At 53.1% G+C, this 461,373-nt stretch carries 405 protein-coding genes, 1 tRNA gene and 4 pseudogenes (2 of these 410 cut by a window edge); 194 read left to right on the plus strand and 216 right to left on the minus strand.

Annotated elements, in window-relative coordinates; translation table 11 throughout:
* The 4 genes in view from J4377_RS16375 to J4377_RS16390 are tightly spaced (at most 54 nt apart) and all read right to left on the minus strand, a layout consistent with a single transcriptional unit that may run on beyond the window.
* Nucleotides 1–110, minus strand: partial view of a TIM barrel protein gene (locus tag J4377_RS16375; protein WP_120386238.1) — the 5' end (the start) only. The gene continues 688 nt to the left of window position 1, outside the view; only the first 110 of its 798 coding nucleotides appear in the window; it begins with the start codon at nucleotides 108–110; its stop codon lies beyond the left edge, outside the window.
* A gap of 9 nt (nucleotides 111–119) precedes the next feature.
* Nucleotides 120–1,007: an ATP-binding cassette domain-containing protein gene (locus J4377_RS16380; protein ID WP_038478793.1), complete on the minus strand. Its 888-nt coding sequence runs from the start codon at nucleotides 1,005–1,007 to the stop codon at nucleotides 120–122.
* Nucleotide 1,008: 1 nt separating this feature from the next.
* Nucleotides 1,009–2,139, minus strand: a complete 1,131-nt coding sequence (locus J4377_RS16385) for an ABC transporter permease (protein WP_038478796.1) — start codon at nucleotides 2,137–2,139, stop codon at nucleotides 1,009–1,011.
* A 54-nt stretch (nucleotides 2,140–2,193) separates the two neighbouring features.
* Nucleotides 2,194–3,144, minus strand: a complete 951-nt coding sequence (locus tag J4377_RS16390) for a sugar ABC transporter substrate-binding protein (RefSeq protein WP_253486179.1) — start codon at nucleotides 3,142–3,144, stop codon at nucleotides 2,194–2,196.
* 239 nt (nucleotides 3,145–3,383) lie between these two features.
* On the opposite strand from J4377_RS16390, the gene J4377_RS16395 reads away from it, so the two are divergent.
* The 4 genes from J4377_RS16395 (at nucleotide 3,384) to J4377_RS16410 (ending at nucleotide 7,031) form a co-directional block, all read left to right on the plus strand.
* Nucleotides 3,384–4,253, plus strand: coding sequence for a MurR/RpiR family transcriptional regulator (locus tag J4377_RS16395; protein WP_038478801.1), 870 nt, complete (start codon nucleotides 3,384–3,386; stop codon nucleotides 4,251–4,253).
* 37 nt (nucleotides 4,254–4,290) lie between these two features.
* The gene (iolG, locus tag J4377_RS16400) at nucleotides 4,291–5,286 is read left to right on the plus strand and encodes an inositol 2-dehydrogenase (RefSeq protein WP_038478804.1); all 996 of its coding nucleotides are present in this window, start codon (nucleotides 4,291–4,293) and stop codon (nucleotides 5,284–5,286) included.
* Nucleotides 5,287–5,372: 86 nt separating this feature from the next.
* A complete protein-coding gene (gene iolB / locus J4377_RS16405) occupies nucleotides 5,373–6,176 on the plus strand; it encodes a 5-deoxy-glucuronate isomerase (protein ID WP_253486180.1) in 804 nt (267 codons plus the stop codon).
* 111 nt (nucleotides 6,177–6,287) lie between these two features.
* Nucleotides 6,288–7,031: a sulfite exporter TauE/SafE family protein gene (locus tag J4377_RS16410; RefSeq protein WP_120386236.1), complete on the plus strand. Its 744-nt coding sequence runs from the start codon at nucleotides 6,288–6,290 to the stop codon at nucleotides 7,029–7,031.
* A gap of 7 nt (nucleotides 7,032–7,038) precedes the next feature.
* On the opposite strand, the gene J4377_RS16415 is transcribed toward J4377_RS16410, so the two are convergent.
* The 9 genes from J4377_RS16415 to J4377_RS16455 all read right to left on the minus strand — a co-directional run bounded on the left by J4377_RS16415 (nucleotide 7,039) and on the right by J4377_RS16455 (nucleotide 18,261).
* Nucleotides 7,039–7,932: an EamA family transporter gene (locus tag J4377_RS16415; RefSeq protein WP_038478813.1), complete on the minus strand. Its 894-nt coding sequence runs from the start codon at nucleotides 7,930–7,932 to the stop codon at nucleotides 7,039–7,041.
* Nucleotides 7,929–8,747, minus strand: coding sequence for a phosphonoacetaldehyde hydrolase (gene phnX / locus J4377_RS16420; protein ID WP_038478816.1), 819 nt, complete (start codon nucleotides 8,745–8,747; stop codon nucleotides 7,929–7,931). The genes J4377_RS16415 and phnX overlap by 4 nt, the downstream gene beginning before the upstream one ends.
* Entirely contained in the window at nucleotides 8,747–9,883 is a 1,137-nt protein-coding gene (locus J4377_RS16425) for a 2-aminoethylphosphonate--pyruvate transaminase (RefSeq protein ID WP_038478820.1), read from the minus strand. Before J4377_RS16425 ends, phnX begins: the two co-directional genes overlap by 1 nt.
* A 53-nt stretch (nucleotides 9,884–9,936) precedes the next feature.
* Nucleotides 9,937–11,631, minus strand: coding sequence for a putative 2-aminoethylphosphonate ABC transporter permease subunit (locus J4377_RS16430; protein ID WP_038478822.1), 1,695 nt, complete (start codon nucleotides 11,629–11,631; stop codon nucleotides 9,937–9,939).
* Nucleotides 11,628–12,752 carry a putative 2-aminoethylphosphonate ABC transporter ATP-binding protein gene (locus J4377_RS16435; RefSeq protein ID WP_038478825.1) on the minus strand — a complete coding sequence of 375 codons (1,125 nt, stop codon included), beginning with the start codon at nucleotides 12,750–12,752 and terminating at the stop codon, nucleotides 11,628–11,630. Before J4377_RS16435 ends, J4377_RS16430 begins: the two co-directional genes overlap by 4 nt.
* A gap of 43 nt (nucleotides 12,753–12,795) precedes the next feature.
* Nucleotides 12,796–13,845: a putative 2-aminoethylphosphonate ABC transporter substrate-binding protein gene (locus J4377_RS16440; RefSeq protein WP_095603645.1), complete on the minus strand. Its 1,050-nt coding sequence runs from the start codon at nucleotides 13,843–13,845 to the stop codon at nucleotides 12,796–12,798.
* Between the two features lie 167 nt (nucleotides 13,846–14,012).
* Nucleotides 14,013–14,723: a UTRA domain-containing protein gene (locus tag J4377_RS16445; protein WP_038478831.1), complete on the minus strand. Its 711-nt coding sequence runs from the start codon at nucleotides 14,721–14,723 to the stop codon at nucleotides 14,013–14,015.
* Complete coding sequence (locus J4377_RS16450; RefSeq protein WP_038478834.1) at nucleotides 14,716–15,444, minus strand: HAD family phosphatase; 729 nt, start codon at nucleotides 15,442–15,444, stop codon at nucleotides 14,716–14,718. Before J4377_RS16450 ends, J4377_RS16445 begins: the two co-directional genes overlap by 8 nt.
* A gap of 117 nt (nucleotides 15,445–15,561) precedes the next feature.
* A complete protein-coding gene (locus J4377_RS16455; protein ID WP_253486181.1) occupies nucleotides 15,562–18,261 on the minus strand; it encodes an EAL domain-containing protein in 2,700 nt (899 codons plus the stop codon).
* 219 nt (nucleotides 18,262–18,480) lie between these two features.
* Here J4377_RS16455 and J4377_RS16460 point away from each other — a divergent pair, with 219 nt between their 5' ends.
* Entirely contained in the window at nucleotides 18,481–20,013 is a 1,533-nt protein-coding gene (locus J4377_RS16460; RefSeq protein WP_095603643.1) for a GGDEF domain-containing protein, read from the plus strand.
* 14 nt (nucleotides 20,014–20,027) lie between these two features.
* On the opposite strand, the gene J4377_RS16465 is transcribed toward J4377_RS16460, so the two are convergent.
* The 4 genes from J4377_RS16465 to J4377_RS16480 all read right to left on the minus strand — a co-directional run bounded on the left by J4377_RS16465 (nucleotide 20,028) and on the right by J4377_RS16480 (nucleotide 24,026).
* Nucleotides 20,028–21,332, minus strand: coding sequence for a TRAP transporter large permease (locus J4377_RS16465; RefSeq protein WP_253486182.1), 1,305 nt, complete (start codon nucleotides 21,330–21,332; stop codon nucleotides 20,028–20,030).
* 23 nt (nucleotides 21,333–21,355) lie between these two features.
* Nucleotides 21,356–21,919 (minus strand): TRAP transporter small permease, encoded by a 564-nt coding sequence (locus J4377_RS16470; protein ID WP_038478846.1) that lies wholly within the window; start codon nucleotides 21,917–21,919, stop codon nucleotides 21,356–21,358.
* 95 nt (nucleotides 21,920–22,014) lie between these two features.
* Nucleotides 22,015–23,004: a TRAP transporter substrate-binding protein gene (locus tag J4377_RS16475; protein WP_038478849.1), complete on the minus strand. Its 990-nt coding sequence runs from the start codon at nucleotides 23,002–23,004 to the stop codon at nucleotides 22,015–22,017.
* 32 nt (nucleotides 23,005–23,036) lie between these two features.
* On the minus strand, nucleotides 23,037–24,026 hold the full coding sequence (locus J4377_RS16480) for a LysR family transcriptional regulator (protein WP_038478852.1): 990 nt from the start codon (nucleotides 24,024–24,026) through the stop codon (nucleotides 23,037–23,039).
* A 666-nt stretch (nucleotides 24,027–24,692) separates the two neighbouring features.
* Here J4377_RS16480 and J4377_RS16485 point away from each other — a divergent pair.
* Genes J4377_RS16485 through J4377_RS16495 form a run of 3 tightly spaced genes read left to right on the plus strand, consistent with a single transcriptional unit; the run spans nucleotide 24,693 to nucleotide 27,072 of the window.
* Nucleotides 24,693–25,445, plus strand: coding sequence for a 5-oxoprolinase subunit PxpA (locus J4377_RS16485; protein WP_038478855.1), 753 nt, complete (start codon nucleotides 24,693–24,695; stop codon nucleotides 25,443–25,445).
* Complete coding sequence (pxpB, locus tag J4377_RS16490) at nucleotides 25,442–26,146, plus strand: 5-oxoprolinase subunit PxpB (protein WP_253486183.1); 705 nt, start codon at nucleotides 25,442–25,444, stop codon at nucleotides 26,144–26,146. Before J4377_RS16485 ends, pxpB begins: the two co-directional genes overlap by 4 nt.
* Nucleotides 26,143–27,072 (plus strand): biotin-dependent carboxyltransferase family protein, encoded by a 930-nt coding sequence (locus J4377_RS16495; protein WP_253486184.1) that lies wholly within the window; start codon nucleotides 26,143–26,145, stop codon nucleotides 27,070–27,072. Before pxpB ends, J4377_RS16495 begins: the two co-directional genes overlap by 4 nt.
* Nucleotides 27,073–27,138: 66 nt before the next feature.
* On the opposite strand, the gene katG is transcribed toward J4377_RS16495, so the two are convergent.
* From katG to J4377_RS16510, 3 genes are all read right to left on the minus strand, one after another.
* Nucleotides 27,139–29,292: a catalase/peroxidase HPI gene (gene katG / locus J4377_RS16500; protein ID WP_253486185.1), complete on the minus strand. Its 2,154-nt coding sequence runs from the start codon at nucleotides 29,290–29,292 to the stop codon at nucleotides 27,139–27,141.
* Nucleotides 29,293–29,590: 298 nt separating this feature from the next.
* Nucleotides 29,591–31,033: an NAD(P)(+) transhydrogenase (Re/Si-specific) subunit beta gene (locus tag J4377_RS16505; protein WP_038478867.1), complete on the minus strand. Its 1,443-nt coding sequence runs from the start codon at nucleotides 31,031–31,033 to the stop codon at nucleotides 29,591–29,593.
* Nucleotides 31,034–31,049: 16 nt separating this feature from the next.
* On the minus strand, nucleotides 31,050–32,621 hold the full coding sequence (locus J4377_RS16510) for a Re/Si-specific NAD(P)(+) transhydrogenase subunit alpha (RefSeq protein WP_038478870.1): 1,572 nt from the start codon (nucleotides 32,619–32,621) through the stop codon (nucleotides 31,050–31,052).
* 393 nt (nucleotides 32,622–33,014) lie between these two features.
* On the opposite strand from J4377_RS16510, the gene pqqA reads away from it, so the two are divergent.
* The 5 genes from pqqA to pqqE all read left to right on the plus strand — a co-directional run bounded on the left by pqqA (nucleotide 33,015) and on the right by pqqE (nucleotide 36,792).
* A complete protein-coding gene (gene pqqA, locus J4377_RS16515; RefSeq protein ID WP_009722990.1) occupies nucleotides 33,015–33,086 on the plus strand; it encodes a pyrroloquinoline quinone precursor peptide PqqA in 72 nt (23 codons plus the stop codon).
* Between the two features lie 111 nt (nucleotides 33,087–33,197).
* A complete protein-coding gene (gene pqqB / locus J4377_RS16520; RefSeq protein ID WP_253486186.1) occupies nucleotides 33,198–34,121 on the plus strand; it encodes a pyrroloquinoline quinone biosynthesis protein PqqB in 924 nt (307 codons plus the stop codon).
* A gap of 329 nt (nucleotides 34,122–34,450) precedes the next feature.
* Nucleotides 34,451–35,239, plus strand: a complete 789-nt coding sequence (pqqC, locus tag J4377_RS16525; protein ID WP_231657916.1) for a pyrroloquinoline-quinone synthase PqqC — start codon at nucleotides 34,451–34,453, stop codon at nucleotides 35,237–35,239.
* A 31-nt stretch (nucleotides 35,240–35,270) separates the two neighbouring features.
* Nucleotides 35,271–35,573, plus strand: a complete 303-nt coding sequence (gene pqqD / locus J4377_RS16530) for a pyrroloquinoline quinone biosynthesis peptide chaperone PqqD (protein ID WP_038478876.1) — start codon at nucleotides 35,271–35,273, stop codon at nucleotides 35,571–35,573.
* Nucleotides 35,566–36,792: a pyrroloquinoline quinone biosynthesis protein PqqE gene (gene pqqE, locus J4377_RS16535; RefSeq protein ID WP_253486187.1), complete on the plus strand. Its 1,227-nt coding sequence runs from the start codon at nucleotides 35,566–35,568 to the stop codon at nucleotides 36,790–36,792. Before pqqD ends, pqqE begins: the two co-directional genes overlap by 8 nt.
* A gap of 69 nt (nucleotides 36,793–36,861) precedes the next feature.
* On the opposite strand, the gene J4377_RS16540 is transcribed toward pqqE, so the two are convergent.
* The 3 genes from J4377_RS16540 to J4377_RS16550 form a co-directional block, all read right to left on the minus strand.
* Nucleotides 36,862–37,458, minus strand: coding sequence for a rhodanese-like domain-containing protein (locus J4377_RS16540; RefSeq protein WP_051626377.1), 597 nt, complete (start codon nucleotides 37,456–37,458; stop codon nucleotides 36,862–36,864).
* 7 nt (nucleotides 37,459–37,465) lie between these two features.
* A complete protein-coding gene (locus tag J4377_RS16545) occupies nucleotides 37,466–38,152 on the minus strand; it encodes a pentapeptide repeat-containing protein (protein WP_198349338.1) in 687 nt (228 codons plus the stop codon).
* A 72-nt stretch (nucleotides 38,153–38,224) separates the two neighbouring features.
* Entirely contained in the window at nucleotides 38,225–40,126 is a 1,902-nt protein-coding gene (locus J4377_RS16550) for a methanol/ethanol family PQQ-dependent dehydrogenase (protein WP_253486188.1), read from the minus strand.
* A 261-nt stretch (nucleotides 40,127–40,387) separates the two neighbouring features.
* Here J4377_RS16550 and pedF point away from each other — a divergent pair, with 261 nt between their 5' ends.
* The 7 genes from pedF to J4377_RS16585 are packed head-to-tail and all read left to right on the plus strand — an operon-like array spanning nucleotide 40,388 to nucleotide 49,649.
* Complete coding sequence (pedF, locus tag J4377_RS16555; protein ID WP_051626379.1) at nucleotides 40,388–40,879, plus strand: cytochrome c-550 PedF; 492 nt, start codon at nucleotides 40,388–40,390, stop codon at nucleotides 40,877–40,879.
* 20 nt (nucleotides 40,880–40,899) lie between these two features.
* Entirely contained in the window at nucleotides 40,900–41,739 is an 840-nt protein-coding gene (locus J4377_RS16560) for a quinoprotein dehydrogenase-associated SoxYZ-like carrier (RefSeq protein WP_253486189.1), read from the plus strand.
* Nucleotides 41,736–42,680 (plus strand): quinoprotein relay system zinc metallohydrolase 1, encoded by a 945-nt coding sequence (locus J4377_RS16565; protein WP_253486190.1) that lies wholly within the window; start codon nucleotides 41,736–41,738, stop codon nucleotides 42,678–42,680. The genes J4377_RS16560 and J4377_RS16565 overlap by 4 nt, the downstream gene beginning before the upstream one ends.
* Nucleotides 42,681–42,691: 11 nt before the next feature.
* Nucleotides 42,692–44,512, plus strand: coding sequence for a S9 family peptidase (locus J4377_RS16570; protein ID WP_253486191.1), 1,821 nt, complete (start codon nucleotides 42,692–42,694; stop codon nucleotides 44,510–44,512).
* A 58-nt stretch (nucleotides 44,513–44,570) separates the two neighbouring features.
* Nucleotides 44,571–45,734: an alcohol dehydrogenase-like regulatory protein ErcA gene (gene ercA, locus J4377_RS16575; RefSeq protein ID WP_038478891.1), complete on the plus strand. Its 1,164-nt coding sequence runs from the start codon at nucleotides 44,571–44,573 to the stop codon at nucleotides 45,732–45,734.
* Nucleotides 45,731–47,428 carry a NahK/ErcS family hybrid sensor histidine kinase/response regulator gene (locus J4377_RS16580; RefSeq protein WP_120386210.1) on the plus strand — a complete coding sequence of 566 codons (1,698 nt, stop codon included), beginning with the start codon at nucleotides 45,731–45,733 and terminating at the stop codon, nucleotides 47,426–47,428. Before ercA ends, J4377_RS16580 begins: the two co-directional genes overlap by 4 nt.
* Nucleotides 47,421–49,649: an insulinase family protein gene (locus J4377_RS16585; protein WP_253486192.1), complete on the plus strand. Its 2,229-nt coding sequence runs from the start codon at nucleotides 47,421–47,423 to the stop codon at nucleotides 49,647–49,649. Before J4377_RS16580 ends, J4377_RS16585 begins: the two co-directional genes overlap by 8 nt.
* On the opposite strand, the gene J4377_RS16590 is transcribed toward J4377_RS16585, so the two are convergent.
* Both J4377_RS16590 and J4377_RS16595 read right to left on the minus strand, forming a co-directional pair.
* Complete coding sequence (locus tag J4377_RS16590; RefSeq protein ID WP_009723006.1) at nucleotides 49,639–50,310, minus strand: response regulator transcription factor; 672 nt, start codon at nucleotides 50,308–50,310, stop codon at nucleotides 49,639–49,641. The two genes, J4377_RS16585 and J4377_RS16590, sit on opposite strands and share 11 nt — an antisense overlap.
* Before the next feature lie 153 nt (nucleotides 50,311–50,463).
* The gene (locus J4377_RS16595; RefSeq protein ID WP_253486193.1) at nucleotides 50,464–51,402 is read right to left on the minus strand and encodes a LysR family transcriptional regulator; all 939 of its coding nucleotides are present in this window, start codon (nucleotides 51,400–51,402) and stop codon (nucleotides 50,464–50,466) included.
* A gap of 158 nt (nucleotides 51,403–51,560) precedes the next feature.
* On the opposite strand from J4377_RS16595, the gene speB reads away from it, so the two are divergent.
* The gene (speB, locus tag J4377_RS16600) at nucleotides 51,561–52,454 is read left to right on the plus strand and encodes an agmatinase (protein WP_198349502.1); all 894 of its coding nucleotides are present in this window, start codon (nucleotides 51,561–51,563) and stop codon (nucleotides 52,452–52,454) included.
* A 107-nt stretch (nucleotides 52,455–52,561) separates the two neighbouring features.
* Here the strand turns inward: speB and J4377_RS16605 are convergent, their stop codons facing one another.
* From J4377_RS16605 to J4377_RS16615, 3 genes are all read right to left on the minus strand, one after another.
* Nucleotides 52,562–53,068, minus strand: coding sequence for a hypothetical protein (locus J4377_RS16605; RefSeq protein WP_198349328.1), 507 nt, complete (start codon nucleotides 53,066–53,068; stop codon nucleotides 52,562–52,564).
* A 197-nt stretch (nucleotides 53,069–53,265) separates the two neighbouring features.
* Nucleotides 53,266–53,913 (minus strand): hypothetical protein, encoded by a 648-nt coding sequence (locus J4377_RS16610; protein WP_038478911.1) that lies wholly within the window; start codon nucleotides 53,911–53,913, stop codon nucleotides 53,266–53,268.
* 361 nt (nucleotides 53,914–54,274) lie between these two features.
* Nucleotides 54,275–55,549 (minus strand): O-acetylhomoserine aminocarboxypropyltransferase/cysteine synthase family protein, encoded by a 1,275-nt coding sequence (locus J4377_RS16615; protein WP_038478914.1) that lies wholly within the window; start codon nucleotides 55,547–55,549, stop codon nucleotides 54,275–54,277.
* Nucleotides 55,550–55,797: 248 nt separating this feature from the next.
* On the opposite strand from J4377_RS16615, the gene J4377_RS16620 reads away from it, so the two are divergent.
* The 4 genes from J4377_RS16620 to J4377_RS16635 all read left to right on the plus strand — a co-directional run bounded on the left by J4377_RS16620 (nucleotide 55,798) and on the right by J4377_RS16635 (nucleotide 59,327).
* Nucleotides 55,798–56,559 carry a M48 family metalloprotease gene (locus J4377_RS16620; RefSeq protein WP_038478917.1) on the plus strand — a complete coding sequence of 254 codons (762 nt, stop codon included), beginning with the start codon at nucleotides 55,798–55,800 and terminating at the stop codon, nucleotides 56,557–56,559.
* A 389-nt stretch (nucleotides 56,560–56,948) separates the two neighbouring features.
* Entirely contained in the window at nucleotides 56,949–57,125 is a 177-nt protein-coding gene (locus J4377_RS16625) for a hypothetical protein (protein WP_167541169.1), read from the plus strand.
* Between the two features lie 270 nt (nucleotides 57,126–57,395).
* A complete protein-coding gene (locus J4377_RS16630) occupies nucleotides 57,396–58,190 on the plus strand; it encodes an IclR family transcriptional regulator C-terminal domain-containing protein (protein WP_038478921.1) in 795 nt (264 codons plus the stop codon).
* A 333-nt stretch (nucleotides 58,191–58,523) separates the two neighbouring features.
* Nucleotides 58,524–59,327 carry an SDR family NAD(P)-dependent oxidoreductase gene (locus tag J4377_RS16635; RefSeq protein ID WP_038478924.1) on the plus strand — a complete coding sequence of 268 codons (804 nt, stop codon included), beginning with the start codon at nucleotides 58,524–58,526 and terminating at the stop codon, nucleotides 59,325–59,327.
* A 130-nt stretch (nucleotides 59,328–59,457) separates the two neighbouring features.
* Here J4377_RS16635 and J4377_RS16640 read toward each other — a convergent pair whose 3' ends face one another.
* The 14 genes from J4377_RS16640 to J4377_RS16705 all read right to left on the minus strand — a co-directional run bounded on the left by J4377_RS16640 (nucleotide 59,458) and on the right by J4377_RS16705 (nucleotide 73,401).
* Complete coding sequence (locus J4377_RS16640) at nucleotides 59,458–61,239, minus strand: ABC transporter substrate-binding protein (protein WP_038478927.1); 1,782 nt, start codon at nucleotides 61,237–61,239, stop codon at nucleotides 59,458–59,460.
* Between the two features lie 89 nt (nucleotides 61,240–61,328).
* Entirely contained in the window at nucleotides 61,329–62,066 is a 738-nt protein-coding gene (locus J4377_RS16645) for a sulfite exporter TauE/SafE family protein (protein ID WP_231657908.1), read from the minus strand.
* Between the two features lie 189 nt (nucleotides 62,067–62,255).
* Nucleotides 62,256–62,846, minus strand: a complete 591-nt coding sequence (locus tag J4377_RS16650) for a malonic semialdehyde reductase (protein ID WP_231657907.1) — start codon at nucleotides 62,844–62,846, stop codon at nucleotides 62,256–62,258.
* A 56-nt stretch (nucleotides 62,847–62,902) separates the two neighbouring features.
* Entirely contained in the window at nucleotides 62,903–63,766 is an 864-nt protein-coding gene (locus J4377_RS16655; RefSeq protein ID WP_038478936.1) for an intradiol ring-cleavage dioxygenase, read from the minus strand.
* Between the two features lies 1 nt (nucleotide 63,767).
* Nucleotides 63,768–64,688 (minus strand): NAD(P)-dependent oxidoreductase, encoded by a 921-nt coding sequence (locus tag J4377_RS16660; protein ID WP_253486194.1) that lies wholly within the window; start codon nucleotides 64,686–64,688, stop codon nucleotides 63,768–63,770.
* On the minus strand, nucleotides 64,689–66,071 hold the full coding sequence (locus tag J4377_RS16665) for an amidohydrolase family protein (RefSeq protein WP_198349320.1): 1,383 nt from the start codon (nucleotides 66,069–66,071) through the stop codon (nucleotides 64,689–64,691).
* Nucleotides 66,068–67,147, minus strand: a complete 1,080-nt coding sequence (locus J4377_RS16670) for a maleylacetate reductase (protein WP_231657905.1) — start codon at nucleotides 67,145–67,147, stop codon at nucleotides 66,068–66,070. Before J4377_RS16670 ends, J4377_RS16665 begins: the two co-directional genes overlap by 4 nt.
* A 72-nt stretch (nucleotides 67,148–67,219) precedes the next feature.
* Nucleotides 67,220–68,761, minus strand: a complete 1,542-nt coding sequence (locus tag J4377_RS16675) for a sugar ABC transporter ATP-binding protein (protein WP_038478945.1) — start codon at nucleotides 68,759–68,761, stop codon at nucleotides 67,220–67,222.
* Complete coding sequence (locus J4377_RS16680; RefSeq protein ID WP_038478948.1) at nucleotides 68,758–69,717, minus strand: ABC transporter permease; 960 nt, start codon at nucleotides 69,715–69,717, stop codon at nucleotides 68,758–68,760. The genes J4377_RS16675 and J4377_RS16680 overlap by 4 nt, the downstream gene beginning before the upstream one ends.
* Nucleotides 69,718–69,733: 16 nt before the next feature.
* Complete coding sequence (locus J4377_RS16685) at nucleotides 69,734–70,744, minus strand: ABC transporter permease (protein WP_038478951.1); 1,011 nt, start codon at nucleotides 70,742–70,744, stop codon at nucleotides 69,734–69,736.
* 157 nt (nucleotides 70,745–70,901) lie between these two features.
* Nucleotides 70,902–71,840: a sugar ABC transporter substrate-binding protein gene (locus tag J4377_RS16690; RefSeq protein ID WP_038478954.1), complete on the minus strand. Its 939-nt coding sequence runs from the start codon at nucleotides 71,838–71,840 to the stop codon at nucleotides 70,902–70,904.
* A 332-nt stretch (nucleotides 71,841–72,172) separates the two neighbouring features.
* Entirely contained in the window at nucleotides 72,173–72,349 is a 177-nt protein-coding gene (locus J4377_RS16695; RefSeq protein WP_009723019.1) for a hypothetical protein, read from the minus strand.
* Nucleotides 72,350–72,451: 102 nt separating this feature from the next.
* On the minus strand, nucleotides 72,452–72,862 hold the full coding sequence (uraH, locus tag J4377_RS16700) for a hydroxyisourate hydrolase (RefSeq protein ID WP_038478956.1): 411 nt from the start codon (nucleotides 72,860–72,862) through the stop codon (nucleotides 72,452–72,454).
* 47 nt (nucleotides 72,863–72,909) lie between these two features.
* On the minus strand, nucleotides 72,910–73,401 hold the full coding sequence (locus J4377_RS16705) for a heme-binding protein (RefSeq protein ID WP_038478958.1): 492 nt from the start codon (nucleotides 73,399–73,401) through the stop codon (nucleotides 72,910–72,912).
* 135 nt (nucleotides 73,402–73,536) lie between these two features.
* Between J4377_RS16705 and J4377_RS16710 the strand changes: the two genes are divergently transcribed.
* The 3 genes from J4377_RS16710 to J4377_RS16720 all read left to right on the plus strand — a co-directional run bounded on the left by J4377_RS16710 (nucleotide 73,537) and on the right by J4377_RS16720 (nucleotide 76,923).
* Nucleotides 73,537–74,208, plus strand: a complete 672-nt coding sequence (locus J4377_RS16710) for a heavy metal response regulator transcription factor (protein ID WP_198349316.1) — start codon at nucleotides 73,537–73,539, stop codon at nucleotides 74,206–74,208.
* The gene (locus J4377_RS16715) at nucleotides 74,208–75,581 is read left to right on the plus strand and encodes a heavy metal sensor histidine kinase (protein WP_253486195.1); all 1,374 of its coding nucleotides are present in this window, start codon (nucleotides 74,208–74,210) and stop codon (nucleotides 75,579–75,581) included. The genes J4377_RS16710 and J4377_RS16715 overlap by 1 nt, the downstream gene beginning before the upstream one ends.
* A 184-nt stretch (nucleotides 75,582–75,765) precedes the next feature.
* The gene (locus tag J4377_RS16720) at nucleotides 75,766–76,923 is read left to right on the plus strand and encodes a linear amide C-N hydrolase (protein WP_253486196.1); all 1,158 of its coding nucleotides are present in this window, start codon (nucleotides 75,766–75,768) and stop codon (nucleotides 76,921–76,923) included.
* A gap of 156 nt (nucleotides 76,924–77,079) precedes the next feature.
* Here the strand turns inward: J4377_RS16720 and J4377_RS16725 are convergent, their stop codons facing one another.
* The 3 genes from J4377_RS16725 to ccoG all read right to left on the minus strand — a co-directional run bounded on the left by J4377_RS16725 (nucleotide 77,080) and on the right by ccoG (nucleotide 81,456).
* Nucleotides 77,080–77,895, minus strand: a complete 816-nt coding sequence (locus J4377_RS16725; protein WP_253486197.1) for an alpha/beta fold hydrolase — start codon at nucleotides 77,893–77,895, stop codon at nucleotides 77,080–77,082.
* A gap of 47 nt (nucleotides 77,896–77,942) precedes the next feature.
* Nucleotides 77,943–79,682 carry a GGDEF and EAL domain-containing protein gene (locus J4377_RS16730; RefSeq protein ID WP_038478970.1) on the minus strand — a complete coding sequence of 580 codons (1,740 nt, stop codon included), beginning with the start codon at nucleotides 79,680–79,682 and terminating at the stop codon, nucleotides 77,943–77,945.
* A 313-nt stretch (nucleotides 79,683–79,995) separates the two neighbouring features.
* Nucleotides 79,996–81,456, minus strand: a complete 1,461-nt coding sequence (gene ccoG, locus J4377_RS16735) for a cytochrome c oxidase accessory protein CcoG (RefSeq protein WP_253486198.1) — start codon at nucleotides 81,454–81,456, stop codon at nucleotides 79,996–79,998.
* 309 nt (nucleotides 81,457–81,765) lie between these two features.
* Between ccoG and mapR the strand changes: the two genes are divergently transcribed.
* The 6 genes from mapR (at nucleotide 81,766) to gltS (ending at nucleotide 87,516) form a co-directional block, all read left to right on the plus strand.
* Nucleotides 81,766–83,175 (plus strand): GntR family transcriptional regulator MpaR, encoded by a 1,410-nt coding sequence (gene mapR, locus J4377_RS16740; protein WP_089040994.1) that lies wholly within the window; start codon nucleotides 81,766–81,768, stop codon nucleotides 83,173–83,175.
* Nucleotides 83,176–83,287: 112 nt separating this feature from the next.
* Nucleotides 83,288–83,410, plus strand: coding sequence for a DUF2474 family protein (locus J4377_RS16745; protein WP_084183612.1), 123 nt, complete (start codon nucleotides 83,288–83,290; stop codon nucleotides 83,408–83,410).
* Between the two features lie 102 nt (nucleotides 83,411–83,512).
* The gene (locus J4377_RS16750) at nucleotides 83,513–84,364 is read left to right on the plus strand and encodes a sensor domain-containing diguanylate cyclase (protein ID WP_038478975.1); all 852 of its coding nucleotides are present in this window, start codon (nucleotides 83,513–83,515) and stop codon (nucleotides 84,362–84,364) included.
* Nucleotides 84,365–84,574: 210 nt separating this feature from the next.
* Nucleotides 84,575–85,285, plus strand: a complete 711-nt coding sequence (locus J4377_RS16755) for an IclR family transcriptional regulator (protein ID WP_038478978.1) — start codon at nucleotides 84,575–84,577, stop codon at nucleotides 85,283–85,285.
* Between the two features lie 26 nt (nucleotides 85,286–85,311).
* Nucleotides 85,312–86,232 carry a formimidoylglutamase gene (hutG, locus tag J4377_RS16760; protein ID WP_198349501.1) on the plus strand — a complete coding sequence of 307 codons (921 nt, stop codon included), beginning with the start codon at nucleotides 85,312–85,314 and terminating at the stop codon, nucleotides 86,230–86,232.
* A 78-nt stretch (nucleotides 86,233–86,310) separates the two neighbouring features.
* Complete coding sequence (gltS, locus tag J4377_RS16765; protein ID WP_099049295.1) at nucleotides 86,311–87,516, plus strand: sodium/glutamate symporter; 1,206 nt, start codon at nucleotides 86,311–86,313, stop codon at nucleotides 87,514–87,516.
* 199 nt (nucleotides 87,517–87,715) lie between these two features.
* On the opposite strand, the gene J4377_RS16770 is transcribed toward gltS, so the two are convergent.
* Nucleotides 87,716–89,032: an MFS transporter gene (locus tag J4377_RS16770; protein WP_198349302.1), complete on the minus strand. Its 1,317-nt coding sequence runs from the start codon at nucleotides 89,030–89,032 to the stop codon at nucleotides 87,716–87,718.
* Between the two features lie 365 nt (nucleotides 89,033–89,397).
* Between J4377_RS16770 and J4377_RS16775 the strand changes: the two genes are divergently transcribed.
* Nucleotides 89,398–90,552 (plus strand): M20 family metallopeptidase, encoded by a 1,155-nt coding sequence (locus tag J4377_RS16775; RefSeq protein WP_095603604.1) that lies wholly within the window; start codon nucleotides 89,398–89,400, stop codon nucleotides 90,550–90,552.
* A gap of 60 nt (nucleotides 90,553–90,612) precedes the next feature.
* A complete protein-coding gene (locus J4377_RS16780; protein WP_095603603.1) occupies nucleotides 90,613–92,118 on the plus strand; it encodes an AbgT family transporter in 1,506 nt (501 codons plus the stop codon).
* Nucleotides 92,119–92,130: 12 nt separating this feature from the next.
* On the opposite strand, the gene J4377_RS16785 is transcribed toward J4377_RS16780, so the two are convergent.
* A complete protein-coding gene (locus J4377_RS16785; RefSeq protein WP_038478990.1) occupies nucleotides 92,131–93,027 on the minus strand; it encodes a LysR family transcriptional regulator in 897 nt (298 codons plus the stop codon).
* Nucleotides 93,028–93,357: 330 nt separating this feature from the next.
* Here J4377_RS16785 and J4377_RS16790 point away from each other — a divergent pair, with 330 nt between their 5' ends.
* The gene (locus tag J4377_RS16790) at nucleotides 93,358–93,768 is read left to right on the plus strand and encodes a GNAT family N-acetyltransferase (RefSeq protein WP_038486363.1); all 411 of its coding nucleotides are present in this window, start codon (nucleotides 93,358–93,360) and stop codon (nucleotides 93,766–93,768) included.
* Between the two features lie 135 nt (nucleotides 93,769–93,903).
* Here J4377_RS16790 and J4377_RS16795 read toward each other — a convergent pair whose 3' ends face one another.
* The 7 genes from J4377_RS16795 to J4377_RS16825 all read right to left on the minus strand — a co-directional run bounded on the left by J4377_RS16795 (nucleotide 93,904) and on the right by J4377_RS16825 (nucleotide 103,368).
* Nucleotides 93,904–94,110, minus strand: coding sequence for a cold-shock protein (locus J4377_RS16795; protein ID WP_038478993.1), 207 nt, complete (start codon nucleotides 94,108–94,110; stop codon nucleotides 93,904–93,906).
* A gap of 352 nt (nucleotides 94,111–94,462) precedes the next feature.
* Nucleotides 94,463–94,990: a hypothetical protein gene (locus J4377_RS16800; RefSeq protein ID WP_253486199.1), complete on the minus strand. Its 528-nt coding sequence runs from the start codon at nucleotides 94,988–94,990 to the stop codon at nucleotides 94,463–94,465.
* Nucleotides 94,991–95,013: 23 nt separating this feature from the next.
* The gene (locus J4377_RS16805) at nucleotides 95,014–95,853 is read right to left on the minus strand and encodes a hypothetical protein (protein WP_198349299.1); all 840 of its coding nucleotides are present in this window, start codon (nucleotides 95,851–95,853) and stop codon (nucleotides 95,014–95,016) included.
* A complete protein-coding gene (locus J4377_RS16810; RefSeq protein ID WP_198349297.1) occupies nucleotides 95,854–96,786 on the minus strand; it encodes a hypothetical protein in 933 nt (310 codons plus the stop codon).
* Nucleotides 96,783–99,668 (minus strand): DUF1761 domain-containing protein, encoded by a 2,886-nt coding sequence (locus tag J4377_RS16815; protein WP_253486200.1) that lies wholly within the window; start codon nucleotides 99,666–99,668, stop codon nucleotides 96,783–96,785. The genes J4377_RS16810 and J4377_RS16815 overlap by 4 nt, the downstream gene beginning before the upstream one ends.
* Nucleotides 99,668–99,994, minus strand: coding sequence for a hypothetical protein (locus J4377_RS16820; RefSeq protein WP_198349294.1), 327 nt, complete (start codon nucleotides 99,992–99,994; stop codon nucleotides 99,668–99,670). Before J4377_RS16820 ends, J4377_RS16815 begins: the two co-directional genes overlap by 1 nt.
* A gap of 269 nt (nucleotides 99,995–100,263) precedes the next feature.
* Nucleotides 100,264–103,368 (minus strand): EAL domain-containing protein, encoded by a 3,105-nt coding sequence (locus J4377_RS16825; protein WP_253486201.1) that lies wholly within the window; start codon nucleotides 103,366–103,368, stop codon nucleotides 100,264–100,266.
* 479 nt (nucleotides 103,369–103,847) lie between these two features.
* On the opposite strand from J4377_RS16825, the gene J4377_RS16830 reads away from it, so the two are divergent.
* Nucleotides 103,848–103,994, plus strand: coding sequence for a PAS domain S-box protein (locus J4377_RS16830; RefSeq protein ID WP_231657893.1), 147 nt, complete (start codon nucleotides 103,848–103,850; stop codon nucleotides 103,992–103,994).
* Nucleotides 103,995–104,152: 158 nt separating this feature from the next.
* Here the strand turns inward: J4377_RS16830 and J4377_RS16835 are convergent, their stop codons facing one another.
* The gene (locus tag J4377_RS16835) at nucleotides 104,153–105,040 is read right to left on the minus strand and encodes a LysR family transcriptional regulator (protein WP_038478998.1); all 888 of its coding nucleotides are present in this window, start codon (nucleotides 105,038–105,040) and stop codon (nucleotides 104,153–104,155) included.
* A gap of 124 nt (nucleotides 105,041–105,164) precedes the next feature.
* On the opposite strand from J4377_RS16835, the gene J4377_RS16840 reads away from it, so the two are divergent.
* The 3 genes from J4377_RS16840 (at nucleotide 105,165) to J4377_RS16850 (ending at nucleotide 109,532) form a co-directional block, all read left to right on the plus strand.
* Nucleotides 105,165–106,658: an aldehyde dehydrogenase family protein gene (locus J4377_RS16840; RefSeq protein ID WP_253486202.1), complete on the plus strand. Its 1,494-nt coding sequence runs from the start codon at nucleotides 105,165–105,167 to the stop codon at nucleotides 106,656–106,658.
* Nucleotides 106,659–106,726: 68 nt separating this feature from the next.
* Complete coding sequence (gene nhaC / locus J4377_RS16845) at nucleotides 106,727–108,184, plus strand: Na+/H+ antiporter NhaC (RefSeq protein ID WP_038479004.1); 1,458 nt, start codon at nucleotides 106,727–106,729, stop codon at nucleotides 108,182–108,184.
* A gap of 55 nt (nucleotides 108,185–108,239) precedes the next feature.
* Nucleotides 108,240–109,532 (plus strand): FAD-binding oxidoreductase, encoded by a 1,293-nt coding sequence (locus J4377_RS16850; protein ID WP_198349289.1) that lies wholly within the window; start codon nucleotides 108,240–108,242, stop codon nucleotides 109,530–109,532.
* Between the two features lie 63 nt (nucleotides 109,533–109,595).
* On the opposite strand, the gene J4377_RS16855 is transcribed toward J4377_RS16850, so the two are convergent.
* The 3 genes from J4377_RS16855 to J4377_RS16865 are packed head-to-tail and all read right to left on the minus strand — an operon-like array spanning nucleotide 109,596 to nucleotide 115,332.
* A complete protein-coding gene (locus J4377_RS16855) occupies nucleotides 109,596–110,957 on the minus strand; it encodes a VOC family protein (protein WP_253486203.1) in 1,362 nt (453 codons plus the stop codon).
* Nucleotides 110,954–114,082: an FAD-binding and (Fe-S)-binding domain-containing protein gene (locus J4377_RS16860; RefSeq protein ID WP_253486204.1), complete on the minus strand. Its 3,129-nt coding sequence runs from the start codon at nucleotides 114,080–114,082 to the stop codon at nucleotides 110,954–110,956. The genes J4377_RS16855 and J4377_RS16860 overlap by 4 nt, the downstream gene beginning before the upstream one ends.
* Nucleotides 114,079–115,332, minus strand: a complete 1,254-nt coding sequence (locus J4377_RS16865; protein WP_198348897.1) for an aspartate aminotransferase family protein — start codon at nucleotides 115,330–115,332, stop codon at nucleotides 114,079–114,081. The genes J4377_RS16860 and J4377_RS16865 overlap by 4 nt, the downstream gene beginning before the upstream one ends.
* A 450-nt stretch (nucleotides 115,333–115,782) precedes the next feature.
* Here J4377_RS16865 and J4377_RS16870 point away from each other — a divergent pair, with 450 nt between their 5' ends.
* The 3 genes from J4377_RS16870 to J4377_RS16880 all read left to right on the plus strand — a co-directional run bounded on the left by J4377_RS16870 (nucleotide 115,783) and on the right by J4377_RS16880 (nucleotide 119,783).
* Entirely contained in the window at nucleotides 115,783–116,808 is a 1,026-nt protein-coding gene (locus tag J4377_RS16870; RefSeq protein ID WP_198348896.1) for a TAXI family TRAP transporter solute-binding subunit, read from the plus strand.
* A gap of 156 nt (nucleotides 116,809–116,964) precedes the next feature.
* Entirely contained in the window at nucleotides 116,965–118,821 is a 1,857-nt protein-coding gene (locus J4377_RS16875) for a TRAP transporter permease (protein WP_228168993.1), read from the plus strand.
* Between the two features lie 74 nt (nucleotides 118,822–118,895).
* Nucleotides 118,896–119,783: a LysR substrate-binding domain-containing protein gene (locus J4377_RS16880; RefSeq protein ID WP_038479019.1), complete on the plus strand. Its 888-nt coding sequence runs from the start codon at nucleotides 118,896–118,898 to the stop codon at nucleotides 119,781–119,783.
* Nucleotides 119,784–119,942: 159 nt separating this feature from the next.
* Here the strand turns inward: J4377_RS16880 and J4377_RS16885 are convergent, their stop codons facing one another.
* The 4 genes from J4377_RS16885 to J4377_RS16900 form a co-directional block, all read right to left on the minus strand.
* Nucleotides 119,943–120,959, minus strand: coding sequence for an IS30 family transposase (locus J4377_RS16885; protein ID WP_193085206.1), 1,017 nt, complete (start codon nucleotides 120,957–120,959; stop codon nucleotides 119,943–119,945).
* A gap of 167 nt (nucleotides 120,960–121,126) precedes the next feature.
* Entirely contained in the window at nucleotides 121,127–122,233 is a 1,107-nt protein-coding gene (locus J4377_RS16890) for a mandelate racemase/muconate lactonizing enzyme family protein (RefSeq protein ID WP_198348895.1), read from the minus strand.
* Between the two features lie 14 nt (nucleotides 122,234–122,247).
* The gene (locus J4377_RS16895; RefSeq protein ID WP_095603588.1) at nucleotides 122,248–123,672 is read right to left on the minus strand and encodes a YfcC family protein; all 1,425 of its coding nucleotides are present in this window, start codon (nucleotides 123,670–123,672) and stop codon (nucleotides 122,248–122,250) included.
* Between the two features lie 14 nt (nucleotides 123,673–123,686).
* Complete coding sequence (locus J4377_RS16900) at nucleotides 123,687–124,850, minus strand: M20 family metallopeptidase (protein ID WP_038479028.1); 1,164 nt, start codon at nucleotides 124,848–124,850, stop codon at nucleotides 123,687–123,689.
* Between the two features lie 253 nt (nucleotides 124,851–125,103).
* On the opposite strand from J4377_RS16900, the gene J4377_RS16905 reads away from it, so the two are divergent.
* On the plus strand, nucleotides 125,104–125,985 hold the full coding sequence (locus J4377_RS16905) for a LysR family transcriptional regulator (RefSeq protein ID WP_120386180.1): 882 nt from the start codon (nucleotides 125,104–125,106) through the stop codon (nucleotides 125,983–125,985).
* A gap of 33 nt (nucleotides 125,986–126,018) precedes the next feature.
* A complete protein-coding gene (locus tag J4377_RS16910; RefSeq protein ID WP_253486205.1) occupies nucleotides 126,019–126,495 on the plus strand; it encodes an NYN domain-containing protein in 477 nt (158 codons plus the stop codon).
* 30 nt (nucleotides 126,496–126,525) lie between these two features.
* On the opposite strand, the gene J4377_RS16915 is transcribed toward J4377_RS16910, so the two are convergent.
* Nucleotides 126,526–126,879 (minus strand): hypothetical protein, encoded by a 354-nt coding sequence (locus J4377_RS16915; RefSeq protein ID WP_038479037.1) that lies wholly within the window; start codon nucleotides 126,877–126,879, stop codon nucleotides 126,526–126,528.
* Nucleotides 126,880–127,092: 213 nt separating this feature from the next.
* Here J4377_RS16915 and J4377_RS16920 point away from each other — a divergent pair, with 213 nt between their 5' ends.
* Nucleotides 127,093–128,172 carry an ADP-ribosylglycohydrolase family protein gene (locus J4377_RS16920; RefSeq protein WP_198348893.1) on the plus strand — a complete coding sequence of 360 codons (1,080 nt, stop codon included), beginning with the start codon at nucleotides 127,093–127,095 and terminating at the stop codon, nucleotides 128,170–128,172.
* A 6-nt stretch (nucleotides 128,173–128,178) separates the two neighbouring features.
* Here J4377_RS16920 and ovoA read toward each other — a convergent pair whose 3' ends face one another.
* From ovoA to J4377_RS16940, 4 genes are all read right to left on the minus strand, one after another.
* A complete protein-coding gene (ovoA, locus tag J4377_RS16925) occupies nucleotides 128,179–130,326 on the minus strand; it encodes a 5-histidylcysteine sulfoxide synthase (protein ID WP_198348892.1) in 2,148 nt (715 codons plus the stop codon).
* A 488-nt stretch (nucleotides 130,327–130,814) separates the two neighbouring features.
* Nucleotides 130,815–131,225 carry a DUF1090 domain-containing protein gene (locus tag J4377_RS16930; protein ID WP_120386177.1) on the minus strand — a complete coding sequence of 137 codons (411 nt, stop codon included), beginning with the start codon at nucleotides 131,223–131,225 and terminating at the stop codon, nucleotides 130,815–130,817.
* A 136-nt stretch (nucleotides 131,226–131,361) separates the two neighbouring features.
* A complete protein-coding gene (locus J4377_RS16935) occupies nucleotides 131,362–131,745 on the minus strand; it encodes a histone-like nucleoid-structuring protein, MvaT/MvaU family (protein WP_038479048.1) in 384 nt (127 codons plus the stop codon).
* Nucleotides 131,746–131,937: 192 nt separating this feature from the next.
* A complete protein-coding gene (locus tag J4377_RS16940; RefSeq protein WP_095603580.1) occupies nucleotides 131,938–132,456 on the minus strand; it encodes an AmiS/UreI family transporter in 519 nt (172 codons plus the stop codon).
* Nucleotides 132,457–132,989: 533 nt separating this feature from the next.
* Here J4377_RS16940 and paaX point away from each other — a divergent pair.
* Nucleotides 132,990–133,916: a phenylacetic acid degradation operon negative regulatory protein PaaX gene (gene paaX / locus J4377_RS16945; protein ID WP_253486206.1), complete on the plus strand. Its 927-nt coding sequence runs from the start codon at nucleotides 132,990–132,992 to the stop codon at nucleotides 133,914–133,916.
* Nucleotides 133,917–134,022: 106 nt separating this feature from the next.
* Here the strand turns inward: paaX and J4377_RS16950 are convergent, their stop codons facing one another.
* Complete coding sequence (locus J4377_RS16950) at nucleotides 134,023–135,972, minus strand: sigma-54-dependent Fis family transcriptional regulator (protein WP_253486207.1); 1,950 nt, start codon at nucleotides 135,970–135,972, stop codon at nucleotides 134,023–134,025.
* A gap of 227 nt (nucleotides 135,973–136,199) precedes the next feature.
* Here J4377_RS16950 and J4377_RS16955 point away from each other — a divergent pair, with 227 nt between their 5' ends.
* Complete coding sequence (locus J4377_RS16955) at nucleotides 136,200–137,684, plus strand: aldehyde dehydrogenase (protein ID WP_038479057.1); 1,485 nt, start codon at nucleotides 136,200–136,202, stop codon at nucleotides 137,682–137,684.
* Between the two features lie 46 nt (nucleotides 137,685–137,730).
* A complete protein-coding gene (locus J4377_RS16960; RefSeq protein ID WP_253486208.1) occupies nucleotides 137,731–139,104 on the plus strand; it encodes an NAD(P)/FAD-dependent oxidoreductase in 1,374 nt (457 codons plus the stop codon).
* Here J4377_RS16960 and J4377_RS16965 read toward each other — a convergent pair.
* The 8 genes from J4377_RS16965 to paaN all read right to left on the minus strand — a co-directional run bounded on the left by J4377_RS16965 (nucleotide 139,023) and on the right by paaN (nucleotide 148,702).
* Nucleotides 139,023–139,718 (minus strand): S8/S53 family peptidase, encoded by a 696-nt coding sequence (locus tag J4377_RS16965; protein WP_198348890.1) that lies wholly within the window; start codon nucleotides 139,716–139,718, stop codon nucleotides 139,023–139,025. The two genes, J4377_RS16960 and J4377_RS16965, sit on opposite strands and share 82 nt — an antisense overlap.
* Nucleotides 139,709–141,409 (minus strand): ABC transporter ATP-binding protein, encoded by a 1,701-nt coding sequence (locus J4377_RS16970; protein ID WP_198348889.1) that lies wholly within the window; start codon nucleotides 141,407–141,409, stop codon nucleotides 139,709–139,711. Before J4377_RS16970 ends, J4377_RS16965 begins: the two co-directional genes overlap by 10 nt.
* Before the next feature lie 97 nt (nucleotides 141,410–141,506).
* On the minus strand, nucleotides 141,507–142,622 hold the full coding sequence (peaD, locus tag J4377_RS16975) for a quinohemoprotein amine dehydrogenase subunit beta (RefSeq protein WP_038479062.1): 1,116 nt from the start codon (nucleotides 142,620–142,622) through the stop codon (nucleotides 141,507–141,509).
* Complete coding sequence (gene qhpC, locus J4377_RS16980) at nucleotides 142,622–142,975, minus strand: quinohemoprotein amine dehydrogenase subunit gamma (RefSeq protein WP_051626386.1); 354 nt, start codon at nucleotides 142,973–142,975, stop codon at nucleotides 142,622–142,624. Before qhpC ends, peaD begins: the two co-directional genes overlap by 1 nt.
* Complete coding sequence (peaB, locus tag J4377_RS16985; RefSeq protein WP_038479065.1) at nucleotides 142,972–144,399, minus strand: quinohemoprotein amine dehydrogenase maturation protein; 1,428 nt, start codon at nucleotides 144,397–144,399, stop codon at nucleotides 142,972–142,974. Before peaB ends, qhpC begins: the two co-directional genes overlap by 4 nt.
* 9 nt (nucleotides 144,400–144,408) lie before the next feature.
* Nucleotides 144,409–145,971, minus strand: a complete 1,563-nt coding sequence (gene peaA / locus J4377_RS16990; protein WP_198348888.1) for a quinohemoprotein amine dehydrogenase subunit alpha — start codon at nucleotides 145,969–145,971, stop codon at nucleotides 144,409–144,411.
* 443 nt (nucleotides 145,972–146,414) lie between these two features.
* Nucleotides 146,415–147,014 carry a phenylacetic acid degradation protein PaaY gene (paaY, locus tag J4377_RS16995; RefSeq protein ID WP_038479071.1) on the minus strand — a complete coding sequence of 200 codons (600 nt, stop codon included), beginning with the start codon at nucleotides 147,012–147,014 and terminating at the stop codon, nucleotides 146,415–146,417.
* Nucleotides 147,015–147,025: 11 nt separating this feature from the next.
* Nucleotides 147,026–148,702, minus strand: coding sequence for a phenylacetic acid degradation protein PaaN (gene paaN / locus J4377_RS17000; RefSeq protein WP_253486209.1), 1,677 nt, complete (start codon nucleotides 148,700–148,702; stop codon nucleotides 147,026–147,028).
* Nucleotides 148,703–149,070: 368 nt separating this feature from the next.
* Between paaN and paaF the strand changes: the two genes are divergently transcribed.
* The 12 genes from paaF (at nucleotide 149,071) to paaZ (ending at nucleotide 161,597) form a co-directional block, all read left to right on the plus strand.
* A complete protein-coding gene (gene paaF / locus J4377_RS17005) occupies nucleotides 149,071–149,844 on the plus strand; it encodes a 2,3-dehydroadipyl-CoA hydratase PaaF (protein WP_038479077.1) in 774 nt (257 codons plus the stop codon).
* Between the two features lie 16 nt (nucleotides 149,845–149,860).
* On the plus strand, nucleotides 149,861–150,652 hold the full coding sequence (gene paaG / locus J4377_RS17010; RefSeq protein ID WP_009723071.1) for a 2-(1,2-epoxy-1,2-dihydrophenyl)acetyl-CoA isomerase PaaG: 792 nt from the start codon (nucleotides 149,861–149,863) through the stop codon (nucleotides 150,650–150,652).
* A gap of 1 nt (nucleotide 150,653) precedes the next feature.
* On the plus strand, nucleotides 150,654–152,189 hold the full coding sequence (gene paaH / locus J4377_RS17015) for a 3-hydroxyacyl-CoA dehydrogenase PaaH (protein WP_198348887.1): 1,536 nt from the start codon (nucleotides 150,654–150,656) through the stop codon (nucleotides 152,187–152,189).
* Nucleotides 152,182–152,664 (plus strand): hydroxyphenylacetyl-CoA thioesterase PaaI, encoded by a 483-nt coding sequence (paaI, locus tag J4377_RS17020; RefSeq protein WP_198348886.1) that lies wholly within the window; start codon nucleotides 152,182–152,184, stop codon nucleotides 152,662–152,664. The genes paaH and paaI overlap by 8 nt, the downstream gene beginning before the upstream one ends.
* A complete protein-coding gene (pcaF, locus tag J4377_RS17025) occupies nucleotides 152,661–153,866 on the plus strand; it encodes a 3-oxoadipyl-CoA thiolase (protein WP_253486210.1) in 1,206 nt (401 codons plus the stop codon). Before paaI ends, pcaF (J4377_RS17025) begins: the two co-directional genes overlap by 4 nt.
* Before the next feature lie 95 nt (nucleotides 153,867–153,961).
* Nucleotides 153,962–155,275 carry a phenylacetate--CoA ligase PaaK gene (gene paaK / locus J4377_RS17030; RefSeq protein ID WP_198348884.1) on the plus strand — a complete coding sequence of 438 codons (1,314 nt, stop codon included), beginning with the start codon at nucleotides 153,962–153,964 and terminating at the stop codon, nucleotides 155,273–155,275.
* Nucleotides 155,276–155,581: 306 nt separating this feature from the next.
* Complete coding sequence (gene paaA / locus J4377_RS17035) at nucleotides 155,582–156,568, plus strand: 1,2-phenylacetyl-CoA epoxidase subunit PaaA (RefSeq protein WP_198348883.1); 987 nt, start codon at nucleotides 155,582–155,584, stop codon at nucleotides 156,566–156,568.
* A 99-nt stretch (nucleotides 156,569–156,667) separates the two neighbouring features.
* A complete protein-coding gene (gene paaB, locus J4377_RS17040) occupies nucleotides 156,668–156,949 on the plus strand; it encodes a 1,2-phenylacetyl-CoA epoxidase subunit PaaB (RefSeq protein WP_009723077.1) in 282 nt (93 codons plus the stop codon).
* 11 nt (nucleotides 156,950–156,960) lie between these two features.
* A complete protein-coding gene (gene paaC, locus J4377_RS17045) occupies nucleotides 156,961–157,785 on the plus strand; it encodes a 1,2-phenylacetyl-CoA epoxidase subunit PaaC (protein WP_253486211.1) in 825 nt (274 codons plus the stop codon).
* Nucleotides 157,769–158,383, plus strand: coding sequence for a 1,2-phenylacetyl-CoA epoxidase subunit PaaD (gene paaD / locus J4377_RS17050; protein ID WP_253486212.1), 615 nt, complete (start codon nucleotides 157,769–157,771; stop codon nucleotides 158,381–158,383). Before paaC ends, paaD begins: the two co-directional genes overlap by 17 nt.
* A 19-nt stretch (nucleotides 158,384–158,402) precedes the next feature.
* Nucleotides 158,403–159,485 (plus strand): 1,2-phenylacetyl-CoA epoxidase subunit PaaE, encoded by a 1,083-nt coding sequence (paaE, locus tag J4377_RS17055; RefSeq protein ID WP_253486213.1) that lies wholly within the window; start codon nucleotides 158,403–158,405, stop codon nucleotides 159,483–159,485.
* 69 nt (nucleotides 159,486–159,554) lie between these two features.
* Complete coding sequence (gene paaZ, locus J4377_RS17060) at nucleotides 159,555–161,597, plus strand: phenylacetic acid degradation bifunctional protein PaaZ (protein WP_253486214.1); 2,043 nt, start codon at nucleotides 159,555–159,557, stop codon at nucleotides 161,595–161,597.
* Between the two features lie 100 nt (nucleotides 161,598–161,697).
* On the opposite strand, the gene J4377_RS17065 is transcribed toward paaZ, so the two are convergent.
* From J4377_RS17065 to J4377_RS17080, 4 genes are all read right to left on the minus strand, one after another.
* Nucleotides 161,698–162,993: a TRAP transporter large permease gene (locus tag J4377_RS17065; RefSeq protein WP_038479103.1), complete on the minus strand. Its 1,296-nt coding sequence runs from the start codon at nucleotides 162,991–162,993 to the stop codon at nucleotides 161,698–161,700.
* Entirely contained in the window at nucleotides 162,986–163,528 is a 543-nt protein-coding gene (locus tag J4377_RS17070; protein ID WP_038479106.1) for a TRAP transporter small permease, read from the minus strand. Before J4377_RS17070 ends, J4377_RS17065 begins: the two co-directional genes overlap by 8 nt.
* Nucleotides 163,529–163,558: 30 nt before the next feature.
* Nucleotides 163,559–164,632, minus strand: a complete 1,074-nt coding sequence (locus tag J4377_RS17075; protein WP_083007541.1) for a TRAP transporter substrate-binding protein — start codon at nucleotides 164,630–164,632, stop codon at nucleotides 163,559–163,561.
* Nucleotides 164,633–164,990: 358 nt separating this feature from the next.
* Nucleotides 164,991–165,479 carry a MarR family winged helix-turn-helix transcriptional regulator gene (locus tag J4377_RS17080; protein ID WP_038479112.1) on the minus strand — a complete coding sequence of 163 codons (489 nt, stop codon included), beginning with the start codon at nucleotides 165,477–165,479 and terminating at the stop codon, nucleotides 164,991–164,993.
* A 479-nt stretch (nucleotides 165,480–165,958) separates the two neighbouring features.
* Here J4377_RS17080 and J4377_RS17085 point away from each other — a divergent pair, with 479 nt between their 5' ends.
* The 7 genes from J4377_RS17085 (at nucleotide 165,959) to J4377_RS17115 (ending at nucleotide 173,372) form a co-directional block, all read left to right on the plus strand.
* Nucleotides 165,959–166,927, plus strand: coding sequence for an MBL fold metallo-hydrolase (locus J4377_RS17085; protein WP_038479115.1), 969 nt, complete (start codon nucleotides 165,959–165,961; stop codon nucleotides 166,925–166,927).
* Between the two features lie 75 nt (nucleotides 166,928–167,002).
* The gene (locus J4377_RS17090; protein ID WP_253486215.1) at nucleotides 167,003–168,733 is read left to right on the plus strand and encodes an FAD-dependent oxidoreductase; all 1,731 of its coding nucleotides are present in this window, start codon (nucleotides 167,003–167,005) and stop codon (nucleotides 168,731–168,733) included.
* Entirely contained in the window at nucleotides 168,720–168,917 is a 198-nt protein-coding gene (locus tag J4377_RS17095) for a DUF2783 domain-containing protein (protein WP_038479120.1), read from the plus strand. The genes J4377_RS17090 and J4377_RS17095 overlap by 14 nt, the downstream gene beginning before the upstream one ends.
* Before the next feature lie 85 nt (nucleotides 168,918–169,002).
* The gene (gene hmgA, locus J4377_RS17100; protein WP_253486216.1) at nucleotides 169,003–170,310 is read left to right on the plus strand and encodes a homogentisate 1,2-dioxygenase; all 1,308 of its coding nucleotides are present in this window, start codon (nucleotides 169,003–169,005) and stop codon (nucleotides 170,308–170,310) included.
* A 36-nt stretch (nucleotides 170,311–170,346) separates the two neighbouring features.
* Nucleotides 170,347–171,366 (plus strand): fumarylacetoacetate hydrolase family protein, encoded by a 1,020-nt coding sequence (locus J4377_RS17105; RefSeq protein WP_253486217.1) that lies wholly within the window; start codon nucleotides 170,347–170,349, stop codon nucleotides 171,364–171,366.
* Between the two features lie 35 nt (nucleotides 171,367–171,401).
* On the plus strand, nucleotides 171,402–172,046 hold the full coding sequence (gene maiA / locus J4377_RS17110) for a maleylacetoacetate isomerase (protein WP_253486218.1): 645 nt from the start codon (nucleotides 171,402–171,404) through the stop codon (nucleotides 172,044–172,046).
* 135 nt (nucleotides 172,047–172,181) lie between these two features.
* Nucleotides 172,182–173,372 (plus strand): multidrug effflux MFS transporter, encoded by a 1,191-nt coding sequence (locus tag J4377_RS17115; RefSeq protein WP_038479132.1) that lies wholly within the window; start codon nucleotides 172,182–172,184, stop codon nucleotides 173,370–173,372.
* Nucleotides 173,373–173,444: 72 nt separating this feature from the next.
* Here J4377_RS17115 and J4377_RS17120 read toward each other — a convergent pair whose 3' ends face one another.
* Nucleotides 173,445–176,960, minus strand: a complete 3,516-nt coding sequence (locus tag J4377_RS17120) for an indolepyruvate ferredoxin oxidoreductase family protein (protein ID WP_253486219.1) — start codon at nucleotides 176,958–176,960, stop codon at nucleotides 173,445–173,447.
* 177 nt (nucleotides 176,961–177,137) lie between these two features.
* Here J4377_RS17120 and J4377_RS17125 point away from each other — a divergent pair, with 177 nt between their 5' ends.
* The 3 genes from J4377_RS17125 (at nucleotide 177,138) to J4377_RS17135 (ending at nucleotide 179,570) form a co-directional block, all read left to right on the plus strand.
* On the plus strand, nucleotides 177,138–177,620 hold the full coding sequence (locus J4377_RS17125) for an Lrp/AsnC family transcriptional regulator (RefSeq protein ID WP_231657857.1): 483 nt from the start codon (nucleotides 177,138–177,140) through the stop codon (nucleotides 177,618–177,620).
* A 230-nt stretch (nucleotides 177,621–177,850) separates the two neighbouring features.
* On the plus strand, nucleotides 177,851–178,906 hold the full coding sequence (locus J4377_RS17130) for a TRAP transporter substrate-binding protein (RefSeq protein WP_253486220.1): 1,056 nt from the start codon (nucleotides 177,851–177,853) through the stop codon (nucleotides 178,904–178,906).
* Between the two features lie 223 nt (nucleotides 178,907–179,129).
* Nucleotides 179,130–179,570, plus strand: a complete 441-nt coding sequence (locus tag J4377_RS17135) for a hypothetical protein (protein WP_253486221.1) — start codon at nucleotides 179,130–179,132, stop codon at nucleotides 179,568–179,570.
* Between the two features lie 113 nt (nucleotides 179,571–179,683).
* Here J4377_RS17135 and J4377_RS17140 read toward each other — a convergent pair whose 3' ends face one another.
* From J4377_RS17140 to J4377_RS17150, 3 genes are all read right to left on the minus strand, one after another.
* Nucleotides 179,684–181,144, minus strand: a complete 1,461-nt coding sequence (locus tag J4377_RS17140; protein ID WP_038479146.1) for a sodium-dependent transporter — start codon at nucleotides 181,142–181,144, stop codon at nucleotides 179,684–179,686.
* Nucleotides 181,145–181,536: 392 nt separating this feature from the next.
* Nucleotides 181,537–183,099, minus strand: a complete 1,563-nt coding sequence (locus J4377_RS17145) for a sigma-54-dependent transcriptional regulator (RefSeq protein ID WP_253486222.1) — start codon at nucleotides 183,097–183,099, stop codon at nucleotides 181,537–181,539.
* 72 nt (nucleotides 183,100–183,171) lie between these two features.
* Nucleotides 183,172–183,648: an Lrp/AsnC family transcriptional regulator gene (locus tag J4377_RS17150; RefSeq protein WP_253486223.1), complete on the minus strand. Its 477-nt coding sequence runs from the start codon at nucleotides 183,646–183,648 to the stop codon at nucleotides 183,172–183,174.
* A gap of 129 nt (nucleotides 183,649–183,777) precedes the next feature.
* On the opposite strand from J4377_RS17150, the gene hppD reads away from it, so the two are divergent.
* Together hppD and J4377_RS17160 are read left to right on the plus strand one after the other, a co-directional pair.
* Nucleotides 183,778–184,884: a 4-hydroxyphenylpyruvate dioxygenase gene (gene hppD, locus J4377_RS17155; protein ID WP_253486224.1), complete on the plus strand. Its 1,107-nt coding sequence runs from the start codon at nucleotides 183,778–183,780 to the stop codon at nucleotides 184,882–184,884.
* Between the two features lie 46 nt (nucleotides 184,885–184,930).
* Complete coding sequence (locus J4377_RS17160) at nucleotides 184,931–185,296, plus strand: Rieske 2Fe-2S domain-containing protein (RefSeq protein WP_253486225.1); 366 nt, start codon at nucleotides 184,931–184,933, stop codon at nucleotides 185,294–185,296.
* A 56-nt stretch (nucleotides 185,297–185,352) separates the two neighbouring features.
* Here the strand turns inward: J4377_RS17160 and J4377_RS17165 are convergent, their stop codons facing one another.
* The 3 genes from J4377_RS17165 to J4377_RS17175 are packed head-to-tail and all read right to left on the minus strand — an operon-like array spanning nucleotide 185,353 to nucleotide 188,887.
* Entirely contained in the window at nucleotides 185,353–186,759 is a 1,407-nt protein-coding gene (locus J4377_RS17165) for a Na+/H+ antiporter NhaC family protein (protein ID WP_253486226.1), read from the minus strand.
* Between the two features lie 34 nt (nucleotides 186,760–186,793).
* Complete coding sequence (locus J4377_RS17170) at nucleotides 186,794–188,083, minus strand: FAD-binding oxidoreductase (protein WP_253486227.1); 1,290 nt, start codon at nucleotides 188,081–188,083, stop codon at nucleotides 186,794–186,796.
* Between the two features lie 6 nt (nucleotides 188,084–188,089).
* Nucleotides 188,090–188,887, minus strand: coding sequence for an IclR family transcriptional regulator (locus tag J4377_RS17175; RefSeq protein ID WP_253486228.1), 798 nt, complete (start codon nucleotides 188,885–188,887; stop codon nucleotides 188,090–188,092).
* Between the two features lie 249 nt (nucleotides 188,888–189,136).
* On the opposite strand from J4377_RS17175, the gene J4377_RS17180 reads away from it, so the two are divergent.
* Entirely contained in the window at nucleotides 189,137–190,063 is a 927-nt protein-coding gene (locus J4377_RS17180) for a YihY/virulence factor BrkB family protein (RefSeq protein ID WP_253486229.1), read from the plus strand.
* A gap of 91 nt (nucleotides 190,064–190,154) precedes the next feature.
* On the opposite strand, the gene J4377_RS17185 is transcribed toward J4377_RS17180, so the two are convergent.
* From J4377_RS17185 to aroQ, 9 genes are all read right to left on the minus strand, one after another.
* Nucleotides 190,155–192,287 (minus strand): TRAP transporter permease, encoded by a 2,133-nt coding sequence (locus J4377_RS17185; protein WP_095603552.1) that lies wholly within the window; start codon nucleotides 192,285–192,287, stop codon nucleotides 190,155–190,157.
* A gap of 80 nt (nucleotides 192,288–192,367) precedes the next feature.
* Nucleotides 192,368–193,393: a TAXI family TRAP transporter solute-binding subunit gene (locus J4377_RS17190; protein WP_253486230.1), complete on the minus strand. Its 1,026-nt coding sequence runs from the start codon at nucleotides 193,391–193,393 to the stop codon at nucleotides 192,368–192,370.
* A gap of 239 nt (nucleotides 193,394–193,632) precedes the next feature.
* Nucleotides 193,633–195,015, minus strand: a complete 1,383-nt coding sequence (locus tag J4377_RS17195; protein WP_253486231.1) for a sigma-54 dependent transcriptional regulator — start codon at nucleotides 195,013–195,015, stop codon at nucleotides 193,633–193,635.
* On the minus strand, nucleotides 195,012–196,778 hold the full coding sequence (locus tag J4377_RS17200; protein ID WP_253486232.1) for an ATP-binding protein: 1,767 nt from the start codon (nucleotides 196,776–196,778) through the stop codon (nucleotides 195,012–195,014). Before J4377_RS17200 ends, J4377_RS17195 begins: the two co-directional genes overlap by 4 nt.
* 238 nt (nucleotides 196,779–197,016) lie before the next feature.
* Nucleotides 197,017–197,850, minus strand: a complete 834-nt coding sequence (locus J4377_RS17205) for an alpha/beta fold hydrolase (RefSeq protein WP_253486233.1) — start codon at nucleotides 197,848–197,850, stop codon at nucleotides 197,017–197,019.
* 10 nt (nucleotides 197,851–197,860) lie between these two features.
* Nucleotides 197,861–199,063, minus strand: a complete 1,203-nt coding sequence (pcaF, locus tag J4377_RS17210; RefSeq protein ID WP_253486234.1) for a 3-oxoadipyl-CoA thiolase — start codon at nucleotides 199,061–199,063, stop codon at nucleotides 197,861–197,863.
* A 10-nt stretch (nucleotides 199,064–199,073) separates the two neighbouring features.
* Nucleotides 199,074–199,847 carry a CoA-transferase subunit beta gene (locus J4377_RS17215; RefSeq protein ID WP_253486235.1) on the minus strand — a complete coding sequence of 258 codons (774 nt, stop codon included), beginning with the start codon at nucleotides 199,845–199,847 and terminating at the stop codon, nucleotides 199,074–199,076.
* Nucleotides 199,847–200,665, minus strand: a complete 819-nt coding sequence (locus J4377_RS17220; protein WP_253486236.1) for a CoA transferase subunit A — start codon at nucleotides 200,663–200,665, stop codon at nucleotides 199,847–199,849. The genes J4377_RS17215 and J4377_RS17220 overlap by 1 nt, the downstream gene beginning before the upstream one ends.
* A 331-nt stretch (nucleotides 200,666–200,996) precedes the next feature.
* Nucleotides 200,997–201,440, minus strand: coding sequence for a type II 3-dehydroquinate dehydratase (gene aroQ / locus J4377_RS17225; protein ID WP_253486237.1), 444 nt, complete (start codon nucleotides 201,438–201,440; stop codon nucleotides 200,997–200,999).
* Between the two features lie 517 nt (nucleotides 201,441–201,957).
* Here aroQ and J4377_RS17230 point away from each other — a divergent pair.
* Nucleotides 201,958–204,405 carry an EAL domain-containing protein gene (locus J4377_RS17230; RefSeq protein WP_253486238.1) on the plus strand — a complete coding sequence of 816 codons (2,448 nt, stop codon included), beginning with the start codon at nucleotides 201,958–201,960 and terminating at the stop codon, nucleotides 204,403–204,405.
* Nucleotides 204,406–204,502: 97 nt separating this feature from the next.
* On the opposite strand, the gene J4377_RS17235 is transcribed toward J4377_RS17230, so the two are convergent.
* From J4377_RS17235 to J4377_RS17255, 5 genes and pseudogenes are all read right to left on the minus strand, one after another.
* On the minus strand, nucleotides 204,503–207,514 hold the full coding sequence (locus J4377_RS17235; RefSeq protein ID WP_253486239.1) for a response regulator: 3,012 nt from the start codon (nucleotides 207,512–207,514) through the stop codon (nucleotides 204,503–204,505).
* Nucleotides 207,511–210,369 (minus strand): PAS domain-containing protein, encoded by a 2,859-nt coding sequence (locus J4377_RS17240; RefSeq protein ID WP_253486240.1) that lies wholly within the window; start codon nucleotides 210,367–210,369, stop codon nucleotides 207,511–207,513. The genes J4377_RS17235 and J4377_RS17240 overlap by 4 nt, the downstream gene beginning before the upstream one ends.
* Nucleotides 210,370–210,401: 32 nt before the next feature.
* Nucleotides 210,402–212,051 (minus strand): diguanylate cyclase, encoded by a 1,650-nt coding sequence (locus J4377_RS17245; RefSeq protein WP_253486241.1) that lies wholly within the window; start codon nucleotides 212,049–212,051, stop codon nucleotides 210,402–210,404.
* Nucleotides 212,044–212,433, minus strand: coding sequence for a response regulator (locus tag J4377_RS17250; protein WP_253486242.1), 390 nt, complete (start codon nucleotides 212,431–212,433; stop codon nucleotides 212,044–212,046). Before J4377_RS17250 ends, J4377_RS17245 begins: the two co-directional genes overlap by 8 nt.
* 386 nt (nucleotides 212,434–212,819) lie before the next feature.
* Nucleotides 212,820–212,926: pseudogene (locus tag J4377_RS17255) on the minus strand (integrase core domain-containing protein); the annotation flags it as partial.
* A 230-nt stretch (nucleotides 212,927–213,156) separates the two neighbouring features.
* Here J4377_RS17255 and J4377_RS17260 point away from each other — a divergent pair.
* Entirely contained in the window at nucleotides 213,157–213,573 is a 417-nt protein-coding gene (locus tag J4377_RS17260; protein WP_253486243.1) for a hypothetical protein, read from the plus strand.
* 21 nt (nucleotides 213,574–213,594) lie between these two features.
* On the opposite strand, the gene J4377_RS17265 is transcribed toward J4377_RS17260, so the two are convergent.
* From J4377_RS17265 to J4377_RS17295, 7 genes are all read right to left on the minus strand, one after another.
* On the minus strand, nucleotides 213,595–214,383 hold the full coding sequence (locus J4377_RS17265; RefSeq protein WP_253486244.1) for a shikimate dehydrogenase: 789 nt from the start codon (nucleotides 214,381–214,383) through the stop codon (nucleotides 213,595–213,597).
* A gap of 73 nt (nucleotides 214,384–214,456) precedes the next feature.
* A complete protein-coding gene (locus tag J4377_RS17270; RefSeq protein WP_095603535.1) occupies nucleotides 214,457–215,155 on the minus strand; it encodes a FadR/GntR family transcriptional regulator in 699 nt (232 codons plus the stop codon).
* Nucleotides 215,156–215,204: 49 nt separating this feature from the next.
* Complete coding sequence (locus J4377_RS17275; RefSeq protein ID WP_095603534.1) at nucleotides 215,205–216,515, minus strand: TRAP transporter large permease subunit; 1,311 nt, start codon at nucleotides 216,513–216,515, stop codon at nucleotides 215,205–215,207.
* A gap of 39 nt (nucleotides 216,516–216,554) precedes the next feature.
* Nucleotides 216,555–217,061: a TRAP transporter small permease subunit gene (locus tag J4377_RS17280; RefSeq protein WP_095603533.1), complete on the minus strand. Its 507-nt coding sequence runs from the start codon at nucleotides 217,059–217,061 to the stop codon at nucleotides 216,555–216,557.
* 57 nt (nucleotides 217,062–217,118) lie between these two features.
* Nucleotides 217,119–218,147 (minus strand): TRAP transporter substrate-binding protein DctP, encoded by a 1,029-nt coding sequence (dctP, locus tag J4377_RS17285; protein ID WP_253486245.1) that lies wholly within the window; start codon nucleotides 218,145–218,147, stop codon nucleotides 217,119–217,121.
* Between the two features lie 436 nt (nucleotides 218,148–218,583).
* A complete protein-coding gene (locus J4377_RS17290) occupies nucleotides 218,584–219,306 on the minus strand; it encodes a FadR/GntR family transcriptional regulator (RefSeq protein ID WP_176472098.1) in 723 nt (240 codons plus the stop codon).
* Nucleotides 219,307–219,362: 56 nt separating this feature from the next.
* On the minus strand, nucleotides 219,363–220,097 hold the full coding sequence (locus J4377_RS17295) for an SDR family NAD(P)-dependent oxidoreductase (RefSeq protein ID WP_253486246.1): 735 nt from the start codon (nucleotides 220,095–220,097) through the stop codon (nucleotides 219,363–219,365).
* A 394-nt stretch (nucleotides 220,098–220,491) separates the two neighbouring features.
* On the opposite strand from J4377_RS17295, the gene J4377_RS17300 reads away from it, so the two are divergent.
* From J4377_RS17300 to J4377_RS17360, 13 genes are all read left to right on the plus strand, one after another.
* A complete protein-coding gene (locus tag J4377_RS17300; protein ID WP_253486247.1) occupies nucleotides 220,492–221,271 on the plus strand; it encodes an SDR family NAD(P)-dependent oxidoreductase in 780 nt (259 codons plus the stop codon).
* A gap of 22 nt (nucleotides 221,272–221,293) precedes the next feature.
* On the plus strand, nucleotides 221,294–223,474 hold the full coding sequence (locus J4377_RS17305; RefSeq protein ID WP_253486248.1) for a thiamine pyrophosphate-dependent enzyme: 2,181 nt from the start codon (nucleotides 221,294–221,296) through the stop codon (nucleotides 223,472–223,474).
* A gap of 76 nt (nucleotides 223,475–223,550) precedes the next feature.
* Nucleotides 223,551–224,024, plus strand: coding sequence for a VOC family protein (locus J4377_RS17310; protein ID WP_253486249.1), 474 nt, complete (start codon nucleotides 223,551–223,553; stop codon nucleotides 224,022–224,024).
* 3 nt (nucleotides 224,025–224,027) lie between these two features.
* Complete coding sequence (locus J4377_RS17315; RefSeq protein ID WP_253486250.1) at nucleotides 224,028–225,335, plus strand: pyruvate dehydrogenase complex dihydrolipoamide acetyltransferase; 1,308 nt, start codon at nucleotides 224,028–224,030, stop codon at nucleotides 225,333–225,335.
* Nucleotides 225,336–225,337: 2 nt separating this feature from the next.
* Nucleotides 225,338–226,735 (plus strand): dihydrolipoyl dehydrogenase, encoded by a 1,398-nt coding sequence (gene lpdA / locus J4377_RS17320; RefSeq protein WP_253486251.1) that lies wholly within the window; start codon nucleotides 225,338–225,340, stop codon nucleotides 226,733–226,735.
* 92 nt (nucleotides 226,736–226,827) lie between these two features.
* Nucleotides 226,828–228,285: an NAD-dependent succinate-semialdehyde dehydrogenase gene (locus J4377_RS17325; protein WP_253486252.1), complete on the plus strand. Its 1,458-nt coding sequence runs from the start codon at nucleotides 226,828–226,830 to the stop codon at nucleotides 228,283–228,285.
* Between the two features lie 675 nt (nucleotides 228,286–228,960).
* Complete coding sequence (locus tag J4377_RS17330; RefSeq protein WP_253486253.1) at nucleotides 228,961–229,938, plus strand: DctP family TRAP transporter solute-binding subunit; 978 nt, start codon at nucleotides 228,961–228,963, stop codon at nucleotides 229,936–229,938.
* A gap of 1 nt (nucleotide 229,939) precedes the next feature.
* The gene (locus tag J4377_RS17335; RefSeq protein ID WP_232471408.1) at nucleotides 229,940–230,413 is read left to right on the plus strand and encodes a TRAP transporter small permease; all 474 of its coding nucleotides are present in this window, start codon (nucleotides 229,940–229,942) and stop codon (nucleotides 230,411–230,413) included.
* On the plus strand, nucleotides 230,410–231,693 hold the full coding sequence (locus J4377_RS17340; protein ID WP_253486254.1) for a TRAP transporter large permease: 1,284 nt from the start codon (nucleotides 230,410–230,412) through the stop codon (nucleotides 231,691–231,693). Before J4377_RS17335 ends, J4377_RS17340 begins: the two co-directional genes overlap by 4 nt.
* A gap of 5 nt (nucleotides 231,694–231,698) precedes the next feature.
* A complete protein-coding gene (locus tag J4377_RS17345) occupies nucleotides 231,699–232,421 on the plus strand; it encodes a CoA ester lyase (RefSeq protein WP_253486255.1) in 723 nt (240 codons plus the stop codon).
* Between the two features lie 25 nt (nucleotides 232,422–232,446).
* A complete protein-coding gene (locus tag J4377_RS17350; RefSeq protein ID WP_253486256.1) occupies nucleotides 232,447–234,171 on the plus strand; it encodes a thiamine pyrophosphate-binding protein in 1,725 nt (574 codons plus the stop codon).
* Nucleotides 234,171–235,427 (plus strand): Zn-dependent hydrolase, encoded by a 1,257-nt coding sequence (locus tag J4377_RS17355; RefSeq protein WP_253486257.1) that lies wholly within the window; start codon nucleotides 234,171–234,173, stop codon nucleotides 235,425–235,427. Before J4377_RS17350 ends, J4377_RS17355 begins: the two co-directional genes overlap by 1 nt.
* 9 nt (nucleotides 235,428–235,436) lie before the next feature.
* A complete protein-coding gene (locus J4377_RS17360; RefSeq protein WP_253486258.1) occupies nucleotides 235,437–236,939 on the plus strand; it encodes an aldehyde dehydrogenase in 1,503 nt (500 codons plus the stop codon).
* Nucleotides 236,940–236,951: 12 nt separating this feature from the next.
* On the opposite strand, the gene J4377_RS17365 is transcribed toward J4377_RS17360, so the two are convergent.
* Nucleotides 236,952–237,938 (minus strand): LysR family transcriptional regulator, encoded by a 987-nt coding sequence (locus J4377_RS17365; protein ID WP_253486259.1) that lies wholly within the window; start codon nucleotides 237,936–237,938, stop codon nucleotides 236,952–236,954.
* A gap of 378 nt (nucleotides 237,939–238,316) precedes the next feature.
* Between J4377_RS17365 and dctP (J4377_RS17370) the strand changes: the two genes are divergently transcribed.
* From dctP (J4377_RS17370) to J4377_RS17385, 4 genes are read left to right on the plus strand one after another with little or no spacing between them, the layout of a single operon-like run.
* The gene (dctP, locus tag J4377_RS17370; protein ID WP_095603515.1) at nucleotides 238,317–239,294 is read left to right on the plus strand and encodes a TRAP transporter substrate-binding protein DctP; all 978 of its coding nucleotides are present in this window, start codon (nucleotides 238,317–238,319) and stop codon (nucleotides 239,292–239,294) included.
* A gap of 8 nt (nucleotides 239,295–239,302) precedes the next feature.
* Nucleotides 239,303–239,812 (plus strand): TRAP transporter small permease, encoded by a 510-nt coding sequence (locus J4377_RS17375; RefSeq protein ID WP_095603514.1) that lies wholly within the window; start codon nucleotides 239,303–239,305, stop codon nucleotides 239,810–239,812.
* 2 nt (nucleotides 239,813–239,814) lie between these two features.
* On the plus strand, nucleotides 239,815–241,119 hold the full coding sequence (locus J4377_RS17380; RefSeq protein WP_095603513.1) for a TRAP transporter large permease subunit: 1,305 nt from the start codon (nucleotides 239,815–239,817) through the stop codon (nucleotides 241,117–241,119).
* 16 nt (nucleotides 241,120–241,135) lie between these two features.
* Nucleotides 241,136–241,807, plus strand: coding sequence for an RraA family protein (locus J4377_RS17385; protein WP_245846658.1), 672 nt, complete (start codon nucleotides 241,136–241,138; stop codon nucleotides 241,805–241,807).
* Between the two features lie 202 nt (nucleotides 241,808–242,009).
* On the opposite strand, the gene J4377_RS17390 is transcribed toward J4377_RS17385, so the two are convergent.
* Nucleotides 242,010–242,930, minus strand: a complete 921-nt coding sequence (locus J4377_RS17390) for a LysR family transcriptional regulator (protein ID WP_253486260.1) — start codon at nucleotides 242,928–242,930, stop codon at nucleotides 242,010–242,012.
* Between the two features lie 99 nt (nucleotides 242,931–243,029).
* Here J4377_RS17390 and J4377_RS17395 point away from each other — a divergent pair, with 99 nt between their 5' ends.
* Together J4377_RS17395 and J4377_RS17400 are read left to right on the plus strand one after the other, a co-directional pair.
* The gene (locus J4377_RS17395) at nucleotides 243,030–244,022 is read left to right on the plus strand and encodes a YeiH family protein (RefSeq protein ID WP_095603511.1); all 993 of its coding nucleotides are present in this window, start codon (nucleotides 243,030–243,032) and stop codon (nucleotides 244,020–244,022) included.
* A gap of 285 nt (nucleotides 244,023–244,307) precedes the next feature.
* A complete protein-coding gene (locus tag J4377_RS17400) occupies nucleotides 244,308–245,870 on the plus strand; it encodes an ATP-binding protein (RefSeq protein WP_095603509.1) in 1,563 nt (520 codons plus the stop codon).
* A 93-nt stretch (nucleotides 245,871–245,963) separates the two neighbouring features.
* On the opposite strand, the gene J4377_RS17405 is transcribed toward J4377_RS17400, so the two are convergent.
* Together J4377_RS17405 and J4377_RS17410 are read right to left on the minus strand one after the other, a co-directional pair.
* Entirely contained in the window at nucleotides 245,964–247,199 is a 1,236-nt protein-coding gene (locus J4377_RS17405; protein ID WP_095603508.1) for a tetratricopeptide repeat protein, read from the minus strand.
* Between the two features lie 19 nt (nucleotides 247,200–247,218).
* Nucleotides 247,219–247,737 (minus strand): hypothetical protein, encoded by a 519-nt coding sequence (locus J4377_RS17410; protein WP_095603507.1) that lies wholly within the window; start codon nucleotides 247,735–247,737, stop codon nucleotides 247,219–247,221.
* Between the two features lie 489 nt (nucleotides 247,738–248,226).
* On the opposite strand from J4377_RS17410, the gene J4377_RS17415 reads away from it, so the two are divergent.
* The gene (locus J4377_RS17415) at nucleotides 248,227–249,075 is read left to right on the plus strand and encodes a sulfurtransferase (protein ID WP_253486261.1); all 849 of its coding nucleotides are present in this window, start codon (nucleotides 248,227–248,229) and stop codon (nucleotides 249,073–249,075) included.
* Between the two features lie 145 nt (nucleotides 249,076–249,220).
* On the opposite strand, the gene J4377_RS17420 is transcribed toward J4377_RS17415, so the two are convergent.
* Nucleotides 249,221–250,321 carry an FAD-dependent oxidoreductase gene (locus J4377_RS17420; RefSeq protein ID WP_198348836.1) on the minus strand — a complete coding sequence of 367 codons (1,101 nt, stop codon included), beginning with the start codon at nucleotides 250,319–250,321 and terminating at the stop codon, nucleotides 249,221–249,223.
* Nucleotides 250,322–250,651: 330 nt separating this feature from the next.
* Between J4377_RS17420 and J4377_RS17425 the strand changes: the two genes are divergently transcribed.
* The 3 genes from J4377_RS17425 (at nucleotide 250,652) to J4377_RS17435 (ending at nucleotide 255,690) form a co-directional block, all read left to right on the plus strand.
* Complete coding sequence (locus J4377_RS17425) at nucleotides 250,652–251,899, plus strand: efflux RND transporter periplasmic adaptor subunit (RefSeq protein ID WP_253486262.1); 1,248 nt, start codon at nucleotides 250,652–250,654, stop codon at nucleotides 251,897–251,899.
* Entirely contained in the window at nucleotides 251,896–255,006 is a 3,111-nt protein-coding gene (locus J4377_RS17430; RefSeq protein WP_253486263.1) for an efflux RND transporter permease subunit, read from the plus strand. Before J4377_RS17425 ends, J4377_RS17430 begins: the two co-directional genes overlap by 4 nt.
* Before the next feature lie 72 nt (nucleotides 255,007–255,078).
* Nucleotides 255,079–255,690, plus strand: a complete 612-nt coding sequence (locus J4377_RS17435) for an ankyrin repeat domain-containing protein (protein WP_051626389.1) — start codon at nucleotides 255,079–255,081, stop codon at nucleotides 255,688–255,690.
* A 214-nt stretch (nucleotides 255,691–255,904) separates the two neighbouring features.
* Here J4377_RS17435 and J4377_RS17440 read toward each other — a convergent pair whose 3' ends face one another.
* The 3 genes from J4377_RS17440 to J4377_RS17450 form a co-directional block, all read right to left on the minus strand.
* Nucleotides 255,905–256,522, minus strand: coding sequence for an SCO family protein (locus J4377_RS17440; RefSeq protein ID WP_370687191.1), 618 nt, complete (start codon nucleotides 256,520–256,522; stop codon nucleotides 255,905–255,907).
* 137 nt (nucleotides 256,523–256,659) lie between these two features.
* Nucleotides 256,660–257,118: a copper chaperone PCu(A)C gene (locus tag J4377_RS17445; RefSeq protein WP_095603500.1), complete on the minus strand. Its 459-nt coding sequence runs from the start codon at nucleotides 257,116–257,118 to the stop codon at nucleotides 256,660–256,662.
* A 92-nt stretch (nucleotides 257,119–257,210) separates the two neighbouring features.
* A complete protein-coding gene (locus J4377_RS17450; RefSeq protein ID WP_095603499.1) occupies nucleotides 257,211–257,645 on the minus strand; it encodes a hypothetical protein in 435 nt (144 codons plus the stop codon).
* Between the two features lie 352 nt (nucleotides 257,646–257,997).
* Between J4377_RS17450 and J4377_RS17455 the strand changes: the two genes are divergently transcribed.
* From J4377_RS17455 to J4377_RS17480, 6 genes are all read left to right on the plus strand, one after another.
* Nucleotides 257,998–259,380 carry an NAD(P)/FAD-dependent oxidoreductase gene (locus J4377_RS17455; RefSeq protein ID WP_253486264.1) on the plus strand — a complete coding sequence of 461 codons (1,383 nt, stop codon included), beginning with the start codon at nucleotides 257,998–258,000 and terminating at the stop codon, nucleotides 259,378–259,380.
* 12 nt (nucleotides 259,381–259,392) lie between these two features.
* Complete coding sequence (locus J4377_RS17460; protein WP_038479235.1) at nucleotides 259,393–259,734, plus strand: DUF5368 family protein; 342 nt, start codon at nucleotides 259,393–259,395, stop codon at nucleotides 259,732–259,734.
* Between the two features lie 273 nt (nucleotides 259,735–260,007).
* Nucleotides 260,008–261,432, plus strand: a complete 1,425-nt coding sequence (locus tag J4377_RS17465) for a cytochrome ubiquinol oxidase subunit I (RefSeq protein ID WP_038479238.1) — start codon at nucleotides 260,008–260,010, stop codon at nucleotides 261,430–261,432.
* Nucleotides 261,429–262,427 (plus strand): cytochrome d ubiquinol oxidase subunit II, encoded by a 999-nt coding sequence (cydB, locus tag J4377_RS17470; RefSeq protein ID WP_038479241.1) that lies wholly within the window; start codon nucleotides 261,429–261,431, stop codon nucleotides 262,425–262,427. Before J4377_RS17465 ends, cydB begins: the two co-directional genes overlap by 4 nt.
* Before the next feature lie 109 nt (nucleotides 262,428–262,536).
* Nucleotides 262,537–262,884 carry a carboxymuconolactone decarboxylase family protein gene (locus tag J4377_RS17475; RefSeq protein ID WP_038479244.1) on the plus strand — a complete coding sequence of 116 codons (348 nt, stop codon included), beginning with the start codon at nucleotides 262,537–262,539 and terminating at the stop codon, nucleotides 262,882–262,884.
* Nucleotides 262,885–262,990: 106 nt separating this feature from the next.
* On the plus strand, nucleotides 262,991–263,884 hold the full coding sequence (locus J4377_RS17480; RefSeq protein WP_253486265.1) for an alpha/beta hydrolase: 894 nt from the start codon (nucleotides 262,991–262,993) through the stop codon (nucleotides 263,882–263,884).
* A 46-nt stretch (nucleotides 263,885–263,930) separates the two neighbouring features.
* Here J4377_RS17480 and J4377_RS17485 read toward each other — a convergent pair whose 3' ends face one another.
* The 5 genes from J4377_RS17485 to J4377_RS17505 form a co-directional block, all read right to left on the minus strand.
* Complete coding sequence (locus J4377_RS17485; RefSeq protein ID WP_095603496.1) at nucleotides 263,931–265,397, minus strand: dihydrolipoyl dehydrogenase; 1,467 nt, start codon at nucleotides 265,395–265,397, stop codon at nucleotides 263,931–263,933.
* Nucleotides 265,398–265,433: 36 nt separating this feature from the next.
* Nucleotides 265,434–267,182: a SulP family inorganic anion transporter gene (locus J4377_RS17490; RefSeq protein ID WP_038486405.1), complete on the minus strand. Its 1,749-nt coding sequence runs from the start codon at nucleotides 267,180–267,182 to the stop codon at nucleotides 265,434–265,436.
* 14 nt (nucleotides 267,183–267,196) lie between these two features.
* Nucleotides 267,197–267,631 (minus strand): TIGR01244 family sulfur transferase, encoded by a 435-nt coding sequence (locus tag J4377_RS17495; RefSeq protein WP_095603495.1) that lies wholly within the window; start codon nucleotides 267,629–267,631, stop codon nucleotides 267,197–267,199.
* 36 nt (nucleotides 267,632–267,667) lie between these two features.
* The gene (locus tag J4377_RS17500; RefSeq protein WP_253486266.1) at nucleotides 267,668–268,576 is read right to left on the minus strand and encodes an MBL fold metallo-hydrolase; all 909 of its coding nucleotides are present in this window, start codon (nucleotides 268,574–268,576) and stop codon (nucleotides 267,668–267,670) included.
* Between the two features lie 91 nt (nucleotides 268,577–268,667).
* Nucleotides 268,668–269,315 carry a peroxiredoxin gene (locus J4377_RS17505; protein WP_038479256.1) on the minus strand — a complete coding sequence of 216 codons (648 nt, stop codon included), beginning with the start codon at nucleotides 269,313–269,315 and terminating at the stop codon, nucleotides 268,668–268,670.
* Nucleotides 269,316–270,053: 738 nt separating this feature from the next.
* Here J4377_RS17505 and J4377_RS17510 point away from each other — a divergent pair.
* Nucleotides 270,054–270,527 (plus strand): Dps family protein, encoded by a 474-nt coding sequence (locus J4377_RS17510; RefSeq protein WP_038479262.1) that lies wholly within the window; start codon nucleotides 270,054–270,056, stop codon nucleotides 270,525–270,527.
* A 373-nt stretch (nucleotides 270,528–270,900) separates the two neighbouring features.
* The gene (locus J4377_RS17515; protein ID WP_253486267.1) at nucleotides 270,901–271,866 is read left to right on the plus strand and encodes an SLAC1 anion channel family protein; all 966 of its coding nucleotides are present in this window, start codon (nucleotides 270,901–270,903) and stop codon (nucleotides 271,864–271,866) included.
* Nucleotides 271,867–272,104: 238 nt separating this feature from the next.
* Here the strand turns inward: J4377_RS17515 and J4377_RS17520 are convergent.
* Nucleotides 272,105–272,181 (minus strand) — tRNA-Arg (locus tag J4377_RS17520).
* Between the two features lie 143 nt (nucleotides 272,182–272,324).
* Here J4377_RS17520 and J4377_RS17525 point away from each other — a divergent pair.
* Complete coding sequence (locus J4377_RS17525; RefSeq protein ID WP_095603493.1) at nucleotides 272,325–273,320, plus strand: TRAP transporter substrate-binding protein; 996 nt, start codon at nucleotides 272,325–272,327, stop codon at nucleotides 273,318–273,320.
* Between the two features lie 121 nt (nucleotides 273,321–273,441).
* Entirely contained in the window at nucleotides 273,442–274,389 is a 948-nt protein-coding gene (locus tag J4377_RS17530) for a LysR family transcriptional regulator (protein WP_253486268.1), read from the plus strand.
* Nucleotides 274,390–274,423: 34 nt separating this feature from the next.
* Here J4377_RS17530 and J4377_RS17535 read toward each other — a convergent pair whose 3' ends face one another.
* Nucleotides 274,424–275,815 carry an FAD-binding oxidoreductase gene (locus J4377_RS17535; protein WP_253486269.1) on the minus strand — a complete coding sequence of 464 codons (1,392 nt, stop codon included), beginning with the start codon at nucleotides 275,813–275,815 and terminating at the stop codon, nucleotides 274,424–274,426.
* A 290-nt stretch (nucleotides 275,816–276,105) separates the two neighbouring features.
* Here J4377_RS17535 and J4377_RS17540 point away from each other — a divergent pair, with 290 nt between their 5' ends.
* Genes J4377_RS17540 through J4377_RS17550 form a run of 3 tightly spaced genes read left to right on the plus strand, consistent with a single transcriptional unit; the run spans nucleotide 276,106 to nucleotide 278,929 of the window.
* Nucleotides 276,106–277,146, plus strand: a complete 1,041-nt coding sequence (locus J4377_RS17540; protein ID WP_253486270.1) for a TRAP transporter substrate-binding protein — start codon at nucleotides 276,106–276,108, stop codon at nucleotides 277,144–277,146.
* On the plus strand, nucleotides 277,146–277,670 hold the full coding sequence (locus J4377_RS17545; RefSeq protein ID WP_038479280.1) for a TRAP transporter small permease: 525 nt from the start codon (nucleotides 277,146–277,148) through the stop codon (nucleotides 277,668–277,670). The genes J4377_RS17540 and J4377_RS17545 overlap by 1 nt, the downstream gene beginning before the upstream one ends.
* Complete coding sequence (locus J4377_RS17550) at nucleotides 277,667–278,929, plus strand: TRAP transporter large permease (protein ID WP_095603489.1); 1,263 nt, start codon at nucleotides 277,667–277,669, stop codon at nucleotides 278,927–278,929. The genes J4377_RS17545 and J4377_RS17550 overlap by 4 nt, the downstream gene beginning before the upstream one ends.
* A gap of 36 nt (nucleotides 278,930–278,965) precedes the next feature.
* Here the strand turns inward: J4377_RS17550 and J4377_RS17555 are convergent.
* The 8 genes and pseudogenes from J4377_RS17555 to J4377_RS17590 all read right to left on the minus strand — a co-directional run bounded on the left by J4377_RS17555 (nucleotide 278,966) and on the right by J4377_RS17590 (nucleotide 286,945).
* Nucleotides 278,966–280,185, minus strand: a pseudogene (locus tag J4377_RS17555) (IS3 family transposase).
* Nucleotides 280,186–280,399: 214 nt separating this feature from the next.
* Nucleotides 280,400–282,190 (minus strand): methyl-accepting chemotaxis protein, encoded by a 1,791-nt coding sequence (locus J4377_RS17560; protein WP_253486271.1) that lies wholly within the window; start codon nucleotides 282,188–282,190, stop codon nucleotides 280,400–280,402.
* Between the two features lie 302 nt (nucleotides 282,191–282,492).
* Nucleotides 282,493–283,125 (minus strand): urease accessory protein UreG, encoded by a 633-nt coding sequence (gene ureG / locus J4377_RS17565; RefSeq protein ID WP_038479289.1) that lies wholly within the window; start codon nucleotides 283,123–283,125, stop codon nucleotides 282,493–282,495.
* A gap of 23 nt (nucleotides 283,126–283,148) precedes the next feature.
* Entirely contained in the window at nucleotides 283,149–283,871 is a 723-nt protein-coding gene (locus J4377_RS17570; protein WP_253488164.1) for an urease accessory protein UreF, read from the minus strand.
* Nucleotides 283,861–284,421 (minus strand): urease accessory protein UreE, encoded by a 561-nt coding sequence (gene ureE / locus J4377_RS17575; RefSeq protein ID WP_253486272.1) that lies wholly within the window; start codon nucleotides 284,419–284,421, stop codon nucleotides 283,861–283,863. Before ureE ends, J4377_RS17570 begins: the two co-directional genes overlap by 11 nt.
* Before the next feature lie 150 nt (nucleotides 284,422–284,571).
* A complete protein-coding gene (gene ureC, locus J4377_RS17580; protein ID WP_253486273.1) occupies nucleotides 284,572–286,287 on the minus strand; it encodes an urease subunit alpha in 1,716 nt (571 codons plus the stop codon).
* Entirely contained in the window at nucleotides 286,284–286,604 is a 321-nt protein-coding gene (locus J4377_RS17585) for an urease subunit beta (RefSeq protein WP_095603776.1), read from the minus strand. Before J4377_RS17585 ends, ureC begins: the two co-directional genes overlap by 4 nt.
* A 38-nt stretch (nucleotides 286,605–286,642) precedes the next feature.
* Complete coding sequence (locus J4377_RS17590; protein WP_009723133.1) at nucleotides 286,643–286,945, minus strand: urease subunit gamma; 303 nt, start codon at nucleotides 286,943–286,945, stop codon at nucleotides 286,643–286,645.
* Nucleotides 286,946–287,320: 375 nt separating this feature from the next.
* Here J4377_RS17590 and J4377_RS17595 point away from each other — a divergent pair, with 375 nt between their 5' ends.
* The 5 genes from J4377_RS17595 to J4377_RS17615 all read left to right on the plus strand — a co-directional run bounded on the left by J4377_RS17595 (nucleotide 287,321) and on the right by J4377_RS17615 (nucleotide 293,583).
* Nucleotides 287,321–288,256 carry an AraC family transcriptional regulator gene (locus J4377_RS17595; RefSeq protein WP_253486274.1) on the plus strand — a complete coding sequence of 312 codons (936 nt, stop codon included), beginning with the start codon at nucleotides 287,321–287,323 and terminating at the stop codon, nucleotides 288,254–288,256.
* Nucleotides 288,257–288,384: 128 nt separating this feature from the next.
* Entirely contained in the window at nucleotides 288,385–290,529 is a 2,145-nt protein-coding gene (locus J4377_RS17600) for a TonB-dependent siderophore receptor (protein ID WP_253486275.1), read from the plus strand.
* Between the two features lie 7 nt (nucleotides 290,530–290,536).
* Nucleotides 290,537–291,514, plus strand: coding sequence for an iron-siderophore ABC transporter substrate-binding protein (locus J4377_RS17605; RefSeq protein ID WP_095603481.1), 978 nt, complete (start codon nucleotides 290,537–290,539; stop codon nucleotides 291,512–291,514).
* Entirely contained in the window at nucleotides 291,511–292,530 is a 1,020-nt protein-coding gene (locus tag J4377_RS17610) for an iron ABC transporter permease (RefSeq protein WP_253486276.1), read from the plus strand. The genes J4377_RS17605 and J4377_RS17610 overlap by 4 nt, the downstream gene beginning before the upstream one ends.
* 3 nt (nucleotides 292,531–292,533) lie before the next feature.
* Nucleotides 292,534–293,583: an iron chelate uptake ABC transporter family permease subunit gene (locus J4377_RS17615; protein WP_253486277.1), complete on the plus strand. Its 1,050-nt coding sequence runs from the start codon at nucleotides 292,534–292,536 to the stop codon at nucleotides 293,581–293,583.
* Here J4377_RS17615 and J4377_RS17620 read toward each other — a convergent pair whose 3' ends face one another.
* The 4 genes from J4377_RS17620 to J4377_RS17635 all read right to left on the minus strand — a co-directional run bounded on the left by J4377_RS17620 (nucleotide 293,584) and on the right by J4377_RS17635 (nucleotide 296,653).
* Complete coding sequence (locus J4377_RS17620; protein WP_083007594.1) at nucleotides 293,584–293,859, minus strand: DUF3325 domain-containing protein; 276 nt, start codon at nucleotides 293,857–293,859, stop codon at nucleotides 293,584–293,586. It abuts the gene before it with no gap.
* Complete coding sequence (locus J4377_RS17625) at nucleotides 293,856–295,370, minus strand: PepSY domain-containing protein (RefSeq protein WP_253486278.1); 1,515 nt, start codon at nucleotides 295,368–295,370, stop codon at nucleotides 293,856–293,858. Before J4377_RS17625 ends, J4377_RS17620 begins: the two co-directional genes overlap by 4 nt.
* A gap of 19 nt (nucleotides 295,371–295,389) precedes the next feature.
* Nucleotides 295,390–295,671, minus strand: a complete 282-nt coding sequence (locus tag J4377_RS17630; RefSeq protein WP_253486279.1) for a hypothetical protein — start codon at nucleotides 295,669–295,671, stop codon at nucleotides 295,390–295,392.
* 97 nt (nucleotides 295,672–295,768) lie between these two features.
* Entirely contained in the window at nucleotides 295,769–296,653 is an 885-nt protein-coding gene (locus J4377_RS17635; protein WP_253486280.1) for an urease accessory protein UreD, read from the minus strand.
* Nucleotides 296,654–297,106: 453 nt separating this feature from the next.
* Here J4377_RS17635 and J4377_RS17640 point away from each other — a divergent pair, with 453 nt between their 5' ends.
* From J4377_RS17640 to J4377_RS17655, 4 genes are read left to right on the plus strand one after another with little or no spacing between them, the layout of a single operon-like run.
* Nucleotides 297,107–298,075, plus strand: a complete 969-nt coding sequence (locus J4377_RS17640) for a metal ABC transporter solute-binding protein, Zn/Mn family (protein ID WP_253486281.1) — start codon at nucleotides 297,107–297,109, stop codon at nucleotides 298,073–298,075.
* Between the two features lie 23 nt (nucleotides 298,076–298,098).
* Nucleotides 298,099–298,881 (plus strand): metal ABC transporter ATP-binding protein, encoded by a 783-nt coding sequence (locus J4377_RS17645; RefSeq protein ID WP_253486282.1) that lies wholly within the window; start codon nucleotides 298,099–298,101, stop codon nucleotides 298,879–298,881.
* A gap of 3 nt (nucleotides 298,882–298,884) precedes the next feature.
* The gene (locus J4377_RS17650) at nucleotides 298,885–299,979 is read left to right on the plus strand and encodes a metal ABC transporter permease (protein ID WP_253486283.1); all 1,095 of its coding nucleotides are present in this window, start codon (nucleotides 298,885–298,887) and stop codon (nucleotides 299,977–299,979) included.
* On the plus strand, nucleotides 299,976–300,896 hold the full coding sequence (locus tag J4377_RS17655) for a metal ABC transporter permease (RefSeq protein WP_120386092.1): 921 nt from the start codon (nucleotides 299,976–299,978) through the stop codon (nucleotides 300,894–300,896). Before J4377_RS17650 ends, J4377_RS17655 begins: the two co-directional genes overlap by 4 nt.
* Nucleotides 300,897–300,979: 83 nt before the next feature.
* Here the strand turns inward: J4377_RS17655 and urtE are convergent, their stop codons facing one another.
* From urtE to J4377_RS17705, 10 genes are all read right to left on the minus strand, one after another.
* Nucleotides 300,980–301,687 (minus strand): urea ABC transporter ATP-binding subunit UrtE, encoded by a 708-nt coding sequence (urtE, locus tag J4377_RS17660; RefSeq protein ID WP_253486284.1) that lies wholly within the window; start codon nucleotides 301,685–301,687, stop codon nucleotides 300,980–300,982.
* Nucleotides 301,687–302,523 (minus strand): urea ABC transporter ATP-binding protein UrtD, encoded by an 837-nt coding sequence (urtD, locus tag J4377_RS17665; protein WP_253486285.1) that lies wholly within the window; start codon nucleotides 302,521–302,523, stop codon nucleotides 301,687–301,689. The genes urtE and urtD overlap by 1 nt, the downstream gene beginning before the upstream one ends.
* Nucleotides 302,520–303,665 carry an urea ABC transporter permease subunit UrtC gene (gene urtC / locus J4377_RS17670; RefSeq protein ID WP_253486286.1) on the minus strand — a complete coding sequence of 382 codons (1,146 nt, stop codon included), beginning with the start codon at nucleotides 303,663–303,665 and terminating at the stop codon, nucleotides 302,520–302,522. Before urtC ends, urtD begins: the two co-directional genes overlap by 4 nt.
* A gap of 3 nt (nucleotides 303,666–303,668) precedes the next feature.
* Entirely contained in the window at nucleotides 303,669–305,282 is a 1,614-nt protein-coding gene (gene urtB / locus J4377_RS17675; protein WP_253486287.1) for an urea ABC transporter permease subunit UrtB, read from the minus strand.
* A 101-nt stretch (nucleotides 305,283–305,383) separates the two neighbouring features.
* Nucleotides 305,384–306,736: an urea ABC transporter substrate-binding protein gene (gene urtA, locus J4377_RS17680; RefSeq protein ID WP_253486288.1), complete on the minus strand. Its 1,353-nt coding sequence runs from the start codon at nucleotides 306,734–306,736 to the stop codon at nucleotides 305,384–305,386.
* Between the two features lie 385 nt (nucleotides 306,737–307,121).
* A complete protein-coding gene (locus J4377_RS17685) occupies nucleotides 307,122–308,621 on the minus strand; it encodes a tripartite tricarboxylate transporter permease (protein ID WP_030071064.1) in 1,500 nt (499 codons plus the stop codon).
* A gap of 49 nt (nucleotides 308,622–308,670) precedes the next feature.
* Nucleotides 308,671–309,153: a tripartite tricarboxylate transporter TctB family protein gene (locus J4377_RS17690; protein ID WP_253486289.1), complete on the minus strand. Its 483-nt coding sequence runs from the start codon at nucleotides 309,151–309,153 to the stop codon at nucleotides 308,671–308,673.
* 106 nt (nucleotides 309,154–309,259) lie between these two features.
* A complete protein-coding gene (locus J4377_RS17695) occupies nucleotides 309,260–310,255 on the minus strand; it encodes a tripartite tricarboxylate transporter substrate binding protein (protein ID WP_253486290.1) in 996 nt (331 codons plus the stop codon).
* Between the two features lie 193 nt (nucleotides 310,256–310,448).
* On the minus strand, nucleotides 310,449–311,180 hold the full coding sequence (locus tag J4377_RS17700; protein ID WP_095603464.1) for a response regulator: 732 nt from the start codon (nucleotides 311,178–311,180) through the stop codon (nucleotides 310,449–310,451).
* 33 nt (nucleotides 311,181–311,213) lie between these two features.
* Nucleotides 311,214–312,899, minus strand: a complete 1,686-nt coding sequence (locus tag J4377_RS17705; RefSeq protein ID WP_253486291.1) for a sensor histidine kinase — start codon at nucleotides 312,897–312,899, stop codon at nucleotides 311,214–311,216.
* 208 nt (nucleotides 312,900–313,107) lie between these two features.
* Here J4377_RS17705 and J4377_RS17710 point away from each other — a divergent pair, with 208 nt between their 5' ends.
* Both J4377_RS17710 and J4377_RS17715 read left to right on the plus strand, forming a co-directional pair.
* Entirely contained in the window at nucleotides 313,108–313,851 is a 744-nt protein-coding gene (locus J4377_RS17710) for a YdiY family protein (RefSeq protein ID WP_038486415.1), read from the plus strand.
* A 343-nt stretch (nucleotides 313,852–314,194) separates the two neighbouring features.
* Nucleotides 314,195–315,748: a BCCT family transporter gene (locus J4377_RS17715; protein ID WP_038479378.1), complete on the plus strand. Its 1,554-nt coding sequence runs from the start codon at nucleotides 314,195–314,197 to the stop codon at nucleotides 315,746–315,748.
* Nucleotides 315,749–315,777: 29 nt separating this feature from the next.
* Here J4377_RS17715 and J4377_RS17720 read toward each other — a convergent pair whose 3' ends face one another.
* The gene (locus J4377_RS17720) at nucleotides 315,778–316,599 is read right to left on the minus strand and encodes a flagellin (RefSeq protein ID WP_120387312.1); all 822 of its coding nucleotides are present in this window, start codon (nucleotides 316,597–316,599) and stop codon (nucleotides 315,778–315,780) included.
* Between the two features lie 74 nt (nucleotides 316,600–316,673).
* On the minus strand, nucleotides 316,674–317,120 hold the full coding sequence (gene folK, locus J4377_RS17725; RefSeq protein ID WP_198348791.1) for a 2-amino-4-hydroxy-6-hydroxymethyldihydropteridine diphosphokinase: 447 nt from the start codon (nucleotides 317,118–317,120) through the stop codon (nucleotides 316,674–316,676).
* Between the two features lie 204 nt (nucleotides 317,121–317,324).
* On the opposite strand from folK, the gene J4377_RS17730 reads away from it, so the two are divergent.
* Nucleotides 317,325–318,071 carry an SDR family NAD(P)-dependent oxidoreductase gene (locus tag J4377_RS17730; RefSeq protein WP_253486292.1) on the plus strand — a complete coding sequence of 249 codons (747 nt, stop codon included), beginning with the start codon at nucleotides 317,325–317,327 and terminating at the stop codon, nucleotides 318,069–318,071.
* Between the two features lie 388 nt (nucleotides 318,072–318,459).
* Entirely contained in the window at nucleotides 318,460–318,537 is a 78-nt protein-coding gene (locus J4377_RS17735) for a BCCT family transporter (protein WP_253488165.1), read from the plus strand.
* A gap of 92 nt (nucleotides 318,538–318,629) precedes the next feature.
* Here J4377_RS17735 and ybiO read toward each other — a convergent pair whose 3' ends face one another.
* From ybiO to J4377_RS17760, 5 genes are all read right to left on the minus strand, one after another.
* Nucleotides 318,630–321,011 carry a mechanosensitive channel protein gene (gene ybiO / locus J4377_RS17740; RefSeq protein ID WP_253486293.1) on the minus strand — a complete coding sequence of 794 codons (2,382 nt, stop codon included), beginning with the start codon at nucleotides 321,009–321,011 and terminating at the stop codon, nucleotides 318,630–318,632.
* 228 nt (nucleotides 321,012–321,239) lie between these two features.
* Complete coding sequence (locus J4377_RS17745; protein ID WP_038479388.1) at nucleotides 321,240–321,671, minus strand: YqaA family protein; 432 nt, start codon at nucleotides 321,669–321,671, stop codon at nucleotides 321,240–321,242.
* A gap of 46 nt (nucleotides 321,672–321,717) precedes the next feature.
* A complete protein-coding gene (locus J4377_RS17750) occupies nucleotides 321,718–322,539 on the minus strand; it encodes an IclR family transcriptional regulator (RefSeq protein WP_038479391.1) in 822 nt (273 codons plus the stop codon).
* Between the two features lie 117 nt (nucleotides 322,540–322,656).
* Nucleotides 322,657–323,463 carry an enoyl-CoA hydratase gene (locus J4377_RS17755; protein WP_253486294.1) on the minus strand — a complete coding sequence of 269 codons (807 nt, stop codon included), beginning with the start codon at nucleotides 323,461–323,463 and terminating at the stop codon, nucleotides 322,657–322,659.
* A 106-nt stretch (nucleotides 323,464–323,569) separates the two neighbouring features.
* Complete coding sequence (locus J4377_RS17760; protein WP_253486295.1) at nucleotides 323,570–324,529, minus strand: rhodanese-related sulfurtransferase; 960 nt, start codon at nucleotides 324,527–324,529, stop codon at nucleotides 323,570–323,572.
* Nucleotides 324,530–324,751: 222 nt separating this feature from the next.
* Here J4377_RS17760 and J4377_RS17765 point away from each other — a divergent pair, with 222 nt between their 5' ends.
* Complete coding sequence (locus J4377_RS17765; protein ID WP_095603456.1) at nucleotides 324,752–325,441, plus strand: pirin family protein; 690 nt, start codon at nucleotides 324,752–324,754, stop codon at nucleotides 325,439–325,441.
* 74 nt (nucleotides 325,442–325,515) lie between these two features.
* Here J4377_RS17765 and serA read toward each other — a convergent pair whose 3' ends face one another.
* The gene (gene serA / locus J4377_RS17770; protein WP_009723168.1) at nucleotides 325,516–326,760 is read right to left on the minus strand and encodes a phosphoglycerate dehydrogenase; all 1,245 of its coding nucleotides are present in this window, start codon (nucleotides 326,758–326,760) and stop codon (nucleotides 325,516–325,518) included.
* 283 nt (nucleotides 326,761–327,043) lie between these two features.
* On the opposite strand from serA, the gene J4377_RS17775 reads away from it, so the two are divergent.
* The 5 genes from J4377_RS17775 to J4377_RS17795 all read left to right on the plus strand — a co-directional run bounded on the left by J4377_RS17775 (nucleotide 327,044) and on the right by J4377_RS17795 (nucleotide 331,665).
* Nucleotides 327,044–327,340, plus strand: a complete 297-nt coding sequence (locus tag J4377_RS17775; protein ID WP_038479402.1) for an exodeoxyribonuclease VII small subunit — start codon at nucleotides 327,044–327,046, stop codon at nucleotides 327,338–327,340.
* Nucleotides 327,334–328,230, plus strand: coding sequence for a (2E,6E)-farnesyl diphosphate synthase (ispA, locus tag J4377_RS17780; protein ID WP_231657788.1), 897 nt, complete (start codon nucleotides 327,334–327,336; stop codon nucleotides 328,228–328,230). The genes J4377_RS17775 and ispA overlap by 7 nt, the downstream gene beginning before the upstream one ends.
* 29 nt (nucleotides 328,231–328,259) lie before the next feature.
* Nucleotides 328,260–330,185: a 1-deoxy-D-xylulose-5-phosphate synthase gene (dxs, locus tag J4377_RS17785; RefSeq protein ID WP_038479408.1), complete on the plus strand. Its 1,926-nt coding sequence runs from the start codon at nucleotides 328,260–328,262 to the stop codon at nucleotides 330,183–330,185.
* 29 nt (nucleotides 330,186–330,214) lie between these two features.
* Entirely contained in the window at nucleotides 330,215–330,976 is a 762-nt protein-coding gene (gene djlA, locus J4377_RS17790) for a co-chaperone DjlA (RefSeq protein ID WP_038479411.1), read from the plus strand.
* A 62-nt stretch (nucleotides 330,977–331,038) separates the two neighbouring features.
* On the plus strand, nucleotides 331,039–331,665 hold the full coding sequence (locus J4377_RS17795; RefSeq protein WP_038479414.1) for a glutathione S-transferase family protein: 627 nt from the start codon (nucleotides 331,039–331,041) through the stop codon (nucleotides 331,663–331,665).
* On the opposite strand, the gene J4377_RS17800 is transcribed toward J4377_RS17795, so the two are convergent.
* From J4377_RS17800 to ribA, 4 genes are all read right to left on the minus strand, one after another.
* On the minus strand, nucleotides 331,662–332,360 hold the full coding sequence (locus J4377_RS17800; RefSeq protein WP_198348785.1) for a hemolysin III family protein: 699 nt from the start codon (nucleotides 332,358–332,360) through the stop codon (nucleotides 331,662–331,664). The genes J4377_RS17795 and J4377_RS17800 overlap by 4 nt on opposite strands.
* Nucleotides 332,361–332,444: 84 nt before the next feature.
* Nucleotides 332,445–332,777 carry an FmdB family zinc ribbon protein gene (locus J4377_RS17805; protein ID WP_038479420.1) on the minus strand — a complete coding sequence of 111 codons (333 nt, stop codon included), beginning with the start codon at nucleotides 332,775–332,777 and terminating at the stop codon, nucleotides 332,445–332,447.
* A gap of 90 nt (nucleotides 332,778–332,867) precedes the next feature.
* Nucleotides 332,868–334,097 carry a formamidase gene (fmdA, locus tag J4377_RS17810; RefSeq protein WP_089040306.1) on the minus strand — a complete coding sequence of 410 codons (1,230 nt, stop codon included), beginning with the start codon at nucleotides 334,095–334,097 and terminating at the stop codon, nucleotides 332,868–332,870.
* A gap of 226 nt (nucleotides 334,098–334,323) precedes the next feature.
* Complete coding sequence (gene ribA / locus J4377_RS17815; RefSeq protein WP_030071109.1) at nucleotides 334,324–334,959, minus strand: GTP cyclohydrolase II; 636 nt, start codon at nucleotides 334,957–334,959, stop codon at nucleotides 334,324–334,326.
* A 230-nt stretch (nucleotides 334,960–335,189) separates the two neighbouring features.
* Between ribA and hemE the strand changes: the two genes are divergently transcribed.
* The 8 genes from hemE (at nucleotide 335,190) to J4377_RS17855 (ending at nucleotide 343,267) form a co-directional block, all read left to right on the plus strand.
* Entirely contained in the window at nucleotides 335,190–336,302 is a 1,113-nt protein-coding gene (gene hemE, locus J4377_RS17820; protein WP_038479429.1) for a uroporphyrinogen decarboxylase, read from the plus strand.
* The gene (gene speE / locus J4377_RS17825; RefSeq protein WP_038479432.1) at nucleotides 336,302–337,162 is read left to right on the plus strand and encodes a polyamine aminopropyltransferase; all 861 of its coding nucleotides are present in this window, start codon (nucleotides 336,302–336,304) and stop codon (nucleotides 337,160–337,162) included. Before hemE ends, speE begins: the two co-directional genes overlap by 1 nt.
* 92 nt (nucleotides 337,163–337,254) lie before the next feature.
* Entirely contained in the window at nucleotides 337,255–338,265 is a 1,011-nt protein-coding gene (locus tag J4377_RS17830; RefSeq protein WP_253486296.1) for an amino acid ABC transporter substrate-binding protein, read from the plus strand.
* Nucleotides 338,266–338,530: 265 nt separating this feature from the next.
* On the plus strand, nucleotides 338,531–339,556 hold the full coding sequence (locus J4377_RS17835) for an amino acid ABC transporter substrate-binding protein (protein WP_038479438.1): 1,026 nt from the start codon (nucleotides 338,531–338,533) through the stop codon (nucleotides 339,554–339,556).
* A 91-nt stretch (nucleotides 339,557–339,647) separates the two neighbouring features.
* Nucleotides 339,648–340,838, plus strand: coding sequence for an amino acid ABC transporter permease (locus J4377_RS17840; protein ID WP_038479441.1), 1,191 nt, complete (start codon nucleotides 339,648–339,650; stop codon nucleotides 340,836–340,838).
* Nucleotides 340,839–340,859: 21 nt separating this feature from the next.
* A complete protein-coding gene (locus J4377_RS17845) occupies nucleotides 340,860–341,960 on the plus strand; it encodes an amino acid ABC transporter permease (RefSeq protein WP_083007633.1) in 1,101 nt (366 codons plus the stop codon).
* 86 nt (nucleotides 341,961–342,046) lie between these two features.
* A complete protein-coding gene (locus J4377_RS17850) occupies nucleotides 342,047–342,775 on the plus strand; it encodes an amino acid ABC transporter ATP-binding protein (RefSeq protein ID WP_009723183.1) in 729 nt (242 codons plus the stop codon).
* 102 nt (nucleotides 342,776–342,877) lie between these two features.
* Nucleotides 342,878–343,267, plus strand: coding sequence for a RidA family protein (locus J4377_RS17855; RefSeq protein WP_095603450.1), 390 nt, complete (start codon nucleotides 342,878–342,880; stop codon nucleotides 343,265–343,267).
* Here the strand turns inward: J4377_RS17855 and J4377_RS17860 are convergent.
* Entirely contained in the window at nucleotides 343,264–343,857 is a 594-nt protein-coding gene (locus J4377_RS17860; RefSeq protein WP_095603449.1) for a histidine phosphatase family protein, read from the minus strand. The two genes, J4377_RS17855 and J4377_RS17860, sit on opposite strands and share 4 nt — an antisense overlap.
* A 157-nt stretch (nucleotides 343,858–344,014) precedes the next feature.
* Between J4377_RS17860 and phnD the strand changes: the two genes are divergently transcribed.
* The 8 genes from phnD (at nucleotide 344,015) to J4377_RS17900 (ending at nucleotide 354,282) form a co-directional block, all read left to right on the plus strand.
* Nucleotides 344,015–345,004 (plus strand): phosphate/phosphite/phosphonate ABC transporter substrate-binding protein, encoded by a 990-nt coding sequence (gene phnD, locus J4377_RS17865; protein WP_231657785.1) that lies wholly within the window; start codon nucleotides 344,015–344,017, stop codon nucleotides 345,002–345,004.
* A 57-nt stretch (nucleotides 345,005–345,061) separates the two neighbouring features.
* Nucleotides 345,062–345,868 (plus strand): phosphonate ABC transporter ATP-binding protein, encoded by an 807-nt coding sequence (gene phnC, locus J4377_RS17870; protein ID WP_038479456.1) that lies wholly within the window; start codon nucleotides 345,062–345,064, stop codon nucleotides 345,866–345,868.
* Nucleotides 345,855–346,664, plus strand: coding sequence for a phosphonate ABC transporter, permease protein PhnE (phnE, locus tag J4377_RS17875; protein ID WP_038479459.1), 810 nt, complete (start codon nucleotides 345,855–345,857; stop codon nucleotides 346,662–346,664). The genes phnC and phnE (J4377_RS17875) overlap by 14 nt, the downstream gene beginning before the upstream one ends.
* Nucleotides 346,658–347,467 (plus strand): phosphonate ABC transporter, permease protein PhnE, encoded by an 810-nt coding sequence (gene phnE, locus J4377_RS17880; protein ID WP_038479462.1) that lies wholly within the window; start codon nucleotides 346,658–346,660, stop codon nucleotides 347,465–347,467. The genes phnE (J4377_RS17875) and phnE (J4377_RS17880) overlap by 7 nt, the downstream gene beginning before the upstream one ends.
* 87 nt (nucleotides 347,468–347,554) lie before the next feature.
* The gene (locus J4377_RS17885) at nucleotides 347,555–347,986 is read left to right on the plus strand and encodes a host attachment protein (protein ID WP_038479465.1); all 432 of its coding nucleotides are present in this window, start codon (nucleotides 347,555–347,557) and stop codon (nucleotides 347,984–347,986) included.
* Between the two features lie 105 nt (nucleotides 347,987–348,091).
* Nucleotides 348,092–349,963: a methyl-accepting chemotaxis protein gene (locus tag J4377_RS17890; RefSeq protein WP_253486297.1), complete on the plus strand. Its 1,872-nt coding sequence runs from the start codon at nucleotides 348,092–348,094 to the stop codon at nucleotides 349,961–349,963.
* A 10-nt stretch (nucleotides 349,964–349,973) separates the two neighbouring features.
* Complete coding sequence (locus J4377_RS17895; RefSeq protein WP_253486298.1) at nucleotides 349,974–352,091, plus strand: methyl-accepting chemotaxis protein; 2,118 nt, start codon at nucleotides 349,974–349,976, stop codon at nucleotides 352,089–352,091.
* Between the two features lie 334 nt (nucleotides 352,092–352,425).
* Nucleotides 352,426–354,282 (plus strand): methyl-accepting chemotaxis protein, encoded by a 1,857-nt coding sequence (locus J4377_RS17900; RefSeq protein WP_253486299.1) that lies wholly within the window; start codon nucleotides 352,426–352,428, stop codon nucleotides 354,280–354,282.
* A 20-nt stretch (nucleotides 354,283–354,302) separates the two neighbouring features.
* Here J4377_RS17900 and J4377_RS17905 read toward each other — a convergent pair whose 3' ends face one another.
* Nucleotides 354,303–355,229, minus strand: a complete 927-nt coding sequence (locus J4377_RS17905; protein ID WP_009723195.1) for a LysR family transcriptional regulator — start codon at nucleotides 355,227–355,229, stop codon at nucleotides 354,303–354,305.
* Between the two features lie 183 nt (nucleotides 355,230–355,412).
* Between J4377_RS17905 and J4377_RS17910 the strand changes: the two genes are divergently transcribed.
* Entirely contained in the window at nucleotides 355,413–356,189 is a 777-nt protein-coding gene (locus tag J4377_RS17910) for a ferredoxin--NADP reductase (protein ID WP_038479478.1), read from the plus strand.
* 211 nt (nucleotides 356,190–356,400) lie between these two features.
* Here the strand turns inward: J4377_RS17910 and glnK are convergent, their stop codons facing one another.
* The 3 genes from glnK to J4377_RS17925 all read right to left on the minus strand — a co-directional run bounded on the left by glnK (nucleotide 356,401) and on the right by J4377_RS17925 (nucleotide 358,574).
* Nucleotides 356,401–356,739 (minus strand): P-II family nitrogen regulator, encoded by a 339-nt coding sequence (gene glnK, locus J4377_RS17915; protein ID WP_009098335.1) that lies wholly within the window; start codon nucleotides 356,737–356,739, stop codon nucleotides 356,401–356,403.
* 203 nt (nucleotides 356,740–356,942) lie between these two features.
* Nucleotides 356,943–358,190: an ammonium transporter gene (locus J4377_RS17920; RefSeq protein ID WP_038479484.1), complete on the minus strand. Its 1,248-nt coding sequence runs from the start codon at nucleotides 358,188–358,190 to the stop codon at nucleotides 356,943–356,945.
* Between the two features lie 45 nt (nucleotides 358,191–358,235).
* The gene (locus tag J4377_RS17925; protein WP_038479487.1) at nucleotides 358,236–358,574 is read right to left on the minus strand and encodes a P-II family nitrogen regulator; all 339 of its coding nucleotides are present in this window, start codon (nucleotides 358,572–358,574) and stop codon (nucleotides 358,236–358,238) included.
* Nucleotides 358,575–358,937: 363 nt separating this feature from the next.
* Between J4377_RS17925 and J4377_RS17930 the strand changes: the two genes are divergently transcribed.
* The 7 genes and pseudogenes from J4377_RS17930 (at nucleotide 358,938) to J4377_RS17960 (ending at nucleotide 368,792) form a co-directional block, all read left to right on the plus strand.
* Nucleotides 358,938–359,279 (plus strand): accessory factor UbiK family protein, encoded by a 342-nt coding sequence (locus tag J4377_RS17930; protein ID WP_038479490.1) that lies wholly within the window; start codon nucleotides 358,938–358,940, stop codon nucleotides 359,277–359,279.
* A gap of 187 nt (nucleotides 359,280–359,466) precedes the next feature.
* Nucleotides 359,467–361,602 (plus strand): TonB-dependent receptor, encoded by a 2,136-nt coding sequence (locus tag J4377_RS17935; RefSeq protein ID WP_253486300.1) that lies wholly within the window; start codon nucleotides 359,467–359,469, stop codon nucleotides 361,600–361,602.
* A 49-nt stretch (nucleotides 361,603–361,651) separates the two neighbouring features.
* Nucleotides 361,652–362,620 carry a helix-turn-helix transcriptional regulator gene (locus J4377_RS17940; RefSeq protein WP_232482765.1) on the plus strand — a complete coding sequence of 323 codons (969 nt, stop codon included), beginning with the start codon at nucleotides 361,652–361,654 and terminating at the stop codon, nucleotides 362,618–362,620.
* Nucleotides 362,621–362,801: 181 nt separating this feature from the next.
* Nucleotides 362,802–364,919, plus strand: a complete 2,118-nt coding sequence (locus tag J4377_RS17945; RefSeq protein ID WP_370687207.1) for a TonB-dependent siderophore receptor — start codon at nucleotides 362,802–362,804, stop codon at nucleotides 364,917–364,919.
* A gap of 182 nt (nucleotides 364,920–365,101) precedes the next feature.
* On the plus strand, nucleotides 365,102–366,007 hold the full coding sequence (locus J4377_RS17950) for an ABC transporter substrate-binding protein (RefSeq protein WP_253486301.1): 906 nt from the start codon (nucleotides 365,102–365,104) through the stop codon (nucleotides 366,005–366,007).
* Nucleotides 366,008–366,093: 86 nt separating this feature from the next.
* Nucleotides 366,094–366,942: pseudogene (locus tag J4377_RS17955) on the plus strand (YifB family Mg chelatase-like AAA ATPase); the annotation flags it as partial.
* An 80-nt stretch (nucleotides 366,943–367,022) separates the two neighbouring features.
* Complete coding sequence (locus J4377_RS17960) at nucleotides 367,023–368,792, plus strand: hypothetical protein (protein ID WP_083007648.1); 1,770 nt, start codon at nucleotides 367,023–367,025, stop codon at nucleotides 368,790–368,792.
* 110 nt (nucleotides 368,793–368,902) lie between these two features.
* On the opposite strand, the gene J4377_RS17965 is transcribed toward J4377_RS17960, so the two are convergent.
* A complete protein-coding gene (locus tag J4377_RS17965; protein ID WP_083007649.1) occupies nucleotides 368,903–369,823 on the minus strand; it encodes a bile acid:sodium symporter family protein in 921 nt (306 codons plus the stop codon).
* Between the two features lie 204 nt (nucleotides 369,824–370,027).
* Here J4377_RS17965 and J4377_RS17970 point away from each other — a divergent pair, with 204 nt between their 5' ends.
* From J4377_RS17970 to J4377_RS17985, 4 genes are all read left to right on the plus strand, one after another.
* Nucleotides 370,028–370,942, plus strand: a complete 915-nt coding sequence (locus J4377_RS17970; protein ID WP_083007650.1) for a cation diffusion facilitator family transporter — start codon at nucleotides 370,028–370,030, stop codon at nucleotides 370,940–370,942.
* A gap of 113 nt (nucleotides 370,943–371,055) precedes the next feature.
* Nucleotides 371,056–371,733 (plus strand): thioredoxin domain-containing protein, encoded by a 678-nt coding sequence (locus J4377_RS17975; protein WP_022521292.1) that lies wholly within the window; start codon nucleotides 371,056–371,058, stop codon nucleotides 371,731–371,733.
* Nucleotides 371,733–372,722: a M23 family metallopeptidase gene (locus J4377_RS17980; RefSeq protein ID WP_083007651.1), complete on the plus strand. Its 990-nt coding sequence runs from the start codon at nucleotides 371,733–371,735 to the stop codon at nucleotides 372,720–372,722. Before J4377_RS17975 ends, J4377_RS17980 begins: the two co-directional genes overlap by 1 nt.
* 111 nt (nucleotides 372,723–372,833) lie before the next feature.
* Entirely contained in the window at nucleotides 372,834–373,616 is a 783-nt protein-coding gene (locus J4377_RS17985) for a ZIP family metal transporter (protein ID WP_027965781.1), read from the plus strand.
* Nucleotides 373,617–373,644: 28 nt separating this feature from the next.
* On the opposite strand, the gene J4377_RS17990 is transcribed toward J4377_RS17985, so the two are convergent.
* Entirely contained in the window at nucleotides 373,645–374,103 is a 459-nt protein-coding gene (locus J4377_RS17990) for a helix-turn-helix domain-containing protein (RefSeq protein ID WP_082051477.1), read from the minus strand.
* Nucleotides 374,104–374,189: 86 nt separating this feature from the next.
* On the opposite strand from J4377_RS17990, the gene J4377_RS17995 reads away from it, so the two are divergent.
* From J4377_RS17995 to J4377_RS18010, 4 genes are read left to right on the plus strand one after another with little or no spacing between them, the layout of a single operon-like run.
* Nucleotides 374,190–376,376, plus strand: coding sequence for a heavy metal translocating P-type ATPase (locus J4377_RS17995; RefSeq protein WP_027965783.1), 2,187 nt, complete (start codon nucleotides 374,190–374,192; stop codon nucleotides 376,374–376,376).
* Nucleotides 376,373–376,876, plus strand: coding sequence for a signal peptidase II (lspA, locus tag J4377_RS18000; RefSeq protein ID WP_016916426.1), 504 nt, complete (start codon nucleotides 376,373–376,375; stop codon nucleotides 376,874–376,876). The genes J4377_RS17995 and lspA overlap by 4 nt, the downstream gene beginning before the upstream one ends.
* A gap of 4 nt (nucleotides 376,877–376,880) precedes the next feature.
* Nucleotides 376,881–378,413, plus strand: a complete 1,533-nt coding sequence (gene lnt, locus J4377_RS18005) for an apolipoprotein N-acyltransferase (protein ID WP_016916425.1) — start codon at nucleotides 376,881–376,883, stop codon at nucleotides 378,411–378,413.
* A gap of 53 nt (nucleotides 378,414–378,466) precedes the next feature.
* Entirely contained in the window at nucleotides 378,467–379,510 is a 1,044-nt protein-coding gene (locus tag J4377_RS18010; protein ID WP_016916424.1) for a L,D-transpeptidase family protein, read from the plus strand.
* A 126-nt stretch (nucleotides 379,511–379,636) separates the two neighbouring features.
* Here J4377_RS18010 and J4377_RS18015 read toward each other — a convergent pair whose 3' ends face one another.
* From J4377_RS18015 to J4377_RS18035, 5 genes are read right to left on the minus strand one after another with little or no spacing between them, the layout of a single operon-like run.
* Entirely contained in the window at nucleotides 379,637–381,064 is a 1,428-nt protein-coding gene (locus J4377_RS18015) for a hypothetical protein (protein ID WP_232318736.1), read from the minus strand.
* The gene (locus tag J4377_RS18020; RefSeq protein WP_083007653.1) at nucleotides 381,061–382,149 is read right to left on the minus strand and encodes a TniQ family protein; all 1,089 of its coding nucleotides are present in this window, start codon (nucleotides 382,147–382,149) and stop codon (nucleotides 381,061–381,063) included. Before J4377_RS18020 ends, J4377_RS18015 begins: the two co-directional genes overlap by 4 nt.
* On the minus strand, nucleotides 382,149–383,033 hold the full coding sequence (locus J4377_RS18025) for a TniB family NTP-binding protein (RefSeq protein ID WP_083007654.1): 885 nt from the start codon (nucleotides 383,031–383,033) through the stop codon (nucleotides 382,149–382,151). The genes J4377_RS18020 and J4377_RS18025 overlap by 1 nt, the downstream gene beginning before the upstream one ends.
* Nucleotides 383,030–384,958, minus strand: a complete 1,929-nt coding sequence (locus J4377_RS18030) for a Mu transposase C-terminal domain-containing protein (RefSeq protein ID WP_083007655.1) — start codon at nucleotides 384,956–384,958, stop codon at nucleotides 383,030–383,032. The genes J4377_RS18025 and J4377_RS18030 overlap by 4 nt, the downstream gene beginning before the upstream one ends.
* Nucleotides 384,951–385,631, minus strand: coding sequence for a TnsA endonuclease N-terminal domain-containing protein (locus J4377_RS18035; protein WP_083007656.1), 681 nt, complete (start codon nucleotides 385,629–385,631; stop codon nucleotides 384,951–384,953). The genes J4377_RS18030 and J4377_RS18035 overlap by 8 nt, the downstream gene beginning before the upstream one ends.
* A gap of 141 nt (nucleotides 385,632–385,772) precedes the next feature.
* Here J4377_RS18035 and J4377_RS18040 point away from each other — a divergent pair.
* Nucleotides 385,773–386,435: pseudogene (locus J4377_RS18040) on the plus strand (ATP-binding protein); the annotation flags it as partial.
* Here J4377_RS18040 and J4377_RS18045 read toward each other — a convergent pair.
* A complete protein-coding gene (locus J4377_RS18045) occupies nucleotides 386,432–387,013 on the minus strand; it encodes an NADPH-dependent FMN reductase (RefSeq protein WP_253486302.1) in 582 nt (193 codons plus the stop codon). The pseudogene J4377_RS18040 and the gene J4377_RS18045 overlap by 4 nt on opposite strands.
* Nucleotides 387,014–387,317: 304 nt before the next feature.
* On the opposite strand from J4377_RS18045, the gene J4377_RS18050 reads away from it, so the two are divergent.
* Nucleotides 387,318–387,470, plus strand: a complete 153-nt coding sequence (locus tag J4377_RS18050) for a hypothetical protein (protein WP_245846652.1) — start codon at nucleotides 387,318–387,320, stop codon at nucleotides 387,468–387,470.
* Nucleotides 387,471–387,558: 88 nt separating this feature from the next.
* On the opposite strand, the gene J4377_RS18055 is transcribed toward J4377_RS18050, so the two are convergent.
* Complete coding sequence (locus J4377_RS18055) at nucleotides 387,559–388,539, minus strand: alpha/beta hydrolase (RefSeq protein WP_038479511.1); 981 nt, start codon at nucleotides 388,537–388,539, stop codon at nucleotides 387,559–387,561.
* 206 nt (nucleotides 388,540–388,745) lie between these two features.
* On the opposite strand from J4377_RS18055, the gene J4377_RS18060 reads away from it, so the two are divergent.
* A complete protein-coding gene (locus J4377_RS18060; protein WP_038479514.1) occupies nucleotides 388,746–390,920 on the plus strand; it encodes a malate synthase G in 2,175 nt (724 codons plus the stop codon).
* 67 nt (nucleotides 390,921–390,987) lie between these two features.
* Nucleotides 390,988–391,410 carry a PaaI family thioesterase gene (locus tag J4377_RS18065; RefSeq protein ID WP_038479517.1) on the plus strand — a complete coding sequence of 141 codons (423 nt, stop codon included), beginning with the start codon at nucleotides 390,988–390,990 and terminating at the stop codon, nucleotides 391,408–391,410.
* Nucleotides 391,411–391,418: 8 nt separating this feature from the next.
* Here the strand turns inward: J4377_RS18065 and J4377_RS18070 are convergent, their stop codons facing one another.
* On the minus strand, nucleotides 391,419–391,796 hold the full coding sequence (locus J4377_RS18070) for a DUF423 domain-containing protein (protein WP_253486303.1): 378 nt from the start codon (nucleotides 391,794–391,796) through the stop codon (nucleotides 391,419–391,421).
* 177 nt (nucleotides 391,797–391,973) lie between these two features.
* Between J4377_RS18070 and thiS the strand changes: the two genes are divergently transcribed.
* The 3 genes from thiS to trmB are packed head-to-tail and all read left to right on the plus strand — an operon-like array spanning nucleotide 391,974 to nucleotide 393,812.
* The gene (thiS, locus tag J4377_RS18075) at nucleotides 391,974–392,195 is read left to right on the plus strand and encodes a sulfur carrier protein ThiS (protein ID WP_009723207.1); all 222 of its coding nucleotides are present in this window, start codon (nucleotides 391,974–391,976) and stop codon (nucleotides 392,193–392,195) included.
* Between the two features lie 39 nt (nucleotides 392,196–392,234).
* Nucleotides 392,235–393,029: a thiazole synthase gene (locus tag J4377_RS18080; protein ID WP_231657758.1), complete on the plus strand. Its 795-nt coding sequence runs from the start codon at nucleotides 392,235–392,237 to the stop codon at nucleotides 393,027–393,029.
* Between the two features lie 12 nt (nucleotides 393,030–393,041).
* Complete coding sequence (gene trmB / locus J4377_RS18085) at nucleotides 393,042–393,812, plus strand: tRNA (guanosine(46)-N7)-methyltransferase TrmB (protein ID WP_253486304.1); 771 nt, start codon at nucleotides 393,042–393,044, stop codon at nucleotides 393,810–393,812.
* A gap of 30 nt (nucleotides 393,813–393,842) precedes the next feature.
* Here trmB and J4377_RS18090 read toward each other — a convergent pair whose 3' ends face one another.
* Together J4377_RS18090 and J4377_RS18095 are read right to left on the minus strand one after the other, a co-directional pair.
* Nucleotides 393,843–394,844: a 2-hydroxyacid dehydrogenase gene (locus tag J4377_RS18090; protein ID WP_038479529.1), complete on the minus strand. Its 1,002-nt coding sequence runs from the start codon at nucleotides 394,842–394,844 to the stop codon at nucleotides 393,843–393,845.
* Between the two features lie 674 nt (nucleotides 394,845–395,518).
* Nucleotides 395,519–396,433 (minus strand): AEC family transporter, encoded by a 915-nt coding sequence (locus J4377_RS18095; protein ID WP_253486305.1) that lies wholly within the window; start codon nucleotides 396,431–396,433, stop codon nucleotides 395,519–395,521.
* Nucleotides 396,434–396,539: 106 nt separating this feature from the next.
* Between J4377_RS18095 and J4377_RS18100 the strand changes: the two genes are divergently transcribed.
* Nucleotides 396,540–397,043 (plus strand): hypothetical protein, encoded by a 504-nt coding sequence (locus J4377_RS18100; RefSeq protein WP_253486306.1) that lies wholly within the window; start codon nucleotides 396,540–396,542, stop codon nucleotides 397,041–397,043.
* Between the two features lie 5 nt (nucleotides 397,044–397,048).
* A complete protein-coding gene (locus tag J4377_RS18105) occupies nucleotides 397,049–397,657 on the plus strand; it encodes an SCO family protein (protein ID WP_038479538.1) in 609 nt (202 codons plus the stop codon).
* A gap of 44 nt (nucleotides 397,658–397,701) precedes the next feature.
* On the opposite strand, the gene J4377_RS18110 is transcribed toward J4377_RS18105, so the two are convergent.
* The 7 genes from J4377_RS18110 to J4377_RS18140 all read right to left on the minus strand — a co-directional run bounded on the left by J4377_RS18110 (nucleotide 397,702) and on the right by J4377_RS18140 (nucleotide 404,066).
* Nucleotides 397,702–398,751: a PHB depolymerase family esterase gene (locus J4377_RS18110; RefSeq protein WP_253486307.1), complete on the minus strand. Its 1,050-nt coding sequence runs from the start codon at nucleotides 398,749–398,751 to the stop codon at nucleotides 397,702–397,704.
* Complete coding sequence (locus J4377_RS18115; RefSeq protein ID WP_038479544.1) at nucleotides 398,752–399,432, minus strand: FKBP-type peptidyl-prolyl cis-trans isomerase; 681 nt, start codon at nucleotides 399,430–399,432, stop codon at nucleotides 398,752–398,754.
* A 135-nt stretch (nucleotides 399,433–399,567) separates the two neighbouring features.
* Complete coding sequence (locus J4377_RS18120; RefSeq protein ID WP_009723217.1) at nucleotides 399,568–400,011, minus strand: universal stress protein; 444 nt, start codon at nucleotides 400,009–400,011, stop codon at nucleotides 399,568–399,570.
* Between the two features lie 21 nt (nucleotides 400,012–400,032).
* Entirely contained in the window at nucleotides 400,033–401,316 is a 1,284-nt protein-coding gene (locus tag J4377_RS18125) for a TRAP transporter large permease (RefSeq protein WP_038479547.1), read from the minus strand.
* 28 nt (nucleotides 401,317–401,344) lie between these two features.
* Nucleotides 401,345–401,923: a TRAP transporter small permease gene (locus J4377_RS18130; RefSeq protein ID WP_038479550.1), complete on the minus strand. Its 579-nt coding sequence runs from the start codon at nucleotides 401,921–401,923 to the stop codon at nucleotides 401,345–401,347.
* A gap of 296 nt (nucleotides 401,924–402,219) precedes the next feature.
* Nucleotides 402,220–403,266, minus strand: a complete 1,047-nt coding sequence (gene dctP / locus J4377_RS18135; protein WP_038479553.1) for a TRAP transporter substrate-binding protein DctP — start codon at nucleotides 403,264–403,266, stop codon at nucleotides 402,220–402,222.
* A gap of 227 nt (nucleotides 403,267–403,493) precedes the next feature.
* Nucleotides 403,494–404,066 (minus strand): TIGR02444 family protein, encoded by a 573-nt coding sequence (locus tag J4377_RS18140; protein ID WP_253486308.1) that lies wholly within the window; start codon nucleotides 404,064–404,066, stop codon nucleotides 403,494–403,496.
* A gap of 29 nt (nucleotides 404,067–404,095) precedes the next feature.
* On the opposite strand from J4377_RS18140, the gene J4377_RS18145 reads away from it, so the two are divergent.
* Nucleotides 404,096–406,042, plus strand: coding sequence for an ATP-binding cassette domain-containing protein (locus tag J4377_RS18145; protein WP_038479559.1), 1,947 nt, complete (start codon nucleotides 404,096–404,098; stop codon nucleotides 406,040–406,042).
* A 50-nt stretch (nucleotides 406,043–406,092) separates the two neighbouring features.
* Here J4377_RS18145 and dtd read toward each other — a convergent pair whose 3' ends face one another.
* The 10 genes from dtd to J4377_RS18195 all read right to left on the minus strand — a co-directional run bounded on the left by dtd (nucleotide 406,093) and on the right by J4377_RS18195 (nucleotide 414,812).
* The gene (gene dtd / locus J4377_RS18150) at nucleotides 406,093–406,530 is read right to left on the minus strand and encodes a D-aminoacyl-tRNA deacylase (RefSeq protein ID WP_253486309.1); all 438 of its coding nucleotides are present in this window, start codon (nucleotides 406,528–406,530) and stop codon (nucleotides 406,093–406,095) included.
* Between the two features lie 78 nt (nucleotides 406,531–406,608).
* Entirely contained in the window at nucleotides 406,609–407,190 is a 582-nt protein-coding gene (locus J4377_RS18155) for a chalcone isomerase family protein (RefSeq protein WP_253486310.1), read from the minus strand.
* A 70-nt stretch (nucleotides 407,191–407,260) separates the two neighbouring features.
* Entirely contained in the window at nucleotides 407,261–408,106 is an 846-nt protein-coding gene (locus J4377_RS18160; RefSeq protein WP_038479567.1) for a universal stress protein, read from the minus strand.
* Between the two features lie 157 nt (nucleotides 408,107–408,263).
* Nucleotides 408,264–409,094 (minus strand): bifunctional hydroxymethylpyrimidine kinase/phosphomethylpyrimidine kinase, encoded by an 831-nt coding sequence (gene thiD / locus J4377_RS18165; protein WP_253486311.1) that lies wholly within the window; start codon nucleotides 409,092–409,094, stop codon nucleotides 408,264–408,266.
* A 157-nt stretch (nucleotides 409,095–409,251) separates the two neighbouring features.
* Nucleotides 409,252–410,361 (minus strand): TRAP transporter substrate-binding protein, encoded by a 1,110-nt coding sequence (locus J4377_RS18170; RefSeq protein ID WP_051626398.1) that lies wholly within the window; start codon nucleotides 410,359–410,361, stop codon nucleotides 409,252–409,254.
* A 185-nt stretch (nucleotides 410,362–410,546) separates the two neighbouring features.
* A complete protein-coding gene (locus J4377_RS18175; RefSeq protein WP_198348768.1) occupies nucleotides 410,547–411,950 on the minus strand; it encodes a TRAP transporter large permease subunit in 1,404 nt (467 codons plus the stop codon).
* A complete protein-coding gene (locus tag J4377_RS18180) occupies nucleotides 411,950–412,510 on the minus strand; it encodes a TRAP transporter small permease subunit (protein WP_038479576.1) in 561 nt (186 codons plus the stop codon). The genes J4377_RS18175 and J4377_RS18180 overlap by 1 nt, the downstream gene beginning before the upstream one ends.
* A 101-nt stretch (nucleotides 412,511–412,611) precedes the next feature.
* Nucleotides 412,612–413,442 (minus strand): endonuclease/exonuclease/phosphatase family protein, encoded by an 831-nt coding sequence (locus J4377_RS18185; protein WP_120386046.1) that lies wholly within the window; start codon nucleotides 413,440–413,442, stop codon nucleotides 412,612–412,614.
* A 2-nt stretch (nucleotides 413,443–413,444) separates the two neighbouring features.
* Nucleotides 413,445–414,077 carry a thiol:disulfide interchange protein DsbA/DsbL gene (locus J4377_RS18190; protein ID WP_038479582.1) on the minus strand — a complete coding sequence of 211 codons (633 nt, stop codon included), beginning with the start codon at nucleotides 414,075–414,077 and terminating at the stop codon, nucleotides 413,445–413,447.
* A 105-nt stretch (nucleotides 414,078–414,182) separates the two neighbouring features.
* A complete protein-coding gene (locus tag J4377_RS18195) occupies nucleotides 414,183–414,812 on the minus strand; it encodes a cytochrome c (protein ID WP_038479585.1) in 630 nt (209 codons plus the stop codon).
* Between the two features lie 310 nt (nucleotides 414,813–415,122).
* Between J4377_RS18195 and yihA the strand changes: the two genes are divergently transcribed.
* Nucleotides 415,123–415,758 (plus strand): ribosome biogenesis GTP-binding protein YihA/YsxC, encoded by a 636-nt coding sequence (gene yihA, locus J4377_RS18200; RefSeq protein ID WP_038479588.1) that lies wholly within the window; start codon nucleotides 415,123–415,125, stop codon nucleotides 415,756–415,758.
* A gap of 85 nt (nucleotides 415,759–415,843) precedes the next feature.
* Here yihA and J4377_RS18205 read toward each other — a convergent pair whose 3' ends face one another.
* The 8 genes from J4377_RS18205 to J4377_RS18240 form a co-directional block, all read right to left on the minus strand.
* Complete coding sequence (locus J4377_RS18205; protein WP_038479591.1) at nucleotides 415,844–416,581, minus strand: HAD family hydrolase; 738 nt, start codon at nucleotides 416,579–416,581, stop codon at nucleotides 415,844–415,846.
* A gap of 2 nt (nucleotides 416,582–416,583) precedes the next feature.
* Entirely contained in the window at nucleotides 416,584–417,492 is a 909-nt protein-coding gene (locus tag J4377_RS18210; protein ID WP_038479594.1) for a tyrosine recombinase XerC, read from the minus strand.
* The gene (locus J4377_RS18215; RefSeq protein ID WP_038479597.1) at nucleotides 417,485–418,195 is read right to left on the minus strand and encodes a DUF484 family protein; all 711 of its coding nucleotides are present in this window, start codon (nucleotides 418,193–418,195) and stop codon (nucleotides 417,485–417,487) included. The genes J4377_RS18210 and J4377_RS18215 overlap by 8 nt, the downstream gene beginning before the upstream one ends.
* 16 nt (nucleotides 418,196–418,211) lie before the next feature.
* Complete coding sequence (dapF, locus tag J4377_RS18220; RefSeq protein WP_253486312.1) at nucleotides 418,212–419,045, minus strand: diaminopimelate epimerase; 834 nt, start codon at nucleotides 419,043–419,045, stop codon at nucleotides 418,212–418,214.
* Nucleotides 419,045–420,316, minus strand: coding sequence for a diaminopimelate decarboxylase (lysA, locus tag J4377_RS18225; RefSeq protein ID WP_253486313.1), 1,272 nt, complete (start codon nucleotides 420,314–420,316; stop codon nucleotides 419,045–419,047). The genes dapF and lysA overlap by 1 nt, the downstream gene beginning before the upstream one ends.
* Nucleotides 420,316–420,447, minus strand: coding sequence for a lipoprotein (locus J4377_RS18230; protein WP_084183632.1), 132 nt, complete (start codon nucleotides 420,445–420,447; stop codon nucleotides 420,316–420,318). The genes lysA and J4377_RS18230 overlap by 1 nt, the downstream gene beginning before the upstream one ends.
* Nucleotides 420,444–421,847: an argininosuccinate lyase gene (argH, locus tag J4377_RS18235; protein WP_198348765.1), complete on the minus strand. Its 1,404-nt coding sequence runs from the start codon at nucleotides 421,845–421,847 to the stop codon at nucleotides 420,444–420,446. Before argH ends, J4377_RS18230 begins: the two co-directional genes overlap by 4 nt.
* Before the next feature lie 114 nt (nucleotides 421,848–421,961).
* Nucleotides 421,962–424,412 (minus strand): EAL domain-containing protein, encoded by a 2,451-nt coding sequence (locus J4377_RS18240; protein WP_253486314.1) that lies wholly within the window; start codon nucleotides 424,410–424,412, stop codon nucleotides 421,962–421,964.
* Nucleotides 424,413–424,549: 137 nt separating this feature from the next.
* Between J4377_RS18240 and hemC the strand changes: the two genes are divergently transcribed.
* From hemC to J4377_RS18260, 4 genes are read left to right on the plus strand one after another with little or no spacing between them, the layout of a single operon-like run.
* Nucleotides 424,550–425,494, plus strand: coding sequence for a hydroxymethylbilane synthase (gene hemC / locus J4377_RS18245; RefSeq protein ID WP_038479611.1), 945 nt, complete (start codon nucleotides 424,550–424,552; stop codon nucleotides 425,492–425,494).
* Nucleotides 425,491–426,270, plus strand: a complete 780-nt coding sequence (locus J4377_RS18250; RefSeq protein WP_038479613.1) for a uroporphyrinogen-III synthase — start codon at nucleotides 425,491–425,493, stop codon at nucleotides 426,268–426,270. The genes hemC and J4377_RS18250 overlap by 4 nt, the downstream gene beginning before the upstream one ends.
* Before the next feature lie 16 nt (nucleotides 426,271–426,286).
* Nucleotides 426,287–427,786, plus strand: a complete 1,500-nt coding sequence (locus J4377_RS18255; RefSeq protein WP_253486315.1) for a uroporphyrinogen-III C-methyltransferase — start codon at nucleotides 426,287–426,289, stop codon at nucleotides 427,784–427,786.
* Complete coding sequence (locus tag J4377_RS18260) at nucleotides 427,783–429,048, plus strand: heme biosynthesis HemY N-terminal domain-containing protein (protein ID WP_038479618.1); 1,266 nt, start codon at nucleotides 427,783–427,785, stop codon at nucleotides 429,046–429,048. The genes J4377_RS18255 and J4377_RS18260 overlap by 4 nt, the downstream gene beginning before the upstream one ends.
* A gap of 231 nt (nucleotides 429,049–429,279) precedes the next feature.
* Here J4377_RS18260 and J4377_RS18265 read toward each other — a convergent pair whose 3' ends face one another.
* Nucleotides 429,280–430,557 (minus strand): dienelactone hydrolase family protein, encoded by a 1,278-nt coding sequence (locus J4377_RS18265; RefSeq protein WP_253486316.1) that lies wholly within the window; start codon nucleotides 430,555–430,557, stop codon nucleotides 429,280–429,282.
* A 173-nt stretch (nucleotides 430,558–430,730) separates the two neighbouring features.
* Here J4377_RS18265 and J4377_RS18270 point away from each other — a divergent pair, with 173 nt between their 5' ends.
* From J4377_RS18270 to J4377_RS18280, 3 genes are all read left to right on the plus strand, one after another.
* Nucleotides 430,731–431,750: an AraC family transcriptional regulator gene (locus tag J4377_RS18270; RefSeq protein WP_253486317.1), complete on the plus strand. Its 1,020-nt coding sequence runs from the start codon at nucleotides 430,731–430,733 to the stop codon at nucleotides 431,748–431,750.
* Nucleotides 431,751–431,954: 204 nt separating this feature from the next.
* Nucleotides 431,955–432,938, plus strand: coding sequence for an AraC family transcriptional regulator (locus tag J4377_RS18275; protein WP_253486318.1), 984 nt, complete (start codon nucleotides 431,955–431,957; stop codon nucleotides 432,936–432,938).
* A 159-nt stretch (nucleotides 432,939–433,097) separates the two neighbouring features.
* Nucleotides 433,098–434,114 carry an IS30 family transposase gene (locus J4377_RS18280; protein ID WP_193085206.1) on the plus strand — a complete coding sequence of 339 codons (1,017 nt, stop codon included), beginning with the start codon at nucleotides 433,098–433,100 and terminating at the stop codon, nucleotides 434,112–434,114.
* Nucleotides 434,115–434,223: 109 nt separating this feature from the next.
* Here J4377_RS18280 and kynA read toward each other — a convergent pair whose 3' ends face one another.
* The 10 genes from kynA to antA all read right to left on the minus strand — a co-directional run bounded on the left by kynA (nucleotide 434,224) and on the right by antA (nucleotide 443,632).
* Nucleotides 434,224–435,084: a tryptophan 2,3-dioxygenase gene (gene kynA, locus J4377_RS18285; RefSeq protein WP_253486319.1), complete on the minus strand. Its 861-nt coding sequence runs from the start codon at nucleotides 435,082–435,084 to the stop codon at nucleotides 434,224–434,226.
* 269 nt (nucleotides 435,085–435,353) lie between these two features.
* Entirely contained in the window at nucleotides 435,354–436,613 is a 1,260-nt protein-coding gene (locus J4377_RS18290) for a TRAP transporter large permease (protein ID WP_253486320.1), read from the minus strand.
* On the minus strand, nucleotides 436,610–437,176 hold the full coding sequence (locus tag J4377_RS18295; RefSeq protein WP_038479637.1) for a TRAP transporter small permease: 567 nt from the start codon (nucleotides 437,174–437,176) through the stop codon (nucleotides 436,610–436,612). Before J4377_RS18295 ends, J4377_RS18290 begins: the two co-directional genes overlap by 4 nt.
* A 10-nt stretch (nucleotides 437,177–437,186) precedes the next feature.
* Nucleotides 437,187–438,170, minus strand: a complete 984-nt coding sequence (locus tag J4377_RS18300) for a TRAP transporter substrate-binding protein (RefSeq protein WP_051626399.1) — start codon at nucleotides 438,168–438,170, stop codon at nucleotides 437,187–437,189.
* Nucleotides 438,171–438,212: 42 nt separating this feature from the next.
* Nucleotides 438,213–439,187 (minus strand): catechol 1,2-dioxygenase, encoded by a 975-nt coding sequence (catA, locus tag J4377_RS18305; protein WP_038479640.1) that lies wholly within the window; start codon nucleotides 439,185–439,187, stop codon nucleotides 438,213–438,215.
* 65 nt (nucleotides 439,188–439,252) lie between these two features.
* The gene (gene catC / locus J4377_RS18310; protein ID WP_089040225.1) at nucleotides 439,253–439,543 is read right to left on the minus strand and encodes a muconolactone Delta-isomerase; all 291 of its coding nucleotides are present in this window, start codon (nucleotides 439,541–439,543) and stop codon (nucleotides 439,253–439,255) included.
* A gap of 28 nt (nucleotides 439,544–439,571) precedes the next feature.
* Nucleotides 439,572–440,711 carry a muconate/chloromuconate family cycloisomerase gene (locus J4377_RS18315; protein ID WP_253486321.1) on the minus strand — a complete coding sequence of 380 codons (1,140 nt, stop codon included), beginning with the start codon at nucleotides 440,709–440,711 and terminating at the stop codon, nucleotides 439,572–439,574.
* A gap of 7 nt (nucleotides 440,712–440,718) precedes the next feature.
* A complete protein-coding gene (antC, locus tag J4377_RS18320) occupies nucleotides 440,719–441,735 on the minus strand; it encodes an anthranilate 1,2-dioxygenase electron transfer component AntC (protein WP_038479647.1) in 1,017 nt (338 codons plus the stop codon).
* A gap of 19 nt (nucleotides 441,736–441,754) precedes the next feature.
* A complete protein-coding gene (antB, locus tag J4377_RS18325; protein WP_038479649.1) occupies nucleotides 441,755–442,240 on the minus strand; it encodes an anthranilate 1,2-dioxygenase small subunit in 486 nt (161 codons plus the stop codon).
* 3 nt (nucleotides 442,241–442,243) lie between these two features.
* Nucleotides 442,244–443,632 (minus strand): anthranilate 1,2-dioxygenase large subunit, encoded by a 1,389-nt coding sequence (gene antA, locus J4377_RS18330; RefSeq protein ID WP_038479651.1) that lies wholly within the window; start codon nucleotides 443,630–443,632, stop codon nucleotides 442,244–442,246.
* A 348-nt stretch (nucleotides 443,633–443,980) separates the two neighbouring features.
* On the opposite strand from antA, the gene J4377_RS18335 reads away from it, so the two are divergent.
* Together J4377_RS18335 and J4377_RS18340 are read left to right on the plus strand one after the other, a co-directional pair.
* Nucleotides 443,981–444,835 carry a DUF72 domain-containing protein gene (locus tag J4377_RS18335; RefSeq protein ID WP_253486322.1) on the plus strand — a complete coding sequence of 285 codons (855 nt, stop codon included), beginning with the start codon at nucleotides 443,981–443,983 and terminating at the stop codon, nucleotides 444,833–444,835.
* A 153-nt stretch (nucleotides 444,836–444,988) separates the two neighbouring features.
* Entirely contained in the window at nucleotides 444,989–446,332 is a 1,344-nt protein-coding gene (locus tag J4377_RS18340; protein ID WP_095603399.1) for a sodium-dependent transporter, read from the plus strand.
* A gap of 100 nt (nucleotides 446,333–446,432) precedes the next feature.
* Here the strand turns inward: J4377_RS18340 and J4377_RS18345 are convergent, their stop codons facing one another.
* Nucleotides 446,433–446,645 carry a PA3496 family putative envelope integrity protein gene (locus tag J4377_RS18345; protein WP_038479659.1) on the minus strand — a complete coding sequence of 71 codons (213 nt, stop codon included), beginning with the start codon at nucleotides 446,643–446,645 and terminating at the stop codon, nucleotides 446,433–446,435.
* A gap of 280 nt (nucleotides 446,646–446,925) precedes the next feature.
* Between J4377_RS18345 and hexR the strand changes: the two genes are divergently transcribed.
* The 3 genes from hexR (at nucleotide 446,926) to J4377_RS18360 (ending at nucleotide 451,284) form a co-directional block, all read left to right on the plus strand.
* The gene (hexR, locus tag J4377_RS18350; protein WP_038479662.1) at nucleotides 446,926–447,780 is read left to right on the plus strand and encodes a transcriptional regulator HexR; all 855 of its coding nucleotides are present in this window, start codon (nucleotides 446,926–446,928) and stop codon (nucleotides 447,778–447,780) included.
* An 81-nt stretch (nucleotides 447,781–447,861) separates the two neighbouring features.
* Complete coding sequence (uvrD, locus tag J4377_RS18355) at nucleotides 447,862–450,060, plus strand: DNA helicase II (protein ID WP_253486323.1); 2,199 nt, start codon at nucleotides 447,862–447,864, stop codon at nucleotides 450,058–450,060.
* Between the two features lie 135 nt (nucleotides 450,061–450,195).
* Nucleotides 450,196–451,284 carry a TRAP transporter substrate-binding protein gene (locus J4377_RS18360; RefSeq protein WP_125753101.1) on the plus strand — a complete coding sequence of 363 codons (1,089 nt, stop codon included), beginning with the start codon at nucleotides 450,196–450,198 and terminating at the stop codon, nucleotides 451,282–451,284.
* A gap of 79 nt (nucleotides 451,285–451,363) precedes the next feature.
* Here J4377_RS18360 and J4377_RS18365 read toward each other — a convergent pair whose 3' ends face one another.
* The gene (locus J4377_RS18365; RefSeq protein ID WP_125753104.1) at nucleotides 451,364–451,777 is read right to left on the minus strand and encodes an acyl-CoA thioesterase; all 414 of its coding nucleotides are present in this window, start codon (nucleotides 451,775–451,777) and stop codon (nucleotides 451,364–451,366) included.
* 84 nt (nucleotides 451,778–451,861) lie between these two features.
* On the opposite strand from J4377_RS18365, the gene J4377_RS18370 reads away from it, so the two are divergent.
* The 7 genes from J4377_RS18370 to J4377_RS18400 all read left to right on the plus strand — a co-directional run bounded on the left by J4377_RS18370 (nucleotide 451,862) and on the right by J4377_RS18400 (nucleotide 458,424).
* Nucleotides 451,862–452,815: a PstS family phosphate ABC transporter substrate-binding protein gene (locus tag J4377_RS18370; protein ID WP_253486324.1), complete on the plus strand. Its 954-nt coding sequence runs from the start codon at nucleotides 451,862–451,864 to the stop codon at nucleotides 452,813–452,815.
* A gap of 96 nt (nucleotides 452,816–452,911) precedes the next feature.
* Complete coding sequence (locus tag J4377_RS18375; RefSeq protein WP_253486325.1) at nucleotides 452,912–454,030, plus strand: ABC transporter permease subunit; 1,119 nt, start codon at nucleotides 452,912–452,914, stop codon at nucleotides 454,028–454,030.
* Nucleotides 454,030–455,451: a phosphate ABC transporter permease PstA gene (gene pstA / locus J4377_RS18380; protein ID WP_253486326.1), complete on the plus strand. Its 1,422-nt coding sequence runs from the start codon at nucleotides 454,030–454,032 to the stop codon at nucleotides 455,449–455,451. Before J4377_RS18375 ends, pstA begins: the two co-directional genes overlap by 1 nt.
* On the plus strand, nucleotides 455,445–456,260 hold the full coding sequence (gene pstB / locus J4377_RS18385) for a phosphate ABC transporter ATP-binding protein PstB (protein WP_038479682.1): 816 nt from the start codon (nucleotides 455,445–455,447) through the stop codon (nucleotides 456,258–456,260). Before pstA ends, pstB begins: the two co-directional genes overlap by 7 nt.
* A 30-nt stretch (nucleotides 456,261–456,290) precedes the next feature.
* Complete coding sequence (phoU, locus tag J4377_RS18390; RefSeq protein ID WP_253486327.1) at nucleotides 456,291–457,016, plus strand: phosphate signaling complex protein PhoU; 726 nt, start codon at nucleotides 456,291–456,293, stop codon at nucleotides 457,014–457,016.
* A 68-nt stretch (nucleotides 457,017–457,084) separates the two neighbouring features.
* Complete coding sequence (gene cysZ, locus J4377_RS18395) at nucleotides 457,085–457,819, plus strand: sulfate transporter CysZ (RefSeq protein ID WP_038479688.1); 735 nt, start codon at nucleotides 457,085–457,087, stop codon at nucleotides 457,817–457,819.
* Between the two features lie 125 nt (nucleotides 457,820–457,944).
* Entirely contained in the window at nucleotides 457,945–458,424 is a 480-nt protein-coding gene (locus J4377_RS18400; RefSeq protein WP_095603395.1) for a copper chaperone PCu(A)C, read from the plus strand.
* A 98-nt stretch (nucleotides 458,425–458,522) separates the two neighbouring features.
* On the opposite strand, the gene J4377_RS18405 is transcribed toward J4377_RS18400, so the two are convergent.
* The 4 genes from J4377_RS18405 to phoB form a co-directional block, all read right to left on the minus strand.
* Complete coding sequence (locus tag J4377_RS18405) at nucleotides 458,523–458,849, minus strand: hypothetical protein (protein ID WP_095603394.1); 327 nt, start codon at nucleotides 458,847–458,849, stop codon at nucleotides 458,523–458,525.
* A 395-nt stretch (nucleotides 458,850–459,244) separates the two neighbouring features.
* Nucleotides 459,245–459,547 carry a hypothetical protein gene (locus J4377_RS18410; RefSeq protein ID WP_095603393.1) on the minus strand — a complete coding sequence of 101 codons (303 nt, stop codon included), beginning with the start codon at nucleotides 459,545–459,547 and terminating at the stop codon, nucleotides 459,245–459,247.
* A 281-nt stretch (nucleotides 459,548–459,828) separates the two neighbouring features.
* Entirely contained in the window at nucleotides 459,829–461,145 is a 1,317-nt protein-coding gene (gene phoR, locus J4377_RS18415) for a phosphate regulon sensor histidine kinase PhoR (protein WP_038479701.1), read from the minus strand.
* Between the two features lie 2 nt (nucleotides 461,146–461,147).
* A protein-coding gene (phoB, locus tag J4377_RS18420) for a phosphate regulon transcriptional regulator PhoB (protein ID WP_009723274.1) crosses the window boundary here: on the minus strand, nucleotides 461,148–461,373 show its 3' portion. 464 nt of this gene lie beyond the right edge of the window; only the last 226 of its 690 coding nucleotides appear in the window; its start codon lies beyond the right edge, outside the window; its stop codon occupies nucleotides 461,148–461,150.

Here is a 461,373-nt window from a genome sequence, read left to right on the forward strand (position 1 = left end):
AAATCCAGTTCAGAAATACGTTTAACACGCTCCAACACGGGCAAGTGGCGGAACACCATTTCAGCGCAGACGGCCAGCGTGAACGGCGATGATGGAGTAGGTTTATTCATCATGGCTCCCTAATAGCCGTTCGCCGTTCGCGGTGAAGAGAGTTCAGTGCTGCTTGCATCGGCAGGTTGAGTGTCTTGGTCGGCTAAGCTGGCCTTCTTGGCTTTATCTTCCCGCTGGAATTCCGCAAGCTCTGCATCCAGGCTTTCAAGCTCAGCGCCACCCGCCATCATGTTGAGCACTTCTTCGCGACTGACTTCTTCTTTGCGGAAGGAGCCCAAACTACCGCCGCGTGATAATAGGGTGAATGCATCCGCCACTGGGTAAGCATGGTGGACATTGTGGGTAATAAAGATAACCGCAAGGCCATCGGCGCGGGCTTTAGCGATGTAGCGCAGTACAACAGACGCCTGCTTGACCCCAAGCGCGGACGTGGGCTCATCCAGAATCAGCACTTTGGCACCAAAGTAGACGGCACGAGCAATCGCCACACACTGGCGCTCCCCACCGGAAAGCGTACCCACCGGCTGACTTGGATCGCGTACATCAATACCGATTTTGGACATTTCCTCTTTGGCAACCCGGTCGGCATATTTCCAATCAATTCGCTTTAAAGGCCCCCAGCCCACCGTCGGTTCGCGCCCCATAAAAAAGTTACGGGTAATCGACATCAACGGCACCATCGCCAGATCCTGGAAAACGGTCGCGATACCAGCGTCTAATGCATAAGCTGGGGACTTGAAACGAGCAGGTTTGCCATCCAAAAGCATTTCGCCGTGGGTGGGCTGGTGAACACCAGAAAGGGTTTTAATCAACGTTGACTTGCCAGCACCGTTATCCCCTAGCAGGCACATAACCTCACCGGAGTAGACCTGCATTGAGATATCACTTAAGGCGATAACGCTGCCGAAGTGTTTGCTGACACTGCGCATTTCAATCATTGGCGTACGTGTGGTCATGTTATTTGGCCTCCATCGCCTTTTTGCGCATGTAATTGTTGAATAGCACCGCCACCAGCAACATCACGCCGAGGAAAACCTGGAACCAGTCGGTGTTAACGCCGGTATAGAAGATGCCCATTTGCACCATGCCAAAGATCAGTGCACCCAGCGCTGCACCAATGGCAGACCCATAGCCACCGGTCAGCAAAGCACCGCCAATGACAACGGCAATGATGGCTTCCAGCTCTTTTAGTAGGCCGCGAATGGTGTCCGCCGAGCCGGTATCCATCACCTGTATGCAGGCAAAGATGGTGGCGGAGAAAGCCGTGAACATGAACAGTGAAATCTTAACGCGATGGACGGGAACGCCTGAGTTGCGCGCCGCATTGGCATCGCCACCGCTAGCGAAGATCCAGTTGCCGTAAGGCGTGCACAGCAGCACCCAAGTCGCTACAGCGGTTAAGCCCAGCCACCAGACAATCGAGACGGGAATACCGGTAACCGTGGGGTTGCCCGCAAAGTTGGTCGCCATCCAGCCATTTGCTGCCATCCAGCTAAATAGGCCCGTAGCGACTTCTCCAGAGAAAAGCGCCGCAAACCAATCTCCGGGGATATGATCCTGCACTCCTCCCACCTGAGTACGTCCCGTCAACAACCGACTGGTTCCGATAGCCAGGCCACGCAGAATGAACAGGAAGCCCAGGGTAACGATAAATGACGGCAAGCCTGTTTTATTGACCAGATTACCGTTAATCCAGCCCACCAGACCCGCACAGGCGAACGCCAATAAAATTGCGGCCCATAGCGGCCAGCCATACTCCACCGCAGGGATAGCAATCAGAATGCCGGCCAAGCCAATCATCGAGCCAATCGAAAGATCAAACTCTCCGCCGATCATCAGCAACGCAGCCGCCGTGGCGATAATGCCGAGCTGAGCGGCGACTTCAAGAAAATTAATAATACCCGCTGGGGTAAACATCCCGGTGCCGCTGGAAGCAGCGATAAAGAAGGCAAGCACCAACACGGCACCGGCCAACGCCCCCAACTCTGGGCGATTAAGCGCTTTCTTCCAGAAAGAGACTCTCTGGATACGTTCGTCTTGATCAGCCGCTGCTGGCGCAACCGATGGTTTCGTTTCAGTGGAATTCATAGCGATCGACTCCCAGGGCTCGACACCGCCGAGCCTTTTCCGATTAGGTAGTTATCAGCGGATGCCCTGACTACTCAGCTCAATGACCTGAGCCGCGTTTTCTTGAGTAACAAATCCAGGGCCGGTGGCAATATCCCCTGCGGGCAGCAGACCATTTTTGACGAACTGATCTAGGAACATGACAGGTAAGTAGCCCTGCATGTACTGCTGTTGGTCGATCGCGAAGTCCAGCTCACCCGCATCCAAGGCTTCCAAAATGCCGGGTGAAAGATCAAAAGTACCGAGGGTGAACATATCGGTTGCCCCCTGCTCACGCATGGCCCGAATCATCGGGTCAGCGGCCAATGCACCCAAGGTCAGCACACCACGCACATCACTGTTCTCGTTAAGGTAAGCGACAATGGCATTGCGAATATTGGTGGGGTCGTAAGTGGTCGCTAGCTGCTCAGCATTGCCATCGAAGCCATCGACAAAACCATCACAGCGCTGGTCAAGTCCTTGGTTGCCTTGTTCATGGTTAACGCAGACGCCTTTCTCGACGCCCATTTCCTGCATGCGCTCAGCAGCCTGCTTACCTGCCTCATACTCACTTTGCCCAATGTGCAGCCGGGCACCATAATCCCTTGCCACGTCACCACCGGAGTTAATGGTGATGACGGGTATGCCGTTATCGACAGCATTTTGGACAGCGCCACCCAGGGCATTTTCGTCGGTAAAAGAGAGGATTAAACCATCCGGACCAGATGCCACTGCTGCTTCTACAAGTTGCTGCATCTTGGCCATATCAAAGGTGGAGGGCGCGCGATACTCCAAGCTAGCCCCGACGGTTTCAGCAGCGGCTTCTGCGCCGTTTTTCACTACCGACCAGAAAGGGTCAGAGGGAACGCCATGGGTCACCATGACGAAACGGCTCTCTTCTTGTTCCGGTTCCTGTGCTTGGGCGACACCTGCAATTAATGCAGTGGTGGCGGCAGAGGCTAGAAGCCATTGAGATAGACGTGCCATAAACAATTCCTCATAACGTTATCGTTGTTGGTAGGGAAGTGGCATTAAATGCCTTGGCGTTATGAAATATAGATTCCAAACATCAGTTATTGCAAATTATTTATTCTATACTTTGGTATAAATGGAATATTTATTCCAATCAACTAGACTGCATAACAACGAGTCACTTTGCTCAGTACTGCATATCCACTAGTACATAAGCAAAAGGGTGCTAGATGGGCCAACGCGAAGGAATTTGTATGCCACAACCACCACAGAGCTATCGTGAGCTGGAAACGCTGATCACCGCCGAGTACGCCACACTGAGCAAACGCTTACAGCAAACCGCGCGCTTTATGCTTGATCACCCTCAGGAAGTTGCTTTAGCGACCGTGGCCAAAATTGCCGAACAGGCGGATGTCACGCCATCCACCTTAATTCGCTTGGCCAATAGCTTGGGCTTTAAGGGCTTTTCCGAAATGCAGCAGCTGTTTCGCAGCCGTCTGGTCGATGAGTTGCCTAACTACACCGAACGAATTCGTGCGGTACGCAGCGCCACCGGAGAAACACCCGATAGCACCCAACTATTATGGGAGTTCGCTGACGCCAACCGCGCCGTGCTTGAGCAGCTACCCAGCCGTATTGATCCAGAGAGCCTAGAGAAGGCGCTGGATATTTTTGAAAAGGCCCAGGCGATTCATGTGATGGGCGCACGGCGCAGCTTCATGGTCGCCAGCTACATGACCTATGCCCTGGCGCATGTGGATAAACCTGCGTTGCTGGTCAGTGGTTTGGGGGGGATGTACGGCGAGCAACTGCGCGCGATGAGCCAACACGACGCCCTACTGACCATCAGCTTCTCCCCCTATGCCGAAGAGAGCCAAAAAGCCTGCGAAGACGCCCATCAGCGCGGTCTACCCATTGTGGTGATTACCGATTCAAGCCTTAGCCCACTGGCGCGTTTCGCGGATGTTGCCTTCGTGGTTAACGAAGCAGAAGTAAAAAGCTTTCGCGGCTTGACTGCATCGCTCTGCTTAACCCAAGCCTTGGCAATTGCCCTGGGCGTGCGACAAGACAAATCCCGGGACAAAGCCCTGGAAAAAGCCTCAACTAAAAAACGTAAGACATAAACACCAAGCCAACAGCAACAACAAAATAGGAGTGCTTATGAAACTCGCGCTTATCGGCGCTGGACGCATCGGCAAGGTGCATGCCCAGGCCATTTATTCACACCCAAACGTTACGCTGGTTGCCGTGGCTGATTTTCATCAGCCTGCCGCAGAAGCCCTGGCCGAGCAGTACGCTAGCCGAGCGGCCTCTGTGGATGAAATCTTCGCAGATGATGAAATTGATGCCGTACTGATCGCCTCAAGCACGCCTACTCATGCGGAGTATCTGGAGCGTGCCGCCCGTGCAGGCAAGGCGGTTCTGTGCGAAAAACCTATCGCCCTGGATTTAGCGCGCACGCGCGATGCTCTGCAAGTACTCAGCGAACACCCAGTGACCTGCGCATTAGGCTTTAACCGCCGCCACGACCCACAGTTTGCTGCATTGAAAAAAGCAATTACCGAAGGGCGTATTGGCGCACTTGAAACGCTGACGATTATTAGCCGCGACCCCTCTCCCCCGCCTGCCGAGTATGTGGCTGAGTCCGGCGGTCTGTTCCGCGACATGATGATTCATGATCTTGATATGGCTCGCTGGTTGCTTGATGAGCCTATTGAAAGTGTCTTTGCCGTCGGTAGTAGCATCATTGACCCAGCGATTGGTGAGGCAGGTGATGTGGATACCGCCATGGTCACCCTTACGACCGCCAGTGGAAAGCTGTGCCAAATCAGCAACTCACGGCGCGCCTGCTACGGCTACGATCAGCGTATCGAAGCCTTTGGCAGCCAAGGCATGCTGCAGGCCCAGAACGAGAGCGACACCCGACTGCGTTTTACGGGTGAAGCCGGCCAAGTGGAAGACAAACCCAAGTGGTTCTTCCTGGAGCGCTACGCCCAAGCCTACCAACTTGAAATTGGCGACTTTGTTGCCGCCTGGCAAGAGAAGCGTGCGCCACTCGCCGGTGCCCAAGATGGCCTAGAGGCGTTGCGCTTAGCCGATGCAGCGGAGCTTTCATTGCGTGAAGGTCGCAAAATCCTGCTCGACGCCTCGGTCTAAACAGACGCAGACGGGTCTGTGTAGACCTTTCATATCGACAACGGCTAGCTGCCAACCGAGCAGCTAGCCATCAGAAGGAGCGATATATGGCTTCACTACTGGTACGCCCCACCGCCCCAGATGCCCAAGGCACCGTGATTGACGTTACCCCTGAATCGGCTGGCTGGACGCACGTTGGCTTTCGGGTGCATAAACTCGCCAAGGGCCAGCGCCTGGAGGCCAGCAGCGATGACCAGGAAGTCTGCCTGGTGCTGCTCACCGGGCGGGCCACAGTGACCTGCGGCGAGCACCGCTTTGAAGACATCGGCAAGCGCATGGATATCTTTGAGCAGATCCCTCCCTACGCGGTTTATCTGCCTGACCATGTTAGCTACGCGGTGGAAGCGACCACGGACTTAGAGCTTGCGGTGTGCGCTGCCCCTGGGCATGGCAATCACGCCCCAAGACTGATTGCTCCCGACAACATCAAGCAAAGCACCCGTGGCCAGGGCACTAATACCCGCCATGTTCACGATATTCTACCGGAGACCGAGCCCGCCGATAGCCTACTGGTGGTTGAAGTATTCACACCCGCGGGTAACTGGTCGAGCTACCCGCCACATAAACACGATGTGGATAACTTACCCCACGAATCATACCTGGAAGAGACCTACTACCACCGCATTAATCCTGAACAAGGGTTCGCCTTTCAGCGCGTTTACACCGATGACCTCAGCCTTGACGAAACCATGGCGGTAGAGAACGGTTGCTGCGTGTTGGTACCCAAGGGCTACCATCCTGTGGGCGCTTCCCATGGCTACTCGCTCTACTATTTAAATGTCATGGCGGGGCCCAAGCGGGCGTGGAAATTTCACAACGACCCCGACCATGAGTGGTTAATGAAAGCCTAACGGGCGGCACAATTTGCCTGCTAACATTTATCCAATGCTATGCTGTATAGCCCCGCTAATGCGGGGCTTTTCGCGTTAGGCTTTTCAACGACTGGTTGCCAAGGACTTGCCATGCTTCCCGATTACTCCACCATCGCTTGGGTGTTGATTGTATTTTCTGTTTACCTGACTGGCGTTTCAAAAGGTGGTTTCGCGGGCGGTTTCGGCACGCTCTCGGTGCCACTCATGGCACTGGCGATTAGCCCTACCCAAGCAGCAGGCTTGTTACTACCCCTCTTGCTAGTCATGGATGTATTTGCGCTAAAAGCATGGTGGGGCAAGCAGGCAAACGCCGAGGTATGGCGGTTTTTGCCGGGGTTAGTCATTGGCGTGGTAGTTGGCACACTGCTGTTTGGAAGTTTAAGTGATGAAGGCGTGCGATTGGTGCTGGGCGTAATCTCCGTTGTGTTTGCGGTGTATATGTTGCTGAAGCCTGTCGCGAAGAAGCCGATTTCCACCCGCTGGGCGCTGCCTGCCGCCAGCGTTTGTGGGTTTACCAGCTTTATTGCCCATGCAGGCGCACCGCCGCTGAACATTTATTTGATGCCACGCAAACTCTCTAAAGAGACCTTTATAGCCACCTGCACGGTCATTTATGCGGTGGTGAATGTCATCAAGCTCGGCCCGTATATGTGGCTTGGCGAAGTCAACGTAACAAGCGCCTGGGCGTCGCTACTGTTGGTGCCGGTAGCCTGGATCGGCGTGCGCAACGGGCTGTGGCTGCAAAGCCGCGTCAACGAAGCGCTATTTTACCGTCTAGTGATCCTGGCCATGTTTTTGGTGGGAATCAACCTAGTCTGGCAAGCGGTCGGCTAGCGCGTGCTTAAAGTGCCACCAGCAGAAGCCCACTCAACATGATCAATGTACCAGCGGCTTTTGCCATCGATGCAGGCTCTTTTAGCCACAGCACGCCCATTAATACCCCCACCGGAATGGAGAGCTGGCGCAGCGCCACGACGTAACTCACTTCGTCGGTTAGTGCCAGGGCCATGAGTACCAGGCCATAAGTGCAGGTCATCATCAGCCCTGTGACGACCAGCATCACTAGCCCTTGCTGGCGGATGGCAGGCAACCGGCGACGCTCTGCGGGTAGCAGCATCAGCAGCGGAATCGCCCAGGTTAAGGTCATCACTGCTTGTAACACCATAAACACCGCGCCGGCGGTTAAACTGCTATGGCCTGCTAGCTGCATCAACGCCAGTGCCTGCTTATCTATCAGCGAATAGCCCACCGTGCCTGCGGCTGCCAACAGTGCAAACCCCATGGCTGGTGTTAAGTAGGTAGATAGTCTGCGCGCCTCTGGATGGCTTAGCGGCAGGCAGAGCGCCCCCGCCACCACCAAGGCCATGCCAATGCCATCCGCCACATCCAACGTGCGGTTGCCAAGCAGCGCAATGGATACGAGAGGCACAAGCACCACCGGCAGCGCCCGAGCGATAGGATAAAGAACGCTAACTTCCCCACGCGCATAAGCCCAGGCTAAGCCACCCATATAGAGCATTTGGCACAGCCCTGAAAGCGCCAGCCATCCCCAAAATGCGTTGGGTAGCGCCGCCAACGATGGCCCAAGCCACACTAGCGGCAGCAACAATGCACCGCCTGCCCCGTAAGCCAAGGCAAAAAAAGCCAGCGATGGTGCATTGCGCTTACCCAACACGTTCCACCCAGCATGCATACACACCGAAAACAGCACTAACGCCAGTGCGGCTGGACTCAAGGCCGCTCTCCTCGCTGTAATCGGGCATTAATGGCATCTACAACGCTTGGCAGCTCGGCGATAGTGGCAATGCTGTAGTGCGGTTTTGATGGAGCAAATTGAGCGGCCACGCGCTCATGGGCTGCACGGCGTTCGCTATCGCTTAGCGCTTGATACTGGCCATAACTCAGCCCCAAGGCGTTGCCTGAACAAGTGAGTGCGACCGTCCACATTCCTGCATGGCGCCCTTCAAGGATGCCGGGGGCGGTATCGTCCACCTTGATACAGGCAGCAACATCACTGATGCCTAACGCAATGACATTGGCCAGCGCCTGGGCGGGGTGTGGGCGACCGTTGGGCACCTCATCGGTGGCCACCACATGATCCACCTTCAGGCCATTATCGGCGGCTAGCGCCACCACCTTTTCCATCACCACGGCCGGATAGCCAGAGCACGAACCTATTTTCAGCCCCTGCCCTCGCAACCAAGTTAGCGTATCAAGCGCCCCAGGAATCACCGCCGAGTGATCGGCAATTTTGGCGATCTGCAGCGGCATAAAGCGTTCATAAAGCGCCGTCACATCGGTATCAGTCGGCAGGTGGCCGACTGCCTGGAGAAAGCGCTCGGCTATCTCAGGCTGATTGCACAGCGTGTGGATATGATCCCATTTGCCCATGCCCATCGGGCCGCGTGCTTCTTCTAGGCTGATCGCCACACCCAGTTCGGCAAAGGCTTCGACAAATATCTGGGTCGGGGCGAAGGAGCCAAAATCGACCAGCGTACCCGCCCAGTCACAAATCACCGCCTGCAGACATTGAGGAGATTGATAGTGCATCAGGCACTCCTTGATTCAGTGAAGAGAGAAACACCCATATTCGTTAGGGCGTCTTGAATAACGCTGAGTAACTGTTCAATCACCGCCGCATCCAATTGGCCAATGCAGCCGATGCGAAAACTTTCGACGTCAGTTAACTTGCCCGGGTAGATCAAAAAGCCACGCGCCTTCAACGCTGCATAGAACGTCTTAAATTCAAACGCAGGGTCGGTAGGGCTCAAAAAAGTGGTGATAATCGGCGATAGCCACTCATCTTCTAAAAGCGTGCTGAAGCCTAACGCTCGCATGCCTTTTACCAGCACATTACGGTTATGGGTATAACGTGTGCAGCGCCCCATCACGCCGCCCTCTTCCCGGTGCTGGGCAAGCGCCGCTTGAAAGGCCACCACCGTATGCGTGGGCGGAGTAAAGCGCCACTGGCCAGTGCGTTCCATGTAATCCCACTGGGCGTGTAAATCCAGACTCAGCGAGTGGGCTCGCCCCTGACCAGCAGCAAGTAGCGTCTGGCGAATGATCACAAAACCAAAGCCCGGCACGCCTTCGATGCACTTATTGGCTGATGAAATCAGCACATCAATAGGCGTTGTTGTCAGACTGATCGGTACGCCTCCAAACGAGCTCATGGCGTCAACGATCAGCGTTTTCCCGTGAGCGCGCACCACCTCAGCGATGGCTTCCAGCGGGTTCAAAATGCCGGAGCTGGTTTCGCAGTGAACTAGAAATACAGCGCTAATGTCAGCATCTTGCTGTAGCAGTGCCGCCACTTCTTCGGGTTGCGGCGGTAGGTAGTCACCTTTGTCCAGCGTCACATAACGGCGGCCCATCATATCGAGCAGTTGAGCAGCCCGCTTGCCGTAAGCGCCGTTCATTAACACCAACACCTTGCCGTTGGGGTCGGTTGCGCAGGCCAGCGCACTTTCAACGGCGAAAGTGCCGCTGCCTTGCATCGGCACACAGGCATAGGCGTCGCTTGTCGCCTCGGCCATGGCAAGCAGTTGCGCACGCACATCGGCAGTCACACGGTTAAAGTCATCATCCCAGGAGCCCCAGTCACGCAACATGGCTGCTTTGGTCGCCTGAGAGGTGGTTAGTGGCCCTGGGGTTAAGAGGTAAGGCGCTTGTGAATGACTCATCATTTTGGTCTATACCAGATTATAAGCACATATTAGCCGCTGGCGTAGTGGGCTGTTTAGCCCGCCTGACGCCAACGCTGAGCGTTGTTTAAGAGAACGTGGGTAAGCGCAGTGTGGAGCAGTTTAACCACCAGCGAGGTAAGGAAAATCAGCACAGCCATGGCCGCGGCGCTAGCAAAATAGCCCGCCTCGTCCAGATGCAGCACCGCCACTGAAGCAAGCCGCGTATCGCTGTTATAGAGGAACACTACCGCAGACACTGTCGTCATCGCATTGACGAACAGGTAGACAGAAATATCCAGCACGGCAGGTAGCGATACCGGCAATGTCACGCGGCTAAACGTGGTCCAGAACGGTACTTTTAACGAGGCCCCCACGGCTTCAAACTCCGGATCGAGCTGTTTCAGCGCGGTGACAGAGGTAAGGTGACACACCGTATAGAAGTGCACTAGCGTGTTGAGCACCAGAATCGCCATGGTGCCGTAAAGCCAGTTAAGGGGGTTACCTGCCTGGTTGAAAAAGAAGATATAAGCCAGGCCCAGAACCATGCCCGGCACCGCCATGGGGAGCATGGCCATAAAATGCAGGCCTTGGCGCAGCGGTCGATAGCCTTCGCTCTTTTCAATCAGCCACGCATTAAAGAAAATCACCAGTGTACCCACTAACGCGACGCTAAAGGCCAGTTTGAGGGAGTTAAACCACGCCCCCCAGCCACCGCCGGCTAAGCCTTGAAAGGTGTAATGCTGCAGCGTAAACGACAGGTTATAGGGCCAAAACTGTATGAGCGACGCATACACCGCGGTACCAATGACCAGCAGAATAATGCCCGCGACCGAATAACACAGCAGCGCAAACGTCCAGTCTCGCAGCGGGCTAGGCGTTGGCTGCCACGGTACTGCCCGAGCCGAAAGCTGAGCCACTTGGCGTTTCTGTATCCAGCGGTCGACGATGAACGATAGCACTGCGGGCATCAGTAGAATAACGCTAACCACCGCGCCCATTTGGAAGTTCTGCTGCCCCACCACTTGGCGATACACATCGGTGGCGAGCACGCTGAATTGGCCGCCAATAATTTTCGGCACACCAAAGTCGGTAATGGCCAGCGTAAAGACCACGAACAGGCATGAAATCAGCCCGTAACGCACCCCGGGCAGCGTAATCGTCAAAAATGTACGCCACTTCGGCGTGCCCAGTGCTTCTGCTGCTTCATAGAGGCGTGCATCGCTATTTGTCAGCGCAGTGGTTAGCAGCATTAGCGCATGGGGAAAAATCCAGAAACTCATGCCCATCACAATGCCAATCGACCCATAAATCGAATGACCTGCCAGCACATCGCGCAAAACACCTTGGTTACCAAACAGATAAACCAAGCTTATGGCGGGTAGCAACGAAGGGGCTAGAATGGGCAAAATCGCCAACATTCGAAACAGCCGCTTGCCTGGCATGCAGGTACGGGTAATACCGTAGGCGCATAAAAAGGCGAGCCCTGCGACGACCACCGTCGTAGTGAACGCAACGCGCAATGAATTGGCGATCGAATTGACCAGTGCTGGCGTTTGAAAATACTGCACAAAGTTAGCTAGCCCAATAAAGTCGCCGCTACGGTCTTGCAGGCTTTTCACCAACATTGCAAATAGCGGAAACAGCAGGCCGAATACTAACAGCGCCACAGCCGCTAGCAGCACGATCAGGCGTATCAATGCTTCCAGCGAAGGCGTTGCTGCAGGCGCTGAAAATATACTCGCCCTCATGACTGGTTGCTCCCTGCCGGATATAAGCGGGCAGCATCAGCAGGCAGATGGATACCCAAGGTTTGCCCTAGCCTTAATCCTAGTGTGGCGCTATCGCGGCTGGGAACATCAGCCAGCAACCATTGTTCGGTATTGTTAAGACGCAGCGATACCCGCTGAAACGCACCTAAAAACTCAATGCCCATGACATCACCGCTCAGCCCAGTGGTGCTGGCACTAAGCGCGACTGACTCGGGGCGAATGGCCAGTTGAGCTGCTTGGCCTTGCGGGTAGACGTGCGGCAAGCAAGGGCAGGAAATAGTGCCTAGCAACGCGTGGTTATTCGCCTGTGCGGTCACCTCTAGAAAGTTCATGGTGCCAATAAATGAAGCTACAAAAGCGCTGGCGGGCTGGTGGTAGATCTCGGCAGGCGTACCCACTTGTTCGATCACCCCGTGGTTCATCACTACGATACGGTCAGCCATGGTGAGTGCTTCTTCTTGATCGTGGGTCACCATAATGGTGGTCACACCAAGACGCGCCTGTAGAGCTTTGATCTGATGTCGCAGATGACCGCGCACCCTCGCATCCAGCGCAGAGAGCGGTTCATCCAGCAGCAACAGGCCAGGCTCAGTAGCCAGCGCTCGTGCCAACGCAACCCGCTGCTGCTGCCCACCAGAAAGTGCGGCAGGATATTTATGCTCGCTACCGCTAAGGTCAACCAGCGCAAGTAACTCCGCCACGCGGGCATCAATCATCGCTCGATCACTGCGACGGTTGCGTAACCCGTAGGCAACGTTATCGAACACTGTCAGATTGGGAAACAGCGCATAAGATTGGAACACGATGCCAAAATCCCGCGCCTGCGGGGGCAGCATGGAAATATCCTTGCCGCGCTGAATTAAGCTACCTGCTGTTTGCTGAGCTAGGCCTGCAATAGTGCGCAACAGGGTTGTTTTGCCACAGCCAGAAGGCCCTAAAAAGCATACAAACTCGCCTTCCTGAATCTGTAGCGCAATGTTGTCCAGCGCGGTAAAGCTACCGAAACGCTTGGTGACACCATCTATGCTTAGGTGCGCAGAGGGTGAGAGGGGTTTCGCCGCCGAGTGAGCCGTCAGCGGCGATGTCAGTGTGGTCTGCATAACATCTCCAAGCCCCGGCCTTGGCCGGGGCAGCTGTTCGTACTTACTGTTCGGTTTTACCGTCGTAGCGGCGCTGCCACTCTGCCAGCACGCGCTCGCGATTAACTGCGGCCCACTGGAAGTCGGCATCAATCATGCGATCGGTAATGTCCGCAGGATAGTTTTCAATCGGCTGTGCCACACCGGGATAGGCCACCACGGCGTAGCCTTCGTTATAGAGTTCGTTAGCCTCGCGGGAAACGGCCCAATCCATCAGCGTTTGTGCAGCTTCCTGTTTGGCGGTACCCGCAACGATGGCGGCAGCTTCCATATCCCAACCAAGCCCCTCTTCCGGGAAGATCACTTCAATCGGTGCGCCTTGAGATTTTAACCGTGCACCACGGAAGGCAAACGACACGCCAACCACTGCTTCACCGGTGGCCGCTAGGCTGCAAGGAGCAGAGCCTGAGTGGGTGTAACGGGAAATGTTGTTATGCAGACGGTCCATATAGTCCCAACCTTGCTCTTCGCCCCACAGCTGCATCCAGCTGGCTACATCCAGATAGCCGGTACCGGAGGAGTTGGGGTTAGGCATAATCACATGCCCCTCAAACTCAGGCTGGGTCAGGTCTTCCCAGGAGGTCGGCATGGGCACGCCCTGGCGCTCGCCTTCAATAGTGTTGTAGCAAATGGCCGCGACCCAGGCATCCATGCCTACCCACGCAGGGTCTTCACCATTACGGTAAGCAGCATCAATAAATTTAGGATCAAGGTTTTCAACGCCTGCGGGCGCATAGCGTTCCAGCATGTCCTCTTCTTCAAGTACCAGCAGACTAGTAGCGGCTAAGCCCCAGATGACGTCTGCCTGGGGATTATCTTTTTCCGCCAGCAAGCGCGCAGTAATCACGCCCGTAGAATCTCGCACCCAGTTAATGGTGATATTGGGATGGGCGGCATTGAAGCGTTCGGCGTATTTTTGCAGGTCATCTGACTCAACGGCGGTGTACACCGTTAGCTCAGTGGCGCTAGCCACCGAAGTGAAGGCAACGGCAGTCGTTGCAAGCAGAGCAGTTGCAATCTGAGTAGGTTGGAACAAACGGCGAAGTTTCGACATGGTAGGCTCCTAGCGTTTTGGTATAGACCAGGAGTTTGCCGTTGTTAAATGACAGTGCGATGACGCTTGTTTGACCGATTTTTTAAGTTGTTATGTACGCTCAAGCATAAGTTCTTGTGAGGGTTCTTGTGAGGGGTCTCTTGAGCGCCCTTGTCTTCGTAACCTTGTTACTGCTGGCCAGACAGCTCAACACTGATGCATAACGAATCGTGTAACCAGTGCTCTTCGTCATACTCAATAGGGCGCTGTTGATCATCAAAAATGGCACGGCAAATGTTTAGCCCTGCCGCGCCCGGGGCAACGAGTAACTCTTCTGCATCTAATGGCGACAGCGCTTCGGACACCATGCGTATCGAGCGATTGGCCAAGTGATGCCCCCACCGCCCTCTCAACAACCCCCAGAGTGACTGTCCGCTGTAGATGTCTAGCAACTCTGGCGCACGCTCTGGCACCACCCAAAGCGACTCCACCAGCACAGCGCGATCATCCACGTAACGGCGACGGCGAATATGGTGAAACGGCTGGTCATCGGGCAGCCCCAAGGCACGGGCAGCCACCAGATGTGAGCGGGTTTCCAGCTTTAAAACCGCCGTGCGTGGTTGCCGCCCCTGAGCCCCCACATAGTCGTTAAAGCCTGCGTCCCGGGTGGGGTCATACACCAGCCGGGCGGGCGAAATGAACCAACCACGCCGATTGCTGCGGTGAATGAGCCCTTCCCCCTCCAGTTGCGCTAAGGCTTGGCGCAACGTAACGCGGGTCGTAGAGAAGCGCTCTGCCAACACTCGCTCAGCGGGCAATTTGCCTTCCCACTGCGTGGCATGCTGGGTAATTAAATAACGAAGCTGTTCCGTTAACTGTAAATAGTAGGCATCAGGCATGCGCCGATTTTCCTGATAGATCGTTGGCCGATGAAGCGTCTGTCGACGCTGCCATCCGCCAGTCTAAGCGCTGCCACCCTTCTACACTAGCTACCTCCGCCAGCACGGGATCAGGGTTAACCGCCACGGGGCAGTCGACATACTGCAACAGCGGGATATCGTTGCGGGAATCTGAGTAGAACGTTGTGTGGCTGGGAGCAATTTTTTGCTCGGTTAACCACTGCTGAAAACGCACTACTTTCCCCCCACGGTAAGAGAGCACGCCTTTGCTATGGCCGGTGTAGCTTGCCCCGCTTGCCGCATGTTCGACACTTAGCTCTACCGCCAGCACATGCTCAATCCCTAACATCGTCGCAATCGGCGCGACCAGGTGATGCGATGACGCAGAAATGAGGACGAGGATATCGCCTGACTGGCGGTGCGCGTCCAGGCAGCGCCAGGCTTGATCAAAAATACGGGGCTGCAAATGGGTAGCGACAAAGCGCTCAACTTCTTTTTGTACATCTATTACTCGGCGGCCCCGCAATGGCGCCAAGGTCATTGCCAAGTACTCCTCTAGCTTTAGCTTACCGGCATGATAAGCCTGCTGCATCTGTTCGGCACGGGCTATAAAGATCTCGGCATCACTGATCCACCCCTGCTCAATCATCCATAAATTCCAGCGGTCGCTGCAGTCTCCATCCAGGAGGGTGTCATCAAGATCAAACAGAGCGAGGCGCATGTGGCACTCCTTTTTTCGCGAGTTCGGCGGCGCGTAGGGTATGCCAACGATGATGACAGGACGATGACGCCATTGATGAGAATGGAAATTGCTCGCCCTACCTGTCAATAAAATGGCTTAAGGGGTTAACCACATTGAGGCAAACTCATCGGCGGGTAGCGGACGACCAAACCAGTACCCCTGAGCTTCGCTACAGCCCATTTGTGCGAGCAAATCGGCCTGGGCAGGGCTTTCAACTCCTTCTGCAAGGGTTTTCATATCAAGCGTGTCAGCCATGGCAATAATGGTTTGCACAATCGCCCGATCATGGTGGTTATCGAGCATGTCACGCACAAACGAAATGTCTATCTTCAACGCATCCGCAGCGAAGCGCCGTAAATACGAGAGCGATGAGTAACCCGTACCGAAGTCATCAATAAACAGCGCGTAGCCAGCCTGACGCATAGCCTGAGTAATTGTGACCGCCTGATCGGGATCACGCATAAAATCACTTTCAGTCAGTTCAAGCGCAATGCTGCCCGGAGGTACACAGGCGGTTAGCTTAGCCACATGTGCGGTTAGCTGAGGATCGGCAAATTGTTGCGCTGAAATATTGATTGAGAGCCTACCTGGCAGTGGCATATTGCTAGCCTGCCAAACACTTAACTGACGTGCCGCTTCTTCTAGCACCCAGTCTCCCAGCATGCGGATCAAGCCACGCTCTTCCGCCAGAGGAATGAACTCGCTGGGGCTTACCCAGCCCCACTCAGGGTCAAACCAGCGACACAACGCTTCAGCCCCCGTCAATGTTTTGCTAGCAAGACTAAACTGGGGTTGGAAGTAAAGTTGTAGACGCCCTTCAATAATGGCTTGATGCAGGCGCTCGGTCATCCATTGCCGGCGTTCCAGCGTCTGACGCATCGCCTGTGTATAGGGGCATACGCTATTATCACGGCGTTTTGCGTGATGGAGTGCAATACTGGCTGCGTTAAACAGCTCACCGGCCTCCGATACATCGCTTGGATAGCTGGCTACCCCAATACTGACGTCGAGATTAAAAACACGATGCCCCAGCTGGATGGGGCGCCTGATTACCTCGCATAGCTGAAACACTACTTCTTGAAGACGAACATCCTCAATGTTGGGTAGCAGTATCGTAAATTCATCACCGGAAAGTCGTGCGACAGCGCTTTTAGATAGGCTAGCTTGCCTCAAGCGCTCGGCTACGGTTGCGAGTAACTGATCTCCTACCTCGTGGCCATGTAAATCATTTACCTCTTTAAAGCGTCGGATATCCAGCAGCAGCAGTGAAAGAGAGTCATCCTGACTAGCTGCCTCTTTTCCCATACTGGCCAATAGCTCCATAAAGCGCGCACGATTAGGTAATCCTGTTGTGTTATCTGTGTAGGCAAGACGATGTATGTGACGATGATCACGGCGACGTTCAAGCTCACCGGCAGCACCAGTAGAGAGAATTCTCAGCACGGAAGTTGCAAACGCATTGGTCGTCAGTGGTGTTTGATAAAACACCATCATCACGCCGATGGCATCGCCCTTAGCATTATCCAAGCGGCGGCCTATCCACGCCTGGGTACTTAACGAGGTTCCCGGCAGCGTAAACGCATGGCCACTTTGAACAACGCTCTCGCCTTCAAACACGACTCGTTCAGCAGGCGTTCCCTGCAGCATAAACGTTTGGTTATCTATTAACTGGCCATTCGTGACTAAACTAACGGTCTGGGCTGCTGTTGCGGGTAGCACCGCGTTTATCTCATTAGATGCTCCCAAAAGCTGTGGAACAGGTTGATCCAATAACGCGATAAACCCAGCATCTGCTTCTAATAACGTGGCTAACGTGATGATCAACTGGTGGAAGTAATCGTCTCCTACGCGTGAGGTAACTGTAGAGGCTACTTGTACCACCGCATCCTGCACGCGTTGTGATTCGTGCTGGTCGGTCACATCTGAGATAAAGCCCTCAAGATAGGCAACATGGCCATCATCATCGATAACAGCTTGCCCTTGCTCCCACATCCAACGGTAACTGCCATCCCGATGGCGTAATCGGTACACCACTCGATATGGCTGACACTGCTGGATTGCCTGTTGTGCTGCTAGATGAACGCGATCTTGATCGGCTTCGTGTATGAGGGAGGCAAAACTGATGAGTCGATTATCTTGTAATTCGTCCGGATGGTAGCCCGTGAGCGCCTCAGCCCCTTGGCTGACCAACTGCATCGTCCAGTGTTGATCATTTAGGCAACGGTAGGCCATACCAGGAAGGTGATTAAGCAATGTGTTTAAACGCCGCTCACTCTCTCGGGCCAATTCTTCACTTTGACGAAGCGCTTGCTCGGCTTGGCAGCGACCAAGCTCTGCCCCCGCTTGAGCAGCCACAATGCGCAAAATTTCGTTTTCAAGTCCATCAAGCTGCATCGGTTTATTGCTTAACACCGCTAAGATACCAATGGCCGAGCCATCGGATGAAAACAGAGGCAGTCCCATGTAACTCTCTGCACCCAGTTGGCTGAGTAGCTCGTCTTTAGGAAAGCGCGCCTGAACATCGCAGGCATACAAGCAAGGTTCTCTACCTAAAACCGTTTCACAAGGCGTTCCAATGAGAGGATAAGCGACATTTTCCTGATGATGATTATTTGACCAAACGGCCAACGTTGTGGCCATATGAGGCTCGGTGACCGCAGCGATCAACGCATGATCAATCCCAAGCAGTTGGGCAAGTTGCTCGACAAGCGTCGTATAAAAGTCAGATCTTCCACTACGTCCTAAACCTTCCGCCAACTGACGGAAAATCTCCGACGCTTCGTTTATGGTGTGCATTGGAGCACTCACTTTTGTCATCGTAGAGCAGCTGCCCACAGAGCACTGTTGTAATAAGCTGTTGCAATAAAATGCAGCGGGCTACAGCATAAACAGTTATTTTACTGATGTACCACGCCTATCTATAACCCTGCTAAACAGACGCAGGCGCTATGATTGATAACTTAGCACATAACTTAGTGGCTGCTCGCTACGCTGGACAACACGTTTAGGGGTAATATGACGAGCCGTTCAACAGAAGATGAAACACTTTATACCTCGCTTACTAATGGGCTTCCCAGTTTTCTTGGTAATGCGTTATTACGCTCGGCTAGTCTACCTTCGCTACCTGCTATTGCCATGCAAGTGCTTGAAATAGCGCGCTCCCCTCGGGCTCCTCTGAGTGACTATGCTCGTGTTATTGAACGCGACCCTGGGTTAACGGCCCGCCTTATTGCGGCCGCGAATAGCGTGCACTACCTTCGTTCAGCTCATCCTGCACAAACCAGTTTGGAAGCAACCCAGCGACTGGGATTAGACGCAACGCTCGCCACCGTATTGAGCTTCACTCTGTTTCCCTGGCCACCCACAGAGAACGCAGCTCTACAAACTTGGCGACGCGCCATTGTTGCTGCCGTGGTAGCAAGTAAGCTGGCTCACCAACTCTGCCCCGAACAGGTTGGCAGCGCATTCACGCTTGCCCTACTGCAGGATATAGGCATTTTGGCGATCCTCACCACCTACCCAGACGAGGCCGAGGCACTATACGCTGAAAGCAAAGTGTCTCACGCACAGTTAGTCAACGCTGAACGCCGCCACTTTGGCAGTGACCACACACTGATTGGCGCTTGGTTAGCCGCCAAGTGGGGGCTACCGTCCTCAATCGTGCATGCTATTGACCAAAGTCATGACGGCTTTTTAACCGATGACATGGCAACACTCTGTCTACGTTTATCCGGTTCAATCGCCGATGCATGGCTCAGCCCTGAACCAAGCACCACCTTAGCAATGTTGCTTAGGCAGCTAGCGGTCACAGAAACACTGCCTACGAATGTCATTGAAGCGCTTTTCCATCACTTGTCAGAACAAATTGATTTATTAACAGATATTCTGGATCTCACCGTACCCGCTCCGGTGAATAGTCAAACACTGCTGGCGGACGCACAGCAGTTGCTCTATCAACACTCTTTGACGCTCACCGCACGATTAGATGCTCAGCAACAGCAGCTGGATACACTACAGTTGCATAATTCTGCATTAGAAGAACGCAGCCGTATTGACCCACTAACTCAATTGGCTAACCGTGCGTGGTTAGAGCAGCAACTCCAAGAACGTTTTGCGCTTTGCAATGAGCAAGGCCGCACAATGTCAGTGGTGTTTATCGATTTAGATCATTTCAAAGTGCTTAACGATCAATATGGCCACCAGACAGGCGACTTAATTCTGGAACGTTTTGGTAAGATACTAGCGTCATTAACTCGCTCAGGCGATTTGGCTGGGCGCTATGGCGGTGAAGAGTTTTTAATTATCTTGCCCGATGAGACCGCTCAAACCGCGAGACAGTTAGCCGAACGCATTGCTCTGTATTTAAATGAGCAACCTATGTTGAAAATTGACCAAGAAGCACTGTATGTCACTGCCTCTATGGGCATTGCGTGTTTAAGCAATGGCAACTTCAGCAATGAACGGGAGCTGATAGATGCCGCCGACCAGAGCATGTATTTCATCAAACGCTCTGGCCGCCGGGGCATCTCCGTTCATGGCCAAGATTGACCGTTAGTCGTCTACTATCTATTCAGTGCCTGGGGCAGATACAAGGCGATTTCAGGGAAGAGATGCATAAAAGCAATCGCCAGCAGCATCAGCAGAAAGAATGGCAGTGTGGCTTTCGTGATGGTGACAATATCTTTACCAGTGAGTCCTTGAATGACAAATAGGTTAAACCCCACGGGCGGCGTAATTTGTGACATCTCGACCACAATCACTAGATAGATACCAAACCAGATCAGATCAAATCCAGCGGCGCTAACCACTGGCATAATAATGGCCGTGACTAGCAGAATCAGTGAAATACCATCCAAAAAACAGCCCATGATCAACAGCAGCACCGTTAAGGCCACTAGCAGCATCGTAGGAGATAGACCCATTTCACCAATCGTGCGAGCTAACTGCATAGGCACTTGAGTAAAGCCCATCGCAGAGGTCAAAAATGACGCGCCAGCAATAATAAAAGCGATCATGCATGCGGTACGTACGGCGGCAAATAACGAGCTGGTAAAAATTTCTCGATTAAAGTGGCCATTAAAATGCGCAATAACCATCGACAGTACAACGCCTACCGCGGCAGCTTCTGTTGGTGATGCTAGGCCGCCATAAATCGATACGATAATGCCACCGATAAGTAGCAGGATTGGCACCAGCGACCAGGTATTGCGCAGCTTCTCAACAAAGCTCATGCCCGACTCATCAGCACCGGTTAACTCGTTTCGGTTACCTTTCAACAGTGCCCACAGCACCAGATAAGTCATAAACATGGCTAAGATCATCAGCCCCGGCCCAATACCTGCCATAAATAGCCGAGTAATGGACTGCTCAGTCACGACGCCATAAACAATCAGCACGATGGAAGGCGGAATCAGCAAGCCCAGCGTTGAAGCGCTGGCCAATGTACCAATCGCCATGTTGCTGTCGTAGCCGCGTCGCTCGAGTTCCGGCAGGGTCATTTTCCCCACCGTTGCACAGGTCGCCGCGGAAGAGCCGCATACGGCGGCAAACATGCCGCTGCCAATGATATTGGTGTGAAGCAAACGTCCCGGCAAGCGATTTAACCAGGGCGACAAGCCACGAAACATATTGTCGGCAAGACCTGAGCGAAACAGTATCTCACCCATCCAGATAAACATCGGCAGTGCCGTTAAATCCCAGCCATAGCTTGCTCCCCAAAAATCCGAGGCAAGAATAGGGCCGGGGTCGAAGGGACTAAAAAACTGAAGAGCAACCCAAGCAGTGCCAATCAGAGCAAAGGCAATCCAGACGCCACTGCCTAACAGCACCACGAGGGTAAAGATGGTAGCCAAACTAAGTAATAGCACGAGGGTGTCTCCTGGGTAGCGTCTTAATGCGCTTCGTTGTCGTCGATGGCGGTTGCTTCACGGAAGCTCGCAGGGTCGTGGATAGCGATACGCAGCGCTATCCACAAGGCTTCCAGAAGTGCCAATGCCAAGAGCCCTACCCCAACAACTAATACCGATTGCGGTATCCACAAGGGAATCGATAAAAAGCCTGACGATACATCGTTATATTGAAGGCTTTCTCTTGCCAACCCAATCAAGCCATAGGTCAGCAAAAGGCTGATCACTACCGCAATGAGCAATCCAAACACCTCAAACCAGACGCGTATGGCAGAAGGTAGACGCGAGATAAGCAGCGTCACCCGAATATGCGCATGGTGGACAAAGGTGTAGGCAAGCCCAAGAAACGTTGCCCCGACTAACAGATAAGACGCCATCTCAGAAACGCCGGTGATGCTCACGCCGAGTCGGCTAAGGCCAACCAAAACAAGCAGCGCATCTACTAACCGAAACGTGACCTGCAGTGCGATAAGTGCACAAATAGCCACCATACACGCGGCAGCACCCCAAGCACCGAGGCGGTAGAGTTTGTCGAATTTAAACATCATGTTCGCAGTCTCATTGAGCGCGTGGGTGGTAAGGGCGGCACAAACAGCCGCCCTTAAAGCCAGCATTACTTAAAACCAGCATTAGTTGTTAAGACTCAGTTACCGCGTTGTTCGCGATAGTTCTCTAAGGCTTGTTTTGCATCGTCGTCAGCACGGGATTCCCAGTCAGCAAATAGTTCATCGCCCGCCGCTTGCAGAGCAGCAGAGACCGCCTCATTAGGCTGAGAAACTGAAATGCCATTTTCCCTCAGTGCTTCCAGGCTAGTTTCATTGTTCTCACGGCTCATTTGCCAGCCACGCTCTTCAGCCCGAGCAGCCGCTTCCATCAGCGCGTCTTGGGTAGCTTCATCTAAACGATCAAAGCTTCGCTGACTCATAAACACAATGTTCTTAGGGAGCCACAAGTTGGCATCGGTGTAGTCGGTCACATAGTCCCAGGCTGCCATGGAGTTACCGGTAGAACTGGAAGTAATCATGGCATCCACACGACCGGTGCTAAAGGCAGTAGGAATATCAGACTCTTCGGTTTCTGTCGGACTGCCACCTAAATTATCAACGAAACGCTGAGTATTAATATTTGGCGCACGCACCCGCAAGCCGTCGAACTGATCGGGATCCGTTAACGGCGCAGAGGTGTAAATGCCCTGGGCTGGCCAAGCTACAGCATACAAAGGCACCATTCCTTCATAGGCAAATAGCTCAGTAATCATCGGCTTAGTGGCTTCCCACAAGGCATAGGCATCTTCATAGCTACCGGCTACCCCCGGCAGCGTATCAACTTCGAAAATAGGGTCATCATTGGAAAGAACAGAAAGGAACACTTCGCCAGCATCAATCGTACCCCGGCGCACCGACGGCTTAATTTCACCATGAGAGACCAGAGAACCACCGCTGTGCACCGTAATGGTTAAGTCACCGTTTGTGGCCTCAGCCACATCCTCTGCAAACTGTTTATTGTTTTGGGTATGGAAGCTTGCATCACCATAAGGCGTTGCCATGGTCCATTCAGCCGCATGGGCGGTCGCCGCAGCGGCGAGGCTGCAAGCGGTCACTAGCAGTAATGGCGTTGTTATACGTTTATGCATGGGGACGTCCTCTTATTCATATTAATGGAAGTTCAGGTTGATCGAGGTGTTGCTTCGGGAGTGGTAGGGGTTGCGCTAGGGCAAACCCAGCGGCCGGTAAAACTTGTGTTTGCCATGTCAGCGCACCGCTCTATGGCATAATTGGCTGCACATTCTTGGGCGATCCGCCCCACACTTCGGCAAAAGCGAGGATGATTCGCACTGCGCCATATCACATCATAGTTCATAGGCGGCAACGGCACGGGTAGCGCTAAACGGTATAGATCACCCCGCCGCCACTCATCTAATACGGTGGCGACCGGAAGCGCACCGATTCCCAGCCCCTCCATCGTCATTCGTGCAATGGTCATCAATGTGCTAACGCTATGGATACGAGGCTGCTGAACGCCCACATCAGAAAGGTAACGAACCAGTTCTTCGTAGGGGCGAGCCTGCCTGCCAAAGGAAATAAACGGCAACGACTGGCACCAAGCGTTGGGGTGTTCGCTTAGCAGCGCGGCATGACGAGGTGAAACAAACATGCCCATCTCATAAGGACTTAACGTCTCGCACTCAATTTGCTCCGGAGCCAAGTAACCATTCATTGCCAGCAAAATATCAATCTCATTGCGCATCAGCCGATCATTAAGAGCCGGAGAGTAATCAACTGTTAACTCGATAATGAGTTCTGGAAAACGCTCAGTAAGCTGCTGAATGAACGCGGGAAACCAGCTATGTGCAATGGTTTCAATGGTGCCGAGCCTAAGGGGCGCAGAAAATGTCTCAGCACTATCAAATAGCTTTAGCGCCTCATCACGCTGATGCAGTATGCGCTCAGCATGCAGAAAGAACTCGCGGCCACGCATGGTCGGCTGAACCGGACGCGCCGAGCGCTCAAGCAATAGCTCACCTACGGTGCTTTCCAAACGTGAAATACGCTCAGAAACAGAAGGTTGCGTGATATGTAGGCGTACCGCCGCCTTGCGAAAAGAGCCAAGCTTTACCGCCCATACAAAAGCGTCTAGCTCTTTGAAATCAAGCATACATTTGCCTAACCAATGGTTGCAGTAACATCGGCGGGTATTCCTACACAGCGCAGGTAACGCCGCGTGTAGTGCCGCCCCCTAGCGCAATGTGTCACTGGGTGAAATGGTCGCATTGCTATGTAACGCAATCTTAGGGCCAGCATGGTGGGATTACCCACTATTTTTCGCTGAACAGTGTCTAGCTGAACAGTGACGAGCTGACTCATGGCCGACGTTTGCATGTTTCACTCCTCAAAACGACTCACTGACCGCCGATTATTATTAGTGCTGCGGGTATTCGTTAGGGCTGGCGTGAGCGTTTTTTTTATAATCTTTTATCGAGTCGCTTTATTTATTTGATAATCGTATTCCCCCCTAGCGTCAACCATTTTTCCAATAAATAACAGCACGATAGGAATCACCGATACTAAGTATCGCTAAAAACGATTGGAACTTAACAGGATAGGTTCATATATTGGTTTTAAGACATCACACTGATAATCAAGCTAACTATTTACAACAGGTAGTCATAACAAACACTGTCAACCGCATCTTTAACAACAAATCCTTCAGTATTAGCACTCCGTTATTAAAAATAAGCGTTCTTGGCCAACGCTGCTAACTAACAACTCGCTGTTAACCAACAAGTGACTCTAATAAATTCAAAACAGGCTAGGAGACGATATGGCAACCCCACTGCTCAACTGTGACATGGGCGAAAGCTTCGGTAATTGGTCGATTGGCTTAGATGCCGATGTAATGCCTTACGTCGATTGTGCCAATATCGCCTGTGGCTATCATGCCTCAGACCCCCATGTCATGCGTCGCACGGTCGCCTTGGCCAGTCAGCATGGTGTGCGTATTGGCGCCCACCCCGGCTACCCTGACTTAATGGGGTTTGGTCGTCGCTCTATGGCCTGCTCGCCCGCAGAAGTAGAGGATATGATGCTGTACCAGGTCGGTGCGCTGGCCGGAATTTGCCAAGCCGAAGGCGTGACGCTGAGCTACATAAAGCCCCATGGAGCGATGTATAACGACATGGCGGCGAATCTTGAGTTATTGGAAGGAGCCATGCGTGCGGTACGTGCTTATGATGCCGACCTTCCGCTGATGGTCATGGCAACTGCCGATCCGGAACCTCATCGTCAGTTGGCGAAAAAAATGGGCATTACCCTGTGGTTTGAAACGTTCGCTGACCGCGCTTATGAAGCGACCGGCCATCTCGCCTCTCGCCGTCTGGCGGGTGCTGTCCACCACGACCAAGCCACTATCGTTGCGCAAGCCGTTGCGCTCGCCAAAGGCGAGGCGCTGACCGCCCGCGACGGCAGCGCGCTGCACCTACCCTGCGACACCCTGTGCGTGCACGGCGACAATCCTGAGTCGGTGGCTGCCGTGCGCGCGATTCGTGATGCCTTTACGGCGCTGGAGTCTGCGTGAAACTGCGTTTAGAAACGGCGGCCATGGACGCCGTAACGGTACGGCTGTTTGACACTATCGATGAATCCAATATGGCGTGGATCATCGCTGCCGATCAAACCCTGCGCGATGCGCTGGGCGAGGCACTCATTGACCTGATTCCTTCCTACACCACGCTGCTGGTGCACTATGACAGCCAGCAACTAACCTTTGGCCAAGTCGCTACGCTGATTCACAGTGCCTTGCGCCACTTAACGCCTGCCGAATCGCAGGACGGTCAGTTGCATGAGATCCCCGTATGGTATGACGAAAGCGTTGGCCCTGAGCTTCCGCTGGTGGCAAAACGCGCAGGGCTCAGCGTTTACTCTCTGATCGAGCGTCACTGCGACCATGATTACTGCGTTTTCGCGCTGGGCTTTGCCCCCGGCTACGGTTTTATGGGGTTGGTAGACGAAGGCATCGCCACGCCTCGCTTGAAAACACCCCGCCGCAAAGTCGCAGCAGGCAGTGTGGGCATTGCCGATCGACAAACGGCTATCTACCCGCTCCTTTCTCCAGGGGGATGGAATATTTTAGGTCGCACTGCCGTACCGCTATTTGAATACGCTAAGCGGGGCGAGCCCCTGTTGCGCCCTGGCGATAAGGTGCGCTTTAAAGCGATTGGCAAAGCAGAGTTTGAAGCAGCAGGAGGCGATACAACGCCGATGGAGGAGCGGCCATGAGCCAGGCAATGCTAACGGTTAAGCAGGCCGGACCACTGGCTCTGATTCAAGATTTAGGGCGGTTCGGCGTGGGTCATTTGGGAGTTACCCAGAGCGGTGCCGCCGACTGGATTTCATTTCGCTGGGCAAACTGGCTCCTCGGTAACGCACCTGATAGCGCGGCACTGGAGATTGTTATGGGTGGCAACCTCAGCTTGGTTGCCAATGCCGAGGTACGTCTGGCGCTCACCGGGGCCGATCTTGGTGCCACCATCGATGGACAGCCACTAGCCACCAACACAAGCTTTCTGCTGCGTTCCGGTCAAACACTCATTTTCAGCCAGCCTCGGCGTGGCCTACGGGCCTATCTGGCGTTTCCTGGCGGATTAAACGCACCAACGATTCTGGGCAGCCGTTCCTGCACTGCCCGCGAGCAAATTGGCGGGCTCCGTGACGACGGCAAACCGCTACAAACCGGCGATCAGCTCACCTGGCAAGGTAACTCACCCGACGAGCGCAGCTTGCCTGAAGGAACAGCCCCCGCCATGCCAGAAAAAAGCTGCCAACTCAGCATGGTGCTTGGCTCGCAAGCTTCAAATTTCGCCGGACGCAGCCTGTACAATGCTTTTAACCAGCCTTGGACAGTAGATAATCGCGCTGATCGCATGGGTGTTCGTCTCACTGGCCAGCCTCTGCATTGCACGCTCGGTGGCATTATTTCTGAAGGAATTCCCCTTGGCGCCGTGCAAATCCCACCCGACGGCCAGCCGATTGTGTTAATGAATGACCGCCAAACCATTGGCGGCTATCCACGCCTAGGTGCACTTACCCCGATGGCCTGTGCGCTGCTTGCTCAATGCGTACCGGGAACCGAGGTGCATTTGAGCCCTGTCAGTGCCAGCCAAGCGCAAATTGCCTATCGGAAGCAATTAAGCCATTGGCATTAAAAAACCCGCATCTCTCGATGCGGGTTAGAACAGGGAAGTTACTTAGAGCAAGCGTTGCTTTGACGTTTATGCAACGTCGAAGCGGTCCGCGTTCATCACTTTTGCCCAGGCAGCGACGAAGTCTTTGACAAACTTCTCGCCGTTATCATCCTGGGCATACACCTCTGCGTATGAGCGTAGCAGTGAGTTAGAACCAAACACTAGATCAACGCGAGAGGCTGTCCACTTAACCGCGCCCGTTTGACGGTCGCAAATCTCGTAAACATTATTGCCCACCGGCTTCCAGCTGTTGCCCATATCGGTCAGGTTGACAAAGAAGTCGTTGGTCAACTGACCTTCACGGTTAGTGAACACACCGTGCTTGGTACCACCATAGTTGGTGCCCAGCACACGCATTCCACCTAACAGCACGGTCATCTCCGGTGCGGTGAGCCCCATCAACTGGGCACGATCCAGCAGCATTTCTTCGGGTTTGACGATGTAGTCTTTCTTCTGCCAGTTACGGAAGCCATCGGCAAGTGGCTCTAAAGGCTCAAAAGAATCTACGTCAGTCATCTCATCAGTGGCATCACCACGGCCTTTGAGGAACGGTACACGCACATCAAAGCCCGCTGCTTTGGCCGCTTTTTCAATACCCACGCTACCCGCTAAGACAATCACATCGGCAATGCTGGCCCCCGTATCAGCAGAGATCTGCTCGTATACTTTTAGCACATCGGCAAGACGCGCTGGCTCATTGCCTTGCCAATCTTTCTGGGGAGCCAAACGAATGCGCGCACCGTTAGCACCACCGCGCATGTCGGAACCACGGTAAGTGCGCGCGCTATCCCACGCGGTGCTGACCATGTCGCTAATGCTTAAGCCGCTCTCAGCAATTTTCTGCTTAACCACTTCTTCGCAGTAATCGGTGCTACCTGCAGGCACAGGATCTTGCCAGATAAGGTCTTCAGCCGGCACTTCTGGGCCGATATAGCGTGCTTTCGGGCCTAGATCACGGTGCGTTAGCTTAAACCACGCTTTAGCGAAGGTTTGCTTGAAATACTCCGGATCGGCCATGAATTTTTCGCAAATGGCACGGTACGTCGGGTCCATCTTCATCGCCATATCCGCATCGGTCATGATCGGATTGTGACGCACAGAGGGGTCGGTTGCATCAACCGGCTTATCCTCTTCTTTAATGTCGATAGGCTCCCACTGATGAGCACCAGCAGGACTTTTCTTCAGCTCCCACTCGTAGCCAAACAGCAGGTCAAAGTAGCCCATATCGAACTTAGTTGGGTTGGTGGTCCAAGCGCCTTCAATACCCGACGTCACGGCATTGCTTGCTTTGCCATCCATGGTCGGGTTGCCCCAGCCAAAGCCCTGGTTCTCGACGTCAGACGCTTCAGGCTCAGCGCTCAATGCAGCGGCATCACCATTACCATGACACTTACCCACGGTATGGCCACCCGCTGTAAGTGCGGCTGTTTCTTCATCGTTCATCGCCATACGGGCGAACGTTAGTCGCACGTGCTCTGCCGTCTTCAACGGATCTGGCTGGCCATTTACCCCTTCCGGGTTAACGTAAATAAGCCCCATTTGTACCGCTGCAAGCGGGTTTTCCATGGTATCTGGCTTATTGACATCAGCGTAGCGCTCATCAGAAGGCGCTAACCACTCTTTTTCAGCCCCCCAATAAATGTCTTTCTCTGGGTGCCAGATGTCTTCGCGACCAAACGAGAAACCGTAAGCGGGCAGCCCCATAGATTCGTAGGCAACCGTACCCGCAAGAATTATTAGGTCGGCCCAGCTGATTTTATTGCCATACTTCTTCTTCACTGGCCACAGCAAACGGCGCGCCTTATCAAGGCTTACGTTATCCGGCCAGGAGTTGAGCGGTGCAAAACGCTGGTTACCGGTACCACCGCCACCACGGCCATCGGCAATGCGGTAAGTTCCGGCAGAGTGCCATGCCATGCGGATCATCAGGCCACCGTAGTGGCCCCAGTCGGCTGGCCACCATGCTTGGCTGTCAGTCATCAAGGCATGAACATCTTGCTTGAGGGCGTCAAAATCGAGTTTTTTGACCTCTTCCCGATAGTCAAAGTCAGGATCCATCGGGTTAGTTTTACGATCATGCTGGTGCAGAATGTCTAGGTTCAACGCCTCTGGCCACCAATCTTTGTTGGAGGTGCCAGTATACGTATTACCACCATGCATTACAGGACATTTGCCACTCATGTTTCTCTCCCCTTCTTGCTCTTTGCCTTGGACTCGCCAAGGAAACAGATGATCGACATCTCATATTGCTGTCTACAGTGTAGGTAATCAGCAAGCATTGCGTTGATATGTACTGTTTTAAAGCACCTCATCGATAGCCACAATTTGTAATAAACCAATAGATCGATAGTTATTTATTATTAAACTAGCTATTTCTTAGTCAATACAAACTTAGTCAATAAAAACTTAGCCAATAAAAAAGGCAGGACGTCAGACGCCCTGCCCGTACCACTATCATGATAGTAGCGTTTTCTTACCTTTACTCCACCATTGGCAACAGTGCGTTCAAGCTATCCCGCGCATCGCCGTAGAACATGCGCGTGTTCTCTTTGAAGAATAGCGGGTTTTCAATGCCAGAGTAGCCCGTGCCCTGACCACGCTTGCTGACAAACACCTGCTTGGCTTCCCAAACCTTCAATACCGGCATACCGGCGATAGGACTATTGGGATCTTCCTCGGCCGCTGGGTTTACGATGTCGTTGGAGCCGATCACGATCACCACATCCGTACTTGAGAAATCGTCGTTAATCTCGTCCATTTCCAGCACGATATCGTAAGGCACTTTGGCTTCAGCCAGCAGCACGTTCATGTGCCCAGGTAGACGCCCTGCCACCGGATGAATACCAAAACGTACGGTCTTACCCGATGCCCGCAGCTTGCGTACTAGATCGCTCACCGCACTTTGTGCTTGAGCCACCGCCATGCCATATCCCGGCACGATAATCACGCTGTCAGCATCGTTTAAGGCACTCGCTACGCCACTCGCATCAATCGCGACCTGCTCGCCCTCAATTTCAGCCGCTGGCCCTTGAGCACCACCGAAGCCGCCCAAAATCACGTTAACGAAGTTGCGGTTCATCGCCTTACACATAATGTAAGACAGGATCGCCCCTGAGGACCCCACCAGTGCGCCGGTAACAATCAATAGATCATTAGACAGCGTGAAACCAATCGCCGCCGCTGCCCAGCCGGAGTAGCTGTTCAACATCGATACCACCACCGGCATATCCGCACCGCCAATGCCCATAATCAGGTGATAGCCAATAAAGAATGACAACGCTGCCAGCACGATCAGTGTCCAGAAACCTGCGCCGTTGAGGTAAAGAATCGCGAGCAGCAATGAAAGCGCCGCAGCACCGGCATTGAGCATATGCCCACCCGGCAGTTGGCGAGGCTTGCCATCCACCTTACCCGCCAGCTTACCAAACGCAATCACCGAGCCGGTAAAGGTCACCGCACCGATGAAAATCGCGAACACCACCTCAATCTGCAAAAAGGTCAGCTCAGCAGGAGCCTTCGTGGCCACCAATGCGGCAAACGCAGAAAACTCTTGCATCGCGCCATCGGCCGCTTGTGCTGCCAACACCCGGCGGCGCTCTAAATCTGCGCTCCAGGCAACAAAGACCGCTGCCAAACCCACAAAACTATGTAGTGCCGCTACCAACTGAGGCATTTCGGTCATTTCGACCTTGCCTGCGACATAAGCACCAATCCCAGCACCGATTAACATCGCCGGAACCAGCCACCAGTAGCCGCCAATACCTGGCCCGAGGGAGGTAAAGAACACCGCTACGGCCATGCCCACAATGCCGTACCACACGGCACGCTTGGCTTTTTCCTGATTACTCAAGCCGCCTAGCGATAAAATAAATAGCACACTTGCCGCAATTGCCGCGGCAGATACGAATCCTTGTCCTAACATCTCGTTTCTCCGCCGCTTAGGATTTTTGGAACATGGCAAGCATCCGGCGTGTCACCAGGAAGCCACCCACGATATTAATCGACGCAATCAGTACCGAAATGGCCGCCAGCACGATAACGACGCCACTGCCTGAACCGATTTGCAAAATTGCCCCTAAAATAATGATGCCGGAGATGGCATTAGTGACCGCCATTAAAGGCGTGTGCAGCGAATGACTCACCTTCCAAATCACCTGGAAGCCAATGAAACACGCCAACACAAACACAATGAAGTGCTGCATAAATGAGGCAGGGGCTATTTGACCCAGCAACAGCATCAACGCGCCACCAACGGCGAGTAAGCCAGCTTGTCGCTTGGTTTGCGCTTTGAAGGCGGCCAGTTCAGTAGCCTTCTTCTCTTCAGGCGTCGGTTCTTTCTCTTTTTTCTTTGGCTTCGCCGCGGCAATGGCCTTTACTTTGGGCGGCGGCGGCGGGAAGGTGATTTCGCCCTGGTGCGTGACCGTAGCGCCGCGAATGACATCGTCTTCCATGTTGTGATGGATGACGCCGTCTTTCTCAGGCGTGAGGTCGGCTAGCATATGGCGAATATTGGTGGCGTAAAGCAGCGACGCCTGGGTGGCCATGCGTGAGGGGAAGTCGGTATAGCCGACCACCACTACGCCGTTATCAGATACCACTCGTTCGTCCGGCTTGGTTAAATCGCAGTTACCGCCTTTTTCAGCGGCTAAGTCGACAATCACCGAGCCAGGCTTCATGGCTGCCACCATATCTTCCAGCCACAGCTTTGGTGCAGGCCTGCCAGGAATCAGCGCCGTGGTGATGACAATGTCGACATCCGGCGCTTGTTCGCGGAAACACTCCAGCTGCTTCTCACGAAACTCTGGGCTGGAGGGAGAGGCATAGCCACCGCTTTCTGAACCGTCCTGACTATCTTCAAAATCGAGAAACAGGAATTCAGCGCCCATGGATTCAATCTGCTCGGACACCTCTGGGCGCACATCAAACGCACGCACCACAGCGCCAAGGCTAGCCGCAGTACCAATCGCCGACAAGCCCGCCACACCTGCGCCGATCACCAATACTTTGGCAGGGGGAACTTTACCGGCGGCGGTTACCTGGCCAGTAAAGAAGCGGCCAAAGTTATTGCCCGCCTCAATCACCGCACGGTAGCCCGCGATATTGGCCATTGAGGAGAGCGCATCCATTTTCTGCGCTCTGGAAATACGTGGCACCATGTCCATCGCAATAACAGACGCGCCCTGAGCTTTACAGGTTTCCAACAGTGCTTCGTTTTGTGCTGGCCAGAAGAACGCAATCAGCGTCTGGCCTTCGCGCAAATAGTGAGCCTCAGTTTCCGAAGGTTCACGGACTTTAATCACCACGTCCGCATCACGCCACAGCGCTTCCGCGCTTTCCACAACGCTGACACCCGCATCGCGATACGTGTCGTCATTAAAGCCCGCGGCAGCCCCTGCGCCGGCTTCCACCAGGCACTCATGGCCTAGCTTCTGAAGCTGTTTTGCGCTCTCAGGAGTAAGCGCTACACGCGCTTCTCCTTGAGCTGTCTCTTTCGGTGCGCCTATTTTCACACGCTTTCTCCCTTGGTTAGCCCATTTCCAGCGTCATTACCAAAACAATCACGTTTTCACCCTTGGTTATTGGACGCTGGGCATTATTACTGACATGCGTCTTCGCGCCAGATAGCAGTTTAGGATCTAACGCGGCGACTGCCAGTTACTATTCAACCTTCGATTCAATTGGGTTGTTTAACTACAACACTACCCTTTTTAACAACGATTCCCCACCAAAAGTTAGAGAAAACTACTTCCAAAGTACCGCATTCAATTCGCCCTACCAGTGATTAACTGTAGTAGTGGGCATGGCAATAATGATTAACCGCCAAAAACGACCACAGCAGTACTTGTAACGACATTTGTAATGACATTCTCAACAACAAGCTTAACAACGCAGGAGAGTCACTTATGTGGACTAAACCAACGTATCAAGACATGCGCCTTGGCTTTGAAGTAACGCTGTATATCTCTACTCGCTAATCTCTAGCTACTGAGCCACGGCCCCTGCCTGCCTTATTGGGTTGATATCAGGTAGGGGCTTTCAGCCAGGATTCATAGCACACCCACAGCACTAACGTAGGAGGCCAGTCTATGCATATTTTAGTTCTTGGGGCTGCCGCAGGTGGCGGTTTTCCCCAATGGAATTGCAACTGCCCTAACTGCTACCACGCTCGCCTGGGCAGTGCAGATCATCAATCTCGCAGCCAGTCATCGATTGCGTTAAGTGTGGATGGCAAGCAGTGGTTGCTATGCAATGCGTCCCCTGACATTCGCGCTCAGCTCAATGCCAACCCGGAATTATGGCCAAGTGAGCTGCGTGGCAGCGGTATTCGTGGCGTGCTACTGGTAGATGCTCAAATCGACCATGTCACCGGGCTACTCTCCCTAAGAGAAGGCTGTCCATTAGAGGTGTGGTGCACGCCTAATGTGCATCGCGATTTATCGACTGGTTTTCCGCTATTCCCGATGCTGGAACACTGGGGCGGACTACACTGGCAGCCGATTGACTTGGAAGATCATCAGGAAGTTGTCGAGTTTTCGATTCCCTTTCTGCCAGATATCGCGCTCACCGCCTTTGCGCTACACAGCAATGCCCCGCCCTACTCACCGCGGCGCGGCGCGCCTTCCTGCGGCGATAATTTAGGGCTGTACATTGTTGACCGCAACAGCGGCAAGTCGCTGTGCTACGCCCCTGGGCTTGGCAACCCCACACCGCTGGCAATGCGTTTCTTAAACGCCGCAGATGTGGTGATGGTGGATGGCACCCTGTGGGAAGACGACGAAATGCAGGCACTTGGCGTTGGCACCTCCACAGGCCAACAGATGGGTCACCTCGCGCTCAATGGCAGCGGTGGTATGTGTGCGCTATTGAACGAACTCCCCAGCAGCACGCGGCGCATTTTGATTCATATCAACAACACCAACCCGATTTTGGACTGCGCTAGCGATGCAGCGAAAACATTGCAGGCCGCAGGCATCGAAACAGCTTACGACGGAATGAAACTGACGTTTTAGGTTGACTTCCACAGACCTTGAACACTCTCTTATCTTAGAATTATTAAGTATTAATCTATTAACATCCAGACCTAAATCTTAGATTAAAAAAGCACTAGGTTAGTAGATTTTAAAAGATAGTAGATCGATAAAAGGTGCAAAAACAGGTCCTGATAAAATCAAACCAAAATAAGCATATAACTTTATAAAATAATTCAAACAGAGCGAGTTATAACCAAAAAACCTGTTTCATTAAACAAATCCTATGCATAAAAAATGGCTAAAAATAAAAACCATGTAAATCAGCAACAAATACATTAGATATTACAAAAATAACCAGGAAATCGACTATGGCGATGACAGCGATAATGCCCAGTGCTTCTGCCACCCCGCTCAGTCGGGAGGGGTTCCGTGAAGCGCTAATGGGTAAAGGGCAGTACTACCATCTTAATCACCCCTTTCAACAGGCGATGGCCAACGGCGAGCTTACCCAGGAACAACTTCAAGGTTGGGTAGCTAATCGCTTTTACTACCAGTTGATGATTCCCCAAAAAGACGCCGCGCTGCTGGCTAACTGCCCAGATGCCGCTACCCGCAGGCGATGGGTGCAACGCCTGCTTGACCACGACGGCCACGACGGAGATGAAGGCGGGATTGAAGCCTGGTTAGCCCTAGGTGAAGCCGTAGGGCTACACCGTCATACACTGCTTTCTCAGGAGCGTGTGCTACCCGGCGTGCGCTTTGCGGTAGATGCTTACCGCCACTTTGTCGCTCGAGCCCCCTGGCAGGAAGCTGCGATCTCATCGCTTACCGAGCTATTTGCGCCGCTTGCCCACCAAAACCGCCTGGACACCTGGCCTCAGCACTACCCGTGGATTAACGAGCAAGGCTATCGCTATTTTCGGAAGCGGCTCAGCGAAGCCCGTCGAGACGTCGAGCACGGCCTGGAAATCGCTTTAGGCGTGTGTACCACGGTGGCGCTGCAGCAGCGCGCGCTGGATATTCTGCAATTTAAGCTCGATGTGCTCTGGAGCATGTTGGATGCCATGACCATGGCCTATCAGCTAGACCGCCCGCCTTACCACACCGTCACCCGCGAAGCGGTGTATCACCGTGGGCTTGAGCACTCACTTTACTAGGCAATGATCGACTAGCGTTGGGGAATTCACCATGTCACAGCAACTCGTCATATCACATCAAGATATTTACCAGCTGCGACGCGGTTGGCGCTTACAGTGGGAAGCCATTCAGGGCTGCCACGTCATTCTTTATCCCGAAGGCATGGTCAAGCTCAGCGCGACTGCCGGTGCGATTCTTGAGCAGGTTGATGGCCACCACTCCATCGCCGATATTATCGCCACCCTACAGCAGCGCTACCCAGGCGCGGAGTCCTTAGCAGACGATGTCGTGCAGTTTATCGAGGAAGCCCGCGGTAACGGCTGGCTAGCCGTGAAGGAGGTTCATTGTGGTTAATAAAACGACCTCACCGCCCTTATGGCTGCTGGCGGAACTCACCTACCGCTGCCCACTGCAGTGCGCTTACTGCTCTAACCCGTTGGAATTTACCCGTTACCAAAACGAGCTGGATACCGACGCGTGGTTTAGCGTGCTGCGCCAAGCCAGGGCGATGGGGGCGGCACAGCTTGGTTTTTCTGGCGGCGAACCGCTGATTCGTCAAGACCTGGAAGCGCTGGTAAGCGAAGCACGCCAGCTAGGCTTTTATACTAACCTGCTGACCTCCGGCGTGGGCCTCACTGCCCAACGGGTAAACGCCTTGGCTGAAGCGGGCCTGGATCATATCCAGATTAGCCTGCAAGCCGCCGACCCCGAACTTGCTCAGGCGCTGGCAGGCTCTGCCAAGGCCCATGCCAACAAGTTGGCAATGGCCAAAGCGGTCAAAGCTGCTGGCTACCCCATGGTATTAAACGTAGTGCTACATCGGCACAATATCGATCAAATTGGCGACCTGATTGCCCTCTGCGATGAGCTAGGCGCGGATGCGGTTGAACTGGCCAACTGCCAGTATTACGGCTGGGCGTTTTTGAACCGACAGGCGTTAATGCCTACCCGTGAACAGCTGGTACGTGCCGAAGCAGAAACCAATCGCTGGCGTGAAACACTCGCAGCACGTGGCCGCGATATGTCATTACTATTTGTGGTGCCAGACTACTTTGAGCAAGCGCCTAAAGCGTGCATGGGTGGTTGGGGCAGTATCTTTATGACCGTTGCCCCAGATGGCGCCGTGTTGCCCTGTCACAGCGCCAGGGAGCTACCGATGGCATTTCCGAACGTCAAAGAGACGTCGCTGCAGGACATTTGGTACCAAAGCGATGCTTTCAACCGTTTTCGCGGCACCCAGTGGATGCCTACGCTTTGCCAGCAGTGCGACGATCGCGATAAAGACCATGGCGGCTGCCGCTGCCAAGCCTATTTATTAACCGGCGATATGAACGCCACCGACCCTGTATGCCAGCACTCTCCCCAGCATGGGTTGTTAGAGAGCCTAATTGCAGAAAACAGCCATAACACGCCCGATCAAGCGACGCTGATTCCCCGCAATGCCCGCCAATCAAAGCTGTTGCAAACAAAGCAGTTACAGAATCAGGTTGAAAGTCAGGCTGACCGTCAAAGTCAAAATAGTTCAGCGGCGTCTCCGCCCCGCCAGCCACTTGAGCTGATTTATCGCCAATAAACCTGTTTATCAGCAACAAACCTATCTATCAAACCTAACTATCACACCGGTCTATCGGTAATAAAATGATTAAGGCTCGCAGGTAGCTCGCTCAGCATGGGCGGGCAGCTGCGGGCAAACGGCTGCTAACGAATGTCCGCTCGCTTGCCAGCCATCCACCCCATTGGGGTACCAATAGAGCTCTTCATAACCCATTGCCTCGGCGCGCCGGGCAGCGTTCCAGGAAAGCCAGCAGTCAGCCCGGCAGAAGAATACTAGCGGCGCGGCTTCAGCGCGCTCACGCTGCGCATTCAGTGCTGTGGTGAAATAATCAACCCACTCCTCTTCCAAACTAGCCGCGCCTACGTTGGGCAGCCACATGCTGCCTGGGATCGTTAAGTGCGCACTATCCTGCAGAAAAAGGCCGTTATGCCAGGGCAGCGCGTAGACATCCACCAGAATCACTGGCGGTGACTCCAGCAGCGCTTGAAAAGCATGGTCATCTAACGTGGTCACCCCTGGAAGCGGTGCGGTAACAGGCGCTTTAAAAGGCGGCAAGCGGTAGCCTTCTTGGTTAAATACCGCTGAGGGCGCTTCAGCGTGTACCGCTCCACTGAATACACCCGCTGCCCACACCACACAGAGCATATAGCGGCGCACAGAGTGCGCCGAAGGTTGTGTCGACATGGTGACATTACTCCCAATCAAACGGGCAGCCGGTACAACCCTCCATTTGGGCCATTTGGAAGTTGCCGTAGTGGATGCGTGCACCGGTCATATCAGCATCATTGAGCCGCGTGATGTTCATTTTTGCTTCTTGCAGATTAGCATCGCGCAGGTCCGCACCGATCAGGTTGACCTTATTCATCCAGGCCATTTCCAGATTGCTGCCCATCAACGTCGCTCCTTGCATGCTGGCCCCGGAAAGCCGGGCAAACTCAAGGTTAGCGCCTGTCAAATCGGCATAATCAAATGTCGCGCCCTGGGCATAAATACTCCAGCTATCCAATCCAACCAAACTGGCATGGGAAAGATCGGCGCCGCGTAAATGCGTGTTGGGCATGCGTGCACGATTGAGGTTGGCATGTCTCAGCGATGCGCCTTCAAAATCAACGCTGCGTAGGTTGCTGTGGCGGAAATCCGAGCCTTCTAGGTTACTGCCCGCAAAGTTAGCGCCCTGTAGATCCAAATTGGAAAAGTCGCCGCCGGATAAATCCATATTGGCGCACTGAGTACCTGGCACCAACTCACAGCCGTTATGCACTGGCGGTTGATACTCTTCAACATAATCGTCGGCGACAACGCTGCCTATCGCGCTAAGGCAGAGAAAAACCGCCGTTGTTTGGCGGCTCCATAAAGACAGAGCATTGCGAGTTATCATTGTTATTCTCTCCATTACCGTTAATGTTATTCAAAAAAGGGCGGCAGAAGCCGCCCAAGAGGGGTCGATAACTTAACGGTTAGCCAAGTCTTGAACGAAAGATGGCAGCTTAAAGACCCAGAACGAACCGCCCTGAGCAATCGGCCGCGTCAGTTCAGCCATATCACCGCCCCAGAGAGGAACCGCGCCGCCATAACCGGCAGTAACACCAATGTACTGTTCACCATCCATTTCCCAAGTTACCGGTGGTGAAATGATGCCGGTGCCTACCTGGAACTTCCAAAGCTCTTCACCGGTTTCTGCGTGGAATGCTTTTAAGTAGCCATCGCCAGTACCGGTAAACACCAGATCACCGTGGGTAGCTAGCACGCCTGCCCACAGCGGCATAGGCTCTTTATGCTCCCAAGCGTACTCACCGGTGACCGGATCAACAGCACGTAGAATCCCGACGTGGTCGTCGTACATACGCTTAATGCGGAAGCCCATACCCAGGTAAGCTGCGCCTTCCACGTACTCAACTTCCTCGGTCCAGTAATCTTCTTTCCAGTGGTTACCCGGTACGTAGAACAGGCCTGTGTCTTCGCTGTAAGCCATTGGGTTCCAGTTTTTACCACCAAGGAAAGGTGGTGAAACTTCAACAGGCTCAGAACGGGTTTGTCCCTCTTCCAAGCGCGGTGGGCGCTGGCCTTCAGCCTCAACCGGGCGACCGGTTTCCAGGTCAATATGGGTAGCCCAGGTAATGTTATCGACAAACGGGAAGGCGTTGATGAGCTCGCCGTTGGTGCGGTTAGTGACATAGAAGAAGCCATTACGGTCAGCGTGGGCTCCTGCATTCACCGTTTGGCCATTCTCATCCTCGTACTCAAACAAGACGATTTCGTTATTGCCTGAGAAGTCCCAGGTGTCGTTGGGCGTGTGCTGATAGAACCACTTCACTTCGCCAGTCGAAGGGTCGATCCCTAGCTGGCCAGAGGTGTAAAGGCTGTCGTAGTCAGACGGGTCGCCGTCTTCCGAGGTGCGTGCCCAGCCATTCCAGGGAGCAGGATTACCGGCACCAATGATGATGGTATTGGTATCAGGATCGAAACTGGCGCTCTGCCACGGCGCACCGCCACCTTGGCTCCAGGCTTGTACTTTGCCGGTTTCGCTGTCTGGGTCATCGGGCCAGGAGGGCGCGCTAGCATCACCCGTTGGGGTACTCTCTTCACCGTTCAGACGCCCCATATGGCCTTCAACAAAGGGCCGCATCCAAATCTCTTCACCGGTATCAGGGTCACGGGCATACAGCTTACCCACAATGCCGAACTCATCCCCCGAAGAGCCATGAATCAGCAACACGCGACCTGTTTCGCTATCTTCTACAATCGTTGGCGCACCGGTCATGGTGTAGCCCGCGCGGTGGTCACCAAAGCGCTCGCGCCACACCACCTCACCGGTGTCTTTGTTCAGCGCCACGATGCCAGCATCCAGCGTGCCGAAGAATACCTTATCGCCGTAAATGGCCGCACCGCGGTTCACTACGTCACAGCAGGGGCGAATATCGCTGGGCAGGCGATGGTTGTATGACCACAGCCGCTGGCCAGTGCGCGCATCAATAGCAAAAATACGTGAATAGGAGCCAGTGACATAAATAACGCCTTCATGAATCAGCGCCTGAGACTCCTGGCCACGCTGCATTTCATCGCCAAACGAGTGAGACCACGCTGGGGTCAGCATCTCGACGTTATCTGCGTTAATTTGATTAAGCGGGCTATAGCGCTGTGCTTTCACGCCCATGCCGTACATCAACACCGTTTCAGTGTTGTTATGGTCATTGAGAATATCGTCCCAGGTCACCTCGCTGGCGTGGGCTGTCAGCGCAATGCCCCCGACGCCTAAGGCAGAAGCGTAAGCAACGGCGGCGGTGAGTGTACGCAGGCGAAAGGGCCACGAAATTTTGCGGGCTGACGTGTTGTTATTGATAGCGTATGTCATGGGTTTTCCATCCGAGTAATGATCACAATGCAATGGCTGCAAAGCGGCCAAGCTGCTGCTTGCGTGGTGCCAGCAAGACTAAGTCCAGCTTAGAAGCTCGGATAACAAACCAATCTACCCCTCCAGTCGCGTTCTCATCCTGATTTAGCACTACTTCCAAAGGAGGAGCCTAGCGATGCCTAAGGTGCTATAGGTTCGGAAGGCCTGCCTGCCTAAGCTCACTCAAGTGACGATACATTGATCCTCTGAGGAGCATTTCCCATGACTATTACAAAAACCGTACTGACAAAAACAACCTCCGCAAAACTGCCCTTACGCCTCAGCAGCCAAGTGGGTGCTATCGCCCTTGCCGCGTTGCTGGCTTCGCCGCTGGCCTGGTCTCACGGCAGCGTGACCCCTCAAGCCGTTGATATTAAAGACCTCGAGCGCTTAGGCGACGAATGGCGGGAAGAGAACCCCTACCGGGATCATCCCCAGCAAGAGCTCGCCATCGATATTGGTGCCCGCGCTTACAACAGCAACTGTGCCGCTTGCCACGGGCTAGAAGCGAAATCCGGCGGCATCGCTCCCGACCTGCGCGAGTTGGAAAACGGCGCATGGGGCGATGAGTGGTTCAAAGAGCTGGTCACCAATGGCGCCGAGCGCAACGGCCGTGTGCTAATGCCGCGCATGTCCGATTACGTTAGCCAAGAAGGGCTTTGGGCCATTCGCACATGGTTGGAAACGGTCAGTATGGAAACGACTGGACAATAATCCCAACGCTGGGAGGCACCATGGCAACCCTAAACCCTATCATCACGTTACAACGTATCGCCGCGGCGTTCGCCGCGCCCCTTACCCCCGCACTCGCGGTGCTTTGCTGGCTACTGCTCGCGCTGCCGACCACCGCGTTGGCCACAGCGAGCACAGCTGAACAGGATCCGCTTAACTCCTTTATGTGGCCTGTGTACCGCGAGCGCTTTCTGGGCGATGCCCCCGTGGTGTTTGATGAGCGCGTCACCGTTAGCGCGCCGGGGTTCGCCGAAGACTCAGGACAAGTACCCATTTCGCTAGATGCCAGCGCCTTAGAAGCCAGCGGCGAGCCAATCACTGACATTATTGCCTGGGTGGATCTCAACCCGATTCCCCGCCTGTTCCACTACTCCCCGATGAGCCATGGCATAGCCAAGCTATCGTTAAATATTCGCTTGGAACAAGCCTCCGCAGTGCGTGTAGCAGTGAAACAGGGGGATACCTGGCATGTGGGTGGCACCTACATTGAAGCGGAAGGCGGTGGCTGCACCACCCCCGGTATTGCCAGCGCTGACACCGACTGGGAAACCACCTTCGGCGAGCTCCAGGGTCGGCTGTTTGCCAATGAGGACGAACAGCGCCTGCGGGTGCGCCTTTCTCACCCCATGGACAGCGGCTTAATCCCCAGCCAGCCCGCCTTTTATGTGCAGTCGTTTGAACTGTTGGATCAGCAGGGCCAGCAAGTGGCCGCCCTGGATATCGATGCATCGGTGAGCGCCAACCCCACCTTAGGGCTGCATATGCGCCCCTCTCCAGGCGGTTATGTGATTGGCGCGCGGGATAACAACGGCAACCGCTTTTCTATTGGTCTGCAGCCATGAAAGCCGGTTTTCTGGCCACCTTCAGTACACTGCTGATCACGCCGCTGGCAGCCAGCGAACCGGTGATGTTCTGCGAACGTCCGCTAACCGCCCAACCGATCGCGGAAAACACCTGGATGGTGGAAGGTGTAAAAGAGGAGCTCTCCACCAGCAACTGCGGCCATATAGGCAACCAAGCGTTTATTGCTACGCCCAGTGGTGTCATCCTTATCGACAGCGGCAGCAGCCCACACTTTGGCGAAGCACTCAAAACACTCATTGCTCAGCACACCGCTCAACCCGTTCGCTGGGTGTTGAATACCCATCACCACCCTGACCACTTTTTTGGTAATGCCGCCTTCGACGAGGCACAGCACCTCACCCTAGCCAGCACTCGTGCGTTGATGGCTCGCGACCGGGACGCACTGATCGATAACGTAGCGCGGCTGACCGGGCACAGTTTGGAGCACTCGTCTATTGCCCTACCCAAGGTGATCGAGGCAGGCGAGATAATCCTTGGCAACTACCCGCTCACGCTTTTCGCCATGAGCGGCCATAGCGGTGGTGACCTGGTGATTATGGACCATGCCACCGACGTGCTGTTTTTAGGCGACATAGGCTTCTACCAACGTGCTGCCGCCACTGCCCACAGCCCAAGCCTGCAACAGTGGCAGGAAGAACTGAATGATCTGCGCGCGCTCAACGCCAGTATCGCAGTACCGGGTCATGGCCCCAGTGCGCCGCCCGAAACGATCATTGGCCAAACCACGCATTACCTGGAATGGCTGGACCAACGTCTCAGTGATGTGGCTAGCGAAGGGCTAGGTGCCAATCATGCCTTGGCCGTTGAAATTCCCAGCATGTTTAGCACCATGGCACTCAGCGAATATGAGTTCACCCGCAGCGTAATGCAGCTTTACCCACACTACGAAGCACGGTTGCTGTGGGGCGCCCCACACTAAGGAGCACGCCTATGCTGCTTACCCTGGCAGATGCCGCCGAGCCCACTGACACCTTGGCCGAGTTACACAGCGACGCCCAAGCTGTTTACTGGCTGGCTCGTTGCCCGCAAACGGGCGGCATGCAACTTTGGCAGTGGCCCGCCGACAGCAACGAGCCGCCGCGCTGTGCAGTAGAAGATGCTGTGGGTAGCCGCGTGAATCAGTACGGCGGCGGCAGCTACACGCCCCTGCTAGGGGGCGTCGTATGGGTGCGCCAGTACGATCAAGCCATCATGCAGCTCGACCGCCACGGTGCAAGCTACTGCTGGCAACAGCGCCCGCAAACAGCCTACGGTGGGCTGTGCGCCGACCCTAAACGTCAGCGAGTGATTGCGGTAGAAGAGGATCAACAAGGTCAACGGCTGGTCGCCATTACTGACACCAGCAGAACTTACAAGAACAGGCAAGTGCTGGTTGAAGGCGCTGACTTCTACGGCGCAGCGGTATTAAGCGATGACGGCAACTACCTCGCCTGGGTCAGTTGGTCGTTGCCACACATGCCTTGGCAACACAGCCAGCTACATCTCGCGCGGGTGACCAGCACAGGTCAGCTTGAAATATTTGAGCACTGGGATTTCGGCGCGGCGATTAGCCAGCCACAGTTTGGCCCTCGCAACGCGCTAATTTGCATGAGCGATCACGCTGGCTGGTGGCAACCCTGGCAGGTAAACCTGGCTACCCCTGAGTGCCTGAGCAGTGCCCCGGTGGACCACATCACCACACCGTGGCAGTTGGGTGAGCGCCAGCACGTATGGCGAGACAATCGGCAGGTTTACTGCCAACTGTACCAGGGGGCAGCTCAGCTTTATCGCCGTTGCGACGAGCAGGTTGAAGTACTGCTACCAGACCCCGGCCGCGTGGCAAGCATCACACTAGCAAGGCACGGTGACTACGCCATTGTGCAAAGCGCTACCAGCGGCGCCCAGCTTATACGCTTCAACAAAAATGGTTCGCGTAACCGTCTAGTAGGTAAGGTGGAGGGTAACGTAACGCAAAACCTAGTGACTGAAAATTCCGCCACCGCACAATGGCTGGAAACCCCTGTTGGCAACGAAGGCGAAACGGTTCACGGCTTTTTCTACTCAGCCTTAGCCAACCGCGCTGCGCCGCTGATTGTGCGCGTTCATGGCGGGCCCACCGCCGCCGCCTACCCTATTTATGACCCGCTAGTAGCCTACTGGCAGCAACAGGGCTTTCACGTTTTAGATATCAACCCTCGTGGCAGCGGCAATTTTGGTCGCCGCTATCGAGAATGTTTAGCCGGCCAGTGGGGGATCAGCGATACTGAGGATGTCATCGCCTTGGTCAATGCCGCCTGCACACGCTTTGCGATCGATACAGCGCGCTGCTTTATTCGTGGCCAAAGCGCTGGCGGGTTTACCGCCCTTAATGCCTTGGCGGCCACTCCGCTATTTGCTGCGGCCACTAGCCTATACGGGGTAACCAATGCATTAACATTAGCGGCAAAAACACACCGCTTTGAATCCGGTTACCTGGGCTGGCTAATCGGAGACGACCCCCAGCTCGACCAGCGCAGCCCTACCTACCACGTCACCCGTTGCCAGCGCCCATTACGGGCACTGTTTATCCAGGGTGGCAAAGACGCCGTAGTCGTGCCAGAACAAACTCATGCCATGGCGCGGCATATCGAACTCCACAGTGGCGAGGCACAAACACTGCTGTTTGATAACGAATACCATGGCATTCGCCACCCCAAAGCTCGCCAAACCATGCTGGCCCGCGAGCTAGCCTTTTATCAATCTAGCCACCTAACGACAGCACCAAGGTCGTAGCGCAACAATCCCTTAAGGTGCTTAAGATAATGGTTAACAACGATAAACGAGACCGCCCATGACTTCGCCGCTCACACAACTTCGCAAGTTTGTCGCTCCTGAAATTATTTTTGGCGACGGAGCACGCCACGCGGCAGGCAACTACGTCACTACGTTCGGGGCAGAAAAAGTGCTCCTGGTCTCCGACCCTGGCGTGCTGCTGGCGGGTTGGGTCGCCGATATTGAAGCCAAGCTGCTGGAAGCCAATATTGCCGTTGAGCGCTTTACCGCCGTATCACCCAACCCACGGGTCGATGAAATTATGGCCGGTGCCGAGCTCTACCGTGAAACCGGCTGCAAGGCAATTGTGGCAGTGGGCGGCGGCAGCCCCATGGACTGTGCCAAAGGGATCGGCATCGTCACCGCCCACGGCGGACATATTCTTGATTTCGAAGGTGTGGATACGATTCGCGTGCCCATTCCGCCGCTAATTTTCATTCCCTCAACAGCGGGCACATCGGCGGACATTTCCCAGTTTGCGATTATTTCCGACCAGCAGCGACGCATGAAATTTTCGATTATCAGCAAGGCGGTGGTTCCTGACGTATCGCTGATCGACCCAGAAGTCACTATGACCATGTCGCCCTATCTCACCGCGTGTACCGGGGTCGATGCGCTGGTACATGCCATCGAAGCGTTTGTTTCAACGGGGAGCGGCCCGCTTACTGATGCCCATGCCTTAGAAGCCATGCGCTTAATCAGTAGCCATCTTGAGGCACTGGTGGCGAACCCAGCCGACGGCGAGCTGCGTGCCCAGGTAATGCTGGGCAGTATGCAAGCGGGACTGGCGTTTTCAAACGCCATTTTGGGCGCGGTACACGCAATGTCGCATAGTTTAGGCGGCTTCCTGGATTTACCCCACGGCTTATGCAACGCCATGCTGCTAGAGCACGTGGTGGCTTATAACTACGAAGCCGCCCCTGACCGCTTTAAGCGGGTTGCCGACGCCGTGGGTATCGACTGTCGGGGGTTGTCACAGCAGCAGATCAAAAAAGCGCTGTTTCAGTACTTAGTCGACTTAAAACATGCCGTTGGCCTAGGCGGAACCCTTGGCGTGATGGGCGTCTCGCGTAGCGATGTGCCATTTCTCACTAACCATGCATTAGGTGATCCCTGCATTCTGACTAACCCACGCCGTTCCAGCTCAAGAGACGTGGCGGTGGTTTACGAAGAGGCGCTATGAAAAAAGCCAACGATCCCTCGGGCTTTTCAGTCAGCGACCTGCTCGGGCTTGGCCAGCAGTCGGCGCGTAAAAGCTACTATCGCGAGCTTTCCGTCCGTTTAGAAGAGCTTGAGGTGGAGCGCAACCGCTATAAATGGCTGTTCGAAAACGCGCTACACGGTATTTTTCAGGCATCGCTATCCGGCAAACTGCGCGCCGCTAACCCGGCGCTTGCCGCTATGCTCGATGATAGTAGCGTGGCGCACACACTCGAGCGCTGCGCGCGTTTTGACGCGCTGTTTGTTAACACATCTACAGGGCAACAGCTCCGCGACCTGCTGCTCACACAAGGTCACGTAACCGGCCAAACCACCTGGCTGCAAGGCGCATCCGGACATCAGGTACCCGTGGCAATTACCCTAATACGTAAGCCCGCTGAGCTTGCCGGGGACGAAGACCTGATCGAAGGCTTTGTGGCAGATATTACCGAGCGTGAGCGCGCACGCCAGCATTTAGAAACCCTCAACACCCACTTGGAAGCACGGGTAGCTGACCGTACCCAAGCGCTTGAACGGCTCAATGAGGAGCTTAGAAGCGCTCGCGATGCCGCAGAGCTTGCTAACCAAAGTAAAGACCGCTACCTAGCCGCCGCTAGCCATGACCTGCTACAACCCATGAACGCTGCACGCTTATTGGTGGCCTCGCTACAGGAGCGACTGACCGACAGCGAGAACCTGGCTTTGATTGAGAGTGTGCAAAACTCATTGGAAGGCGCTGAAGCGATTCTTTCCGATCTGTTGGATATTTCACGGCTGGATCACGGCCAGGTACAGCCACAACTACGCCACTTTAAACTCGACGATATCCTCAGCAATCTGGTTGATGAATTTTCCCCGGTGGCGCAACGTAAAGGACTAACGCTGCGCTACGTGCCTTCTCATCAAGCGGTGACCAGCGACCCTTATCTACTCAGCCGCATTGTGCGCAACTTTCTTGCTAACGCCTGCCGCTATACCCAGCGTGGCGGTATCTGCCTGGGTGTCCGCCGTCATGGCGACGACAGCCTAGCCGTGCAGGTTGTCGATAGCGGTATTGGTATTCCCGAAAGTGACTACCAACTTATTTTTCGCGAGTTTCACCAACTTAACGCTACCCGTGCGCGGGACCGCCAGGGCGTTGGCCTGGGGCTTGCCATTGTGGAACGGATTAGCCAGCGCCTTGAGCATCCGCTCACTGTGCGCTCTGCACCCGGCCAAGGCTCCTGTTTTGCTGTTACGGTGCCGCGTGCCAGCGGTATTTCCTTTAGCCAAGCCCCCGCTCCCAGCGCGCCGCCCTCCGCTGACGATGAGTTTGAAGGTCTTCGCGTGCTGATCCTGGATAATGAGCCAACAATTTTGCAAGGCATGGCGCTGCTGTTAACTGAATGGCAGATCAGTTGCGATACTGCCCTGGATATCGATACCGCTAAAGCCTGCCAGGAAGCACCGGATATGCTACTGGTCGACCTGCACTTAGATGACAATATGACTGGCCTGGAGGCTATTCGCCAACTTCGCCAGCACTGGCACGACCCGCATCTGCCAGCCGCTATTCTCAGCGCCGACCGCTCTGACCACTGGCAGCGCCGCCTGCGTCATGCCAGCGTGCCGCAGTTAAACAAACCCGTTCGCCCCGGCAAACTGCGCGCGTTGCTGCGTAGCCTGCTCAATGGCTAGCCTAAGTTTCCAACAAACCTGTATCTCCCTGCATAACGGGGCGCAGGGAGTGCTGGCCCAGGCGCCCCACTTAACCCGCGCTCACGTTAGTATCGCCATTGCGGCGGGCTATTTGGATGAGCCGCGCACCCTGCCAGGGCTGGCTCATCTGCTCGAGCACGTGCTCACTACCGCGCCGTTGGAAGCGTTTTCTAACATCAGCCTGCTTACTTGGTTTTCCCAACACCAAGGCAGCCTGAACGCCCATACCGATGACTACGTCACCGATGTACATTTCTCGATACCAGCAGAGACCCTAGAAGCAGCGGCGCTCACTGTTGCCAGCCAGCTCGCCAGGCCTGCGTTTTCGCCATCCGTCATTTGTGCCGAAGTCGCCGCCATCGACGCCGAGTGGCAGGCCCGCCAGCACAGTTCGGCAATGCAACGGCTGTCGGCCATCGCCACGCTCAGCGATTCACAGCATATTGGTGCAGACTGCCGTCACGGCAATGCGCAAACCCTAGGCAGCGACACGGCACTATTACTTGAAGCGCTCACCGCATTTCACCGCGACCACTACCACGACGGCCGCGTTAGCATCGCCATTATTAGCCCTTGGGCCACGGAAACGATGACCCGCCTGGTAAAACGCATGGCAACGCTGTTTAGCCCACCCACACCCTGCGCTCCTTCGCTTGCCATTGCGCCCCGTTGGAGCCGCCAGCTCAGCGCGAAGGTAGCCAGTACGGGCAATACCGTTGAGCTACTGTGGCCGCTGCCCTCGGCCATTGCTCGTCATCAACTTACCGCCCTTAGCGACACTGCTGATCGGTTAAATCAAGGCCTACTAATGGAGCAGTTACCTGGCTTGATTACCGACTACCGTGCAACGCTGGCCCCTAACGGGGCGACAGACGCCTTTAGCTTGACGCTAAGCGGCACTGCGACACAGGAGCAGGTGAAAGCCCTTGCGGCGGCCCTAAGTGAGCGCTTAGCAGCCTTCTTCGCAACCCTGTCCGGAACAGCACCTAACGATCATGGTAACCGCTGGCAGCCACCCGCTGAGACGGTGCAGTTAGCCCCGGCTTGGTTTGCACACGCCCGCCGCCAAGCGCTAGCTCGTCGCTTTGCTACGCCGCCCTCTGAACATCAGCCAGCCGCAAGCCTGTTTGCGGCTAGTAATGCCCGTTGGCTATTAGATAACGCGTCTCCATCACCCTCATCACCCGCTTTTGATGCTTTTGATAGGCAACCGGCGGCTTACCCCACCGTGCAGCGCTGGTGCGGTCAGTACGGTGTTAGCGATGATTTCGCGGCACTTGCCACTACCGCCTGGGCGGCCTGCTTTGTGCCCGGCGCAGTGGTTGCACCCAGCCCGCTCACCGCTCAGCGGCTCGCTCGCCAGGCTATTGTCTTCAAGCAGGAGAACTCGCCCCACGGCAGTTGGGTGATAGCGATGGGTAGTCAAGCCAACCACGCCATGGTGGCGCTGTTGGAAGACGCCGTATTGGCTGTCTCTAAGGCTCAAGAAGGGCTGCTGGCTCAGCAGTTGATACAGCGCCTAACACCATTGCCTGCCACGCCTGCGGTATGGGTTTCCCATCAAGCGGAGTTAGACACTATTTCGCAGGCACTAGCCGCCCTGACCTGTCGCTCACTGACAACTACTGCTGGAAACACACCCAGAGCCGCTCCGTCAGCCGCCGATACACAACCAGCGAACGTTGCAATCATGCGCACGCTGATCTTACCGGGCTCGCCCGCTCAACGCTGGCTATTGGCGGCCGCTGAAAAGTATCACAGCGCAACGTTTTTTCAGCAGGCACGATATGAACATCGCCTGGGGTATGTGGCGGCGGTTCGCAGGGGCGACGGCGCGCCTTGCTCGCTTGGCTATGTGGTGCAAACTAGCAACGGGGTGCAAAGCAGCGCAGGCACTGTCTCGGCAGGGGAAAAACGGATAGAAGAAAAGCTAATATCGATCACCAATTCCATCTGGCAGACGCCTGATAAAATCCTGCAGGCGCAACTGCCAGCGCTAACACTGCCTGAAACACCTTTCGCGGCGCTGGTTCTCCAGTGGCAAAGCCTCTTGGCAGGTACCCATCAACCACTGCATCGCCTTGGGCAACAACCTATCGATTCACCAGCACTTACCCAGTTACTCTCCCAGATAAGCACCCTGGGCCACTGGCAAACCCACTGGCTGGATAGCGCTGGTCACTATTTTGTCAGCGATTGAGGAACTGGGAAAAATCGATATCGTTGGCGGATAAAATCGCCTGTACTCGGCTGGTCACCCCCAGCTTGCGCAAGATCGCTGACACGTGGGCTTTCACCGTGGTTTCCGCAATATTAAGGTGATAGGCAATCATCTTGTTAGATTCACCGCGCGTCATATGCTCCAACACTTGTAGCTGCTTGCGGGTCAGCAGGCGCAGTTGTTCCGCGGTAAAGCCTTGGTCCTGATGGCGACGCTTGCGGATACTGTCCGGTGCGCGCATGGCATCGGCAGGTAGAAAGATATTGCCTTCCAACACCTGGGCAATGGCGTGGCGCATTTGATCACGGGGCAGTGACTTGGTGATAAACCCAGCCGCACCACAAGAGACTGCCTGCAGAATAATCTGCTTATCCTCTTCCGCAGACACGATCACCACCGGAATCGTAGGCTGCTCATTACGCAGCTGCAAAAGTCCTGTTAACCCGTTCATGCCGGGCATATTTAAATCTAGCAATATCAAATCAAGATCAGGATCTTGCTGGGCATGGGCGAGGGCCGCATCAAAGTCTTCTACCTCGATAACCTCAGCATCTGCGTAAGCTTCACGGATCACTCGCGCCATGGCATCGCGCACCAGGGGATGATCGTCGGCAATCAGGAGTTTATATGTCGCTGTCATTATTATGGTTGCCTGTGGTTTAGCTAAATCCCGCTTACTGTGTCTTTTATAACACTCTACTAAGTCATCTCTACTAAGTCACCACTACGGGGTCACCACTACGGAGTCATCCGCCTTTAGTGAAGCAACTTCCCACCACCAAGCGGAGCCCGGCTACTGCTCAGCGGCTTTCTGCTTAAAGGTGTTAGCGAACTCGATCAGCGATTGCGTCAACCAAATGAGGGCGGGGTCGTTGGCATACAGCCCATGCTGAATCAGCGTCATATTAAGTGCAGGTAACTCTTTAGGTGGCGCGACGATTCGCACCGGCAGCATGGTGATAAATCGTTCGGCCATTTGGCGTGGCAACGTCATGATCGCATCAGTGAGCGCAACGACCCGCGCTGCCGCAATATAATTTAAGTTCTTTGAAATCACTCGGCGGTTTAAGCCGTGCTGCACTAAACAATTATCGATGTTACTGGGTCTTAAACCGCTGATATCAGACAGTGCCACATGGGACTCACAGGCAAACTGCTGAATATTCAGTGCATCACCTACGCGGTCATTGTCAGTCGCAGCCAAGCAAACCAACTCCTCATCCATCCAAAGATGCTGTATGACACCACTGGGCAGCACACTTTGGCTATCCAGCCCGACCACCATATCCACTTGGCGCTGTTCCAGCCCTTCACTCAGTACGTTGGGGGTGATCAGCTCAATGGAAAAGCTGATATCCGGCGCGTAAGCCAGCAATTGGCTAAGAAACGCCGGATACATCACCTCTTCAAAATAATCCGTGGTGGCCAGGGTGAAATGCCGCTCGCTGGTGGAGGGTAAGAAGTTGATCGGCGGGGCGAGGCCTTCCTGCAACATGGCCAGTGCCTGCTGCACGACTGGCAACAGCGCCAGCGCACGAGGCGTTGGCTGTAGACCATTGTTGGTACGTATTAATAATGGGTCATCCAACGCGTCCCGCAGCCGTTTTAAGGCATGACTAAGGGCGGGCTGGCTTAAATGTAGCTTTTCCGCTGCTCGTGTCACGTGACGCTCACGCATTAGCGCTTCAAATACCAGCAGAAGATTCAAATCAAAATGACGAAGCGAACGCATAGCGCCTCACTATTTATCCAACGAATGGTTTCATTCTAAACATTCATTTCATTCATCGCTAAAAATTCCTTATCGTCGCGCTACTTCAAGCCCTATCCCCCTGTTTTATTTCTACTGCACGCCATAGGAGTACACGCTCGGTGACCCCATCTCAGATCATGCCAAGCCTGTTTGGTGATGTTATCTCTACCTTTATGGGCGTGCCGAAGGCCACGGATCCTAAAACGACCGATGCTGAGGTCGTGGTGAGCGGTGTGCCCTTTGATCTAGCGTGTTCAGGACGATCAGGCACCCGCATGGGGCCAAACGCCATTCGTCAAAGCACTGCTAACCTGATCTGGGAAGGCAAACGCTGGCCTTGGGACTTCGCCCTGGAAGAGCGGCTGCGGGTATGTGACGCGGGCAATCTGGACTACGCCTACGGTGAGCCGGAAAGCCTAGTCGATAACCTTGAGACCCACGCATTGCGGTGGCTAAAAGCCGATAAAAAAATGCTGACACTGGGCGGCGACCACTATATCAGCCTGCCCCTGCTACGCGCTCATGCTCGGGTGCATGGCCCACTGGCATTGATCCATTTTGATGCCCACACCGACACCTACGAGCAAGGCACGCGTTTTGACCATGGCACTATTTTCCACCATGCCTTAAAAGAGGGCTTGGTAGTGCCGGAGCACTCGCTGCAAATTGGTATTCGCACCAGCTATGATCGCCATAACCACCCTTATGAAGTGCTGGATGCAGACTGGGTAAATGATCACGGCCCTGCCGCCGTACTGGAACGCATCCGTGCACGTGTTGGCCATCATCCAGCTTATATCAGCCTGGATATTGATGGCTTAGATCCAGCCTACGCGCCAGGCACCGGGACACCAGTATGTGGCGGCATGTCTACCGACCTGATGCTAAAAGTGATCCGCGGCATGGTGGGCATGGAGCTGATAGGTATGGATGTTGTTGAGGTCAACCCCGCTTACGACCATGGCGATATCACGTCACTCGCCGCAGCCACGTTGGGGCTAGAGTTTCTATATACGCTGGCTGCAGGTTAAGCATGTAAGTCTCGCTTCGCGTTACCGCCTCTTCGCTCTCAGCGTTGAGGCGGAACAAGATTGAGAAGTCGCTGAGAAGTTATTGAGAAGTAGACGGCTACTGCTAATCAGTACTCTTCACGCACCAACGTCGCATCAAAAGACACGTCAATATCCATGGTATTGCTGTGATCATAGTCGTCTGACATAGACGCCAAATAGGCAAGCGACGTTACAACGCGGCCTTTTACTCGGCCAGTGTCACCATCGATATCCAGCAGCTCTATATCAATGGGCACATCTTGCTCTGTGCCGTAATGAGGCAACATTCCGTTTTCAGGAAAGTAGCTCACTGAGGCATCACCTGTGTCGCCGTTCATCACTATAAAGCTAATGCTAAGCGTGCCCTGGGTTTCGAATTTCGCTTCTCGATGCCCCTGAATAGTGACATCCATCATGCCCGGCATTAACTCACTAAAGTTAGCCGTAGAACCTTCCGAGTGAGTAACGACATGCCACTCCTTAGACTCTCCATCTAGCGTGCCGCTGATCTCATCGGCAACGGCGTGCCCGCCCACCCACATAAGCCCACCCAGTAACAGTGCACCGCTCACGTATCGTTGTGGATTTATCATTTATTTTTCTCCTGTTTCATCACCTATCTAATCCGTCGTCACTGATTTTCTCGTTGCTTATTACGCTGCTGAAACGGGGTGAGTTCGCTTTAGTGCACAGCTAACGTATAGCTTTTTTATTAATAAAATTCAGCAGCTTACTTATCTCGTCTCGGCCAGAGCTGTTGATTACGTGGAGTAACATGCACGAGGCGACGTTAACGAGCACTTTGCTCACGTACAGCAGCAAGATCCCAGTCACGCATTAAGTCGACGGCGACATCTTGGGATTCCAGGTTTTCACCCTTCACCTGCATCATAATTCGACCATCGAGTAATAGCGTCACTTCTGCACGGGAGCGTTCAGGCTCCCACTTCACCACTGCCGCTTCACGCCCCAAACGAACACGCTCCATATTAGGCTGCGCGGCGATCATTGCCGGATTGTTAAACATTGCCCCCATGCTTTGTATCAGAGGACTATCAAGCATCATGCTAGCGGTCATCTGACCATCGCCGTCATCTTGTTGATAAGCGCGCTCAAGCGACGTACCACCAACGCCAAACATGGCGGCAGCTCCCCCTCCTGCGCCGCCTGAGGTCGCTTCATGTGCCGTCCAACCCTCCGGTGCGTCAGGGAAGGTTTGGGCAATCAGGCCTGACATCATCTTGCGCATATCTTCAATAGCAAATTCCAACTCGGTAATTGCCGCGCCGTACTCTTGCTCTTGATAGAGTTCAAGACCTAGTTCGATCTGTTCAACAACCTCATCCGCTAATACGCTTTGTGCGGCAGGAAAAAGTAGTACGCTAGCCACTACCGCCGCCTTTAGACGATGAGTCGACAAGATGTGATTCAACTCCATGACAGTTTCCTCTTTGATAGGTCTTGTTAGTTATTGTGATCCCACTCTATGGGAAAGCGCCTGCATCGCTGCTATCGCTTATGGAATTAGCTTTATGGTGCTAGCTTTAGTTTTGATAGCATTAGCAATACCGTCAAATTTAAAGTGATATCTAACGTTGAGACATGCCTAACATCAGCCCCTACCCGTTTGTTTGAACCGGATCGAAGCCTCTAACGTCATGCACTTAGCCGAAGGGGCGCGCAAAAAAAGTAGCGATTAAAAGCTGCGTTACTCAACGTAATAACGCTAGGCGATCAAGTAGTTAACTATTTATCACCTAGCGTTAGAAAACGCGGACAGCATCCGAATTAGAGGCGCGTTACTCTTGAGAAGCCGCTAGCGCTTGATCAATATCTGCTAGCAGGTCGTCGATATGCTCAATGCCAATCGACAAGCGCACCATATCCGGTGTAACACCTGCGGCCTTTAACTCCTGCTCATTTAACTGGCGGTGGGTAGTAGATGCTGGAATCGAAGAGCAGCTCTTGGCATCGCCGATATTAACCAAACGCAAAATCAGCGACAGGGCATCGTAGAAGCGCTCACCTGCGGCCTGGCCGCCCTCAATGCCAAAGCTAAGAATTCCCGAGGCATGGCCATTCATATAATGCTTGGCCAGCGCATGGTCAGGGTGATTTTCCAAACCTGCATAGTGCACCCAAGTGACCAACGGATGGTTTTCCAAATGCTTGGCAACGGCTAACGCATTGGCACAAATGCGTTCAATACGCAGTGACAGCGTTTCCAGCCCCTGAAGCAGGTTCCAGGCCGCTTGAGCCGAAAGCGCTGCGCCCATGTTGCGTAGCGGTACCACGCGAGCACGGGCAATAAAGGCGGCGTCGCCCACATCGCGGGTATAGCTAACGCCGTGATAGGAGATGTCTGGCTCGTTAAGCAGCGGGAAACGGCTGGCATTTTCCGCCCAAGGGAACTTGCCTGAATCAACAATCACACCGCCTACCGTGGTGCCATGGCCACCGATATATTTCGTGGCTGAATGAACGACAATATCCGCTCCGTGCTCAATGGGCCGACACAAGAACGGCGTTGCAGTGGTGTTATCAACAATCACCGGTACCCCATGGCGATGTGCCGCGTCAGCTAGCTTTTGCAGGTCCACCACGCCACCGGATGGATTACCGATGCTCTCGCAAAACACCGCTTTGGTACGCTCATCAATTAACGCTTCGATGCCGTCGATATCATCTTTATCGGCAAACCTGACTTGAATACCTTGGCGTGGCAAGGTGTGGGCAAACAAGTTGTAAGTGCCGCCATACAGCTCGCTAATCGAAACGATATTATCGCCTGCTTCAGCGATGGTTTGGATCGCATAAGTAATCGCAGCCATCCCAGACGCCACCGCCAATCCTGCAATGCCGCCTTCTAGCGCAGCCACCCGCTGCTCCAGCACCGAGCAGGTTGGGTTCATAATACGCGAGTAAATATTCCCTTCCACTTTCAGATCAAACAGATCCGCCGCGTGCTGGGCGCTATCAAATGAAAACGACGTGGTCTGGTGGATCGGCACGGCAACTGCGTTTTGTGAATCAGGCGCATAGCCATGGTGGAGGGCAATGGTTTCAGGCTTCATAAGAACGGCTCGCTAGTTGATGAAGGATCACCCTTGATCCTAAACAAGCGCCACTCTGAAGGCCAACGTCGTTTAGTCGAGAGTTAATAAACCTGATGTGCTACATGTTGCACTTGTTCATGAAGATAGCCCTCAATCCGCTGTTTGAAGTATAGAGCCACATAGCGGCATACAGTATAGTTAGCGCGCTTTTATAAGCGCCATGTTGAATTCACAACGTCTATTATTTATCGACAAAGGAACTGGCGATGCAAACAACGCCCTTAGTACGCTCTACATTCTGCACCTTAGGTTTAGCTGCCGTACTCACTCTCAGCGGCTGTCAATCAGGTGCAGACATGGGCGGTATGCTCTCCGCTGGCACCGGCCTAGTAGGCGCTGTCACCATGAGTGACGAACAGATGCAACAACTAGGTGATCAAACGATTGCCCAGCTTGATGCCGAAAACCAGCTTGTCGCCAGTGACAGTCAATATGCCGAGCGGCTGGCAAGCCTGACCCAGGGTTGGGAAAATATCGACGGAAACGATCTTGAGTTCAATGTCTATCAGTTGGATGACATCAACGCTTTTGCGGTACCCAACGGCTCTATCCGGCTGCATACCGGCCTAATGGACGCAATGACAGACGATGAAGTACGTTACGTTATCGCTCATGAGATTGGCCACGTGGCGCTGGGACACTCCAAGCGTGCTTTCCAAGTTGCTTACGCAGCATCGGCTGCACGTGAAGCCGCCGCTGCCAGCGGAAGTGCTACTGCTGCGGCACTGTCCAGCTCTGAACTTGGTGAGCTGGGCGAAAAGCTGGTGAATGCTCAGTTTTCCCAACGCCAGGAAAATGAAGCTGATGACTACGCTGTTGAGTTGATGCAGCAGTACAACCTGAATGCAGAAGCCTCTTTGACTGCGCTACGCAAATTGGAAGCAGCATACGGCAACAACAGCAGCTTCTTCTCCAGCCACCCCGCTCCGGGTGAACGAGCCGAGCGCCTTGAAGCTACGCTAAACTAAGCGCAGCGTACTGCTCCACCACGTATTACTTCACCGTTCACTACTTCATTGCCTTGCCAAGTAAGCGCCTCTCGGTCTTGCTTGGCAAACGCATTGCCCTGTTCGCAACCATTTGCCCCTACCACCCGCTACCTAACGCAAAGCTGTCGTTTGACCTCACGGGAGTCGCGTGACGTTTCACTCGTCACACCTCGTTTTTATGCGTTAGTGACCAATCCTAGTCCCCGACGCCGCCCCTCAACAACCATTCTAAATAATAGAATGGTTCGAGTACTTTTAATCAATTTAATAATTATGTTAGCCTGCTTACAATATCTCTCGTCGTCCATATAGCGATGAACAGTCATCGCAAATGTAGAGACGTTTTATTTAACGTGAGGTTAAAAGTTATGAAGTTAATCAATACAGTAGCAGCAGCCGCCCTAATTTTATTCTCAGGTGTAGCACTTGCCGAGCGCGGCTCTGGTGAAGCCAATCAGATCGCCTACCCTGATTCATCAGCACAACACCAAACCGACGCGAGCACGTTCAGTGCTTCTGAGTTACCGATTAGAAATTCGAAGTAATCAGCAACCTTCCTAAGTCAGGAATTTGCTAATGGGTGGGCCTTTTGGTCCACCCTTTTTCATAGATGGAAAGAGCGGTATATGAGCGCTGATGCCCCCTCCATAGACGAAAATACTCGCTAGCGATCTCTTAAGACTTGCCTCTAGGCCTTTATGAAGCTTCCACAAGTCAACTCCGATTTACCGCTGAGCAACGCCTCTTGTTGTTCGCCATTCGAACAAAATGTTATTTTCTCGCCTCGTACCTACATTGACGCAGCCGAGACACTCATGAGTAATGCCCTACCAGAAGATGCTTTAAAACCGACGGATCGTGATTTTGTTGCCGCGCTGGCCAGCGGGCTGGAAGTCGTGATGGCGTTTGATGAGACGCACACGCGGATGACACTCAGCGAAGTCGCCGAGCGTACAGGAATGAACCGCGCGAAAGCACGGCGATTTTTACTGACGCTCCACGCCCTTGGCTATGTGCGCAAACAGCAACGCTACTTCGAGCTAACCCCCAAAGTGCTGCAGCTAGGCTACTCCTATTTAGCGTCTAATAATTACCGAGGCGTCATTCAGCAGTATCTGGAGGATATTACCCGCCAGTGTGGTGAATCTTCATCGCTTGGGGTACTCGATGGCGACGACGTTATCTATCTGGCCCGCTCAGCTGCCCCGCACCGCTTGATGGCGATCACGCTTTCCGTCGGCACTCGCCTACCGGCGGCATACACATCCATGGGTCGAGTGCTACTTGCCCAACTGCCGGATAGCGAGTTGGATAGCTACCTAAGTCAGCTCACCTTGACGCGCTATACCGACAAAACCATTACCGATAGCGCATCACTAAAAGCGGCGATTCAGCAAGCGCGGGAACAGGGTTATGCGATTACCGATCAAGAGCTTGATTCCGGCCTGCGCTCGATTGCTGTACCCGTGTTTGATACCCATGGAAAACTGATCGGCGCGATGAATATCAGTACCAATGCCGCCCGTGTGGATATGCCTACGCTGTTGGAAACGTATCGACCGTTATTATTGGAAAAAGCACAGCTCATTCGCCAGTCGGTAAGTGTGTAACCCCTTTAAATTATTGAGTTTGTTCAAGCTATGCTCAAACGACGAGTCCTCTACTCCTACGGGAGTCTGGGCGGACTTGTCTATTGGCTACCGCCTAATAGCGCTTGCGTTCCTGTAGAAACGTCCAATCTGGTCATATTAGCGACAGGCCAACCTGTCATTGCCCGTATGACCTGCCGAGAATATGCCAACACAAGGAAACAAAATCTGTCATTCGAAATGACGAGTAAACGACGGATGCCCTTGTTGATGCAGACTCCCTACGCCTAACAACAAAGACTATTTACTGTGGTGGCGTGGAGTGGCCCACAACAAAACTTACAAGGTAACCTCATGGACAACACTCGACTCAAAGGTAAAAACTGCCTCATTACAGGCGCAGCTCGCGGCATGGGCGCTGCCGTAGCCGAACACTATGCTGCCCAAGGGGCAAAGGTTTGCGTAGCAGATATCAATATTGAAGGGTGCGAAGAAGTCGCAGCACGTATCAAAGCAAACGGCGGCGATGCTATTGCAGTCAAACTTAACGTTACCGACCGTGCTGAAGTACAGGCCGCCGTAAAAGCCACCGTTGCTGCCTTTGGCAGCCTGAATGTCATGGTCAACAACGCGGGCATCAACAAGCCATTGATGTTCCTTGATATCACTGAGGAAAACTGGCATCAGATAATGGATGTTAACGCGCTGGGCTGCTTACTTGGCATGCAGGAAGCCGCCAAGCAGATGATTGACCAGGGCAAAGAAAACGGTCCTTATAAAATCATTAACGTTGGCTCAATTCTGTCTCGCCAAGCCTTTGACGACGTTGTGCCCTACTCATGCAGCAAACATGCTGTGCTGGCCATGATTAACGGCGGTGCCAAGGCACTGGTCGACCACAATATTACGGTCAATGGTTATGGCCCTGGCGTCGTGCGCACTGAACTGTGGGAGCAGCTTGATAAAGACTTGGTCAGTATCGGAAAATTCGATAAGCAGGGCCAGTCGATGGACGAGCTTGCTGAGAAAATGATCCTAATGAAGCGCTACTCCTACCCGGAAGATGTGGTCGGCACCGCCTCTTTCCTGGCCAGCGCTGAATCTGATTACATGACCGGTCAGTTGCTGATGATTGATGGTGGCATGATCATGCAGTAAGTCAGTCTCCGCCCCATGCCTGCGATTCAGACATGGGGCTAGTTACCTCACAACGGGCTCCCCCCTTCGGGAGTGCTTTTTTATCTTTGTGGTTTTCGTCCGTGTGATCCGTGAGTGTCCGTGGTCGGCCTCAATAATGCCCCTTTTCGCGCATCACCTTATCGGCACGCTCTTGAGCAATAGAGAGTGCTTTCTTGATAGAGCGCCGTCCATCCAGTACTTCAAATATCTCGTTTCCCGCAATGCTGATGACCTCCGTTACCCCAGGCACGGGCGGGCGTGGCCATGCCTGTAAAATATCCTTCTTTGCCATATCATCGACAATCTTAATCAGCGGCGATAATGCCGACACTTCAGGGTCCTGACTAACACTGAAACGAGGCGTTACCAAGCTACCGTTCATGATGTAAAGCTTGGACATATTGGCTGATGTCAGGTGTCTTAGCGCTGTCCATACCGCCTCAACACGCTCTGGTGCTAAGTTCGAGGGAATAGCGAGGGCATAACCACCAATCGGCGTAATGGCGCGACCATGATTTCCAACCGGATGGGGCAGATAGCCAGTATTGCCATATGCAGGAGAGTGTCGATCTAACTCAAACAACGGGGCGAGTAACGTATAACAGTAGGCCATACAGGCCTCGCCCGATGCGTACGACTGAGCACGTTCGTACCAGGACATACTAAGAATGTTCGGCGGTGAATATTTCAAAATATCCAGCATATATTCACAGGCCCTATAAGCGGCATCTGACTGAAACATTGGGCGCAATTGCTCGCCCGCGGCTTGCTGAAAGTCATAACCGCCCTTGCCGTTGGGGAGGTTAAGCAGCGGCTGACCGAACTTTGCCATTAAAAAACTAAACGTATGACCAAGGGGCGTGCCTCTTGCCGCATTCCAGGCAATGCCATAACGCCCTTTGGCTGGGTCATGTAACTGCCTAGCGACTTTAACCAGTGCTTCTGTGGTGGTGGGCGGCGTTAACTGCGCTGCCTCGAAAACATCCTGACGATAACAAAGTAATTCCGGTGTGGTTTGAACAGGGATACCGTACTGGCTACCCGTATACCCTGAGCTCTGAATCGCCATGGGGTGGAAATCAGAAAGATCGTAATTATCGCGTTTAATTAGCGTATCGAGAGGCATGAGAATCCCTCTTGCCGCTAATTCACCAAACCAGGGCAGGTCACAGGCCACGACGTCATAGCGCGACTTCGCCAAACGGGCATTATCGAGGATCTCATCTAGCAGATTATCGATTGACCGTGCTTTGTTGCGAATTTCTAGGCCAAAGATTGACTCTAACTGACGCTTAAGATTGTGCATGGCCATAAACGTGGGGTCAGCGTGGGCTAACACGCGTAACCCGCCCTTCAGTTCAAGCCGTGCAGACAGGACTGCTGGTGTTGATATCACCCGCTCTGAAGACGACGCCCCTAAGAAGATCTTACTGGCCGTTTCCGATGAGGGGTCGATTCCGAACAATGGGCCGAGGAGCCCTTTAATTCGCTCAGCGTAGCTTTCCCACTCCTGAATCATTTGAGAAGAAGGATGCAGCGAAACTGTTTTACCCGACTTGGTTCTTGGGCGTGAGATAAGAAGACCTCGCTGCATAATGCTGTTAATACCGCGCTTTGCCGTCCCATAAGTCAACCCAGACGCATCGGCCAGCGACGTTGGGGTGGTTAATCGACCTGCAAGATGGTTGCGCATGACGTGCAACAACATACGCATTTCGCGATAGCCGAGCGCCATGGAGAGCGTGCCTTCAGTTTCATCTTCAAATTTTTCAATGAAGTCGATAAAGCGAGCGAACTCTGTATTAGAAATTTTCGAGGAGGGCATTTGCGACAGCTTATCGTAAGGCCCCTCTGGATTAGCCTCATTTATCTCAGCAAGACCGTCTCTCATGACAACCCCCAAGCATGGTAAAGCCATAAGACTAACAAAGTAGTGATAAGTGCTTTTAACGATCAGCCGTTGTTTAAAGCATTCAAACGTCAGTTGATACCATTCATGATTAACCGGATGCCCAGTAAGATCAGTAGACAAAGAATGACACGGAAAAACACTTCACCATCAATACGTTTCTGAATCATCAACCCTAACCTGACCCCCAACCAAGCCACTGGCATCAGTAATAGCGCTATCGTCAGGTTATCGATATTTACCAAGCCAAGCAGAGTATAGGGAACCAGTTTTACCAGATTGGTAATCGCCAGAAAGACAACGGCTGTGCCTAGAAATTGCTGTTTCGTCAGTTGGCATTGCAACAAGTAAAAATTCAGCGGCGGGCCGCCCGCATGGGCAATAAAGCTGGTAAACCCTGCTATCCCACCACACAGTCGTCCAACCCAGCTAGGCATCAACTTGCCACGTAGCGGCTTGAATAGCCCCCATAGACCAAACAGCACTGAGAAAATCCCCAGTACGAGTTTCAGGAGCGCTTCATCAAACCAGCCATAGGTTAAATAACCTACTCCAACACCTAATATCGCAGGTGGAAACATCAGCCACAATAAACGATCAACCCGCTGTCGCCACCACGCTTTTAGGCTAAAGATATCCATCACTATTAGCAGCGGTAGCATCACTGCCACCGCAAATGCTGGGCTCGCTTTTAGCGAGATTAACGGCACGGCAACCACCCCCACACCGCCGGCAAAGCCTGACTTGGAAATACCTGTCAGCAGCACGGCGACCACCATCAAAATAACAAAAACCCAATCAACACCCATGACACACCTCATCAGTCTTCGAGCAGCAAACGGCTATTCGCAGATGAAAAAAGGGGCCATGACATGCACAGCCCCTTTTGCTCGGGTAATTTACCCCTACAAACTGCCCAGATGCTTTATCTGTCGGGCTTAAAGTACCTGTTATCGTACCTGTTATCGTACCTGTTATCGTACTTGTTATCGTACTTGTTATAGCACCTGGCACACTTCATCGAAGGAGAAGCGATCACCACGGGGGAACAATGCGCTGGCATCGCCATAGCCTAAGTTACATAGGAAGTTGCTCTTCACTTTGCCGTCCGGGAAGAACTCTTCATCCACGGCCGCGTTGTTGAAGCCGGACATCGGGCCAGCATCCAGGCCGAGTGCGCGAGCAGCCATGATCAGATAGCCACCCTGAATCGAGCTGTTGCGGAAGGCGGTGGAGTGAATGAAGTCCGATTTGCCTTCGAACAGTGATTTAGCATCTTTGTTGTGGGCAAACATGCGCGGCAAATGCTCATAAAACTCGGTATCAAAACCAATCACAGCCACCACTGGGGCTTTCATGGTCTTCTCCTGGTTGCCCGGCAGCAGCGCTGGCTTCAAGCGCTCCTTGGCTTCGTCAGTGGTCAGGAAAATAATCCGCGACGGCTGACAGTTCATGGATGTGGGGCCAAAGTGCATCAAGTTATACAGTTCACGCAGGGTGTCTTCACTTACCTCACGGTCCTGCCAAACGTTGTGAGTACGTGCTTCAGTAAACAGTGTTGCGATAGCTTTTTGATCAATCATTGTCATGTCATTTCCTCTTTCGGTTTAACCAGCTCAGTTCGAGCCGGGCGTTCAGGGTAAGCTCAAGCCGTCTTTAAGCCGAAGTTGTAATGAAAGTAGCGGTAAGGGGTTTCCATCTGCCGACCATCGGGCCCCTGACCCGCTGGCTGCTGCGCAAACTCTTTGACCAGTGAATCTTTCACGCCAAAGACCGCATCCGAATCGAGGTAGGGATCATTCTCAGCGAAGATTTGCGTGACCAAGGTTTCGTACCCCGGCGCCATCAACATGAAATGCACATGGGCAGGGCGATAGGGGTGACGACCCGTGATTTCGAGCATCTTACCCACCGGCCCATCGGTCGGAATCGGGTAAGGCGATGGCGTGACCGTCCAGAAGGCATAACGCCCCTGGTCGTCGGTGTGAAAGCGCGCGCGTAACGAGGCGCTTTCAAGCTCAGGCTTCTGGACGTCATAAAAGCCTTCACTGTCCGACTGCCAGACATCAATGGTGACATTCGCCAGCGGCTTGCCCTGGTCATCGTGGACATAGCCCTCGACAAATAAGGGCTCCCCTTCAACGCCCCAGTTAATGGCGTCGCCTTGGCTCGCCTGGGGAGGATCTGCCACGTAGAAAGGCCCCAGCACGGTGCTTTCGGTAATTTTGGGGTCGCTTGATGCGTGGTTAATGGCATCCACCAGCATCGTCACGCCGAGGGTGTCAGACAGCAGAATGAATTCCTGGCGTTCGTCATCGCACATTTGTCCTGCACGGGTGAGAAACTCAATTGCCTGGGTCCACTCTTTCTCGGTGGGCTTCACCTCGCGCAAATACGCATGCAGATGTTTTACCAAGCCATTGAGCAAGGTTTTGAGCCGTTCGTCCTCACAGCTTGAAAATTCATTAATCACTGCCTGGGTAATATTGTCGGTGGTCAGGTTACGCATCTTACTGCCCTCCCTGCTGTGCAGGCGTTGGCTCACCCAGCCCGGAAAGGCGTTCGGTGTGATGTACGGTAGCGATATAGTCATCATCGCCATGCCCGGTGGCGATCAACGCGGTATAGGCTTCACGCATTTGCGCGGCCAGCGGCGTCGACACCCCGGAGCCATGGGCACAGTTCAGGATCAGGTCAAGATCCTTGGCCATCTGGGCGGCGGAAAACGTCGAGGTGAAATCGCGCTGTGAAAGCGGCGGCACCTTGTACTTCACCATAGGGGAGCCCACTGCGCTGTCAGAAATCAGCTCCAACATGGCGTCCCATTCAATGTTGCCTTTACGCGCCAGCGTCAAGGCTTCGCTCAGCATGCCGGCACTCACCGCAATCATCAGGTTGATGGCCAGCTTGGCGACCCGAGCCTGCTCTTCATCGCCTAGCCAATACTGCGCCTTGGTAAAGGCGTCAAACACCGGTTTCGCCGTTTCCAATGCATCGCGTGGGCCAGACACCATCGCCGACAGCGTGCCAGCCTCTGCTGCCACCGGGTTGCCTGACACCGGGCTGCGCAGATAGGCAATGCCTTGGGCTTTGGCTGCTTCAGCTACCCGCGCTGAGGCTTCCACACTGACCGTGCTGGTTTCGATCAGGATGCTACCGGGTACCATATGGCGGACCAGATCGCTGGGTTCAAGGCACAGGCTGATCAAGGCGCGGTCATCAGGAATCGAGACAAACACCAGATCACAATCTGCCACGGCACTGGTAAGCGATTGATGCGGGGTAATGCCTATGTCTTCGGCGAGCGCCAGACGCTGCGCTGAAAGATCAAAGCCTTGAACGGCCGTCCCTGCCTGAATAATCCGGGCGGCCATCGGCAAGCCCAGCTTGCCCAGGCCAACCCAGGCGACCTTGGAGGATGAATGGGACATTTAATGTGCCTCCTGTGTGGATTGAGCTTCACGCTCCAGCAGCTCGGCGTGAATGCGATGGCCTGAAGCGGCAAGCTCGGCAATACCCGGTTGGATATTCATCAACAGACGACCGCCACGTTTTTTGAACTGCCCGGCCACCATGACACTGTCGACGTTGGCAAGGCTTGTTTGCATAACGACCGTAGAAACGGGATCGTTAACTGGCTGCATATTGAGCTGGTTGCTATCCAACAGCACCAAGTCAGCCTGTTTGCCTGGGGTCAGGCTGCCAATGCGGTCATCAAGCCCCAGGGCTTTTGCTCCATCCAGGGTGATCCAGCCCAGCGCTTCCCGAGTGGTAATGGTCGAAGTATCGGGGATCTTGCCCAGCTCTCGGCGAGAGGCATCGTTATCCAGGGCGCGCTGCATCCCTAGAGCGGCTCGGGCTACGCTGAACATATCGCCGGAAAGCACGGACTCAAGATCTACCCCCAATGAGACTACGCCGCCGTGCTGGCGCACCAGTCCAGTCACCGGAAAGCCATGCCCCTGGGTCATCTCGTTTTCCGGTGCTACTGAAAAGGTCACGCCGCTGGCGCAGAACCTAGCCATCTGGCCATCATCCAGGCTCTGGCCATGCACAATGTTGATATCCGACCCCAGCAGACCACGAGCTTCCACTTCGTCCCAGGCGCCGGGCGACACGGCTTCGCCACCGCCCTGATGCATGGATGCCACCAAGCCAAACTCTTTGGCCAGGGAAAAGTCCTGCAGAGTGACATCCAGGGTGGAGTAATGCGGCCCCAGAATCGCCATCCCCAAAGTGACCAGGCCATCAGGATTAGACAGCTCCCCGCCAAGCAGACGCTCTATTTCATGGCGCGGGTGGGGAATTTCACTAAAGTGCGGTTGACCGGGCTTGGGGTCCGGCTTGGGCGAGCCGTGCATGAACAGCGCCCGAATACCGGATTCCTTCAACCCGCGCACAGCGGCATCGGTATGCTCAGGGGTCGGATTGTTATGGCACCAGTCACCCAGAGTGGTGGTGCCGCAATTAAGCTGGTTGATGGCGCCCATGCGGGTCGCAATGTAGATATCGTCCGGCGTGAACAGGGCCGCCAGCCCGCGGTGCACGTGACGAAAATATTCCAGCAGCGTCCAGTTGGCAGCTACGCCGCGCAGACCGGTCTGCCAGGTGTGCATGTGGGCATTCACCAGGCCGGGAATCAGGATACCGCCGCCACAGTCAATGACCTCGGCGTCCTGGGTTCTGGGGTCAGCCGTCAGATCATGACCCACGGCAGCAATGCGCTCGCCCTCAATCAGCACCTGGCCGTCGCTGAGTTCGCCTAACTGCGGGTCCATGGTGACAATGCTGGCGTTGATCAACAGGGTTTTCATTGCTCACCCCCGTTATCTGCCTGTGGCCGACGCCCGGATTGGGCATCGGTCAACAAACGACGAATGCCATTCGCTTCCACGTCGCGTGGATTCCAGTACGGGTTACGGGTAGCAATCTCAGTGGCACGTTCAACGTCTTCCACGCTAAACCCGAGTTCAGAGAGCGCGCTTGGCGCCCCGACGGCACGTCCCAGGTCATACAGACCAGTGGCGGCATCGTCGCAGCCCAACGCACGGCAGATACGCGCCATGGCCTGCGGCGCGGCCGGGGCGTTGTAGGCCACCGCATAAGGCAACACGATGGTGTGCGTTTCTGCATGGGGAAGATTGAAAGAGCCGCCCAGGGTATGGCACAGCTTGTGGTGTAGCGACATGCCTACCGAGCCCAAACAGGCGCCACACAGCCAAGCGCCGTAAAGTGCATCGGCACGTGCGTCGACGTTGGACAGATCATTGGCGATAACCGGCAGGCTTCGCGCCAGAGCAGCAATGCCTTCTTCGGCCATCAGTGCAATCACTGGGTTGCCATCGCGGGCATAAAGCGCTTCCACCGCATGGGCGATGGCGTTAATACCACTGGTGCCCGACATACCAGCTGGCAGCGTCAGGGTCAGGTCAACGTCGTAAATCACCGTTTCCGGCAGCACGTCTAGGGTACGCTGGGTGGTTTTCTCACCGTCACGGGTTTCACCCAGGATCGGCGTCATTTCCGACCCGGCATAGGTGGTGGGAATAGCAATCTGGGCTAACCCTGTGCGCAGCGCTATCGCCTTGCCCAAGCCAATGGTAGAGCCACCGCCAATGGCGATGGTGCAATCCACGTCCAGTTCCTTGACGACCCGCATGGCATCATCCGTGATATCTACCGGGGTGTGCATGGCAGCCTGGGCATAGACACCGACGCCTTTATCACCCAACTGCTGCAAGACATCCTGGGCCTGCTGGTGCTGCTGGGGCGTGGCCAGAACCAAGGCACGTGAACAGCCGAGATGAGCAAGCTCTTCACTTAGACGTGACAGGGTTCCTCGGCCAAACACCACGCGGGATGGTAAGCCATTATAAACAAAGGGTTGCATGGAACATTCCTTATACGTTTGAAGTGGTCTGTATGTGCTCTTTGCAGTGCACATCAGTCGCAACACAGCGAGCTAGCTCGCCTGTGCCTGCCTGCCCATGCCGGTAATCGCCTGAACCAGTTCGTCCTCACTGACGTTATCGCCATCAAATTCAGCGGTCACACGGCCGTCGTACATAGCGATAATGCGGTTACTCAACCCCAGCACTTCCGGCATCTCGGAAGAGATCACCAGCACCGCATAGCCGGATTTAGCCAAGTCTTTCACCAGGGTGTGAATTTCCGACTTGGAACCTACATCAATGCCTCGGGTGGGCTCATCAAGAATCAATAGCTTCGGATGGGTATGCAGCCATTTGCCGATAACAATCTTCTGCTGGTTACCGCCACTTAAATTGCCTACCTTCTGGCGCCAACTGGGGGTTTTGATTTTCATTGCTTGGTGATATTTGTCGTAAACTTCGCGCTCTTTAGAACTGGTCATAAAGCCCATTGACGACACGCTAGACAGGCTTGCCAGGGTCATGTTGTCTCGGCAGTTCATGCCCAGAATCAGCCCTTGGTCTTTGCGGTCTTCCGGGACTAACGCAACGCCACTGGCGACTGCATCATGGGCGCTGCGAAAGTTGACAACCTCACCATCCAGTATCACTTCCCCAGCGGAAGGTGTTCGCAAACCAAAGATGGTTTCTGCCACTTCAGAGCGCCCTGCTCCAACGAGACCATACATGCCAACAATCTCGCCCTTGCGCACGTTAAAGCTGACGTTCTCAAACACCCGCTTCACTGAGAGGTTACGCACTTCCAGCAGGTTGTTGCCAAAATCACTGGGCTTACTGGCATGATCAAGCTCCAAACTGCGACCGATCATCATGCGGGTGATTTCGTCTTCGTTGGTATCTGCGGTATTGACCGTGCCGGTGTATTCGCCATCGCGTAGTACTGAAATGCGGTGGGAAAGATGGAAAATCTCATCCATGCGGTGAGAGATATAGACGATCCCCACGCCCTGCTCACATAGCGAGTTGATCACGTCGTAAAGCACTGGTTTTTCATGGTCGGTGAGCGACGCCGTCGGCTCATCAAACACCACGACGCGTGGGGTAAACGCCAGCGCTCGACCAATCTCCACCATCTGTTTTTTAGCAATCGATAGCGACCCAACCAAGTCATCGTGCTGAAAACCGCACTTGAGCGTCTCAAGAATCTTATTGGTATCCTCGCGCAGCTTACGCCAGTCAACACGGTTGAACGGCTTTCTTGGCAGGCTGCCCAGAAAGATGTTTTCGGCCACCGTCATTTCCGGTACCAGCGACTGCTCCTGATGGATCAGAACGACCCCTGCACGCTTAGCATGCTTAGGGTTTTCAAAGGCCATCTCCTCACCACCAAGAGTAATCTTGCCTTCATTGGCTTGATGCTTACCGGCCAGCACCTTCATCAAGGTTGATTTACCCGCGCCATTCTCCCCAAGCAAGGCGTGTACCTCGCCGGGACGGACATCGAAATCAACATTGTTGAGTGCCACAACACCAGGAAAGCGCTTGGTGATGCCTTTAAGCTCAAGTATTGGCGCAGCATCGATCGGCTGGCGTGATTGGTTGGGAGCATTCATATCCGCACCTCCTTGGCCGAGGGCGCATTAAGTTTCTTATCAATGATCAGTACTGAAATAAGGATCGCACCGAGGATCACCAGCACGTAGAAGGCAGGCACCTGCATCAGGTTCATGCCATTACGCAGAATACCAATCGCCAGTACGCCGCCCAGGGTTCCTACTATGCTGCCGTAGCCACCGGTCAGCTTGGTGCCGCCCAGCACAACCGCGGTAATCACCCAAAGCTCATAGTCACGCCCCAGGTTTGGCGTTGCTGCGCCCATCTGGCTGGCCAGCAATACACCTGCCAAGGCAGCAAAGAAGCCCACAATAATAAAATTGATCATCATGTGGCGTCCCAGGCGGATGCCCGCATCGATGGAGGCTTCTGGGTTGCCGCCAACGGCAAAAGTATTGCGGCCATGGCCGGTACGGGTCAGCACCAAGTGCATAATTAACGCGCAGGCTAGGAAAATAATCGCCAAGACAGGAAACGGCCCAATCGTGCTGGTACCAAAGTCTGCAAACGCAAAGTTCATGGCAAAGAAGGACTGCTCATCGGTGTACAGAAAGATCAGGCCACGCACACCAAGCATGGCACCTAGCGTGACGATGAAAGCGTTGACACCGGTTTTCCACACCACAAAACCATTCAGGGCGCCCAGCAGAATTCCTGAACCCAAGGCCGCTAGAATCGCCAGTGTCATGCTCACTTCCTGCAAACCCACCGCTAACGATGCAGCAAGCCCCAATATTGCTCCCACCGACAGATCGATGTTGCCGTTGATCATCACGAAGGTCATGCCTAGCGCAACTAGGCCAATCGTTGAGGTCTGCACCAGAATATTGGTGATGTTGCCAAACGACAGGAAGTACTCCGACATAAAGCTGAAGAAAATAAAGAGCGCGATAACAAACACCCAGATAGGCTGGATACTCGTCCTGCCACGGAAGAATCCTTTAATAAACGACATACTGTTTTCCTCCGTGCTATGAGTGGGTCGTGAACAAGCGCTTACGCTTGTTAGCGAGATCCAGCCATACGGCTAGGATGATAATCACCCAGGTCACAATCCACTGGATGTAATAGGGGTAGCCCATCAGCAGCAGGCCATTCTGGATAAAGCCCAGGATCAACACGCCAATCACGGTTTTCCAAATACTGCCCGCACCGCCGAGCAAACTGGTTCCGCCAAGAATGATGCCGGCCAGTACCAGCAGCTCGTAGCCCTGGCCTACGTTGTTTTGCGAGCCCATTACCCGTGAGCCAAGTACCAGGGCGGCACAGGCCACACAAAAAGCTGAAATTAGATAGGTGCTGAACACACACCAGTTTTTACGAATACCGGAATAAACCGCCGCCATCGGGTTGCCACCGACCGCAAAGATGCGCCGACCGTACCCGGTGTAGGACATCACTACCTGCATTACGATGGCCAGTAGCCCAAACATCAGAATGGGAACCGCAATACCACCGACATAGCCGCGTCCAAAGAAGGCAAACCAGGTGCCTTGCTGATCGGCGATATCAACGTTCTGACCGCCGCTGTAAATCAGCACGAAGCCTTGAATAGCCGACAACATCGCCAGGGTCACAATCAGTGAATTGAGACGCAGAAAACCAATCAAAAACCCGTTCACAGCACCGATCATCAAGGTCAGCACGAACATCAACAAAATAGCGTTGGTGGGGCCAATCTTGTCGTGTAGGTCAACCACCAGAACAGTGGAAAATGACAGCATCGAGCCAACGGAAAGATCCAAGTTGCCACCGATAATCACCACGGTGACACCGACGGCGATGATGCCAATGATTGACGCCTGACGTACCACGGTCATGATGTTGGACTGAGAGAGGAACTGCTCAGAAAAGAACGAAAAAACAAACATACTGAGCAGGAAAAAAATGAGTATTCCTTGTGCCGATAGAAAACTCAGCATACCAGCCTTGCTGAGCTTTCCCGTCAGCAACCTAGGTTTTGATTGCTCTGCGGAAGCCATGCTATTCACCTATATAAAATCACCCCGGAAGACACCGATTAGCACGACGTTTGTTCTCACGCTAACCATGCCTCCGACGCAGAAAACCTGCCTTTAGGGTCACGCCGTGTCAGTGTTAGTGGGCAACACCTGCGGCACCAAACCGTTCGCTCTACCTTTAGAAAACCGGGCGGTCGAACTCTTCAAGGTTTTCAGCAGTGATTTTTGGCGTTTCGAAGAAATTCATTTTCGGGATATCTTCGCCAGCCAATACATCCAGAGCCGTTTTTAGGGCAGCCTCCGCATCATCAACAGGTGACTGATAGATGGAACCGTAGTATTCACCCCGCTCAATAGCGTCGTAGCCGACAGCGAAGTTAGTAGCACCAATGAAAATAATCTCATCAGCACGTCCAGCGCCATTGGCAGCATTTAAAGCGCCGACGCCCATGTTGTCATCGCCGGAATAAACACCATCAATACGGTCATATTTGGTCAGGAAGTCTTCCATCACCCGCTGGGCTCGCTCACGGTTCCAGTTACCCGGCTGAGTTTCCATTAGCTCAACGCCTGGACAAGCTTCTGCAAGACGCTCCTCAAAACCACCGGCACGCTCCATCGCGGTGGTATAGCCCGGCTGACCAGAAATCTGCACGATTTGACCTTCACCGCCTAAGGCATCACACATCATCTCGGCAGATGAAATACCCTGCTGAACATTGTCCGGCCCAGAAAAGGCAGCGATGAACTCAAGACCCGCTTCAGCAATTTTAGAGTTAGTAACCACCACCGGAATGCCGGCGTTATGCGCTTGGCGAATCGCAGGAATGACCGCTTGGCCGTTGGTTGGCCAAATAATGATGGCATCAACACGCTGCTGAATAAGATCCTGCATCTGGCCAATCTGACGTGCGACATCGCCACCGGCATCCAGCACGACAATATCTACGTTGCCAGCGCGCTCTGCAGCGGCTTCAAAGGCGCTTTCATAGGTTGTTTGGTAACTATCGACACCGACGTTGTTTTGGGTAATGCCAATGCGGTAGGTAGTTTCGGCTTGAGCCGTCGTGATCGACATCATAATGACCGACACGGCAATAGCGGTTTTCTTGAACATTGCGTTACTCCTGACGTTTTTTAGTAATTGTTTTTTAGCCTGCAGGCTATGCAAGCCTGGGTTTGGAGCTTACTGCTGAGCTTTGTTCCAGCACAACGTGACCGAAGTATAGAAATGACCAAACTGGTTATTTTGTTTTGTTACTTGAACACGACGATATGCAGGTCATTCATCAGCAAGGTCTTAGCAGAAAGAAAAGGAAGGAAAGGAAGGAAAGGAAGGAAAGGAAGGAAAGGAGAAAGATTACTGAACAGAACGACAACGGCCTCTATCACAGAGGCCGCTGGGCATACACCTACTCTAAACGTTTAATAAAACCACGCCATAGCGGCTTAACGATTTCGGTCAGGCAGATCAGCCAAGGCATTGTGCCCAATAGCACCGCTGTGCTGCTGGGACGTTGATTCTGGGTAAGCGATTTGATTATCTTCACCCGAACCGCGCTCCGCTAATGCAACACCAGAAACCAGTGCAAGAGCGATGGCAGCGACGATATTAATTACTTTCATTATTCATTCTCACTCGTTTTAATTGGTTAACTAATAAATTGAGTTATTAATAAATAGAGCGGTTAATAACTAGAACAACTCATCAATGATTGCTCAGTGACCTTAATTCCCACGGTACGTTGAGTAGCCGTAGGGGCTAAGCAGTAGCGGTATGTGGTAGTGCTGATCGGCCTCTTCCACTACGAAAGGTACTGGCACATTGGGGAAAAACGTAGCGGTGTCATGCGCTTCAAACCATTCACCGGTTTCAAACGTGACACGGTAAGTGCCTGGCAAGAACGCTTCATCAGTGGGGTAAAGGGCTGATACACGGCCTGCATCGTCGGTAGTTGCCGTTGCCATCAATTCCCAGCCCGTATCGGTATGACGCTCAAGTTCCACATCAACGCCAGGAGATGGCTGGCCGTTCTGAATATTGAGGACATGAACACTCAGCGGGTTATCAGCCGCCAGTGCTGTGGCAGCAACACTGCTAAGAGCAATACCAGCAAAAAAAGCAGACAATAGTTTCATAACAACATCCTTTTAGTGTGATAGGAGTAAAGCGGTGTTTGTGGGATTTACTGGGGTATCACGCTGTCGATAGCCGTTAGGGCACAGCCTTCGTCAATAGCAGAACCACCCGCCCCAGCAACACCAAGGGCACCAATCAGTTCACCTTCGATTCGGAGCGGCACACCTCCCCCCAACAGCAGCAATTCATCCAACGTGTTTAGGTTTGCCGACTCAGGGTCTTGGCGAGCATGTTCAGATAACGCGCGACTAGTACTGCCCGTCGACAATGATGTAAATGCTTTGCGTTGGGCGGCCAACGTGTTGTGGGGGCCGATGTTGTCATCGCGTTGCAAAGCAACCAGATTGCCACCACGATCTACTGCAGCGACCACCGCAGTGCGGCCATCGGCATGACACGCTTCCAAGGTGGCATTCACTAAGCGATTAGCCAGATCTAGCGACAGTGTCTGCTGCTGGAGCGGCCCGGTATCGGCAAGTACGCTACCGGCCAACAAGACAGCGCCAAGCAGAGGCAGGCGAGCACGTCGTGATGTCATGAAAGTCTCCTTATCAAGTGATGGCATCATCCTGACAGCTCGACCTCGTCAAACACCTGACGGCAGCATTACAGATTTGTAATGTGAAAAAGCGTCCGATCCGGCTACTCTGTGTCGATTTCGCGGGGTGACTGTATGCGTATCCTGATAGTAGAAGACGAGCAAAAAACCGCTGATTACCTGAGCAGAGGGCTTGGTGAATCGGGCTATGCTGTTGAGGTAGTTCGCGATGGATATGATGCACAGCACTACATTGAAGAGTACGAATTCGACTTGATCATTCTTGATGTCATGCTGCCCGGCCTTGACGGCTGGCAGTTACTACAAATGGTCCGCCAGCGAAGCCAAGTACCGGTGCTTTTTCTGACCGCGCGCGATGCCGTAGAGTATCGCGTCAAGGGGCTGGAACTGGGCGCAGACGATTACTTAGTAAAGCCCTTCTCGTTTGTCGAACTATTAGCCCGAGTACGTACGCTGTTACGCCGCAGCCCGCCTCGCGAGAGAGAGCATTTTCGCGTAGCCGATTTAGCAATGGATGTTTTGCGCCGCCGAGTCACCCGCCAAGGCGAACGACTTGCACTCACCAACAAAGAATTTGCGCTTTTAGAGCTGTTTCTCGACCGGGAAGGCGAAGTGCTATCACGTACCTATATTGCTTCTCGGGTTTGGCAGATGAACTTTGACAGCGACACCAACGTCGTTGAAGTAGCTGTACGGCGACTTCGCGCTAAAGTCGACGACCCCTTTCCCACTAAACTAATCCACACCGAGCGTGGCATGGGCTATGTGCTTGAGGATCGTTCCTAATGCCAGCATTAAACTCTCTAGCAACGCGCCTATCGTTACTTTTTGCCCTTGTCAGCACACTACTGCTGGGAAGTATCGGCACCTATCTCTACCATTCGTTAACCCGTGAAATAGCATGGCGTGATGACCAAATGCTGCATGGACGCCTGGAACGTATGGAGGCGCTGCTTGACGATAGCGAAAGCATCGCGATGCTTCACCAGCGCCCTCAGCTCTATGCCAACATGCTAGGCAATCGCGACAGCCTGCTGTGGGTACTTGATAGTGAAGGAAAAGTTCTCATTGAGGTTAATCCCAGCAATGCGCCCGTGCCAGAACTGCCAATGACGCCATCCGTTCGCTTTAGTGATATGCCTGAATCGATCCAGGCGAGACTGGCGTGGCACACTCTTGAACAAGATGGCCAGCCATTAACTCTGGTCGCAGGCAAGCTGCTAAATGAGCGAAATCAGATGCTCGCTGCCTATCGGCTCAAACTATGGGTGGCATTAGTGACTGGAGCATTACTGGCTTTTTTGCTTGGCTGGGGCGTCAGCCGACAGGGGCTTCAACCGCTGCGCCGCCTGGCTGAGCAGACCAACCGCATTGACATTCGCCAATTGGATCGACGCTTGAACGTGGCTGGGGAAACGGAAGAGATCAACCGTCTTAGCCAAGGCCTGAACCGTATGCTGGGTCGATTAGAGGAAGGATTCTCCCAACTCTCTCGCCACTCAGCCGACATGGCTCATGAGTTGCGCACCCCCTTAACCAATTTATTAGGGCAAACACAACATACGTTGCGCCGGGAAAGAAGTAATTTGGAATATCGCCAGGTACTTGAATCGAATATCGAAGAGTATGAGCGCCTATCAAGAATGATCGACAGCCTGCTATTCCTAGCCCGTACTGAAAGCCCATCAAGTGATATTCCCAAGGAGCGCGTCGATATCAGGGAGCTAGTCACCCAGCTATGTGATTACTTCGAGGGCATGGCGGAAGACGACAACCGCACATTGATAAATCACACTAGTGGTAGCGTACTTGCCAACTGCGATCTATTGCGCACGGCATTAGCCAATCTAATCGCTAATGCCCTACGCCATGGACGTTCAGGAACACCTATCCGCATTTATACCAAAAACGTTGAAAACCAAATTGAGTTACACATTCATAATCATGGGCCTGTCATCTCACCAGACGATCTGCCAAGAGTGTTTGAACGGTTCTATCGCTGCGATCCAGCGCGAAGCGGAGTGGCAGGCTCAGGCGGCTTAGGCCTAGCCATTGTTCGCTCAATTGCTCAGTGGCATAAAGGTGACGTGCGGGTCGAAAGCGATGCCGAAAAAGGCACTACCTTTACGCTCTTACTCAGCATTAACGACACGCACTGATACGGTTACGACTCTCTTACTTAACACACTAACTTATTTTTTGTTATCACCTAGCATTATCTAAAAAACAAATAACAACTATCAGCCTCACAAAAACTAACGTTTTCTTAAGTTAATTTTTAATAAATTACGCTATAGTTTACTGTAACGTATGTTAATTCTTAATGATTTTGTGAGGAAATATATGATGCTACGCCTTTCTAAACCTCGTTTAGCGCCGCTATGTATCGCCGTTGCCAGTATCGCCATAGCACCCACCGTATCCGCTTGCACTTCCCTTCTCTATAGCGACGCAAATGATCACTATTATGCGGGCCGCACCATGGAGTTGCCCATGGAGTTACCTTACAAGGTATCTTACTTTCCTGAAGGCACTACCTTTGGTTCGCAAGCTGACAAACATCATGCACTAGACTTTACTGGTCAAAACGCATTTGTAGCGATTAGCGTACCTGACCCAGTCTCAGGAGACGTAAAAGTAGCGGAAGGGCTTAATGACAAAGGCCTAACATTCAGCGTGCTGGCATTCGCGAGTACCGAAGGTCCCGTAGATATGGTCGACAACACACAAGCAGTGCTAGCCGCTATCGACTTAGGCGCCTGGACGCTTTCTCAGTTTGATACAGTCGACGAAGTCAAACAGGCATTAGAAGAACAACCTGTATTAGTCACTTCATTACTACCCCATGGGTTACTAAAAACACCGTTCCATTACACCCTGCATGACACTACGGGTAATTCAATTGTGATCGAGTTTGCTAACGGCGAACAAAATATTATTGATAACCCGCTAGGTGTTATGACGAATGGGCCAGAATTTTCCTGGCATATGACTAACCTGAACAACTACACATTTTTAAGCAACATTGATCAATCAAAATTGGAGCTTAATGGGGTAACACTCGCCCAACCTGATTCAGGCATCGCCACTGCTGGGCTCCCCGCCTCAAACACATCGGTTGGCCGCTTTGTACGCGCCGTTTACTATTCTCAGTTTGCCGAAAAAGCGGAAGATGCTGATAATGCAATCACCACGCTGGCGCACGTCATGAATAATTTTGACCGTCCGCGCGGCATTACTATCGACAACCGTTTCCATGATTCTATTGAAAACATTGCGGCCCCAGGCGTTAACAATAATCGCGTCTACACGTCTGAGTACACCTCCTGGACGTCATTGATTGACCTCCAGCAGCGGCACTTCCACATACGCTCTTACGACAGCCTTAACTATATTCATTTCGATTTAGATGAGCTAACTGATATTGATGAAATACGGCACGTCGAACTTAAAGATGTTGTCCATGGCCCACAAGATGCCACCGCATCCTTACGCCAATAAGCAATTCTCTGAAGAACTTGATTCGATAAAATACTTTTATAAACAACACACTAGGTAATAAAACATACTAAGCCGTTATGCGAACCGTCCAGGGCAAGAGCTAGCACCTCTTGCCCTACAAGCTCTAACTAACCTACGACACGGTCTACTCACACGTTAACGCCTACCCTCTAACCAGGCGTTAATTTCCCGAGCGACAAGCTCTGGATGCGTCATGTGGATACAGTGCCCCTCGCTTACCATAACACGCAGTGTGCTATGAGGCATTTGCGCATGGATATAACGCCCTACTTCCGGGCTAGCAAGGGAGTCTACTTCGCTTTGAAGCAATAGCGCCGCGTGTTTCGCTTGAGGTAGTAAATGTCTGTAATCCGAAAAGAAGGTAGCTCGCGCAAAGGTTTTCGCCACTAACGGGTCGGTTGAACAGAAACTGCTGGAGAGCTCTCCAATTAACGCATGAGACGTCCCAGACCCCATAATCAGTGGTGCCAGATAATTAGCCCATCCGATATAATTTCGATCCATTAAGCCAATAAGTTCTTCCAGATCACTACGCTCAAAGCCACCGTAATAGTTGGGTGGCATATTGAGAAAGCAAGGCGAGGGACAAATCATAATATGACTAGCGAATCGCTCGGGGCTGGCAATGGCCGCTAAGAGGCCAATGTTGCAACTAACAGAATGCCCAACAAAATGCACCTCGCTCAAATTGAGAGCATCACAAATATCGGTAACATCACGAGCATAACCTTCCAGCGTATTATAGCGTGACTCGCTGAAGGCAGAAATTGTTGATTGACCTGATCCTACATAGTCAAACAAGACCAGCGTGTAGTGCTCTTCAAGCTGGGGGATAAGGTACTGCCACATATGTTGGTCACAGCCAAAACCGTGAGCGAGCATCAGGGTTTTATTGCCTGACCCAACAACGGTTACATTATTTCGAGCTATGACTCGCTCTTTTGTTAACACGTTTGCTTTGCTCCCTTAGCTTAACGGTTTTATATACCAAAAATTAACTATCGATGACGTTTGAATTGCTTCTTAAAAGCGTGCTGATGCCACTCTTCAACCCAGGGTTTGAAGGCATGAGCAGGCATTGGACGGGCAATAAAATATCCTTGCCCACATTCGCAGCCAAGCTCAATAAGCTGTTGGCTATGTTGAAGCGTTTCAACACCTTCAGCGACCAAATCACATTCGAATGCGCCGGCAAAACCAATAACACCTTTAAGAATCGCTAAATCTCCAGCGCTAGACAGCATATTTTGAACGAAACTACGATCAATTTTTAGTGTATCAACTGATAGGTCTCTAAGATGGCTTAAAGAGGAGTACCCGGTACCAAAGTCATCTAACGAGATACGGATTCCCATCATTCGGCAAGCATTGAGCACCGAGTAAACATGGCTAACATCCTCAATAGTGCTTGTTTCCAAAACCTCAAGCTCAAGTCGCTGTTTTGGCAAACCAGGAAAGTCAGCAAGTATGTGGCTTAAATCGCAGAGAAACTGGGAATGCTGTAAGTGATACCCATCGATATTGACACTGACATGTAAATCCAGTCCTTGCTGAAGCCACTCCTGAAGCTGGCAAAGTGCGCTAGTGATAACCCATCTCCCCAGCTCCACGCCAGTCGACGTATTATTCAGCACAGGCAAAAAAGTGGCGGGTTCTTTTAATCCGTCGCTGGGATGGTTCCAGCGTATGAGCGCTTCAGCTCCAATCACCCTCCCCGTGAGCATATTAATTTTGGGCTGGAAATAAAGCTCAAACTGATTAGCGCCCATCGCAGCTCTAATAGCATTTAACTCTGATTGTTTGCCTTTTTGGACTTGTTCATTACCCACATTAAATAAACAAATCTGATTTTTTCCTGACAGCTTTGCTTGATACATCGCCTGATCGGCTTGACGAATCAATTGGTCAGGCTCTACCTCTTTCGATTGCGGATAGAGGGTAACGCCTATACTGGCAGAGAGCTTTAACAGCACCGAATCTATATCAAAGGGTTCTGAAAGTTTATTAATAAGTCGAGAAAGTGACTCTTCAACTAAACCGGCACTAAAGCGTCCATTCAAAAAAATAACAAACTCATCGCCACCAAAACGAGCAATCAAATCGTCGCTTCTTAAATTAGTAGCCAAGCGCTTGGCTACTAATTGAAGAATTCTATCGCCCATATGGTGACCATAGAGATCATTCACCTCTTTAAAGCCATCAAGATCAACAAACGCAAGCGCGAACGCCATATCATTTTTCTGTAAATCAATGATTTTCTGATCAAGGTGCTTGGTCAAAGCCGCGCGGTTAGGTAAACCGGTCAATTGATCGGTATCTGATAAAGTGCGTAGCAAAGAGACCTTCTGCTCAAGAAGCTTTTTAGTCTCCGTCAACTCCTGAAATAACTGGTCAGATCGGCTAGAACTACTGACACTCCAGAAAATACGCTCATTGGCACTATCATCGCAAAGCACATTCACCACGATTGGTAGGGTACTTGTAGAACGAGTCACCATTGAAAGCCGTATTTCGTCGCACTGCTTTTCCCGAACTAAAATAGGCACTATATAAGTGTCATACATAATCTGTGACGCTTTGCTCAATAAAATGAACAGATCGGCGCCTAATAAATCACGCGTTGAATAACCGTGATACTGCTCAAGATAGCGATTACTATAGAGAATCCGACGCTTATAGTCAGTAACCATGCACCCTATTGGGAAATCATCAAGCGAAAATAAGTTGGATGTCACCATGCTCTACCTTGAAATATACCGCAATGATTCATGCGTAAGCGTTTTTTACATTTACATATGATCTCTGATAATTAGAAAATTTGCTATTTTTATAACGTAACCAATTGATGTCATATAAAAAAACATCAATATAAAGAACTCTGCAAGTGGTACCGCTCGCTATATCCTACGCTTGTAAGTTGCGCAGTAAAAAAGTGAAGCGCACTAACGAAAATATGAAGAAAACACTAACAACAACCGATGCTGCCCACTAGATTTTTCTAGAAGGCAGCATAGCTAGTCAACGTCATCATCTTGACCAAGAAAAAGACGGTTATCTCGACGGCCCCAGGAAACGCGTTTCACTCACACGCGTTACCGATGGTTCTTCCAGCGATGTAAAGCGCAGCTCAATGGAGTGGCTGGGTTGAGTCAAAACACCCTCATCGGCGCTGAGAGCAACCCGTAAGCGGCGAGTCTCGTTAGCCTCTACGTCAATGGTTTCCATGCCTTGTAAGCGCAGCCCTGGCAAGCCGGATGCCGTTAACACATAGCGGTGAGGATCGGTATCTTGATTGCGCAGCGTTACGTTGTAGTAGTTGACGATGCGTCCACTTTCAGTACCTTCAAACAACGCTTGGCGATCTCGCGCAACATCTACATCGATGGGCACACGGGTGTTTAAGAAGCCAACGAGCAGCACCACCATAGAGAGCAGCGCCACAGCATAGGCGATCAGTTGAGGGCGCCAGAAACGGGTGTCTTTACCCTCCAACGCGCGCTCCGTGGTATACCGCACAAGGCCAAGCGGTTTATTAATCCGTGCCATGACGCTGTCACAGGCATCAATACACGCGGCGCAGCCAATGCATTCGTACTGCAGTCCATCACGAATATCGATACCTGTTGGGCACACCTGAACACACAGCTCACAATCGATGCAGTCACCAACACTGGATGCCTCAGCACCCTTTTGATGATGATTACGACGAGGTTCACCACGCGCAGCATCATAAGAAACAATCAGTGTATTGGCGTCGAACATTGCCGACTGAAAACGCGAGTAAGGACACATATGGAGGCATACTTGGTGGCGTAGCCAACCCGCATTCAGGTACGTAAAAACCGTGAAGAAGCCGATCCAAAATAGCGCCCAGGGATGCGCATTCAAGCTGACAAAATCTACCACCAACGCTCTAATCGGCGTGAAGTAACCGACAAAGGCGATCCCCGTTGCCAGCGCGATTAGCAACCAAGCCGTATGCTTAGCGGTTTTGCGCCAAAGCGTGTCAAAGGTACGTGATGCGTTATCACGACGTATGCGACGGTGCCGTGGCCCTTCCAAGCGATGCTCAAACCAGATAAACAGAAAGGTCCAAACGCTTTGCGGGCAGCTATAGCCACACCACACGCGCCCCGCCGCTACCGTGATCAAAAACAGGCCAAACGCGCACAACACCAAGATCCAGGTGAGCAAGATAAAGTCTTGTGGATAAAACGTCGCCGCAAAAATATGGAACTCTTGCGCAGCAAGATCAAACCACACCAGCGGCCGCCCCCCCCAATTAATCCATGGCAAGCCAAAATACAGCGCCATTAACAACCAGTTTGAGCAGCGCCGGATGCGCTGAAAAAAACCACCAATTTCTCGCACATAAATATGTCCAAGCTGGGGTGGCTTATTATTGGACGGGTTGCTACTAAAAGGCTGGTGGCGGGAATCATTAGATGCAGGCGAGTGGTGTTCAACCGCTGCCTCAGTGGTTAGGTTTTGCAATGGAATGCGTTGCGTCATACCGATATCCAGAAAAGAGGGAATGGAGGTCATACGGTCGAGGGGCGTCGCCGATTATTAACCACCACTATCCCCACTACGCTGACTAACAAACAGGCGCAGTTTTAGAGAAATATTGCGTATCAGTTGAGCCTAAACAGCTTATAAAGCTACCTTCTGATATGCTTTTTATTAATGGATTTGAGCCTGTTTTAAATTTCCCACATCCGTCACAGTGGCATTTCCCTCTAGCAGAGAGTTTCACCTGTGCCACCTAAAACTGTGATGGAGTATCCTGGTGCTATCCTCAACGCACCGACGGTTTATCCCATGAAACGTTACGAACAATTTGCCGATGAGATAGCCACGCTGATTCGTCAGGGCGTGCTTGGTCCTGGGGAGCGAATTCCGTCGGTTCGCCAGGCCAGTCGTCACCATGGGATCAGCCCATCCACGGTGTTTCAGGCGTACTACTTACTCGAAAACCGCGGTCTCATCACGGCACGAGCACGCTCAGGCTATTTTGTTCGTGAACATGCTCGGCGCTTGCTGGGCGAGCCACGTGTGACGTTGCAGCCCACCGACCCCGCGGAAGTAGAAGTCAGTGAGCTAGTGTTCTCGGTGCTCGACTCACTGCAGGATGATCGAACGGTGCCTTTTGGGTCAGCTTTCCCAAGCCCTGAGCTTTTCCCACTTTCGCGGCTGAGCACCAGCATGACACGTGGTCTGCGCGAGCTTTCTCCTCAGCAGGTAGTGGCCGACATGACCACCGGGCATGTCGACCTGTGCCGACAAATCGCTCTCCGCTATATGCTGGGAGGCATTCAGCTTCCAATGGAAGAGCTGGTGATTACTAATGGCGCGATGGAAGCGCTCAACTTAGCCCTGCAATGCGTGACCCAACCTGGCGATTTGGTGGCGGTTGAGTCCCCGGCGTTTTATGCCAGCCTGCAAGTATTGGAGCGACTAAAACTGCGTGCAGTGGAGATTCCAGTGCATCCACGCGAGGGTATCGACCTTGATGTGCTAGCAGAGCGATTGGCGTCGCTACCTATCAAAGCCTGCTGGTTTATGAGCCATCTGCAAAACCCGCTCGGCGCCAGCCTAAGCAATGAACGAAAGCAGACCCTTTATCAACTATTAAAGCAGCACCAAGTCCCCATGCTAGAGGATGATGTGTATGCCGAGCTGTACTTTGGCAGCACACCGCCTACCCCAGTGAAAGCGTTTGATGATGAGGGGCTAGTCATTCACTGCAGCTCTTTCTCGAAATGTTTGGCGCCTGGCTATCGCGTTGGCTGGGTAGCGGGAGGGCGCTACGCCGAAGCTATTTCACGACTGAAGTTAATGACGACTATTTCGCCTTCCATTCCCGCACAGGCAGCCATTGCCGACTATTTACAGCACGGCGGCTATGACCGTCACTTACGTAAGCTCCGCCACGCTCTAGAAGCCCAACAAGGTAGTATGCTGGCGTCTGCAGATCGCTACTTTCCCACCCAAACACGTATCACTCGGCCTGATGGCGGCTACTTTTTATGGGTAGAGTTTCCTGAAAAAGTTGATTCACTACGCTTATTCAACATGGCGCTCGACCATGGTGTTAGCTTGGCGCCAGGCCCCATTTTTTCCGCAACTCAGCAGTTCCGGCATTGCGTACGCTTAAGCTATGGCCACCCGTGGACAGCACGCAGCGAGCGGGGCATGGAAACCCTAGGACAGCTATTAACTCTGTTTTAAATCCCTGCCGCTCTGTAGCTCACCCCTCTTCCTAACTGATATGGTTTTTTGGTTAAAAACTAAGCCTGCCATGAAGAACATCTACTAATAAAGTAATCTAGCAAATAGCCAGATAGAACCACTCGCTAGGCGCTTAGGCTGGTTAATGATCATTTGGTTTTCGAGTGTTGGTGTTCTATTACTGCTTTCACTGGGAATTAAGCTCATGATGGGGCTAGTGGGCTTAACCAGCTAAAAGACTTACGTTGTCTGGTCAACGTATTAGACATTGGGTCATAGGTTATGATCGCTCTTTGGCAACTTGCCTGCCATTGAACAATGTTAACCGGATTAGCCTATGCCAATTGACCTGCAAGCGCTCTATCCCAAACTAGTGCATCTGATGCTGGACACGGTCTTCGTGGTCGATAAAGACCATCAGATCCTGTTTGTGAGTGATGCCTGCGAGTCACTGCTTGGTTACCGTGCTGATGAACTGACCGGCACTTTAATCACCCATTACATGCATCCTGACGATCTCGCGCTCACGCAAGCTTCCATTGTGCGGGTCATGAGCGGTCAACAACACATCGATTTCCGCAACCGCTACCTCCGCAAGGATGGCAGCACTGTGCACATTCTATGGTCTGCTCGCTGGTATGAAGACGAAGAAGTTCGCATCGGCGTTGCTCGAGACGTAACAGCCCTAATACAAGCCGAAGAAGAATTACGCTTCCTTGCCCATCACGATCCACTAACAAAGCTGACGAATAGATCACTCTTCTATGATCGGCTCGTTTCAGGCTTGGGCGCGGCTCATCGCCACCAGAGCGGCCTTGCGCTGCTGTTTCTGGATATTAATGACTTCAAGCTGATTAACGATACCTATGGACATGCCATAGGAGATGAAGTGCTCTGTACAGTGGCTCGGCGACTGGAAAGCTGTCTACGTCAAACAGACACGGCCGCGCGCATGGGCGGTGATGAATTTACTATTCTACTGACGGGCATCCAATCAATGGAGGCCGTTACACACAAGGTAAATCAGATTCTCGCCATCATGGCCGAGCCGCTGGGCGCAGAATTTGGAGCGATCAACATGCCGTCTTGCAGTATTGGTACAGCCTGTTATCCCGCCGATGGGGACGATGCGGATACGCTGCTCAGGCATGCTGATAGCGCGATGTACAGAGTGAAAATGCATCGGTAAAGCACAACCATTGCGTTAGGCGTTTTAAAAAATCCGACGTTGCTGATGCCGCTGGAACATCGCGTTACCCCTTGCTATTTCACGCCGACAATACCCCGCCTTCCCATATCAAGACTAAAGCCTAAGAATTTTAATTATCAAAAATTGATAACTTTTTTTTCTTTTATCTATTTTGCTGCGTATCGTTTATCAAAATTTGAGGTAATTGCGATGGGGCCATCCGACCGGATGCTAGCGCTACTGTGCTGCCTAGCAAATCAAGGGGAAGCAATGACGGTGAAGTCGCTGGCCGAGCTGACCGCTCAGCCAGTCTCGACCGCATATCGCCACCTGCGCCAACTTTTGGCCTGGGGCCTAGTCAGCGAACGCGAGGGCGGCACCTATGCGCCGGGCCCTCAGGCGGTGCGTCTGCACCAAGGTTTCGAACACCACAACGAGCTGCTTCGCTGGGCTCGCCCAGTGCTGACCGAATTGACTGAGACCACTCAGGAGAGCTCGGCGCTACTGGTGGCGGTGCGTGACCACGCCCTTTGCGTAGAGATGATCGATAGTCCACAGCCGCTGCGCTGCTGCTACCACCGGGGCCAGGTGCAACCGCTACTCAAGGGCGCCAGCGCTCGGGCGCTGCTGGCCTGGATGAGCGATGAAGAGCGCCAGATGGCGCTGATGCTTCGCTCGGAGGCGGAGCGGGACGATGCCCTGATCGATCTCGAGACCATTCGCCTACGGGGCGTGGCGGTCAGCGTGGGCGAAATCGATCAAGGAGTATGGGGCGCCAGTGCCCCAGTGTTCAACGGCCGCGGTCGTCTCAAGGCGGTGATCAGTGTGATGGCCCCCAGCGCTCGGGCTCAAGACCGAGCCGAGACTCTGAGCGAGGCCACGCGCCTCAGTGCACAACGATTGGGAGAACTCCTGCAGTGACACAAGCAGATAATGAGGCGGCGCTGATGGCGCCCTGGCAAGGCCGGGTCGATAGCACAGAGGCAGGTGACGCACGGCGCTGGCATCAGGTGATGCGTCCGGCCTTTCGGGCCGAGGCGCCGGGGCGCGCTTTGTTAGGGTTCTGCTCTGATGCTGGCGTAGCCCGCAACCAAGGGCGGACGGGGGCCAGTGAAGGGCCCCTGGTGTTGCGTCGCCAGCTAGCCAACCAGGCGTATCACCTGACGACACCGCTGTATGATGCCGGCGATGTGGTCTGCCAGGGCGACAACTTAGAGGACGCTCAGCAAGCCTTCGCCGGGCGGGTGTCCGAGCTGCTCGAACAGGGCCACCGGGTCATCGGCTTAGGCGGCGGCCACGAGATCGCCTTCGCTAGCTTCTCGGGACTGCTGGCTCACGCCCAACGTCAGGCGACGATGCCACGCCTAGGCATCCTCAATCTGGATGCCCATCTCGATCTGCGCCAGGCCGAGCGCGCCAGCTCCGGCACGCCCTTTCGGCAGTGCGCCGAGCTGTGCCAAGAGGCGGGCATCGACTTCCACTACACCTGCCTTGGAGTGAATCGTGGCGGCAATACGCCAGCGCTTTTCGCCCGCGCCGAGTCGTTGGGAGTGGAGTGGGTGCTCGACGAGCAGTGTCGCTCGCTGGACAGCCCCGCGATGAAAGCCGCTCTGGAGCGGCTGCTGACACAGGTCGACTGGCTCTACCTCACCATCTGCTTAGACGCCTTACCAGCCTGGATTGCCCCGGGCGTCAGCGCCCCTTCCGCCCGGGGCATCGAGCTGTCCCTGGTTGAGGATGTCATTGATCATCTAGCCGCACGCGTTGCGCTGCCAGTAGTGGACGTAGCCGAGTTCAATCCAAGCCTGGATATAGACGCGCGAACGGCCCGTGTTGCGGCCCGTCTGGTCGAGCGCCTGGCGCGCTAACCAACGATTAACCGGTCGTCAACGGCCACCCCTACCCGACCGCCCTGAGCGGCACACAACAACTCATGGAGCATCAACATGCACTTTACTCTGGATGCCGTGTCCACCACGGCACTGGCGCTGATATTGCTTGCATTTGGCGCCGGGCTTAAGCGCCGGCTCAACTGGCTGGAACACTTCTGCGTCCCTACCCCAGTGATCGGCGGTTTCGGCTTCGCCCTGCTGGCCTGGCTGCTGCGCGATCTTGGCTTGGTTACCTTCGAGCTTGACACGGCGATGCAGAGTCCATTGATGATCGCCTTCTTCACCACCGTGGGCCTGGGTGGAAGCCTGGCGCTGCTCAAGAAGGGCGGTAAGGCGCTGGGCATCTATCTAGTGGCCTGCTGGCTGCTGGCGCTGATGCAGAACGGCGTGGGCATTGGCATGGCCAGCCTGCTTGGCCTCGACCCGCTGATCGGCCTGATGGCCGGAGCCACCTCCTTAGAGGGCGGCTTTGGCGCAGCAGCGGCCTTTGGCCCTGAGGCGGAAGCCCTGGGTGCCCAGGGTGCCACTACTGCCGCCATTGCCTCTGCCACCTTCGGCATGATTGTCGGCGGTGTGATCGGCGCGCCCATCGCCCGCTGGATCATCGACCGTCGGCAGATTCCGGTTGTCGCCGAGGACGTGCATGATCTGGAGAAACTGCAAGCCGAGGAGCGCCCCACCCAAGCGCCCATCGACAGCCGTACCCTGCTGCGCGTGCTGGCCGTCGTAGTACCGATCATGGTACTGGGAGTGTGGTTCAAAGAGGCCCTGTCAACTCACCTAGGGGTCATCCTGCCGAGTTATGTGGGCGCCATGTTTGTCGCCATCCTGCTACGCAATCTTAATGATCGCTTCCACTGGGTCAGCATGCCAGACAACGCCCTCGCCACCCTGGGCGACGTAGCCTTGGGCGTGTTCCTGACCATGGCAATGATGAATCTCAAGATCTGGCAGCTCCAGGAGATGGGCGGCTCACTGCTATTAATCCTGCTGGTGCAGACCTTGGCCATCGTCTTCCTGGCCGTGGTGGTGCTGTTCCGTCTGCTGGGCCGCAACTACGACGCCGCAGTGCTTACCGCGGGCTTTATTGGCCACGGTCTAGGCGCTACTCCCAATGCGGTGGCGAATATGAGCGCGGTGTGCGAGCACTATCGTGTGGTGTCGCATAAGGCCTTCATTATCGTCCCGCTGTGCGGCGCCGTGCTGATCGATATTGTCGCCATCCCCGCCATTACCTGGTGTCTGAACGCCTTCGCCTGATCAATGTTCGTCCGACAACGCTAGCCTCTGGATTCAGCTGGCGTTGTCGTTTTTGTCGCCGATGCCGCGAAGGTACTCATTACCTCTAGCCACACCTCTGCTACCGGTGAAGGCAAACCCTCGCGGCAAATTGCGCTCCCCAGGCACCTGCTCCAACTCCTCCATGGATTTCGACCGTATAACGCCAAACAGCAGCGCATTAGGACACGTTATCCTCTTTAGTAACGGGCTCTTCGATGGGCTCGCCATTCTCATCCAGCAATTGGTGATCATATGCTGCTTGAAGCCCCGTCTCTTCAGCAGCGGACTGCTCCTCTTGCAGTGGTTCTTCTTCAACTGACTCTTCCACCAAGTCTGCCCAGTAATCAATGTGGCCAGGATAAGCTGGCGATATAATCGCCACCACAATACCAACGACAGAAAATAGCGAAAATGCATAGGCATAACCAAAGCCGTCCACCAGCATACCAACAACCGGCGATCCTACTGCCTGCCCAAGCGCACAGGCCATAAAAGGCAAGACTGGCCCCATGGAAAGCCGCCCCGGCAATAGCCGAATCCCCGTCATCAGATACAGTCCCGTTAAGCTCATGTAAGCAAGTCCAAACACCATGGCGGAAAATATCGCCAATGCTAACTGGCCTGGACTGGCAGCAAGCAACACCAAGCTTGAAGACAGCATCATTAACATTAATGCCTGCGTAATAGGAGGGTTATTACGGTCAGCCAAATCACTCACTACGGCACCTCCAAGCCCAGCAAGTCCTACGGCAAACCAAAGCCAACCAGTTTGATTAGGAGGCAACCCACCAAGGGTAACGGCCAAATCAGGCGCAAAAAGCCAGAACGGCGAAGACACAAACCCCATAGCGAAAGCAAAGAGCGATAGCCGGGTAAGGCGCGACCACTGTAGCCGCGTGATTGGCGGTGGCGGCGCCGCATTCGCTGGCACAACCCGAGAGACCGAAGGAATAAAGTACCAGGCAGCAATGACCCCTAAGCCTGCCATAACGGCAAAGCTAGTGTAGGTAAAGCGCCACGCATCGGCCAGGAAAACGACCGTCGGCACTGCTACGATAATGCCAATACTGGTGCCAGCATTCATGATAGAGCTAACGCGGCCATGCATTGTTCGGCTCACCAGCGCCTGCATAGCAGCCGTCAGAGCGGGCATCATCAAACCGGTACAAATCCCGCAGACAAACACACCTACGCCGAGCGATAAGGCGCCAGACGACTGGCTGATAAAGACAAGGCCAGCCACACCAAATCCACCTGACAACACCGCCAAATTACGCGCACCGAACCGATCGGCTGCAAGCGGTGCGAACAACGTCGCCAAGACAAAACTAATAAACGGCAGCGCCCCAATAATGCCAACCAAGTACGCTGTCAGTTCTAGCTCGGCGCTAATGGAAGGCACAAACAAACCAAACGCAAAGCGCGCAAGTCCATAGCTAATTGCTACCAGCGCTGCACCAAATAGGGCGAACCCCATGTTCGACAAGGTTTTCATACCGAGCACTCCACGGCCGTGTGTGTCTTGTGCATCAAGCTGATCTATCAACTGCGCCACCAATAGCTTACTTCGCTGGGTGATTGCAATCTCCGGCTGTGTGGCTGCCGCAAAGAGGTATGATTTAGTCGATACGCAGAGTGCTTAAGTTAAAAATAAGCATTAAAAGAAGGTGACACTGAAAGTTTCACCGCTAGCTGCCAAGGGCGTTGATAACATCGCTAAGAAGTCACTTCGGTTGTATCAACCCATCACCGTTGCTTTGAAAGCAACAAATTCGTCATTAAAACGACTCTTTTCTACCCGCCAAGTCGCTTAGCTTACAAAAAGCCGAATAAAGGCACCGACATCAGTAGGGATAGGAAATGTTTTCAGATAAACAAGTTAGTGAAGCCACTGCTTTGCGGCATCGGCTACACCAGCAGCCCGAGCTTAAATTCCAGGAAAATAACACCGCCGCGCTGGTCGCGGAGCGGCTAAGAGCGCTTGGCTATCGCGTTACCGAAGGTATTGCCACTACAGGCGTTATGGCTGAGCTAGCGACCGGTCGCGAAGGGCCAGTGATTGCCTTTCGCGCCGATATGGATGCGTTACCCATCAAGGAAGCCAACACATTTGAGCATCGCTCCCAACGGCAAGGTTTGATGCATGCCTGTGGTCACGATGGGCATACCGCCACGCTTTTGTTGGCTGCCGAGGCCATCATGGCGCTGCGTGACGAGCTATGTGGACACATTAAACTGCTATTTCAGCCTGGCGAGGAAGGTGGCAATGGTGCCGACATCATGGTCAAGGCAGGGGTATTGGAAAACCCCAAGGTGGACGCGATATTTGGCTACCACAACCGCCCTGGTTTCCCAACAGGCCAACTGTTTGTTAAACCCGGGCCGGCTATGGGCGGTAACGACACTTATAAAATCACTATCGAAGGTATTTCCGGCCATGCCGCCATGCCGCACTTGGCGGTAGATCCTATTTATGTCGGGGCATCGCTGGTACAGCAGTTGCAAGGGTTAGTGGGCCGCCACAAATCGCCGCTGGAAGCAGGCGTGATCACTGTAGCTGCTTTCCATGCGGGCGATGCCGCCAATGTGATTCCTGGCCAAGCCGAGCTGCTAGTGAATATCCGCAGCGACCGCCCCTCTTCACGCGAAGCGCTTGCAGGCAAGCTTGAGCAGGTAACCGCTGGCGTATGCGCAGCCCACAGTGCGCAGTTTCATCTGGAACACCTACACCAGGTGCCCCCCCTGGTTAACGACCCTGCGTGGTCAGAACGTGTGTTAGCGGTTGCCTACAAACACGCAGTAAGCCACGACATTCAGCAGCTGGACTATATGCCCACTATGGGTGCCGAAGATTTCGCGTTCTACCTGCAGGAAGTACCGGGGTGTTTCTTCTTTGTCGGTAATGGCGATAGCGCCTATCTGCACAACGAGCACTACGACTTTAACGATGCTGTTCTGCCGGTCGCAGGCGGGATGTTTGTGGCGCTGGCAAAAGAGCTGTTAGCACGAGCGTAATTCTCTGCAGGCCTCTTATTACGATTAAAAAAATAACGTTAAGTAAAAAGGATTTATACGATGCAAGGTGTTCTTTCATCTATTGAGCGTGTGGGTAATAAGCTCCCACACCCGTTTATTCTCTTTGTCATTTTGGCTGGCGTAGTTGTGGTCGTCTCAGCCCTGCTTGCCGCACTCGGCGTTTCAGCGGTTAACCCGCAAACCGACGCAGTGGTGCAGGTACGCAGTCTACTATCGGCTGATGGCATTGAGTTTATGCTGACCAGCGTGGTCAGTAACTTCGTTAACTTCCCTCCCCTCGGCCTTATTTTGGTGGTGATGTTTGGCATTGGTTTGGCCGATAAAGTGGGCTTAATGTCGACCTTGATGCAGGTGAGCGTGGCGAAAGCACCACCCGCTCTGCTCACTTTCTGCGTTTTTATGGCAGGTATTTGCGGCAGTATTGCCTCCGATGCCAACTACCTAATCCTGATCCCGCTAGCCGCCATGGTGTACTACTCGGTGGGCCGTCACCCAATCGCCGGTGCAGCTGCCGCCTACGCAGCGGCAGGCGCCGGGTTTGATGCCAGCCTGTTCATTACCGTCGGGGATGCGCTGTTTGCTGGCATAACCACGGAGGCCGCACGCTTGGTAGACCCAGACGCCTACGTCTCACCTGTTGATAACTACTACTTTGTGGCCTGCTCAGTGTTTGTGCTGGCAATTGTTGGCACGTTAGTCATCGATAAGATCGTAGAGCCGAGGCTGCAACGCACCCTACCGATAAGCAAAGACTTTAAAACTGACATTATAAAACCGGCATTAACCGACGCAGAAAAGCGCGGCCTAAAGCGGGTAGGTATTGCCACACTGATTTACCTAGCGCTGATCTTAATTGCCGTGGTGCCCGAGGCATCACCACTGCGCAATGAAGAGGGCGGCTTGATCCCCTCGCCCTTTTTGCGCTCACTCGTGCCACTGATGTTTGGCTACTTCGTCACTATTGGCTTGGTATACGGCATCACCACCGACAAGATCACCAGCAGCCGTGATGTACCACAACGCATGGCGGAGTCTGCCAGTGACTTAGCACCTACCCTAGTACTGTTCTTTGCCATTTCGCAGTTTATTGCTTATTTCCGCTGGTCAGAATTGGGGCAATTTATTGCTATTGAAGGCTCCAATATTCTGCAAAGCACCGGATTTACCGGGCTACCGCTAGTAGGCGCGTTTATTGCGATGAGCGCAGTGCTGAACGTCTTTATGACCAGCGGCTCCGCTCAGTGGGCATTAATGGCCCCGGTATTCGTGCCGATGCTGATGATGATCGACTTCGATCCAGCTTTTGTATTGGCAATGTTCCGCATAGGCGATTCCAGCACGAACATCATCTCCCCTATGAGCCCATATTTTTCGGTAGCACTGGTGTATATGCAGCGCTATAAGCCAGATATGGGGCTAGGCACGTTGATAGCCACCATGCTGCCGTTAGCCATAGGCTTTTTGCTCGCCTGGTCAGCGTTTTTGATGTTCTGGCTGGCCATGGGCTGGCCAATTGGCCCAGGCGTATACATGATGGCTAACTGATACTTCAGTACGTCACTGCATCGCCATCATTAACTTCCACAAATAGTCGGCAGCGGGCGAAAGCCTTCTGCCGACTCTACGCACCAAATTGCCTTGGCTACTAGCGGCCATAGGGTGGTCAATGGGAATCGCCTTCAGCAAACCAGCGTTTACTTCGCTGCGTGCAGCAGCAGCCGTCATAAACGACACGCCAATCCCCGCACATGCCAACCTTCGAGACACCGAATGCAGGTTGCAACGATAGGCAGGCGTAGCCAACTGCCCGGCAGCACCAAATAGCGCATTCACGAACTGCTGCGAGCCCGAGGCATCCGGTAAAAAAATCAATTTGTGCTGTAATAACTCCGTGACCGACACGCTATCTTGGCGGGCAAGCCGGTGGGATGGTGCTACCAGCGCGCACAACGGCCCCCGCTCAAAAGAGTGCACTACTAACCGTGGGTCTGAAATGGGGCCGTAGGTAATAGCAATATCCACCTCGTCGCTGGCCACCATCTCATGGGGTTCTCGGGGGTAATAAATCCCTGTTTTAATCTCGATCAGCACGTCGGGATAATGCTCGGAAACACGGCGCATCACGTGGTTGATAAAGCTATCCACAAAGCCATCACCTACCGAGACTACCACCTTCCCCGACTGTAAATTGCGTAACCGAGACAGCGTATCTCCCAGCTCTGAATTCAACCGCCGCTGAGCAAGAAATCCTTCCACTACCAATTGGCCTGCTTCGGTCAACGTCACATGCCGACCTTGACGCTCCAACAACGCCATGCCCAATTCTCTCTCCAACCCACGTACTTGGCGGCTTACCACAGAGGGATTGATATGCAGATGCTCCGCCGCCGCACGAATGCCACCGCAACTGCTTACCTCAAATAAGTAAAACGCACGTTTATCCAGTAGGGTCATGATGATCTCGTGTGAATAACCTCGTGCCGATGAGCTCGCACACCAGCTTTTTCAAACCAATAGCAACAAAATGCCCCTATCTAAGGCAGCTTGCTCCCATCTTTTTTATGCTACTTTCGAAATATAAATAATGTGATTTTATAGTGGCAGACCATGCGTGCCTATCTAAGCCAGAACGTGTGCCCTAAAACCTTATTGAGTCAAAAAATCACCCACACGCTCACATAAAGACATGGAACATGGACACAAAGAGTAGAATGAAAATTACTCTGAATGCGATAGGAGCATGCATCGTTGCAAATAGCTGAGATAACACCCTCTGAGGTGCCAATGGAGCTACTTCTTTTAGCGGATCCCTGCGAAGAAGCCATCAAAAGCTACCTATATCAATCAAGATGCTTCATCGCCTGTGCCAAGGGTTCGGTAGTTGGAGTTTGTGTTATCAAGCCGATTTCTGAGGGAGCACTGGAATTGATGAACATTGCCGTTTCACCATCGGTTCAACAGAACGGTGTTGGTACACAACTTCTCAGGCATGTTATCGAAAAAGTAAAGGCATCTGGTGCGCAACGCTTAGAGGTAGGAACGGGTACATTCGGCTATCAACTGACCTTCTACCAACGGCAGGGCTTTAGGGTTAATTGTATTGATAAAGATTTTTTCTTGAAGAACTACCCTGAGCCTATCATTGAAAATGGAATTCAGCACAAAGATATGCTTAGACTAAGCCTGGAATTTTAGCCCCCTCATAAGATAACGGTTAATAACTCAGCATATTCTTTTTAGACTACTCTATAAACAAACGCGAAAACCCCGCACACGGCGGGGTTTTTAAGCTTACCGACTTAGCCGGTAGCTAATATCTCGGTAGGGAGTTTATTCCACAACCTTGATATTAGAAGCTTGAAGGCCTTTTTGGCCCTGAGTTACGTCAAAAGAAACCTTCTGACCGTCTTGCAGGGATTTAAAGCCTTCTGCTTGAATTTCGGAGAAGTGTGCGAACAGATCGTCGCCGCTAACTTCAGGAGAAATAAAGCCGAAGCCTTTAGTGTCGTTAAACCACTTTACGGTACCAGTTGCCATGATCGAAATCCTCGATTTAGCGAAATTAATGCCGGGGAAATACCCGAGTTACAGAGGGTAGAACAAGAGACTTTCACCAGGCTCAACGCTAAAATGCTTCGATACTGCTGACAACGTTCGACTTGCTAACCAACTGCAATCAGTCTGCGCTTCTATATTACTTACGTCAACAGCTAATACCAAAAAGAGCTAAATAAGGTAACAACAGCCTCTATATTGAGGTGTTTATCCTGAACATAAAATAAAGCTTAATCATATATTGAGGATTTAAAACATGCATTACAGCAACTTACAAACTTATTGGCTGGCATATAGCCAGCCATTCTTTTAAAACAATTTTAAAAAATTTTCTTCAAACGCTTAAATCGCACATCAGCATGGCTTTTCCCACTTCTTCGTCAGTAATCAACTGCGCCTGATAGGGGCCGCTGTCATGGTTCACCAAGGAATAATCAACGCTTGAAAGCCTTTCCTGCACTTCGTCAATAGGCGCTGAAAACTCAACCAAAAGCACGCTAATGCCATTTGAGTTTCCAAGATAAAAAACGAAGCTTTCAACTGGCAGGCCGTAGTACTCACCGTTTTTTGCTGCTAAACGGTAGCCGCTATAATCTCGGTTGCGCTCGAAGAAATCTATTTCTCCAAGAGCTTCTTTATAAACAGTCGGCAGAACAATCTCGTTAACCTCCGGGTAGAGCGAGCCATCTGGGTAAGTCACCAGATTACGGCGTAGTTCGCTCCACTCCTCAGATTGGGCACAACCGTCTTCCCACGACGCAAGCAAGGGCGTCCAATCTACTGTTGAGCCTGACGCAGCAGTTCCATAGAAAAGCGCGCAGCCGAAAACTGCGGCAATCACTGGCTTATAGGTACGTTTCATCTAGTTCCCTTTTTAATTTATATTTAATCGAAAAGACTGGTAGGTACGGCGTCGGGTGCGCCTTGCTCAAGCCAAAGGCTGTGCCTTTCTGTGTAGTAGTTTTCATAGCTGTGCCAAGTACTATTAAATTTGTTACCTATATCGTAAGTAATAGCACCAGCTGCTTCAGCTAAAGCTAAAACAGTGTTCTTCGAAACCTCACAGTTACTTCCCACTAAACTTGAGTATTGTTGAGTCAAATTTTCGTCAACCGACGTAACTTCTGGATCTTTACCCGATACAAACCACGCTTTGCCATGTTCTCCGTAGACGCTTCCACCAAAACGTACAAACAGATCAGCGAAGTGCAGATACTTTGTTGCATCATTACAAGAAGCCGTGTGAATATTAATTCCCGCACTTCTGGCTAAGCGCTCCATCAGCTCTTCGTTGCCGCTATCAATCACCGTAAAGTAACTAATGAACTCCATAGGATCGACAGGCTCAGCACGAAAGCTATTGAGCAGGATTTGCTGCGTCCTTTCATCACCTCTTAGGACAGCATCGTAAAAGCCCATATACAGCGTCGAGAAAGGCATTTCGATTCGAAATGGCGGCTCACCTTGGCTGACTTGCATTGGGCGACACTCACTATCGAGTAAGCGCAGATTGTCACCGATCACGTCCCTCGCCCTGGGCGTCAGGTTTAAAAATGTTGCCACAGTTAACTGCAAAGGCTCAGACGTGCCTGCCTGCCGTTCATCGATATAGTCAGCAAATGAATAGAGCCGCTCATCGTCTTGGCAAGCAACCTGGGCGAATGCACTGGTGGGCAGTGAAAACAGCGATATTACCCCGGCGGTAAATAGGGCCTTAAAATACATTTACTGGCACTCCTGTGGCTTTATAGTGACGCGGCGACTGACATTAAAATAGGGGTTGATGGGGTCTTCAATGGTGGTTGATTCAGCCAATTGATAGCCATCTCCCTCTTGCTGAACGGCTGGCCGCCAACTGCCTCGGCTTGAAATACCTTCTTCTCGGTAAAAGGCTTCAACCATTTCCCAGGCAATGTTTTTATCAACCACAATGTTGGCATTAGGCTCGGCTTGTTCACCTTGGCACTCGTTGGTATTTTCAACGTAAATACCTTGGCTAAACACATTGTCGTATATCAACCAAAACGCGTTTTCTTCCATCACGTTGCCTAAGCTGCCGACAAACATGCGCGCGACTTGTTGAATAGTGTCAACGTTCTGGCCTAATAACCGATAGTGGTCGCCATCTAATAGATAAAACGCCCAGAACCAACGCGCATCAATCGCCGCTGCTTTGGTACCGCGCAAAAATTCCATGTGCGCGCTTAACTCTGGTGTTTGCCTTAACTTAGAAAGCAAGATGTCGAGATGCTCTTCAAAGGGCAGTACCGGATGGCCAATTAGCTCCCCATCAAAGTAATAAACAGGGTTACATTCCATGCTAGCAATCACCATATTGCGTGCTAACAGCGTTTGAACGTTCTCACCGGCAAATAGAAATGTGCGTAATGTCACCAGGAGAGGATCCATATCGTCGCCATTGGCTAATGCCTGCAAGGTCCCCCGGGGGTCTTCCTGTAAGCGAATATCATCGCCGTATTGGCAACCAAATTGGGCACTTTCCTGAGCAATGTAATATTGCCAGGCTTGCTTTTGCTCTTGTGTTAATGCTGATTGTGCGAAGGATTCGACCACCAAATCGTTAGCATGCGCAGCAGAGAATGTTGTTACCCCTACCGCGATGGCTCCCGCCCATTTCAGCGCTTTTTTCATGATCATTCGTGGTTCCTTGTCACTATCACGTCTAGCGGTTGGCCTGCCGTGCTGGCTGGCAGTTGTCTCGCCCCAAAAACGCCATAGCGTAAGTCGTGAGTTTGTGAAAAGGTGAATACGCCTGTATTGGTGTGGCTGTGATGAACCACTAGCCAGTCTCCCTTGGTCAGAACGCCCTGAATACCTTCTAACGCTGCTTCCGATAGCGTTAAGGCTTGAGGACGATAGCCGACACCCCTGGCGCGCTCACGCAGGCGCTGAACGTCTGCCAAGCTCATACGACGAAGCTGGCTATCCCCTTCTGCTTGGGGCTCGCCATACTCAGGCCCGAAATAAGCAAGGCCATACTGACGTTCATGCCGCGCAAAACAGCTAAGTACCTGTGGCGTACTGGCAGCAGCGGTAAACCGATGGGCCCCTAGCACATCAGCAATTTGGTCGGCCTCACGACGTACTGCATGACAATTAACTTCGCCCAAGAGCGTAGGTTGGAAATGCACCCATAACGCGATGCCATCTTCATTTCGCTGGATAACACGAGCAAAATCAGTTGCAAGAGAAATACTAACGGGGCGTTTCGCAATCGCGTCGCTACCACAGTCGCCATGCCTGGCGGCTCGCCACTGAAGACTATTTACTCGACTAATATCCATCGCTCTTGAGAAATTGGTAAGGCAGGTACCTTCGCCAGTGATCACCGGAGAACGATGGATCGCCCAGTTGCCGTCACTGAGCTGCTGGACATCAATAAGTGCCGCGTGATGGGGCATGTTTTCATGCAGTGTGGCTAGTTGGCTTTCTAGCGGCGTTGAGACGTCTAGATGCATCACACCTAACGGCCCCTCGTTCTCTGGCAACGCCACATGAGTGCTGTTTTCTTCGGCGGCAGAGGGAGAATAGGGAGAGAGAGAATAAGGAGAAGCCGATAACTCAACTAGCCTTTCTACCGCAGCTTGTTCAACAGAGCCAGATGTTGTTGCTTCACTTTCCTGGTTATCACTTTCAAAACGCTCTATCGCGTTGGAATGCCCGCTTACCAATGGAGGCGCAATGTAGGAAGCGAAGCGCCCTAACGAATAGATCACCGGCTGAGTGTGAATTACCCAGGTGGCAAATAACGCGCCCCCCGTGGTCATTGAGCGCTGAAATTCTTCGTTAAAATAACGGTACGTTGGGGTTTGCGTCACTGCCGCACTACTCAACATAGGCACCGTTACAACAATCACCAACCCACCCACTTTGATCGCGTGGGGTAACCAGCGATATCTGGAAACCATGAGAACAGGAATACTTGCGGCCAAACCAATCGCATTCACTAACGCAAAAAACAGTGAAAAACCCATCGCAATCGGTGGCACAATAAGTGCTCGAACGTACTGTTTACCCTCTTCTTCTCTAGACTGACCATTCGCGAGCAGTTGAGCGTCATCATATAACCGCTGACGCTCCGCCTCGGCATACGCTAAATAGTGCGGTAACAGCACCTGGTCTCTGAACTGCTCTGGCGTCAGGTCTAACGTGATGACCATCTGCTCATCACGCGGTTGTAACGCCTCGTGTAGTTGATCCTGAATTGGCTGAGAGGCAATAAAGGCGTCGGCATTCAAATCAAGTGGTAGCGATGCACCTAAATGTTGTTGCATGGACTGATCTGCTTGCTCGCCTATCTCGTGAGACTGCTCTGCAATAATCGCCTCAAGAAATCCCTCCCGGTCATTCGCGCGCCAATCACTGGGTAGCTCAATACCCTGTGCCAGCATTGCTTGCCTTACCTGAGCAGCAACGTCATCACTCGCCACAAAGTGTTCGTAAGAAGCAGGCGCACCTAAAACGGTGGCTAGCTTCCCATTCAAATGCTCGTAAGAGAGGTCTTCACAGCGCTGAACGGTTCGCTGCTCAGTAACGAAACGATTGCCACGACGGACATTTTGGGTCACTACTTCGGGGGCATAGCACCAATCTGTGGGGGCAATATAGTACCCTAAATTGTCGACTACTTCTTTACGATAAATCTCTTCGACTCGAACAACACATTCATTTCTAAAATGGCCACTTTCACATCGTTGTCGGGCATTAAAATAGGTTGCCAAACTGCGCTGTAGTGTCAGCACCTGGCGAGTGAAAGCCTCTTCGCTTCCTTCTACTTGGTTATTTCGCCATTGACTTAACAGGTCTTCTTGCACATCTAGCCACGCTTGCTCAGCGTAGCTGGAGATCTCTTGCTGGGCCGCCCAATAATTATCCGAAATCGTTTTATACGCGTCCCATGCACCACGAGTAGACTCTTGTAGCGTTTCATAGCCTTGGTAGCTTTCAGGTAGCTCCTTACTCGCTTCATTTGTCGCCACTTGATGGATAATACGCTCTGCCTCTGCCTTGAGATCATCAACAAAGGCGGGAGAGACAAACGTCATCAGCCCTAATACAGAAAGAAAGCTACGCGTATGAGGTGAATCGAGATCTTCTTCATCAAACGCAATACCTTCCAACTGCAGTGAGTTAGTGGCAAGACCCCGTTTCATCAGCAGAAGATGCTGAGCATCCATGCGCTGCTCGGCAGAAGTGCGATCAATCAATACATCAACTAAGATGCGCTGGCCAAAAAACATAACAGGGAAGCCAATGGCAATCGCCAGCGTCACCTGCTTTATAAACAACTTGGTTGGCTTATTTTTTAATGTGATCAGGCGTAGTAGCAGCAAGCTAAGTCCGATACCCGACAGTATCCGCCCCTCTAGCTCTAACGCTCTAATGTCGCCGTTCGATAAGCGGGCAACCGATGCATCTACCAAGCGGCTGTTAAACGCCAATTCATAAACTAAATAGGCAATATTGAGTGTGAAGAGCAGCCAAAGCCAAGCCCTCCCATTTTTTAAGTAATGACGCATTATTCTCTTTGTTCGCTTGGTATCGTGATAATGACGGGGGCTGTTCGAGGCGCTGTTACCACTGTCGTTCCGCTACCTGTTTTTAATTGGCCGCGCTCTGGCAGCGTTACAACGATAGCGCTGCCTTCAAGCGATACCAGGGCGCCCGTTTGATTCAAATAAGCGCCCTGTTGAATAAAAAAGGCCTGTTCTTCATCAACGCCACGGGCAGCATCATCAGGCAGAACGGTGCCTTCGATGACTAAGGGAGTGCGGGGTACTGCGCTTTGCGAGGAGGGACAATCAGCTTCATCACGACATAACAGCTGTGCAGCGAAATCATCCAAGCTATCTGCATAAACTGGCTGGCTATAATAGCTTTGAACGCAGGAAAAACTGGCTAATATGCCGAAAATGACGGCTGTATTTCGGCATGAAAACACGCTCACTCCCGCTATCGAGTTTTTTGAAATATTAATTATTATTTATAATCACAGACCCGCCCTGTATAAGTCAACGCTACTTTTCAGTTAAATTAACATTTTATTTCCTTTTGCTAATTCATTCTGATGGACGTTTATATCCTGTCGTAGCGCTGTCTTCTGGCCGCTAGCTATCAGGTAAGGTTGAGTTCTTTGAGCATTTTTGAGGGATGTTCGTACCACGTCTGCAACGCCTTTGCCGGCATGGGACGGGCGATACCGAATCCTTGCAACAAATGGCAGCCCATTTCTGTCAGTCGTTTGACGTGAGCGTTACTCTCAACCCCTTCCGCGACGACTTTTTTATTGAATCGTTTAGCCAGATACACAACGCTCTCAACAATGGCCAAATCATGATCGCGCTCCAACATGTTGATAACGAAGCTGCGATCTACTTTAACCACATCCACAGGCAGATCACGTAGATAGGTCAGCGACGAATACCCCGTACCAAAATCATCCAAGGCAACGTTCACCCCTAGCGAGCGACAGGCACGCATGACCTGTGTCGCGGCTTGCAAATCGTCCAGCGCAGCAGACTCCAGTACCTCAAGGCATAGCAGTGCTGGCGACACATCTGGGTGTGCGGCCAACGCACCCTGCAGCGTATCGAAGAAATCGGCTCGAGTGAGTGACTGGGGGCTTAGGTTAATGCATACCTCCAGCATGATGTCGCTGGCATGCCACTCCTCCATCTGCTTCAGCGCTGTTTCGAGCACCCATGCATCAAAGCTCAGTTCTAGTTCGCTACCAGAAATCGCGGGTAGAAACTGACCGGGGGCCAGCAGCCCGCGCTCGGGGTGCTGCCAGCGGATCAGCGCCTCCACACCGGTGACCTGCTGAAAGACTGGGTCAAACTGCGGCTGGTAAAAGAGCACAAACTCATCTGCATCAAGTGCACGTGCAATTTGTCCGCGCCGGATCTGAAGGTCCTTAAGCTCTTGTTCGCGCTCAGGATCGAATAGGACGAAACGATTACCACCGGCCATTTTGGCGCGATACATCGCTTGGTCGGCGTGACGTAACAGGGTGTCAGGATCATTGTGATCAGCAGGAAAGAGAGTAACGCCTAGGCTGCCAGTCAGTCTCAGCGGCGCCTTATCTGTACCCCCTAGTTCAGGCATCGTCAATGGTTTCGTAACCTGTTGAAGTATAAGATTTAAACGCTCAATACCACCCTCAAATCGGTGCAGCAGAAAAGCAAACTCATCCCCCCCAATACGAGCGATAAGATCACCTGACCCTAGCGCATCGACTAATTGTCCAGCCAAAACCACCAGGATTCGATCAGCCCCCGCTCGACCAAATCTCAAATTGAGTTCCTGAAACCCGTCTAAGTCGAGTACCGCTATTGCCAGGGTTTCATCTGGCTTGCTGCTATCAAGTGCCTCATGCATAAGCTCAATCATGTGGCGGCGATTAGGCAGCGCGGTCAGGCGATCCACATACCCCGCTCGAAACAGCTCATCCGCATGCTGCTTGATGCGCGTCAGGTCGGAAAAAACGGCAACATGATGGGTAGTGTCACCAGTTTCATTGCGTACCACTGAAATTGACAGCATCTCTGGCAATGGATCGCCGTTTTTGCGTCGATTAATCACCTCACCCTGCCAATATCCCTTCTCGTTCAGCGATGCCCACAGTGACCGATAGAAGCTAGGCGTTTGGCGCCCTGACGATAAGACCCGAGGGTTCTTGCCAAGCACTTCGTCACGGGTATAGCCGGTAATTCGTTCAAATGCTTCATTAACCTCAATAATGCGGTTATCGCTATCCGAGATCATGATCGCTTCACGACTGCTAGAAAACACCTTGGAGGATAGCTCCAGGCGCTTCCAGGCTTCGTCGTTCTGACGGCGCAAGCGTAAGCCGTGAATCAGTTGACCAAGTGGCCGGAGCAAAGGCTCAAGCAACGTAAGCGTTTCATTGCTATACCCCTTAGCACAGTTGGCAAGTCCCAGCATAGCAACCATCTCGCCTTCCACCGAGACAGGCAGACACAACAGCGTATCGAGGGAAGGATGCCCTTTAGGCAGTCCGCCACGCCTTGGATCATGGGAAGGCCGATTGCTAATCAGCGGCTTGCCAGTACGCAGAACATGACCATAGAGTGAGTCTAACTGAGAGAACACTAAACCGTGCGCTTGTGCCTTACGGTAAAGTGTCCGTGAAGCGTCGTCCCAACTAATATCAGTAATGGCGTGGGTCTTAAGAAACGGCTCTCCGCTCTCATCCTTAAACACCTCACCAATAAACCCGTATTCACTCTCTGTTAGCGACAGCAGCGCCTCTAGCGCACCTGAAAACGTATCAGAAATATTATCTCCAGCAATAATGCTCGCTTGCAGGCGAGTGATTAGATCGTCGATACGGTGACGCCACTCAAGTTCGTGTTTGTTCCGCTGAAGGAGCGTAATGTCCTGCAGGGTACCGGCAATATGACGGGCAGGCACCGTATCGTCGATAGAGGCACCCGTTAACTGTACCCAGGTAATCGCCGTTTCGCCGGGGGCTTTCAAACGTAGGCAGGCGTCAAAAGGAGTGCCCTGATGAATGATTCTCCCCAACCCGCTTTCCAGTGTGTCGCGATCTTCAGGCAAATAGTGACTTGCGAGCTCAAAGCGGCTACTAGGTGTTAACGGCGAAGCGCCATGCAAGCGTAGAAACGCCTCATTACTCCATATCGTATTGGAGCTTACATCGAGCTCCCAAACACCCAGCCCCGCGTGATTAATAAGTCGCTCAAGACGCTGAAGCCGCTGCAATTCCAGATGACTCATGACCTGGTGGGCTAAGGTCTGCAAATGACGCTTATGCTCGTCACCTATGGCCCTTAGGCGGTGATCTATCAGGCACAGCGTGCCAATAGAAAACCCGTCGGGCGTCACTAGCGGCGCTCCCAGGTAGTAGCGAATATAAGGCGGGCCGGTGACTAAGGGATTATTCTGGAAACGGGCATCCACAGTGGCATCCACCACCTCCAAAAGCTCGTTTTCCAAAATAGTATAAGCGCAGAACGAGACGTCACGGGGGATATTGGCAATTTCGGGGCCCACTTGGCTCTTGAACCACTGACACTCTTCTTCAACCAAGCCGATCAGCACAATTGGAACGTCAAAAAACTTGGCGGCAGAACGAGTAATAGCATCTAAAACAGCGTCAGGAGCCTGGTTATGACGGATATAGCGCCACATCGCACGCAAACGGTCTGCTTCATTCGGTGGCAATGGTGCAACCATTAACACTCCTCAATGAAACAGAGCTGAAGGTTTGCTAAGGGGCAAAATAATGACGGCCTGAACTCATGACGCATGGGAGACTTCCTTACATTTTTTTTGGCGTCTTTTAGTATCGGCAAGCAATGCAATAGCTTTAGTCGGATATCGCGAGAATTAGCATAAAGGAGGAGCAATTTTACGTTGCTATCACTTATGTTTAGTTACATGGTACGAGTTGAATAGCTACGCGTCAGAATTAAACATAAATACAGTCATACGGCCCTTGAGCCTCATGCATGAAAAGGGCGCGTTATGCACCATGAATTTCCGCTACTAGAAGGCCCAGCAGGAAATCCACGAGCTGACCGCCGCCGGAGCGCCACTCACCACAACGCTGGTCGCGCTAATTGAATAGGCAAAATTGATGCTGCCTGACGCGCTGGTTTACATTATGCGCTTCGATCCGGCGCACACTTTCTGAGTGGCACCGCTCCCTGTTTGTGAATCACCCTGGTGGCGTTTATGAATTTGACCTTAACGGACACTTTCAACGCTGCAATAAAGCACTTGAAAGTATCACAGGATACCCAGCATCTCATTTAATAGGGGCACATTTTAACCCGTTTATTGCGCACTCCTTTCAATAACCTACCCAGCAACAGCAAGAAGACCTCACTCGCCGCCACTGTGACCTACTCCAAGGGTACCTATTCGCACGCCCCATGCCCTTAGAAGAACTAAAGCGCCTGCCCGACTATTTACCCGTCGCCCTAACAACTAACAACTAACAACTAACAACTAACAACTAATCCAAACGAGCTCGTATCCACTCAATAAAAACGCGCAGCTTATAAACGTCGACCATATGCTCTGGGTAGGCCATGTAGTAAGCATCCTGGCTTTTAAGCGAGAACTGCCAAGGAATGATTAACTTCCCCTCATCAAGCTCTTCCTGAGCAAGGAATTTTGGCACTAGGGCGACGCCACAGCCCGCGCGGGCAGATCTTAACGCCATATAGAACGTATCGAATCTTGGCCCATGGTAGCTGTGCTCCGTATATAGATCTTGTGCTTCAAACCAGTCATGCCACCCCTCGGGCCGAGTAGAAACCTGTAACAACACCATGTCTGTTAAGTCTAATGGGTCGCGAACGGTTGTCTGCTCCATGGCGGAAGGCGCGCAGACAGGCACCACCTCTTCATCCAGCAACTTTATACACTCAGCCCGCGGCCATACACCATGGCCAAAAAAGAACGCCGCCTCTATGCGCTCTTTTTGCATATCAAACGGTTCGGTACGGTTAGAAATATTGAGATTAATATTGGGATGTTTAAAGCGGAACCCGTTGAGTCTGGGGATAAGCCAACGCGCCCCAAAGGTGGGTAACGTGGCGATATTCAGTACATCTGCCTCTACGCCATAAGACTGCATATAACGCGTAGACATTTCGACTTGGGCTAGTATTTTACGCGCTTCGCCAAGATAGACCGCCCCCTCTGGCGTCAGGTGCAGGCGCTTTCTCACCCGCCTGAATAACGGATGTTGCAGCGTTACTTCCAATTGTGACACCTGCTTGCTCACCGCACTTTGCGTCAGGCTCAGCTCATCCGCGGCCCGCGTAAAACTGAGGTGCCTCGCCGCTGCCTCAAAGCAATTCAAGCTGGTCAAAGAAGGTAAGTTTCGACGACGCATGGCAATCCCACTTGGTGAAATTAAGGAATGATGTTTTTCACAAACATCGTTTGATGAGCTACCGCAAGCTTGGCAATACTGGCTCTGTAACCAATTTACTCACAACTTAATATTTGGTGAAGCAATGATTCATTCCCTGATGGAAAAAATGGGCGTCGCAAAAGAACAGTATCAAGGCGGCTACCTGATTGTTACCACGCCGATTGATGGTAGCGAAATTGGTCGTCTTACAACGGCTTCTAGCAGCGATATTGAAACTGCTATTGCGAACTCAGAAAAAGCCTTTCAAGCCTGGAAAAGCGTGCCTGCCCCCCGTCGTGGTGAATTGGTGCGCCTGTTTGGGGATCAACTGCGCCAGCACAAGGAATCACTAGGCGAGCTGGTCACCTGGGAGTGTGGCAAGATTCTCCAGGAAGGGCTTGGCGAAGTTCAGGAAATGATCGACATTTGCGACCTTGCCGTTGGTCAATCTCGCCAGCTTTTTGGACTGACCATCGCTTCCGAGCGCCCTGGTCACCACATGCGTGAAAGCTGGCACCCGTTAGGCCCGATTGGCCTAATTACGGCATTTAACTTTCCCGTTGCCCCTTGGGCATGGAATTCAGCCTTAGCGCTGGTATGCGGCAATAGCTTGCTGTGGAAACCTTCAGAAAAAACACCGTTAACAGCGCTGGCATGCCAAGCACTGTTAGAGCGTGCCATTGAAGAGTTCGGCGATGAGGCACCCAAGCACCTGAGCCAGGTGATAGTTGGTGAGCGTGCCGCTGGCGAGCAGTTGGTCAATGACGCTCGCGTTGCGCTGATCAGCGCTACCGGCAGCACCCGCATGGGTCGCGAAGTTGGCCCACAAGTGGCAGCGCGCTTCGGTCGCAGCATTCTTGAACTGGGTGGCAACAACGCCATGATCTTAGCGCCGAGCGCAGATCTTGATATGGCGACTCGCGCCATTCTCTTCTCTGCGGTAGGTACGGCTGGGCAACGCTGCACGACACTGCGCCGCTTAGTCGTTCATGAATCCATTAAAGACGAAATCTTAGCGCGTCTTAAGAAGTCCTATAGCGCGGTGTCTATCGGCAACCCGCTTGAAGGTAACTTGGTTGGTCCGCTAATTGACCATCAAGCCTTTGATGCGATGCAAAGCGTGCTGGCTAAAGCGCGTGAACAAGGTGCGAAGGTGTTCGGTGGCAACCGTGTAGAGATCGCCAACAGCAACGAAGGCTACTACGTCGAGCCTGCCATTGTTGAAGTGACCGAGCAAAACGATCTGGTCAAGCACGAAACTTTTGCGCCCATTCTTTATGTTCTCACCTACAAAGAGCTGGATGAGGCTATTGCTACCAATAATGACGTCCCCCAGGGCCTGTCATCGTGTATTTTCACCACCGATGTTCGCGAAGCCGAAACCTTCATCTCTGCGGTTGGTAGTGACTGCGGCATCGCCAACGTCAACATCGGCCCTAGCGGTGCTGAAATTGGCGGTGCGTTTGGGGGCGAGAAGGAAACCGGCAGCGGTCGCGAGTCCGGCTCCGACGTTTGGAAGAGCTATATGCGTCGCCAAACTAACACCGTGAACTACTCTCGTGAACTCCCACTGGCCCAAGGCATTAAGTTCGACTAACCCTTCCCCTCTATAAGGGCCCTTCCCTGCAGGGCCCTTACTAAAAACATAAAAAATGAAGGTGATGTATGCGTGACGATGTCCAAATCGGCCCGACGCCAGGCCTCGCGATGGCGCTATTACCGCTGCTGGCCACTACCGCCATTCTAATTCTGCAATTTTTTATCTTCTCTGACTTTACCCCGCATATTCCTTTAGCCTTCGGGATAATGATTTGTGCCCTGTGCGGACGCATCCGTGGCGTACCCTGGCAAAAAATGGAAGCCTCAATGCTTGAGGTGGTTAAGCTGGGGATGCCCGCTATTTTTATTCTATTAGCGGTCGGTATGGTGATTGGCACCTGGATTCTTTCCGGCACCGTTCCCACGCTGATGTATTACGGTTTTCAGCTGGTTTCACCCTCTTACTTCCTTGTCGCGACCTGCGTCATTAGTGCGTTGGTATCTCTTGCCACAGGCACGTCCTGGGGCACAGTAGGAACGCTCGGGCTTGCCCTAATGGGCATCGGCGAAGGGCTGGGCATTCCCATGTATCTAACGGGCGGGGCGCTGGTATCCGGTGCGTTCTTTGGCGATAAAATGTCGCCCTTATCAGAGACTACCAACCTAACCCCTGCCGTATGTGAAACCGATTTATGGAGCCATATACGCAGCATGATGGCCACCACGGTGCCTGCTATGATTGTCGCGCTGGTGCTTTATTTATGGCTCGGCACTAGCTATGGCGGCCAGCTTGAACGAAGTACCGATATTGCAACGTTTCGTCAGGCTCTTGATGACACCTTTACGCTCTCCTGGGTAACGCTGATTCCGCCTTTTGTTGTGATCGGTTTAGCGCTTGCCAAATTCCCACCTTTCCCGACTATTTTCACCGGCGCTGCGATAGGCGGCTTAGTGGCTATCGGCGTTCAGGGCGAAACCGTTCATGCCGTGTTTGATGCCATGCAAAATGGCTTTAGCAGCGATACTGGCAATCCGGCGATTGATGCTCTACTCAGCAGTGGCGGTGTGCTCTCCATGACCTGGGTGGTAACGCTAACGTTCTTCGCGCTGGGTTTTGCTGGCATGTTAGAAGCCTATGGCACCGTTGACGCGATTATTAAGCAGCTCATGCGGCTCATTAAAGGTCGCTTCAGCTTAGTGGCAACAAGCTCCGGCACAACGCTGGCGGTAAGCACTATTATTGGCGATGTTTATACAACGCTGGTGCTGCCCGGTCGCTTGCTGAAAGGCCAGTATCAAGCCATGGGCTATAAGACCTCGACGTTGTCACGCACCATTGAAGACAATGGCACGCTCTCCTCGCCGTTGATTCCCTGGAACATGGGCGGTGGATTTGTGTCCTCGACGATTGGCGTACCCACGTTAGCATATGCGCCCTTTGCATTTGCTTGCTGGCTATCCCCTTTATTCGGCCTGCTGTGGGCGCTAACTGGCCGCTTTATTCCTCGTGAATCCCCCGAGATCGCGGCTGAAAACTCGCCCCATACACCTCAAAACAACTACTCCTCCCAACCTACTTCATAGCCATACAGGGTCGGCCTATGGCCGACCTGCGCTTCTTTTCAGGAGGTACTATAAGATGCAAACGACCCTCTCCGAGCGCTGCCTTTGGCTGCAAACGAGCGCGGAAGCCCCAGTACACTATCCTGCGTTAGCGAACCAGGAAGAGGCCGAGGTCTGTGTTGTTGGTGGCGGTATTACGGGTCTGTCCACCGCGTTACATTTGGCCGAAAAAGGCATCAAGGTAATTTTGCTGGAGGCGGGAGATATCCCCACGGGTGGTTCAGGCCGCAACGTTGGCCTGGTTAATGCCGGACTTTGGATTCCACCCGATGACATCGTGGCCGCGCTAGGTGAAGAAAAAGGCGAACGCGTTAATACTATTCTGGGCGGCGCCCCAGCAAAAGTATTCGACATTATTGAGCGCTATGCCATTGAGTGCGATGCAACGCGTACAGGCACCCTGCACCTTGGCCATAACACCAAAGGCTGCCAAGAGCTCGCACGCCGCCGGGACCAGTTACAAAACCGTGGGGCGCCGGTGACGTTAATCGAAGGAGAGGCATGCGAGCGGATGACGGGAACCTCTCAGATACATACCGCGCTGCTTGATAAGCGCGCGGGCACTATCAACCCCTGCGCCTATACGCGAGGCCTCGCACGTGCGTCAGCGGATCTTGGGGCCACTCTCTACTGCCAAAGTCCCGTAACAGGCATCAAGCGACAGGAAGACCGCTGGCGGGTATTAACTCAAGATGGCAGCGTGACCGCGAGCAAAGTCGTCATGGCGACCAATGCGTATACCGAAGACGACTGGAATCAAGTTCGACAACACTTCTTTACCGGCCACTATTATCAACTGGCGTCAGAACCCCTGACGGGCGAAGCCGCCGATGCGATACTGCCAGAGAAGCAAGGCGCTTGGGACACTCGGACGGTACTTAGCAGTATTCGGCGAGATAAGGCAGGCCGCTTGCTGTTGGGCAGCCTAGGGAAAGGTGAAGGCAAACCGCTGGCTTACTTAACCCGCTGGGCCGATACCATAAAAGATCATTACTTCCCTGGGCTCGGCAACGTTCGCTGGGAATATACCTGGACCGGCAAGGTCGCGTTCACACCGGACCACACCTTGCGTATTTTTGAACCGGCTCCTGGGATATTGTCAGCTACTGGCTATAACGGACGCGGCATTACTACCGGCACGGTGGTCGGCCAAGGTTTTGCCCATTACATTGCAAACGATGATGACAGCCTGCTGCCGCTTCCGCTATCACAGCCCAAACCCATCAAAGCCCGCCCTCTGTGGAGCTGTGCCTATGAAGGCGGTTTCTCGCTATATCATGCGGGTCAGTGTCTACGGGTGCTGATCTAGGGGCATTACTACGTAACAAAACGGCAGCACATTCCTGTGCTGCCGTTCTTTATAAACGAAAGATTAGCTTTTTAAACTTGCCAGCACCTTCGCTTTAGAGGCATTTTCGCGCTCTGCATAGAGCGATAGCTCATCCGTCACCTGGGTACCCAATGCCTCTTCAAAGGCATCGCGATTGGCATTCCCAGCATAGGCTTCGCTCTCTGCACCACCCAGGTTCGACTGGAAAATACCCGCCGCACTCACTGGTAGAAAGTCTTCATAGGTAATCGGCTGTGCTTCCACCAGCCCCTGGGCGATTAACGCCTCAATATCGGCATTGCCAACGTCTTTGGCGGCCTGACCTTTCTCGGTCAGGTGATAGTGAAAATACGCTAACCCCTCACGGCGCATGGCTTCGTCGTTATCAGGGAGCCTGGCAAAGACGTTTTGCATAACCGTTTGATGTGCGTCGTTATCCAACCCTGCGGTTTGCTTACGGCCTTCAGTAAGCAACTGGTCATAAAGCGCACGGCCTTTCGGTGTTAGCGCCACTCCACGCTGCTCAATTTCACCAAAGCGAGCGGTGTGAGTACCTTGCGCGTCACCGGCAAAGCGGATTGATTCTTCCAACGCTTTAAAGCTGGTTTGGCGCAGCAAAATGGGGCATTCACGACGCGGCGGCCCTTCAATGACGGCTTTGGGATTCATGCCCATCTCCGGCATGCGGCGCTGTACTTCGTCGATATCCAGGGTGCGTGGCGTCAGGTGATTAATATGCGGCCCACGGAAGCACACCACATCGGCAATCAAACGGTGCTCATCATGTAGCGCCTGGTAAGTCTCCAGATCGACCGTCGCATCCTGGTGCCAACGGAAGGTTTCCAGAGCTTCTTTGACGAACTGGTCGGCTTCTTCGCTGGTTAACCCACCCTGGGTTTCATGACGCTCAATAAGCTCGCGCGCCCCTGGGGTAAAGATATCGCGCTTTGCCAGAATCTCTTCTGAACGCTGGCGCAGCGCTTCGCTTTCAATAAGCTCTAAACGCAGCAGCGAGGTAAAAACACGGAAAGGGTTCATCGCCAGCGCATCATCGTCGATAGGCCGGAAGGCGGTTGAGTGAACCGGTACGCCCGCTTCTGAAAGGTCGTAATAGCCCACCGGATACATACCCATCACAGCAAACAGGCGGCGCAGCATGGCAAGCTCTGTAGCGGTTCCCACGCGAATAGCCCCGTGGCGTTCTACGCTCAAACGGGCCAATTCACCCTGCGCTTCCAGGCGGCGATGCAGTTCGGGCTGTTGACTAAGTGTTTCTTGGTTAACGCGCTCGACAAGTTCAAGCAGCGTTCCGTACTGCGGCACTTCGGCTTGATACATGGCCGACATTGCCTTAGAGAAACGGTCACGCACTTCATTGGTTGAAAGAAGGCTCGGTTGAGTCATTTCGTTGCTCTCTCTTGCATATTGTTGGGATAAGGATGAGATACCGACCTCAATTGCGCCAATAGCGCCTGAAGCGGGTGTAGCAAAGTTTGCCCAGAATAGCGTTTCACCTGGCTGCGGCAGGAGTAGCCGGTGGCTAGCAGCTTGCCTGTGTTTTGCTCGGCTTCCACCTGGGGCTGCCAGGATTGGGCATAAATGGTTTTCGAGGTTGCGACATTACGGGTTTCATGGCCGTAGGTGCCGGACATACCGCAGCAGCCGGTCGCCATCAGCTCAAGCTCTAAACCAAATGCCGCAAACACCTGCTGCCAAGCTTTGGGGCTGCCCGGGGCGTTGGTCTTTTCGGTGCAGTGGGAAAGCAGCTTAAAGCCAGGATCGGTTAGGTTCAGTTGGCGAGGTGCTAGCGTGTTCATACGCGTGGCTAGCCACTCTTGCAGCATCAGCACGTTGGGCACTTGCTCACTGCCCAGGGCTTTGACGTACTCTTGGCGATAGGTCAGCGTCATTGCCGGGTCGATCCCCACCATGGGTACGTCGAACTCTGCCAACGCTCGCAGGCGCTTGGCCTGTTTTTCCGCCGTACGCTCAAAGGCGCCTAAAAAGCCCTGCACTTGCAGCGGTTTGCCGTTGGCAGAAAATGGCATCACAAACACCCGCAGGTTGAGTCGCGACAGTAGTTCCACCACATCCATCACCAGCTTGGCTTCAAAGTGGCTGGTGAACGCGTCCTGGACAATTATCACGCTGTTGGCACGCTGCTGCTCAGTCAGCAGCGCAAGCGAGGTGGGCGTGGCTTCGGCAACGCCCCAGGCGCGTAGCTGTTTTTTGACGCTGGCGCGGGAAAGCTGCGGGGAGTCGCTCATACCCAGCCCTTGACGCATTAGGCTATCGACCCAGCGCTGGCTGAGTAGGGCGTTATACAGCGGCGCCACCTTGGCAAGGGTTGGCAACATAAATTCGGTGCCACCGATCAGGTAATCGCGCAGCGGGCGTAAATAGCGGCCGTGGTAGACCTCTAAAAACTGCGAACGGAACTGCGGCACATTGACCTTTATCGGGCACTGGCCCGCACAGGATTTACACGCCAAACAGCCCGCCATGGCATCGTAAACTTGGTGAGAATAGTCGTGGTGTTGCTTGCGACTGAGCGTATTGGCGACGCGTAACGGAAAGCTTTTGATAAAGCCCCAGCCGTTTTCGGCTTTCTTTTTGCGCGACTCCTCCACCACATCAATCCCTGCCAGGGACTGCAGGCGTAGCCACTCACGCATCAAGCTGGCACGGCCTTTGGGCGAATGCATACGGTCACGGGTGGCCTTCCAGGAAGGGCACATGGGGTCATCAAGGTCGTAGTTATAGCAGGCACCATTGCCGTTGCAGTACACCGCCGCGTCATAGGCCTGCCACGCTCGTTCATCAATGGTGCGGTCCAGTTGGCCGCGCAGGGTGACGCCATCAACCGTTAACAGTTCAGGATCGCTGTCTTTGGCGATTAGTTCGCTGCCTTCAGCGGGCGACGCAATTTTGCCTGGATTTAGCTGGTTATGCGGATCAAACGCGGCTTTGACGCGCTGCAGGCTGGGGTATAACTCACCAAAGAATTTGGGGCCGTACTCCGAGCGCACGCCTTTGCCGTGCTCGCCCCATAACAGCCCGCCGTACTTCTGGGTCAGGGCCGCCACTTGATCAGAAATCTCACGAATCAGTTTTTCCTGTTCGGGATCTTTCATATCCAGCGCCGGACGCACGTGCAGTACCCCCGCATCGACATGACCAAACATGCCGTAGGAGAGCTGTCGGGCATCCAACGCGGCGCGAAACTCAGTAATAAAGTCAGCCAAGTGCTCCGGTGGTACGGCAGTATCTTCCACAAACGCAATCGGGCGCTTTTCGCCCTGTACATTGCCCAGCAAACCCACCGAGCGTTTGCGCATGGCGTAAACTTTTTGAATCTGCGAACGGCCTTCCGCCAGGGTGTAGCCTAAACGCTCTACCGTGGGGTCTTGGCTCAAGTGTTCCGTGAACGCCCGCACACGCTCAGACAAGCGCTCAGGATCATCGTCATTAAACTCGATCAAGTTAATGCCACGAATCGGCTTACTACCGGTGGCGGGGAAAAACTCAGCTACGCTGTCCCAGACAATGTCTTCCATGGCCAACTGCAGCACGGTGTCATCGATGGTTTCAATCGAGGTGGGCCGAGCGCTGCTGGCCATCAATGCCTTAGCATCACGCAGGGCGTCCATAAAGCCTGGGTAGCGCACATTAACCAAGGTGGCGTGCTTAGGAATCGGCAGCACATTGAGTACCGCTTCATTCAAAAAGCCCAATGAGCCTTCCGAGCCGCACAGCAGGCTGTTCAGGTTCAGTTGGCCTTTTGCTTCCCGCAGATGCGCCAGATCGTAGCCGGTTAAGCAGCGGTTGAGCGGCGGAAATTTCGCCTCAATCAGCCCCCGCTGTTGGTCGATAATCTCAGCCGCGGTGGTATGCACCTGGCCAAGAATGCCGGATTGGGCAACGGCCTGCTGCTCTTCGTCAGCGCTAAGCGGGCGGCTATGCAGGTGTTGACCTCCCAGCAGAACCGTATCCAGTTCCAGCACGTGGTCACGGGTTTTACCGTATTCGCAGCTGCCCTGGCCGCTGGCATCGGTGGAGATCATGCCGCCGATGGTGGCGCGGTTAGAGGTGGACAGTTCCGGGGCAAAAAACAGCCCATGAGGCTTCAGCGCCGCGTTGAGTTGATCCTTCACCACGCCCGCCTGAACGCGTACCCGCCGTGCCTCTACATCGATTTCGAGGATCTGGTTCATATGGCGGGAAACGTCCACCACAATACCGTCGGTCAACGACTGGCCGTTAGTGCCGGTACCGCCGCCACGAGGCGTGAGCACGATATCGCGGTGGGGCAGCTCGGCAGCCAGCTTGGCAAGGCGCTCAAGGTCTTCCGCATGCTTAGGAAACACCGCCGCCTGGGGCAGGCGCTGGTAAATCGAGTTATCCGTTGCCAGCACCGTGCGGTTGGCATAGTCCGGGGCAATCTCGCCTTCGAAGCCACGGGCGCGCAAGGCGTCGAGAAACGCCACATAGCCACTTCGCACTGCCACTTCGCTGACCATTGCGATCATGCCTTGAGCGTCTCCAGCGCCTGCTCGATGAGCCCTAGCCCTTCTGACATGACGTCTGGTTCAGTGGTCAATGGCGGCAATAAGCGTAAGACATTACGCTTGCGGCCACTGGGCATTAGCAAAACGCCAGCATCACGCCCCGCAGCCAAGAGGTTAGCTAAGTGCTCTCCCCCCGTAGCATTGTCGGTATCTTCAAAGACGATACCGCGCATCGCGCCAATACCCGTCATGGCTCCTAGCATGGGAAAACGCTCGCTTGCTTTCCAGCGCTGGTAAGCACTCACAATCGCCGCTTCTTGGGCATTACCCCATTCGCTTAGCGCCTCGTCTTGCATGATATCCATCACTGCCAATGCAGCTGCACACGCAACCGCATTGCCTGAATAGGTGCCTCCCAACGCGCCTTTGGGTAAGGCATCCATTAACTCTTTACGCCCTACCAAAGCGGCCAGAGGAAGACCTGAAGCAATGCTTTTTCCTAACAGAATCAGGTCGGGCTCGATGCCGAGGTGACTGAAGCCAAAGCGTTTACCGGTTCGTCCGAAGCCTGATTGGATTTCGTCACAAATCAATAAAATACCGTGCTGATCGCAGATTGCCCGCAGCGCTTTAGCAAACTGGGGGCAAAGTAAGCGAAAACCGCCTTCCCCTTGAATGGGTTCAACGACGACACACGCCACTTCACTGGGAGCAATTTCTACGTCAAATACACGCTCTAGGACCGCCAGCGACTGCTCGGCGGATATCCCACTATCCTGGCTGGGAAACGGCAGGTGATAAACCGGGCCAGGCAACGCGCCTAAACCGGCTTTGTAGGGCTTAACTTTGCCGTTCAAATTGAGCGCGGCCAAGGTGCGGCCATGGAAAGCATCGTCAAAGGCAATCACGCCCTGGCGACCCGTGACACCACGGGCAACTTTCAGAGCATTTTCTGTCGCTTCCGCACCACTGTTCGTCAGCATGCATCCCAGCGGATAAGAAACCGGCACAAACTGGTCAAGTCGCTCTACGACAGAGAGGTAGCCACGGTGCGGCAAGGCATTAAACGCTGAATGCATGAGGGTATCGACCTGAGCCTTGACGGCCTCGACCACCGCTGGATGGCCATGCCCCAAGTTAAGCACACCAATACCGCCAATAAAGTCGATATAACGCTGTCCCGCTTCATCCCATACCTCTGCATTACGCCCTTTAGTAATGCAAACGGGATGGAGGATGCCTAATGCACTGCTGACGTTGGGAAGGTCCATCGTCGAAAACGCTCCTGAAATGACTATGTGTTCCCTTATCAAACAGGTTCATATGGCAGATCACAAACGAAAAAAAACGCTAAATACATGCCAAGCAGGAATGCATTAGGTGTGAACACATGATCAGAAGCATAATCATCCGCCGCTCAGCATAGCCCACTCATTGCTAGCACATATTCCACTAGGAAGACTATAAAAAGAAAACGTCGCGCCGGTCATGCAGATAAAAAGCACAAACCACTGGTTACTTAAGGGATTTCTTAAAAGCCTTTGGTATGACAAAATGGAATGCGTACGCAACTTAATTTCTTTTGTCTGTCGGGCTGCATACGTGAACAATAGCCAGCTATTTTTTCGCGCCATTTTCACTGATCGATCCCCAGACGGTCGGATTGCGAGAATTGCTAAGCAGCAATTTTATTATAAATAATTTAATTAGCAGGAGTTAACATGAAAAACATTACTTCTAAAGTGCTATCACCAAAAGTGCTATCCACAAAAGTGCTATGCGGCGTAGGTGCGACTCTTCTGTTGGCGGGTTGTGGTGGCGACAGCAAACCTAATATCGCTATTGGCCCCCCTGCCAGTACCACTCAAGGCGTTTCCCAACTACTTTTTGATGCCTACGGTATTGGTAGCGATAAGTACAATACCTATCAAGAAGGGTTTGGTGCTGCACTCGATGGTGTGCAAGATGGCAACATCGATATTTCTATCGGTATTCTTGGTTTACCTTCTGGCAGTATCGAGAACTTACAAGCCTCGAGCGGCGATGCGCGCCTAATTAGTTTAAGCGATGACGCTATTGACTATATTGAAGAGAACAGTGCCTATAAGCGCTTTACGATTCCCGCTAATAGCTATGCTTTTCAAAGTGAAGATGTAAACACTATTACGGCTTATGCCATTTTAGTTGGTAACACAAATACTATTGATGAAGACCTGGGTTATGAACTAGCGCGTTTAATGCATGAACATGCTGAAGAAAACACGCACTCCCAGTCTGCGTTCATTACCCTTGAAAATGCACTCAATGGTTCAGAAGGTCTACCCATTCACCCCGGTGCTAAAAAATATTACGAAGAGCAAGGCCTCACCGTAAATAACCCGGTTGCGGAGCTTGGCGAAACTGAAGCCAAAGAAGAGTTTATTTTAGGTACCGGTAGCCAAGGCGGCACTTACTACCCTCTAGGCGGTGAGATGGCCACCATTTGGAACCGTTACCTGGAAAGCTATAACTTCACCAATATTGAAACTGGCGCTTCAATCGAAAACTTAGTGAGCATTCGTGATAACGGTATGGATCTCGGGATGACCGTACACGCACCGGCACAAGATGCCGTTGCCGGACGCGGAGAGTTCGAAAGTGGCGCGATTGATAACGTTGCCTTTATCGGACACATTTACCCTGAAGTCATTCAGATTGTGACCCGTGAACGCTCCAATATTGACAGCCTAAGTGATCTAACCGATTGATGTTTCCCTTTCGCCGCTGGCTAAGCCAGCGGCGTTATATGTATGAGGTTTAATCGTGGATAAAAAAAAACTCCTGACGAAGCGGCGCTTTTAGAAAAGTATGATCGTGAGTCACAAGTACGTTCTGCACTACAGCTAGGCAAGTGGGGTTGGCTGATCACCCTAATGGGTGTATCACTGACTTGCTTTCATCTCTATACCGGTTATTTTGGTACGCTACCGTCACAGCAGCAAGGTGCCGTCCACTTAGGGCTTGCCTTGGGGATGATCTTTATCTTATTCCCTGCAACGCGCGGTGCGGGCAGGCGTAATGGCGTGCCGTGGTACGACGTAATACTCGCCTTCGTAGCCACCTTTGCCGCCTACTATAAAATCCTATTTTATGAAGAAGTCCTGCGTGCAAGGGTTACGGGCTATTCAGCCGTTGACCTAACGATTGCCGCACTCGGCGTACTGTTTGTACTAGAAGCAACTCGCCGTACTGTTGGTATGCCAATTGTTGTCATGGCTACGTTGGCAATTCTCTATGCGCTGTTTGGCAACTTGATCCCTAGCCCTTTGCTTTCTCATCCGGGCTTCTCTCTTGAGCAGGTGTCTCCCTACTTATGGTTTAGGGAAAGCGGCGTTTTTGGTACGCCCCTGCAAATATCGGCGCGCTTTATCTTCTTGTTCTTGTTTTTCGGCGTTGTTCTGATGCATACCGGCGTCGGCCGATTCTTTAATGACTTAGCCTTTGCGTTAACCGGGCGCTTTACGGGTGGGGCTGGCAAAGCCGCCGTTATAGCAAGCTCGCTTCAGGGTATGATTTCGGGAAGCTCTATCGGCAACACCGTGGCTTCTGGCTCTTTCACCATTCCTATGATGAAAAATGCCCGCTTCAAGCCCGAAGTAGCAGGAGCAGTCGAAGCGTCAGCCTCTACCGGCGGGCAGATCATGCCGCCCTTAATGGGTGCTGCGGCTTTTATCATGGTGGAGTACGTGGGCGTCTCTTACCGCGAAATCATGTTTTCGGCGCTGATTCCCGCCATTCTCTATTTTGCGGGTATTTTTATCGGGGTGCATTTCGAAGCCAAACGTCATCGCATTCTCGGCCTTCCTAAAGATCAATTGCCCAGCAAGCGTAAGCTGATACTGTCAAAAGGCTACATGTTGCTGCCTTTACTCGTCATTATTACGACTATTAGCGTTGGCTTTACCGCTCAACGGGCAGCGCTACTGGGTATCGCATGTGCGTTTGCTGTCAGTTTGGCTCGCAAAGAAACACGCCCTTCGTTAAAAGATATATTGGTTATTTTTGAAAAAGGGGCGCGCGTGGCACTGCCAGTGATCGCAGCGGTCGCTTGCGCAGGCATTATCGCTGGCGTGGTAGGCATGACAGGAATGGGGTCAAAATTTGCTGCTGGCATTATTAGCTTAGCTGACGGCGTTTTGATACTTGCGCTGTTGTTCACAATGATTGCCTGTATTGTCTTGGGCATGGGATTACCCACAACAGCAAACTATGTGGTCACTGCCACCATTGCCGCACCAGCACTGATTAATGAGTTCGGCCTTCCGCCAATGGCAGTACATTTGTTTGTCTTTTATTTCGGCATCATCGCCGATATTACGCCTCCCGTGTGTTTAGCCGCGTTTGCGGGTGCAGGCATTGCACAAGCCAACCCAATGAAGACCGGCTTTACGGCGGTTAAATTGGCGATTGGTGCGTTTATTATTCCTTATGCCTTCATTTATAATCCTGTGCTGGTATTAGTCGAACCTACGCTGCTAGGTCTTTTAAGCGCGCTGTTCTTTTCACTCGTAGGGATTATGGGCGTCAGCAGCGCACTACTCGGTTACTTTGTGCGTGATTCCTTCTTCGGGGAGCGTCTGGTACTGTTAGTCGCAGGGCTTGCCATGGTGGTTCCCGAGTTGCTAACCAGCGGCTTAGGCTTGCTTGCCATGGTGACAGTGGGCTGGCTTCAGTCGCGCCGACCTGATAAATCCCAGGAGGCTGCAACGCTCGCCCAATGAGCCATTATAAAAGCCTAGCTTCCCCCCGGCGCTTAGTCGCCGGGGCGGCTTTCAGGTCATCAGGAGCGCCAGGTTTGGCATCACGCAATCTTCCTTCTACAGCGGCTATGCAATGCTTTGAAGCAGCCGCACGCCATATGAGCTTTACTCGCGCAGCAGACGAGCTAAACCTCACCCAAAGTGCTGTCAGCAAACAAGTCGCGCACCTCGAAGCCACCTTGCAACACAAGCTATTTCGTCGCGTGCGACGTAGCTTGCTGCTAACCCCAGAAGGGGCCATTTTTTTAAGTGACGTACGCAAAGTGCTCACTCAAATTGAGATGTCGACGCAAGCGATAATGACCTACAGCGGTAATAGCGAGGTTCTTAAAATCGCCACCTTACCTAGCTTCGGTAGCCGCTGGTTGGCCAATAAGTTGCCCACCTTTTTAGCCGCCAATCCAGGCATTAGTTTGGAGTTTCATGACCGCGTAAAAGATTTCGATCTTGAGCAGCAAGATATCGATATTGCTCTGTTTTATGGGCATGGCAGTTGGCCAAGCCTTGCTTGTCATAAGCTTATTGATGAGGATATGGTCGCGGTTGCCTCCCCTGAATTACTCGCTCGGCACCCCATCCAGTCAGTGGATGACTTAACACAACTACCGCTGCTGCATCTCTCGACACGCCCTGACGCATGGCACCATTGGTTTGCAAACCAAGAGATCATCACTGACCGTAGCTATCATGGCACCCGCTTCGAGACCTTTCCTATGCTGGTGCGAACGGCAATGGCAGGCGGTGGGGTCGCCCTGGTTCCTCACTTTACCGTCGATGAAGAGTTGGAAGGTGGCCGACTGGCAGTCGCTTGGCCATATCGATTGCTCAGTGAGAGTGCTTATTATCTTGTTTACCCTGAACACTTGGGGGAACTCGCCAAAGTGCGACGCTTTGTAGAGCATGTTACCCAGTTTAGTGATTGATACTGGCACAATACTACGCACTGCTATGTTTAGCTAAACAACTAGCCATTGCTTTTTGCCAAACAATTACCTCATTTAATCCCTATTAAAAGCTTAACGCCTATAAAAAGCTTAACGCTATTAATATGTTGGCGGATGCAGACTCTGAGTGCAACACACTCATTGGATGGTTGATGGGCTTTCATGGTACTTGGCCATCAGCTCGCTCATCACTTCTATCGGACATTTAAAATCAAAGCGTTTTCGAGGCCGCATATTCAGCTCAAAGGCAATGGCATCCAGCTCTTCCTGGCTATGTACTGAAAGGTCTGTTCCTTTCGGTAAATATTGACGGATAAGGCCATTGATATTCTCATTGGCTCCCCGTTGCCAGGGGCTATGGGGATCGCAAAAGTAAATCGCAACACCGGTTTCTTGAGTAATTTTTGCATGGTGTGTCATTTCACGCCCCTGATCATAGGTCATGCTTTTTCGAGCGGTGGTCGGCATTCGGTTCAGAGCAGCACTAAAGCCTGCTACGGCGGATGTGGCGGTGGCATCGTCCATTTTTGCGAGGATCAGATAGCCACTGCTAAGCTCTACCAAGGTGCCTACCGCGGACGCGTTATTCTTACCTTTGATCAGATCGCCTTCCCAGTGGCCGGGCATTTCACGCTTACTGACCTCGGGCGGACGTAAGTGAATGCTGACCATGTCAGGGATCTGACCACGTCGATCCACTTCGCCACGGCGAGGCTTGCGTGTGGTTTTACCTTGTCGCAAGCAGTGAATCAGTTCCTTGCGAAGGTGGCCAACGGGCAAGGCATAAATGGCCGTGTAGATGGTCTCTCGGCAGACGTAGGCATCGCGCAAATCAGGTAGTTTCATCGTCTTGAGCTTGCCGCTAATTTGTTCAGGAGACAAGCGTCGCCGCAACATATGCACGATGAGATCAAACCGCTCGGTGCCTGGCAAAAGCTTACGCGCAGGACGACAGACTACTCGACGCTTTTCTCGCTGACGTTGGGCGTGCCGGGCACAGTAACCGTTCTGGGCCATTTGGTTACGGCGTATTTCACGAGATATGGTTGAAGGAGCTCGCCCTAAGAGCTGGGCAATGTGCCGAAGGCTCATCCCTTGGGCTTGACCCACTTGGATGCTGGCACGTTCTTCAATGCTGAGTTCGAGGTAAGACATGGGACAACACCTTAGCGAAATGCTCAGGTGTTGCACTCAGTTTCTGCGGCCAAGGTTTATATATTCATACGCTTGAGATTTTATAACAGCATTGATAACTATCGGGCAGAAGCACCAAAGAAGAGAACATCTTCTTACTTCACTCCTGCCCGAGAGTACATCTTGGTTCAGTCAATGGTATCGACAAATTCGCTGAGATCCCGCACTCGACTCCTGTCGATAGTCACGCCAAGTCCAGGTGAGTCGTCCAACACAATATGCGTTTCATCTCCCGGCATCTGCGCAACATCTTCGCCAATCATGGCGGGCCCCACCAAGTCATTCGCAATAATATTGGGGTGCGCCAGCGCTAGGTGGGCACCCGCGAGCGTCGCGATCGAGGACTCCACCATAGAGCCGATCTGGCAGGGTATATCAGCCGCCATTCCGACCTCTGCCATCGCCATAGCAGGGCGTAAGCCAGAGGATTTCATTAACTTAATGTTAACCATGTCAGCGGCGTTTAGTTGAATCACCTCCAGCATTTCTTTAACACCATGAATAGGCTCATCAGCCATAATCATCGCATCAGTTGACTGAGTCACACGTGCCATGGCGGCGAGGTTCTCCATAGCGACGGGCTGTTCAAACCAATCCACTTGATAGGGCGCTGCATGCCGAATGACCTGAAGTGCTTGCTTTGCACTCCATCCTTGATTGGCATCTACACGCAGCGCAATCGATCGATCTAGTGCTTCTCTAACCCGTGCAATCCGCTCAACATCATGTTCCGGCGTATCGCCCAGTTTGATTTTGATGGACTGATAACCGCGTCGAGCAGCCTCTTTCGCCTGACGCGCCATCTCCTCCGGCGCTAACATGCTGATAACGTATGGAAGTTCCAATCTAGCATGGCTACGCCCACCTAGCAGCGCATAAAGCGGCTTTCCGCATTCACGCGCCACTAGGTCGTGAAGCGCAATATCGAGAGCTGCTTTAGCCGAGGGATTATGGCGAATTTTACGGTTGGCGACATGATGGAATTGCGCAATATCACTGGCGTCGGCGCCCATTAGTAACGGCGCTAGCTCACGGGTGATGATTTCTCGGGCGCCAAGATACGTCTCTCCAGACACATGCTGATCTACCACGGCTTCACCCCAGCCAACCTGGCCAGAAGCAGTTTCGATGCTGACAATCAGGCTGGCGATATCGTGATAAGTGTCATAGGCAATTTTAAACGGTTGCTTAAGTGGAAGACGTACACCATATACCGTGATTTTGTTAATACGCATTATTGATGCCTTATTTATGTCCAGGAAAAGATCTGAGCCAAAGTAATCATCAGACTTGCCATACCCAGCTGAAGAATCGCTAATGGCAGTATCCATTTGATCCACTTACTCCACGACACACCTGCCACCGCAAGCCCTGCCATGAAATATCCTGACGTTGGAGTAAGTATATTGGAGATGCCATCACCAAACTGAAACGCAAGAACAGCTGTCTGACGGGTCACTCCCACAAGATCTGCAAGAGGTACCATTAGAGGCATTGTCAGTGCTGCTTGGCCACTGCCAGAAGGGACTAAGAAGTTCAGGACAAGTTGAACAAAAAACATACATACCGCAGTAACCACTGCGGGCATTCCGCTCAGCAGCCCTTCGAGATGATAAAGAATCGTATCCAGGATATCCCCATTTCTCAGAATCACCAGGATGCCAAAGGCAAAGCCCACTACCAGTGCCCCCATCGCAATCTCCTGAATGCCCTCAACAAAGTGGTCGGCAATTTTATTCGGATTCATACGCGCAAATGCGCCGATTAAAATAGCCATCAAGAGAAAGGCGCCGGACATCTCACCGATATACCAGCCATGGCGTATCACCCCATAGGCAATAACGAGAATAGTGCCTACAAAAGTAGCGAGGACGAGTTTATCGGCAACCGATAACGCGCCTGGATCCTCATTGGCTTGCGGTTTGCCAAATTGGCGGCGGTCGCTATTAAAGACAGGGCTCGCTTCGGGGTGAGCTTTCACTTTGGCCGCATAGCGAGTGACGAAAGCAATACTGACGCTGACGAATATTAGCCAGTAACAGGCCCGCAGGGTCATTCCAGAAAACATCGGGAGTTCAGCGATATCCTGAGCAACGCCAACGGTAAAAGGATTCATAAACGCTGCAGAGAAACCAGCACCAGCACCTACCAGTGGTACCGCTGCGGCCGTAATAGAGTCATACCCCAGCATACGCAGTAACGGTGCGAGGATAATGATAAAGGCAATTGTTTCTTCTGCGAGCCCGAAGGTTGCTCCTCCCATCGCAAATAAAAGCATCAGTAAAGGTATAAGAATGAGATCACGTCCAGTAAGCGCATTACTGATACTGGCAACAACTTTTTGTAAGACCCCGGTTGCTTTTAGAACGCCAAACGCGCCCCCCGAGATAAAAATAAAGAAGATGATGCTACTGCCTTCCCCCATACCCTCAAAGACCGCCATGAAAGGACTTAACCAGCCAGCTTCTTGCGCTTCCACCGCCGCATAACTGTCTGGCACTACAACCGTACGCCCTTGCTCATTGGTTACACGCTCATAGCTACCCGCCTGAAGAAAGTGGGTTGATAAAGCAGCGAGACAGATAAAGCTAAATAACACGACAAAAATATGCGGGAAGCGAAATGTTGGTCGTGAACTCTTCTCGTGTGTCATTGTTTTTTCGAGAGGTGTCATGGGGTGTCCCCAGTTTATTGATGGTTATCGAGAAACTGCATTGCCACATTTGTCAGGAAGTCGCTTCCAATCGACAGAATGGCATCGTTAAAGTCATAGTCAGGCTGGTGAAGTTTCGGTGTTTGTGGCCCTGAACCATTGCCAATCCATGCATAGGCACCAGGAATATGGGTAAGAAAAGCTCCCATATCATCAGCTCCCATGCTGACTGGGTGCTCTACCAGCTGTTCATGCCCCCAACGCTGCACCACCACATCGCGGCACAGTTGGGCACAACCGCGGTCATTGGCAACCGCTGGTGTTGAAGGAACGTAATCGAGTGTGACGTCGCATCCTGTTGCCTTGGAAACCCCTTCTGCCACGTCGCTAATCCGCTTCTCAAGGCGTTTGCGTAGCTCGGGTTTAAAGCAGCGCGCGGTACCCGTCAGCCGAGCAGTCGCCGGAATAATATTGCTAGCATGGCCGCTTTGCAGACTGCCGAGACTGATAACAGCGATGTCCTGGGGGTCAATATTACGACTGACAATCTGTTGAATGGCGGTTGTAAATAGGCTGGCCGCGACGATGGGGTCTGTTGTGAGATGAGGCATCGCTCCATGTCCACCCGTAGAGTGGAACGTCACCTCAAAGTCGTCGCTTGATGCCATGTGAGGGACGTCATGGATAACAAAACGCCCGGCATCTACACCTGGCCAATTGTGCAGTCCAAATATTGCATCAAGAGAGAATCTCTCCTGAAGCCCCTCCGCAAGCATCGCTTCAGCACCAGTACCAATTTCCTCGGCGGGTTGAAAAATCAACACAATATTTCCCTGAGCTGGGCGCTGGTTAACCAACTGTGCAGCAGCGGCCATCAGCATTGCCGTATGTCCGTCATGCCCACATGCATGCATTACATTTGACTGGCTGGAACGATGCGAAAACTGATTAGCTTCCTCGAGTGGCAAGGCATCGAAGTCGGCTCGAAGCCCAACGGTTGCCCCCTTGCTGGTGCCTTGGATGACGCCGACCACACCGTGGCCACCTATCTTCTCATGCACCTCATCTACCCCCAAGTCACGTAGCATCATTGCAATACGCTCAGCGGTTATAGACTCCTGACCAGATAACTCTGGGTGCTGATGGAGCTCCCTACGAAACGTGATCATTTTCTCAAGCTCAATGGCTGATAACGTCATGAGAGGTAAAACCTTGTTGTAAAGTGGTAAACCTGGGAGAAATGCGCCATCTGGCGTCTGCGATAACACATGCTTATGCAACATGAGCCGCGTACGCCGCTATACGCTTAGCCAGATTGTTTTTGAGTATGTTGTAACGCTTGGTACGAATAAAATACTTCTTCCCGATAGCGTCATACCTTTATGAGATGAGGCTTTAGTTGTATTTTCTGTATGAAATGAGACGCGCATCGTGACGTCTCCGGGAGCGGACATGGACACAAAAAAACTAAGGTACTTCCTGGCGGTGGTCGAAGCGGGTTCGATATCGTCTGCAGCCAAGCAGATACCGATCGCTCAGCCCGCCTTGACGCGACAGATACATCAGCTTGAAGCCGATATCGGAGCAGTCCTGTTTTATCGTGACCGCAAAGGGGTATCTCTGACCCAAGCGGGGCATTACCTATATGCCAACGGGCAGCGTCTACTGTCAGAACTCGAAAGTGTCGCGAAAAAAACACGCGATATTGCCAATGGCTACCGCGAAAGCCTCTCGCTCGGGATTAGCACCATACATCCCTATATTCCTAGCATCACAGCACTTATCAGCAGATTTCGCTCACGCTATCCATCAACGCAGTTAACGCTGGAATCAATGTTGTCAGGTCCTCAGGCAGAGGCGATTCTGGCGGGTCGGCTCGATGCAGGCATTCTATTCATTGAACGAGAAGATGAGCCACGGCTAGATTACTATCCATTAGCCAGTTTTCGTATGGCGGTCTTCACCAGTCGATGCCACCCTCTCATAGCGACTACCCCGACCTCGCTTAAGGATTTTCACGACGCGCCATTCATTCGGTTTAGTCGAACCTCAACACCTGGCAGCTTCGACCGGTTAGACAGGTGCTTTCAGAAGGTAGGCTTCGTACCCAATACTGTTCAGGAGTGTCGCGATGACATCACTATTCGCAGTTTGGTCGCAACGGGAATGGGGTATGCGATTATGCCGAGCATCATGGCACTAGGGGACGAAGACATTGTCGCCTATGAATTAGACGACTTGCCAATAGCCACGGATCTCATGCTTGCTTGGCAAAAGGGGCGTCAGCCAGCGGCAGTAAAAACACTATGCCTGCTCGCCGAAGAATCACATTGATTTCATCATTAACGACAAAAAAGATTATATCTAATGACCAAAGTTGCGATATTTGTTGATATCCAAAACGTATATTACACCGTGCGAGAAGCGTATGGTAAGAACTTTGATTACAACAAATTTTGGGCACAAGTAACCGCAGGAAGAGACGTTGTGGCTGCTTTTTGCTATGCCATCGACAGAGGTGACCAAAAGCAACGGGAGTTTCAAAATATACTCAGAGCAATTGGTTTTAATGTAAAACTGAAACTGTTCATCCAACGTTCAGACGGTTCTGCGAAAGGTGACTGGGATGTTGGCATTGCTCTCGATGCAATGGAATATGCAGAACAAGCAGATGTTATTGTATTAGTGTCCGGCGATGGAGACTTTGATCTTTTAGTCAACAAAATACGCGTTAAGCATGGTAAAAAAGTTGAGGTTTATGGTGTTCCCCAACTTACGGCAGCATCATTAATAAATGAGGCCAATGAGTTTATAGCGATAGATCGTTCGCTCTTGCTACGTTAGGTTGCTAATAGCGTCGCTTAACTACAGAGGTTATTCGCCTGGTAACTGATCGACCCGCGTGAGGGTAAGCCGCCGCCCCTCATTCGGAGAGAAGTGAAACTGGCCTTCTACCTCCACACTTTCATCTAAATAGGGCGCTATTTCCTGGTGGAGAAATATCTCAACCCGATTAAGCTGTTCGTCTTCGATCCAATAATGAAGGGGGTCGTTGAAATGCCGCACGACGCCCTGGGTCACGATTTGCCTATCATCAAAGGCAGCTGGGTTGTTCACCAGCATGGGCAATGGCACCGTTACGGTTAGTTGCCCGCGACATCCGCTGACAAGAGTTACCATCAGCAGCATAGCTACCATAAGGCCAAGGCGTTTTTGAAGTGATTTCATTGCGATGCTCCCTTCACTGTTGTTTGTCTTTTTGATCTCTATAGGCGTGGCCAGTATTAGCTTCGCAGGCGGACTGTACTCCCGCCATCCTCTCTATTTCTTGTACATACTTTATATTCGCGATGGCTCGCGGTAATGTTAACGCTCAATTTATGTCTTGCGTTGCTTAATACTGCATTTTCACAGCGAAACATAACGCTAAAGAGCCAGCCCATGACCCACACTGTGTTAGCAAGAGCGACTGCCGCGCTTAAAAACCTATTTATTGGCGATGCACTGGCCATGCCCGTTCACTGGTTCTATAACGTTCACGATATCGATAGCGCTTTTCCAGGTGGGATAAAAACATTTGAAGCGCCTCCTAAATTCCACCCTTCCTCGATTATGTCGATGCACTCTACCAGTGGCGGTGGTCGCAAACGTGCAGCGATTAGTCAACAGCCTGAGATTGTTGGCGGTGTCATTCTGAAAGGAAAGCAGTCGTACTGGGATCGCCCAAATGTACATTATCACCAGGGCATGGCTCCTGGAGATAACACGCTCAATGCACACTGTGCGTTAGCGCTAATGAAAACCATGACGGCGCCAGAGCAGCACTATAATAGTGACACCTTCCTTCAAGCTTATATCCGCATGATGACGGCAGAGACACCAGCCCACCCGGATACCTATGCCGAATCTTACCACCGCGGCTTTTTTGCAAATCTTGAAAAGGGATTGCCGCCCAAACAGTGTGGTGCGGTGACTCACGATACGCCTTCCATTGGAGGCTTAGTGACAATTGCCCCGCTGGTAATTGGCGAACGTATGAAGGGCACCTCTCTGACAGATACACGTAAGCTTTGCCGACAGCATCTCGCTCTGACACACCCGGACAACTTTCTCGCCGAGGTTTGCGACGCCTACGTTGAACTGATCGACGGTTTACTATTCCGCGAACGCGAAAGCTCGGTTCAGGAAATGCTACTACAGGGCACACGTGGCTTATCAAAACGTGATCTGACAAAACTCGTTGCTAGCCAATATAGCGAACGCGAAGTCGTCGGAAGTATTTTATCCACAGCCTGTTATATTACTGACGCCTGGCCTGCGGTGCTATATCTTGCCTGCAAACACCAACAGAACCCCCTTAAGGCCTTACAAATCAATGCAGAAATTGGCGGTGACAACGTGCACAGAGGTGCCGTACTAGGTGTATTACTGGGGCTGATCAACGGCGAAGCCGACGAAGATTTGTTTGCCCGGTTAACCGAACATGCGTCGATTAACCGGGCCATTGAGGGTCTTTTTTAAACCTCGCTAGGCACGACGCTCCCATAGCGTGACTTCCGAGAGGCTGTGCTGGTATTTATGCATGGTCTCACGGATCACAAAGGGCACTTTTTCAGGGGCGCTAATCATCCGGAAATTGGGTTCAAGCAGCGCTTTAAGGCCATCCAACGTGCTAACGTTTTCACCATCTTTCTTGAACCCACCAATCCACTCTTCCTTGGGCGTGTACTCTTCCAGCCAAGTATAAGGCGAGGCGATCATCAAAATACCGCCTACATTGATGCGCTGATGGATCGTTTGCAGAAACTGTGCAGGCTTGTAGAGTCGGTCGATCAGGTTGGCGGCCAGCACAAGATCATAATTGCTGAACTGCGGCTTGAGATTGCAAGCATCACCTTGATGAAAGCTAACGCGGCTCGCCGACTCTTCCAGCCCCAGACTCGCTAACGTACGCTCCTGGTAGCTGACTAATTCGCCCTCTTCCACACGGGTATAACGCAACACTTTTTGCTCGGCCATCTCCACGCCCTGGCGAATAAAGTTAGCCGAGAAGTCCACGCCATCAACGTGTTCAAACTCGCGGGCCAGCTCAAAACTGGAGCGCCCACTGGCACACCCTAGATCGAGGGCGCGCTTCTTCTGCTTGCCCGACAGGCTGTCCAACGCCCGGTTGGCCAATGCTTGTGGGAAGTTGGCAACGCCAAACCAGTCATCGCCGTAATGAAACTCTGCATACTCAGCCATGCGAGCATCGCTTTCATAATAGGCGCTGGGCAGCGTAACCTCTGCATCCGACACCACATAGCGGAAACCTGCATGCTGAAAAAAATGGCGCCGGAACGCATAGCGTGCACTAAGGCGCGTTTCGTTACCACACGATATCCATGAGCCGCCCTTAATCAGATTATGCTGATTGTCGAAAGTCGGTGTTGTGAAATCATCGTACAGCGGATGAACATCAAACCCAGGGAATGGATAGGTCGGGGTCTCCACCCATTGCCAGACGTTGCCCACGACATCAAACCACTGACCGTGCTGAAAACGAGTCACTGGGCAGGAGGAAGCGCCATGATCCAGATGCAGGTTGGCATTAGCGGGCGAACCACTATTTAGCTCGGTGACACCGGCTTCTTCAACCAAGCGATGCCATTCATCCTCTGTTGGCATGCGTACAGGCTGGCCGATCTGCTCACTTTTCCAGTTGCAGAAGGCTTTGGCTTCATGGAAGTTGACTTCAACAGGCCAATCCCAAGGCATCTCCACTTCTTCTGTCATCAAGCGTAGACACCATTCGTTTTTCCACACCCAAAAAGTGGGGTGCATCGCTTTAGCAAATTTGCGCCAGCTCAACCCTTCTTCAGACCAAAACGTATCGCTCAAATAGCCGCCAGCTTCTACAAACTCAAGAAACTCACTGTTACTCACCAAGAACTGGCTAGCCTTGAACTCATCCACTTCAGCCTTATGATGGCCGTACTCGTTATCCCAGCCGTACCAAGGGTCGTCAAAGGACTTGCCTAAGGTTACCCCTCCCCCTGGCACTGTGATCAGGCTGTTTTCCGGTGGCTCTCCGCTAATGCTCACTGGCTCCCATTCTCTCTGGGGAGTCACCAGATGAAGCTGCTGCTGACGGATTAATACTGACGACGTTTCCAGGTGAATCCGCTCATGCTCAATGCCCATGACAATGGGCCAAAACGGGCTGTCCCAATCAATTGGCAACGAAAGCGGTAGTTCTCGAATCAAGGTGAGTACCGCCGCACGAACCTTGTTGCGGTAGCTCATAACATCACTGACTGACGGCCACTCATAGTGGTCATCATTCAGGTCATCCCAACTCATCTCATCGACGCCAACAGCAAAAATAGACTCCATGTTGGGATCGATACGAGTGGGCAGGAGTTTAGCCAGCACTAGCTTGTTGACGAAAAACGTCGCGGTATGTCCGAGGTAGAAAATCAGTGGATGCCTAAGAGGGATGGACTTCCGAACGTACGCTTCCTCGCTCACTAATGTAGTAAAAAGTGACTCATAGCGGTCAAACGTCGCGGTAAAACAGGTCTCAATATCCCGACGTGTCGCGTCAGGATCATTACCAGCCAGCGTCACAGTGCGGGGGAAAAGGCCGAATGATGTCGATTCCTTCAGCCCAGCTTGGGAATTGGTGGAAGTCATCTCTTGGAGCACCTTTTTATCTTTAAAAACATAAGTTTTCTCGCACCCCGCCCAGGTATGGTGGACTCTCTATCACCACCGCTGAATTGCATTTGCACGAGGCAGATACCTATGATCATTAAAAACCATAAACTTGTACAAAAGCTAGTCTAGCTATACAAAAAGTTAGCCATAGCGCATTTTGTACATTTACATTTCAATAAAAAGAAGGCTTTACACTGGGTGGCGACACATCTATCAATGAAGCATCACTGCCTTCAACAGATGCTTGTTTAAGAACGTGAAGAGTAATGACAAGGTCTGATCCAGCATCAATATGCAGAGATCTGAGCCATTGATGCAGAATTCAAAATGCAGGGAGAGAGAAGGAGGGATAAATACAAGGTAATGTTACAGATGAAAAAACGTTAGCCTCCTTTCATCGGTAGTAAAAAGAGGCTGCTTGGAATAAGCGCATCGCTGCAGCTTACACTCAGTCTTGATGCAGACTATTCGTTAATACGTTGCTGCAGCAAATTCAGTTCTTGTGTGTGCTCTTCAAGCTCACGTACTTCTTCTGCTAATTTTTCACGCCGTTTCTGAATATCGTCTTCGTCGCCCTCTCTGAGAGCCTCCTCAAGTGCTAACTCACGCTCACGTACCTCTTCCTGGCTCTCTCGAACCTCTTCGGCAGCCTCTGTAATCACTTGCTCATTTGTGCAATTCTCTTCGATGGAGTGCAATGCACGCTGCAATCCTCTAACACGATGCTGATTATCGTGTGCTTGAGCGTATTCCAGCTGTTGTCGTAGGACAGTCGCTTTATCTTCACACAACCTTTCTGTTGCGTGCGCTGCTGGCAGCAGTAAAACTCCTGCTGTTGCAGCTAAACTTAAACAACAAAGCCATGTTTTTTTCATTACTCGCTCCTAGCGCTCTACGTGCTTTACAAGGTAAGCGTAAAAAAATATCGACCTTATAAAGATATAGAGATCATTTCCAGCTAGTAAATATACGCCGCTCGCGGTGGAACCGTGCGAGCGACGAATGAACAGATTAGGCGCGTTCTTCTACCACCCAACTAACCACTTCTTCATTGCCGAATTCAGCTTTCCACTCTTTAATGACGTTATGGTTGCCACCACGCGTTTCAACGACCTCCCCCGTGTGTGGGTTCTTGTACACTTTTAGAGGGCGCTTCTTGCGGCCATCGGTACTGCTTATTTTGGTGCCTTTAACAGATGCGGAGCGATATGATGGGTCAAGCATTTCGCATACATCGCGGGCTAGCTTGCCATGCTCTGTCATAAGCGCTTGCAATTTCTCGTTGAACTCCAGCTCTTTTTTCAATTCACTATTGTTTTCAAGCGCTTGCAACTCTTCCTGTAGCTGCTTTAACATCTGCTCTTTCTTGATGTAGTCGCTTAATACTGATGCCATGTATTCATCTCCTTAGTTTTAATGTCTTTGCCATATACTGATAGCACAGTAAAACATGTTAAGAGTGCTACTTCAGCATGGCAGGCGTACTCACGAGCAGGTGTGATTATTAAACGATTATATACCGTGTGATTTCATAATATAGGTGTTCTCAAAAAATTTTAAGTATTATTTACGTTTAGTAACGAACAGCTATGCATTAATAATCCCTAATAATATCAGAACGCCAGGAATCCAACCCGTAAAAACTGCGCAAAATAGTGTATAAATTGCAACTGAATGCTGTATTTTTTTCGCTAATGCTAGCAAGCAAAAGAAGCTGAACCACAAAGCAGACCATGCAAACCAGCTAAATGTATTCCACAGCTCAAAGTTAATTCCTATATCGGCGATAGAGCTTGCTCCAACAAACGCCGCTGTAATACTAACAAAAAAGCAGAACCATCCAAGACCTGCTCCATCCGCCTTTAAAAACTGGTTAGCTCCAACCCAAAGATAAGTAAAAGCAAATAACAAGGTAAATGCCCCCGTGCTAATTGCAGCAGAATTATCCGGTTCTCGGAAAATCAAATAGACAGCAATAATGAAGCTCAACACACCAACCATGATGTTGATAACAGATACCTCTTTGTCACCAATCTTTCCTAGCAGCCATATTCCGTTCACAAACAGTACTGCTCCGACATATAGCAAGGTAAGCCCTAAAATCATCACAACCATTCCTGTAGTTATTTTTTAATTTTTCTGGCGTTTTTAGTTTTCTTTTTCTACTGCTCCACTGCATATTTAATAAATATCTACATACCTCCTCGCCAGACACATCAGCGTTTTAAAAAAGAAAGTAACTTCCAATTAACATGGTCGTCGACGTGTGATCCTGTAACTGCTTCTTTTTATTTTATTTTCATAGAACGATTCACTTTTATTCAAACGACAACCAAGGTCTAGCAGCACATCATGCGAGCTAAGAAAGACCGAAATGGCACCAAGAAACTCTATTTTTAAAACCGGGGGAGTATAGCAGGGGTTACGTAAGCAACCATTGAAATTAGTGTCATATCTTCATAAGAAGCCGCAACGAAATGCTAGCGTCCACGACCTTTGCGATACTAAATCATTCTCCATGATTCACTGATAACCCTGCAGGCCAAATCGCAAAAAAACGTGATACGATAATCTTCTATAAAAGCTATATTTTCTGTCGTTTTGCGACAACTTCATCGTCAAGGGAATCAACACACACCATGTCGTCAGCTACAGACTGCGTCGCTACGCTTATTGATGACTTCCAGAAGCGTCGGCCTATTCGCGCCGGCTCACTGATTATTACTGTCTATGGCGACTCTATCGTTCCGCGGGGCGGTACTGTATGGCTCGGCAGTCTATCGAAACTGGTGGAGCCCATCGGTATCAATGAGCGGCTGGTGCGCACATCGGTTTATCGGCTGACCCATGAAACCTGGCTACGTGGCGAAAAGGTCGGTCGTCGCAGCTACTACCGGCTGAGCGGCACTGGACGACGTCGTTTTGAACAAGCTTTCAAGCGTGTCTATCACGGTGCCCAGCCACCCTGGTCGGGCCAGTGGACATTGGCGCTGCTGACGCAGTTGCCAGCCGACCGTCGCCAGCAGATTCGCGATGAGCTTGAATGGCTCGGTTTTGGTAGTTTCGCTCAGGGCGTGCTGGCGCATCCCACGCTGTCATGCGCGGAAACCATGGTGGCTTTGCAAGAGCTTGATGCGGCAGACGACACGATCGTAATGCAAACCCAGACCATGGAGCCCATGACCAGTAAGCCGCTGCGCCTGCAGGTCAGAGACAGCTGGAACCTCGACGAACTCGCCGAGCTTTACCAGCGTTTTCTGGTTAAGTTTCGCCCACTGTGGAATGCGCTCAACGCAGAGAACCATTTAGGGCAGGAAGAGTGCTTCATTGCTCGCACCTTGCTGATTCACGAGTATCGTAAGGTTCAGTTACGTGACCCCCTACTGCCTGACGAATTACTCCCCACGGCGTGGGAAGGTCGCTACGCCCATCAGCTCTGCCGCAACCTCTATCGATTGCTCTACGAGCGCGCAGAGCGCTGGCTGGACCGGCACCTAGAAACTGCCGAGGGCCCATTACCAGCCCCTGGCCCTAGTTTCTACCAACGCTTCGGTGGATTGGAATGAACGCCTTACGTGTCTTATGGCGGGGGGGCACCTACCCTCCGTTGAGCTAGACAGCCTATAAGGCCAAGCTGGAAGAGACCGTCCAGCTTGGTTGCACTTCACCGGCTCAAGGTGACGCTTCCCCCAGCCGTCGATAAAGCGTCGAGCGGCTGATACCTAGCGTCCGGGCCGCGGCAGTCATGTTTCCCCCATGGGCTTCGAGCGTACGTACCATATGGGTTCGCTCCATTTCTCGCAGTTCTTGGCAACCGTTGCCAAGGCCCTCCGATGTGACCGTATTACGAACGCCACTTTCTATGGGCTGAGCAAGCTTACGCTGCCAACGCGGCGAAAGCCCTTCTATGGTTAGCCGTTGGCACTCTGGCTCAGCTCCCACCAGAGCCGCTTCTAAACAGTGTATTAGTTCCCGCCAGTTGCCGGGCCAAAGGTAGGCAGTCAAACACTCTAATAAGGATTCATCCAGCGCCAGAGAGCGGCCATGTTGGCGACATAGCGCGGCCCAGTGTTGACGAATCTGTCCCGCGAGATCAGCCTGCTCGTTCAGCGTGGGAAGCTCTACTACCACCCCAGCCAGACGATAAAAAAGATCTTCGCGGAAGTCACCGGTTGTCACCAGACTTTCCAAATCGCGATGGCTAGCGGCTATTACTCGGCAGTCGATGGGCACCTCGCGGTGATCGCCCAGAGGCGTCACCACTCTCTCCTGCAACACCCGCAGCAGACGGGCCTGCAGCGCCAGCGGCATGTCACCGATCTCGTCGAGCATCAAAGTGCCACCATTAGCTTGTACCAGACGCCCGCTGTACCCGCCCTTACGGGCGCCGGTAAAGGCGCCTTCCACATAGCCGAATAGCTCCGCCTCGATAAGGCTTTCGGGCAGCGCTGCGCAGTTAAGTGCCAAGAAGGGCCGCTGCTCACCGAGACTGCTATGCAGTGCTCGAGCCAACTGCTCTTTTCCGGTGCCAGTTTTGCCCTGCAGCAGTACAGGCAAACCCGCTTCCAGTGCCCGGCTAGCTCGGCGAGCCTCCCGGGCCAGCGCCATGGGCCAGTCCTCCACCAGCGCCTCAAGCCCACGAGAGAGGAATGGTTCGGGTGACGCCGGCATCACCGTGGCTTCTCCGCTAAAAATTGCCGGCTGCCACTGATCCGGGGGATTGAGCCGCCCCACCAGTTGGGCGCCGGTAAGCGGCAGCCCCAGCAAGACCGAACACCGTTCGCATTGACGACAGATTTCCTTCCAGGAATTGCCCAATAATTCTTCAATATGGCGACCAATTAGTGAGGCAGAGGCCTCGCCCAGCCATTGGGCGGCCTGAGAATCAGCCGCCAAGATCAGCCCCGAGTCGTTCATTGCCACTAGACCACAACTCACGCCGTCCAACTCAGCCAGCGATGCGTGCACCTGGAGCACCCAACGCTGCTGGTAGTGGTGGAAAAACAGCCGTTGCTCCAACGCCCCCGTGAGCTGCTGCACTCGGCGCAGGAAAATTTCTGGTCGAGGGTGATTGGCCTCGAAGGTAAGGTCGATCAATCCTAAACAGTCGCCGTTGAGATCAAACAACGGGGCGGCTACACAGGAAACAGGGTTGTCGGGGAACAGCAGATGCTCGCAGGACTTGACCAGCACCGGTGCCCGCTCGATGAGCGCTAGGGCAGGTGCATTGGTCCCGAACCAGCGTTCATCCAGGTTGATGCCAGCCCCGATGTGAAAGCGATCATTAAGCACGAATCGCTGGCCGTAGCTCTTGAGCACGGTGGCATCCGGGGTGGCCAGCAGCAATTGGCAGCCACGCAGGTCCTCAGTCACTCGCCTGATCAGCGGGTCAGCCAGTTCAATAAGGCGACGATGCATCTCGCGCTGAGCGCGGAGTTCGCCACTGTCGAGCCGCGGCAACTCGGGTAGGCTACCAAGCTGCAGTCCATGCTCAATGCAGCGCTGCCAAGAACGGTCGATACTGGCATCGAGCATGCCCATCGGTAGTTGCTGGCCACGGAGCAGATGTTCACGGGCCTGGAGAATCACGTCGGGGGTTCTCAGGACTGTTTTGGAGATCATGGGCTTCTCCCAGCGAGGTTAGCGAGCTGTCCCAGAATGCGACAGCCGTCGTATCCGGCGACAAAACGGCGGAAGAATATCGTCATAACCAACCTTCAACTCACTGATATTGTTGTGATTATATTATTTCCCTGAGCTGGCACGGGGCTTGCTAGGGAGTATTGGAGGCGTGCAATGCTTAGCACGCACTCAAAACAATCATAAATCAGCCTGACAGGAGCACAACCATGACGCAGCCCTCAACTGCCATTCAAGCTTGGCTGGACAAGAGCCACGCTCTTTTTATTGGCGGCCAGTGGCGCACCGCCGCCAGCGGCCAGATGCTGGATGTCTATAATCCCGCCACCGCGGAAGTGATCAGTCAGGTTCCGGCGGGTGATGCCGCCGATATTGATGCTGCAGTCGGTGCTGCCCGAGAGGCCTTCCGTGACTGGCGCAAGTCGCGGCCAGCCCAGCGTGAAAAGCTGCTGCTGGATCTTGCCGATGCTCTGGAGGCCCGCGCCGATGACTTTGCCCTACTCGAGACACTAGACAACGGCAAGCCAGTGACCTTTTCGCGGCATATGGACGTAGCTCTCGCCATCGACTTTATCCGTTATACTGCGGGCTGGGCCACCAAAATCGAGGGGCGTAGCATGACACCCTCGATGCCTTTCGTGCCCGAAGACAAGCACATTATCGCCTACACCCGCCGCGAGCCCATAGGCGTGGTGGGTGCCATCATCCCCTGGAATTTCCCACTGCTGATGGCAACTTGGAAGGTCGCTCCGGCCCTAGCTGCTGGCTGCAGTATCGTACTCAAGCCCGCCGAGGACACCCCGCTAACCGCCATATTATTGGCAGAACTGGCCGAGCAAGTAGGCTTCCCGGCTGGCACTCTCAACGTCGTCACCGGTCTGGGGCACACCGCTGGAGCAGCGCTGGCCAGCCACCCAGGAATCAACAAGATAGCCTTCACCGGATCGACCCCCGTGGGTAAGCAAATCGGGCATTCCGCCATGGAGAACCTGACCCGTACCACCCTGGAACTGGGCGGCAAATCGCCGGTGATGGTGCTGGCCGATGCGGATATCGAGGCAGCCGCTACTGGCGCGGCTCAGGCAATCTTCTTTAACCAGGGGCAGGTGTGTACCGCTGGGTCGAGGATCTATGTACATGAGTCGATCCACGATACCTTCGTCACCAAACTCGCCGAACAGGCCCAGAAGCTGACGCTAGCGCCGGGCTGGGAACCCACCAGCACCCTCGGCCCGCTGGTCTCCTCTAAACAGCAGCACCGGGTGCTGGCGTATATCGAACAAGCGCGCAGCGACGGCGGCACCATCGTCACCGGCGGTGGTAAAGGCAGTGAAATCGGCTACTTCGTCGAGCCGACGGTGATCACCGGCTTGGCCCAGGAAAGCCGCTGTGTGCAAGAGGAGATCTTCGGTCCGGTGGTCGTGGTCCAGACCTTCCGCGATCTTAACGAACTGGTGTTACTGGCCAACGACTCTCCTTATGGACTGGCCGCCAGCATCTGGTCCAACGATCTTGCCGCGGTCAATCGCCTGGTACCAGAAATAGAGGCCGGTAGTATTTGGGTCAACGGCCACAACCTGTTGGATGCCTGCATGCCCTTCGGCGGCTTCAAACAGTCAGGCATTGGCCGCGAGCTCGGCGATTCACTGATCGAGCATTACACAGAGCAGAAATCGGTTGTGATGATCGTTTGATATAACCAAGTCCTGGCACCGTACCAGCCCCAAGGGGATTCATCTAATGCGCCAAGACATGGATAGCGAGATATTGATCGCCGGAAGCGGCCCCGCTGGTGCCGCTCTGGCCATGCTGCTGCATCGCGCTGGTCGACGAGTCACCCTGGTGGGGCGTGTCCGCGATTACCAGGCCATTGAGGGCATTGCCCGGCGCAGCCTCCAGGCCTTACAAAGCCTGGGGCTGCACCGGGCTGCCGCTTGCGCGGTGGGTCCTTTGCCGCGACGAGTTATCTGGGGTGGTAAGGCTCGGGCACCCAACGCCGAATGGCTGCTGCCGCGTCCATCCTTCGATGCTGCCCTGCTGGAAGATCTTCACGAGGCTGGTATCCCCATGATCAAAGCGAGGATCACGTTCCTGGAGAGCCAGAAAAGTGAAGTTCGTCTGGGCCTGGCAGATGGTCGCATACTGACCGCTCCCTGGGGCGTGGAGGCCCGGGGCCGGGCGGCGGCGCGGCGCCAGTTCCGCGACGCAGCTCCCTGGTCAACCCCTGCTTGGATCCTACGCGGCGAGGCCGCCGACTCAGACCCTGCCAGCGCTGCCCTGTCGTTGCCCGGCGGAGGCTGGGCCTGGTGGGCACGGCTTAAAGGCCAGCAGTATCTGCAGTTGGCCCTACCGGAAGCAACGCTACGCCGGGCACGGCATGACCCCAACATCTGGCTAGCCGCCCAGCCCGACCTGGCACAGCTCTGGGGCCAAGCCAAGATTTGTCATCACTACCAGCGCCCTAGCCTACTGGGGCGCACCCAAGTGAGAGAGGGGCGCCTCTGGCGCCTCGGGGATGCCGCTATGGCCATCGATCCCCTCTCCGGACAGGGCATTTTCAATGCGCTCTCCTCAGCCCACGGCCTAGCACCAGTTCTCAATAGTCTCTTTGAGGAAACCAGCATCGCGGCGCCCCTAGAGCGCTTCCACCAACGCCGCCAGGATGCCCAGTACTGGCGTTTCGCCCGGGCTGGCCGTGACTTCTACCGTCAGGCTGCCTATCAAGAGTCGATAGACGCCGATCCGGCACCCTACTGGACGGAGCGCTGTCACTGGCCCGATCATCAACCGCTACATCTACCAGAGCCCTGGGCTCAAGTACGAGTGAGACGCGGCCTGGCTATCATTGGTAACCACTTGGCAGAGCGGGAGCTGGTGTTTACCCAGGACCAGCCAATGGGAATTCAGGCAGTGGCGGGAATCTCCCTAGCGCCTCTGGTCAAGGCTATGCAGGATGGCGACCACGCAGCGGCTCGGGCACTATTGGCCGCCGCTGGCCCCGCGGCCATGGCGATCATCCGCTGGTGGGCCGATCACCCTGACTGGCCAGCGCTGCCCGAGCCCCACTCTCTTGGCGGTGCCCCCCTTTCACCGATTGACTCCGCCAGCCAATAGCCCAGCGCATGGGCCGCAGCGAAGCTGGCTCCGCCCAGTGCAGGAGGAGTTTCCACCGGTGGTGGCCCCACCTGCCAGGGCTGCCAAACTCGGCCTTCCTCGGGGAGATCTCGGCCCGCCCAGACGCAGGCGTACCAGTGGCCATTCCAATCACGCCGTGGCGAGCCCGGCATCAGTCCCGCGGCGCCACTCACTGCTATCACCCTGGGCCAAGCGGCTGGGTAGACCGGCGCCCCGAAGCGCGGGCTGGCAGCAACGATGCGGGTGCCTGCGGCCTGTAGCCTCTCCACCGCCTCCTGCAGTCGCGTGTCGGCTCGGGGCAACCCCAAACTACACAGCAGCCAAACCGGTGGCACCTCTGCTTGCCACTCGAAGGCCGCAGTCAGGGCAGCAGCATTGGCGGTGAGACGCTCCTCAAATAGCTTGTAGTAGGCGATTTCAAGCCGCGTGAGCGGCAAATAGTGGCCCAGGGTGGCGAGGATCGCCCGGCCATGACCAAGGTGATCTTCGGGGTCAGCACCACTGAGCGAGTGGAAGCGCGTCAGAGGCAAACCAGGAGGCACACCACTATCGATAACCCCCAGAGTCGGGCTGCTGGCCGGAATTAGAGACATGACGACGCCTCCACTGCAACCAGTTGCCCTTGCTGGAGCCGATAGTAGGCATCCAGATTGCCAAAGTGGTCGCTTTGGTGGCTGATAATCAGCCGAGTGCTATCTCCCAGCACCTCATCAAGCAAGGCATCGAAAGTTCGGGCAGCCGCTGGATCCAGCGCCGCAGTTGGCTCGTCCAGCAGCACCAAGCGAGGCTTTTTTAGCAGTGCCCGAGCCAGGGCCAAGCGTGAACGCTGGCCGCCAGAGACCTTGCCACCCAAGTCACCCAACTCGCTCTCTAACCCTTCCGGCAGGGCGGTCAGCCAGTCGGCGAGCCCAACGCGGGAAAGCGCGTCAATCAACTCGGCATCGCTTGCCTCAGGTGCCAGGGCGCGCAGGGTCTCGGCCAAGCTGCCGCGTAGCAGGCTGGGGTGCTGTTCCACCCAAGCAACCTGCTTGAGCCAATGATGGCGGGAGAGCGCATCAAGCGGCACGCCATCGACACGGATTTCACCCGACTCGAGCGTCTCCAGCCCTAGCAACAGACGGATTAGGCTGCTCTTGCCTGCCCCGGAGGGACCGGCAATCAGCACCTTGCTGCTCGGCGGAAGCGCGAGATCAATATCATCCAGAAGCCAACCGGATTGGCCGGGATGGCGGAAACGCACACCCTCCAAGCAAAGCCCACCAGGCCCGACAGGACGGCCGCCCTGGTAGGGATCACGCATGGCGGGCTCATTGAAGAGCTCGGCCAAGCGGCAAGCGCTGACCCGGGCCCGCTGCCACCCCCCATAGAGACCCAGCAGGCCACCGATGGGGGCCATCACCATACCGAGGTACGCCAACAGGGCTACCAGCTCACCGAGTTGCAACTGCCCCTGAATCACCAGATAGCCGCCCAACAGCAGCACCCCGGCCCGGGCCAGAGAGAGGATCAGTTGGGGCCCCACGTCGCTGAGAAAGCCCACCCGACGCACCGCCAACAGGCGTCGCAACTGCTCGTGGCCAAGTCCCTGGAGACGATTGAGTCGCGACGACTCCAGCGCCTGACCTTGAAACCAGGGGCCATGGGCCAGGGTATCCTGCCAGAAGCCAGAGAGTTCGCCGCTCTGTTCACGGAGTGCCTGCTGACGGAGAGTCAGCGCCGGGCGCCAAGCGCGCAGCCACAGCCATTGGATGGGTACTAGCACGGCCACCAGGGCCATTAGCATGGGACTGAATAGGCCAATCATAGCCAGCGCCCCCACCAGCCCTAACAGATTGGAGAGTCCGCTAAGCAAGCCGTCCAGGGCGAAGCCCTGGAGGATAGACAGGTCGCCATCTAGACGGCTCATCAGATCGCCTCGCCCTCGCGCCTGCCAACGGGCCGGTGCCAGGCGCAGCAGATGGCGAAGCAAGGAGCGGCGCAGCGAGAGCAATAGTCGGGCAGAGAGCGCCACATGCTGCAGCCGGGTTAGCCCCTGTAGGGCCAGGGTAGAGAGCCCCAACACCACCAAGGCGGCGACGTAGGCAGCGACGGTGCTGAAGTCCCCCTGCATAAGGCCGTGATCGATCAAACGCTGGGTGAGCAACGGAGGTAACAGCGCCAGCAGGGTCGCCACTAGGCTCAGCGTCAGCAGCCGGGCCAGCGCTATGCGCCGCGCCTTGAGGGGGCGGTAGAGCCAGCCCCAGGGCAGCGCCCCTGTGTCACGGGTGAAGTCAGGCTCGCGCATCGACGCTCTCTTCATTCATCAACCATAAGGGATGCCCCCAGCAAAAATGGCCGACCGCTTTCACAAGCGCCGGCCAGAAGGATCATGCAGCGGCAATCTAGAAGCGTGCCACCTTCAGCGTTGCGGTGCTCATATCACCGGGCAAGCGAATGCGCCCCAGATCATTGAAGTCATCATCATAGATGGCGATATCACTGGAAGCGCCGCCCAGGTAGATCCGCGAGCCGTCATAGGAAGTATTAACACTGTAGTAAGTATGATCAAGATCGATCACCTTCACTATCTCTTGGGTGCGGGCATCCAGCTTGCTGAGCTGAGTGTAGACGCCATAAAAGACGTCCCGCTCCCGGGGATCAGAAACCATGGAAAAGATGATGAACTCAAAAGGGGCTATCTCCTTGTTCTCGGTCTCGCCGGTGGCTAGGTCGACGCGGCTGATGCCCCAGTGCCAAGCTTCGTTCTTCTCGCCGGGATGCTCAGCTACCGTGTAGGGACGCAGGAACTCGTTGGCTACCTCGCCCATCGACCACATGGCTAAGGAGTCTGGCGGGCTAAAGCTGGGGCGATCCCAATTTCGGTTGGCAATGGCGATCTCGGTCTCGCCGTTTTCCGGGTCGACCCGATAGATATCAGCACCAGCCAGATAGAGATTACCGTCCTCGGCGGCCCCCATGGTCGTCACCTGGCGCGGTGCTGGGAAGGTAGCCAGGGGCTCGGCAGCTAGACCTGCTGCGGTGTCATAGACCGCTAGCTGTGGCTCCAATACTTCGTAGTGGTCGAGGCCTAGCCGCGCCCGATCCCAAATGCTATAGAGACGGCTGCCGTCGGGGCTCACGGCAAGGGAAGCGATGGATTTAGCGCGTATTGAATTGCCTGAGCCGCTGGCGCGAAAGACTTCCTCACAACTAGTGAGGTCGATGCCCACTACGTCTTCCCAGCGGTTGTGCAGCACATAGGCGATCCGCTCATCCGGCGATAGCTGCAGGGTGCCGGAGCCAAAGGCGCCTTCTACGTCACAGGTACGCACCACCTCCTGGGCCTCCGGATCGATCACGTAGAGCTGGTTGGGACGAACCATGGTCACCAGATACTCGCGTACTTCGTCAGCGCTGGCTTCATCGGCGACAGCAGCATTAACCACCAGAGGCTGGGCAGCGAAGGCCAGCAGCCCCATTAGGGTCAAATTGAGCAGCTTAATTTCTGAGCTATTCATCACTTATCGTCTCCCGGATAGACACTATCGAACTTGCGCCAATCATCCTCAGCGCGGTCGGCTCCATCCCCCCAGTTGGGGTAGGTGTTCATAGTGTCCGGCACCTGAGCAGGCCACCAGCAGGGGTCAGCGCAGCCATAGAGATCCGCTTCCATAGGTTGGCACAGCGAAGCCACGCCGCCGAAGGGGTCCACTTCCCAGCCCGGGTCAAAGCTAGACGTGCACCCGGCAATGGTCTGCATGGCCTGCACTTCTTCCAGGGCCTCTGGGCTAGCGGCCCGCTCCATTTCGCGGGCCTTGCGGTTGAGGGGTGCCAACCCCAGTGCGGTCAAGTTCTTCTTGTTATTTGTCATGCTGTCTGCCTCCCGGCCAGGGGGCCGTCGAGAAAATCGGGGTTATGACGCAGGATTCGAGCGTAGGCTTGAATGCCGAAATCGACCCAGTCGCGCATCAGGTCACAATAGTGGTAGGTGGGAGTCATAGGGTCGCCATAGCGGGCGTAGCTCTCGTGGTAGCAACCGCCGGAGCAAAGGTTGCGGATCCGACAGTTGCTGCAGCCACGCTCGGAGCGATCACTCCTGGCCTCGATAAACTGCTTGAGGCCTGCGTGATCGAGCCCCTCCTGGACGCTGCCAAAGGTGGGCATCTCGGAGCCGGTGAAACGGTGACAGAGGTGCACATCGCCCGCATGATCCACCGAAACCAGCCCTAAGCCAGCCCCACAGGGCACCGCCTTGCTGCGCCCTTCCCAAAGATCGGTGAGCAGTTGGTTGAAGTTACCGAAGCCGATATCGCGCCCCTGAATGGCGGCTGCCACGGCTCGCTCACCGAGCTCGACCATACCGTCGAAGACCCGCTTAAGCTCATCGCTGGTAAGATTGTAGTCAGCCATATCACCGGAGGTGACTGGGGCGAAGCCCGCCTCGGCGAAGCCCAGTTCGTTGACCAGGTGATCGTGAATACCGATAACGTCGGTGATGCCACGAGTCAGGGTCACCCTGGCTCCCACCGGTCGTGAGCGATAGCTGGCCAACAGCGGCTTAATGCGTTTGGCCACCAGGTCATAGGTGCCCTGGCCGTTGACCGCAATACGGTTTTTGTCGTGGACCGCTTTAGGGCCGTCCATGCTCACCGTGAGCCCAAAGCGATGGGCGTCGAAGAAAGCGATCTTTTCCTCGTTCAGTAGCGTGGCGTTGGTGGTCAGCGTGAAATCTACTGCCTTACCAAGCCCATGAATGCGCGCCTCGGCCCAGTCCACCACCTGGCGGATCAAGGGCATGTTGCTGAGCGGCTCGCCGCCAAAGAAGACGATGTTGTAGCGATCCCGCTGCGGGGCTTCGCGCATCATCATCTCGATAGAGGCCTGGGCGGTGGCCAGATCCATCTTCTTACCGTCCCGGGGGTTATCCAGGTCTTCCTTGTAGCAGTAACTGCAGCTAAGGTTGCAGCCAGTGTTGACATTGAGCACCACAGTAGAGAGCGGGAACTGCTCCACCTTTACGCTGGGATTATAGGCCTGGACAACACCATCGGTGATCAGCTTCAGTGCCTTAAGCTGTAGCAGCCGCTCCTGGATATCGTCGCCGCTGGCCTGATGTATCAGATGGCCCGGCAGCGCCCGGCTATTGAGCCCCTCCTTTCGCCCGGCCAGTGCCAGCAGCTCCTCGCTGAGTGCGTCCGGGGCGAACAAACTCGTGGTGGGGATATGAAACCACAACGGCTGGCCTTCTACTTCCATCCGATGCAGGTTCTCGGGTATGGCTTGTAAGATTCCCATGGTGATCTCCTAGCGAAGCGGCGGGTTGTTCCAGCGTTGTACGGTAACGATCAGTTGGGCTTCGTCCTGTATCGCCTCCTGTCCTACCACACTGGCGGTCACCCGTAGGTTGCCCACGCTGTTGGCGTTGTACTGACGCAGCGGGTTGGGCCCAGCCCCGGCAGGTGAGAAGATCCCTGTGGCGGCGTCCAGTATGCCCGCAAACCTGACATCCTCGTCGCGCTCGGCGATCTTGTCCCAGGGGGAAACGCTCCAACGTACCGGTACCTGCCCCAGCGGGATGGTCTCATCAGCCCCGTCCAGATATCCGGCGGCGGTGAAGACGCCACTCACCGGCGGAGTCTTATCGTTACCGATGCGAGCAACTCCCAGCGTTGGACTTACCTCCAAACGATCTACCGTGCGATAGCCAGCCAGCAGCCTCTCGGCACTGATCTCGCCGATCTGCATAGCCAGCCAGCCGGGTGTGAGATCGTTGCTGGCCTCAACGTCCAGCACCAGGCGCATGTCGCTACGTTCGATCACCTTACGCACGGTGACGCCCTCCCCAAGACTGATTTCCCCTTCCCCAAGGCCGTGGCCCAGTAGCACCAGCCGGCTACGCTCACCGGCCTTGAGTGAGGCGGGCAGGCTGGCTAACACCGCAGACTCGGCCGCTTCGTGAGGCACCATTTCCACCATCATTCCAAAAGCATCGTCATGATCATCGAAGATGCGCCCGCTGGGATGCGCACCGGAGAGATCCAGTACCTGCTTGAGATCACGACCGTTGAGGTTCAGGTTGGCGCGCCACTCATAGCCGGTATAAACGATGGCCTGGCCTTCGCCACTGAGCGGACGACCACTGGTGAAAGCGCCGTCCAGGCTAAGGGAGTAGGCATCCTCGCCTTCATCGGTGTTAATAGTAACGTCGGCATAAAAGTCGCCTTCTCCGGGCCAGTGCCCCCAGAGCTGCCAGTCACCCTCAGGAGAGGTCTGTTCGGCCTGCTGCCATGACTCCCAAGCTTCATTTTCGAGACTTTGAGACTCGGCCAGCCAGGGAGCGATCTCGTTCAGGGCGAGATCGAACCAGTCACGATCCCGTGCCATGGACTGGTACTCAGTGGTCTGGAACTGGCCCACATGGAAGTGCACCAGTCTCTCCCACTCTTCCTGGGGACGGCGCTGTAGTTGGGCGCGGCCGCCAGTATGACAGCGGGCACACATTTCCTGATAGCTAGGATGATCAAAGGACTCGATACGGTTGAGGCGTCGCTCGATCAGTTCACGCTGAGACGCGCTCTCCTCGGGCGCTAGGCCGCGGGTATCAGCGAGGAACTTGACGATATCCCGGCGAGCCTCCTGGGGCAGCTCCAGGCCGTGCATGGTCTGCATGCGCGCGATCGTCATGTCCCAGCCTTCCGGGGTCTTACGCTGCGCACTAATGCGACTCCAGCTCTGGGGGCCACTTTGGGCCTGATGGCAGGCTGAACAGTGCCTGTCGATAGCCTCGCTGCCAGCAGAGGCCAAGACGGCGCCGGTAGGCAGCAGCAGGGCTAGGCTACAGAGCCCTGTAGGAAGTGCATGTCTCATCACGGAGGGTTCTCCACGCATTATTGTTGTCGTTATGTTCACCTGCGGTTCTCTTCGCGGACGAACATAGAAGGTGTGTGCCAGTACCATTCAACTTGCATTGACCGCGCCGACTATCAACTATTTCTTTTTATTCATGTAGTTAAAGTTATTTACTTATCTGAGTTTTTTTAGATTTTCAATCAACCGGCAGCAATCGGTGCCCCAACTTGCAACAGTTGCGTATGGACTTGAAACACTTTGCCTCTTCAAATTTGATCATCATTGACCGTGACGGCACCTGGAGTTTCGGTCGACTCAGGTTTGAGACTTGGCGCTCAGGAAGGAAAGGGGGGGGATGGGGCGACTACAAAGACCACTTGAGGCTACCAACCTGTGGTTGGGTGGGGGATGGCTCGCCAGGGGGCGCGGTGGTAGCGAGCCATACTATAAGTATCGCCTTGCTACGCTATGCTCTGCTGCTTAGGTTGTGTATCACCGGCTAGCAAGGTTGGCCGGTCAGCATCGAGCTCTGCCAGCGGTTCACAAGGTTCCAAGCTGTCACGGCAACGGGTCACTAAACGCTGATACTCTTGAGTACCCTGCTGCTTCCAAGCAAACTCCTCATCACTCAGCGGGCGTTTAACCTTTGCAGGAGCCCCCATCACCAGCGACTGTGGCTCACACTCGAAGCCTGCCTTGACGAATGCTGCTGCCGCAACAATAGAGCGCTCCGCTATGTGAGCACCATCCATCACTACAGCGTTCATGCCGACCATGGCATCACGCCCAACCACGCAGCCATGCAAAACCGCGCCGTGGCCGATATGGCCATCTTTCTCAACCTTAGTGACACAGCCCGGAAAGCCGTGCATGACGCAGGTATCCTGCAGGTTCGCACCCTCTTCCAGCACCAGTCGGCCGAAGTCACCGCGCATCACCGCGCCGGGGCCAACGTAACAATTGGGGCCAACAATCACATCCCCGATGAGCACTGCGGTCGGGTGGACATAAGCGGTCGGGTGCACCACTGGCGTCACCCCTTCAAGTCGATAGTAAGGCATCACGTTCTCCGTTAGTTCGGTTGGCCGTGGCGACGGCTTTGCACCACCACAAAGCGACTGGCAACAAAGGCTTGATTACATAGCGAGGCATTAGCTGCCAGATTACCGCCTGTGGCGTGAAAGTCACTGAAAGCAGCCGACTGGTTGACGAATATCCCCCCATCCAGGTTCAACGAAAGCGGCGTCGCCACTTCCATCGCCAGCTCTTCGAACTGCTCGGCCACTGCCTCATCAGTCGTATAGCCACCTAGGGTTATCGCGCCCTTTTCCCGGATCACGTCACGGGCCAGTTCAATGCTATGCGCGGTGTTCTCAGTCGCGATAACAAAGCTGATGGGGCCGAAGCGTTCCTCACCATAGGTAGCCTTCTGTGCTGCATCTACCTTGAGGATAAGCGGCGTGTGAATGCGGGCGTCAGAGTATTGGGCGTGTTTTCGTGACTCGCTATCCAGGACTATTTCGCCCAAGCCACGGCACGCATCAATCCGTGCTTGCGTGTCTACTGACTGCAGGGCACCTAACACCGTGCAGGCGCGGTCATTGTCACTCAGAAATGCCTGTACAGCTTTCGCAAGCGCTGCCGCCACGTCGTCAAAACTCAAATGGCCATCCGCTGTTTCAATACCGTTTTTGGGTACATAAATAGCCTGAGGGGTCGTGCACATCTGCCCGGAATAAAGGCTCAGCGAGAAGGCAAGATTCGCCGTGACCGCTTTAAGGTTATCCACGCTGTCGATAATGACCGTGTTGACACCGGCTTTCTCAGCAAACACCTGAGCCTGAGTGGCGTTATCTATTAGCCAATCGCCAAAGGTATTGGAGCCAGTGAAATCGATCAGCTTTACCGCAGGGTCAAGCGCCAGCGTTTTCGTCAGCGGCGCATCGACAGTGTCGGGTACCAAGCTAACCAGACAAGGGTCAAAGCCCGCTTCCTCCAGTACCTGTTGAACAACCCGTGCGGTCATCGCCACAGGCAAAATAGCGCCAGGATGCGGCTTAAGAATGACGGGGTTGCCCGTCGCCAGACTGGCAAACAAGCCAGGATAAGTATTCCAGGTGGGAAAAGTAGAGCAGGCCACCACCAACGAGATGCCACGTGGCACGATGTGAAAACGCTTATCCATGACAATGGGATCATGCTTGCCCTGGGGCTTAACCCACTGTGCGGTAGCAGGAATCTGCGCCATCGCTTGCCAAGCATAGGCCACGGCTTCAAGGCCGCGATCCTGAGCATGCGGCCCACCTGCCTGAAACGCCATCAACGGCCCCTGACCACTAGTATGCATCACCGCCTGGGCGATCTCCGGGCTCATGGCATTAAGGCGCGACAGGACTTCCAAACACACCCCCACGCGCGCTTGCGCCCCAGCATCTCGCCAGTCACGCATTGCTACTTGCATGGCCACTATCAGCTCGTCGGGGCTTGGCTGGTTATAAGTAATGCCGAGTTCAAAACCATAAGGTGAGACTTCGCCGCCCACGTGGTGAGTGCTGCCAACACTATTCAGCGTAAATGGTTGATTAAGCAGTGACTCAAATCTCGATGGTGCCGCTTTAACGGCATCTTCGGGGTATTTGCGCATACTTTCTGGGTAGGGCGTCCAAAAATTACGGCTAGAGATGGCGCCGACAGCCTGGTCAAGAATGTCACGGTGAAGGTCAAACATCTGCTGCGCTGATTGCGTCATGGGGCGCTCCTGCACTCACTTATTTTCTTGATACGTTATAAGAACAAAGACTATCTTTCCCGTAACAAAACATCAAACGCTTTCCCTGGCACCGCTTGCTTAAGAATTAGCCCACCACGATCAATAAACTCGATATATACGGGCTAAAGATCACTTTTCGGGCCAACTTTCCACCTTTCATACCATGGTCTAATAACTATCACTTACTCGCTATAAATACATACAAGTCATTGTTAACAAGACATAAATTATCAAAAACACCAACAAGTGACACACTAAAAACAGTCAAACAATATTGATGTGTATCAAAATAAACCTATACTCGGCAGATATTCATCCTGTGCGCCACAGGCCGAACTGAGGTAACAATGCCCACTACTCTAAAAATAACTCCGCCCCTGGAAGGCGTTTTATGCATCACGCTGAATCGCCCTGAAGCACTGAATGCGCTGAATACCCAGCTGCTTGGCGAACTCGCCGACACCCTGAACAGCGCCGATAGTGACGACAACGTTCGCGCCGTGGTGATCACCGGAAGTGCGAAAGCATTCGCCGCCGGTGCGGATATTAATGAAATGGCTGAACGTGACCTAGTCGGCATGCTGGAAGATCCTCGCCAGCACCACTGGGCCACCATTACGCGTTTCCGCAAACCAATCATTGCTGCCGTTAACGGCTACGCCTTGGGCGGTGGCTGTGAGCTAGCAATGCATGCCGACATCATTATTGCCGGTGAAAGTGCCCTGTTCGGCCAGCCTGAAATCAATCTGGGCATCATGCCCGGTGCTGGTGGTACCCAGCGTCTGCTTAGAGCGGTGGGTAAATCACTGGCTACCCAAATGGTGCTAACTGGCGAGCCAATTTCTGCTCGCCGCGCCCTTGAAGCAGGCCTGATTAGCGAGATTACCCAGCCCGAATTAACCCTTGAGCGCGCCATGGCCATTGCAACGCGCATTGCCGCCAAGGCACCGCTGGCCGTGCGCTTAGCAAGGGAGTCGTTACACAAGGCGATGGATACCGACCTAGCCACTGGCCTGCGCTTTGAACGCCATGCGTTCACCTTATTGGCGGGCACCGCCGACCGCGAAGAGGGCATTCGCGCCTTCCAAGAAAAACGACCTGCCACTTTTCAAGGGCACTGACACAAGGATATTACCCATGAGCCAAGCGCCCCTGCTGTACACCGTGGAAGATGGCGTTGCCTGTATTACGCTAAACCGCCCCGACAGCCTGAACAGCTTCAATACAGAGATGCATGCCGAGATGCGCAAGGCGCTAAAAGCCGTGCGCCAGGACTCAAGCGTTCGCGCTTTGTTATTGACCGGTAACGGCCGCGGCTTCTGCGCTGGTCAGGATCTTTCCGACCGCAGCGTTGCGCCCGGCGAACAAGCCCCCGACCTCGGCGAGTCGCTTGAAAAACGCTACAACCCTATGTTGCGCGCTCTTAAAGACATGCCGTTCCCAACCATTTGTGCGGTGAATGGTGTGGCGGCAGGAGCCGGTGCCAACATCGCCCTGGCCTGCGACATCGTATTGGCTGCTCGTTCGGCAAGCTTCATTCAGGCCTTCTGCAAGATTGGATTAATTCCCGACTCTGGCGGCACCTGGACACTGCCTAATCTGGTGGGTATGGCGCGTGCCAAGGGTCTAGCCATGCTTGGCGACAAGCTGCCCGCCGAGACTGCCGAACAGTGGGGCATGATCTGGCGCTGCGTCGATGATGAGGCGCTTCAGGAAGAAGCCATGAACATGGCTCGCCACTTGGCCACTCAACCAACGCGCGGCTTGGCGCTTATCAAACGTGCCCTGCACGCCAGCAGCGATAACAGTTTCAACGAGCAGCTCGACCTGGAACGCGACCTGCAGCGCCTTGCCGGACGCACGGAAGATTACCGCGAAGGCGTCAGCGCTTTTATCGAGAAACGTCGCCCCACCTTCAAGGGAGAGTGATATGCCAGCCCTTCCCACGTCTGCCGTTATTGGTGTGATTGGCGCAGGTGCCATGGGCGCCGGTATTGCTCAGGTTGCCGCCCAGGCTGGCCACTCGGTCATTCTGCACGACAACCAGCCGGGTGCCGCCAAAGCAGGCATCGATAACATTCGCCGTCAGCTGGAAAAGCGTGTTGCCAAGGGTAAGATGATCCAAGGGGACGTGGATAACATTATTGCTCGCCTACAGCCTGCCGATGCTATCGATGCCTTGGCCGACAGTCATTTGGTTATCGAAGCTATTGTCGAAAACCTTGAGATCAAACGTCAGGTGTTCGCCCAGCTAGAAGCTTTGTGTTCGCCGGACACCTTGCTCGCCAGCAACACTTCGTCACTGTCGATCACTTCTATTGCTGCGAATCTTGAGCGTCCTGAGCGCATGGCGGGGCTGCACTTCTTTAACCCCGCACCGATCATGAAACTGGTGGAAGTGGTGTCTGGCCTAGCCACCACCACCGAGGTTGCCGACACCCTTTATGACACCGCCGTTGCCTGGGGCAAGGTCGCGGTGCACGCCAGCTCCACTCCTGGGTTCATTGTTAATCGCGTGGCACGGCCATTTTATGCCGAAGGCCTACGCCTGCTGCAGGAAGGTGCCAGCGATGCCGCCACTATCGATGCATTGCTGCGTCAAGCTGGTGGGTTCCGCATGGGGCCTTTCGAGCTGATGGATCTGATCGGTCATGACGTTAACTACGCGGTGACCCGCTCGGTGTTTGACGCTTACTACGGCGATACCCGTTTCGAGCCCTCCTTAGTACAGCAAGCGTTGGTGGAAGCCGGGCGCCTGGGACGTAAGTCTGGCAAGGGCTTCTTTGACTACGCTGAAAGCGCTGCTAAGCCACAGCCTACCTTTGCCGAACCAGCAAATACGGAGCTACCAGCACTTGTCGTACAGGGTGCCAACAGCACTCTCGCGCCACTGCTGGAACGCGCTCAAAAAGCTGGTCTCAACGTGGTGTACCGTGAATCGCTACAGCAAGACGGCTCCCCTCGCCTATACCTAGGCGACCTAGTACTGGCCCTCAGCGACGGTCGTTGCGCCGCTGAACGTGCGGTCAATGAAGGGCTCGATGCTCTGGTACTGTTCGATCTATGCCTGGACTACCGCAACGCTAGCGCCATCGCGCTTGCTGCCAGTCACACGGCATCGCCCGAGGCCCGCCAACTAGCAACGGCATTCTTCCAGCACATGGGAATGGACGTGGCCTGGCTAACCGACACCCCGGGACTGGTGGTACTGCGCACCGTAGCCATGCTCGCCAATGAAGCTGCCGATGCCGTACTTCAGGGTGTCTGCAGTGCCAAGGATGGCGACCTGGCCATGCAGGCTGGCGTCAACTATCCCCGCGGCCCCTTGGCCTGGGCAGACTCACTGGGTCTGCCCTTCGTTCACCGCACCCTTACGCATCTACAGCAGAGTTACGGCGAAGAGCGTTATCGCAGCTCGTTCCTGCTGCGTCGCAACGCCCTGAGCGAGGAAAGCTTTCATGAGTGATTCCCAACTGACCCCACAGCAACTGGCGGAAGCCTGTGCCGAGGCAATGTTTGCCCGTGACCATGCCAGCCAAGGGTTGGGCATGCGCATTACCCGTGTCGCCCCCGGCTTTGCAGAACTGACCATGACCGTGCGCCAGGATATGGTGCAGGGTCACGGCAACTGCCATGGCGGGTTTCTGTTTGCCCTGGCCGATTCCGCCTTTGCGTTTGCCTGCAACAGCTACGATGAGGCCACGGTAGCCTCAGGCTGCAGCATCGACTATCTCGGCCCTGGCCAGCTAGGTGACGAACTGACCGCCACCGCCGAAGAGCGCAGCCGCCGTGGGCGCACCGGCATTTATGACATCACGCTGCGCAATCAGCACGGCGATACCGTTGCCTTGTTCCGCGGGCGTTCCTACAAAATTCGCGGCAGCGTACGCCGCTTGGAAGACACTGACGCAGAAAATACTGCTGCTGGAGATAACCGATGAAAGACGCGCTGATTATTGATGCCATTCGCACCCCAATAGGTCGCTACGGCGGCGCGCTTTCGGGTATGCGTGCCGATGACCTGGGGGCCATTCCCATGCGCACCCTGAGGGAACGCAACCCAGGTGTCGATTGGTCGCTGATTGACGATATCTTTTACGGCTGCGCCAACCAGGCGGGTGAAGATAACCGTAACGTGGCGCGCATGTCCGCGCTGCTGGCCGGGCTGCCGGTCGAGGTGCCCGGCACCACCATTAACCGGCTTTGCGGGTCTGGTATGGATGCAATAGGCAATGCCGCCCGCACAATTAAGACCGGCGAAGCAGGGTTGATGATCGCCGGAGGGGTGGAGTCGATGTCCCGGGCACCCTTCGTGATGGGCAAGGCCGAACAAGCCTTCTCACGCCAAGCCGATATTTTCGACACCACCATCGGCTGGCGCTTTATCAATCGCGCCATGAAAGCTCAGTTTGGCGTGGACTCAATGCCCGAAACCGCTGAAAACGTGGCTGAACAATTTGGCATTTCCCGGGAAGACCAGGACGCCTTCGCCCTGCGCAGCCAGCAGCGTACCGCCGCCGCTATCGAGGCTGGCCGCTTGGCCGAAGAGATTGTTCCGGTCGAAATCCCCCGCCGCAAACAAGACCCGCTGGTGGTGGATACCGATGAGCACCCGCGCGCTACCACAACCGCCGAGCAGCTTGCCAAGCTACCCACGCCTTTCCGCGAAGGCGGCAGCGTAACAGCAGGTAATGCATCGGGGGTTAACGATGGCGCCTGTGCGCTGCTGTTGGCATCTGCCGAGCAGGCTGAACGTTTCAGCCTCACGCCACGCGCTCGTGTGGTGGGTATGGCCACCGCTGGTGTGGAACCGCGCATTATGGGGTTCGGCCCCTCTCCCGCCACTCGCAAGGTGCTTGCCCAGACCGGGCTTACCCTCGACCAAATGGACGTGATCGAACTCAATGAAGCCTTTGCTGCTCAGGCGTTGGCAGTCATGCGCGACTTGGGCCTTAGCGATGATGCCGAACATGTTAATCCCAATGGGGGCGCCATTGCACTCGGACATCCGCTGGGTATGAGCGGCGCTCGGTTGGTCACCACGGCACTGCATGAGCTCGAACGTCGGCAAGGACGCTTTGCACTATGCACCATGTGTATCGGTGTCGGACAGGGCATTGCTCTGATCATCGAGCGCTTATAGGCCCATTATTCAAACCATTAATCAAATCGTTACCCTAACCATGGCTCACTCATAAAACGTTAGCCCAATAACAATTTGCTTGACCGGAGACCCTGATGAATCAGCCCGCTACGCGTATCGACACTGCGACTCTCGACCCCTTGGAAACCGCCAGCGTCGACGAGCTGCGCGCCACTCAGGTCAAGCGCCTGAAGTGGAGTCTGAAGCACGCTTACGACAATGTGCCGTTCTACCGTCAGTCTTTTGACAAGGCTGGGGTACATCCCGGCGATATTCAGACGCTGGCAGATCTCGCCAAACTGCCGTTCACCACCAAGGCTGATTTGCGCGACAACTACCCATTTGGCATGTTGGCCACCCCGATGAGCGAGATCGTTCGCATCCATGCCTCCAGCGGCACCACCGGACAACCGACGGTGGTGGGCTACACCCAGAAGGACATTGATGTGTGGTCCGATGTGGTGGCGCGCTCGATCCGTGCCGCTGGCGGCAGCCGCAACGACAAAGTACATGTGGCGTATGGCTACGGCCTGTTCACCGGCGGACTGGGCGCGCATTACGGTGCCGAGCGCCTGGGCTGCGCGGTCATCCCCATGTCGGGCGGCCAGACTGAGAAACAGGTTCAGTTAATTCGTGATTTCCAGCCGGACATCATCATGGTCACCCCCTCGTATATGCTCAACATCGCAGACGAGATGGAGCGACAAGGGATCGACCCGCGCACACTGCCCCTGCGCACTGGCATTTTCGGTGCCGAACCCTGGACCGATAGCATGCGCACGGCCTTAGAGCAGCGCCTGGGCATTGACGCCCTCGATATTTACGGCCTCTCTGAAGTAATGGGGCCCGGCGTGGGCATGGAGTGCCTGGAAACTAAAGATGGCCCGACCATCTGGGAAGATCATTTCTACCCCGAGATCATCGACCCAATCAGCGGTGACGTCCTGCCAGACGGCGAATACGGCGAGTTGGTGTTCACCACCCTAACCAAAGAAGGCCTGCCGGTGATTCGCTACCGCACCCGCGACCTGACCCGCTTACTGCCGGGCACCGCCCGCCCCATGCGCCGCATCGACAAAATCACTGGTCGCAGCGACGACATGCTGATCATCCGCGGCGTGAATGTGTTCCCCACTCAGATCGAAGAGCAACTGCTCAAGATTGCGACGCTTTCGCCCCACTACGAGATCGAAGTCAGCCGCCAAGGCAATATGGATATGGTGCTTGTGCGGGTCGAGGCGAGCCATCATGACATCGCCCGCGATCCAGTAGCCTGTGAGCAAGCAGCAAAACAGCTTCAGCATGCCATTAAGACGTACATTGGCATTAGCACCCAGGTTGAAGTGTGTCAGGTAGAGAGCGTGATGCGTTCGCTGGGTAAGGCCAGACGCGTCAAGGACCTTCGCTGATTCACTCCTTAGCGCCTTAATCGGTTGGTTTAGCCATACACTGAGACGTTAGAACGACGCCCTTGCAGGCACCCTTGCAAGGGCTTTTTTATTCCCAAACAGCCATCTTTGATGAAAAAAGATAGAACATTAAGAATCACTTAATTTACCCCCATTTTCCTTTACAAACCAACCACACTGGCTTTATCCGTAATCATAAAGTCTTAAAGCGACACACAAAAATAGTTATTGATAAAATATTTTGTATCACTATACTTTAAGCAAGATAAGTCAACCCCCTGATAGTCCGACGCCGCGGAGGTCTCTATGTACGCGCAGCTCGTTGAAACCGGTTCTAAAAAACTTAAAACGCTTGATGAGATGGGTCCTGAGGAACGCCAGTTCCAGGAGCGCATCAATGATGAAATCAAAATAGAACCTAAGAATTGGATGCCGGACGCCTATCGCAAGACGTTGATCCGTCAGATCTCGCAACACGCACACTCCGAGATCGTCGGTATGCTGCCGGAAGGTAACTGGCTGACACGTGCGCCGACCCTTAAGCGCAAGCTGCAGCTAATGGCCAAGATTCAGGATGAGGCGGGTCATGGCCTGTACCTCTATAGCGCCATGGAAACTCTGGGTGCCGACCGCGACGAAGAGATCGACAAGCTTCACGATGGCCGCGCCAAGTACTCCAGTATCTTCAACTACCCAACGCTAAACTGGGCTGACATGGGCACCATCGGCTGGCTGGTCGACGGCGCAGCCATCGTCAATCAGGTACCGCTACAGCGCACCTCTTACGGCCCCTACGCGCGCGCCATGATTCGCGTGTGCAAGGAAGAGAGCTTCCATCAGCGCCAGGGTTATCAAATTCTGTTGACCATGATGCAAGAGGGCACTGACGACCAGAAAGCCATGGTGCAGGACTCCATCAACCGTTTCTGGTGGCCATCGCTAATGATGTTCGGGCCATCCGACGAAAACTCACCCAACAGTGCTCAGTCGATGGCCTGGAAGATCAAACGCCACAGCAACGATGAGTTGCGCCAGCGCTTCCTCGACCAAACCGTACCGCAGCTGGAGCTGCTGGGCTGCACCGCTCCCGACCCGGATCTCAAATATAACCAAGAGACCGGCCACTACGAGTTCGGTGAAATCGACTGGCAGGAATTTTTCGACGTCGTGAAAGGCAACGGCCCCTGCAACCGCGAGCGCATTGAAGCACGTCGTAGCGCCATTGATAACGGTGCCTGGGTGCGTGAAGCCGCCGTGGCTTATGCCGCCAAGCGTCAACACCGAGCAGCCTAAGCTGGCAACGTCTTATTTTTAAAACCCGACTTTTAAAACACTATTTTTTAGAACAATAGGGAGTCTCGCGAGACTCCTATGACCACTGAGGCATCTCTCATGGCTGACTGGCCCCTCTTCGAAGTTTTTATACGCAGCAAGCACGGCCTTAACCACAAGCACGTCGGCAGCGTACACGCCGCTGATCGCAGCATGGCAATCGAAAATGCCCGCGAGCTTTACACCCGTCGTAATGAAGGAGTGAGCATCTGGGTGGTTCCGGCCAGCGAAATCACTGCGTCTTCTCCTGATGAGAAAGAGCCGCTGTTTGACCCGTCTAACGATAAGGTCTATCGCCACGCATCCTTCTACAAACTGCCGAAAGAAGTCGGCCACATGTAAGGGAGGCTGTGATGCAAAACATGGCTCTGAAAAACACTGCTCTGAAAAACATGGCTCAAAAAACACAAGCACCGCTGACCGATTACCTGCTACGCCTTGGCGACAACGCCTTGGTGCTTGGCCAGCGGCACGCACAGCTGTGTGGCAAAGCTCCAGCGTTGGAAGAAGAGCTGGCCTTAATGAATGTAGGGCTCGACCTCTTCGGACAGGCACGCAACTGGCTTGGCTATGCGGCTGAACTGATGGTTGCTGACCTGGTAACTGACAATATCGATGCCGATCATCTGGCCTTTCGCCGCGATGCCCAGGACTTTCGTAATCTGTTGATCACCGAGCAGCCCAACGGTGACTTTGCAGACACCATAGGACGTCAGTTCCTGTTCGATGCTTGGCACGTTCATCTACTTGATGGCTTGGCTGGGTCCAGCGACCCGCGAATTGCCGAAGTGGCTGCTAAATCGCTTAAAGAAGCAACGTACCACCTTCGCCGCTCCTCTGAATGGGCGATTCGCCTGGGCGATGGCACCGAAGAAAGCCACACGCGTATGCAGCGCGCGCTCGACAACCTTTGGCAGTTCACCGGCGAGCTCTTGCAGGTCGACGAGATTGATCAGGCCATGATAGAGGCCGGCATCGCGCCTGATCCTGAGACCATTGCCGCTCGCTGGAAAGCAACGGTGGAAGAGGTGCTTGAGGAAGCCACGCTGGAGCGGCCTTCCTACGACGCCTGGATGTATACCGGCGGCAAAGTCGGCCATCACACCGAGCACCTGGGCTTTCTGTTGGCGGAAATGCAATACCTGCCGAGGGCATATCCCGATGCGACCGTCTGGTAACCCACCGCCTGCGCCTGTCAGTGATGGACCTATCGATAACAGGCCTACCGATGACTGGCCTTCAAGTGACTTGATCGGCAGCGACCGTCGCGGGCTGCCACCCGCCGGTGAAAAAGGCGATATCGACGCCGTGCTGGCGGTTTTAGAGCAAGTGCCAGACCCAGAAGTGCCGGTGGTCAGCGTGGTTGAACTGGGAATTGTGCGCGATATCGACTGGGTGGACGATCGGCTGGCGGTCAATGTGACCCCCACCTACTCCGGCTGCCCGGCGACGGAAGTTATCGAACAGCATATTCATGAAGCGTTGGTGGCCGCTGGTTACTCAGACCCGCTGATTCAGCGCCGCCTTTCACCTGCCTGGACCACCGATTGGTTGACCAACGCCGGGCGCGAAAAATTGCGCGCTTACGGCATCGCGCCGCCGGTAGGGAGCGCCAGCAAGCGCAGCCTGACGGGCCAGTCTGACCCGGTAGTGCCCTGCCCTTTATGTGGCAGCAACACAACCGAACGCGTCAGCGAATTCGGCTCTACGGCTTGCAAGGCGCTCTATCGCTGCCGCGATTGCCTGGAGCCTTTCGACTATTTCAAGTGTCTGTAAAACGACGAGACCATTTCCCATGAGCCGATTTCACGCCCTGACCGTCAAGGATGTACGCAAGGAAACCCATGATGCCGTTTCCATTGCTTTCGATATTCCCGACGATCTGCTGGACGCCTTTCGCTTTACCCAAGGCCAGTACCTGACACTGCACCGCGACATCGAAGGTGAGGATGTCCGCCGCTCATATTCAATCTGCACCGGCGTCCACGAACACGAGCTAAGAGTCGCCGTCAAGCTAGTCCCAGGTGGTAGCTTCTCCACCTTTGCCAACCAGCAATTGCAGCCTGGGGAGCAATTGGAAGTGATGCCACCACAGGGCAAGTTCTTCGTGCCTCTCGACCCCAGTCGTGAAGGGCACTATCTGGCGGTGACCGCAGGCAGTGGCGTCACCCCCATCATGTCGATTGTTTCCACTACGTTGGAAAGCGAGCCAAAAAGTCGTTTTACCGTGATTTATGGCAACCGCTCTACCACGGGCACGCTGTTTCGCGAACGTCTGCAGGATCTCAAGGATCGTTATCTCGAACGCCTTAATATCATTTACGTGTTCAGCCGCGAGCAGCAGGAAATCGATCTTTACAATGGTCGTATCGATGCCGATAAGTGCAATGCCCTGTTTGACCGTTGGGTAGACGTACCCAAGCTCGATGCTGCGTTTATCTGTGGCCCGCAAGAGATGACCGAGATCGTGCGTGATGTCCTGACTCAACATGGAATGCCAAAGGAGAAGGTGCACTTCGAGCTGTTCACCACTGGGCTGCCGACAGCGGGCGCCAAGCGCCGCCAGGCAGCCAGAGCTGGTCAACTTGAGGCTGAAACTTCGCATATCAAGGTGATTATCGACGGCCGCACCATCGAATATAACCTGTCCCGCAATACCCAAAACATTTTGGACGCGGGTAACGAGCACGGCGCCGACCTGCCGTTCTCATGCAAGGCGGGCGTGTGTTCCACCTGCAAATCAAAAGTCATCGAAGGTGAGGTGGAAATGGACGCCAATTACGCCTTGGAAGATTACGAAATAGATGCCGGCTACGTACTGTCCTGCCAGTGCTATCCGATCAGTGACAAAGTGGTGCTCGATTTTGACGAGGTATAACCCCTAGTCCACCTACTTCCAAGCCGGCGACTGCGTCGGCTTTGTTTATGTTGTACGGGAGAACACGCAATGCCAGTTTTGCAAAGTTACATCGCAGGCCAGTGGCTCGGACAAACCGAGTCCAAAGCCCTTATCAGCGCCATCAACGGCACCACCGTTGCGCATACTCACCAAGAAGAGATCAATTTCCGCGAAGCGGTGGCGTACGCCCGCAACACCGGCGTGAAGAACATTCTGGCGCTGGATTTTCAGCAGCGGGCCGCCATTCTTAAGGCGCTGGCCGCCTATATCCAAGAGCGTAAGCGTGAGCTCTATGCCATCTCTCACCACACCGGCTGCACCAAGGCCGACTCCTGGATCGACATCGACGGCGGTTTCGGCACCCTGTTTACCTACGCTTCCACGGGCCGCAAGGAACTGCCCTCAGGCAATGTGGCCCACGAAGGCCCAGTGACCCAATTAGGCAAAGAGAACCACTTCAACGGCACCCACATTCTGGTACCCCGCCGCGGCGTCTCGGTGCATATTAATGCGTTCAACTTCCCTATCTGGGGTATGTTGGAGAAGTTCGCGCCCGCCTTTCTGGCAGGCATGCCGTGTATCTTCAAACCGGCAACGGCGACGAGCTACTTAACCGAAGCAGCCGTACGCGTCATCAACGATTCTGGCCTGCTGCCGGAAGGTGCGCTGCAACTAGTGATCGGTGGAGCCGGTGACCTACTCGACCACCTGGAAGAGCAGGACTTTGTCACCTTTACCGGCTCGGCAAGCACTGCCCTAATGCTGAAAAGCCACCCTAACATCATGGCCAAGAGCATTCCGTTTAACGCCGAGGCGGACTCGCTCAACAGCGCCATTATGGCGCCAGATGTAAGTCCTGAAGACGAAGAGTTCGAGATTTTTGCCAAAGAAGTGGTCAAGGAGATGACCGCCAAGTCAGGCCAGAAATGCACCGCGATCCGCCGAATTTTAGTGCCTACCGAGCATCTCGATGCATTGGCAGACACAATCACGGCGCGCCTTGCCAACATCGTAGTCGGTGATCCTCATCAAGAAGGCGTGCGCATGGGCGCACTCTCTTCCCGTGACCAGTTGAGAGACGTGAATCATGCGATCGAACAGCTGTTAGAAACTAGTGAGTGCGTCTTTGGCAGAGACGGCAGCTTCAAACCTGTCGGCCAGGAGGTGGAAAACGGCGCGTTCATCTCTCCTCACTTACTGATCAACCGCAACCCACTGAGCGACGGTGGTGCGCACGACATCGAAGCTTTCGGTCCCGTCGCGACGCTAATGCCCTACAACGGCATCGACGAAGCTTTAACCATCGCCGCCAAAGGCAAGGGCAGCCTAGTAACCACGCTGACCACCAAAGACCCCGCCATTGCTGCCAAAATGATCCCCGTGCTGGCCGCCCAGCATGGCCGCTTGCAGATTCTGGATGCCCAGGCAGCCAAGGAGTCCACTGGTCACGGCTCTCCGCTACCGATGCTCAAGCATGGCGGCCCCGGCCGCGCAGGCGGCGGCGAAGAGCTCGGCGGTATTCGTGCTGTTCACCATTACCTACAACGCACCGCCATTCAGGGCTCTCCGACCATGCTCGCGGCCGTCACAGGGGAGTATGTGCGTGGCGCGAAGGTGATCGAGAACGATATCCACCCGTTCCGCCGCCATTTCGATGACCTGCAGGTTGGCGAGTCGCTGTTAACCCACCGCCGCACCGTCACTGAAGCCGACATCGTCAATTTTGGCTGCCTGTCCGGCGACCACTTTTACATGCACTTCGACGATATTGCCGCGAAAGAGACCCAATTTGGCCAACGCATTGCCCACGGCTACTTTGTACTGTCGGCAGCCGCTGGCTTGTTCGTTTACCCAGGTGAAGGTCCCGTATTAGCTAACTACGGCCTGGATACGCTGCGCTTTATTACGCCTGTGCTGGTTGGCGACACCATCCGCGCCCGCCTCACCTGTAAGCGTAAGATTGACCAGGGCCGGGCATCTCCTGACGGCCACCCGCAAGGCGTGGTGATGTGGGACGTGGCGGTGACCAATCAGCATGATGAGCTGGTCGCCAGCTATGACATTCTAACGCTGGTCGCAAAGCGCCAGTAACGGCTCAGCCTAATAGCCAGACATAAAAGCAAGGCAAAAAAGATGACAGGGCAAACGCCCTGTCATCTTTTTGTATCGTACGAAAGTTAATAAAAGCGTTTTAATACATCAGTCGTGGTAGGAACAGCACGATGGCGGGGAAGATAAGCACCAACAACGCACGTATGGTACCCGCAACCCAGAAAGGGGTGACGCCACGGAAGATTGTGCCTGTGGATACGTCCGGCAATACGGCTCGCAATACGAACACGTTCATACCGACGGGAGGTGTTATCAGGCTAATCTCAATAACGATAACGACCAGAATGCCAAACCATACCAAGTCATAACCCAGCCCCGCCACTACCGGGAAAAATACCGGTACGGTGAGCAGCAGCATCGACATACTTTCGAACACACAGCCCAGTACGACATAGATCGCGATAATCACCAGGATGACCACAAAAGGCGCCACATTCAGGCCATTAACCAGTGCTAGCAGGTCGCCAGGCAGCCCCGCACGGTTGATGAAGTTGGCGAAAATCAGCGCCGTTAGTACCACGGCAAACAGCATCGCGGTGGTGCGCACGGTGTCCATTAACACGTTCATTAACACTTGTGGGGTCAGTGCCCGACGCATTAGCGCGATTAAGAAAGCGCCCATTGCACCGATACCGGCCGCCTCAGTGGGCGTAAACACCCCGAGGTAAATACCGCCAATCACCAGTACAAACAGTGCTAGCGTACTGCCTACGCTTTTTAGCGCCTTGATCCGTTCTGGCCATGGCACTTTCTCTGCCGCAGGGCCAGCGGTGGGGTCGCGCCAAAGCACCCACTTGATGGCACCAATATAAAGAAAGATGCCAAGAATGCCGGGGATAAAGCCAGCGGCAAAAAGCTCGCGGATACTGGTTTCGGTCAGGATCCCATAAATCACCAGCATGACGCTGGGTGGTATCAAGATACCCAAGGTGCCACCCGCCGCGATGGAAGCGGCAGCCAGTGAATCCTTATAGCCATATTTGCGCATTTGCGGCATGGCGACTCGGCCCATGGTGGCACACGTCGCTAAGCTCGATCCGCATATCGCGCTAAAACCACCGCAAGCGACAATTGTCGCCATTGCCTGACCACCCTTACGGTGACCTAGGAAACCATTTGATGCTCGAAACAAGGCATCGGACAGGCCTGCATGAGAAACAAAGTTACCCATTAGAATGAATAATGGAATCACCGACAGGCCATAATCCATGGCGGTGTCTACTACCCGGCGCGCCGCCATTGCTTCAGCAGCATTCCAGTTACCCGTTAATAGATAGAACCCGGCGAAACCAACGATCCCCATCGCGAACGCCAGTGGCACACGCAGGAACACAAGTATTAACAATACTGCGAAACCGTACAACGCTTCAGTCATGGGGCTCTCCTATACTCAATGGGCCACCTTTTTCGATTACCTTAAGCCCCTCAAGCAAATAGAAACCGGCTCGTATAAGGGTCAGTAGTGCTGAAAGCGCGAGCATGATAGCAATCAGTCCGATCAGGTAGCCCCGCGGTATGCGCAGAAACTCCGTCACATCTCCCCATGAGAAGGCACGCTCTGCCAGCGCCCATACACGCTGCGCCATCAACCACAAAGCTGCCGTCACTATCAGGTTAACGATCACTTCACGTAGCCAGATAAGTTTTGCAGGAAATACCGCATCGAGCAGATCAACACTGACATGCTCTTGACGCCAACAAACGACTGGCAGCGAGAGAAATACCAATGCCGCCAGCATTAGCTGGGTTAATTCAACAGCCCCTAGAATGGGGGAATTAAAAAAGTAGCGGCCGCCTACGTCAGCAGTGGTCAACAGCATCATGCCAAAGAGGGTAGCGCCAGCCACCCCCTCTAATGTCAGCTGCAGAACCCGACTAACGCGCGTAGCACGTGCCATTTGGGTTTGCATGGTCACTCTCCATCTAGCGCCAATGGGGATTTACTTTGCGTCGTCTGGTACTAATTCATCTGGCACTAGGCTGCTAACACTCTCTTCTTCCGCTGCAGCGTTAAGCTGTTCGCGATAGAACTCGATGGCGGCCATCGCATCCACATTGCGGTTTTCTGAAACAGACTCCGCCCACTCAGCGATCATGCTGTCACTCATGCTTTTCAGTGTATTGAGATCTTCGTCACCGAGTTCAGTAAAGGTATGGCCAAGCTCTTCGGCAAAGTCGACGCCACGGACATCCGACACATCCATCATGTAGCCGAACAGACGCGATAAGCGCTCACCTGAGACGGATTCAACGGCCTCACGATCTTCTGGCGACATTTCATCCCAGATCATCGGGTTGACGACGATGGTGAAACTACCGCGATAGAAGCCGCCATCTACTTTGAGGGTGTAGGGGAAAATCTCTGCGACACGGAAGCTACGCAGCCCTTCAGGAACAAGCATGGCCCCGTCGATGACGCCCTGAGAGCCCGCTTCATAAACACCTGTGGGCGGCAAGGCTACACCGGTTAACTCTAGGGCGTTGGAGAGATCCCCCATCACGCCACCGCCAACGCGAATGCGCTTACCTTTAAGGTCTTCTAAGGTTTCATACTGTTCGCTGCTGAAGATCCAGCCAGGACCGTGGACACCGGCAGCAACAACATCTACACCACGGTGTTCACCAGCGGCTTCCAGGTACTCTTGATGCGTATGCCAATAGGCACTGGAGGCATTTTCAGATGAGAACTCTTGAAAGGTGGGAAACTCCGGCAGCTTGGTTAACTGAAAGCGGCCAGTGTTATAGCCGTGGAAAACCCAGGTAGCATCAGCGATGCCATCAGCGACCATCTCCATTTGTGACGCTGGGGGCCCCATATCATGTATCACGTCTACGGTTACGCGGCCTTCTGTCGCTTCTTCAATCCACGCTTTCCAGGTTGGCCAGACGATGGTGTTAATGCCGTGATTAGGGCCCGCCCAGGTACTCACGGTGATTGTCGTTTGCGCCAAGGCGGTGGTGCTCAGCGTTGCAGCGGCGATAGCGCCAATCATCAGGTTTGTTGTTTTATTCACTTTTCTTTCCTCTGGTCGTCACGAAGTGGAAGCACAAAACATGATACTTTATTTTTATCTTTTACAAATCTAGTGAATCACGTTATTTATCACAATGCCTGCAGATACGTGGATCATGCAACGACCCATCGACTAATAGATGTTAATACTTAAGTATTAATCTTGATATAATTACTAATTTACAAATAGTTATATAAAAAATGGCCGCCTTCCTAAGTCATTACCAACGGCTATTAGAAGATCATTTAGAGCCCATCTTTTGTTACAAAAATCACATCATTATTGATATCAATGACACGCCTCTGACGGAATATGGGCACTTTCTACTATCTTGGCTGGTCTTTCCTGTGTCTCGCTTTTAACCAATTCTCTCCAACTGGCGCTCAAGCTTGCGCATGGTATTGAGCAAGTCACGATATTCGCCAACGCTTAGGGTCGATACCAGATCGGCTTCCCACGCCTGAGCTTCAGGTACTAACTTATTAAGCAGCTCTTGCCCTGCATCTGTCAGATGTAAGTCATGCAGTCGCTGGTCTTGCTGGGATGGCATGCGGCTTATCAGTCCACGTTCTTCCAGCGACTGAATAGCCCGAGACACGCGTGCCTTATCCATATTGGTGTAGGCACACACCTTCTTAGCGGTTAAATCATCACAGTGGCTAAGCCACGCAAGTACACGCCACTGGGCAATATTGAGCTCATAAGACTCGGCATATAGCTTCTCTAACGCCTGACTGATGCGGTCAGCTAAGCGGTTAAGCTGATAGGGTAAAAATTGGTTGAGATCCAGCTCTGCCCTGGCTGAAGACTCCTGAGGCGCATCGCTTGCGGCTTTATCCATCGTCATTGTGTTTCTCCTAGAGCCACCGTTTAATCAGGGGTGGTGATGATAAAAATCAGCACCATAGCTGGGAATATGGGCACCAGCAACGTGCCTATCATACTGACCACCTTGAGGAAGAGAGTCCTCTTAGCTCCATCCAATAACGCTGTTTCGAATAAAACGACTCACCGTTTACTCGCCTTTATCAAACAAAAATGTCATCAGCGTTAGGTTGCCAACGCTCAGGGCAAGCCCTGTCAGAATAAGCCAAAACAGTGCCGACAGATGCTCTCTCTTGCAACTAATTTGCCGATTTTAATTATTATACTTAGGTATTATCTTGCAATAATCATCTGATTTATTGAGAGTTATTGTCTAATTCATGCATAAGGACGACTGGCCCGCCTATGGAGTGCTGGACATTTAGTTTCATTAGAAACTATCCTCCTGGTATACAACATTCCAATAAACACCTGAACCACCCTGTTAGCACCGGAGATACCATGAGTAAGAAATTCGCGTCCCATGCCGATACCGAAGAGAAACAGATCAGTTTCACCAAGCTGGCAGAGGGGCTCTATGCTTACACGGCCGAAGGTGACCCCAATACGGGCATAGTGATTGGCGATGACAGCGTAATGGTCATCGACACCCAGGCAACCCCCATCATGGCCCAGGACGTTATCCGCCGTATCCGCGAGGTAACTGACCTACCGATTAAGCATGTGGTCATGAGCCACTACCATGCGGTGCGTGTACTTGGGGCTTCTGCATATAACGCTGAGAATATCTACGCAAGCCAGAATACCTATGACCTAATTGTCGAGCGTGGCCAGCAAGACTATGAATCCGAGGTTGGCCGCTTCCCGCGCCTGTTCAAAGGGGTCGATTCTGTCCCTGGTTTAACCTGGCCAACTACTGTCTTCCAGGAAAAACTGACCGTCTTCATGGGTGAGCGCGAGGTACAGATCATCCACCTGGGCCGCGGACACACCAAGGGCGACACCATCGTCTGGTTACCGAAAGAAAAAGTGATGTTTGCCGGTGACCTCGTTGAGTATGGCGCTACCCCATACACCGGCGATGCTTACCATGAGGACTGGCCTACAACACTTGATCGCTTACAGGCCATGCAGCCCCAGAAGCTCGTTCCCGGCCGTGGCGATGCGCTGCAAACTGCCGAACAGTGCCAGGAAGCCATTCAAGGCACCCGCGACTTCTTGAATGATATGTATGGAAGCGTCAAAGCCGGTAAGGCGGCGGGTAAATCACTCTCCGAGTGCTACGCAGAGACCTACGCGGTTCTGAAACCGAAGTATGGCCACTGGGTCATCTTCGATCACTGTGTGCCTTTCGATATTACTCGCTGCTATGACGAAGCAGGTGGCGAATACCCTGATCCACGTATCTGGACGGCAGAGCGCGATACCGCTATGTGGCACTCCCTGCAGGACGCCGTCGAAAATCAGTAAGTGCTTACTAGAGACACCCACTGATCATGCCCAGCTGTCGGGTGTAATGCACCCGACGCTGTAGGGGAGCAATAGATGCCAACAACCTATAAAAATCCTGTCTATCCTTACCGACGCCCGTCTGAACTTGATGTTCAAGGTGTTCGCCATTACCCAGTAGTGATTGTCGGTGCCGGACCTAGCGGCCTCGCTGCCGCCATCGATCTGGCTAAGCAGGGCATTCACTCAATTGTCCTGGACGATAACAACACCGTTAGCGTGGGGTCGCGAGCGCTATGTTTTGCCAAGCGATCACTGGAAATTATTGACCGCTTAGGGTGCGTCGAGCCGATGCTTGAAAAAGGCGTCACTTGGCAACATGGCCGCGTTTTCTTTCAGGATCGTGAGGTCTATGACTTCAACCTGCTGCCAGAAGATGGCCACCGCATTCCCGCCTTTATCAACTTGCAGCAGTATTACTTTGAAGAGTTTCTGGTCAACCGCGCCCACGACTTTGCCGAGCAAATTGATCTTCGCTGGAAACATAAGGTCATTGATGTCGATGCGCAGCCTGACAGCACTGCCCTCACAGTCTCGACTCAGGATGGTGATTACCAGTTGACCTGTGACTACCTTCTTGTCTCGGATGGCGCCAACAGCCGCATCCGCGACATGTTGGGCCTTGAGAGCAAAGGCCAGGTATTCCAAGACCGCTTCCTGATTGCTGATGTGGTGATGAAGGCCGACTTCCCGACAGAGCGCTGGTTTTGGTTTGACCCACCCTTCCACCCCAATCAATCAGTACTACTACACAAAGAACCCGACAATGTGTGGCGTATCGATTTCCAGCTAGGCTGGGATGCTGACCCGGAAGAAGAAAAGAAAGAAGAGAACATTCGCCCGCGCGTGCAGGCAATGCTTGGCCAGGATGTGGAGTTTGAGCTTGAGTGGGCCAGTGTCTATACCTTCCGCTGCCGGAAGATGGATAACTTTATTCATCACAGTGTGATATTTATGGGCGACGCCGCTCATCAGGTATCACCCTTTGGTGCCAGAGGTGCCAACGGCGCCCTGCAGGGCGTGGAAAACTTAGCCTGGAAACTGGCTCGCGTTCTCAAAGCCCAGGCGCCGAAAGTACTATTGTCCACGTATAACACCGAGCGCCAGCACGGCGCGGCAGAAAACCTGCTTAATTCTACCCGTGCCACTGACTTTATTACCCCGAAGAGCCATATCAGCCAAGTATTCCGCGATGTGACGTTGGAACTGGCGGAGAAACATGCCTTCGCACGCAGCCTAGTCAACAGCGGCCGCCTTTCCATGCCGTGTCGCTATGACAGCTCACCGCTTAATACGCCCGATGCTGATGGTGGCCCAAGCGAGGTGCGCCCTGGCAGCCCAACCAAAGACGCGCCTATTCGATTGGGCGAACAGAACGCCTGGCTACTCAATCAGTTTGGTAATGACTTTACGTTACTGCTTGACGGCCGCGTTGAGGATGAGCATGCCGCCACATTATTCAAAGACCTGGGTGTCCTGCTAGACCGCTGCCTTGATGTAAACCTAGTGATCGTTGGCCCCACGCCACATGTGCTTAGCACGTTACCGCGCACTACCGTCGTGGATGATGTTGAAGGGTTAGTGACGCAACGCTACGGCCTGAAAGCTGGTGGTGGATACCTTATCCGTCCTGACCAGCACATTGCTGCTCGCTGGCACGCTATCACTGCCCACCAGGTTGAAGACGCATTATACCGCGCGCTGGGCGTTTATCTTGCGGGTGCCGCTGACACTACTTTCCAGGAAAGTTGCCATGCAAAGGCTTGAACTGAACCCCAATTTCACTGATCCAGACGCCTTTTACGCTGCGCTCACCGCGCTACATCGCGACCGCAGCGAGGCAGAGAGCGAGCGCATCAATGCGCGCCTGATCCTGTTACTGGCTAATCATATCGGCGACCAAACCGTGCTTGAAGAAGCGATTTCTCATGCGGTTGGTGATGGCGATTAATCGCCGCGTCTTAGATCTATAAAAAGATAGGTCTATAAAAAGATAGCTTTATTTAAGTAACGTTCAAACAAAGCGGGTCTTAACAATGACTGAACAATTGAAGTATCAAAATGGCTTTCATAATCACTTTTCAAGCGAAGCGCTGCCGAGTGCACTGCCGATTGGGCAAAACTCACCGCAAAAGTGCGCTTACGGCTTATACGCAGAACAACTCACTGGTTCAGCATTCACTGCGCCCCGGCATCAAAACTTTCGTAGCTGGCTTTACCGCATTCGCCCTTCGGTTGTTCAGAGCGCGTATCAGCCACTGGAAAATAACAACGTACACACAGCCCCGCTAGACAAGCCCGCAGCGGACCCTAACCAAATGCGCTGGGATCCCGTTTCGATACCGGATGCACCGACTGATTTTATCGATGGCTTGTTTACCATTGCAGTCAACGGGGATGCGGGAACCCAAGCTGGCGTGGGCGTACATGTCTATACATTCAATAAAGACATGACCGAGCGGTTTTTCTACAACGCTGACGGGGAACTGCTCTTCGTTCCGCAGATGGGGGCTATTCGTCTACGCACCGAGTTTGGTGAACTCGAGATCGATAACGGTGAGATTGCCGTTATTCCTCGCGGTGTGAAGTTCCAAGTGCGTAAAGCACAGGGTGTTGACGCTGCGCGGGGGTATATTTGTGAGAACTACGGCAGCCCTCTAGAACTGCCCGGCCTCGGCCCCATCGGGGCTAACGGTTTAGCCAACCCGCGTGACTTCCAAAGCCCAGTAGCGGCTTATGAAGACCTGGAAGGTGACTACCGCTTAGTGGCTAAGTTCTCTGGTCGTTTCTGGGAAACAAAGCTCAACCATTCGCCGTTAGATGTGGTGGCGTGGCACGGTAACTGCGCGCCGTATAAATATAATCTCGCCAACTTCAACACCATCAATACAGTGAGCTTCGACCACCCGGATCCGTCAATCTTCACCGTCTTGACGTCCCCCTCCGATACGCCGGGAATGGCCAATCTTGATTTTGTGATCTTCCCGCCGCGCTGGATGGTTGCCGAGAACACCTTCAGGCCGCCCTGGTTCCATCGCAACCTGATGAGCGAGTTTATGGGGCTTATTCATGGCGAATACGATGCGAAAGCGGAAGGCTTCACTCCAGGTGGTGCTAGCCTGCACAATTCAATGTCACCACACGGCCCGGATGCTGAAACATTTGAGAAAGCTTCCAACGCTGAGCTGAAGCCACAGTTCCTGGGGGATACGCTGGCCTTCATGTTTGAAAGCCGCTACTTCTTCCACCCAACCCCTGCGGCTCTGGATGCTGACTTCCGCCAACGTGACTATGTGGATGTTTGGTCAACGCTGCGTTCGCACTTCAACCCAAACCAGCCCTAAAACTTATCGCCCCCTGACGACAAGGATTGAATGCCCATGAAACTTGCAACACTTAACAAAGGCCGCGACGGCGAACTTATCATCGTCTCCCGTGACCTCTCACACGCGGTGAGCGCTGTTGATATTGCTCCCACGCTTCAGGCGGCCCTTGAAAGCTGGGAAGCCGTTAGCCCTCAACTCGAAGAACGCTACGCACAACTGAATAGTGGTGATGTCGAAGGTGCCTTTGAGCTTGACCAGTGTGCCCTGCACTCCCCGTTACCGCGTGCCTATCAGTGGGCCGACGGCTCCGCCTATCTGAACCATGTCCAGCTGGTACGTCAGGCGCGTAATGCCGAGATGCCCGAAACCTTCTGGACCGATCCGCTTATGTACCAGGGCGGTAGCGACTGCTTCCTGGCGCCCACCGAAGATATCGAGGCGGTGAGTGAAGAGCATGGCATCGACTTTGAAGGTGAGATTGCGGTCATTACCGATGACGTGCCGATGGCTGTCACCCCCGAGGAAGCCGCCAAGCACATTAAACTAATAATGCTGGTTAACGATGTCAGCCTGCGCGGCCTGATTCCAGGCGAACTGGCGAAGGGCTTCGGCTTTTTCCAAGCCAAGCCTGCCTCTGCTTTTTCGCCCATCGCGGTGACCCCAGATGAACTAGGCGATGCTTGGCAAGAAGGCAAAGTGCACCTGCCGCTGACCGTGCACCTGAATGACGAGAAGTTTGGCGAGCCAGAAGCCGGGCCAGATATGATTTTCAGCTTCCCACAGTTGGTTGCCCATGCGGCTAAAACCCGCCACCTCGGCGCGGGCGCTGTGATTGGCTCTGGCACGGTTTCCAACCCAGATCCCGACGGCGGCCCTGGAAAGCCAGTGGCTGACGGTGGCGTAGGCTATAGCTGCTTGGCCGAAGTGCGCATGGTCGAGCAGATACTGTACGGCCAGGTGAAAACCCCCTTTATGCGCTTTGGTGACCGGGTACGCATCGAGATGTTTGACCGCGATGGCAACAACCTATTCGGTACCATCGATCAGCAAGTCGTAAAGTACCAGCCCAAATAAAAGCAATATGAGAAAGACAACATAAGGAAGGCAACATGACGACGCTCTACGGCTATTTCCGCTCGTCGGCTGCTTACCGGGTGCGGATCGCCTTAAACCTGAAAGGCCTGGACTACGATCAGGTTCCGGTCAATTTGGTGAAAGGCGAGCAGCGGGGTGGCGAGCATCTAACTCGCAACCCTCAGGGGATGGTGCCTAGCCTGGTACTGGACGATAGCTCAGTAGTTAACCAGTCGCTGGCGATCTGCGAGTATCTCGATGAGATACACCCCAAGCCTTCGCTGCTACCGGCTGATGCCTTAGCGCGCGCAAGGGTTCGTGCGCTTGCCCTGTCGGTGGCTTGCGAGATTCACCCACTCAACAACCTGCGGGTGCTCAAGTATCTCGTCAGTGAACTGGGGGTGGATGAGGCGGCCAAGTTAGCCTGGTATCGCCACTGGATTACCGAGGGCTTCGCAGCCCTGGAAGCGACGCTCTCTACTGACCCCAGCAGCGGCGACTTTTGCCATGGCGACACCCCAACGCTTGCGGATATCTGCCTGATTCCCCAGGTGTATAACGCAGAACGCTTCGAGTGCGATTTGTCAGCCTACCCGACGATCCAGCGTATCGCTGCCAATTGTCGTTCGCTGCCAGCCTTCGAAAAAGCCGCCCCCGGAGCACAGCCTGACGCCAACTAAGCTGAAGCCAAGCCCAATAAAGCGATACTATTAAGCTATACTAAGCAGGCTAACATAAGCGGGCGTCTTTCCACTCGGGAAGGCGCCCGACTCGTGTCCGAAGGGGCATCACATCCAACCAAAAGGAGTTAAGGGGTGCTAAAGCTGCCCTCTACCGCCACCGTAGTGGCACTGGCCGCGGTGACTGCACTCGGCCCGCTGGCGACGGATATGTATTTGCCAGCCATGCCCGCGATGGCAGAAGCGCTGAATACTGGCCCAGACCGAATACAGCTGACCCTTAGCCTCTATATGGCTGGATTCGCTCTGGCCCAACTAGTGTGCGGGCCAATCTCTGATCGCTTTGGCCGCCGCCCGGTGATGATCGCAGGGTTATCGCTGTTTCTCGCTGCGAGCCTACTCTGCGCCTGGGCGCCTAGCGTCGAGTGGTTGCTGGTAGGCCGCTTCCTACAGGCCTTCGGCGGTGCTGCTGGACCGGTATTAGCACGGGCATCGGTGCGTGATATTCATGGCCCTATCGAGGCTGGGCGCATTCTCTCCTATATGGCAAGCACGATGGCCCTCGCCCCTGCTCTGGCCCCTGTGGTGGGTGCAGGGTTACTGCTGTTTTTTGGCTGGGAATCGGTGTTCGTGGTGCTGGCGCTCTACGCGGCAGTGATGCTGGCGGTGCTGATATTTATGCTACCCGAGCCGTTGGCGAAGGAGCGACGGCAATCGATCCACCCGAAAACAGTACTGGCTAACTTCCGCTTACTACTGACTCAGCGTGCCTTTATCGGCTACACCTTGGTGAATGCGGCCGCGTTCTCCGGGCTATTCGCGTACCTTTCTGGCTCATCTTTTGTCCTCATCGAGTACCTGGGTGTCGCGCCCACGTTGTATGGCGTGCTGTTCACGCTGATTGTCGCGGGCTTCTTCTTCGGCACGCTGGTCAGCGGCCGCTATAGCCACCGCCTAGGTCGTGATCGCCTCGTTACTTTGGGCAGCGTAATCTGCGCAACTGGGGGCGTCGTCATGGCGGGCTTGGCCACCGTTGGCGTTCATCATCCGTGGGCGGTGGTGGGGCCGCATATGGTGTTCATGCTGGGAGTAGGCATTTTGATGCCACAAACAATGGCCGGTGCACTGGCGCCCAACCCCCAATGTGCAGGCGCAGCGTCTTCTTTGTTTGGTTTTCTGCAAATGACGATTGCCGCTGTGGTAGGTGGATTAGTCGGGCAATTCCACGACGGCAGCTCGCGCACCATGGCCTTGACGATTGGGCTGATGGGGCTGCTCGCCTTACTAAGCCACTGGCTGCTGGTACGCCGCCGAAAAGAGACGTAGTTGAATCAAATGTATCGCTACCTAGCAAAAGGCCACGCATTGCGTGGCCTTTTTTACCTATATTGAGTTGCCTCAAGCAGCTTCGACAGCGATGGTCTTCGAGCGACCTTCACGTAGCTCCTTCAACAACGTCTCGCGGCGCTCGTTGGCTTTCTCAGCGGCAGCTTCGCGGACTGGTCCGAAACCACGAATCTCTTCTGGCAGCTTAGCAAGCGTTAAGGCCGTGGCGTGATTCGTACCATCAAGACGGGCCACTAACTCATCAATCAACTGCTCGTAGCCAGCCAATAAAGCGCGGTCGAGCTTACGATCAGCGCTGAAGCGGAAAGGGTCAAGCGCCGTGTTGCGCAAACCGCGCATCTTGGCCAGCGCGCCCATTGCCTTCAGCACCCAGGGTCCGAAGCGGCGCTTCACCGGACGCCCTTGCGCATCTTTACGACCACCCAGCAGCGGCGGTGCCAAATGGAAGGTTAGCTGGTAATCTCCCGAGAACGTCGCTTTGACCTCATCCAGAAAATCGCTCTGGGTATAAAGGCGCGCCACTTCATACTCATCTTTATACGCCATCAAACGATAGAGCTGATGGGCGACGGCTTCACTCAACGATTGGCCACCGTATAGTGCTGCTTCGGCCTCACGCACTTTCGCTACTTGGGTAACGTAACGCTCAGCCCAGGCACGGTTCTGATAGCGCTCCAGGTGGCGACTATTACGCGCTATCACGTCGTCCAGTGTAGCATTCGCGGACAGGGGCATCGTGTCCAAATGCTGCTGAAGGTAGTCGGGCTCCACCGCTGCCAAGCGGCCCCAGGCAAATGCCTGCCGGTTCTTCTCCACAGCGACGCCGTTAAGTTCCAAAGCACGCTGCAGCGCAGGTTCAGAAAGCGGCACCAGCCCCTGCTGCCAGGCAAATCCCAGCATCATCATATTGGAAAACACCGTATCGCCTAGCAGCTGTTCGGCTAGGCGATTGGCATCCAGGGAAGCAAAGCGTTCATCTCCTACCGCTTCACGCAACATGTTAAGGCGCTTACTGGGCTGCATATCCGCATCGCGATAAAGGACATAATCCGCCGTGGCTAGCTCGGCCAGATTCGCCACGATACGCGTGGTCGGCTGCAGCACATTCAGTGCTTTCTGCGAACTCGCCACGACCATATCGCAAGCGATCATCGCATCGGCCTGACCGGCTTCGATACGGACCTGATTCAGCTCGCTAGGCTGTGATGCCAGACGCACATAGCTAAGGACTGCCCCGCCTTTTTGCGCAAACCCCATAAAGTCGAGCACGCTGCTGCCCTTGCCTTCCAGGTGTGCTGCCATGGTGATCAGTTGCCCAACGGTCACCACGCCTGTGCCACCAACGCCCCCCACCAGTAAGTCATAAGGGGCTGTCAAAGTGGCAATGGCAGGGTTAGGCAAATGCGCTATACGTTGCCAAAAGGCATTATCTGCGGTGACGCCTTGGCCTTTACGCAGCCCGCCGCCTTCAACAGTGACAAAACTGGGGCAAAAGCCACTGACGCAGGACATATCCTTGTTGCAGGACGACTGATCGATTTTGCGCTTACGACCTAGTTCGGTCTCGCGAGGCACCACCGATAAACAGTTGGACTGTACAGAACAATCACCACAACCTTCGCAAACATGATGGTTAATGAACACCCGGCGGGCGGGGTCTTCCATTAAACCACGCTTGCGCCGACGGCGTTTTTCAGCCGCGCATGCCTGGTCATAAATCAACACGGTGCAGCCAGGAATTTCGCGCAGTTCACGCTGCAGCGTGTCCATCTCTTCGCGCCCGTGGAAGGTTACCTGCTTAGGAAACTCCTTTTCATGCCCACGGTATTTTTCGGGTTCATCACTGACCACCACTACCCGACGAACACCTTCATCCAGCGATTGCCGGGCGATCATCGGCACGTTGATTTGCCCATCCACGGGTTGACCGCCCGTCATGGCAACCGCGTCGTTGAACAGGATTTTATAGGTAATATTGACGTTAGCAGCCACTGCCTGACGAACCGCCATTGAGCCCGAGTGAAACCAGGTGCCTTCGCCTAAGTTCTGGAAAATATGGCCGTTGCCGGTAAAGCGGCTCTTGCCCACCCAGTTAACGCCTTCGCCGCCCATCTGAATTAAAGATTCGGTGCTGCGGCCCATCCACGACGCCATAAAATGACAGCCGATGCCCGCCAGGGCTTTACTGCCCTCCGGCACCTTGGTCGAGCTATTGTGTGGGCAACCCGAGCAGAAATACGGCATGCGGCGCACACCACCAAGCTCCTTAACGCCGGCTTGGCAAGCGTCAACGGTTGCCAGTTTGTCGCTAAAATCAATGTTGAAAAAGCGCGCGAGACGCTCGGCGACAAAGCCTGCCAAGAGACGCGGGCCCAGCTCCCCAACAAAGGGAATCAAGGGCTTGCCGGTTTCATCCTGCTTGCCGGTCACGATGACCTCACCAGGATGGTCGGGTTCGGACATGTACTCTTTAAGCTGACTTTCAATAATGCCGCGCTTCTCTTCAATGACCAGCACTTCGCGCTTGCCATGAATAAACTCAAGAATGCCGGGGCGATGGAGCGGCCACACCATCCCGACCTTGTATATTTCCACCCCCAATTCACGCAGCTTCGCTTCATCCAGCCCCAACAAACGCAGCGCCTCAAGTAAATCCAGGTGGCCCTTGCCTGTGGTAACCAGCCCAAATGTCGCCTGTTCTTGGCGAAATAAATACTGATCAATCGGGTTAGCGGTGGCAAACGCCTGAACGGCGGCCAGCTTGTGCTCAAGGCGGGTCTCAAGCTGCGGTCCCGGCAGGTCAGGCCAGCGGTAGTGCAGCCCGCCTTCCGGCATTTCGAAATCCGGCGTTACATATTCCGGCAAAGGTGGCACGTCCACCGATGCGCCACTTTCTACGGTTTCGGAAACGGCTTTGAACCCCACCCAGCAACCAGAGAAGCGTGAAAGTGCATAGCCCCATAGCCCAAAGCGTTCATATTCCGCCAATGAGGCAGGGCTTACGACCGGCATAAACCAGGCCATAAAGGCGACATCCGACTGGTGTGGCATGGAGGACGATACACACCCATGATCATCGCCCGCGACCACCAGCACACCACCCGTCGGTGAGCTACCGTAGGCATTACCGTGCTTTAACGCGTCGCCCGCGCGGTCAACACCTGGCCCTTTGCCATACCACATGCCGAAGACGCCTTCGACTTGCCGCTCAGGATCTGTCTCTACCTGTTGGCAACCCAGCATCATGGTAGCGGCCAGGTCTTCGTTGATCGCAGGGACAAAATCGATGTGATGCGCTTCCATAGCGGCTTTCGCCCGCCAAATTTCTTGGTCCACACCGCCTAAGGGCGAGCCACGATAGCCACTGATAAGTCCTGCCGTCTGGCGGCCATTATGGCGATCAAGCTCCGCCTGACGTAAGGCGATGCGTACCAAGGCTTGGGTGCCAGTAAGAAAAATACGGCCTTCGCCTCGGCTATAGCGGTCGGCCAGCTGATAATTATCAAGTGCGATCTCGAGAGGCTGGGTAATAGAACCCGCCTGCTCAGCAATTGAGGGGGTTGTCATGAGAGTTCACCAGTACGGTTGAAGAGTTATGGTTGTAATACATCTGAGTCTAGCCAAGAGCGCACTAAAGGTGCTTGCTAATTAACTCTTCAAACGTCTGGTTATTAATCATTACTTTCATTTTTTTAGTTTTGACGCAATGATATTCAACAAACCACAAATAAATGAAATGGCACCATGAAAGAAGTAACCAAAGAAATCACCTTAGACAGGCATGATCAGCGCATTCTTACCCTGCTTCAGCAACAGGGGCGTATTACCAACAATGAACTCGCCGAACAGATCGGGCTCTCCCCCGCGGCCTGTTGGCGACGCGTAAAAGCCCTGGAGGAGAGTGGCGTTATCCGCCGCTTTGCAGCGTTGGTAGAACCCAGCCTAGTGGGCCAACCACTGTCGGCACTGGTCATGGTGACGTTGGTTCGCCACCACATCGACAATACCGTCGAGTTCGAAAATCGCATTCTGCAATATCCAGAAGTGCTGCAGTGCTATGCCACCACCGGCAACGCCGATTTCGTATTGCGAGTAGTGATCGAGGATATGGCGGCTTACGACCGATTTCTGAATGAAAAACTCTTCACCTTGGAGGGCATTTCCCAGGTCAGCTCCAATTTCGTGCTGCGTAATATCAAAGAAGAGACCGCTATCCCGATTCGTTGAATCAGCCGATTGAGACCACCAAGCCTTACTGCCCGTTAGAACGAGCCTCCAAAACTTCAAAATTAAGACTTAAGTATCAACTCAACCAACTTTAAATTAGTTGCTATTGAAACTATCTAAAGGCAAGGTAAGCGTTGTGATTTACGCCTCCTGAGAAGGCGCCACTTGCTCGGTGTTAGGCGTTACCAATAACAACACAGACGTTAATAACGTCGTTTTGGAGCTTCCGCATGAAACAACCAGCTCGCTTACTCGTGGGTGCGATCGCGCTTTCCAGCATGGCGTTCAGCATGTCTTCATTTGCCCAGGCAACGATCACCGTGAGCACGTGGGGTGGGCCGAATCACGGGATTAATACCATTGTTTGGCCGACCTGGAAGGCGTGGATTGAAGAAGCCACTGATGACCGTGTCACGGTAGAAGTAGTACACGATATGGGGCCTCCTCCCGCACAAATGGAGATCGTTGCTGATGGTATTGCAGACGCCAGCTGGATTTTTCACGCCCATATGGCGGGTCGTTTTCTAGCCACGCAGCTACCTGAATTCCCCACCTTTGAGGAGTTCTCTTCAGAAGATGCTTCCGCTGCCTATTGGCATACCCACCAAGAGTATTTGCAGCAAGCCAATGAGCACCGTGGTGTTGATGTCGTTGCGATGGGCGTGCATGGGCCAGGGCAAATATTTACCCGTGACCAAATAAGCTCTATTGATGAGCTTGCTGGCAAACGGCTGCGCGTGGGCGGCGGAGTGATGAGTGGCTTAGCCGAGGCAATGTCGGTAACCGGTGTCTCCATTCCGCCCACAGGCACCTACGAAGCGGCATCCCAGGGCGTTGTCGACGGTGCGATGCTAACGCTTGAGAGCTTACGCAGCTTCCGTGTGGCTGAAGTTGCCCCGCACACCCTTACCGTAGACGGCGGTTTCTATCGCGGCAGCTTTGCGATTGTTATGAACCCGATGTTCTGGGACCAAGTGTCGGACGAAGACCGCGCGGCGATTGAAAGCGTATCGGGTGAGCGGCTTTCACGCTTGTTTGGCTACATGATGGATGTTTCCGACCAGCGCGGCGTTGAATTTGGTGAAGAAAATGGCGCAACCTTTACCCAAGCATCGGAACAAGACATTGATTACCTGAGGGGCGTTGCTAGCAACTTACAAGATGCCTGGAGTGAGTCGATAAAGAGTCGTGGTGTTGATGCGCCTGCCGCACTTGCCTTCTTTCATGAACAGTTAGTCAATGCAGCGGCCGAAGAGCGTATCGAAGCGAGTGTTGTTAGTCACTGAGCCGCTAGATTAGGTGCTCTCGCCGCGGCCGTATAATCGGCGGCGAGAGCAGCACTCACATTATGATGACGCCCTATAAGCAGCTACTTTTCTATCACTTCCCTCCACTCCCTCCTCCCGCATCTCTGTTTCACTTGAAACCAACTTGATCCGCGTCAAGATAGTTTATCTCTCGTCGGTTGATACTGATGTCATCATCAAGAACCGCCGAGGGAGAATGACCATGGATACTGCCCAGCATACAGATACCACCTCTTGGTGGGGCCGCCTCACAGAGCGCTGCTATACAGCATCAACCGCGACGTTAGCCCGCAACATAAACCAGCAAGCAGGCGCTAGCTATGATGCACTTATCAACGACCTGGAAAGACCGCTAGAGCCACGCTTTGAGCAGGCAGTGGCAAGGCAGCTAGCAGCAGGCCAACCCGCTCATTTCAGCCCAGCCAAAACCTTAATGCCAGTTATGATGCAGCGCCTTAAAGAGAGTAAGCTTCATGGGAATGTTCTGATGAAGCATGCCGACTATCGTACACTGCGTGACACCTGCAACGCTTGCGCAGCCGTTGGCGATTGTTGGAAAGCGATGCGGGCAAGTGCCGAGCTTGATGAGTGCCGCCGCTTATGCCCTAACGCCAATGCCTTTGATGCCTTAGCGGCACAGTGAAGCGTGTTGATTAACATACCAGCAACGTATCTCTCTAACGCAAAGCGCTCCCACCGACTATCGATGAGAGCGCTTTGATGACTCTTCTTAATGTCTTATTCTAACGAGTTGCTTCAGGAAGCCTGATGCCGCAGTCGTGGGCTAGCTAACTCTCCCACCACGGTAATAACCACCAGCAGGGCTAGCAGCCACGGCCACTGAGTGCCTACTTGAAGAGTGGCAAGGCCCAGCGCATCGATGAAAATTAACACGATGCCTAACGGGCTGACGTAACGCACCATAAACAGCCACAGCGTGTGTTGGGTACGGGAGAGCCCTAGCTCCTCTCTAAATAGCTCAGTACGCAGCAGGAAGCCTGCCATCAGTGCCGTACCTAAACCGCCTAATGGCATCATCCAACGGGAGGTCAGGTAATCCAGCCAATCGAAGAAAGTGCGGCCTGCCACCGTCCAATCCGCGCCCATATTGAAAGACAGCATTGCCAAGGTGCTTACCAACCACAGCACGATGCCCACACCCCAGGATGCCCGTTTGCGCGTCATCCCTTTGCTTGCAACTAGCCAGGCCACTGTCGCTTCGATCATTGAAATCGACGACGTAAGCGCGGCCATCGACAGCATCACAAAGAACAGGACGCCAAACAACGTACCAAACGGCATTGCTTGGAAGGCCAGGGGCAAGCTCATAAAGATCAACCCTGGCCCTTGGCCGGGATTCATTCCGTTAGCGAAAATAATCGGGAAAATAGCCAAGCCTGCCATCAGCGCGACAACGGTATCAGCAATGGCCACACTGAATGTCGTGCGCGCAATGGAGTGCCCTTCTGGCAGGTAAGAACCGTAGGTAAGAATGGCACCAGACGCGAGCGACAAGGTAAAGAAGGCATGCCCCAGTGCCGCTAAGAGCCCTTCACTGCTTAACCCTTCGGCATTAAAAGAAAACAGAAAAGACCAAGCTTCGGCAAAGCCACCAGAAAAAGCACCGTAGCCAATCAGTATGCCCAGCATGATCACCATGCCTGGCATCATCCAACTGACACTCTTTTCAATACCTGCTTGTACGCCCTTACCGACGATGAACATGGTTAGCACCGTCACTAGCGTGCTCCAGGCGCCTAACGTGAAAGGGTTGGCATTATTAGCGGCAAAAATTGCTGCCATATCATCGACGCTATTACCGGCCAGTCCGCCGCTCAGCATTTTCCACAGATAGGAAAATGACCAGCCAGCGACGACCACGTAGAACGACAGAATCATGAAACCACACAGCATGGCCATCCAGCCGAAGATCGACCAGAAACTGCCGCGCCCTGACTCATGTACCACTCGACGGATAGCATCAATCGGGCTACCCCTACCGCGACGCCCAAAGCTGATTTCAGCCATCATGATAGGAACACCTACTGCCAATATGCAGGCCAAATAGACCAGCACAAAAGCGCCACCCCCGAACTCGCCAGTGATGTAAGGAAACTTCCAGATATTACCCAGGCCCACTGCAGAGCCAGTGGCTGCCAGCACAAACCCCCAGCGGCCCAGCCACAGCGTTTTGGGGGGCGTATTTGTCGTTGTCATTGGGAAACCTTATAAATTTATATTGTTTTTTAGGCTATTTATTATGAGCAGCTAGAACAGCTACTTAAGAGCGATTAACTGCCTATAAAAGCCAACCAACTGCGGTCAATCAGTCATAAAGAGCAATCTATAAAGAGTCTATGGAGATAGCCATAGGGCAGGAATGGGGTTAAATCGCATTCGGCGAGGCGCTACCCGCGGAAGCGGCATAAAACTGTAAAGTAATCGTTACACCCAGAAAAAAATGCCGAAGAGTGGTGTCTTGCCGTTGTATTTTGCTGACAAACTGTAAACAAATCGTGACAGTTAATTCACCTACTATACGTACTTTTTTAAGATTTTGCTTAAGTAGAGCCTTGAATACGGCTTAACGTGCTGTTCCAGGTACGGTTTCAAGTGCAATCTTGAGCACCAATACCGTAACGCTTGAGTTTATTCGCAATGGTTGTGTGGGAAACACCCAACCGCTTGCCTAACTGGCGGCTGGAGGGATGCTGCTGATACAGCGTACTCAAGATATTCTTTTCCACCTCGCCTAACATGTCGCTCAAGCTTCCCTCTAATGGAATACCCGCCAGCTCAGGCGATACTTCACTGTGAGGAAGACGCAAATGCACCGGCTGAATGGCTTTCTCTTCACATAGCGACACCGCCTGGAACAACACATTTTCCAACTGACGCACATTGCCCGGCCAGTCGTAGCGGATGATTTTTTCCAACGCAGCAGGTGAAAGTTCAGGCAAAGGGCAGCCTATCTGACGCGCCGCACGATCAAGCACATAGGCAGCCAACTCCTCGATACCATCCAAACATTCACGTAAGGGAGGGACCTGTAGCAACAGCACATTAAGTCGGTGATAAAGATCCAGCCGAAACAGCCCTTCACTACATAACTGCGGCAGGTTCTGTTGAGTGGCACAGATCACCCGGACATCCAGGAAGGTTTCCTCGTCGCTACCCACACGCCGGAAGCCGCCATCCTGAAGAAAACGCAACAGTTTTGTCTGCAGACGTGGGCTCATTTCACCGACTTCATCGAGAAACACGGTGCCGCCTTCGTTAAGCTCCAGAAGGCCAAGTTTTCCTTCTGGCCGAGCGCCTTCAAAAGCACCGGGCGCGTAACCGAAAAGCTCTGTCTCGGCCATTGATTCTGGCAGCCCAGCACAGTTGAGCACCACAAACGGCGCTTGCCCGCGATGGCTTGCCAAATGGCAGGCTCTGGCGACCAGTTCTTTCCCAGTCCCCGTTTCTCCTACAATCAGCAACGGGGCATCCAGTGGCGCCATACGCCGCGCCTCATTGATCACGGCGGCCAATCGCGAACTCGACTGAAAGATGGCCTCAAAGCCACGCAGTTCCTGGCGCTGCACCTGATAAATACGTGCCCCAATACGGTCGGCACGATGCAATGTCACCACCGCCCCGGCTAATGAATCCACCTTGGTGTCTTCGGTGTGCAGTGGCGCAATATCGGCGAGATAGGTATCGCCTTTCAGCTTGATCCGCAGCCCATTGATACGTGAGTTGTTGCGGCGAATCACCTCGGGAAGGTCGACTTCGTCAAGGTAGCGATCCAGCGATAGCCCGGGTACTTCTTGAACGCGCACCCCCAATACCTGAACGGCGATACGGTTGGCCGCTACAATGCGGCCCTGCATATCTATCGACATAACGGGGTCAGAAAGCGAAGACAGCAATGCATCCAACTCCAAATGACGACGCTCGCTGGGCATCAAGCTCGCGCGTTTGACGCCAAAAACGCCTGGGATAGCTTCCAGTGCCGGCTTAAGCGTACTCAGCTGGGCATTAAGCAACTTCGGGACATGCAAATAGATGGTATTGCCCTGCTCGCCCCCGACTTCGCCCCGCGCGACATTAATTCGGTAGTCAGCAAACTGGGCCACTATATCGCGAAGAATGCCGATTCGATTCTGACAATAAAATTTAAGACGCATAGAACCCTCACCGCACAAAACTAACGTAGCTACTTAGGCTTTGCCTGAAAAATCAGTGATTTCGGACATCGCCTAGCCACCACTCACCGGCAGCCCCTGCTCCTCTTTCATACTACGCAGTATGATTTCAGAGCGAACCTGGGTGACATTAGGATGAGGTAATAAATGGTGGTGAATAAAGTCTGAAAACTCGGTGAGGTCCTTGGCGATAACGTGCAATACATAGTCCGCATCCCCCGACACAGAATAAGCCTCACGCACCATGGAGTGCTTCGTCAGTAACGTTACAAAATCATCATCCATGCTCTCACCATGCGCTTTGAGATTAACGCGAGTGATCGCACGCAATCCAAACCCCAGGCGGGAGGCATCAAGCCTCGCCGAATATCCCTTAATCACCCCTTCGGCTTCTAGCCGCGCTTTACGCCGGGAGCACTGAGAGGGAGACAAGCTGACCCGTTCTCCCAACTCTGAATTGGTGAGGGCTGAGTTCTTCTGCAATACTGATAAAATTGCAAGATCATATCGATCCAAAGAAATCCCATGCATAGAACACTCCATTTGCGCACAAGCTGTGCGCTATTTGGCGATATCTTAGGTTAGTTTGCAACCTAATTGCACCGCCTCTTCCCTATACTGAGCTTGTTCACTTACAAGACAATAATAGGAGAGACAGCGATGGGACCTTTTCCTCATGACGCGCCAAACGTAACCATAAGCGATGCAAACCCAGCGGGCACCGATGGGTTTGAATTTGTTGAATTTGCCCATCCTGAGCCGGAAAAGTTAGACAGCCTGTTTCGGCAAATGGGCTTCGTCCCCGTTGCAAAGCACCGTGATAAGTCAATCACCGTTTATCGTCAGGGTGATATTAACTATCTGCTTAACAGCGAGCCTAACTCCCACGCGTCAGCGTTTATTGAGGCGCACGGCCCCTGCGCACCGGCCATGGCTTGGCGCGTTGTTGATGCTCAGCACGCCCTAAAACGTGCCGTTGAGTTAGGGGCTGAAGAGTTCACTGGCAATAAATCTATCGATGCGCCTGCAGTTGTTGGTATTGGCGGCTCGCTGCTTTACTTTATTGATACGTATGGCGAAAAAGGCAGCTGTTATTCAAATGAGTTTGAATGGTTAGATGAGGTAAACCCTAAGCCTAAAGGGTTTGGCTTTTACTATCTTGACCACCTCACTCATAACGTTATTCGCGGCAATATGGACACGTGGTATAAGTTTTATCACGACACCTTTAACTTCCGTGAAATACGCTACTTCGATATCACCGGTAAAGTCACCGGCCTGACTAGCCGCGCATTAACCTCTCCCGATGGCAAAATCCGTATTCCGATTAACGAGAGTGCCGACGATCACAGCCAAATTGAAGAGTACTTGCGCGAGTATAATGGCGAAGGTATTCAGCACATTGCCATTGCAACGAACGATATTTATACCGGCACTGACTTAATCGCTGACGCGGGGCTTGAATTTATGCCTGGTCCGCCGAGCATCTATTATGAAAAATCGCTTGAGCGCGTAAAAGATCACCAGGAGCCCCTCGATAAACTCCGTAACCGTGGCATTTTGATTGATGGTGAAGGCGTTGTGGGCGGTGGCGAAACCAGAATTTTGCTACAGATTTTCTCAAAAACGGTGATTGGCCCGATCTTCTTCGAGTTTATCCAGCGTAAGGGCGATGATGGTTTTGGAGAGGGCAATTTTAAAGCACTTTTCGAATCCATCGAAGAGGACCAAATTAACCGAGGCGTGTTGCAAAGTACTGCAGAATAGCAAAAATGCTAAATAACAAAATTAGCGCTGACGAAAAGGAAACACTGTGCAAGACGCTTGGCGTAATTATGCAAATGCCCCCCAAGAGGGGGCTATTGTTTGCCCTTCTCATCTTATAGAAGAAGGCAATGCACACTGCATAGAAGTTATCAGTAACGATGAATCTTTCCCCGTCATTGTAACGCGCATCAATGGTGCCATTTATTGCTACGTCAATGCCTGCCCCCACCAATACTTACCATTAAATTACCGGTCAGAGAGTATCATTTCGTCAGATAGAAGCCGTTTGCTATGCAGTGCCCATGGCGCAGCGTTTGATATTAAAACAGGCAACTGCTTAGCAGGTGCTTTTGATAACCTTGACGCAATACCGGTGTTTGAAGACCCGCAAGGAAATGTTTGCATTGGCTGATGCTAGATTAAGCCCTGCGATAATGGTCTCTGTCGGCCTATCGCAGGGCTTATCGCTTACAGCGTGAGACCGAGCAAAAGGTAGGCAGCCAAGGAGAGTATGGCAACGGCAAGCGCAAAGGGAATTTGCGTCTTGATATGGTCGATATGGTCAGAAGCAGCCCCTGTTGAGGCAAGCACTGAGGTATCCGACAACGGCGAGCAGTGATCCCCGAACACACCGCCACCCGCTACGGCTGCCACCGTGGCATATACCAGCGGTGTAAGCATATCGCCGCTAAAGTTGAACGCGAGCGGCACGGCCAGCGGCATCATGATAGCGAAGGTGCCCCAAGATGTACCGGTTGAAAAGGCGATAACGGCTGCGATCAGAAATGTCATCGCTGGTAGTAATGCCGGCGTCAGCCATCCACCGGTGGCTTCAACGATATAGCTGGCCGTGCCCATGTCTTTGGAAAGCTGATTCAGCGAATAGGCTAACGCCAGAATAATAATGGCTGGCATTACTCCCTTCATCCCGGCCATCGAGGTTTTCATAATGTCGTTGAAGGGAATGCCCTGAAGGCGCATAACGATACCGAGAAACACAGAAGCCGCCAGAAATGCTTCCATGGTCTTAGCCGAGTCCATCACGATAAAGGTGCCTACAGCAACGCTGATCACCACCAGTACCGGGGCGAAAAAATTCCAGAATAGGTTGGTACGCGCACCGTCATAAGGCGGAATCTCTGTCAGCTCCTCGCCCACCAGCGGCTCTGCCCCATCACGCAGTACTTTGCCCTCTTCCTGAGCGCGACGCTCGGCTTCTCGCATCGGTCCAAAAAGTGGAATAACACCGACAATTACCAGCCCCACGACCAGCACCGAGAGCCATGCATAGAGGTTAAAGGGAACCGCATGTAGAAACACGCCCATCGCCTGAGCAGCATTTTCGATGGGGCCCATGCCAATCAACAAGCCAGAAATAAACACCGCCCAGCCGGTAATCGGAACCATCACACTCACCGGGGCGGAAGTGGAGTCCGCGATATACGCCAGCTTTTCCCGCGACACCCGATAGCGATCCGTCAGGCCGCGCATGGTGCTACCGACAAACAAGGGGCTGAAATAGTCGCTGAAGAAAACGAACATGCCCATCACCCAGGCAATCAACTGAACCCTTACCCGTGACAAAGCACGGCGTTCCACCCAGGCGGTAAAGTTCTGAATCGCCCCTGTGCGTTGGAAGAACGCGATCACTGTGCCGATGAAAAGCTCCAACAGCAGTATCCAGGAGAAACTGGTGGTGCCCAGGGTTTCCTTTAACAGCGTGGGAAAGCCCATCAGGCCATTGCCAAGGGTAATCACCCCAACAAAACAGGCGACTGCCAGCGAGAAAACGGTGTTGCGGGTAATAAATGCCAGCACAATAGCCAACGCCGCCGGCATGATGGACAGCAGTCCAATATGATCTTGAGGATCCATTGTCATCTCTCTTTTTTATAATGGTGAGTGGGGATCAAGTTTCTTGCTTTGCCTTACGGCGCTCCATTTCACTGGTCAGGTAGAAACCCAACCGACGCACGGGATCGGGCGGCATCCAGCTAGCCTTGCCGAATAACGACGCTATATTTTCGACCGGCTGGCCCATGGCATGGCGCGCCAAGGCATCGCCAAGGAAGGTACCCTTGACGATACCGCCGCCATTGCACCCCGCTGACACATACAAACCGGGCTGGATCTCCCCCCAGAGTGGCGCGCCGTTATAGGTCAGCCCGGTGGTCCCTCCCCAGACCTTATCGAAGCGCACTGGGGTGAGTTCGGGATAGCGCGCCTCAAGGCTCGCTTTCAGTTCAGCCTCAATACGGGCGTTATCGGCTTCGCGCTCATAGCTGTAACGCGAACGAATCATCAAGCGCCCATCGGCGGTGGTGCGTAGCGTACAACCCAAGCGATGTGCGGGTAGCAGCCCCCAGGTCGTCGCAGCAATGCGCTGTCGTTCAAGCCCAGGTAAAGGCTCGGTAATAGCGGCATAGGTATAAATAGCGGTTAGCCGCGAAGGGTCTGCGCCCAAGGCCCGAGAAAACGCGTTATTGGCCAGGATTACCTGTCCAGCCGTTACTTCACCTTCGGGTGTAGTGACACGCCACTTTTTGCCATCAGGCTTGATTTGAGTCGCGGGCGAGTGCTCATGCAGTTCGATTCCGGCTTCCAATGAATTCGCTAGGCCAACAATCAATGCTGCAGGCTGCACCAGATAACAGTCCGGTGAATAAATACCCTGTGTGTAGTAGCGCGTGCCAATTCGCTCAGCCAGTTGGCTACCGCTCAAGGTCTGGCAAGAAAGGCCTGCAGCGTTAAGAAAAGCTTCATACTGGACCAAGGCGCGCTGGCCTATCGCACTGCGGGCAGCTCGATAAGTGCCGCTACGTTCGAGTTGGCAGTCAATTCCCAGCCGCTCGACCCGCTCGCGCAGTAGCGCCATGGTTTGTCGGCTTAATGCGTTCAGTTTCTCCATGCGCTCAAGTTCTTCGGGGCGAGCATCATTGGCTAAAGCGATTTCCAGCATGAAACCAGAGTTACGCCCTGGGCTACCTTCACCTACTTGGTCGGCTTCAAGAATTTTGATGCGGTCTTCAGGCCGCGCCTGCTGCCAGGCCGTAGCTGCCGCGAAGCCGGTGTAACCGGCCCCGATGATGACGACATCCGCCTCAGTTTGGCCACGCAAGGCGGGGCTCGGCTGGCGCTCTGGAAGCCAAGCGTTCCAGCCGCACAAGCGCTGATGGGATGGATGCGTGGGTTGTGACATGACGATTTAATCCAGATACAGCAGGCCGTGGGCCTGGTTAACCATAGCGGCGACTTCTTCTTGCATGCCTTGGAGCACCTCCAACTTATGGGCCGTCGTCATGCGAGATTTGAGCATTGAGCAACTCATGGCCCCCAAGGGGTGGCCACTATGGTCGAGGATGGGAATGGCTAAGCCGCAGTATTCCGGGAGTAGAGAACCTTCAACGCCCCGGGCGTAGCCATGTGTTAGTAGATGGTTAATTTCGGCTTCGACATCGGCGATGGCGATCGCGTAATCATCCCGCAGTCGTGTCGCGTTGTGGTCGAGAATCTCGCCTCGTTCATCCGCACCGAGATACGCGAGCAAGGCAATCGACGCTTGGCCGACACCGAGCGGCAAGCGCCCTCCCGTCGCCCTAACGAAACTGCCCACCGGATAAGCACCGTTCTGTACTTCCAGGCAGACCGCGTAGATACCATCGCGGGCGAACAGATAGAAACTGTCTCCCCAGCGTTGTGCCAACGCCAGCAACCTCGGTCGAGCCAAGTCTCTCAATCCAGCGCCATTGCCCGCCTGAGCACCAAGCACTAGCAACTCATAACCCAGCAGGTAACGCCCACGAATGGGAGAAGAGCGTAAAAACCCTTGCTGCTTGAGACCTTTTAACAACCGATAGAGCGTAGGACGGCTGAAGCTCAACTCATTCAGATAATCGTCGACACTCGCACCGCGGTGGCCACCACGCGCGGTAACTTGCAGTATCTGCATGGCGTGAACGAGCGTGCTGGGGCCTGATGAGGTGATGTTTTCATTTACCGGCATTATGTTTATCGTTATTTGTCTAGGTGAGCTAGAACATAGCAAGACAAATTCACGAGTTCATCTCACCAAATGAGACACAACCATTTTCACGCGATAAAGCGGGTGTGGGGCAATGGGTTCTGCCGGGCAACGCCGATCATTGCCTATCTTTTTGCCGGTCTGTGCGTCAGTCTATCCACTGACGCTTGTTGTCGCTGCACAATCACACCGCCAAGGCATAGCATTGGCGCACAAGGAGAATGGCAAACAATGGGGCGCAACCAAACGGCACTCAATGCCTTACTTTTGTTGCTGCCACGGCTGGCTCATTTTGCCTGGCGTGTAGTGTGTCACTTCCTGAAGAATCGCGGCATCCTGCTCGCCGGTGGGGTGGGCTATAATATTTTGCTCTCGATCGTGCCACTATTTGCAGTATTGGTTGTGCTGTTGACAAAAGTGGTAGATCAACAGCATTTACTCAGCGTTCTTGCTGTACAAGCGCGCCACCTAGCACCGGCCCATGCCGAAGTGTTGATGGACGCCGTCCGCAGTTTGTTGAAGTCTCGCGGCGTCATCGGCATCCTTAGCTTACCCATTCTATTGCTCTTCAGCTCCTTCGCCTTTCGCATGCTCGAAGATGCCTTGGCGATTATCTTCCATGCGCCAGAGAGCCCCCATATCAAGCGCAGTGTGTGGGTTTCAGTGATGCTGCCTTACGCTTTCATACTGGTGCTAGGGGCGGGGCTGCTGGCCTTAACACTGATAGTCACCCTGGCCAGCTCGCTCAATACGCTGATGATGGCGCTCTTTGAGCGAGAACTGTCGTTTGCGGGTTTATCCGAACCGGTACTCAACTTATTCAGTTTTGCTGGGGTTTTCTTGTTATTCAGCGCTATCTATAAGGTGCTACCGATCGTGCGTATCGCGTTGCGCCGAGCGGTAATCGGCGGTTTCGTCGCGGCACTGCTGTGGGAAGGCGTGCGGCTGCTACTGGTTTACTATTTCACTCACCTCTCGTTCGTCAACGCCGTTTACGGGTCCCTAGCAACGCTGGTGATTGTGCTGCTCAGCCTGGAAGTCGGTGCCATCATTTTGCTGCTGGGCGCCCAGGTCATTGCTGAGCTAGAGCGCAACACACGCCTCGGCCTGCCTTGGCATATTGACCCCGACCGACAACCCATCACCCACGTTGATTAAGACATTACATTGAAATGCCGCCATCAAAAGATGGCGGCATTTATTTGAGCGCTATTTATAAGAGGGCTGCCCCCTTTATGCTCGCCTAAAGTCAGGCCGTCGCATGAACCATCTGGCGGTCACGTCTGGCACTCCACACCAGCGTCATCAGAAACAGTGCCAAGCCCAAGAAGTCCAGCAGCAAGTTTCCGTGGGGCCACAGCATTAAAGCACCAATGGGGAACATGGCTAGGCGCAGCCACCAGGGCAACTCGCTTTCCAGATAGCCTTCCAGCCCTGCGATAATGGCGTAAATACCGAATAACGCGAAGGCAAATACCACCAGCATCTCGGCCGGTGTCCCGGTGATCATTGGCGACCAAACAAACAGCAAGGGAATGATGTAGAGGCCCTTGGCGATTTTCCAAGCGGTAAAACCGGTACGCATAGGTGGCGTTTTGGCGATAGCCGCCGCAGCGAAGGCAGTAAGGCATACTGGCGGAGTCACATTGGAGTCCTGAGATAGCCAGAAAATCACCATGTGCGCCGCCACCAGCATCATCGATATCGTGTGCGACGAAAGCGCCTGCTCGTAGAGTTGTGAACGGAAATCGTCCGGCACCACGGCCAGTAGTTGTTGGGCACTGGCAGCGTCCATCGGGGCATTCAGCGCTTCCAAAGCATCTGGCGCGGCAAGCATAAAGATCGCCCGTGCCTGCTCGGGCAAATCACCGGCCATAATCAGTTCTAACAGCTGACTTTGTGCCATCAGACCATACAATGCAGGTGCCGATAGTGTGCCCAATACGATGTAAGCGGCCGTCACCGGCAACCCCATCCCCAGTACAAGAGAGGCCAGCGCGATCAATACGATGGTGATTAACAGGCTGCCGCCCGCCCAATCAGAGATCATCAACGAAAAGATGTTACCAATGCCGGTCGTCGACACCACATTGACGATCAAACCAACCGTCAGCAGTAAAATGGCGGTGGAAACCATGTTGCGGGTGCCCAGTACCAAAGCGTCGATAATTGCCTGAAGCTTCATGGGTGAACGTGATAACCAGGAAGCAACGACCACCGACACGATAGCGATACCGGCAGCATAGGTGGGAGTGAAGCCATTGATAAGGGCGACGACCAGCACCACGAGCGGTAGCAGGTAGTGCCAACCGCCCTTCAATACATCAATCAGTTTTGGAGCTTGTTCCGTTTCTACCTGATGAGTACCGCTACGCTTGGCTTCGATACGCACGAACATGGCCACCGAAAGGAAGTACAGCAGTGCAGGAAGCGCAGCGACCCCGATGATGGTGAGATATGAAACCTGGGTGTAAGAGGCCATGATAAAAGCCCCCGCCCCCATGACGGGAGGCATAAGCTGGCCCCCGGTTGAAGCCGCGGCTTCAACGCCAGCCGCAAAACGCGGTGGAAAGCCCGCTTTACGCATTAAGGGAATAGTAATCACACCGGTGGAAACCGTATTGGCTACGCTGGAGCCAGACACTGACCCCATAAGCCCTGAAGCGAATACCGCGACAAACCCCGGGCCACCAACAAAGCGACCCGCGGCACAACGCGCTAGCTCAATGATGAACTCTCCAGCACCCGAACGTACTAGGAAGGCACCAAAGAGAATGAACATGAAAACGTAAGACCAGGAAATCCGGGCAATCGAGCCCAGCATGCCGTCACCGCCGAGGAAGCTGCGAAACAGCACGGTTTCCCAGTTCAGCCCGGGGAAATTGAACACCCCGCCGACATAGCGCCCCCACCAGGCAACGTACGTCAGCGCAATGATACATAGCAGCGGGATAAACCAGCCGGTAGTCCGGCGGGCAAATTCTAATACCAACGCCAAAGCGGTAATCGACACGATCCAGTCAGCCAGGGAAAAGCGTACCCCACGGGCATAAAGCGCATCCTCAAAGCCGATTAAATAGAACGCACAGCCTAGGGCGGCTAGACCAAGACACACATCAACGGCGAGTAATAGGCGCTGACCGCTAGCCGAGCGCGCTTTGAACATCGGCACGGAAAGCGCGCACAACAGGCCGAACATACCGAAGTGTAATGCACTAACCCAAATCTCTGAGACAGTGCCCAGGGTATTGAAATAGATATGTGAGAAAGCAACGATGATGGCGAGCAAGCTCAGAATCCGCCCAAGCCAGGGGTGCTCAAGGCGCTCTGAAGCGCTGCTTGCGGATTCATCGCGCACCGTATCAGGTGTCGAATGACTCATGGTGTACCTCATAACACTAAGTAAGGCATAGGGAGGCCATCCGCCCGGCTTATGCCAGGCAGATGCAGGGCGATAGGCCTTCAGCCTTCGAGAAGATGCTCAGGAATTTCTATGCCTTGTTCCTGGAAATAGCGCGCAGCACCGGCATGCAGCGGTATCGGCAGACCGTCGAGCGCTTTTTCCAGAGCCATATCACGCGTTGCCGGGTGAATGTTGTTTAGAAACGGCAGGTTCTCGAACATGGCTTTGGTGATCTGGTACACATGCTCTTCAGGCACATCGGCGTTAACCACCAAAATATTGGGCTGGGAAATGGTATTGATCGGGGAGTCTTGACCAGGGTAAGTGTCGGCGGGAATTTCGAAAGCGCTCCACACTGGGTACTGGCTGTTAATGCGCTCAAGTTGCTCAGCGGTCACGTTCAGCGTGGTAATGTCATCGCCCATATTGGCATAGGCGCTGGTCACGGCAGAGGCCGGAACGCCTGCCGGTATGTTCATACCATCTATATTGCCGTTCTGCATGGAATCAGCGCTGGCACTGTAGCCCAGATAGGCAATATCCATCTGCTCCGGATCAATGTCCAGACCGGCAAGAATTTGCCGACCAGAGCCTTCGGTACCGGAATTACGCGCACCAATGGAGAAACCGCGCCCGTATAGCTGGGCCAAATCATCAATGGTGCCAGTATCGACCAGTGCGTCGCGCATCACAAAGTGTTCAACGTTCTGCCACAGCATAGAAACTGAGCGTACGTTGTCATAGGCTTTGGGCACTGGCCCCTCACCGGACCATGCCCAGGCGCCGTAGAGTGCTTGCAGAATACCGAATTGAGCCTGATCGTCATCCATCAGGCGCAAGTTTTCCGCAGAACCCGCCGAGCTGATGGCGGAAACGGAGATGCCGTGGGTAGGCTCGAGCTTGACACGTATCAGTGTAGAAAGTGCGACGCCTACCGGATAGAACGTGCCGCCAGTAGTGGCAGTGCCCATGATGTATTGTCCGCCCTCGGTAGATTCCTGGGCAGTAACAGCGGAGGCACTGACGCCGAATGCAGCGACGGTAGCGAGACAAAGAGCGGTTTTAAGAAATTGGCGTTTCAGCATGGTGTTGCTCCCAGCTTATTGGAATTGTTGGAGTAATCACTACTCCTTCCCCAATAGAGCGAGAAGCTAGCCAACTTTAAACAAAAGCATAAAAATCAATAAATTATAATTTTACTTCTACGACAAAAGGCAAAGACGCCTGAGCGACCATCGGCCATTTTTCGCCGACGGACTTTGCCCTCATCGGCAAAAAATGGCCGATGAATCAGCCCTAGCGCATTAACTCTTGAATCAACCGTTTAGGTCGCGAGAAAGTCTTCTCGGCGCAACTGGTGACGCTGCATTTTCTGATTGAGTGTACGGCGAGGCAGATCGAGTTCGTCGAGTACCGCTTGAATATTGCCATTATGGCGCTGTAGCGCTTCTTTCAAGACGGTAGCCTCAAATGATTCCATACGCACAGAGAGCGCAGACGCTTGATGTGGCGGCGTAGGCGAGCTTTGCCAGGGCAGATCCAGCCCAAGAATAAAGCGCGTGGCAATATTGCGCAGCTCGCGGAGGTTTCCAGGCCACCGATGATTGCCGAGGGCAGTCAGCAGTTCTGTGGAGGGTTCGCGCAGCGGCCTTTCGTGAACATCAGCGGCTTGATGGCAGAAGTGACGAAACAGCAAAGGAATATCTTCGCGGCGCTCACGCAAGGGAGGAATCGCCAGCTCAGCAATCGCCAAGCGATAATAAAGATCCTCGCGAAAATCTCCTTGCGAGACCATTTCCAGCAAGTTCTCTTTACTGGCCGCTACGACCCGAAGATGGAGGTGGATAACTTGGTTGCTGCCTAGCCGGGTAATTTCACCTTCCTGCAGTGCGCGCAACAGCTTAACCTGGGCAGACAGTGGCAGTGATTCTATTTCATCCAAAAAGAGGGTGCCGTGGCTAGCGGTTTCCAGCAGACCTATACGCCGCTCCCCCGCCCCGGTAAAGGCGCCTTTTTCATGCCCGAATAGCTCTGATTCGATTAATTCACTGTTCATGGCGCCACAGTTCAACGCCACAAAAGCGCCTTGGCTACCGCTGCCAAAGTCGTGCAAGGCGCGAGCCACGACTTCCTTGCCGCTGCCCGTTTCACCATTGATAACCACGTTGGCGCGGCTAGCAGCTAAGTTTTCCACTTGGCGCCGTAGTAGTTGCATCAGCGCAGAGTCGCCGAGCAGGCGCGTGCTTAAATAGTTATGCCGTAATGCCTGCTGTAACTGTAGGTTTTCCAGCGCCAGGGCACGATGCTCTAGCGCTCGTCGCACACACTCCTCGAGGCGTTCAGGATCGAAGGGCTTTTGCACAAAGTCCCAAGCCCCCTGCTGAATCGCCGCAACCGCCATGGGGACATCGCCGTGGCCTGTGATCAGAATCACCGGAGGCGGCGTATCGAGTGCTTGCACGGCGGTAAACAAGGCCAAGCCATCCATCTCGGGCATCTTGATATCACTGACGACGACACCGCACGGCTGGCCGTTTTGAAGTGCATTCAGCACCTTACCGGCGCGTAAAAACGTGCGAACCTCTAATCCCGACACCTCCAACCATTGGCTAAGAGAGTCACGGACATCGGCTTCATCGTCCACTAGCCAGACGGGCAGAGAAACAGCCGATAGTCGAGCTGAGGTGCTAGAAGGTGCTTGCGTCATGAAGGTGTCTCCTCACCATGCAGTAATGACAGACGAAACCAAGCGCCCCCAGCGGGGTGATTGCCAGCGCTGAGCTTACCGCCAAGGTCCTGAGCAATGCCGTAGCTAATAAACAACCCCAGCCCTAAGCCTTCCCCAACCGGTTTAGTTGTAAAGAATGGGTCGAACATCTGCTCGATCACTTCTTGAGGCAAGCCAGGACCATTGTCATGGATCGTCAATCGCACTTGCTCCGTAGTTACCTCAACATGCAGACGAATGACACCATTGGGTATGTCGTTCAACGCATCCAGCGCGTTACGCAGCAGGTTTGTAAGCAACTGCTCAAGGCGAACGTCATCGCCACGTATCCATAGTGACTGTTGCCAATCACCGTCACGCTCCAAACGCACTTTTTGCTGCTGGAAACGCTCCTCCAGTAGCTCTAGTACGAAGTTCAGGCTGGCCGGAAGATCCACACTCTCGCGGCTCTCGCCCTTGCGAGCAAACAGCTTTAGCTGCTCGATTAACCGAGCGAGGCGTTTGCTCAATACCTGAATACGTTGGAAGTTGTCGCCTGCCATTTCCTGACGGCCGAGCGCCAACAACCGCTCACCGTTGGCAGCATAAGTGCGGATGCCTGAAAGGGGTTGATTAAGCTCATGGGCAATGCCTGCCGCCATGGTCCCCAAGGCGGCCAATTTACCCGCTTGGACCAGTTCAGCTTGCGCATCCTCTAAGGCCTGGGTGCGTTCCTGGACACGCTCTTCCAAGCGAATATTAGTTTGCTGGATGATTTTCGCCTGAGCATCGCGCATGTGTTGGCGTTTTTGGCGTTCACGCAACCACAAGCCAAACAACAAAAGAGCGGAAAGCGTGACTAAGCCCGCCAGAAGTACATTGCGAGCACTGATATAAAGTGGGCGCACCGGGCTGAGATAATGCATCGACCAACCCAGTGTAGCAAGCGGCAGGGAAGCGACCAGAAAACGCTCGCCTCCCCCTTGTCCTTGGTTGCCTATTACCAGCGTATCGTCATGTAGACGCTGGCCGAGCGGGGAAAGCGATTTATCGAGAAATTGACGTTGGGCATTAATCTGCGCCAATGCATCTTCAGAAAGCCCATCAATGTGCTGAAACCGCCACTGCTCACGGCTAGAAAGTATCACAACGCCATTGGCATCCGACAAAATGACGTTTTCTTGTGCTCGACGCCAATCCTCTTGAAGCGCTTCCAGTGAGACCTTAACCACCAGGACACCCGCAGAGACAGTGTCGTCGCCAAGCGTAACGACATAAGAGGTGAAATAACCCGGCTGTCCGGTTGTGTCACCTATTGCAAAGAATTCACCGCTACCGCTCTGCATGGCATCGTAAAAATAGGGGCGGAAGTGATAATCGTGGCCAATGAAACTTTGCTCGAGCTCATAGTTGCTGCTGGCCAGGGTAACGCCTTGCTCATTCATCAGAAAAATGGCGTCAGCGCCCGAACGCTCAGCGACCTCTGCCAAGTGCTGATTAACAGGAGACAGCAATAGATCACTGGGTTCACGCAGGGCAGCCTGGACTAAAGGCTGCTGGGCCAGTAAGTCAGGCAGGTAAGTAAAGCGCTCAAGCGCGCCTTGCAGACTGCTGGTGTAGAGCGCTAGACGCGTATTCGCGTGACGTTGGGCATCCGCTTCGGCGTGGCTGTATTGCCAATGCCATAACCACCATAACCCTAAAAGGCTCAGCACGATTAAAGAGGCCAGAACCAGCGCATACAGCCAAATCTTTCTGCTCACTGTGAGTTTGCCTCAACGGTCGAATTGATCAGACCTAAGAGCTTATCACCCAGGCGTAAGCACTCCCATTGTCGAAGGTATCTCTAACGCCCTTCAGCGCAACAGCAAACTCATCACTATACGGTTGCCACAGGCGTCACCGGCGAGCCAATGGCGCCTGGCAGCTACGCCAACGTCATTCGGTTATAGGAATACTTCTCTCTGCCTATACCTATTTGCGAGCCTCCAGTCCGGAGGCTTACGCCACATCGTAGTTCGAGCCAGTTGAAAGCACAGCAATAAGCTTTTGCGCAAACAGCACCGGCGCCTCTACCGACGGCACATGACCCACACCGTCAAATATCTCCAACGGTGCGCCGTCGAGTTCCGCAGCCAAGGCTTCCAAAGTTGCGGGCGGCGTGGCCATATCTTCACTGCCGCCAAACAGCTGTACTTTGACCTTATTAGGAACGACCTTATGAGGGGCGTTCTTACCTGAAAGCTTTCCAGTGAACGTATCACGACCAAGCATTTCGCATAGCTGGGCATAGGACTCATCGTCGCCACGGCTCATTTGTACGCACCAGCCTGCTTTCAGCGCTGGACTTGCCTCAAAGGCCTGTGGTGCAAACCAGCGCGGCACGATCTCTTCAGACATTGCTGCCAGGCCTTCCTGACGCACTCGGCCTGCGCGGGTGTTCCAGAGATCAGGATTGCCGATCACTGCGCCAGTATTGGTCAACGTAGCGGAGAGCAGCCGGTCGCTATGCTCAGCAATCAACTGCTGGCCGACGACACCACCAATGGACGTACCGGCAAAGTGAAAGCGCTCAGCAGCCGCCAGCTCTGCCAATGCCAGAGCCTCAGCGGCTAAATCAGCGGGAGTGATTTGTGCACCGCTGGCTGCCTGACTAGCTCCGTGGCCGGGAAGATCCCAGGTCAGCACCCGGTAGCGGGGTAGCAGCGCGGGAATGATGTCGTCCCACACGGCTTGGCTCATGCCCAATGGATGCGCTAGCACGATAAGTGGATTCACATCCGAGCCGAGCAATCGGTAAGCGACGCTGCGGCCATTGATAGTATGAAAGGCCATGCTACCTCCGTTAGACGCGTTCAATCAGCGTGGCGATACCCTGACCCACGCCTACACACATGGTGCACAATGCATAGCGCTTGCCGCTGTTTTGCAACTCATGGGCGGCGGTAAGCAGCAGGCGTGCGCCAGACATTCCCAATGGGTGGCCAAGGGCAATCGCGCCGCCGTTAGGGTTGACGCGTGGATCGTCGTCTTTAAGGCCCAAGCCACGCATGCAGGCCAGTGCCTGGGCAGCGAACGCTTCGTTGAACTCAAACACATCGATATCATCCATGGTGATACCAGTGCGTTTGAGCAGTTTTTGCACAGCAGGTACCGGACCATACCCCATGATGCACGGCTCAACGCCCGCTGTTGCCATGCCGATAATTTTCGCCATCGGCATTAGGCCATGCTGCTTAACTGCCGCCTCACTGGCCACCAGCATCGCCGCCGCACCGTCGTTAACGCCCGACGCATTACCTGCGGTCACGCTACCGCCTTCACGGAACGGCGTAGGCAACCCTGCCAGTTTTTCCAGGGAGGTTTCCCGCAGGTGCTCATCCTGATCAAAGATTAGCGGCGCCTGCTTGCGAAGGGGAATCTCGATGGCGGTGATTTCCTGGGCAAAGCGCCCCGCGTTTTGGGCGGCAGCGGCTTTCTGCTGGGAGCGCAGGGCAAAGGCATCCTGATCTTCCCGAGAGATAGTGAACTGCTCGGCGACGTTTTCCGCCGTTTCTGGCATCGAATCAACGCCGTAGGCTTTCTTCATCAGCGGGTTGATAAAACGCCAGCCGATGGTGGTATCTTCGATCTTTTGCCCGCGCGCAAAAGCGCCTTCAGCCTTGCCCATCACGTAGGGCGCTCGCGACATGGACTCCACACCGCCTGCCAGTGCCAGCTCCATTTCGCCCGCTTTAATCGCTCGAAACGCGGTACCGACCGCGTCCATGCCCGAACCACATAGGCGGTTCATGGTTGTGCCGGGTACCGAGGTCGGGATGCCCGCCAGCAGCGACGACATACGCGCCACATTGCGGTTATCTTCACCGGCCTGGTTGGCGCAGCCCATAAACACTTCGTCAATGGCAGCAGGGTCGAGATCCGGCGCTTCCGCCAGTACGGCTTTAAAAATCGTCGCGGCGAAATCATCGGGGCGCACGCTGGCCAAGGTACCAGCGAAGCGGCCAATGGCGGTACGGCGAGGATGGCATAAATAGACGTCACTCATACAAAGCTCCTTATTCACCCGCGTGGGCGCGCTCGGTGCGTGCTTTTAGTTCGCGCAATATTTCAAGCTCGTTGGCGTTCGGTTCCGGCGTGCTCTCAAGCTGCTCGGCAAAGCGAATATCCCAACCGGTTGCGTCAATCACGTTTTCACGGGTGACGCCGGGGTGTAGCGAGACGACGACCAGCTCTTTGGTGTCCGGGTCGGGCTTCATCACGCACAGGTCGGTAATGACCCGCGTGGGACCCTTGCCAATATTGGGCACGTTATCGCGCCCTTTGCCATCACGGCCAAAGCCTAGCGTGGTGACAAAGTCGACATCTTTCACAAACGCGCGCTTTGAGTGCTTCAAGGTAATAAACACTTCACCTGCATTGGTGGCGATTTCCGGCGCACCGCCGCCGCCCGGCAGGCGTACCTTAGGCGCTTTGTAATCACCGATCAGCGTGGTGTTAAGGTTGGCAAAGCGGTCGATTTGCGCAGTGCCTAAAAAGCCCACGTTGACTTTGCCACCCTGCAGCCAATAGCGGAACATCTCTGGCACGGCCACCGTGGTCAACGCTGATTCGCACAGCTCACCGTCACCAATGGATAACGGCAGAATCTCAGGCTTGGTTTGCAGGGTGCCGGACTCATAAATCAGCACTACCTCAGGCGCATGGGTTAGGCGTGCCAGGTTGGCGGCTTCAGAAGGTAGACCAATGCCCACAAAGCAGGTCATGCCATTTTCTAACGCACGGGCAGCGGTCACAGTCATCATTTCAGAAGAGGTGTATTCCTGACTCATTAGGCTTGCTCCTCTGCACCGTAGATATTCTTGTCGATCCATTGAGTAAAGGTATCGCGGTCACGAGCAATGGCATCCCACTCTTTATAGAAGCGGTTGCTGCGACCGTAGTAGCCATGGGTATACGAAGGCAGCGCGCCCTTTTCTGCCACGGCAACAGCACTAATCGCCCAGCCAGGAATCACGCAAGCATTGGGATGAGCGTTCAGGTCATCGACAATCTCTTCCACGGTGACAATGCTGTGCTTAGCAGCCAACACCGCCTCTTTTTGTACGCCAACAATACCTTCCACCAGCACATTACCTTGTCGATCCGCCCGTTGAGCGTGAATGATCGACACATCCGGTCGCACAGAAGGAACCGCCGCTAGGCGTTCACCGGTAAACGGGCACTCAATAAATTTGATTTGATCATTCACGCTCGGCAGCTCGCTACCGACATAGCCACGCAGCACAGCCATTGGCAGGCCAGCAGCCCCAGCCTCAAAGGCGCAGGCCATCGCGGCATGACTGTGTTCAAGAATCTCAATTTTGCGCGGCCAGCCTTTCTCAACCGCATCGCGCAGGCGGTGAAGCGAGCCCACGCCGGGGTTACCGCCCCAGGAGAAGATCACCTTTTTAGCACAGCCCGCGCCAATCATTTGGTCGTAGATGATATCGGGGGTCATGCGGATCAGCGTCAGGTCGCGCTTTTTCTGACGGATCACTTCGTGACCCGCGGCAAACGGAATCAGGTGGGTAAAGCCTTCCATGGCAACGGTGGCGCCATCTTCGACGTAGCGTGCTACTGCGCCATGCAAGCTCAAGAACTCAGCCATAGGTCTCCTCCTGGCAGTGACTCTCGACAAGTTCGAATAACGAACTTTGATTTGTATTGCGAACAATCTACTCCCGTCATATTCGCTCGTCAAACCCCACCAAGCACGCATACAAAAGGGGAGGCTAAGCCTCCCCTTTCGTTAACATCGGTAAAAACCCTGTCATTTCAGATGATTACTCATTCTTCAGCCAAGCAGCCGCACGCGCTACTTGGCGTAAGCTACTACCAAGGTATAGCGTCGGGTCACAGGCGTTACACAGCTCTTCATGAAGGAGGTATTTTTATGGTCTTTCTACTGCTTTTTGCCCTCGTACTGCTTCGCGTACCGTTTAAACGCAGGATTTTATGATGGCGTTTAAAGCGGCCTGGTAACCCTCCGTCCCAAGCCCCGCAATGACCCCATCTGCCCGCTGCGAGACATAGGAGTGGTGACGGAAGCTTTCGCGTTTATGGACATTTGAGATATGTACCTCAATGACCCTACCTTCAAAGGCATTGAGCGCATCGAGGATAGCGACAGACGTATGGGTATAGGCGGCCGGGTTGATGATGATAGCCAGCGTGCCATCGAGACGCGCCGCATGAATGGCGTCAATCAATTCGCCCTCGTGATTGCTTTGAAAACAGCTTATATCCCAGCCCTGCTTCTCAGCTGTTTCAGCCAAAGCGTTATTAACATCGTCCAGCGTCTCATAGCCGTAAACGTCTGGCTGGCGAACGCCTAAAAGATTTAAATTAGGTCCGTGAAGGACCGTTACTTTTGGTTGTTCCACTGCTCATCTCCTTTCGTGGCGCTACGTCATCGTCGGAAATCGTTATGCCTATAATAACGTGTCGTTTAGTGCTTAATCTGTCTTCATAATGTCTGAAAATCGCTTAATTGAACGCTATTCGAACAACATACTATATTGGCTATGTGCTAGTAAGGTTATTTCAGCGAGGGGGCACTGATGGAGGAAAAAGGCTAAGATGAAAGGTTAAAACCTGATGACCGCGGCTTCGTAACGGCGATCATCCGTTAAACCAACCAAGCAAGCCGCCTGTATCAAACACTCAACTAGACGGCCCGCCATAAACAGCTGGATATAAGCTTGTATCAACCAGCCAGCCACACAAAAGAGTGGCGATAGACGGCTTGGCCGAAGAAACTGAGTAACTGGCTTTTGCTAACAAATGGCTCAAAATTTGAAGTAATGAACTCAGACAATTGATGTAGCCAGAGTGTGGGATGTTTGCTGATCGGACGCTATAGTAGCTCCTGATGAACAGATGATATGCAGAGGGAGTTAGATGAGTAACTCAAACAACCATAAAATGGAACAGCTACTCTCTGCTTACAGAGAACATCTAATGCTCTACAAAACTGAGCTTGAAGCCATTTGGCAAGCTGACCATAGTGATGCTAAATGGGTTCAAGATATTATGGGGATTGCGCATAAGTTGAATGGTTCTGGGAAGGCATACGGCTTTGTGGAGCTATCTCAGTTGGCCCGTGAGCTAGAGCAAGCCTGCGAGGCGGCTCAGAACCTGACGCAAAAAAAGATCATATCAGGTTTATCAAGCCCACTTTATGCTTTACTAAATGCGCTTGAGCGTGACTCAGTCGCAAAGAATGCAGGTGCCTCCCCAAATCACAACTCAGCTAATACATTGCAGACAAACGATATTTGTGATGCGGTCGATATATTATTGGTGGATGACGATCCTAATTTTTCAAAGAGCCTAAGCGAAGTGCTTAGCCAGTATGGATATCGGGTTCATTGTCAGGATGACATCAATCAGCTAGATCAAGCAATTGCAGACCACGAACCTGTGGCTTTGATTGTAGATATGGACTTTTCCGGTAAACGCTTCGCTGGTGCCAACCAAGTAAGCATCTGGCGCCAAAAAAATGGCGCTCCTTTGCCTGTGTTTTTCGTATCTGGGTACGACTCTTTTGACCTGCGCTTAGCATCTGTTCGCGCCGGAGGGACTCACTACCTTAGAAAGCCCTTGGATATACCTAAACTTGTTTCGTTGCTTAACTCAGAACTAAATCTTGCCCCGAGCGAACCCTATCGAGTGATGTTAGTAGATGACGACTATGACTTACTCAGCCTATACGGGGCATTTTTAACAAATGCGGGTTATAACGTCACTAGTGCTACCAGTGCACAGGATGCACTAAGACTATTAGAACATAGCCATCCTGAATTAATATTAATAGACGTATACATGCCAGGCTGTAGTGGCATTGAGTTAGGTAAAATAATCCGCCAGCATGAAGAGTTTGCCACAATCCCACTATTATTCATGTCTGCAGCAGCGGATACAGATATGCAGTTAGCTTGTGCTCGATTGGCTAACGATGAGTTTATCAATAAACCAATCGAACTATGGCGTTTATTGATGGTTGTCAAATCTAGAGTAAAAAGGGGGCGATACTTGCGCTCTCATTTAGGTACGTCAACAATTGCAGAAACACAAACTGTCCATGATCCACTGACAGCTTTGCCTATGCTTGCAAGCATGCGGCGTGACATTGAAGAAGCGCTGCAACACCGAGCGTCAGACAACCTAATGGCTGTCGTAAAAATTGATATTCGAGATTTTCATACTATTAACAACCTCCACGGCCATTATTTTGGCGATGAAATCTTACAGCGGATTGCCTGGGAGCTGACTCAGCACATAAACCAGAGTGACACACTATATCGAGAAAGCGGTGATGAATTCTTGCTTCTAACCACAGGACACAAAAGCCAAATATTGGTAGAGCAATATATTAACGATACAGTTAATTCAATTGAGAATACTAAAATAACGTCGAAACATGGGATCATGGCACTTTCAGCAGATATAGGAGTCGCATTTGCTACAAAAGATATTAGCAGTGCAGGAGAGCTGCTCGATAACGCCGACATAGCTGTCTTTAAAGCGAAAAAATCAACAACTCCTGAGATATGCTACTTTGATGACACTCTAAAAACTGTTCAAAAAAAGCGCTTTTTTTTGGAACACGCCATAAAAAAAGGACTCGCTACCGATCAGTTTGTCACAGTTTATCAACCTATTTACACTGTTAATGAAAATAAACTTGTTGGCTTCGAGGCCTTGGCACGTTGGCAGCACCCGGAAAAGGGGCTGCTTTGTCCAGGCGAATTTATCCCTTTAATGGAGGAGAGAGGCTTGATACCTCTTCTCACCCACCAGATGTTAACGCAGTCATTGTCACAGTTTGCAGCTTGGCATCGCCAGCACCCCTATTTATTTCTGTCACTTAACCTGACTGCTAAAGATATTCAAAAGCCCATATTTTTAAAACATTTGGCCTCATTATTGGCTCAATACCAACTAAACCCAGAACGTATTGTGCTAGAAATCACAGAATCTCTATTGCTTTTTGACTGGCAGCATGCACGCTACTTACTTCGTCAACTAAGTGATTTGGGCGTGCGACTGGCGTTAGATGATTTTGGCACCGGATACAGTTCACTGAGTTACTTGCAACGCATTGATGCCGCTAAATTAAAAATTGATCGAAGCTTTATATACCAATGGTCTCAAACCGGTGACGCGCGATTACTACAAACTATGGTGCAGTTAGGAAAAACGATGAATATGTCAGTAATCGCAGAAGGTGTGGAAAAAAGAGAGGAGCTATCATTCTTACGCCAGCTAGGCTGTGATCAATACCAAGGCTTTCTAGCAGCTAAGCCCATGTTTGCAGAGGAAATAGAGAAAACCCAATGGAACTAACACTCCATAAATAAAAAATAATTAATATATAAAATTTAACTATTTAATTCTGTGAAGCGGCCTAGCGTATTTCAAGCTAAAGGCCGCTTTATTATGACTAACGAAGAAGCTTTGTTGGTGTGACGTCGGTGACTCGCGACAGCCTAGATGACCGAATACGTGCATTGATGCCATCTATTAGTGTCTCTGTCGTTAACCGAGATTTCAACAAAACAGCTTCAACCTGCTCGTGTTGTTGGTGGGACATATCAGCCCCAGATAAAATGACCACTTTTGCTTCGGGTTGGCAAGCGCGAATGTCTGGAACAAGCCCCCAACCTGAACCATCAGGTAATCCTATATCGAGCAACACAACATCAAATACCTGTCGTTTCAAATGCATTCGAGCAATTTCCAAAGTAGGAGCCGCTTCAAACATAAAAGACTCTCCCGCCATGGCTGCCACTACTTCATGTAAATCCGTATCATCTTCAACATGCAGTACTCGGGGACGATGCTCACAGTTAACTAATAGCTGCCGCTGAACCAGCTCAATTAATCGATGTTGATCTATTGGCTTTGCCAACCATTCAATGTTACTAGCGTCGCCGTTAATTGCTAAATGCCCCTGTTCTACTGTAGCTGAAATGACGACGATCGGCAGATCGACGGTGCAGGGATCTTTACGCAGGGTACGAATAATGTCCAACCCGCTTACATCTGGTAACGACAAATCCAAACTAACAAGGTCGTAATAAGTATTACGTAGAACGTTTAGCGCCTCCGCACCATTGAAAGCAATATCAACTTGATACCCAGCGCCGCTCAGCATAATGCTTAACAGATTGGCAACATCCTTATCATCTTCAACAACCAAAATACGAGGATTTCCGTAATTTTCATCGTCTTTTCCTGGTTTTTGAGAGCGTTTTAGTGCTGTTTGAGCCAATGGTAATTCGAAGAAAAAGCGCGAGCCTTTCCCTTCAACAGACTCAAAATCGATTCGCCCTCCCATATGCTCTATCAGTTCACGCGTAATCGCCAGACCAAGTCCAGTCCCCTCTTTGGCACGGGCATCCGAAGAATCTGCTTGAGAAAAACGCTGAAACGCTTTATTACGAAAAGAATTAGAAATTCCAGGACCATTATCAATAACACTTACCACTGCCTTACTATTTAATACTTCAACAGTCAACGTCACCTCGCCACCTTCGGGTGAAAACTTAATGGCATTGGACAACAAGTTGGCCAGAACTTGCATTAAACGTGCATGATCAACATTCACCAACACATCTGGCGCTTTATTAGCCAACAGCAGAGTCACCCCTCTATCGCTGCCATAATGACGGTTAGACTCTAGGGCCTGTTCAACCAACGGTATCAACGCTTGCACTTGCATATCGAAATGTAACTTGCCTGCCGCAATTTTTTCGATGTCTAGTAAATCATTAATCACGTGAGCTAACCGCTTACTGTTACGATGGGCTGTCGTTATTAGTTTTTGAGCTTTTGCGGGCAATTCACCAAAGGCTCCCCCCACCATTAAACCCAGTGCTCCAGAAATAGAGGTTAACGGCGTACGCAGCTCGTGGCTAACAGTAGAAATAAACTCACTTTTAATTTTATCTGATTGTTTCCGCTCAGAAATATCTTCCGCAATGCCCAGATAACCGCTAATTTCACCAGCACAATCACGCATGGGGGTAACCACCAGGGATACCGGCACATGATGACCATCCTTATGAACGTAAGTCCACTCCCGTGTCTCTGAGCCATCTTGCTCAGCTTTTTCTACAAACACTCTAAAGCCTTCGACAGGCAGCCCTTGCTCAGCGCCTAGCTGAGCCGAGCGAAGCTCTAACTCATCTCTCAGGTGAAACATTGCCGGCGTCTTTTTACCCAATATGTCTGTCCTTTTGTAACCCAGCATATTCTCCGCGCCTTTGTTAAAGGCGGTGATAACGCCTGCCGTATCAGTAGCAATAACGGCGACTTCAGTCGCGGCTTCAAGGATGTTAGATAAAAAGCGTTCAGCGTTACGAATAGCAGTATCTGCGGCTTTTCGTTCATTGGCTAAGCGGTTCATCGCGCGAGCGAGCGAACGTGCTTCTGGTCCCCCTTGTTCACGGAAATCACTATCAAAATATGCACTATCAGCCATCTGGTCGATACGCCGTGTGATTCGCTCTATGGGGTGCGTAAGACTTCGTGCAACCCACCCCCCTGCTAAAGCGATGAGCGCCATGGCAAACAGAGCAATGAGTAAGAACTGTTTAAAAGATGCTTTTGCGGGCGCAATGGCTTCCTCATAGGGAATTGCTCTCAGTACTATCCAACCGATAGAGTCCAATTGCTTACTAGCCGTCAGGTATCGCTGTTGCTGATATTCCACGATAGTGCCCGGTGGACCCAGCGCCAGTGCGGTGTCGACAAGTGGATCAGTACCATCATCGGGAAGAGGCTCGATCGTCTCAAAACGTTCCAGCATAGAGACAAACAAACGGTGTCTCGGGTCAATAATCAGAGTGATACTGGAGTTAGCCTCATCTAAGCTATAAGCGTCGATAAGCGGCGTATTAGCTAGATCTAGTATTCCGCCCACGTACCCTACAAAACTATTGTCTACAGATAGAATGGGCTGCAAGTATGAAATGAGCGGCAGTCCAGTAGTGCGTCCAATAATGGGCTCAGAAACCACTGCTTCTTTGGTTTGTCGGGCACGCTGGAAGTGAGGGCGGTCGGCATAGTTGGTACCTAGACGCCCGGAAACGTGGCGATTTTCTGCGATGGCCGTGCCATCAGCATCAAACGCCAGCAAGCCATCAGGGAAAAGGTTGCCAGCAACAGAGGGTTGTTCCAGTAACGTTTGTAGCGATTGAGCGCTACGTAATACGCCATCGTCATTGAGTAGGCGTGTTGCAAAAGCTTCTAAACCAAGCACTCGCTGCTGCTGTGAAAGTTCAAGCTCAGAGGCTAATCGCTTTATCTCAGCTGTCTCACGCTCGGCCACAATCGACTCATAATCAGTGACCATTAGTTGATACACTGTGACTAAAATCCCGCCAACGAGAATACCACTGGTAGCAAATACGAGTAACACAATGCGCATACTCAGCGGGATGTTTATCATTGGTATTCCCTTGGCAATAAGATAAAGAAGTTGGCACCCCCACCTGCAGCATCACGGTAGCCAACGTCGCCCCCCATCTGCTGGCAAATTTCTTGGCTGATGGCTAAACCAAGGCCAGTGCCAGGTAGCTTTCGGGTATCGCTACCATCTGCCTGGGAGAAACGCTTGAACAAATGATCACGAAACTCAGGATCAATGCCAGAGCCGTGATCACGAACTGAAATCTCAACAGTGTTGCTATACGAATTGACACCTATGTCAACCGTCTCTCCTAAGGGAGAAAACTTAATCGCATTAGATAACAAGTTATTGAATGCTTGTATAAAGCGAGGGCTATCAACATTAACCCAAACAGTAGGCAACGCGCCAGAGAGCTGAACAGATACCTGATGTTGCTCACTGTAGCCATGCATAGCTTCGATGGCCTCTTGCAACAAAGGGGCTAGCAGTTGCACACTTAAATTCATCGGCATTTTTCCAGCAACCAACTTTTCTATATCTAACAAATCGTTAATTAGTGCCGTCAAACGTTGAGAATTGCGTTCAGCAGTATTTATGAGCGACTGAGCTTTATCAGGCAAAGCACCTACCGCACCACCTCTAAGTAAACCAAGCGAGCCCTGGATAGACGTGAGTGGTGTACGTAATTCATGACTGACAGTGGATATAAATTGATCTTTTAACTTGTCTAGTTTTCGGCGCTCTGAAATATCTTCAATAAGTGACCAAATTACCTGCTGGCCATTTCGCTCTTGACTTAACATACCCTGCAGGCGTACTGGATAGCGACTGCCATCCTTGCGAATATACTCTTTCTCGAAGGGGCCATAGCGTCCCGTCGTTTTTAAACTTAAAAGCGCCTGCTTCTCGTCGAGCAAATACTCTTTTGGTGTGACATCCCAGTAACTCAAAGACACAAACTCATCGCGGGTGTAACCCGTCGGCGCAATAAGTGCATCATTCAAGTCAATAAATTGCCCGGTTTCAAAATCATTTAAAGCGATACCAATCGGTGAAAACTCAAAGAGCCCCCTCAGCCGTGCTTCATTACTTTCCATAGCTAAACGTGCTTGCTCATGCTCATGCACATCCCGCAAATAGCCGTGCCATAAGGTACTTCCATCAGAGAGGCGTTCAGGTTTCGCCTGGCCTAATACCCAGCGATAACTATGCCCATTTGACTGTACACGATACGTCGCTTGCCAGTTCTCTAACGTATCCGCTGAATGCTCTATTGATGCGCTAATAGCCTCCAAATCGTCAGGATGAATTTTCCCAAAGGCAGGCGTTGCATCAGCCGCTGCCTCTTCGGGAGTCAGCCCATATAAAGCTTGAATTTGAGGTGAGCTAAAAGGAAATGTTGTGCGACCATCAGCAAACCGGCGAAACTGATAAACAACGCCGGGTAGCTGAGCAGTCAACTTGCTGAGACGCTCATTGTTAAGACTACTCGCTAAAATATCGGATAGCCAACGCGCTAATAAGCGAACAAAAAGCCTCTCACTGTCCCCGTAAGTTTCTAAACGTACGTTGCTCGCAGAAAAGTTGAGCGTTCCAAATGCGCGGCCCTCTATATCAATGACGATACCTGCATATGCGCCTAGTGGATTGTTCTGATAGCAAGGATGACGTTTAAATTCACAGCTTTCAGCATTAGCAATAAACAGTTCTCGCGTCTGCTCTGAGTCGCCCGAGAAAATATGATGACACCAAGTGTGATCCAGCGCGAAAGACTGATTAGCATGTACCGAATTATCTGGAGCTGCATCTGCCCAGCGCACCGTATAAATATCTCCTTCGATTTGACTAAGGATCGCCAAATCCATTTTCAAATAGTGCCTTGCTGTTTTTAGCGCGTAATTGATTTTTTCATCTAGCGCAACGTGTGAAGAAAATGCGATATCGTTGAGCAGCGCCAGGGCATCATGATGCTTGCTTAGCTGACTTGCCGTATTACGCTCACGGGTAACATCAACAATAAAGCCCTCTAGGATAGCGGGATAATGAGCTTCATCGTGAATGCATTTTCCTCGTTCTTCCACCCACCGCCAGGTGCCATCTCGGTGCTTAATACGATACTCAATGTGCCATTCTGTGTTGTCAGCCATTGCCCTAGTGACTGCGTTTTCCAGCACTGGCGCATCATTCGGGTGGATTAAGTCAGCGTAACAAACGCTTTTATTGCCGATGAGTTCGTCGGCAAGATAACCACTTACCCGGTCAACCTGCCCACTAATATATAGCATGGTCCAATGTTCATCAGGTAAACAGCGGTAGGTCACACCGGGCATATTATTAATGATAGAAGCTATTTGATCGCGATTGGCCATCAGCTCCGATTCAATTGCTGAACATGACTTCTGACTGATTTCATCAGCGTGTATTAGCTCTTCCACAGTCGCGGCGAGGTCGCCCAGCATAGTGATTTGCTCAGAAGACAACGTTCTCGGCTGTGTATCAATCAGGCATAGGGTTCCAATGCTGTGTCCACTAATAGTGTGCAAAGGAATGCCAGCGTAAAAGCGTATATTGGGAGCACCGATGACAAGAGGATTGTCAGCAAAACGAGCATCTTCTAACGCATTTTCGACAATCAATAGTGAGTGAGTCAGAATTGCGTGGCCACAGAAGGATATATTGCGGGGTGTTTCTTTGGCATCAAGCCCTTGGCGTGACTTGAACAACTGCCGATCCTGGTCAATTAACGATACCAACGCAATAGGCACTGAAAAAACTTGGCGAGCGATCCGTGTAATACGGTCGAAACGTGCTTCATGCTCGCGATTAAGCAAACCTGTTTCATCCAGTGCACGCTGACGCGCGATTTCATTTTCCGGAATCGGCGGTGCCTTCATGTTCAATCTCCGCTGTCATATCAATCACGATGCTAATCTGCCGCTAAACAAACGCGGTTACGGCCGCTGTTTTTAGCTTGATAGAGCGCTTGATCAGCCCGGTTAAGCAGGGACTCAGCGGTGTCCTCAGGGAAATGCTGATTATCGACGACGCCTGCTGACAAGGTGCAGGAAAACGGTTCGCTCCCCCCCGTAAACTGAATAGCAGCAAAGTCTTTGCGGAGGCTATTAACCATGCTGACAGCGTTGTCGGCAGTACAGTCTATCAGCACCACCGTAAACTCTTCTCCACCGTATCGGCCTAATTTATCGGTACTCCGAAAACGTTGGCGTAGCAACGTGCCCACAGCGGCAATCACTAAGTCCCCTACCGCATGCCCATGCATGTCGTTAACAGACTTAAAATGATCAATATCCAGCATTACTGCACAAAAATTCTGGGGCTTTCGTTGCGCTAGCAGCCACTGGTGTTGTAGAGCTTCTTTGATACTGGCGTGCTTAAGAAGCCCCGTTAGCGCATCTCTATTTTTTGTATCCTCAGTCTTGCGTAATCGCATAACACGAGATCGACAAAGGTTGACAAGAAGGTCAGTATCGATGGGTTTTTCGAGAAAAGCATCCCCGCCTCTCAGTAGTGCTTGACCACGTAGTTCTGCATTAGATTCGCCAGAGAGATAAATAACGGGCACTTGTGACCAGCGCTCCATTTGGCCGAGAAGAGCAGCTATCTCTGCTCCAGTGATTCCTGGTAGCCAGAGGTCCATTAGGATTAGCTCAGGGTTAAAATCATTGATAGCCTCGAACAGGGGGTCGGGACGGTCGAACACACTGACCTGCATACCTACATTCTCAAGTACGCATTGAAGATGATGCGCTATTTCGGCGTCATCCTCGACAATCATCACACGTTCTGGCTGGCTATCTTTCGTTTTGATTAACTGCGCTATGTGGGAAGCAAGCTTTATCATATCTAAAGGTTTGACAAAATAATTTTGCCCTCCGCTGCGCAAAGCATGGAGTCGCGCTCTAAAGCTTTCTTCCGTGCCCGTAAAAAGAATTGGGCAGGTGTAATCTTTAAGGTACGTCTGCCAAAAGGCCACCGGGTTTTCCCTAATCGCTTCGCACTGAGTGGCACGATGATCAATTAATAGTAAATCCGGAGATGATTTTTTTTTATCTTGATGCAACTCTTCAGCATCCAGAAAATGTCGCACTTGAAAGCCAAAACTGTGTAGCTGTTGAGCCATATACTCCGCTAGCATGGCATCTCTCTCTACCAGCCAGATAGAAGGTGCGCCATCAATATTTTCCAGGCGAGTGGTCTCCATGCCCACAATAGCTTTCCGTTTTCTGTCTACCTCGAGTGTGCGTTGTAGTTGTACAACCCAATCCAATACCGGTAGTGATTGCTTGGCATCTTGCTTCAAAACCTTTGCCACCAGCAGCTCGTACTCTCGAGCCTGACGCCCAAGGCTTTCAAAGCCAAAAGTTCCTGCAGAACCTGCTAGCGAGTGTAAGACTGAATTTAATTGCGTAAGGGACTCATGGCATGAAGCGTCTGCTGCCAGCCAGGTAGCAAGCTCTGTCAGCCGTTCGAAATCAGATGTAAGACGTTTTGAGTAAGCTTCCGAAAGCGTTTTTAAGCGCTTGGCAAAAGCTTGTGAAGAAGTTGAATCAACCATGGAACGTTTTCCAGATAGCACGGACGTCATCAGCGAGCGTCATAGGATCAAAAGGTTTTGCAATAACACCAGTTGCCCCGACTTCTTTATACCTTGCCACCTCTTCAGGGTGGACTTTAGCGGTCATAAAGGCGACCGCTATAGATGCGCTAATGTACCCTTGGCTCTTCAACTCTCTCAGTGTACTAGGCCCGTCCATACCCGGCATCATCACATCAAGCAAAAACATTTGTGGCGCAAACTCCCCCACTTCCCTTAATGCTTGCTCGCCAGATTCGCAAATTTTGACGGTCAAACCGCCTACATCCTCTAGGGCCATTAATGCAATATCTCGGATATCAGGGTCGTCTTCGACGCACATAACTCTTACAAGCGTATCCATGCCAGCCTCCTTCAAAATTTATTAGATATACTTAATCATTATCGCGATGTAAGTCTTGCACTAGAAACGCTACGTCTTTTTCAGAATAAGCCGGTGGGCTTTTATCAACAGCCAGAATTTACCTTCGTACAAGGCTAATTAAAACGTTGTGATCTAGCCACTTGAACCCGTACCAGCTTTCCCAGAGATCTGTCAGTAACATCTCACGTAACCCCTTACTCAGTTCAGTGTTCATATCAACACCTCCTCGATTGCAAGCACCAAGCCTTGTCGATGACGGCATATATTCAATCTCAAAAGAATTTAACTTTTTGTTAAAAAACACCATACCCAGCCAATTCTAAACACAATGACTGATAATTCGTCACCTTAATGCTCTCTATGGCCTCAATAATTACCCTCGCGTTATGTAGGCTGGTGAACCAGTGCTCATTAAGACATTTGTCTATGAAACGCCCATTGAGCGATTCGTGTAGGCGTTTTGAGTGGGTTTCCAGGTTCGATTCCTGAATGCATATAATAACTGCGGCACTTTGGATCATGCGGTAGAAACAGAAGGGTCAGCAGCGGTACCCTCTCTGCCTTACCGACCAAAGTGAAGCAAAGTATGGGATACCGACAGCTGACCCAGGCACAACGATATCAATTTTTTGCGCTTAGGGATGCAGGGTTGAGCCGACGACGACGTCCTATACGCTCAAAGCGAGGTTAACCGAACTGGGCATGCTGATGTCTTACAGTCGACCAAGAGTGAGTAATAACAATCCTTACTCGGAATCGCTGTTCCGCACTCAAATACTGCCCGACGTGGCCCACCAAGGGCTTTGCATCGCTGGCGCGGTACGAGAATGGATGTTGGCGTTCGAGCAGGCTTACAACGAGCAGCACCTTCACAGTGGCATCCAATATGTCACGCCAACTGACCGACATCGTGGTGTTGATCAAAAATGCCTTGAACGCCGTAAAGCGGTTTATGAAAGCGCTAAGCATCGATATCCGAAGCACAAGTCGGGTAGCATCCGAAACTGGGAGGTCACTGGCTCGGTGTCGCTAACCCAGGGAAAGTGCACGAAATCGAGCGTAATAAGCAGGCTGCTTAAGAGCAGCTATTTGGACAACTGGGTTGAAAATCACCGATAGACCGACTCCAAAATACAAAAATCAAAGACCCAATGTTTTAATCATAAGCCTCAGCTGATTATTTAGCATAGGTAGTCCAGGCTGCACCATACAGCCCAGACTCTTTGCTTTCTTTAAAAGCTGAGTCTCTGAAGGATCCATAATAATATCAGCAACCAATTGCTCTTTAGTCAACTCACCAGTATCAAAGGGTAAAGGATCATCATTTTTAAGCCCAAGTGACGTAGCATTAACAACAAGCTCATGACCTGCAGGGTTATTACTACCCAACACTACCTCAATATTAGGATGCTCTTTTTTAATACTTAAAACAAGCTCCTCTGCTTTCTTTAATGTTCTATTAAATATAGTAATTAGCGCAACATTCTCTTCTGCTAATGCAAAAGCGATAGCGCTAGCGGCGCCACCCGAACCAACTAAATAAACGGAGCGGCCTTTTGGTTCAAAGCCATTCTCTCTCAACCCCGCCACAAAGCCTTTTCCATCAAGGATATATCCATGATATCTCCCATCCGATGTGCGGCGGACTACATTAGTGGCTTGCGCACAACGCGCATCTGCTGTTAATTGATCACACAAATGGGACATAGCCGTTTTATGAGGCACTGTCACTATGAAGCCGGCTAGGTTACGCATTGAAGATAAGCTTTTCACAAATGATTCGAGACAGTCGCTATGCACATGAGCTGGTACCATAACAGCATCAATACCTTCCTCCTGGCATAAAGCATTAAATTTTTCTGGAGTTTTCACGTGTTCAATGGGGTCAGCAACAATAAAGCATACTTTTGTTTTTCCGGAAATTCTCATATTCTCACCAAAACAATATTTATTTTTTGGCTCATAAGAGTTTATCTTATGAGCAATTATTTAATTAGTAAGGTTAAGCATTTAAATAAACGTTCATCCTTTTGGCTGCTTGGCGGAGGTGGTTTTCAGCTGCCGAAGCAGCGCCATCACAGTTTCCACACTTTATATTTTCAAATATCTGAGTATGCTCTGAGAAAACATCATGTACTAAATCATGAGAATATTTAGAAGTATTCAGCCTAGCCTGACGAATAAGCTTTCTCACCGAATGATCGAGATGCTCGTTTAAATCAATAAAATAACCATTGTGAGTTGCTTCCACTATAGACCTATGGAAAAGATAATCCTCATGATCAGCAAGCTCTCCGTTCATAATTGCCAACTCCATACTCAATAATGCCTGCTGAATTTTTTTAAGGTCTGTACTATCACGTTTTGAAGCCGCAATTTTTGCAGCCCCTGATTCAAAAAATATCAAAAATTCAATAATTTCCCGAAAAGTTTCTTCATCTTTGACAGGGAAATCGCCGACTTTAAATGATCGGGCATGAATATTTTCTACAACGGTTGTCTTTTTACCCTGCCCAGTATCAATTACACCATCTTTTTTTAGGTAGGAAAGGGCTTCCCGAACCACCGTTCGGCTTACACCAAACTGTTCGCAAAGCTCACGTTCGCTTGGCAAACTATCCCCTGGTTTCAGGAATCCATTGTTTAACTCTCTGTAAAACCAGTTAACCAATGAATCCGATAACGGCTTAGCAATGTCCATTTCAGCTATGACCTCTAAAAAAATGTCAACATTTTCTCTGGCAATTACTTCACATAACCTGCCTAGGCAACCAAGTAGCTATTTCAGGATATATAGCAATAAGCACCATGCCAAGGACAATCACTAAAACATAAGGAGTAACTGACTTATAAATATGCAACATTGTAATATCTTTTGGCGCAACCCCTTTAAGGTAGAAAAGGTTAAAGCCAAATGGGGGTGTCATATAACCAATTTCCATCATGATAATAAACATTATGCCGAACCAGATGGGGTCAATTCCGTTAGCTTGTATCAAAGGTACAAAAACAGGCAAGGTGATCATCATAATCCCCACCGGATCCATTACCATACCCAGTAAAAACACAATAAATAGCATGGCGAACACTACCCCCCACTCTCCTCCGGGGATAGACACCATAATATCAGTAATTACACGCTGTGCTCCCATAGAGGTATAAACGGTACTAAATGCATACGCCGAAAAAAGTATCCACATTATCATGGAAGTAAGGACTAAGCATTTTATTGAAGCATCAGAAATTAACTTAAACGTTAGTTGCTTATGAACAGCCGCTGATATTATAGAACCGAGCACGCCCACGGCAGCAGCTTCAGTTGGGGTGGCCATGCCACTGAGAATAGACCCTAGCACTAATGCCACAATCATAATCGGCAGTAAAACGCCTTTTAACGCCACAATTTTTTCATTCCAACTACCTCTCTCTTCCTTCGGTAGAGATGGACCAAGGCTAGGGTTAATAAAACACCGTATTGCGATATATGCGGACACCAAAATCATGAGCAATATGCCTGGCATAACCCCAGCAGCGAATAATGCCCCTACTGAAACTCCAGTCAACATTGAATAAAGAATCATTACAATGCTTGGAGGAATTAGAATCCCAAAACCACCGCCGGCATTAATGCACCCTAGCGCCATTTCTCTATTATAACCACGGGCGAGCATAGCAGGTAGCGCCACGGCTCCCATAGTTACAACGGCTGCACCGCTTACACCCACCATTGCCCCAAAGATAGCACATATGAATACCGTACCAATTGCTAATCCCCCGCGCACTCCCCCCCACCATAGATGCATCATTCTATATAACGATAGTGCAACCCCAGATCTTTCTAGAATGATAGCCATTAAGATGAAGAGCGGAACAGATATCAAAGTAAAGCTGTTCATAGTACTCCACATTCTTGATGCAATCATATAGAATGCATCGCTCCCCCATGTGAAGTATAAAAATATTACTGATATTCCTCCTAGAACCCAAGCTAGCGAAACACCTAAGAACAGAAAGAAAACTAAAGAACCAAAAAATAAAATTGTCAGAAATTCAGTGCTCATGGCCCCTCCTCTATATTTTTTATTAAAAGAATTACGCTTCTATACTTTTTTTTCGATGAGAATCAAAAAGTCTTCCACAAAATTAGAAATCCCTTGTAGTAAAAGCAGGCAAGCACCCACTGGAACAGCAAGTTTCACAGGCCATATTTGAGGGTTCCAAGCTGTTCCAGATCTTTCAATTCTACTAATGGAATCACTAGCCAGCTCCCAACCTTCGATGATCAATACAGAGATAAAAGCAAAGAATAAAAACGACGTTATCAAGTTAATAAATGATTGAGCTTTCGGACTTAATTTTTGGTAGAAAATATCTACATTCACATGCCCCTTATTGGCTAACAAATAGGCCCCAGACAACATAACATAAGCTCCAAAAACAAGTTGGGAAAGCTCTCCTGTCCAAGTCGTTGGCTGCCTAAAAAAGTACCTCATAATGACTTCAGCTATGAGCAATATAAATATCAAATATATGGAATACCCTACTACTCGACCAACCATTAAATTCATGGCGGTTATATAGCCACATAATGACCTAACGTAGTGCATATATAGCTCCAAAAAAGTAAGTTGTCTGCCCAGAGCTCATACTGGGCAGACGAATGATTAATTCTTAGAAATATCGTTCCTAAAGCCTCTCAGCATTTCTATTGCTGCTGAAGCACTATCTCCTTTATTTTCTTCAAGCTTCCAAATATTATCTGCTTCGACCTCCATCTTTTCCCTAACATCATCGGGTAAACTTATAGAGGTAACGTTCTGAGAGCTTTCAATTTCTCTTAAAGCGACTTCTTCACGATACATATGATCGATAGTTGTGCTCCAAAAGTGATCTTCGAGTGTATCTTTTAGAATGTCTTGAATATCATCTGGAAGTCTTTCAATAGCATCTTCGTTAATTATATAGGCTTCCAATGCACCAATGAGAATAGGGTCTTGTACTCGATATGAAGCAACTTCATAAAATCCCATATTGGATGCTTCTTGAACAGCACCCCAAACTCCTGCATCAAACGTGCCTGTGGCAAGGGCCTGATAAAGCTCAGTTCCAGGGATAAACGAAGCTGCAGCACCAACATTTGTTAAGAAAGTTTGGGGAACTCCAGCAACCCGTATGCGCATTCCTTCAAAGGTTTCTAGGCTGTCTATTTCGACTCTAGAGAACATTTCGTAGGGATAAACTTTGTCTGAGGCATAATATAGGCCATAACCTGCTGCCTCTTCCCTAATGATCTCTTCAAAACCAAGATTCTTAAAATAGTGAGCGGCTTGCCACACCTCATCGAATGCACCAGGAAGTCCGAAAGCAATGCCAGCTGTTTCGAGCTGATCTGTCAGATAAGCAGGTGATGTCAAAGCCATAGGAATGACACCACGGCGAACCGCATTGAATAGCTCAGTTGCTCCAAAGAGACTATCAGCAGGATAAAGATCTAGAACCAACCTACCATCTGTGCGCTCTTCCAACGTATTTTTCAGCTTAACGAGACTGTGTTCCCAAGTTGGACTTGCCATAGGAAGGTGTGTAGTTACTCGCCATACATATTGTTCTTCTTCGGCGAGAACTTGAGAAATGCTAGCTGTAAGCAAAGTGGCTGTAATAGCACCATGCGCAATAATTTTGGACACATTCATGAGCAACCTCTTATGCATTGTTTATCATTTTTATATCTTGTCATACAAAAAAACAATCTTGTATGACAAGCTAGTTTTTAACAGCAAGACTTTAGAGTCAATATATCCTTTGGTATTATATTTTTTCTATGCTTTTGATTTATATGGAATTATTCAGGAAGGAAATCTATTCAAGTCTCTTTTCTCGTGCTTTTTTTGACTCACTTCACTCTGGAGTCGCTTTTTTTCAATCAACGGATCGATTACAGCAGAAAGATCTAATTTAATATTTTTTGAACTAGGCGGGCGGAACAAGAGATATATCAGATGGGTAGTATTTTTAGCGCCCAAAAAAGGTAGCGATCTATAATCTAACTGAAAAACAATATTAGTAATTTTTAAAATACTATCCCGCCGTTGCTTATTCATGATTTCGACGGGATGTAATATGCCTAACTTAATTGTTAGGCACGACCTGATAGATTTCTAATCGCTTTGCAGCATTTTCTAGATGTTGTGAAGCTGCTTTTTCCGCTTCAACCATATCCTGAGCTTCGATAGCGTTAAAGATAGCCTCATGCTCTTGCTGGACTAGTTTAACCATATCATTTCTACGAGCAGTTTTTTCTCTGGCGATGCGTATCAAGTTTCTAACGCGTAATTCTAGAAATTCTCCAAAGCTTATAAAGTAGGTATTGTGAGTGGCGTGTAGAATCGCTCGATGGAATTGCATATCTTCATTAACTCCATTTTCCCCTTTTCGAATAGCTGAACCTAGATCATCGAGATGCTTGCGAATTGATTTGAGATCGTCATTATTTCGACTTTTAGCGGCCTGTCTAGTGGCAGCTACTTCTACCGACATCAAAAAGCTAAAGAGATGGGAAAGATCTTCTTTGTCTTCAAGACTAGGCTCCAGCCTGAAAACCGAAGATCCTTGCGGATTAACGAATTGACCACGCCCTTGTTGGGAGATAACCAAACCATCAGACTTTAGAATAGAGATAGCCTCCCTGATGACTGGACGGCTAACCCCGTAGATATTTGCTAACTCATGCTGGGTGGGAAGGCGTTTACCCGGCTGAATTTCCCCGCTGTCGATGGACACTCTTATGCGTTTGGCTACTTCATCTGGAAGTGAGTGGCCTCTTAAGATGTGATTTGAAGTGGTTTGGTTCATTTTTGTGTCCATTTGGATAGCGATCTTGCTTTAGTAATGAGTGAGCCCCACGTATGTCAATTAATGTATAAACCACCATTGACCTGGATTGTTTCACCAGTTATGTAACTGGCTGCATCGCTGCACAGAAAGTCGACAACGCTGGCTACTTCATCAGGCCGACCTAATCGCTGCAATGGTGTGGAATCAACCATATTCTGTCGCTTGGTTTCATCTAATGATTTCATCATACGGGTGTCAATCAATCCAGGGGATACAGCATTAACTCGTGTGAGGGGAGAAAGCTCTTGTGCCAGTGAACGAGTCAAAGTGAGGACTCCCCCTTTTGCTGCAGCATAGGGGGTATGGTTAATGCTTCCACGTTGGCCAGCCAATGATGCAAGGTTTACGATAGAACTACGGTGACTTAATAAAGGGCGCAATGCCTGAATAGTGTAGAAAACTCCATCCAAGTTAATAGCAAGACTGTTGCGCCATTCGTTCACTCCGATCTCGCCTAACGGGAGATGTTGATACAAGCCCGCTGCAGTAACGATGTAGTCAACTTTGCCAAAGATTTCCCGGCATTTTGCGGCTAGGCGCTCAGCATCTTCTGCTTTTGACACATCTTGCATCATACCATAGCAATTCTGCCCACCTCCTAGTGACTCGACTAGTGGAGTTAAGGCCTCCATGCTGATATCGGACAGTAGTAAGCGTATGTTTCGATCATGAAAACGTTTTGCGATTTCTGCTGGTATTTCGCCTGCAGCCCCAGTTATCACGGCAGTCTCATAATGTTGCTTATTCATTGATAACTCCTACATAGACAAAAGTATTATTGTAAGGTTGTCTTACAAGTTGCAGTTTAGAAGGTGTAAATAAGCATGGCAAGTCGAACATTGCTTGATACACAACAAAACCTGTAAAACCAAATGCCTGAATTTTTCAGCATGAGGATACGCTCGCAGCCACTAACGATAGGGTCTGAAAGAGGTAGTGCCTGCTTAGAAAAAATGCATATTGCGTATGATTAGGTGCTGTTTGCGCGCAATTTGTCGGATCTATTCAGACACCGGAGAGCTTCCTCAGCAAACGATGGGTATTTCCTAACGCATTTTGTGGCTTGCCCAACAGGGTTGCCTAAGAAATTCCTACGTTACAAAAATTTGTAAGGCAACCATATCAATTTTAAGGCGCCGTATGATGCAAAAACAACGACAGCACTCTGAGCTGGGAGCAGTAGTAGTTACTGGGGGCGGAAGTGGTATTGGACGTGCCATTGCGGAGCAATTCGCCCATGCAGGCGAGGCAGTAATAATCTTTGATTACAATAAAGCTGCTGCCGAGCAGGTGGCATCAGACTTGACAGTCGCCGGCTACCGCGCTGCGGCCTTTGCCGGTTCAGTGAGCGATGAAGCTGACGTTTCTGCTGCTTTCGATCTTGCAGATAGCTACTTCAATGGTGTCAAGACGCTAATCAACAATGCCGGCGTCTCCGGTAACTGCCCAACCATTGAGCTAAGCCTCGCGGAATGGCAGCGCAATATTGACGTGAACCTTACTGGGGTCTTTCTATGCGCCCGTGAAGCCGGACGACGCTTGATTAAAGCCAACCGCCCGGGGGTAATTATCAATATGGCCTCTATGTATGGCGTTGTCGCTGCACCTAATCGAATAGCTTACTGCGGCACCAAGTCTGGCGTAGTGATGATGACTAAGACGCTGGCACTCGAATGGGCTAGTGCCGGTATTCGGGTTAATGGTATCGCACCTGGATACGTTCATACCGCCCTGACTCAAGAGCTAATTGAGACAGGCCGCTTGGATGCTGAGGCACTTAATCATCGCACACCTTTAGGCCGCTTCGGGACGCCAGAGGAAGTGGCAGATCTAGCCTGGTTCCTAGCCTCCGATCAGTCTCGCTTCATCACTGGCCAAGTCGTCGGTGTTGATGGTGGCTGGTCTGCCAACGGCTATCTCTGATTATTTGCTAGGAGAATTCAGCATGCCCCGTTTCAATACATTAAAGTCAGAAGCCGCTTGGCGTGAACTCATCACCACCGACAAAGACTGGAAGGCTGCGGACGCCAATATGCTGCGTAGCCTGTTAGTAAGCATGCACTTAATTCGGGCCTTCGAGGAGAAGGTGCTGGAGCTGGCTGGCCAAGGATTGGTGCACGGCCCTGCCCACTCAGCGATTGGTCAGGAAGGGGGGGCCGTCGGTTCAGTACTACCAATGCGGGCCAGTGATCAGGTGAATGGTTCGCATCGCGCCCATCACCAATTTCTCGCCAAAACGCTGCACTACGTGAGCCCTGAAGGCCTGGATCTAGCGGCTCCCATCAATGAGAAAACGCAGTGGCTGCTGCAAAAGACACTTGCCGAAATTCTAGGATTGGACCAAGGCTTTTGCCGCGGTCGTGGCGGCTCCATGCACCTACGCTGGGCCGAGGCCGGTGTACTTGGCACTAATGCAATAGTTGGTGGTGGCGTTCCCTTCGCTGCAGGAGCGGCCTGGGCGCATCGCCACGCTGGGACGGGGGATGCCGCATTTACTTACTTCGGTGACGGTGCGGTCAACATTGGTTCCGTGCTTGAGACTATGAACCTGGCTGCAGCGTGGAAATTACCGCTTTGCTTCTTTATTGAAAACAACCGTTACGCAGTCTCCACGGTAGTCGACGAGGCTACCGCTGAGGCACGACTGTCTGCGCGTGGTCAAGCCTTCAACATTCCCTCCTGGAAAGTCGATGGCATGGACCCACTTGCCGTCTATCTGGCTACCCAGGAAGCGATGGAAGTGATGCGCAGAGGTGATGGCCCAACCATTATCGAAGTCGATGTTTATCGCTTTTACCATCAGAACGGGCCTATGCCAGGCAGCGCCTTTGGCTACCGCAGTAAAGATGAGGAAAAAGCTTGGCGCGAGCGTGATCCACTGGATCTAGTGGCCGCCAAGATGATCGAACTCAAGCTGATTGATAAAGACGATGTACAAAGTCTTCGTTACCAAGCACAACAAGCGATGGAAAAAGCTGCCGCTGAGCTACTCGATATGAGCGGTAAAAAGCCTGCAATTCACGACCATTTGTGGCCTTCACGTGATTTTGTTGATGCGCTTGTACGTGGCGACCTATCGGAGTTCGACGGCGCTCATTATGTAGAACAAGAACAGTTCAACGGCAAGCTTGAGGAGCGCAAGTTCATCGATGCTGTGGCAGGTGTGATGAACCGCCGCATGGAGCAGGATGAGCGTATTGTAGTGATGGGTGAAGACGTACACCGTCTCAAAGGCGGCACTAATGGTGCCACTCGTGGCTTATCAGAGCGCTTTCCCGACCGCTGCCTGGGCACTCCCATCAGCGAAAATGCCTTCGTCGGTCTTGGTGGCGGACTCGCCATGGACGGTCGTTACCGCCCTGTAGTTGAGTTCATGTATCCCGATTTCATGTGGGTGGCCGCCGATCAAGTATTTAACCAGATCGCTAAGGCCCGTCATATGTTTGGCGGAGATGGCAGCATGCCGCTTGTGTTACGCACAAAAATTGCCATGGGCTCGGGCTACGGTTCACAACACTTAATGGATCCCGCTGGAATTTTTTCCACCTCGCCGGGTTGGCGCATTGTCGCTCCTAGCACCCCCTATGACTATGTTGGTCTGATGAACGCCGCTCTCCATTGTGAGGATCCGGTGTTGGTCATCGAACACATCGACCTCTACAACGTAAAAGGGCTCGTGCCGACTGATGATCTGGACTATCTCATCCCACTAGGCAAGGCCAAGGTGTTACGTGAAGGTACGGCCGTCACCGTACTGAGCTACCTCAATATGGTGCATCAAAGCTTAGAAGTAGCCGAGCGCTTAGGCGTTGACGCGGAGGTTATCGACCTGCGCAGCCTTGATCGAGACGGCCTAGATTGGGAGACCATTGGTGCAAGTATCATGAAAACCAATAACGTTCTGATCGTCGAGCAGGGTTCAGTCGGCACGTCCTACGGCACCTTGCTGGGTGATGAAGTCCAGCGCCGGTTCTTTGACTACTTAGACCAGCCCGTGCAACGCGTGCACGGCGGCGAGGCATCGCCGAGCATCTCGAAGGTGCTTGAGCGCGCGGCCTGTGCCGGCCCTGAAGAAATCGAGGATGGACTTCGCCGGGTACTGGCTGAACAGGGACGGTCACTGTAAGGCCGCCCGCATTATGACCTGCGGCACTTGGTGAGCTCCAGGGTCGCACAAAGAACGGTATTGAGGAGTTCCGCACATGAAAATGGTCGCACCATTGGAAGTGGGCATTTGCTGCCAAAACCTTGAAGCGCTCAAGCGTTTCTACATTGAGCAACTGGCATTTTCAGAAACTAGCTACTTCAAAATAGCCGCCGATAAAGCAGGCGATACCGGCCTAACCAAGGGCGCCTATAAAGTTGTGCGCCTACAGTCCCCTTACGGCGAGCGTCTCAAGTTGCTGGAACCAGAGATTGCACCTGTTACAGCCAATCATAGCGGCACCATCCTTGAACGGAAGGGAAATGTGTATTTGACCTTCATCGTTGATGACCTAGCGGCAATGCTGGCCAAGCTGAAAAAGAGCGGTGCTGAGTTGCTTAGCGGCGACAAAATCGTCGAGGTGCGACCCGGCACTTATCTGGTCTTCGCCCGTGACCCCGAAGGCAACATCATCGAGTTTGTCGAGTACTCTGACATTCTAGGCTATCGACCTGACCTAGTAGGAAAATAATTTATGGCTACTGAAATTTTGATGCCGTCGCTGGCGGCTGGCATGGAAGAAGCCACGCTGATGCGTTGGCTTAAGCATGAGGGCGACCCGGTGGCCAAGGGCGATGTCCTTGCCGAAATAGAGACCGATAAGGCCGTAATGGAGATGGAGTCCGAGGTCGATGGCAAGCTGGGCCAGATTCTGGTGCCCGCAAGCCCTGAGGCCGTTCAGGTCGGCACTCTCATTGCTGTTGTGCTGGACGAGGGGGAGTCCACCTCGGCAATGGACATCTACCAAACCGCTGCCCCGCAGCCCGATTCGGTAGACTTGCCCGCTAGCCCAACTCCAGCGCCAAACCCGGCTCCAGATAAGGCCTCGGTGCAGCACAGCGCTTCGCTATTACAAACATCGCTTGCCCAGTCTAACAACAGTGCTGGACGGATTTTCGCTAGCCCGTTGGCACGCCGTTTGGCCAATCAGGCTGGCATCATGCTGAATAGTCTAGCCGGCAGCGGCCCACGTGGGCGAATAGTACGATTAGACGTCGAGCGCGCTTTACAACAAACACCCGCTGCAACTTCCACTGTTGAGATCACAAGTCCAGATGCTGCTATCTCATCGCAGGGTGGAGCCGATACCAGTGTTAAACGTATTCCCAATAGCGGCATGCGCAAGACTATCGCTAGACGACTATGTGAGTCTAAGCAAACCATACCGCACTTCTATTTAACGGTGGATTGCCGAGTAGATGAACTATTAGAACTGCGCTCTAAACTCAACGCAAATGGTTCCCAAGCCAAGCCAGCGTACAAGCTATCGGTGAACGACTTTATAGTATTTGCCGCCGCCAGGGCGCTGCGTCGGGTACCCGAGGTTAATGCCAGCTGGACTGAGGCTGAAGTGATCCGATATCTCGACGTTGACATCAGTGTGGCCGTAGCCACTGAGAGCGGACTGATAACACCGGTGGTGCGCGAGGTAGACCGTAAGGGGCTGGCCGAGATTGCTACCGAAGTACGCTCACTGGCAGATAGGGCTCGTGCCGGAAAGCTGGCTCCCAGCGAGTATCAAGGTGGCGGTTTCACCATATCTAATCTTGGCATGTACGGTATTCGTGAGTTCAGTGCGATTATTAATCCGCCACAATCAGCCATTCTGGCAGTAGGTGCAGTAGAGAAACGTCCAGTAGTCGTGGACGACCAGCTCGCTGTTGGGAGCATGATGACCCTAACCTTGTCCGCTGATCATCGTGTCATAGACGGCTCCGTCGGTGCTCGCTTTTTGTCAGAGCTAAAGGACTTGCTGGAAGAACCACTTAACCTGCTGGTGTAGAAATGATGGAAAACTATCAAGTACTCGTGATTGGAGCCGGCCCCGGTGGTTATGTGGCGGCCATACGCGCTGCACAGCTTGGACTAAAGACGGCTATTGTCGAGCGCGCTGAGTTGGGTGGGGTATGCCTCAATTGGGGCTGCTTGCCGACTAAAACGCTGCTTCGCTCGACCGAAATTCTGCGTTTAGCCCGCGAGGGCACATCATACGGACTGGTACTTGATTCAGCTCCGCGCTTTGATCTGACTACCGCCGTCAAACGCTCGAGGGACGTGGCTAAACAGCTCAACCGTGGCGTGCAAGGGCTAATGAAAAAAAACAAAGTAACAGTACTCACCGGCCATGCCCGACTGCTGGGCAAAGGTAAGGTTGCCATCGACAACGCTGGTGCTGAGCAGAAAGTACAGGCTAAACACATTATCCTTGCCACCGGAGCTCGTGCACGCTCCATCCCTGGTTTCGAGCCAAATAGTGAATCCATCTGGACTGCACGCGAGGCAATGATGCCAGAAGTCTTACCAAAGAGCATAACCGTTATAGGTGCTGGCGCTATCGGCGTCGAGTTCGCCAGCTTCTATGCCACTGCGGGTAGTAAGGTGACGATCCTAGAAGCTTCAGATCGTATTCTTCCAGTCGAGGATTCCGAGATATCAGACATGCTGGCTGAACACCTGCGCAAGCAGGGCATTGAGATTCACACCGGTGCCTCTGTGGAGAATCAGGAAACGACAACCTGCGGTATTAAAGTTAATTTTACGAAAAGCGGCAGCTCCCAGTCGGTTGAAGCCGAGAAAGTAATACTAGCAGTGGGCATTACTGGAAATGTCGAAGGTTTAGGCCTGGAGAATACAAAGATCCAAGTTGATCGCACGCATATCATTGTTAATGAATACTGCGAGACTGACGAGCCCGATATCTATGCTATCGGTGATATCGCTGGTCCACCGTGGCTTGCCCATAAGGCCAGTCATGAAGGCGTGATGGTGGCAGAGCTTATCGCCGGTGTGGAAGACGTACATGCACTTGATCCTAAATCTGTTCCCAGTTGCACCTATTGCCACCCTCAGGTTGCTAGCGTCGGTATCACAGAAAAACAGGCGTTAGAGCAAGGTTTTGAGGTGGATATTGGACGTTTCCCATTTCTCGGAAATGGCAAAGCGTTATCGCTTGGCGAACCTGAAGGTTTGGTAAAGACAGTCATTGATAAAAAGACCGGAGAGCTTCTTGGTGCCCATATGATTGGACCTGAAGTGACCGAGCTGATCAGTACTTACACCTTGGCTCGAACCCTCGAGACGACAGAAGTTGAGTTGATGCAAACTGTGTTTCCACATCCGACTCTTTCCGAGGCTTTACACGAATCTGTACTTGCCGCTTACGGGCGAGCGCTTCATATCTAATAACTTAAGCTATACATCTGCTAGCTCGCAGCCGCTGCTTTCGGCAAAACAAGCAGCATAAAGAATATACCCCCCGTAAAAAAGGAACCGATATGAAGCTGCAAGACTCGAATATTCTGAAGAATCAATGTTACATCGATAGCGTCTGGGTTAATGCCGATAATAACCAAACTATTTCTGTCACTGACCCAGCCACTGGAGAAACTATTACTAGCGTACCTAAGTGCGGTAGTAATGAGACACGCCGTGCAGTTGACGCTGCGGAGTTAGCTTTTCAGGGCTGGCATAAAAGAACCGCCAAAGAGAGGTCAGTGCTGCTGCGTCGTTGGTACGAACTAATGATAGAGCATAAGGAAGATCTGGCTCTAATTATGACACGCGAGCAGGGCAAGCCCTTAACCGAAGCGCGTAGTGAAATTGACTATGCTGCCAGCTACATTGAGTGGTTTGCCGAAGAAACCCGACGCGTTTATGGTGAAACTATTCCATCGCCTTGGGATTCGGCACGCCTGCTCGTGTTACGCCAGCCCATTGGCGTTGCAGCTGCGATTACACCATGGAACTTCCCAGCAGCAATGATCACCCGCAAAGCCGCTCCAGCACTCGGCGCCGGTTGTACCATTGTGATCAAGCCCGCTTCACAAACACCGCTTACGGCACTGGCAATAGCAGAACTGGCCCATCGCGCAGGTTTTCCCCCAGGCGTGTTTAATGTGGTCACTGGTTCAGCCGCCGATATTGGCGAAGAGCTCACAAGCAATCCAAAGGTGCGCAAACTTTCATTTACTGGCTCCACGGAGATAGGCTCACAGTTGATGAGTGAGTCCGCAGCTACCGTTAAGAAAGTGTCACTGGAATTAGGTGGAAATGCCCCCTTCATCGTTTTTGATGATGCTGACCTTGATGCTGCAGTCGAAGGCGTGATCATCTCCAAGTATCGTAACACTGGACAAACGTGCGTGTGTGCCAACCGCATTTATGTGCATGATAAAGTCTACGATATATTCGCCAGTAAGCTTGCTGCAGCTGTCTCGAAACTTAAAGTTGGCCATGGCACCGAAGACGGCGTGACTCAAGGACCTTTAATAGATATGAGAGCAGTTGATAAAATGGAGTCTCATATCAACGATGCCACTTCCAAAGGTGCCAAGGTTATTCTCGGCGGCAAACGTCACAAACTGGGCGGCAGCTTCTTTGAACCTACTATTCTCACTGGCGTAACTCAGCAAATGATGGTGGCGCAAGACGAGACCTTTGGCCCACTAGCACCTTTGTTCCGCTTCGAGACTGAAGAAGAAGTTATCGCTCACGCTAATGATACACGTTTCGGCCTAGCGGCATACTTCTACAGTCGCGACATTGGCCGCATTTGGCGAGTGGGTGAAACCTTAGAGTATGGGATGGTTGGTCTTAATACTGGCCGTATATCTACTGAAGTTGCGCCATTCGGCGGAGTTAAAGCATCTGGTATAGGTCGCGAAGGCTCGCGCCACGGCATGGATGAGTATTTGGAAATAAAATACTTTTGCATGGATGGTCTCGACCGATAATAGAAAGCTAAAAAGTTTATCTTTTGTTAACGGCATGGCTAGCAGACATTTTTGTATCTGAGAGCCCAGTGCTATACATCAAACTTATTGCACTTCAAAACCAGATTAGTCATAGGAAAAACAAAGGGGCTGCGAGAAACCGAAGTCCCTTTTTCATTATTTGAGGCCCAAAGTTGGATGCATCTCTATTAAAATGGGATGACGTCGAAGGGATTGTCTATCGTATTAGCGGATGAGTACGCCACTCACTAATGCCAGTAGAACCTTAAGGGTTACCGACTTCAATGTATCTCAAGTTAGCAGGCAGCACCACTAATTACTTCTGACGGAAGGAAGGATTTTTAAACACGATATTGAACAATTAAACCCTATCTTCAACTACATTAAACCCTCCTTAAAATACTTAAAAAAACACAACTAATATTTAATAAAAAATAAACCAACACATTTAAAGCCTAGCCACAAAAGCTATAAAAAATTATTAAAAAAACACTAAAAATAAAAACCATCACCTACCTCCGCGATTAAAAACCTCAAAAATCTGAAAAGCTTCATATAAAACACGTAAATATTAAAAATAAGAATTATAAAATTGCTACAACGTTTTTATCCGACGAGTCTATTACCTGTGCGATTGATTTTAAAACACCAAAATTAATGACAACAGGTATCATAATGAAACCAACCCCTCTTGCGCTCTTCAGCCTTATCGGAATAAGTGCTTTTTGCAGCAATGTTCAAGCATTGGATATCAAGCTTGGTCATGTCTTGGCACCAACTCATAACTGGCATGTCTCTGCGGAAGGTTTTGCTCATGACGTACGAGAAGCTACCAATCAGCGTGTAAATTTTCAGGTTTTTCCTAGCGGCCAGCTTGGCAATGAAACCCGGATGGTAGAGGGCATGCAAATTGGCAGTATGGATGCCGGAGTTATTGGATGCGGATCCTTTCAATCCTTAGAACCCAAGTTTGGAATTGTTGAGCTGCCTTACTCTTGGGAGAACCGAGAAGCAGCCTACGCAGCTTATGATGGTGAACTAGGCAGTATCCTCGAAGAACTAGCGGAAAATAAGAATATTAAAATTCTCGGTTGGTGGGAGAATGGTTTCCGTCACGTTACTAACAACCGCGGGCCAGTTGAGTCTCCGAACGATCTAGAAGGTCTAAAAATCAGGGTCACTCCTGACAGGATGCGTCTAAATACTTTTGAAGCACTCGGTGCAAACCCCGCCCCACTTTCCTTTGGTGAACTCTACTCGGCATTACAGCAAGGCGTCTTCGACGCTCAGGAAAACCCCCTTTCCATTATTCACTCCTCTTCTTTTTACGAAGTTCAAGATTACATCTCTTTAACGGGCCATGTTTGGGCTCCTGCTTGCTTAACAATTGCTGACCTTACTTGGAACAAGATCAATGCGGATGATCAGGCAGTTATCCAATCGCTAGCAGACGAGTGGCGCGATAAGCAGCGTGCTATGACCCAAGAGGATGATAAAAACATGCTCGAAATGCTGGCTGCAGAAGGTATGCAGATAAATGAAGTCGACACGGCGGCCTTCAACGAGCGGGTTCAAGGAGTATGGAACGAGTATTCCGATGTGTTCGGTGAGGAATTGATGGAGACCGTCAGACAGTACCGAACGGCTGAATGATATGACCTTTTCCAAACTTGTAATGCGTGTATCCCATCTAAGCTTGGCCGTAGCCGCCTGTGGAGCCGCCGCGTTGGCGGCCCTGGTTATCTATACGGTCTTTATGCGCTGGGTTGTGGGACAAACGCCTAATTGGGCGGAAGAGTTGCCGCGACTAGTGCTGATTTGGACAGCCCTATTGGGCTCAGTTACCTGTACCTATCAACGCTCTCACCTTAATGCCGGACTACTGCCGCTAATTGTGCGCTCTATCGGCGCCCGCCGAATCATCGGAAAGGCCACAGACATTGTGCTCCTGATAATGCTGTTGGTACTGGCGAAGGCTGGTTGGGATCTAACACTACTAACCATGAGCATGACCACAACAGCGTTAAAAATGCCTGTTGGAATCATTTATCTCTCGGTACCAGTGGGCTGCGTAGGAATGGCACTAATGCAAGTGCAGCACGTGTTGTCTTCAGGAGATTCACTATGACTGCCGGTGCACTTACTTTGCTGGGTGTTTTTGGTCTCGCTATCTTAATTAATATTCCGATTGCCTTCAGCCTAATCCTCGCCGCGCTTGTTTATCTGCTTGTGTTCGGCGCAGCCCCGATGATGGTTTCCGCGCAACAGTTCGTTGGTGGGATGGACAGTTTCACTCTATTAGCGATTCCCCTTTTCATACTGGCGGCGCAATTGATGAACAGCGCCGGTCTCACCAAACGTATCGTACATCTCTGCATGTCCCTAGTCGGCGATATTCGGGGTGGTTTAGCCGTCGTAGCGGTCATGGCCTGTATGTTATTTGGCGCCTTGTCGGGATCGGGAGTAGCAGATGTTATTGCGATCGGCAGCATGCTGTTACCTGCAATGCATAAGAATGGCTACCACAAGGGTTTTAGCAGCGCACTCGTTGGGTGTGCAAGCTCCTTCGGAACAGTGATCCCTCCTAGTATCGTCATGATTGTCTATGGCACCACGTCTAATACATCGGTGGGTAAGCTCTTCATGGGCGGCGTAATTCCTGGCCTGTTGTTGACCCTCTCATTAGTAGGTGTAGCACTTTATATTTCGCGGAAACATGGCTGGGCCGGGGTCAAGTCTTCCGACCCCGCGGAACGCCGCCGAGCGGTCATCGATGCACTGCCTGCACTCATGGTGCCGGTACTAATCATTGGTGGAATTCGCTTCGGCGTATTTACACCGACCGAAGCAGCCGCCTCGGCCATTCTCTATGCCCTTGTACTTGGTGTGGTGCTCTATCGATGTCTCTCACTACGAGACATTCTCAACTGTGTCATCGCCACAGCAGAAACGAGCGCCGCCATCTTAGTAATTATCGGCGCTGCTGGTCTCTTCGCCTGGGGGCTGACTTATGAGCAGGTACCACAAGCCATCGCTGGAACAATTGGCAACTGGACTGATAGCACGCACAGCGTTTTGCTTTTGCTGACGGCGGTACTACTGGTGCTCGGAACCTTCATGGAGAGCATTGCCATCATTATCATCATCACGCCGATCGTTATGCCTTTGCTTTCCCAGTACGGCATTGATCCCGTGCATTTCGGCGTGCTGCTCACCGTCAACCTCGCTATCGGCGCCAATACTCCCCCTCTGGGTATAGATCTAATGGCGGCCTGTCGTATCTCGGGCATCAGCGTTATGGAAACGTTACGCCCACTTTCGCTAATGCTGATGTCCATGCTTGCTGTCCTAATGCTCATCACATTCGTGCCTGACATCGTGCTGTTCTTACCCAACCTAATGGAGTGACTTTCATGCTTCATAGCAAACTAAAAGGCTGTCGAAGCTGGCTTTTCGTACCAGGGCATGACGCCGATTGTTTGGCCGACGCGTTGGATTCTGGGGCCGACGCCATCGTTATTGATCTGGAGGAATTCACCCCGGCAGCATCACGCCATACTGCCTGCCAAGCGTTCGCCAGCATGGCCAAAAGCTGTCGGCAAAGAGGCGCCTCTCCCATGGTCCGAATCAATGCCTTAGATAAGGGAGGCCGAGAAGAGCTGAAACTGCTAATGGGTGCCTCTCCTGAGGCGGTCTTCCTGCCCAGAGCCGAGGAAGTAACACAACTGACGGCACTTTCGTCAGCACTTAGTCGCGAAGAAAAACACTGGGGTATAGCACCAGAAACCACCGTCATTATACCGACTATAGAGAGTCGCTTGGGGGTCAAGCGGATCAGCGAATTATTACACTCTAGCCCCCGCGTTTTAGCCGCTCTGCTCGGCACTGGTGATTTAGCACGTGACCTAAAGCTGTCTCCAGAAGAGCGTAGCGCCTCGCTAGCCCCCTTCCGACAGTTGTTTCTTAGGGCTTGCGATGATGCCGGCATGCTGGCAATTGACGGCCCGTGCCCAGAAAAACAAGGGTTCGAAGCAGACCAGTCTTGGTCTTATCAGTGCGGCTTTCGAGCTCGTTGTGTTGTCGATTCTCGTCAGATTAAGCCCTTACATCGGCTGTTATCTGCCCCGTCTACCTAACCATTCGTTCAAAGAGATCTTGCCCATGAGCAACGCCGTCACCCCGACACGCAACGGGGGCCAAATCCTGATTCAACAATTACGCCAGCATGGTGCTCGGCGCGTTTTTCTGGTCCCCGGCGAAAGCTATCTGCCCTGTATTGATGCACTTAATGAGCATCGTGATGCTATCGAGCCTATTGTCTGCCGCCAAGAGAGCGGTGCTGGCTACATGGCCGAGGCCTATGGCAAGCTAACCAACGAGCCTGGAATCTGTTTTGTCACCCGTGGTCCTGGCGCCACCAATGCATCAATTGCCGTCCATACGGCTTATCAAGACTCGACGCCGATGATCCTTTTCATCGGACAAGTCGGCAACGATTTCATCGAACGCGAGGCCTTTCAGGAAATCGACTATCGCCGCATGTTCGGACCAATGGCCAAATGGGTAGCCCAGATTGACCACACTGCACGGATACCTGAGTTTATCGCCAGAGCCTACTCTGTCGCGACCAGTGGCCGCCCTGGCCCAGTAGTTTTGGCCTTGCCAGAAGATACGTTGTGGGGCGAGGCCTGCGTTGCTGATGTGGAGCCTCGGCAGCGCCTACACAGTTACCCTAGCCAACAGCAATTGCGCGAGTTGCAACAGCATCTAGAGCGGGCCGAAAAGCCATTCCTATTACTGGGTGGTAGCGGATGGACCGAACAGGCTCAAATGGATATTGCTGCGTTTGCCGAGCGCTACGCTCTTCCCGTTGGCGTTGCTTGGCGACGCCTAGAGTGTTTTAACCAACACCATGAGAATTTCGTTGGTCACGTTGGTAGCGGCATGCATCAAGCTTTGCGTGAGCAGCTCAAGTCTTGCGATCTGATTATTACGCTGGGGGCGCGATTAGGCGAACCTACAACAGAGGGCTACAGCTGGATCGAGTCGCCGGTGCCAAGCCAGACATTAGTCCATATCTATCCCGACCCAGAAGAACTGGGGCATGTTTATCGTCCTGACCTCGCTATTAATGCCGACGTGGTTGGTTTTTCGGCAAGCCTAGGAGAACTAGCTCCTGAGGTAACACCCGCATGGAAACAGGCGACGGCCACTGCTCGACGAGCCTATCTTGATACTCTTATACCTTTAGAGGCGCCTGGACGGCTTAGCCTAGATAAAGTCACCCGAACGGTAGATCGACTACTGAACGGGAAAGGCTGTATCACTGTCGGCGCTGGCAACTACGCACTTTATGCTCATCGCTACATCCAGTTTGGTGGACTTGGCAGCTCGTTAGCTCCCACGGTTGGTGCAATGGGTTACGGCCTTCCCGCAGCCATCAGCAGTAAGCTCGAGCACCCTCAACGGCCGGCCATCTGTTTTGCCGGTGACGGTTGCTTCCAGATGAATTTGCAGGAGCTCGGCGTGGCCCTGCAGTACCAACTGGGTATCGTCATACTCGTCTTCAACAATGGCATGTGGGGCACCATCCGCGCCCATCAGGAGAATGACTTTCCTGGCCGAGAGATTGCGCTGACATTCACCAACCCTAAGTTTGACGCCCTGATCAAGGCCTATGGCGGACATGGAGAGATCGTCGAGGACGACGCTTCGTTCGAAGCTGCCTTTAATCGTGCCCTAGCCTTTACTGAGCAAGAACACTTGCCCGCTTTGATTGAGCTGCGTTATGACGCTGATGGTATTGCACCAGGAGAGCGTCTAAGCGCAATCCGTGCTGCAGCTCTTGAAGGCCAAAAATATAGTTATGACACAGGAGAGCTCTGATGACTGAGTCTACTTTCTCGACACTCCGCATTGATGGACAGCGCCTATGGCACTCATTAATGAACCTTGCTGACATTGGTGCCACACCGAAGGGTGGCAATTGCCGGTTGGCGTTGACGGAAGAGGATCGACTTGGTCGTGAGCTTGTGTCTAGCTGGTTTCGAGACGCTGGCTTGACCATAGATGTCGATCAAATGGGCAATATCTTCGCTCGTCGTGCTGGAAGCCGTAATGACCTACCCCCGGTGGCCACCGGAAGTCACCTCGACACCCAGCCCACCGGTGGCCGTTTCGATGGCTGTTACGGTGTACTAGCCGGGCTGGAAGTTATGCGAGTTCTCAATGATCTCTCTATTACTACTGAAGCACCACTTGAGGTAGTGATATGGACTAACGAAGAGGGCTGCCGCTTCGTTCCAGTCATGATGGGATCAGGGGTGCATGCTGGCGTAATCCCGCTTGAGACCGCGCTAGCTGCCAAAGATCGCAATGGAGACACTGTAGCTGATTCGTTGGAACGTATCGGTTACAGCGGTGACATTCCTATGGGTAGCAAAACCTTCGGTGCCTATATTGAATCCCATATCGAGCAAGGTCCAGTACTTGAAGCGGAAGGAATAGCTGTCGGCGCGGTAACTGGCTCTCTAGGCTTGCGCTGGTTCGATGTTGTGGTCACCGGTCAAGAAGCCCATGCTGGGCCGACACCCATGCCCTATCGTCGTGATGCGCTAAAACGGGCCGCCGAGCTCATCGGCGATATCCTAGCGCTGGCTGATCCGTATCAGCCGCACGGTCGCGTCACCTGTGGGGAGTTCGACCTTTATCCAAACTCACGTAATGTCATTCCTGGGCGAGCAACCTTCAGCGTTGATATTCGCCATTTGGAGAACGAGACGCTTGAACAGATGGAGCACGCTCTCCGAGATATCTGCTCAAAGCATCATGAGCCTGGAAAAGTAACCGTAGAACTGCAGGACGTTCAGCGGGTGCCACCGACACCATTCAACAGCGACCTAGTAGATCTCATTCGCGCTAGCAGCGATGGACTTGGCATACCCTACCGCGATATCGAGACCGGGGCCGGTCACGATGCCGTCTTCATAAGTCGTGTTGCGCCCACGGCTATGATTTTCGTTCCTTGCGAAGATGGTATCAGTCACAACGAAAGCGAAAATGCCACACCGGAGGATCTTGAGGCTGGCGCCAACGTGCTGTTGCACACCATGCTGCGCAAGGCCGGTATCGCAGCGTCTTAAAATAAGGATATGACAATGCACGATAAAGCTTACTGGCAAACGCTAGCCAGCCGACTACAGCTGACCACTCAAGCCTTCATCGACGGTGAATTTGTCAACAGCTATGACGGCTCAACTCTAAAGGCTTACAACCCGGCGACAGGCCAGATGATAGCCAACGTGGCTGCCTGCAGTGGTGTGGATATCGACCGTGCGGTACTTGCCGCACGTCGAGTCTTCGAATCGGGCGACTGGTCTCGCTGTCCTCCACTAAAGCGCAAACGAGTTTTGCTTCGCTTCGCCTCGCTTATCGAAACGCACGCAGAAGAGCTAGCGCTTCTACAAACACTCGAAATGGGGAAGCCAATCGCTGATAGCTTGGCCTTTGACTTGCCCGAAACAGCACGCTGTTTAGCCTGGTATGCCGAGGCGATCGATAAACAGTACGACGAGATAGCCCCCACCAGCGAAGACGTTCATGCCACCATCACCCGCCAGCCTCTCGGTGTGGTCGCTGCTGTGGTGCCATGGAATTTTCCACTGATGATCGCCGCCTGGAAATTCGCCCCAGCACTGGCAGTCGGTAATAGCGTCATACTCAAGCCCGCCGAGGCCTCTAGCCTTAGTGCTCTCAGGCTAGCTGCACTAGCCAAGGAAGCGGGCCTGCCGGATGGCGTATTCAATGTCACCCCTGGCCACGGTGCTATCGCTGGCGAAGCGCTGGGAATGCATCCACAGGTCGATGCACTCGCCTTCACAGGATCCACCGCTACAGGCAAGCGTTTTATGCGCTACTCCAGCGAGTCCAATCTAAAGCGAGTGTGGCTCGAATGCGGAGGCAAATCTCCGCACATAGTCTTTGCTGACTGCCCGGACCTGGATGCCGCCGCACATGCTGCTGCCGCAGGTATCTTTACCAACCAGGGGGAGGTATGCATTGCAGGCTCTAGGCTTTATGTGGAAGCGTCTATTTTTGATGACTTCTTGCCACGACTGGTTTCCGCCGCAAAAGACATGCCAGCTGGCGATCCGTTGGATCCCTCTACGCGTATGGGAGCATTAGTCAGCGCCGACCATCATGCCAAGGTATTAAACTTTATCGAGCAAGGACTCAGCGAGGGCATGACTCTCCACCACGGTGGAAAGCATGCGACGCCTGTGGAGGGAGGATGGTACGTTGAACCAACAATATTGGAAGGAGCCCAAACCACCACGGTGATGCGCGAGGAGATCTTCGGGCCAGTGTTAAGTATAAGCCGCTTCGCCGACGAGACCGAGGCCATCGCCTTAGCTAACGATTCTATCTATGGGCTTGGAGCTGGACTCTGGACCGGTGATCTTGGCCGTGCACATCGCGTATCAAAGCGCCTTCAGGCTGGCTTGGTCTGGGTCAACTGCTATGCCGATGGTGATATTAGTGTCCCCTTCGGTGGCATGAAACAGTCCGGCTTTGGTCGTGATAAATCACTTCATGCACTGGACAAGTATTCAGATCTGAAGACGACCTGGTTCAATTTAGCCTACAAAAAATAATACCGTTAGCGATTATTTAGCTGCTTCGACATCAGGTATTTCGTCGAACACTTCAAGTCCAGTGGTCAGCCGCTCCTCGAGCGGCACCTTGCCCATAGCATTAAGGAAAAACTCCATAAAGATGGTCTCAGCATCACTGAAACGAGCATCTTGGTGCCACATTACGTGAAGATCAATTTCAGCGACGCCATCATAAGGCGGAAGGGGCCAGAGCCGACCTTCTGCAACATCTCTCAGCACTAAATGCTCGGGTAGACAACCAATACCCCATCCGGCAATTACCATTCGTTGAATTTCTTGGAGGCTACTCGATTGGCCGACCACATTGCCCTTAAGACCATGGTGGGCACGAAACACTGCAAGTGAAGAGAGCACACCATCAAGTTGCTCGCTGCCAAACGAGACATAGTTCTCACTCATGAGGCTATCCATCGGCAAGTTATGGCGGCCAAAGAGTGGATGGCTTTTTCCGCAGTAGAGCCGATACCGTTGTCTCGCTAACGTCTGGCTATTCAGATTACTCGGACATTGCAATGCGAGACAGATACCCATGGCTCCCTGCCTTTGGGCCAATGCATTCTGCACCTCCTGACTAGACATATCCTCAATACTAAACGTGATCTGGGGAAACTTTTTATGAAAGCGTTCGAACACACTGTCAAGGAATCGGCATTGAATTCCCGTTATGAAAAGTAGCGAAACATGACCGACTACTTCAGGGTCAAAATCTCCTACTGAAGCAGCCAGCCGAGCTACGTTAGCGTAGATATCGATGGCTTCTCGATAGACGAGATGCCCAGCTTTTGTCACATTAAAGCTGTGACTATCACGCTCGATTAGCCGCTGGCCTAGCCTCTCTTCCAATCGTTTCAATGAGAGGCTGACTGCTGGTTGTGAAAGGTAAAGCCTATTGGCAGCCTTACTGACGCTCTCTTCCTGAACAATAACAATAAACGTTCTAAGAAGATTCCAATCTAATGTATCGTGAATGGGTCTCATAAAGCCTCTTCTTAACCTCTAAAAATATAATTAATTTTTATACTAAAAGTGGCCTACCGAAATTATTTCAAATTAATTTAACAACGTATAAAACCAAAAAATATTGCACCAAAATAGTGCTACCAGCACATTTCTTTATATTTTTTGCACTAATCAAATGCTAAATCAAAACCTAATCAAAAACCAAAAAATTATTTAATGAAAAACTGACAACACATCAAATAAAAATCTTTTGTATAAATATTATTAATCTTATCCATAAAAAATAAAAAACTCTAGTTTTTTATATTCTATTGACCGTTAATCATTGTCATGACTAGATTCAATAGCCCCATGCAAAACATTTAACTCGTCAGTACAAACACAAAGAGGCAGACAATGAAACGTTCCCTTGCATTAGTCATTCTTACATTGAGCGCATCACATGCTATGGCTACTGAGTTGAGAATGCTCACCAGCTACGACCAAACGAGTGCTTATACACGCGAAGTTGCCCAGCGATATATAACAAAAGTCGAGGAAGCTAGCCAAGGTGCTCTAAAAATCGGCTTGAACGGACCAGATGTTGTATCACCCTTCGAGCAACTTGAGCCTGTGTCATCTGGTGTTTTTGATCTGCTTTACACTCATGGAGCCTACCATACCAATACTACCGGTGTCGGTGCCGCTATGGATGCGGTCTTTGTCGATCCTGACGCTACCCACGAATCAGGCCTCTGGGACTTTATCGATGAACACTACAACGATCTCGGTCTCAAATTAATTGCAATTCCGCCTTTAGGTAGCAGCGGCTTTCAATATGTACTCAAGGAACCCATCGAGAGCACTCCTGGCCTAGAGGGTCGCCGGATTCGCGGTAGCGCGACTTATACCAGCATCACTCAAGGATTAGGGGGGACTCCAGTGCTAATGTCAGGCGGGGATGTTTACTCTTCGCTTGATCGTGGTGTGATCGATGGAGCCGCTTGGGGACTCAACGGCGTCGAAGATTTCGGGTGGAATGAAGTCGCGGGGTACTTTACCAAACCTACCTTCGGCCAAACCTATACCTACTTGTTCATGAATCTAGCTTCTTTCAACGCGCTCGATGAGGACAGTCAAACTTTACTTCTCGAACAAGGCAAAGCGCTAGAAAACGAAACAGCCGCCATTCTTGATGAGCTAGCACAGCAAGAGTGGGCATCATTGAAAGAAAAGGGAATGGAAGAAACATACTTTCAACAATCTGATGCCGAGCGGCTTGATGCCCTGGTCAATGAAGGAATCTGGCAGTTAGGGGTCGACAAGTCTCCAGAGGCGGTTAGCAACATGCGTGCAATCGCTGAGCAGAACAACATGACTGCGACGGTCGAGTAGGTATCACTATGCCCCACCCGATAGCTAGACTCCATGACCGTATCACGCGATTCGGGTTCTACCTTGGCGGTGCCACTTTGTGTGGCATCGTCTTATGCTTCTGGATCGAAGTGGTCGCTCGTTACTTTTTTAATGCCCCGACACTATGGTCGAGCTCCCTTGTCGCTTATTTCCTTTGCATCGCGGTATCCCTGAGCATACCGGAGCTAGCGCGCACTAATGGCCACATCGCGATCACCGTACTCCCTGAAAGGCTCTCCCCTTCCATGCGCCAACGCTATGACCGAGTAATCGCACTAACGTCAGGAAGTGTTTGTATTGTCACCGCCTGGATCATCGTTAAGGAAACGCTCCGCCAATTTGATGGAGGAACTACAACCGCACTGGGTCTTGATATTCCTAAATACTGGGTTTCAAGCTTCATCTGCTATGCCTTTATCAATACCGCATTGTACTTCCTGCGCCATGCATTGTTTGCGGGGCCCTCTCATGATGATAACGAGCGACAGGAGGCTTAAGCATGGAATGGTATATTTCGCTAGGCATTGCCCTCACATTGCTAATGGGTTTATTCGCTCTGGGCGTGCCGATTTTTATCGCCTTTCTTACCGTCAACGTCCTGGGTACTTTCTGGCTTATGGGCAGTGCAGGCTTCGGTATGTTCGCCAACAGCGTATACAGTACCGCCACGTCAGAAACACTCACTACCATCGTACTGTTCGTGCTGATGGGAGAATTACTGTTCCGGTCGGGTTCGATAGACGTCATTTTTGATGCCCTGGACACGCTAATGGGCCGCATAAAAGGCCGCCTATATTTCTTTGTCATTGTACTTGCCACCCTGTTTGGGGCTTTGTCAGGATCAGCCCTAGCCGTGACCGCCATGCTGAGCCGCTCGGCGTTACCAACAATGCAGCAGCGTGGCTATGATGACAGGCTTTCTATCGGCCTAATTCTGGGGGGAGCCAGTTTGGCACCGATTATTCCCCCAAGCCTGCTGGTCATCATCATCGGCTCCATGGTCGATATCTCGATCGCTCGACTGCTCATCGCTGGCATTATCCCGGGCATCCTTCTGGCAGGGCTGTTTGTCGGCTACGTAGTAGTAAAATTGATACTCAATCCCTCCTTAGCACCTAACGCCGACGAAGGTGGAGGCGGAACGTGGCGAGCACGTAGTAAAGCGCTACTGAATATGGCGCCGTTCAGTATCATCATTTTCTCGGTGCTCGGGCTAATCATGTTAGGGGTTGCCACGCCTTCGGAGTCTGCAGCCACTGGCGTGCTTGGTGCCATGTTGGTAGCGGTTTACTACCGTCGTTTCACACTCAAAATGGCACAGCAGGCGATACTCTCTTCGTTGGGCATCAGCGCCATGATCATCGCTATCCTGGCCTGTTCGAAACTGTTCAGCCAATTACTCTCTTTCGCTGGTGCGACTTCAGGTCTAGTAGGGCTGGCCACTAGCCTAGAACTTGATCCCATGTGGATGTTGTTACTACTGATGCTAGTGCCGCTCGTTGCGTGCATGTTCATCGACCAGATTGCATTCATGATGGTCGTCATTCCCATTTATGCACCATTGGTCAAGCTATATGGCTTCGACCCCATCTGGTTCTGGACCCTATTTTTAATAAATATCTCGGTCGGCAGCCTAACTCCCCCTTTCGGCTATAACTTATTTGCAGTGAAAGGCGGCGCACCCTCAGTACCTATGCAAACGATCTTTGCCGCAGCTTGGCCGATCGTCATCTGCTTCCTCTTCGGCATGCTAGTACTGTTCTTCTTGCCTTCTCTTATCACGTTTTTACCCAGCTTGATCTGACCACTAGGAGATATTCATGTATCACATCGCACAGATGCCAACACCGATTGATCCCCATATCAGTCAGCAACTACTCGAGTGTGAAACGGCCACTATTGGCCATTTCAGAGAAAATGGATTCATCGATCCAGCGATTCACTCACTGCTCGCCCAGACGCGGGTGGTAGGAACTGCTGTGACCCTATCTCTCCCACCCACAGACGGCACGCTACTTAATCACGCGATGCGATTAGTACGCCCTGGAGACATCTTAGTCATTGACAGACAAGGCGACGACCGACACGCATGTTGGGGCGGGGTGATGACTCACGTAGCCAAAAAGCTAGGTGTGGGAGGAGTCATCATCGACGGAATGGCGACGGATGCACAAACTATTCAAGAGCTAGGATTTCCGGTTTGGTGCCGAGGCATTTCAGCCTTGACGACTAAATTGGCGGGGTTGGGAGGCACTATGAATATGCCAGTCACTCTCGGAGGGCTCGTTATTCACCCTGGTGATATTATCCTCGCTGATGAGAGTGGAGTTCTAGTAGTACCTGCACAAGAAGCCGTTACGATTGCCTCAAAGGCCACTATGCTGCAACAACAGGAAGAGGCAATTCTCCAGCGAGTGGCCCAAGGAGAGTGCTTACCTGATATTAGCGGAGCAACCGAGATCATTGAGCGAGTTAACGGAATAGAACCTTAACTTATAATGAAAAAGTAAGCAGGTGCGCTTCACCGACCTCAACCGTGGTCTCAAAATAGGCGGCATCATAGAAAATAGCCACTACCCAACAATACCAAACCACAGAGCCGAATTGATGCCATTTACTGGCAGCCTAAGCGTGAAAAGCAGTTTCACCGATAGGCTCTGTGCACGACATATTAGCTGTACATTTCGAACCCAGTTATTGTGGCCTGCCTGGCTTCGGAGGATTGCCATGATTATCGATCAAAAAAACCTTAAACGCTTGCCACAACGGGCTCCGATAACGCTCTGGATGCCACACCAATGAAAAAATCCTGGTTAGCTTTAACCCACTGTTCAGCGCAACCAACTCCCCTCTTTCAAGCTCCCCTTCCACGCTGCGATGAGAGAGGCAGCCCAAACCGAGACCAGCTTTCACTGCTTGCTTAATGGCCTCATGCTGGCTGAGCTCCATACGCACCTGCAATCGTTCGACATGATGTAACACAGCGGCCTCAAATACTTCGCGCGTGCCTGATCCAGGTTCGCGCAGTATCCAGGCGGCCGCTCTGATATCAGCGTCATCAAGCCGCTCCTTCCTGGCAAGGGGATGCTGTGGGGAACAGACAATCACAAGCTGGTCTTCGCACCATGTTTCACTCGTCAGGCGCGATTCGTGGCACTGCCCTTCGATCAGCCCCAAATCGGCATCAAAACGCAGCAGATCCGTAATCACCTCTCCGGTATTACGCAATCGTAGCCGAAGATCCACCCTCGGGTTCTGGTTGCTGAAGTATCCAGCCAGAGGGGGCAGCAGATAGGTACCCGTGGTAGCGCTGGCCGATATATTAAGCGTGCCCTGCAATTGGCTTTCAGGGTCCTCAGCAACAGCAACAAAATCGGCCATGCCCTCCAGAAGGCGCTCGGCACGGGGTAATAGGTAGCTTCCCATACTATTGAGCTGCAAGCGTCGGCCAAGCCGCTCGAAGAGCTCGACATCCAGGTGACGCTCAAGGTCTGAGAGCGATTGGCTAATAGTCGATTGAGACAGCTTTAAGTGATCAGCAGCAGCAATAACCGTGCCGTCACGAGCAACAGCGACAAAAACCTGCAACTGACGAAAAGTCACATGAGGGGTCATATATCGTTTTTACCGAACAGCCATATGGTTATATGTTGATAACCATACAGCATTTTTGCCCCTATGCTAGCCACGTACGCACCAACAAGAGAAAGCATCATGTGGCAAGGTCTGATTCTGTGTAGCACCCTAACCTTGGCAGGTTTTGGCTTGGCTAACCTCCCCGGACTCGCTTCCAAAGGTATTAGCCCATTGGTATTCGCCTTACTGTTAGGCCTGGCTGTGGGTAACCTGCCTCTTGCACACCGCCTTCCCAGTACTCAACCAGGATTAACATTCGCCACCCGCTGGCTGCTGCGGGGCGGCATTGTACTGTTTGGACTGTCATTAACCCTGCAACAAGTCTTCGCCCTTGGTTTTAAGGTGTTGCTGTTGGATCTGGTGGTGATCTGCAGTGTTCTCATCATCGGCTATCAGATCGGCACCCGCATACTGGGTATGGATCGTGAAACAACACTATTAACAAGTGCAGGCAGTGCCATCTGCGGTGCAGCGGCGGTGCTCGCAACCGAAACGGTCATTCGTTCGCGGCCCGCGGCCTCCTCCATAGCCGTCGCCACTGTCGTGCTGTTCGGCACAATGGGAATGCTTGTCTACCCTCTTTTATACCCGCTTGCGGGAATGAACGAAGGTCTCTTTGGGGTCTATATCGGTGCGACTGTCCACGAAGTCGCCCAGGTCGTGGCCGCTGCTGATGCGGTGGGCCCCGAGGCATTGGCCAGTGCTGTCATTGTCAAAATGGTTCGTGTGATACTGCTGCTGCCCTTCCTATTGATCGTCGGGCAATGGTGGCTTCGTCAGCAGGCCCGTGACTCAGGATCAGAGGCGGGCAAGCCCATAATCCCCTGGTTTGCCTTCGGGTTCATCGCCATGATTGTGTTCAACAGTGTTATCCACTTGCCTAGCAGCCTCCATCAGATACTCGTTCTGGCGGGTCAGATTGCGTTGACCATGGCCATGGCCGCACTGGGGTTTGAAACCCGAGTCGAAAAGCTCAAGGAGTTGGGTATCCGCCCTTTTATACTGGGGTTCATCCTGTTTGGCTTACTTCTGGTGGGAGGTGGCCTAGCCAGTCAGCTTCTGATGGGCTGAACAGAGGCTCCACCATATCAAACCCGATGGGACCGCCTGGCACCCTATTGCTGCTGCCTCGCTTCTATGCTTCTGTTATCGGCGTAATGCGCAACCCTAACGTAACGCGCACGGCAGATTTGACCTCTGACCAACACACGATATGTGCAGGTTTGAGTAGTGTAATGACGTATGAAGCCCGAACAATGCCGCCGCCAAAAAACGTAGCATCGTACGCGCAACCAGCCCTTATCGCCACCATGCTAAACTGCCATGTGATTGATCTATTCAGCCTTGGAGGCCAGCATGCCAGCTGCTCATCGTCGTAAGTTGCCTATTGGTATTCAAACCTTTTCGGATATTCGAGAAGGCGGCTATTACTACGTCGATAAAACGCCGTTTATTGAAAAGCTGGCGAATCAGAACAAATACTATTTTCTCTCCCGCCCGCGCCGCTTTGGTAAAAGCCTGCTATTGGATACCCTGGGCTGCCTGTTTGAGGGCCGCGAAGCGCTATTTGACGGGTTATATATTCACGATAAGTGGGACTGGCAGCAGCGCTACCCGGTGGTGCGCTTAAGCTTTGGCAATGGGGTGGCGACTGACCGTGAGGATCTAGACGCTAACATTCGGTATCAGTTGCAGCAGCAGCGGGCACGCCTGCAGATTACGTCAATGCCCCCTGAGCGCATTGCAGACGACTTTGCGAGTTTGATCGAGCACGCGCATCGTGTTCACGGCCAACGCGTGGTGGTGCTGATCGACGAGTACGATAAACCCATCCTGGACAATATCCTTGATGGCGATAGGGCACGCGAACTGCGCGAAGGGCTAAAAAACCTCTATAGCGTACTGAAAGACGCCGATCCCCACCTGCACTTTGTGCTATTGACCGGGGTGTCGAAGTTCAGCAAAGTCAGCCTGTTTTCAGGGCTGAACAACCTGCGCGACATCACACTCTCATCCGACTATGCCGCTATCTGTGGCTATACCGACCACGATGTGGATACGGTGTTTGCCCCTGAACTGCCTGGGCTTGACCGTGACGAGATTCGTCGCTGGTACAACGGTTACCGTTGGGGCGGGCAAGACGTACCCAGCGTTTATAATCCGTTTGATGTGTTGCTCTTACTAGAAGAGCGGAAATTCACCCCTTACTGGTTTGAGAGCGCTACCCCTACGTTTTTAGTAGAACTGCTAAAAAAACGCGGTGTGTTTACGCCTGCCTTGAGCCAACTGCAAACGGAAGCCGAATTGTTAGGCCGATTTGATGTCGACCATATCGCCACAGAAGCTCTCTTATTCCAAACGGGCTACCTTACCGCGCATGCCGTCGAGGAGCCGATGACCGGTTACTGGCTCTACACCTTGGGTTACCCCAACCTTGAGGTGGAAACCAGCCTTAACCAAGCGCTGTTACCCGTACTGGGCGTGCAAGCACCCCCTCGAGAGCGGCTCACGCTGTTCCGTACCTTGCAGGCACACGACCTCCCAGGCCTGGAAACCCACCTCAAAGCGCTTTATGCCGGTTTACCCCATGACTGGTACCGCAACAATCCGATAGCCCAATATGAAGGCCATTACGCGAGCGTGTTTTACAGCCACTTTGCCGCGCTGGGTGTGAACGTAACAGTGGAAGACGCCAGCCACCACGGCAAAGTAGATATGAGCGTCGACTTTAACGGCCATGTTTACTTGTTTGAGTTCAAAGTGGTCGAACAGCTGCCCAAGGGTAAAGCGCTGGAACAAATCAAAGCCAAAGGCTACGCCGACAAGTACCGTGCCAGTGGCAAGCCTATTCACTTAGTAGGCGTGGAGTTTTCAAGCGTTCAGCGCCAAATTGTGGCGTTTGAAGTGGAGACACTCTAGCACGCTGCTGCTTATCATAGCCCTCTGCTTAAGCTCAACGAAAAAAACCGGCCGCAAGGGCCGGTCAGTTAATACAGTTTCGATAGGCTCGCCTTAAAGTCGTGTGTGTCTTGGCAAGGGCTGCCCCTCACGCCAGCCCGCTGCTAAACGCTGCCCTTCCTGCACCTGAGCGGGCGTCATTTGAGACAACAGTTGACGACGATTACCTGCTGCTAATTCATTCCCCCTTGCTGCCGCCAAATTATACAACGCGTAGGCCAACACACTATTCTGGGGAACCCCCTTACCTTCCCTATACGCCCCCCCCAGATTGTTAAGGGCATTGGTATTGCCCTGCTCAGCCGCCGACCGATAGAAGCGCACTGCCTGAGCGTAATCTTGAAGCACGCCCTCACCATTGGTGTACATAAGCCCCAGGTTATATTGGGCGCCGTCGCTGCCCTTTGCGGCTGCACGCTTAAACCACTCTGCCGCTGTAGCTTTATCTTGATCGACCCCACGCCCATAATAATGCGCCAACCCTACCTCAAGCAGACTTGTCATATTCCCTTGGTCCGCTGATCGGCGGAACCAGGTATAGGCGAGCGCTTCATTTTTTGGTACGCCATCCCCACTCAGATACATCAGACCAAGGTTTTTTTGTGCAATATGATCGCCCTGATTAGCGGCCAGCGTGTACCACTCGGCGGCTTGCGCATAGTTCTGCGGCTCCCCTCGGCCACTGGCATACATAGCCCCTAAGTTAAGCTGAGCACTGGGGTCTCCCTGCTCTGCCGCACGACGGTACCACTCTACCGCCAGCGTATCGTTTTGCGGTACACCACGGCCATTAGCATAGAACAAACCGAGGTTGTACTGTGCGATGCGATTACCTTGCTCCGCTGCACGTTGCGTCCACTCAGCGGCTAGAATGTCATCACGGGCGAGCCCAGGCCGATCTTCACTGTAAAGAGACCCTAGATCGGTTTGAGCAAAAATGTTGCCTTGCTCCGCGGCGCGCCGATACCATTCAGCCGCCTGGCGGTAGTCTTGCGCCACGCCTTGCCCAAATTGGAACATGGTTCCTAAGTGATATTGTGCTTCAGCATTTCCTGCTTCGGCTACTGGCGCCAGCAAGCTGCGTGCTTCGATATAGTTTTCCTGAAACAGGGCCGCCAACCCCATATCCAAGTTGCCCGCCGTGCCGGTTTGGCTACTCTCTGCGTCTTGCGATTTTGCTCCACTGCCAACGCTAGGAATCTCTGGCAGGCTGCTTAAACAGCCAGAAAGCACAAAAGGGGCTAAAGTAAGTAAAGGTATGCGCACCCATTCCCTGCTTTTTATGTTCATGCTCTGTTTCTCTTTTCTTTTAAAGCTGATTCATTTCATGTTGTTGCTGACGACGTTCAGCGCTTGAGCTTTTTTCACGAAAACTGCTCAAAAACCCTTTTTCGAGATAGTTTAATGTCATCTGAAAGCTAAGGTGCGGTGCATCCAGATGAACTTCGGTATTACCCGCTTCAAAGTTCGCCATTTTATTGCCCACGAAGGGGCGCTGACTGGAGAGTAGGCGATAACGCTCTGATAGCCCGTTAAAAAGGGCATCAAAGCGCTGTTTATTGAGCGTGGCTAATACCGCGACCAGCTGCTCGTCTTGATCAAAAACCAGCGTCATCTCCTGAAGCCCTTCGAAGGAGAACTGCGCGACCGGTGCCGTAAACATTCTTCCCCCGCTGTACTCATTGGTACCCGCAGGCCGTAGAGAGAACTGTGCCTCCGCCTCCTGAATGCTTAATTCACCAATAGGCATGCCAAAAGGGGCAGGGTTGGCTAACACAGGCGGGCACACGGCTATCAAGAGTAACGATAGCCAATACATCCATTTCATCTTTTTTCTCCATGCTTAAACACGGCCTTTCGGCGCACGTCATGATTATTTATTACATTAGAGTTACCACCATGCCTCAGACGAACCCAGTAGCGGGATCGCTCGTCTGATCCGAGGTCGCTAGCACCAACACGCTATAGCGTTGCGCCACATGCGAGATGGCCATTAATTCTTAACGACCTAAATTTTCATAACTTTAGAAATTAATTAAGCAGCGTCTAGTTGCATGGCATGATACAGCTGCGAGGATGTCTATCGCTGGCATTAGCTCGGCCCCTATTAGTGATGCTGCCACGCAGTCACATTTAATCATCCCGCGCATTCCGCACACCCTTTGAGCTATTTCCTTTTGGCTATTAAAGTAGTTTTACGATTCAGTCAGTTATAAACAATTTGAATTTCCAACGCTTCATCACGCTGTCTGTTGTTATTCAAAGCCCACTAAGCATTTGAGTAACATAGGCTGCCAGCCCCTTATCGGAGAACATCATGTCATCCCCCCTTGTGACGACCCAATGGCTGCAAGACAACCTAGATAACAAACGGTTAGTGCTGATCGATGCGAGCATGGCGACGGTGATTGGTAAAGAGCCTATCGTCTATGATCGCCCGGTGTGGATACCGGGTAGCCGCCAGATCGATCTTGAAAGTGTGCTTTGTGATACCGGCTCTTCTCAGACTCACGCCTTTCCAACAGAGGAGCAAGTCACTGAGGAAGCTCAAAAGCTAGGCATTACGACCGAAAGCCTCGTCGTACTGTACGATAACCAAGGCATCTATTCGGCGCCTCGGGCTTGGTGGATTTTCCGATCAATGGGCGTTGAACACGTTTTTGTACTGGATGGAGGATTGCCACAGTGGCTAGCCGAACAGCGGGACGTTGTTTCTACCATCGCGGAAACGACAACCAAGCCCGGCAACTTCGTCGCCAACCTTGATCACAGCCGAGTGCGAAACTCAGCGTACGTTTTGCAATACCTGGACGATAGCCAAGTAACCGTTGTTGATGCCCGATCGCGTTCACGCTTCCTGGCACAGGTACCTGAACCCCGACCTGGGGTGCGCAGTGGTCATATCCCCAATTCTCATAATCTGCCGTTTACAGAGGTGCTAGAGGGAAATTGTTTTAAACCTGTTAGCGAGCTGAAGGCCATCTTTATAGCGCTTGCTCCATCTCTCCAATCCAACAGTGAACCCCAACTGGTGTTTTCCTGTGGCTCGGGCATCACCGCCTGCATCATTCTGCTGGCCGCCGAACTGGTGGGATACCATCAGCTATCGCTGTACGACGGTTCTTGGGCAGACTGGGGGAGCGATGAGTCACTCCCAGTGGCTTAGGCTTTGTATGAATGGCTCTGACCAATAGCAATGGACGCTTCACAAACCTCTACGCAAACAGCAAGCGTCGGGCTTGAATTCGCTACACTCCAAGCACACAGAGGCTATGAGTCTCAACACGATGGCAAACGCTAAGGCAAGCTCCCTACTTTGCTAACATATCCGCGACGCCCCGCTCAGCGGCTTCAATGGCACCAGCCAGGTAGCCGGCATAGTGCTTACCCCACTCGCTACCAATACCCGTTAAGCGAGGCTCCCAAGGCCCATCAGCCGCCCGAGCAGGGGGCGCAGTACCGTGATGCTCGATGGGTATCTGATCAGCATAGGTAGCGGTGAACGACTCCTGCGCCCAGTCTTTAATCACATCCATTCTCGGGCTAGCAGCTTGAGGGCCAAACAGCCTGGCCAGCTGTGCGCGGCAGTGCTGACGTAGTGCCTTATCACCAAGTTGCGCTCGCGTACTGGCGGGCAAACTAAAAAAGCCAAACAGCGCGCCGTGACCATCTGGGTGAGACATATCATGAATTTCACCCAGCGGGCCCAGTAGACTGCGCGCCTCCCCCGAAAGATGCTCATCTCGCCAAAAAGGCGTGGGGTACAGGGCGACATATTTGCCGTGGGGGGCCATCCAGGTAGCAGTGCTCGCCCACTGATGAGTAAGCCCCTCAGGTAACGCCGGTGAAAACATCATTGCCTGCGCCGCTAATCTCGGCGGCACAGCCAGTAACACATGCTGGGCGTTATAACGCTGCCCAGAAGTACACAGAATCTCCACACGACAATTGTAAGTGAGTGCCATCGACTGAACGGCCTGGCCGGTAAAAATATGCTCAGGACCAATGCGCTGATGCAATGCATCAATCAGCGCTTGCATGCCACCCCGTAGCCGCATAGAAGGCGGCTGATTTACAAAGCCCTGCATGCGAACCGGCGGCATTTGGTGGGAGCGCTCCATAAGCATATCGCCGGTTTCATACTGGGCAAACGATGACAGCCCCAGCGATTCCACCAGCGCTCCAAGCGCCTGTTGAAACTCAGGCCAAAACCAAGAAGGTCCTAAATCAAAAGACTCTGCGCTCCCCACCACCGGCACCTCTCCGCTGGGTATTAACGTTGCAATACGTCCACCCACCCGCTCTCGTGCTTCCAGCATCACATAATCGCTGATGCCCCGTTGTTCCAATAAATACGCGGCATACAGCCCCGCCAACCCAGCGCCTATAATGGCGATACGTGATGTATGCATGAAAAGTCTCGATGGTTGATAAAAACCGAAAGCATACCGCAGTATCATGTGTAGATAGCCGTCATCCCAACCTGTCTAAATCCTCGAAGCTGCCTTTAACAGCCAATACGTACAGGCCTTAGCCTCACTAGACGTTGCTCCGCTGCCCAGATAGTGACAAATGTAGAGCAAGGGATCTTCCATCCACGGTCACGACGCCTTATGTCCAATCCATCTGAGATAACGCTGAAGTTTAGTGCGCCGCATTGTCGCAACAGTGTTATTAACCGATATTATTTGGATACAAGCGCGTTAAGATAAGCAGGCCTTATTCCATATAAAGATATCCTTATGCTAAAACGCCTGCTTCCTCTGGTGATTCTCATTCTTGGCATTGTCAGCTTTATGGCATTGCGTTACACACGCCCTGAGCCAGCCCCAGTGGAGGCTCAGGAGCGCCGCTGGCCCGTTGAGGCATTGACCGTTTCTCCCAGCGAACATGTGCCACTGCTTTCGCTGTTCGGGGAAGTGGTCGCGCCGGACATGGTCACCCTAGTAGCGCCAGTTCAAGCGCGGGTGGCTCAGCGGCCGGTAAGCGACGGCCAGCGGGTAGCCCAGGGTGAGTTGCTGATAGCACTGGATGAAGACGACCTGTCATCGCCTCTGCGCCAAGCCGAGGCTGAACTTGCCGACCTTCAAGCCCAGCTGGAAAACGAGCGCATCCGCCATGAGAATAACCGCCAAGTATTAGCCCAAGAGCGCACTCTTCTTGCCAGCGCTAACCGCCAATTGGAACGCAATCGTTCGCTGGAAGGACGTAACCTGACGTCTCAAACAGACGTCGATACGGCCCGCGACGCCGTCGCTCGTGCCCAGCTGAATGTGTCAGCGCGGGAAAGCGCTATTGCCGAGTATCCTTCTCGGCTGGCCAGTTTGGAAGCCCGCCTGGCCAGGGCTCAGGTGCAAGCGGCCGATGCGCGGCGCAGTCTAGAGCGTGGCCGTGTTCACGCGCCCTTCGCTGGCAGCGTGACGCGGGTGCAAGTCGCTGAAGGCGACGATGTGGCCCCGCGCGCCGCCTTGCTATCGCTTTATCCGTTAGATGGCCTGGAACTACGCGCCCGAATTCCCCAACCGTATCACGCGGAACTTGAAGCGCACCTGCCAAGCGGTGCACCGCTGGAAGCCACCGCCACGAATGGCAACCAGCACTTCGTACTAGAGCGCTTGGCGGGGGAAAGCGACCCAACCGGCACCGAAGCCATTCTCTCAGTACAGGGCCAACACCATGGGTTGCGCCCAGGGGCCATGGTGGCCGTTCAGCTTCGCCGTCCTGGGGTGAAAAATGCCGTTGCCGTGCCCTACTCTGCCTTGCACGGAGCTGATCTACTTTATCGCATTAATCACGATAACCGCCTGGAGCGTCAGCGCGTTGAGCGGTTGGGCGAAGCAGCCCAGCAAGACGGAGAGCGTTGGCTATTAGTGCGCGCTGAAACGTTGGAAGCAGGCGACCGCGTCATGTCGACCCACCTGCCCAACGCTGTTCACGGGCTGCCGGTAGAGGTCATCCAACCCTTGGCTGGCGCTGAGGCCACCCCATGACCCAGCGCGGCGACTTTATCGGCTTTTTTGTTCGCCACAAGGTGTCGGCCAACCTAATCATGCTGGTGATGCTGCTGGGCGGTGCGCTAGGTATTGCGCGCATGAATATCCAGTTTTTCCCCACCTTCGCGCTCGATGTAGTTAACGTGCGCGTGATGTGGAGCGGTGCGTCTGCCGAGGACATTGAACAGGGCATTACCAACCCGCTTGAACAGCGGCTACGCAGCCTAGATGGCTTGAAGCGCATGACCTCCACCTCGGCCCAGGGCATTGCCAATATCACCCTGGAACTGGAAGAAGGTAGCGACCCGGTACTAGCGCTAGATGATATTCGCCAGCAAGTCGATAGTTTTACGAACCTTCCTGCCAGCGCTGACCCGCCGGAGATCTCTCGCCAAGCGCGTTACGAACCCGTCGCGCGCCTGTTGGTGTATGGCGATCTTGCCCCCCATGAACTGCGCCAGCTAACCCATCGTTTTGAAGACTCGCTGCTAATGGCAGGGATTGATCGTATTCAGCTCAACGGGCTTCCTGCTCAACAAATTAGTATCGAAGTGCCTACCGAACGCCTGCAAGCGCTCGGATTATCGCTTGGGGAAGTGGCCGCCCAGGTGCAGGGCATGTCTCGAGACTTACCGGCGGGCTTATTGGGGCAACAAGACAGCACCCGGGAACTGCGCTCGCTTGAACAACACCGTGATGCGCTTGCCTTCGAGGACATGCCGGTTCTCAGTAATGACCGCCTGCAGCTGCGCCTGGGTGACATCGCGTTCATTCATCAGGAAGCAAGAGATGGGGAAGTCGAACTGACTTACCGTGGCCAGCCCGCCGTTGAGATGATTTTGCAGCGCGCGGAAAGCGGCGACTCGCTTCAAGCCGCGCAGCACTTGGAGCGCTGGCTGGCAGCAACGCGCCCCACCCTGCCGCCCAGCGTCGAGTTAGCGGTTTACGATGAGTCCTGGCAACTGATCGACGAGCGTATTTCATTGCTGCTGGGCAACGGCCTAACCGGTCTGCTGCTGGTGGTGATTCTGCTCTATTTCTTTCTTCCTGCCCGGGTAGCACTGTGGGTCGCCATCGGCATTCCTACCGCGTTTCTCGCTTCTTTAGGGGTTTTCTGGGGCATTGGCGGCTCGATTAACATGATGTCGCTGTTTGCTCTCATTATGGCACTTGGGATGATTGTCGATGATGCGATTGTGGTGGGCGAAGACGCAGACGCCCACCATCGCATGGGCGAAGACCCCAAACTGGCCTCTGCCGGCGCAGCCCGCCGCATGCTTTGGCCAGTGGTCGCCTCGTCACTCACCACGGTGGCGGCTTTCATGCCGCTATTAATGGTCGGTGGGGTGATTGGTAATATCCTCGGCGATATTCCCATTATTATGATCTGCGTGCTCATCGCCTCGCTATTGGAATGTTTTGTGGTGCTGCCTGCACACCTGCGCAATGCGTTTATACCCGCTAATAAGGCCAATCATCCTGCCCGTGGTATTGAGCGGCTGCGCCAAGGGTTTGAAGCGCGTTTTGATCAGTTCCGCGAAGGCCCCTTCCGTCGCTTTTCCCAACGCTCGCTACGCTACCGTGGCGTTACGCTAACCACCGCGCTGGCCATCACGCTGGTCACTGCCGGGCTGCTGGCCGGTGGCCGCATAGGCTTCAACTTTTTCCCTTCGCCGGAATCCAGCATCGTATATGCCAACGCCAGCTTTGTGGCGGGCACCCATCGCGGGCAAGTGGCGGATTTTGTCGACCACCTGCAGGCCACCTTACAAGAAACCGATGACGCCATGGGCGGCGGCTTAGTGCGCACAGCAGTTGCCCATTACGGCAGCACCCAGGCAGGCGGCGCACCGGCACGCACTGGCGATGGCGTTGGTTCAGTGATGGTCGAGCTGACCTCGCCTGATGCCCGTGACGTCCGCAATGTGGAATTTATTCGCGCCTGGCGCGAACGGATACAAACACCGGCCGGGTTGGATAATCTGAATATCACCGAACGTGCCGCTGGCCCACCGGGCAAGGATGTCAACATCCGTCTGATCGGTGAAAACGCCGAGGGCCTGCGCCATGCCGCCGATATTCTCGGCGAGGCCATGGCTGGATTGCCCGGCGTACTCAGTACGGAAAATGATATGCCCTGGGGGCGCGAGCAGCTGATCTACAGCGTTAACGCCTATGGCCAAGCGCTCGGCCTGACCACTGACGACCTGGGTAGCCAGCTACGTACCGCTTTTGATGGTCAGATTGTGCAGATACATCAATCCGGAGCCGATGAAATCGAAGTGCGCGTTCAACTGCCCAGGCACCAACGCGAGCGCTTATCTACCCTTTCCAGACTAGCGATAACGCTAGCGGATGGTCGTCAGGTGCTGCTCTCTCAGGTGATGGATTTATCCCACCGCCAAGGGTTCGAGACCTTACGCCATGCTGAAGGTCAGCTGGCCGTTGAAGTGACCGCTGAGATTGACAGCCAAACCACGTCCGCAGAACAGGTGCTAGAAAGCCTCTCCGCTGGGCTACTGCCCCGTTTAGAGCGTGAATACTTTTTGACCACCAGTTTCGAGGGGCGTGCTGCTGACCAGCGTGAAACCATGGCGGATATGCGCACCGGCTTGATGATTGGCTTAGGCTTGATGTACGGCGTTTTAACCTGGGTGTTTGCGTCCTGGACCCTGCCGCTGATCGTGATGGCAATTATCCCCTTTTCCCTGGTAGGTGCCCTGCTGGGGCACTGGGCGCTGGGGATTAATTTAACCATTTTGTCGCTCTTCGGCCTATTTGGGCTATCTGGCATTGTGGTTAATAACGCCATTATTCTGGTCAGCTTCTATCGCCAGCAGCGTGAAAAAGGCCTGGGAATTGACGAGGCACTCAATGAAGCCGTTGTGCAACGGATCAGGGCCGTGCTGCTCACATCACTGACCACAATTGGTGGCCTGTTACCACTGCTGTTTGAAACATCGCTGCAGGCCCAATTCTTGATACCCATGGCCACCTCGATTGCCTTTGGCTTGGGTGGCTCTACGCTGCTGGTGCTGTTTATTATCCCTGCGCTGCTTTCGTGGGTGGAGCATGGCCGCCAACGCTGGCCGGTGGGACGTTAATTTATTAGCAGGCTATTTACCAAACCACCGTATTCACTGACAGCCTGTAACTATCACTGGAAACACTAAAACATGAGACCACTGGCTAAACTAACCACATTACTAACACGTTTCCCCATGACAAGTGGTGTTGTACTTCCCATTATTGTCGCCGCATTTGCCTACATCAGTTACCAACTAGTGACCCAGGAAATTAATCAACGCGACCATTTAGGCCGCACTGAACTATTTCGTGCTGTTGAGGAGGGTAATAGTGAAAAAGTCACATCCCTAATCGACCGTGGTGCCGACCTAAATAGCTCAGATAACTGCGGCTGGTCGCCATTAATGAAAGCAGCTTCGCTGGGTAACATGTCTGCTCTCAAACAACTAAATGAAGCGGGAGCCGACATAGAGCACCATGATGAAAGTCACTATACCTCGGTTATGATTGCCGTAGTAAGCCGCCAAACTGAGGCTTTAGCGTACCTCTTAAGCCATGGCGCTCAAGTAAATCATCAAGATAATCTCGGCTGGACAGCGCTTATTTGGGCCGCCAAGCAAAATGATAGCCAGGCGGTAGAACTGTTAATGAATTATGGTGCAGACCCCCTTCTTACTGACAACAAAGGTCAAAATGCGATACATTGGGCCGCACTAGAAGGCAATCAGTCAATCGTAATGCTGCTGGGTAGCAAGCTATAGGTATGTAACACTAGGCTTCTAGACGATTAAAACCATACCCACAAAGCTATATTTAAAAAACTATATCCACAATCGCATTCAGAAGACGCACCAACAAAAAGCACCCTCCTCACTAGAAACTAGAAAGAAAACGGTCAGTTCTATTAACCCCCCTGAACACCATTACTAGATCGATAGAGTTAAATGCTCACAAGCGTATGCATAAGCATTGGTGCTAGCTATTAAAAAAATCTTTAATCGCATTTACGAGCCCTTCCGGACTAGAGGAATAGAGAACTTGTTGAATAATATCGCCCTCACGATTAACCAAATACAAGGATGCGCTATGGTCAATGGTGTAACCCATTGCAGAGCTCTCAGCTTCTACTCTCCGCCAAATGACTCCATAACGATCAGTCAGTTCTTCCAACTGTTGCTTAGTTCCAGTAGCACCGATAAAACTTTCACCGAAAAAAGCGGTATATTCCTGCAGTCTCTCTAAGCTGTCTCGCTCAGGATCGACTGAAATCATCAGCGGTACAACACGTTCGCGCTCTTCTTCCGTGAGCTCTAGCAAAGCTTGCTTTTTGACGGCTTGATTCATCGGGCAAACATCAGGACAGTAGGTATAGCCAAAGGTCACAACGGCTACTTGATGATCACCCAAATCAGTTAAGGAAAAATCTCCCCTTGTAGAAACCAGTTCAATCGGCCCGCCAACCTTTTCATCATTACGACCTTGAGCAGAGAGGATTGTCTTAAACATCAGCGTACCGACGACGACCAAACTGAAAACTAACAACCCAGCCAATAGCGTAATTAGAACCGACCGAGATAAAGATGCTTTAAACATGGCCATTTCCTTTAGTAATATTCATAATTAGCTAGCAATCGCCACATACGAGTAAGCACAGCGTACGATACCGCTTTTAGCATGCCTATTTTAAATAACAAGCGCTAACACTCTTGCATTATCTCAGACGATAAAAACTATTCACTTGAAGATGAATGATGCATAGGCATCACAGGGCGTACAGGGGCTTCAAACTCCAGCACATCGCCATTATCAAAAATCAAATTAAACGTTAAGGTATCGCCTTCCTTCACCGGCTGGTCTAAACCAATAAGCATTAAATGCAGCCCTCCAGGCGCAAGCTGAACTTCCCCACGGGCTGGAACTTCAATAGCATCGACCTGGCGCATTTGCATTACTTCATTAATCACTACGTGATCATGTAACTCTGTATAATCTGTGATGCTATTTTGGGCCTTTATTAAACGCACTGGCGCATCACTTTGGTTATACAGCTGCATAAAGGCAGCCGTCGCAGGTGAGCCAGGCGGCACCTCGCGCACAAAAGGATTTTCAACGGTCAGCGAGTCTGCATTTACAAAGGAAGAAAATACTATTGCGCTTATCGCTAAAAAAGTAGAACGAATATTCAACATACTGCATACCTCCTATCAAACCATCATCTCACCTCAGCAGAGACTAGAAAGAAAACGCCAAGGATCAGAATTTACGCATATAAATTAATGCCTTAGATATCGGCTAATTGAAGGGCTTGAGCAAACTGCTCTTCATTAAGTGTTTCACGCCAATATTCAACACAGCTAGAGCGCATCATCAGCAACTCGGATTCCAACTGACCGATATACGCTGCTTTTTCAGTGCGCGCTTCAATGTCAGCACCACTGAGAATCATTTGGCGCAGCTCGTTGCGCTGAGCAACTACGAGATCTTCCAGTGCCTCACGTACTGCAGGGCTTTTAGCCACCCAATCTTGCAAAGCAGATCGCTGATCAATGTCCAGTTGCAAGTGATCAGCATTTCGTGCAACGACAGGGGTCAAAAGTACAATAGGACTAGAAAGCTCTGAAACATCGCGAGATTCACTTACAGTTTGTGCAGTAGCAACACTTACCCCCAATGGGATAATTAAGATAGTTGTTAACAACATTTTACCAATCAGCATAACGTTATCTCACCAGGGAATAAGCGAACACTCTACGACTCTGTAACCTTCACCGTAATGTGAGAGATTGTCGCACCTGTTAGAGGGTTGGCTGGCTGCTTGCCGGATACCCTGGTCAATAACAGCATTACCATGCTCACCTTCTACTACCGCCAGTACCGCGGAAAAGACCCAGAGCACGCAAACGCTCGGCTTACCGCTACGTAACGCGAATGAGCCTTCATTAATTTATTGATGTGATACTTTTCGTCGCCTTGGACAAAATGATAATGGCTTTTTCACACACAACATCCATAATGGAATAATGATATTACGAAAAGATATATCTTAGCATTCGCTTAAGGAGCCCCCTATGCAAAAGCCGCCATTATTGACGCGTAGAGAACTGTTAAAAGTTGGCTCTAGTCTGGGGGTAGGTAGCCTACTACCATTCAGCTCCCTTTCTGCCAACACGTTGCAAACGCAAGCACACATCGTAATTCTTGGTGGCGGTGCGGCGGGCATGGCCATGGCGAACCGACTAACCAAACGACTAAAAGGCGGCACAATTACCCTCGTTGAACCACGCGAGACACATCATTACCAACCAGGCTGGACAATGGTGGCGTCCGGCGTTTGGAACGCAGCGAAAACCATGCGTCCAAATGCGCAGTTTATGCCTCGCGGCGTGAACTGGGTGCGTGAACATGCCGCTTATATCGATGCCGACAACAAGCGCATTACGCTAGCCAATGGCGAAACGCTTGAATACGACTTCTTGATTGTGGCAACCGGCATTCAGCTCAATTACCACTTAATTGAGGGCATGACGCCTGAACTGGTGGGACAGCATGGCATTGGCAGTGTTTATGCCAGCATAGAAGGGGCTTCACGAACTAACCAAGCTATTCAAACGTGGCTTAGTAGTGGTCAGGGAAAAGGGATTTTTACCGCTGCCCCCACTCCCGTAAAGTGTGCTGGTGCGCCGTTGAAAATGACCTTCACTACGCTGAGTAGGCTAGAAGCATCTGGGCAGCGTGACGCCTTCACGGTGGACTATATGGCACCAGGGGCAGGACTCTTCTCCCAGCCCTGGGTCGATGAGTTTGTTAAACAACGCTTTGATGATCAAAGCGTTAATCGGCGACACTACTACCGCCTTTCCGCCATCGACCCTCACGCCAAACAGGCTGAGTTTGCTTTTGTGGGGCCAGAAAGCGAGTTCACCTCGCACCATGAGCTGCGCGAAGCAGAATTTAGGCGTGATAACCGACCCACCGTGATTGCTGACTACGACTTCATTCACGTCGTGCCACCTATGAGCGCTCACGATTTTGTTAAACAAAGCGCGCTTATCGCGCAAGATGGCCCATTTAGGGGCGAGTGGCTGGATGTCGATATTCACACCTTGCAGCACAATCGTTATCCAGAGGTATTTGGCATTGGCGATGTGATTGGCGCACCGATCAATAAAACGGCCGCCAGTGTTAAGGCGCAAGCACCGGTGGTCGAAGAGAACCTACTGGCCGTGATGCAAGGTAATGCGCTTCCTGCACGCCATATGGGCTATACCTCGTGTCCCATGATTACCGGCATTGGCAAGGCTATGCTAGTGGAGTTTGGTTACGCTGATAATTTCGCGTTTATGCCGTCATTCCCATTTATTGATCCTACTGAAGAGTCCTGGGCCGTATGGGTAATGAAAGACCGCATGCTTCAGCCAGCTTACTACGCAGTGCTTGAAGGCCAAGCGTAAGGAGAAAAAAATATGACCATTGGCGGAATACTAACCATACTGATGTACACCTTAGCGCCATTTATATGGCTGCTAATGATAGGGTTAACCATTATCATTGGCCTGCTCTTACTCGCCTATCTACGCGGTTATCAGATCACTCATCACCATAGCCACCTCGCCTCCCTACTAGCCGTATTGATTGGGCTAACGGCATTTCTCTGGGTTCCTTGGCTCACTCACTCGACTCTTGGTTATGTAGCGACGGTAGTTGACTGGATAGCGCTCATAGGTGCTGCTATTGCAACGTTCGTGATTGCTTTCATCACCCTGCATCCATTGAGCTATTTAATTCGTCTTCAAAACGAGAAATAACTTCACTACTGCAGCACGTGAAGCATTAGCTTTTATTCATGCCGATAAATCAGCCTACATAAGGGGGGGCGCAGCTAATCTACGCCCCCATGATGCGACAATACGCCATCACTTTTCCCTCCACTTTTGTGTGTTACTTCGGCTTCGCCTCTTGTACCATTAAATATGTAATAAGCATATTACCCAAAGCAATATAAGAGAATTACGTTCTTGTTTACCACGCGTTAAACACTCGTACATCTCTTATCATGCTTCATGCCCTTGGAGGTCACGATGGAGCTCGATCCGCTGGTTTTATCCCGTCTACAGTTTGCGTTTGTGGTGTCTTTCCACGCTATCTTTCCGGTGTTCACTATCGGTTTGGCTTCGTATATCGCGGTGTTGCATGGTTTGTTCTATAAAACAGCCAACCAGGCATGGGATCGTTTAGCCCAGTTCTGGACCAAGGTGTTTGCCGTAGTGTTCGGTATGGGCGTAGTGTCGGGTATTGTGATGTCCTTCCAGTTTGGCACTAACTGGAGCAACTTCTCGTACGCTACATCGAACTTCCTTGGCCCTATCCTCAGCTACGAGGTGGTGACCGCCTTCTTCCTTGAGGCAGCCTTTTTAGGCGTTCTCCTCTTTGGCCGCAACAAGGTACCGCAAGGAGTTCACCTATTTGCCGCTATCATGGTGGCCATCGGTACGTTCATCTCGTCTTTTTGGATCCTTTCAGCTAACAGCTGGATGCAAACGCCGGCAGGCTATGAGCTGATTGATGGCCGCTTCCATATTATCTCTTGGCTTGAGGCCATTTTTAACCCGTCGTTCTGGTACCGCTTCGCGCACATGGGCATGGCGTCGTTCCTCACCGGAGGTTTTGTGGTGGCTGGCGTTAGCGCGTGGTACCTATTGCGCAACCGCGATTTAGAGGCCAACAAGAAAGCGCTCTCCATGTGCCTATGGTTACTCCTCTTTTTGACACCCGCTCAGGCATTGATCGGTGATTTCCACGGGCTAAACACCCTAGAGCACCAGCCAACGAAAGTGGCGGCCATGGAAGGCAACTGGGAAACCCGCTCTAATGTACCGTTGCTGCTCTTTGCGCTGCCCGACCAGGAAAACCAGGCGAACCGTTTCGAGCTTGGCATCCCTAGCATGGCCAGCATTATTCTCACCCATAGCGCTGATGGGGTCGTCCCCGGCATTTCAGATGCAGCACCCGATGAGCAGCCTCCTGTCGCTATTGTGTTTTGGTCATTCCGCATCATGGTGGGCATTGGCTTCTTAATGATAGGCGTCGCACTAGTCGGGCTATTGATGCGTCGCAAAGCGCGAGTGTTTACAAACCAACTGTTTCTCAAAACCTTAGTCGCCATGATTATCACGCCTTTTCTTGCGGTGCTCTCTGGCTGGATTGTGACAGAAGCGGGCCGAGCACCTTGGCTCGTATATGGCGTGATGACACACGCGCAAGGCCTTACTCCCTCGTTAACAGGCGGCATGGCTCTGTTCACGCTGATTGGTTATATCGCGGTATATAGCGTTGTTTTTGTGGTGGGTGTGTACTATCTCACACGCGTGGTGCGTAACGGCATGTTGAATAACCCCGTCGAGGTTGACGGTGAGATTGAGCGTCCCAAGCGCCCACTATCCGCCGCTCACACCCCGCTAGATGATGATTTAAGCGAGACCACCGCAGGAGCGAACACATTATGAGTATCGACTTAGCCTTAATATGGGCGGTAATCATCGGTTTTGGTGTCATCATGTACGTCATTATGGATGGTTTCGACTTGGGCTTAGGGATCCTATATCCCTTTGCCCCTGACGAAGAATCACGCGATGTCATGATGAACTCTGTCGCCCCCGTGTGGGACGGTAATGAAACCTGGCTGGTACTCGGTGGCGCAGGGCTTTTAGGTGCGTTTCCGCTGGTCTATTCAGTCTTCTTACCAGCGCTCTATATTGGTGTTTTCTTAATGCTTGCCGGTCTGATCTTCCGCGGCATTTCCTTTGAGTTTCGCTTTAAGTCGCACAAAAACCGCCGCTGGTGGAACCGGGCTTTCTTCTTGGGCTCCGCTATCGCCGCCTTTGCCCAAGGGGCCGTGGTGGGTGCTTATATCCAGGGGTTTGCCGTTGAAGATTTTCGCTATGTGGGCGGCGCGCTCGACTGGCTAACCCCGTTCACCGTGTTAACCGGATTAGGACTAATGGCTGGCTATGCTCTGCTGGGCGCTACCTGGCTGATTATGAAGTCAGAAGGCCATGTACAACAGTGGGCCTATGCGATCACGCCTAAACTGTTACTTGCCGTCTTAGCCGTGTTTGCCATTGTCAGTATCTGGACACCGCTGGTAAGCCCTGAGGTGTATAGCCGCTGGATGGATACGTTCCAACTGATTTGGATCTTCCCTATACTAGCCTTGCTCTGCTCAGGCTTGGTGTACCGTTCGGTGAAGCGCCAAGATGAAGGGCTACCTTTTGTCATGGCGCTAGGTATCTTCCTGTTTACCTACCTGGGTCTGATTGCTAGCAAATGGCCGGTGATTGTGCCGCCTAACTACACCATTTGGGATGCTTCATCTGCCCCGGAGTCACAGCTGTTCTTATTGATCGGCTTCCTGTTTGTGATCCCTATTGTGCTGGCCTACACCGCATGGACCTACTGGGTGTTTCGAGGCAAAGTTAAAGTGGGTGAAGGCTATCATTGATGCTTGCTACTTTAATCAGCGGGGCGTAGACACATGACAATAGGTGCGCGCGTATCTATTGTCATGCTGCCCTGAATCAACACACCCAACGCTTTGTTAGGAGATAGTTATGCATAAAGATTGGCAAAAAACGACCCAAGATCTTTCGGCACTCATGCAGGATATTGGCAAAAACATTCCTGATGTTGCTAAGGGCTTCACCCAAATGGCGAAAGGGGCAAATAAAGAGGGTGCGCTTTCACACAAACACAAAGAGCTGATGGCGCTAGCCATTGGTATTAGCGTGCGCTGCGATGGGTGCATTGCGTTCCACTCAAAAGCTGCGGCGGAGCTTGGCGCAACTCGCGAGGAAGTGATGGAGATGCTAGGCGTTTGTATGTATATGGGTGGTGGGCCAGCGTTCACCTATGCAGCCCAAGCACTTGAGGCGTTCGATAGTTTCGCCAATCAAAGCTAAGCAGCCGTATCATGCATTTCCGCCCTCTTTTAAGTATAAAAGAGGGCCAAGCCAGCTTCCCTAATGAAGACAAGTTATCGTTGGCACCGTGTAGTAAGGATAAGGCATGAACCTATGGCTATTAGCCGCTGGCACTCTCATCGCCAGCATATTGGTCGCTATACTCTTTCACTGTTTTCATCAGCGCCTGCGCCAACAACTTACCCCCACCCGTGAATCAGTGACTGCCGTAGAAAATGTGTTCTCTTCCAATCGACAAACCATCCGTTTTGCGACGACGCATGGGCTCACATTAGAAGGATGGTGGTTTACCACTACGTATGAGCAAAAAGGACATGTGCTCTTAACCCATGGCTGGGGTTCTAATCGTACTGCCCTTCTACCGTTAATTCCCGTATTGCTGGCGGCCGGATGGAATGTATTGGCATTTGACGTGCGCAATCATGGCAATAGTGATGAGGATACCTTCTCCTCAATGCCTCGTTTTGCAGAGGATATTGACGCTGCACTCGCCTGGTTACATAGCAACTATGATCGTCGTGCTACGGCACTGATTGGTCATTCAGTAGGGGCTGCTGCCACGCTGCTAGCTGCGTCACGCCGAAGCGATATAACCGCTGTTGTTAGTATTTCGAGCTTTGCTCATCCAGCAGACATGATGAAGCGATGGTTAGCAGAAAAAGGCATCCCCTTTTTCCCCCTAGGCTGGTACGTACTTCGCTATGTAGAGCGAGTGATTGGATATCGTTTCGATACTATTGCTCCATTGCATACATTAGCGCACATCTCCTGCCCTGTCCTGTTAGTGCATGGCGACAGTGATTGCGTAATACCTCAAACAGACGCTTATAAATTGGCGAACCAAGGGGGTAACGCTGTTCTGCGTTTAGTGCGTGGAGGGCACGACTTAACACCAAGCATGACGCAGCACAGTGATGAACTGGTAGCATTTTTACAGGCATCTGTCGCTTCGAAGGAAGCGATGTGCCTCGCAAGTTAGCCTTCAGTTCATCACTTTCTTGCTAACGTACTATCTACACCCATTATCAGTCGCCTGGGCCACACTCCATGCAACGCTCAGTAATGCTTGGCCCTTGCTTTAGATTAGCCTGCAAATCGCGCAGCCCCGACCTTACGCCTTCTTCAATAACAGGATGATAAAAGGGCATTGCCAACATTTGGCTAACGGTCAACTTTTGCTCTAAGGCCCAGGCAAGCAAGTGGGCAATATGTTCTGCGCGAGGCCCTAACATTTCTGCCCCCAAGAAAAGCCCGCTGCCATGCTCTGCGTAAAGCGCTAAGTAACCATGGTTTTCACCCATCACTCGCGCCCTGCCTTGGTCGTCAAATGACACGCCTCCCTCAGCAATAAAGTCACATCCTCCATAGTTCGCCTCTAGCGTTGCACGGCTTTCACCCACAATGGCCATCTGGGGCTCGGTAAACACCACCGCGAGCGGAACATTACGCTGCCCCACTTGCACATCGTCTAAGCAAGCAGCATTGCGTCCGGCAATTTTTCCTTCGGTGATCGCTTCATGGAGTAGCGGAACGGACTGGTTTGCATCTCCCGCGATGAAGATATGGCTAAGCGTGTTGTCATTGGCTAAACACTGCGTGGTAAAACGATTAAACCGAGGAACGCCACGCTTATCGAGCGCCACACCTGCGTTCTCGATATCCAGCTGGTCGACGTTAGGTTTACGCCCGGTTGCGGCTAGCACGTAGTCAAATATTTCCGTGACTTTTTGCCTGCTTTCCCGCTCGTAGAAGGTGATGGCTACGCCATCGCCCTGCTGCTCAACCTGCTCAATAGTGGCATCAGGGTCCAAGTAGAGCTCTCGATTGAATGTTTCATCGGCCAGTTGCCTAAGCTTGTCAGACTGAAACGGCCCCACAGCACCGCCAACACCAAAGGTGCGTGTGCGCACACCTAATCGACTAAGCGCCTGCCCAAGTTCCATACCAATAACGCCTGGTCCTACTACGGCAACGGAGGCTGGCAGCGACTCCCAGTCAAACACATCATCATTGATGATTAAGCGGTCTCCCGCCCCCTCCAGCAGGCGCGGCCACGTTGGCCGCGAGCCGGTGGCAATAATAATGGCGTTGGCTGTCAGTTGGGTATGGTCATCTATGACCAGCGTGTAGGGGTCGATAAACCGCGCGTGCCCCTGCAAGCGGTGTGACTCGGGAATCGTCTTCATGGAGGACAACACATTGCCAACAAAGCGGTCGCGCTCACCTTTGATCCTAGCCATCACCGCATGCCCATCAACCGCCACCTCGTTAATGGTGACACCGAACATTCCTGCATTTTGAGCGCTGTGGACCGTGTTTGCAGCCGCTATCAGTAGCTTAGAAGGCATGCAGCCCACCCGAGCACACGTAGTGCCATACGGCCCTTCTTCAATTAACACCACGTCATCCGTGTGCTTGCGTGCTGCGTGCCATGCGCTAAGCCCCGCGCTGCCCGCGCCAATAATAGCGATGTTAGTTTGCTGCTGTTGCATAACGTGTTTCCCCTTCCTTGTGTTCAATCACTTTGCTCAGCATGCGTGCTGGCACTCGGCTGCCGTCAGCGCTTGACCTGGATGCACCAACGCTTGCCAAGCTTCAAAGGTGGTGAAAAACATCTGTCCAGTGAGTTCATGATAAAGCTCGGTGTCTTTTAGGCGATCCATCACCGGCCCTTTGACTTCAGCTAAATGCAGCATGACGCCCGCATCCTTTAGACGTGCGTTAATGGCCTCTAAGCTCTCCAGAGCTGACGCATCAATGATATTGACTGCTTGGCATGTCAGCACCATATGTTGTAACGACGGGGCGCGGGCGGTCAGGGCCATTACAGTATCTTCCAGGTAGCGGGCGTTGGCGAAGTAGAGGCTTTCATCAATGCGCAGAATAGCGACACGCTTATCAGTCTCGACCTGATGACGCTTCACATTGCGAAAGTGTTCGGTGCCTGGCACCCGGCCTACCACCGCGCTGTGGGGCTGGCTGGTGCGGTAGAGATGCAGCCCTAGCGAGAGCACAACACCGCTGACAATTCCCATTTCCACGCTATGCAGTAGTGTCAGCAGCAGCGTTACGATCATCGCCAACCCATCGCTACGGGAGTACTGCCACGTTCGCTTGACCGCAGGCAGATCAATCAGCGTGCTCACCGCGACGATAATCGTTGCGGCTAGCGTGGCCGTGGGGAGAAACGCCAGTAAATCGGTGAGTAACAGCGTGGCGAGCACAATCCCCAGCGCCGTGAAGGCGCCTGCCAACGGTGTGGCGGCGCCTGCTTCAAAGTTCACCACTGAGCGCGAAAAGCCGCCCGACACCGGCGAGCCGCCGCTGATGCCCGCACCCAGGTTCGCCATACCCAGGGCAATCAGCTCTTGATTGGGGTCAATGCGCTGGCGACGTTTGGCCGCCAGCGTTTGCGCAACGGATACCGACTCCACAAAGCCAACCAAGCTGATCAGCAGCGCCGCGGGCAGCAGCCCCAGCCACAGCGATTGGTCAAGGCCGGGCAGGGCAATCGCCGGCAGCCCGCTGGGCACGAAGCCCACTACGTCAACACCATACTGCGCAAGGTTAAGTCCCCAGGCCAGCAACGTGGTGATAACGACGGCAGAGATAGGCACGGCTTTCACCGCAATACTTGATGCACTAGCAGACATGCCTAGCGCCAACAGCCAGCCCACCAGCCGTTGGCGGCAGAGCCATAAATACCCCCAAACGCTAGCTCCAATCGCCAACGTGGTGAGGTTCACCTGCTGCCACTGGGCCAGCAGCGCGCTGAGCATCTCAATCACGTTATGGCCAGACGCCTCAACGCCAACAATGTGCTTGAGCTGGCTAATGGCAATTAAAATGCCCGAGGCGGTAATAAAGCCAGAAATGACTGGGTGGCTTAAAAAATTAACCAAAAATCCCAGCCGCAGCACGCCCATGGCAATCAGAATAAGTCCTGAAAGGGCCGCCAGTACCAGCGCTGCCCCGATGTACTCAGGGCTGCCAGGCGTGGCAAACGTGCTTAACGCAGAGGCCGTCATCAGTGCCGCCACCGCGACCGGCCCCACCGCTAAGCTGGCACTGGTGCCAAAAATGGCATAAAGCACAAGCGGAAGCATGCTGGCGTATAGGCCCATTTCCGGGGGCAGCCCGGCCAACAGCGCATAAGCCAGCGCTTGCGGCACCAGCATGAGCGTCACGATGACGGCGGCCAGCGCATCCCGAGAGAACTGCGCTCGTTGGTAGCGACGCACCCAGCCGACGATAGGGATCCAGCGTTCAAGGCTCATCATGCGCACTCACTTTATTTTTCGCCAGTAACGTTTTCTAACCCCTGCCGATGCTCTTCTAAATCAAACCCCGCGGCTTTAGCAGCAGAAAACAGCTCGGCCAGATCGCACTGCTCCGTATGGCGCTTGGCGTAAGCCCACAGGTGCGTGGCGCGCTTGCCTGAACGACAAAACGCCAGGATGGGGCGCGGCAGCCGCTGCACCGCCTCGGCAAATGCCGCAACGTCTGCTGGGCCATACTCACCGGGCACTACCGGAATATGCACCCACTGAAGTCCTAGCGCGTCGGCTTTATGGCGGTAAACAGCTTCATTAGGAAAGGCGTCACTCTCTCCTGCTTTGCAGTTACAGATAACCGCTTTAAAACCTTTGGCTTTAACGTCCTCTAAATCATCGATACTGAGAAATGAGGTAATTTCAATGCCCATTTCTAACGGTTGCGTTTGCATGGTCTTTTCCTCATTTAGAACGCGAATATCGAAACGTTAATCCCAAGCAGCCCCCTCTAGCGCATCCAGCGGGATTTTTAGATAACGCTTGCCGTTCGCCTCTGGTTCCGGCAAGCGACCACCCCGAGCATTCACTTGTAGAGAGTGCAGGATTAGCTTCGGCATGGGTAGCTCGCTATCGCGCTTACGGCGTAAGGCGATGTACGCCGCTTCACTGACGCCTGCTAAGTGGGGGTTGCAATCGCGCTGTTCCGCTACTGTGCTTTCCCACTGTGGCTCTCGTCCGTCGGGCATATAGTCGTGCCCGGTAAACACGCGGGTAGCTTCTGGAAGCGCCAGAATTTGCTGAATAGAGTTCCACAGCACATGGGCATCGCCACCGGGAAAGTCGGCCCGTGCAGTGCCAAAATCGGGTTGAAAGAGCGTGTCATGAACAAACGCCGCGTCGCCAATCACATAGGTAATAGACGCAAGCGTATGGCCTGGGGAGTACATAACTCGGGCATTTAGCTCGCCAATCGTGAATGTATCGCCTTCGGCAAACAACTTATCCCACTGACGCCCATCGGTGGGCATATCCGGCCAGTGATAAATCTCTTTCCACAGTGCCTGTACTTTAGTGACATGCTCGCCAATCGCGGTTGGAGCGCCTGTCTTTTCTTTTAAGTACTGAGCTGCTGAGAAGTGGTCAGCATGGGGATGGGTGTCGAGAATCCACTCCACCGACAGGCCTTCTTTAGCGATGTAGGTAAGCAGCTCATCGGCGTGATGCGTGGCCGTCGCCCCTGATTTCTCATCAAAATCCAAGACGGGATCAATAATCGCGCACTGCTTCGTCGCAGGGTCGCTGACCACGTATTGGACACTAAAAGTACGCGGATCAAAAAAGCCGGCCACATCAGGCGTGCCCGCTGTCGTATGCTCAGAGTGTGCGAAGGTCTTCATATAGGACGCTCCTGACCGTTAGCTGAAAAACAGCCTGAAAAATAGAGCGATGACTGACCGCAGTCAGTCATCACGTCGCTGTTAGCAGGCGTTAAATAGACTTTTTGCAGAAGTACCAGTCGGTGTACTCATACCCCTCTGATTGGCGTGCTTCTGCGTCTTGCGAGGTATGGGGGGGCGGCACTATTACCGGCTGGCCCGGTAGCCAGGCCTCAGGGGTTGCCACCCCATGCTCATCGCTAGTTTGCAACGACTTAACCAAGCGAAGGACTTCCTCAACGGAACGGCCATTGCTCATGGGGTAGTACAGCATCGCCCGCAGCACGCCTTCAGGGTCAATCACAAATGTCGCGCGGACGGCAGCCGTATCACTCGCACCTGGCTGAATCATGCCGTAGGCGTTGGCCACCTTCATGCTCAAATCCGCAATGATGGGGAAGGTAATCTCAACCCCAAAGTTTTCCTTGATGCTGCGGGTCCAGGCAATGTGTGAGTGGATGCTGTCTATCGACAAGCCCAGCAGCTCGGTATTCACCGCTTTGAACTGATCAGCGTAGTTCGCAAAGGCCGAAAATTCTGTGGTGCATACCGGGGTAAAGTCGGAAGGGTGGGCAAAAAGCACTAACCACTTGCCACGATAGTCGCTCAGCGACTTTTCGCCGTGGGTGGTTTTCGCCGTGAAATCGGGCGCTGGACGGTTAATCTGGGGCATGACTGGCTGAATCGTATCGTTAGACATAGCAATTTCCTCTTGGCTGAATTATTACAGGAATAACGATAGCTCATTTTGTTATATAAGGCGAATAGGCACGCGCTATAGTTGCAATAGAGATACTCATCTCCAGCATGCATTACGGCTAACTTCTTTTTACCTATCAAATGCAGCCAGCACAGGTCCAGCCTAGCGAAAGCCTAGTCAAATGGAGCTAACGTAGCTTTTTTAGTAGAAATAACGCTACTGTGAAGATGGCTGTAGAAGCATCTCAAACGATACCTATCACTGACAAAAAGTCGGCGCATGCTGATGCGGGGCTTTTTAGCGCGAGTATTAATCGATACTAAGGTGTGTCCAAATGCCCCATGCAAAAAACTTATCCATGTCCTAAACTTCAAAAAGTGAAAACAATGCTCATTTTCTTAGATTATTTTAACCTTAGTATTGAGCGACTTACGAGAAGCACAATAGTTGAGACAGTAAGCTTCGTTTTAGTGCCATGATAGCCCTTTGTAGTCGCATGAGCTAATAGGCGTAGATGCCTAAAAACTAACCAAGTAGCCCACAGAACGGCTTTCGATAGGAATAATATGTACGACGCGGTAGGGAGTGAGTCGCTGTTTTTTTAAAGGAGAATAAGCGAGATGTCTGCTTAGTCTATCCCTATCAATAGAACGTAATTCAGTATTAATAGAACGTAATTCAGTATTAATAGAACGTAATTCAGTATTAATACTTATTTTATGATAAGGAGATGATCGCATGAACATCAACAACACTATTGGTCTGAACAAGACTAGTGCTAGTCAGCTGGCCGAGAAGCTCAACGAGCTACTTGCCAACTATCAAATTTTCTATATGAACGTGCGTGGATATCACTGGAATGTAAAAGGCCCTCAGTTTTTTCAGCTTCACGAGAAATTTGAGGAGCTTTACACAGACCTGCTAACCAAGGTCGATGAAGTCGCTGAGCGCATTCTCACTCTTGGCCATCAACCGGTACATGCCTACAGTGATTACGTCAAAATTGCCAAGATCCAAGAGGATAAAAATGTCCAAGACGGCGAAGCCTGCGTGCGTGGAGTACTCCAGGGCTATCAGATCTTAATTGAGCTACAGCGTGAGCTTCTATCATTGGCCTCAAATGCTGAGGATGAAGGGACTGCTGCTCAAGCCGGTGACTATATTCGCGAGCAAGAAAAGATCGTGTGGATGCTCACATCCCATCTCGCGTAGTAAAAGTAAAAAATTGATCACAACCATACCCAGCATAATATTTTCCGTGGTTGTGATCAGATCAGAGTAAGACTGTAAGATTAAAAAACGACGAGAATTATTACTTCATGATAGAAGCCTTCATTAATTTATAAAAAATAGCTGTCAACCTATTAATGAAAACTAGAGTGAATTTTTCAATGGCGATAAACGACGCTCTTCTTTTAATAGCCTATAAAAATCAGCATCCGATATCATTTAACCCCCTACTGCCCCCTGTTTTAGGTTAGTGAAAATACGTCACCCTTTCGTCTTGCAGATATTTTTTATCAGTTGTTTTACCAAACCCACCCACACTAATGATATATGAATACAATATCGAACAGGAAATAACATGACTTCTAGTGCTCACACTTCTCGACTACAAAACTTTCCAATCTCATGGTTTTCTCTTATTATGGGAATGACAGGATTTACTATTGCTTGGCACCGAGCAGAATCTTTATTAAATATTACAATAAAAATTAGCCCAATTCTTCTCATCACCACTTTAGTCACTTTTTTTGTCTTACTAACACTTTATATAACTAAAATAGTAAAGTATCCAAGCCAGGTTAAATCTGAATTTTCCCATCCCATAAAGCTTAATTTTTTTCCAACTATATCTATTGGACTAATCTTATTAAGCATTGCTTTTTTGCCATACAGCAACCGAGTTTCCTTCATTTTATGGAGTGTTGGTGTAGTACTTCATCTTGGTTTCACGCTTTATATTCTATCAGCTTGGTTGCACCAGACACATTTTGAAGTTACCCATATAAACCCAGCTTGGTTTATTCCTGTCGTGGGAAACATTCTTGTACCTATTGCTGGCATAGAGCATGCATCACCTGAAATTTCCTGGTTTTTCTTCAGCATCGGGCTCATTTTCTGGGGTGTACTTTTGACCATCATTTTTTATCGAATGTTCTTTCACCAGCCCTTGCCCGCTAAGCTGTTGCCTACGTTATTCATCCTAATTGCACCACCAGCGGTGGGATCCATTTCGTGGTTTCAACTGGTAGGGGAAATCAACGCTTTTGGCCGTATTCTCTATTATATCGCCCTATTTCTTACCTTAATGCTACTAACTCAAACAACGCGATTTATAAAGCTTGATTTTTTCTTATCCTGGTGGGCTTATTCATTCCCAATAGCAGCTATTACCATTGCCAGTTTTTTGATGTTTGAACAGCTACAACTATCATTCTTTAAAGTGCTGAGTTTCACTCTTTTGGGGCTATTAACATTTTTGATTAGCATGCTTATTATCAGGACTTTTCAAGCTGTACGCATGAGATCGATCTGTATTGAAGATTGAAACTAGGGCTTTCAAACTCTTTTTACGGGTTCTTAGCACTCACTTAGTGTAGCGACCATTTGAGCTGCACGTTGTCTTCTTATCCCTGACGATCACGATGAATGACACTAACTACAACATACCTCAAAAGCCATAACTGAATAAGCATACAAAACGTGTAATGCAGATATTGTGACCACAGATTTGTCACAACCAAAACAAAAGGGCTTACGCATTAACGTAAGCCCTAGATATGTTTTGGCGCGCCCGGTAGGAATTGAACCTACGACCTTCGGCTTCGGAGGCCGACACTCTATCCAACTGAGCTACGGGCGCTTTGGGTGCGTATCGTACCCGTGTGGGCGCGCTGTGTCCAGCTAGTCAGCGGTTTTACAGGCGCTTTGATTGACCGTTTTCCGCAGTGTGGTGCATGCTTTGGGAGCACTTCCTATCTTTAGTAAAACTGGGAACACACTATAATGAAAACTTTTGCACGTAACACGCTGGCACTGGGCATTTCACTGGCGCTAGTAAGCGCCGCGAATGCCGCTGATTTTGCTGATATGGACCCCGTTACCCTGCGTTTGGCCCACGTGGTCAACGAGCAAGATGGTTTCCATATCGCCGCGACCAAGTTTGAAGAACTGGTGGAAGAACGCACCGATGGCAAGGTCAACATCGAAATCTATCCCAATGCCTCGCTGGGTGACGAACGCACGCTGCTGGAAGGCATGCAGATCGGCACCGTGGATATGGGGCTGATTACCAACGGCCCGGTGGCCAACTTTGTCGAAGAGATGGCAGTATTTGAACTGCCGTTCCTATTTCCTTCACCAGAAGCCGCTTATGGCGTGCTCGATGGCCCGATCGGCCAGGAGCTGCTGGATAAGCTGTCTGACGTGAACCTGAAAGGCTTGGCCTACGCAGAGCGCGGCTTCCGCAACCTGACCAACAGCGAACGCGCGGTGAATTCGCCGGAAGATCTGGATGGGCTACGCATTCGTGTGATGGAAAACCCGGTGTACACCGACACCTTCCGGGAGCTGGGCGCCAACGCTATTCCCATGGCGTGGACAGAAGCGCTGACCGCCATGCAGCAAGGCACCATCGATGGTCAGGAAAATCCGGTGAACGTGATCCATTCGTTCAAGCTGGATGAAACCCAGAACTACATGACCCTTTCCCGCCATACGTACGCCCCTGCCATTTTTGTAATGGGCATGCCCGTTTGGAACCAACTGCCAGAACAGGCACAAACCGTACTGAAAGAAGCCGCCCAAGAAGCCGCCGAACATGAGCGCCAAGTTAATGCGGATATGGAAGCCGACCAACTGGCGGCGCTGCGCGAAGCCGGTATGGAAATCAACGAAACGCCGGATATGGAAGCCTTCCAAGCTGCCGTTGCTCCGGTGTATGAGAAATACGGCGAGCAGTTTGGTGACTACCTGCCGCGCATTCAGGAGGCACTTAAGTAAACGGTCTTTGCTACCTGCCCGACTTCCCGTAGCGTGAGGTTGGTTTTATTGAAGTGACCGATAGCTGTTTGCGCAGTGTCAACGTACTGCGTGAACAGCCTTTGCCAATTAGAGACGCCTGATGACTGAACCAACCAATATAAAGTTGGCAACGAGACTACATAAGATAAATCTCAATTTATTATTGGTTTTTCATACGCTTTATTGGAAAAGGAGCTTAACCCTTACCGCAGAAGCGCTCTGCCTTAGCCAGCCAGCAGTCAGCCATTCGCTAAAGAAGTTGCGCCTGCTGATGGATGACCCACTATTTATTAAAACGCTGGATGGCATGCAGCCAACTCCGCTTGCCCGGCAGATGGATGCCGCTGTGGCCAAAGGGTTGTTCTACTTCGATCAGGCGGTGTATAGCAACAGCGAGTTCTCACCGGCTACATCGAAACGCGAGTTTCGTGTCAGCCTGGTGGACTATGTAAGCCAGCAGTTACAACCTAAGCTCATTCAGCACTGTTTAACCCATGCGCCCGACTTATGCTTCAACATGTTGTCTACCCGCATAGCCAGTGCCGAAGATGCTCAGCACGCCATACAAGCCTACGATATCGACCTCGCCATGGTGCAGTTGGAAAGCTTGCCACTCACCTCTTATCACGAGTACCTGTTTGATGATGTGATTGGCTGTGTTGGTGATGCTTCCCTATACGGAGACAACAACACGATCACGCTTGACGCTTTTTTAAACGCCCCACAAATCGCATTATCTCACCGCGAAGACAGCCCATTGTTAATCAATGAGAAACTGAGAATACTGGGGTTAGAACGCAAAATCGTCGCCAAAACACCTTATATCACTCCTCTTCAAGAGATACTGGTCTCGACGAATTTACTCTGCGTGGTGACTGAGAGTGCCGCCAAGGTGATTTGTCGCAATAATAGCCTGAAGTTCTACGCCCTGCCCCTGGATGTAGCGCCCTTTAAAGTATGCCTATGCTGGGATGAACGGAAGGATCACGACTCAGGTATACACTGGTTAAGATCGCTAATTAGGGAGCTGATAACACCCGCTCCCTAAGGCTGGCGATACCTACTAACCATTCAGGCAAACGCTAGTCCAGCGCTATCACTTTGCCGGGGTTCAATAGACCTTTGGGATCCAGCGCGGTTTTCAGGCGCTTCATTAAGGCAATCTCCTCACTGGTACGGGAAACTGACAGATAGTCCTTTTTCTCAAGACCAATGCCGTGTTCTGCAGAAATGGAACCGCCAAACGCTTTCAGAGACGAATAGACAAGCTGTTCAACCTGGCGTCGGCTGTCCGGGCTATCGTCACGTACCGTGATCATAATGTGTAAGTTGCCATCACCAAGATGACCAAATACCACCATTTTGCCTGATTGAGGCCACTGGGTTTCAAGGTTCTCTTCTAAAATATCGACATACGCTTGCATACTGGGAATCGGCAGGCTGACATCGTAGGAGAACATCGGTTTCAGCTCGTTCACCAGCACTTCGATATCTTCTCTTATGGCCCAGATCGCCTGACGCTGGGCTTGGGAGCTCGCCAAGGCCGCATCGGTGATCAAATCGACCTCTAGTGCCTTTTGCAGCACTTGGGAAAAACGCTCAGCGTCCTCGGCCTCATCCAGCCCCAACGTTTCAATAATGGCGTAGAAAGGTGAGTTATCCGCTAGTACAGGCGCATGCTTACCGCTTTCGGTGGTCATCAGTTTATAGTGATTATTCCACAGCGCTTCAAAGGCACTGAGGCTATTGGCTAGCTCACGAGAGACAAGATTCAGCAGCTGAGTCAGCGCATCGAAAGAGGGCACCGCCACTAATGCCGTTTGCTCGCTGGGCATGTCGGGTTGTAACCGTAGTACTGCACGGGTAACGATTCCCAGCGTACCTTCACTGCCAATAAACAGTTGCTTCAGATCGTATCCTGCATTGTTTTTCAGCATTTTATTCAATGAGCTCACTACGGTGCCGTCGCTAAGTACCGCCTCTAGTCCCAGTACCTGCTGGCGCATCATGCCGTAGCGTATTACCCGTATACCACCGGCATTGGTGGCGATGTTGCCACCAATGGTGCAAGAGCCTCTTGCCCCCAAGTCAAGTGGGAACTGCATATCGATCTCTTGCGCTGCTTCCTGTACGCGCTGCAGGGTCACCCCAGCCTGAGATAGAATTGTGGAGCCAACAGGGTCGATCTCCTCTATTTGGTTCATCAACTCCAGTGACACGACGATTTCATCTGGACTTGCCATCCCGCCATGCACAATGCCGGTCATGCCCCCGTGTGTCACCACAGGCTGGTCGGCCTGATAACACAAAGCCATAACACGGCTCAGCTGTTCTGTGCTGCGCGGCCTAACAATCGCCTTAGCGCGACACGGCGCCCCTGTAAACCAATCTACGCTACGCTGCGAGACATCATCACCAAGCAGTACCCCCGAAGGACCGACGATTGCAACAAGGTCGTTCAGCAACTTATCCATTTCTTATTCCTGATTTAGCTGACCACACCATTGGTTTAAGCACTTGGCGTTTAAAACCCTGTAGTGCTTCATTCAAAAGTGCGCAATTAAAAGTAACCTCTTGCAGGTTATCGCCAACCTAAAAATCACTCAAGTACAAGTTATATAAAGATTTTTCGGATTAGAAGAACGAATAGTAGAATAAAAATAAGTAATTTGCCCCCTATAATCAATGTGATATAGATGAGCATTAAGAAAATAATAAAACTACGCCTCAATATAATTAAAACCACTAATTCTTAGGAGATAATGTGAATATCCTTGCCTGCTTTACGCTGAACGCTGTGACTAAACCGGCACGCCAGCTTAAACAGCTAACTCTTCCCCTTATTGGTGTAGGTCTACTCAGTTTGCCCCTCGCTGGACAAGCGGAAGAGATAGCCCCTACTACGCTGCGCCTAGCCCATGTGGTGAATACGGAAGATACTTACCATATTGCTGCTGAGCGCTTCCAACAGCTGATTAGCGAACGTACCGATGGCGCGGTTAGCGTGGAAATTTATCCGAATGCCTCGCTGGGCGATGAGCGCACCTTATTAGAAGGTATGCAAATCGGCACTGTAGATATGGGCATTATCACCAACGGTCCGGTGGCTAACTTCGTCGATGAGTTCTCCGTTTTCGAGCTCCCGTTTCTCTTTCCCAGCTCCGAAGCGGCCTATACTGTGCTGGATGGTGAAATCGGCCAGGAAATCCTAGGCAAATTACAGGATGTGAACCTGAAGGGATTGGCATACGCTGAACGTGGCTTTCGGAATATCACTAATAGCCAGCATGCAATCAATGTCCCTGAAGACCTTCAAGGCCTAAGGCTGCGGGTCATCGAAAATGAGGTTTATGTTGATACATTCCGCGGGCTCGGTGCCAACGCTGTACCCATGGCCTGGACAGAGGCATTAACCGCCTTGCAGCAAGGCACTATTGATGGCCAAGAGAACCCCGTTAACGCTATTCATGCCTTCAACCTTGCGGAAACCCAGGACTACCTAACGATGACTCGGCATATTTATGCGCCAGCAACGTTTATTATGAGCCTTCCCGCCTGGAACGGCCTCCAGGCAGAGCTTCAGCCCGTTGTGCTGGATGTCGCCAAGCAAGCATCTGCATACGCAAGAGAGCAGAATGCTATCATGGAAGCTGAACAACTGGCTGAGCTTCGCGAGGCAGGCATGGAGATCAACGAAACTCCAGATATTGAAGCCTTCCAGACCGCCGTGGCGCCAGTGTATGAGAAGTATGGCGAGCAGTTTGGTGATTACCTACCGCGCATTCAGGAGGCGCTAAATCAGTGATGGCGTTTGCACAGCCACTTTTAACACTATTGAAACGTAGCGAACGCGGGCTGGATGCCATCATCCAGCCCGTGGTCTTTGCAGGCATGGCAGCATTAATTGGTGTGATCACTCTGCAGATTGTGTCGCGGGTGCTGTTCAGCGCCGTTGGCTGGACGGAAGAAGTCGCGCGCTTTCTACTGGTGTGGATTACGTTTTTAGCCAGCAGCTTAGCCTTCCAGCGCGGGCGGCATATCGCCGTGACCTTTGCCGTAGATGCGCTTCCCCTGCCCTTGCGCAAGCTGGCGCGCTTGGCTGCACTGGCGGTGGTGCTGGCGTTTATGATCGCGCTAATCGTGATTGGCTACCGCTATATGCAGGTGCAAAGCTTTCAGAAATCCGCCTCACTGCGGCTTTCGATGACCTACATCTATGCAGTCATTCCACTTTCTGCCGCCATCATGGCGTGGTACGCCCTGGTGGATATGATCGACGTACTGGTGAACGGTGAGCCAACGGTCGCCGCGCCGGAGGAGCCACTATGACTCTGGTGCTGTTCGGGCTGTTCTTCCTGTTTATGCTACTGGGAGTGCCGATTGCCTTTGCGATTGGGGCAAGCACGCTTTATGCGCTGTACCAGTCGGGCGTGCCTCTCATGGTGGTCACCCAGCAGATGTTCCAGGGCATTAACTCGTTTGCTCTGGTCGCTATCCCGATGTTTATTCTGGCCGGTGACTTAATGGCCCAGGGTAAGGTCAGCGAGCGGCTGGTGAGCTTTGCCGATTCGTTAGTCGGCTTTATGCGCGGCGGGCTTTCGGTGGTATCGGTAATGGCAGGCATGTTCTTCGCAGCTATCTCCGGCTCTGGTGCAGCCACCACCGCAGCGGTGGGTTCAAGCCTAGTGCCGGAGCTTAAGCGCAAAGGCTACGACCCTGCTTCAGCGGCGAGCTTAATTGCTGCCAGCGGCACTATCGGGGTGGTGATTCCCCCTTCGGTGCCGATGATTATCTACGCGGTGATTGCTCAGCAGTCGGTATCAAAGCTGTTTTTGAACGGCTTTTTGCCGGGGCTGGCAATGGGGCTGGGGCTGATGGCCATTGCGATCACTCAAGCGTATAAGCGTCAGTATCCCAAAGGCACACCGCTGTCGCTGCCGACCATTTGGCGCACGCTGAAAGCGGCTAGCTGGGGGTTGATGACGCCGGTGATTATTTTGGGCGGTATCTTCTCGGGCATTTTCACGCCTTCAGAAGCGGCCGTGGTCGCAGTCAACTATGCGCTGCTGGTGTCGCTGTTTGTGTATCGGGATTTAACCCTGCCCCAGGTGTATAAGCTGCTGATTCGCTCGGCGATGACCACCGCGGTGATTATGCTGGTGATTGCCATGTCGGCAGTACTCAGCTGGACACTTTCAAGCTGGCAGGTACCCGGCGCCATCGCCCAGGCAGTGCTGTCGCTTTCCACCAACCCCTACGTGATTATGCTGCTGGTCGTGGCCGTGATTCTGCTCACGGGGGTGTTTATCGAGACCGCTAGCGCTTTGATTATTCTTACCCCGGTGTTGCTGCCGCTGGTACTGCAATTGGGCATCGACCCGATCCACTTTGGTTTGATTATTGTGGTGGGGCTATCGATTGGCATGATTACCCCGCCGGTTGCGATCAACCTCTATGTGGCTTCGTCAGTCACTCAGCTACCGCTGGAGCGCATCACTCGGGCAATTATCCCGTATCTTTTAGGCTTGATTGGGGTGCTGCTATTAGTGGTTTATGTACCGATCCTGCTGGGCTGGTCGGGAAGTTAACGCTGGGCTGTGTCTAGTCCTAAAATAGATTGACACTTATTTCATCTCAAACGCCCAGTGCACTGCATTGGGCGTTTTGTATTTCAGCGCTAGGTGTGGCCGCCGACCGTTATAAATCTCGACAGACTCATTCACCATCGTACGCGCCTGACAAACATCTCCTGGCTGAACCAAGAGAAATTCAGTCTTCAATATCCCGTTTACACGTTCTGCGAGAGCGTTTTGATAACAGTCATAACCGTCTGTCATTGAGCACTGGAGACCGTACTGGCGATGTATCTTCTGATAGCTGTCACAGCAGTATTGGATGCCTCGATCCGAGTGGTGGATTAACGGCTCGCTCCCTAACCGTTGGCGTAGAGCGTTGCGTAACGCTTGCTCTACGTCCTGGCTACGTAAGCTCTCATGGACGTGATGACCGACGATTTTGCGGGAGTAAGCGTCAGTGACCAGACTTAAATAGCTCATCCCGTGACGCGTCGGTAGATAGGTAATGTCAGCGACCCAGACCTGATTAGGGCGGCAGGCAACCACCTGCTCGGGGCCTGGCTTGAGCAGGTTCGGATGTCGCCGGAAGCGATGATGGCTGTGCGTCGTCTTATGATAAGCTCGGCGTATGGGCACCAGCAGACGCCGCGCACGAAGGACCTGAAAGAGCTGATCTCGTCCCACGTGCAGCTCTTGATCTGCTTGGCGGTGCAGCAAGTGATGCAGCTTGCGGGTGCCTAGTCGGGGCTGGGTAAGTCGTATGTCTCGAACAAAATCGACGATCCGCTGCTCCCGGGCTTCTCGCGACTGCTGCGCTTTTTTGGCCTGATACCAAGCCTGGCGGCTGATGCCGAGAAGGTGGCATACCCTGCTGATGGTTAATCCGGCAACACGTTCTTGCGTGAGGATTTGCCTGGCTGCTTTTTTACGGACACCCCGTAATCCTTCTCCATCACCTCCACAACCGCCTCGAAGAACTGAGCCTTTTGCTCAGCAAGCCGCAACTTCTCTTCAAGCTCTTTGATCCGTTGTTCAGGGGTAAGTGGCCGGGGCATGTCGGGACTCCTTTTAGAGCGCTGTGTGGCACCGGGACTCCAGTCCTGATGGCCATATCGACGTAACCACTTTAATACCGTCGTGCGACCTTGAATACCGTAACGACTCTGCGCCTGTTTATAGGTCATCTCGCCACGTTCCACTTGCTCTACCACGGCCTGTTTAAAGGCCAGAGTGTAGTCTTTCTGTGTGCGCTTAACTCGTTGACTCATCACGCTCTCCCAAAATAAGGACGGGAACGTGTCAACTCTATTCAGGACGGGTCACTGAAATGAAAAAGGGGCTTGCCATGTGGCAGCCCCTTTTTTTTCTACTACGTTCTTTCTACTACGTTTTTTTCGACGACGTTTCGTCTACTGGGCGTGTTTGCTACTGCTGGCTGTTTAACAAGGCGTATTTTCAGCCAGCAGGAGCATAGCGTTAGGCTTAAAACTCTTCCCAGTCGTCTTCGCCAGCGTTAACCGGAGCAGGCTTAGAAGAGAGCACGGGGCGCTTGAGCGCCTGTTGCGCACTTGGTGTGCTAGAAGGCAGAGACTGACGCGGTTGGTTTAACGCTGGCCGTGTCGATGAAGCTTGTGGCTCATCGTCGCCAAGCACAAAGGTGTTAATCAGCTCATTAAGGTGCTCGGCATGACGGCGCATGTTGCTAGCAGCTGTGGTGGATTCCTGCACCATGGCAGCGTTTTGCTGGGTCATGGTATCCATTTCCGCGACGGCGGTGTTGATCTGGCCAATACCGCTACTTTGCTCCTTGGCACCCGCCGTAATCTCACCGATCACATCGGTCACCTTGGAGACACTTTCCACAATGTCATGCATCGTCGCACCCGCCTTACGTACTAGCTCGGCACCGGTGTGGGTGTGCTTAACAGAGCTATCAATCAGCGTACGAATCTCTTTTGACGCGTTGCTAGAGCGGCTAGCCAGTGTGCGTACTTCTTGCGCGACGACCGCAAAGCCACGGCCATGTTCACCTGCCCGTGCGGCTTCCACCGAGGCGTTAAGCGCCAGAATGTTGGTTTGGAAAGCGATGGCATCAATCATGGTGATGATTTCGCTGATACGCGTCGCCGAGTCGTTGATATCGTGCATCGTCCGCTCGACCTGTCCCATGGCTTCTTCACCATGGTGGGCTACTTCAGCAGTGGACTGCACCAGCTGATTGGCCTGCTGGGCATTATCTGCACTGTGATTCACGGTCGAGGTAATCTCTTCCATGGAAGCTGACGTTTCTTGCAGGTTGGCAGCGGCCTGCTCGGTACGGGTGGCCAGTTCCTCGGAGCTATGGGAAATTTCCCCCGCCGAATGATAAACACTCATGGTGCTACGGCGCACATCACGCAGGGTTTCCTGCATGCGCTCGACAAAGGCATTGAACTGAACCGCTAGGTTACCAACCTCGTCATTGCTTTCTACCGCTAGGCGGCGGGTAAGGTCACCACGGCCTTGAGCGATATCATGCATAGCGCTGGCGGTGCGTTTAATCGGCCCGACGGTGCGACGCACAAAACCAAATGCGAGCAGCGCCACTGCTAGAAATAAGGCGGCACCCAACAAAATAGCGAACAGGATAGACTGGCCTAGGTCCGCGTTAGCGGTCGCCTCAAGTTCTGCAACAACTGCATCAACATCAGTGACGTAAACCCCGGCACCGATCATCCAGCCCCACTTTTCTAGACTCTCTACATACGAGTGCTTCGGCTCAATCTCCCGGGTGCTTGGGTACTCCCATAAGTAACTATGGAAACCGCCACCGTTCTTGGCAACCTGAAGAATATCGCGAATAAGGTAATTTCCGTCTGGGGTTCTTACGTCCATCATGTTGGTACCTTCACGCTCTGGCGCAGGGGCCGTCACGATATTGTTACCATCGAAGTCGTAGATAAAAACGTAGTTATTACCTTCAAAGCGCATGGCGCGCACGAGCTCTGCTACCTGCTGTTTGGCTTCCTCATCATTAACACCTGCTTGCTCATAAATAGGAGAAATAGCGGACGTCGCCATTTGCACAATGTCGCGCACTGCATTGCGGCGCTCTTCAATCAGCACCTCACGCTGATTCGCCAGCGTCTCACGGGTGTTTTGAATGCGCTCATAGGCGTTAAACGAGACTAACCCTGCTGTCACTATGAAAAGTGGCAGTAGGACAAGCGTCAACACCTTAGCCTGTAAGCTAAGGCTTCGTTTTTGCGGAGTCGAAGAAGGAGGAGTAGCCATAAAGTGTTTCTCAGTAGGTCATCGGAAGAATTTTTAGTAGTTTTATGCATTCTTTATCGACCTAACCTGTGTCGACTTGAGCCATCTCTCGTGTTTTTTGTTTATGAACAGCGAATTAACGTCGCTAAATAGGACTTTCATAACCTGCGTTAAGGTTATCTTTGCCCTATCCGCTCACTGTAGGGGTGTGGTGGCCAAGGACGGCCCGTTTTAGCAAGCCGCTAGCCACGTCTTTTTGACTGCTCTGCCCCCTATTGGGGCAGGGCAGTTTTTTATTGGGGGCGATTTTCGCATCACAACGCTTATGCCGTTGCTGCCTGGGGCCGACGCTCATCCAGCATGCCTTTGTCGAGAATAAAGCGGATGATCTCTTCAAGACCTACCCCGTCGTAAAGATTGGTAAACACAAAGGGACGCTCGCCGCGCATTTTCTTCGAATCCCGCTCCATCACCTCAAGCGATGCATGAACCTGCTCGGCAATATCGATTTTGTTGATAATCAGCAGGTCTGACTTAGTAATGCCTGGCCCGCCTTTACGGGGGATCTTATCGCCTGCGGAAACGTCAATCACGTACAGCGTGAGGTCAGAAAGCTCGGGGCTGAACGTCGCAGAGAGGTTGTCACCGCCGGACTCCACTAGTACCAGCTCTAGTTTTGGATGGCGAGCGTGTAGCTCATCGATGGCCGCCAGGTTCATCGAGGCATCTTCGCGAATGGCGGTATGCGGGCAACCGCCGGTTTCCACACCTAAGATGCGGTCAGCAGGCAGCGCATCGTGCTTGAGCAGAAAGTCGGCGTCTTCACGGGTATATATGTCGTTGGTTACGACGGCGATATCGTAGTAATCCCGTAGTGCCGAACAAAGCTGCTTAAGCAGTGCCGTTTTGCCGGAACCCACCGGGCCACCCACACCTACACGTAAACAGTGCGTCATTGTCATCTCCTACTCATAAGCGTTTAACTTCTAAACAAGCGTGAATATTGTGTTTCGTGCAGAGCGCTTGCCAGCGCCACGCCGGGCAGTACCGGGCCAAGGTCATCATCTTTCAGCAATAGTGCCTGATCGACGGCCGCCACCAGTTCCCCGCGCAGCTGTTCAATCACCCGCTGGGCGGCGGTATGGCCCAGGGGAAGTGCTTTGCAGGCCACTGCCAGCTGGTTTTCCAGCCACGCCCAGCCAAACCCTAATAGCGCTTGGCGCGGGGGCACACGGCGCATAAAAGCGGCGTAGCTAAATAGCGTCACATAGCCTGCATGGGCAGGTAATAAAGGCGGCAGACAGCCTTCACTTCGCTCATCCTGGCGGGGTAATAAATCCAGGCTGCCCAGCAGGCGCTTGAGCGAAGCACCCAAGCGGCTATCTTCAGCGGCTAATTCAGCGGTTTCGCGGGTGGCCGCCAACCACTCGTCCCACTGAGCGATTGCATCGCTGTCATGCTGCTCAAGGGCAGTGTAAAAGCGCGCGATCAGCGGCAGTTCACAGCGGGTTAGGCCATCTTCCAGTACGCCAGAAAGCCACTCAGAAAGGCTTTGTTCATCACTTACCCAGCCCAGCTCAAAGGCGCTTTCCAGCCCTTGGGAAAACGCAAAGGCACCGATGGGTAGCGCTGGGCTGACCAACTGCATTAGCCCTAGCAGGGCTAAGTCATGGCTTTCTGGTGCGGCATGCTCAGTGGGCATGATGATGCTCATGCGCGTGTGAATGGTCGTGGTCATGAGCGTGCTCGTGGGAGTGCCCATGACCATGAGAATGCCCGTGAGAATGTCCGTGAGAGTGCCCGCCGCCACCTACTTGGTTATAGGCCCCTGGTTCTGGATCGAAGGTGGCGTTGTGGTGCTCAAGCTCAGCCCCCAGTAGTTCCGCCAGTTCTTCTAGCACATGGTCGGGTGGGAAACGCACCCAGCCACCCTTTTCATCTTCGCCCAGCGCCAGCTGTACATGGCGGTTGCCCAAGTGGTATGCCAGCCGTGCCAGGGGTAGGCCAGTACTGACTCGCGCGGTCACCACCGGCTCGATGGCAGCGCGTATGCGCACCACTTCGCCATTTTCAGCTTTTAAGCCTTCGCCGTCGCGCAGCACTGGGCCACGGTCTAGAAACAGCCCCAGCTCGCGGCCGCTATCGCTTTGGGCTTTTAAGCGCCCGCGAATGCGCAGTTCGAAGGGTAGTGTCAGCGTGTCGCTGGCGGCACGCTCTTCCACCGGCCCTAAACGTTCTATCAGTTTCAGCATCTATCTCTTCCTATTAAAACCACCCAACGCCTAGCCGGAGGTAGGTCGAAGTGAGGGTCTTTTGCCATGGATGGCAAAAGTAGCGTACAAGGATGTATTCACAGCGCCCTCACGTAGTCCTACCTCTCGGCGCTCCTCGTATTGCGTCAATCAGAACAAGTGATAATGCTGGGCTAGTGGCAGCTCGGTCGCCGGCTCGCAGGTGAGTAGCTCGCCATCGCAGCGCACTTCATAAGTTTGCGGGTCGACGGTGAGTTCTGGGCAGGCGTCGTTGAGCTTCATATCTTTTTTGCGCACGCCGCGTACGTTTTTACAGGCGGAAAGCGTGCTCTGCAGGCCCAGCCGCTCTTTAATGCCTGCGTCAATCGCCGCTTGGCTCACGAAGTTGAGCCGCGTTTGGCTGGCGGCCTTTCCAAACGCCCCAAACATAAAGCGATAATGCACCGGCTGAGGGGTAGGAATAGACGCGTTGGGGTCGCCCATGGGCGCTGCCGCAATCATGCCGCCTTTTAAAATCAGCGAAGGCTTTACACCGAAAAATGCCGGTTTCCAGAGCACTAAATCAGCCAGTTTGCCAACTTCGATGGAGCCCACCTCATGGGCAATGCCATGGGTAATCGCGGGATTAATGGTGTATTTGGCGATATAACGCTTGGCGCGCAGGTTATCAGCGCCCAATGCTTCATCTTCGGGCAATAAACCGCGCTGCACTTTCATTTTATGGGCCGTTTGCCAGGTACGGCAGACCACTTCGCCCACTCGCCCCATGGCTTGGGAATCCGAGGCAATCATCGAGATCACGCCCAAGTCGTGGAGAATATCTTCGGCGGCGATCGTTTCACGGCGAATACGTGAGTCGGCAAAGGCCACATCTTCAGGAATGTTGGGGTCCAAGTGGTGGCAGACCATCAGCATATCCAGGTGTTCGTCGATGGTGTTAACCGTATAAGGCCGCGTCGGGTTAGTGGAAGACGGCAGCACGTACTCTTTTGAGCAGGCGGTCAGGATATCCGGCGCGTGACCGCCGCCTGCCCCTTCGGTGTGGTAAGTGTGAATGCCACGCTCTTTAAACGCTGCCAGGGTGTCTTCCACAAAGCCGGATTCGTTGAGTGTGTCGGTGTGAATCGCGATCTGCACATCGTACTTTTCTGCCACACTGAGGCAGTTATCAATGGAGGCAGGCGTGGTGCCCCAGTCTTCGTGGAGTTTAAGCCCCATGGCACCGGCTTCCAGCTGCGCTTCCAACGCTTCCGGCAAGCTAGCGTTGCCTTTGCCCAACAGGCCAATATTCATCGGCAGGTCGTCCACCGCTTGCAGCATTTTGCCAATATGCCAGGCACCGGGAGTGCAGGTGGTGGCGTTGGAGCCAGTCGCCGGACCGGTGCCACCGCCTAGCATGGTAGTCACCCCACTCATCAGCGCTTCTTCTACCTGTTGGGGGCAAATAAAGTGTATATGGGCGTCAATCCCTCCAGCGGTGAGAATCTTGCCTTCGCCTGAGATAATTTCAGTGCCGGGGCCAATCACTATATCTACATCGGGCTGAGTATCGGGGTTGCCTGCCTTGCCAATCGCAGCAATGCGCCCGTTTTGCAGGCCGACATCGGCTTTAACAATGCCCCACCAGTCTAAAATCAGCGCGTTGGTAATCACCGTATCCATGACAGAGACGTCATTGAGCTGACTTTGACCCATGCCATCGCGTATCACCTTGCCGCCGCCGAACTTCACCTCATCGCCGTAGTGGGTAGCGTCTTGCTCCACCTCGATCCACAGTTCGGTATCACCCAGGCGCACGCGGTCGCCCACGGTGGGGCCATACATATCGGCGTAGGCTTGCCGACTGATTTTGTTAACCGGCTTCATTGTTTATCTCCATCGAGCGCACCCATCACATCGCCACGGAAGCCGTAAATTTCGCGCTTACCAACGAAGGGAACTAGCGTGACCTCGCGGGTCTGGCCAGGCTCAAAGCGAATCGCGGTGCCCGCTGCCACGTCCAAGCGAAAGCCACGGGATTTGCTACGATCAAACACCAGCGCGGGGTTGGCTTCAGCGAAGTGGTAGTGAGAGCCGATCTGAATGGGGCGGTCGCCGGTATTGGCCACTTCGACGCTAATCCGCTCGCGGCCCACGCATAGCTCAATATCACCGTCTTTTAACTGGTACTGTCCTGGAATCATTGGGCCGGAAATCATGGCAGCCTCCTGGTTGCTGACGACTAGTTGATTGGCGTGTGAACGGTCACGAGCTTGGTGCCGTCCGGAAAGGTGGCCTCTACCTGCACTTCATCCACCATTTCCGCCACGCCATCCATCACGTCATCACGGCTAAGGATTTCACGGCCGTAGCTCATTAAGTCGGCGACACTTCTGCCGTCACGGGCACCTTCGATAATTTCAAAGCTGATCAGCGCGACGGCCTCGGGGTAATTAAGCTTTAGGCCGCGTGCTTTGCGGCGCTCGGCAAGCTGGGCAGCAGAAAACAGCAGCAGCTTATCTTTGTCTCGTGGGGTCAGTTCCATGGGGGCTCCATTGGCTCGATCAGTGGGAGCGCTCAACAGAAACGACGGTGCAGGATTTGGAACAACGCTCCCAGACTATCGAAACCGAGCACGCCTATTTGAAGCAATGCAGCGCAACCACCGTACCAAAATGGTGAATAGAAAAAATAGTTATTATTATTCAACAGCTTGAAAAATACCGACTTTCTCTTATTCGCACCAAAATTGCACCATGCTAATTAACCAGCCCCTTCTTTCGCACCAAAGAAGTGCAATTAAAACGCTCCATTTAGCATTAACTATCAAATAATAATAAAACACATTACTATTTGTGCGCGTCTTTTAAATAAGGCTTTTTTTGAGCCTCTATTTCTACACCAGGTTGAGACACACCACGTGACCATCAGCACCCGCTATACCGTTGATCATTTTTTAGGCTACGGACGCCGATACAGTATCGATTACTGCTTTCCCATCACTTCCAACGCTGCCTGCACGCCGAAAACATCGATCGCCCAAGGGCGTGTAGAAGAAGTTAGCCTAGCGGCGGGTGTGGAGCTTTTTATTTCCGATTTGGATGTGCTGCGACCTTATCAATCGTTCTCTAAGGGCAATACCGACCTGCTGATTGTGGTGATGTTAGAGGGCTGCGCACATTTCGATATTGATGGCCAAAAGCGTTGGATAACGGCAGGGGAAGCTTGCTGGCTAAGGCTGGACACAGGTTTAACGCTAAGCGCTTTTCATCCTGCTAATCAACGGCTTCGCACGCTATGCCTATCGCTCGACGCACCAGCGATGCAGGCTTGGTATGGTTCTTACATTTCATCGACTTCCCCCCATGTCTGGCAACTCAGTCCTGGATTACAGCTCACCATCGATGAAGCGTGCTGTGCTTCCAGTAGCGCTGAGTCGCAACGCATGCTCTTTCAAGGACTGGCACTGCAAATCATCGCCCAGGGGCTGGACTGCCGTTCGCCATATACGGCTGACAGTGGCGCACTATATCGACAGCGCTTGGCGCTGATACGCCGCTGGCTGGATGAAGAGCCGTCGTTTGACCACACGCTGCAACGCTTAGCGGATCGCGCGGCCATGAGCCCAAGTACGCTAATGCGGCATTTCAAGATGGCTTACGGCCTAGCGCCCATCGACTATTTGCGCAAGCGTCGGCTTTCGCTAGCCCGCGAGCTGCTGCTGAGCGGCCACAGCGTTCAACAAGCGGCACATTTAAGCGGCTACCGCCATGCCAGCAACTTTATTACTGCTTTCAAGAAAAACTACGGTATCTCGCCGGGTGCTTTGACGGAAAGTTCCCTTAAACGCTCCTAAAACGATACGGCTGACGTTTGCGCATAATCAATTGCGCGGCGGGCATAACCGCCCGCCCAGCATAAGTGGAATAATTCTCATTATGAAATATTAACTACTAGCAACATCCAACTTTGGAAAACCGCTCCATGCCATTGTTATATCGATCAACATGCACTGCTCTTATTCTTGCCTACCCTTTGCTTGCCTTTGCTGAAGCTCCTGACGAAACATTGGACAATTTGCTAGTGACCGGTGAGCGCCTCAGCACCAGCAGTGAAGGCACTCAACGCTACACAGTGCCCGCTAGCCGCAGTGCGGTCGGGCTGTCATTAACGCCACGCGAGACCCCCCAATCAACAAGTGTTATTACTCGCCAGCAGATCGACGACCGTGCGGCACAGACAGGCGGTGATGTGTTAGCTCAAGTACCCGGCGTTTCGCCAAGCCGAGCTGACAGCAACCGAATTAGCTATGCCGCGCGTGGTTTCTCAATCCGTAGCGTGCAGTTTGACGGGCTCAGCATTCCGCTCAGCGGTTTTTGGAATTTTGGCGATACCGACTGGGATGCGGCGATTTATGATCGTGTTGAAGTAGTGCGCGGGGCAACCGGTTTGTTGACCGGCGCTGGCGAACCTTCGGCAAGCGTTAACTTTATTCGCAAACGCCCGTTGTCCGAAGCGGCTGCGTCTGTTTCCGCAGGCCTCGGCCGTTGGGACCGGCGCCGCGTCACGGCTGATGTGTCTGTTCCATTAAGCAGCGATGGTACGACAGGGGCCCGCTTTGTCGTCGCCAAAGACCAGAACGATAGTTTTATCTCTCATCTCGAAGATGACCATGAGACGCTTTACGGTGTTATCAGTAGCGAGCTTACCCCCGCTACTCAATTAACCGTAGGGGTTGAATATCAGCACAACGAGACGGTTGGCGCAGGGGCCAGTGTCCCGGCTTTTTATGCTGACGGCAGCCGAACGGACTTTGACCGCAGCGCATCTAACAATACCGACTGGTCAACGTTTTACAACGAGACCACTCGCGTGTTCGCTGATATTAGCCACCAACTGGATAACGGCTGGACGTTACGCGCCGCAGTCAGCCATAACGATGGTAACTATGGCCTAGAGTACCTTTATCGCGGCGGTTTCCCAGACAGGGAGACAGGCCTTGGTATGTCCAGCTCCTTCTTAAATTACCGCGGCAACCGCACTCAACAAACCGTTAACGTTACGGCCGAAGGTGATTTCAGCTTATTTGGCCGCCAACACGAGTTGGGCTTTGGCTGGATGCATAACGAAGATGACTTTGAGATAAAACTGGCCACCCCGGTTGGCACACCGCCTTCCGCGGGCAGTTACTTTAATTGGCGAGACAGTGTGGTGGCCAAGCCTCAGTGGGGGGAATTCAGCAGCTCAGATAATATGCAGGTAACGCAAAGCGGCGGCTATATGGTGTCGCGCTTTTCGTTGAGTGATCCGCTTAATCTCATTGTTGGCGCACGCCTGAGCGATTGGGAATTGGATCAGACTTACTATGGGTCTGAGCGGCAATACCGATACAGCAACGAAATAACGCCTTATGCGGGCATTATTTACGATATTAATGACTACGCCTCTGTTTACGCGAGTTATACCGAGATTTTCCAGTCTCAGAATGCCCGCCGTGAGGATGGCTCTCTGCTTGACCCTATTCAGGGTCGCAGCTATGAGCTGGGCGCTAAGGCAACCCTTCTGAACGGCCACTTGGATAGCAGCATTGCACTGTTTAGAACAGAGCAAAACGGTGTGGCCGAAGCTATTCCTGGCGTTGATGTGATCGGCCAGCCTGGAACGTCCGCCCACCGCAGTGTTGATGGTAATCGGGTCAATGGCGTAGAGGTCGAATTGATTGGCGAAGTGGCCTCGGGCTGGAATGTGAGCGCCAGCTACACGCTAGCCAATGCAGAAAATTCCGACGGCGAGCGTACCAACACGACCCATCCGCGCCAACAGATCAAACTGTTTACCACCTACCAACTGCCGGGCGCATGGAGTGGCTTAACATTGGGCGGCGGGGCACGTTGGCAAAGCGATATTTGGCGGAATACATCTAGCCCCAATGGCCAGGTTAAGGTTGGGCAAGACGCTTACGCCGTTGCTGATCTGATGGCACGCTACCGCTTCAACGATCAATTAAGCGCGCAGTTGAACATCAACAACGTGTTTGACCAGGACTACTACGAGCAAATTGGTTTCTACAGCCAGTATTGGCTTGGCGAACCGCGTAGTGCCGTTATGTCGATCAACTGGGATTGGTGAGAAGCTAATGATGCTGCGCTCATTCATCACGCTGTTAATTGCGGCTGCCCCCATGACGGGGGCAGTGGCTGATGCCTCTCTGTTTCCCGTTGTCATCCCAAGCCCACTGGGAACAGCCACCATTGACGAGCCACCGCAGCGCGTCGTCACCCTTGGCGTTGGCGCTGATGATATTGCCATTTCACTTGGCGTGGTGCCGGTCGGGGTCAGCCGTGCGGAGTGGGGCGGCGATGAGGACGGCTATTGGCCATGGGTACGAGATGCTCTGGAAGCACAGGCAACGCCGCTCCCCACAACGATTACCCAATACCCCGAGCTGGATGTTGAAGCACTGCTCGCGCTGGAGCCGGATGTAATTCTGGCGCCTTCCAGTGGTGTTCCAGACGCCATTTATGATTTGCTGTCGCCGCTGGTACCCATTGTCGCTTACCCAGAGCGTCCTTACCTCACCTCTGTTGATGAGCAGATTGAACGTATTGCACAAGCGCTTGGCGTGCCGGAGAAAGGTGCTGCCTTAATGCGTTATCTCGAAACATCGCTGAGCTCTGCAGGCGAGGCTTATCCAGGCCTTGCGGACACCACTTTTGCTTATGTACGGCCCGACCCAGCCTCTGGAAACGTCTCCGTGTATTTAGCAGATGACCCTCGCGTTGGCACACTGACAGGCCTTGGGCTTCAGTTGTCACCAACGGTTGAAGGCCTATCACCAAGCGGCAACCACTTTGCGCACTACCTAGGGTTTGAGCATCTGCCCATGCTGGAAGATGTCGACTTAGTGGTCTCTTGGTATCACAGCGAAGAGCAGCGCGATAGAGTGGCTGAACTATCGCTTTTTGCCTCTTTGCCAGCCATTTCACATGGCCGCTATCTGGCGCTGACCGATCAGCCATTAATCGTTGCTAGTTCTGCCGGTTCGCCACTAGCGACTCAATGGATGATCGAGCGGCTATTGCCACGCCTTGCCGAAGCAGCTGAACGGCGATGAATGCTGGAACTGGTATCGTGAATGGTCTATTTCCCTCTTTACGGCAGCGAACACGCTGGCTGGCAGGGCTAGTGGGGGCGGTGCTGCTGTTTGGCTGGGTCAATCTCTCGGTGGGAGCAGAAAATCTCTCCCCTTATCAAGTATGGCAGGCACTTCAAGCGGCAGGCCCCAGCTACGCCAACGACTTAGTGGAAGCACGCCTGTCACGCACACTGCTCGCCATCGCTACCGGCGCGGCGCTTGCCGTCGCCGGTACGCTGCTCCAAAATTTAACCCGCAACCCGCTTGCCGAGCCTGGGCTTCTGGGCATCAATGCAGGCGCAGCCGCGTCTCTGGTCACCGCTGGCTTGGTGCTTGGCTCGTTGCCTGCAGGCGCTTTTTGGTTAGCGCTACCTGGTGCGCTTTGCGTGGCTGTTTTGGCAGGCGTTCAGAGCGCTTATCGCCAGCATGACCCAGCACACCTGCTGCTGTTAGGGGCGGCGCTTAACGCCGTTCTATTTGCCTACGTACAAGCCATCACCCTTACCCACCCCGCCTTATTTGCCAACTATCGCTTCTGGATTGTTGGGTCCATCAATGGGCATACGCTAGATGAGGCCCAGCGGCTATTTGGCTGGATAGCGGTCGGGCTAGGCCTGTCGTTTATCCTCCCGCGCTTTTTACACGTCCTGCAAATGGGTGACGGAGTGACCAAAGCGCTGGGGCTGAGTGCGGGTTGTTTGAGGCTGGCGGTGCTTAGCGGTAGCGCGTTGCTAGCGGCGATTTCAACCGCCACGGTGGGCCCTATCGCTTTCGTGGGCTTAGCCGTGCCGTTGTTGGCCAAAAAAATTGCTGGTCATTACGTTTATTGGCAACTTGCCATCGCGTTGGTGATGGGCCCCCTAATGATGATACTTGCAGACCTGCTCGCACGCCTTTTGCTAAGCCCTTCTGAAATCATGACAGGGATTCTGACGGCGCTGCTAGGCGCGCCATTTCTGTTAGTCGCTTTGCGCATTAACCAGCGCGCTGTGTGAGCCATGATGAAACGCTTTAATACGTTGCTGCCAGCCCCCCGTCATTTACTTCCCCGTATTTTTCCACCCTGTCTTTTGCCACCCCGTGCTTTAGCCCCCTACATGTTGGCCAGCATTATCGCTTTAGGGCTATTACTGGGTTCTCTGATGCTGGGAAGCCAAGGACTTAGTAAAGAAGCGCTTGGGCACCTTATCCAAGGTAATGCGACACCGTTTGAACAATGGCAGGCGTTTACGCTGCGCCTACCACGGGCATTCGTCGCGCTGTGTGCTGGCTTTGCGCTGGGTGTATCGGGTGCCCTGTTTCAAGGCATCACCCGCAACCCGTTAGGCAGTCCCGATATTATCGGCCTTACTGCCAGCGCTAGCCTGGGAGCACTGCTGGCAAGCAGTTGGCTGGTGGGCATTGTCTCTACCACAACGGGGGCCGCGCTGGGTGCGATCATCGGCACGCTGGCAGTCTATAGCGGCTCTGGGCGCGGTTTTCGCCACCCCTCTTCAATGATTATTGCTGGCATCGCTATCAATGCCTTAGCCCTAGCAGGCGTGCAGCTAAATTTGACCTGGCTGGGCCAAGAGCAAGCGCGAGAGGCGATGATTTGGCTTAGCGGTAGCGTAGCAGGACGCCAGTGGCACGATCTTTGGCCAATGCTTGGCCTGTGTTTGCTGTTACTGCCCGGTATTGTGCTGATAGCCCCCCGGCTGCGCCTGATGGCACTTGGCGACCCCGTCGCCAAAAGCCTAGGCGTTAATCTGGCAGCATCGCGCTTATTAAGTGCCTTAATGGGGGCTTTTTTAGCAGGTGGCGCGGTCGCGACGGTAGGGCCGATTGCGTTTGTATCCCTTGCCGCACCCCAGTTGGCGTTACGCCTTTGGCGAAAGCCTGGGCCGCTCCCCTTAGCGGCAGGCGTGGTCGGAGCCCTGCTGCTATTAGCGGCAGACTTAGCGGCTCAGTACTCATTGCCTTCTGGGGCGTTACCCGTCGGTGTTTTAACGGCTGGGCTGGGCGGTATCTATTTGGTTTATTTATTAAATCGCCAGCGGCGGGGGTAATTACGGCTGCTGGCGGAAGCGCTCAAACATCGCCAAACCAAGAAATACCACTCCCGCCGAGATGCTTAGACAACCAAGCCATAGCGTTATTGCCAGCCCTGTGCTCCAGGTTTCCATCGCCAACCAAAGCGGCCAACCGAGTATCGCGCTGCCCGCCCAGAACCAAGGCTTTTGTTGAGCAGGCTTAAGGCCACAACGGCGTCGATGGCGGCTATCCGATAGCGCAATTAATGCAAAACCCAGTGTACAGAGTGCCAGAATCGTGAGGAGCATCATGACGCCACCTGAATAGTCTGCACACGGGTGCTCGCTTTTTTAGCGGCTCGTCTCATTTGCCATACGATGATCAGCGCGCCGACCAAACACATCAGGTCAACGCTGACACGCTGCCAATTACCTGCGGCAAGCTCACCTAGAACACTATAGGAAGGGGTCAAGAGATTGAGTATTGGCAGGCAAAGCAACAAGATAACGGTCATTGTTAACTGCTCCCGCCACGCCTGCGAGGCCGAGCGTCTTAAAACAGCGTGTAGCAACGCCAGCAGCCAGGCGGCAAAGAAGCAATGGATCTCCCATTGGGCACGCCCACTAAGCGCCACCGGTAAAAGTCGGTTGCTGGCTAAAAAGGCCAATACGGCAATCGGCATGCCGGCCAGCGTGGCTATATTAAGCCGCTCGACACACCACATCCCCACCACACTGCCCTTCTTATGCTTACGCTTTGACGTCCATAGCAGTAGCCCGGTTGCCACCATGCCACACCCAGCAGCGCCCAAGGCAAAATAGATCCAGCGCATGCCCCAGTTAGCAAAACGACCTGCATGTAGCCCCACCATGACGCCGTGTGCTTGTTCATCGACACGTTGCGACTGAGTTTCTGCTAACAAGGCGCCCGAACTGGCCTCATAGATACGTTGTGGGCGGTGCGCAGATAACGCCTCGTGGGTACTTTGCCAAACCACGGCACGCGCACCTGCATCACCCGGGTGGCTAACCCTTAAGGACTGCACCGGCTTCTGCCAATGCGCTTCAGCATCATCGACCAGTTCACTAAGGGCATATAACGCTGCAGGCTGCCCCGTGGCTGAGTCAGAGAGGGGAAAGGCATGCAGTTCACTGGTCGCTTGGCGACGCGCGTCAGCATCGGGAAAGGCGCGCTCTACTCCCCAAGGCATATAGAGCGACATGAGCGTTATCAAGCCGGTATAGGTAATCATTAGCTGAAAAGGCAGCGTTAACACAGAAAATGCATTGTGCGCATCAAGCCAGCTACGGGCGCCCTTTTGGGGCCGGAAAGCAAAAAAGTCGCGCAGGATTTTTTTATGGGTTATCACGCCGCTAATGATTGCCACGAACATCATCATGGTGGCGATACCAATGAGCCAGCGGCCATAGACGGCGGGGAGATGATGCAATTGAAAATGGAATCGGTAGAAAAAATCCCCCCCACGCGTTTCTCGCGGGGTAACCAACGCCAGAGTGGTTGGGTCAAGTACCGACTGCTCTCTCCCATCCGCCCCAAACCAAACGGCTGTCGAGACCGACATGCGCTCATTAGGAAAGGTAATCTGCCAGCTTCTCGCCGATGAGGCATGTTCAGCAAGATAGTGCTGCCAGTAATCAGCCAGACGTCGGTTATCCCACTCAGCGTTCGCGACGACACTCGGTAGTTCGGGCTGCATCCATAACGAAATACTCTCTTTGAAGTAACTCAGGGTGCCCGTCAGGAAAACAGCAAACAGCAGCCAAGCAGCTAACAAGCCGCACCATGTATGCAGCTGAGCCATGTTACGCCTCACGCTGCGCTTAGTGGATGCCATAGGTAGCCACCAATAGAAGGCCGCAAGCGGCGAGACCGATAGCCCCCCAAAGGCGTATCAAAATCGGCGTGATAAACGACCAAGTCGCCACGCCCGCCCAAATAATGAAGCTCCCCATCATTCCGATACGCAGAGACATCATGATATCTAGCGGTAAGCCAAGCGCTGCCACCGAGAACAGTGCAGCGACTATATAGCCGCCAAGCGTCGCGGCCAGGATGCGTAAGATAAGCAGCCAATACGAAGAGGGTAAAACGTTAAGCAGCATGGTGCATCTCGGTGCAGGTCACAAACAGCCATCTTAATGCAAAAGGTTTTCATTTGCATTAGTGACAATAACTTATTTAGCACCTGCTGCATAACGTTTAGGTTAACCAAATGCGCGGCGTGTGGGCGGCGCGAGCGATCCAGCGTGGGCGCAGTAAATGCCAAGCCTGCTCACACAGCGCCCAGGCTTCATTACGTGAGTTTCCGAGGTAACGTAATAACAGTACGCCCTGGCGAACGGTGACCGCCCAACGCGGGTTGTCCGGCAGCGCTTCACGTAGTGCATCAATCGCCGCACCGGCATCTTCTAAACCAACCGCCCACAGCGTGGCTTGCACCGTGGCTCCCCCCTGCCCCCAGCGCCCATTAAAACGCGGATGTGCAGGGTCTAATGGTTGGCGTTCAAGCCACAGCGGCTTGCCATCTAGGGTTAAACGAAAGTGCTGCTCAATGCGGCCTGTCACATAGGGAATTTCACTGGCGGGGCGGCCTAGCGCCATGATTTCCCAGCCCAGGCAGCGGGCACTGCGATGCAACGCAATATGCGTTCGCTGAGTGCCTTTGGAGCCATCAAAGGCAATGGTTTCCTGAGGCAGCCATTCAAGGATGCCGCCATCTGCCACGTTCAGTTCAGTCTGTTGGTTCCAGGCTACGCCCTGACTGTCAGCTTTATAAAGCTTGTTAGCCGCAGGCGTGGTGAGCAGCGCGTGGGCACCACGCTCGATGTGGGCGCGAATCGTCAGGGCATCGCCACTGACTAAACCACCGGGTGGATGCAGCACGTACACATGGCAAGCTTCTGTGCTGCCTTCTGGGTAAAACGGGCGCTGTACTCGTAGGGGCCCTTGGTGACGAGCCTGCACCAACCGGGTTGTGCCCTCACGGTCAGCAAAACGCAGCGCCAACGATGCCGCCCAGTGGCGCTCGCCATCAAAGCGATGGCCTGAGCCAGCAGCAGGTGTCGCAAGTTCACACAGAGTCATGGGCGCTATCGCTTCCTGTTGGTCAATATTTCAACTTGAAATGCAAGGAATGCGCCAAAATGGTGAAAAGTGCTTATGCGCCGCCATAGCGCCCGTATGAGATGGAAAAAGATAGTTTTCAACCTGCCCATTCCGCACCAAAAAGAATCAATCTAAAGACAGACTGCACCACGGCTGCACACTTATGCGTTTTGCTCGCGCCCGCCCACCTGGCTTGCTGGCCGTACTTGGTGATCATAAGTACCGTCGGCGATATTTTGGTTCTCTTGACATTCCATACAGAACGCCAGAAACTTAGCCAAGGCTATACTTCTTGCTTAATGCAAAATAAATTTCGCCTTACCACATTGTTTATCACTCATCGGTCAAACACTTATTGATCACACACTCATCAGTCCTTAACCCAATCTGTCTCAACCTATCGTTTAAGCTGGCATTCCGGCTGGGGGAATCATGGCAACAAGATACGCAATTGCTCTGGCAAGCCTACTTCCACTAAGCAATGTCGCCTCCGCCGGCGAGGCGCCGCTCAATGTGGTCGCGACCATTGGGATGATTGCCGATATCACCCAGGAGATCGGTGGTGAGTGCGTTAACGTAGACGCACTGATGGGGCCAGGGGTTGACCCCCACCTTTATCAGGCAAGCGCCAGCGATGTGGCGACACTGCGAAACGCAGAGCAGATTTTCTACTCAGGCTATTCGCTGGAAGGCCAGCTAGGCGACGTACTGGAAAGGTTCTCCGAGCGCACACCTACGCTTGCCGTTGCTCCTGCCTCGATTGACCCCGCATCGTTGATTACCTCACAGGATGTGTACGGCATTGATCCTCATCTGTGGATGGACGTTTCTTTATGGGCGCAAACACTGCCCACGCTCAACGAAGCGCTGAGTGAAGCGCGCCCCGACTGCGCCGCGACATTTGACGCCAATACCGAACGCTATCAGGCTCAACTGCTTGCCCTGCACGAATGGGTAAAAGACAGTATTGCCAGCATTCCCGATGAGCAGCGTATTCTGGTCACCGCTCACGATGCTTTTGGCTACTTTGGCCGCGCCTACGATATCGACGTGGAAGGCATACAGGGCATCAGCACAGAATCGGAAACGGGTATTGCTGATATTCGCAACATGACAGATATTGTGGTGGACCGCGCGATTCCGGCCCTTTTCATCGAGAGCACCATTAACCCGCGCACGGTTCAGGCAGTCATTGATGCCGCCCAACAACGGGGCCAGACTGTCGAAATTGGCGGTGAACTCTACTCCGATGCCATGGGCGACCCGGATACGGTCGATGGCACTTATATGGGTATGATCTACCGCAACACCCAGCATATTGTCGAAGCACTTGGCGGTACGCTGGCACCGCTTCCCGATGAAATGAACGATTGGGCTAACGAGTGGAAGCTCGCTCACTAATCATTCAACAAGGCACCGCAACAATGGCGACACCCGTAACGACCGACACAGCGCTCAGTATTCAGAACCTGACCGTCAGCTATCATAATCAGCCCGTTCTCTGGGATATTAATCTGGAGATTCCTACCGGCGTGATGGCAGGCATTGTCGGCCCTAACGGGGCGGGTAAGAGTACGCTGATCAAAAGCCTGCTGGAGCTTGTACCATCGCTTTCCGGCGAGGTCATGGTGCATGGTCGCCCCTACGTCTCACAGCGCAGGCGCGTTGGCTATGTGCCGCAGCGCTCCAGCGTTGACTGGGACTTCCCCACCACAGCGCTGGATGTGGTCACCATGGGTCTTTATGGCCGCCTGGGCTGGTTCCGGCGGCCCGGCCGCAAAGAGCGCAAGGAGTCACTGGAAGCCTTGGAAATGGTGGGAATGAGCGACTATGCTGACCGCCAGATCAGCCAGCTTTCCGGCGGCCAGCAGCAACGGGTATTTCTGGCCCGCGCGCTGGTGCAACAGGCTGATGTGTACTTTCTCGACGAGCCCATGGCCGGGGTTGATGCCACCACGGAGCGGGCCATTATCGACATTCTGCGCCGTCTGCGTGACGCGGGTAAAACGTTGATTGTTGTCCACCATGACCTGCAAACCGTACGTAACTATTTCGACTGGCTGCTGCTGCTTAACGTACGCGTGATTGCCAGCGGCAAGGCTGAAGACGTATTTACTATCGATCATCTCCGTCAGGCGTACGGTGGCCAGATTGCCCTGCTGAACGATAGCGACTCCCTGATGTTCGCTGCTTCGAAGGTGAAATAACCCATGCAGTGGCTCGACCTTCTATCTGACTACACCTTTCAAAACGTGGTGATTGGCGCCTCTCTGCTGGGGCTGATCAGTGGCCCACTGGGTTGCTTTGCGGTGTTACGCCGCCAGAGCCTGCTCGGCGACGCCATCTCTCATGCAGCACTGCCCGGCGTGTGTTTAAGTTTTATCATCACCGGCAGCCGCGATATCGGCGGGGTGATCATTGGCTCACTGGTTACCGGCTCGTTAGCCGCGCTGACGATGCTGTTACTGACCCGTAAAAGCCGCCTGAAAACCGATGCTGCTCTCGGCATTTGCCTGAGTATTTTCTTTGCCGTTGGCATCGTGCTGCTGACCTATATCCAGGGCACCAATAACGCTTCCCAGGGGGGGCTTGAAGCGTTCCTTTTCGGTCAGGCCGCCGCTACGCTGCGTTCGGATCTCTGGATAATGGGCAGCATCACCCTTGTCACACTCACGCTGCTCGCCGTCTTCTGGAAACAGGCCAAGTTGGTCACTTTTGATGGGCAGTACGCCCGCTCGCTCGGCATGCCCGTCAACGCCATCGAAGCCGCACTTACCGCCATGGTGGCGCTCGCCGTGGTGGTCGGCCTGCAAATGGTTGGCGTGATATTAATGGCCGCCATGATCGTGGCGCCAGCAGCAGCGGCTCGGCAGTGGAGCCGTCATCTGGGAGGGATGCTGGTGATTGCCGCTGGTATCGGTATTGTCAGTGGGGTCTCGGGGGCAACCATCAGCACTCTATCCCGAGGACTTGCGACCGGCCCGCTGGTGATTCTCACCGCAACAGCTATTGTAATCATCTCACTGGCGCTTGCCCCCGGCCGGGGCCTGCTATGGGGCTTCATCAAGCATTACCGCCAAAAAGAAGCATTGCAGAAGCAGCAATTGCTCTACGCGCTTTACAAGCATCCCTCCGCTTCACAACACTACCGCACAACATTCGGCGTGCGCAGGGTGTTGAGTCAACTTAAGCGCCAAGGCTACCTTATACGCTCCCCTGATGGCGGAACCGGATGGGCGCTAACGTCGCGGGGAGAAAAGGCAGCGCAACAGGTGGTCGCCACCTTCGAAGAGGTCGTGACATGATTGCTGAATTACTGACCGACACGGCCCTGCCTATTATTCTAGTAGGCGCCATGGTGGGCATTGCCTCCTCGGCGGTGGGTACCTTCCTTGTGCTGCGCGGCAACAGTATGCTCACTGATGCGATTAGCCACTCAATTGTGTTTGGCATTGTGATTGTCTGGCTGCTGACCAAACAGCAGAGCGGGCCCGTGCAGCTAATAGGCGCCGCATTAACTGGGCTATTAACCGTGTTGCTCACCGAAGCACTGGCCAACACCAAGCGAGTAAAACAGGATGCCGCCATCGGTCTGGTTTTCCCCGCCCTCTTCTCCATCGGCGTGCTGTTACTCAATGTCTACGCCAACGATGTACATATCGACACCCACACCGTGCTGCTTGGCGAGATCGGCTTTGTCTGGCTGGATACCATCGACCTGTTTGGCCTGCCCATTCCCCAGGCGCTGGTCTCGATGAGCATCATGACGCTGCTTAACTACGGTTTTATCGGCCTGTTCTACAAAGAGCTGAAACTTGCCACCTTCGACCCGGCGCTGGCAAAAACCTTCGGTTTTATGCCAACCATCCTGTTCTACGTGCTACTGATGCTGACCAGTTCCACTGCCGTTGCGGCCTTTGATGCGGTGGGTGCGGTGCTGTTTATCGCCTTTGCCATTGTGCCCGCCTCAGCCGCCTACCTACTCACCGACCGCCTGTGGATGATGTTTATCATCGGTGCGCTAATTTCCATCGCCTCAAGTATTTCCGGCTACTATCTCGCCGTCTACCTGAACGTTTCTATCGGCGGCATGATGGCCGTCATGACCGGCGTGTTCTTGATACTTGCCTTTCTGTTGGGCCCGCGCTATGGCCTCGCCACGCAGCTTCTCAAGCGCCACCGCGACCGTCAGTCGCCGGTGGAGCCGCCTGCCAATCTGTGAACGCCGGTTTCTCCGCTGCATCAGCAAAGCGCCCGCCGTCAGGCGGGCGCTTTGCTTGGTTGAGGTAACCGGGTGTGGATAACTTAAACGGTCAAATGCTGCTTGATCAGTTCGTTGGAAAGCTCAGCGATCTCGCCTTTGGCCACCGGACGGCCGCGATCCATAATCACAAAGCGGTCGGCGTATTTGCGCGCAAAGGGCAGTTTCTGCTCGACCAGCAATACCGTTAAGCCATCTTCCTTGATCAGTTGGCGAATCACCTGACCGATTTGCGCCACAATATTGGGCTGAATCCCCTCCCCTGGCTCATCCAAAATCAGCAGCTTGGGTTCTATCACCAGTGCGCGACCGATGGCGAGCTGCTGCTGTTGCCCACCGGATAAATCACCTCCACGGCGATGCTTCATCTCTTTTAAAACCGGGAACAGTTCATAGATACGCTCGGGGATTTTTTTCAGCCCATCACTGCGCGCTGCCAAGCCGGTGCGTAGATTCTCTTCCACGCTGAGCAGCGGAAAAATCTGCCGTCCCTGGGGGACAAAGCCAATGCCCAAACGGGAACGTGCCTCAACGGCTTTTTTGGTCAGCTCAATGTCGCTACCCTCACCCTGATAGCGTAGCTGGCCACTCTTTACGGCCACTTCGCCCATAATGGCTTTCATTAAGGTGGTTTTACCCACCCCGTTACGGCCCATCACGCAAGTGCACTGGCCTTCAGGCACGTCGAGGTCTAAATCCCACAAGGTGTGGCTTTCCCCGTAGAAGTGGTTAAGCTTTTCAATCGCCAGCATTAGGCAGCCTCCTCGTCGTCTGCACCCAGATACACCTCGACCACTTTCGGGTCGCTGGATACCTGATCCATACTGCCTTCTGCCAGCACGCCGCCTTGGTGCAACACGGTCACTTTACGGGCAATGGAACGTACAAACCCCATGTCATGCTCTACCACAACCACCGACTGTTTACCCGCCAGGCCTGTTAGTAACTCTGCGGTGCGCTCCATCTCCTGTTCCGTCATCCCGGCGACGGGTTCATCTACCAGCAGTAAACGCGGGCGCTGCATTAACAGCATGCCAATTTCCAGCCACTGCTTTTGACCGTGGGAAAGAATCCCTGCTGGCTGGTAGCGCAGCTCGGTCAGGCCAATCGTTTCAAGCACCTCATTGATACGATCTTTAATTTCACCAGTTATACGGGCAGTCAGCGTGGGAAAAATACGCTTGTCGGCGGCCATCGCCAGATCCAGGTTTTCAAACACGCTCAGCGCTTCAAATACCGTGGGCTTTTGGAACTTACGACCAATTCCCAAGCTGGCGATATCCGGTTCATTCATTTGCAGTAGATTATGACGGCTGCCAAACCACACGCTGCCTGCGTTGGGGCGCGTTTTGCCAGTAATGATATCCATCATGGTCGTTTTACCGGCCCCGTTAGGGCCGATAATGCAGCGCAGTTCACCGTCATCAATAGTCAGGTTTAAGTTATTGATTGCCTTGAAGCCATCGAAGCTCACCGAGACATCTTCCATATACAGAATCGGGCCATGGCGCACATCCACCGGTGAGGCCTGAGGAGCCATAAAATCAAATACCCGATCCCGCGTGGTTAGCGATTGCAACAAGCTCATGCGGTAGCCTCCTTCGGCAAGGTATCGGATTTTTTGCGGCGTTTTAGGTGAAGCAATAACCCCGCCACGCCTTTGGGTAGCAACACGGTGACCAAGACAAACATCGCGCCCAGGGCAAACAGCCACGCATCTGGCATCACGCCGGTAAAAATTGTTTTGGCGTAGTTAACTAAGATCGCCCCGATAACCGCCCCATAAAGCGTGGCGCGGCCACCCAGTGCCACCCACAGCACAATTTCAATCGAGAAAATCGGTGAGAACTCACTGGGGTTGATAATCCCTACCTGAGGAACATAAAGCGCGCCAGCCAAGCCTGCCAGCATGGCGGAAACCACAAATACAAATAGCTGGAAGCGTTCGACCCGGTAGCCAATAAACCGCGTGCGTGCCTCAGCATCCCGAGTTGCCACACAGACTCGACCTAGCTTGCTGGTAACAATCGCCCGACACAGGATGTAGCCCAGCGCCAGCGCAACCCCAGTGGCAATAAACAGCCCTAAGCGAGTGTCGTTACTGCGCAGGTTGTAGCCCAGCAGCTCGCGAAAATCGGTCAGTCCGTTGTTGCCACCAAAGCCCATCTCATTGCGGAAGAATGCCAACATCAGGGCAAAGGTCAGCGCCTGGGTAATAATCGACAAATACACCCCAGTGACCCGCGAGCGAAACGCTAAAAAGCCGAATACCAATGCCAATAACCCAGGGGCTAACAGCACCATGGCAAACGCAAACCAGGCCATATCAAATCCGAGCCAGTACCAGGGCAGGCTGTCCCAGTTGAGAAACACCATAAAATCCGGCAGTACCGGGTCGCCGTAAGTACCGCGATCACCAATTTGGCGCATCAGGTACATGCCCATGGCGTAACCGCCAATGGCAAAAAACGCCCCGTGGCCCAGGCTCAGAATGCCCAAATAGCCCCATACCAAATCCACCGCCACTGCTAGCAACGCGTAGCTTAAGTACTTACCGAACAGGTTCACGGTGTAAGCATTAACGTGCAGCGGGTGGCCTTGGGGCAGCGCTACATGGAGCACCGTAACCAGCAGCAGGGCGGCAAACAGCACGCCAAGAAAAATCTGCGTGGCCCGTTCGCCAAACGGGCGGGTTAGCCAAAACTGGCGTGAAGATGATTGCGTCATCATAGGTTAGCCCTCCGCAGCCCGGCCCTTCTGCGGGAAGAGTCCACGCGGGCGTTTTTGAATAAATAGAATGATGAACACCAGGACAATAATTTTGGCCAGCACGGCGCCTGCCCAGGGTTCCAACACTTGGTTGATAATGCCCAGGGAAAGCCCAGCCACCAGGGTGCCCCATAGATTTCCTACGCCGCCGAAAACTACGACCATAAAGGAATCAATAATGTAGTTCTGGCCCAGATTGGGGCCGACGTTGGTCAGTTGTGATAACGCAACGCCTGCCAAACCAGCGACGCCAGACCCTAATGCGAAGGTCATAATATCGACCCGCGTGGCGCGGATACCCATGGAGCGTGCCATGGCGCGGTTTTGGGTCACTGCACGCACTTCAAGCCCTAGCCTCGTGCGGCGCATAATCAGCATCAGCGCGGCAAACACTACCAGTGCAAAACCGAGTACAAACATACGATTAAGCGTCAGCGACAGCGCATCGTTAATCACTAATGAACCGCTCATCCATTCGGGCGTTATGACCGTACGGTTTAGCGGTGAAATCACCGTTCGCACCAGCTGTTGTAAAATCAGGCTGATACCGAACGTCGCCAGCAAGGTTTCCAATGGACGGCCCTTCAGGAACTGAATAACGCCTCGCTCAATGGCAATACCCACAAGCGCAGCCACCATAAAGCCCGCGGGAATCGACAAAATTAGCGCCAGCCCCGGCTGGCCGGGCAACAGCTGCTGCATCATCCAGGTGGTATAAGCGCCGAGCATGATTAGCTCACCATGAGCCATATTGATAACGCCCATCACGCCAAAGGTAATAGCCAGGCCAATCGCCGCCAACACCAGTACCGAGCCAAGTGAAAGTCCGAAGTAGAGCGTTTCCAGGCCACGGTTAATTTTGAGATTCTGCTCAATGCTGCTCAGCGCTTCATTGGCGGCATCGGCAATAATAGGGTCATCGCCATTCGCTGCCCGACTTAGCGCTACTCGAACACGTGGATGCAAACTGCCTCGTAGCGTTTCAACGCCTTCAAGCTCGCCGCTTTCAACTTGGTAAATCGCCAGCGCCTGGGTAAGCCTGCGCGCTACCTCGGCATCTTCTTCTTCAGCGATCAGTTGACTGAGCGGTTCGGCCAGCTCTTCATCGACCTCGCCCAGTAGTCGGCTGGCTGAAATACGCCGACGCTCAACGTTTGGCGAATACAAATCTACTACGGCAATAGCGCTGCGTAGCTGGTTGCGTAAATTGTTATTAATGCCAATACGATCCAGGTCACGGCGGGACATCTCCCCCAGCGGTTCATTGGTCAGCGCATCTGCAACTGGCCAATCGCGACCTTGATTATCGAGCACCACCACAAAGCGGCCGTCGTCAGTGCGCTGCAAGCGACCATCCAACAAGGACTGCAGCCAATCACGCGCGCGCTCATCATCGCTTTGCAAAATAGCGTTGATCGCTTCGCCTTTGGCGGAATAGGAACGCACGTCCAGCGCGTTTAGTAGCTCAAGCGCCGCTGCGTCATCAGCCTCAACGGTGGCGCTTGTTTGTGCTTGGGCGGTGACTGTGACGCTTAACAACAGCAGGCACAGCAACCCTAAGGAAAAGAAACGCCTCATGGGGTTCTTCCTTTGGTTATATTAGAAACAGTGATCTAAAAAAGGGAGGTAGCGTGCTCCCCCACCACTCAGCGTTTAGCCAAGCAGCGAGGGGTCATCATTTACTCAGCGAGGGCCGCTTCAGCCTCTTCTGCGGCGGTGCTGCCGCCACACGAGCCGTTCACCACGTTGAAGTTGCCGCACTCCATGGGCTTGCGCCAATCGGCAATCAAATCACGTGAGCCAGGCAAGTAGTCAGACCATGCATCGCCCGCTACGGTAGAAGGCGTTTGCCAGACGATATCGAACTGGCCATTGTCTTGAACTTCACCAATCAGCACCGGCTTGGTGATGTGATGGTTGGGCATCATCGCCGCATAGCCACCGGAAAGGTTAGGCACAGCGACACCGATAATCGCGTCTTTTACCGCATCCACGTCGGTAGTGCCTGCTTTACGCACCGCTTCGGCCCACATGTTAAAACCAATGTAGTGCGCTTCCATGGGGTCGTTGGTGACGGCCTCTTCGTCGCCGGTGTAGTCAATCCAAGCGTCGATAAAGTCGTAGTTGTCATCAGTATCGACGCTCATAAAGTAGTTCCAGGCCGCCAAGTGGCCGACTAACGGCCCCGTATCAATGCCGGTGAGCTCTTGCTCGCCCACAGAGAAGGCGATGACCGGAATATCGGCAGCATCGATGCCTTGGTTAGAGAGTTCGGTGTAAAACGGTACATTGGCATCGCCGTTAATCGTGGAGATGACCGCCGTGGGTTTCCCCTCTTCACCAAAGCGGCGTATTTCTGACACGATGTTCTGCCAATCTGAATGGCCGAACGGCGTGTAGTTGATCATGATGTCCTCATCAGCGATGCCATGCTCATCTTTGAGGAACGCTTCGAGAATACGGTTGGTGGTACGCGGATAGACGTAGTCGGTGCCGACCAGCGCAAAGCGCTCGATGCCGACTTCATTAATCAGATACTCAACCGCAGGAATCGCCTGCTGGTTGGGGGCGGCACCGGTATAAAAGACGTTTTCCGAGGACTCTTCACCTTCATACTGCACCGGGTAGAACAACAGGCCGTTAAGCTCTTCCGCTACCGGCAGTACTGCCTTACGGGAAACGGAGGTCCAGTTGCCGAAGATCACGTCGACCTCTTCTTGCGCCAATAGCTCTCTAGCACGCTCGGCAAATAGCGGCCAGTTAGAGGCTGGGTCGACAACAACTGCTTCAAGTTGGCGGCCCAGCAAGCCACCCGCATCGTTTTGCTGCTCAATAAGCATCTCAACGGTGTCTTTAAGAACCGTCTCACTGATCGCCATGGTGCCAGAGAGTGAGTGAAGGATACCGACCTTGATCGGGTCGTCATCCTGGGCAATAGCTTGTGTACTGGCCCCCATGACGGCGGCGGCCATTAAGGCGGTAGCGAAACGGCCAACGGTACGAGGGTGTGTCTTGCGCTGCAATGTGGTCACTTGAACCTCCTTGCGCCCCTTATGACGGGGCTCGTTATTTGAGCTTCGCGGCCAAGGACTCCCGTTATGTAACGTGGGAACGGTTGTTACGGGGCTTGGTGCATCCACTAGCTCCTAGCTGCTGCAAGGTTTGCGCCACACTACAAAAAGAAACACTAAAAAGATTAGAATCAAAAGGTTAGTTTTAAAAAAAGCAGCCCCGTCTTCACTGGCCGCACTATCGTGGCGCGCCAACATCCAAAAAATGCACGCTGTTTATGCACCACAACGACACCTCGCACCAATAGTGCACTTTCTGTTGCATACGCCTATTAATCCCGCCCATTTTTTTCACAAAAAAAGCGCCCTAGGAAACCCTAGGGCGCTTTACACGCATGCCTATGTTCTATTCAGCAGTATTCAAACGCTTAGTGCGGCGCTTTTTGAGCAACGGTAAACCAAGCGACAGCACAGCGATGACCAGTAACGATAGCGAAATCGGTTTGTCGATAAAGGTCATCCAATCACCACCGGAGATCTGCAGCGCGCGACGCATGGACTCTTCCATGATGTTGCCTAGAATGAGCGCCAGAATCAGCGGCGCGGCGGGGAAGCCGAACAAGCGCATTCCCAAACCAACCAAGCCAAAACCAAGCAGCAGTAATAAGTCGAACACGCTGAAGCTCATGCCGTAAACACCGATCATGCAGAAGATCAAAATCAGTGATAGCAACAACGGTTTGGGCAGATCGAGAATCTTGGCGATCAGCGGAATCAGCGGCAGGTTAAGCACCAGCAGAAAGATATTGCCGATATACATACTGGCGACCACGCCCCAGAACACATCCGGGCGCTGTTCAAGCATCATCGGGCCAGGATTAACCCCCATCACCAGCAGTGCGCCAAGCAGTACGGCGGTGGTGCCAGACCCCGGCACACCCAAGGTTAACAGCGGTACAAACGAGCCGGTGCATGCCGCATTATTTGCCGCTTCTGGCGCAGCAACGCCTTTGATGTTGCCTTTACCAAACGTATCGCCGTCTTTGGCAATGCGCTTTTCCATGCTATAGCCAAGAAACGAGCCGATGGTCGCGCCGGCGCCCGGCAGCACACCAGTAAAGAAGCCCAATACTGAACTGCGGCTAACCGGCCCTGCAATCTGCTTCACTTCACTGCGGGTCAATTTTAACGAACCAATCGCATTACGCGGTGCTTCTTTACCACCGCCTCCGCGCAGCAACATGTAGAACACTTCGGCTAACGCGAAGATACCCAGCGCGACGACCAGAAAATCGACACCGTCGAGCAGGTGGATAGAGCCAAAGGTAAAGCGCTCGGTGCCGGTTTGCATATCAATCCCAATGATCGAGATCATTACCCCGATAACGGCGGCAATTAAGCCTTTGACCAGCGACTTATCGGATAGCGACACAACCGCGGTTAAGCCCAGCACCATCAACGCGAAGTATTCAGCAGGGCCAAAGCTCACCGCGACTTTGGAGAGCAGCGGCGCAATCAACATCAAGAAAACAACGGAGATGGTACCGCCAACAAAGGAGGAGTAAGCGGCAATCGCCAGCGCCTTGCCTGCCAACCCTTGCTTGGCCATCGGATAGCCGTCAAAAGAGGTCGCAACCGTTCCCGCCACGCCGGGGGCGTTAAGCAAAATAGATGAGGTGGAGCCGCCGAAAATAGCGCCGTAATACACCCCGGCCATCAAGATCAGCCCTGAAGAGGGCTCCATAGCGAAGGTAATCGGGATCATCAGCGCCAACGCGCTGATCGGCCCAAGGCCGGGCAACATACCGATAATGGTGCCAGCAAAGACGCCGGCAAAGACGTAAGCGATATTGATAGGCTCAAGCGCGATGCCAAAGCCGTACATTAGATTGTTAAAGGCATCCATGGGAGTGTCTCTCTTTTAAACCCGCTAACAGTGAGCAAGCGCGGCTTAGTTAAAACGGCAGCACGCCAGTGGGTAGGTAAACATCCATTACCCGCGTCATGGTCAAATACAGCGCCAACACCACCCCAAGCGATGTTGCCAGATTGACCCCATGGCGGCGGTAGCCGTAGTAAGCGGTTAGGCCAACACACAGTAGCGTCGAAGCCAGCACAAAGCCTAACGGCACGAGCAGGAATGCATAGGCAGCAATGGCGATGGCGGTGACGATCACCCGCGCCCAAGGCGTTAGCAGTAGCGGCTCCTGGGTTTCGACTTGATCAATCTGATCGGCCCCCGCAATAGGACCAGGACGCTCAAAAAACAAGCACGCCGACAGTAATAGCAGGGAAACACCTAACACTTTTGGAAATAGGTCTGAATCCACTGGACGGGGCAGCGGAAAGTTGGGGATTTGCCAGGCCATTGCCAGATAGGCAGCCGCCACTAACGCCAACACAAGCGCTAGCCATTGGTTGGTATTGAATCGAGTCATGGGAAAGCTCTCCGAAGACGTCATTGCTGAACAGCAAGACCCTTGCGGTAACAGACAGAAGATCCCGGTGGCACGCTGCCACCGGGGGAGCCTTTGGGACGAGCGATTACTGGCGCATCAGCCCCAGGTCGGTCAACACGCTACTGAACTGCTCTTGCTGCTCATCCAGGAAGGTAGCGAAGGCGTCGCTATCCTGGTAGGCATCAATCCAGCCTAGCTGGTCGCTTGCTTCGCGCCATGCATCAGTTTCGAGCATTTCGGCGAAGAGCGCTTCGTAGTATTCAACCGCCTCTTCAGGCATTTCCGGCGCGCCCATTACGCCACGCCAAATATCGAAGGTGTAGTCGTAACCTTGCTCTTGGTAAGTAGGTACATCGGCCAGTCCACCGCCCAGGCGCTCTTCGGAAGAAACGCCCAGCGCGCGTAGCTGGCTACCTTCGCCCAGCTGACCTACCGCTTCACCGGCACCGCCAACCACTGCCTCAATATGGCCACCCATCAGGTTAGTCATGGCGTCGCCACCACCCGAGAAGGGAATGTAGTTGACCGAGGAGGCTTCCATACCCGCCGCGGAAGCAAGACCGGCAACCGAGATGTGATCCATTGAGCCCGGCGCACTACCACCGCCCACGCTCAAACTAGGATTCTCTTTGAGCGCTGCAAAAAGATCATCCAGGTTTTGATACTCGGAATCTGCCGCCACCAAAATAATCGAATAGTCGGTATTGATACGCGCAATCGGGGTGAAGTCGGTGTGGTCGTAACGCGATGCGCCTGCCAGGGGTACTAAAATCATCGGCGGGCTGGTGGCGAAAAGTTTATGCGGATTGCCGTTATCACGGGCTACCTGAGCCCAGGCAACTGCACCGCCACCGCCAGGCACGTTAATGGCTGCAAAGCTTTCGTCGGCCAGCTCTTCTTGCTGAATAACGCGGGACATGGTGCGCACTAGCGTGTCCCAGCCGCCACCGGGGTTGGCCGGGGCAACAAACTCAATTGAACGGCTCGGTGTCCACTCTTGGGCGCTGGCAGACGTTGTCATGGCAAGGGCTGCCATCGGTAAAGCAAGCACGGCAAAGCGCTTTAGGGGAAGCATGGTCATGGGCGTTCTCCACATTAGCTATGTTGTTATATTAGCTGTGTTATAGATGGTTGTTATCTACGTATCTTTGTGTGGTTACACCCTTCACATTAGAAGACCGCTACTCCTCGCGACAAGCTTATGACCATTAATGACAAAAAGTGCTTTTTGTGCGTTTTGTTCATTTTGTTCACGGCCGGTTAGAACGGCTCGTTTACAGTGATTCCAGCCATGTTGAGGAGGATTCCAGCAGCCGATAACGTCGCTCAGGGCGGCCAACATCGCCATAGCCAATTTCTGCATTAACCGCTTGTTCGGCTACTAAAAACTCCAAATAACGCCGCGCTGTTGAACGGCTTGCGCCCATTGCCTGCGCTACTTGCATCGCCGTTTGGGAATCATGCTCGGCAGCCAGCGACTCCACCACACAGCGCAGGGTCAAGCGGTCGATGCCTTTAGGTAACGTGCGCGTAGCTAGCCGCGCAGGTTCACCTGGTTGTAAGCGAGCAAGCACCTGATCCAGCTCGTCTTGACTCATTTCAGCCCGATTCGCCAATGCCTCTCGCTCGCGGCGAAAACGTGTCAGCATTTGCGTCATACGTGTCGCTTCAATCGGTTTAATCAGATAATCAAAAACGCCACCACGCAACGCTTCGCTGATGGTTTCTACTTCGCGGGCGGCTGTCACCATGACGATATCCACATGCACATAGTCGCGGCGAATGGCCCATAGCAGCTCCAGACCCTCCACATCAGGCAAGTAAGCATCTAATAAGATGAGTTGAACAGCATCAGCATGCTGGGCCATCAGGGCTTTTGCTTCGTTGCCGTTACGTGCCAACCCCACCACATAAAAGCCGTCGCTCTGCTCAATAAAAGCCTTGTGGATATCGGCAATGCGAAAATCGTCTTCGACGACCAAAATACCGTACTGCGTCGCAGACATAGTGTTTCCTCTTCCTGGCGTCGTTATTATGATTTAAGGCGTTGTGGCTATTGGGTCGCAAAGCGCGCGATCCAGCACGGCAATAAAGCACGCGCCGCCTAACTCGCTCTCTTCTAATGTCACCTCGCCGCCATGCTGACGGCACAACCGCGCGACCAGTGCTAAACCAATGCCACGATGTTTACCGGTTTTGGTAGAAAACCCATCTTGAAAGATCGATTCCGCATGCTCGCCGGGCACACCTGAGCCGTTATCCTCTACTTCAATCAACAGCTGCTCGCCCAGATCCGTAAAGAACAGGCGAACTTTCGGGGTGTCACTGTTTGGACCATTAAGCGCCGCATGACAGGCGTTATCTAATAAGTTGCCCACAACGCTCATCATGACCTCTTGCCCAGTGACCGTCAGTGGGCAAGAGAGCGAGCTCTGTTCATCAATTTCCAGCGCGACGCCTAGCTCTCGTGCTCGCGTCAATTTACCCAACAAGATGCCGCTGAGTACTGCGTCAGCCACGTGACGCATTAAAAAGCTCATTTGCGCCTGAGCACGTTCGGTTTCGTGGTGAATCAGCGCTAGCGCCTCATCAACGCGGTTAAGCTGCAGGAGACCAGAAATGGTGTAAAGCTTGTTGGAAAACTCGTGGGCCTGGGCACGCAGCATATCGACATCACGACTTGCCTGGGTAAGTGCCTGGGAAAGATCAATAATTTCGCGGCGACTGCGAAATGTCGCAACGGCACCTTCGATCTCACCTTCGTGCAAAATAGGCACGCGGTTGGCCACCACAGGATGGTCGCCCAGCCACATTTCCTGGTCAAACTCTTGCTCGCCGTGCTTTAACACCTCGCTTAAGCGCGAGTTGGGCACCACCTCACGGATTGGCTGCCCCAGCAAAACCTGTTCATCCGATAGCCCTAGAAAACGGCGTGCCTGCTGATTCACTAACGTGATCTGACCATCGCGGTTAACCGCCAGGATACCTTCGTGGATAGATTGCAGGATGGCCTCTTTTTCCATGGCCAAGCGGGCTATCTCATAAGGCTCTAAACCAAGGATGACTTTTTTAAGATGCTGCGACAGCCAATAGGCCCCGGCAAATCCTAGCAAAATCATCAGCGCCACCAGCGCCCACCCTAAGCTGGTATAACGGGCGACATCCATATCTACTCGTTCTAGCATGAAGCCCACCGAAACCACCCCGATGATGTTGCCCTCTTCATCCCAGATGGGCGTTTTGCCCCGCATGGCGGTGCCTAACGTTCCGGTAGCTTCCGATACGTATGACTGACCATAAATCAGCGCCTGATCGTTATCCCCGCCCACCATTGGCTGGCCGATACGCTCAGGCACTGGGTGCGAGTAACGAATCGACTGGACATTACCTACCACAACATAACGGGCACCGGTCTCATGACGAACGCGTTCAGCAAGCGGCTGGATAATCAGCGCAGGATCGGGTGTCGAGAAAGCATTAACAATTTGCGGCATGCCCGCGACGGTCTTGGCCACTGCCAATGCCCGCTCGCCCATTTGGTGGGTGATAATTTCTGCTTTACGGTGGTTCAGATAGGTGCCTTGCGCTAGCAACATACCCGCCAGCAGAAAGCCGACCAGCAGCATGACTTGCAGGCGAAAACTTCGCTTGTACCAGCGGCGTTTGGCACGAGTACGGCGCCAGCGCTGTAATTCGGCCAACGTACGTGGGCGTGGGGCGGTCATAAAGGAACTCACTAGGCGCGACAGCGTCATTATGGCATGCAGCGCCAAGCGGCGTTAGCCGTTGCGCTTTTTCGACTATTTGCTTATTTAGCAGCCACTGATTTTGTTTTTATCGATATACTCAGCGCTTTTAAAGCGTGCATGACGAACTCTCATCCTGCAACATCGCAGCCGCTCACAAAGACCGCTACTCAGGAGGAGTTACGTGTTGAGTTTCTTAAGAAATGTCTTATTAGCTAGCTTGTCGCTATGGGCAACTTCCGCCGCCGCTTATCCATTTTACGCCCCACCACCGCCACAAGATGATACGCCGGTGTTCAGCGGCGATGCCGAACTTGGTTTTACCCACCTTTCCGGCAATACCAATAGCCAAACATTGATCGGCAAGACACGCCTGACGTGGCTGACGGGAGACTTCACTCATTCGCTGCGCGGTGAAGTCCGCAATGTGAGCAAAAATGGAGAAACCAGTGCTGAGCAATATTTAGTGGCAGGCAGAGAGCGTTTTGACTTTAGCGGGCCCCACTATTTGTTTGGCTTTGCCCGCTGGGAAAAAGACCGCTTTGCTGGCTACGACCAGCAGCTTTCTGCCATTGGTGGCTATGGCCGTCAATTGCTATCCGGTGAGCAACACTCACTATCGTTAGAAGCAGGCCCAGGGTATCGTAATGACCGATTACGCGACGCCGATAATGAGCAATTGGCAGTTGCTTATACAGCACTCGACTATCAATTTGGATTCTCAGACTATGCTGATATCGCCCAGGAAATGTCGGTGGAATATACCCGCAAGAACACCACAGCGCGTTCATTAACGGCACTCACGGCTCGGCTAAATTCACGACTATCGCTACGCCTTTCCCATGAAATAAAACACAACTCGCAGCCGCCTGAAGATACCAGCGAACGCACTGACAGTACCACCAGCGCATCACTGCTCTATCACTGGTAACGCGCTACAGCTTCCTCCCCAAACAAGCTCCGCATTATTTTTCATTTATTATCAAATATTTAAATAACAGCCTAACCAGTTATGACTGCCATTAACCTATTCATAATGGTGCATCTCGCTTATTTTTCGCGCCATTTTTATGCAATTCCCCTCTCAGCATTAGACTTTGGTCTATGGACAAGATATACTACCCGCAGTTTCCTGTCCTCGCGCCATTCATTGAATGGCGCTTTTTTTTGTTTCGAAAATCGAATGCTTTTAGGCGTTACGCCTACTCACGCACGGTTTTGTTAAGCTCAGTGCTCTGCTTACCCATCCCCCTCATTAAACATAGGTGTTCTTAATGAACCACCCTGCCAACACAAGCGAGGGTACTTCGCGGTTTTCCCTCGGCGACCCCATCGTACTGGTGCTTAGCATCGGTTTCATCTTGGCGTTTCTTGGCCTCTCCTTTTATGACATTGATCTTGTCGCCAACTCAATCAGCGCCGGTTTTGCTTGGACAGCCCTGGTGCTAGGCAGCTACTTTCAATTGTTACTGTTACTGACTTTTTTTATTGCCATTGGTCTGGCAGTTACGCCAGCGGCAAAAGCCAAGATTGGCAATCTCGATGCACCAGAAATGAGTACATTCAAGTGGCTATCCATTATTCTGTGCACATTGCTAGCAGGGGGTGGTGTCTTCTTCGCCGCCGGAGAACCGGTATATCATTTTGTGGTAACACCACCTGCCTTTGACACCGAAGCCGGCACCGCCGAAGCCGTCTCAAGCGCCCTTGCCCAATCGTTCATGCACTGGGGCTTTTTGGCCTGGGCGGTACTTGGCTCGCTAACCGCGGTGGTGCTTGCCCACGCCCACTATGTGAAAGGCCAGCCACTGCAGCCACGCACACTGCTTTACCCGGTTTTTGGCGAGCGGCTTATGCGTGGCCCGCTAGGTGGCGTGGTAGACGCTTGCTGCGTGATTGCGTTGGTAGCAGGTACTGTCGGCCCCATTGGATTTCTAGCCACTCAGGTAAGTTTTGGCTTGCATGAGCTGTTCGGCCTTCCCGAAGGCTACCTTGGGCAACTTATTATCCTTGCGGTACTAGGCTGCATTTACGTGCTCTCTTCGATGAGTGGTGTTCATAGAGGCATTCAACTGCTTAGCCGCTTTAACGTACTGCTGGCACTTGCCATTGGCGCGGTGATCATCGTGTTTGGCCCTACGCTGTTTTTGGTCAACACTTATGTATCGAGCATGGGCGCTTACATTAGTAATTTTTTCACCATGGCAACCATGACCGCCGACACCGCTCCCGCATGGTGGATGCAGTGGTGGACAGTCTTTTTCTTTGCCTGGTTTATTGGCTATGCACCGCTGATGGCGATATTCGTAGCGCGTATTTCACGCGGGCGTAGTATTCGCGAAATGATTCTTGCCGTGGCGGTACTCGCCCCGATTGCGACTACCGTATGGTTCACTCTGCTGGGTGGCTCAGGCATTTATTATCAGCTCACGGGCGTCATTGATCTGGCAGAGGCACTAAATAATTTCCAGTTTGATGTAGCGACGCTTACCGTGGCCCAAGCGCTCCCCGGCGGCACCTGGATGGCACTGGCAATATTATTATTGACGACAATTTTTGTGGCCACCACAGGTGATTCGATGAGTTATGCCATTGCTGTAGTAGGTGCTGGCCATGATGACCCAAGCCCATACGTGCGTGCTTTCTGGGGGATTGCCATGGCGCTAATGGCGGCAGTGCTGCTGTATATGGGAGCAGGACAAATTGGCGCCTTACAGCAATTTATCGTGATTACCGCGATTCCCGTTTCACTGATTTTACTGCCATCGCTGTGGAATGGCCCACAGGCAGCCTACGCCATGGCGCGCGAGCAAGGCATTATCGAGTAACGGTTAATAGTCCTTATGTAGCCCTTATGTTATAGACCTTCCAGTAGGCGCAGAATCATCTGCGGCTGCTGGTTGGCTTGAGCCAAGATAGCGATACCGGCCTGCTGTAGAATTTGCGCGCGAATTAGATTGGAAACTTCACGGGCATAATCAGCATCTTGGATGCGCGACTGAGCAGCAGACGTATTAATGATGTTGGTATTGAGTCCATCGATCACACTTTCGAAGCGATTTTGCACCGCGCCTAAATAGCTCCGCTGGCGATCCACCTGTTGAATAGCATCATCCATCGCCTTTAGCGGGTTATCCGTGGCGCTGCCATCATCTAAAACACTAAAGCTGTCCAGCCCCAATGCCTGCCTATTCATGGCTGCAAAGCGCACCGCAATGCTATCGCCATCGTTAGCACCCACCTGAATATTTACCGCTTTGCTACTATCAAACAACTTGATGCCGTTGAAATTACTCTGCTCGGCAAGGCGATCAATCTCTTCTAGGCGTTGATCGATCTCATTTTGAATTGAACCAAGATCATCGGAAGAGTTAGTGCCATTAGCCGCTTGAACACTCAACTCACGAATACGTTGCAAGTTATCGTTAATTTGGTCGAGCGAACCTTCCGCTGTTTGCGCCATGGAAATGCCATCATTGGTATTGCGAATGGCTTGCTCCATGCCACGTAGTTGAGCCCCCATGCGATTGGCAATCGCCTGCCCTGCCGGATCATCCTTGGCACTATTGATGCGTAGCCCAGAAGAAAGACGCTCCATAGCGGTCTGCATCGCCTGCTGACTGCTGCGCAGATTATTCTGCACGATAAGGGACATCAGATTTGTGTTTAGGCTTAGCAACACTCGTCTCCGAGGAAGGTCAGCCTGCCCAAGGGTAGGAGGCTACATTGCTATTATCGGCCGCGCCGCAAAAATCATGAACATGTTCGTTGTTTAAGTGTGCGGCGGCTGGCAGCAAGTACTTCATCTACCGGGCGACGCACGTAACTATGCAGGTAGTACCCCTCATCGATGACGTCTCCGTCCCACGCCACAATATCCAAGTCCATGGTTCTAGGCCCTGATTTAATGGGACCTCGCACACGTCCCAGACGGTTTTCCACCTCTTTTAAGTAAGCACGGAAAGCGTCGTGATCAAGGGAGGTACGCACGAGTAACGCGGCATTCAGGAAGTCCGGCTGGTGTTGATAGCCAACCGGCGTTGTGCGAATCGCTTCTGAGCTGGCTATCAGCTCACACTCGCTGCGCAAAATAGTCAGAGCTTCGTGAAAGTGGTGTTCCGGCTCAATATTGGTACCGAGAGAGATTAAGCATTCATGGAGGGCCGTATCTGGCGTAGTGCTTAACGACGAGAGTGGCATAGCTGCATCCTAATCTTGTAGACCCTAATTTAGAAACCCGGCGCTTAGCGTCAAAATTCGAAGGCGGTTGTCAGGTCATATTGATGATACGTAAGATTAGCTTGCCTGCTATTTTGTTCAAGCTATGTACAAGATATTGACAAACGCTACGCTCACGCAGAAAGTCATACACAACGCTAACGTTAATCCACTTGGGGAACTTGCATGAGTTCATCAGCTGCACTGATCACTGGCGGCGCAACACGTTTGGGACGCTATTTCGCCGAAGCCCTAGCGGCTAAGGGCTATGATATTGCCTTACATGTGAATAGCTCACGTGGTGAAGCCGAAGACGTTGCCAAGACGATTCGCGCCAAAGGACAGCGCTGCGAAATACTGCCATGCAACTTCCTAAGCGACTCTCTTGAAGAGCTTGTGACAACCGCCAAACAACACTTCCCAAACTTAAACGTGCTTCTTAATAGCGCCTCTGCATATGAACCTGCTCCCATTTCAGGCACCGACATGGCCATGCTGGAAACGCAGTTTAGGGTCAATATGTTCACACCTTTGCTGCTCACACGTTACTTTGCAGACGCCGTCGATAGAGGCCAGGTCATTAATATTATTGATAATAAAGTGGCATATCACCAGTACCCGTATGCCGCGTATCTATTATCGAAAAAGAGCCTTGCTGATATGACGCGTATGGCAGCGCTAGAGTTTGCACCACGCCTGCGTATTAATGGTATTGCTCCCGGCGTGGTACTGCCCGCTTCTCAACGCACCAGCGACTATATTCAATGGCGAATTGAAGGTATACCCGTTAAACACCAGGGTGATCCCGCCCACCTTGTACAAGCGTTGCACTATTTATTAGACAATGACTTTGTTGCTGGGCAAATTCTCTTTGTCGATGGGGGGGAGTCGATCAATCTTGAAGGGCAACATTCCGAAAACTATCCAGGCTGAAAGCATTCCAACCTATCTTTCAAATCTATCTTTCAAACTTATCTTTAAAACCTGTCTTTAAAATCTGTCTTTAACGCCCTCTTACGCCATACGCTGCCGATGCTTATTAAGTCATTCGGCAGCTTTTCGTTGACGGTACGTTAAGCCCTGCACGATTTAATCAAAGGTCACATTTCCCACCTTCCATGGACAGAAGAGTTGTCTGTAGACTCGTGAAAGTCGTCTTATTTCAGCTGGCATACAACTCATCTAGGCGACTATTCCAACAATAAAAAGGAATTTCTCTTGGACAAACTCGCGCAACAACTGGGGCTGCGCACAGACCCAACTATTTTCTTTTTCTCTGCAGGATTGATGCTGCTGTTTCTGGCTGATTCTCCTGCTGTGGATAGCACTCAGCCGTTACGGCAATATTCGCTTGGGCGGCGAAGACGATCGGCCGGAGTACGGCGTTCTAACGTTCTGACGAATATGAATTAAAGCGGATGTTTCAACAACAACGCCGCCCCTTGGGGCGGCGTTGTTGTTTAGTTAGCCGTGTCAATAACCGGCATTCTATTACACACCGTCAACATCACCATGATCAGGTTTTAGATGATCAGACTCTTTTGTGGCCTGCACTGACTGATTGGATGGCTGTTCGCTTTCCTGACGGATTGGCGATGTTTCTACCTTTTTCCGTTCAGCAGTGGAGTCCAACACGCGCACATTAGCGGGAGGTGTTTTGCCACCTTTAGTTTCACCGAAATAGAGTGTGGTATGCGGGAATGGAATCTCGATGCCTGCTGCATCAAAGCGCAACTTCACTAAACGGTTATAAGCACGACCAACACCCCACTGATCGCCCGGCGTCGTCTTGATCACCACACGAATATTGACAGAGCTGTCGGCCAGCGCGGTAACGCCTGCGACCGTCAAGTCAGCCAGCAGCTTATGGCTGTGCTCTTCGCTCTCTTTCAGATCTTCGAACGCCAACTGCAGCTGTTCAATCGCCTCGTCAATGCTCTCGTTATAGCCAATACCGTATTCACCGACGTGGTTACCGAACTCACGCATATAGTTCGACACAGTATCAACACTGGAAAACGGCACGATATGGTAAGTGCCAGACAAATCACGTATCCCTACCGAACGAATACTTAATCGTTCGGCAGTACCGGTGACACCGCCTACCGTCACCACATCACCGGTATTCATGGCATTCTCTACCTGAATAAAGATGCCCGTAATAACATCTTGAACCAGTCTTTGACCACCAATACCAATCGCTATACCCAACACACCGGCACCAGCAATGAGCGGCCCGATATTAATGCCTATTTCCGACAATATGATCATGCCGGTCATCGTCACCATGGTAATCACTAAGGCGTTACGGAACAGACTCAACAGCGTTTTAGCACGCGCAGAAGGCTCACCATGCCCCGTTTCCGGGTTGAGCTTATGTTCGATCAGACTCGCTAGCCCCAGCCACACACCGAACGCAATGATCAAGATTATGGCGACGCTGGTAAGTTTCCCGACGAGGTTCGCGCCACGTTCGGAGGCATACCATGCCGCTAAGTTAAACACTCCCCAAGCATCCAAGACGACCATAATGACCGTTATTAATAACACGGTACGCAGCACACGTAGGGCATTGGGCACATAGCTATTTAAGCGCACTTCCAGCATCGGTAGCTTACGACGCAGATCATCGGATAGCTGAATACGACGGCCAATCGTTTGCGTAAGGAACGCCGAGATCAAAAGGCCGATGACCACGGCTGCCAATGTCTTCAATGTGGCAAACAGTACAAACGGCAATGCATCCCCAGGGCGTGTCAACGTCAGCACAAACACCATCAGGAAGTAGAGCAATGCGAATAAGTGCCAGGTTCGAGCAAATAAGCGCAGCGACACGCGGCTAGCGGTCATCGTCGCTCGCGCTGCCATCTGGTTAAGATTATCACGCAGGCGTACACGGTTTTTAAGCACGACGCCGACCGCGTAGATGAAGGCCAGCAACATAATAAAGGTGCCGACTGCTTGACCCAAGGTCGCCGCAATATAGAAATTGACCAGCGGCACGACCACCATCAAGCCATAGCCGACCATGCCAATTAAACGCGCTAACCAGCGATTCCAGTAGGAAGCTTCTTTTGCTGAAATAGGTAACAAGCGCAGCCCTTCATAGCGGGAAGAGAACAGCATACGCACACCGGCTTTCAACAGCTCAATAACCAAGAAAGCGTTCAGGAATAGCGAGGCACGAGTAGAGAGTTCTCCCGTTTCCCCCACCGCAAATGCCGCCAACAAGTTACCGCCAACGTAAGCAAAAGCAACCAACAGCACATCTACGACGGCAGCAATAGCAACACACAACACCAAACGCAGCACGGGCGTTAAACCGCTGCCCTGTTGAGACCACCCGCTAATTTTAGTGAATAACGGTTTAGCCAAACGGCGGCAAAGCAAAAATATCGCGAACGTCGCAACAATCACGATACCCAGATTAATTGCCGCACTAACAAACGCGGCCATGTCGAACGAGCTGGCGCCTTGGCCGGTAAACAGGTTGCCCACCACGGCCACTGCCTGCTCTATCTGTCCACCCACATCGCCAACCACACGACTGGTTAGCTCTGCAAGCTGCCTGGGCAGCGACACATCCTCAGGGGCAAGGTTGCTGCCCTGGGCGGCGGCCTCTGGTGATAAGTCACTGGTAAGCTCATTGGGTAACGCTGACGCTTGGTTTCGCAACAGCTCAATCAGCTCTTGGCGTGCCTGCTCATCTTCCAGCAGATCGGCAAGAGCCGAATAAGAGGGCTGCTCTTCTGCGTTAGCGACGTCTTCGCTCTGCGCACTTAGCGTAGTTTGAGCCAGTGCTGGCGTTGTCAGAAAGGCGAATAGCATCAATAACCAGATGCCTAGCCTGGGGAATAAACGTAATGGCGTCACACCTAAACCTCCCTTTGGGTGAGTCTTTTACTCAATGTCATTACTAACTCATTTTTTGTACGTCGTTTTATGCACATCATAGTGCACGCTATTCACATTGCACTCCACGAGGATGCAAGATTTGTATAAAAGATAAACAGGGTAACATGAGAAAAAGGGTGTGGCTCGCCACTAGCTTCGTCAATATTTATTACGTCAACGCCACTTAAGTTGTCATCATCTGTAGATTTATCCGCAAAGCGGCGCCAGCCATTGGTGGGCTAGCGCCAACAGCAGCGCATAGCGCGCCCCTTTAGCCACCACAATCCAGAGCAACGCACGCCACCAGGGCAGTCTAAAGATACCTGCGAGTACAGTAAGGGGATCACCCAGAACGGGAGCCCACGAAAGCAGCAAGCTAACTTCACCAAAACGTTTATACCAACGCTCTGCGCGCGCTAGCCCGGTGGGCGATGCAGGGAACCAGCGGCGATGTTGAAACTGGCGAGCATAACGTCCCAGCGCCACATTGATCATACTGCCCAGCGTATTGCCAGCGGTTGCGACGAGCCACAGCCCAAGCGCGGGCTCGCCTAAACACCACAGCCGTGCCAACCACACCTCTGAGCCGCCAGGCAGTAAGGTGGCACTCGCTAGCGCCACCCAGAATAGGCTAAACATAATGGGTGCCGCCTTTGTCAGTCACTACTGGTCCGCGAAGCACTGCTCATCGGGGCAGTTGGCCACCCAGCTGTAGAGTGATTTCGTCAGCAATTGTGCGCACTAACGCACCTAGCGCCAATAGACGCTCTTCAGGAATACGTGCCATGGGTCCAGAGACTGAAATGGCCGCCAGCGGCGTGCCATGCTCATCGTGAATACAGGCGGCCACGCAGTGTAAACCCACCGCATGCTCCTCACGGTCGCAGGCAAACCCCTGAGCCCGAATAGTCGCCATTTCGATCAACAGCTCATCGGATTGATGCAGGGTATTTTCAGTCACACGGGCAAGGTCGTAACCTTTAAGCAGCGCGATACGCTCGTCTTCGCTCATCCAAGCTAGTAGGGCTTTGCCCACCCCAGAAGCATGCAGCGGCGCCCGCGAGCCTAAACGAGTAATCATCCGCATCATCTGCGGTGACTCATGCTGGGCAAGAAAGACCGCCGTTGCACCATCCCGAATCCCCAGATTCGCGGTTTCACCCGTTTCTGCAGTTAAACGGCGTAAAAAGGGCCGGCTTTGGGCGACGACATCACGTGCTTCTAAAAAGCTATTACCAATGCGGAAGGTTTTAACATCAATGCGCCAAAGTCCCTGCTCACTCTCTTGCGTCACGAACCCTTGGCTTTGTAGCGCTTGTAACAACCGGTGAGTGGTGGATGGCGCGAGATCAGCCATTTCCGCCAACTCCGATAAAGCCAGCCCTAATGGGCTTGCCGACAAATGCTCTAACAGCGTGAGGCCACGTACTAATGATTGGCTGTGCCCACCGCTCGCCTTGGTGGCCCCCGCCGGACGTCCGACTGACCTACGCTTTACATCACTCACCTTACTTTCTCCTGAAAGCGCCTCTCCTGAAGGCATAAAGTGAGGGAGGATAACGCGCCAGCGGGGCCGCTGTCGCGTTTACGGAAACAAATTCCACCAATGATATCTCAAGAGTTGCTAGCGATGGCGCCACTGAGGGGGGCGCTTGGCGATGAAGGCATCAATACCCTCAGCGGCATCGTCTGCCAACATGTTGCACGCCATGGTTTCGCCAGCAAAAGCATAGGCTTCCTCTAGTGGCATCGCGAGCTGGCGGGCGAACATAGCTTTGCCAGTGCGCACCGCCACAGCGCTCTTGGCGCAGATGCTCGCAGTGAGCTCGTCCACGGCACTATCGAGTTCGCTCTCGTCGGCAACCCGGTTAATAAGCCCCCAGTCGGCAGCCTGAGAAGCACTAATAAACTCCCCGGTCAGCAGCATTTCCATCGCCCGTTTACGCGATACGTTACGCGACAGCGCTACCGCCGGTGTCGAACAGAAAAGCCCCACATTGATTCCTGAAACGGCAAAACGGGCACTGCTAGCCGCCACGGCCAAATCACAGCTAGCGACGAGCTGGCAGCCAGCGGCCGTCGCAATGCCCTGAACTTTAGCAATCACAGGAACAGGTAAGTTAACGATGCACTGCATCACCGCGCCACAGCGAGCAAACAGTGTTTGGTAGTAGGCTTTGTCAGGGTTCGCACGCATCTGCTTTAAGTCATGCCCTGCGCAAAATGCCTTGCCGTTCGCGGCCAACACCACGCAGCGCACATGTTCATCCTCGGCAATGTCATCAAGCGCACGTTGCAGCGCCGTCAACATATCCTCAGACAATGCATTAAAGCGTTCAGGCTGGTTTAAAGTAAGGGTCGTTACCCCGTGATAATCAGTGCGTTGCAGCAGATCTGAAGACGCCAGTGGCGCACCTGAAGAGACAGACATAGAAAGCTCCTAGACAGTCGAGTGTTGCTCAGTCTAGCGCGTACAAAGGCTAATGTTAGCGAGATACGACCAAAGAGGCCTCCTGAAGAGCAGGAGGCCTCGTGAGTTATGCGTTTGCGCGGTTGCTCTTGCGATGATTATAACCTAGAGGATGGGGTTCACCGCGGGCCTTAGCCAGTTCGATTTGGCGTTGACGTTCTCGGGCAGCAGCACGGGTTTTTTCGGGGAGTGAGTCGATGCAGTGAGGGCAACTGATGCCCGGCTCGTAGGCCGACGACTGCATATCATCAAGCGAAATAGGCATACGGCAAGCATGGCACTGCTCATGATCACCTTCGCTAAGGTCGTGACGCACGGTGACGCGGTTATCAAACACGAAACACTCACCACGCCATAAAGACTGCTCTTCCGGCACCTTTTCGAGGTAGTTCAGCACACCGCCTTTAAGATGATAGACCTCTTCAAAGCCCTCTTTTAGCATAAAGCTGGAGGCCTTTTCACAGCGAATACCGCCGGTGCAGAACATCGCGACTTTTTTGTGCTTTTCCGGGTTGTAGTGCTCACGCACGTACTCAGGAAACTCACGGAAGGTGGTCGTTTTCGGGTCAATCGCCCGCTCAAAGCTACCAATCGCCACTTCGTAATCATTGCGGGTATCAATCACCAGCACGTCCGGGTCGGAAATCACGTCATTCCAATCTTCCGGCTCCACGTAGGTGCCAACGGTGTCGTTAGGATCAATATCCGGCACGCCCAGGGTGACGATCTCTTTTTTCAGTTTCACCTTAGTACGGTAAAACGGCGTTTCGTCACAGTAGGACTCTTTATGGTCAATATCGCTTAAGCGAGGGTCGGCGGTCAGCCAGGCCAGCAGGGCATCAATGCCTTCACGAGTACCCGCCACGGTGCCGTTAATACCTTCTTTGGCCAGCAGCAGCGTGCCTTTGACGCCGTTATCGATCATCGTCTGGCGCAGTGGCTCACGCAGTGCTTCAAAGTCGTTCAGAGTGACAAACTTATACAGTGCCGCGACCACAATGGGCGGCATTTGGGTGGTTTCCGTCATGGAATACTCCTGGTAGTCGCCCTCGCAAAGGGCGGACCGAGTAAATAAACGCGCATAGTTTAGCAAACAATTCAGGCAAAGTGCTGCTCTGCCTAACGATGGCTAGGGGGCGCTGATCAATCGTCGATTTATTCGATCTGACCATCTAAAAAGCTTCACCCCACGCGCCAGGCGAGCGGGCGTATATTGGTGTTATTCCTTACGACGCTTTCGGAGAACACCATGCACATTCGTCGTTCTAACGAGCGAGGCTATGCCGACCACGGCTGGCTGCGCTCTTTCCACACCTTTTCGTTCGCCAACTATGTGGACCCTAACCATATGGGATTCCGAGCGCTGCGGGTAATTAATGAAGACAGGGTAACCCCTGGCAATGGCTTTGGCGCCCACCCTCACCAGGATATGGAGATCATCTCCTATGTGCTGGAAGGGGAAATGGAGCATCGCGATAATATGGGTAATGGTGAAGTCATGCGCCCGGGCGATGTACAGCGTATGTCCGCAGGTACTGGCGTATTGCACAGCGAGTTTAATCATTCAAAAGAGAACGGGCTGCATTTCCTGCAGATTTGGATCGAGCCTGCCAAACGCGGCATTGCCCCTAGTTATGAGCAGAAAGCCTTTCCAACCGCTGAACGCCAAGGCCAGTGGCGCTTAGTCGCTTCTCAAGATGGTCGCGAAGGGTCGGTGAGCGTTAACCAAGACGTTAACCTTTACGCTGGATTGTTCGACGCTGGCGAGCAGGCGGCGGCCCCACCGTCACGCTATGCCTGGCTGCATGTGGTGAAAGGCACGATCGACGTTAACGGCGAAACTCTTAGCTCTGGAGATGCCGCTGCCTTTCAACCGGGTGAGACGTTTAGCGTGGCAGGCGGACAAGCAGCCGAAGTGCTGTTGTTTGACCTAGCCTAGCGCAACCTCAGCCCTGAAACCTATAACGGCCCCGAAAGTGGGGCCGTTATAGATGATCACGCTGACAGCAGTGTTTAGCTGTTATGCGCCGAGTACAGCACGCGAATTTTCAGCGTGTGCTCAACTTGTTTCAATGCTTCTAGGGCCTGTGGGCCGTAGGCTTTATCGACATCAATGACCACGTAGCCCACTTTGTCATTGGTTTGCAGGTACTGACCTGAAATGTTGATGCCGTTTTCAGATAGTACGCGGTTAATTTGCGATAACACGCCAGGCACGTTGTCATGAATGTGCAACAGACGATGCTTATCCGGGTGAGCAGGCAGCGCTACTTCTGGGAAGTTAACAGAGGTAACCGTGGTGCCATTATCCGAATAAGTAATCAGTTTTTCAGCCACTTCAATACCGATATTCTCCTGAGCTTCCAGGGTAGAACCACCGATATGGGGCGTTAAAATCACGTTATCCAGGCCGCGTAGCGGGCTTTGGAACTCTTCATCATTGCCTTTCGGCTCTACCGGGAAGACATCAATAGCGGCACCGTTCAGCTTGCCAGCTTTAATCGCTTCTGCCAGTGGTTCAATCTCAACAACGCTACCACGAGCTGCGTTAATCAGGATGGCACCCTGTTTCATGGCTGCGATCTCTTTCTCGCCAATCATCCAGCGCGTAGCAGGCAAGTCAGGAACGTGTAGGCTGACCACGTCAGAGCGTGCTAACAGCTGCTCCAGGCTCGCTACCTGATTCGCGTTCCCCATGCCTAGCTTGGTGATCACATCGTAATAGATAACGTTGAAACCAAGCGATTCTGCCAGCACTGAAAGCTGCGCACCGATGCTACCGTAACCAACGATACCCAGGGTTTTGCCCCGCGCTTCGTGGGAGTTTTTCGCCGATTTCAGCCAGCCGCCTTGGTGGGCGCGAGCATTCTTCTCGGGGATACCACGTAGTAGCATGATGGCTTCCGCCAGCACTAACTCTGCGACCGAACGGGTATTGGAGTACGGCGCGTTAAACACCGCGATGCCGCGTTTAAGGGCTGCCGTCAAATCAACCTGGTTCGTTCCGATACAGAAACAGCCAACGCCCACCAGCTTTTCTGCCGCGTCAAATACGCGCTCATTGAGCTGCGTACGCGAGCGAATGCCGATGAAGTGCACATCACGAATCTTTTCGATCAGCGACGCTTCATCTAGCGATGTCGGCAGGTGCTCGATATTCTCGTAACCTGCGTTGTGAAAATTGTCCACCGCGCTTTGGTGGACGCCCTCGAGCAGCAGGATCTTGATCTTGCTCTTGTCCAGGGACGTTTTGGCCATGGCTGAATCAACCTCTATGGTCGGCGGCATGCGCCGTGTATCGGTTCACGGAAGGCCCATATGGTAGCACAATCACTGCCGCTCTCGGCGTCTTGAGATGATGAAAAGTGTGCGTTTACAAGATGAACCAGACGCAAGTAGCAGAATTGACCCAGGATGAGGGCAGACGCCACCCCCTTAGCTCGGTGTATACTGGGCGTTTATTTTTTGATAACACGGCTATCGTCACATTCGCCGCCCGTAATCAGCGTCAGGGCGCCAGCAAAATAGTAGGCCTTACCCAATGAGCGATAACACTCCACCAGCGCAAGATTTCGCCGCAACGGTTTCACAGCTTGAAACCATTGTGGAACGCCTTGAGTCCGGCGAACTCTCATTGGAGAACGCTCTGACCGCGTTTGAACAAGGCGTGCGACTCACGCGTGAAGCCCAGCAGCGGCTCGACAACGCCGAATTAAAAGTTCGCGCATTAAGTGAAGACCGCGATGGTAAGCTTGACGTTACCTCTTTCGCGACGGTGCCAGAAACGGACAATGCCACTAATCACGGCAACGACAGCGAGGAAACGCCGCCATGGTAACGACGGCTAATGCTTCTCAACTGGCGACGCTGCGCCATGCGAGTAACGCACGGGTGGATGCCACACTTTCAGCCTTGTTTGACTCCCAACCAGCCGTCGCGCCACGCCTGGAAGCCGCTATGCGTCACGGCCTACTGGTAGGTGGTAAGCGCCTGCGGCCACTGCTGGTATATCTCGCAGGTAACGCGCTAGGGGCGCGGGACGACGCGCTGGATGCCCCTGCAGCAGCCATTGAGCTGATTCATGCGTACTCATTGATTCATGACGATCTGCCTGCCATGGACGATGACGACCTGCGTCGCGGCCAACCCACCGTACATAAAGCGTTCGATGAAGCCACCGCGATTTTAGCGGGAGACGCACTGCAAGCACTGGCCTTTGAGGTACTTGCCAGCCAGCCCCATCCACGGCTTAGCAGCATGGTCACCACGCTGGCCGTTGCCTCTGGCCGGGCAGGTATGGTCGCAGGCCAAGCGCTAGACTTAGCCGCCGTGGGGGGCCATCCGGACGTGAATGCCTTAGCTCATATGCACGCCCACAAAACCGGCGCGCTGATTGTGGCCGCAGTGCGCTTAGGCGGCTTAGTCGTAGTGGATGAAAACGACCCCCGGCTTGCCGCTCTGATTCGCTACGCCCGCGCCATTGGTCTAGCCTTCCAGATTCATGACGATGTCCTTGATGTGACGGGCGATACCGTCACACTGGGTAAAATCTCTGGCGCTGATGCTGCACGTGCCAAGCCGACTTACCCAAGCTTACTGGGACTTTCCGGCGCACAGCACAAAGCAAATATGCTTATCGAAGAGGCCATTGCCGCCCTCGCCCCGCTTGGCGAGCAAGGCGCACCGCTGGCCGACCTTGCCCACTATATGATCGAGCGCGACCACTAAACGATGTCCATGACCCTGTCCATGAAAACATGCCTATGAAGCTGTTCGACGAGATTCCCCGCGAGCGCCCGGCAACGCCGCTGCTCGACTCTTTTGATCATCCCGCTGCGCTGCGGGCCATGAATGCTAAGCAGCTTGCCCAGTTGGCTGACGAACTACGTGCCTACTTGCTATACAGCGTGGGTGTGACAGGCGGCCACTTCGGTGCAGGTCTGGGCGTTGTGGAACTGACCGTAGCGCTGCACCACGCCTTTCATACGCCCAAAGATCGTTTGGTGTGGGACGTAGGCCATCAAGCGTACCCGCATAAAATTTTAACTGGGCGACGCGAAGCGATGCTCAGCATTCGCCAGCATGGCGGCCTTGCAGCGTTTCCACGTCGCGCAGAATCCGATTACGACACCTTCGGTGTAGGCCACTCCAGCACGTCGATTTCAGCTGCCCTGGGGATGGCGCTAGCCGCCCAGGCGCAAAACGACCCTCGTCGTGTGTGCGCCATTATTGGCGATGGCGCACTCACTGCGGGCATGGCGTTTGAAGCACTGGCCCATGCGGGCCACGTTAACGCCAATATGCTGGTGGTGCTGAACGACAATGAGATGTCGATCTCGGAAAATGTTGGCGGCATCGCGACCTATCTAGCCCGCGTGCTGTCTAGCAAGCCCTTCCTTAAGATGCGTGAAGAAGGCAAAAAAGTGCTCTCCCATCTGCCGGGCGCACTCGAGCTTGCTAAGCGCACCGAAGAGCACATGAAAGGTATGGTGAGCCCTGCCACGCTATTTGAAGAAATGGGCTTTCACTACATCGGTCCGATCGATGGTCACGACCTGGAGGCGCTCACCGAAACATTGCGCAACCTGCGCGACCAGGATGGCCCTCAGTTTCTGCATATCAAAACAGTTAAGGGTAAAGGTTTTCTGCCCGCCGAAGCTGACCAGATTGGCTATCACGCCATCACTAAGCTAGAAAAGCCCAGCGCCACTGCCAGTGCACCACTGGTGAAGCCCCCAGCAGCGCCCAAGGCACCGGCTAAGAAAAAGTACTGCAACGTGTTCGGCGACTGGCTGTGCGATATGGCAGCCACCGATTCACGGCTGATGGGAATTACCCCCGCCATGGGCGAAGGCTCGGATTTAATTCGTTTCTCCCAGCAGTATCCTGAGCGCTATTTTGATGTCGCGATCGCCGAGCAACATGCCGTAACGCTTGCTGCGGGTATGGCCTGCGAGAGCATGAAGCCTGTTGTGGCGATCTATTCCACGTTCTTACAGCGCGGCTACGACCAACTTATTCACGATGTTGCCGTCCAGAATCTAGACGTAACATTTGCGATTGACCGCGCAGGCCTTGTGGGTGAAGACGGGCCAACGCATCACGGCAGCATGGATTTGTCTTTTTTACGCTGCATTCCGGGCATGGTGATTTTAGCCCCTGCTGATGAAGCAGAGTGCCGCGCCATGCTTAGCGCCGCTTACCATCACCCAGGCCCAGCAGCGGTTCGCTATCCGCGTGGCACAGGCCCGGGCGCAGCCATTCCTGAACACTTAGAGCCGCTGCCCATTGGCCAAGCACAGCTACGCCGCGATGCTGGGACTGAAGGTGTGCGCATTGCATTGCTGGCATTTGGTAGCGTCAACAGCGCCGCCGCTGAGGTTGCCGAAAAGCTCGACGCAACGCATATCAATATGCGCTCTATCAAGCCACTGGACCGAGACACCGTGCTGCATGCCGCCGATGAACATGAGCTGCTGGTCACTCTGGAAGAGAATGTGATCGCCGGTGGCGCAGGCAGCGCAGTGAACGAGCTGCTGCACGCGGAAGGGGTACAAATCGAAGTGCTTAATTTAGGCCTGCCTGACACCTTTGTTGAACACGGCACCCCTGCAGAGTTACTACGCGACTGCGGTCTGGATGCCGACGGTATCGAGCGCGCTATTCGCGCTCGTCTCCCGTAACTTTTAACTTTTCAACGGTTGAGAACACCATGCTATTTTTGATTATTTTGTTTGGCCTGATTGGCCTTGCTGTCGGCGGCCCTATTGGCCTGCTGGTAGGCGGCGGGTTGGGCTGGTGGCTAGGGCGCCGCATTAGCCGCCGCTTAAACGCTGCCCGCACACAAATCCAAGAAGGCTTTTTAGAATCGATCTTCTCGGTAATGGGTTGCTTGTGCCAAGCCGACGGTAAGGTCACCGATGGCGAGCTTGGCGTGGCCGAAAAGCTATTCGACCAAATGCATCTTCAAGGCGAACAGCGGGCCAAAGCGCGAGCCGCCTTCGAGCGCGGACGCGCCGACGACTTCAACCTAGATGCCGAACTGGCGAACGTTAACCGACTAACCCAGCGCCAACCGGTTTTACGCCAGGTGTTTTTGCAGGTTCAGTTAACCGCCATCGCTGCCGACGGCGTGCTGCATCCTGCCGAGCACGAGATGATTTTGCGCGTGGCCCGTGGGGTTGGCTGTAGTGAAGCGGAAGTGCAGCAGATTGAAGCCATGCTTCACGGTGCCGCCGCGAATTCGCAGGGTTCCAGCGAAGAGGCATTGAAAGACGCCTATCAAGTACTAGGGGTGAGTGAAGATGCCAGCGACGCCGAAATTAAAAAAGCGTACCGCCGCCTGATGAGCCAAAACCACCCCGACAAACTCGCTGGTAAAGGGCTGCCAGAAAGCATGCGTGAAGTAGCCCAGGCGCGCACCAGCGAAATTGGCAACGCATACGAACGCATCCGTAGCGCCCGAGACCGGTAGCTCGACAGGTTTCTAAGCACTCGCTACAGTAAAATCTCACCGCGCTGCTTAGGAGCTGCCTCATGATAACGAACTACAGTTTTCCGAACTCTCGCTCGATGCGGGTTACCTGGACACTTGAAGAACTCGGCCTAGAGTACCGTTGCCAACATGTCGCATTGGATAGAGGCGAGGGACAAACCGCTGAGCACCTAGCCCGCCATCCAGATGGCAAGGTGCCAGTGATTGAAGATGGCGAGCTAACGCTGTTTGAATCGGCACCTATCTGCCGTTATCTAGCCGAGCAATACGGTGATGGCAGCCTTCTGCCAGAAAGCGCCGCTGAGCGAGCGCAAGTCGACCAGTGGCTAAGCTTTATCGTCACCGAACTCGAGCAACCGCTGTGGCTTCAGGCCAAGCATAAATTTGCGCTCCCCCAAGATAAGCGCGTGCCTTCAGTATTGCCTACCGCCGCCTGGGAATTTCAGCGGGCACTGCTAGCACTAGAACGCCGCTACAAGGGCCAGGAGACGTTAGTCGGCGAGACGTTCACCCTGGCAGATATCTTCCTTACCCATACTTTAACGTGGGCAGCCAGTATGAAACACCGACTGCCTGAACCCCTAGCGGTCTACCGCGCACGTCACGCTGATCGCCCAGCGCTAGCCCGTGCCATGGAAAAAGAGCAAGAAGCGGCAGTTGATCGCTAGGTAACCGCCCCATGAGGTAGAACAGCGCTGTAGACAGCAAAGTAGTGGCAAATACTTCCGGCAATCACAAACAGATGCCAAATAGCGTGATTGTAGGGAATGGCACGCACGGCATAGAAGATAACCCCTAGCGTGTAGATGATTCCCCCTGCGGCAAGCAGAGCGATGCCGGTCATCGATAAACTGGCCGCCATCTCTCTAGAAGCCAGGACGATCATCCAGCCCATCAGTAAATAGATAGCCACGCGTAGTACCGCGAAACGCTGTGGCCATAGCAGTTTGCAGCCAATCCCCACTAGCGCTAGCGACCACACGGCGGTAAATAAGACCCATCCCGTGGTGCCGCGCATATTAACGAGCAGAAAAGGCGTATAAGTGCCCGCGATAAGCAAGTAAATTGCGCAGTGGTCAAGCAGCTGGAAGCGTTGCTTCCAGCGTCGATGAGAAATGCCATGATAGAAAGTCGAGGCAGTATAAAGCAGGACTAGCGTGGTGCCGTACAGGCTCAGGCTGACAATTTTCCAAGGGTCGACGTGGGCGGCTAAGCTCGCTACTACCAGCAGTACGACCATACCCACCAAGCTGAGCACAGCACCAACCCCGTGGGTAACGCTATGTAACCACTCTTCGACAATGCTGAACTCGCCTTGCTCTTGAGGCAGCACGTCATGCCGTTGTTCATCTAGAGCTTTCATCCTGGGGCGCTCCTGATATGCCACGCCCCACCATTATCACTCCATGCGTTCAATACCTACAACGCTGGCGCAGGTAACGTGGCTTTAATGACTTATCATCCAAGGCCGTGCGGAAGGGAACATTTTATTACCTTCCGCCGTATAAAATACTTGGGGCTTATGACGTTCTTGATGACAACAGCCTTTTTCGTGCTCACTATGCTGGTTGCCATGCCTGGGCTCATGTGCGGCTTTTTCATTCCGCGCAAAGGCACTGCGCCGCGCTGGATCCATCGTTAATAACTGAGGGGCGACCAGTAGTACTCGTGGTGACAAGGTTCCACACGTTGGGCAAGCGCAAGCATCACCTACTTCGCGCAGTGGAACCAGTTCGTGGAACAAGCCATGGGTAGCACATTTATAGTCGTAGAGAGGCATACCACTTTCTCCTTGTTAGCATCCACTTTAAACAGGCAGCGATACTGGCGTGTCGCTGCCTTTCTCAATGCAGCGGTGGCTGAGGGCGCTCTACTTGTCCTTGGAGAGCGGCAGATCAGCTCCCTGGGCGACTTGCGCTCCAGGCCCATTGGCATTCGGCTTCACATCAATATCAAAAATATCCGTTGGCAGCCAAAGTGTTGCGCAAGCATTGGGAATATCGACAACGCCACTGATATGCCCTTGTACGGGCGCGCAGCCTAGCAGGGAGTAGGCTTGAGCACCGGTGTAACCAAACTTTTTGAGATATTCGATGGCATTGAGAACAGCCTGACGATAAGCCACATGCACATCCAGGTAGTGCTGTTTACCCTGCTCGTCTACCGACACTCCTTCAAAAATCAGGTAATCATCGTATTTCGGCGTGATAGGACTCGGTTTGAAAATAGGGTTCTTGATGGCGTACTTCTCCATCCCGCCTTTGATCAGGTTAACCCGCAAGTGGATCCAACCGGCCATCTCAATAGCGCCACAAAAGGTGATTTCCCCATCACCTTGACTAAAGTGCAGGTCACCTACCGACAAGCCACCATCTTTAACGTAAACGGGAAAATAAATTGTCGACCCGCGCGATAAGTCTTTGATATCACAATTACCACCATGTTCACGGGGCGGTACTGTTCGCGCGCCTTCAGCGGCAGCTTGTTGCTTTGCAGTGCCTGACAATTTGCCCATATGCGCCGTATCGGCGTAGGGAAGCGCGGCTAACTGAGGGATACGGTCAGGCTCGGTATCGTAAAGTGCTTTTTCTCGCTTATTCCATTCAGCCAACATCTCTTTTGACGGTAGGCAGCCAATCAAACCCGGGTGGATTAAACCCGCAAACTCTACACCAGGAATATGTCGGGATTTGGTGAACATGCCATTAAAGTCCCAGATCGACTTTTGAGCCTCTGGGAAGTGCTCGGTTAAAAAACCACCGCCATTCTGTTTAGAAAAAAAGCCATTGAACCCCCACTGACTCTCTTCAAAGGTACCAATATCGAGAATATCGACCACCAACAAATCACCAGGCTCAGCACCTTCAACCCCCACGGGACCTGATAAAAAGTGAACCTGAGTTAGGTCCACATCACGCACATCGTCGGCGCTATCATTGTTATGGATTTGCCCGCCAGTCCAGTCATGACACTCGACAATAAAGTCGTCGCCAGGCTTTACCATGCAGGCCATGGGTATATCGGGATGCCAGCGATTATGGATCTGTTCGTTTTCGTAAGGCGATTGTTTAAGGTCAATTTTAATAATTGTTTCAGCCATAACAAACCTCTGTCACGTAACGTCGGATAGTCAGTGTAGAGAAGATCGTTTCCCCTACCCCACTATGCAAAATAGTCACTCAGGCAGTTATAAGCTAATTACATCTCGACTCTTACGCAGCCTTAACTAAACTCAGCCAAGCATCTGCTCAACAGATACTCAGGGGAGCAGGCTTTAGGGTCTTTCAGACAGAAGAGCGGTTCAGTAGCGTGACAAAAGGGCTTAGTCACCCTTTACGCTCAATATCGACGTCGCTGGCCTGGGTAAAATCGTCCAGCGCCATCATATGGCCAAGTTTGCCCGCTTTCGTTGAGAGATAGTGCTCATTATGGGGGTTTAGGCCTGTGGTAATCGGCAGGCGCTCAACCACATTCACACCATCTCGGGTTAAGGCATCAACCTTTCTAGGGTTATTGGTCATCAGTTTTAGTGCCGTGATACCCAAGTGGTTAAGCATCGGCACACACAGGTCATAGCGACGCATGTCCGCACCAAAACCAAGCTGCTCGTTGGCTTCAACCGTGTCAGCACCTTGGTCTTGCAGATGATAAGCGCGGATTTTATTCAACAGCCCAATACCTCGCCCCTCCTGGCGCAGGTAGAACAGCACACCACGCCCTTCTTCGGCAATACGCTTGAGCGCTTCTTGTAACTGATAGCCGCAGTCGCAGCGCATTGAGAACAGTGCATCGCCGGTTAAACATTCAGAATGCACGCGCCCCAGTACTGGCTCGCCGCCGCTCACATCACCTAGCGTTAAGGCGATATGGTCTTTACCCGTGGCTTCGTCTTCGAAGCCGTGCATGGTGAATGTGGCCCAAGGTGTGGGCAGCCGGGAAGCGGCAATGAAGCGAATGGTCACAGGTTACCTCGTTGATTAACCAAACCAGCTAACCACACCGGTGTTGGAAAAATAAGAAAACATTCTATCAGGAAGCGTCGGTAGCCTCACGGTCTCAACAGGGAGAGGCGTTTTTAAGTACGTTTTTAAGTACAATGGCCACCTTCAAATACAGTTATCTTCAAGTACCGTTATCTTCAAGTACAATGACTCCCTTACAATGCGGGCAAACTTCTCAAGAGCAAGTGTTTATGACCACCACACCTTTGCAAAACGACCGTTTTCTTCGTGCGCTGGCTCGCCAGCCCGTCGACCGCACTCCGGTGTGGATGATGCGCCAAGCAGGCCGCTACCTGCCAGAATATCGCGCCAGCCGCGCCGATGCTGGCAGTTTTATGGATCTGTGTCGCAACCATGACCTAGCTTGTGAAGTAACGCTTCAGCCCCTTGAGCGTTACCCGCTAGATGCCGCCATTCTATTCTCCGACATCCTCACAATCCCAGATGCGATGGGGCTAGGGCTCTATTTCGAAACCGGTGAAGGCCCTAAATTCAGAAAAACCGTACGCACCCCAGAAGAGGTTGCAGCGTTAACGGTACCCAACGCCGAGCGCGATCTCGATTATGTGATGCGTGCCGTATCGACCATTCGTCGTGAGCTGAACGGCCGCATGCCGTTGATTGGCTTTTCGGGTAGCCCCTGGACGCTAGCCACCTACATGGTGGAAGGCGGTTCTAGCAAAGATTTCCGTCACCTGAAAACCATGCTTTACGATACGCCAGACACCATGCACCAATTGCTGGACACCCTGGCGCAGTCGGTAACCGACTACCTAAACGCGCAAATTCGCGCTGGCGCTCAAGCGGTACAGATTTTTGATACCTGGGGCGGTGCGCTTTCAACCCCCGCCTACCTGGAATTTTCGCTGCGCTACATGGAGCAAATTGTCTCCGGCCTGATTCGTGAACACGATGGCCGCCGCGTGCCGGTTATTCTGTTTACCAAGAACGGCGGCCAATGGCTGGAACACATCGCCTGTGCCGGCGCCGATGCGCTAGGTATCGATTGGTCGACCGAGCTTTCCGACGCCCGCTCCCGCGTGGGCCATAAAGTCGCGCTGCAGGGCAATCTGGACCCCAACGTGCTGTTCGCCCGCCCCTCGGCCATTCGCGCCGAAGTGGCTCGCGTACTGGAGAGCTACGGCCACGGCCCGGGCCACGTCTTTAACTTGGGCCATGGCATCAGCCAGTTCACTAACCCTGACCACGTCACCGCCTTTATGGAGGCGCTGCACGATTTAAGCCCGCAGTATCATCAAGGCATTCCTACCCAAACGAACGCCCCGCGCCCAGGAGCAAAGTAATGAGCGATTTACGCGACGACCAGTGGTTTACCGAAGTATTTGATAGCCACGGCAGCGCTTTCTCGCTGAAAGTCACTGAGAAATTGCTGGATGTGCAAAGCCCCTACCAGCACCTGGAAGTGTATACCACGGAGACCTACGGCAACCTGATGGTGCTCGATGGCTGCGTAATGCTGACCGATCGCGACAACTTCCTCTATCACGAAATGATAGCCCACCCGGCGCTGTTCACCCATCAAGACCCCAAACGGGTGGTGATTATTGGTGGTGGCGACTGTGGCACGCTGAAGGAAGTGCTGCGTCATCCAGGCGTTGAAAAAGTGACGCAAATCGACATCGATGAAGAAGTGACTAAGGCCGCCGAGCGCTTCTTCCCAGCGCTGGTAGAAGCCAACGGCGACCCGCGTGCCGAGCTACTGTTTGCAGATGGTGTGAAGTGGGTAGACGACGCTGCCGATGAGAGCATCGACGTGCTGATTATCGACTCTACCGACCCGGTCGGCCCCGCCGAAGGGCTGTTTAAAACCGACTTCCTGAAGCGCTGCCACCGTATTCTAAAAAATGGCGGCGTGATGGTGCAGCAAAGCGAATCACCGCTTTACCACAGCGGCTCTATTATTCGCGAACTGCGTAACGACATGCGTGAAGCGGGCTTTGATAGCGTGGCCACACTGCCCTTCCCACAGCCGGTTTACCCTTCTGGCTGGTGGAGCGTTACCTTGGCCGGTAAAGCGACCAGCGTTGAAAGCTTCCGCGAACAGGCTGCCGCTGAGCATAAAATGCCGCTACAGTACTACACTGGTGATGCTCACCGTGGTGCACTATCGCTGCCGCCTTTTATGCGTAAAGCCTTCGCATAACTTAGCGCCTGCGAATAGCCAAAAAGCCGAGCATTGCTCGGCTTTTTTTATGTGCTTACGTTTACTTGCCCTTTCACGTTAAGGAATAACAAATGAAAACCGTTCGTTGGTTGGGAGTAGGAATTGGTGTTTTAGTACCTGCGATGGCCATGGCCAGTACGCTGGAAACCGTTCAGGAGCGCGATAGCGTACGTTGTGGCGTTAACGCTGCCCAGCCAGGCTTTTCGTCATTAGATGACGACGACCAATACCGGGGCCTGGATACCGATGTATGCCGTGCCATTGCCGCTGCGGCGCTTGGCGACGCGACAAAAGTAGACTTCGTGCCACTCGACTCGGTAGAACGTTTCACCGCGCTGCAGTCTGGCGAAGTCGATGTCCTATCACGCACCACGACCTGGACCTCGAGCCGTGACACGACGATGGGGATGAACTTTACCGGCGTAAGTTACTACGATGGCCAAGCCTTTATGGTGGCCAGCGATCTAGGCGTGCAAAGCGCTAAAGAGCTTGATGGCGCGGCAGTTTGTACCCAGTCCGGCACCACCAGCGAACTCAATCTTTCTGATTACTTTCGTATCAACGGCATGACTTATGATGCTGTCGTTTTTGATGCGCCTGAGCAATCTATTGCTGGCTTTGAAGCGGGCCGTTGCGATGTTTTAAGCTCCGACGCTTCCCAACTGTATGCCCAACGGATGCAGCTTGCTGATCCCGACATGGCGATCGTGCTCCCTGAAATTATCTCGAAAGAACCGCTGGGCCCAGCCGTTCGTCAAAATGATGACCAATGGTTCAATCTTGTGAAGTGGTCGCTGTTTGCCATGCTAAATGCGGAAGAGCTGGGCATTACACAAGCTAACGTAGATGAACAGCTTAATTCGGAGAATCCTGATGTCATGCGCCTGCTTGGTCAAGATGGTGACTTTGGTGAGCCAATGGGCATCAATACCGATTGGGCGTACCAAATCATCAAGCAGGTGGGTAACTACGCAGATATCTTTGATAAAAACGTCGGTGCTGACTCTGACTTCAAGATTGCCAGAGGCTTAAACGCCTTGTGGAAAGATGGTGGCATTCAATACGCACCCCCTATTCGCTAATCCTGTTTATCTTTCAAACCCGTTAATCTGTAACGCTTAAACCTACTATTCTAAAACTATCAGCAACGTTAGCGACTCGCACCAAAATAGAGCAATCGCTAGTCGCTAATGTTCCTTTTTGCACCAATACTTTCGTATACAGCTGGCATTTTGCGTTGAAAAGCGCTGAATTTGACGACATATCCTTTCTGGCACCTTCCTTGCTAGCTTTTAGTGTCATGCATCTGCATGCATAACGACATTAAATCGAGTAAGGGGAACGACCATGATGAATAAAAAACACTTGGTACTGCTGGCCTCCGCGGGTGCTATCACGTTGGCCGGTGTCGCCACTGCTCAAGCTGATACGTTAGAAGACACGATGGAACGTGGCGCCGTACAGTGCGGCGTCAGTGACGGCCTGCCAGGCTTTTCCGCCCCGGACGATGAAGGTAACTGGCAAGGACTCGACGTTGACGTATGTCGTGCTGTTGCAGCTGCCGTTCTCGGTGATGCTGATGCGGTGAACTACATTTCTCTGAACGCTGTAGAGCGTTTTACGGCCCTGCAGTCTGGTGAAGTGGACGTACTTTCACGCAACACCACCTGGACCACCACCCGTGACACCACGCTGGGCCTCAACTTCACTGGCGTTAACTTCTATGATGGCCAAGGCTTTATGGTCTCCCGCGACCTGGGTATTTCCAGCGCATCTGAACTGGACGGTGCCGCTATTTGTATTCAGTCTGGCACCACGACTGAGCTAAACCTAGCAGACTACTTCCGTGCCAACGGCATGGAATTCGACCCCATCGTTTTCGATACCTCTGAGCAAACCGTGGGTGGCTTCCAGGCTGGCCGCTGTGACGTTCTCACCTCCGATACTTCCCAGCTAGCCGCACTGCGTATTCAGCTAGATGACCCGTCTGGCGCGATGATTCTGCCAGACGTTATCTCCAAAGAGCCGCTAGGCCCGGTGGTGCGTCAAGGTGACGATGTATGGTTTAACATCGTGAAGTGGTCGTTATTCGCCATGCTTAACGGCGAAGAGTACGGCATCACCAGCGAAAATGCCGAAGAGATGCTCAGCTCTGAGAATCCTGATGTTGCCCGCCTACTTGGCCAAGATGGCAACTACGGTGAAGGTATGGGCTTAGAAGCCGATTGGGCTTACAACATCCTGAGCCAAGTTGGTAACTACGGCGAAAGCTTTGAGCGCAACGTCGGTATGGGCTCTCCGCTTGAAATTGAGCGCGGCGTTAACGCCCTCTGGAATCAAGGTGGTTTCCAGTACGCACCGCCGATTCGCTAAGCGTCTCGTTTGACCCCGGCCCGCCGCCCCATTCTTCCAAGGGCATCGGCGGGCCATTTGATTGACCGTCCGTATCGCGGAGACGCCTTCCATGTCCGTAAGTCCTAACACTCGTCCCGCTGGCCACAAGCCGCCGTTTTGGCGAGATCGCGCCAAACGTGCGCTTATTTTCCAGCTACTCCTCGTCGCCGCTGTGGCAGCCTTTCTGCTCTACATTGTCGGTAATGTCCAAGACAACTTATCCGCACGTGGTATCACCACCGGGTTTGGTTTCTTGGGCAACACCGCAGGCTTTGGGATTGTGCAGAGTCTGATCGACTACTCATCTCAGAGCACTTATGGCCGTACCTTCCTGGTTGGCTTACTGAATACGTTGTTAGTGGGTGGCCTAGGGGTATTGGCCGCGACCATCATTGGCTTTATTGTTGGCATCGCCCGCCTGTCGCCTAACTGGCTGCTGGCGCGCTTAGCCACCGCCTATATCGAAACCTTCCGCAATATCCCGCTGCTACTACAAATTTTCTTCTGGTACTTTGCGGTATTACGCACGTTGCCAAGCGCCAGAGATAGCCTGGCATTTGGCGAGGCTCTCTTTCTCAACGTACGCGGATTGTATTTACCCCAGCCGCTGTTTGAGTCTGGTTTTGGCTTGATCCCTCTTACCTTCCTTGTCGCCATTGTTGCCAGTATTGCCCTGGTGATATGGAACAAGCGCCGCCATGAAGCCACAGGCAAACGCCTGCCGGCCTATTGGATTTCGTTTTTACTGATTTTTGGCTTACCGCTATTAGTGCTAGTTGCCACTGGCGTGCCGGTTACCTGGGAAATGCCGGAACTACGCGGCTTTAATTTCCGTGGCGGTATTACAGTAATCCCTGAGTTCCTCGCGCTTTGGCTGGCACTGTCGATTTATACTGCCTCCTTTATTGCTGAAATTGTCCGCTCTGGCATTCAGGCAATTTCGCACGGGCAAACAGAAGCCGCCCAGGCGCTAAGCCTGCCACGTAACTTGGTTCTTCGTCTGGTGGTTATCCCTCAGGCGCTGCGCGTCATTATTCCACCGCTAACCAGCCAGTACCTGAACTTGATCAAGAACTCATCGCTGGCAACCGCCATCGGTTATCCCGACCTTGTCTCGGTGTTTGCTGGCACCACGCTGAATCAGACTGGCCAAGCCATTGAGGTCATTGCGATGACCATGGCGGTCTACCTAACCATCAGCCTGCTGGTGTCCATGTTTATGAACTGGTTCAACGCCCGAGTGGCACTGGTTGAACGCTAGGCCGACGGTGAGGATATTTACATGATCCATAATCAAACAATCATTAAAGAGCGGCCAGCCCCCAGTAGTTCTGTCGGGGCGGTTGCTTGGCTACGCGCCAATCTGTTCAATGGCCCGATCAATACCATCTTTACCCTGATCGGGCTTTACATACTCTATTTGCTTGTTGTTCCCACCGTTCAGTGGGCGTTTTTGAATGCTGACTGGATAGGTACCACACGGGATGACTGCTCTCGGGAAGGAGCTTGCTGGGTCTTCATCAATGCACGCTTTACCCAGTTTATCTACGGCTTGTATCCCCGTGAAGAAATCTGGCGAGCCAACATCGTCTTTGCTGGCTTCTTTACGCTGATAGCCTGGCTAGCAATTCCCCGCCTGCCCCTCAAACGTTGGGTGGCGGTATTTGCGCTCGTCGGTTTCCCCATCGTTGCTTATGTGCTGCTGCACGGCGGCTACTTTGACATGCCTCGCGTGCCCACGCACCGCTGGGGTGGCTTAATGCTGACCCTACTGCTGGCCACCGTCGGTATGGTTGGCGCGCTGCCAATCGGCATTGTGCTGGCATTGGGGCGACGCTCCAATATGCCCATTGTGAAAAGCTTCTGCGTGGTATTCATCGAGTTCTGGCGCGGGGTACCACTGATTACGGTGCTATTCATGGCTTCGGTAATGCTGCCGCTTTTCCTGCCTTCCGATATGAGCGTCGACCGCCTAGTACGCGCACTAATCGGCTTAACACTGTTCCAAAGTGCCTACATGGCCGAGGTTATTCGTGGTGGCCTGCAGGCCATCCCTAAGGGTCAGGAAGAGGCTGCCGCTGCGCTCGGCATGACCTACTGGAAACGCATGGGCCTGATTGTGCTTCCTCAGGCGCTGAAGATGATGATCCCCGGCATCGTGAACACCTTCATTTCGCTGTTTAAAGACACCACCCTGGTCATGATCATCGGGCTATTTGACCTATTGGGGATCGTACAAGCGGCGTTGGCTGACTCACGCTGGCTAGGCTTCTCGCTAGAAGGCTATGTCTTTGCCGCCTTCATGTTCTGGATCTTCTGTTTCAGCATGTCGCGCTATAGCCAGTATTTAGAACGCAAGCTGCACACCGGCCATAAGCGCTAACGCCGCTTTTATTAACGATTTTTTAGCAGGATAGAGACATGACTCAAGCAGCCACCAACATCTCTGGCACCCCCACTTCTGACCTGATGGTTGAAATGCGCGGCGTTAATAAATGGTACGGCGATTTTCACGTGCTGCGCGATATCGACCTGGAAGTAAAGCGCGGCGAGCGTATCGTTATTTGCGGGCCTTCAGGCTCAGGCAAGTCAACCTTGATTCGCTGCATTAACCACCTGGAAGAGCACCAGCAAGGCGATATCGTGGTGGGCGGCGTACCGCTTACCCAAGACGTTAAGCGTATCGAGCAAATCCGCCGTAGCGTGGGCATGGTATTCCAGCACTTCAACCTCTTCCCTCACTTAACAGTGCTGGAAAACTGCTGTATAGCGCCCATGTGGGTGCAAAAAAAGCCGCGCCGCGAGGCAGAAGAAATGGCTATGCAGTACTTAGAACGGGTGCGTATTGCTGAACAGGCGCTTAAGTACCCGGGGCAGCTTTCCGGCGGCCAGCAGCAGCGGGTCGCCATTGCCCGTTCACTGTGCATGCACCCTGACGTGATGCTATTCGACGAACCAACGTCGGCGCTTGATCCAGAAATGATCAAGGAAGTGCTCGACGTCATGGTGGAGCTTGCTAATGAAGGCATGACCATGCTGTGTGTGACCCATGAAATGGGCTTTGCCAAAACCGTCGCCGACCGGGTGATTTTTATGGACCAAGGGCAAATTATCGAAGAAAACGCTCCTGAGCCGTTCTTTAATAACCCGCAGTCAGAACGTACCCAGCTATTCTTGAGCCAAATTTTGGGGCACTAAGTAAAGCAATTGATAAAGCAATGGGCCTCATTGAAGGCCCATCTTTGTATTTCGCTTATATCGAGCGGCGCCAACTCATCGACACAAGAGAGACCGTTCAAGATGGAAAAGCTATTTATTGACCGCGCCCCACAGCCGATTGCTCCCTTTTCGCACGCTTGCCGAGTGGGCGATTTGGTATTTATTACCGGCCAGATGCCCACCGTACCTGAAACCAACGAAATGCTGTTGGGCACCTTTACCGAACAAACTCATCGCGTCATGCAAAACCTAGCCATCGTGTTGGAAGAAGTGGGCAGTCGCTTTGAATACGTCGTGCAGTCACGCGTATTTATTACCAATATGGGCCACTTTGACGAGGTTAATCGCGTGTATGCCAGCTACTTCAAACAGCCGCTGCCAACCCGCACCTGTATTGGCGTCACCGGTCTTGCCGGCGGGGCCGATGTAGAAGTGGATATGATTGCCTGGATTCCACCCTCACCCGACTAACTCCCCAGCGGAGTAATGCTGGCAGGCTGCAGGGCAGGTTGCTCGCGGTGTTGCGTCAGCGGTTTATTGGCGAGCGCTGTGAGCAGTATCTGTAATGGGTCGCCATGACTCACCACCAACACCGTCTCGCCTTCGCAGCGACGCTCCAGCTGCTCAACAACTGCGCACATACGCTTGGCGACGTTACTTACCGCCTCCACCTGATGCTGTTGATGGCCAGCATCCTGGGCATCTAACGCCCATACGTCAGGGTAATGCCGATCCGATTGGCCATCGAGCTCACCAAAGTAGCGCTCACGAAGGCGCTCCTCTTTCTCCAGCGTTAAGCCAAACGCTTTAGCGACTCGATCAGCGGTTTGTGTTGTCCGCAAAAAGTCCGAGTGCACCACCTTGGTGGGCGTCGGCCAACGCCATTGATCAATGACGGTTGAGAGCTGCTCTTCGCCCAAAGGTGACAAGCCGAAATCGCAAAGCCCACGCCCAGGCGAACTAATAATGAGGCCTTGTTCATTCGCTTGGCTATGGCCATGGCGCATCAAAAGATAGCGATTTCGCCAATGGTAGAAAGTGGCTGTGAAAGTGTTTGACATATCTTTGTAATAAATCCTAGATTGAGAGGAATCGTTTTCGAAAAATAAACATCTAGCGCTACAAATGTCCACTTGCGAAACGCACGCGCAGTAAAAGAAGCGCTGAATTCGATAGTGGATAGCACAACACAAAAATAACGCACATAAGAGGCTAACTATGGAAACACCACGTTTCTGCAAGCGCCCGCTTGCCATGCTAGCGGCTGCATCACTGCTCCCCTTCGCACTCCTCTCTACCCATGCTTTGGCAGAGTGCGAGCGCGGTGACTTGGATCCGCTGTACTGCGATGAAAACGGCGACATGGTGGCTGATCGGCCAAGCGACGAGTCTGGGTGGGCAAACCCGGACACCCTTATTTTTGCTTATACCCCAGTAGAAGATCCGGCCATTTATTCGGATATCTGGCAGCCCTTTATTGATCATCTATCCGAGGTTACCGAACGCGATGTGCGCTTCTTTGCTGTTCAATCTAACGCCGCACAAGTCGAAGCCATGCGCAGCGGGCGTTTACACATTGCTGGCTTCTCGACTGGCCCTACCCCCTTTGCCGTTAACTTAGCAGGCGCGGTACCCTTCGCACTGATGGGGTCAGATGATGGTCAGTTCGGCTACACCCTGCAGCTATTTACCCACGTAGACTCAGATATTGAGAGCCTGGAAGACCTCAAGGGCAAGCGTGTTGCCCACACCTCACCAACGTCCAACTCCGGTAATCTAGCGCCGCGTGCCTTACTGCCAGAGCTTGGCATCACCCCCGAAGAGGATTACGACGTCGTTTACTCGGGCAGCCATGACCAATCAATGTTGGGCGTAGTCGCTCGGGATTACGATGCCGCGCCGGTGGCTTCTGAAGTAGTCGAGCGTATGGCAGCACGTGGTCTTTACGATGAGGAAGATGTGCGTCTGATCTACGAATCTGACCGATTCCCCACTACCTCCTATAACTACGCCCACAACCTACACCCAGATCTTGTAGAAAAAATCGAGGAAGCCTTCTTTACCTTCGATTTTGTTGGCACCGAGCTTGGCGAAGAGTTTGAAGGCGTCGAAAAGTTTATTCCGATTAATTACAAAGATAACTGGCAAGTGATTCGTACCATCCAGGCGGCTAATGACGTGAGCTATACACGAGAAAACCTGGAGTAACAGCGATTGCGCCGTCTCCGGCGGCGCAATTATTCGCCTTTCGATGGAAACAATCACATGCTGGAAATTACCAATCTGGTCAAACGTTATGGCCACAACGAGGCGGTGCTGAAGGGACTCGACCTTAAGGTAGAGGACAACAGCGTTGTTTCTATTGTCGGCGCGTCCGGTGCTGGTAAAAGCACCATGCTTCGCTGTATCAATCGCTTAGTAGAACCTACATCGGGCTCTATCAAACTCAACGGCACCGAACTGGTGAATGTGAAAGGCGCTGAGTTACGCCGTGCTCGGCGCAAAATTGGCATGGTCTTCCAGGGATTTAACTTACTTGACCGCCTCACCGTCATGGAGAACGTACTTGCTGGACGGCTTGGCTACGTTAATCTCTATCAAGCAATCTCACGTCGCTACCCCCAAGCTGATATAGAGCGCGCATTTACCCTCATGGAGCGCGTTGGAATTGCTCATTACGCTAATAAACGTGCCGATGAGCTTTCCGGCGGTGAGCGCCAGCGCGTCGGGGTGGTACGGGCATTAATGCAAGAACCTGACCTGCTGCTGGCCGACGAGCCAACGGCATCGCTCGACCCGCGCACGTCCGAGCAGATCATGATACTGCTGCAGAGCCTTGCCAGTGAGCTTTCGCTACCGGTATTGATCAATATTCACAACGTTGCGCAAGCAAAAACCTACACTGAGCGCATTGTCGGCTTACGCCACGGCAAGATGATTTTTGATGGAGTGCCTGCGGACTTTAACAAAGACGCGCTAGATGCCATTTATGGTGGTATTGAAGCGCCTGACGATGCCATTACTGAGCAGCCCGATGCCCGCGTAGAGGAGCCACGACATGACGCCGTCTGACTCCCCTTCTCCCCCGCGCATCTGGAAAAAGCCGCCATTTATTGCCAACCCCATCATCCGTTACGGCATTTTTATTGTCGCTGCGATTTATCTGGTGTGGGCTTTCGGTTCTTTGCCGTTTAACTGGGCGCGCATTTCAGAAGGCTTACCGCGGGCAGCACGCATCTTTAGCGGGGGCTTTCCCCCCAGCCTGGAACGTTACGAGTTGCTGCTGACAGGCTTTAAAGAGAGCTTCCAAATTGCCATTCTCGCCACATTACTAGGCGTTTTTTTATCGATTCCTTTTGCGGTGATGGCCGCTCGTAACATCGCCCCGATGCCCATTTACGTGATTGGCCGCGCGGTCATTATTATCTCGCGCAGCTTTCACCCCGTGATCGTGGCTATTTTATTCGTGGCGGCCGTTGGTTTTGGGCCGCTGGCAGGTATTTTAACGCTGACTCTCTACTCCATCGGGTTTGTTGGAAAGCTGCTAGCAGAAGAGATCGAAGAGATTGACTGGGGGCAGGTAGAAGCCATGCGCGCGGCAGGAGCAGGCTACATTGCCACGCTTTATTACGCCGTCTTTCCACAAATATTGCCCCGTCAGGTCGGTCTATCGATGTACCAGCTTGATAGCAACCTACGCGCCTCTGCGGTGGTCGGCATCGTCGGTGCAGGCGGTATCGGTGGCACATTAATGAATGCCTTTGGTCGCTATGATTACGACTTCGCCTTTGCGATTCTACTGGTCATTATTGCGGTTATTTTACTGAGTGAAGGCATCAGCGGCTGGGTGAGGAAAAAAATATGGTAGATCACGCTCAGCAACTTGCCGACCGTGTTTGGCATCGCTACGACCGTAAAGAACGCTTAATCCGCTACGCTGTATTGCTAGGCACACTGATGCTGGTGTTCTGGGCGGTTCGCGATATTGATATTTTCTGGCCCTGGGTATGGGACGCTCCCAACCAAATGTCTAATTTGGGTGCGCGCATGTGGCCGCCCAGCGCTGCCGGGTTAAGCAATATTCTGAACGCGCTGCTCGAAACGGTACATATCGCAACGTTAGCCACATTTCTGACTATTTTTCTCGCCTTGCCAGTCGCCTATATCGCCGCCCAGAACACCACCCCCAATCGTGCTTGCCTATGGCTGGGGCGCTTTATTCTGGTCTCCAGCCGCTCGGTTAATACGATTATATGGGCGCTGTTATTCGTGGCTATTTTTGGCCCCGGCGTATTAGCAGGGATCCTGGCGATTGTGTTTCGCTCGATAGGCTTTATTGGCAAATTAATGGGTGAAGCCATTGAAGAAATCGACCGCCGACCGGTGGAAGCAATGGAAGCCACCGGTGCTTCCAAGGCAAAAGTGGTCGCCTACGCCATTGTGCCCCAGGTGATGCCAGCCTTTTTTGCCATCGTGATTCTGCGCTGGGATATCAACATCCGGGAATCCACCGTACTGGGACTCGTTGGCGCAGGTGGCATTGGCGTAATTCTACAAGGCGCTATCGACACCTTTGCTTGGCCGACAGTCGCTACTATTTTGATCGCGATTATCATTTTGGTACTGATAGGCGAAGCCATTACTAGCCTACTACGCAGCAAAGTGCTTTAACCCCTTTTTAGCTACGCAAGTGTTTGACCAAACGGCAAATGATTGCCATGGTTAGAGAGTAACTAACGACAAGGAGGACGTACGATGATGACCACCTATATCGTGGTAGCTGACGCCGCCCGCGCGCGTATTTTCACCCGTGATGCGTTGAATCTCACTGAGCATGAGAGCCTTGTACACGCAGCAGGCAGGCTGCATGAAGGTGATTTAATCACCGATCGCCGCGGTGCCGATGTTCATGAATCTACGTCAACCTCATCGCGCTCGTCAGGAGAGGAGGGCGCCGCCTCGCAGCATGAAAATGAGTTGTTTGCCAAAGAAGTTGCCAAGCGCTTATATGACGCACGCGTCGATAACAGCATGGAAAAGCTTATTATGGTCGCGCCGCCGAAATTTCTTGGGCTACTGCGAGAAAAGCTCGATAACACCACCCACAAGTTGGTCATTCACACGCTTTCAAAAGATTTGAGTAAAGCTTCCCTGGCCGATATTCAAAACGCCGTTAGCGACTTACGCTAATGCTCTCTACGTCACTCTCGCTTTCCCACTAAGCACGCTTTTCTGCTAAAGAAGTGGTCGCTTTTGCCGATAGTCGTCTGACCCCTGACGATTTAGAGAGCGACCATGTTTTCCTCCCTACGAGCCCGCATCTTACTAGCCGCCCTCACGGCCATTATTGTAGCCCTCATCATTAATGGCATAGCCAGCTACACCACCGTCAAGCATCACAACAATCAACAAGTAAGCCGCAATCTCAGTGCTGTCGTTAACGGTAACACCCAGGCGATTAATGAGTGGTTTAACGCTCGCTATACCATGCTGGCCAGCATGGATGATGCTGTTAACAGCAGCGACCCGCTTGCCGCGTTGCGCCAGTTGGCTGACTCTGGAAGCTTCATGACTGCCTATATGGCTTATCCCTCTACGTCTGATGCTGTTTTTTCTGATAACTGGCAGCCACCTAGTGATTATGACCCTCGCCAACGCCCCTGGTATCAGGACGCTGCCAACGCCAAAGACACCATTATCACAACGCCTTATGTCGATGCCCAAACAGGGGGGTTAATCGTTACCTTTGCACGCCCCTTCTACCGTAACGGGCAGCTCGCTGCTGTTATTGGCGCAGACATCACCATTGAAGATGTCATTGATATTGTGGCCAGTATCGCCCCGACACCTTCAAGCTTTGGTTTTTTGACGACGGAAGATGGCACGCTCGTGGCGCATCCTGACGCCGAGTTAACGCTTGAGCCGTCCTCAGTGTTGAGCAGCGATCTAACCAACGACAGCTTAGCCAAGATTATCCAAGCCGAAGAGCCTCAAGCGCTTGAGCTGCAAAACAGTGGCAAGCTGCTGATGGGCAGCACAGTGGGCGGCAGTAGTGGCTGGCAGTTAGTAGTGGCGCTTGATGAGCACGAAGCCACCGCAGGCCTGCGTGCCATTGCGACTACCTCGATTATCACTTTGCTGATTGTCGCGGCCATCACCGCCGTTATATTTGGAGTTCTGCTTTCATTGATGCTTCGTCGACTGCTTGGCGTGCGCAGCGCGATGGATAACATTGCCTCGGGAGATGGCGATTTAACCCTACGTTTGCCAGAAGAAGGCAACGATGAAGTGACCCAAATTGCCAGCGCGTTCAACCGTTTTGTCGGCAAAATGGAAGCCGTATTAGTTGATGTCCGTACAAGCAGTGAAGCGGTTCATCACGCGGCCAACGAAATTGCCATGGGTGGTCAGGATTTATCACGCCGTACCGATAACGCGGCCGCAAGCCTGCAGCAAACGTCTGCGTCGATCGAGGAAATAACCAGCACCGTTCAACACACTGCCGCATCCGCCCAGCAAGCCAACCAGCTCTCCCATGCAGCATCAAACGTTGCGAAGGAAGGCGGCCAAGTGGTGGCAAATGTCGTCACAACCATGGAAGACATTTCTCAAGCCTCTAATAAAATTGGTGAGATTGTCACGCTGATGAACAGCATTGCCTTCCAAACCAATCTGCTGGCACTCAACGCCTCTGTAGAAGCGGCCCGTGCCGGCGAACATGGCCGCGGCTTTGCCGTAGTGGCCGACGAGGTCCGCAAACTGGCGGGACGCAGTAGCGAAGCTGCCAACGATATTCAAAAGCTAATCGAAGACACACAAAGCAAAGTCAACAATGGCACCTCTCTGGTACAAAATGCGGGTGCGACGATGCAGGATATTGTTGCCCATATCACCCGTGTTACCGATGTACTGGAGGAGATTAACGCAGCCACCAGCGAGCAGAGCGACGGCATTAATCAAGTCAATATTGCCGTTGCCGAGCTTGATCGCATGACCCAGGAAAACGCTGCCATGGTGGAAGAGTCCACTACTGCTGCTGAGCAACTGAAAGAGCAAGCGGAGCATCTCGCGGGGACTATCAGCAGCTTTAAACTGTCCCACGCTGCCACGCCTGCTTTGCAAGTGCCCTACCAAACATCTGACAACCAACGTCGCCATATCGCCTAGGGATTACACTATGCATTTCCGCTCATTACGCTCTTTTGTCGTGGCACTAGCAGGCCCTTGCCTGTTAGCCATTGTGGCCGCCCTGGTGGTGTATAACCTGATCGCCGCCTCACACACCCAACAAACCGTGGATGACCACACCAGTGAGCTCATGGAAGGCGCGCTGGATGCCCGTTTAAACGCCATTGCCGAAGCAGAAGGTCAGCGCATTCAGCGCGAGCTGGACAAAGCGCTGACACTGGCCAGCCAACTCGCCATGACCAATGCGTTAATGGGCATGGACGATGCAGAAGGCCAACGCGCGCTCTACTTAAGCCGCCGACAGCTATCAAACCTTGTGCGCCAAACCGTCGCCGACAACCCTGACCTAGTGGATGCCTATATCGGCTGGGAGCCCAACGCCTTTGGAGATGACGCTCGCTACGCGGGTGACGAGCGCTACGGCCATGACGCCAGCGGCCGCTTTATGCCTTGGTGGTACCGCACTGATGATGGCGAGCTGGCGATACTGCCGCTAGGTGAGGATATAGAGAGCGAAACGCCCCTGGCAAGCGGCGTGCGCGAAGGCGAGTACTACCTGTGTCCACGGGAAACCTTAGCTCCTTGTATTATCGACCCCGCGGCTTACGACTTCGGCGGTGAAACCCAGCTAGTCACCTCGTTCAACGCGCCGATCTTGGTAGATGGCGAATTTCGCGGTGTGGCGGGGGTTGATTTGGCGCTTAACTTTATCCAAACCCTGTTAAACGATGCTAACCAGGCGCTTTATAACGGCGCTGGCCGAATGACACTGGTGGCGGGACGTGGCGGTTTGGTAGCGGATACCGCTGGCAAAGAAGCCTTGGGCTTGCCCGCTAGCGATTCGCTAAGTGACACGCTATTGGCAGGCATTGAGCAGGCAACAACGCAGGGCAGCCTACACAGCAGCATGGCCGACGGTATGTTCCAGCGTTATCAGCCTATCGCCCTTGGCAATACGGATCAGCCCTGGGTGCTGGTACTGCAGCTTCCCGAGTCAGTGGTACTGGCCGAGCTGAACGCCTTGCAAGACGTGCTTAGTGAGCAGCGTCAGCAAAACACCCTCGGCATGACACTGGTGGGCCTACTGCTGGCCGCCATTGGTGTCGGCGCACTGTGGTGGATTGGTGGACGAATCGCACGCCCTCTTAAACGCCTGGCCAACCGGATGGAAGAGATCGCGACAGGACATGGTGACCTTACCCAACGCTTGCCAGTTCATGGCCGCGACGAGAGTGCAGCGGTAGCAGAACAGTTCAATGCCTTCGCGGAGAAAATCCAAACCATCTTGCTGGATGTACGGCGCAGCAGCGAAGCGGTTAACCATGCGGCCAATGAGATTACCCAAGGAGGGCATGATCTTTCTCGGCGTACCGAACAGGCCGCCGCCAGCCTGCAACAGACCTCTTCAGCCATGGAAGAGATCAGCAGTACCGTTGGTCACACCACCCACGCCTCTCAGGAAGCCAGCGGGCTTTCCCAAACCGCCTCGGAGCTAGCGTCCCGTACTGACAGTGCGTTTGAGCAGGTGGTCGCCACGATGACGGATATTCGCACCAACTCTGATGAAATTCAGAGCATTGTCAGCGTCATTGATGGCATCGCTTTCCAAACTAACCTACTGGCGCTAAACGCATCCGTAGAGGCTGCCCGTGCTGGGGAGCATGGTCGTGGTTTTGCCGTCGTGGCTGATGAGGTACGTAAACTCGCCTCGCGCAGCAGCGACGCCGCCAAAGATATTCGCCAACGCATCGATGCCTCGGCAGGCAAGGTAGAAAGCGGTACCCAAATGGTGCGTGATGCCGAAGCCGCTATGCATGAACTGGCTCAAAGCGTGACGCGCGTTACTCAAATGCTCGGCGATATCAGCACGGCCGCGCGAGAACAAAACGATGGTATCAGTCAGGTAAGCATTGCCGTCACCGATCTAGATCAGATGACTCAGCAAAACGCAGCCCTAGTGGAGGAGTCCACCACCGCCGCCGAACAGCTAAAAGATCAGGCGGATCGGCTCGATGCACTGGTGGGTGGCTTCACGCTTGAAGCACATGACAGCCGCCACCCACAGAGCCAGCACACACTACCTGCGCCAACGCTGGCACAGTACTAAACAGCTATTAAATCAGGCCGCCAGGAGATCGGCAGTAGCGCAGGTTTATCGCTACGCTGGGCTCCGGCGGTCATTATCCTGCCAGGCCTCATTTCGAGGCCCACCTCGTTATCCATCCTGCCTTAGCTCAGTTTACTTCAGGGCGTGTTCTCCCCATTGCGAACCGATAACTACACGATCTTAAGCATACGCCTAAAGTCGTAATCATTGATGCCGATAGTAGGGCTGCAGATAGTACTTATCAGATAGTACATAGCAGATAGTACGTAACAGATAGTACCTACAAAGTGGCCTATTTCAGGCCTTAGCTTTCCTAACTAGCGAGACTATATTCATGCTGTCGTCCCTACGCTTGCGTATTCTTATCATCACGTTAATGGTAATTACGCTAGCACTGACTATTAATGCCTCAGTCAGCTACCTGACCCTGCAAACACATAATGACCAGCAGGTAACTCAGCAGTTGGCCTCAATTGCACAGGGTAACGCCCTGGCCATTGAGGAGTGGATTGATGCCCGAGCCGCCATACTAGAAGCCGCGCGCACGCCAGTGATCGATAAGGACCCGCTTGCGCCACTCATTCAGGTAGCAGAGTCAGGCGGTTTCCTAACGGCATTTTTCGGCCAAGCCGATGGTAGCCATCTTTCGTCCGACGGCTGGGTGCCAGGCAGTGATTATGATCCACGCCAGCGTGGCTGGTACCAAGCAGCAACAAAGCAGGATCGTACTATCGTCTCGCTGCCTTACGTGGACGCTAATAGCAATCAGCTAGTGGTTACCTTTGCTACGCCAGTCAAGCGTAATGGCCGTTTGTATGGGGTGATCGGCGGCGATGTCGTCATCGACAATCTAGTCAGTCAGGTCAACGCTATTCGGCCAACACCTTCGAGTTTTGCCTTTCTAAGTAGCGGTGGCGAGACAGTGATTGCTCACCCTGACACTGCACTGACGCTCAAACCGCTGAGTCGAATTAGCGACACCCTGTCCCCCGCGTCCATCGAACAGCTAAGTGCTACGCAAGACGCGTGGGAGCCTATCGAAGTCGATGGCCTGGATAAGCGACTCTCAGTGACCCCCATAGCAGGAACCGACTGGGAACTCGGCGTGGCACTAGACGAGCATGAAGCCACTGCAGGGCTGCGGGCCATCCTCAAGTCTTCACTGTTGACGCTAATCGCCATCATTGCTGTCACGGCGCTGCTGTTGAGCCTGTGGCTCAAACGTACTTTCGCTGGCCTAGAACGGGCGCGTGATGCCCTGGATGACATTGCCAGCGGCGAAGGCGATCTAACCCGACGACTTCCCGAGCAGGGCCGTGATGAAGTGGCCCAGATTTGCGGTGCTTTCAACCGCTTTGTGGGCAAAATGGAAGCGGTATTGGTCGATGTACGCACCAGCAGTGAATCGGTGCACCATGCCGCTAACGAAATTGCCCTGGGCGGCCAGGATCTATCCCGCCGTACCGATAACGCGGCTTCTAGCCTGCAGCAGACCTCCGCTTCAGTAGAGCAGATAACCAGCACCGTGGAGCACACCGCGGCCTCGGCCCAAGAAGCCAACAAGCTCTCTCAAACGGCCTCGAAAGTAGCTAAAGAAGGCGGGCAAGTGGTCGCCAATGTGGTTACCACGATGGAAGATATTTCCCAGGCCTCCCATAAAATTGGCGAAATCGTCACGCTAATGAACAGTATTGCCTTCCAAACCAACTTGCTGGCCCTTAACGCCTCCGTAGAAGCCGCCCGGGCAGGGGAACATGGCCGTGGTTTTGCAGTAGTTGCTGATGAAGTACGCAAATTAGCAGGGCGCAGCAGTGAAGCCGCCAACGATATTCAAAAACTCATTGAAGACTCACAAAGCAGAGTCAATAACGGTACCGCATTAGTGCAAAACGCGGGCGCAACCATGCAGGATATAGTCGCTCATATCACTCGCGTCACCGATGTGTTGGAAGAAATCAACTCCGCCACGAGTGAGCAGAGCGATGGCATCAAGCAGATCAATATCGCCGTGTCTGAACTTGACCGTATGACCCAGGAGAATGCTGCCATGGTGGAAGAGTCCACCACTGCCGCTGAACAGCTGAAAGAGCAAGCTGATCATCTTAAGGGCACCATCAGCAGCTTCAAGCTGTCTCAACACCCTTCGACTCCCCTAGCAGTCAACTCGCCCAACGTTTTGCCATCGTATTGAGTGACTATCGTATTGAGTGACTAAGGAATCGGCGGCAGTGGAATATCATCACTGCGCTTGGCACCCGCGGTCATCTCGCGGCAAAGTCGCAAGAACTCGCGTACCCCCGTGGTAAGGTACTTGTGGCGGTGCCAGATGAAAGTGAACTGACGTTTTAAGTCTAATTCCGGTGTTGGCAGAGGCACTAAGCTGCCGCGCCGGAAAGCATCACGTAGTGCTAGCCTGGAAACGCAGCCAATCCCCAGGCCCGACTCTACTGCCCGCTTAATTCCCTCGGTATGCTCAAGCTCCAACAGGGTATTAAACCGACTACGCCGATGCCGCGCGGCGTGCTCAAGAGTCATACGGGTGCCAGAGCCCTCCTCGCGCATAATCCAGTCTTCACGCAACAGTTGTTCCAGCTCAAGATGCTCGCGCCCCGCCAACGGGTGGCGCGGCGAGCAGAAGACGCACAGCTCATCCTCTACCCATGGCTGGCTAATAATCATATCGTCGTCGCACTGCCCTTCAATCAGCCCTAAATCAAGCGAGTGCTGGCGTACACTCTCAATAATGTGACGCGTGTTACGCACCGCTAGCCGCACCCGACTGCCGGGGTAGCGCTGCATGAAATCGCTGATCAACAGAGTTGCTAGATAGTTGCCAATGGTTAGCGTTGCGCCCACATCCAATGCGCCTACGCCCTGCTGGCCGCGCAACAGTTCCTCTACCTCTTCGGCCCTGTCCAGCAGGGCCACCGCTTTTGGCAACAGTTGAAAGCCCAATGCATTAAGCTTCAGCCGTTTTCCCATGCGGTCGAGAAGCTGGCAGTCAAATTGACGCTCAAGCTCCGCTAGCGACGTACTGGTAGCAGATTGGGACATAGCGAGGGCACGCGCCGCCTGAGAAACACTTTCGTGCTGGGCGACGGCCACAAAGACTTCCAACTGGCGCAGGGTGTAGTGCATAGAGACAACCTATCTTGTTTCGGCGGCATATCTATTTTTTAGATAAGTGTTATCAGTATAATTTGCTTAACAGATATATCTCTCTTTATTTAGAATTAGCAGCAACATATTTAGCCATCTTTTATGCTTTTTTAGAATATGGCAGACGAGGCTTAGGCCACTCTGCCCATTGGAGGAGTTAGCATGAGCAAGTTTGCCTTGGAAGAAGTCCTCAGCGTTCACCACTGGAACGACACCCTGTTCAGCTTCCGCACCACTCGCGAGCGTAGCCTACGCTTCAAAAATGGTCAGTTTGTGATGATTGGCCTGGAAGTGAATGGCAAACCGCTGATGCGTGCTTACTCCATCGCCAGCCCCAACTACGAAGACCATCTGGAATTTTTCAGCATCAAAGTACCCGATGGCCCGCTCACCTCGCGCTTGCAGCACCTTCAAGTTGGCGACCAAATTATGGTCAGCCGCAAGCCTACGGGCACGCTGGTATGCGATGACCTACTTCCCGGCCGCAACCTTTACATGCTTTCCACCGGAACAGGCCTTGCACCGTTTATGAGCCTGATCCAAGACCCTGAAGTGTACGAGCGCTTTGAAAAAGTGGTGCTGGTACATGGCGTGCGCGAAGTATCTGAACTTGCCTATGCCGACTTTATTACCAAAGAGCTACCTGCTCACGAGTATTTAGGCGAAGAGATTGCCGAGAAGCTGGTGTACTACCCCACGGTCACCCGTGAAGAATTCCACACCATGGGACGCCTGACCGATCACATTCGCAGCGGCAAGCTGTTTGAAGATACCGGTCTTCCGCCGATTGATCCGCGCCAAGACCGCGCGATGATTTGTGGCAGCCCCGCCATGCTCGACGACACTAGCGCACTACTAGACGAATTGGGCCTGAATATTTCCCCGCGGATGGGCGAGCCGGGCGATTACGTGATTGAGCGTGCCTTTGTTGAGAAGTGAGTAGTGAGTAGTGAGTAGTGAGTAGTGAGTAGTGAGTAGTGAGTAGTGAGTAGTGAGTAGAAAAATTCTAGTCGCTTTAATGACTACATCACTAATACAAAGCCCCTGCTGGAGATGATCCACAGGGGCTTTGTGCTGCTTACTACCTATAGTTCAACAACTTACTGCTTTTTACTTACCATTCACCACTCACTATTTACAGTTAACAAACCTAAACCGCGTCTTTACCGGTTTCACCGGTACGAATACGGATCACCTGCTCCAGCGGCATGACAAAGATTTTGCCGTCGCCGATTTTGCCTGTATTGGCAACCTGCGTAATGGCATCAATAACCTGTTCCGCCATATCGTCATCTACCGCAACTTCTAGCTTTACTTTGGGCAGAAAATCCACCACGTACTCTGCACCACGATATAGCTCTGTGTGACCTTTCTGACGGCCAAAGCCCTTCACTTCCGTTACCGTAATGCCCTGCACGCCGATATCAGAGAGCGATTCGCGTACGTCATCAAGCTTAAACGGCTTGATAATGGCTGAGATCAATTTCATTGCGACATCCTCTAGCTTGGTGGCCTTTTATTAAAGGTTGGCGGGACACTGCTGTTAGCCAAGCCCGTTAGCGTTAAGCATACACCGCTACAGGCAGAGAATAAAAAATCAGCGCCAATGGATTGTAACAATGCACTAAGGCAAAAAGGCCTCCCGCTAGGGGAGGCCAAAAGAGCACGCCAGCTCATTTCATTAGCGTAAGCTTATTTCTTAACGCTAAATTCGGGATAGGCTTCAAGACCGCACTCAGCAATATCGACACCTTCATACTCTTCTTCTTCGCTAACGCGGATACCCATGATGGCTTTCAGCACCAACCACACCACCAGGCTCGCAACGAATACCCAGCCAAAGATACCAACGATACCGATCAGCTGTGCGCCGAAAGAAGCGTCGCCATTGGTCAGCGGAACCGCCAGCACGCCCCAGATACCCACCACACCGTGTACCGAGATAGCGCCGACCGGATCATCAAGCTTCAGCTTGTCCAGCGTGACGATCGCAGCGACAACGATCAAGCCACCTACCGCCCCAATCACCGCAGCGCCTAGCGCAGAGGGCGACAGAGGATCCGCAGTAATCGCGACAAGACCAGCCAGTGCACCGTTAAGCGCCATGGTAAGGTCCGCTTTACGGAACCACAGTTTGGCAAGAATCAGTGCGGCAAGCACGCCACCGGCAGCGGCCGCGTTGGTGTTAACAAACACTTGAGCAACGTTGTTGGCAGAGCTGATATCAGACATTTTCAACTCAGAGCCACCATTGAAGCCGAACCACCCCATCCAAAGGATAAAAGTACCCAGTGTGGCCAGCGGCATGTTGGCGCCTGGAATCGCGTGGATAGACCCATCTTTACCATACTTACCTTTACGTGGGCCAAGCACCAATACACCCGCTAAGGCAGCCGCGGCACCTGCTAAGTGAACAATGCCGGAACCCGCGTAATCGGAATAGCCGACTTCAGACAACCAGCCGCCGCCCCACGTCCAGTAGCCAGACACCGGATAAATAAAGGCTGTCATCACCACTGCGAAGGCCAGGAAAGCCCACAGCTTCATGCGCTCAGCAACCGCACCAGACACAATCGACATGGCAGTGGCCACGAACACTACCTGGAAGAAAAAGTCAGAGCGCATTGAGTAGTAAGGCGCATCATCACCGCCTGCGGTCACTGCATCCACGCTGTTTTCAGCGCCAATCAAGAAACCAAGGTTGGGTAGGAAGCCACCCGCGCTGCTGGAATACATAATGTAGTAACCCACCAGCAAGTACATGGTGCAGGCAATCGCAAATAGCGCGATATTTTTGGTCAGAATCTCGGCGGTGTTTTTTGAACGTACCAAGCCAGCCTCAAGCATTGAGAAGCCAGCGGCCATCCACATGACGAGCACGCCGCAAATTAGGAAGTAAAACGTGTCGAGCGCGTAGCTCAGATCAGTCAACTCATTCATTTTAAGTTCCCCGTTGAACTATAGAAATGATCCGAAAAAACAGCTTCAAACGGCGTCTGCACCGCGTTCGCCTGTCCGAATCCGAATAACGTCTTCAAGCGGTGTCACAAACACCTTGCCGTCACCGATCTTGCCGCTGTTAGCCGCGCTACAGATCGCTTCCAATACGCTCTCTAACCGGGTGTCGTCCACGGCCACTTCAACTTTTACCTTGGGTAGAAAGTCGACGACGTACTCCGCACCACGATACAGCTCGGTATGCCCCTTTTGACGACCGAAGCCTTTAACTTCAGTCACCGTGATGCCCTGAACGCCGTTGTCAGCGAGCGCTTCACGAACGTCGTCAAGTTTGAATGGCTTGATGATAGCGGTGATGAGTTTCATCCCGGATCTCCCCTGCTGGATTAGGTAGCGGCAGCGCCGCCCGAATTAACTGCTTATCTCGTTAATGCGCATACCATGCCACCCAACTTTTTTTTCTTATAAGTCAGCAGTTTGTTTTATAAAATTCAAGATTATTCGGTGGCAAGGAAGACTTAGCAGCAGCCGCCACTGCCTGCTTGCACCATAAAAGAACATTAATAAAAACGCGGCGCTCCATTTCGATGCACTCCTTTGATACACCCCGCCGATAAAGAGAGGCCAGAGGCTAATTTGTAAACGATGCATGCGCATCGACTGCGGGTTGCGTATCCTTATAGTTAGTAAGCAGTGCACATTTATGCGTGGTCATTTAAGGAGAGAGCGATGGCGCCTCAAGATCGCATTAGCCGTTTAGCCCAGCAAATTGGGGATCGTTTACAGAACGCGTCCCAAGCCCCGGAAGATATCCAAAAAGGCGTACAGCAGGTAGTGCGTGGTGCCTTTGACAGGCTGGAGCTGGTGTCACGGGAAGACTTTGATATTTTGATGGATGTATTACAGCGCACCCGCTCCCGCGTTGAAGCTCTAGAGCGCCAAGTGGCCAGCCTTGAGGCAGCCGTGGAAGCTTCTACCTCAACGAGCCCTTCCCCCGTTGAAGCAGAAGCACCACCAACCCCCGCTCCTGAACCGAACAGTGATGGTTCAGAGGATAACAAGCCCGCCTAAACCCAGAACGGACGGCAATAGGCTTACGACGCCTATTGCCGACACTAAGTGGTGGCTTAATACGTTGATGTTGATGACGTAAAGAGCGTCATACCGACTTGATAAACACGAATCAATATCATTGACATTGACTGTTGTGGTGATACTCTCCGCCTCCTATTCCCTAACTGCTCGCGGATTGTTCATCATGTCTGACTGGTCTTCTTCAACGGCTGCACTCATTGGCACGGGTCTATTACTAGGCTTTTCCAGCAATGTTTTCGCCCAAAACACAACGTCTGGATCCACGCTAAACGCAAACGCTGAAGATACCATGGTAGTGGTTGGCTCCCGCACCCCGACCCAGATCAGTCAGATACCTGGCGCGGTATGGGTGATTGACAAAGAGATGCTGCAACAGCAGACCCGCAATGGTGCAGACCTAAAGACGGCATTGGGGCAACTTGTGCCGGGGCTGGATCTGGCACCGCAAGGGCGCACCAATTATGGGCAAAACATGCGTGGTCGGGGCGTGCAGGTGCTTATCGATGGCGTATCTCTGAACAGTTCGCGTGGGCTTTCCCGTCAGTTCGACGCCATTGACCCCTTCAATATTGAGCGTGTAGAAGTGCTTTCCGGCGCCAGCAGCCTGTATGGCGGCGGTGCTACGGGGGGCTTGATCAATATCATTACGCGCAAAGGCGAAGAAGGCCTGAACTGGCGCACCGAAGCTGGCATCACCACGGGCTTCAACAACAGCGATGATATGGATCGACGCCTGTCGCAATCGATCAGCGGCGGCAATGAGCGGGTTCAGGGCTACCTGGGTACCGCCATTGGTGACAACGGTCGTCACTATGACGGCAGCGGCCAAGAGATCTTTCCCGATATTGCCCAGACCGACCTGCAGGACAATCGCAGCATTGATGTATTGGGCAACCTCTCTTTCCGTTTGACCGATGAACAGAGCCTGGAGCTGGGCGCCCAGCTGTATCGTTCCGGCTACGAAGGTAATCGGGGTGTTTACTTTCCCAACCTCGACGCAGCCACGCCCAACTTGAACGATGCCGAGATTCGCGACGGCTACCGTTCACAGCGCGATCCGGAAACCGACCGCAAGCTGGTCAACGTCAACTATCACCACGCTAACCTGTGGGGGCAAAACTTCTACCTGCAGGCGTTTCACCGGGAGGAAGAGTCCAGTTTTCAGGCATTTCCCTACCCAGTCGCCGACGGTCTGCAGTTTCGCGCATCGCAACAAAACACTGATTTAAGCGGCATTAAAGCGCTATTTGAGTCGCGCCTGGGTGATGACGTTTCGTTGACCTACGGGCTCGACCTGGATCGAGAAAAATTCGATGCCAGCCAGATGCTGTTCGATACCGATATCTCGGATACCACCGGTGGTCTGGTGCAGCAGGCTTCAAGTGTTGAGCCCCGCTATCCAGGCTATCAGGTGGACGGGCTTTCGGGCTTCGTCCAAGGTGACTGGCAGGCCACCCAGGCGCTTAAGCTCTCCGCAGGGTTGCGGCAGCAGCATATGGATGTCGAAGTGGACGATTTCCAGGGTATTCCCGGCGGTAAGAACGATTACGAAGCCACGCTATTGAATGCCAGCGCCCTCTACGATTACGGCAACGGTCACCAGAACTGGCTGCAGTTTAGCCAGGGCTTCGAGCTGCCAGATCCCGCCAAATACTACGGCAAGAGCCCCGAGGTGAGTGTCGATAACAACCCTCTATCTGCCATCGAGACAGATCAGGTGGAGCTAGGCTGGCGCTACCAGGGGGGCAACTGGATGGCTCAAACGGCACTCTACTACGCTTGGTCGGACAAGGCGGTAGAGAACGCCCAGGACCTGAGCGTCAGCGTAGTGGACGAAAAGAAGCGCGACTTTGGCCTAGAGAGCGCGGTAACCCGTTACTTCGACAACGGCCTGGAGGTCGGCGGTACCCTACACTTGGTGCGTTCCGAGCAGGAGAACGGCCAAGGGGAGTGGGAAAAGCGTGACGCCCGCTATGCATCGCTCTCCTCTTCCACTGCCTTTATCGGCTGGACCGACTACGTGCGTTCGGCGCGCTTGCAAGCCAGCCATACTTTCGACCTGAAAGACGATGCGGATCGTGAGATCGATGGCAACACGACCCTCGATCTATCGCTCAGCCAGGAGACCGATTTTGGCACCGTGAGTCTGGGCATACAGAACCTACTCGATGATCAGTACTCCACCGTTTGGGGCCAGCGGGCCGCCATGTTCTATTCGCCCTACTACGGTCCAGAATACCTCTACGACTATCAAGGGCGCGGACGTACCTACACCCTGAACTGGTCGATGGCGTATTAAGCACCGCCCCGCTACTCGCAGGCAGCCGCTCAACAGCGAGGTAATGGGAATGGCGACACTCGACACACTCGCGCCACTCACCACCTATGACCTGCTGGCCCTTGGTCAGCGCTTCGGGATCGATTACCGCTTTCCCGAAGCGCCTGACCGCCCCCCATCGCCTTACGTAGCTCGCGGGCGTGTGATGGATATCGAGATCACCCCGGCCCTACGCGTGACGCACTCAGATCTTGATGTCCTGCACGCTTATGCCTCCACCTCCCGTCGTACCGCTCCGTGGTTTCTCAGTGTGGTACTTGAGGGCTGCATCCATGTGGGGCTCGGCCACCAGTCATTTCAGTTACAGGCTGGCGACGCCTTCAGTGCACACTTCAACCAGCAGACCAGGCTTGAGGTATTCCAGCCTGCACCACAACGCTTAAGCACCCTCAACGTGTCGATTCTAGATGGTCTCGAGCCTCTCTCTTCCTCGCCTGTTAACGTTGCCCCTCCAGCCACCCCAGTGCTACACACTTGGCAAGTACCACCGCTCCTTCGCCATAGCCTAGAGACAGCACTGGCATCGAACTGGCCAGCAGAACGGCTGTGCCTATTATGGCAAGGCCTTGCGTTCCAGTTGCTAGCTCATGGCCTGCCTGCCGCTGGCCTGGAACCCGGTGACAAAAACACACAAGAAGGCCTCCCTCCAGACCTTTCGCATCGCGACCACCAACGCCTGGAGCTCTTGCGCAAGCAGCTCGAACATTATCCCAACCAGAATTACCGGCTGGAGCAGTTAGCCCGAAATGCCGCTATGAGCCCTAGTAGCCTACGCACCAAGTTCCAGCGCTGTTACGGCTGCTCGATATTCGACTACCTACGGCGTTGTCGCCTGACCCAAGCTCAGGCGTACTTGCGCAAAGGTTATAGCGTGCAGCAAACTGCCCACGCCTGCGGCTACCGCCACGCCAGCAACTTTGCTACAGCATATAAGCGGGCCTTTGGTGTCACGCCGCATGAAGTCTTCAAGTATCGCTAACGTACTATCCATAACGTACTATCCATAACGTCTTGCCGTAAGTTCCCCTGCGCTGCATTTTTTGGCAGCACGCATAACCTCTTTGTCATAGCGCATACCTTTTCAAAGCAATTAAACGCAATAATTCTCATTAACACATTAGTTAATTGCTTCTTATTGCAGGTACACACCCATGTCTTTTATGCCTCGCCGTTTGTTACGCTCTCCGCTCAGTGCCGCTGTTCTCGCGGCGCTCGCGGCACCATCGGTTTACGCTCAGGCAAGTGCGCAGGAAAGTACACTGGAAAGTACAGCGCTAGGCACTGTGACGGTAACCGCCCAGCAGGCGGCCACTAAAGTCACCACCCCTTTTATTGAAACGCCGCAAAGCGTTTCTACCATTACCCGCGAACAAATGGATCACCGTGGGGTCAGCACCGTTCAGCGCGCCACCGATTACACGCCCGGTGTTTACAGCAACCAGGTGGGTGCCTCCAACCGCTTCGACTACCTGGTACTACGTGGCTTTTCTGACGGCAGCTTGAGCAACACGTTCTTAGATGGTCTTAAAGTGATGGGCGATGCCAACTCCCATAGCAGTATGCGCATCGATCCGTGGTTTCTAGACAGCATTGAAGTGGTACGCGGGCCTGCCTCGGTGCTCTATGGCCGCGCGTCGCCGGGTGGTGTGGTGGCGCTAAACAGTAAGCGCCCTGAATTTGAACAAGGCGGTGAGCTACGTTTTCGGGTAGGCAATAATAACCAGCGCAGTGCCGCCTTTGACCTCACTGGGCCGATTGGCGCAGAGCAGCGAGTAGCGTTTCGCCTGACCGGCATTGCCAGTACCGCCGACACCCAGTTTGGCCCCGCCGTAGAGGAGCGCTATGCCATTGCGCCGCGGCTAAGCTGGGATATCACCGACGACACCAGCCTAACGGTTGAGGCCTATCTACAGGATGAACCCGAAGGCGGCTACCACTCCGGCGTGCCCTATGAAGGAGCGGTAGTACCCAGGAACGGCAAGCAGATCAGTAACAACTTCTTTGATGGCGAAGCCGACTACAACGCCTACGAGCGTACTCAGCGCATGGCTGGCTATACCTTGGAGCATCGCTTTAATGACGACGTAACGGGCCGCCAGCTACTGCGTTATCTCAACTCCGATGTGGTGCTTAATCAAGTCTATGGCTATGGCTGGACGTCACCCACCTCTGACGAATTAACCCGCTACTATTCTGGTAGCGATGAATCTCTAGAAGCTTGGACTATCGACAATCAGCTTGAAGCCACTATCAGCAGCGGCTTTATGGATCACACACTGCTCGTTGGGGTTGATTACCAGCAGCGGGAAAACGACGTATCGTGGCCCACTGGGTATTTCCACCCCGTCAATGCCTTTAATCCTGTTTATGGTAGCGGGCCGATTGAATTTTACGCACCTACCCGCGAACGCCACGAGATCGATCAAACGGGTGTTTATCTACAGGATCAAATCGCCGTCGATAACTGGCGCTTTACGCTAGGCGGCCGCTACGACTGGGTAAATATCGACAATACCAACCGCGATAGCGGTGACACCAGCTCACTTAGCGATACCCAGTTCAGCGGCCGCGCCGGTGTGGTCTACTTGTTTGATAATGGTGTAGCGCCCTACCTAAGCTACTCCACTGCCTTCACCCCCACTAGTTTCGTCGATGAGAGTGGCGACCTGCTTCAACCAATGGAAGGCGAACAGTGGGAGGCCGGCCTAAAATTCCAGCCTAACGGCAGCGCCAGCCAATTCAGTGCAGCGCTGTTCCATATCAGCCAAGAGAATGTCGCGACCAAGGTGCAGCCATCCGACCCTTACCGCGCGGTAGGTGAAATTGAATCTCAAGGACTGGAGCTGGAAGCACAAACCCAGCTAACGGATACCCTCTCGGTTCAGGCAGGCTATAGCTTCACCGACATCACCTACGCTAAAAGCGATGATGGCAACCAGGGCAACAACGCGATTTACTCCCCACGCCACCAAGTACAGCTGTGGGGCCACTACGAGGCCAATAAGGGCTGGCTAAACGGCGTGGATGTCGGTGTTGGCGTACGCCACTATGCGGATATTGCCGCCGATCGAGCCAACACTGAAACTGTCCCTGACTACACCCTGGTGGATGCCACTATTGGCTACGATCTAAGCCAACTCGGCGTTGAAGGGGTGGAAACGCGCCTCAATGTGAACAACCTGCTGGATAAGGAGTACGTGGCCTCCTGCAACTCGCTGGAGTACTGCTACTTCGGCGCCGAGCGCGGTGTGACCGCCAGCGTTCACTACCGTTTCTAAACGCTTGTGCTAAGCGACGTTCCAAGCACTTATCTAAGCACTTATCTAAGTATTGCTAATTTATTGTAACCCCACCTGCCCAGGCCACTCAGCCTGGGCATTTTTCCTTGAATACAGGTTTGCAAACAATAAATATTATCGTTTAAATACAGTTCTTATTTTCTGGATAGCCTCTCACCACCATGCGCCACACTAACCTGTTCTCTTTGCTCGTGCGCTGCGGGCTGTTCGCCGTTTGTATGCTGAGCGTTTCTACTGCCCAGGCGCAGTGGGCCACGGTGGACTGGACCATCGCTGAAACACTACTGGCCATTGATGCGCCGGTTAGCAGCGTTGCCCAACAGAGTGATTATCACCAGTGGGTGGGCGAGCCACAGATACCCGACAGTGCTACCGATATGGGACTACGCGCCCAGCCTAATTTAGAACTGCTGGCCCAAGTGCCTCCGGAACAGACGTTGATCTCGCCCATGTTTGCCGGTTTAACACCGCGCCTGGAACGCATTGCCCCGGTCACTTCATTCTCGCTCTACTCTCCCGGCACCGATACCTGGCAAGAGATGCAAACCCTGACCCGTGAGCTGGGCGAGTTAACCAAGCACCAGCCCCAGGCCGAGCAGCTTATTGAAGAGACCCAAATATTGATGACCACGCTGCGCGAATCTCGCCCCCTATCTCAGTCTGAAACTGCGACGCTGCTGATGGTACAGTTTATGGATGCCCGTCACGTGCGGGTGTTTGGGGAAAACAGCTTATACAACGCCGTGCTGGAGCAGCTCGACCTCCCCAATGCCTGGGATCAAGCGACCAATGCCTGGGGGTTTTCACTGGTGGGGATTGAAGCGCTGGCGCGCTACCCAGAAGCAACGCTGGTGATCATCGATCCACTGCCCATCGGAGTCGAAGAGCAGCTTGCAAACAGCGGCCTGTGGCAGCAACTTCCCAGCGTCAGGCATGACAGGATAGTTCGCCTACCGCCGGTATGGAGCTTTGGCGCACTGCCCTCTGCCCAGCGTTTTGCAAGAGAGTTGTTTGCTGCACTGTCGGCAGGCAGCCCAGCTCAAGTAACCGACTCAACTGTTAACTAAGGTCAGTTTTCCAGGCACACGCTATTTTTAAACGTTCCAATTAACGTAGGGTTATGTCAGGAATAAAAAACTAGCGAGGGAGCGCCATGACACTAGCCATTGTGGCCACGCGCGCAGGGGTTGGGCTGGAAGCACCCGCCGTGCATGTCGAGGTACATCTAGCCAACGGCTTGCCGGGACTAACGCTGGTGGGCCTGCCGGAAACCGCTGTCAAAGAGAGCCGCGAGCGGGTGCGCAGCGCGCTCATCAATGCCGGGTTTGATTTCCCCAACACCAAGCGCATTACCCTCAACCTTGCCCCCGCCGACCTACCTAAAGAGGGTGGCCGCTTCGATTTGCCGATTGCACTCGGTATTCTGGCCGCCTCTGGCCAGATTCCAGTAGATGCGCTAGAAGGCATGGAGTGCGCAGGCGAACTGGCATTGGATGGCAAACTACGCGCCGTACCCGGCGTATTACCCTTTGCTCTCGCCACGCGGCGCGTCAACAAAGCACTGATTATTCCCCGCGCCTGTGCCGACGAAGCCGCGTTAGCAGGCGACTTACCGGTTTTACCTGCCGACACCCTATGGCAGGTCGTTGCTCACTTGCTGGGACAAGAGAAAATACCGCCCCACCAACTGTCTGCCTCGATGAGATCCACGGCCCCCATTGCCGACTTAGCCGACGTTCGCGGTCAGCAGCAGGCACGCCGCGCACTGGAAGTGGCGGCCGCTGGTGGCCATAACCTGCTGCTAGCAGGGCCTCCTGGCACCGGAAAAACCATGCTCGCTAGCCGCTTACCGGGCATTTTGCCGCCGCTTTGCGAAGACGATGCGCTGCAGGTGGCCGCTGTACGTTCAGTCTGTGGGCTACCGCTTGAAGCAGACTGGGGCCAGCGCCCCTTTCGCCAGCCCCACCACAGCGCCAGCGCCGCCGCGTTAGTGGGTGGGGGCTGTCATTTTCAACAATCGTTGCGACTAAACAATAATTACTGCGACAATCTCTATGTTGAGTTTACATAGAGCACGCCCTTGTGACCGTTTCTCTCAAACAATGCAGAACCTTTAGCTTTCAAGATGGCACCCTTAAAGACGAAACTGAGCGCTTGGTCGTTTGGTGGTACGGGCCTATCTTCAAAAATATCCGCTCACAAAGCGTCCCTAAAATTTATGTATTTTTAAGACCTATTGATCAGGAGAACAAATTAGGAGATGTGATTAAGCGAACGACGGTCTTAACGCATGTCGGGCTATTGAGAATCGGCTCCGTCTGGGAAAAGGGCGTGAGCAACTCCCGCATCGCATTTGAGGAGAAAACATTCCCTGTTTCGTTCTCTCCGGGCGGCTGGCGGATTGTCTCCTTAGACGACTTACACAAAGCAGGGCGCAGCCTCTATACCTCCTTTCATGAGGCAAGCTATTTACCGCTGGACAGAAAACACAAATCGTACCTGATTGAATTTGACCTCCCAGGTGGCAAACATCTGCTCATCCCTTGCACCGAATTTTTTGCACGCGTTTACGGTCGATCATCTGAAATCAAGCGTGTGCTCGCCACTTACTGTTGGGAGGAGGTCAAAGAACGGCTTTATCGACCGCTTAATGCGCCCCCATCGCCAGGTACCTGGCCGGTCAGATTTACATATCGTGTTCATAGGCACGATGCGATTTTGCTCGCGCACATGCTGTACGACCCCTATGCCGAACAAGCTGCCAGAGATATTTATGCGCAGACTGAAGCCAGCTTCCCCCAAGATAAGATGCTTTTAAAAGTCACTCCATGGTTTCAAGGCAGCGGGGAAATCTCTGTTTCTGGCGTTCCAATTGATTGTGGCAACACATTCCTAGGCTTGCAGATATTAGGCTGTACGCAGCCCGATGGTGCCACGATCCACCGCGAAAGAGAGAAATCAACGACAGTACCAGCCACCGATGGCGACGATGCCTCCTCTCAGTTCCCCTATCATCAGCTTCAAGACATCCCCGATGTCATTGACCTGACGGATGATGACGAGCCCGACCACGGTTCTTCCTGGCTAGACCTTACTGAGGACGAATTCGTTATTTTAGGTAAGCCTCGCGCCGTCTTGGATAAACGATATACTCGAAAAAATGTGCCCGATACACGAGGCGTCCCCGTTCCGGGTGACGAAACCATTTTCTCCACTGGGGAGCCACATGGATCAGGAAAAGGGGTCGGACAGGCCTCTATTCATGCTCCTATTACACTGGAATCACAGGGCTTTCTACGTGATATGTGGAATGCGCTTCTCTATTTACAATCGGCCTATCCCGCAACGATTCGTGGCGTTAGCTGGTTTACCTTTGAAGACGGCTTTAGCACTTCTCCTGACCCTCGGTTGATCAGCCTCGAACCTTTCGAAATAGACGAGGAGGTGAAAACGACAGTCGCCAATTGGGTTTACATTGATACTCAGACCAAGGTACCTCGCGGGGTGCTCGTCATTAGGGTGCATTTGTTAGATCAAACACTCTATCTCATGGAGATTCAACGACGCCCTCCAAAACCCAGAGCTGGCGGTAGCGAGGAGGCATCCAAGCCTCCTTCCTATAAAGGTTTGGTCTTCACGCTGAGCCACCAAGGCAGCTTCGAGCAGTGGTTACGCCAAGTGCTGTCTAACGTGCGGCACGTAGAAGGTGTTGTCCAAAAACTAGTTCGTCACTGCCCAGGATTCGCCGATACGTTCAAGCACCCTAAATCCAAAAAGGAACAGATACCCTGCGAAGCCTCTGTGTTAAATGCTTTTAGCAAGGTCAGTATTGGTCGCAGTGACTTAGCATAGGTACTATTTGCCACCTTTATGAGTAGCGGTGTCTGTTTTGTCGGTAAGAGCAACCTGTACACCCCGTGTGCAGGTTGCTCTTCTGACGAAGAGCCGATACGGCCATCCCTTCAGTGGCGGGCGAGGATCTTCGCTGCGATGGGCGAAGTGATCATTTGAATCACGGCAAAAAAAGCGGCTGGAATTGCGATCTCTGATGGCAAGCCAGAAGCAGCGACAAACGCTGCAGCGATGCTGAATTCCTTTTTACTGACCGTGAAAAGATAGGTAATCACCTCTTTGCGATCAGAAGTGAGTAACCGTGAGGACATACCTACCAGGTACCCAATCAAATTGAGGCACAGGGCCGCCCCCGCAATCACAAACGCATACCCACCATAGCCAATGATCGTGGCGGCATTCGGCCCGACCACAGCGAGTAGGATCAGCAGATACAAAATTGACCCTATCCCTGCATACGCTGAATCATGCCGTGCAAAGAAAGTCGAGAACTTTGTCCGCAAGCTGACCCCAATCACGGTAGGAACAAGCACAATCAGTGTTAATTCAAGAATAATTGAGCCCAGCGGTACGTCTAACTGGAGGCCAGTGAGCCATAAAAACAGGAAGGGAACAATAAACGGACATAACGCAGTGTTGACTGCGTTGAAAACAGCGGCAAGCGCCACATTGCCTTTCGCCATCAGTACCAAAAGAGGAGAAGACACATCTGTCGGCAGCGTGCCGAGCAAGGTTTGGCCAGCAGCCAGCGGGCCGCTTCCAAAAAATAGACGGCCCGTTAGCCACCCGGCAATCGACATAGGCCCATAGACCAGCCCCAATGCCAACAACTGCCGTGACGGCTTTCGGAACACGATGCGCACTGCATGCGCATCGAATGTGAGGCTGATAATCAACATCAGTAATGCCAGTAATGGCCCAATCGCGAACTTAAGCATTATTCCGGTGGCCGGAAAGAGTAAGCCTCCCCCCGCGACGACGATTACAAACCAGACAAGGTGCGCCTCGACAAAATAAATGAATCTACCCATGGTGGATTGGACGTTACCGGTTGAAGTGGATTGAGCCCCGCACCTAAAACATGATCACCTTCGGCCCAGCACACAAAGGCTCCTTGGTAGCTAGGGACGTGCTTCCCAATCCAGCGATGCAAATAGATAATGCTCAAGGGTTGAAGCTTTAGTTGCTAGAGGTTTTATAGTACCAAGAACAGATAATTCGAGAGAGGGTAACAGATGGGACATCATCATGATCATCCCCACATTGATCCTGCCTCTGGCGACCGGCGCGTCAGCATCTCCATTTGGGCCAATGGGCTCTTAACCATCGCTCAAATTGTCGGTGGCATTATGGCGGGGAGCCTATCGCTGATCGCTGATGCGTTACATAACTTTTCTGACATGGCAGCGTTAGTCATTGCCTTTGCTGCTCGTAAAATCGCCAGACGGCCTGCCGATGCGCATATGACCTTTGGCTATGGCCGCATCGAGATAGTGGCAGCACTCATCAATTACACCACCCTCATTATCGTCGGCGTCTACCTGATTTACGAAGGCGCTATGCGGATGATCGATCCCCCTGAGATAGAGGGATGGACAATCGTGATTATTGGTGGCGTCGCGCTTGTCGTCGATGCCCTTACCGCCGTGCTCACGTGGTCAATGCAAAAAGAGAGTGTCAATATCCGCGCCCTTTTTCTGCATAACTTATCGGATGCGTTTGCCTCCATCGCTGTGATTATCGGTGGTTCGCTTATTTTACTGTACGACATGCGCTGGGTAGACCCCGCCATCACGATAGGGATTGCGCTATATATTCTTTACCTTGCCTTCTCTGAAATTGGTGGCCCTATCCGTACGCTAATGCTGGGATCTCCCCCGGACATTGACGGGCAGGCAGTCGTTGAGACCGTCCGAAATATCGAGGGAGTCCAGGATATTCACCATGTGCATCTATGGCAGATGCAGGAAAACATGGCAGCCCTTGACTGCCACGTGGTTCTGACAGAAACCGGCTGGCAGCAGCTTGAATCCGTCAAAGCAGAGATCAAGGAGCAGCTTAAAATGCGCTTCAGTATTGCTCATTCCAGCCTAGAGTTTGAGCATAGTGATCACGCGCATCAAAATGCCAATCTATATGGGCACGAGTGACAGACCGAGGCCGACTCCCGGCTCAGGTAGGTAGCGAGCGACTTACTCCCATAGCGATTGGCTTATTTTTCAACCCTACTTTTCCACCCCATCGTTGAGACAGAGAGAGAAACATGTTCAAAAAAGCGTCTTTTATATTAGCTGGTACGTTAATGCTGACCGCTGCAATCGTCGCCGTATCGAAGCCTGCCCTCTTAGACATGCAAGCTCAGGCAGCAAAAGAGAGCGGTGTCCAGGCCGAGGACTCCTTGGTGCGTTCACACTCCCCCATCTTGGGACGAGAAGACGCGCCGGTGACGATTGTGGAATTCTTCGATCCGGCTTGCGAAGCCTGCCGTGCCTTCTACCCACTGACAAAAAGTATTCTGGAAACCTACCCAGAAAAAGTGCGGCTCATCGTGCGCTACACTCCTTTCCACGGCGACGTATCTGATAAGGCCATTCGGGTATTAGAAGTTGCTCGTCGTCAGGGCGTCTTTGAACCGGTACTGGAGAGGCTGCTGGCTCGCCAGGATCAATGGGCTTCACATGGCAGTTTTGATGAATCCGCTATCCTCGATATCGCGAGCCAAGGGGGCCTTGATTTAGCGGCTGCCGAAGAGCAACTGACTTCTGCTGAGGTGCAGGCGGTGATTGACCAAGACATGGCGGATGTCAGAGCCAATCAGATTCGCCAAACACCCACCTTTTTTGTCAATGGCGAGCCTTTAGACCCCTTTGGTATGCAAGAGCTGATTGATGCCGTCGAGAGTGAAGTAGCGGAGATCTCTGGGGAAGAGGATGGCCAGTGATGCAGCGCTGGTGGTTACTAGGCTTGGTGGGCTTTTACCCCTTGCTAGCCGAAGCCAATTGGCAAACGCATCTTTCGTTGCCGCCGTCTGAACTTAGCCCTGTCAGGTTACAAGCGACTAGCGAGCAAGAAGGCACATTACCGCTTGATAGCGTTGATACCCTAACCTTTGGGCGTGATGTCATCATTGATACCACCCTCTACGAGGCTTTAGCAGCAGAAGGTGTCCCTACGCGTTTCGCCAGTAAACTGGAAATACTGCTCAGCGAGTTTATCGCAGCGCCGCTGGAGTTTTCTGGCAGTGAACGTATTCAATTAGTGTGGGAGGAAGATCGACGCCAGGACGGCACCCGTGTTGGGCCACCACGCCTCAGTTATGCAGCTCTGCCTGATCAGGCAGAGCCCTTGGAGGTCGTTTGGCCGGTCACCCAAAAGGGGGACGTAGCTCTTTTCAAAAGCGACACCCTGCTAGGCACGTTGCGGTTGCCCGTGCTTAGTGCCCGCTTAACGTCTCGCTTTGGGAATCGGCGACATCCTGTGTATGGAGGGATGCGTCCTCATAATGGAATTGACTTGGCTGCGCCGACAGGAACGCCGGTCATTGCCACCGCACCTGGGCGCGTATCCTTTATGGGTCGCCAAGGGGGATATGGGCAGGTGATCGAGGTGGAGCACGACACAGGGGCAATCAGTCGCTACACACACCTTAGCCGATTTTCCCCACAGCTAGTGGTTGGGGATTTAGTCAATGCGGGAGAGTCGCTCGGAGAGGTAGGTGCCTCTGGGGTCGCCACGGGGCCCAACCTACATTACGAAGTGAGAGTCAATAACCAGCCTGTTGACCCCCTTGGTCAAGGTCAACGCATCATGCTAGGCGAACAGCCGACTCAAAGTGAATATCAAGCGTCACTTTACGAGGCAAGAGATCGCTTAGAACAAGCTATCGGTACGGCGTCACTTTATGACTTGATCTCGTTTAACGAGCCGTAACCACTCGTGCTTAACAACGTTGCATGGGGGTTAGTAACGTGAACGTGCGCTTGTCTCGTTATGGAACCCAAGCCGTGTAATCACTCATCTATCACAACACAGGTAATCGGTATGGAAGAGGTTTCTCCCGTCACCATGGGGGTATTGGCAAGCCTTGCGGCGGGCTTGATGACGGCTGTAGGGGCGCTTCCTGTCTTGTTTACCAAAACACCGAATCGTGGTGTTCGCGATTTAGCGTTGGGGTTCGCCGCTGGTGTCATGCTAGCGGCCTCTTTCTTCTCACTGATCATACCCTCCTTAGAAGCCTCGGAGCTGCGTTATGGCGGTAGCGTGGTACCTGCTGCCATTGCTTGTGCGGCCATTTTGCTAGGGATTGGAATGGTCGCACTACTGAACGAGCTCTTACCTCATGAGCACTTCGAACAGGGGCGAGAAGGGCCAGAGGCTGCCTCACTACGCCGTATCTGGTTGTTTATTATTGCCATTACGATACACAACCTGCCAGAAGGGCTGGCCGTTGGCGTGGCCTTTGGCGCAGGGGGAAGCGAAGGAGGCATGCCGCTAGCGATTGGCATTGGACTTCAGAATGCCCCAGAAGGACTGGCCGTAGCAGTATCACTGCTAAGCGTGGGCTATTCACGTTGGCGGTCATGGACGATTGCCGCCCTTACGGGGCTTGTTGAGCCGTTGGGTGGCTTATTAGGCGCTGGAGTCATCAGCATGTCACAAGCGCTACTGCCCTGGGGGTTGGCCTTTGCAGCGGGGGCGATGTTGTATGTGATCAGTCATGAGATTATTCCCGAAACTCATCGGAGCGGGCACCAAAAAAAGGCCACGCTGGGCCTCTCCATCGGATTGGTACTCATGCTGTTTTTGGATGTTTCGCTGGGCTAACCATTGGGCGTGGGGCGTAGCGTTAGTGCTAACCCAAGTCGTGAGCCCCTCCGTGCGATTTTTCAGTGATACAGAGCTGATGATCACTGATGACCTCAATGATTCGGCAGCTTTCCACTTTACCACCGGCACACTGTGTGACCATCCGTTGAAGCTCCTCACGCAGTATGGACAGTCGTTGAAGGCGGGACTCCACTTTCTTTAGGTGATGCGTGGCGATGGCATCGACTTCTTGGCAAGGCATATCAGGTTGATCTGACATGGCCAAAAGCTCTCGCACTGACTCCACCGAAAAGCCAAAGTCACGGGCATGACGAATAAAGGTCAAGCGCCGCACAGCGTCGTCTCCATAGCGGCGCTGTCCTCCGCCGGTTCGTGTCGCATCGCGCAACAGCCCAATACGCTCGTAATAGCGAACCGTTTCAGGTTTGCAATCGGCTCGTCGTGCTAACTCACCAATGCTGATACTTTGCCCCATCATCGACATGGTAAAACTCCTTACGCAGGGCTTGAAGCTGTAGTTGCTACAAGGTTTACACTTCAAAACCATAGCTCATTGGGAGAAGAGGCACCATGAAAACATCAACGCAGGCGACAGCGCCTACCGTCTTGACACTGCGTGTTGAAGGCATGGACTGCGGCGGTTGTGAGCGCAAGGTTGTGTCGGCGCTAGAGCGGCTGGACGGCATTGAGGAAGTCACGGCAAGCTCCGTCACAGGATCGGTGAAGATTCACCAGCGCGATCATGGAGGCCCCTCGCAACAGACCATTGAGGGCATCCTGAACGAACTAGGCTATCAAGTGACTTCCCCTGCTGGCCAAACACGCGCATCTGGTGCTTCATCCTCTTGGTGGCAAACCGCTAAAGGGCGCTTGGTCATTATCACGGGAAATCTGCTGATCGTAGCCTTCGCGCTTCGTTTAGCATGGCCTGCGCTGGGTAATGTGCCGTTCATTCTGGCCACGCTGGTCGGCTTAATGCCCATTGCGCAGAGTGCCTGGGGCGCCCTCAAAATGCGCAACCCCTTTACCATCGAGATGCTGATGTGCATCGCTGCGGTTGGCGCATTGGCCATCAATGCTGCTGCTGAAGCTGCGATGGTCGTGTTCTTGTTCGCCGTAGGTGAGCTACTCGAAGGGGTAGCTGCGTCACGGGCGCGCCGCAGTATCTCAGCCTTGGCAAACTTAACACCCTCAACGGCGAGGCTGATGGACAACGGCCATCTGCGTGATGTCTCGGCGGAGTCACTTAAACCCGGTCAGCGTGTGCTGGTGCGGCCCGGTGATCGCGTACCCTGCGATGGACGCATCCTGGTGGGCACCTCCGACATTGACGAGTCGCCGGTAAACGGCGAGTCCATACCTCGTTCGCGAGCGCCTGGTGATGACATTTTTGCTGGCACAGTGAATCTTGATGCCGCCCTGGAGGTGGAGGTAACACGAGGCGCTGATGACAATACGATCGCACGCGTTATTCGTCTGGTTGAAGAAGCACAGGCCGCCAAGGCACCGATAGCACGCTTTATTGATCGTTTTGCGTATTACTATATGCCCGCCGTCGTCTTACTCGCCCTACTGATGGCGATAGTGCCACCGCTGGTATCGACCATGGCATGGTCGGAGTCGATTTACCGTGCGTTAGCATTGCTGTTAATCGCATGCCCCTGCGCGTTAGTCATTTCCACCCCTGCCGCCATCGCCGCCGGTCTCTCGGCGGGAGCTCGGCGCGGACTACTGATCAAAGGGGGAGCCGTTCTTGAACAGTTAGGTAAGCTTCGCTTGGTGGCATTAGATAAAACGGGCACCCTCACTGCGGGTACCCCAAGAGTCACAGATGTGGAGTCTTGGATTGCTGAGGAAGACGATAACAGCGTATTGCGGCTCGCCGCCGCAATAGAGCGGGATTCCAGTCACCCTATCGCCACGGCTATCGTTGAGCATGCCCGACAGTCGGGCATCAACCTCCCCACCGTCACCGGCGGCCGCGCTCTGGCGGGGCGCGGTGTTTCCGGCCAGGTGGAGGGTCGCGAGCTGAGCTTAATGACGCCTCGTCACCTTCACGAGAAAGTCATCCTTGAGGAAAGTCTCAGTGCTCGGATTGTCGCGTTAGAAGAAGCCGGTAAGAGCCTCGCTCTCCTCGTCGAAGGCGAGCGTTTACTGGGCTTGATCGCGGTTCGCGATGAGCCACGCGAAGATGCCATGGAAGGCCTAGCGGCGCTATCCCGTTTAGGCGTACAGGCGGTCATGCTCAGCGGTGATAATGCCCGCACCGTCGCTGCCACGGGGGGTCGCTTAGGCATTGAAGCGTACGGCGAACTAATGCCTGAAGACAAGGCAGCGTATGTTCGAGACTGGCAAGCGGCAGGCCGTGGCCCCATCGGTAAAGTAGGCGATGGCATCAACGATGCACCGGCACTCGCGGCAGCAGATGTGGGTATCGCGATGGGGGGTGGCACGGATGTGGCGTTGGAAACCGCCGATGCAGCCTTGCTCAAGAACCGCGTTACCGGCATCGCTGAGCTGATAGACCTCTCTCGTGCCACGCTGCGCAATGTGAAAACCAACGTTGTTCTCGCCCTTGGCTTAAAAGCCATTTTCCTAGTTACAACGGCGCTGGGTATTACCGGCATGTGGATTGCGGTGATGGCCGATACCGGTGCTACCGTCCTGGTGACGTTGAACGCCATGCGACTGCTGGGTTACCGCTTTTCGCCCAGTACCGCAATGACAGGCCTGTCACAAGGAAAAACAACGTCATGAGAACAGCGCCAAACGATAGCCCTTCACGTCGCTGGCCATGGTTCACATTAGCTTGCGTGATGGCTCTAGCCGATCAACTGGTCAAGGAAATTGTGCATGCCCAGATGTCGTTTGGCCAAGTCATTCCGCTAACGCCGTTTTTTAACTGGGTTTATACCGGGAACACAGGAGCCGCTTTCAGCTTTCTCGCAGAAGCAGGGGGTTGGCAGCGCTACCTCTTTCTTGGTTTAGCGTTGGTGGTGGTCGTCGTATTGGTTGTGCAGCTATGCAAACCCCTGTCGCGCTTGGAGGCCTGTGCGTACAGCCTGATTCTTGGCGGCGCGCTCGGTAATACTGTTGATCGCTTAGCGCGAGGGTACGTCGTCGACTATCTGGACATTTACTGGGGCGAATGGCATTGGCCCGCCTTTAACATGGCCGATATCGCGCTATTTGCCGGTGTATTGATGTTCGCGGTGGCGTTATGGCGTGAAAGTCCTGCTTTTAAGCGCTCTGAGTAACGCTATGGATGTGGTCGATAAAGATAAAGAATATACGCTTTTTGCTGGGCGCTCCTCACCAATAGTCGATTGCGTTGTAGCGCTCGCCGCTGGGGTGCTGACCACCTTGAGTGCCGCCCCCTTTTCCCTATGGTGGCTTGGCCCAGTGAGCGTGGCACTGGTCTATTGGAGAATAGCGTCGCTAACGCCCGCCATGGCCACCCTGCGTGGGTGGTGCTATGGGGTAGGCCTGTTCGGTTCAGGCACGTCGTGGGTCTTCGTTGCTATTCACGATTTCAGTGGCACCGGGGCCTTGGTGGCGATGCTCCTCACCACTCTTTTTGTCAGCGTCCTGGCGCTCTTCTTTGCAGTCCCCTTTGGGCTCTATCGACGCATCACGGGGCCACGGTTCGCCTTTCTTAGCTTTGCCGGTATGTGGGTGGTGAGCGAATGGCTACGCACTTGGATGCTCACCGGCTTTCCCTGGTTATTGCTGGGCACCTCTCAGATTGATTCTCCACTAGCCCCATGGGCGCCCGTTGGTGGTGTATACTTGCTGTCACTCATGACCGCGCTGACAGGTACGTTAGGGGTAGAGGTACTGCGTCGCCGCTGGAGTTTCCTTGTCCCAATGGCCGCCTTGTGGATCGTTCCATTCCTATTGCCCGCCCAATGGACAACCCCGGCTGGCAAGCCCATCCGGGTGGCATTGCTGCAAGGGAATCTTGACCAGCGCATTAAGTGGACTGCCCAAGGGCAGCGCGAAGCGATCAGTATCTACACGACGATGACACGAGAGCAAGCAAGGGATATCGATCTCATCGTTTGGCCTGAGGCAGCCCTTCCCATGCTTGAGCAGGAAGCACAGCAAATACTTGAGCAAGTAGCGTCCGACCTGGGGCCTGACACCGCCTTGTTGACCGGCATTTTGCAACGCGACAGTGAAGGGCGCTCTTATAACAGCGTCATAGGGCTAAATGATGTGCAGGGCGAATACCAGAAGGCGCACTTGGTGCCCTTTGGCGAGTATTTGCCATTCCAAAGTCTCCTCGCTGGCACCCTTGCTTTTTTCGACTTGCCAGTACCTCGCCTGACCCCAGGGTCAGGCGAACAGGCTCCGTTACACGTGGCTGGAGCCACCATTGGCAATGCCATTTGTTACGAAATCATTTTTGCCGACCATGTCGCCCAACAGGCGCGTAATGCCGAGCTGCTATTAACGGTTTCCAACGATACGTGGTTTGGGCGCTCCATTGGCCCACACCAACATCTTCAAATGGCGCGTCTACGTGCCTTAGAAAATGGTCGTCACCTACTTCGAGCTACCAGTAATGGCGTGACGGCCATCATCGATTCACAAGGTCACGTCACAGCCCGTGCCCCACAGTTTGAACAGGCCAGTTTAACGGGCGAGGTGACCCCGATGCAGGGCCTAACTCCTTTCACACGCACCGGTAGTGGCCCCGCTTGGATACTCGCTGCGGTGCTGACACTGCTCGGGTTACAACTGAACTTATCTCGATCAAAAAACGACGCATTAGATGAAAAAGGAACCTAGCGATGCTCTTGGCAAAGAACGCAGCAATACTTAAGAGATTCCTCCCATGGCCAATGCAGATCGGCTTCATCGTGAGTGTGATGGTTTCGTTTCTGGCATGGCTCCCTGTCGCCATGGCGGCACAACCTTCCACTGCCCAGGAGACGGAATGGCCCAAGGGGCATTACCCGCTACCTGAGGAAGGCAATATTATCGGAGAGGCTGACACCTTCATCGTGAAGAATTACGAGGATACTCTGATTGATATTGCCAGACGTCACAACCTTGGCTACCAGGAGATTGTACGTGCTAACCCAGAGGTCAGTATTTGGGTGCCCGGAGTGGGTACTGAAGTAACCATTCCAGGACGCTTCATCCTGCCGAATGTCGAGCGTACTGGGGTCGTCATCAATATCGCCGAGCTGCGGCTTTACTACTACCCAGATGTCAAAACCGGTGAGACACCGCGCGTTGAGACCTATCCTATCGGCATCGGTCGCGAAGGGTTTGATACACCCCTTGGTGTGACCGAGACCACCATGAACATTAAAAACCCCGCATGGTACCCGCCTGAGTCGGTAAAACGTGAAGCGGAAGCACGCGGCGAAACCGCACCAAGCGTTGTACCGCCCGGCCCCGATAACCCGCTAGGAGACCATGCCATCATCCTAGGCTTCGATGGCTATTTGATTCACGGCACCAACCAGCCCGATGGCATTGGCATGCGCGCAAGCCGAGGTTGTATCCGCATGTTACCCAAAGACATCGAATCTATATTTGACCGCATTCCACCCGGCACCCAAGTCAACATCATCAATCAGCCGATCAAGATAGGTTGGGAAGGCGGTCAGCCGCTGATTCAAGCCTTTCCGCCGCTTGGAGAAGAAGAGCACAGTATGACCGCACTCACAGAGACCATGACACGCCTTAACCAATACAATGTCGATAACGTAAACCTCGATTACGAGCAGCTCAGCGATGTCCTGTCACTCTCTAACGGGCTTATAACCCCACTACATCCAAAGCAGGAACAGGAGCCACAGCGCCACAGCCCAGAAGAGAAGGCTATCAAGGGCATTTATGAAGACCTGGTTTTGACGTCATCTCAACGGTCATGACACGCCTTTTGGCACCCCGTTGAGCCCTGGCATATAGGTAGAGAGCCATAGCCCCGTCCAAACGGCGGGGCGACATTCGCCTACAGAGTCGCGGGGCCCTCCAAGTGACTGCGCGCTATCAGTGTCTTAGCACTCAATATCCAGAGGCAGCCAGTAGGTAACGCCACCCACTACCACCTGTATCCCGTCTGTCGTCCGCTCTACGGTCTGTTGTCGAAGCATTTTCTGCGTTAATTTTGTGTCATGGAAATACTCCATGGCAGCAACGATCCATGCCTCCCTCCAGGCCTCTCCTTGATCAGCACACCGGGCCATCGTCATCAGGGTGCGGGCTAGTGTTTCTTTTCGCCGCTTTCTTGCCCGTTTTACATCCACCCGAGGAGCCAACGTGGTGGCATGTTGGCGATTTAAGAAATTAGTAAACCCCGTGACCGAGGCTGCTTGTCCGGGCACCGCATGCAAATAGTTGTCCACATCGCCCTGTTGAGGCAGTCGCTGCCCCTCCCGGTCAGTAGCGAGTAGCAATGCGGCTGCCGCTCTTAGTGCAAGTCGTGCGGAGGTGTGGGACGTTTTGCCCGCCTCTATACGGGTTTCCAATTGCAGCCAATAGGCTTGCAGCACTTGGTCTGATAGCGAAGCGAACGGCATAGAACTGAGACACGCTTGAATACGTCTTTTCTCTGAGTCGATCCGCTTTGCTTGGTGATCCGGCTCTACCCCTTGCTCTTCATGCAACCATCGCATGGGAAGCCTCACACGCCGCAAGCCCTCCGCCCCGAAGTGATGAAGTAGCTCCGAATAGCTCGGTATCCGTGACCATGCCTGGTCGAGCTCAAGGAAGAACGAGAAGAAATGATTGATCTTGAGGGCAGCCTTATGCGGCCCAGTGATACGAATCAGCCATTCACCAAATTCCCCAAAGGCCTCACTTAACGCTTTGGTAGTGATACCGGCTTGGCCAATGGAGATCCGCTTGCGGCATGTTCGCGTCCAATAGCAGGGCTCACAGGCATCACCTCGACCCGCTGGCATGGGATTACCACACGATGGGCAGGCAATTTCCCCTTGCTCATTACAGGCTTTGCACAACGCATCCCCGTTGGGTGCCACCACCAATAAACGATGTCGACGACATGCAGAACAGGTACCGTGGTCTGCTGTCGAACAGCGTGGACATAAGCGATGATCATGCCCCATACGCGCCACTCGGGTAAGACGTTGAGATGCTTTCCCACACGCCTCGCAGGGCTCTGGTTCTTTGAAATAGGGAGCGCAGGCGATACAGACAGGGCCGTAGGGAGTGACCTTGCCGATGTTGTAGTCTGAACTGGCTTTTCCACATCGTGCACACGGTTTGTCAACGTTGCACTGACGACAGACGGCGTCTGGGTCATTCTTAGGCAGACGGGCTAACTCACCACATCGTGGGCACATCCGCCGCTTAAACACACGAGCATAGCAAGTTGAACAGTAGCCGTGCCCTTTATGGCGTCGCCACAATTTGGAGACTTCTCGGCCACACTCATCGCAGTCGACCGTTTGGTGTTGATTCAAGAGGTTGGCTCCGCTTTCATTCTGCGTTTTAAACGCGCCCATGAGGCTCTAACAGCGCGTTCCGACATGGGGCGACAAGCCGGGGGAACACGGCGGCGATGCGGCCCATGAGGGTGGTGAGATAACCGTAATAGCAGCGGCAACAACACAACGGGGGGTGACTTTCGGTGGTCATGAAGCGCGCTCGTTTTCACATTGAACGCGACCAACGCACTGAACGTTTCCTCAACGCCTATACTGAGCAAACGCTCCACCGACGCCAATAAAGCACTACGCTCGCTGACAGGCAACAGTTCAAACGCCAGCCCAGACAAAGGCATTCGACTATCCGTAACCGAAATGCCCAATGACAGAAGCGCATCGGCCAGGGGGGACGCAGGCCGCCGACTTGCACGCCGAACAACGCCAATAAAGAAGGCCACCATAGAAAACCAATCGGCGGGTGCGATAGGGGCCTCCCTAAACGTCACGTTGCTGCTTTTTAAAGCACGATCTGCCATCACTTGAACACTGAACGCTTCTGCTAAATGCAACGTGCATACCACCTTTCTAAAATCGTCATGGCACCGACTGCACTGAGCTAAATGTTGATCTTCCGCTGACAGGCGATGGGGCTCTATAGGGGCCTTGCATGCTGGGCATTCATCTATCAGCTGCACCCCATGAAAGCGGCACCCAGTGTGCCAAGCGAATCGCCAGTGTCGGCGCAAGTAAGGGGTTGAGTCCTCTGCCAAGCACAACGTGCATACCTGTTGTCCTCCATGGCGGGTTCGATTTCGGCTGCCGAGTGCCAACAACCAGGGCCAAGTCCGCGTTTCCGGTAATGAGTAACCGGCCACTTTCTCACAATCGTCACGCACCCCAGCTTTCTGAAACTCAGCGGACGATATCCCCGATGCATTGACTAATGGGCGCATTCTTACGAGGGGAATTTCCCTATCAATATCCCTTGTCCATATACGCCATGTTGGCCAGATAGCCCCGGTGAGCGACAAAGGATCACACCCCTGTCTCAACGCCGCCCGTACCAGCCATGAAGAAAGCGACTCTTCAGACAACAGAGGCACACTCAGCGCCCAGGGCATTACAGCATCACCTCCCTAATGCCACGGGTAGGTCGCACCCATGATTTACTCTGAATAATTTTCTCATCGATACGCTCAGCCCCGGACAAAATAGCGGCATTGGCACACTCAATCAGCAGCCGGTGCAGGTCGCCAAAATTGCCGCCAGAGATCGCGTGAAGCTGGGTCGCCAATTGTGGCTCATGCAGTTGGGAAGGATGTTTGAGCGGTAATATCTTCTCAAAGCCAGCGAGCAGCTTCTGAAACTCCTGATTGAGCTCCCACTTGGGTAACGCGACCACATCAAAGCGACTCGCATGCTGCGGGTCTGAATGCAGCACCCGCACGGCATCCTGCGTGCCCACGCCAACGATGGGAATCATTAACTCATTGCACAGGAGCTTAATGGCATTCATCGTTTCTCGCTGCTTGACGGCACCACCGGTTAGCAGTGAGTGAAACTCATCAATGATCAGCAGGCGCGTATGGCAAGCACGCAGTTGATGAATCACCTGGTAGCGCAGCTTGGGAACCGGATCAGTAGGTCGATAGGGAGCCCAGAAACTCTCTAGTACCGCGATATACAGACTTTTCTCATCGGCACTCGGTGGGGCCTGAGTGACGACAACCGGCTTTACCGGCTCTACGTCTTCATTCACGTAGCCTTCACCATACTGCTTATGAAAACGCTGAACGATGGTGGTCTTCCCGTTATTAGAGTCACCCACGATCAAAAGATTGGGCATACGAGGACGACTGGGCTTCTCCATCAACCCGCGCATAACCTCAATAACACGGTTGGCCAATGGATAGCCCAACCATCGCGGTTGATCCATAAACTCCATCCGCTCTTTAGCGGACAGCCCCAAGACGTGACGGAGGTCAGGATGAAGGTGTGTGCTCATGCTATGTCCCAGTTCACATCGATATCACCCGTTAAAAGACCGTTTCCTTGAGCGGGTGACTCTTGAGGGGCCGCGTTTGAGGGCGCATTTAACAGAGGATCTGCAGGCGTCACCTTCTTCTCATGCTCTTTGCGGCGTTGCGCCTGACGGCGGCTTCGCTTGGTGCGCGCTTGCGACTCCTCCACATGGGTTCGAAGCTCACTAATAGCGCGTAGAATTTCAGACTCATTCACCGAGTTCCTGCCTTCCTGGCGAAGGCGTGCCTTAGCCTGGGCATACTCCCAAACACTCATCGAGGGGAGGGCAAGATTGGCAAAGGGAATGCGAAAATAGTGCCCGAGTTCCGGGTCTTTGAACCAAATGACGCTAATGTCGCGAGGATCGCGCCGGAATACAAAGGTTCGTTTCTTGTCTGGCATGTCTGGATCTTTGGCATTGATCCACGGCCTTAGCGCCTCATCGTAATAGTTCATGCCATCGATGGTCACACCAAAAGTCTGGATCGTGCGCTGAAAGCTGGGCAAAAAATCGAGCAATACAGAGAGCCTGTCAGCAGGCCTCGGCGCTAATCCCACTCCCTGCACGTCAGCATTGCCAAACACACCAATTTCCCACTTCTTCATCGGCGACATGCCAATTCCAGAATGAAGGCGCTGGTGGTAAACCTTACAGATCAACGTCACCAGCCACTCTTCAAACTCGCTTTTCGTCATGGCTGCATGTTTCTCTGGATCGTACCCCTCTTTCTCTTTAATGGAGGAGAAGGTTGTCCCAGGCAGGTTATGGATTTCCTTGAGAAGAGATCCCAGCACCCGCTCAATGTGGCCACCATAACGAGGCTGCTTAACAGGTCGAAACTCAAGATTGATCCCATAGGCTAGGCATGAGCGCCGAAACGTCTCTGAGCGAAAATCTGGGCCGTTATCGACGTGAATCGTGGCGGGTGTGCCCCATACCGGCCACTCAGCCTCCACGTTATGCAGTAGCAGCCACTCATCTTTAGGAAGCATGGATTGCGCCACACACATGCCTACGGATGTTTCAGAAGGCGGGTCAAACGATAAGTAGTACCCCGTGACCATGCGAGTACACACGTCCATGGCCAACGTGATCCATGGACGGCCAATCGGTTTGCGATACACGTCATCGACCAAAATAATATCGGCAGGCGTGTGGTCAATCTGCATGACGGCTAGCGGATAGTCCGCATTGGGAAACTTTCCGGCAGCTGGCTGAAACTTATTAATCGCTTTCTCTCTAAAGCCATGGCCACGCAACCGATCACGCTCTGGGATGTCACGCAGACGAGCACGAACGGTACCAGGGCTCGGCGGATCAATGCGCCGCTCGTGGCAGCGACGCATGACCTCCTGTACCGCCTTTTGTGCTGAGGGACGCTGCAGCGTCAAATAAACCTCTTTGATAACTTCCTGAATCACCGCCTCCGCATGCGCGGGGATACGCGACTTCCCCTTCTTCCACCCTGGCTTTTGAGGAATCAATGCGAGCACCGAGCCCGTCGCTTTATACCGCTTCAACCAACGGTAGATCGTAGCCGTATCAACCCCCGTTTGCTTAGCACGCTCCTCCGCTGCATCTCGCCCCACGGTATGGCGATCCACCAAGGGCTTAATGATGGAAAAGCGATGCTCGGCCTCCCGCCAATCGGCATCCCCAATCTCGGACATATCCTGCTCAGGGGGTACAGACCCGCTATTGAGAGGCGCTAGTTCTTTGATGCGAAGCGGGCAACTACGCCCGGACTCAACGGCAATGCCAATGACCGTCTCAAAATCGAGCACCTGGGAAATTCGGTAAACGGTGCCATCTTTCTGAACCTGCTCACCCACCATGATCTGCAAGTGTTGGCGTCTTTGGGCGACTCCATTATTTGGTTCAGTTGTGTTGCCACGATGATTATTCATGATCGGGTACCCATACCTCCGATAGAGGACTGAAGGATTGAGCCATATCGCAATCTAGCTGTCGGGTCGCCAGTAGATGCCATAAATGCGCAATCCCCTCTGCCCGGTAAATATCGCCCATGAAGTGCCGAGAAAGCAGGTAATCCAAGGTCGCCACCCCCATCTCCCTCACCGTATTGAGGACTGCCTGGCTTTCGACAGAGGGAAACACCATCCGCTTATAGCGCGCTAGGAAGGTAATGTTGTCCAAGGTCTTATCACGAATGCGGCTTTCATCATGAATGCTAAAAGACCATCCCTCGTTGCTAGCATGCCGCATCGCCGCCTTCCATTTAGGCGACCATTCACGCCAATGTGCTTGCCACTTTTCCCGTGGTTTGACCTCCACCAGGAGAGGTTTTGGGTAGTCCTTGTAATGACGGTTACCGAGACGGTAATAAACCAAATAATCCGGGGTGTAGGTGTAACACCTACCGGTCACAGGATGATGAAACGGGATCTCGCACGGCTGGGAAATCACACCAAGGACGCTCACATCAAAGTCAGCCTTTATGAGGAAATCACGTTCGAGCGTCGACTCGAACGCAATAGACTCCTCCCCGCGAAAGGCATAGTAGCCAGACACACTTCGTCGGGTAGGGCCGATTTTACGAACAGATGTAGGCAGTGGCATGAGCAGTCGCACCAAATGTTGAATAAAACGTGGCCTGTCGCAGCAATTGCTATTAATTCTGTCGCATTCAATCCTGCATAGACTACCATAATAGCCCGATATTACGTGCTGAGGGTCGCATTAATTGCTGAAAATGACAGGGGCTCAAAGCCCAAACCTGGGGAAATCTCGCTTGCTCACCACGGCGTGCTGTTTTTAGACGAGCTGCCGGAGTTTTCGCGCAACGTCTTAGAAGTGTTAAGGCAGCCACTGGAAACGGGGGAAATTCACCTCTCACGCGCCAGTCATGAACGCCGTTATCCGGCACAGTTTCAGCTCGTTGCCGCTATGAACCCCTGCCCCTGTGGCCACTTGGGCGATCCGCGTCAGCGCTGCCAGTGCAGCGCCAGCCAGATTCAGCGCTATCAGGCACGGCTTTCTGGCCCACTGCTAGACCGCATTGACCTGCAAGTGGAAGTGCCCGCCCTACCGCCCGAGCAGCTCACCGCCCAAACTCAAGGCGAACCTTCCAGCGCCGTGCGCGAGCGGGTGATGGCCGCCCGAGAGCGCCAAATGGCGCGAGGCGCACTCAATAGCCAGCTAAGCGGCAAAGCCTTAGAAGCCGCCTGCGCGCTTAACGATGAAGAGCGCGCCTGGTTGGCAGGCGTGCTGGAAAAACTCAAGCTCTCTGCCCGCGCTTACCACCGCGTCCTGCGGGTCGCACTCACTCTGGCCGACCTACAAGGCGAACCCAAGCCCACCCAGCCGCACTTTATCGAGGCTATCGGCTACCGGCAGTTGGATAGGCTGTTGAAAGGTGCCTAGCGATGGTCATTGGCCATTACATCGACAAGCCGTTGGCATAAGGCGTCGAGCTTTCCACCCGTCGCCTCATCCTTTAGCGCGCCTGACTCGTTAAACGCACTGCCTGCCTTCGGCAATGATAGTGGCTGCGGCAGTACGACCAACCCCAGATTAGCCAACAACTGCTGTCCAAGGGGCAGTGCTCGAATACCGCCCAGCCCACCAGGGGAAGCCGCCACCAGCGCTGCCCACTTACCGGCAAATAACTTGAGCCCCGGCGTATCCTGGTAGGGCCGTGACAGCCAGTCCAGTGTGTTTTTCAGCAGCGGCGTGATAAAGCCGTTGTACTCTGGCGAGGCGATCAATAGCGCTTGGTGATCGGCCAGTATTTCGCGCAGTTTCAGTACATTATCAGGCATGCCCTGGGCTTCAATGTCCTCATCGAACAGCGGGCAAGGGTAGTCTTTTAAATCGATAAAGGTTGCCTTTCCACCCAAGGCCTCAATGCGCTTGGCAGCAAGCTTCGCGAGCTGTTTATTAAGCGAACCTTCACGGGCACTGCCCGCTAATACGAGAACTTTTGCTACTGATGACGCCATTACCACTTCCTCTTTATTAGAACGTATTTGAAAGTCCCACCATTTAATATTTGTGTCTTTTGAGCAAGGCGTTTTTTGCTGATTAGCGGCTAGGCTCGCTAGGAAAACTTGCCGCCATTAAAACGTCTGCACTCTGTCATTCAACTATCACTATTACGGACGAGAATTAGCAAAAGCTGAAACTGCTCTACTTTCTCTTCCTAAATAGTGAAACCGTAATGACCAAGCCGTTACTAGCAACCGCTCTACTCGCCTTTGTATTTACCAGTGCGGCACGATCAACGGCACCTTTAACTTTCCCTTTGTGACCATTGAGAACGTCGATCGCGTCGATGAGAGCACTATCGTGGTCGCCAATGACAACAACTATCCTTTCTCGATTGGCCGCCAGCAAGGACGCGCTGATGATAATGAGCTGATACTGCTCAATGTGGAGGACTTCCTGAACGCTCAGTAGCGAAACTCAGTAGCGAAATTAAGCACGAGGCAGGGCGCGCTCTGGCGCCCTAGCCTCAAGCTGCCCCCCTGAGCTTTAAACATTTACGTTATTGAACACTCTCAACAACGTTATCTACGAAACTATCAAGAGCTTCAAACAACACTTCACGAATGGGATCGGCCTCGTTAACTAAGTGATGCCGGGCTTCTGGATGGCGGTGGACCTCGGCATTAGGAAATTTCTCCTCCAATACCGCTAAATTCCACTCCCAATCGACGGTAAGGTCTTGCTCACCCTGTAAAATAAGCGTCGGCAGCGGGTTAGGTTCCAACGCTAGTAAACGGGGCATCCAACGTCGCATCGCGGTTATCCAGGCGACGCTTAACCGTTCAGGTTGCAGCGGGTCTTGGTCACGTAGGAACGCCGTAAACTGCTCATCAGTGGAATTGGGGCGATACTTACGTGGTAGCTCTTTTAGAAAAGGGCTGGCAATCAAGTGCAGCCAGCTAGACTGACTCCAGCGCCAGGGGCGTACCAATGGCGCTAGCAGCACAATACCGGCCCAGCCTGCCGTTTCACGACGGGTGAGCGCATCGGTCGCCAAGATGGCCGCCCCCGTACTCTGCCCAACACCTAGCCACGGCGTAGGGGCCATGCCCTGGGTTTGCAATGTCGTCTGTAAATGCGCAAGGCAGTGCTGATAGTCGTCAAAATCGTCAATATCAGCGCGTGGGCCGCTGGAAAGACCGTGACCAGGAAGGTCCCACAACACCACTCGCCACCCTTTGGCCAGCAGGCAGCCGAGCAAATGGCGGTAAAGGCCTAAATGGTCAAAGTAACCATGAATCACAAACGCGGTGCCAGTGGGAACAGGCGGGCTCCATACTTGGCACCACAGAGCAAAGCGTCCAGTATCAATAAATCCCGCGTGCACTTCGCTGGTGTCGTTTAATAGCGTTTCTAAACCGTAGTGGCGAAAATAGTCATGCACAGCGTCCGTTAGCGTGTCGCCCGGCCGAAGCTGGGAGAGCGATGACTCGCCTGCTGCTTGCCTAAACAAGCCTTCCAGGTGTTGGAAATTATGCATTAACGTCTCTCCGTGAACGCCACCTATCCATTGGCTGAATGACAGCGGAGACCACTGTCGCTCTCATCATTTGGTCGAGCATTTTGCTGCTTTACGGCATCGGCTGTTTACATGCCCGCGCAGTTGTGGAAGTATTTTCCATAAATATATATTTACCCTGACCGTGGCACGATAATATCCCACGGGCACCTTTACAGGAGAACCCCATGAGCGAGCGTATCACGCGTCACCGTTTACAGGTGTCAGCAGACCTGGACCGTTTCATCAATGAGCAGGCTTTACCGGGCACTGGTGTTGACGAAAACACCTTTTGGGCTGGCGTTGACGCCCTGTTCCATGATTTGACACCGAAAAATCGCCAACTGCTTGAAGAGCGCGACACGCTCCAAGAAAAACTGGATGCCTGGCACCGTGAAAATCCGGGCCCGGTTAGCGATATGCAGGCTTACCGCAGCTTCTTAAAAGACGCTGGTTACCTAGTGGATGCGCCGAATAGCGTTAAAACCACCACGGCCAATGTAGATCGTGAAGTGGCTGTTCAAGCAGGCCCGCAGTTGGTGGTGCCTGTGAGCAATGCCCGCTATGCATTAAACGCCGCTAATGCTCGCTGGGGTAGTTTGTACGATGCCCTATACGGCACCGATGCGATTTCAGAAGAAGATGGCGCTGAAAAAGGCACCAGTTTCAACCCGAAACGTGGCCAAAAAGTTATCGCTTATGCCCGTGGTGTGCTTGATCGTGCTGCCCCACTGGCCACTGGCTCTCACCGCGATGCGGTGAAATACGCTATTCGTGATGGCCACTTGGTCGTTAGTCTGGAAGGCGGTCGTGAAACCGGCCTAAAAGATTCCGGCAAGCTGATCGGCTTTAACGGCGATGCATCCGCGCCTGAAGCTATCCTGCTTACTAACAACGGCCTGCATCTGGAAATCCAGATCGACGACAGCCACCCGATCGGTAAAACCGACCCCGCTCACGTGAAAGACGTGGTGGTGGAAGCGGCACTGACCGCGATTATGGATTGTGAAGACTCCGTTGCTGCTGTCGACTCTGAAGATAAAGTCGGTGTTTACAGCAACTGGCTTGGCCTGATGAAGGGCGACCTGGAAGAGAGCATCGACAAAGGCGGCAAAACCTTCAAGCGGACGCTGCACGCCGATCGTACTTGGCAAACCACTGATGGCAGCACCGTTACACTGCCGGGTCGTTCGCTGATGTTCGTGCGCAACGTTGGCCACCTGATGACCACGCCTGCCGTCCTGGACGAAAATGGCAACGAACTGCCGGAAGGTATTCTGGACGCGGTAGTGACCTCGCTGCTGTCACTGCACGATCTGAAGAAAGACGCCGATCAGCCACGCAACTCTCGCGCTGGCTCAGTGTATATCGTGAAGCCGAAAATGCACGGGCCGAAAGAAGTGGCGTTCGCCAACGAACTGTTTGGTCGCGTTGAAGACATCCTGGGCATGAGTCGTGACACCCTGAAAATGGGCATCATGGATGAAGAGCGCCGCACCACCGTCAACTTGAAGGCGTGTATTGCTGAAGCGGCTTCTCGTGTTGTGTTCATCAACACCGGTTTCCTTGACCGCACCGGTGACGAAATGCACACCGCCATGGAAGCAGGCCCGATGGTTCGCAAAGGCGATATGAAGAGCGCTGCGTGGATCACCGCCTACGAAAAGAACAACGTGCAGGTAGGCTTAGCCTGTGGCCTGCGTGGTCGTGCTCAAATCGGTAAAGGCATGTGGGCAATGCCGGATCTGATGCATAGCATGCTAGAGCAAAAAATTGGTCACCCGAAAGCGGGTGCTAACACGGCATGGGTGCCTTCTCCAACGGCGGCTACGCTACATGCGCTTCACTACCACCAAGTCAACGTAGCGGACGTACAGCGCGAGCTGGAAGCCCAAGGCGAACCCGATTTCTTGGATGACCTGCTCACCGTGCCAGTAGCCGAAAACGCCAACTGGTCGGATGAGGAGATTCAACAAGAGTTGGATAACAACTGCCAGGGCATTCTTGGCTACGTGGTACGCTGGGTTGAGCATGGCGTGGGCTGCTCGAAAGTGCCGGACATTCATAACGTTGGCCTAATGGAAGACCGCGCTACGCTGCGTATTTCCAGCCAACATATCGCCAACTGGCTGCACCACGGCATTGTCGATGCGCCGCGGGTGGAAGAAACGCTGAAGCGTATGGCGAAAGTGGTTGATCAGCAGAACGCTGGCGACCCCACCTACACGGCCATGAGCGCCGACTTCGAAGGCTCAACCGCCTTTAAAGCAGCCTCTGACTTAGTGTTCAAAGGCCGCGTACAGCCTTCTGGTTACACCGAACCGCTACTTCACGCGTGGCGTCAGGTACATAAGGCGAAGTAAACGCGCTTTGCGGTATCATCAGCCTCGAGGCGCATGCCTCGGGGCTTTTTTATAAAGGACAATAATAATGACCGTAATGACTGCCGAGCAGATTGAGCACTTTTTAGATGAGGTGTTCCCCCAGCGGATGGGCAGAATTGAAAGCGTTGGTGCGATGAGTGCCACCCTGCGACTAACCATCGGTGAGCAACACCTTCGCCCTGGCCCCAGGGTATCTGGTCCGACCATGATGGGCTTTGCTGATGTGGCGTTGTATGTGGCCATTTTGGCGCAAATAGGCCCCGAAGCCATGGCGGTCACCAGTGACTTGAACTGCCATTTCTTACGCGCCGCTTCCGGCGAGCACGATATTGTTGCTCACGCCAAACTCATCAAGTTAGGCCGCCGTTTAGCGGTAGGCGAAGTGCAGATTTTCTCTGCCAGCGATGACACTAAGCCGGTTGCGCATATTACCGCCAGCTATGCGCTGCCAGACAGCCCAACTGGCTAACCACCGCGCTAACGGCTGAGCAGTGCAGTGACGGCTAAGCCTAACCAGCCTGCCATCAGCAGCAAACCACCGATGGGCGTTACAATACCAACGCTAAGCCCTACTAGGGCCATCAGGTAGAGCGAGCCCGAAAATGCGGTGATACCCAACGCCCATAGCGCTAGCACGATGCGCTGTCCTGGCTGAGGGCACTGGCTGCGCCAAGCCAGTACCGCTAACATGGCCAACGTATGCCACGCTTGGTAACGCACGCCAGTTTCAACGATGTCGACCATGGCAGCACTGGTACGCGATGCCAATCCGTGAGCCGCATAGGCGCCTAGTATCACCATTAATGCTCCTGAGAGTGCGACTAGGCACCACCAGGGTTTGTCTGCTCGCTGCATGCGTTACTCCTGTTTATAAATACTCGTTACAAGTACATGAGATAACTATCTGGGATAAGCCCCCGACATACGCACTCGATAATTCACCGAGATGATTAACGTTGTCACATACCTTGAGCGGTGCGAAACCGCTACAATAGACAATGTTTTGCCTCACCGAATGGGACACTTACCGTTATGCCTACTCCTAATGAGTCGATACAACTGACGCTCAATGGCGAATCGCATACGCTGGCAGCTGGCCTTAGCGCCGCTGATCTAATTGAGCAATTAGGCCTGACCGGGCGCCGTATCGCTGTGGAAATTAACGAACAGATCGTGCCCAAAAGCCAGCTTGCTCAAACGCATTTAGCCAATGGCGACCAGATAGAAGTCGTTCACGCCATCGGCGGCGGCTAGCGTAGCCCATCACCGTTTTTGCTTTCAAAAGGAACCGCTATGACGCCACTGACTGATACACCGTTTACCGTTGCTGGACGCGAGTTCAGCTCCCGCCTGCTGGTGGGTACTGGCAAATACAAAGACTTTACCGAGACCGGCGCAGCCATTGCCCAAAGCGGCGCGGAAATTGTCACCTTTGCTGTGCGCCGCACCAACTTGGGTCAGGATGCCGACGCGCCCAACCTTCTCGATGTCGTTTCCCCCCAACGCTACACCTTGCTGCCCAACACCGCGGGCTGCTACAACGCCAAAGACGCTGTGCGCACCTGCCGCTTGGCGCGTGAGCTGCTAGACGGCCACAACTTGGTCAAGCTGGAAGTGCTCGGCGACGATCACACCCTCTATCCCAATGTGGTTGAGACGCTAAAAGCTGCTGAGACACTGTTGGCTGATGGCTTTGACGTCATGGTGTACACCAGTGATGACCCCATTGTGGCACGTGAACTAGAAGCCATGGGTTGCTGCGCCATCATGCCGCTAGGTTCGCTGATTGGCTCGGGGCATGGCATTCAAAACCCGCATAATGTACGCCTGATTGTTGAGCAAAGCAGTGTACCCGTGCTGGTCGATGCAGGCATCGGCACCGCTTCTGACGCCGCCATGGCAATGGAGCTAGGGTGTGACGGCGTGCTACTCAACACCGCGATCGCTCACGCCCGCGACCCGCTGCGTATGGCTAACGCCATGAAGCTTGCCGTAGAAGCTGGCCGCGATGCCTTCTTAGCTGGCCGTATGCCACGCCGCCAAAGCGCCGACCCCTCTTCGCCTTTTGCAGGCCGAATTAACGGCTGATACAGAGACACCATGACCGATACGAACGACACCACGCCTGAAAGCAAAACTGCTGGCGCTGAGAGCAACACCACAGGCCCTGAAAATGCTGATGCCCCGCTACACCGGCGGGGGATTAAGAGCTACGTGATTCGCGCAGGGCGCATGACCCCAGCGCAAAGCCGCGGTTTAGAAGACGTTTGGCCACGCTTAGGACTGACGATTGCCGATGGGCGTCAGGATCTGGACACCCTGTTTGGCCGCGAAGCACCGCGCGTGGTGGAAATTGGCTTTGGTATGGGCAACTCACTCGTCGAGCAAGCCGAACGCCACCCAGACACTGACTTTATCGGCATTGAGGTTCACGCGCCGGGGGTGGGCAAGCTGCTAGATGAGGTAGATAAACGCGGCCTAACCAACCTGCGCGTTTACCGCGAAGATGCCTTAGCGGTGCTGGAGCAGTGTCTGCCTGAAGACTCATTAACCACGCTACAGCTCTTTTTCCCCGATCCATGGCCGAAAAAGAAGCACCACAAGCGGCGTATTGTGCAGCCTGCGTTTGTTGAGCTAATTCGTACGCGCTTAAAACCTGGCGGCACCTTCCACATGGCGACCGACTGGGAAGCCTATGCCGAGTGGATGGCCGAGGTCATGGACGCCGCACCCGGCTACGCGAATACCGCCAGCGCCGACACAGCGCCCTACGTTCCACGCCCAGACTTTCGCCCGCTAACTAAGTTTGAAGCCCGTGGCGAGAAACTTGGCCACGGCGTATGGGATTTGATTTACCGCCGTGACGTTTAAACACAGCGACTAAAGATAGCTCAGCGTCGTCTACGTTCGCTTATCGTAGACGACGCGATGCAGCGTACCGCTACCACTTTCAAAGGCGTCGATATTAGCCAGCGTGGTTTCAGCAATATTGGTTAGCGCCTCGGTAGTGAAAAAAGCCTGATGACCGGTAATCAGCACATTGTGAAAGGTCGTCAGGCGCATGAACTGATCATCATCAATCACCTTGTGCGATAGATCTTCGAAGAACAGCTGCTCCTCCTCTTCGTAAACATCTAGCCCTAAGCGGCCAATTTTGCCGCTTTTCAGACCAGCGATCACCGCTTGAGTATCGACCACTCGACCGCGGCCAGTGTTGATCAGCATGACACCCTGCTTCATTTGCGCGATGGCATCTGCGTTAACCAGGTGATCAGTATCGGGTGTTAACGGGCAGTGCAGCGAGATAATATCTGCCTGAGCATAGAGCGACGCCAGCGGCACGTACTCCACAAACGGCTCGGCATTCGGGTTTGGAAAAGGATCGCTGGCAACTACTCGGCAGCCAAAGCCATGCATGATATTGGCAAAGATCAAGCCAATCTGCCCAGTGCCAATCACGCCCACGGTTTTGCCATGCAGATCGAACCCCAGCAGTCCGTCTAGGGCAAAGTTGCCCTCGCGCACTCGGTTGTAAGCGCGATAGGTCATGCGGTTCAGGCTTAACACTAAGGCCACCGCGTGCTCTGCTACGGCATGAGGCGAATAAGCGGGCACCCGCACTACGGTAATTCCCAACCGTTCGGCCGCCGCCAAGTCAACATGGTTAAAGCCCGCCGAGCGCAGTGCTACCAATCGTATGCCGCTAGTATGTAGCTGCTCTAAAACGTCCGCATACAGATGGTCATTTACAAAAGCGCACACAACTTCAAACCCTTTCGCTAGAGGCGCCGTATCGACGGTCAAGCGCGCATCAAAAAAGCTTAATTCGTGTCGATTCGCGGCATTAGCACGAGTAAGGAAGGTTTCGTCATAAGGCTTAGCGCTAAAAACGGCAACGCGCATGGCATGTCTCCTGGCTTTGGATAAATGATCAGCATAGGCGATTGGCCTATTGTCTGCCCAAACGTCAGAGGAGGTATTCACCGAGATCAAAGAAAGATACCGCTATAAAAAAAGAAAGCCGCTCCAAGCGGGAGCGGCAAAAGACCGTGACTAGCAATGAGAGGGAGAAACCATGACAGGAAACTGGCGCTGGTCTTTGAAATAGCGTCGTGGTTGCCAACGCCTCATCAAACGCTGACCATAGCCTACGCATGGCATCTCAAGGAAAATCACAAAAACGTAGAGCATTAAAAAAAGAAAGCCGCTCCAAGCGGGAGCGGCAAAAGACCGTGACTAGCAAGTAAAGAGGAACCATGACAGGAAACTGGCGCTGATCTTTGAAATAGCGTCGTGGTTGCCATCATCTCATCAAACGCTGACCACAGCCCCCGCATGGCATCTCAAGGAAAATCACAAAAACGTAGAGCATTAAAAAAAGAAAGCCGCTCCAAGCGGGAGCGGCAAAAGACCGTGACTAGCAATGAGAGGGAGAAACCATGACAGGAAACTGGCGGTTTCTGTCGTGGTTGCCAACGTCTCATTAAACGCTGACAATCACAATATAATCATTCTCATTTACCGCGTCAACCTAAATGCGAATACTTTTTATTTATTTTTAAGACAATTTTTTTACACTACCCCACTAACTGCAACCAGACGGGCAGCGTCAGCATCGCTAACAGCGTCTGGCCGGTAATAATTGCCGCCATAAGCTCTGCATCACCTCCCAACTGCCGAGCAAGAATGTAAGCAGATGTGGCGGTAGGCAGCGCTGCAAACAGCAGCGCCACATCACGACTGATAGGGTCCAGCCCCACCAGCCACGCTAATAGCAGCACCACCGCAGGCATTAACAGCAGCTTGATGCTATTCGTCGCTATCACGCCACGATCAAGCCGTAGCAGTGCTGCAGGGCGCAGCGCCACGCCCACAGCAATGAGCCCTAACGGCAGCGCCGCGCCTCCCAATAATCCTACGGTATCCTCGCTCCAACCGGGCAAACCAGCCCCCGAAAGATTGAGTCCGATACCTGCCAGGCAGGATAAAATCAGCGGATTTTTAGCCAGTGCGAGGGCACTTTGGCCAAGGCTTCCACTGCCCAGCGTCCCTGCCGCGACAAAGCTTGCGACGCACATTACGTTCACCACCGGTACCATGAGTGCCACCGCCACAGCAGCGGTAGTCGCCCCCATGCTGCCATGCAGTGCCGCGGCTCCTGCGACACCCACGTAGGTATTAAAACGCACGGCGCCTTGGAACACCGACGTGAACGCCGCAGGCGTTAAGCCAAGGTAACCACGACAGCGCCATAGCAACAGACCCAAACCCCCCATCGTGCCGAGCAATACCAACGCTATGCGCCCAACCGGTACTTGGCTGACATCTGCAGTGGCCAGCGTGCCTATCAGCATTGCTGGAAATAGCACAAAGTAGATCATACGCTCCATTTGCGGCCAGAACGTAGCACTTGGCCAACGACCATAGCCAATGGCAGCACCCAGTAAAATCAATAAAAACAGTGGCCCAAGTGCACCAGTAATGCTCTCCATTGTTATTCCTTGTTAACTGCGACATCCCAGCACAGCGACATCCGTGCGATTACTGTTACCATGAAACTAACTTCCATCTTACGGCCTGCGTAGTGACCATTCTGCCATGAAGAACTTGCCTAAACCTGTCTACTTTACGGGTTTTCCAGCACTGAAAGTGCTTATCCTCATCACGGGCATCTCACTGGCCGCCTGCACGTGGTACGTGTTTGCCAATTGGCTGCGCGATGATGGTGATATTGCATGGTTTACACCAGATGCCAACTGCAACCTACACACCAGTACGTGCTCGGCAGTACTGGGCGATAAAGGCCGCCTAACACTGACCGTTGATGCCAATGGCCGTATTGACGCGCTGGATATTCTGCCACTGGATGTAGAAGTAGAGGGCCTCAACCCAAGCCATGTGACGGTCGACTTTATTGGGCGTGATATGGATATGGGCTTACACCGTTTTGGATTAACCGCTACTGCACCCGGGCACTTTCATGGCCAAGGGCAAGTCGGTATCTGCACGCAAGACGTGATGCCCTGGCGGGCGCGGGTTATCCTGGAAACACCGGAAGGCAAGTTGGGCAGTTGGTTCGACTTTGACGTGATTAGGAGTTAGTACGTATGGCCGCTAAACCAAACAATCGTAAAGCACTCTGGCTGGGCTTAGTGCTAATACTTGTCTTGCTGACCATTTCGGCTATCGGCCTTTACCAGTTTGCTTTCCAGCCAGGCAGTGATGACGTGACGGGGGGACCAATAGAAATGCCGTCTACTCAAGGTGATTTCTCTCTCTCCCAGCTAGATAAAGACGACATTGCGATTGTTTCATTTGGCTACACCTACTGCCCAGATGTTTGCCCAATGAATCAGGCCGTTAAACGCCAGGCATTGGCCCAGCTAAGCGACGCACAGCGCGAACGCGTGGTGCCGATAATGATAACGGTTGACCCTGAACGCGATACGCTGCCACGCATGGAAGAGTATATGCAGTTCTTTGGTGATGCGTTTATCGGCTTGGTGGGCAGTCAAGAGCAGCTTGAAGATGTAGCAGCACGCTATGGCGTTATTTGGCGGCGAGTAGAGGCACCCGATTCAGCCATGGCCTACACCATTGACCATAGCGCCTCGCTTTTCTTGGTTAACCGCAACGGTGAAATTTTACAGAGAGTGCTCTACTCCCCAGCACCGCACGGCTTAGTGTCAGCGCTGGAGAATGAGTTAGGTAGCTAGCCAAAATACACGACGAAGTATCTGGATTTAGGATGTACTTGGAATTAAGGCGTGCTTTGTAGGTGTTCAAGCATCGCCATTAGCGCTCTGGCTTGAGTGCCATCACGCGTGTCGTGCAGCGGGTTGAGCTGCCAAGTACTTTCGGCAAAGCCCCACCAATCCCAGCACCCCTGAGGATTAGCCATACTGCTTTCCGCCTGCGGGTATAGCACCACTTGACCATGGTCTGCTGCCCAACGGTTCAAACCACTGTGGCGTACAAACGTATCGCCAATGGCATCAACGCTCATTTGACAACCATGCAAGGCTATTGTGACAGGACACCCTCCCGCCTCACACGCCCCAGGAATAAACAGATACCCCACATCAGCCAAGCCTTTAACCGCGAACTCCGACTGATCAAAGGCCATCACTTCGCCCTCGCTAGCATTAGCCTCACGCTCAGGGTAAAGCCATGAGAGCATATCGCCAGCCACGTTCTCATCACAGGCAAGCACATGGCTACCACCGCCCTGGCGACAGTCGCCAAGTGCCTGGGGGCTAGCGTTGGCCTGCTTCGGCAGTTTGATGGGCCAGCCATGGCCTGTGTGCTCACTGCGCACGAAACGCAGCTGTTCTGAAGATGCCAGCCAGCGCTGCCACTGTTCTGCTAACAAACTCCCCAGCTCTGGAGAAACCGTGTCATCTTCATCACCGTGCCATACATAGGCACGCAGCTGGCTTAATGCGTCGCGCTCCCCCACCTGCTCAAGCGACTCGTAACGCTCGCGCCGACGGTCCAGCTCATCCAAGGAAGGCAACCCACGGCGGGTGCTCATGCACTGGTTAAGGGCCAAACTGAGCGCGCCCTGGGCACAGCTCCAAGGGCCCGCCGCTAATACACCTACACCACTAAAGCGCTCAGGCCAAGCAACCGCCAACTGTGCGGCCATGTAACCGCCAGAAGAGACACCTACCACGCTCGCGTGATCGCTCGCTGCGCTTAGTGCAGGTAAATCACCAGGCACGGCATCTGCTTCAGCGTGAACAGCCGTGCTGCCCAGCAGTAACAGCGCACCCAAAAAACAAGATGTAGAAGCGGCGGGACGTGTCATTTACTCGACGCCTAACAGTTCAACACGGAACGTCAGCATTTCATTTGGACCAATAGGGCCTTGGCCGCCTTCACCATAAGCCAGCTCAGCAGGGATATATAGCATCCAGCTGTCGCCAACGCTCATCAGTTGAAGCGCTTCCTGCCAACCTTCAATGACTTGATTTACCTGGAAACTCACCGGCTGACCACGCTCAAAGGAGCTGTCGAATACGGTGCCGTCCAACAGCATGCCTTCATAGTTCACTTCAACGGTGTCTTCAGCGCCAGGAGTTGCGCCGTCACCGGACTCAAGCACTTCATACTGCAAGCCAGACTCAGTCACTTCAACTTCTTCACGCTCAGCGTTTTCCGCTAAGTAAGCTTGACCTTCCTCTAGATTAAGCTGGGCAATTTCAGCGGCTTCTTGCTCGCGCTCTGCCATAGAACGCTCTTGGAAAGCGACCAGCGCCTCCATCATTTCTTCCTCGCTTAACGCCAACTCTTTGCCATCAAAGACATCGCGCATACCGTCCGTAAATGTATCTAGATCGAGGTCTTCAATATCAGCCTGCATGCTCTCGCCTAGAGTGACACCTAAGCTATAAGCAAGGCGCTGTTCGTCGGTTTCAGGAGCCGCTGCCGCGAACGGAGCAACCAGTAACAAACTCGCCAAGGCGGTGGAAGAAAACAATGCTTTCATGTAAAAAACCTTATCCAACGGCGCAACGCGCCAAATGTTTGAGTAGCTCAAAGACTAACACCCGCCACCTCAAGCTGCATTACCTGAGAAAACGGGTGTTAGTAAGACCGCTATTAAGTTCAGTAGTTTGGTGTCTTAAACGACCAATGTGGGACAGTGTGCCGCACCCGCCACACGCTGGGAGACACTACCCAACAGCAGGTTTTTCTCACCGTTGGTTCCTTGAGCGCCAATCACGATTAAATCGCACTCCCTCTTTCGGGCAAAGCGCACAATGGTTCGTGAGGGGCGGCCGCCTTTCACAAACGCCCTTATTCGCGCGCTGTCCGCCCCCATCTCTATGGCATAGGACTTGGCGTGGACTGCAATTTCCGTGGCGTACTCTTTCAGTGCATCATCGGGCAAATCAAGTTTATTCGGCCGCACCATGGAAAGCGATGCTTCCAATAAGCTGTGGTGCTTAAAGACACACAGCAAATAAAGCTCTGCACCGGTAAGCATATGCAGGCCAACCGCTTTATCGAGCGCCTTAATCGCCCCTTTCGAGCCATCTACGGGAATTAAAATGCGATTAAACATCCGCGTTCTCCTTGTGACTGCTTAGCGGAAGGCAACATCACGCAAGAACAGCGCAATTTGCGGGAACATGATCAGCAGCGCCGCCGCTAAAATCAGCATAAAGATAAAGGGCGGTGTGCCTTTGATGACTTCCCAGTAAGGCCGCTTAAAGATCGCAATCGCGGTAAATATATCGCAGCCAAAGGGTGGGGTCGCCGAACCTATGGCTACCTGCAGCGTAATCAAAATACCTACCAGAACAGGATCCAGACCGGTCGCCGCAATTGCCGGAGCAAAAATTGGCGTAAGCACCAAAATGACCACAATCGGGTCAACAAACATACAAGCGACAAAGAAAGAGATACAGATTGCAATCAGTACGCCTGTCGGCCCAGCTTCATTGACGCCTACCGCTTCCAAAATCATTTGTGGAATCTGCGCGAACGAAATTATCCAGGAGAACCCATTACCAACAGCGACCAATATAAACACCACTGCGGTAATTAAGCCGGTGGATTTAGCAATCGCATAAATATCGTTCATTTTGAGCGAACGGAATACCACAAACTCAAGCAATACGGCATATAGCACACAAGCTGCAGCGGCTTCTGTCGGGCTAAAAATGCCTCCGTAGATACCGCCAACGATAATGACTGGAAAGCCTAGCGGCCACAGTGCTTTTTGCACAGCTACAGCACGCTCTTTCCAGCTAGCGCGGGGTTCGGTAGGCACGCCTTTTACCACAGCGTAAACGATGCAATAAACTGAAAACATAAACAGGATCAGAAGCCCTGGCCCAATACCCGCAATAAACAGCTCGCCAATGGATGTTCCTGAAATAACCCCATAGATGATCATGCCAATACTTGGGGGTATCAAAAAGGCAATATCACTCGCGTTGATGATCAGTGCCAGCGTAAAGGGATCAGAATAGCCCGCTTTTAGCATCTTGGGTCGCAGCGGTGAGCCCACTGCTACTACGGTTGCCTGAGTAGAACCAGAAACCGCGCCAAACAGCGTACAGGAGGCCGCCGTACTGACCGCAAGACCGCCTTTGATATGACCTATAAAGGACATCACCATATCAATTAAGCGATTGGCCGACTGACCTCGTGTCATTACATCTGCCGCCAATATAAACATTGGCACCGCAATCAGCGAAGCAGGCCGAATACCCGCCATCATCTGTTGAATCAGCGTATCCATTTGGCCGAAGCCGTTAAACATCATATAAAAACCGATCACCGCTGCCGTAATCAGCGGGATCATCATAGGAAAGCCCAGCAGCAGCAGGGCAATCATGGTGACTACCATTATCGTCGTCATAGCGTTCCCCTAGAGTGCAAGCCCTGCTTTACACTTCTGTTTCGGTGTCTTTGTAACCGTCAACTACCCCTGTCGAGAGATATACATCCCGAGAGGTAAGGTTTTTAATTGCCGTTAACAGGTACTGAATGCCCGTAATGAGAAAGCCCATCGGTACCCAGATATAAATGATCCAAATAGGTAGCCCGAGTGACGGCAACACGCGACCTTTGCTTTGGAGATCGAGGATGTACACCACGGAGTAGTACAGCAGGAAAAACATGACGAGGGAGGTAAAGAACGAAATACCTATCATCAATACCTTGCGCCCCCCGACAGGCAAGGCATCGTAGATGGCTGACATACGAATATGACGACCGTGTCGAGCAGCGTAGCCGATACCCGCAAAGGTAATCATAATGATCAAAATACGGTTTAATTCCCCTGAAAACATAATGCTATTGCCAAATACAAAGCGGGCAATAACATTAGTGACCGTATTCAGCGCCATTAGCAAAACCCCCATCGCCAGTATGACTGACTCGATTTTGCTAATTGCAGTGTCGATCACGCCTAGTATGCCGGGCAAACCAGAGCTGTAATTCTTTTCGGATTCTTCTTCGGTCATGGCCGATCTCCTCTTATGCAGCGTGGCAGCTAACGATTAAAAACCTAGTGCCTCTTCTTTCACTGACCACCGAACGGAGCGTGTCCAGCCTTACTCATTTTGTAGCGTAACGGTTAATAACTCTTTCCGCTTCAACGCTGGATGTACGTAAATTTTTCTGTGTTTTACGCAAGGTAACGAGCTTTTTTTTGTTAGATGGCTATCAGCACCGGGTGAGCGTATAAAAATAAAAAAAGGGCAGCGCTGGCTGCCCCCTAGGTGATTTACCGTTCAAAACAAGTGCACTAAACGGTAAATTATTCGTTAGTTACGGCTTCGAGATCAGCTTTAAACTGCTCCAGCAGCTCAGCACCTTTATCACCCGTCATTTCTAAAAAGGCTTCTTCAACCTGAGGAGCACGGTCACGGAAAGCTTGGATTTGTTCTTCATCCAAACGTGTCACAGTGACTTCATCCGAAGCTTCCTGGATTTTAGCTAATGCCTCGTCGGCTAGCCCTTTAATGTGCTCGATTGTGTGATCATAGGCAGCAGCAGACGCTTCCTGCACTAGCTCTTTGTCTTCATCGGACAAGCCTTCATAGAAGTCTTGGTTAGCCATCATGGCGGTAGTGAACCAGCCATGGCCTGTGAAGGTAAGGTGCGGTGATACTTCATATAAACCGCCAGACTCGATCCAGAAAATCGGATTTTCTTGACCATCGATAATGCCGGTTTGCAGGCCACCATATACTTCGCCCCACGGTAGCGGCGTTGGTGTTGCACCAAAAGCATCATACGTTTCTGAAAGCAATGGATTCGTCATGGTACGAATTTTCTTGTTATTCATATCTTCCGGCGAGCTGATCGGCTCGTCGGTGGTAACGACCATTTCACCTTCAGGGTACATCTTCAGTAGCTCAAGGCCTTGTTCAGCGTAGAGCTCAGGGAACATCTCGTTGATGGCCTTACTCTCATCAAAGAAAGTCAGGACGGTTTCTTCATCTGTTGGTAGCAGGTAAGGGATAAAGAAGATTTGCGCTTCTGGGATAAGAGAACCCGTGAAACCAGGCGACTGGTTTACAAACTGAAGAATGCCGTTTTGGGTCTGCTCCATGATGTCATCAGATTCACCTAACTCACCAAAACGGTAAACCTGAACGCTGTGATCGGAATTCTCTTCAATATAGTCTTTGAATGCGTAAGCAAACACATCTTGGACATCGCCTTCGTACTCTTCGTGGGCGTAACGCCAGTTATCTGCTTGAGCAGCTGCGCTGAGACCAAATAGTAGTGCACCAACGCTCGCCGTCGTCATTAACTTAGTCGTTACTGAACGAGTCGAAATTAACTTGCTTGCCTTCATGCAGAGTTCCCCTAGCAGTGGTAAGCGCGCTATGCGAGTGCGCTAATATTTAATTTTTGTATAATGCGTGTCGCTCTTAAACGCTCTGTTAGTTGCCAGTGACTTTAGAGTAACTATTTATAAAATCATCATTCATAAAGCCTATCTTTTTGAATACGTTTAGAAACAGTTACACAAGCAATAACAACCTTAAAACACGCGTTATTCAAAAATAGCTTAATTTCAGGCTAGCGCGGTCGATCGTAGCGGTCAAGCCGTTCCGCAAGTATAGCAATCGCCTCTCTGACGTTCTCGCGCTCGGGTGACACAACTACTTGATCAAACGCAAGGCCATCAGAAAACAGCTTACTTTGCAGCCATTGTGCGACATCTTGCTTACTTATAGCGCAGTTTGTTAACCGCTGGTTAAGTTCAGACGTTTGCAATATCCAGTGCTGCCAGCGTTGAAGGTTCTCACGCTCAGCTTGAAGTTCGGCCTGCTGAAGTGTCTTTCGCAACTGGGCAATGCCCTCACTTTCTGCTGCTTGGGGCTTAAGATCACGACGCAACTGCCGCAAAACAGCGGTGACCGATTGCTGCCAACACTCCCGCGCTTTGCGCTCCATTGACAGCGCACCAGGCGTTACCTGAAGACCGTAGTGGTAGAGCCAGCTATGCACTAGAAGCTCACACACATCCACCCCTGCACTATCTTGCAGAACAAGGCATGCTTGCTCGACTCCGGGCTGGGCATAAAATGTCAGCGCAAAATCCCATAGTGGAGCCTGCTGTAAGCGCTGGAATCGGTTAGAATCGAACATTGATTTACCCACTTTTTTCGGGAGAATGCATGATCGCACTGCGCCAAGTCGCCCTGCAACGGGGTACACAAACGCTACTCGATAACGCTGACCTTACGCTCCACAGCGGTATAAAGGCAGGCATTATCGGGGCAAACGGCGCCGGTAAGTCGAGCTTATTCAAACTTCTGCTAGGCGAGCTCGGCCCCGACCAGGGCGACGTCGAGATGAGCGGCGGCCAGCGGATAGCCCACATGGCCCAGGAAGTTGAAGCGCTGGATCGCCCCATTGTGGAGTACGTGCTGGATGGCGATTATGCGCTGCGACAAGCGGAGGCTGATCTACTGGCCGCGCGCAAAGCAGACGATGCACATCGGGAAGCCGAGCTACATGGGCTTATCGAAACCCTGGATGGCTACACGGCAGAATCGCGGGCATCACAGCTGTTAGTGGGGCTCGGGTTTGTGCAAGCGGATCTTAAGCGGCCTTTGTCAGACTTCTCCGGTGGCTGGCGTATGCGGGTGAACCTAGCCCGCACGCTGTTTATGCCTTCCGACTTATTACTGCTTGATGAGCCGACTAACCACCTGGATCTCGATGCCCTACTTTGGCTAGAACAGTGGCTAACCCGCTACCCTGGCACATTACTGCTGATTTCTCATGACCGCGACTTTCTGGATGCCGTGTGTGATCACATTGTGCATATGCATCATCAAACGCTCGAGCTTTACCGCGGCAACTACTCTCGCTTTGAGCGCACGCGGGCTGAAAAACTCGCTCTACAGCAAGCAGAAGCAGCCAAACAGCAGGCTCGCCGCGAAGAAATTGAGCGCTTTATAGCGCGCTTTCGCGCCCAGGCAACCAAAGCAAAGCAGGCGCAAAGTCGTGTAAAAATGCTGGAGCGTATGGGGGATATTGCTGTTGCTCATACGGATTCGCCTTTTCACTTCACGCTGCCTGCCGCAGATAAGACCTCACATCCGCTGCTCGTGCTTGACCAAGCGACCCTCGGCTATCGCAGCGAAACAGGCGATGTCGCGCAGTTAGAGAAGGTCAACATTACGTTATTACCCGGTAGTCGCATCGGCCTGTTAGGCCCCAACGGCGCGGGCAAATCGACACTGATTAAATCACTGACCGGTGAACTTGCGCTGCTAGAGGGCAAGCGCGTGCCAGGTGAGCATTTAGCCATTGGCTATTTTGCCCAGCACCAGCTGGAAAGCTTGGACGTGACGACGACGCCGTTTGTACATGTGCAACGGCTCTCTCCCAAGGCGAGTGACCAGGAAATTCGCAATTTCCTAGGTGGCTTTGGCTTTAAGGGCGATGACGCCTTTGGCGAAGTTGGCACTTACTCCGGCGGTGAAAAAGCGCGCTTGGCGCTCGCGCTGGTCGCCTGGCAGAAACCCAACCTGCTGCTGCTCGATGAGCCAACCAACCACTTGGACTTGGAAATGCGCGAGGCGCTCACCGAGGCGCTGGCAAGTTTTGAGGGCACGGTCATTCTTGTGTCTCACGACCGGCATTTATTGCGTGCCACGGTTGATGAATTCTGGCGGGTAGCAGACCATCGTGTTGAACCCTTTGATGGCGATCTCGATGACTATCGAGCATGGTTAAAGGCGCGTTTGGAAGAGGGCAGACGCGATGCGCGTAGCGAAAAAAGCGAACGCCAAAGTCAGCAGCCTAGCGGTGACCGAAAAGCCGCTCGCAAAGCAGCGGCGGAGCTGCGCGAGAAACTGCGACCACTGAAAAAAGAGCGTGATCAAGCTGAAAAAACTCTGGAGAAAACTCAGCAGGCGCTTGAAGAAGTAGAAGCTATTTTGGCTGACCCGACACTTTATACCGACAGCGCTCGTAAAGCAGAACTGACCGAAGCACTTGCCCAACAGGCGAAAATCAAAAGCCGCTTGGACACCGCCGAGCAGCAGTGGCTCGCCGCCGAGGAAGCGCTGGAAACAATGGAAGCAGAGCTATTAGCCAGCGAAGACGCCTAGCCCTGCGCTGACTAATACTGGCTGCTTTTAATCTAGTCAAATTAAGTAAACTAGCTTTCAAGCATGAACGTTACCGGCCCATCGTTAATTAACGCCACTTGCATATCAGCGCCAAATTGGCCGGTTGCAACGTTGGGCCAGGCAGCGGATGTCTTAGCCACCAAATAGTCAAACAGACGCTCGCCTTCAGCAGATGGTGCAGCGCTAGAGAAGCTGGGGCGCAAACCTTTGCGAGTATCAGCGGCCAACGTAAACTGAGATACCAGCAGTAAACCTCCGTTAGCCTGTTGAAGGTTATGATTCATTTTGCCTTCTTGGTCACTGAAAACGCGATAGTGCAGCAGCTTATGCAGTAGTTTTTCAGCATCAGCCTCACTGTCGCCCTTTTCAACGCCCACTAAAGCCAGGAGACCATGGTCAATGGCCCCTACCATCTTACCTTCGACCGTCACGCTGGCGTTTTTTACCCGCTGAATCAGTGCCTTCACACTTGCCTCTTGCGATGTGTCCCAAAGAAAATACAGTGTACTCGCTGGCACAGGCGTCAGACAAAACCCTTATTTGAATTAACCCTGGCCCAGTAGCGCATCGCGAAAATCATCGCTTAGAGGACGCTCGCCCAACCAAATACCAAACATAGCGCTGGCGAATTCAGCACTGTCATCTTCAAATACCACATCGCCATTCAAGGCGAGCTGCAGCGACTCTCCATCCCAGCTGAGTAGATAGCGATCACCAGGCACTACAGCACGATAGCGCTGATTCAGCCGCTCTAGGTCCTCCTCAATCTGGCTAAACTCATAGAGTGTCAGCGACTCTTTTAGCGTTTTCTCAGTCGCTTCAGCAAAATCAGCCGCCTCAATGTCATGAAAATAAGCTAACTCAAGGCGACGAGGGACATCGCTCAATGGCAGCGGCTCAGTTTCTCCCTCAAGCTGGTAGTAAGCCCCTGCATAGGCGGTCCAGATCATATAGAGGAACACACCACTACCCATTAACGCGTAGTGCTGACCGTTAATTTCCACGACGCGCTCAAAGCGCTCTCCTCGTTCAGTCACACTATCTGCCAGCACACTGGGTGCCAATAAAAGTGTACCGACTGACAGCAGCGTGCCCAGCATTAAAGGGTGTTTGTGTACATATAGCATAGCGAAACCTCTATTTTTCGGAACACTAACTATACATACACAAAACAAAAATAAAGGTTCCGTACAACAACTACCAGGAGCGACATAGCATGAGGTCGCAGTGAGGTTCGCCTAACAGCATTTCAGTCACTTGGCTGGTGTGCTGGGGCTGGCCACGGCTTCCAATAATCACCAAATCTGGAGAGTGTCGCTTCATGTAATCTTGAAGCACATCACAAGGTTGCCCTGGCTCGAGCACTAACTCAACATCAGGGACGCCATCAAGATCGCGCATTAAACTCTCAATCTCGTTATCCAGCGTCCTACGTAAGCGTTCTACTTCATGGTCTCTCCACTGGGCAAAATTAGCCTGGGAGCCCAACTCACGCTCTCCAGGCAAGCTCCAGGCATGTAGGAGCGTCAACTTAGCTTCTGGAAAGCGAATGAGCGCCTCCCTGAGCGTTTGACGAGCAGTCAGCGAAAAGTCGATCGGCACCAGGATATGTTGCCAAGGCTGAGTTGGTAGATAAGAGGCGACCACCACTGGGCAGGGCGCACTTCTCAGCACACGCATCACGGTGGTTCCCAAAAGGAGATCTTTCTGTCCGCGCTTACGGTGCATGCCCATAATAATTAACGAGGCATTGCGTTCGTGGGCTTCTCGCACAATTTCAACATGAGGCGCCCCCACAACGGTTTGAATAAGCAACGAAGGCGCTTCCAGCGCGTAATCTTCGCGCAGGTCGGTCAATGTGGCACTGATATCTTCGTTAACCGCGCTTTCAACGTCGTGAAGAACACGGTGGGGCAAGTAAGGGTCAAGGACGTGAAGAATGTCGAGCTGCGCCCCTTGGGCATAGGCCAGCCGAAGAGCGCGGGCAAACGCAGCGCGGTTATCCTGAGAAAGGTCCGTAGCGAACAGCAGCGTGCGAGACATGGCGCAACTCCTTGGCCGATCAAGTCGGCACCGTCAGTAGGCACTTTGGACGATCAAGCGGGCACCTTTCAGCATGGTGTCCGTTTGTGCATACCGCAAGGTGTGACTTACTTTTTCCACCGCTACTCTGCACGTTTATGGCGCTAGGTCATTTACATCACCACCACGCATGAAAGTGGTGCACCGGCCCACGCCCATGACCGACACTTAGCCGCGTGCTCGCTTCTAATGCAGCATGTAGCCACAACTTGGCTTCACCAATCGCTTGCTTAGGCGCATTTGGCGCCGCATCGGCGGGTAGTTTTGCTAGACACGCAGTGATCGCAGACGAGAGAGCACAGCCCGTGCCGTGCAGGTTGTCAGTGTCAATACGCGAGGCAGGAAGCCATGTGTGGCCGTCCGGGGTTGCCAGTAAGTCAGGACAGGTATCTCCGCGTAGGTGCCCACCTTTCAGCACCACATAAGGCGCGCCCAACTCCACCAGCGCTGGCAGCATCGCTTCCATGTCATCCAGCGAATTCGGTGACTCGGCGTCTAAGAGCACAGCCGCTTCAGGCAAATTGGGCGTAATTACGTCAGCCAACGGTACCAATATATCGCGCACAGCACGAATGCCTGCGTCATCGACCAGAATATCACCGCTTTTGGCCACCATTACTGGGTCCAGTACGATCCAGCGGGGACGGTTTTGCCGCAAGACTTCAGCGATTACCTCGGCAACCTCACGGCTGGCGACCATGCCAATTTTAACGGCATCTAATGCCACATCATTTATCAGGTTTTCTAGCTGCTCGCGAATAGCGTGAGGCGAAACCGGATAAACGGAAGCCACACCACAGGTATTTTGGGCGATGACAGCAGTGATGACATTGGTGCCGTAGACACCCAGCGCCGAAAAAGTTTTCAGATCACCCTGCAAGCCAGCGCCACCCGAGGGGTCAGATCCTGCGATGGTAAGTACATTGCGAAGGCGAGAATCGTTGGACATGGGGCTCCTTACTTAACGGTTCAGTAGCGCTCTAGAATACCCAAGTACAGCGCTCAATAGGGGCTTCTTAACTAAAACAATGGCCGCCCCTTAGGCGGCCATTGTGTGTTCAACGGGAGCAGAATGCTAATAGCATAGTTACATCGCTATTGAGCCGCTACTGCGTTGTGTCTCCATCTGGATTCCGTGCGTTGTAGTACGCCTGTTCAGAAATCGCATGGTAGTTTTCGACCTTATCCTGGAAGGTACGATAGGAGTCATAAATCCGTGTACCCAGCTCGCTTGATTCAGCCAATTCAGCAATAACGTCTTCTGAATGCTCACGGGCCTGAGCCAACACGTCGTCAGGAATACGGCGCAGTTCAACCTCATGCTCGTTGACCAACGTCTCCAACGCATCGTTATTACGCGCGGTGTACTCATCAAGCACATTCGCATTAATATCGCGCACTGCGGTCGTCAAAATAGCCTGTAAATCAGCGGGCAATTCTGCTAAGGCTTCTTCGTTGACAATGGTTTCAAACATCACCGTTGGCTCGTGCCAGCCAGGATAGTAGTAATAATCGGCAGCCTGATGCAGACCGAAAGCTAAATCATTATAGGGGCCAATCCATTCGGTCGCATCAATGGCACCTGACTGAAGTGATGTGAAGATTTCGCCGCCAGGCATGTTCACAATGGCAACGCCCATACGGCTCATCACTTCACCACCTAGGCCTGGCATGCGCATTTTCAGACCATCAAGGTCTTCAATCGAATTGATTTCCTTGTTATACCAGCCCCCCATTTGAACGCCAGAAGCACCCGCCACCATGACATCCACACCAAAAGGCTCGTAAACTTCGTTCCACAACTCCATGCCACCGCCAAAATGCAGCCAGGCATTCATTTCCTGTGCGTTCATGCCAAACGGCACGGCAGCGAAGAACTGTGCTTCAGGGGCTTTGCCCTTCCAGTAATAAGAAGCAGAGTGGCCAAGCTCAGCAGTGCCGTCAGACACAGCATCAAAGACTTCAAACCCAGGTACCAACTGGCCAGCACCAAATACTTCAATGGTCAGGCGACCATCGGACATCTCTTCCACCAGTTGCGCGAGCCGCTCAGGCCCCTGCCCTACACCTGGGAAATTTTTTGGCCAGGAAGTGACCATTTTCCAGCGGAAGTTTTCTTGTGCTTGGGCCTGATTATCAAAACTTGAAACTACCAGCAAACTAGTGGATAGAGCGGCTGTCATCGCAATGGCGACAGGTAAAGCGTTGGCTTTCATATATTAACCCTCTTGCTTCTATTATTACTGTTATAGGTAGGAGGAGTCCGCCTAGCCCAATTGGCTAGGCGGTTTGTTACAAGCCGTTCGTTTATGCAGCTTGGCTGCTTTTGATTAAGGTTGCCACTTAGTTGCGTTGATAGTCACGATAGTTTTCAACTTGGCACTAATCAAAAAGACGTAGCCTAAAATTGAGTAGGTAGCCATGTAGCTAGTTGGGGGAAAAACGTTAGCATCAGCAGCATGCCAAGCTGCATCAGGATAAACGGGATAACCCCACGGTAAATTGCCGAGGTCGGCACCGAGGGTGGCGCTACGCCGCGCAGATAAAACAGCGCAAAGCCAAACGGCGGAGTTAAGAATGACGTTTGCAGGTTAATAGCGATCATGATGCCCAGCCAAATTGGGTCAAGCCCCATGGCCAGCAGAATCGGCCCAACGATGGGCACCACCACAAACGTGATTTCGATAAAGTCGAGAATAAAGCCAAGTAGGAAGATGACCAGCATCACGATAATGGTCGCCCCCACCACTCCACCGGGCATACCTTCGAACAAGTCGGTGACCATATGCTCGCCGCCGTAGGCCCGGAAGACCAACGAAAACAGCGCCGCACCAATCAAAATCATAAATACCATGGTCGTCACATGGGTAGTTGAACGCAGCACGTCTTTCAGCGTTGCCCAATCCAGTTGACGATAAGCCAGCGCCAGCACCAGGGCACCAAAGGCACCGACAGCCGACGCTTCGGTAGGCGTTGCAAAACCGCTTAAAATCGAGCCAAGCACCGCCACAATTAGCACCACAGGCGGCACTAAGCCTTTCAACAGCAGCATCCCCAGGCCTGAAGTGTGACCAAGCTCCGCCATTAGCTCTTCACGGTCTGCAGCTGGGGCCATTTGCGGGCGAAACCACGCTACCAGAGCCACGTAAATCATGTACATAACGACCAGGAGTAACCCAGGCACCAGCGCTCCCATAAACAGATCACCCACAGAGACCGTTTTAGGGCTGAAAATACCCATCGAGAGCTGTGCCTGCTGGTAAGCGGACGAAAGCACATCGCCAAGCAGTACCAATGCAATGGAGGGCGGGATGATCTGGCCAAGCGTACCGGTCGCACAAATGGTGCCGGTCGCCAGCGAGGTGCTATAACCGCGCTTTAGCATGGTAGGTAGCGACATCAGCCCCATGGTAACCACGGTGGCCCCCACAATGCCGGTAGATGCTGCCATCAACATACCTACCAATGTCACTGAAATACCTAAACCGCCACGCATGGCACCAAACAGCAGCGCCATCGCATCAAGCAGTGTTTCAGCTACTTTGGACTTCTCCAATAAAACGCCCATTAAGACAAATAATGGCACTGCCAATAACGTTTGATTGGTCATAATGCCGTAAAGCCGGTTGGGCAACGCGGCGAGATAACCACTGTCGAAATTGGCGTCGACGCCGATGGTCTCAAGGCCTAGGCCCATTCCTGCAAACAACAGCGCGGTGCCCGCTAACGAAAGCGCCACCGGGAAGCCGAACATCAGTACGATACAGATGGTGGCAAATAAAATAAGCGGCATAAATTCCAACATTAAACGCGCTCCTCAAGGTGGTTATCATCACCAACAGATGGGGGTATCCGGCCAGTAAATACGTAGCCGTTGCGCACCACTTCAATGATGCCTTGTACGATCATCAGCGCGGCAAAGAGCGGTATTAACGTTTTCAGTGCAAAGACGGCTGGAATGCCACCATAATCGGAGGAGGTTTCCATAATACGCCAGGAGTTAGCAACGTAGCCTAAACTGGAAGCAATGACAAAAGCCATCACAGGCATCAACAGCGTGATAATACCCACGATGTTAACCATCGCTTGGCGACGGGGCGTCATTCCACGGTAGAAGATATCGACACGCACATGGCCATCGTGGCGAAAGGTGTAGGCCGCAGCGAGCATAAAGACACTGGCGTGCATGTACATCACCAGTTCTTGCATAAAAATACTGTTAACGCTGAAAATATAACGAAGCAGTACAATCGCGAACTGAATCAACATCATAATGATGATCAGCCACGCAAGGCTACGTCCGAACCACTCCGAAGCGCGGTCCAGCGCAGCGATAAACGCAGGTAGTTGTGTTGTATCTGACATGGAAGTGTCTCGCGTAAAACGACTAAGGGGGTCAGCGCCCCAGACAATAGCGCATATACGCAGACAATGCAGCGCCCATAAACTGCCTAGCAAGCTTATTATTAAACGCTTTGGCGAATCGCCGCTAGGCAGGCTGGAGGTAGCGGTAAATCGACAGCAATCGGTAAATGGTCAGAAAACAGATGGTCCAGTACATGGACATCTGCGACTTCAAGTGTCTGGGAAAGCAGGATGTGATCCAGGGCGCGCCGGGGCTGCCAGGATGGATAGCTAAGCAGCGGCTTAACCGGGTGAAGTGGCAACGAGGTACTAAAACGTTCATGAGCATGAAGCTGGTCAGGCGTGCAGTTTAAATCACCCATGACCACCACATGGCGCAGCGGCTCAATAATATTGCTTAAGTAATTCAGCTGACGCACACGCCCGCGCTGACTCAGCGCCAAGTGGGCGACAAAGATATGCAGTGCATCTGGCCCCTCACCATAGCGTGCGTGAATTGCACCACGCCCTGGCAACATCCCTGGCAGACGATGCTCTTCGATGTGGCTAGGCACGATACGTGACAATAGCCCATTACTGTGCTGAGCAAACTGCCCTAAATTACGATTTAGCTGCTGAAAGTAGTGGGGAAAGCGTGCTTTAGAGGCAAGGTATTCAACTTGGTTTACGCGACCGGAACGAAAACTACCGCCATCAACCTCTTGCAGGCCCACCACATCAAATGGCTCTAGCACATTACCCATTTGCGCCAAGCGTTCCAGACGTTGAGGGTGAGGCAAAACATGCTGCCAACTCCGCGTGAGGTAGTGGTGATACGCTGACGTTTGAATACCTACCTGCAAATTAAACGTCAGTAAGCGGATATGGCCACGTTCAACCAAAGACAACGCAGACGAGCCTACTTGCCCACCTGCGTGACCATGCTTTAACACCGTTATTGTGCACGCTCGTTACGCACGCGCTCGACAAGCGCATCCGCAATTTGCGGCATATTTTCCAAGCTACCCGCCGTGCTTGGCGACACAACGTAGCGGCCATCAACAATTAGCGCTGGCACACCCATCAGGCGCATTTCACGCATGCGGCTGTTGGCTTTATTGACTTCGCTACGAACGCCAAACGCCTTCAACGCCTGCTTAGCTTCTTCTTCACTTACACCGTAATTAGAGAAAAACTCGGCGATTTCATCCTCATCTGTCAGTGAGCGACCATCTTCATGAATGGCCTCAAAGAAATCAGCGTGCAGTTCATCTTCGATACCTAGAGATTCTGCTGCATAAAATGCCGTCGCGTGGGTATTCCAGGCACCACCCATGGTAGCCGGCATATGCACAATGCTAACGTCGTCTTCAAGTGTTTCGTACCACTCATTTACTGGTGTTTGCAGCCGATAGCAATGCGGGCAACCAAACCAAAACGCTTCGGTCACTTCAATCTGCCCTTCGTCGACCTGTGTCTCCACTGGCGACTCAAGCAGTGTGTAGTGCTGACCCTCTACCAACTCCTGAGCACTTACTGCCGCAGATAAACCTAAGCCAGCAATCGCGACCATTAACGTTTTCAACATAGCGAAAATTCTCCAAGAATGAGCGAGACTGTGACTGCCGAGCATGCATAGAGGTTCCCTATCTCTTTAATTACCAGCGAGATAGGGAACCTTGATTAGCTACGACTAGTTCAAGCCTAACAGGTAATTCGCTACAGCTTCCATATCGTTATCGCTCATTTTGGAAGCGATATCACCCATGATGTTGTTCGGGCTGTTAGCACGCTCACCGGAAGCAAAGTCTTGCAACGTGGACACCGTATACTCTGCGTGCTGACCTGAAAGCGCTGGATATACCGCGCTGCCAATACCAGCCCCCGTAGGTGTATGACAAGCACTGCAAGCAGGAATACCTTTGGACATATCACCCGCCCGGTACAGCTCTTCACCGCGTGCTAAAAACTCTGAGTCTTCATCGTTAGTTTGGCCAAGATTGGCGTTTTGGCCTGCAAAGTGAGCCGCAACATCCCAAGCGTCTTGATCAGAGAATGCATCGACTTGACCAGCCATGGTGGGAACCAAGCGGTTGCCGTCGCGAATATCCATGATTTGCTTGGCCAGATAGGACATCTGCTGCCCTGCCAAATTAGGGAAGGTACCCACTGCGCTGATACCTTGCTGACCATGACAGGCCGCACAGGTTTGAGCCAGTTCACGACCTGCCGCCGCATCCGCGTCAGCTTGGTGGTCGGTTTGAGCGTGCACGGTGCCAACGGCACCCATGGTAATTGCCAGGCTTGCCAGTAACTTTCTCATTGCTATTCCACTATGCCGTTTGATTATTGACTGGTACGCATCCCGGGCGCTGCCCAGGTTCAGCACTTTACCAGGGTCAGCTCCGCCAAAACGAACAACATGCCGTGTTGGTCGCTGCTGGCTAGAGCGCGATGGTACACTAGCGCCCCAGGTCGCAGTTATAAACCGCTTGCATTATAACGAATCACCCTAGCGGCGGGAATGCAAGTCCAGGTCTGCTTTTGGGGTAATTCGTCGCGGTACCGTCATTTACTCACGTTAACGTGGTGAAACGGGCCGTCTTATACGTCTGTTTTTCAGGATTAACACCATGTCTACTGCCAATGATCACCCAGTCGCTCGACTGAACTACCCCACAGCGCGTTTTATGATTAGCGCACCAACACTTGCTCTGTGTCCAGACGATACCGGCGCAGAAGTCGCGTTTGCTGGGCGCTCAAATGCGGGTAAATCAAGCGCGATTAACGCACTTACTCAACAAAATGCCCTTGCCCGCACCTCGCGTACGCCAGGCCGCACTCAATTGATCAACTTTTTCAGCGTCATGAACGACGAATCGCGTCGCTTAGTCGACTTGCCCGGCTACGGCTACGCCAAAGTGCCTGAAGCGGTAAAGCTAGAGTGGCAGCAGCACCTGTCTGACTATCTGCGTGGCCGCTTTAGCCTACGTGGCCTTGTACTGCTAATGGACGTGCGCCACCCGCTAACCGAGTTCGACCAAATGATGCTCAACTATGCAGATGAGCGCGAAATGCCTGTGCACATTCTGCTTACTAAGTCCGATAAATTAAAAAAAGGCCCTGCTAGTGCCGCGCTGCAAAAAGTCCGCTCTCGTCTTAAAGAGTGGGAAGACTTAGTCTCCGTTCAGCTCTTCTCATCGCTCAAGCGCGACGGTGTAGATACGCTTTCTCAAAAGCTCGACCAGTGGCTGCATACCCCTGAGTAAACCAAGGATCGCCGAACAAGCCAAGCTTTCACCATTAAACGGAATCTTGCCAAACAAACTCAGTCTTCTTAAATAAGCCACTTTTTCACGAGCGTCGCTCCAACCACTCGATCAGCTCGGGCAATTCTTTCACGTGGGCAATGCGGTGGGTGCGTGCTGGCAAGGTTTGGTCGCCTTGTGCGGCGATCCATACGGCGTGCATGCCCAACTGCTGTGCGGGTAGTACGTCCTCTTGCCAAGAGTCACCTACATGCATGGCCTGGTGTGGCACAACATTCAGACGCTCCAGGGCGGTGAGAAACGGCTTAGGATCTGGTTTTGGTGCCAGTAATTCGCCTGCAGCAATAGCGACTGGAAAGTACGCTGCTAACGGCTGACGCTTAAGGTGAATATTGCCATTGGTAATAGCGGCTAGTTGATAACGCTCGCTCAACGCGGTTAATAGCCCCGCGGCTTCGGGGTGCGGCGTTACTTGTACCCGCAAGCGATGAAACTCATTCATAGCAGCGGCAGCCCATAGCAACGCACTGCTACGTGCTAAGCCTTGGGCTTCCAACTGTGCTTCTAACGCCCGCAAACGCAGCCAGGTAAAATCACCACGCCGTTCTGGCACCCGCTTGGCCCACTCTTGGCGGCGCTCCAGATAATCAGCCAGCCCCTGCTGGTAACTTAGCGCTAATGGCGCTTCATGGCGTGCTTTGCGCCACGTTGCCAGCGCTTCAATTAGCCAACGATAGTGACCCTCTTCCGTTTTTAACATCACGCCTTGGTTGTCCCATAGCGTATCGTCAAGATCAAACGTAATCGCTTGCAAAGAAGCCATGGTTAACTCCGTGTCGGGCGGCGTTTTGCGCGGGGGTGAGCAGCATCATAGCTTTCGGCCAAGTGCTGCCAATCCAGGCGGGTGTAGACTTGGGTAGTCGATAAATTAGCGTGGCCTAGCAGTTCCTGCACCGCCCGCAGATCTTGGCTGGACTCCAATAAATGACTTGCAAACGAGTGACGCAGGCGATGGGGATGAAGGTGTTCAGGCAAACCACGCACAATAGAAAGTTGCGCCAAGCGCTTTTGAATACCACGGTGTCCCAGACGTTGCCCACGTTGACCAACAAATAACGCCATTTCGCCCGTTGCTGCCAGTTCAGGCCGACACGACAACCACGCCTTAATCGCTTGATCCGCTCGCTGACCAACGGGCACTTGCCGGGGCTTACTGCCCTTCCCCATCACCCGCACATGATGAGCATTTAAGTGCCCCAAATCCAGCGCAGCAAGTTCCGCTAAGCGTAGGCCGCTGGAGTAAAACAACTCGAGCATGGCTTGGTCACGTATTGCCAGCGGTGTGCCGTCGTGAGGCGTGTCTAAAAAGCGTGCGAGTGCATCCACATCAAGCGGTCTGGGCAAGTGGCTTGGCTGCTTTGGCGTGCGTAGTAACCCCACAGGGTTGTCGGCAAGCACGTGCTGCTGCACAAGATAGTCAGCAAAACGTGATAGTGCAGCGCGACGGCGGGCTAAACTTCTCGGCGCGAGGCCGCGACTGCGCTCCGCCCCCAAAAAGGCGCGTAGAAATGTAGTGTCTAACGTCGCTGCCTCGGTGACGCCACGTTGCTCAGAAAAATGCTGCAGGGCGGTTAAATCCTGACGATACGCAGCCACGGTGGCAGGGCTTGCGTGGGTCGCAAGCTTACGTAAATACGCCTCGACCTGCGTTGTTAATGAGCTTGGGCTATCCATGGTGTTCTAGGCGAAGCAGTAGCCGTGCCACGATATCGCTCAGATACTCTGTAAACAGCGTATCCATACTGGCGCGGTAACAGTCGGGGTCAGGACTTGCGAGCAGCAAATACCCCAGTTGCTCGCCCGCCGAAAGACGCGAAATGGCGCAGGAACCCGCGCGCCGGGGTGCTTTAGTATGCGGCAACAGACATTTCCAGTCGCTAACGCTGAGCTTGGCACAACGGCTGGTGCGCCCATCTAGCAGCGCAGCCAAACGAGCGCTGGCATGCTGGTCCAACACGTGGCGTGGCGGTTGAGGCGGCGTCGGCTCATTGTCACTCAATGAGGATGGGCACCATAGCGCCATTGCCGGCGTTTGAAAGTGCTCGCTTAACTGAACAGCGAGCGCTTGGGCCAAGGCATCACGATCTTCTGCTCCCACCAGACTGAGTAGCGTCTCACGCAGTCGACGGTATTGGGCTTCATTATGCCGCGCTGTTTCTAGAAGATGCTCAAGCCGCCCCTCTGCTGTTTCAGCACGCTGACGTAAATCGATTACCAAGCGCTCTAGCAGCGATACCGCCCCATCAATGTGGGGGTGCGGTACCTTAAGTTGCTGCAGCAAGCCTTCACGACCAACAAAAAAATCGGGATGACGGGCCAGCCAAAACGCCACTTGATCAGGGTCGAGCGTTTTGCGCGGCTCGGGGGCTTGAGACATCGCCGTTCTCCTCGAATTAGTTGAGTGTGACACGACCGTCAAAGACGCGTGTAGCAGGGCCCACCATCACCAACGGCGCTTCGGGATCGGGCCACTCAATGCTTAACTGACCACCCGGCAAGTGAACGGTGACCGGGCTTTTCAATAACCCCTGACGAATACCACTAGCCACAGCAGCGCAGGCGCCGGTGCCACAAGCAAGCGTCTCGCCGCTGCCACGCTCATACACCCGCAGGCAAATTTCGCTGGGCGACACAACCTGCATAAACCCCACATTCACCCTCTTCGGAAAGCGAGGGTGAGACTCAAGCAATGGACCAAGATGCTCAACCGGTGCACTATCAACACTTTCCACCTGCAGCACGGCATGGGGATTGCCCATCGAGACAACTCCCAGCTCCAGCGTATCACCGTCGACCTCAACGGCGTGTAAGGGTTGATCCCCCGGTGCCTCAAACGGCAACGTGGCGGGATTAAAGCGCGGTCTCCCCATGTCAACGCGCACCATACCATCGTGCTGAACATTAAGTACCAGTGGCCCACCGGCAGTTTCAACATGAATTTCATGCTTATGTGTCAGGCGCTGGTCGCGAACAAAACGTGCAAAGCAGCGCGCGCCATTGCCGCAATTTTCAACTTCGCTGCCATCCGCATTAAAAATACGGTAGCGAAAGTCCATCTCTGGGTCACGGGGCGGCTCAACCACCAATAATTGGTCGAAGCCAATGCCAAAGCGCCGGTCTGCCAGCTGGCGAATCTGCTCATCACGCAGACGCGCTCGCTGAGTCACCAGATCTACCACCATAAAATCATTACCCAGACCATGCATTTTGGTGAAGTGCAACAGCATCAGCGCTCCCCTTCCGGCAGCAGAGCTTCACCGGCCCACAGGCTTTCCAGGCTTTCCCGAGCGCGGACCACATGATAGCGGCTACCATCGACCATCACTTCCGGAGGGCGTGGACGGCTATTGTAATTTGACGCCATCACAAAGCCGTAAGCACCGGCTGATCGAACGGCCAGTAAATCGCCCTCAGCAATTGCCAGATCGCGCTCTTTACCGAGGAAATCGCCGGTTTCACAGACCGGACCGACCACATCATAGACCGCACGCTCACGCTGCTGGCGGGTATCCACCGGCACAATCGCCTGCCATGCCTGGTACAACGCAGGGCGGATCAGGTCATTCATGGCGGCATCAACAATCGCGAAATTTTTGGTTTCGCCGGGCTTTAAGAACTCTACGCGGGTCAGCATTAAACCTGCGTTAGCGGCAATAGAGCGGCCCGGCTCAAATAGCAAAGTAAGCGCTTCACCGCCCTCCCAACGAGAAAGGCGTGCCAGCAATTGGCTCGCATAATCAAACGGCTGAGGCGGCTTTTCGTCACGATAAGGGACACCTAACCCGCCACCTAAATCTAAATGGTCAATCTCGATGCCGCGATCACGCAACCGCTCCATCAACATTAACAACCGCTCAAGAGCATCTAAAAATGGTGCCGTTTCAGTGAGCTGAGAGCCAATATGGCAGTCTAGTCCGGTGACGCGCAAGTTGGGTAAGCTGTCAGCCAGCGTGTAAACATCCAGCGCTTCGTCGACTGGAATACCGAACTTGTTGTCTTTCAGCCCAGTGGAAATATAGGGATGAGTGCCAGCATCCACATCCGGGTTTACCCGCAGCGATACCGGTGCCACCTTACCCAGTTCCGCCGCAACAGCGTTTAATCGCTCAAGCTCGGGACGGGATTCAACATTGAAGCACTTAATGCCAACGTCTAGCGCACGGGCCATTTCATGAGGCTGCTTGGCAACGCCTGAAAACACGACTTTTTTCGGATCACCACCCGCTTTCAGCACGCGCTCAAGCTCACCAATCGAAACAATATCAAACCCAGCGCCCAATCGAGCAAGCAAACCCAATACTGCCAAATTAGAGTTAGCCTTCACCGCATAACAAATTAAATGGGGATGCCCCCCCAGGGCTTCGGTATAAGCACGAAAATGGCGTTCTAACGTCGCTTTCGAATAAACATAACAGGGCGTGCCCAGTTCAGCGGCGACCTGGGTAAGCGGGACGTCTTCGGCATAAAGCACGCCATCGCGGTAGTTAAAGTGATCCATTACCCCTCCTGCTCGGCAGCCGAACCATGGGTGTCTTCATCAGGTAAATAGAGCGGCCCTTTCTGACCGCAACCCACTAATAGCAGCGCAATCAGCAGTACCGCGCTCAAGGTGGTAACACAGCGTTTCATGCATCACCTTTAAGCGCGGCTAACGCCTCGCGGGCACGGCTGGCAGCGGCGCGCACCTGGTCAGGCGCGGTGCCACCGATATGGTTACGGGCGGCTACAGAGCCTTCTAACGTAAGCACCTCAAACACATCCTGCTCAATCGTGGCAGAGAACTGCTGCAGCTCTTCAAGGGTCATTTCAGACAGGTCTTTCTTAGTCTTCAAACCGTAAGCCACCGATTGACCGACAATTTCATGGGCATCGCGGAAGGCGACGCCCTTGCGAACCAAGTAGTCAGCAAGGTCCGTGGCGGTTGAGAATCCACGTCGTGCGGCTTCATACATGCTGTCTTTTTTCGGCTCGATAGCAGGCACCATGTCAGCAAAGGCTTTTAAGCAGTCGCGCACGGTATCAACGGCATCAAACAGCGGTTCTTTGTCTTCCTGGTTGTCTTTGTTGTAGGCCAGGGGCTGAGACTTCATCAGCGTTAACAGCGCCATTAAATGACCATACACACGGCCCGTTTTACCGCGAACCAGTTCGGGAACATCAGGGTTTTTCTTCTGCGGCATAATCGAAGAGCCGGTGCAGAAGCGGTCAGGCAGGTCGATAAAGTTAAACTGGGCGCTGGTCCATAGCACCAGCTCTTCACTCATCCGCGATAGATGCATTAGCAGAATGCTGGCAAAGCTGGTGAATTCGATAGCGAAGTCACGATCAGAGACGGCGTCCAGCGAGTTTTCTGCCGGGCGATCAAAGCCGAGTAATTCAGCAGTGACATGGCGATCGATGGGGTACGTGGTACCCGCTAGCGCCGCGGCGCCAAGGGGCATCACGTTCACCCGCTTGCGGCAGTCCAGTAAGCGCTCGTGGTCACGGGTTAGCATCTCTTGCCATGCCAATAGATGGTGGCCAAAGGTCACCGGCTGCGCCGTTTGCAAATGAGTGAAGCCGGGCATAATAGTATCGGCTTCACGATCAGCAAGCTCAATCATGCCTTCACGCAGACGCACCAGCTCCGCTTCGATCACATCGATCTCATCACGCATGAACAAGCGAATATCGGTCGCTACTTGGTCGTTACGTGAGCGGCCGGTGTGCAATTTTTTGCCGGTAATACCAATTTTGTCGGTCAACCGCGCTTCGATATTCATGTGTACATCTTCAAGCGGAATCGACCAGTTAAACTCGCCTCGCTCGATTTCACCCTGAATCTCGGTGAGACCATTGATAATGGTGTCACGCTCTTCATCGGTCAGTACACCGACTCGCGCTAGCATGGTGGCGTGGGCAATCGAGCCCTGAATATCCTGGCGCGCCAGGCGTTGGTCGAAAGTCACAGACGCGGTGAAGCGTGCGACAAAAGCATCGGTGGGCTCGCTAAAGCGACCGCCCCAAGACTGGTTCGTAGCTTGGCTCATCGGAGGCATATCCTGCTGACAAAACTGAAGGAGTCGTTAAAAACTAAAGTAATCGTTATCAGAAAGTGTACCAGAGTCGCCGCACTCAGCGGCATGCCGTTTTATAGTCGTTTTTCATGTCGGCGAGGGCTCAGCGTCGCTAAACGGATAAGGAGATTCGTGTAATAAGCTACGTATAGCTGAAAATGGCATCGGACGAGCAAAGTAGAAGCCCTGAAAATGCGTGCTATGGCGTGCGCTGAGATATGCATACTGCTCTGCCGTCTCTACGCCTTCGATTAATACCTCAAGACCCAGCTTGGCCGCCATGGTTACCACGCCGTCTACAATCGCAGCATCCCGAGTATCGTTGACCACGTCTCGAACAAATGATCGATCAATTTTAAGCTTGTTAATCGGCAAGTGTTTGAGATAGCTAAGGCTGGAAAAGCCGGTTCCGAAGTCATCCAGCGCAATATGCACACCCAGCGAGCGCAGATCCTGCAATGTTTGTATGACGTGCTCCGTACTGTCCATCAGCACGCCTTCAGTAAGCTCTAGCTCTAATAATTCGGGTGCCAAGCCTGTCTGCTCAAGCACCCGTTCAATAGATAACAAAAATCCCGCGCGCTGAAATTGCATGGGCGAAATATTAACCGCCATGGTAATAGGCATACTTGCGTTCGCATTCAATCTGACAGCATCACGACACGCCCTCTCCAACACCCACTCACTGATCGGCATAATCTGTCCGGTATCTTCTGCCAAACTGATAAACTGCCCAGGAGCAATGTTGCCACGCTCAGGGTGATACCAGCGAATCAGCGCCTCTACGCCAGAAACTCGACCAGTGGAGCCATGTATTTGCGGTTGGTAATGCAGCTCAAATTGCGACTGTTCTATGGCTTGTTGCAACGCATGGCGTAAATTAACCCGTTCGGAAACTTTACGATTTAGCTCATCGGTATACCACTGATAGGTATTACGCCCTTGCCGCTTGGCTTTATACATCGCCAGATCCGCCTGCTGTATAAGCTGGCGCGGTTCGCTAATCGTTCCATCATCAGTGGCAATTCCTATGCTGGCAGTAATACGCAGCTCGCTGCCTCGATACCAGTAGGGCGCAGAGAGACGAGCGAGCAGCCGCTCAACGACCTGCATGACATCTTTTTCATGGGCTAAATCAGGCAATAGAACGATAAACTCGTCTCCCCCAAAACGCGCCACGGTATCCCAAGGGCGCAGCTCTTCTTCAAGGCGCTTGGCGACCTCAATTAACATATAGTCGCCTACCTCGTGGCCAAGCGTGTCATTAATCGGTTTAAAATCATCCAAATCGACAAATAGCGCGGCTATATAGCGGTGATACCGCTTAGCCAGCAGGCAGCCCTGAGCCAGTCGCTGGTCGAGTAACAATCGATTAGGCAAGCCTGTTAATGCATCGTGACAAGCGTTATGTCGAAGCTGCGCTTGGTATTCGCGCTGGGCAGTAATGTCATTCTGCACACCAATGAAGTGCGTTACAGCGCCAGCAGTATCGCGCACAGGGGAAACATATAGATCATTCCAAAATGGCACGCCGTTACGACGGTAATTGCGCATCACGACATGAACTTCTTGCTGAGCACGAATCCCTCTGCGCAGTTGATCCAGCGTGGTGGGATCCGTCTCTTCGCCCTGCAAAAAGCGGCAGTTTTGCCCTAACACCGTATCCCGGGAGTAGCCGGTAATTCGCTCAAATGCCGCGTTCACATAAACTATTGGCAAATCATGCCCCTGGGCATCAACGATGATGACACCATTGATACTTGATTCAACGCTCCTCTCCAGCAGTGTGAGCTGCCGTTCCGTCGCTTTTCGCTCAGTGATATCTTGGGTTGAGCCCTGAACTTGAACAACTTGCCCCTGCTCGTCTCGTACGGCTTTTCCAATCACTCTTACCCATAGCCTTACTTCTTGTCGAGTGATGATCTCTAGCTCTTCATCAAAGCTGATACCGTGCTCGCAACAGGCTTCAAAAACCTCACGGATACGTGGCCTTGAACTCGGCGCATAAAAGTCAATTGCCTCCTCAACTGTGGGTCGAAACCCGGGCGAAACGCCATGCAGACGACATACCTCGTTCGACCAAATGGGCAGCCTTTCGGACATATCAACGTACCAACCACCAATCAGCGCTGTCTCGCCAACTATTTGGAAGAGCCTCTGATTACGGATGAGCTGTTTCTCGATGGCTTTTCGTCGCGAAATATCACGGGCAACCACGTAAATGACCCCTTTCCCCATCGCGGCGGTAACTTCCAACCACACCATTTGTCCCTCGGCCGTCAGCGCTCGAACGTCAAACGAAGGCACTCTCTTTTGGGACTGAAGACGCGCCAACGCTTCCTCAATAACCGGAATATCGCGACGGTCCACTACCTTGCCGCATGACTTGCCTATCCATTCGCTAGCGGAATAGCCCAGCAAGGTTTCAAACACAGGATTGACGTTAAGTAAAATGCCTGCGAAATCAATACTGAAGAACAAATCTTGCGATAATAAAAAAAACTGGTCTAATTTTTCTTCAGATTTAACAAGGGGCATGGCATTACCTAAACATGTGGATTGCCTGACAGCACTAGCCTTAAATTCAGCCGGTTATTTTTACTGTGTGGCTGGGTGCTTTATGATGAGACTTATCATAGTTCGTCGCGATCTGTCAGCGACAAAGGGAGAATCACGTGTCATCCATCACTAAACTGCGCATTGCCACGCGTAAAAGCCAGCTTGCTATGTGGCAAGCCGAGCACGTCCGCGACCGCTTGATGGCGGCACACAGCGGCCTGGAAGTCGAACTTATTGCGCTCTCCACTAAGGGCGATAAAATTCTCGACACACCGCTTTCCAAGATTGGCGGTAAAGGGCTCTTTGTGAAAGAGCTAGAAGATGCCATGCTGGATGGACGTGCAGATATCGCCGTTCATTCAATGAAAGATGTTCCTATGCACTTTCCTGAAGGGCTCGGTCTTTCTGTCATTTTGGAAGGCGCCGATCCGACCGATGCGTTTGTTTCTAACCACTATACCAGCATCGACGAGCTACCAGAGGGTGCTCGTATTGGTACTGCTAGTCTACGTCGTGGCCTGCAAATGCGCGAAGCGCGACCTGACCTGCAGATTCTTAATCTACGCGGAAACGTGCAGACTCGCCTAGCAAAATTAGATGCTGGCGAATTTGATGCCATTATTCTCGCCACTTCTGGCTTGAAACGCTTAGGTCTCGATGAGCGCATTGCCCAAGCCTTACCGCCTGAAATATGCCTTCCCGCCTGTGGCCAAGGGGCACTAGGCATCGAGTGTCGCCTCCATGACCCCGAGCTGATTGGATTATTAGCCCCGTTGGATGACCCCGATACCGCCACTCGAGTGCGTGCTGAACGCGCCATGAACACCCGTCTGGAAGGCGGTTGCCAAGTGCCTATCGCAGGCCATGCCGTGCTTGATAAGGCAGGCGACACTATTTGGCTGCGCGGTTTGGTTGGCAACCCAGAAGGTACAGAGGTACTGCGTGCAGAAGGCAGCGGTTCCATTCATGAGCCCGAAGCCCTGGGTATCCGAATCGCCGAGGACCTATTGGACCAAGGGGCAGGCGATATATTAGCCGAGGTGTATGGCCGCAACGTATGAGTCAACCGGTACTGATCTGCCGCCCTGGTAACCGGGGCGAAGCCCTAGCAGACTCGCTGCGTGCTCAGGGAGCTTCTGTAGAGCACCTCAATGTTATGCGCTTAGAGCCGCTGCCCGAGGACCACGTTCAACGAAGCGTGTGGTTAGATATTGATCAGTACCATAAAATAGTGGTGGTCAGCCCCTTCGCCGCTTACTGTTTAAGCGAGGCGCTCGATCGCTATTGGCCACAGCTGCCTGTGGGCATTGATTACTATAGTGTAGGCCGTGCGACGGCAAACATGCTCTTTGAACAACTGGGTGTGCGTGTCCATATTCCTTCGCCTGACTACGGAGAAGACACGAGCGAGGCGCTGCTGTCACTGGCCTCACTCAAAACACTTACGCATCAGCGTATATTGCTAGTGGCTGGTGAAGGTGGTCGCTCATTACTAGCCGATACATTGAGCGCACGCGGGGCCAACGTGACCCGCATCGCAGTGTATCGACGCGTATATCAAGCGCCAACGCCTGCCCTGCAACAACGTCTATTAACCGGCGATTATCGAGCGTTAATCGCTACCAGCGGCGAACTGCTTCAACATCTGGCAAGATGGTGTGAACAAGCAGCGTTGAACCAACCGCTAATCGTTTCCAGTCACCGTTTAGCTAAACTGGCCGGTAAACTGGGTTTTCGTGACCTCAAGGTGGCGTCGGGAGCAACACCAGCTGCACTGGCAGCGGCGTTGGGTCGGTCCTGCAACCCGAAGGGTGCCGATGTCGATCAAGGAACTTAATAAGGGCTAGCGACAGATGAGCAAACAACCAAACGATCAGGAAGGCGTACACAACGCGCCTGCCGATGCATCTCAACACGACGCTAAACCGAGCGACACCTCCGCGTCAGCCGCGTCGGGCGGCGAAACGTCAACAGCAGGCAATACGGCAGCATCTTCTTATGCCGCTAAAAACAGCCGCTCGCGTCGCCGTAATAAAGCGGGCTCTAGCACGCCCAGTGCCAGCACCGTATCAGCGAACGTCAATAATGACCAAGCCTCGCCCCAACCAAGCGACGCGCCCAAACAGACAGCTGAAACTAAATCTTCTGTAGATACTAAATCTTCTGCAGATACTAAGCCTTCAGCAGGTACCAAGCAGACGGCAAACACCAAGCCAACGAGCGGTGGCAATAGCACGTCTAGCAATAGCGCGTCTGGCAATGCTGCACATGTCCCGCCCTCTTCTAAGAACAGCACCACGAACAGTGGCAATGGTGGTGGCAAAGGCAGTGGTATCGCCATTGCGCTGGTGATTATCCTGGCACTTGCCGTCGCGTTTGCTGCTTGGCAAGGCTGGCAGCGCTTGGATAATCAGCAGCAGCGTATAGACGAGCTGGCCCAGCAAACGCAAAGCAGTGCCTCACAGCAAGAGGTTAGCGACCTAGCATCACGTATTGAAAGCAGCGAAGCCGAGCGCACCCAAGCGCTAGACAGCACGATGAGCGAACTGCGTAGCGAGCTGGACAACTATCGTGGCGAGGTCAACAACACATTAGACAACGTGCTAGCACAGCTTTCTCAAGAGCAGGAGACCGACGAGCGAGACTGGCTACATGCCGAAGCCGCCTACCTGCTACGGTTAGCCAACCAGCGCCTGCAACTGGAAGGTGACGTTGAAGGTGCTGCCGCCCTGCTGCGCACCGCCGATGCTCGCTTGGTCGATGCCGACAACCCTGCATTAACGCCAGTACGTCGTGAAATTGCTAACGAACTTGCCGCCCTGGACGCCGTACCACAGGTTGATCGCACAGGTATTTATCTTGCATTGAACGCTCAGCAAGAGCGTATTGCTGGCCTACGTCTATCACAAGAGATCGAAGAGCGCGCCGTTACCTCTAGCATTGAACAGCCGCCCACGGGCACCTTCCAACGTCAATTGGCTCGCTTTGGGGAAGAGCTAAAAGATCTTGTGGTGATTCGTCAGCACGACGAAGCGTTAGAAACACTGATTACACCCGAACAAGAGTCCTATCTGCGTCAAAGCCTACGCCTGATTCTTGAACAGTCTCAGTTGGCACTGCTTAAAGAAGAGCAAGCGCTTTTTGAGGCAAGCATCGATAAGGCACTGGCGCTGCTCAACGGCTACTACGATACCGAACGAGAAGAGACGCAAAGCGTTATTGCTCGCCTGCAAGAACTGAAGCAAACCCAGGTGCAGCCTGAGTTACCAGACATCAGTGCTTCGCAACAGGCACTAGCGGGCTTCATTGAAAACCGCTTTGAGTCGCGTCGCCAAGGTGGAGGTGATGCATGAGAAAGCTAATCCTCTTAATTGTTGCCGGCTTAGCGGTCGGCGCACTGTTCGGGCACCTGATGATGTCGGTGCCAGGCTACTGGTTAATACGCGTTGGTGATACCTCGGTACAAACGTCATTCTGGTTCGGCTTGGTGCTGCTACTGGGTGCCTTCATCGTTTTGCACTTTGCATTACGCCTGCTCAGCGGCATTATTCGCCCGGTCGGACGTTTTCGCACCTGGAATAGCCGTGCCCGCAATCGTCGTGCCATGAAACGCACCGTGCGCGGCTTGGTTGCCTTAACCGAAGGCCGTTGGAAAAAAGCCGAGAAAACGCTGGTGCGAGCGGCTGACGATTCCAGCACACCTCTTGTGAACTATCTCTCTGCGGCACTGGCGGCGCATTACCAAGGTCACCATGAAATGTCTCAGGAGCATTTAAATCAGGCTCAGCTCACTACCGAAGGGGCTGATACGGCGATTGGTCTGATGCAAGCTCAACTGATGATTGATCGTCAGCAGCCTGAAGAGGCGCTGGCCATTCTGAATCGCCTAGATAAGAAGCTGCCCAACCACCCGCAAGTCCTCAAGCTTCTTAAGCAAGTGCACCTAAGCGTTAACGACTGGGAAGGCTTACGCCAATTAATACCCCGTTTGGCAGCGCAAAAGCTGATCACTCAGCAAGAGCGTGAGCAACTGGAATTCAAAGCATACCGTGAATTGATTATTTTTGAGGCCAAAAACCCCACGAATATCGAGCGTGTACGCGGGCTATGGGCCGATATGCCGGACTATCTCCGCGGCAATACCGAGCTAATCGTGCTCTATACCGAGGCGCTTTTACAGGCCAACGAAGAGCCTATTGCTGAGCGTTTGCTTAATCACTCACTGGACAACCACTGGGATGCGCGCTTAGTAAAACGCTACGGCCTACTAAACGTAGACGCTGCGCGCCAGCTAGCAAAAGCGGAAAAATGGCTGCAAGAACGCCCCAACGACCCCGAACTATTGCTGACCTGTGGCCGCCTATCGCTGCGTACTGGTAAGTGGGAAAAAGCACTGGAGTACTTTGAAGCCAGTCAACGTCAACGCCCCAGCGGTGAAGTATGTGCCGAGCTTGCTCGCCTCTATGCAAGCCTTGGTGAACACAACAAGAGCCAGCTCTACTACCGACATAGTGTCGATATGCTCGCTAAATCACTGCCCTCGCTTCCACAACCAAGCGATGCCAATGACAGCAAACAAAGTGAGCTCAAAAAAGACGTTAAACAAAGCGCTTAACGTCGTTAGCAAGCCGCTAATGAAAAAGGGTGCCCATCATGGGCACCCTTTTTCTTTGCGTGTTAACGCATTGTTTTGCCAAATCTGACGGTGTTTCAACCGCGTCATCAGCAGCTAATTCAGACGTACAATGGTAAAGAACCGAGCAGCTTGCGCTGATTAAGCAGGAAACGCTCTCTTAGCATCAAGTGGTTTTGAGGTGATTGCTACGAGTAGGCAGGCACAAATAGATCAGCGATTGGCGCTGTTGCCCCAGGTATGCATCAGTTCGTTGGAAGGCCAGGTTTCGTCTAGCAATTTAACGGCTGTCTCATGACCTGCTACTGGCAACCCTGTCGGGTCGAGCACCCCTACTTGCACCAGTAGCGAAGCCTGATCCCAGTAAATATGTTCATGATAGAGCCTGTCACCACGGAACTTGACGATGGCGACGAGCGGGATCTCCACATACTTACCGGTGGGCGCAACCCCTGGTAGCAACCAGTCGATCTCGCGATCGTGGGTAAAACAGAACAATGTTTCATCAACGATCTGAGTCGCCCCGATAGTGCGTGATAGGGGAATCAGGGTGGTGTCGTCGGGGTTGCTATCGACGAAGTGGTGCTTGTAGAAGCGATAGAGCTGCCGATACCCCACTCCGCCCGTGAGCGTCGGGATATGGTTAACATAGGGCTGTTCCACCATGGTGGCCATGGTGTCGTCCACGTTGCGGGTAGAAAACTCATACTCGCAATGCTTATCCCACAGCGCCGAGAGGTCGTAATGAGGTCCCATCGCATTGCGAAAAGCCGTCACCGAGCGCTGGTGAGCCATGAGCGCTGAAGGCTTGTGGTAGTGCTCTGAATGAGGGCGGGCAAAGGCATGATCTACACCCTGGTATAGATACAGCTCGATATTATCCTGCTCGCCCAGGGAAGCTTCAATCGCCTCGCGGGCGACGGTGGGACAATATTCATCCTGCTCGGCGAAGTGCAGCACTAGAGCCCCACGGATGTTTTTTGCCTCGTCCAGATGGTTCTCGATTCCCATGCCGTAGTAACCCACCGCGGCATCTACATCACAACGACAAGCCGTCAAATAGGCCAGCCGGGCACCGAGACAGAATCCCAGGGCACCTACGGCACCACTGCACTCTGGACGCGACCGTAGAGTCTCGATAGCAGCGGCGATATCTTCAATACCGAGCTCCTGATCGAAGCCTTGAAATAAACCAAAGGCACGTTGCCAATCCTCCGGGGTATAGTCTAATTCAATGCTAGGCGCCTGACGCCAGAACAGATCCGGTGCCAGCACCACATAACCCTCTTCAGCGTAGTAGTCGGCGATTTCACGGATGGTGGCATTAACACCGAATATTTCCTGCAGCAGCACAATCCCGGGGCCACTGCCGGAGGCGGGAACGGCCAGATAACCAGTGAAATTTCCGCGGCCATCCGCCGCCTTGATCTCGATAGAAGTGCCCATGTAGATACCTTTCGTTGTTGTTGGCGGGTCATTGCTAAAGTCCACGCCATCACCTTAGACAAGAAAGTAAGCACTTCACGATCCGCTAACTGCCATCTCTATCCGCTGAGTGCAGAAAGTAATTTGCCAAGAAATGAATCAAGAAAATCGCTATTTATACTGAAAGGACTTTCGACACTCCCCATTGATGCGGGCACATAACAACAATTGAGATCCTTATGACAACGCAACAATCACTACCCCGTTGGATGAAGCAAGCCCTGATGGAGGATCATCGGAACTTGGTATTCAGCTCGACTGCCGCAGAGGAAACACGCACAAACGTCGCCAATATCTTTAAGTCACATCATCTGGAACCGTTGAGCCACGGTGGCAAACTATCTGCCCGTCTGCACTCAGTAGCGCTGGGCTGCGTCTCCTATAACCGCCTCGCCTATGGCGGAGCTGTGCGCATCGACCCTGAGCGGCTCGAGCACTTCTACCTGATTCAGATGCCCCTACAGGGACAAGCCCGGATTGACAACGACGGCGAGCAGATCGACTCGGGACAGCTGCTGGCCTCAGTGCTCAACCCCACGGCACGACTCAGGATGCACTATAGTGAAGATTGTGATCAGTTGATGTTACGTATCGAGCGTGAAGCACTAGAGCATGCCTGTAGCCGCTTTTTGGGACGCCCTCTACGCGCCCCTTTAAGTTTTCACCCCGTAATGTACTGGCGCGACACGCCCAGCTGGTTCAACCTAATCGGCTATATCACTCGGCTGCTCAAGGAGTCACCGGAGGCACACCAAGATCCGCTGATTGCCCCCCAGCTTGAGCAATTGATCATCCATACCCTGTTAACGACCCAGCCCCACAATTACAGCGATGCGCTGCGCCAAGGGGATAAACGCCTCGCCCCACGCCACGTCAAACGGGTGGAGGAGTATATCGAGGCCCATGCCCAAGAGCCGCTGACGCCAGCTCAGTTGGCGTCGGTAGCTGGTGTTAGCCTGAGAACCCTCTATGCTGGCTTCCGAGACTTTCGCCATCAGAGCCCCATGGAAACCTTACGTCAGGTGCGCTTAGAAAGAGTCCGACAGGCGCTGCTAACCGGCACTAACACGGCGACAATCACCGACATTGCCATGGGCTGGGGCTTTACTCATATGGGACGCTTCAGCCTCAGTTATCGTCAGGTATTTGGCGAATCGCCTAGCGAGACACTACGAAGCCGGTGTCTCGTCGGCCGGTAGCGAGAAGAAAGTCTGCGGTTTTGTCTTTATTCAGGCGGCTAAAAGCAATACTTTTAGACGAATAGCCATTGCTTCACCAAAGTGGCAAAATAACAATACAAGTTCGTAGTGCGCACTTAAAGACGACATGCGAACAAACCCTCGACCGCTCTATGGCCTCAAGGCCCAAAAATAATGATTACTGCGGCGAGGCTAGGAGGAAACATGACCGTACCTGTGACCCGACAACAAATCACCGCCGAGTTTCGTCATCCCGACTCGGCCTGCCGCTGGATGAGCCAAGTCAACGGCCCCCATCGTCTGGAAGTACCTCAACCGCGTCAGCTCAGCTTTCGCCATCAAGGAACCTGCCTAGGCAGTGTTTTGATCGGTACCATCGAATACGCCACTCGGGTAACCGTCGACATTGCCGATCTGACCCACAGCTACAGTATTAGTTTGCCCCTTCAGGGCACCCAGAGCATGGAGTATCAAGATAAAGTCTTCGACTCTGATGCCGCCGTGGGTGCGATCATCTCGCCTAGCCAAACGTTGCGCCTGAGCATGGACGAGCAATGCCAGAAGCGCCTTGTGCGCCTCTCCCGCCAAGCCCTTGAACACAAACTATCGCAGCTGTTGCACCGCCATTTATCACAGCCAGTCATCTTTGAACCACGCATGCTTCTAAGCGGAACGGTGAAAGAGTGGTGGCAGATGGTAGCTAACCTGCAGGAAATGCTGCATGCCGAAGGTTCACTCTGCGATATTCCCGAGGTGTGGGGCAATTTCGAGAACTCACTGATTACCAGCCTGCTGTATACCCAGCCTCACAACTACACAAGCGAGCTACTCGGTCGCCAACAGGGGCGCCCTGCCTACCTGAGTGACTTAGAAGCGCTACTCCATGAGTCCTTGGATCGCTCCCTCGGCCTAGCCGAATTGGAACAAGCGGCTGGCGTCTCTCGAGAACGGCTCTATCGAGACTTCCATACCCACTACGGGGTCTCTCCCATAGCCTACTTCCGCCAGTTGCGTTTCGACTATGTGCGCCAGCGCCTGGAACGAGCCACCCCCAACGAAAGCGTCTCAAGCATCGCCATGGATTGCGGCTTCCAGCAGTTGGGGCGCTTCTCACAGGAGTACAAGGTGCGTTTCAGCGAACTGCCCTCGGAAACCCTAAAGCGCTCGGCCACTGTACTGTTGCAATAAAAGCCCCTGCCTTACCAGTGCCAAGCACAGATACTTATCTACAATCATGAAACCGCCAAAAAAGATGGTTTATTTTGCATATAAATCATCCTTTAGCACATAGCACTTGGCCGCAGAAACTGAGTGCAACACCTGAGCATTTCGCTAAGGTGTTGTCCCATGTCTTACCTCGAACTCAGCATTGAAGAACGTGCCAGCATCCAAGTGGGTCAAGCCCAAGGGATGAGCCTTCGGCACATTGCCCAGCTCTTAGGGCGAGCTCCTTCAACCATATCTCGTGAAATACGCCGTAACCAAATGGCCCAGAACGGTTACTGTGCCCGGCACGCCCAACGTCAGCGAGAAAAGCGTCGAGTAGTCTGTCGTCCTGCGCGTAAGCTTTTGCCAGGCACCGAGCGGTTTGATCTCATCGTGCATATGTTGCGGCGACGCTTGTCTCCTGAACAAATTAGCGGCAAGCTCAAGACGATGAAACTACCTGATTTGCGCGATGCCTACGTCTGCCGAGAGACCATCTACACGGCCATTTATGCCTTGCCCGTTGGCCACCTTCGCAAGGAACTGATTCACTGCTTGCGACAAGGTAAAACCACACGCAAGCCTCGCCGTGGCGAAGTGGATCGACGTGGTCAGATCCCTGACATGGTCAGCATTCACTTACGTCCGCCCGAGGTCAGTAAGCGTGAAATGCCCGGCCACTGGGAAGGCGATCTGATCAAAGGTAAGAATAACGCGTCCGCGGTAGGCACCTTGGTAGAGCTTAGCAGTGGCTATCTGATCCTCGCAAAAATGGACGATGCCACCGCCACATCCGCCGTAGCAGGCTTTAGTGCTGCTCTGAACCGAATGCCGACCACCGCTCGAAAAAGCATGACCTATGATCAGGGGCGTGAAATGACACACCATGCAAAAATTACTCAAGAAACCGGTGTTGCGATTTACTTTTGCGATCCCCATAGCCCCTGGCAACGGGGAGCCAATGAGAATATCAATGGCCTTATCCGTCAATATTTACCGAAAGGAACAGACCTTTCAGTACATAGCCAGGAAGAGCTGGATGCCATTGCCTTTGAGCTGAATATGCGGCCTCGAAAACGCTTTGATTTTAAATGTCCGATAGAAGTGATGAGCGAGCTGATGGCCAAGTACCATGAAAGCCCATCAACCATCCAATGAGTGTGTTGCACTCAGAGTCTGCATCCGCCGCATGGTAAAGAGTCACAGCGGTTTCAATAACCATGAGACATCATTTTTATTATCAATAACAGAACCCACCAATCGTTGGCTACATGGTGGTTCTAACTGACCAAAGCTCAGGAAAAAACTTCAAATCTAATGCCTTTTTAAGATAAGACACACCCGTTGTTCCTCCCGTCCCCGCTTTATAACCAATAATTCTTTCTACCGTTTTCATATGACTAAAGCGCCACTTGTGGAAATTATATTCGGTATCAATCAACTTCTCGGCTAGCTCATACAGATCCCAATACTGGTTAGTATCGCGATAAATATCAGCCCAAACGGCCTCTACTTCAGGTGAAGCCACATACGGCTCAGACCAATCTCGGTTAATCACTTTTTCGGGAAGAGAGAAGCCGCGTCGACTCAATAACTTAAGACAACAATCATAAAGGCTGGGGGCGTTTAAAACATTCGTCAGGTGCTGATAGTTTTTAGGGTGCGAGCGATGCACTTCAACTAACCCTGGATGCTTATTACCCAAAAGAAATTCCAGTTCACGGTATTGATAGGATTGGAAGCCTGAACTCTGCCCAAGACTATCACGGAAGGAAATATAATCTGCTGGCGTCATGGTAACTAATACCTCCCAAGCCTGAATCATTTGCTCTTGGATGCGTGCTACCCGAGTCAACATCTTTAGAGCTGGTCGCAGCTCGTCGACCATAATATTATTAGCGGCCGCATGGGCTTCATGAAGGCACTGTTTGAGCCATAATTCAGAGACTTGGTGAATAATAACAAACAGCATCTCATCGTGTACGTCAGAGCGTGGGCGCTGGCAAGATAACAGAGGCTCTAAGTCCAGATATTGCCCATAACTGATATCCTGATTCCAGTGAACATTTCTTTCGCCTTTCAAGCTTAACGCGCTTTGACTAGCGTTTTTATTATCATGATCGCTCATAGTCACTCCATTTAAGATATTTATAGCTTTTATTCACCCTCCACGGGGCTGTTTTAAACAATCTCATACTATTAATTGTTTAAGAAGAAATTGGCATTTAAATACTCGATAATTTTGAAGTAATCGCCCCCCTCTCGACCACGGTCAGCCCAATGGAAGGCATCCGTGATATTGCCAGTCAGGTAGCCATGAATAGTTTGAAGGTGGGCGGCCCCCTTAAGGTCACACCTTGAGGGGGCTCTGCTAATTACATGCTGTACATCCGTTTTCTAGAGGAGTGCCAACGTCAGCCAGGGTTGCCAAGCTAACAACACCAAGGTCACAAGACTCGCCAGCAGGAATGGCAACAATGCCAGGAAGATACGCATAGGCGGCACCCCCGTCATGGAAGAGGCAATAAACAGTCCTGCACCCACTGGCGGCGTCAGAAGCCCCAGCACTAACGTCAGACAGACCACCACACCAAACTGGTAGGGAGTAATATCAAACTGCTGGGTGGCAATCGGCAGCAGGATGGGGACTACCAGGATGAGCGCAGCGATACCATCGATGATCATTCCCACCAGTAGCAACACCCCCACCAGCAGCAGCAGAAAAATAAAGGGGTCGGTGGTCAAAGCAGCGATCCAGGCGGCAGCCATTTGCGGCAGTTGCTCGTAAACGACCACCCAGCCGAAGACTCCAGCAGCAGCGATCAACATGATCACCAGACCGGCATTGATAGCGGTGCGTTTGAGTATCTCGGGCAGCATGGCGACTTTCAAATCACGATAGAGATAGCGCCCTAATAGCAACGCTGCCAGCGAGGCGAGCGCCGCCGATTCGGTGGGAGTTGCCAAGCCCAGCAGAATACCGCCGATGATAATCAGCGGTATCGACATGGCCGGCAGGCCCATCTTCAGCGCTTTTATTGCTTCTTGTCGACTCAGCCACTCTCCCTTGGGGTATTGCTGTACCAATCCCATGATGGCGATAGTCAGAAAGAAGGTTCCCCCTAGCAGTAGGCCAGGCAAGATACCGGCGATAAACATATCCGCAATGGGCACCTGGGCCATCACACCGAACAGCACGAACAGCATCGAGGGCGGGATAATGGGTGACAGCAAGCCACCAGCAGCGGTAATGGCCGCACTATAGGGCTTGTCATAGCCCTCCCGCTCCATGGCTGGCACCATAGCCCGGGACATGATGGCGATCTGCGAGGCGGCAGAACCGATAATCGCCGCCATCATCATGTTGGCAACCAGATTGATGTAGGCCAAGCCACCGCGAAAACCACCCACCAGCAGCCGTGCCAGGTCGATCAATCGGCGAGTTACCCCACCTTCGTTCATCAGCTCTCCGGCTAGCATAAAGAGTGGAATGGCTAGCAGCCCATAGCTCTCGATAGCCCCGAACAACTGCTGAGGATAGGACTCAAAGAGCACGGTATTACCCGATACCAAGATATAGAACAGGGCAGTAAGTGCCAGCACCAGGGCAATGGGCACCGCCCCCAGCAGTAGCAAAGCAAAGACAGCGACAGTCATCGGGCCACCTCCTCTTGAGTGGTGTGGGATGCCGGACGACCAAGATTGCACAGCGATTGGCATAAATTGATCAGACTGTGGAACAACAAGGAAGCGGCGAACCAAGGAAGAATCAGCCATACCCAGAACTTCTTGATACCCAGCGTTGAGGTATTCTCGGCATAGATGAAATTGAAGGTCTCGCCTTGAAAAGCCTGAATATCGAAGCCGGTCTGCCACAGCAGTAGTGGCTGATACCAGCGCCAACAAAGCCACAGCAGAATCAGCGCGAAGAGCGCCACCATTAGGTCCACGAACAAACCTACCAGGCGCTGACAAGAGGGCGGCAAGAGATCAGTGAACAGCGTCACAGCAATCCCTTGGCGCCGTTTGAAAACCGCACTGGAGATCAGCAGAGTCATCCAGATCATGGCGTAGATAGCCAGCTCGCTGATCCAGTAGATCGGATTGCCGGCGGCACGAAAGGCCACATTGATAAGGATCAGCAGGGTCACTGCCGCCGCTAGGACAGCGGCAGTGATCTCCTCTCCTTTGGCAAGTCGGTCAGAAAGTCGTGACAACATCACGTCACCCTCATTCACGTAGACGGTCGGCTTCCTGGCGAAGCATCTCCAGTCTCGGAGCCTTCTCACCCCAGATTGCTTCCCACTCGGCAATGGCGTCGCCGAAGAACTCAGCATCGGCCTCGACAATATTCAGACCAAGCTCACGGATCTCAGCTTCTTGGGCCGCATCCTTAGCCTGAAAGCCGGACAGGACATTCTCCAGGTGCTCAGCCATGGCGGTCTCGATCAACTCACGATCCTCCACTGAGAGTTCGCGCCAAACCCGACCAGAGACCACACCCACCATAGGGAACATCATATGGTTGGAGATCAGTAAGTTAGGCGCCTGCTCATAAAACTTGAGGATCAAGATAGAATCAAAGTCCATGTCGATGGCATCTACCTGGCCATTAGCCAGAGCGTCATAGACTTCGAGCAATGGCAGCGGGGCTGGAGCCGCGCCAGTGGCAGTATAGAAGTCACGGATTGGCTCAAAGGGGGTGATACGCAAGCGCTTCCCGCTCATATCGGCCTGGTTCTCGATAGGTGCCCGAGAGAGCACCTGCCGCATGCCTACCATGCCATAGCCAACGCCGACCATACCCACGCCCTGGGGCATCAGGTCGAGCAGTTCACCGGCAGTGTCGGAACGCAGTAAGCGAGCGGCATGATCTACATCATCAACCAGATAGGGTGCATAAAGGGCACCGAAGTCAGGAATCCGGTTGGAAATTTCAGCGATGGTCAGAAAGGCCATGTCCAGCGCGCCAGTCTGCAATTGCTGAACCATCTGTGCTTCGTTACCAAGCTGCTGGGCCGGGAAAACGCTGACGCTATGCTCGCCATCAGAACGCTCATGAAGGGTATCGGCAAAGGCCACAGCTTCGGTGGACCAGAGGTGCTGGGGAGGTGTAATCACCCCCAGGCGGAAATCGCGAGCCTGGGCAGAAACGGCACCAAAGAGTAGAGAGGCCGCCACGGCAGTGCTCAGAAAGGCTTTTGTAGGAGTCATAATGGGTCTCTTATATAGTTTTTATGTGGTTTTAAAACAGACTCAAACCTTCGCTGTACCGGCCAGTTGACTGGCGAGATCCTGCTCATCTTCTTTAGCCCGCGGCCGGGCATGGCGCACCTGTAGCTCGGGCGCCTCAACGTTGGCCAGTGCCACATTGAACACCACATGAGAAAACGGGCCGTCTAGTTCACGCTTGGCAATCTCGGCGGGGTCTTCAATACGTTCGGCAGTGACGACCAGCTCTTCACGGGTGGCAAAGGCAAAGTCGTCATAGGTGTAGGGATCACCCGCCAGATTAATCTGAGTGGTCAAGTGCTGGTGGCCCGGAGCGGAGACGAAGTAATGAATATGCGCTGGACGCTGCCCGTGACGTCCCAGGGATTTCAGCACTACATCCGTGGGCGCACCTTCGGGTACGCCGTAACCAGAGGGGATAATGCTACGCGCGGTGTAGTGACCTTCGCTGTCGGTATAAATCGTACGACGCAGGTTGTACTCAGATTGCGAAGGATCAAAGAAGGAGTAACCTCCATGGGAGTTGGCGTGCCAAATCTCGACCTTCGCGCCAGCAATCGGCGTGCCGTTCACGTCACGCACCTGACCGGTCAGCCACATGGTCTCACCGTCGTTATCCTGACTATCGTCCATGCGGGCAAAACCTTCGGCTTCCGGGGCACCAGCGACATACAGCGGGCCTTCAATAGTACGCGGTGTGCCGCCGGTGCGTTTGGCTTCGGCGTCGATAGCGTCTTGGCGCATATCAAGGTAGTGATCAAAACCAAGTCCAGGAGACAGCAAACCAAACTGAGTTTGGCTACCCAGCGAATTGAGCAGATTGACAGCCGCCCAGTACTCTTCCTCGGTCACATCGAAGTCATCGATTAGCTTGAACAGATCAGATACCAAGCGATGCACAATTTGTTTGGCGCGATCATTGCCACCGGTTTGGCCAAAGCCAGCAACGGTTTTGATGAAGTCTTGCACGTCGGGAGTGTCAAAAATCTTCACGGTCATGGTGAAACCCTCTGTTTGTTATAAGCTGTTGTTATTAATAAGAACTAACGTTGCACCTGGGTATATTAGCTATCGTCGTCACGCACTGAAGAGGGGTGACGACACAGCGGTTTGACGCTGATTTCCATATAGGGAAACAGTGGCAAGTTGCTAACCAATGCCTGCAGCTCAGCGTTATCTTCAACGTCAAAGATGCTGACGTTCGAGTAGCTGCCTGCCACCCGCCATAAGTGGCGCCATTTGCCCTGGCGCTGCAGGTCTTGGGAATAGCTCTTTTCAGCAGCCTTGATGTCTGCCGCTTGCTCGGCGGGCATATCCGTCGGCAATTTAACGGTCATTTCTACCTGATACAGCATGGCGCTCTCCTCCTCGGCTCGTACGCGACTAGTCTTTACGTGAGCAGTCTTTACGTGAGTAGTGCGTAACCTTGTCTTCATCTAGCGTGATACCCAGCCCTGGCTCTGTCGGTAAGTCGACGCCAAAGTCATGGTAATTAAGCGGTTTAACGACGATATCGTCTTTGAGCAGCAGCGGGCCGAACATCTCCGTACCCCAGGCCATTTCTGGTAGCGTTGCCCAGGCTTGAAGTGACGCGGCAGTGCCAATGGTGCCCTCCAGCAAGGTGCCACCGTACAAGCCAACCCCCGCAGCTTGGGCAACATGGGCCAGTTCCAGCACGCCGTACGTGCCACCGGCTTTGGCAATCTTCAGCGCGAAGGCACCACTGAAACCGCCGCAGACAAGGTCAAGTCCGTCGCGAGCGTCTTGTACTGCCTCGTCAGCGAGCATTGGTACATTGAAACGGTTAGCCAGTCGGATCAGTCCGGCGTGCTCACGGGCAGGAATGGGCTGCTCAATCAGCTCAATACCGGCCTCCTGCAGCGCCTGAATACCGCGAACTGCGGTGGATTCATCCCATGCCTGGTTAACGTCAACACGCACGCTGGCGCGATCCCCCAAGGCCTCTTTGATGGCCGCCACGTGACGTACATCGTGATCCACCGGATGTGCGCCGATCTTCAACTTAAAGTCACAATGCCGGCGCTGCTCTAAGCGCAACTGCGCTTCGTCGATATCCTTGGCAGTATCGCCACTGGCCAGCGTCCAGAGCACCGGCAAATGTGTTTGGCGGGCGCCGCCGAGCAGCTCGGCCACGCTTAGCCCCAAACGTTTTCCCTGAGCATCGAGCAGCGCGGTTTCCAGCGCCGATTTGGCGATCATATTGCCGCGGATGTGGCGGTTAAGACGGGCGCGTAGCTGATGAATATTGCCTGACGGTTGACCGATCAGCAGCGGCGCTAGGTAGGTATCAATATTGCGCTTGATGCTCTCTGGACTTTCTGGGCCGTAGGCAAGACCACCAATGGTGGTGCCTTCGCCTAGCCCTTCAACCCCATCCGAGTGGCGCATGCGCACAATGACCATGGTTTGGCAGGCCATAGTGGTCATGGAAAGCTTGTGTGGACGGATGGTCGGTAAATCGACCAGCACTGTTTGAATGTCTTCAATAGAGACGCCGCGCATAGAAACCTCAACTAGAGATAAATTTCTCAAAAAACACTCGGCATTCGCCCACCGGATTTTCCTCAAACCAAGTCTTGCTAGCCTCAATCATCGGCGGCGGCCCACACAGGTAGGCATCGAAGGGCTGGGAGAGGAAGTCGAGATCAAAAAGGTCACAGACCACGCCTTTGTTGCCTTGCCACGCTTCGGAAGGCGTCATTACAACGGTGCCAAAGGCGAAGTCGGGCAGCGTCTCGGTGAAAGCTTCTAGACGCTCGAGCTCACTGAGATCCTGCTCCTGGGTTACTCCATAGACGAGACGGATCGGCTGCTGGCACTCGCCCTTTTCAGCCAGCTCCTCAAGCATACCGAGGAAGGCAGAAAGGCCCGTTCCACCGGCCACCATCAGTAACGGGCGCTGTACCTCACGGAGATAGAAGGCTCCCAAGGGCGCCTCCAGAGAGATGGCATCGCCCACCTTGGCACAGTCGCGCAGGTAGTCGCTCATCACACCGCTCGGCAACAGGCGGATCAAAAAGCGTAACTTTCCCTCCTGTACCGCCGAGGTGGCAAAGGAGTAAGCCCGCCACTGATCGCTCCCCGGCACCTCAATGCGAGCATACTGACCAGGCAGGTACGGCAATGCCTGAGTGGGATCGTCGAGGGTGATCTCGAGGATGGCAGCACCATCGGAGACCTGCTCCACGGCGCTGACAGTGCCGTTATGCACCTCGGTAGCCACACTGCAGACGTTGGAATCGATATCGAAATAGAAGGAAGCCTGACTGGAGCGCAGGCGAGTCTGGCAAGCCAATACATGCCCTTCGGCGATCTCCTCCTCGGTCAAGGCCTCCTCATCGATATACTCGACATCGACATCACCGGACTCGCGCAGGCAGCGGCAAGTACCACAAACCCCTTCCCGGCAATCCACCGGCAGATTGACTCCGTGACGCTGAGCGGCATCCATCAGCAGCTCATTCTTATCGACCTTGACGAAGCGGGTGGTGCCGTCCCGAAAGACAATGGCGGCTGTGTTATGCATGACTCGCCCTCCAGCAACATCAGACGTGGTAGAAATCCAAGACGGAATCGATCTTGTCGTTGAGCAGTACCGTGTGCTTGCGGGTAATCTTCCAGTCGTCGCCGTCACCACGCAGCGTATAGCTGGCCGTGCCGAAGAAGTAGCCGCTCTCACCGAAGCGGTGGAAGTGAGTGACCCAGTTCACCTTAGCCTGCACCTGACCATCATCACGTGGCGCCCAGCGCACGTTATTAATCAGATGCAGCGTGCGGGGCATCGGCGTGGAAGCAGCGGACTTGCCAGTACGCAGGCGGAAGATGCGATCCTCAATGCCCGTGCGGTCCGCGTAGTACATCAGCGACATCTCACGCTTCGGGTCCTGGGTGATCTCATGGTCGCCCTTCCACTGAGGGATATGAAACTCACACTCTGGGGCGAACTGGTCTAAATAAGCATCCCAATCCTGGCTGTCACAAAGTTCGGCGACCTGATAGAGAAACTGTTCGATGGATTGCTGCTGGCTCATGACTTATACCTCCTGGAGCTTGAGTGCTTTCTTCTCGAGACCCGCGAGCAGCATTTGCTGCCAGCTGCCGTGCTGGTTGACGTAGAGCCCCTCATGGGTGAACTCGGTTCCGGTGATCACCGGTTTAATCCCGAGCACCTGGCTGTTGTGGGTCTCGCCGTACTCCCAGCACTGGTAGCCCCGGGAAATGTCATTCCACTCAGTGGCCCGCGCTTCGAAGCCACGCTGTTGCTCACGGAACTCCACCAGATCATCGGGGGTCCCCATGCCAGAGACATTGAAGAAGTCCTCAAACTGGCGGATACGATTCTCGCGATCAGCATCGGACTCGCCTTTCACGCCCAAACAGAGGCTGATCACTTCCGTCTTGTTCCAAGCCACCGGGCGCACGATGCGCAGCTGGGAACTGATCTGATCCATGAAGAACAGGCTGGGGTAGATATTCAGGTTACGCAGGCGATGCATGGTCCACTCAGCACGCTCCTGGGGGAGCTGCTCTAGTAGGCGAGGCATCACCGCAGCGTAACCAGGGCGTACCTGGGGGTTAGGCATGTCGCTGAACAACAGGCTGTGGCCGTTATTGAAGGAGAACCAACCATCGTCGGTATCTTTGTCGCCGGCACCTAGCTTGCTGTAGTCGAGGGTATCGCCGCTGCTGCCGTGCTTCTGGGCTTCCAGCTCACGGCGGTGCTGTACGGTAGAAACGTAGTTATAGTGCACAGTGCTGACGTGATAGCCATCCAGACCGTTCTCGTTCTGCAGCTTCCAATTGGCGTTGAAGGTGTAACGGGACTCACCGGGTAGCACCTCCAGCTCACCATCCTTCGCTTGCTCGACCATCATGTCGAAGAACAGCGTGGTGTCACCGAGGAACTCCTTGAGACTGACGGTGGATTCTGTGTCCAGACTAATAAAGACAAAGCCACGGTAGCTTTCGATGCGCGCCTGGCTCAGGCCACGGCTGGCCTTATCGAAGTCTTCGGGATATTCGCTCGGCGCTTTGACCTTGACCAGGCGGCCATCGGACTTGTAGCACCAGGCGTGGAACGGGCAGGTGAAGGTGGACTGGTTGCCCTTGCCAACCCGGGTCAGGGTGGCCCCACGGTGCTGGCAGGTGTTGGCCAGCGCCCGCAGTTCTCCCTTGCCATCACGAGTGATGATCATCGGCTGACGGCCAGCCTGCATGGTAATAAAGTCGTTCTTATTGGGAATTTGGCTTTCGTGGCAGGCGAAGATCCACTGCTTTTCGAAGATGAGTTCCATTTCGAGATCGAACAGCGCCCGATCGGTGAACATGTCACGAGAAACCCTAAAAACGCCTTCATCAGGACGGAAGTCGATACAACTCTCGACGAAAGCCTGCCAGTCGGAGGGGGAGCGATATGCAGTCATGGGTCGTTACCTTTTTATTACTTATGAGGTACGTCTAACCCTAGAGGCTTCCCCCAGCCTTCACTATGCAGTTCTTGGAGGAACACTATGCACTTTTTTGCTCATCCTCCGAGAGCAGTCCGGATCGGCGCCAATGCTCACCCAAGTAGTTCTAGTCTATTTAGTCGTCGCAACAATGTCCTAGAAACTGTGCCCTAGAAATAATGTTCTAGAAACAATGTTCTAGAAACAATGCCCTAGAAACAATGCCCTAGAAACAATGCCCTAGAAACAATGCTCTAGAAAAGCGCATAAACGCTTCTATGAAACAGTTACACTAGTATAAAGATAACCACGAAAGGCCTTAACATGACGCTACCGCTTTACCTTGGCCTACCCATGTGGGCCAATCAGGATTGGCTTGGCACTCTCTATCCAAGGCATGCCAAAACTGACCTGTTAAGCGATTATGCGGCGGTCTTTTCAAGCGTTGAGGGCAACACAACGTTTTATAGCGGCGCACCAAAGGCAGAAACGGTGGCCGCGTGGGCGCGGCAAACACCACCTCATTTTCGTTTCTGCTTTAAACTTCCTGCCACAGTCACCCATGACCAGCGTTTAACCCAGCCAGAAAATGCCTGGGCGTTTCTCAAGGCACTCACGCCCCTCCATGATCGCCTTGGTCCTACCATGGTTCAGCTACCACGTGATTTTGGCCCTTCGGAGCTCCCCCAGCTAGAAGCGCTTCTTGCTCAATGGCCGGCCTACTTACCGTGCGCAGTGGAGGTACGCCACCCCGCTTTTTTCCTCAAAGGAGAGGCAGAAAAAGCCCTTAACCGCTTGTTAATAACTTATTCAGCCAATCGCGTAATGCTTGATGTTCGTCCGCTGTTTTCAACACCCGCCAATGACCATCCTGGTTTAGCGCATGCACAGCAAGAAAAGCCGAAACTCCCGCTACACGTGCTTTCCACAGCAAATTATCCAGTCATTCGCTTTATTGGCCATATTGACAAAACAATTAATAAGGACTATTTCACGCCGTGGATAGACAGGCTCATCCTGTGGATAAGTCAGGGGAAAACCCCTTTCTTATTTGTGCATACTGCTGATAACCGAGCGTCACCAGAACTGGCGCGCTGTTTGTACCATGAAGTTCAACAACGCATCACTTTGCCAGCTCTTGCGTCATTCGCTGACGAGAAGCAGAGCCAACTGTTTTGACCGATCTTTTTAGGCTAACTGACTGGCAACCCCCACCACGATCGGATAAATTGCGCGTACTTTCGGAAAATAACGTTAGAACATTTCTCTTTTCCGAAAATCAGCACATTAGGCTTATAACGCCTTATTACAATTAACTAAACAGGTGATTTCATGGCAAAACTTGCACATGCACAGTGGTCATCGCGCATGGGATTTGTGCTGGCGGCCGCTGGTTCAGCCGTTGGCCTTGGTAACATTTGGCGCTTTTCTTACATGGTGGGCGACAGTGGTGGGGCAGCTTTCGTGCTTGTCTACCTTGCTTGCGTGGCGTTGGTGGGCCTGCCCATATTGGTGGCTGAATGGATGATTGGCCGCCGTGGCCAGAAAAATCCAATTAACACCATGGCTGACCTTGCAGCCAATCATGGTAAATCCAAGGCGTGGGCGTTGATCGGTGTGAGTGGCGTATTAGCGGCGTTCCTGATTCTGTCTTTTTACAGTGTTATTGGGGGCTGGTCGCTGAACTACACCCTTAGTTCCGTCATTGGAACGTTTAACGGCCAAGATGCTGACACAATTAGTGGCCTTTTTGGCGGCATGCTGGCTAGCCCAACGACGCTGCTGCTTTGGCATACGGCCTTTATAATCCTCGTCATTGGTATCGTCGCTCGCGGCGTGACCAAAGGCCTGGAAAGCGCAGCACGCATCATGATGCCCGCACTAGTGGTACTGATGCTAGTGTTAGTGGGCTATGGTATGACCAGCGGCCATTTTGGCGAAGCGCTAGCCTTTATGTTCAGCCCGGACTGGGATGCACTTGACGGCGGTGTTGTACTTGCCGCGATGGGACAAGCGTTCTTCACCCTATCGCTGGGCATGGGCATTATGATGGCCTACGGTTCCTACCTAGGCGAAGATGTTAACCTGATCAGTACCGCACGCACCGTTATTATTCTGGATACAGCGATCGCGCTGCTGGCGGGCTTAGCAATCTTTCCGATCGTATTTGCTAATGGGCTCAGCGCGGGAGAAGGCCCAGGCTTGATTTTCGTTACGCTGCCGTTGGCCTTCGGCAATATGGCAGGCGGCACGGTGCTGGGTCTGATGTTCTTCCTGCTGCTTACCTTCGCGGCGTTAACATCGGCGATTTCGTTGCTAGAGCCCGTCGTAGAAACGTTAGAAGAGCGCACGTCGTTGTCGCGCCTAGCGGCAACATTCGTTAGCGGCATTGCCGTGTGGGCGTTAGGGGTTGCCGCACTGCTGTCGTTCAACGTGTGGTCTGAGGTGCTGTTCTTCGGGCTTAACATCTTTGATCTACTGGATACCTTCACCAGTAAGATTTTGCTGCCGCTGACAGGGCTTGGCGCGATTGTGTTCTTCGCGACCTGCTTGGATAAAGAAGAGTCACGCAAAGAGCTACGCATGGATGTTTATGACTATAGCCTCTGGAATCTGCTGGCTAAATACGTCGCCCCCATCGGGGTAGCCGTGGTTTTCCTAGCAGGCTTCTTCTAAGCATCAAGTTCTAGGCAGTAATGTTTAACCAGCAAGAGATAGCCCTGGCTTGCCCAGGGTTATCGTCAGCTAGTTAGCGCTTTACTTACCCGCCCTTACCTTAGTGCAATTCGCTCTCTTGCTCATCATCTGCCAAGGGGGCGATATCCCGCGATAACTTCTGAAATTCCCGATGCAGCTCTATGCCCCTACGCGCCCTCAGGCTGCGCTGGGCGGCACTACGCCGACGCTCAACATGCTCATCCACTTCCATACTCATAAAGATGTCGAGTAGTTCGCTTTTTACCGAGGTGATTCGTTCGACGTTTCTCATAATCGACGTTCCTCCAGGTGAATATGCCTACGTCCACCTGCATCCGTGACGACTGTTTATTTAAATGATGCAGTGCGGCACTTCACTTCTTACTATAACCTACTTGACAAAATGATGACGAATCCAGTTGAAATGCCCTAACGGCATTTAAACGCATGAGTAAATCGCATTTATACTGTTTCTGCATCGTGCTTGCTGCAACATACGCTGCAACAAGCACTCAGGCATACTGTCGTGAGCATATCTGCATAAGTACTAAAGAGAATTTAAGGAGCTTAATGTGAGCCGCGCCCTGTTCGATGAAATGAGACGCCGCATGGAGCACTTTCGTCGCTCCGAGCAAAAGGTTGCGCGGTTCGTACTGCGCAACCCAGACGAGGTCATCCATATGCGGATTGTCGACCTCGCAACAGAGGCTAAAGTTAGCGAGCCCACCGTTGTACGCTTTTGTCGCGCACTCGGCTGTAACGGGTTCCAGGACTTTAAACTCCAACTTGCCCAGATGCTGGCCAGTGGTAGTCAGTTTGCCCAGTTCTCTATGAACGATAGCGACTCGGTTGCCGAGTTTTCCCACAGCATTTTCGACTCCACCGTGGGCACACTTTTATCGGTGCGCGACCGGCTTGATAATGATGCCCTCGGGCGTGCGGTCAACGCTCTCGCCATGGCAAACCGCGTTGAGTTCTATGGCTTTGGGGCCTCGGGTGCCGTGGCTTTCGATGCCCAGCACAAGTTCTTCCGCCTGCAGATATCGACCTCCGCTTATGCTGACCCGCATATGCAAAATATGTCGGCGGTCACGCTAAAAGAGGGTGATGTCGTGGTCGCCATCTCACAAACAGGCCGTACCAAAGCACTGGTCGCTAGCGTTCGCTTGGCGCGCGAAGCAGGCGCTACCGTTATTGGCCTGTGCCCGAGTGACTCACCGCTGGCCGGCGAAGTGAGTCTGCCGCTGTATATCGATGTGCATGAAGATACCGAAATCTACACGCCGCTTAGCTCACGAATCGCCCATTTGGTGCTTATCGACGTCCTCGCCGTCGGCGTTGCCAAAACGCGCGGTCCGAAGCTGGCTGAGCAGTTGAAAGCCGTCAAGAAGAGTCTGAATACGCTGCGTTTTCCTGAAGAGCCGTAGCTGCCCATTCGACTGTATGCACAGCCAGTTCGCTGGCTGTGCTAAACTGACCGCCCATTTTTCGAACCGGCAGCGGCTTATATGGACGACGTCACGGCGATACTTGATCAGCTCAACCCTGCCCAGCGCGAGGCAGTAAGCGCACCCCAAGGTAACTTACTGGTACTGGCGGGTGCCGGATCCGGTAAAACCCGCGTGCTGGTTCATCGTATAGCTTGGCTAATGCAGGCCGAAGGGCTTTCGCCTTACTCCCTGCTGGCGGTCACGTTTACCAACAAGGCCGCGCGTGAAATGCGCACTCGTCTGGAAGCTCTGCTGAGCCTCTCCATGCGGCATGTATGGGTCGGCACGTTTCACTCTATTGCCCATCGCCTACTGCGCACCCATTGGCAGGATGCCCGACTGCCACAACACTTCCAAATTATCGACTCCGATGACCAGCTACGGTTGGTAAAACGGATGCTCAAAGATTATTCCATTGATGATGAACGCTTTCCGCCCCGCCAGGTACAAGGCTTCATCTCTGGCTGCAAAGAGGAAGGTCTTCGCCCCCACCAAGTCAACGTGGACGGCGATGGTTATCTTGGCCAGATGGTAGAGCTTTATGAGCGCTATCAATTTATCTGCGAACGCGGCGGCTTAGTAGACTTCGGTGAACTATTACTGCGCAGCCTAGAGCTGTTACGTGACAACCCGCCGTTGCTAAACCATTACCGCGAGCGTTTTGGTCATGTATTAGTCGATGAGTTTCAGGACACCAATACGCTGCAATACGCGTGGTTAAAACTACTCACTGGGCTGCAAACACCAATGGCTGCCGTCGGCGACGATGACCAGTCCATTTATGGTTGGCGCGGCGCTAAAGTGGAAAATATTCGCCGCTTTGAGGAGGAGTTTCCTAACACTCACACCGTACGCCTAGAGCAGAACTACCGCTCCACAAGCGCGATTCTGGAGGCCGCTAACACGCTGATCAGTCATAACAGTGAGCGGCTGGGTAAAAATCTGTGGACTGACGGTGTCGAGGGCGACCCTATTTCTGTCTACGCCGGGTTTAACGATTTAGAAGAAGCCCGCTATATCGTTGATACCATCAAAGAGAAAGTCGATGAAGGGTTTAATCGCCGCGACATTGCCATTCTTTACCGCTCTAATGCTCAATCGCGCTTACTGGAAGAGACGCTGATCCGCCAAGGTATGCCCTACCGTATTTACGGAGGACATCGCTTCTATGAGCGCTTAGAGATCAAGAATGCTTTAGCTTACCTGCGCCTACTGCTTAATCGTGATGATGATGCCTCTTTGGAGCGCGTGATTAACGTGCCCACCCGCGGGATTGGCACCCGCACGGTAGAAATTGTGCGCCATCGCGCCAGAGAGCAAAGCATTTCACTGTGGCAAGCGCTGCACGATGCCATCCAAGACGGCACGCTAAAAGGCCGTGCCGCCAACGCGGTACAGACATTTGCCAACCTCATCGAACAATTAGACAACGATGCATCTGGCTTGCTGCTGCATGAAATTATCGATCACATCACTACGCATACCGGCCTGATCGAGCATCACAAGAGCGAGCGCGGCGAAAAAGGCCAAGCGCGCGTGGAAAACCTGGAAGAGCTAGTGACGGCTGCGCGCGCCTTTACCCATGGCGATGCCTTCGAGACCCCTGAGGCAGGCGAAGGCATGGCAGCGCTGGAAGCATTTCTTTCCGAAGCGGCACTTAATGCCGGCGACCATGAAGCCGATGAGTTTGAAGATAGCGTGCAGCTGATGACCCTGCACTCTGCTAAGGGCTTGGAGTTTCCCGTGGTGTTTATTGCCGGCGTTGAAGAGGGCCTGTTTCCTCATAAAATGTCGATCGAAGAGCCAGGGCGGCTCGAAGAGGAAAGACGACTTTGCTATGTCGGCGTTACCCGTGCGATGCAGAAACTCTACCTGACCCATGCCGAAACCCGCCGCCTGCACGGCAAAGAGGTATTTCCCAGGCCATCGCGCTTTCTACGCGAACTTCCGCCCCACCTGCTGGAAGAAGTCCGCCTACGTGGCCATATTTCCCGCCCCGTTACTGCCTCACGTTCAAGCTTTGCGCAACAGCGGGTTGAAAGCGACGGCGACCTGCCTGCCCTGCATGTTGGCCAGCGGGTGATGCATCCGGTATTTGGCGAAGGCATCATTCTAAATGCAGAAGGCGAAGGTGCTCGCGCCCGCGTACAGGTCAGCTTTGAAGGTGAAGGGGTGAAATGGCTCGTACTAGGGTTTGCCAAACTCGTCCCACTTTGAGCGGTGTTAACGTAAGCGTAAAGCTGTAGGCGAGTACTTGCCGATTAAAACCTGCTTAGCGCATACTGGCTGATGGACACTGCGCTCACTGCGCATTAATAAAAAACATCAGATAATTTCGGAGTTATGCCCGCCATGCAACGCCGCCAATTTCTAAAAACCGCCGGCTTCGGTGCCGCCGGTGTCGCTGCTGCGCCTTTTGTTTCCACTGCGAGCGCCAACGAAACCTACACCTGGGATATGGTGACCTCCTGGCCGAAAAACTTCCCAGCACTTGGCACAGGTGCCAATGACTTCGCGCGTCGGGTTGAGCAGCTCTCCAATGGCCGCATGCGCATACGTGTACACGGTGCTGGTGAACTTGTGCCTGCACTTGAAGTATTTGATGCAGTCGCTGCGGGTACCGCAGAAATGGGCCATTCCGCATCCTACTACTGGCGCGGCAAGGTCGCGGCCTCACAGTTTTTCACCGCTGTGCCGTTTGGCATGAACACCACCGAAATGAATGCGTGGTTGTATAACGGTGGCGGCCAGGAACTGTGGGATGAGATCTACGCCAACCACAACCTGAAGCCTTTTGCGGTCGGTAATACCGGCACGCAAATGGGCGGCTGGTTCAAAAAAGAGATTAACTCTCTAGACGATATGCAGGGCCTAAAACTTCGCCTGCCAGGCCTTGCTGGCGAAGCGATGAACGGCATTGGCGTCAGCACCGTCACTATGGCGGGCTCAGAAATCTTTACCTCACTGCAAACCGGCGCACTTGATGCAGCGGACTGGGTCGGGCCTTACAATGATATGGCATTTGGCCTTCACCAAGTGGCGGATTACTACTACACCTCCGCATGGAACGAGCCGACAGCCGTGCTGGAAGGCACGGTCAATTTAGACGCTTGGAATTCTCTGCCAGAAGATCTGCAAGACGTTATCCGTGAGGCTGCGCGCGCCTCTAACCTCGCCATGATCAGCGAATTTGCCTTCCGTAACGCTCAGGCATTGGAAACGCTGGTCGATGAACATGGTGTCCAACTGCGCACCTTCCCAGACGACGTGATGGCAGCGCTGTATGAATCTTCAAAAGCCGCGATCCAGCGCCAAGTAGACAGTGACGAAGAGTCTCGCCGTGTTTATGACTCTTACTCAGCCTTCCAGAAATTACTGCGCCCATTCAGCGATGTCGGCGAATACGCCTACTTGAAAAACCGCGACAATGTCGGCGTCTAGGAATTTCGCTATCTTTTAGTGGCAAGACAAAGAAGGGCGCCAAGGCGCCCTTCTGCGATGTTAATGGTCAACCAATCTCTCAGCTATGCACCGCACGGATACGCCCATTATCATCCAACGCGACCATCACAAAACGCGCTTCGGTCACTTTCTGCCGCTCTTCCAAATGGCGGCCATGAGGGGGACGCACCCATACCTCAACATCAATCTTAATTGAGCTATGGCCTATTTCCTGCACGCAGGTATAGACACTCACCATAGAGCCCACGCGTACCGGGCTTAAAAAGTCCATCGCTTCGATAGCCACGGTCGCTGTACGACCGCCAGCCTCTCGGCCCGCGGCTAGTTCGGCGGCTTGATCCATCTGGTTGACTAACCAGCCACCCGGAATATCACCATAGAGATTGGTATCTTGCCGAGAAGCCAGTAACTTTAAGGTGAGCTGCCCCTGTGGAGCAGGCACATCGTCCAAATCGGTGTCCAGCGGTGTCATAAGGTGGTCGCTTCAAAAGGTTATTGTTGTGATGTTGCTGCATCGCAATAGGCCGGTAATAGTTAATCACAAGAGGGGTGCCGTTTGAAGCGTTACAATTTGCGACGTGTCAGAAAACATCAACTGCGACTGCTTCTGACTGGCTGGCTGCTAATCGCGGGCAATCTTGCCTGGGGTCAGCCAACCTCGGTGAGTGGCACGCTAGGTGCCGTCGGTTCTGACACTATGGCAGGCCTAGTGCTGCGCTGGGGCGAAGCCTTGAGCGCCCGCCACCCGGATATCAATCTGCAATTTCAGGCTGGTGGCTCAGCCAGTGCGCCAACGGCCTTAGTGGCTGGCACCACCCGCCTAGGGCCGATGTCACGTCCCATGACCCATGCAGAGCGCCAGCAGTTTATTGACCGCTACGGTTATCCACCGCTTGAGCTTCGTGTTGCTAGGGACGCGCTAGTCGTGGCGGTCCATCGCCATAACCCATTGGATACCCTGACACTCCAACAAGTCGATGCGATTTTTTCAACTAGTCTCGCTTGCGGAGCTCCCCGCCCCATCCGGCGCTGGAGTACGCTGATGCCGGCGGCGGATTGGCCCTATGGCCAAATAGCCCTGCATGGTCGTAACCTAGCGTCAGGTACTCATGGCCTCTTTCAGAAAAGAGCCCTATGCGATGGCGAGTTTCGCCTAGATATCAGTGAACACCCAGGGTCGTCGGCAGTCATCGCTGCGGTAGGAGAGTCCTTCAATGCCATCGGCTATGCAGGCTACAACCATTTAACCCCAATGGTGCGCGCACTAAGCCTCGTCGATGAATCTGGCGTTGCCGTTGCTCCCAACGAGCACTCTATTCAGCAAGGAGAGTACCCATTATCACGTGATCTCTATCTTTACGTTAACCTGCCACCCGGCGAGTCATTACCACCGGTGGAGCAAGCCTTTCTGGCACTTATCTTTTCCGAAGAGGGCCAGCAGATTGTCAAAGCAGCGGGCTTTGTGCCTCTGCCCAATCAGCTACGTGATGCTCAGCGCCAACGCCCGTGAACTGTCATTTAATTGTCACAATAAAACGATAGGGTAAGGAGAATTAACCATGCATGCTTATTTTCGTGATGGCTTTCGCTTTTCTATGATGTCCACATGACTCCTCCTCGGCTACCCTTTTCGCGTCAGCCGCTGCGCCATATACAAGACCGACTTGCCACCGGGCTTATCACCGCCGGTGGCATCGGTGTTTTGTTGGCTATATTAGCGATTGGCGTATTCCTTTTTTGGGAAACGCTACCATTACTCGCCTTTGGCGACACGTTCAGCCTCGCTAAACTCTCCCCCCTTGCCTGGGGCACGCTAAAAGCCGCGCTGGCCGCCATGCTATTCGCAACGCCCATTGCCCTAGGCGCGGCAATGTACTCTGCGCTATTTATGTCCGCGCGGCTCCGTAGCCGTTTGAAGCCAACGCTTGAGTTGATGGAAGCGGTGCCTGGCGTTGTCATCGGTTTCATTGCCGGTTTATTACTTGCTCCCTGGGTGGAACAAAACCTAGCCAGTGCCTTGATAATCATTATTTGGCTACCACTGAGCGCAGCCTTAGCGGGATACCTATGGTATCGGACGGCCGCCCGCGTTCGCCAACGACTACCGCTTTCTTGGGCAGGTTTATGGCTTATCCCCTGGTTAATTGGCATGACTGCACTGGCAATATGGATAGCTCCCATCATTGAACAACACTGGCTTGGCGGCGACCTGCGACGCTTGCTTGATCAACGGTACGGACTTGATTACGCCACTCGAAATGCATTGATTGTGGGTATTGCGATGGGGTTCGCGGTGATTCCCAGTATTTATTCACTTGCGGAAGATGCACTTGCCGATGTGCCCTCTACCTTAATGGAAGGCGCTCAAGCGCTAGGCGCTAGCCGCTGGCAAGCACTGTGGAAAGTTGCCCTACCCACGGCAGGCCCTGGCGTCTTTTCAGCGGTGATGATTGGCGCTGGCCGCGCCGTAGGCGAAACCATGATTGTGTTAATGGCCAGCGGTAACACCGCGCTCTTTAGTGCCAGTCCGTTTGAAGGACTACGTTCGCTATCAGCCTCTATCGCCATTGAGCTTCCCGAAGCTTCTCCAGGCGGGCTGACCTATCACTTACTGATACTAGCAGCGCTGGCCTTGTTTATTTTTACCTTTGTGGTGAACACGTTGGCTGAAATTGTCAGACAGCGATTGCGCCGACGCTATCAACGTTTAGGGAGCACACTCTAATGCGTTGGCAGCGAGCAACTTTTTCAAACGTCAATTTTAAAATGGGCAGTAGCGGGCTCTGGCCTTGGCTTTGTGCTGCCTGCGTGGCACTTTCGTTATTAATGTTGGCAGCATTATTAACGCTGTTGACGATTCGGGGGTTAGGCCATTTTTGGCCAGCATCGTTAGAGGAAGTTACCCTCAAGTCAGGCGATACCGTCATTGGACAGGCAGTTCGTGAAGTGGCGCTGCCCAAAGAAGCAGGGACAGAACGGCTCTATTTCACAGGCAATCAGGATGTTACAGGAAGCAACTGGCGGTGGATTGCCATTGATGAGATTAGCCAGCAGGCCGAGCCAGCCGACCTGATTCGCTTAACGCGCTCCCCTTGGGGTGATTTTATAGGCCGTTTAATGACGGTGGAGAGCGGCAATCAACGGTTAACAGAACAAGCCGCCTGGACCTTCATCCATGATGCACTTGCCTTACCCGCTCAGCAACGACCCCCTGGCACATTAGTACTAGCCACTGCGGATGGTCAAATACTTCGCCAACCGCTGGCAAGTGTCACCTACTTTCAATCGCCAAATGCCATGTCTTGGGGGCAAAAAACCATCGCCTGGGGACAACGCATCTGGCAATTTTTAAGTGAAGGGCCACGCGCCGCCAATACTGGCGGAGGTGTCTGGCCAGCCATTTTTGGCACTGTCTTAATGGTCATTCTGATGTCAGTAATCGTTACTCCGTTTGGGGTTCTCGCTGCCATTTACTTAAACGAAATCGCTCATCAAAACCGCTTAACACGCTTAGTTCGCATTGGCGTACGCAATCTTGCAGGCGTGCCCTCAATCGTTTACGGCGTATTTGGCCTTGGCGTATTTGTCTACGGAGTAGGCGGTTCTATCGATAGCTGGTTTTTCAGCGATGCACTGCCCTCCCCCACATTTGGCACCGGCGGCCTTCTCTGGGCCTCGCTAACACTTGCCCTGCTCACGCTACCTGTAGTGATTGTCGCTACCGAAGAAGGGCTAGCACGCATACCTGATGCCCAGCGGGAAGGTGCCGTTGCACTGGGGGCGACACGTTTAGAAATGTTAACGCGGGTGGTGCTGCCCATGGCAACACCCGCCATGCTAACGGGAGTGATTTTAGCCGTCGCCAGAGCCGCGGGCGAAGTGGCACCGCTAATGCTAGTGGGCGTCGCCAAGCTAGCGCCGCAAATGCCTGTAGATAGTGAATTTCCCTACCTTCATCTAGAGCGTAAGTTTATGCACCTCGGCTATCATTTATTTGATACCGCTTTTCATGGTGAAGATGTGCAGGCCGCAATTCCGCTGGTTTTCGCCACCGCACTGCTGCTGGTGTTAATCGTACTCGTGCTTAATCTAACTGCCATATTTCTGCGTCATTATCTAAGGCGTCAGCGAGGAAACGAATGTTAGCGTCTTTATCGTCCAACAAAGCGGCTCTCGCGCCCGTGACGCATTTTCCTGCCGAACAGCGCTGCTTGAGCATTGCAAAATTTCACCTCGCTTATGCGGGGAAAATGGCGTTGCGCGATCTAACATTAGACCTACCACGCCACCGTGTAACGGCCTTTATTGGCCCTTCAGGCTGTGGAAAGTCAACGCTGCTACGCGCGATTAATCGACTGCACGACCTTAATGAATCGGTAACACACAGTGGCCATATTCAGCTTGAAGGTCAGGATATTCATGCCCCGGACATGAACGTTACCGAGTTGCGACGGCGCGTTGGGATGGTGTTTCAAACACCCAACCCTTTCCCTATGTCGATTTATGAAAACGTGGCCTTTGGCCTGCGTTTACAGCAACGCTTACCCAAGCGGAAGCGGGACGACATTATCGAATGGGCACTTACATCGGCAGCACTGTGGGATGAGGTTAAAGATCGTCTGCACCGCTCGGCTTGGCAGCTATCTGGCGGCCAGCAGCAGCGCTTGGTCATTGCTCGTACGCTTGCCGTACAGCCGGATGTACTGCTACTCGATGAACCAGCGTCAGCCTTAGACCCTATCTCAACGCTGAAAATTGAAGAGCTGATTCGTAACCTTAAATCACAGCTAACGCTTGTGCTGGTTACCCACAATATGCAGCAAGCCGCGCGGGTTTCTGACTACACGGCTTTTTTGCAGCACGGTGAACTCGTTGAGTACGGGCCAACGGATCAAGTGTTCACCAACCCGCGTTTACAACGCACCGAAAACTACATCACCGGCCGCATCACCTAGGCCCCAAAGACATCACGTCAGGAGTGCTCAATGGATATTACGAGCGATAGCCACAGCCAACATATCTCTCGCCAGTTCAACCAAGAGCTGGAGGAGCTAAAAACCCACCTGATGGCCATGGGCGGTCTGGTGGAAAAACAAGTGCAAGATGCTGTTTTTGCGCTACTGGAAGGTGACAGCCGTCTTGCTGAGAAAGTGCGCGACAATGACCGCCAAGTGAACGACCTGCAACTGCAAATTGACGATGAATGTACGCGGGTATTAGCGCGTCGTCAGCCAGCGGCTTCCGATTTGCGCTTAGTGCTGGCGGTTATTCGCGCAACGTCTGACCTTGAGCGTATTGGCGATGAAGCCAGCAAAATTGCTCGAAATGCGCTGCTGTTAAGCGAAAATAGTGGCAACATTCGCGGTTTAGTGGAAGTACGCCATATCAGCGAGCATGTACGTAAAATGCTTCGCGATGCACTTACCGCTTTTGCTCGTTTTGATACCGATCTTGCAATGCAAGTTGTGCACGAAGATGAGTTCGTTGACGACGAGTATGGTAGCGCCATGCGCTCGCTGATGACCTTTATGATGGAAGATTCACGTTCGATTAGCTCCGTACTTAGCATTATGTGGGTGCTACGTGCCTTAGAACGCGTGGGTGATCATGCCAACAACCTGGCGGAGTACGTTGTCTACTTGGTCAAAGGGTTAGATATTCGCCATAGCGATCCCGACGCGATCGACCCGCAGGTACTTAAAAAATCTTGACCTAGCACGCGATTCCTCCTGCAATACGCCCAGATATCCCCTCTGGGCGTTTTTTCTAAGGAGCAAACATGTTGGATGCGATGACAGCGCTGAGCCGAGGCACTCGCTTGGTATACCAGAAAGGTCTGCGGCGCTATATTTTCCTACCCATCGTGGTCAATATAATTGTTTATGCCAGCATGCTCAGTTTCGTGGTCAACCGCTTTTCTGGTTGGCTAGACAGTGCTATGACAATGGTACCAAGCTGGCTTGAGTGGCTCTCATGGCTAATCTGGCCACTGTTTTTTATCAGCCTGCTGCTGGTGATCTTTTTTACCTTCACCCTGGTCACCCACTTAATCGCCGCACCTTTCTATGGTTTTTTAGCAGCGAAGGTAGAACGTCAAGCGACAGGGCGTGAACCCCTGGATGACCGTGGGCTCGCTAAAACCGCTGTCGATGCCTTGGGTCGCGAGCTAGTCAAACTCGGCTATATCCTGCCACGCATGGTCATACTGTTTATTATTAGCTGGATACCCGGCCTAAACCTGATAGCTCCTGTTTTGTGGATCCTTTTTTCCGCGTGGATCATGGCAATCACTTATTTAGATTATCCTATGGATAACAATAAGATAACGTTTCGCGATATGCGGACACGACTATCGCAACGGTGGTGGCCAAGTCTCACCTACGGCGGGTTGATTATGCTAGTGACCTGGATCCCTCTCGCCAACCTGTTCTTAATTCCCGGTGCAGTGGCAGGCGCCGTATTAATGTGGGACGACCACTACCGCGGCACGCGCGACATTACGCCTCATCGCTGATGGCTTAATCGCTATAACGCTGACACAACCTATTTGTTACCTTAAGGTTGTTTGGCTGCACTATTATTCTCAAGATTAAGCATAAGCCTTGTTAAGAAGATAAGGCCCCTAAAAGGAATACGACCATGCTGACCCGCGCACTCTGGTTGACGGCTCTCCTCACTGGCTCAATCTCTCTCGCGTCGGCTCACGACGTTCAAACCGACCAGTTAAGGATCGCTCATCCTTTTGCCACGCCAACCCCCCCAGGTGTGGCAAATGGTGCCGCTTATCTGGATATTACGGCTCATACAGAGTCCGTCACACTGGTCAGCGCTCAGACACCTGTGAGCGAAAGTGTTGAGCTACATGATATGCAGATGGAAGGCGATATGATGAAAATGCGCCACGTCAGTGCTATCGAAATCGCTAAAGACGAAACGCTGACAATGCGCCCGGGTGGCGGTTATCACTTAATGCTAATGGGCTTACACCAGCCACTGGAAGAAGGTGACCGGTTTCCAATCACACTCGAATTTGCCCAGCAAGACGATATTGAAATAGAAGTTTGGGTTCAAAGTGCCCAAGAAGGAAGCAACGCGGCTGATCGCCATCATCAGCATTAACGGGATCAATCGATAATCGTCTTAACCATAAAAACCCCGTCAAAGCGGGGTTTTTACTAAAAAACTTATTTGTCACTCACTTTTAACCACAGCCTTCTTTACCAGCGTGTACTGCTACCCTCTTCACGGTTGAGTTCTTCAGCGTGATACCCTGCTCTATCTTTAGCTTTAGAGTCATCATCGGTTGTGCTGGAACGGCTTGAGGGAGTGTATATCAGAGTATTGTCATTGTCGTTAATCAGATCCTTAGCTGAATAGGTCGCAGGGCCCGATGTGTTACGAGATTGAGGCTGAATAATTTCTTGGTTATCAGCACGCTCTTGGTTCAACTCAATGGAAGATTGCGCAAATACCATTGGGCTTGCGATAAGGCCCAGCGAGAGGCCCAAAACTGAAGTATTTTTAACAAATGATTTCAACAACATAAATAAAGACTCCTTACTACATGGAGCAACCGACAATGTAATGATACAAGGTACCCTTTTTTTGTCGGTCGCTGAACGTGTCATCTGAATAATTGCATTTCTAATACCAAGAAACAGTGGGCAATGTAACAATGATTATACTATACACAAAAAATTAGACCCCACCGAAGTGGGGTCTTGAGCACTCTTAGTATCGCGATACGTAACGCTAGCTTCCTATCCGTTTGAGGGGCTCCAACCTTGGAATTAACCCTAACTAGCGTGTTGACCGTCGAAAGATTCAATCCTTGAATCTAGGAGCATCCATGCGATTTGACATCCTTGCCTCTGAATAGCTCATCCATAAGCGTAAGAGTTATAATACCTTTTGAAAAGATATGTAACCAAAGTTAATGTTACATGCCGCTATTTTCTTCAGGCAACTCATCTGTGCTGTCATAGCCAGCATCTGAATCACCATGATTCGTTGAGCTTGGCTGCATGTCGCTGGCGTTATCACCTTCGTCATGGGTCAAATCTTGGCTGTCATAATCACTTGAATCTGTTGTGCTTCCAGGCTGAGAATCGACAGGCTGTTCATCTGGGGAAATATTGTTTGCTGGATCCGCTGGCTCTTGAGCAAATACCGCAGGGCTAGCAACCAGACCAAACGCTACACTTAAAATACCAGCTTTCTTGAGTAATTCCTTGGACATCATATTCCATCTCCTCGATCGCTGTTCAATACTGCTAAATGGTAAGAAAGACTGCCTTTCGGCTTACCAGTTCCTGTGGTTTTCTCTCTTATCTAAGACACTGCAGATGCCATGCCAAAAAGCAAAAAATAATAAAAAAACGTTAATAAACATTAATTTATATATTTTAAGAAATAAATAAGACGTTTAGAATCTTTCAACTTAGGCAGGAAAAGTGGCTACAAATGGCACATGAGCATTATTTGACCATACTAACATGACACCGTGACACACTTATACAACATCTAGACAGCATTGCGCGGTATGGACTCGTCTTCGACAACGCGTGATGGCGGAAAAACACAGCGAAAGAGAGCCCCTTCGCCAGGGTGGGATTCAATTTGTAGCAGTGCATCATGTCTCAGCAGCACATGTTTCACAATCGCTAGACCAAGGCCCGTTCCACCGGTAGCCGTACTGCGACCTTTATCAACACGATAAAAACGCTCGGTTAAACGCGGAATGTGGACAGGATCTATTCCTTCGCCGTCGTCGTCGACTTCAATACAAGCACTGCCATTCGGCATGGTTTTCCAGCGAAGTGTTATCTGACTACCCTCTGGCGTATACCGCACAGCGTTAAACACTAGGTTTGAAATCGCACTATGCAGTTCTTGCTCGCTGCCAATGAGCCGCGCATCACTTTCAAGCACGACTTGGACATTGTGCTGTTGATTAGAGAGCGCTAGCGCATCGCGGCGAATACTGTCGAGCATCGGCCCTAACACCAGCGCATGATGATCCTCGCCACCTTGGTCAATTTCTAACCGAGAGAGCAGTAGCAGATCATTGACTAAGTTTTGCATACGCTTCGTCTGCTCTTCCATTTGAGCAATACCTCGGCCCAAACGTGGTGGAAGTTGCTCTTTCAAGTCGCCGTAAGTTTCTAAATAACCCGTCAGTACTGTTAGCGGCGTGCGCAGCTCATGGGAAACATTGGCGACAAAATCACGACGCATCTGCTCTAGGCGATGCAAACGGGTAATGTCTCGCGCCATTACCAAGCGTTCATCATCACCATAGAGTGTAATTTGATATTGCAGGATACGCCGTTCATCGATGGGCGACGTTAACGTTAGCGGCTCACCGTATTTACGCGCATTAAAGTAGCTGATAAATCGAGGATCACGAAGCAGGTTGGTAATATGCTGGCCACGGTCGTGGGCCGTTTGTAACCCCAGCATTTCGGTCGCGGCACTATTCCACCATTCTAAGTCACCATGTCGATCTAGCATAACGACACTGTCACGCATCGCTTCGGATGATTCCTGAATACGCGCAAGAGTGGCACGTAAGCGATTCTGGGTAATCCGTTGGCTCTTTTGGTAGCGATACAAGCGATCAAAAAGTTCGCCCCACATACCGCTTGCAGCAGGGGGTTCATCATGAGGGTGGAGCGTTAACCACTTAAAGAGTGCACGCAGTTGGCGCAGTTGATAAACCAAGCAAACGGCAAGGCCTGCAGCAACCCCAAGCCCTGGCATACCTAGCAACCATCCGAGACAAGCCCCCAGGGCAGCTAACCATGCAATCCGCCATAGTTCTCGGCTCCACAGGCGCACCGTTACACCCGCGCGGAAAAACGGTACCCAGTGCCTCTCACCGTTTGAATGAGACTCTGGTGAGCTTCCCCTAAGGCCTTACGTAGACGTCGGATGTGAACATCTACCGTCCGCTCTTCAACGTATACGTTACCACCCCACACTTGATCGAGCAGTTGGCTACGTGTATAGGCGCGCTCTTGGTGCGTCATGAAAAACTGCAGCAGGCGGTACTCCGTCGGCCCCATT

This window comes from Halomonas sp. XH26, assembly GCF_024138895.1.
GTDB lineage: Bacteria > Pseudomonadota > Gammaproteobacteria > Pseudomonadales > Halomonadaceae > Vreelandella > Vreelandella alkaliphila.

Coding starts and splice junctions, on each gene's coding strand:
- J4377_RS16380 (WP_038478793.1), bottom strand. CDS start 1,007: ATGACCACACGTACGCCAATGATTGAAATGCGCAGTGTCAGCAAACAC.
- J4377_RS16385 (WP_038478796.1), bottom strand. CDS start 2,139: ATGAATTCCACTGAAACGAAACCATCGGTTGCGCCAGCAGCGGCTGAT.
- J4377_RS16390 (WP_253486179.1), bottom strand. CDS start 3,144: ATGGCACGTCTATCTCAATGGCTTCTAGCCTCTGCCGCCACCACTGCA.
- J4377_RS16395 (WP_038478801.1), top strand. CDS start 3,384: ATGCCACAACCACCACAGAGCTATCGTGAGCTGGAAACGCTGATCACC.
- iolG (WP_038478804.1), top strand. CDS start 4,291: ATGAAACTCGCGCTTATCGGCGCTGGACGCATCGGCAAGGTGCATGCC.
- iolB (WP_253486180.1), top strand. CDS start 5,373: ATGGCTTCACTACTGGTACGCCCCACCGCCCCAGATGCCCAAGGCACC.
- J4377_RS16410 (WP_120386236.1), top strand. CDS start 6,288: ATGCTTCCCGATTACTCCACCATCGCTTGGGTGTTGATTGTATTTTCT.
- phnX (WP_038478816.1), bottom strand. CDS start 8,747: ATGCACTATCAATCTCCTCAATGTCTGCAGGCGGTGATTTGTGACTGG.
- J4377_RS16425 (WP_038478820.1), bottom strand. CDS start 9,883: ATGATGAGTCATTCACAAGCGCCTTACCTCTTAACCCCAGGGCCACTA.
- J4377_RS16430 (WP_038478822.1), bottom strand. CDS start 11,631: ATGAGGGCGAGTATATTTTCAGCGCCTGCAGCAACGCCTTCGCTGGAA.
- J4377_RS16435 (WP_038478825.1), bottom strand. CDS start 12,752: ATGCAGACCACACTGACATCGCCGCTGACGGCTCACTCGGCGGCGAAA.
- J4377_RS16440 (WP_095603645.1), bottom strand. CDS start 13,845: ATGTCGAAACTTCGCCGTTTGTTCCAACCTACTCAGATTGCAACTGCT.
- J4377_RS16445 (WP_038478831.1), bottom strand. CDS start 14,723: ATGCCTGATGCCTACTATTTACAGTTAACGGAACAGCTTCGTTATTTA.
- J4377_RS16450 (WP_038478834.1), bottom strand. CDS start 15,444: ATGCGCCTCGCTCTGTTTGATCTTGATGACACCCTCCTGGATGGAGAC.
- J4377_RS16455 (WP_253486181.1), bottom strand. CDS start 18,261: ATGCACACCATAAACGAAGCGTCGGAGATTTTCCGTCAGTTGGCGGAA.
- J4377_RS16460 (WP_095603643.1), top strand. CDS start 18,481: ATGACGAGCCGTTCAACAGAAGATGAAACACTTTATACCTCGCTTACT.
- J4377_RS16470 (WP_038478846.1), bottom strand. CDS start 21,919: ATGATGTTTAAATTCGACAAACTCTACCGCCTCGGTGCTTGGGGTGCT.
- J4377_RS16475 (WP_038478849.1), bottom strand. CDS start 23,004: ATGCATAAACGTATAACAACGCCATTACTGCTAGTGACCGCTTGCAGC.
- J4377_RS16480 (WP_038478852.1), bottom strand. CDS start 24,026: ATGCTTGATTTCAAAGAGCTAGACGCTTTTGTATGGGCGGTAAAGCTT.
- J4377_RS16485 (WP_038478855.1), top strand. CDS start 24,693: ATGGCAACCCCACTGCTCAACTGTGACATGGGCGAAAGCTTCGGTAAT.
- J4377_RS16495 (WP_253486184.1), top strand. CDS start 26,143: ATGAGCCAGGCAATGCTAACGGTTAAGCAGGCCGGACCACTGGCTCTG.
- katG (WP_253486185.1), bottom strand. CDS start 29,292: ATGAGTGGCAAATGTCCTGTAATGCATGGTGGTAATACGTATACTGGC.
- J4377_RS16505 (WP_038478867.1), bottom strand. CDS start 31,033: ATGTTAGGACAAGGATTCGTATCTGCCGCGGCAATTGCGGCAAGTGTG.
- pqqB (WP_253486186.1), top strand. CDS start 33,198: ATGCATATTTTAGTTCTTGGGGCTGCCGCAGGTGGCGGTTTTCCCCAA.
- pqqC (WP_231657916.1), top strand. CDS start 34,451: ATGGCGATGACAGCGATAATGCCCAGTGCTTCTGCCACCCCGCTCAGT.
- pqqD (WP_038478876.1), top strand. CDS start 35,271: ATGTCACAGCAACTCGTCATATCACATCAAGATATTTACCAGCTGCGA.
- J4377_RS16540 (WP_051626377.1), bottom strand. CDS start 37,458: ATGTCGACACAACCTTCGGCGCACTCTGTGCGCCGCTATATGCTCTGT.
- J4377_RS16545 (WP_198349338.1), bottom strand. CDS start 38,152: ATGATAACTCGCAATGCTCTGTCTTTATGGAGCCGCCAAACAACGGCG.
- J4377_RS16550 (WP_253486188.1), bottom strand. CDS start 40,126: ATGACATACGCTATCAATAACAACACGTCAGCCCGCAAAATTTCGTGG.
- pedF (WP_051626379.1), top strand. CDS start 40,388: ATGACTATTACAAAAACCGTACTGACAAAAACAACCTCCGCAAAACTG.
- J4377_RS16560 (WP_253486189.1), top strand. CDS start 40,900: ATGGCAACCCTAAACCCTATCATCACGTTACAACGTATCGCCGCGGCG.
- J4377_RS16565 (WP_253486190.1), top strand. CDS start 41,736: ATGAAAGCCGGTTTTCTGGCCACCTTCAGTACACTGCTGATCACGCCG.
- J4377_RS16570 (WP_253486191.1), top strand. CDS start 42,692: ATGCTGCTTACCCTGGCAGATGCCGCCGAGCCCACTGACACCTTGGCC.
- ercA (WP_038478891.1), top strand. CDS start 44,571: ATGACTTCGCCGCTCACACAACTTCGCAAGTTTGTCGCTCCTGAAATT.
- J4377_RS16580 (WP_120386210.1), top strand. CDS start 45,731: ATGAAAAAAGCCAACGATCCCTCGGGCTTTTCAGTCAGCGACCTGCTC.
- J4377_RS16585 (WP_253486192.1), top strand. CDS start 47,421: ATGGCTAGCCTAAGTTTCCAACAAACCTGTATCTCCCTGCATAACGGG.
- J4377_RS16590 (WP_009723006.1), bottom strand. CDS start 50,310: ATGACAGCGACATATAAACTCCTGATTGCCGACGATCATCCCCTGGTG.
- J4377_RS16595 (WP_253486193.1), bottom strand. CDS start 51,402: ATGCGTTCGCTTCGTCATTTTGATTTGAATCTTCTGCTGGTATTTGAA.
- speB (WP_198349502.1), top strand. CDS start 51,561: ATGCCAAGCCTGTTTGGTGATGTTATCTCTACCTTTATGGGCGTGCCG.
- J4377_RS16605 (WP_198349328.1), bottom strand. CDS start 53,068: ATGATAAATCCACAACGATACGTGAGCGGTGCACTGTTACTGGGTGGG.
- J4377_RS16610 (WP_038478911.1), bottom strand. CDS start 53,913: ATGGAGTTGAATCACATCTTGTCGACTCATCGTCTAAAGGCGGCGGTA.
- J4377_RS16615 (WP_038478914.1), bottom strand. CDS start 55,549: ATGAAGCCTGAAACCATTGCCCTCCACCATGGCTATGCGCCTGATTCA.
- J4377_RS16620 (WP_038478917.1), top strand. CDS start 55,798: ATGCAAACAACGCCCTTAGTACGCTCTACATTCTGCACCTTAGGTTTA.
- J4377_RS16625 (WP_167541169.1), top strand. CDS start 56,949: ATGAAGTTAATCAATACAGTAGCAGCAGCCGCCCTAATTTTATTCTCA.
- J4377_RS16630 (WP_038478921.1), top strand. CDS start 57,396: ATGAGTAATGCCCTACCAGAAGATGCTTTAAAACCGACGGATCGTGAT.
- J4377_RS16635 (WP_038478924.1), top strand. CDS start 58,524: ATGGACAACACTCGACTCAAAGGTAAAAACTGCCTCATTACAGGCGCA.
- J4377_RS16640 (WP_038478927.1), bottom strand. CDS start 61,239: ATGAGAGACGGTCTTGCTGAGATAAATGAGGCTAATCCAGAGGGGCCT.
- J4377_RS16645 (WP_231657908.1), bottom strand. CDS start 62,066: ATGGGTGTTGATTGGGTTTTTGTTATTTTGATGGTGGTCGCCGTGCTG.
- J4377_RS16650 (WP_231657907.1), bottom strand. CDS start 62,846: ATGACAATGATTGATCAAAAAGCTATCGCAACACTGTTTACTGAAGCA.
- J4377_RS16655 (WP_038478936.1), bottom strand. CDS start 63,766: ATGCGTAACCTGACCACCGACAATATTACCCAGGCAGTGATTAATGAA.
- J4377_RS16660 (WP_253486194.1), bottom strand. CDS start 64,688: ATGTCCCATTCATCCTCCAAGGTCGCCTGGGTTGGCCTGGGCAAGCTG.
- J4377_RS16665 (WP_198349320.1), bottom strand. CDS start 66,071: ATGAAAACCCTGTTGATCAACGCCAGCATTGTCACCATGGACCCGCAG.
- J4377_RS16670 (WP_231657905.1), bottom strand. CDS start 67,147: ATGCAACCCTTTGTTTATAATGGCTTACCATCCCGCGTGGTGTTTGGC.
- J4377_RS16675 (WP_038478945.1), bottom strand. CDS start 68,761: ATGAATGCTCCCAACCAATCACGCCAGCCGATCGATGCTGCGCCAATA.
- J4377_RS16680 (WP_038478948.1), bottom strand. CDS start 69,717: ATGTCGTTTATTAAAGGATTCTTCCGTGGCAGGACGAGTATCCAGCCT.
- J4377_RS16685 (WP_038478951.1), bottom strand. CDS start 70,744: ATGGCTTCCGCAGAGCAATCAAAACCTAGGTTGCTGACGGGAAAGCTC.
- J4377_RS16690 (WP_038478954.1), bottom strand. CDS start 71,840: ATGTTCAAGAAAACCGCTATTGCCGTGTCGGTCATTATGATGTCGATC.
- J4377_RS16695 (WP_009723019.1), bottom strand. CDS start 72,349: ATGAAAGTAATTAATATCGTCGCTGCCATCGCTCTTGCACTGGTTTCT.
- uraH (WP_038478956.1), bottom strand. CDS start 72,862: ATGAAACTATTGTCTGCTTTTTTTGCTGGTATTGCTCTTAGCAGTGTT.
- J4377_RS16705 (WP_038478958.1), bottom strand. CDS start 73,401: ATGACATCACGACGTGCTCGCCTGCCTCTGCTTGGCGCTGTCTTGTTG.
- J4377_RS16710 (WP_198349316.1), top strand. CDS start 73,537: ATGCGTATCCTGATAGTAGAAGACGAGCAAAAAACCGCTGATTACCTG.
- J4377_RS16715 (WP_253486195.1), top strand. CDS start 74,208: ATGCCAGCATTAAACTCTCTAGCAACGCGCCTATCGTTACTTTTTGCC.
- J4377_RS16720 (WP_253486196.1), top strand. CDS start 75,766: ATGATGCTACGCCTTTCTAAACCTCGTTTAGCGCCGCTATGTATCGCC.
- J4377_RS16730 (WP_038478970.1), bottom strand. CDS start 79,682: ATGGTGACATCCAACTTATTTTCGCTTGATGATTTCCCAATAGGGTGC.
- ccoG (WP_253486198.1), bottom strand. CDS start 81,456: ATGACGCAACGCATTCCATTGCAAAACCTAACCACTGAGGCAGCGGTT.
- mapR (WP_089040994.1), top strand. CDS start 81,766: ATGAAACGTTACGAACAATTTGCCGATGAGATAGCCACGCTGATTCGT.
- J4377_RS16750 (WP_038478975.1), top strand. CDS start 83,513: ATGCCAATTGACCTGCAAGCGCTCTATCCCAAACTAGTGCATCTGATG.
- J4377_RS16755 (WP_038478978.1), top strand. CDS start 84,575: ATGGGGCCATCCGACCGGATGCTAGCGCTACTGTGCTGCCTAGCAAAT.
- hutG (WP_198349501.1), top strand. CDS start 85,312: ATGGCGCCCTGGCAAGGCCGGGTCGATAGCACAGAGGCAGGTGACGCA.
- gltS (WP_099049295.1), top strand. CDS start 86,311: ATGCACTTTACTCTGGATGCCGTGTCCACCACGGCACTGGCGCTGATA.
- J4377_RS16770 (WP_198349302.1), bottom strand. CDS start 89,032: ATGAAAACCTTGTCGAACATGGGGTTCGCCCTATTTGGTGCAGCGCTG.
- J4377_RS16775 (WP_095603604.1), top strand. CDS start 89,398: ATGTTTTCAGATAAACAAGTTAGTGAAGCCACTGCTTTGCGGCATCGG.
- J4377_RS16780 (WP_095603603.1), top strand. CDS start 90,613: ATGCAAGGTGTTCTTTCATCTATTGAGCGTGTGGGTAATAAGCTCCCA.
- J4377_RS16785 (WP_038478990.1), bottom strand. CDS start 93,027: ATGACCCTACTGGATAAACGTGCGTTTTACTTATTTGAGGTAAGCAGT.
- J4377_RS16790 (WP_038486363.1), top strand. CDS start 93,358: ATGGAGCTACTTCTTTTAGCGGATCCCTGCGAAGAAGCCATCAAAAGC.
- J4377_RS16795 (WP_038478993.1), bottom strand. CDS start 94,110: ATGGCAACTGGTACCGTAAAGTGGTTTAACGACACTAAAGGCTTCGGC.
- J4377_RS16800 (WP_253486199.1), bottom strand. CDS start 94,990: ATGAAACGTACCTATAAGCCAGTGATTGCCGCAGTTTTCGGCTGCGCG.
- J4377_RS16805 (WP_198349299.1), bottom strand. CDS start 95,853: ATGTATTTTAAGGCCCTATTTACCGCCGGGGTAATATCGCTGTTTTCA.
- J4377_RS16810 (WP_198349297.1), bottom strand. CDS start 96,786: ATGATCATGAAAAAAGCGCTGAAATGGGCGGGAGCCATCGCGGTAGGG.
- J4377_RS16815 (WP_253486200.1), bottom strand. CDS start 99,668: ATGCGTCATTACTTAAAAAATGGGAGGGCTTGGCTTTGGCTGCTCTTC.
- J4377_RS16825 (WP_253486201.1), bottom strand. CDS start 103,368: ATGGTTGCACCATTGCCACCGAATGAAGCAGACCGTTTGCGTGCGATG.
- J4377_RS16835 (WP_038478998.1), bottom strand. CDS start 105,040: ATGCGTCGTCGAAACTTACCTTCTTTGACCAGCTTGAATTGCTTTGAG.
- J4377_RS16840 (WP_253486202.1), top strand. CDS start 105,165: ATGATTCATTCCCTGATGGAAAAAATGGGCGTCGCAAAAGAACAGTAT.
- nhaC (WP_038479004.1), top strand. CDS start 106,727: ATGCGTGACGATGTCCAAATCGGCCCGACGCCAGGCCTCGCGATGGCG.
- J4377_RS16850 (WP_198349289.1), top strand. CDS start 108,240: ATGCAAACGACCCTCTCCGAGCGCTGCCTTTGGCTGCAAACGAGCGCG.
- J4377_RS16855 (WP_253486203.1), bottom strand. CDS start 110,957: ATGACTCAACCGAGCCTTCTTTCAACCAATGAAGTGCGTGACCGTTTC.
- J4377_RS16860 (WP_253486204.1), bottom strand. CDS start 114,082: ATGATCGCAATGGTCAGCGAAGTGGCAGTGCGAAGTGGCTATGTGGCG.
- J4377_RS16865 (WP_198348897.1), bottom strand. CDS start 115,332: ATGGACCTTCCCAACGTCAGCAGTGCATTAGGCATCCTCCATCCCGTT.
- J4377_RS16870 (WP_198348896.1), top strand. CDS start 115,783: ATGAAAAACATTACTTCTAAAGTGCTATCACCAAAAGTGCTATCCACA.
- J4377_RS16885 (WP_193085206.1), bottom strand. CDS start 120,959: ATGTCTTACCTCGAACTCAGCATTGAAGAACGTGCCAGCATCCAAGTG.
- J4377_RS16890 (WP_198348895.1), bottom strand. CDS start 122,233: ATGCGTATTAACAAAATCACGGTATATGGTGTACGTCTTCCACTTAAG.
- J4377_RS16895 (WP_095603588.1), bottom strand. CDS start 123,672: ATGACACCTCTCGAAAAAACAATGACACACGAGAAGAGTTCACGACCA.
- J4377_RS16900 (WP_038479028.1), bottom strand. CDS start 124,850: ATGACGTTATCAGCCATTGAGCTTGAGAAAATGATCACGTTTCGTAGG.
- J4377_RS16905 (WP_120386180.1), top strand. CDS start 125,104: ATGGACACAAAAAAACTAAGGTACTTCCTGGCGGTGGTCGAAGCGGGT.
- J4377_RS16910 (WP_253486205.1), top strand. CDS start 126,019: ATGACCAAAGTTGCGATATTTGTTGATATCCAAAACGTATATTACACC.
- J4377_RS16915 (WP_038479037.1), bottom strand. CDS start 126,879: ATGAAATCACTTCAAAAACGCCTTGGCCTTATGGTAGCTATGCTGCTG.
- J4377_RS16920 (WP_198348893.1), top strand. CDS start 127,093: ATGACCCACACTGTGTTAGCAAGAGCGACTGCCGCGCTTAAAAACCTA.
- ovoA (WP_198348892.1), bottom strand. CDS start 130,326: ATGACTTCCACCAATTCCCAAGCTGGGCTGAAGGAATCGACATCATTC.
- J4377_RS16930 (WP_120386177.1), bottom strand. CDS start 131,225: ATGAAAAAAACATGGCTTTGTTGTTTAAGTTTAGCTGCAACAGCAGGA.
- J4377_RS16935 (WP_038479048.1), bottom strand. CDS start 131,745: ATGGCATCAGTATTAAGCGACTACATCAAGAAAGAGCAGATGTTAAAG.
- J4377_RS16940 (WP_095603580.1), bottom strand. CDS start 132,456: ATGATTTTAGGGCTTACCTTGCTATATGTCGGAGCAGTACTGTTTGTG.
- paaX (WP_253486206.1), top strand. CDS start 132,990: ATGTCGTCAGCTACAGACTGCGTCGCTACGCTTATTGATGACTTCCAG.
- J4377_RS16950 (WP_253486207.1), bottom strand. CDS start 135,972: ATGATCTCCAAAACAGTCCTGAGAACCCCCGACGTGATTCTCCAGGCC.
- J4377_RS16955 (WP_038479057.1), top strand. CDS start 136,200: ATGACGCAGCCCTCAACTGCCATTCAAGCTTGGCTGGACAAGAGCCAC.
- J4377_RS16960 (WP_253486208.1), top strand. CDS start 137,731: ATGCGCCAAGACATGGATAGCGAGATATTGATCGCCGGAAGCGGCCCC.
- J4377_RS16965 (WP_198348890.1), bottom strand. CDS start 139,718: ATGTCTCTAATTCCGGCCAGCAGCCCGACTCTGGGGGTTATCGATAGT.
- J4377_RS16970 (WP_198348889.1), bottom strand. CDS start 141,409: ATGCGCGAGCCTGACTTCACCCGTGACACAGGGGCGCTGCCCTGGGGC.
- peaD (WP_038479062.1), bottom strand. CDS start 142,622: ATGAATAGCTCAGAAATTAAGCTGCTCAATTTGACCCTAATGGGGCTG.
- qhpC (WP_051626386.1), bottom strand. CDS start 142,975: ATGACAAATAACAAGAAGAACTTGACCGCACTGGGGTTGGCACCCCTC.
- peaB (WP_038479065.1), bottom strand. CDS start 144,399: ATGGGAATCTTACAAGCCATACCCGAGAACCTGCATCGGATGGAAGTA.
- peaA (WP_198348888.1), bottom strand. CDS start 145,971: ATGAGACATGCACTTCCTACAGGGCTCTGTAGCCTAGCCCTGCTGCTG.
- paaY (WP_038479071.1), bottom strand. CDS start 147,014: ATGCCTTACTATCGACTTGAAGGGGTGACGCCAGTGGTGCACCCGACC.
- paaN (WP_253486209.1), bottom strand. CDS start 148,702: ATGACGCAATCAGCGCAGCAGATGTTTGACCTTCACCGTGACATTCTT.
- paaF (WP_038479077.1), top strand. CDS start 149,071: ATGCCCACTACTCTAAAAATAACTCCGCCCCTGGAAGGCGTTTTATGC.
- paaG (WP_009723071.1), top strand. CDS start 149,861: ATGAGCCAAGCGCCCCTGCTGTACACCGTGGAAGATGGCGTTGCCTGT.
- paaH (WP_198348887.1), top strand. CDS start 150,654: ATGCCAGCCCTTCCCACGTCTGCCGTTATTGGTGTGATTGGCGCAGGT.
- paaI (WP_198348886.1), top strand. CDS start 152,182: ATGAGTGATTCCCAACTGACCCCACAGCAACTGGCGGAAGCCTGTGCC.
- pcaF (WP_253486210.1), top strand. CDS start 152,661: ATGAAAGACGCGCTGATTATTGATGCCATTCGCACCCCAATAGGTCGC.
- paaK (WP_198348884.1), top strand. CDS start 153,962: ATGAATCAGCCCGCTACGCGTATCGACACTGCGACTCTCGACCCCTTG.
- paaA (WP_198348883.1), top strand. CDS start 155,582: ATGTACGCGCAGCTCGTTGAAACCGGTTCTAAAAAACTTAAAACGCTT.
- paaB (WP_009723077.1), top strand. CDS start 156,668: ATGGCTGACTGGCCCCTCTTCGAAGTTTTTATACGCAGCAAGCACGGC.
- paaC (WP_253486211.1), top strand. CDS start 156,961: ATGCAAAACATGGCTCTGAAAAACACTGCTCTGAAAAACATGGCTCAA.
- paaD (WP_253486212.1), top strand. CDS start 157,769: ATGCGACCGTCTGGTAACCCACCGCCTGCGCCTGTCAGTGATGGACCT.
- paaE (WP_253486213.1), top strand. CDS start 158,403: ATGAGCCGATTTCACGCCCTGACCGTCAAGGATGTACGCAAGGAAACC.
- paaZ (WP_253486214.1), top strand. CDS start 159,555: ATGCCAGTTTTGCAAAGTTACATCGCAGGCCAGTGGCTCGGACAAACC.
- J4377_RS17065 (WP_038479103.1), bottom strand. CDS start 162,993: ATGACTGAAGCGTTGTACGGTTTCGCAGTATTGTTAATACTTGTGTTC.
- J4377_RS17070 (WP_038479106.1), bottom strand. CDS start 163,528: ATGCAAACCCAAATGGCACGTGCTACGCGCGTTAGTCGGGTTCTGCAG.
- J4377_RS17080 (WP_038479112.1), bottom strand. CDS start 165,479: ATGACGATGGATAAAGCCGCAAGCGATGCGCCTCAGGAGTCTTCAGCC.
- J4377_RS17085 (WP_038479115.1), top strand. CDS start 165,959: ATGAGTAAGAAATTCGCGTCCCATGCCGATACCGAAGAGAAACAGATC.
- J4377_RS17090 (WP_253486215.1), top strand. CDS start 167,003: ATGCCAACAACCTATAAAAATCCTGTCTATCCTTACCGACGCCCGTCT.
- J4377_RS17095 (WP_038479120.1), top strand. CDS start 168,720: ATGCAAAGGCTTGAACTGAACCCCAATTTCACTGATCCAGACGCCTTT.
- hmgA (WP_253486216.1), top strand. CDS start 169,003: ATGACTGAACAATTGAAGTATCAAAATGGCTTTCATAATCACTTTTCA.
- J4377_RS17105 (WP_253486217.1), top strand. CDS start 170,347: ATGAAACTTGCAACACTTAACAAAGGCCGCGACGGCGAACTTATCATC.
- maiA (WP_253486218.1), top strand. CDS start 171,402: ATGACGACGCTCTACGGCTATTTCCGCTCGTCGGCTGCTTACCGGGTG.
- J4377_RS17120 (WP_253486219.1), bottom strand. CDS start 176,960: ATGACAACCCCCTCAATTGCTGAGCAGGCGGGTTCTATTACCCAGCCT.
- J4377_RS17125 (WP_231657857.1), top strand. CDS start 177,138: ATGAAAGAAGTAACCAAAGAAATCACCTTAGACAGGCATGATCAGCGC.
- J4377_RS17130 (WP_253486220.1), top strand. CDS start 177,851: ATGAAACAACCAGCTCGCTTACTCGTGGGTGCGATCGCGCTTTCCAGC.
- J4377_RS17135 (WP_253486221.1), top strand. CDS start 179,130: ATGGATACTGCCCAGCATACAGATACCACCTCTTGGTGGGGCCGCCTC.
- J4377_RS17140 (WP_038479146.1), bottom strand. CDS start 181,144: ATGACAACGACAAATACGCCCCCCAAAACGCTGTGGCTGGGCCGCTGG.
- J4377_RS17145 (WP_253486222.1), bottom strand. CDS start 183,099: ATGCGTCTTAAATTTTATTGTCAGAATCGAATCGGCATTCTTCGCGAT.
- J4377_RS17150 (WP_253486223.1), bottom strand. CDS start 183,648: ATGCATGGGATTTCTTTGGATCGATATGATCTTGCAATTTTATCAGTA.
- hppD (WP_253486224.1), top strand. CDS start 183,778: ATGGGACCTTTTCCTCATGACGCGCCAAACGTAACCATAAGCGATGCA.
- J4377_RS17165 (WP_253486226.1), bottom strand. CDS start 186,759: ATGGATCCTCAAGATCATATTGGACTGCTGTCCATCATGCCGGCGGCG.
- J4377_RS17170 (WP_253486227.1), bottom strand. CDS start 188,083: ATGTCACAACCCACGCATCCATCCCATCAGCGCTTGTGCGGCTGGAAC.
- J4377_RS17175 (WP_253486228.1), bottom strand. CDS start 188,887: ATGCCGGTAAATGAAAACATCACCTCATCAGGCCCCAGCACGCTCGTT.
- J4377_RS17180 (WP_253486229.1), top strand. CDS start 189,137: ATGGGGCGCAACCAAACGGCACTCAATGCCTTACTTTTGTTGCTGCCA.
- J4377_RS17185 (WP_095603552.1), bottom strand. CDS start 192,287: ATGAGTCATTCGACACCTGATACGGTGCGCGATGAATCCGCAAGCAGC.
- J4377_RS17190 (WP_253486230.1), bottom strand. CDS start 193,393: ATGCTGAAACGCCAATTTCTTAAAACCGCTCTTTGTCTCGCTACCGTC.
- J4377_RS17195 (WP_253486231.1), bottom strand. CDS start 195,015: ATGACGCAAGCACCTTCTAGCACCTCAGCTCGACTATCGGCTGTTTCT.
- J4377_RS17205 (WP_253486233.1), bottom strand. CDS start 197,850: ATGGCCTTTCATACTATCAATGGCCGCAGCGTCGCTTACCGATTGCTC.
- pcaF (WP_253486234.1), bottom strand. CDS start 199,063: ATGAGTGACGTCTATTTATGCCATCCTCGCCGTACCGCCATTGGCCGC.
- J4377_RS17215 (WP_253486235.1), bottom strand. CDS start 199,847: ATGAGTCAGGAATACACCTCTTCTGAAATGATGACTGTGACCGCTGCC.
- J4377_RS17220 (WP_253486236.1), bottom strand. CDS start 200,665: ATGGCTGAGTTCTTGAGCTTGCATGGCGCAGTAGCACGCTACGTCGAA.
- J4377_RS17230 (WP_253486238.1), top strand. CDS start 201,958: ATGAGTAACTCAAACAACCATAAAATGGAACAGCTACTCTCTGCTTAC.
- J4377_RS17235 (WP_253486239.1), bottom strand. CDS start 207,514: ATGATAAACATCCCGCTGAGTATGCGCATTGTGTTACTCGTATTTGCT.
- J4377_RS17240 (WP_253486240.1), bottom strand. CDS start 210,369: ATGAAGGCACCGCCGATTCCGGAAAATGAAATCGCGCGTCAGCGTGCA.
- J4377_RS17245 (WP_253486241.1), bottom strand. CDS start 212,051: ATGGTTGATTCAACTTCTTCACAAGCTTTTGCCAAGCGCTTAAAAACG.
- J4377_RS17250 (WP_253486242.1), bottom strand. CDS start 212,433: ATGGATACGCTTGTAAGAGTTATGTGCGTCGAAGACGACCCTGATATC.
- J4377_RS17260 (WP_253486243.1), top strand. CDS start 213,157: ATGCTGATGTCTTACAGTCGACCAAGAGTGAGTAATAACAATCCTTAC.
- J4377_RS17265 (WP_253486244.1), bottom strand. CDS start 214,383: ATGAGAATTTCCGGAAAAACAAAAGTATGCTTTATTGTTGCTGACCCC.
- J4377_RS17270 (WP_095603535.1), bottom strand. CDS start 215,155: ATGGACATTGCTAAGCCGTTATCGGATTCATTGGTTAACTGGTTTTAC.
- J4377_RS17275 (WP_095603534.1), bottom strand. CDS start 216,515: ATGAGCACTGAATTTCTGACAATTTTATTTTTTGGTTCTTTAGTTTTC.
- J4377_RS17280 (WP_095603533.1), bottom strand. CDS start 217,061: ATGCACTACGTTAGGTCATTATGTGGCTATATAACCGCCATGAATTTA.
- dctP (WP_253486245.1), bottom strand. CDS start 218,147: ATGAATGTGTCCAAAATTATTGCGCATGGTGCTATTACAGCCACTTTG.
- J4377_RS17290 (WP_176472098.1), bottom strand. CDS start 219,306: ATGAACCAAACCACTTCAAATCACATCTTAAGAGGCCACTCACTTCCA.
- J4377_RS17295 (WP_253486246.1), bottom strand. CDS start 220,097: ATGAATAAGCAACATTATGAGACTGCCGTGATAACTGGGGCTGCAGGC.
- J4377_RS17300 (WP_253486247.1), top strand. CDS start 220,492: ATGCAAAAACAACGACAGCACTCTGAGCTGGGAGCAGTAGTAGTTACT.
- J4377_RS17305 (WP_253486248.1), top strand. CDS start 221,294: ATGCCCCGTTTCAATACATTAAAGTCAGAAGCCGCTTGGCGTGAACTC.
- J4377_RS17310 (WP_253486249.1), top strand. CDS start 223,551: ATGAAAATGGTCGCACCATTGGAAGTGGGCATTTGCTGCCAAAACCTT.
- J4377_RS17315 (WP_253486250.1), top strand. CDS start 224,028: ATGGCTACTGAAATTTTGATGCCGTCGCTGGCGGCTGGCATGGAAGAA.
- lpdA (WP_253486251.1), top strand. CDS start 225,338: ATGATGGAAAACTATCAAGTACTCGTGATTGGAGCCGGCCCCGGTGGT.
- J4377_RS17325 (WP_253486252.1), top strand. CDS start 226,828: ATGAAGCTGCAAGACTCGAATATTCTGAAGAATCAATGTTACATCGAT.
- J4377_RS17330 (WP_253486253.1), top strand. CDS start 228,961: ATGAAACCAACCCCTCTTGCGCTCTTCAGCCTTATCGGAATAAGTGCT.
- J4377_RS17335 (WP_232471408.1), top strand. CDS start 229,940: ATGACCTTTTCCAAACTTGTAATGCGTGTATCCCATCTAAGCTTGGCC.
- J4377_RS17340 (WP_253486254.1), top strand. CDS start 230,410: ATGACTGCCGGTGCACTTACTTTGCTGGGTGTTTTTGGTCTCGCTATC.
- J4377_RS17345 (WP_253486255.1), top strand. CDS start 231,699: ATGCTTCATAGCAAACTAAAAGGCTGTCGAAGCTGGCTTTTCGTACCA.
- J4377_RS17350 (WP_253486256.1), top strand. CDS start 232,447: ATGAGCAACGCCGTCACCCCGACACGCAACGGGGGCCAAATCCTGATT.
- J4377_RS17355 (WP_253486257.1), top strand. CDS start 234,171: ATGACTGAGTCTACTTTCTCGACACTCCGCATTGATGGACAGCGCCTA.
- J4377_RS17360 (WP_253486258.1), top strand. CDS start 235,437: ATGACAATGCACGATAAAGCTTACTGGCAAACGCTAGCCAGCCGACTA.
- J4377_RS17365 (WP_253486259.1), bottom strand. CDS start 237,938: ATGAGACCCATTCACGATACATTAGATTGGAATCTTCTTAGAACGTTT.
- dctP (WP_095603515.1), top strand. CDS start 238,317: ATGAAACGTTCCCTTGCATTAGTCATTCTTACATTGAGCGCATCACAT.
- J4377_RS17375 (WP_095603514.1), top strand. CDS start 239,303: ATGCCCCACCCGATAGCTAGACTCCATGACCGTATCACGCGATTCGGG.
- J4377_RS17380 (WP_095603513.1), top strand. CDS start 239,815: ATGGAATGGTATATTTCGCTAGGCATTGCCCTCACATTGCTAATGGGT.
- J4377_RS17385 (WP_245846658.1), top strand. CDS start 241,136: ATGTATCACATCGCACAGATGCCAACACCGATTGATCCCCATATCAGT.
- J4377_RS17390 (WP_253486260.1), bottom strand. CDS start 242,930: ATGACCCCTCATGTGACTTTTCGTCAGTTGCAGGTTTTTGTCGCTGTT.
- J4377_RS17395 (WP_095603511.1), top strand. CDS start 243,030: ATGTGGCAAGGTCTGATTCTGTGTAGCACCCTAACCTTGGCAGGTTTT.
- J4377_RS17400 (WP_095603509.1), top strand. CDS start 244,308: ATGCCAGCTGCTCATCGTCGTAAGTTGCCTATTGGTATTCAAACCTTT.
- J4377_RS17405 (WP_095603508.1), bottom strand. CDS start 247,199: ATGAACATAAAAAGCAGGGAATGGGTGCGCATACCTTTACTTACTTTA.
- J4377_RS17410 (WP_095603507.1), bottom strand. CDS start 247,737: ATGAAATGGATGTATTGGCTATCGTTACTCTTGATAGCCGTGTGCCCG.
- J4377_RS17415 (WP_253486261.1), top strand. CDS start 248,227: ATGTCATCCCCCCTTGTGACGACCCAATGGCTGCAAGACAACCTAGAT.
- J4377_RS17420 (WP_198348836.1), bottom strand. CDS start 250,321: ATGCATACATCACGTATCGCCATTATAGGCGCTGGGTTGGCGGGGCTG.
- J4377_RS17425 (WP_253486262.1), top strand. CDS start 250,652: ATGCTAAAACGCCTGCTTCCTCTGGTGATTCTCATTCTTGGCATTGTC.
- J4377_RS17430 (WP_253486263.1), top strand. CDS start 251,896: ATGACCCAGCGCGGCGACTTTATCGGCTTTTTTGTTCGCCACAAGGTG.
- J4377_RS17435 (WP_051626389.1), top strand. CDS start 255,079: ATGAGACCACTGGCTAAACTAACCACATTACTAACACGTTTCCCCATG.
- J4377_RS17440 (WP_370687191.1), bottom strand. CDS start 256,522: ATGTTTAAAGCATCTTTATCTCGGTCGGTTCTAATTACGCTATTGGCT.
- J4377_RS17445 (WP_095603500.1), bottom strand. CDS start 257,118: ATGTTGAATATTCGTTCTACTTTTTTAGCGATAAGCGCAATAGTATTT.
- J4377_RS17450 (WP_095603499.1), bottom strand. CDS start 257,645: ATGCTGATTGGTAAAATGTTGTTAACAACTATCTTAATTATCCCATTG.
- J4377_RS17455 (WP_253486264.1), top strand. CDS start 257,998: ATGCAAAAGCCGCCATTATTGACGCGTAGAGAACTGTTAAAAGTTGGC.
- J4377_RS17460 (WP_038479235.1), top strand. CDS start 259,393: ATGACCATTGGCGGAATACTAACCATACTGATGTACACCTTAGCGCCA.
- J4377_RS17465 (WP_038479238.1), top strand. CDS start 260,008: ATGGAGCTCGATCCGCTGGTTTTATCCCGTCTACAGTTTGCGTTTGTG.
- cydB (WP_038479241.1), top strand. CDS start 261,429: ATGAGTATCGACTTAGCCTTAATATGGGCGGTAATCATCGGTTTTGGT.
- J4377_RS17475 (WP_038479244.1), top strand. CDS start 262,537: ATGCATAAAGATTGGCAAAAAACGACCCAAGATCTTTCGGCACTCATG.
- J4377_RS17480 (WP_253486265.1), top strand. CDS start 262,991: ATGAACCTATGGCTATTAGCCGCTGGCACTCTCATCGCCAGCATATTG.
- J4377_RS17485 (WP_095603496.1), bottom strand. CDS start 265,397: ATGCAACAGCAGCAAACTAACATCGCTATTATTGGCGCGGGCAGCGCG.
- J4377_RS17490 (WP_038486405.1), bottom strand. CDS start 267,182: ATGAGCCTTGAACGCTGGATCCCTATCGTCGGCTGGGTGCGTCGCTAC.
- J4377_RS17495 (WP_095603495.1), bottom strand. CDS start 267,631: ATGCAAACGCAACCGTTAGAAATGGGCATTGAAATTACCTCATTTCTC.
- J4377_RS17500 (WP_253486266.1), bottom strand. CDS start 268,576: ATGAAGACCTTCGCACACTCTGAGCATACGACAGCGGGCACGCCTGAT.
- J4377_RS17505 (WP_038479256.1), bottom strand. CDS start 269,315: ATGTCTAACGATACGATTCAGCCAGTCATGCCCCAGATTAACCGTCCA.
- J4377_RS17510 (WP_038479262.1), top strand. CDS start 270,054: ATGAACATCAACAACACTATTGGTCTGAACAAGACTAGTGCTAGTCAG.
- J4377_RS17515 (WP_253486267.1), top strand. CDS start 270,901: ATGACTTCTAGTGCTCACACTTCTCGACTACAAAACTTTCCAATCTCA.
- J4377_RS17525 (WP_095603493.1), top strand. CDS start 272,325: ATGAAAACTTTTGCACGTAACACGCTGGCACTGGGCATTTCACTGGCG.
- J4377_RS17530 (WP_253486268.1), top strand. CDS start 273,442: ATGACTGAACCAACCAATATAAAGTTGGCAACGAGACTACATAAGATA.
- J4377_RS17535 (WP_253486269.1), bottom strand. CDS start 275,815: ATGGATAAGTTGCTGAACGACCTTGTTGCAATCGTCGGTCCTTCGGGG.
- J4377_RS17545 (WP_038479280.1), top strand. CDS start 277,146: ATGGCGTTTGCACAGCCACTTTTAACACTATTGAAACGTAGCGAACGC.
- J4377_RS17550 (WP_095603489.1), top strand. CDS start 277,667: ATGACTCTGGTGCTGTTCGGGCTGTTCTTCCTGTTTATGCTACTGGGA.
- J4377_RS17560 (WP_253486271.1), bottom strand. CDS start 282,190: ATGGCTACTCCTCCTTCTTCGACTCCGCAAAAACGAAGCCTTAGCTTA.
- ureG (WP_038479289.1), bottom strand. CDS start 283,125: ATGACGCACTGTTTACGTGTAGGTGTGGGTGGCCCGGTGGGTTCCGGC.
- J4377_RS17570 (WP_253488164.1), bottom strand. CDS start 283,871: ATGCCCACTGAGCATGCCGCACCAGAAAGCCATGACTTAGCCCTGCTA.
- ureE (WP_253486272.1), bottom strand. CDS start 284,421: ATGCTGAAACTGATAGAACGTTTAGGGCCGGTGGAAGAGCGTGCCGCC.
- ureC (WP_253486273.1), bottom strand. CDS start 286,287: ATGAAGCCGGTTAACAAAATCAGTCGGCAAGCCTACGCCGATATGTAT.
- J4377_RS17585 (WP_095603776.1), bottom strand. CDS start 286,604: ATGATTCCAGGACAGTACCAGTTAAAAGACGGTGATATTGAGCTATGC.
- J4377_RS17590 (WP_009723133.1), bottom strand. CDS start 286,945: ATGGAACTGACCCCACGAGACAAAGATAAGCTGCTGCTGTTTTCTGCT.
- J4377_RS17600 (WP_253486275.1), top strand. CDS start 288,385: ATGCCATTGTTATATCGATCAACATGCACTGCTCTTATTCTTGCCTAC.
- J4377_RS17605 (WP_095603481.1), top strand. CDS start 290,537: ATGATGCTGCGCTCATTCATCACGCTGTTAATTGCGGCTGCCCCCATG.
- J4377_RS17610 (WP_253486276.1), top strand. CDS start 291,511: ATGAATGCTGGAACTGGTATCGTGAATGGTCTATTTCCCTCTTTACGG.
- J4377_RS17615 (WP_253486277.1), top strand. CDS start 292,534: ATGATGAAACGCTTTAATACGTTGCTGCCAGCCCCCCGTCATTTACTT.
- J4377_RS17620 (WP_083007594.1), bottom strand. CDS start 293,859: ATGATGCTCCTCACGATTCTGGCACTCTGTACACTGGGTTTTGCATTA.
- J4377_RS17625 (WP_253486278.1), bottom strand. CDS start 295,370: ATGGCTCAGCTGCATACATGGTGCGGCTTGTTAGCTGCTTGGCTGCTG.
- J4377_RS17630 (WP_253486279.1), bottom strand. CDS start 295,671: ATGCTGCTTAACGTTTTACCCTCTTCGTATTGGCTGCTTATCTTACGC.
- J4377_RS17635 (WP_253486280.1), bottom strand. CDS start 296,653: ATGACTCTGTGTGAACTTGCGACACCTGCTGCTGGCTCAGGCCATCGC.
- J4377_RS17640 (WP_253486281.1), top strand. CDS start 297,107: ATGGCAACAAGATACGCAATTGCTCTGGCAAGCCTACTTCCACTAAGC.
- J4377_RS17645 (WP_253486282.1), top strand. CDS start 298,099: ATGGCGACACCCGTAACGACCGACACAGCGCTCAGTATTCAGAACCTG.
- J4377_RS17650 (WP_253486283.1), top strand. CDS start 298,885: ATGCAGTGGCTCGACCTTCTATCTGACTACACCTTTCAAAACGTGGTG.
- J4377_RS17655 (WP_120386092.1), top strand. CDS start 299,976: ATGATTGCTGAATTACTGACCGACACGGCCCTGCCTATTATTCTAGTA.
- urtE (WP_253486284.1), bottom strand. CDS start 301,687: ATGCTGGCGATTGAAAAGCTTAACCACTTCTACGGGGAAAGCCACACC.
- urtD (WP_253486285.1), bottom strand. CDS start 302,523: ATGAGCTTGTTGCAATCGCTAACCACGCGGGATCGGGTATTTGATTTT.
- urtC (WP_253486286.1), bottom strand. CDS start 303,665: ATGATGACGCAATCATCTTCACGCCAGTTTTGGCTAACCCGCCCGTTT.
- urtB (WP_253486287.1), bottom strand. CDS start 305,282: ATGAGGCGTTTCTTTTCCTTAGGGTTGCTGTGCCTGCTGTTGTTAAGC.
- J4377_RS17685 (WP_030071064.1), bottom strand. CDS start 308,621: ATGGATGCCTTTAACAATCTAATGTACGGCTTTGGCATCGCGCTTGAG.
- J4377_RS17690 (WP_253486289.1), bottom strand. CDS start 309,153: ATGACTCGATTCAATACCAACCAATGGCTAGCGCTTGTGTTGGCGTTA.
- J4377_RS17695 (WP_253486290.1), bottom strand. CDS start 310,255: ATGACCATGCTTCCCCTAAAGCGCTTTGCCGTGCTTGCTTTACCGATG.
- J4377_RS17700 (WP_095603464.1), bottom strand. CDS start 311,180: ATGTCTGCGACGCAGTACGGTATTTTGGTCGTCGAAGACGATTTTCGC.
- J4377_RS17705 (WP_253486291.1), bottom strand. CDS start 312,899: ATGACCGCCCCACGCCCACGTACGTTGGCCGAATTACAGCGCTGGCGC.
- J4377_RS17715 (WP_038479378.1), top strand. CDS start 314,195: ATGAACCACCCTGCCAACACAAGCGAGGGTACTTCGCGGTTTTCCCTC.
- folK (WP_198348791.1), bottom strand. CDS start 317,120: ATGCCACTCTCGTCGTTAAGCACTACGCCAGATACGGCCCTCCATGAA.
- J4377_RS17730 (WP_253486292.1), top strand. CDS start 317,325: ATGAGTTCATCAGCTGCACTGATCACTGGCGGCGCAACACGTTTGGGA.
- J4377_RS17745 (WP_038479388.1), bottom strand. CDS start 321,671: ATGTTTAGCCTATTCTGGGTGGCGCTAGCGAGTGCCACCTTACTGCCT.
- J4377_RS17755 (WP_253486294.1), bottom strand. CDS start 323,463: ATGTCTGTCTCTTCAGGTGCGCCACTGGCGTCTTCAGATCTGCTGCAA.
- J4377_RS17760 (WP_253486295.1), bottom strand. CDS start 324,529: ATGACGGAAACCACCCAAATGCCGCCCATTGTGGTCGCGGCACTGTAT.
- J4377_RS17765 (WP_095603456.1), top strand. CDS start 324,752: ATGCACATTCGTCGTTCTAACGAGCGAGGCTATGCCGACCACGGCTGG.
- serA (WP_009723168.1), bottom strand. CDS start 326,760: ATGGCCAAAACGTCCCTGGACAAGAGCAAGATCAAGATCCTGCTGCTC.
- J4377_RS17775 (WP_038479402.1), top strand. CDS start 327,044: ATGAGCGATAACACTCCACCAGCGCAAGATTTCGCCGCAACGGTTTCA.
- ispA (WP_231657788.1), top strand. CDS start 327,334: ATGGTAACGACGGCTAATGCTTCTCAACTGGCGACGCTGCGCCATGCG.
- dxs (WP_038479408.1), top strand. CDS start 328,260: ATGCCTATGAAGCTGTTCGACGAGATTCCCCGCGAGCGCCCGGCAACG.
- djlA (WP_038479411.1), top strand. CDS start 330,215: ATGCTATTTTTGATTATTTTGTTTGGCCTGATTGGCCTTGCTGTCGGC.
- J4377_RS17795 (WP_038479414.1), top strand. CDS start 331,039: ATGATAACGAACTACAGTTTTCCGAACTCTCGCTCGATGCGGGTTACC.
- J4377_RS17800 (WP_198348785.1), bottom strand. CDS start 332,360: ATGAAAGCTCTAGATGAACAACGGCATGACGTGCTGCCTCAAGAGCAA.
- J4377_RS17805 (WP_038479420.1), bottom strand. CDS start 332,777: ATGCCTCTCTACGACTATAAATGTGCTACCCATGGCTTGTTCCACGAA.
- fmdA (WP_089040306.1), bottom strand. CDS start 334,097: ATGGCTGAAACAATTATTAAAATTGACCTTAAACAATCGCCTTACGAA.
- hemE (WP_038479429.1), top strand. CDS start 335,190: ATGACCACCACACCTTTGCAAAACGACCGTTTTCTTCGTGCGCTGGCT.
- speE (WP_038479432.1), top strand. CDS start 336,302: ATGAGCGATTTACGCGACGACCAGTGGTTTACCGAAGTATTTGATAGC.
- J4377_RS17830 (WP_253486296.1), top strand. CDS start 337,255: ATGAAAACCGTTCGTTGGTTGGGAGTAGGAATTGGTGTTTTAGTACCT.
- J4377_RS17835 (WP_038479438.1), top strand. CDS start 338,531: ATGATGAATAAAAAACACTTGGTACTGCTGGCCTCCGCGGGTGCTATC.
- J4377_RS17840 (WP_038479441.1), top strand. CDS start 339,648: ATGTCCGTAAGTCCTAACACTCGTCCCGCTGGCCACAAGCCGCCGTTT.
- J4377_RS17845 (WP_083007633.1), top strand. CDS start 340,860: ATGATCCATAATCAAACAATCATTAAAGAGCGGCCAGCCCCCAGTAGT.
- J4377_RS17850 (WP_009723183.1), top strand. CDS start 342,047: ATGGTTGAAATGCGCGGCGTTAATAAATGGTACGGCGATTTTCACGTG.
- J4377_RS17855 (WP_095603450.1), top strand. CDS start 342,878: ATGGAAAAGCTATTTATTGACCGCGCCCCACAGCCGATTGCTCCCTTT.
- J4377_RS17860 (WP_095603449.1), bottom strand. CDS start 343,857: ATGTCAAACACTTTCACAGCCACTTTCTACCATTGGCGAAATCGCTAT.
- phnD (WP_231657785.1), top strand. CDS start 344,015: ATGGAAACACCACGTTTCTGCAAGCGCCCGCTTGCCATGCTAGCGGCT.
- phnC (WP_038479456.1), top strand. CDS start 345,062: ATGCTGGAAATTACCAATCTGGTCAAACGTTATGGCCACAACGAGGCG.
- phnE (WP_038479459.1), top strand. CDS start 345,855: ATGACGCCGTCTGACTCCCCTTCTCCCCCGCGCATCTGGAAAAAGCCG.
- phnE (WP_038479462.1), top strand. CDS start 346,658: ATGGTAGATCACGCTCAGCAACTTGCCGACCGTGTTTGGCATCGCTAC.
- J4377_RS17885 (WP_038479465.1), top strand. CDS start 347,555: ATGACCACCTATATCGTGGTAGCTGACGCCGCCCGCGCGCGTATTTTC.
- J4377_RS17890 (WP_253486297.1), top strand. CDS start 348,092: ATGTTTTCCTCCCTACGAGCCCGCATCTTACTAGCCGCCCTCACGGCC.
- J4377_RS17895 (WP_253486298.1), top strand. CDS start 349,974: ATGCATTTCCGCTCATTACGCTCTTTTGTCGTGGCACTAGCAGGCCCT.
- J4377_RS17900 (WP_253486299.1), top strand. CDS start 352,426: ATGCTGTCGTCCCTACGCTTGCGTATTCTTATCATCACGTTAATGGTA.
- J4377_RS17905 (WP_009723195.1), bottom strand. CDS start 355,229: ATGCACTACACCCTGCGCCAGTTGGAAGTCTTTGTGGCCGTCGCCCAG.
- J4377_RS17910 (WP_038479478.1), top strand. CDS start 355,413: ATGAGCAAGTTTGCCTTGGAAGAAGTCCTCAGCGTTCACCACTGGAAC.
- glnK (WP_009098335.1), bottom strand. CDS start 356,739: ATGAAATTGATCTCAGCCATTATCAAGCCGTTTAAGCTTGATGACGTA.
- J4377_RS17920 (WP_038479484.1), bottom strand. CDS start 358,190: ATGAATGAGTTGACTGATCTGAGCTACGCGCTCGACACGTTTTACTTC.
- J4377_RS17925 (WP_038479487.1), bottom strand. CDS start 358,574: ATGAAACTCATCACCGCTATCATCAAGCCATTCAAACTTGACGACGTT.
- J4377_RS17930 (WP_038479490.1), top strand. CDS start 358,938: ATGGCGCCTCAAGATCGCATTAGCCGTTTAGCCCAGCAAATTGGGGAT.
- J4377_RS17935 (WP_253486300.1), top strand. CDS start 359,467: ATGTCTGACTGGTCTTCTTCAACGGCTGCACTCATTGGCACGGGTCTA.
- J4377_RS17940 (WP_232482765.1), top strand. CDS start 361,652: ATGGCGACACTCGACACACTCGCGCCACTCACCACCTATGACCTGCTG.
- J4377_RS17945 (WP_370687207.1), top strand. CDS start 362,802: ATGCCTCGCCGTTTGTTACGCTCTCCGCTCAGTGCCGCTGTTCTCGCG.
- J4377_RS17950 (WP_253486301.1), top strand. CDS start 365,102: ATGCGCCACACTAACCTGTTCTCTTTGCTCGTGCGCTGCGGGCTGTTC.
- J4377_RS17965 (WP_083007649.1), bottom strand. CDS start 369,823: ATGGGTAGATTCATTTATTTTGTCGAGGCGCACCTTGTCTGGTTTGTA.
- J4377_RS17970 (WP_083007650.1), top strand. CDS start 370,028: ATGGGACATCATCATGATCATCCCCACATTGATCCTGCCTCTGGCGAC.
- J4377_RS17975 (WP_022521292.1), top strand. CDS start 371,056: ATGTTCAAAAAAGCGTCTTTTATATTAGCTGGTACGTTAATGCTGACC.
- J4377_RS17980 (WP_083007651.1), top strand. CDS start 371,733: ATGCAGCGCTGGTGGTTACTAGGCTTGGTGGGCTTTTACCCCTTGCTA.
- J4377_RS17985 (WP_027965781.1), top strand. CDS start 372,834: ATGGAAGAGGTTTCTCCCGTCACCATGGGGGTATTGGCAAGCCTTGCG.
- J4377_RS17990 (WP_082051477.1), bottom strand. CDS start 374,103: ATGTCGATGATGGGGCAAAGTATCAGCATTGGTGAGTTAGCACGACGA.
- J4377_RS17995 (WP_027965783.1), top strand. CDS start 374,190: ATGAAAACATCAACGCAGGCGACAGCGCCTACCGTCTTGACACTGCGT.
- lspA (WP_016916426.1), top strand. CDS start 376,373: ATGAGAACAGCGCCAAACGATAGCCCTTCACGTCGCTGGCCATGGTTC.
- lnt (WP_016916425.1), top strand. CDS start 376,881: ATGGATGTGGTCGATAAAGATAAAGAATATACGCTTTTTGCTGGGCGC.
- J4377_RS18010 (WP_016916424.1), top strand. CDS start 378,467: ATGCAGATCGGCTTCATCGTGAGTGTGATGGTTTCGTTTCTGGCATGG.
- J4377_RS18020 (WP_083007653.1), bottom strand. CDS start 382,149: ATGCCCTGGGCGCTGAGTGTGCCTCTGTTGTCTGAAGAGTCGCTTTCT.
- J4377_RS18025 (WP_083007654.1), bottom strand. CDS start 383,033: ATGAGCACACACCTTCATCCTGACCTCCGTCACGTCTTGGGGCTGTCC.
- J4377_RS18030 (WP_083007655.1), bottom strand. CDS start 384,958: ATGAATAATCATCGTGGCAACACAACTGAACCAAATAATGGAGTCGCC.
- J4377_RS18035 (WP_083007656.1), bottom strand. CDS start 385,631: ATGCCACTGCCTACATCTGTTCGTAAAATCGGCCCTACCCGACGAAGT.
- J4377_RS18045 (WP_253486302.1), bottom strand. CDS start 387,013: ATGGCGTCATCAGTAGCAAAAGTTCTCGTATTAGCGGGCAGTGCCCGT.
- J4377_RS18055 (WP_038479511.1), bottom strand. CDS start 388,539: ATGCATAATTTCCAACACCTGGAAGGCTTGTTTAGGCAAGCAGCAGGC.
- J4377_RS18060 (WP_038479514.1), top strand. CDS start 388,746: ATGAGCGAGCGTATCACGCGTCACCGTTTACAGGTGTCAGCAGACCTG.
- J4377_RS18065 (WP_038479517.1), top strand. CDS start 390,988: ATGACCGTAATGACTGCCGAGCAGATTGAGCACTTTTTAGATGAGGTG.
- J4377_RS18070 (WP_253486303.1), bottom strand. CDS start 391,796: ATGCAGCGAGCAGACAAACCCTGGTGGTGCCTAGTCGCACTCTCAGGA.
- thiS (WP_009723207.1), top strand. CDS start 391,974: ATGCCTACTCCTAATGAGTCGATACAACTGACGCTCAATGGCGAATCG.
- J4377_RS18080 (WP_231657758.1), top strand. CDS start 392,235: ATGACGCCACTGACTGATACACCGTTTACCGTTGCTGGACGCGAGTTC.
- trmB (WP_253486304.1), top strand. CDS start 393,042: ATGACCGATACGAACGACACCACGCCTGAAAGCAAAACTGCTGGCGCT.
- J4377_RS18090 (WP_038479529.1), bottom strand. CDS start 394,844: ATGCGCGTTGCCGTTTTTAGCGCTAAGCCTTATGACGAAACCTTCCTT.
- J4377_RS18095 (WP_253486305.1), bottom strand. CDS start 396,433: ATGGAGAGCATTACTGGTGCACTTGGGCCACTGTTTTTATTGATTTTA.
- J4377_RS18100 (WP_253486306.1), top strand. CDS start 396,540: ATGAAGAACTTGCCTAAACCTGTCTACTTTACGGGTTTTCCAGCACTG.
- J4377_RS18105 (WP_038479538.1), top strand. CDS start 397,049: ATGGCCGCTAAACCAAACAATCGTAAAGCACTCTGGCTGGGCTTAGTG.
- J4377_RS18110 (WP_253486307.1), bottom strand. CDS start 398,751: ATGACACGTCCCGCCGCTTCTACATCTTGTTTTTTGGGTGCGCTGTTA.
- J4377_RS18115 (WP_038479544.1), bottom strand. CDS start 399,432: ATGAAAGCATTGTTTTCTTCCACCGCCTTGGCGAGTTTGTTACTGGTT.
- J4377_RS18120 (WP_009723217.1), bottom strand. CDS start 400,011: ATGTTTAATCGCATTTTAATTCCCGTAGATGGCTCGAAAGGGGCGATT.
- J4377_RS18125 (WP_038479547.1), bottom strand. CDS start 401,316: ATGACGACGATAATGGTAGTCACCATGATTGCCCTGCTGCTGCTGGGC.
- J4377_RS18130 (WP_038479550.1), bottom strand. CDS start 401,923: ATGACCGAAGAAGAATCCGAAAAGAATTACAGCTCTGGTTTGCCCGGC.
- dctP (WP_038479553.1), bottom strand. CDS start 403,266: ATGAAGGCAAGCAAGTTAATTTCGACTCGTTCAGTAACGACTAAGTTA.
- J4377_RS18140 (WP_253486308.1), bottom strand. CDS start 404,066: ATGTTCGATTCTAACCGATTCCAGCGCTTACAGCAGGCTCCACTATGG.
- J4377_RS18145 (WP_038479559.1), top strand. CDS start 404,096: ATGATCGCACTGCGCCAAGTCGCCCTGCAACGGGGTACACAAACGCTA.
- J4377_RS18155 (WP_253486310.1), bottom strand. CDS start 407,190: ATGCTATATGTACACAAACACCCTTTAATGCTGGGCACGCTGCTGTCA.
- J4377_RS18160 (WP_038479567.1), bottom strand. CDS start 408,106: ATGTCTCGCACGCTGCTGTTCGCTACGGACCTTTCTCAGGATAACCGC.
- thiD (WP_253486311.1), bottom strand. CDS start 409,094: ATGTCCAACGATTCTCGCCTTCGCAATGTACTTACCATCGCAGGATCT.
- J4377_RS18170 (WP_051626398.1), bottom strand. CDS start 410,361: ATGAAAGCCAACGCTTTACCTGTCGCCATTGCGATGACAGCCGCTCTA.
- J4377_RS18175 (WP_198348768.1), bottom strand. CDS start 411,950: ATGTTGGAATTTATGCCGCTTATTTTATTTGCCACCATCTGTATCGTA.
- J4377_RS18180 (WP_038479576.1), bottom strand. CDS start 412,510: ATGTCAGATACAACACAACTACCTGCGTTTATCGCTGCGCTGGACCGC.
- J4377_RS18190 (WP_038479582.1), bottom strand. CDS start 414,077: ATGTTGAAAACGTTAATGGTCGCGATTGCTGGCTTAGGTTTATCTGCG.
- J4377_RS18195 (WP_038479585.1), bottom strand. CDS start 414,812: ATGAGAAAGTTACTGGCAAGCCTGGCAATTACCATGGGTGCCGTTGGC.
- yihA (WP_038479588.1), top strand. CDS start 415,123: ATGTCTACTGCCAATGATCACCCAGTCGCTCGACTGAACTACCCCACA.
- J4377_RS18205 (WP_038479591.1), bottom strand. CDS start 416,581: ATGGCTTCTTTGCAAGCGATTACGTTTGATCTTGACGATACGCTATGG.
- J4377_RS18210 (WP_038479594.1), bottom strand. CDS start 417,492: ATGGATAGCCCAAGCTCATTAACAACGCAGGTCGAGGCGTATTTACGT.
- J4377_RS18215 (WP_038479597.1), bottom strand. CDS start 418,195: ATGTCTCAAGCCCCCGAGCCGCGCAAAACGCTCGACCCTGATCAAGTG.
- dapF (WP_253486312.1), bottom strand. CDS start 419,045: ATGCTGTTGCACTTCACCAAAATGCATGGTCTGGGTAATGATTTTATG.
- lysA (WP_253486313.1), bottom strand. CDS start 420,316: ATGGATCACTTTAACTACCGCGATGGCGTGCTTTATGCCGAAGACGTC.
- J4377_RS18230 (WP_084183632.1), bottom strand. CDS start 420,447: ATGAAACGCTGTGTTACCACCTTGAGCGCGGTACTGCTGATTGCGCTG.
- argH (WP_198348765.1), bottom strand. CDS start 421,847: ATGAGCCAAGCTACGAACCAGTCTTGGGGCGGTCGCTTTAGCGAGCCC.
- J4377_RS18240 (WP_253486314.1), bottom strand. CDS start 424,412: ATGCCCCTTGTTAAATCTGAAGAAAAATTAGACCAGTTTTTTTTATTA.
- J4377_RS18250 (WP_038479613.1), top strand. CDS start 425,491: ATGAGTCAACCGGTACTGATCTGCCGCCCTGGTAACCGGGGCGAAGCC.
- J4377_RS18255 (WP_253486315.1), top strand. CDS start 426,287: ATGAGCAAACAACCAAACGATCAGGAAGGCGTACACAACGCGCCTGCC.
- J4377_RS18260 (WP_038479618.1), top strand. CDS start 427,783: ATGAGAAAGCTAATCCTCTTAATTGTTGCCGGCTTAGCGGTCGGCGCA.
- J4377_RS18270 (WP_253486317.1), top strand. CDS start 430,731: ATGACAACGCAACAATCACTACCCCGTTGGATGAAGCAAGCCCTGATG.
- J4377_RS18275 (WP_253486318.1), top strand. CDS start 431,955: ATGACCGTACCTGTGACCCGACAACAAATCACCGCCGAGTTTCGTCAT.
- J4377_RS18280 (WP_193085206.1), top strand. CDS start 433,098: ATGTCTTACCTCGAACTCAGCATTGAAGAACGTGCCAGCATCCAAGTG.
- kynA (WP_253486319.1), bottom strand. CDS start 435,084: ATGAGCGATCATGATAATAAAAACGCTAGTCAAAGCGCGTTAAGCTTG.
- J4377_RS18290 (WP_253486320.1), bottom strand. CDS start 436,613: ATGACTGTCGCTGTCTTTGCTTTGCTACTGCTGGGGGCGGTGCCCATT.
- J4377_RS18295 (WP_038479637.1), bottom strand. CDS start 437,176: ATGTTGTCACGACTTTCTGACCGACTTGCCAAAGGAGAGGAGATCACT.
- J4377_RS18300 (WP_051626399.1), bottom strand. CDS start 438,170: ATGACTCCTACAAAAGCCTTTCTGAGCACTGCCGTGGCGGCCTCTCTA.
- catA (WP_038479640.1), bottom strand. CDS start 439,187: ATGACCGTGAAGATTTTTGACACTCCCGACGTGCAAGACTTCATCAAA.
- catC (WP_089040225.1), bottom strand. CDS start 439,543: ATGCTGTATCAGGTAGAAATGACCGTTAAATTGCCGACGGATATGCCC.
- J4377_RS18315 (WP_253486321.1), bottom strand. CDS start 440,711: ATGCGCGGCGTCTCTATTGAAGACATTCAAACAGTGCTGGTCGATTTA.
- antC (WP_038479647.1), bottom strand. CDS start 441,735: ATGCATAACACAGCCGCCATTGTCTTTCGGGACGGCACCACCCGCTTC.
- antB (WP_038479649.1), bottom strand. CDS start 442,240: ATGAGCCAGCAGCAATCCATCGAACAGTTTCTCTATCAGGTCGCCGAA.
- antA (WP_038479651.1), bottom strand. CDS start 443,632: ATGACTGCATATCGCTCCCCCTCCGACTGGCAGGCTTTCGTCGAGAGT.
- J4377_RS18335 (WP_253486322.1), top strand. CDS start 443,981: ATGACGCTACCGCTTTACCTTGGCCTACCCATGTGGGCCAATCAGGAT.
- J4377_RS18340 (WP_095603399.1), top strand. CDS start 444,989: ATGGCAAAACTTGCACATGCACAGTGGTCATCGCGCATGGGATTTGTG.
- J4377_RS18345 (WP_038479659.1), bottom strand. CDS start 446,645: ATGAGAAACGTCGAACGAATCACCTCGGTAAAAAGCGAACTACTCGAC.
- uvrD (WP_253486323.1), top strand. CDS start 447,862: ATGGACGACGTCACGGCGATACTTGATCAGCTCAACCCTGCCCAGCGC.
- J4377_RS18360 (WP_125753101.1), top strand. CDS start 450,196: ATGCAACGCCGCCAATTTCTAAAAACCGCCGGCTTCGGTGCCGCCGGT.
- J4377_RS18365 (WP_125753104.1), bottom strand. CDS start 451,777: ATGACACCGCTGGACACCGATTTGGACGATGTGCCTGCTCCACAGGGG.
- J4377_RS18375 (WP_253486325.1), top strand. CDS start 452,912: ATGACTCCTCCTCGGCTACCCTTTTCGCGTCAGCCGCTGCGCCATATA.
- pstA (WP_253486326.1), top strand. CDS start 454,030: ATGCGTTGGCAGCGAGCAACTTTTTCAAACGTCAATTTTAAAATGGGC.
- pstB (WP_038479682.1), top strand. CDS start 455,445: ATGTTAGCGTCTTTATCGTCCAACAAAGCGGCTCTCGCGCCCGTGACG.
- phoU (WP_253486327.1), top strand. CDS start 456,291: ATGGATATTACGAGCGATAGCCACAGCCAACATATCTCTCGCCAGTTC.
- cysZ (WP_038479688.1), top strand. CDS start 457,085: ATGTTGGATGCGATGACAGCGCTGAGCCGAGGCACTCGCTTGGTATAC.
- J4377_RS18400 (WP_095603395.1), top strand. CDS start 457,945: ATGCTGACCCGCGCACTCTGGTTGACGGCTCTCCTCACTGGCTCAATC.
- J4377_RS18405 (WP_095603394.1), bottom strand. CDS start 458,849: ATGTTGTTGAAATCATTTGTTAAAAATACTTCAGTTTTGGGCCTCTCG.
- J4377_RS18410 (WP_095603393.1), bottom strand. CDS start 459,547: ATGATGTCCAAGGAATTACTCAAGAAAGCTGGTATTTTAAGTGTAGCG.